Source organism: Sediminibacillus dalangtanensis, assembly GCF_017792025.1.
GTDB lineage: Bacteria > Bacillota > Bacilli > Bacillales > Amphibacillaceae > Sediminibacillus > Sediminibacillus dalangtanensis.
Genome location: NZ_CP046956.1, coordinates 2,766,387 through 3,227,759 on the forward strand (window position 1 = coordinate 2,766,387; position 461,373 = coordinate 3,227,759).

Genomic DNA, 461,373 nt, shown 5'->3' on the forward strand with positions numbered 1-461,373 from the left:
AAGGGATTCACCACCAATATCGGTGGAAGAACTTCCCATTCAGCCATCATGGCCCGATCATTGGAAATTCCGGCTGTAGTGGGCACGAAGAACATTACCAATACGGCGGAAAAAGACACGTTGGTAATCGTCGATGGCATCGACGGCGAAGTCATCGTCGATCCGGACGAAAAGCAGCTTGCAGCCTATAAACAGAAACAGGCAGACTTTGAAGAACAAAAACAAGAGTGGGCCAAACTAAAAGACGAACCGACCAAAACCGCTGATGGCGAACATGTAGAGTTGGTAGCCAATATTGGTACTCCTGATGATGTGGCCGGCGTAGTCAATAACGGCGGCGAAGGTGTAGGCCTTTACCGTACTGAGTTCCTTTACATGGGCAAAAGCGAACTTCCTACTGAAGAAGAACAGTATGAAGCCTATAAATCCGTGTTGGAACAAATGGGAGAAAAGCCGGTAGTTGTCCGTACACTCGACATCGGCGGAGATAAAGAGCTTTCTTATTTGGATTTGCCGAAAGAGTTGAATCCTTTCTTAGGATTCCGCGCCATCCGTCTTTGTCTGGAACGGGATGATATTTTCCGTACTCAACTGCGCGCATTATTGCGGGCAAGTACTTCCGGCAACCTGAAAATCATGTTCCCGATGATTGCTACGCTGGACGAATTCCGTCAGGCAAAAGCGATTCTATTGGAAGAAAAAGAGAACTTGACGAACGCCGGTACAGAAGTTTCTGATGATATCGAAATCGGTATTATGGTAGAAATTCCATCAACTGCAGTCATTGCACGCCAATTCGCTAAAGAAGTTGACTTTTTCAGCATTGGTACAAACGACTTGATTCAATATACGATGGCGGCAGACCGGATGAACGAAAGGGTTTCTTACTTGTACCAGCCGTACAACCCTTCGATCCTGAATCTTGTCAACAACGTTATTGAAGCTGCCCACGATGAAGGTAAATGGGCAGGAATGTGCGGGGAAATGGCCGGCGATTCAATCGCTATTCCAATCTTACTTGGACTTGGTCTCGACGAATTCAGCATGAGTGCGACATCGATTCTTCCTGCCAGGACGCAAATCAAAGATTTATCCAAGCAAGAACTCGCCTCCTTCAAGGACAAGCTGTTATCGATGAATACAGCAGAAGAAGTCGAACAGTTCATTCGCGAGAAAACAAATCAGTAATTGGATGATTAAAATGACTAGGACAAAAGCATAGGGAGCAAAGCAAAAACCGAACGATGCTTCGAATTCATAAACATTCGAACACGTTCGGTTTTTTTATGACATGCTTTCTTTCATTCTGTTGTTTGATGAGTACCGTCCTCTATCGCTACGGCAAGATACTGCGCTTGCCGAAGTGTGGGCGCATTCATAATAAATTGATTGCAGGAAATGAAGTTCTTTTCATTAATACATACCTGTTATCGTTCATTTTTTTTGCAAGTGGATTTTGCCGGTTTCCCCTAAGCTTTTTTCACGTGAGAGGACCGGTACATCAACCATAAAAAGTAAGGAGCGCCAATCAAGGCGACCAGAATACCTGATGGGATTTCTTTTGGTACCAATAACGTCCTGCTCAGAATATCGGCAATCACCAATAAAATAGCTCCTATCAGCGCTGAAGCAGGCAGTAAGTGTTTGTGCCCGGAACCAAGCAGAATCCGTGCCGCATGCGGTGCCAACAAGCCGACAAAGCTGATGGTTCCGACGGCTGAGACACTTGCAGCGGCAAGGAGGGAAGCTACCAACGCCATATAAAAACGCGTCCTGGAAACTTTCATTCCCAACCCTTTCGCTGTTTCATCTCCAAGCGACAGAACATTCAAATTCCTTATTTGCAAATATAAAACCGGAACCAGCACAAGCATCGGACCGAGTAAATAGTACAGAAGCGCCTCCCAGCTTTTTGCATACGTACTGCCAGACAGCCATGTCAGAGCTGATGCCACAGCCATATCGGCCTGTACAACAACAATCTGAATGATCGCGGAACCAAAAGCAGAGACACCAATACCCAGTAGTGCCAACAGGGAAGGCTGGAAATTGGCCCGGTAGGATAAACCCATTACAACCAGAAAAGCAGCTAATGCGCCAAGGAAGGCTCCCAACGGAATAAACGTAGCGGAGAAGGCAGAAAAGATGACCAGCAAGGCTCCTACTCCTGCACCAGAAGTAATCCCGATCACCGAAGGATCGGCCAAGGGATTGCGGAGCACTCCTTGAAATACAAATCCACTGACAGCGAGCAGTCCTCCGCTTAGGGCGGCAACAAGCAGCCGGGGCAGCCGCAATTGAAAAATCATATTGCGAAGAAACTCCTGACCGCCGTCAAAAACAGCTGAGAAGCTTTGTGTAAGCTGAATGCCACTATTCCCTGTTGCTGCACCGACAACAATAGCGAAAACAAGTAACATAACCAATATCACGATGAACCAACCGCCCTGGAAAGGGAGTCGGACATTACCAGCAATCATAGCGGTATTTTTTTCTCCATATTGTCTGCTTCTGTTTCTCAGTACAAGCCATATCAGCCATGGTGCCCCGATCAGTGCCGTAATTGCGCCAACGGGAAGCTCGGAAAACGAAGGATCGACCCATCTCGCGAAAACATCCGCTCCAAGAAGCACATTTGCCCCCCAGATAAACGAAGCAGTCACCAAGGCAAAGTGATTGCGAAAACCGAGCAATTTGATCAAATGGGGAGCAATCAGTCCGACGAACCCGATTGGCCCTACCACACTTACCGTAACAGCAGTGAGCAGGACTGCAGCTAACAAAGCGATCATGCGGATACGTCCTACCTGCTGTCCGAGAGACGCTGCTACATCCTCCCCCATACGGAAAATGTCTAGCTGTTTTGCAAGAAGAAACGTTACGAGCATACCAGCCAAAATCAAGGGCATGGAAAACTGCACACCGCTCCAGTCATTTTGCACAAGTGTTCCAGCTCCCCATAAAAACAAACCAGCTGTCTCGTTTTCGTAAAATATTTGCAGGACAGAGGTAGACGATGAAAACATGATGGTTACAACCATACCTGCTAAAACCATTCTGACCGGATTGGCCGAAGCCCCACCTGCCAGTCCATAAACAAGTAAGGCTGTGAAAAGTCCTCCAAAGAAGGCAGCGAATAATCCTTGTAAAGGCAGGGAAGCAGGAAGAAAGATTGCACTTATTACCACCGCAAAGTATGTACCCGAATGAATTCCAAGTGTACTGGCAGACGCAAGCGGATTTTTGGTGATCGTTTGTAAAATCACGCCGGAAACAGCCAGGGATCCGCCAGCCAAAATCCCCATCACTGCCCTCGGCAGACGCAAATAACGCACAGTATGATGCTCGATGATATCTTCTGGTACCACTAATGCATCCCATACCACCCGCCAGGACAAGTCGACACTGCCTTGATTGATATGTAAAAACATCAAGAAAACGAGAAGCACGGCCCCTCCTCCAAAAGTTAGAGCCGTTTTCAGCCATTTATTCAAAAAAGCATCATTCATTCTATCACTTCTCTACTCGATAAGTGCTTCTTTGATTTGTTCCGCAAACACTTCTGCTGACAACGGGCCGCCGAATGTCCACGTATCCCCAGGCAGCCGATAGGTTTCGTCCTGCTCGACAAATTGGAGATTTTCCCAAGCAGGATTCCCTTTCAGCTGGTCGTCAAAAATATTATCATTTTCCTGAACGATGTAAAAAAAGCGGGCGTCCTGAAAGTTTTGCAAGGTTTCGACACTTGTTTCGTCATATCCATAGACTTGGAAACCATCTGATTGGTAGGCGTTTTCCAAACCGATGTTTTCCATGATTTGGACTGCCATTGCGTTATCCTTGAACAAACGGATTACCGGACTGTTGTCCGAACTGTAAGCCTGGGATAAAACAAACGGCTTGTCATCCATTCCAGCGTCGGCTATTTCCTGTTCCGCCTGTTGGTAAGTAGAATTCAAATCACTTAAAACTTGGTCTGCCTTGTCCTGTTTTCCGAACAGTTTAGCCAATTCCTGGAAGGTCGCAGTCATTTCCTCATACTGATTCCCCTCCCCTTCCGCTGGGTACGGATTGTATGCCAGTGTCGGCGCAATTTCTTTCAGGCTGTCCATTATCGCCTCATGACGATAACCCGCTGTAATAATCAAATCTGGATTCAACTCGGCAATCGCTTCCAAACTAGGCTCCTGTCTCGTCCCGACATCCTGGACATCCTTTCCTAGCTCTGGTTCGATGTTTACCCAGTTATGATATCCTTCCATGTCAGCCATGCCGACCGGCTGAATACCGAGAGCCAATAAATCTTCTGCGTAAACCCACTCCAGCACCACAACACGTTCCGGTGTCTGGTCAAAGGTCTGCTCGCCATATGCATCCTCTATCGTAACAGCCTCACTACCTGAGGAATCATCTTCTTGACCGGCTTGTTCGTCCTGATCAGCGTCGTTTCCACAGGCAGCAAGCAAACCAGCCTGTATTATGATGATGATAAGTAAATACCACTTCTTCATCTAATTGCTCCTCCTCTTTTTGTCTAAGTCTTATATTATGTAACATTTGTAAATGATAAAGATTCTCATTATCATTTACAATGCCATCTTAGCTTATCCCTTCCCCCCTGTCAATTACTTATCAAATGGTTTGCTTGATCAAACGAACCAATTACGATGATCTTCATTTTTCCAGCAATCCCTGGCATCATGGCGAATGATACGGAAAAAGAAAAAGCTTCCAGAATGTGACCATCTCTGCAAGTTTTTATTTGTCTATCTTTCCAGAATATCTACCCCTCTTTTCCGACCGACAATCACTTTGTCCGTCCTCTTGAGAAACAATCCCGTTTCTACAACCCCCAACAAAAGCTTGAGTTCCCGGTGTAATCCTTCTGGATCGGTGATAGCATCGAAAACACAATCCACTATATAATTGTCATTGTTGGTTACAAACACCTCACCGTCCTCTGTTTTCCTCAGCATAGGATTACACCCAAAGGAGGAGAGTTTTCTAGCTGTGCTTTCCCACCCGAAACGGACGATCTCAACAGGAAGCGGAAAACGGCCCAATTTTTGAACCTGCTTACTTTCATCGACAATGATAATCAATTTTTTTGCGGCATCAGCCACCAACTTTTCCCTCAGCAGGGACCCACCGCCTCCTTTGATTAGCTGAAAATCCGGGTCCACTTCATCAGCACCATCGATCGCCAAGTCAAGTCTGTTTACTTCAGAAAAGTAAACCAGAGGAATGCCAAATTCGCGGGCCCAAGCTTCCGTCCGCAAAGAGGAAGGAACACCCTTCACTTCAAGCCCCTGTTTGATTCGTTCTCCCAGTTTTTTTATCATCCAATAGACGGTAGAGCCAGACCCCAGGCCGATCGTCATACCGTCTTCTATGTACTCGACTGCTTTCTCCCCGGCTCTTCTCTTTTTCTCCTCCACGTCATACAACATGTTACCCGCCTCCGTTTCCGTTTTTTTAAGGATGGTTTGATTATACCCAGATTATACCCGGGAAGCAGTTTATTCAATCCCAGTCCTATTGTAGGTCCCAACAGGTATTGGTATTTTATGTTAAAATCAGAAGTGGATCTGGTATATGCAAGAACGCGAATAAGTATAGCTTGAATAAAAGACAGGAGGATAAGATCTTGTTTCAAATCTATATTCTATTTCTCTTTGCTGGTATTTCTATTGTAGCTCTTGCCTGGTACCTAAGGAGGGGAGAGAGAAGAGTACGATATTCCTGGCTAAGTTACGTCTCTGCAATCTTTCCGATTGTGCTGGTTATCTTATTGTTTTTTTACCCAAGGCTTGCTGCAAATGAAAATCTCTTTACTAAAGTGATCCCTTTTGCATTACTTATTGGTTCACCAATAGGACTCGTCTTTAGCATATTCGCACTGTTTAAAAAAAAAGAACAAAAAATACTCGCCATAGCAGGGTTGTTCATATCTTTACTGCTTATTGGAACACTAACAATCTTCGGGATTTTTGTGACCTCTTATACACCATAGTTCCGGTTTAGATACATGCATGCCTTTTTGCATGGATAAATTAAAATGGCAAAGTTAGACAACTAAGAGAGTGAAGCTGCTGCTTAATTCTTAGGTGTGTAGCTTTTAAATGGAAAAATCGCTCAAAGGGAGCGATTTTTCGTGTCATGATAGGAGGTTGAAGAGCAGGCTTTTTCTAATTTAAAGTGCCGGTCCCATACGTAACATGATGTCGACCAATTGGCACCACGAAAGGTGATCCTGAAATCGGGTCTTTTATCACGGTGCAATCCAGTCCAAAAATTTCTTTAATCAAATTGCTGGTGATTACTCGGGAAGGATCCCCATCTGCAACCAGCTTTCCTTTATGCAGAGCAAAAATATGGTCGGCATAGCGTGCGGACAAATTTATGTCATGAAGCACCATGACAATCGTGGTTCCGTGCTTTCGATTAAGGTCTGTAAGCAGATCAAGAATTTCCACCTGATAGGTGATATCTAAAAAGGTAGTCGGTTCATCGAGAAATAGAATATCAGTTTGCTGTGCCAGCGCCATCGCTATCCAGACACGCTGTCTTTGACCGCCTGAGAGCTCGTCAATGTGCTGGTTGGCTAACTTGGTAATATTCATGATTTCCATCGCTTCGGCAACTGCCTCGTAATCCTTTTTTGTCCACCCCCCGAACAGGGCTTGATGTGGAAACCTCCCTCGTCCAACCAAATCAGCTACATTGATTCCTTCAGGGACAATCGGTGACTGTGGAAGAAGACCTACAATACGCGCAAGCTGTTTTGGTGGTACTTTGCTGATCGCTTTTCCATCAAGCGTGATTTTTCCAGATATCGGTTTGATCAGCCTTGCCAATGTTTTAAGAAGCGTAGACTTTCCACAGGCATTGGCGCCGATGATCACATTTATTTTTTTACTTGGGATCTCCAGGCTTATTTCTTGGATAACCGTTTTATCATCATAACCAGCGACTACCTTTTCTGCTTGAAAGATATGATTCGGTTTCATGATAACTCTCCCTTTCGATTCATGCGGATTAGCAAGTAAATCAAATACGGCGCACCGATGATGCCGGTGATGATTCCTACAGGGTATCGGACCTCAAATGCAAATTGCCCGATCAAATCAGACGCCAAAACTAGATTGGCACCAACAAGACCTGCCGGGATCGCGCTCGAAAACCCAACACCTACGAGTCTTTTCGCAATCGGTCCAGCAAGAAATGCCACAAAGGCGATCGGCCCCGTGACGGCCGTTGCCAATGCAATGATACACACGGAACTCAAAATTAGAACAATTCTGGTCATATCCGTTCTTACTCCCAGAGAAGTGGCCGATTGTTCTCCAAGCTCTAGAATGCCAAGATGTTTCCCCAGCGCTACAATAATAGGCGCCAAGCACAGAACACTGACGAAAAGCGGTGGAAGTTCGTGCATTTGAGAACCATTGAGACTACCGCTGAGCCATCGGAGTGCTGCGGGAATATCTTGTTGCGCTCCCACTAACAGAAGATAGGATATCATCGAGTTAAGCATAGCCTGTATACCAATTCCGACCAAGATGACCCGTCCTATCGAAAATGTGTTTCCCCTGGAGAATAGATAAATGAACAGGACGGTAGCAAGACCGGCAATAATCGATGCCATCGAAACAAACGCATCACTTGTATGTAAGATAACAATGCAAAAAACGGCTGCCGCGCTCGATCCCGTAGTGATTCCAATGACATTAGGATTGGCGAGTGGATTACGCAGCATTGTCTGAAAGGTATTTCCGCCAATGCCAAAAGCAAAGCCTGCAAGAAGACCGGCCAGCATTCTCGGTAAGCGAATATTATTAACGGCAAAGGACACACCCTTGATCTGTTCTCCTAGTAGCACTTGCAGTACATCCTTTATTGGATAAACAGTGCTTCCCAGTAAGAGCATCCCCCAGCATAATACAAATAGAAGTGCTGTTAGTGATCCAGTAACAATCATCCATCGCCGACGTCTTTGACGCCTGCCCGCAATGATAAACTCTACAGATTGATTATTCTTCATAATGAACGCACTTTCGCCTTTCTGGCAAGGATAATTAATATGGGTGCTCCTATAAAAGCTGTTACAACGCCAACCTCAAGCTCACCGGGGCTTCCGAGGAGTCTCCCGCATACATCTGATATGGTTAAAATGATGGCCCCAGAAATAGCTGACATCGGAATAATAAACCGCATGTCCGGCCCCAGAATTAGTCGCATGACATGAGTTGCCAGCAAGCCTATAAAACCGATCGGCCCTGCCAGTGCCGTTGCAGCCCCGCACAAAAGAACTGCAGCCAGAGCAGCAATAAGCCGCAACATACCAGTTCGCACGCCCAATCCTCTCGCAACTTCATCCCCCAACGCTAACGCATTGAGTGCGGTGGTAGAAATAATCCCCAACAGTATTCCAATGATCAGAAACGGGAAGAACGTAGTAATATCACCCCAGTTTGTCGAGCTGACGCTTCCCACTTGCCAAAACCTGAATTGATCCATAACATAAGAGCGTGGAATCATGATTGCGGTTACCAGCGAGGAAAGGGCTGCGCTTGTGGCGGCTCCTGCCAACACAAGCTTAAGAGGCGTAGCACCGCCCCTCCCCATCGAACCGATTCCAAACACGAAAACAGCAGTAAGCATAGCCCCGGCTAAAGCAAGTAAGATATATTGATTGGCAGTGCTAATATTCAGGAATGCAATACCGCCTACCACAAACAAGGTAGCGCCTGTATTCACTCCCAATATACTCGGATCTGCAATCGGGTTACGGGTGACTGCCTGCATCAGTGCTCCGGAAATGCCAAGGGCCGCCCCGCAAAACAAGCTGAAAACGGTGCGGGAAACCCTCTTGCGCACTACATTTGCCTCGTAAGAATCGATAGACGGATGAAACAAACCATCTATCAATTCATCAAATCTTACTGGTCGCGAGCCAAGGACCAGGGAGGCAACCACACATACACCCAACATGATGAAACAAATAACTAGCACCGCTACAAAGTGCTGTGGAACATGTGAGGTAAAGCCTTTTTTTTGGGAATTTGGTAAACTATTCATCTAGCTTTTCAATAGCTCCTCCTATTAATTCTAGATAGTCATCAATGGTATAAGCGATCGAAAGCGGATTTGGATTCCCGGATGCCGCTAGAGGTGTATTGTTTCCAATAAACACAACCGAACCTCTTTCAATGGCCGGAATCTTTCCGAGCAGGGGATCTTTTTTAACTGCCTGGTATAAGCTTTTATCCCCATAGCCAATCAGAATATCCGCATCGTTAAGGGCATCTGCATTCTCGGCGCTTAGCGTCAGGGAAAAGCTGTTTGGATCCGTGATTTCATCCGTTACACTTTCCGGATACTCCATTCCCAGCTCGGTCAAGAACGCTCCTCGAGGATCTTCAGGTGTGTAAACATAAATTTTCGATAAATCATCGGCAGAGAAGTTGGCAAAGACAATTTTTTTTCCTTTCATTTCAGGGTAATTGCTTGCTTTTTCCTTGATTAGGCTCTCGGTGTCTTTGATAAGTTGTTCCCCCTCTTTTTTCATTCCCATGCCGGCTGCATCCAATCTGACTTGCTCGCGCCAAGTGGTCAGCCAAGGACCGTCCTTATAAGCGACAACCGGAGCGATTTCACTGAGGATATCATAGTCTTCCTGTGTAATACCGGAATAACCGGCTAAAATGACATCCGGATTGGAATCGGAAATCGCCTCAAAATCAAGACCATCTGTGTCTTGGAAAATATTCGGGGCTTCTGCTCCGAGTTCTTCCAGTTTTTCAGCTGTCCAAGGCAACATCCCGCTGCCATCCTGGACCCCGTAATTTGCTGCTGAGAAACCAACAGGTACTACTCCAAGGGCAAGTGCAACATCGTGATTCGCCCATTGAATGGTAGCAACTCGTTCAGGCTTGCTCTCAATGACCGTTTCGCCAAAGGCATGCTCGATCACAATTGGATATTCTGTGTTTTCTTCATTTGCAGAAGATGTTTCTGTTTCCGCTTTTTCTACATTCGCCGACGTATCCTCGTCATTTTTAGATTTAGATGCTGAACTTGATTGATCTGCTGAACATCCAAATAAAAACAGGATGCTCAAACCCAAAATAAAGAAAGTTGCAAGTGAAAATTTCCGTTTTGTATTCATTTGTAAATCCATCCTTTCCTTTCATGGTTTTATGTATCAAGGCCAGCTAGCTTGCCTTCAGCTTCTTCATGGATATCCGGATGTTGTACCTTAGCCGCTAATCATTATGTTAATTTGCAACAGTAAAAATGGAGTGGTTTTCAATTAGAGCTCTTTTAATTGAAAATGATTCTCATTATCATCATAGATTTTCCTCTTTCGCTTGTCAACGAAAATTCCAGAATTATTTGTTCTGTTACCTAAAAAGTTACGAAGGGCCACCCTATCAAGTTGACCATTTGATTGTTTCGTATAAGATATAAACTACGATATTGAATACGTCTTTCTAACTTCCTGCATTAATTAAGCTGGAGTTTGGCACTGCGGAAATACCCTGCGCTTTCCGCGGGCGGCTGGGTAGCTTCCTCGAGCTGACGCTCTGCGGGATCTCACCGAGACCTCTCCTCCCACTGGACAAATATTATCGGTCGAACGAGTAATCGCAGTCCCAAGGAAGGCTGCGGCAGCGATGCATCGCACGAAGAAAATCGATTTGTATTTTCGAGGAGTCTCCGGGTACTTATCCGCAGGGAACAACTTCCTGTTTATAAATGAGTGTACTAGACATTTTTTCTTGACTCATTTGGTACTACAAGAAACGTCTTATCAAAAAACATAGATAGGAAAACAAGCAGAAAGTCCAAGGGAAGGTGAAAGACGGAAGAAAAGCACGCGTTTTCTGACAACCTTTTTTAAGTAGTCTTGTTGGGTTTCAAGGAAAAGTTTCTACGCTAATCAGTAGGCTTCTTAGCACAGGGAGCATACGCAGACTCCTGCGGGATAAGCGCGAGCTGAAGATCCACTTGGTAAAGCGTTTTTCTTTACCAAGTTAGCTGAAGCCGTGCCCGCGGAAAGCGAAGTATGCTACCGAAGCGGTGTTTACAACCTTTTTTAAATAAGCAATCGAACTTCCCATTACAGCTATTGCGCAGTTTATACAAACTGCTAGGATTCAGTTGAGAAGAGTGAAGCTTAATAAGGTGAAGAAATTGGAAATGATAAGGGAAGGAACGGTATATGCCACATCTTTATGCCACAAAAAAAGACTGCCGGACTTTTGCCCGACAGTCTGATCTTTCCTTAAGGAAAGAACTTATTTGTTTAGGTTGTAGAAAGAATCCAGTCCACCGTAAACGCCAGTGCCAACCAATTCGTCTTCAATGCGAAGAAGTTGGTTATACTTCGCTACGCGATCTGTACGGGAAGGTGCTCCCGTTTTGATTTGGCCGGCATTTGTTGCAACAGCGATATCTGCAATGGTCGCATCCTCGGTTTCACCGGAACGGTGGGAGATAACCGCTGTGTAGCCTGCACGTTTTGCCATTTCGATAGCCTGGAATGTTTCCGTCAGTGTACCGATTTGGTTTACTTTGATTAAGATCGAGTTGCCGACACCTTGCTCGATTCCCTGCTTCAAGCGGACGGTGTTGGTTACGAACAAGTCGTCACCGACAAGCTGCACTCTGTCTCCAATACGCTCTGTAAGCAAACGGTGGCCTTCCCAGTCGTTTTCATCCAAACCGTCTTCGATCGAAATGATTGGGTACTTGTTAATCATTTCTTCGAACCAATCGATCATCTCTTCAGAAGAACGGACAACCCCTTCGCCTTTCAGGTTGTATTTGCCGTTTTCATAGAACTCAGAAGAAGCAACGTCCATTGCAAGCTGCACTTGCTCACCAGGCTTATAGCCAGCTGCTTCGATTGCTTCAATAATCGTTTGGAAAGCTTCCTCGTTCGACTTCAAGTTCGGAGCAAATCCACCCTCGTCACCGACACCGGTATTGTAGCCTTTTGACTTCAATACTCCTTTAAGGGAATGGAAAATTTCCGCTCCCATGCGCAATGCTTCACGGAAAGTTGGAGCGCCTACAGGCATGATCATGAATTCTTGGATGTCGACGTTATTGTCGGCGTGCTCACCGCCATTCAAGATGTTCATCATTGGAGTCGGCAATGTTTGTGCACTGAATCCACCCAAGTACTTGTATAATGGCTGGCCAAGGTAATCGGCTGCTGCATGGGCTACTGCCATGGAAACGCCAAGAATCGCATTGGCACCCAGCTTCCCTTTGTTTTCTGTTCCGTCCAGTTCCATCAATAGCTGATCGATGATGATTTGACGGGTAACATCCATGCCGATCAGTTCTGGAGCAATTGTTTCATTGACATTTTCGACTGCGCGCAGGACGCCTTTTCCTAGATAGCGTTCCTTGTCACCGTCGCGAAGCTCTACCGCTTCGTGTTCACCAGTGGAAGCGCCGCTTGGTACCAATGCGGAGCCGAATGCTCCTGATTCTGTGAATACTTCTACTTCAACTGTAGGGTTGCCGCGGGAATCCAATACCTCGCGTGCATATACGTCTGTAATGTAAGGCATGTAAATCTCTCCTTTATTTTTTGATTAATGATTGACCTGTCATTTCTTTTGGTTGTTCTACATCGAGTAAATCCAACAATGTTGGCGATAAGTCACCTAGAATGCCGCCTTCACGGAGTTCAATCCCTTCTCTTGTGACGATCACAGGTACAGGATTGGTTGTGTGGGCTGTCATTGGTTTTCCTTCCAAAGTCACCACTTCATCCGAGTTACCATGGTCGGCGGTAATGATAGCCTCGCCGCCAAGCTCGATGATTTTGTCGACAACTTTTCCAAGGCATTCATCTACAGCTTCCAACGCATCGATGGTAGGCTGCAGCATACCGGAATGACCAACCATGTCCGGGTTGGCGAAATTCAGGATGATTGCATTCTGGTTGCCCTCATCCAATTCCTTTAATAGTGCGTCTGTTACTTCGTAAGCACTCATTTCGGGTTTCAAATCATAGGTAGCGACTTTAGGAGAATTGATAAGAATCCGTTTTTCGCCCGGAAATTCCTGTTCTCTTCCGCCGCTCATGAAAAAGGTTACGTGCGGATATTTTTCTGTTTCCGCTATTCGCAGTTGGTTCAAGTTGTTTTGGGACAATACTTCCCCTACTGTGTTATCAAGGTTGACTGGCTTATAGGCAACAAAACCGTCGACCGTCTCGCTGAACTGGGTAAGTCCTACGAAATAAAGGTTTTTCGGGTATTTGTCGCCGCGTTCGAAATCACGGAAGTCTTCATTGGCAAAGGTCCGCGAAATCTGGATGGCGCGGTCAGGACGGAAGTTATAAAAGATCAAGGAATCTTCATCTTTTATCGTCCCTTTCGGTTGTCCATTGTCATCGACGATTACCGACGGCAGGACGAACTCATCATAGATTTCATTTTCATACGAGTCATCCACTACCTCGTACGGTGTTTTATACTTCGGACCTTCACCGTAAACCATGGCGTCGTAGGATTTTTTCACGCGGTCCCAGCGTTTGTCACGATCCATGGAATAATAACGGCCGGAAATCGTCGCAAATTCTCCAACACCGTATTTTTCCATGGTTTCTTCGGTTTGTCGGATATACTGCTCGGCAGATTTTTGCCCAACATCTCTTCCGTCCAAAATCCCGTGAACATACACTTGCTCAAGTCCCTTAGTAGAAGCAAGCTTCAGTAAACCGAACAAGTGCTCGATATGGCTGTGAACCCCGCCATCGGAAAGCAAACCAAAAATATGAAGCGCCTTGTTGTTTTCTTTGGCATGATTAACAGCATTTATCAAGGCCTCGTTCTCGAAAAAGTCGCCTTCTTTGATCGATTTGTTGACCCGTGTCAGGCTTTGATAGACAACCCTGCCGGCGCCGATATTCAAGTGGCCGACCTCGGAGTTGCCCATTTGGCCTTCTGGAAGACCGACAGCCTCTCCCGACGCATTCAACTGCGTATGCGGATACTTATTAAAGTAACGGTCGAAGTTTGGCATGTTTGCCTGTTTAACAGCGTTCCCTTTCACTTCGTCCCGGATGCCGAAACCATCCAGGATGATTAGAGCCGCTAGTTTATCTTGTTTCATTTGGCACCAGCCTCCGCTAATTGAACAAATGAATCAGCTTCCAGGCTTGCTCCTCCGACAAGTGCGCCATCGATATCAGACTGGGACAATAGTTCATCAACATTGGCTGGTTTTACACTGCCGCCGTATTGTAGTCTGATTGCTTCGCCCGCTTCTTCGGAAGAAAATTGTTTTACAACGTTGCGGATATGGGCGCACACTTCATTTGCTTGCTCTGAAGTAGCAGTTTTACCTGTGCCGATAGCCCAGATTGGCTCGTAAGCAATGATTGACGCTTTGACTTGCTCCTCTGTCAAACCGGACAAAGCCTGTTTCACTTGTGATTCAATATGGTTCATTGTTTCGTTGTTTTCACGCTGTTCAAGCGTTTCTCCAACACAAATGATTGGAGTCAGATTATGATTGAATGCAGCATGGGCTTTTTTGTTAACCGTTTCGTCTGTTTCTGCGAAGTATTCCCGGCGTTCCGAGTGGCCCAATACCACATGTGTCACGCCCAAATCCTTCAACATGACAGGACTGACTTCGCCAGTGAAAGCACCGTTATCTTCAAAATGCATATTTTGTGCGGCTACTTTCAAGTCTGATCCCTTGGCTTTTTCCACTAAACCAGGAAGAAAAGGGAATGGGGCGCAAACGATCGATTCAGCCTTCTCTTCGCCTGGGATTCTAGTTTTTGTTTCTTCCACGAATTGTTCGGCTTCTGAAAGAACTTTGTTCATTTTCCAGTTACCAGCAATTACATTCTTACGCATAGGAATCACCTCTCCTGTTATTTATCGCTTAGTGCATCGACGCCTGGCAATACTTTGCCTTCCATAAATTCCAGGGAAGCTCCGCCGCCAGTGGACACATGGTCCATTTGTTCCGCATATCCGAATTTTTCTACGGCAGCTGCCGAATCTCCTCCACCAATGACTGTATAGCCTTCTGTTTCAGCCATTGCTTTGGCTACAGCTTTCGTGCCATTCGCGTAGATATCCAATTCAAATACACCCATTGGTCCATTCCAAATCACAAGTTTGGAGTCTGAAACAATTTCGCTGTACTTTTCTCTTGTTTTAGGACCGATATCCAAAGCTTCCCAATCAGCAGGGATATTCTCGATATCGACAATTTGCGTATTCGCATCGTTGGAGAAGTCATCTCCCACTACGACATCGACTGGCATAATAAAATTCACGCCGTTGTCTTCTGCCTTCTTCATGAATTGTTTTGCCAAATCAATCTTATCTTCTTCCAGCAGGGACTTTCCGATTTCATAGCCGCGTGCTTTGATGAAGGTATAAGCAAGTCCGCCGCCAATGATCAGATTATCGACTTTATCGAGCAAATGATCGATCACGCCGATTTTATCTTTAACTTTGGCACCGCCGATAATCGCGGTAAATGGGCGTTCAGGATTAGACAACGCTTTGCCCAACACGTTTAATTCTTTCTCCATCAACAATCCAGCAGCAGAAGGCAAATGCTCTGCAATGCCGGCAGTGGATGCATGGGCTCTGTGGGCTGCTCCGAATGCATCGTTGACATAAACATCCGCCATATCTGCAAATGCTTTGGACAGTTCTGGGTCATTTTTTTCTTCACCAGGATGGAAACGGACATTCTCAATCAACAATACATCGCCATCTTTCATTTCGGACAATGCTTGATCGACTTCACTTCCGTAAACCTCATCTGTTTTTGTTACTGTTTTGCCGAGTAAATCGCTCAAACGTTTTGCAACGGCATCCAAACGAAGTTCTTCTACCACTTCGCCTTTTGGTCTGCCCAAGTGGCTGGCCAGGATTACTTGTGCACCCTGTTCAACCAGTTTTCCGATTGTCGGCAGTGCAGCTTTGATTCGTGTATCATCGCTTACCTCGCCATCGCTCATCGGTACGTTGAAATCCACTCTGCAAAAGACCTTTTTCCCTTTTAGATCAAGATCGGCAATTGTCTTTTTATCCATGCTGTTTCAGCCTCCTTACCTGTAATAGCTCCACATACTATCATTCCCGTATGTAGGTTCCTGTTAACCAAGAACCTTAAAATTAATACGAAAACCACACAAGGGAGGAGGACAAATCCCCCTCCCTGCTGGTCATTCGTTCATTCTATTCCTGTTTCTGCAGGGATTAAAGGCCTTGTTTCTTAAGGAAAACAGCCAAGTCTACACAACGTGTAGAGTATCCCATTTCGTTGTCGTACCAAGTAACGACTTTCACCATGTTATCTTCAAGCACCATTGTAGACAGGCCATCCGCAATAGAAGAATGGGTGTTACCTACGATGTCAGAAGAAACAAGCGGCAGTTCACTGTATTCCAAGATGCCTTTCAAGTCGCCTTCTGCAGCTTCGCGAAGTGCAGCATTTACATCGTCAGCTGTTACGTTTTGATCCAATTCTACAACCAAGTCCACAATGGAACCGTCTGGAGTTGGAACACGCATAGCCATACCATTCAATTTGCCTTCCAGTTCAGGAAGCACTTTCGCTACAGCTTTTGCTGCACCAGTAGTGGTAGGAATGATGTTTTGTGCAGCAGCACGTGCACGACGGTAGTCTTTATGCGGCAAATCAAGGATTTGCTGGTCATTTGTATAAGAGTGAACAGTTGTCATCAAACCGCGCTTGATGCCGAATTTTTCGTGAAGTACTTTAGCTGCAGGAGCCAAAGAGTTTGTTGTACAAGACGCGTTAGAAATGACATGATGGCTGGCTGCATCGTACTTGTCTTCGTTAACACCCATAACCAATGTAAGGTCTTCGTTTTTAGCAGGTGCAGAGATAACTACTTTTTTAGCACCAGCGTCTAGATGTTTTTTCGCATCGTCACGGTTTGTGAAAATACCAGTTGATTCGATTACTACTTCTACGCCCAAATCTCCCCAACCAAGGTTAGCTGGATCGCGTTCAGACTTAACGATGATTTCTTTACCTGCTACAACAAGATTATCACCGTTTACAGAAACCTCTTCTTCCAGGATTCCGTGTACAGAGTCATATTTCAAAAGATGTGCAAGCATGTTTGCATCTGTAAGGTCGTTTACTGCCACTACCTCTACTTCGTCATTTTTCAATGCTTGACGGAAAACGTTACGACCGATACGGCCAAAACCATTAATACCTACTTTTACTGCCATTTGTTATTCCTCCTTATTTTTCCTATATATTTAAAGGGATTACTCCCTTATTAACTCTTTTGCCGCCCCTTCATCTGTGACAAGGACGTTGCTTTTCCCCTGCTGGAAGTAAGACATGATCGCCTTTGCTTTGGAAGTACCTCCGGCAACAGCGACGACACACTGAGAACTGAATAAATCTTCCAGCTGCAGACCGACAGTCCTTACTTTGTGGATGACTTCCCCGGTTTTGTTGAAATAATAGCCGAATGCTTCACTGACCGCATTGCCGGCTTCAATTCTCTGTAAAACCTCTTCGGAAGCCTTTCTCCGCTCGGCCATCGTCATCGCATCGCCAATGCCATGAATGACGACATCTGCCTGTCTGATTAATTGAAGAATTTCTTTGACGGATGGCTCCCCGATAATCGATTGATACGACTCTTCGCTCAGCGGGTCCGGCACATGGAGCAACCTGTATTCTCCATTTGCTTTATTCGCCATTTCCGCACAAATCGTATTCGCCTGATTTTCCACACGCTCGCCTAAACCTCCACGGGCCGGTACAAACATGCAGTTTTTGGCGTTTTCCAAAGGAGTCATCATCGCGGCGACTGCAGCCATCGATGTTCCACCTGTCACAGCAATGGTTTGATTGTTTTTCAGAATCGACCGCAAAAATCCGATCGCTGCTTTTCCCATTTCTTGTTTTACCCAATCAACCTCATCACTATTACCAGGAACCACAATAACATGGTCTACGTGTAATTTATCCTTTACACTTTGTTCTAAAACACTAAACCCGGACGCTTCCTTCATGAACTCCCCGAGTTGCTCGAGAATGTTGGTACCTTCCGTGGTCAACATCATGCCCTTTGCTGTGATATCGAGAAAGCCGTTGCTATTCAAGAAGTCGACTTCACTCCTGACCAGTCGCTCTCCCATCTCGATATTATCAGCCAAGCTTCTGCGGCCGATCGGTCCCATCAATTGTATGTAGTGCAAAATCTTATACCTGCGCTGCATAACCTCCAAAACATCAGGGAATAATTTTTTCTGAAGATCGATTAGTGCTCTCATGTTATTACTCCTTTATAACCAGTTAATGCTAACCGGGTTAAAAATGTCCCTGGTAGGCGTATTATGTCCCGCAGACTCCAAAAAAATTCCTCTTACAATTTTCATTGTATCAGAACCGTCAAAATCCGACAACTAAAAGCACTCCTATTTTAAAAAATCACTCACGTTCGCCCACTCGATTTGCCCGTAGTCTGCTTCCTGCCCATCGATTTCCACTACTGGGATCATCAGTTGATATTTCTCCAGGAGTTCGTCATCGTGATAAATATCGACTTCTTTTAGGTCATAACCGTACTGATCCTGATATGCGAGCAGAAGATCTTTTGCCTCCTCACATAAAGGGCAATTCCGCTTCGAATATAAAACCACTTTTTTCATGTTATTCCCTCCACTCTTCTATTGTGTCATATCTTATTAAAATAAAACAGCAGGAAGCTCTTATGATATTGTCTAAGCTCACTACCACTGTGGAAAGCAAAATTTGCTACAAAGACAAGTTCTTTTATCTACGCAATAAGCAGGTTAAATTATATTTACAGTTTGAAAGGAATTGCATCAGAATTACCGAATAGTAAAAAAAGGTCTCTTTTTCTCGTCAAATATAAGCTTAATCTGGAAGGAGTGATTTGTATCCGGAAACAAATACCTATGGTGCTTTGCATCTTTTTGCTTTTTATTATTTCTGTACAATTATTAATAGATAAAGGAACAGAAGAAAAAACAGTAGAAGAAATGAAAAAGGACATATCGGACAGAGGGAGTAATCATCAAGGCACACCAAATAGAAAGAACGGGAAATTGATCATTGATAAGGAGATGTATTACGACTACTTCCACAATAATCGTAACGATGCATCTGCGATGAAAGCCAGAGAACTATTGAAGCAAACAGCAATTTCGATAAGTCCTGATGGAGCAGAGAAAATTCCGAAGCAAGAAGAGGTTCCTTCGTTCTTCAGAGGAAATAAAGAAGAAATGGCACGTTTACAAGAGAAAAATAATAAAGAACACTCCGGCAAACTTATTACCCATTTGGCACGAAAAGTCGCTTTGTTAGAGCAGGCTGGAAACTTGATTGAAAATAAGCAGATCAAAGCCGAGCTGTCCTATTTAGCAAACGAGTTAACAGAAATAAAATTTTATCGGATAGATGAAACCGAGGAATTCATCCAAGCGTATAAAAACTACACAGAATTACAAACAAAACTATTGGAAATTCACTATGCAATTGAATCAATCGGATATAATACATCAATTCTTTCAAGGAAGGTGCCAAGATGGATAGAAAAATTGGAGAGTACTATATAGATGGATTCACGATAGAATACTCGATTGTCGGCCAGGGTCAACCGGTGCTCGTTTTCCATGGCGGTCATTCCAACTGCCAGGAAGAATTCGGTTACGAAGCGTTGGTCGAAAATGGTTTCTCCGCGATCACACCTTCCCGAGCAGGATATGGAGCAACTTCTCCAGAAATCGGCAGCAGCTTATCAACTGCATGCTATTACTATGCAAAACTATTAGACCATTTGGATATTGAAAACGCGCATATCGTTGCCATATCCGCCGGCGGTCCCACCGGGATTCACTTTGCCGCACATTTTCCCGGGCACACCCGCTCCCTCGTCCTGCAATCTGCCGTTACGAAGCAATGGCTGACGCCCAAGGATATCGAATACAAAGCGGCGAACGTGTTATTCCATCCGAAAACCGAAAAATACACGTGGAAACTATTATCTTCCTTCAGTAATACTTTTCCGAACTTTATGTTCAAGCAAATGCTCCCTTCCTTCAGCAAGCTATCATACAAGGAAGCCAAAGATAAAATGGGAGAAAACGATGTGGAAGCTATCCGAAAAATGAATAACAGACAGCGGTCAGGCTATGGTTTCGAAATAGACTTACAACAGATCAACGAGCTGTCGGTTCGGGATTTACATGCTGTCTCCTGCCCTACGTTGATCATGCATAGTAAGCATGATCGTTCGGTGTCTCTGGATCATGCCTATTTCGCTAAAGAAAACATTCCAAGGGCTGAACTGCAGCTTCTCGATGCATGGGGCCATTTGATTTGGCTTGGCGAATCGGGCGGAGAAACAGATAGAATACTAATTGCTTTCTTAAAGCGAGGCAGGGTCTGTTGAAATTCAATAAAGTAAAAGGCGCCAATCGATGCATGATTAGCGCCTGATCATTTCCTCTTGCATATATGATTGTACTGCCTTGTTATTGCGCAAGTTCTTTCCATAGGTTCCAAGGATAGGTGTTTGGCGGCAAGGATGTCGCCTTCATTTCTTCTTTTTTAGTGGGATGGTTGAACGCAAGTGATTGAGACCATAAGGCGATTTGCTGGCCTGGTTGATTAACGTCCTCCCCATACTTTTGGTCCCCATAGAGTGGACGATTTCGAGAGGAAAGCTGTACACGTATTTGGTGTGGTCTGCCCGTGTGCAGTTTTATCGAAAGGAGGGACAATCCTTTCTTTTCACTGATGACGTCATATTCCAATACTGCTTTTTTGGCTTTTTCATGATTCGGGGAAGCGGTATATACTTGGTTTTTACGTGTGTCTTTTACCAAGTAATCCTCTAGTACATTGTGTTTTTCCGGCATTTTTCCCCGCACTACTGCCAAATAGCTTTTATCAATCGATTTCCGCCGCATCATATCAGACAAACGCGAGGCCGCTTTTGAAGTCTTGGCAAACACCATCGCCCCACCGACAGGTCGATCCAAGCGGTGAACGAGCCCAAGGTACACGTTGCCTGGCTTTTGGTATCGATATTTTATATCTTCTTTTAGAAGCGAGAGTAAATCTTTGTCTTTCGATTGGTCCTCTTGTACTGGAATATTAACTGGCTTTTCGATACAAAGCAGATGGTTGTCCTCGTAAATTATTGGTATATCCATTTTTTATTTACTCCTAACTAATTAACTATAAAAAATGGTAACATACAACCACCAACGGTTAAACCACCAGGATGGTAAGCATATTATGGAATTAGGGTATGTCTTAACAGGAAAATTTTTCACAAAGCTACTTTAAAAACCTTTATTCGCTTTATGCTTTTTTAGCATTAAAGCTGCATAACCAATTAAGGAACCTCCTATAAATATGGCGGGATAGCCTAATAAATCCGCAAAAACCCCCGAGAAAATCGATCCTATTGCTTGACCGAGTGCCAGTATTAAAAAGGGTACCCCTAGGCCGAATGAGGGATTGGACTTAAACACGGAAATTCCCCACGCTATCAAAACACCTGTCATAAAAATATACGAGCTGCCAAAAAGGGCTGGCGAAAGAAATCCAATCATACTTTTACCTGTAAATGTACCTAATAACAGAGATGAGGTTGAAAGGGTTAATACAGAAATCCAGTATGCAGTCGCTAAACCAAACTTATTTATAACTGCACCTGCAGTTCCTCCTAACAATCCTGAAATTCCAATAACCACCCAAAACCACTCTCCGATATAATCAGGAACACTTTCGGTCTGTAAGATAAAATCTCTGGAAAACGTCCAGTAGGCCGAACAGGATAATCCTAATAACATAGATGCGACAATTAATGGGATGGCCCTTCTCCACTCTTCTTTTGAGAAACCGAATGTCACGTTTTCTTTGACCGTTTGATTTTTTGGCAGCACTTTGTAATTAGCGAATACCACTACTATGGCAATGAGCATAAATATCAAATACGTTTCTCTCCAACTATCTGCCATGATTATAGCAATAGCCCCTGTTAAAGCTGTTCCAATACTAGTGCCTGAATTTATCCAAGAGTTCGTCTGATTCTGTAATCTTCTTTTTACATTTTTGCTCACAATGGTCGCGTAGGGAGGTGATGAAAAACCAGTACTTAGTCCTGCCAAAAATATACCCAGACCTAGTATGCCAGGGCTAGCTGCAATAGAGATAATCCCCAAACCAAGTACAGCTAACAGTCCAGCCAAGAAAAGTATAGCTTTTGGAGAAATCTTAATAGAAAATGCCATAGCTACTATAATTGCGATACAGTATGCAATGTAGGAGAAAGACGAAATGACACCGCTTGTATATTGCTCCATTTTAATGGTTTCGCTAATATAGGGGAGCATTAAACCGTAACTAAATCTGGATAAACCATACGTCACAGCAATCATCGGCAAACCCACTATAATCAATTTCTTTTCATCCATCTAGCACACCTCCTTTTTATATATAACGTTCATTATAATAAATAGACAAAAAAATAGGGAACCGTGTAGTGTCCTATTATTTACGACATGCGTCTCCCTAACTCCTAAAATTCATTTCCCGAATCTGTTAAACCCTTCACTAAATCGGTTGCAGCCTCTTTCACTTCCTCTATTCCCTGTATCTGGGCCATGGATGTTAATCCCTCTAGTATAATGGATAATTGAACACCGAACGATCCCGGAACATCAAATGGCTTTAAATCATTTTCAATCCTGTTTAGCAGTGTTTTTTTATGTTCCCTGCTTAGCGCAGCAATCTCCTCATTTATGCCTTCATATTCCTGCTTTGCTCTTAAAAACAAGCAACCGTTAGTCCCCTCCGCTTTTATCCAGTCCATATGAGCCTGGATCAGGGACGTCATGTACGAATCAATTCCATCACTTTTATTAATTTTTTCTCCTAGCATTTCGAAATAATGATTCTCTCTTCGGAATAATATTTCTTTAATGACATCTTCCTTCGACTTGAAATGATAATACAACGTCATTGGTGCGACTCCGGCCTGATCCAATATAGCCTTTACACCAATCGAATGAAAACCGTGCTGATAAAACAATTTTTCAGCCGTATTTAATATCGCTTCTTTTTTCTTTGACTTTTTCATATGACAACTCCTTTTATATTGAATATTCATTATAATAATAACATTCATATCCTTTCTTGCAAGACGATTTAGAGAAAAATATTACGATCCTTCTGTTTCTAAAGCTCTCAAATGTTTCTATAGGCGAGACGAAAAGACCCCGAAATCGGAAATGTTTATTTTCACGAAATCGGGGTCTTAATCGGAAATGTTTATTTTGTTTAGGTATTTATAAATTAATTTGACACCTTCAACACCATCTCCGCTACCGTCTCCACATGCACCGTCTGTGGAAACATATCCACAGGCTGAATACCTTTCACCTCATACCCGTTCCTGGTTAAATAGTTCATATCCCGTACCTGCGTTTCCGGATTACAGGACACATAAATGACACGCTTTGGTTTTAGTTTCACCACACTGGACAAGAACGCTTCATCACTTCCGCTTCGAGGCGGGTCCATGATGACGACATCCGCTTTCTCACCGCGCGCTGCCATCTGTACCATGAATTCACCAGCATCGCCTTGATAGAAACGGGCATTTTTTACGCCATTACGCTTGGAGTTATGGATGGCATCTCGAACCGCATCCTTGTTCAGCTCCACGCCAATGACCTTGCCTGCTTTTTGGCTGGCAATCAGACCAATCGTGCCGATTCCGCAGTATGCATCGATTACCGTTTCCTTACCGGACAATTTCGCCATCTCAATGGCTTTTGCATATAGCTTTTCCGTCTGAACAGGGTTGATTTGATAGAAGGATTTAGCGGAAATATCAAACTTCAGCCCACACAGGGTATCTGTTATTGTCCCTTTTCCGAACAGTACTTTTTCCTGATCCCCTAAAACCATGCTCGTCTTCCGGTTATTCACGTTCATGAGGATGGTCGTGATCTCTGGGTGCGCCTTCCTGAGGGCTTTAACAAAATTATTCTTTCCCTTGAATACAGAGGTCGCTACAACCAGCACCACCATGATCTCCCCGCTCACCTTACCGACCTTTACCAGTACATGGCGCAGGAAGCCTTGTCCAGTGTCTTCATTATATGGCTGGATTTTAAAAGACCTCATCATGCCCTTAATGGTTTGCCAAATCTCGTCCGCTTTCGGATCGTGAATGAGACACCGATCCATGGAGATAAGCTGATGACTATTCTGAGCATAGAGCCCGCCAATAATCTGCCGATCCTTATTCAGCCCAAATGTCGTATGGCTCTTGTTCCGGTAATCATACGGATGGTCCATGGTTAAAATGGATTCCGGTTTCCCGAACGGTTTCATCAATTTATCTATCGTTTCCTGTTTAAAGTGCATTTGCGCACGGTCGTTCATATGCTGCAGTTGACATCCGCCGCACTCGTAATAATAGGAACAGGCTGGCTTGACCCGGTTTTCAGACGGAGTTATTACTCGCTTCAGTTCCGCAGCAACATATTTCCCGCTAGTGGACACGGTGATTTCAGCCGTTTCGCCAGGTAGTAGATGCTCTACCTCTAGCTGTTTACCTTCCCACCGGACAATACCTTTCCCGTCGTTGGTCAGCCCTGTACAGCTCACCTTTGCGGTTACGCTTTTCTTGTTACGTGGACGCTTGTTTTTATTCGGGTTCTTGCCTTGTAATTTATCTCGTGTGGCCACTTTTGAATGCTTTTTTGAGTGGGATTTAGTTGATTGATTGTGTTTTGTTCCCGATCTTTTATCTCCACTATGCTTCCGTTTTTTCATAGGCACTTCCCATCTTTCTTCTTGTGACACTCCATTATAAACCACCAAATGACAACAGTAAAACCCACTCACTGAAAAAACTGTTCCGCCAAATAATGGGTTGGGCAGTCCTTCTTCTGCTAATTAAATATTCTTCTTGGAATAGAGCAGCTATCCTAGCAAACATCGCTTCGCCCTCATGCATCTTTCTTTCATAGCGAGGCAAATTTATCCCATACACTTATATTTACAGTTTTAGACAGTGTAAGGAAGTTCGATTTACCTCCTTCCTGCAATTATTTTAAGCTTGATCTCCTGTATGAAGTGCGGTTTACATGCTCCTTGCAATCATTTTTGGGCTTCTCCTGTATATAATCATTAAAAAACACCGATTCTATTGCAATCAATAGAATCGGTGTTTCTCCGTTTCAGATGATTACTTGCGCAAAATTTTCTCCATTTCTTTTCCCTTTGCTAATTCATCGATTTGTTTATCCAAATAGCGGATTTCCTGCATTGTAGGTTCTTCGATGTCTTCCACTCGTACACCGCAGATTACGCCTTTAATCAAAGTTCGCGACGGATTCATCCCGGGAGCTTCTGCAAAGAAGGTCTCAAAGTCTGTTTGTTTTTCCAGTTGCGCTTCCAACCCTTCCTGGCTATACCCGGTCAACCAGCGGATGATTTCATCCACTTCCGTTTTCGTACGTCCTTTTTTCTCCGCTTTCTTAATGTAATGGGGATACACACTTGCGAAACTCATGGTATAAATCTTATGCTTGGGCATGGCTCACATCCTCATATGTACGGTTTTCTTTATATTATCATGAAAGGCAACACCTGACACAGTATTATTCCACTGTACGGAATGAACTGTCGTCCACTGGAACCACAAGAGGGTCTTCTTTAATTAGCCGAGTGTTATACTCCTTTTCTTATCGAACGTCCTTAAAGAGAGAATTTAAAAATTAATTCAAGAGAACTTTTAAACCTTTTGAAAATGGACATATATTCTTTAACTCTTTCATCTAGTGGAAGCGTAGAATCTTGATAATCTAGTTTGATCATTAGTCGAAGCAAATCTGGGTTCCTCGATCCTCGAACTAAACGCAATTTATGTCCAACGAGTAATTCAATATTGTCTTTATATAAATCATAAACGGATTGTATTTTATCAGCGAATTCCTTTTGGTAGGATTCAATAAATAATTCTGCACAATGATATTTTTTATAAACAAAAACAAATTTCCAATTTTTGTTTAAAAATTGGTACCCTACAAAGTAGTCCCTGCTACCTCCATAATTTGCCGTATAATCTGTTTCAATGTTTACTTTGTTTGATACTGCTTGTAGAAATAATTGTTCATACTTTTTCTCCTGCAATAATCTCATCCCTTGTATTACAACTTATTATGTAAATGATTTTTCAGTAAACAGATATGAATTCTCTTATTACACTGGCATACAATGCTGGTTCCTCGAATCTCGGGAAATGCCCGCTTTGCTTAAAGATAGCTAGCTTACGGTTGGACTGTCCATTCGTAAAAGCTGCCATTTGTTCCTTACTCGTTACCCAATCATATTTCCCTTTCATCAATAACATCGGACAGGTAATAGAGTCCAGTTGAGGGGACAATGATTCAAATACTTTCCCTTCCTGATATAACTTTTGTTGATGATTCGCTGCCCGTTCCCAATTTTCTGGAGGAATCCCGGAATTTTCAACAAGCCGGTCAAAGAAATGTTTATCTTCTCCATACACATACAGATTGTCTTTATGTTCTCCTAAATCACGGAGAAACTCTATACATTTTTCCCAAACCTCTTCTGTATCCTTGATTTTCACAGTAGCCAGGCACTCTTTGATCTTTTCATCTTTTTCTAATCGTTCATACTCCTGGGCAGCCCCTGTGATCAGTGAGCGAGCAGAACTTCCGAGATCATACATCGGACATTCCAGCAAAAGGTGTGTCACGTTTTCAGGATAATGCAATTGATAGTGTACCGCCACATATCCACCAAAAGAATGACCGATAATTCCCCACTTTTTTATACCAAGTTGCTTACGAATAGCTTCACAGTCATCTACCAAATCAAGTATTCCGAATCTCTCATTATCTTCGATTGGATCTGAGCGAAGCACCCCTCTTTGATCGATTGCAATGATCCTCATAAATTTTGAAAGCTGTTTTCCTTGATGTTCAATAAAGTCATAGGAACCAGCCCCCGGTCCACCATGTAAATATAAAAATACAGGTAGATGGGCATCGCCGTGAATCTCATAATAGATTTTCTTCTTATTAAGCGTTATATATCCAGACACTTTTTTCTCCTTCCAGTTCTATCCGATTTACCGTGCCATTTTCTAACATTTCATTAATTTATTCATTAATATGCACGATTTTAGAAAGTTTCTTATTGCGCAGTTTTTTTGTACTGTGCAATAAATAGATTTGTTTTTTAAAACTCTATTATTCAACAATTACGCTTTAATTATGTAATACCTTCTAAGCCATAGTAATTTGGAAGTTACCATTAATAGAGTTTTTTTAATGTGAATTTAGGTATTACTTTATTAAGCAAAATCATGGGCTTTTTCTGGAGATTTGTTTAGATTTGTATGAATTTTTTGACCAATGGTTGAAAAATACTTTGTTTCAATAATAGTATGTTCGATGATTACCAGTAAATGCCAATGTATATATTATGAGGTGTCATGGAAGGTACAAACTTGTTTTTCTAATTGTTACTCATTAAGGAAAAACATTAAAATTCTCATTATGTTTCTTTGGTATACATTGGCATCAACACTTCATCTACTAATTGTATAATATATTCCTTTGTCAGTTTTTTTCCATTCATCAAATTTTCCATGCGCAATATGTTAAATGGCAGAATCATCTGCATCCTTGAAAATTCATGTTTAATTTCTCCTCGTCGCATAGCGAAACCCTGTACCTTTTTCATCACTTTAATATTGCTTTCATGTGCTTGGTTTAACCATAACAATGATTCCTCATTACCTTGACGCAATTCAAAAAGCATCGCATCGAGAACACCTAAACCTACCTTTCTAAAAAGTTGTTGAAAAAGTTCCATAACAGCAATTAAATCTTCACGTAAACTTCCCTTGTCCTTCAGTAAGTCAATCATTGGGCCATCAAAAGCTTGCTTGGATTTATATTTTACTAATGCATGTAATATTTCAAATGGTGTTTCATAACGACGGTAGATTACAGTTCGACTTGTTTTCGCTTGTTTTGCAACATTTTGAAACGTCAAACTCCAATATCCTTTCATTTTAATGATTTCATCCGCAGCTTCCAGAATCGCAATTTCTAATTCTTCTCCACGTTTTCGTTCATTCGCCATGGATAAAACCTCCCAAATGATTTTTAAAATAATAATACCACAAACTTGAGATTCATCTTGTTACTTATTTAATTTTGGTGTATAATTTGCTTTCTTCAAGGTACATTTTGTACCTTATATTCAAGAGTAAATACTAAAGTAATTGAACAACTCAATAAAATGTTGTCAAAAGAACTCATGAGTATTGCCCCCTTATTGCAACTTATACTTATTGTGATTGTGCCAATTTGGGATTCAACGATGATTCTTATTATTCTTGGTTCTGTCTTAGGATTTATATATTGTAGTTCTCTTTGTTGGATGCCTCTCGCAGCGGCGATTTTTATGTGAATCTTTTTGGTTTATAACAGGCTGCCAAGTCTTGCTGTAATCATATACAAGTGAAATTTGGGCCTTTATTGCTGTTCGACCTTTCTGCAAATTTTATTTATGGTGTTTCAAAAACTGCACCATGGATTCATGATCCTGAAATGATTAAAGTTATCAGAATAAGTATCATTTTAAGCATTGCCTATGTCAATCACGCATTGACACTTTCAAAAGCGAATTAATACGTGCACAAAAGGTGAAGTAACTCAATGACTCTAGTCCGGTAAACTAGGAAGTTATTGCTGAATGCGAGCACTTGAAACTAAATTGGACAATAAAAATTACTAATTATGACCGATGCAAGGAGAGAAAAGCTTTGAGTATAAAAAAGATATATATACGATTAATTCAATGGTTCCCTTTTCTATTATTTATTCTTTTAATCTCAGCAGAAACATTAGTCCCATTCGCAGTAATATATGCAGTTTCCGCATTTATTCTAGCAGGACAAATGTGGCTATCACCAAATAAGACTTATACAAAGATCATTTTCTCAGTAATTTATCTAGTAATAATGATTGCACAACAGGTCTTTATTACATCATTTGTTTTTTCAGGTAATGAATTTTGGGGCCAATTTATGTTGAAGAAGTTTGTTGCCATTTTCTTTATTTTTGCGCCTTATTTTGTATCGTATCTAAATTATTTGTATACACTTCAACATCAATTATCTTTAAAGGACGCATCATCTATAAGTTTTGAAATGATCAAAAAGATTCATGAAAGAGGAATCGTATTTAAAACTAACGTTAGAAAAGGGACTAGTTCATTATCTAAAGAAAATTTGAATGAGATTGTAAAGGATATTCCAAGACATAGTTACACTAATTATTTAAACAAAAACACCTTAACTAATCAGTATTTTGAGGAATGTGAAAAAAGCCTGGATGACAAGCATCTGTACATTATTATTTCTAGTACTGGAAGTCCTGCAAGTGAACTGATTTCATTGTTTACTAATAAAGCATATAATCATGTGTCATTGAGTTTTGATAGAGAGTTAAAAACAATTATAAGTTATAACGGTGGAGAAAATGTGGCTCCTCCAGGATTAAATCGTGAACAGCTGGTGTTCTTTAACAAAAAAGATGACGCGTCGATAATGGTTTATAAAATACCAACACCAAGGGAAAAAAAGCAGGCAGTTATCGATAAAATTAGAGAGATTAACGAAGTAGGCAGTGCCTACAATCTTATTGGACTTGTAACGAAATTTTCGGTTAGACCTAATATTATGTTTTGTTCTCAATTTGTCTATGAAATCTTAAAGTTTGCAGAAATCGAATATTTTCACAATACCTCAACCAAAATAAAACCAACAGACTTTGTAGAAAATGATTATTATAGAAAACTCCAGTTCTGTTATGAAATTAAATTTAATGCATTATAAAAAGCCAAAGTTTAGAAAACAGTGATTACCATTCATTGGATTACATTAAGAATTGAAGTACGGACTTTATTATTTATACAGTTCCGGTTTTAGCTCTAAAAATGTAAATGGTGCATAAAGGTGATGAACAATTTTGAATACACCGAAAAATGGGATAGATAAAATATTGTAAGCGGGTAAAAAGAATCTGGAAAAACTTGTTTTATCAATCAACTGAATGGCAGTAAAATGAAAAAATAACCGTTAGGAACAAGTAATTCAAACAGAAAGAACTTAAAAAGATTTATTTTGCTTGTTCAGTAAACTGGCCGATTGCAGTACAATGTTCAATCTGGACTCTTAAACTAACTTGTATCTTTAGTTTAAGTGCACACCTTCTCAATATCATAAATTTTCATACTAAAGTTCTACCAAAAGATAATGAATTATTGTTCTTAATTTCCATAATTATAAAAAAATGTTGTGCAGCTTAAGTCAACTTAGAAAAAAAGATCACTTAAAAAGTGATCGGGTTAAACTACATATTTAGTGACTAATATTATTGTACTATGCAGCAAATCGCCTTATAATATTAGTTGTTCTTGTTCAACATAAACACCCTATAGTTGAAGAAGCCTTCTCTTCATATTCCAATCTTCTTTATTAATGGTCGATCGTCATATTGTCATCACTACAGTGATATTAAAATTAAGTAGCACTTTTGATTGAACAAAAAGATGTGGAAGCTTTCTTTACTACTAATAATAACCCGAATAAATCTGTTAAACAGACTTATAAATTAACACGACTATGCCGGATTTAAACGTGTGCGTCTCTACAAGACTCAAATTTTTCGCATGTGAATTCTCTTTAAATAGACGTTTCCCACCACCTACAACAACTGGATGAATCATGAGTCTGTATTCATCAATGAGGTCATACTGCATCAGGGAATTAACTAATTGACCACTGCCATGAACTGTAATATCTTGACCAGGCTCCTGCTTTAACTTAGATATTTCTTCTGCTAAATTACCTTTAATCAGCCTCGAATTATTCCATTCTACTTCCTCCAGTGTTGTTGAAACAACATACTTTGGAACATTGTTCATTCTTTCAGCAAATCCTGTATCATCTGTCATCGCTGGCCATGCAGCCGCAAATCCTTGATAGGTTACACGTCCCAGTAAGAGTGCGTCACTTGCAAATAGTTCATCATGCTTAAACTCCTCCGCTTCCTTACTCCAGAACTGGGCACTCCATCCACCGTACTCAGATTCATCACCACCACCTGGATCTTCCATGACACCATCAAGTGTAAGAAATTCTGTTACAATAATTTTTCTCATGTTCATTCTCCTCATATATTTTTTTTAATACCTGAAACCTGAGATGCATTACATTTGGTAATTCGATTACTCTTGTGGATTTCAGCTCATCTTTGCTTACTTCTTTGGATGGTTTGGAGATGTTTTTCGAGACAATTCCACATTTCTGTAAATCCTTGAACAACGCCCATGTCAATAATAGATTCCAACTGTTTTTCAGAAGCGAAACGCGTACGGTTAACGATCTTCGTCTTCCCTTTATATTCGATAAAGGTCAATGTAACCAGCATTTCCGGCATACTTTCAACCGTATTTCCTTCTTCATTAGAGAAAACATCTGTATAGACAATTCGCTCAGGCACATCAATTTCATGATATAATGCCTTTCCCCACGATTCTTGTCCGTCAGAGGAACGCATGCAGAAATGCCAGACACCTCCTGGTTGAATATCTGTCTTATAATTTGTCGTCGTCCACCCTTCCGGTCCCCACCAATTTTCTAAATGGTCCGGATCTGTAAAGACTTTAAACACAAGTTCTCTCGGTGCATCAAAGATACGTTCAATCACAAGTTCCCGTCCTTCCACTCGCGAAGTCGTTTCATGGATACGTTTATGATCGTTCATGATTAATCCTCCTTTCTTTCATTAGACTGCCAGTTCCAGTTTCAACCGATTGTTAATTGTTCCTTTTCAGACGATCATCCGTTTGACCTGCACCTTCAATCAGACAATACCGTCTTATAAATGGTATTCATATCGAAGGTTCCATTTCGCTATCATTAATCATTTTCACCATTCTTTTTTTGCAAATCGCTGAAATAAGTGTCCAAGCGTTCGAATCGGTCTTCCCAAATATTTCGATATGAAACCAGCCACTCCTCCAATGCGTAAAATGGTTCAGGACGCAGTTTATAAATACGTCGATTAGCTTCTGCTTGTACTTCCACAATTTTCGCTTCATTGAGAACTCGAAGATGTTTAGATGCCTGAGGTTGACGAATTTGTAGATGGTCGGAAATTTCCCCAACTGTTCGGGGGCCTTCCTTCAAATATTCTACAATTCGAAATCGATTGGGCTCTGCAAGTGTATTTAATAAAGTTTGATTCACGAATTGTTCCACCACCTAACCAAGATTACTAATACGTTCCTCCCTTCTCAACTTCTCTCATTTTATAGTATACCTCTATAAGAATATTCTTGTAAAGGAATATTACAGATTTAACTATAGAATAAAGTTTGATCATCCATACCTTTTAAAAGTTTTATCCTATTGAAAATTCTCAATTTCACGAATACAACCTATAAAACAGTCTCGAGTATAGCTTGAACCAATAAATCTGCTTGTACAATAGAGTTCGTCTCATTTAAAACAATTATTGTTAGGTGGTTTATAATAAAGTTCGATCAAAAAGATCTCCCAAACCCGTACTTTATTGTAAACGAAAAAATCCATTTTCGTATGTTTCTCCACCGAAAACGGAACTCTAAATGGTAATCAAGTACCTTTTTTATTAGACCAATAACAACTTCTACAGCTCGCTGATGCTATAATATGTTAATTAACATTGTCATTATCAACTCTTAATTCATTCTTTTCCTCGTCGATTAACCCTTTTTCCCCTCAGTAAACTCGCCTGATTACTGAAGCTTAATTTTTATTTCACAGTATTTTTGTCCTGCGCAGCAATAAATCCTGTTATTAATGAGCAGTAAGAGTCTTATACGACGAAACAATCACCCTAAAAGAGTGTTTTTCTCTAACGAAAACTATTCAGTTACCAGTAACGTTGTACTGTGCAATAAGTAGTTCTGTTGTTTTCCGTCTTACTAATTCAAGATTAGCGCCCGCTTGCGGAGGATTGTTATAACAGGCTAATAAAAAGTAGGTCTCCTAAACTTAAGTTTCCACTTCACAAATTAAATTGTCTTTTCACGATCATTATCCAGAAAGATAAATGGGATAAATTTCTTCTTTATGTAAAATAACTTTGTCTTGTCAAAATCAATGGCTGTTTTCTAAAAGATTGTTGTTTTTAGAACAATATTTGTATAAGTTAAATTTTCTGATAAAATTAAAGTAAGTTTGAAACTTTAGGATATCTATTTCGCATGAATATATTAAGGGAGATTTTACTATTCTAAAAAAGATATTGGGTGTTTCAGCAGTGATTGTAGGAATGATAATTTTACTTTACTTAATGGTTGGTAATTACTATGACCTTCAAATAGCGTCACAAAGGGCATCAGAAGATACAAAAACCCTACTTATAGCAATGTCTTTGTGGGCGTTCCTATTTGGTGTATTGATGGAATGGAAAGGTTTAAGGAGCCTTTTAAAAGGGCAGTTTAACTTTAACTGGAAACTTCTTATTCCAACAGTAATCTTGTCTGTCCTTGTGTTTATACCAAATATCTATTGGGTGAAGTGGTATGGAGTATCACAGGACATTTACCCCAACATCTTCTTATTACCTGAAACGCATATGATTTTATCGGTTTTAGCAGGAACGATATTGGTTCGTTCATTTACAGACAAAAAGTAAGTATTTTTATCGACTGACCTCTTTATCGGAGGTCTTTTCTTATGCACTTTTTAACATTTCAACTGTAGTATGATTAGATTTTTGACACGCTGAAATAAGCATTTGTTCTACTCGTTTATCAAATGCTAAATCCTTCCCTAATTCGAGCCAACGGAACCAATAGAGATAGTTGTCCAAATAATATGTTCCAACCCCTTGAAATCGTTCCAACCACCCTTTCAAGCGATTGTGAAAGTTATTAACGTGTTGGATATGATATATCCCTTTCTTAACACGTTGTTTCTGGCGTTCATTGACTGTTTCGTGTATGAGTCCCTTCAGTTTGGCAAACTTCTTATAGTTTGTGGATGTATCTGTGCATAACAAAGCAGATGGGTGAATATATTCACCTATCACAGTGTCAATTTCTTCGGCTTTAACACGCCCTGTTCCTGCTTTTCGAGCAATCATATTGCCGTTCCTATCTTGTGCTACTACAACAGCAATTTTAAGGTTAGAAATACCCCTTTTCTTGTCTTTTTCTCCACGTTTCTTGGCTTTTCTGTGAGTGATTTCTCTTCGACCTTTTAATGACTCACGAAAGAAGGTTTCGTCACTTTCAATGATACCTTGCAATTGATTGAACCCAAGACTTCCTAATGCGTTCAAGATTTTATGTCTCCAATAAAATGCAGTGGAAATGTGTATTTGAAGTTTTTCAGCGATTTTAGGCAGAGTAAATCCATCTACCATTAGTTCAATGTATTTCACCCATTTTCCAGGGTATCGTGAACCTGCAAATGGAGTATTCGTCATATCATTGAATGTCCTATTGCAATCCTTACATAAATAGCGTTGGCGAGTACGATATTTACCATTACGCTTAACAGACATACTTCCACAATGAACACAAGCCATACCCGTAGAAAATCGTGCTTCCCGAATGGTCTTTAGTAGTTTTGTGATTTTGTCAGGCTCTTCTGGAAACAAATCCTGTTTCATAGCATCAAATAAAGCCATTTGCTCTGATTTCGTTAATTCGCTGAATTCTTCATATACATCCTTCCACATACTTGAACGCCTCCTTAGACTGCATTATATCAACCTTTATACAGTATTGGTCAAGAAAGCAACAATCTATGCGAAAATAGCAAAATCAATTGACAAAAATACAAATTATGGTTATATTCATGTCAAATAAAATTGACAAGTCAAAAAAGGTGGACTTAATGTGAAGCAGAGCGTACTTATTCTTACACAACTGGAACAATTGAAAGCGCTGAGTGATCCATTACGTGTGAAAATACTACATTTATTAATTGAAAACTCTTATTCCGGACAACAATTATCTCAGTTATTGGATGTGCCCAGGCAAAAAATTCATTATCATTTAAAAGACCTTGAAAAGAACAATTTAATCTATTTAGTTAGTGAGTCAAAGAAACGAAATATGACTGAAAAACTCTATAGAGCAGTGGCAAGAAGTTTTATCCCAGCAAAAGATTTACTGCCTTATCAAACCATTCAGGGTGAAAGCGGAAAGATTATGACGCTTACTGCAATAGACCGGACAAAAGAACGTGCCTTGGAGGCTCCAGATGACGCTTTTATTACTGATTCTGAAGATCCTAAAGAGTGGGACAAGGTAGCCAGTCAATTAGAAGTACAAACAACCGAAGAAAAGTTTAGACATTGGGTTACAAAGTATCAAGCATTATTAGAAGAATTACAGGAAATGACAGACAAAGGAGAAAACAGTAAATGGTACTATGTATCCACCTTTGGTTTTCAAATGAAGGCTCCTTTTTTCAAGGCTAACGAAGACGAGGAAGATGAGCATGGTTAAATGGCAAACGAAGGCATTTCAACAGTTTTCTGTACTAGTATGGTCTATGCTGTTGTCAAACGTTGTATTTAATATTACACGTTTTATGGCAATGCCTTTTATAGCCATCTATTTCAGTGAAAAATTGAATCTTAATCCTTCAGAGGTCGGGATATTGATTGGAATTTCCCCGCTAAGCTCATTGATTTTCAGCATTCTTGGAGGGAGATTGGGAGATAAATTCGGGGTCCATCGTATGTACCCGTTTGCTTTGATTGTACCCGCAGTTAGTCTTGTTGGTTACATAATTGTACCAAACTATTATGCCATAGCAGTTTTTTCCGTATTCGCAGGAGTAGGATGGGCAATTTATAACTCGACCAGTAATGCTATTCTTGCTATACATGCACCCGAATCTCATACAGAAAAGATATTCAGCTATAATTACTGGGGAATTAACCTTGGTGGTGCTTTGGGACCACTTATCGGTGTGGCCGTTATTGCAGGCGGAAATTATGAGATACCAATAGGACTGTTTGCTTTTGTACTGCTATTAATTGCCGGAACAATGTTACTTTTGTTCAGAAAAACGGGAGCTATCTTACAAGATCATAATAACACCGAAGAGAAAAAAGATACTGATGCTAAAGGCTCTGTTTTCAAACTATTATTTAAGGACCGAACATTAATATTAATGACCATAAGTTCATTTTTAATCTATTTTATTGAAGCTCAGGATGATTCCAATTTCGCTCAATTTTTAAATGGTTCTTTTGAGAATGGGATACAGATATTTGGAACACTAGTCTCCATGATGACAGGGATCATTGTGATAGTTCAGCCAATCATAGCTCAGTATATTGATCGTATGAACAATAATGTAGCGTTTATATTCGGAAATGGTTTATACTTCGTTGGATTTTTATCTTTGTTTTTTCTATATAACCAAACATGGTCATGGTATTTCGCATTTGCGCTTATTACGCTTGGAGAAATTATTGTAGCACCAAAAAAGCAGGCCATCATGGCCAAAAGTGCTCCACGTCATTTAAAAGCAACTTATTTCTCCATCATCTATGCTGGCGGAAATCTTGCAAATGCCATTGGGCCTTGGATCGGAGGATTACTATTAACGCATGTAGGCGTTAATTATCTCCTCCTTCTATTAATGGTTGTAACTGCCTTTCAGTGTTATATATTAATAAATGCTAACCAATCCTATGAACGACTTTCTAAACCCAAACAAACTATTAACGAAGCCTGATCAAATCATGGTTCGGTTAACTTTAGTATGTTTTCGGGAGAAATAAGCACTTTCAATCCTCTGTTATTTTAACAAAAAGTTATTCCATAACTGACACGTTTATTGATAACCCACCTGATAAAAAACTTTTTAATTCCAAGTACATTATTGCACATATAAAGTTATTTTTTGGGCAGTACAATGTCAACTACGAGGAGACGATTACTTGATAAACATTATCGTCTCCTTGATTAGTCAACAGTATATTTGTACTGTGCTGCAAATGGCATTCTTCTTTAACATTAGCTACCCGTTAGTTTAAATAAACTTCTTAACAAACTTAGATTTTATTACAGGAATGCTGCACGGTTAATTGAATATAGAAAGCGACTGCTTTTTTAGCGATCCCCTCAGTTAGATTAGTTTGACGGTTCCTAATATTAGAATAGCCCCATTTGGAAAAGTCAAATTAATCTTCTACCATAGACAGCAATACTTTTTCCATTTCTTCTTTTGACAATGATTCTGCAAACAATACAATTTTGTAACCTTTTTCTGGTACAGTAACCCTCATACCGTACTTCATACCAACACTTTTATCTTTTGTGGAAATATAATCAAACTGAAATCCATTTAGTCTATAGGTTGTGTCTTTTTTGAAAAGACCAGTCTCCTGCATATCCGCAAGGAAATCTTTTTGATTTATATTCACCTGTTTTGTCCAAAACACAAACTCTCCATTGCTAAAATCTAATGAAACAGCTGGTTCACTATTTGAGTTTTGCATCGGATAGCTTTCCCCATTTTTTGTATATCCTTCTGGCAAATATTTTGGTTTAGTAAAAGGGAAGCTTGCCATTTGTTTAGCCTCGGTTGTTTGAAATTTGTTTTCGTAAGTTTCCATTGATTCTTGAATTTGATCTAATTTCAGTTCTTCTTCAGCATTAGGATTTTCTCTATTTTCTTTTTGTATCCTATTAAGTATCTCGGTCTGCTCCTTATATAATTGGGTATAATCGTTGAACTCTTTTTCTGTTAAATTTTCTTTTGCTATTTCTAAGTGTCTGTCAAAAAAATCTAATTCTCCTTGACTCTCCTCTGGATAAGCTTGCATTAAATTTTCTTTTGAACCAAATAATTGGTTGATTAACGTTTCAGCAGCGTTCGTAATGTGAGTACCACCGAACGTAAACGCTGAACCAATTATCATTACTGAAGCAGCTGCAGCAAGTATCCACTTCGGGTAACTTTTTCTTCTTCTATTTACTATATTAGTTTGTTGTATATAACTATTTTTCTCTAATTTTTCAAATGTATTTTTTTTAAACTCTTCAATATCTACCTGATGTTCAAAGTACGTTTTTGCTGACCTTAATTCTTTTTCCTTCATATTTATCCTCCTCAATTTGCCTGCTTAATAATTCACGACCACGGGCAAGTCTAGATTTAACCGTTCCAATACTTAAATTTAAAATGTTCGATATTTGCTTAATTGAAAGCTCTTCAAAATAGAAGAGTGTAATAGTCATACTATAATGTTTTGGAAGATTAAGGACGGCGTTATGTACTTCTTCTTCTTGAACACTTCGGAGATATGATTCTTCACTGCTTTCTTGTTTCTTTTCAGGTAAAAAGTCAGATATGATTTCACGCCAAGATTTTCTAAACGAACTTTTACATTCATTAATCACAATTCTCGCAAGCCAAGGAAAGGGATCTCCTTTATTCTCTAATTGGTCCATTGAATGATATGCTTTAATTAATGCATCTTGTACGTTATCTTCTGCTTTCAGCCAATCCTTGACATAAGAATAAGCAACCCTAACAAGACGTTGCGTATACTTATCAATCCATTCTTCTAAAACTTCCTTCTTATTCAAGAATTTGCCCCCTTTCATTTTTATATTTTGTTATTTCAAAAGTAAGATGTATTTACATTAAAAAAGGTTCCATTTTTTTATATAAAAAAGACTGCCATTATTTTCGCAGCCTTCTCTAATATGGAAGAACCCTGTTAACTTAACAAGGGATTATTAATTTTAAGGTAAATATTCTAACAAAAATTTTCTAGCATCCTCATTTTTCAAATACACTTCATAAAATTTGAGGAAATTTTAGATGTTTTATTATTTTTTCTTCACTTAAAATTTCCGTTAGTTTAAGTGAATAATTTCACAATTTCATATATCTTCTTATTTAAATCATACCAGAAGAAAAAGCATTATTGATCCTATTTCCTGCTATTATGGAAATAATTCCCTTCGCAATATGAGTCTACTACGTAATAAGGGAGATCCTTCAACTACTTGGCACTAGTAAAAGCGGCGGTTTGTTGGTTAAGAAACATTCCAACTATTATTAAGTAAATATATAATCCCTGACTTTTTATCTAGTTTTGGTTACAAGTAAATGGGATACTAAGAACTCAATAAAATTCAAACGCTAAAATAAGCCCCAACAGAGTGTTCTATCGGGGCTTTTTACGTTTCAAACATAGATAATATCGGAAAGGATCATTCTGATTTAGACGGGGACGAGCGCCTGTTTTCATTCACCCTTCTTATAGATCAATGCCAAAAAAAATAGTGGATAATATCAATCATATTATCCACTACCTAACAGCTTTTTCATTATCCTATACTTTCTTTAGCCTGGTAAAGTCACTGTTATAATCGCCAATAAACAACCATTCACGTCAAAACCGGAACAGTATCCTGTATCTCCCGACCAGCCCCTGCCAATCTAAAGTAATTGCTGATTCTACCGGCCTGCAGCAAGTTCTCCAGCTCTTCTGCAGTAGCGGAAACAAGGTAAGTGTTGCTGTTAGCTTGCTTGCCACTCCAACGCTGTTTAACAGCAGCAGTTTTCGGTATGGACGGAGCCATGATCAGCCAATCCTGCAAACGACTGGGATCTTCCGCAGAAAATGTCGTATCCATTATTGCTTTTCTGTTGTCTGTCTCCTTATACAACTGGACGAAATCTTCTACGATTGCACTAGCAGTAGGAAGTGCTCCGGCCCCCGGTCCCTGTAGTTTTAAGTTGCCTGCAAGATCACCGTCGATGGAAACAGCATTATCCACTCCCGCTACCTCATACAGTGGATGTCCTTGCGACACCGCCATCGGCTCGACACGAAGCCGTGCTTTCCCTTCATGGACCTGAAGACTGGCAATATGCTTGATTTTCCAACCGGCCGTTTCGACAGCCTGGATGTCGGCAAGCGTGATGCTGCGTATTCCACGCCGTGTCACCTGCGTCCAGTCAGGCTGATTTCCAAGCAATAAATCGCTCAAAATCATCAGCTTATAAAAGGCATCCCATCCATCAACGTCATTCCCGGGGTCTGCTTCAGCATATCCTAGCTCTTGGGCGGCGTGTAATGCTTCTTGAAAGCTGACCTTGTTGTCTGCAATTTCGGTCAGGATGTAATTGGATGTCCCATTCAAAATGGCTTCTACGTTGGAAATATGATTTACTTGCAACAGCTGCTGCAGGGTCCCTATTATCGGGACGCCCCCTGCAACCGCTGCTTCATATTTCAACTGTGCGTGCCCCTTATCGGCGGTTTCCCGCAATGATTTCCCTTCATGAGCAAGGAGCTCTTTATTGGCGGTCACCACATGGATTCCTTTTTCCAAGACGCTCTGCAAATAACCGGCTCCAGGTTCTATGCCGTTTATTGCTTCGATGATCACGTCGATTTCGCAGACATTGATCAGCTCTTCGAAGGAAGAGGTTACCAAAATACCATCGGCGATATCACGTTGTTTTGTTTCGTCCTGAATCAAGACGCCGACAATTTCCACTTTTCTTCCTATTAATCTTTCGAGCTTGCTTTGTCGTGATTGGAGGGTTTGGTAAACACTGCTGCCTACTGTCCCAAAGCCGAGCAAAGCCACTTTGATCGTCTTCATACTTTTCCTCCTGTTCCTTCAAGCTGAGTTAAGAGGTTGCACTAAGCTTGTCGAGCTCCCGCTGCTTTAGTTCCCTGCGCAAAATTTTTCCGCTTATCTTTGTTTTCGGCAGTTCTGCAACTACTTCTATTTCCCGTGGAGCGGCATGTGCTGCTAAGTTTGTTTTAACAAATACGCGCAGTTCCTCAAGCAATTCAGGCGTTTCAACGTAACCGGAACGCAAGGTGATAAATGCTTTTACCAGTTCGCCACGCAGGGGATCCGGCTTACCGATCACTCCCGCTTCTGCAACGGCAGGATGTTCGATCAACTTGCTTTCCACTTCGAACGGCCCGATCCGCTCTCCGGCTGAATTGATCATGTCATCGCTTCTACCCTGGAAAAAGATATAGCCATCTTCATCCTGTATCGCCAGATCGCCGGAGACATACCAGCCTTCATATAGAAAATAAGAAGCAAATTTACTCTGGTTTCCCCAAATCTCTTTCATTAATCCTGGCCACGGCGTTTTAACTGCAAGCTGGCCAATCGAGCCTGGAGGAAGCTCTTTCCCGCTTTCGTCCAATATACCGACCGTAATTCCAGGGAACGGGCGCCCCATCGATCCTGGCTTTATCGGTTCTGATGGAAGATTGACGATCAAATGGCCACCCGTTTCGGTCATCCACCAGGTATCATGAATCCGCAGTGATAAGTTATCCCAGGCCCAGTTGATAACTTCGGGATTCAATGGTTCCCCTACGCTTAAAATATGCCGCAGCGACTTCAGGTTATATTGTTTATATAACTCTCCTTGTGCCATCAGCATACGGAAAGCGGTAGGTGCACTGTACCAAATCGTGACACCGAAGTCTGCGATGATTTGATACCAGTTTTCCGCCCGAAAACGACCCGACTGGATGACAACAGCCGCCCGGTTCAGCCATGGAGCGAACAAACCATACACACTGCCTGTAACCCAGCCGGGATGGGAGGTACACCAATATACATCGTCCTCCTGAATATCCAGTACCCAGTGTCCGGATTGAAAGTGATGGACGACAGCCCTGTGTGCGTGCAACACACCTTTTGGCTTTCCTGTCGATCCGCTTGTGTAATGAATCAACATGCCGTCCTCGGGATCGACCCATTCAACCAGCTCTTCTCCCGTCACAGCAGTCGGTTTGGCTGCTTCGATTTGATCAACCAGCAATACGGTCTGTAAGCTGGGGATTTCTGATTGCGGTACACGATGGACAAGTTCATTATCCGTAATCAAAAAAGTTCCACTGCAATCATTGATCCTGTCTTTTACGGCCTCTTCCATAAATGCTTCGAACAACGGACCGGCAATAGCCCCAATCTTAATAATGGCCAGAATGGAAAAATAACAAGCAGGGGTTTTCGGAAGGAAAACAAACACGCGATCTCCTTTGCTGACACCCTGTTCCTTCAATACCTGTGCATAATGATCTGTTTTTTCTTTTACCTCGGCGAACGTGAAGCTCTCGTTGGATGCTTCCTGGACAAAATACAAAGCAGTCTTTTTGCCATACCCTTCGGCAACGTGACGATCGATCGTTTCGTAAGCGGCATTCCATTTGCCGGTTTTGGAAAGACTTAGTTGTTCTGCGGCTTGCTCCCAGGAGAATTCCGCAGCCACACGGCGATAGTCTGTTAAGTTGTGTACACCTTTATCGGCTTTAAGTATTTTCCCATCATTTCCTGTCATGTTGTACCTCCTCTATGTATCCAGCTTGGTCAAGCTGTCTCGGTTGTTAAGTCCAAGCTGGCAAGTATTTCCGCTTTATAAGCAGCCTGCTCACTGCTTCCTCTTTCTCTCGGTCTCGGTTCGGAGATCGTGATCTCCCGTTCCACCTTGCCCGGCTGGCCACGCAGCACGATGATGCGGTCGCATAAATAAGCAGCTTCATCCACGTCATGGGTTACCAGCACCATTGTCGACTGATAATCCCTCCACACTTCAAGCAGCAAATCCTGCAGCTGCATTTTGGTAAACGCATCGAGGGCACTGAACGGTTCATCCAGCAGCAAAATTTCCGGTGAAGTGGCCAGTGCACGTGCAATCGCCACCCGCTGGGCCATCCCGCCTGAAAGTTGTTTCGGATACAATTTTTCACTGCCGGCAAGTCCGACACTTTCCAAGTAACGGCCTGCCTTCTTTTGTTTTTCCTCTCTGTTTCCCCCCAGACCGAAGGTGACATTGTCGAGTACATTCAACCAAGGCAGCAAACGAGGCTCCTGGAACATAAACCCAGCCGTCTTCTGTATGTCGTCCACTTTCTTATTATTGATTTCGATCACGCCGTCAAATTCGGTATCCAGTCCGGAGATGGCACGCAACAGGGTGCTTTTGCCGCAGCCGCTCGTTCCGAGAAGACCGATGATCTCACCAGGTTCCGCTCGGAAGGAAACATCCTCGACAGCTGCTTTTCCTGCAAACGTCCTTCCCACTCTTTCTAATTGAAGACTCACCGCTTTACCTCCTTACGATTTTGCAGCCCGATCTTGCCAATGCAAAGTCCGGGTCTCCAGTATTTTCAGTACCCAATCCGACAGCTTTCCGATTATTGCGAACAAGACAATACTCGCGATAATCGTTTCCGGAGCGAGCGTGTTCTGGCCGACGACCAGCAAGTATCCAAGACCCTGGCTCGCGCCCATCAGCTCTGCTGCCACGACAAACATCCACCCCAATCCGAGACCGCTACGAAGTCCGACCAAAAAAGAAGGCAAAGATGCCGGAAGAATGATCCTTCGTACCAGCTGAAATGTATTCAATCCATACATTTTCCCTACCTCGATTAACTTTCGATCGACGCCGCCGATGCCACTGACAATATTTAAATAGACTGGAAAAAAGACACCGACCGCAATCATGGCAATTTTCGATGGCTCGCCGATTCCCATCCATAAAATGAACAACGGGACCCAGGCAAGAGAAGGGATCGAACGAAATGCTTGGATAAGCGGATCGAATAGCGCTTCGGCATGTTTATAAAATCCGACCAACGAACCGAGCGCCACGGCTGCTGCCGTTCCTAGCAGAAAGCCCATCAACACCCGGTAGCTGGTGATGCCGACATGCCCCCAGAGCGTGCCATCTTCCGCCATCCCGACAATTGTCTCTAAAATAACGGACGGTGCAGGAAGCTGGTAGGCAGGAAAAACTTCCAAACGGCTTAACACTTCCCACACAACCACCAACAAAGCCGGAAAAATACTCCCCAATAACAAGGGATGGGTGAACGGATTCTTCGGTTTGATCGTCGATGGCTTGCTCTTGCTTCCCGATGTGAAGACACCGCTCACTTCACTTTGATTTTTGGCCATGTCTGGTCCTCCTCTCTGACTTTTTTATTCCGATATGGTTTCTTCCGCGAAAGATGGGTCGATCAGTTCGTCTGTCAATTCTTCAATATTGGCTTCCGGATCAATCGTCTCGCTTTCCTGTAGCACTTTTCCAGCCTCAATTAATGCGTCCCGATGTACTTTGCCGGGAACAGGCTCGGAAAAATCGTTACGTTCCAGTTGTTTGACTGCGACTTCCTCTTTGATTTCTGCTTCTTCAGCCAATAACTCGGCAGCTTCCTCCGGGTTCTCCTTGACCCATTTTCTTGCTTTTTCGTACACCTTAATCACACGGTCAACGTATTCCGGATGCTTTTCCGCAAACTCCTCGCGGACATTCAGGAAACCGTACGTATTAAAGTCAGGATTCCGATAAAAAAGCTTTGCATCCGATTCGAGTTCCAAACGGGCCATATGCGGGTCAAGCCCGGCCCATGCGTCCACCTGCCCGGATGTCAGGGCGGATGCGCCATCACCGTGCTGCAGATTGACGATTTCCACATCCTCTGCCGGAACACCTTCAGCTTCCAAAGCACGTAGCAGGAAAATGTAGGGATCGGTTCCCAGCGTGGCGGCAACCTTCTTTCCTTTCAAATCTTCGAGGCTGGTGATCCCGGAATCTTTCGCTGTGACCAATGCAGTCCATTCCGGTTTTGAATAAATGTACACATTCTTGATCGGCGCTCCGTTTGCTTTGGACATCAACGCTGCCGCTCCGGCAGTCGATCCAAAATCGACGCTGTCACTGTTCAAAAACTCCAGGGCTTTATTGCTCCCTTGGCTTAGTGCCCATTCTATGTCGATGCCCTCTTCTTCAAATTCTTCCTCTGCCCAGCCGAATTTTTTCAACACCAGGCTGGTCGGTGAATAGTACGCATAGTCAAGCCGTATCTTATCTGGCGCTCCTTCCGAACTTGCGCTCGATGAACAGCCGGCAGTAACGATAATAATCACCGCCAAAGCCGTCAGAGCTAAAAAACTTCTTATATCTATCAATGGGATGCGATTCATGGGTATCCTCCTCGTCGTTGGTATGATTTTTATATTTCACAGGCGTAAGTCGTAATCGTTCCACGTAAGCGCTGCGCTTCTTTGTACGTGCAGCGGTTATGGACCACCTGAAGCCCAGCATTTCTGGCAATTTCGGCCGCTTCATCCGAAACAACTCCTTCTTGCAGCCAGAAAATTTTCGGCCGGACTTCCGCTGCTTCGCGGGCGATTCCGATTGCGGCTTCCGGACTTCTGAATACCTGGACGATATCGATCGGTTCCGGAATGCTTTTCAAGTCTGGGTATGCCTTTTCTCCTAAAATTTCCGTTTCCCGTGGATTCACCGGTATGATTTTATAGCCAAGCCGCTGCATTTTCCTAGCCAGGCGATGGCTTGGTCTCGCCTCTTTGCCGCTCAGTCCAACAATCGCCAATGTTTTTTGACGCTGTGTTTCTTTCCCGTCGGTTTCGACCCGTTCTGTCGGGGACTGCAATGCCCAGCGGATTACTCCCTCATCGTTGATGACGATTTCTGGTCCGCTCTCCTTTTGTTGCCCCGTCGCTTTTGCCAATGCTGCATCCAAATCGTTGATCAAATCTCTCACCGACTCGATCCCCACCGACAGCCGGACGAGCTCCGCTTTGACTCCGGTCCGTTCCAATTCCTCCGGTGACAGCTGCTGGTGGGTCGTGGAGGCCGGATGGATGATCAACGATTTGGCATCTCCGACATTGGCTAGATGCGACCATAAAGCCACATTGTTGATTAACTTGCGGCCTGCTTCTTTCCCGCCCTTAATGCCAAAATTGACGATTGAACCGTACCCGTGCTGCAAGGTTTCACTTGCTTGCTGGTGGGACGGATGCTCCTCCAATCCTGGATAGGACACCCATTCCACTGCCGGATGGTCCTTTAAGTAACGGGCAAGCTCCACCGCATTCTGGTTATGCCGTTCAACGCGCAGATGCAAAGTTTCCAGGCCTTGCAGCAGCAAAAAAGCGTTGAAAGGACTCAGCGAAGCTCCGAAATCACGCAGCAGCTGCACCCTTACTTTGGTGCTGAACGCCAATGTTCCGAAATCCACGGCATAGCGGATGCCATTGTAGCTCGGATCCGGGTCCGTAAACTGGGGGTATTTTTCCGAATTCCAATCAAATCTTCCACCATCGACGATCACCCCGCCAATCGAAGTGCCATGCCCTCCAATCCATTTGGTTGCCGAGTGAACGACAATATCTGCTCCAAGTGTGATTGGCTTGCAAACATGTGGTGTAGCAAAGGTGTTGTCAATGATCAGCGGCACCCCATGTTCATGGGCGATTCCCGCAACTTTTTCGACATCGAGCACGTGCAGACTGGGATTGCCGATGATTTCTCCATACACTGCTTTGGTTTTATCGGTAATCGCCGCGCGGAAATTTTCAGGATCGGTCGGATCGACAAAGTTTACCTTGATGCCATAACGCGGCAGGGTGGTCGAGAACAAATTGTACGTACCGCCATATAAGTTGGTGGCAGCTACAATTTCATCCCCTGCACTGGCCAGGTTAAGAATCGATAATGTGATAGCTGCCATACCGGAAGATACACCGACTGCCGCCACGCCTTCCTCCAACAAAGCCAGCCGTTTTTCAAAAACATCTACAGTCGGATTTCCCAAACGGGAATAAATGTTTCCCGGTTCATCGAGAGCGAACAACCGCTCTGCATGTTCTGTATCGTGGAACACATAGGAAGTAGTTTGATAGATTGGGACAGCTCGCGACCCTGTTGTCGGATCCGGGGACTGACCGCCGTGAAGTGATAACGTTTCTAAATCATAAGTATTTGCCATGTTTCTATTCCTCCTGTTAATTAACTTTTTATCAGCCAAAACAAAAAGCCCTCTTCATAAGAAGAGGACTGATCACACAATCTCTCCTCTTATCTACCAGGATTACTCCTGCAGGAATTAGCACCTTTCAAGTCAATTCGACTTGAAGGTTGCCGGGCTTCATCGGGCCAGTCCCTCAGCCTCTCTGGATAAGAGTCCATATTAAATTGTCTTGTCTTTGTGTATTAGTTTTCCAATCCCGATTTAATAATGCTTCCCCATTTTTCAAATTCGACCAGAAAACCGTCATGCCCGAAACTGGTATCAATCAACGTGTATTCTGCCTCTTTCCCATTCTGTTTCAACTGGTCGATGAACTGTTCCAGCGAACCCGGCGGAAACAGCAAATCCCCGCTGTAACCCAGCGCCGTTACCGGTGCTTCAATCCGGGAAGCGGCCTGTTGCCAACCGTCGCGACCACGCCCGATATCATGGGTATCCATCGCCTTCAACAAATACAAATAACTGTTGGCATCAAAACGTTTGGTCAGCTTTTTCCCCTGGTAATCAAGATAGGATTCGATTTCATAGGCAATTTCATCGTGGAAGTTCCCGGCAGGGGCACGCTGCTTCCTGGAAAAACGTTCATTGAACAAATCTCCCGATCGGTATGTGATCATCCCCACCATACGTGCCAGACTCAATCCACTCTCCGGTATGGTTCCTTCGGTATAATTGCCATTGTTCCAATTCGGGTCATGAAGAATGGCAAGCCTTGCGATATTGTTAAATGCAATCGCATAGTCGGTCAAGTACGGCGTGACAGCCAATGGGATCAAACGGTCCATTTTGTCAGGGTACATCACTCCCCACTCCAATACTTGCATCCCGCCGAGCGACCCGCCTATGACTGCGGTCAAATGGTCGATACCCAATTTTTCAAGTGCCATCTGTTGGGCACGGACCATATCGCGGACCGTTATAAACGGAAACTTGGCCTGGTAGGGCTCTCCTGTCCGAGGGTCTAGACTAAGCGGTCCGGTCGAACCATTGCAGCCGCCCAATACGTTGAATGAAATAACTTGGAACCGATCACTATCGATAAAGCCCCCAGGGGTGATCATTTCTGCCCAGTAGCCTGGCATATCCTGGTCACCAGCTGCATGTTGGCTGCCGGTCAATGCATGACAGACTAGGATTGCCGGTCCCTCGGCCAATCCAACCCGTTCGTAGGCAAGCTCAACCTCCTGGATCACGGTACCGGATTCCAACTCGAGTTCTCCTATGTTGACAGTACCGGTCTTCCTCTCAACAGCTGTTTTCACTTCCATACGACGGATCCACCACCTTTCTTGTTTTCAATTGATTTGCTCATTTCTCAATCCATTCGCCACAGCGAACCCATATGGATATTCTTTATCACTTTTCCAGTTGTTTGCCTCCCAGTTAACTGTCCAGGAAGGCAGGACAAAAGCGCAAGCGCCTGTTTAAAGGAGTACAGGCTAGAGTCGCCACGTCCTGTGGCAACGCCTGCATGACCCACATCGTTTGGGCCTCCGACAAGCTTAAGAATAGCCTCGGCTTGGCGCTTTTTGCCACACAGAGGGTGGGCTTAAGACCTCGAGGGGGTAAGCGCTGGAGCTGGATGTGGCTGGTTCAGCCAATAATGATCCACAGACAGTTAAATTTATAAATTTCCTACACAATAAAAAAATGCCTCTCCAGAAGATAGAGAGGCATTGGTTATCAATTCACTCCTTATCTTCCAAGCTTTCGCTCAGCAGGAATTAGCACCTTTTTAAGCCGTGGCTTAAAGGTTGCCGGGTTTCATCGGGCCAGTCCCTCCACCTCTCTGGATAAGTATTCGCAATATTCCGTTTTGATTGTAACCAGAATTCTAGCATGTAGCAGAAAACCTGTCAACAGGTTTTCTGCCTATTTCATTTTTTAAAATTATTATTAAGAAAAAATAAGAATAAACCGTTTATTTCCCGTTACTTGCGGGAAGATGTTAACTGTCGCGATAGGACGGGCCCGCCAGCGATATCGAAGTCAGAAGAAAGCAGACGAAATTACTTAAAAAGGTGGTTTTTCACTTGTTTTTTCACAGAAAAGAACTTCAGTATCATGCAAAACCAGAAAAGTCCGACCCACTCTTTGCCAAGCAGCTCCAGGAGATCTTAGGTGGACAATTCGGTGAAATGTCCGTAGCGATGCAGTATCTTTTCCAAGGCTTCAACACGCGCGGAAACGAAAAGTATAAAGACTTGATCATGGACACTGGTGCAGAAGAACTTGGCCACGTTGAAATGATTGCCACCATGGTTGCACGTTTACTGGATGGAGCGCCAATCAACGAACAGGAAAAAGCGGCTGAAGACCCTGTAATCGGCGCAATTATGGGCGGTATGAACCCGCATCACGCGATTGTTTCCGGACTCGGAGCCACTCCGGAAAATAGTGCAGGCGTCCCATGGAGTGCAGGATATATCATTGCCAGCGGCAACTTGATGGCAGACATGCGTGCCAATCTTAACGCTGAATCGCAAGGAAGACTGCAGGTTGCCCGACTTTATGAATTGACGGAAGACCGCGGTGTCAAAGACATGCTTTCCTTCCTGCTGGCCAGAGATACCATGCACCAAAACCAATGGATGGCAGCCCTGCAGGAATTAGAAGAAAAAGAGGGCGGCAAAATCACTCCTACCACCGTACCAGCAGAATGGGAAGCATTGGACTTCTCCCATAAACTGTATAACTTTTCTGAAGGAGAGGATAGTGCACGCGGTATTTGGGCTTCTGGCAATGCGCCTGACGGCCATGACTTTCAATATGAAAGCGAGCCAGTAGGCTTTGGAGGAAAACCGGAACTGAAACCAGCTCCTCCATATGTACACTCAACACCTCCCCTTGATAAATAAACACAGACAAGCGAAATAGACCTGTGTACCAAGTCGTGCACAGGTCTATTTTTTGGTTGTTTTTTTCTTGTTGATCAAGGGAAGTACATATCGTGATACACTTTTCTTGGAGGGAATTATGGTTTATTTGCGGGAACTGGAAGAAAAAATCGAAGCATTGCGACTTAAAATGTATGAAGCATACAGTAAAAATCCGAGTGGGCAAGAAGTGCTGCAAATATCCCAAACGCTGGACGAAGCCATCAACCAGCTTGAACAGCAAAAACGACAGCAATAATTTGTTTAGTTCTCGCTGCCTGTTCAATAGGTTATATTTTACCTCTTGCATTCAAAAATTATATGACGTATAATAGTCGTTGTCAGTCGGCGCTGAATATCAGCACCGAATAACCCTATTATTTTGCGCTCGTAGCTCAGTCGGATAGAGCGGTGGTTTCCGGTACCACGTCTGTCGGGGGTTCGAATCCCTCCGAGCGCGTATTTCAAAAGGACTTCCTTCAAGTAATTTGAAGGAAGTCTTTTTTTTATGGGAGAAGTAGTATTAATAGCGGTGTGATGCTTCCTTTCTTCCGTGGCTTCCACTATGTTTTGCGAGCAACTATGTAGGTTTTCACATCCATTCTAGCCAATAAATTTAATGGTCGAATCGAGGCTGAAAAACGAGAGAAAGAACGTCATCCAAACGATGAAGAACGGTTCCGGGCTAAAATGCTAGCGAATCTATCTTCATCATGCTTATGAAGTGCGGTTCCACGCCGATATACTAGCGAAACCTTCTTCATCACCTCTATGAAGTGCTAATCAACGCCGAATTGCTAGCAAAATCACCTTCATCAACCCTATGAAGTGCGAATCAACACTAAAATACTAGCGAAATCATCTTCATCACCCTTATGAAGTGCGGTTCTACACCGAAATGCTTGCAAAACCATCTTCATCAACCCTATGAAGTGCGGTTCTACGCCGAATTGCTAGCAAAATCATCTTCATCAACCCTATGAAGTACGGTTTCAAGCCAAAATGCTAGTAAAACAATCTTCATCACGACAATGAAGAGCGAATAAACACCAAAATACTAGTAAAAAGATCTTCATCCACCTGCTCAACTTCTCTCCCCTTCACAATTGCTCGGTTTGTCCAAAAAACCATCGACAGTCTACCTTCTCAGCTCTTATCCTTTCATCTCCTATCCTCCCATATACCTCCCTACCTCCCAATCGCCCTTTCTTTTCCACTCTGTCACAGATTTTTTATGAGAAAAATGAGAAAAACTCCACAGGCCCGTCATAGTATGTATAATAAGTAGATAATTCAGAAAAGTCCGATTTGTTAAACATCCATTATATTCTCGGATCTTCGAAGAAAACACACACTAACCAACCAGTAAGGAGGTCGAGCATGAATTCCAAAACACCTATTTTGGAAGTCAATCAATTACATACCCACTTTTTCACCAAATCAGGCGTTGTTAAAGCTGTCGATGGCGTTTCATTCGCCATCAGTCCCGGTGAGACACTCGGGATTGTCGGAGAGTCCGGATCAGGGAAAAGTATCACCGCCATGTCGATCATGAATTTGATCCCTTCCCCTCCCGGAAAAATAGTCGATGGCGAAATTTTATTTAAAGGGGAAGATTTGCTAAGAAAATCCGAAAAGCAAATGCGGAAGATTCGGGGTAAAGAAATCTCGATGATATTCCAGGATCCGATGACTTCTCTCAATCCTGTATTCACTGTAGAAAAACAGATGGTCGAAACGATTTTGGTCCATGAAAAAATGAACAAAAAACAGGCAAAAGAGCGGGCTGTCGAACTGCTTGATTTAGCCGGAATCCCGGAAGCGCGGGGCCGCTTAAAAAACTATCCGCACGAATTTAGCGGCGGTATGCGGCAGCGGGTGATGATTGCCATGGCGCTGGCCTGCAACCCCGAGGTCTTGATTGCCGATGAGCCTACGACCGCCCTTGATGTTACCATCCAGGCGCAAATATTAGACTTGCTGGCCAGACTGCAAAAGGAAATGGGAATGGCCATTATCATGATCACCCACGACCTTGGCGTTGTGGCAGAGGTTTGCGACCGAGTCATGGTCATGTACGCTGGAAAACCTGTCGAATACACAGACAAGGATACCTTGTTTGAACAGGCAAAGCATCCCTATACGGTGGGATTGATGAATTCGATTCCCCGCATCGCATCCAAACAAGAAAAATTGGCTGCTATCGAAGGGCTTCCTCCTGATTTGCGGTCCCTTCCCGGAGGATGCAGCTTTGCGCCACGGTGCAGTCATGCAACGGAAAGCTGTTTAAGTCATGACCCAGCATGGACAGAACAAGCTGCAAATCACCATGTCCGATGCCTGTTATATGAAGAAGATGCAGAAAAGGTGGTGTCGGAATGAGCCCTTTATTGGAAGTAAATAATTTGAAAAAGCACTTCCCGATAAAAGGAAGCAGCTTATTCGAAAAGGAAAAGAGAGCCGTCAAGGCCGTAGACGATGTTTCCTTTCATGTCAACAAAGGGGAGACACTGGGACTTGTGGGAGAAAGCGGATGTGGCAAATCGACCACCGGACGCGCGATTTTAAAACTTTTGGAACCGACTTCCGGGGAAATCCGCTTTAAAGGGGAAGATATCACTGGCTACCGCGGCGAAAAACTTAGAAAGCTAAGGCGCGACATGCAATTAATTTTCCAGGATCCCTACGCATCTCTCAATCCAAGAAAAACAATCGAACAAATCATCACCGAACCGATGAAAATCTTCGGAATGCCGAAAGGAGATCGGAGGCAGAAACTTGATCGACTGCTCGAAGTCGTCGGGCTCAGTTCCTATCATAAACAACGTTATCCCCATGAATTCAGCGGTGGTCAACGACAGCGCGTAGGGATTGCCCGTTCCCTGGCACTGGACCCCGAATTGGTGATTTGCGATGAACCAGTTTCAGCTCTCGATGTATCCATTCAGGCTCAGGTGATCAACTTGATGGAAGAGCTGCAAGAGGAATTCCAATTGACCTACCTATTCATCGCCCACGACCTGAGTGTCGTGCATCATATCAGTGACCGTGTCGCGGTCATGTATCTGGGCCAAATCGTCGAAATCGGCGAAGTCGAGGAGCTTTATGCAAACCCGAAGCACCCGTACACCCAGGCATTGCTGTCGGCAATTCCGGAAGCAGACCCGAAAGTAACACGGGAACGAATCACCATTAAAGGGGACCTTCCGTCTCCTTCCAACCCGCCAGAGGGTTGCAAGTTCCACACCAGGTGTCCGTACGCAGAGGAAATCTGCCGTAAAGTCAACCCGGTGCTTAAACAAGTTTCTCCGGAAGGTCAGCAGGCTGCTTGTCATTTTGTGAAAGAAGTGGCGCTTGAGTACTGACTCCTGCGTCAATTCTATATAAAAATTTTTAAGGGGGATAAAAATGAACAAGAAAGTACTATGGACTTTTTTTGGCATGTTGTTATTCGTTGTATTGATTGCCAGTGGCTGCAGCAGTGACGAAGCCGGATCGGAGGATACCGGGGACGACACAGCCGAAGCCAGTGACGACACAGAAAGTGGTGACGATGGCGAAAAAACACTCGTTTTCGGACGCGGCGCAGACTCTGTTCAGCTGGACCCTTCGAAAATTACCGACGGTGAATCCATCTATGTCACCAACCAGTTGTATGATACGCTGGTCCGTTACAAAGAGGACAGCACCGAGGTAAGGCCTTCTCTGGCTACAGATTGGGAAACAAGCGAGGATGGATTGGTATGGACATTCCAGCTGCGCGATGATGTGACATTTCATGATGGCAGCGATTTTACTGCCGAAGATGTAGTATTCAACTTTGAGCGCTGGGCTACTTCTGCCGACTTCATTTACTATGGCTACATGTTCGGTGCGACGGAAGATAATTTGAAAGGCATCATTGAAAAGGTCGAAGCCACCGGCGACTACGAAGTACAATTCACCTTATCCGAACCGAATGCCCCATTCCTTTACACCCTTGCCATGCCGCCATTTGGTATCGCAAGTCCGGAAGCGGTCGAGGAATATGGAGAAGACTACTTCAAAAATCCGGTCGGGACTGGTCCGTTTGTATTTGAAGAATGGGTGAAGGACGACAGTATTACGGTCGTGAAAAACGATGATTATTTCGATGAGCCGGCAAAGGTCGACAAAGTCATTTTCCGGACAATTCCAGATAACGGTGCCCGTTTCATGGAGCTGCAATCCGGATCCATCGATGTCATGAACGGACTGAATCCACAGGATATTGAACAAGCGGAGTCCGATGAGAATCTGCAAATCATCCGCAGACCGTCGATGAACGTAAGTTATATGGCAATGAACACGGACCAAGACGGCCCGATGGGAATCAAAGAAGTTCGTCAGGCCATCAACCTGGCAATCGATAAGGAAAAATTGCTGACCTTGTTCGAAGGAGTGGGAAAAGCTGCCAAAAATCCGATGCCGCCTTCCCTTTGGGGGTACAATGACGAAATTGAAGACTATGGTTACGATATTGAAGAAGCAAAAAAACTGTTAGCTGAAGCAGGCTATGCTGATGGATTCAAAGTAAAGCTTTATTCCATGGCCAATCCACGTCCTTACTTGCCGCAGCCGAAAGTTACAGCACAGGCAATCCAGGAAATGCTTGCAGAAGTTAATATAGAAGTGGAAATCGTGGAGAACGACTGGGATACCCATCTCGCTGCCACGGAAAACGGCGAGCACGATATGGCCTTCCTTGGCTGGACCGGGGACAACGGGGACCCTGACAACTTCCTGTACGTATTGCTTGATAAAGACAATGCCAAAATGGGCTCTGCAGGAAACGTTGCTTTTTACAAGAGCGATGAAGTGCACGACTTGTTAAAAGCAGCACAGACAGAAATGGATCAGGAAAAACGTTCGGAGCTGTATATGGAAGCACAGGAAATCATCCACGAAGATGCGCCATGGTTCCCGATCGCCCATACGACACCACCCCTTGCAGCCAGCAAGGATGTAGTCGATTATCTTCCGCACCCGACTGGAAGCGAACCGTTCAACTTCCTGGATATCAGTCGCTAATCCGTCTTATATGAATCCTGTCCAGAAGTTACTTTGGCTGCAGCCAAGGTAACTTCTCTCATCTTCACCCTTATTATGGAAAGGAGGAAAAGTGATGCTCAAATATATTTTGCGAAGACTGGTCATGCTGATTCCTGTCCTTCTCGGGGTTTCGATCCTGACCTTCTCGTTGATTCATTTGATACCAGGCGATCCGGCAAGGAGCATGCTTGGTGAGAAATCGACGGAATCCCAGCTGGAACAGCTCAGGGAGGAACTAGGATTGAATGATCCTTATGTCGTCCAATATGGCCGTTTTGTAGGAAAAATCCTTCAAGGGGATTTAGGGGAATCGGTAAAGTCCCAAGAAGAAATAAGCGTTGAAATTGCGAGCAGACTTCCTGCTACTGTGGAATTAACGGTTTTTGCCATGATATTGGCCATGGTTGTCGGGATATTGGCAGGGGTAATCGCTGCAGTCAAACAGTACTCCTGGTTCGACAATCTTAGTATGAGCGGAGCATTGTTCGGTGTGTCCCTGCCGATTTTCTGGCTTGGTTTGATGATGATTTGGCTGTTTTCCGTCAAACTGAATATATTGCCTGCCTCTGGTAGAATTTCGAACGACATTGAACTTCATACCATCACCAATTTTTATTTGCTGGATAGCTTGATTACCGGCAATTGGGCAGCATTTAAAGATGTGTTTTCCCATTTGCTGATGCCCGGGATCGCACTCGGAACCATACCGATGGCAATCATTGCGAGGATGACACGGTCCAGCATGCTCGAAGTAATGAAACAGGATTACATACGAACGGCAAGCGCCAAGGGCCTCGCCCGCCATCTGATCGTTTTCCAGCATGCTCTAAAAAATGCGTTTCTCCCGGTATTGACCGTCATCGGCCTGCAATTCGGCCTCCTGCTTGGCGGAGCAGTACTGACAGAAACCATCTTTTCCTGGCCAGGGATCGGCCGTTATGTCTACCTGGCAGTCATGGGAAGGGACTACCCGGTTGTCCAAAGTTCCATTCTCATTATCGCTGTTATTTTTGTTCTGGTTAATCTGATCACCGATGTATTGTACAAATATTTTGATCCGAGGATCAGCTACGATTAAGAAAGGATGTGAATGTTAAGATGGCAGCAATACCACAAACTTCTCCGACACCACCGGAAGTGCCAGAGCCGAAAACAACGGCGACACCCAAGTCCTCCAGTCTGTGGCTCGATGCTTTTAGCAGATTGATAAGAAGCAAGACTTCCTTTATCGGCCTGCTTATCATTTTGCTTTTGCTCGTCGTGGCAGCAATGGCACCCGTCGTGGCTACCCACGACCCGACAGATCAGCAATTGCTTGACCGCTACCTCGCTCCTTCTGGCGATCACTGGCTCGGTACAGATGAGTTGGGGAGAGATATTTACAGCCGGATTGTATATGGCACGCGGATTTCCATTCAAATCGGGTTGATTGCCGTCGGGATATCTGCAGTAATCGGGATTTTGCTCGGCGGCATCGCCGGATATTTCGGCCGCTGGGTCGACCAGGTCATCATGCGCGTGATCGACATCCTGATGGCGTTTCCGAGCATCCTGCTGGCCATCGCATTAGTCGCCGTGCTAGGGGCCAGCTTAACAAATGCGATGATTGCCATCGGCATCGTCGGCGTCCCACAGTTCGCACGAATCGTCCGTTCCACCGTTTTATCCGTGAAAGAAACGGAATACATTGAAGCAGCGAGAGCGATCGGAGCTAAAAACAACCGGATTCTGTTCCAGCATGTTTTGCCGAATTGTCTCGCACCAATCATCGTCCAGGCCACGCTCAGCATTGGGACAGCCATTCTTGATGCTGCCGGTCTTAGTTTTCTTGGCCTGGGGGCGCAACCTCCTTCACCGGAATGGGGCGCAATGCTCAGTGATGGGAGAGCTGCATTACAGACTGCCCCTTGGGTGGTCGCCTTCCCTGGATTGGCCATTTTCCTGGTCGTTTTAGGATTCAACTTATTCGGCGACGGTTTGCGTGACGCATTGGATCCACGACTTAAGCAATAAGCGTTCTAAGACAAGTATCTTGGATGGCTAAATTGGATGTCCATCGAGTCTGGAAATCGTGTAAACTAAAGGTAAAGCCGGGACTGGCTTTACCTTGTTTTGTTGGAAACTGGAGGTACAGACATGAAAAAATCAAGCGCTGTCATCGGTTGTTTCGTCGTCGGTTTCCTGCTGGCTGCCTCTCCCTTCGGTGGCCAGGATGCAACGAACGCTATCAACTCGTATCCGAATTTACCAGCACCGATCGGCGAAGAAAGCGTTTTGCTCACTTCCGCCGGGCAAGCGCCAGAAAATTTGTTGTTGGCCAAAATCGCGGAGGATTTACATCTTGAAGGAGACTACCGGCCACGTGCTTTGGCATCGGACCTTTACGATTATCGTACGCTCGTCATCATCGTCGGCAGTAGTCCATATGGGCTGCAATACCGAAACAGGACATTTACAGAGGAAATGGAAAGGACCAAGCAATTGCTTAATGAAGCGGAATTAAGGGGATTACCGGTCATCATTCTGCATGTGGCCGAAACCAAACGACAGGATAAACAGACCGTAGAGTTGATAAAAGCAACTGCTCCGCATGCTGACTATTTTCTAGGTTTGAAATCAATCAGCAGCTCATCAGAAATCATCGAGTTGATGGATGCCGCCAATGTTCCTGTTACCCTTGTAAAGGATTTAGAAGACCTGCACACACCTTTGAATTCGGCATTTCGCTAACGGAGAGGAAAGGGGAAATATGGCAGAATACAAGAATAATACCATTCCTGGGCTGATTGGAATTTTTTTATTAACCTATGGGTTGTTTTTCCCTAGTTTGTCGGCTGAATGGGTTTCCTTCATCATCGACAGGCTGCAGGAAAGCATGAACATCATGGATAGCGGGCAACTGCTGATAGCCTCGTTCGCCTACATATCCAGAAATGGTTTTCTTTATTTTTTGATTTACTTCAGCACCTTGCTGATTGTCAGTGCCTTAGCCAAGAATACAAACAGTACTGCTTTTTCGTTGTGTTATATTGCTGCCACCATAACAGCTGTCTTCTTTATCAATCAGTTTCATGGAGAATCGTCCTCCTACGCACCGCATTTTTTATCATTGGGTCTTCTCTTGGCTTTAAACACCTATATTACCGGACAAAGATATTATTATTTAACGTTTGCCGTCATTTTATTTTTTTTGATCACCGCAATGCAATGTTTAAACCTGATTCCTGTGCTTTCCAAATGGAGCTTCGGGGCAGATGATTTGGCGGTCAGTTTGAAAACCGCCGATAGTTTTATCACCGAGGATCAATTATTTACAGCGCTTTATTTTGTTCTGTTCGCCATCTTTTTTCTCATTGCCGTTATCTTCGCGCTGCTGGTCCATTTATTCAACATGCAGATCACCACCCTGAAAAGGTTCCAAGTACAAGAAAAAGAACTCAAGGAAACCCGTTTCGCCCTAACAGAATCAAAGGTGTACGAGGAAATCCATTCACTTGTCCATGACTTAAAAACTCCATTGGTATCCGTACGGGGATTAATTTCCCTAATCGAAATGAAATATGAAAAATCGGAAGATAAAAAGCTAAAGGATTATTTAACACGGGTCGATCATTCGATTGAAAAGATGAATGAAATGATTTCGGAAATTCTCTATGAGAATACAAAAAAAGAGATCCATATAGATGAATTTCTTCGTTATGTAATCAGTCATTTAGCGCTGGACGATCAAAAAATCCGTCTCGAAATGGAAGTGCAGGAAAACCTGCCCTGTATCCATGTCAATAAAATCCGTTTTGCCAGGGCTATTGCCAATCTACTGGAAAATGCAATCATTTCTTTTGAAGGAAAAGCAGGATTTATCCAAATCGATGTCAAACAAGTGAATGATACAATTCGTTTTCAAATCAGAGACAATGGCCCAGGGATCAAGGAGGAGCTTATGCAGGAAATATGGAAGGAAGGCTTTAGCACGAAAGACTCGTCAGGAATCGGCTTATCCTTTGTGAAGCGGGTGGTCGAAAATCACCACGGCTCCATTTTCGTTTCAAGTACCCCCGGCAGTCATACACAAATGGATATTTACCTGCCGGTGTCTTCCGGGCAAGGAGGGGCCCATGATGATATTGATTATCGATGATAACGAAGATATTCGTTTTACCATCAAAGAAATTTGTTCCTTTGGCGAATGGGAGACATGTGAGGCTTCTACCGGAAAATCCGGCGTGGAGCTTTTTCAAAAAATGGAACCCTCCCTTGTGCTGATCGATTACCATATGCCGGATTGGGACGGATTGAAAACAACAAAAGCCATCCGTGAATTGGATGATTCCGTTCCGATCATCATCTTGACGGTCGATGAGCGCCATGAAATTGCCGACCAATTTCTCCAGGCAGGCGCCACGGATTTTGCTTTGAAGCCGATAAAAGCCCCTGACTTACTATCGCGCATTCGACTCAACTTGAAGATTGGCAAGTTGACGGCGGGACAAAAAAATGTTTTTGTAGAAAAAGGCATCAAAGCCGAAACATTGCGGACAATCAAGCATTTTCTTTACCAGCAGGAACGGCCGTTGACGATTTCAGAAATACAAGCCAGTTTGCCGGTTGCCTATCAAACGGTCCACCGTTATTTGAATTATCTGGCCGAGCGTGGGGAAATTACAGTCTTATCCGAATATGGCAGCAAGGGAAGGCCAAAAAACAAATACAAAATAACGTAAACAGCCGTCTTGTTAAGTTTATTTATCAGAAATCAGGGAACGATGGTTATAGACCAAAATTCTTACTGTGAACGGCGATGCATTCGGTTTTTTCAACCGGCAAAAAAGGTCGAACACTTCTTACATATGCAAAGTGTTTTTTGTTTGACCTTTATTGACCTATTAGAGTAAGATGAAATTAGTCATTCATCATAAGGATGAAAGAACTAAAAAAGGAGGAACTATCCAATGAATTTAATACCTACAGTAATTGAGCAAACAAACCGTGGAGAACGTGCATATGATATTTATTCCCGTCTGTTAAAAGACCGCATTATCATGCTGGGAAGCGGAATCGACGACAATGTTTCCAATACCATCGTCGCACAGCTGCTTTTCCTTGCTGCTGAAGATCCGGATAAAGATATTTCGCTTTATATCAATTCGCCAGGTGGTTCAATCACGGCCGGCATGGCAATTTATGATACCATGCAGTTCATCAAACCGAATGTTTCTACCATCTGTATCGGAATGGCAGCTTCTATGGGCGCCTTCCTTCTGGCAGCCGGTGAACCTGGCAAGCGTTATGCGCTTCCTAACAGTGAGGTCATGATCCATCAGCCGCTTGGTGGTACGCAAGGCCAGGCAGCAGATATCGAAATCCATGCCAGAAGAATTATTGAGATGCGCAGTAAGCTGAACCACATTCTTTCTGAGCGTACCGGTCAACCATTAGAAGTGATTGAGCGTGATACCGACCGTGATAACTTCATGGAAGCTTCCAAGGCTGTTGAATACGGTCTGATTGACAAAGTAATGGAAAAAAAGCCTGAGTAAATAAGAAAACAATTAGCCTGGGTCAAAAACATAATACCCAAAGAAAGAACCGGACGATAATTCGAAATCCTAAGGATTCGAAATCGTCCGGTTTTTCTGTTTAAACGAGTGTTTTCGTGAAAATGCAAGCTGCGCAGTAACTGTAAGTGGAAGTGCCATTGCCTATTCAAACTCAACGCTTTGGTAGCATACTTCGCTTTCCGCGGGCACGGCTTCAGCTAACTTGGTAAAGAAAAGCCCTTTACCAAGTGGATCTTCAGCTCGCGCTTTTCCCGCTGGAGTTTACGTATGCTACCTGCGCTAAGAAGCATGCTGATTATCGTAAGTGCAGAAACCTTTTCCCTGGAATCCCAACAAAACATCTTAAAAAAGCTTGTCAGGAAGCATGTACTTCTCTTCATAAAAAAGTTGAGTGTTCCGTCTTTTCTCGGTTCTCTTGGACTTTCTGCTTGTTTTCCTAGCTATGTATTTGATCAGACATTGCTTGTAGTACCAAGTGAATCAAGAAAAAACGTCTAATACTCGTTTATAAACAGGAAGCTGTTCTAGCTGCGGAAGTACCCGGAGACTCCTGCGGGAGGAAAGGCATCGGTGAGATCCCGCAGAGCGTCAGCTCGAGGAAGCTCACCAGCCGCCCGCGGAAAGCGCAGGGTATTTCCGCAGCGCCAAACTCCAACTCAATATATAAGAAGTCAGAAAGGCGCATTCAAAACGTCGGGGTTTCCAACAAAACGATAAAACAGGAAAAGCAACAAAGTCTGCGAAAAGAACCTTTTCCTATTTGTTGCAAATATATTTAACAATGATTTTACTTTCTATCTTCTTGTTAAGAAGGCGAATGCTTCGCTTGCCGCAGCAGGAGATAACATAACAAGTTGAGTTTGAGGTCCTCCTTCACTATGCTTCCACTGCGTTAACAATAGAATGCCAATTTTGAAGTTTCTTTCTTCTGTTCCCACCAAGGTGATAGCTTGAGAAGTTTTAAAATGGCAGGCTGCCTTATAACCGAGACAGCCTGCTAAACGTTATTCCGTATGAACGACACGGGTACTTGCAAATAGATCGTGTACCCCTTGTTTTTGATTCGTGAATGCGACAACTGCATAGAGCACAGGAGTAAAAAACAGTACTCTATGAATAAATCTTCCGACTACCTCACGAAACAACAGATCACCCCAGGTCAACGAACGATCATCTTCCCGTATCACCCGAAGGCCCAACAACATCTTTCCGAGGGTCTGTCCAAAGAACTTGGTCATCAAAAGAAAATACACATAAAAAACAATCGAGCCCAGTATCCCGGTCACCGTCCAGAAGCCAACATCGAGTTGCTGTCCCCCATTGATAAAGTGAAAAGGACTAAGCAAGATGCCGTTGATACTAAATACAACGAGCAAGTCCGTTATGTATGCCCAAAACCTCATCCAAAATCCTGCATAACGTCTATTCAACATGGCTTGTGTTGAGTGTTCAACCGGTTGTATGTTTTGATCTTGATTGCTCATCTACAGCACCCCCTACCTTGAATACAGATACATGGCCCGCGGAGCGTCTGACTCCCTGATCAATTCTTGAAGGCCAGCCAATTTCATATCTGAACCGAAGAAATTTTTTGCAGTCATTCCTAGCAGCTGGTCAAAATGAAAGCCGGTTTTATACTGAACGACTTGTGCTTCTCCCAATTCATTATCCTCTTCCATCATCGCTATCGTGTCATCCAGCGTGCCAAGCCCATCAATCAACTGGTTATCCAAGGCTTGCTTGCCAGTGTACACTCTGCCATCTCCCAGCTCACGGACCGTTGCTTCTTCCATTCCGCGGCCATCGACAATGACTTGGACAAATTCATCATACAGCTCATCGACCATCGTCTGGAGAATAGCTTCCTCATCTTCCGTCATCGGTCGGGAACCGGACATAATGTCCTTATATTTTCCACTTTTTATCGTGTTAAAGTCTATTCCGTATTCTTCTGCCAGTTCAGCATAATTGATGCTTTCCATAATCACACCAATCGAGCCTGTCAACGTCGCCGCATTGGCGATAATTTTGTCGGCGGGAGCTGATACGTAATAGCCGCCTGAAGCAGCCGTATTGCCCATTGATACATAGACAGGCTTATCGGTATTTTCCTGGATTTCTACAATCTTGTCATGAATTTCGGCACTCTCGACTACCCCACCACCAGGAGTGTTCACGCGGAGGATAATGCCATCAATGCTTTTGTCCTCTCCTGCCTTTTCAAGCATCCGCAAAAAGTTTTGGTGGTTATACCCTGAGTTATTTAGCAGCGAGCCAGAGCCGGTATCTTGAATCACTCCTTCTAAAGATAGTACAGCGATCTTATTGCCGCTTGTCCCCTTTTCGATTACCGTTTCATTAAATAATTCATCCTGCTGGCCAAAGACATTCTCAAAGTTCGTCGATGCCAGACTGGTTGCAAACTGTACGCCAATCGAAATTAAAAACAAACCTGCCGCTATAAGCAGCGCCAGCCAACGTTTTCCATTCATCATTAACTCCTCCTCTGTCGGCTTCTTTCTGTTATCCCCTTAAAATAGTATCGTATCTGCTGCCGATTATCTAGTGACAGCCGATTATTCTTTTCAAAAAACAGAATTGTGGTTGTCGGTATGACAAGGACAAGTAGTAAGATGGTCGTCATACACTCCGATAGCCTGCAAAAAAGAATAAATGATGACAGGCCCGACGAAAGTAAAGCCCCGTTTTTTCAAATCTTTGCTGATGACCACCGACATCTCATTTTGGGCAGGAACTTGTCCGGCTTCTCTCCAATGATTCACTATTTGTTTTTGATCACTGAACTGCCAAATATAAGTAGACAAACTCCCATATTCCTTTGCCACCTGCTGTGCCGCCACAGCGTTTTTGCGGACTGCATTTATTTTCAGCCGATGTCGAACTACCTCTCCCGTTGATAGAATCTTTTCCAAATCATCATCTGACAAAGCTGCACACTTATCGATATCAAAGTGATGAAAAGCCTGACGGTAACCTTCCCGTTTGTTCAAGATGGTGCTCCAGGATAACCCGGCTTGCGCGCCTTCTAAATTGAGCATTTCAAATAAGTACGTGTCATCCTTGTTTGGAATTCCCCATTCCTGATCATGGTACTCTTTCATCAATGAACCTGATTCAGCCCAGGGACATATCTTTTGTCCACTCATCCGTTTTCCCACCTTTCTTATTCGGTACATTCGTGGACGAAAACCTAGTCCATTACCGTAATACGGATGATCGCTTTGTTTCGTTCCATCTTTTGCTCAATCGTTTAAAATAATTCCTTAAGAAACCGGGAGAGCTGTTCATTATAAATGGGCAAAAAAATAACCAAGCCTCTTTTGAAAAGGCCTGGTACTGTTTATACGGTCGGTTCTGCTTGCCCGGGATTGATGAATGCCGAGAGCTGATCGATTGCTGTGGTTTCGTCGCTTCCCTCGGCGATGAGGGTGATTTCCTCTCCTGTCGCTATCGCCAGACTCATGAGTCCCATGATGCTTTTGGCATTGACCCGTTTGCCATCTTTCTCGATAAACAATGCTGCAGAAAAGCCGCTTGCCTTTTGAACAAATTGTGCTGCCGGCCGTGCTTGTAAACCGGCCTCCAACTCCACCACCATCTCTTTTTGTTTCATCCCGTTCCCTCCTCTTAAGAAAACGCTTTCATTACCCTTTAAAAAAATACTCTCTTATGTAAAGAGAGCTGTTGCAAGCTTCGCCGCAACTTTTAACTATTATACCATATACTGACCTGTCCGGAATATAGCTAATTTCCGAGCGGTTCACCTTTTTTTAATTTTTCGGCATATTCATCGATTTTGCGCAACCTGTGATTGATGCCGGATTTACTGATCTTTCCGGTTGAAACCAGCTCTCCTAACTCTTTCAAGGAAACATCTTGATGCTGAACCCGAAGCGTGGCAATCTCCCGGAGTTTTTCTGGAAGGGCATCAATTCCGACAGTTCGATCAATGAATTTGATATTCTCTACCTGGCGGAATGCTGCACCAATCGTTTTATTTAGGTTGGCAGTTTCGCAGTTCACCAGACGATTGACAGAATTCCGCATATCACGGACAATCCGCACATCTTCAAATTTGAAAAGCGCCTGGTGGGCCCCCATATAGGTAAGCAGCTCTGTGATTTTCTCTGCTTCCTTCATGTAGGTAATATAACCTTTTTTGCGTTCCAGTTTGCGGGCGTGCAAGTCGAATGAATTCATCAATTCACATAGTGCATCATTGTGTTCTTTATGAAAATTGTAAATTTCCAAATGGTACGAGGAGGTTTCCGGATTGTTTACCGATCCACCCGCCAAAAAAGCACCACGTAAATAGGACCTGCGGCAGCAATCCTTGCTCGTGAATTTTTCTGAGATGGAATGATTAAAAGAAAACGGTTCTTTAAGAATCTCCAAATCATCAAGGAAAGTGCGAACCCCCTCCTTCATCCTGACAATATAAACATTGTTCTTTTTCAACTTCATTTTTTTTCGGACAAGCAGTTCAACTGGATAATCATAGAGGGCTTTAATCAACGTATAAATCCTTCGAGCTATCGCAGCGTTTTCTGTTTGGACATCAAGCAGGTACTCTTGTCGCGCCAAGGAAATCGCACCGTTCATACGTACAAGGGCAGCCAGCTCCGATTGAGCACAACAGGTGTCCGTCGAAATTTTTGTCAATTCTTTCTTTATCTCTGATGCAAAAGACATTTCCTCACCTCCCCTGTTTTGTGATCGTTAAATCAAGGAATATAACAATTCAGATACTTTAGCCGTATCATGGCGCAGCATTTTTTTAGAATGGTCAATAATGTCGCCTTCAATGATTTCCAAGCCCATATCAAGCAGACGATCTGTATCATACACAACCGGTGCGGCATTTTCCTCGGCATACAGCTCCCGGACGTCTCCTTCTATCGGCTGGTTATGGACAATGATCGAATGAATGCAGCCTTCCCCAATATGATCTGTTATCGCTTGTACGTGGTCGGCCGCTGTATAGCCGGACGTTTCGCCATACTGGCTCATGACATTGCACACATAGGTGACCTTCCCTTTTGTATGGCGCAGGGCATCCCCGATTTGAGGTACGATCATGTTCGGCAGCGTACTCGTATATAAGCTTCCCGGTGCGACCACTACCAGATCGGCCTGCTTGATCGCCTCCACTGCTTCCGGCAAAGGCAGTACCGGCTCCGGACTCAAAAATACGCGCTTGATTTTTTTATTGGCGAGAGGAATGTTCGATTCACCGGAAACAATCTCGCCATCTTCCATTTCGGCATGAAGAAACATGTTTTGGTTGGCGATTGGATAGATCCTTCCTTTGACGTTCAACACGCGCGATATTTCTTTGATTCCATTATAAAAGTCGCCTGTTAAAGAAGTCATCGCTGCTAATAATAGATTACCCATCGCATGCCCGGACAATCCATTGCCATTGGCGAACCGATGTTGAAATAAATCAAGCAGCATCGGCTCGGCATCTGACAGTGCCGCAATCACATTCCGGATATCGCCTGGTGCGGGGATGTCCATTTCTGATCGAAGTCGGCCCGAGCTCCCGCCATCATCCGCAACCGTTACAATTGCCGATAAATCAATAGGATAATCCTTCAGTCCCCGCAAAAGGACAGGCATCCCGGTTCCCCCTCCGACGACGACTACGTGTGGCTGTTTCTGTTTATTCATAGCTTAATGACCCTTTCTCTTATCGATATCTCGATGGCTGACATGGGTAACATAATCGCCGGAGAATTTTTTCGCCAAATGCTCTGCAATTGCTACCGAACGATGCTGGCCTCCGGTGCAGCCGATGGCGATCACCAATTGGCTCTTGCCCTCTTTTTTGTATTGCGGCATCATAAATTCCAAAAGATCCGTCACTTTATCCAGAAACTTTTGCGTATCTGTCCACTTGAACACATAAGAAGAAACCTCTGAATTGAGCCCCGTCAACGGTCGCATATGAGCAACATAATGAGGGTTGGGAAGAAAGCGGACATCAAAGACTAAATCCGCATCGATCGGAAGCCCATATTTAAAACCAAATGAAACGGTATGGACCGAAAAAACCTGTTGCTCTTTTTCAGCATAAGTCTCAACGATTTTTTCCCGTAAATCCTTTGGTTTCAATGTTGATGTATCGATGATATTGTGCGCGCGGCCGCGCAATTCATCGAGAATCGAACGCTCCTGTTCGATTCCTTCCAACGGCAGACCTTCTGGCGCCAGCGGATGGGAGCGGCGTGTTTCCTTGTAGCGTGAAACAAGCGCCTGGTCTTTGGCATCCAAAAAAAGGATGTGCTCCTCCAGCCACGCGTCCTCTTTTGCCAATGCATCCAAGGCATCAAACAGCGTATCAAAAAACTCCCGGCCCCGGAGATCCATGACTACCGCTACTTTTCGTATATTGTTCGTTGCGTCTTTCATTAATTCAAGAAATTTAGGCAGCAACGCCGGCGGCAGGTTATCGACACAATAAAAACCCAAATCTTCAAAGCTTTGCATCGCAACCGTTTTCCCTGCACCCGACATCCCTGTGATGATTACGAGTTGTGTTTCTTTATTTTTTTCTGCCAAGCTCAATCTCCCCTTTTTCACCGCTTGTTCCAGAAGCCGTAAGCCCAGTTATGGGCCCGGCGGATCTAATCGATAATCGATTAATGCATAATCGCTTGTATAAGTAAATGTGCCATATTGTACCTCGCTGCTGGTGAGGAGGTGATTGATGATAAAACGATCTCCATCTGCCATCGGTTTCTGAATTGCCTCATCGACGGGAACCCATTCCAGCGTTCCTTCCCGGCAGTCTTCGGTCATTTCTCCAGCGTATTCCTTACTGAAAAAAGTAAACATCATCCATTCATCGACAACCTTGTCATCTTCTTTGATAACGAAGGTGAACACTCCGCCTAAACGCGGGTTGTACAATGTCAGACCTGTTTCTTCTTTGTATTCTCTAACTGCTGCTTCTTTGATTGTTTCCCCTTGCTCCATTTTGCCTCCGGGCATTGCATACCAGCCTCTTCTTGGCTTTTGCAGCATTAACAGTTTATCATCATCCCGCAGGATACTCGTTGTGACTCGACGCATATCATCACCTCTTCCCTGCTTCCAGGTCCAGCTGTTTGTTCCTGTTGTGTTTCTAACTGCCTGAAAGAAGACATCTTTATTCATTATACTATGTTTAAAAGCATTCCTACAATGTTTGGTTCCTAGACAAAACGTACCGGAAGCTGTCTGAAGATGGACAAAAAAAGACACAGGCGGAAAACTCCACCTGTGCAAAAAGAATATATTTATTAAAAGGGGGTCAATTAGTTATTTATATTGTACCCAATAATTGTTTCGTCCGTGTTACAACAGGGTTAAAAAGTATTTACGTTTAACAATCCTGCTGCATCCCTTTTAATTGACGGCTTTCAATTCTTCTACCAGGTTTTCAATATAAGCCTGGGCAGACTGAGCAGCAATACTTCCATCACCAGTGGCTGTCACGATTTGACGCAACTCTTTTTCGCGAATGTCTCCGGCAGCAAAGATTCCCGGCACATTTGTTTCCATTTTTTCATTGGTCGGGATATATCCTTGTTCGTTGGTAATTCCAAGCGATTTGAATGGACCACTCAGCGGCACCATTCCGATATAAATAAATACGCCATCCGTGGAGTGCTCATACTCTTCATCTGACTTTTGATTATGAAGTGTAACACTGCCCACTTTTCCATCCTTGCCATTGATCGTTTTCACCACAGTGTCCCAGATAAAGTCGATCTTCTCATTGTCATAGGCACGCTGCTGCAGGATTTTTTGCGCCCGCAGTTCATCACGTCGATGGACAATGGTTACCTTGCTTGCAAAACGGGTTAAATAGACACCCTCTTCTACAGCAGAGTCTCCACCGCCGACAACGATCAATTCTTTGTTTTTAAAGAAAGCACCATCACATACCGCACAATAGGAAACGCCGCGGCCGCCAAGCTCTTCCTCGCCCGGAACCCCGATTTTCTTATATTGCGCACCTGTCGTGATGATCAATGCTCTCGTTTTATATTCTTTGTTTCCTGCCACAACGGTTTTATATTCTTTGCCGTCGATGACTTCCTTGATATCGCCATACGCATACTCGGCACCGAATTTTTTCGCATGGTCGAACATTTTGGTAGAAAGATCCGGCCCTAAAATATGGTCATAGCCCGGATAGTTTTCCACATCCTCTGTGTTCGCCATTTGTCCACCAGGAATTCCACGTTCCAACATCAATGTATCTAAGTCAGCCCGGGAAGTATAGACAGCGGCAGTCATGCCTGCTGGACCTGCCCCGGCGATAATCACATCATAAATTTTTTCATCGGCCATTCTCGATCAGCCCCTTTTCTTCTTCTGCATCTTTGTTTTACATGCCCATTATCATATGAATCCATGACCAGGTCTACTATTCTGCTCAACGCCATTCGGTCTTTATTCATAGTATGGATTTATTGGTGATTGTGTATCCAAGGGCCTTCGTCCTTGCTGAGAAAAGGATGGCGTTTGCAGCCTTCTTCCCAGAGAGTCAACGCTTTCGATGGATTTCCAGTATGAAAAGCTGCTATGCTGTACCATTTGTAATAGGATACATGGCCTTGCAAATAAGATTTTGGCAAAGCTTTAAACCGTTGTACCGCTTCCTGATAATGGCCGGTTCTTGCCAGTGTGACAGCCACACGCAGTTTTTGCTGGCTGTGCAGCGGATATACATTGAACAACGCTTCGATATGCGCAGCAGCTTTGTCAGATTCACCAGTCTGGAAATAAAAGACGGCTAAGTTCGTATGGCAAAACAGAGACTGCGGCTCCTGTTCAAGCCATTTTTCCTCTAACGCTATTGCTTCCGTTTCCTCGCCGGAAAAGAATAAGGCAAAACTGTATTCGTGCTTTGCAGTCACATGCTCCGGAAACAATGCCATCATCTCATGGAGCAATGGCAGGGCATGGTCCCACTCCTGCCGTTCCAGATGGTAAAAAGCGGTTTCTTGAAAAATCAACAACTCATCGTCGATTCCATCCCAGTCCTCGTCCTCTTCCTCTATATCCAGAAATTGCAACAATTCTTCGGCCTCTTGCCTGAATTCTCCTTCAGGTGCTTGTTCCAAGTATTGCTGGGCGTTTTTCATGGCATCATTCATCAGCCCTAAGTGCGCATAATTGTTGGCAATCAAATAATAGCAGTCCACATATTCTTCCCCGTGCGCATCCAACACTTCGGTCAGCACTTGGTTGGCCATATGATAAGCGCCTGCTTCTGTATAAATAATCGAAAGCTGACAGCGGAACAGTGGTTCTTCCGGTGAAGCTTCGACTGCCTTTTTCATCCACTTGACTGCAATATCAAACTTCCGTTTTTGAAAGGCTTCGACACCTTTCGTAAAATAAAAATCGCCCTCAGGGATAAAAGGGATGACTTTATCAACATTAAGTGGTGGTTTCATCTTTTGCGAAGTTTGCATTCGTCTCCCCCTGTATTACTTAATTCAACCGTATATAATAAACCGCCATGAAAGCTGACGCTCCATGGCTGTCGATAATAACAGACTGATACCGCTTGAAGTATACCACATTTGGGAAAGGTAATATATAGGAACTGACCTAAAACATGAAAACAAGCGAAAAAAGTTACGTTTTGGGGATTTCTGCACCAAATTGATGTCCTCACACCCAGAACCGCATTCTCTGATTTCCTTACAATCGGAAGAATAACCTTATAAGCAACAAGCTAACATTAGCAGCATCCTTCTTTTCGATTGGAAGGCTAACCAATCGCTTGGAAACATACTTCGCTAATATAGTTATATAGAACCATTATAAAGGATAAAAATATAGTCAGTACGCAAGTGAAAATTGGCTGCTGCTTCTATCAGTCAATTTTCTGCATTTATCTATATTCATGTGTTTTTGACAAGGCGAATAACTGCAATCCCAAGAAACAGTGGCCGCATTGAGAAACAGGGAACTGTTTTCAGCGTAGGAAATACGGTGGAGACTCCTACTGGAGGGAAAGGCCACGGTGAGATCCAACAGAGCGTTAGCTTGAGGAGGCTCACCAGCCGCCCGCGGAAAGCGCAGAGTTAGCATCCTCTTATAAAAATACATCAAAAGGAAAGAACTTTTCTAATAGAGCAAAGAAAAAGACCAAATCTTTATTTCGATTTGGTCCGCTGAATCCCCCTATATCCGTTATATTGGCAGATGGAACACCAATTCTCTTTCCTCTATTAGTTGGACACGGCTGCGTGTTGACTTGATTCGACAATCCGCTGAAAATGGCGGATTGTCATCGGATCGGTCTGATAAGTGCCGGAATTCCAAGTAGATTGCATGAAAACTTCAGCCACATCTTTGTTCCGACCATTGCTTTCAGCCGCATCTTCAAGAGCGACGACACTTTCAAAGACGGAAGCGAACTTTTTGGCGATCTCCTTGCAATAATACGACCTTATTTCCCTGTCTGCCTTTTTCACTTCTTCCAACCAATCTGCCATACGCTTTATTTCTAGCTCCAGCTGCTCACGTAATACCCGCAGACTCTCCGGAAGAGCAGCGAGCCTACGACTTACTTCCTGAAAAAACAGGTGGTCTGCTTGATATTTTTCCACAAGTCTCAGGACTTCCAAGCCTAATATATTTCCGGTACCTTCCCAAACGGTTAGCACTTGGGCATCCCGCAACAGTCGGGGAGTGACAAAATCTTCGATATATCCGTTCCCGCCATGTATCTCCAGCGCCTCATGCGCAAAGTGGATCGCCTGCTCGGCGGTCTCTTTTTTCAATATCGCAATGTACAAGCGAAGCAGGATTTGCTCTTCTTCCGGTTGATCCGAGTTAGCACAAAGCTGATCAAAACGATGGATCATAGCAAACACTGCGCTCGTCTCTACTTGTTGCTTAGCGGCAAGCGTCGTCAATGTATCCTGGATCATTGGAAAGTCCTTGAGTTTACTGCCAAAGGCTGTCCGGTTGCCTGCATAATCCCGCGCTTCCAAAAAGGCGCGTTTCATGATTCCAAGCGAAGCTACCGCATTGCAAATCCGTGATAAATTCAACGCTTCCACCATGTAAGCAAACCCCTGTTCTGCCTCTCCTACAAGATAGGCTTTGGCCCCATCAAATTCGACTTCGGCCGATGGAACGGCGCGAACTCCAAGCTTATCCTTCAAGCGGCGGATGTGCAGCTTTTGGTTCTTGCGGTTTTCTTCCCAAGGTACCAAAAACAAACTGAGTCCTTTCGTTCCTTCTTTGGCGCCTTCCATTCTTGCCAATACCATGGCGACACCGCATTGCCCCGCATTACTGGCGAAATATTTTTCCCCGTAAATCCGGTAACCGTCAGCTGTCTCGAGCGCACGGACTTGGTTTGCCCCTACATCTGAACCACCTTGCCGTTCGGTCAGGAATGTTGCCCCTTCATATAATTCGATTTCGCCAGTCGCCAGTACATGCGGCAAAAACCTTTCCTTCAATTCCTCATCGGCATAATGATCAATCAAATAGGCTGTCGCCATTGTCAACGTAACTGGACAATAAAATCCTGGTTCTGCATGGGAAAGCAAATACCCCTGGGCAAATGAATAAACGTAGTTGCCCTTTCGTCCTAAACCGGGAATTTCCTTGTGGATATATCCGACGATCCCCGTGTTGTAGGTTTCTTCCACGGTACGCTTGTAACCTTCATTCACCCAAACACGGGAAACTTCTTCTCCCAGCTTGTCGTATTTCACGAGCCGTGGCTGCCCTTCCCGATCCGTATGGATAGCCCGTTCATCGATATCTCCGGCACAATGTTCGCCAAAAGCATGAAGCTCCCTGTCCGCCCATTGATAAAATGGAACGGGCAAATACTTTTTCAACAATGAGGAAAGATGCGGATCCTCCTGATAAAAATTAGCCATGCCAATCCTCCTTAATGTTGCGGCTGTTTACGCAGCTGGCCTTTTAACAATTTACCTGTCGCGTTCCTAGGAAGCGCTTTCAATCCTTCGTATAAACGAGGTATTTTATAATCAGCTAGTTTCCCGTCAAGGAATCGTCTGCATTCGGCTGTTAAGTCCTCCACTTCCTGTTCCAGCACCACATACGCTTTGACCGTTTCACCCCAGTCAGGATGCGGAACGCCAACAACTGCGGCATCAGCAATTGCGGGGTGGCTGAGCAGCATATTCTCTATTTCTTTCGGAAAAATGTTGACTCCCCCGGATATAATGATATCTTTTTTGCGGTCGACCACCCAATAATAGCCGTCCTTATCCCGCTTTGCCATGTCCCCTGTATAAAGCCATCCATCTTTTAACGTTTCTGCTGTTTTGTCCGGATCTTTATAATACCCTTTCATGTTTCCTTCGCCCTTCAGAATTATTTCTCCTATTTGGCCCTGCTCGACTTCCTCTCCGTGTTCATCGACGAGTTTTATCTCACAGTTCAATGCTGCCCGATGGCCAATACTGCCGGCCTTGTGCGGATGATCGTTGAACCCGAGCAACGTGCCGTTCGGACCGGCTTCTGTCAGACCGTAAACACACATCAGCCTTTTTGTCGAAAACTTTTCTTGAATAAAAGTTACCTCTGATCCTGAAAGCGGAGAACCCCCGTAAACCCAATATTCCATGGAGGATAATTCATACTCCTCGATTCCGGGATGTTTGGCAGTCGCCAAGTATGCAATCGGTGCACCGAAAAAGTGGGTGGTTTTTTCCCTGGATACTGTTTCGAGCAGTAAATCCGGGCTGAAACTAGGGACAAGTACATGCACAGCCCCGACATACGTGCCTGCCACCATAAACAAATGCAGCGGAGCTGAATGACTGAGCGGCATCATATGCAGGATGCGGCTGTCCGGTTTCATCGTCATTTCGATGCAAATCATAACGGCCACAGACAAAATGTTCCGATACGTGTACAACACCCCTTTTGGCGCACCAGTTGTACCAGAGGTATATAGCAAAGCCGCTTCATCATCCTCTGTCAGTTTGCAGGATATCTCATCGGATTCCCCTTCCAGAATCAACTGGTCAATCGACAGCCATTGATCAAAGCGCCGTCCGGTTTTCGCGAATATCCCTTCCACTTTGTCGGGCAGGTTACGTACCGACGGAAATACAGCTTCATGAGTAAGGAACAGTTTGGCATCACTGTGTTCCATGATAAAAGCAGCTTCCTGTTCGACTAGCTTGGCATTGATTGGTACGATGACACCGCCAATCCGCTGGACTGCAAAATAACAAATCAAAAAATCTTTTGTATTTGGCATATGGAGTACAACCTTGTCGCCCTTTCCCAAACCTAATTCAAGCAGACTGGAACTAAGCTGATTGACAGCTGTATTCCATTGACGATAAGTCAACCGTTCGTCTGGTGTGACTATCGCCTCGTGTTCTGGATACTTTCTGGATTGGACCGCTAATAAATCCGGAATGTTCATGGTGGGTACACTCCCATCTTTATTTTTGTTATTCAGTGAGTTTTTGTCGGAACTCCTCTACCAGGGTTTCCATCTCCTCTTTGACAGCTTCCAATTCGGCTATCCGTTTCGATACCTCCTCGATTTTGTTATTGCCATACTCGATCGTTTTCAGCAGTTGCTGTTTGCCGCTTGGATCCTTGTCGAACAACTGAATCATTTCCTTTATTTCCTCCAGTTGAAAACCATACTTCTTGCCACGGAACACGAGGCGAAGCCTGGTTTTTTCCCTGCTTGTGAATAGCCTCCTGCCGCTATCTGTCCGCTTGGGCTGAAGCAAACCGATTTCTTCATAATAGCGGATCGTTCTCGGGGTGACCTGAAAATCAGCGGCAAGCTCAGATATCGTGTACGTTCTTTCCCCCATACCATCACCCTTGTCTTGTTTCTTTACTGACCGTTAGGAATGATTTCACAGAAACCTTTTACGAGCAGTGGAAGTCGTCCGTCCATAAAAGAAAGGCAGAAACCGGGATGTAATCCAATTGGTAGATATTTTTATTTATTCTTCGATGATACGTTAAGCATAGCACTTACGTTAACGTAAACTTCAATCCCTTTTTAATCTGCTGTCCTGCTTTTCAAGATGGCGAGGATGAACAATAACAGGGAATAATTGATATTTTCCGCCTCCGCCCACTCGAGGACTACAGAGTCGCCACGGGAAAACCGTTCAGCATGTTCCAATGGGATCGCGCCCGGCTTCATGAGCAGCAGCGGCTTTCCTGCTTGATCTAAAATCGAAATGAAATCCCGATAATCCTTAACAGCACGCCACCTGCTCCCGGTCTGATCAATGTAATCGAGTAAGGTTCCTTTCTTTCCTTTTGCAGGGCAAATGTACCCGATACAATCGCCCGTCTCGTTGAATACGTAAGCACGCCAAGAAAATCCGCCTCGTTTTTGCATATAAAACAGAAGATTATCTTGGTCATCCAGAAATCGGAAATTTTTAGGAAGGAATAGGCCAAAACTGTAGAAAAACCGAACAATGCGTAATAGCAGGTTGCTTTGAAAACCTGTTTCCTTCAACACACAAAGCCGCTCGTCGTCCAGGTTCATAACCGATGTTTTCGTTGAAAGGGTCCCATCTATCGCCATAATCTTATCAAGCTGTCTGCTTACTGGTATCCTTTTCTCTTTCTGCATCGTCAAATTGGCTTGCCGTCCCAGCTGCATGTCGTGTCTTCCTCTGGAAAGAACCGTCCCACCGACTATTGCCAACACGATCGATAAAAGACCCGTTTCCCATTGATGGGCGAAAAATAAAAACAGCAGGATCATACATCCACTGCCAAATAACAGAATAATACCGGTATATAATTGATGTTTTCCATCTCTTGTTAATAGTTCGGACACGTTCGTCATCTTTCTCCCTCCCCCTTGAAAAGACATACGATTATCTTTTATTTTGGTTTCAGTTGTCAGAAAAATCAAGCGCTTTTTCTGTAACCTAACACGGACTATGCTAAAATGGACGAAGAAAACGCTGCTATTTTTTGGGAGGGATTTGATGAAAATCGTCGTTGTGGGTGCTGGTGCACTCGGTGCTTACTTTGGGGCAAGATGGCAGGAGGCAGGCCAAGATGTTACATTCCTGGTTCGTCATAAAAGGGCCGATCAACTAAGAAAGAATGGACTACGGATACAGAGCCGGGAGGGGGACTACCAACTCGACAAACCGGTGCTTATTGAAGATGCGGCGGAAGTTCAACAAGCAGACCTTGTTTTATTGGCCGTGAAAGGCTACCATCTCGACGGGACACTGGACCAATTGCAAGTCTTGGTAGACAAAGGGGCCAAAGTACTCCCTGTCCTGAACGGAATCGAGCATCTCCCGATTCTCCAGGAGAGACTCGGAAAAGACGCAGTGCTAGGCGGCTTGTCTTTTATTATTTCTACGCTGGATGAGCAGGGCGGTGTCGACCATACCAGCCCGTTCCACGAGCTCGTTTTCGGCCCGTTGATACCGGAGCAGGAAGAAATCTGCCGGGAAATCGCTGCGGTTTCCGAAACCGCTAATTTTACAGCCAGGTGGAGTGAGGACATCGAAACAGATATGTGGAAAAAATATATGTTCATCACGTCATTTTCCGGTATCACCACTGCTGCAGACCTTCCAATCGGAACCATCAGAAACCACCCGGAAACGTTCGCCGTCGCCAAAGCGATGCTGGTAGAAATGAAGCAGCTTGCCAATAAACAACAAGTCGACTTGACCGATGACCATGTCGAGCAGGCAATCCGACAATTGAACGGACTGGACGACGCTGCTACTTCTTCGATGCATCAAGACCGGCGAAAAGGCATTAGTTTGGAGGTTGAGCATTTACACGGAGGCGCCCTTCGACTAGCTGCTAAAGAGCAAATAGAACTTCCGACAATACGTGCCATTTTTGGACTTATCAAACCATTTGCCTGATTCTGGTTAATTGCCTATCTTTTGCTAGACAGTGGATGAAGTGCGTTTCCTTCGGTGCTCCGCTCCCTTTTGCACTTCATCAACCCGATGAAGTGCGTTTTCGATGGCTCTATGTTTCTTTTGATTTCTTGATGAATTCAGGATTCCCCCGGAAAAACAATTACTGCACCAATTACTTATTCATCCTGATAGGAGCTACTTTTTTATCAGCATCGCCATATCTCATCAGCCCTTATTTCCTTTAGCCGTTGGTTCCGGACTCATACAACTCTTTTTCGTGAACTTGGCGCTGCATGGTACGTCCTGCTAACTTCGAGTGTTGTTCAGTTTTTGTCGGTGCGCCTTACGTACAAGAAATCGTTCAAGGCATTCCGGTTATTCAAACAGATGCGTTTGACTATGCCTAGTAGTTGCTCTCACTAAGACTCAAGATGTATTTTCGCAGAAGTTTCGCCTGTTTTTGGAAATTATCTATACAAGGATTGGAAAACATAGTATATTGTCACCAGGTACTAAATATCTGACATGAGGTGGCATTATGCAAGCGGTTTATATCGTGCTGACAAACACAGGATCCCTGATCAACTGGGCGTTAAAATCGGTTACTTCCGCTCCTTATAATCATGCGTCATTAGCCTTGGACAAAGACTTCAGCCGCATTTACAGCTTTGCTAGACGGGAACCGCTCAATCCTTTCTGGGGCGGTTTTGTCAGAGAAGACTTCGTCAAAGGAACGTTCAGCTGGTATCCCGACTCCACTTGTGCGGTGTACCGGCTCATGCTGACTTCCAGAGAATATCGAAAACTCGAGCGGATCATCTCCGTCTTTGAGAAAAAGCCGAAACGGTACTTGTATAACTATGCCGGCCTTGTCGGCATTCCGATAAACTATCCGATTGAAATGCCTGCTTCCTATTTTTGCTCGCAATTTGTCGCGGAAGTGTTAAGCAGGGCGGGGCATCGGTTATTCTCCAAGCGCAGTGCCCTGATCACTCCGGAGGATTTTCGCCATCACCCCGAGCTGGAATTGATCTATCAAGGGGGGGTATATCAGTATCCGGATTTGTATTGTCAAGAAATATACCAGCCGAAACAGTATCAAAACTTCCCCTTCCGGAAGTACATGCTGCAGCAGCTGGATACAGAAATTCTCCGGCTGATGGATCGTGAACATAAACAATATTATTTCCGCGATGGCTTTTTAAAGCCGAAAAAGATTTACTTAACTCGGCAGATCGGCAAAGTAAAACATGTCAAAAAACTGTGGAAAGGATTTATCGGATAGGAAATAGCGTGGGTTTTGAGAGACCGTGCGCTCCAACTCAATTAATGGAGAAGACTCCTTTAAGCTATGTCGCGGTTGCTATCAAAAGTATAAAAACTGGAAAAGCAACAAAACCCTCGAAAAGGGCCATTATCTAAAAAACCGAGCCGTCTGTTTGAGCGGCTCGGTTTTTCATTTGCTTAGGCAACCGGATGAACTGCTTCGTTCAACAGCTGATCCAGTTCTTCCGTATATTCAGTTTTTTGCTCGTTGGTATAATTGAAAGTCTTCGCCAGATAATCGATTACATTATCCTTATGTTCCCGAACCCAATTGATATGGAAGAACAGAGCACCTGTTCGGCGGACAAAGAAGTCAACCGGTTTATAGATCAGTTCCTCGTCAATCGCGTAGCGGAGCTGCGCGAACACAAGCGGTTCGATACCGGCTTCGGCAGTCTCATTTTGCAGGTCCGTATACATTGCGAAAACCCGCTCTACATTGGATCCATAGGTATCGACAAGCGAAGCTGCTTCTTCTCCTGTCAACCCAAGAGCGGTTCCTTCGTTGACTTTTTCTTGTTTGAATTTTTCAAACCCTTTGGACCCGCCGACGTCTCCGCCGGAAATTGGCATATGCAGCGTTTCAGAAGAAGAATAGAGAACTCCTTCTTCCTCCTTCAATTGCTTAACAACCAAATCTACTGCACTGATGGCCATTTTCCGGTAACCAGTGAGCTTGCCTCCTGCCATGGAAATCAAACCAGAATCCGATACAAAAATTTCATCCTTACGCGAAATCTCTCCTGGATCCTTGCCCTCTTCTCCTATCAATGGACGTAACCCGGCCCAGCTTGATTCCACATCATCCGCTGTGATTCCAACTTCCGGGAACATATAATTGATTGCTTCAATTATATAATCGCGATCTTCCACGGTCATGACCGGGTGAGCGATGTCTCCTTCATAAGCTGTATCGGTTGTTCCGACATAGGTTTTCCCTTCACGCGGGATGGCAAATACCATCCGGCCGTCCGGGGTGTCAAAATAAATCGCCTGGGTAAGCGGGAAGGTTTCACCGTCAAAGACAAGGTGGACACCCTTTGTCAGCTGAAGTGTTTTCCCTTTTTTCGATCCGTCTTTCTCCCGCAGTGTGTCGACCCAAGGACCCGCGGCATTGACGATTTTTTTTGCATATACTTCTTGTTGTTCGCCTGTCGTCAAATCTTCAATCACTGCTCCGGAAACTTTGCCCTCTTTATCGTAAATAAACTCGGTAACTTTCGTATAGTTGATGGCATGCGCTCCCTGCTCAGCAGCTTTTTTCATCACTTCCAGCGTAAGCCGGGCATCGTCTGTTTTATACTCGACATAATAGCCTGCTCCGCGTAATTCATCTTTTTTAATCAACGGTTCACGCTCCATTGCTTCTGAAGCAGAAAGCATCGTTCTTCTTTCGCTTTTTTTAACTCCGGCAAGAAAATCGTAAACCCGCAATCCGATATTCGATGTAAACGGACCGAACGTTCCACCTTTATGGAAAGGAAGCATCATCCATTCCGGTGTGGTAACATGCGGACCGTTCTCGTACACGATCGCCCGTTCCTTCCCTACTTCTGCAACCATTTTCACTTCAAATTGCTTTAAATAACGGAGACCGCCATGGACCAATTTTGTGGAGCGGCTTGATGTTCCGGCAGCAAAATCCTGCATTTCCACCAATCCCGTTCTCAGTCCTCTTGTCACAGCATCTAAAGCAATCCCTGCCCCTGTGATACCACCACCGATAATAAATAAATCAAGCGGTTCTTTCGTCAATTCCTCGAAAATTTCTTGCCTGCGCAAGTTAGAAAATCTAGCCATTTTCCGACACTCCTTTATTCTTCACGGCTGAGAGAAATGATCTTATCTATTCTTTACCCGAAACAGGCCTGGTTCATGTACCATAATCAGAAATCAGCAATTTTTCCGGGACAAATAGGAAGGTAAAAAAAGAGACCGCGACAACTTCTATAGGTATCCCCATAGAATTGTGCGGTCTCTCCACTTCTCCGGCCGTTTCTTATTAACTTGATTTTATTATAGCACGAGCTGTTTCCGTTGCATAGTATTTTACTTGAATACTTGTGTGGCCTCGATTGCTTTTTTCCATCCGCAGTAAAGTTCTTCTTTTTCCTTTTCGTCCATTTCCGGTTCAAATGTCTTCTCCATTTTCCAGTGTTGCTTCAACTCTTCTTTGCTTTCCCAATATCCTACTGCCAATCCTGCCAAATAAGCCGCTCCCAGGGCTGTTGTTTCCGTGACAGCCGGCCTTTCAACCGAAACACCGAGCATGTCGCTTTGGAATTGCATCAGAAAGTCATTTTTAACTGCCCCGCCATCGACGCGCAGTGATTTCAAGTCCATGTTGGCATCTTCGACCATGGCGTCCACTACATCTTTCGTCTGATAGGCCAATGCTTCCAGTGTCGCGCGGACGATATGTCCTCTTTCCGTTCCGCGGGTAAGACCGAACATAGCACCACGGGCTTCACTGTCCCAATATGGCGTGCCCAGCCCGACAAAAGCCGGTACCATGTAAACCCCGGACGAATCGGTGACACGCTTGGCATATTCTTCGCTTTGTGGCGCGTTTTCAATAATTTTCAATCCATCCCGCAGCCACTGAATTGCAGATCCAGCAACAAAAATACTACCTTCCATCGCGTATTCGACTTTTCCATTCAATCCCCAGGCAAGCGTGGTCAACAAACCGTGGTCAGACTTAACAGCTTTATCACCTGTGTTCATCAAAACAAAGCAGCCGGTACCATACGTGTTTTTCGCCATTCCGTCGTCGAAGCATGCCTGGCCGAACAAGGCTGCATGTTGATCGCCCGCTGCTCCGGCTATCGGGATTTTATGCCCGAAAAAGTGGTATTCGACGGTTTCCGCATAAACCTCGGAGGAATCCTTCACTTCTGGAAGCATGCTTTTCGGCACGCCGAGTATGTCCAGTAGTTCCTCATCCCATTTCAGTTCATGGATATTGAACATGAGAGTACGAGATGCGTTAGAATAATCGGTTACGTGCGCTTTTCCTCCGGACAGCTTATAAATCAGCCAGGAATCGATTGTTCCAAACATTAAATCCCCGTTATCGGCCTTTTCCCTGGCACCTTCCACATTGTCAAGAATCCATTTGACTTTGGTACCGGCAAAGTATGGATCGATCAACAGCCCCGTTTTTTCACGGAACAAATCATTGTAGCCTTGTTCCTTCAATTCCCGGCAAATCGGCGCCGTCTGTCTGGACTGCCAAACGATTGCCTTGTAAATTGGCTTGGCCGTATTCCGATCCCACACAACGGTCGTTTCCCTTTGATTGGTAATCCCGATTGCCGCAATGTTTTCTGGTTCCGCATCCGACTTGCGCAATACTTCGGCAATACAGGAAGTGATTGATGTCCAGATTTCGTTGGCGTCATGCTCGACCCAGCCCGATTTCGGGAAAAACTGTTGAAATTCCCTTTGGGCCGTCTCGACGATTTCACCCTGGTGATTGAATAAAATGGCTCTTGAGCTCGTCGTTCCCTGATCGAGTGCCATTATGTACTTTTCCATAGCTCATTCCTCCCATATTATTGAATGTAAACGTTTGTTTTGATATATTTCCCCATTCTATGGTCCTACTAACCCTTTTCTTCAAGAATGGGAGAATTTCTGCAGAAACAACAAGATAAAAGTAAAGGAGAATCAGTATAGTAAACAACCGAGAATAAACTTAGTAAAGCATCCCCTATTAATTCACATGTTTATTTTTATATAAATAAGAAAAGCACCAATTACAACTATAATAAGAAGGAGAATATAATATATTCCTGTAAAAACTCGCTTTTCTTTCCTTGTAAAAGGTAATTCGGATTCTGCATAGCGAATATAACTTACCAGAGCTAAAATCGTTAATAATGCAAGAAACTGTCCGATGAAATCTGAGGCCAAGATAAACCGTAAACCGATGAAAGCCACAAGGAAAACACCAATATAACCAAGGCCGGTATAAAAGTACAATTTTTTCTTCTCTTCTGTCATCATTTCCTCCCTGTGCAGCAATAACTTGTTTGGTTGGAAAAGAATAGGGGCTCGTTTCATAGACTCAATAGACGTCCGTATTCAGGTTTAACTGCAAGTTCTTTTCCCAGGTATGGAATAATGGTAAGTGGATTCCTATCTAAATATCCCGCCGATACCTCAATGAAAGGTAATCTTCTCCATCGACGTTACCATAGGCCTCTCTTTCGCAGACAAAACGGAATCCCATCGCTTCATAAAAGGGAATCCCTTTATTATTACCTTTTAACACGGACACCCATTGCTCCTTTGCACCCTTTTGGCGCTGAACTTCTGTTAAGTGGTTTAACAATTTAGTTCCTATTCCTTCTCTTCGGCGGCTGGGATCCAAATAGAAAACAAAGACCTCACTCGTTTGTTCCCCAGTCATTCCGCCGCCAATTGCCCCTACCACTTTACCATTATCGAGTGCTACAAAGTAACCGTCCCAGCCTTCTGCTTCATCTAATTCACGACGGATACGGTCCTCATTATAAAATGCATGGTCATTCCTTCTTAAATTTTCCGGACTTTTGATATGGCCGATAGCGGCCCATCTTCCCTCTATACATACTTTAGAAATACCCTCCACATGTTCTGGCAGTCCCCTTTTCACTTCAATCATGTTATCCTTCCTTTTTTCTTTTTTCATGATTAATTTCTAGAAAAAGAACTGCTTTTCCTTTTTGAAAAATGCATTTTCCTGATCTTTCCTACCACTACCGCGTTTCTGTAGAAATAACCAAAAGAGTTTGGAACAAAAGCATCGCCATCAAAGCAAAAACCGAGCGAATTCTAAATGCCAATCAAATTCGTTCGGTTTTTTAGTTGTATATTCTCTTTTTATCCTGTTGTTTGATAAGTGCATCCTATCGCTATGTTTCCGTGGTCTGATGTCCCCATGGTCAAGACAATAGGAACCATATTCTTCTATTGGCTGATAAGTATCTAAACAGGGAAGAAGACGAAAAATCAGCATGGCGGTCCTTTATTTTTTTAGAAATTAGACTATGGCATAAAAAGGCGGTTTCCATGCAGCTCAGCTTTCTACCTGTAACGGTAATAGGCAAACGGAAATCACACCAGAAAAGAAAGTATCTCCTTCAACGGAGGCAAGGTGCGCAGACTCCAGCGGGATGCGCGCGAGCTGAAGATCCACTTGGCAAAGCGGTATGCTTTGCCAGAGTTGTACGATACCTAAGAACAAGGTTAGACCGGTTAACTTTTTGTTAAGTCCGTTCGCATATTATTAAAAATATAAAAACCGAACAATTTGTTCGTCTATGTTTTGATCACTATGCTTTTTCCCAGCTCTTTCATTCCTTATTGTTCATCCTTCTGAAAAAACGTATCCTCAACCTGCCGTTTATCCAGCTCTTCCTTGGAATAGATGACACGCATCGGGTTTCCGCCAACAAAGGTTCCTGCTTCTACGTCTTTATGTACGAGCGTTCCCGCTGAAACGATGGCGCCGTCTCCGATGGTAACTCCCGGCAAAATCGTTGTGTTGGCCCCGATCATCACATTTTCTCCGATGACGACTTCTCCGAGACGATATTCACGGATCAAGTATTCATGTGCCAGAATCGTCGTATTATAGCCAATAACCGTATTTTTACCTACCGAGATTTTTTCCGGAAACATAATGTCCAACATAACCATTAAAGCGAAAGCCGTCTGGTCGCCGACCTTCATCCGCAGAAAAGTCCGGTACATCCAATTCTTCGCGGACAAAAACGGTGTGTAACGGGCAACCTGGATGACTACAAAATTTTTAACCACCTTGAGAAACGGAACAGTTTTGTAAATATGCCATAGCGAATTGGCCGTATCCACCCGATACCGCTCGGTTTTACGCACACTCATCACACTCCCAGTATGTCCCTCAAATCGCTCATCTTTTCCAGCATGTAATCAGGGTTGTATGATTGCAGAAATTCCCGCCCTTTAATCGTCCAGGCTACTCCGGCAGTATGGGTGCCCGCATTATGGCCTGCCTCGATGTCATGATAGTTATCCCCTACCATTAAGGTCTCGGAGGCTTTCGCGTTCAGTTCCTGTAAAGCTTTCAAAATCGGTTCCGGATGCGGTTTGGCGTGGGTGACATCCTCTAAGCCTATCACGGTTTCAAAGAGATGATCCATGCCGGTCAATTTCAGTCCCATCATCGCCGTCGATTTGACTTTGGTTGTGACGATTCCAAGCTGATAGCCTGCCTCATGCAGGTGCGTCAACGTTTCGACAACGGTAGGATAGGCCGTGACGTAATTGTCGTGATTTTTCAAATTATGCTCACGGTAGGTGGCAATCATCTCATCCACCCTATCCGGGTCGATTTTCATGAAACTGTCTTTTAACGGCGGGCCGATAAACTCCAGTATTTCCTCTCGGGCATAAGGTTGTTTTGTATACTTGCCCAGCGTATGGGTGAAGGAGGCGATAATCAGCTCATTGGTATCAATTAATGTTCCATCTAAATCAAAGAGTATCGTACGAATGTTCATTTGCGGGCTCCTTTCTCTGTCTCGATTCTGCCCTGTTCCAAAAATAAGCAATTGCCGCCGTCAATAAAATTGCTGTCGCCAGTCGAATGGCCAACAGTGGCCATACTGGTATGCCTAGCGGTACAAAAACCAGCGTATCCTCTACAACCGCATGACAGGATACGAGAAAAATCAGTGCTAAATACATATCCTTTTTCGATACACCGTCTTCCTTGACCGCCTGGATCATCAAACCTGCACCATAAGCAAGGCCAAGTGTCAAACCGGCAACCAACGTCATCGATGCATTTTTTTCCATGCCAAGAAACCTGGTGAACGGAGCAAACCAGTTGGATAGTTTATCCATCCAGCCAAGCTCCCGGAAATACTGCATAAATACCATCAGCGGAATCACGATCAGCGCCAGCTGTAATACACCCATGGCAGCTGTCTGCAGTCCTTGCGTAAAGATTCCTGTCCACGTATCGGGGACATGTTCCGCTTTGGAAATCAAACCATATTGGGCAAGCTCTCCGCCGCCTTTCCAAAACAGGTTGATCAACAATGCGGCAGCCAACGCAAGCGAAACACGGACACCGACGACAATCCACCAGCTGACACCTACCTTGGACGCCACAGTAGATTCTATCAACAAGTTATGGGAAAATGACATCATCACAGCCATGATGAATACTTGCTTGACCGAAAAATCAAAGGAAACAATCGCTCCGATACCAGCATACAAGTTCAGCAAATTCCCGAGGACAAGCGGGACCGCTGCCTCGCCGGATAAGCCGATCCATTTCATCATTGGGCTGAGCAAGTCCATCAACCATCCTAAAACCGGCGTAAAGCGTAAAATGGTCACAATCAAGGTGACAGGAAAGATGACCTTTCCCAAAGTCCAGGATAGCGACAATCCTGCCTTGAACCCGCGTTGTAAAATTCCAGTCATGTGCCTTCCCTCTTTCTTCAGACTTTTCTTCCGTTGTATAATCTATCTGCCCTGCCGGAATAACGACGGTAGATAATCAATGCGATTCCGAGTATAACTAATACAATCGAAATGACCTGGGCGGTACGCAGCTGGCCGACAATATACAAACTGTCTGTTCGCATGTCTTCAATAAAGTAACGTCCAATCGAATACCAGATGACATAACTTAAGAATACTTCACCACGCCTTGGGTTGAATCGGCGCAACACCAACAGCAGCACTAAACCAATCAAGTTCCAGACCGACTCATACAGAAATGTCGGATGATACATCACCCCACCGATGCACATCTGATTGGTGATAAAATCAGGAAGGTACTGCAAAAAGTTATCGTAAGCAGCTTGCGAAACCGGACCGCCATGGGCTTCCTGGTTCATAAAATTGCCCCAGCGGCCGACTGCCTGCCCGAGAATGATGCTAGGTGCTGCAATATCCGCCAGCTGCCAAAAAGAAACCTTTCGTACCCTTGCAAATATGATCGCGGTGACCACAGAACCAATCAGTGCTCCGTGAATCGCAATGCCGCCTTCCCAAATGGCAAAAACATCCCACCAGGTACCGCCATCATAGCGATCCCATTCAAAGATGACATAATAAATCCGTGCCGAAATGATGGCAATAGGAATCGCAAACACAATCAAATCGACAAATAAATCTTTATTTAAACCGAGCCGGTCTGCTTCTCGCGTTGCCAGCCACAGGCCGAGAAAAGCTCCAGCCGCAATAATCACTCCATACCAATAAACTGTCAATGGTCCTAATTCGAAAAACACGCGATCAAGCGCGGGTTCTCTACACGTCAAGTCGTCCGCCTCCTACTCCTGGATATCCTCACTTTTTTCCTGTTGGATCATGTTGGTCAACCGTTCTGAAAACTCTTCAGCAGCATTCACACCCATCCGCTTCAAACGGAAGTTCATCGCCGCCACTTCGATAATGACAGACAAGTTTCTTCCCGGCCGGACAGGAATGACAGCCTTCGGTATTTCCACGTCCATGATTTTCATGGTTTCTTCTTCCAACCCGAGACGGTCATATTGTTTCTTCTGATCCCACAGCTCGAGGTTGATGATCATGGATATTTTTTTGTGCGACCGAACAGAACCCGCCCCGAACAGGGTCATCACGTTGATAATTCCCAATCCACGAATTTCCAATAAATGTTCGATCAACGGCGGTGAATTGCCGATCAGGCTATCGTAATCTTCTTGTCGGATTTCTACACTATCGTCAGCGACCAATCGGTGTCCCCGTTTTACCAGCTCGAGTGCAGTCTCACTTTTACCAACACCACTCTGACCGGTTATCAGGACGCCTATCCCGTAAATATCGACTAGCACCCCATGAATGGCTGTAAATGGTGCAAATCTGGTCTCCAAATAATTCGTCAGCCTGCTGGTCACCCTGGTCGTTTTATGCGGAGAACGCATCAATGGAACACCAGAGTTGTCGGCCGCTTCAATCAGCACTTCGGGGATGTCCATCCCTCTTGTTATGACGATTCCCGGTGTAATATCGGTGCAGAGATTTTCTACACGGTCCCGCTGTTCCTCCATACTCAGCTCGTTAAAAAACGACATTTCGGTTTTACCGAGTAACTGCAACCGATTTTTTGGATAATATTTAAAATAACCGGCCATTTCCAGACCAGGCCGCGAAATATCACTCATAAAAATCTCCCTGTGCACGCCATTGTGGCCTGCAACAAGCTCCAGGTTGAACTGGTTCAATAAATCCTGGGTACGTACCTTTGCCATATGTATCCCTCCATCGTACCTTGCTAATCACTGTATCCTATTGTAGCACTTTTTTTATCCGGAGGCATTAGTATGCTGACTTCCTGGTGGAAAGAGTAAGAACGACTGAAGGTGCAGCGGATTGATTACTAAATAAATATATATTGCCAAGTATTCAAGATACTTCTCAAGGATTGGTTATTGGTCAACTAAATGGAAGGTATGACCCCTAAAATATGGAGATGGTACCTTTAGAATTCACTTCTTTTATCTTGTTTGAGAAGCCTTAGGAAATAGGCGGTCGAGCGTAACTAAAAATTTTCAATCAGTTTTTTTCCTCAAGATTGTTTATTTCTCTTTCGATAAGAAATATTGAAATTTGGAATGCTTCCATCCGTCTTTTAGCTAACGTAATTTGTGAATTATATCTAGAAGCATTTTCTTTAGACTCAAAAGTTTTTACTGTTTCTCTTAGCTTGTGGATGGTCGAATCAATTTGACGTTTTGCTTCAACTAATTCAGATACTTCAAATTCCATTTATATTATCTCCCCTTTACCACTTAATCCTTGTAAGGCATTGTATAAACTTAACCAGACAGATGCTATTCATTTAGAGAGTATAGCATAAAAAATCTGGACACAGAGAATTCGCATTTTCCATAATTTATAACAAGCATAGGTGGGTGGATCAGCTCTGAATAATAAAAAAGCAGGCTGACGAGCTTACTCCCGACAGCCTGCTTTTTATTTCGTCTTACCGATTTAAATCAACCGTGTCTCTGATTAACCGGTTGAGCAGCAAGTTCAATAACGAAAGGATGATTGCTGCCAGAATCGCCAAACCAAATCCATCGATAACAAACGAATTGCCCAGCAGTCCCTGGGTGATCATCAAGGTGATTGCATTGATCACGAACAGAAACAACCCGAGTGTCAAAAACGTGATCGGCAAGGTGAAAATGATCAAAAGCGGTTTGATGATCACATTCAAAATCGACAAGATCAAGCTGGCCAGCAATGCTGTTCCGAAGCCCTCCAGATAAAAGTTCGCAAACAGTTGATCAACGACAATCAGAGCCACTGCATTCAACAGAATGGAAAGCAGCCACCGCTTCAGCATCAGGCAAACGGTTCCTTAGGCATAATAAAGATTGCCAAGATGTAAAGAATGCCGAGCGGGAAAAAACCAGTGAAAACAAAAATCAGCACGAACAACAGCCGCAACAGGGTAGCATCCATGTCAAAATAATCTGCCATCCCGCCTAAAACTCCGGAAATTTTCCGATCTGAACGAGAGCGGTATAACTTTCTAGACATAAAACATTCCTCCTACTTAGTTGGTAACATCCATATGGAACCAGTTTTCGTTTCCGCTTCCAGATAAAATGGTTCCGTCTCTTTCTCCTGGTTGACTACGAAATGCAGCGAACGATTGATCACTTCTTTTTTTTCTTCAATTACTTGATAATGAGCCAAATCGCAATGAATATTTCCTATTTTTGTTTCGGCTTTGCCGTCGATCCAGAGCTGATCTGGCAGTACCAAGCGGACACTGCCGGTTGTCGTTTTAAAGAAACCCGACTTCGGTTGAAGGCCTTCTTGCCAAAGACAGCTGATACTGCCATTAACGAGCTGAGCATCGATTTTTTCGAATGTACCATCCACATTAATCTTTCCGTTTATGGTCTCCATATCCGCCACTTCCCAGCGGCCATCACTGATATTGATTGTTCCGTTGGCTGTTTCGACTTCCAGTACGGTTCCATTGCTCTCCGACAGATTGATAGATCCGTTGGTCGACTTGACTTGAAACCGATCCCCGGTTAATTCTTCACCGAAAAAGCTTCCATTAAACAATTTGACCGCGGCTTTCCGATAGGATCGTTCCGGAACTTTAACAATTACTTCCGCTTTCACTTGCTGGCTTTGCAAATAAAATTGCAAACGGTCCTCATCCAACAAAAAAACCGCTTCTTTGTAGAACTTTTCCCGAGCTTGTTCCTGATTATCCACCTGATATACCTTCGCTTTGCATTCAACCCGTATGTCGGTTTCATTCCATGGCTGAATCGTGACATTCCCATTGGCAATGTCGATATCGATGTCTTGGAATACTGCGGAGTGGTGATGGAAGATATGCGATACTTCATAATTTTTTCCGAAATTAAGATCAAGATCGACATTTTTGATTTTTTGAAATGCTTCTTCCACGAAGCCGAAGAAACTGCTTTTCTTATTTGCTTTTGCTTTATACTGCTGTTGTGTGTCTCCCTCTTCCCAATTCACTTTTGTAGAAACAGCGTTTTGCTGTTGTTCCGCTTTTTCAGCTTCGTCAAGAGAATCAAGCAATTTTTCTGCCTCTTCAGAACTGATCAGGCCATCTTCTACCATCTTGAGGATTTTTTTGCGTTCCTCTTTCACGTTTTCCACCTGCCTTGTTAAATTGCCAATCGTGAAAAAAACCGCTGTAACTAAAACGGCAAACCTCGTTTCCAGGTAATGTTTAGTTCAGCGGCTGCTGTTCCTATCCTCAATCAAATTTCCATGTGTAAAAACTTTCGTAGCCCAGCCGCTCCTTGGCAACTTCCTCCATATTGGCAGCTGCTTCCGCATTTCCATTCATGCTGCCCAGCACTCCTTGTGCCTGGGAACGATGAGCCATGATCGTTTTCATTTTTTGATCGAAAACAGGTTTTACATTATTTATTACGTCCGGCTCTCCAAAAAGTTTCACATGATCATGGCTTATTGCCTGTGCCCATACTTTTGGTCGACTGGCTGGATCCATCAACCGGACCGCTTCTATTGCGGCCGCTCCCATCGCATTATGGTCGGGATGCACGGCATGGCCCGGAAAGTGAGTAATCACGAGACTAGGCTCGATTTCCTCCAATATGTTTTTCAAGTGTTGTGCGATTTCATCACGGGATTCAAATTCCAGCGTCTTATCCCGATAACCGAGCATCCGAAGCTCGACATCCATTACCTTGCAGGCATCGATCAACTCTTTTTTGCGGAATTCGGACAAGGTTTCCCGGTTGGCAAAAGTCGGATTCCCCATATTACGGCCCATTTCTCCGAGTGTACCGCATAAATACGTTACCGGAACTCCTTTTTGCCTGAACTGGGTAATGGTACCGGAAGCACCGAATGCTTCGTCATCTGGATGCGGATATATGACTACTACGTGTTTTTCCAAATCGATCATCTCTCCCTAACTAATTTTTAAACGGCTGTTCACTGATTTCCAAAGCGACCATTAATCGGCCTTCCCGGTCATGACCTGCCATCAACAGTCTCTCTTGTTCATCGAGCTCCCATTGATTGACTCCTTCTGCATAGACCCAGCCAATATCCAGTTTCAAGCCGACGCGGTATGTACCATTGGTACCGACGATTTTCCCGTGCAGGTAATTCACTTTTGCATTACGGATAAATGCCCCGACGTTATAGGCATTTTCATTAAAATGACTGGCATAAGCGCCGTTGGTCGTTTCCAGATGAACATAGACCTCTTTGTTAGCAAGCCGATCCAGTTGCTCTTGTACTTCTTCTATATGAATAGGTTCCATTTCCCACTTTCCCTTCCTTCACCATATACTATTTTTACCTTACCCAAAATCATCTGAAGCGTCAAAGTATTAATCTGCTTCCACCCTGCCTTCCTTTCCCATCGATGCATGAAGAAATATGGGCGCTTAAGCATGGTGCGTTCGGTAATTGTATCGGTTCTATATCGTCTGCCTTAGCATGCAAACGAAAGTACACTGTTGAAATGCTCATACACTTTGCACAGTTGGCTGGTGAAATACTTAGAGCCAGCGCTCTGTGCAATCACATCAAAACCTTTTCCCCCGCAGGAGATGGGGCTGTGACAGTGTTACTTTAAACGAAGGGAATCGATTATTATTTTCGAGGAGGCTGAAAACGTGCCTGTGCAAAGCGAGGTAACGGTTGGATAGTACCTAATAATGAGAAAACCAAAAACCGCCTCCTGGTCTGGAGACGGTTCATTACTGGGTTATTTTGAACCTACCTTTTCCTGTTGCTTGACTTTATCGGCCATACGTTGACGATCTCTTTCCAAAATCGGTTTCAGGTATTTTCCTGTGTACGATTGTGGTGAGTCTGCTACTTGTTCCGGTGTACCGGTTGCGATGATCTGGCCGCCGCGGTCGCCGCCTTCTGGTCCAAGGTCAATAATGTTGTCTGCCGCCTTGATGACATCAAGGTTATGCTCGATGATCAGCACGGTGTCTCCATTGTTGACTAATCGTTGCAGCACTTCCAACAGACGGGATATATCATCCACATGCAGACCGGTTGTCGGCTCGTCCAAAATGTAAAAGGACTTGCCATTCGAGCGACGGTGAAGTTCACTGGCCAGTTTGACACGCTGCGCCTCACCGCCTGATAAGGTTGTCGCAGGCTGTCCAAGCCGGACATAGCCGAGTCCGACGTCGAAAATCGTCTGCAGCTTGCGCTGTATTTTCGGAATGTTGGCGAAGAAATCAAGCGACTCCTCAATGGTCATATCCAATACATCCGCGATATTTTTTCCTTTATACTTCACTTCCAACGTTTCCCGATTATACCGTTTTCCGTGACACACTTCGCAAGGCACATAAACATCCGGTAAAAAATGCATTTCGATTTTGATAATGCCATCGCCTCGGCAGGCCTCGCAACGGCCGCCTTTCACATTGAAGCTGAACCGTCCTTTTTTATAACCGCGGATTTTCGCTTCGTTCGTCTGGGCGAAAACATCACGGATATCATCGAAGACACCTGTATATGTCGCCGGGTTGGAACGCGGCGTCCGTCCGATCGGAGACTGATCGATGTCGATCACTTTATCCAAGTGTTCGATTCCTTTGATTGTTTTATGCTTCCCGGGTTTTTGTTTGCCCCGGTGCAGCTGCATCGATAGGGATTTATGCAATATTTCATTGATCAGCGTACTTTTGCCGGAACCAGATACACCAGTGACTGCAGTAAACAATCCGAGCGGAATTTTTGCATCCACTTTCTTCAGATTGTTTTCCTCTGCCCCGAGTACCTCAATTGCCCGATTATCCGGCTTTCGGCGTTCCTGTGGGAGTGGTATGAACTTTTTCCCGGACAAATATTGACCGGTCAAAGAGTTTTTATCCTTCATTACCTGCTTCGGTGTACCGCTTGAGACGATTTGCCCACCGTGTTCTCCGGCACCTGGTCCGATATCGATCAGCCAGTCTGCGGCATACATGGTATCTTCATCGTGCTCGACCACGATCAGTGTGTTGCCAAGGTCGCGCATCCGTTTCAAGGTACCGATCAAACGGTCGTTGTCACGCTGATGCAAACCAATCGATGGCTCATCCAATACATACAGCACCCCTGTCAGGGCAGAACCGATTTGGGTCGCCAGCCGTATCCGCTGGGCTTCCCCGCCGGACAATGTGCCGGCAGAACGAGCCAGCGTTAAGTAATCGAGTCCCACATTGTTCAGGAAGGTCAGTCTGTCGCAAATCTCTTTTAAGATCATCCTAGCGATTTGCTCTTCTTTTTGAGACAGTTCGACTGTCTCAAAAAATTGGAAAGCTTCGGTGACCGACATTTCTGTTACTTTGCCGACATGCAGCCCATTGACCAGAACAGCCAGCGCTTCGTCTTTGAGACGGTAGCCATCACACTTCGGACAAGGCTTTTGGGTCATGTATTTTTCCATTTGTTCGCGAATGAAATCAGAGGTCGTTTCTCGGTAACGACGTGCGATATTTTTCAAGACCCCTTCAAAATAAATATCGTTTTCCCTAACCCTGCCAAAATCGTTTTCATACCGGAAATGGATTTTTTCTTTTCCGCTTCCGTGCAAAATTTTGTCCATCTGCCGTTTTGGAAGCTGTTTGACCGGAACATCCATATCAATTCCGAAATGGTTGCAGACACTTTCCAGCAGCTTAGGGTAGTATTGTGAACTTGTCGGTTCCCAGGCGGCAATCGCCCCTTCTCTCAAAGTCAAACTCCGGTCGGGCATTACCAGATCAATATCGACCTCCAGCTGCGTGCCCAATCCATCACAGCGTTCACAAGCGCCGAACGGGCTATTGAAGGAAAAGAGTCGCGGTTCCAATTCCCCGATGGAAAACCCGCAAATAGGACAAGCATGATGCTCACTGAACAACAGCTCTTCTTCTCCGATAACATCGACAATGACATTTCCGTCGCCAAGTCCAAGCGCCGTTTCCAAGGAGTCCGACAAACGCCCGGAGACTCCTTCTTTGACGACAATCCGGTCGACAACCACTTCGATCGAGTGTTTTTTATTTTTTTCCAGCTTGATCTCATCGGTAATCTCAAACATATCCCCGTCGACTCTTACCCGGATATAGCCTTCTTTTTTCAAATCCTCCAGCACTTTCACGTGTTCCCCTTTACGTCCGGAAACAACTGGAGCCAGGATTTGCAGTTTGGTTCTTTCCGGATATTCGAGAATCCGATCGACCATTTGCTGCACCGTTTGCGACGTTATTTCAATTCCATGAATCGGACAAGTAGGATGGCCGACACGGGCGAACAACAAGCGGAGGTAATCATAAATCTCTGTCACGGTACCGACCGTTGATCGCGGGTTCTTACTTGTTGTTTTCTGATCGATCGAGATTGCCGGCGACAGTCCTTCTATCGCATCGACATCCGGTTTATCCATCTGGCCGAGAAACTGGCGGGCATAGGCCGAAAGTGACTCGACATAACGGCGCTGGCCTTCCGCATAAATCGTATCGAATGCCAGGGATGATTTACCGGAACCCGACAGTCCGGTCAACACGACTAACTGTTCCTTCGGTATGTCCACATCCACGTTTTTTAAATTATGGGCGCGTGCCCCTTTAATCGTTATCGCTTTTTTTGCCATTCCTAGGTCATCCTTCCGCTTTAAGTTCCAAAACCAAGTCACGCAGCTCGGCGGCCCGTTCGAAGTTCAGGTCCCTTGCCGCCTGTTTCATTTCTTTTTCCATATCCTCGATTACCTTTTCCCGTTCCTTCTTGGTCATCTCCGACAGCTTTGGTTGTTCGGACTTGTATTCTTCTGTTTCTTCGGCTGCCACTGTGGCGCGGATCACATCGCGGACATCCTTCTTAATGGTCTTCGGTGTAATGCCGTGTTCTTCATTATAAGCTTGTTGTTTAACACGACGGCGGTTGGTTTCATCTATCGCCTTTTCCATCGAATCAGTCATTTTATCGGCATACATGATGACACGTCCGTTTTCGTTACGTGCCGCTCTTCCCATTGTCTGAATCAGGGAGCGTTCAGAGCGCAGGAAGCCTTCTTTGTCCGCATCCAATATCGTGACAAGGGAAACCTCGGGAATATCGAGTCCTTCACGAAGCAGGTTGATTCCTACTAATACATCATATTTACCCACCCGCAGGTCCCGGATAATCTCGATTCTTTCTAACGTCTTAATTTCCGAGTGTAAATAAGCGACTTTGATGCCGATTTCCTTCAAATAATCGGTTAAATCCTCGGACATTTTTTTGGTCAGCGTGGTGACCAATACACGTTCATTCCGCTCGACACGCTGGTTTATTTCTCCAATTAAATCGTCGATCTGCCCTTCAATCGGACGGACTTCGACTTCCGGATCCAACAAGCCGGTCGGACGGATAATTTGCTCGGTCATTTTTGGCGTATGCTCGAGTTCATAAGGACCTGGAGTCGCCGATACATAAACCATCTGGTTGATTTTCTTTTCAAACTCGCTGAATGTCAGTGGACGGTTGTCCATAGCAGATGGCAATCGGAAACCATGGTCCACCAACACTTGCTTTCTCGCCTGGTCCCCGTTGTACATTCCGCGGATTTGCGGCAAGGTGACGTGGGACTCATCCACCACGATCAGAAAATCATCCGGGAAATAATCGATCAACGTATATGGTGTCGATCCTGGTTCGCGGAAAGTCAAATGACGGGAATAGTTTTCGATTCCCGAGCAAAAGCCCATTTCATTCATCATTTCCAAATCATAATTGGTCCGCTGTTCGATGCGCTGGGCTTCCAGCAGCTTGTTTTGATCCTTCAATTCTTTTACCCGTTCGTTAAGCTCCTGCTCGATATTTTTTATCGCTTTTTTCAAATTTTCTTCACGGGTGACGAAGTGGGAAGCCGGAAAGATTGCGATATGTTCCCGATCGCCGATAATCTCGCCGGTCAAAGCATCGACTTCCCGGATCCGGTCTATTTCATCTCCAAAAAACTCGATGCGCAGGCAATGCTCCTCCCGAGAAGCCGGGATGATTTCCACCGAATCGCCGCGGACGCGGAACGTTCCGCGCTGGAAATCGATATCGTTGCGGGCGTACTGGATATCGACCAAATCACGCAACAGCTGATCCCTGTCTTTTTCCATTCCGGTCCGGAGCGAAAGCACCTGGCTGCGGTATTCTTCCGGAGAACCCAAACCATAGATACACGATACACTGGCGACAATCAAGACATCATTGCGTTCGAACAATGCGGATGTTGCCGAGTGACGCAGTTTATCAATTTCATCGTTGATACTCGCGTCTTTTTCGATAAACGTATCCGTCGACGGTACGTATGCTTCCGGTTGATAGTAATCATAATAACTGACGAAATACTCTACTGCGTTATCCGGAAAAAATTCTTTGAATTCACTGTACAGCTGACCTGCCAGTGTTTTGTTATGGGCAATCACCAACGTCGGGCGATTGATTTCTTTAATGACATTCGACATCGTGAACGTTTTCCCTGTCCCCGTAGCTCCAAGAAGCGTCTGATGCTTCTTCCCTTTTTTCAGACCCTCTACCAGTTCGTTTATTGCTCTTGGCTGATCTCCTTCAGGCTGATACTGGGCAACAAGGTCGAATTTATTTTCCACGATCGAACCAACCTCCGTTCTTTCTATTCCTGATCTATTTTATCACATTGTATTACTATATTAACACAAAACCGAACAAACATTCGACTTATGCAGTTTTTTCTTCTAATAAATGCCGGATGCCGGCACGATGACAGTTTAACACGTTCTTTCCAAGGTTTATAGAAAAATGATTACCTGGTAGCAGTGTTCACAAAGTAGTCATCTACAAACATTGTAGTATAGCGTGCTATTGCCTATAATCGGAGATAGAAGCGTTTTTGTAGCGAGAAAGGATGAAGCTTGAGAATGAAAATGAAACGAATTTTATTTTTTCTTGTCATCATGCTTTTTGGCCTTGCTGCCTGCGGGCAATCCGACAAGCAGGGTTCCGGCGATGACAATGCCGACCCACAACCACTCGAGGTGGATTTGCAAGTGCCGGAACAAGCGGACAGCGGTGAAGCCGTCAGCATGACCGCCAAAGTCACACAGGGTGGAGAAAATGTCGGCGATGCCGATGAGGTAGAGTTTGAAATATGGCAGGAAGGTGCAAAAGACGATAGTGAAATGATCGAAGCGGAATACCAGGAAGACGGTGTCTATGGAATAGAAAAAAACTTTGAAGCGGACGGCACTTATGTCGTTCAGTCCCATGTCACTGCCCGGCAAATGCATATCATGCCGAAAAAGTCGATTGTGATCGGAAGCGCAGAAGATGGAGATAAGGAGGATACAAAAGAAGGGCATAGCCACGGAGACGATGAAAGTACAGGAGAAGATGACAGTGCCCATCACCACCATGACGATTTGGCTGTCGAACTGGATGCTCCGGATACGTTAACAGTTCACGAAGAAAGCGAAGTGACAGTCAGCGTCAACCAGGATGAGGAACCGTTAACCGGCGCAAATGTCACATTGGAAATCTACCACAACCCGGATGAAGATCCTCAATGGGTCAATTTGACAGAAGGGGACAACGGCATCTATGCAGGAAATGTCACTTTTGAACACAGTGGCGAGCATGAAATCACCATTCATGTCAAAAAGGGGGATTTGCATACGCATCAGGAGGCGACTCTAGCGGTAGAAGAGTAAGCTTTTCGAGGTGAGACTTCATAAAATGTAACCCAACAGAAAGAGGGGCCCTTTCTTTTTGAATGAATGGACCCCTCTTTCTTCTTCACTTTTATTTATGGATAGAGCTGTCAGGTTTCATTGTTCCTCTTACAAAGATTCCAATTGTCAACACTATCAACCCGAGACATCCTCCAATAAAGTCGATAAGGTGAACGTTTCCATCCCGCAGAAATTTAATGAAAAATCCACCGCCGAATATAACTGTAATGATGATGCCGAAAAAAATGGACCAATACTTCACAATATCTCACCTCTACAAAGTGGGGTATCGTCTCATACCTTCCATGTAACTAGGATAAAGGCTCTACCATCCAAATTTTATATCCATCCGGATCGGCAATGACAGCCTCCTTCACTCCCCATTCCCGGTCGATCGGTTCCTGGACGATTTGTCCTCCCGCCTCTCTTATGGAAGTGACTGTTTTGTTCACGTCATCTACCTCAAACTCGATAACAATCCCATTTTCCACGGGTTCCGGTTCATCGATGATATGTAACAACACCGTGACTTTTCCGTCCCCAGTACCGATGGAATAAGAAGCCATCCCATTCTCTACAAAATCTTCAGGCAGATGTAAAACATCTTTGTAAAACGTAATAGACTTATCCAAGTCTTTTACTGGGACTACGATCGTATTTAGTTTTTTAATCTGGAACTCTGCCATTGTAACCATCTCCTCTCCATCATTTAAAAATTTTCTACTCGTAATAACTAGAATAGGGTAAAAGACTGATTGAAAACGCATTCTATGATATTTATCCTAACACAAAATACCAATTAATTTCTATCATTTTACAAATGAAATGGCTTCTTCTCTGAACAACCAGAAAGAAAGGGATAAAATCTTATCGAAACCGCCACAGAACGGTTAGTATGTTCCATAGATGGACTTCCCTTTTATCCTGTGGTTTGATGCGTGCTTCGAATCGCTACGGCAAGATACTACGCGTTCCACGGGCACGGCTTCAACTTCCTCAGAAAGCACCAACCGCTTTCTTGCGGGATTTTCAGCTCGTGCTGTTCCCGTTGGAGTCTCCGTATCTTGCCTTCGCTACGTTTTCGTGGTCTGATTTCGACATGATCAAGACAAGATGAACCGTATTCTTCTATTGGCTGATAGGTATCTAAACAGGGAAGAAGACGAAAAATCAGGATGGGGGTTCCTTTATTCTTTAAAAATTGGACAATAGCAAAAAGGATATAGAAGTACTCCTAGTTCCATGTTCCATGCGGCTTCGCTTTCTATCCGTAACGGGAATAAGCAAAACGAAAAACACACCAGAAGAGAAGGTATCTCCATCCAACGGAGGCAAGGTACGCAGACACCAGCGGGATGAGCGCGAACTGAAGATCCACTTGGCAAAGCGGTATTCTTTGCCAAGTTAGCCAAAGCCGTGCCCGCGGAAAGCGAAGTACCTTGCCGGAGTGGAAAATTGCACTTTTCATATGAGAAGGATAGAACGGTTTTCTTTTTGCTCATCAAAAAAACCGAACGAATGGTGATATTGTTCGGTTTTCATTTGGGTCACAGGCGCTTTTTTTTATTTTCTAGTTTTATTGATAGCTTTGGTCGTACTGATTTACTTCAAACAAATCAATCAGCTCGATATCCTGGTGTTTATCCTGGAACCAGCGCAGCGAAAAATCATTCTTGAACAAGGCAAGGTACTCTCCTTCCCGGTCCTTGACAAGCAGGTTGCGTTCATCAAACATCGAACGGTCGACCTGCTCTTCCTTGAGCCAGCGCGGAATCCTCTCTCCGATCGATTCCAGCATAACCTCGACGTTGTACTCATTTTTCATGCGGTATTCAAACACTTCATATTGCAGTTCGCCAACAGCCCCGATGATATAGGATTCGTCATTGGTGCCACGGAATAACTGAATGGCACCTTCCTGAACCAGCTGCTCGATGCCTTTTTTGAACTGCTTCGCCTTCATGACGTTTTTCGCCGATACTTTTTTAAACAGCTCTGGCGGGAACTGGGGCAATTCGTCATATTCAAACGACTCTTTGCCTTCTATCAACGTATCGCCGATCCGGTATGCGTTCGGATCATAAATCCCGATGATATCCCCAGCGTATGCTTCTTCTACCGTGTCCCGCGAAGAGGCAACGAATTGTTGAGACTGGGCCAGTTTGATAGGCTTATCGGTCCTTGCCAGTTTGACGCTCATCCCCCGCTCAAATTTTCCGGAGCAAACCCGCAGAAAGGCGACTCGGTCACGGTGAGCCGGATTCATGTTGGCCTGGATTTTGAAAACAAAGCCGGAAAAATCCGGATTATCGGGGCTCACCAAGCCTTCTGTCGACTTTCTTGCTGTCGGAGCCGGTGCCATGGAAATGAAGGTATCAAAAAAGGTCTGTACACCGAACGGCGCAAGCGCGCTTCCGAAGAAAATCGGAGTCTGCTCCCCTCGCAACACGGCTTCCAGCGAAAACTGATCGCCTGCTTCATCAAGAAGCGCTAGCTCATCTTCCGTTTCTTTATAGGTTGCATCATTCACCAGGTCTGCATATTCCGGTTTGTCGAGGTCTGAGTACGGGATATAGCTTTCCTCTTCATTGCCGTTAAACCGGACGAATTGCTCGCCGTGCCGGTCGAAAATTCCCAAAAACCTTTTCCCCATTCCTACCGGCCAGTTCATTGGATAGGTTTCGATATCGAGTACTTCCTCGATCTCTTCCATCAATTCAAGCGGTTCACGGCCTTCCCGGTCCAGCTTGTTGATGAAAGTAAAAATCGGAATCCCGCGCATCCGGCAAACTTTGAAAAGCTTGATCGTCTGCGCCTCGATCCCTTTGGTGGCATCAATGATCATCACCACACTGTCGACAGCAGTCAACGTCCGGTACGTGTCTTCACTGAAATCCTCGTGACCCGGGGTATCCAGAATATTCACTTGATGCCCTTTATAAGGAAAATTCATGACACTGGATGTAACAGAGATTCCACGCTGTTTCTCGATTTCCATCCAGTCCGATGTTGCAAATTTACCCGACTTTTTTCCTTTTACTGTACCAGCCGAACGAATCAGGTTTCCGAATAACAATAGCTTCTCGGTCAGCGTTGTTTTCCCGGCATCGGGGTGGGAAATAATCGCAAAGGTCTTCCGCTTGTTCACTTCTTCTTTAATAGACATATAAAAATCCCTTTCTTATAAGTGATTGGTATAAAGTTTCTGTTCAGCAAGGGATTTATGTTTACATTGGATGATTCTCCTTTATCTAACATGCACCTGCAGGTAAAGCAGGTAAACAGGTGCGCCAAAATCTCTGCTTCGAGCCAACGACTCCACTTTGGGAGTGAAATTTTAATCCTTTACTATCATAGCTAATTTGACTGCTGTTTATCAACCAGAAAATTGCAATTCATTCACTAACCTATGCAAGCCGTTAATTATAAACCGAACTCATCCTTGATCAACAAGGCCGTTTGTTCTGCTGTCAGTTCGGAATTATCGATTCGCAGGTAAGGTTTCCGGGTAACTTCACCAGGCCTGGAGTTCAAGCGGTATTGTTCGTGCGTCAAACGCAAATTGCTCTCTGACTGCTCCAGGTTCCGCTTCGTCGGCTTTAGTGCCAGACGGTGCGGGGTTATATTGCGCTCCAACCTTGTAGCCAAAGGTGATTCCAGTTCCACAAATAGGATTTCTGCTCCTTTTGATTCGAACGTTTCACAGATTTTCTCGACAAAATCCCAGTCTTCCTGCTGGTCGAACGCCCAAACATAAGTGAAAATCAGACCAGGCAAATCACTTTTCGCTACTTCTTCAAAAATTGCATGACGGAACATATTGACAAGACGCTGGAATGACTCCGAGTCAAAATCAAAAAAACGATGGACCAGTTCGATGGTCATATGATTATGGAACAATTTCAAGCCAGTCATTTTCTCGAGTTCCTGCCCGACGGTCATTTTCCCGACAGCCTGTGGACCGTATAGTAGAACGAATTTCATGCCCTCTCCCCCTCAGTTGATGCTGCTGTTTTGTTTTTCTAATGCTAACACAAATCTGCCCGAATTCCTTCCATTAATTTTTTGGTTTTTTCTCTGTGTTACTCCATCACTCAAACTTGCAGCCTCTGTTATAATAGAGAGATGACTATGTTTTTCAACAAGGGATGAGATAGAGTTGCGAACGTTTTTTTTAGACAAACAGGACATCGTGAAAATCACCGGAGAACGTTTTTATAAAAGGGGTCTGGACTATTATCAAAAGGGGCGGGTGCATGGAATCACCTACAATCCGACTATCAATGCCTGGCGCGGACAGGTTCGCGGCACGGAAACTTATAGTGTCCGTATTTTCTTTTTTGACGATGATGATTTGGAAGGAAGCTGCGACTGTCCGGCCTATGCCACGCATTATACCTGTAAGCATATAGCCGCTGTCTTGCTGGCAATCAGCCAGGAGTCATGGAGTAAGATCCGTACCGAATCCGGGCAGGAGGATTTTGTGGCTGAACAAGTAGATTTTGATTTTTCTTCCAGAATGATCGATGCCTTCACCGAAAAAACGCCGAAACAAAAGCAGCTGTTGCAGGTAGAATACATCCTGCAAAGCCGAGTGAATCCGCATAATTCAACGTTTTTCCTTGAGGCAGAAGTGAGATTGGGCACATCCAGAACGTATGTCATCAAAGACATCCGGGAACTGTTGTCCCATATCAAAAGAGGGATTCCTTATAAAATAACGCCTTCATTCACCTATCAGCCCGGCAGCCATGTATTCCGGGATCAGGATCAACCGATTATCAATCAGCTGATCGATGCCTATGACAATGAGGCCTTGTACGAAAATTCTTTTTCCAATCCAATGGTGGATAAACGGTCGATTATACTGCCACCCACCGTCGCCGGAAAACTGCTCACACTGTTGGCTGAAGCGGACAGTTTTTATCAAGTCAGAGATGAAAAAATACCAATCGAGGTCGAGCAAAACATCCAGCCAGTCCGGTTCCAACTCGACAAACAGGCTGAGGAATCCTTTCAAATCGATATTTCCGATTTGGCGAATTATATGTATTTTCAGCACTATGGCTGCCTGTTTTCCGACGGAACCTTTTACCTGCTTGATAAGGAGCAGCGTAAGATCATGGACCAGCTTTATGCCCTGCTGCCATACAGGACGGATAAACAACAACAAATCGCCGGCAAAGAGATGAGTTCATTCGTCAGCAATGTCGTTCCCAAACTGGAAAAAATCGGACGGGTACATTATGCAGAAAAAACCAAAAATGCGATTACGACCAGCCCGCTGCGCCCGAAAGTGTATCTTGAAGAAGTTTCTGATTCGCTTCAGTTAAAACTGGAATTCCACTATGGCGAGGATATCGTTTATCCGTATCAGGAAGACCGACTGGCAGAAAAGGTAATAAAACGGGAAGCCGCCAAAGAGTTGGCCTTAATCAGCCTGCTGGAAGAAGCGGAATTTGTCTATTTAAACGATATGTATCAATTGTTCAAAATGGATGCAATTTATCACTTCCTACAGGAAACACTTCCGCAACTAAAAGAAATGGCCGATGTATACGTTTCTTCCAGGGTGAAGACGTTGATCAATACAAGTGAGCCGGTTATGTCCAGTTCTGTTGAAGTCAATCGACTTGACGGAATGCTTGATATCCAATTTGATGTCGATGGCATTTCTGCCGAGGAAGTCCAGCAATTGATGCAGGCATTGATTGAAAAACGGCGATATTACCGGATTCCGGAAGGAGCACTTGTCTCTTTGGAAGATGAATCATTTGATTCTTTCCGCCAGCTGGCCGACAAGCTCCAGCTTCAAAAAAACCATGTCGAGGACGGCAAAATCCAAGTGCCGATGGCCCGGAGTTTCCAAATTGAGGAGGCCTTGGATGATGACCATGCTGAATATGGCGAAACGTTTCAACAGTTGCTCACTCAGCTGAAAAATCCGGGAGATCTTGATTTTCCGCTGCCGGCAAAGTTGAAAGCAGAATTGCGTGATTATCAGCTGACTGGTTATCGGTGGTTTAAAACGTTAAGTCACTATCACCTCGGCGGCATATTGGCAGATGATATGGGCTTGGGGAAAACCATTCAGACAATCACGTATCTGTTATCGGAAAAAGAAACCAACGGAACGATGAAAAGTCTCGTAGTGGCACCCGCTTCCCTGCTATATAACTGGCAAAAGGAGTTCGAAAAATTCGCCCCTTCTCTCCAGGTGGCGGTGATTGCCGGTACCAAACAACAACGCCGGGAAATAATCAACACAAACAGTGCTGCCGATGTCTATGTGACCTCTTACCCGTTGCTGCGCAAAGATACTGGTTTTTATGAAGAAACAGTGTTTGATCACTTTATATTGGACGAAGCACAGGCGATAAAAAATCATCTAACCCAAACCGCCAAAGCTACACGGATGATCCAAGCCGGAAAGCGTTTTGCCCTTAGTGGTACACCGATTGAAAATTCTCTGGAAGAGTTATGGGCGATTTTTCATACCATTTCGCCCGGACTGTTTGTCAATAAGAAGGCTTTCCTTAACCTGGAACACGATTACATCGCACGCATCACCAGGCCGTTTATTTTACGCCGGCTAAAAACAGATGTTCTCGAGGAGCTTCCCGACAAGATTGAAACGGTGCAATACTCGGATCTTACCAAGCAGCAAAAACAGGTATACTTGGTTTACCTTGAAAAAATGCAACAGCAGGTGGCCGAAACGATTGAAGAAAAAGGGTTTGACAAAGGAAAGCTGGAAATATTGGCCGGTCTGACAAGACTGCGCCAAATCTGCTGTCATCCCGCCCTGTTCCTCGATAACTATAATGGAAAATCCGGGAAGCTGGAACAACTGCTGGAAACGGTACAGGAGTTGCAGGAAAGTGGGAAACGGGCGTTGGTATTTTCCCAGTTCTCCTCGATGCTGGGCATCATTGAGCAAAAGCTGACCGAGCAAGGAATTGATGTATTTTGCCTCGATGGCTCCACTCCGTCTTTAAAACGGATGGAAATGGTAGAACGTTTTAATAACGGGGAAAAAACTGTCTTCCTGATTTCCCTGAAAGCAGGCGGAACCGGTCTGAACCTTACGGGTGCAGATACCGTCATTTTGTATGACTTATGGTGGAACCCGGCGGTCGAAGAACAAGCAGCAGGCCGTGCGCACCGGATCGGACAGAAAAACGTCGTTCAGGTCATCCGCTTGATAACGGAAGGAACGATTGAAGAGAAAATATTTGAACTACAGCAGAAAAAGCGTGAACTCGTGGATCAAATCATCCAGCCTGGAGAGACAATGCTATCGAAGCTGTCTGAACAGGAACTACGCGAGCTGCTGCAGATGAAAGTATAAAGAATCCCCAGGCTGGTTTAGGGCCTGGGGATTCTTTATGTTTTTTTCACTATTGATATGAATTGCGCAATAATGAAAATTCTCTTTTTATAAGGATCTCACTCGGTCTAATGAAGTTGAGTGTAAGTCCAGCGCTGTGGAAAACACTCCCTTTCCGTGGGAACGCTCCAGCTATCCCACTGGACATGAAGAATCTTTCTTGAATTTTCACCTCACGAAGAAAATGCGGGCTTCATTTTTGAGGATCTCGCATTTTTCCCAGCTTGGTATCGATATTCCTTGTTAGAAGAAGAGAAATGCTTACCATTTTCCGAGGAGATTTTTGGCAGAGATGGAATATATAGAATCCTAAGGAACGTAAAAAGCTGCTATCTTTGACGGCTGGCACTGCATTTTCCAACCAAGCTCACCAGCCGCCCGCGGAAAGCGCAGGGTATTTCCGCAGCGCCGAATGCCAACTCAACGAATATAGGAGATTAGGGAGACTCCTTTCAAACTAGTTCGCACCAGTTACTATCAACTGAAACATAAGGGCAATAAAGTATTTGCTTCCGAATTTAAAAAAAGAGGCACCCTGCTCGGATACCTCTTTTTCACGACATGAAGTTTAACCGGACTTCTCCTGGTTACGTAAACGGTATTCTTCTTTTGCAAATATAATGCCGAGCTCATGTGGATCACCCTGATACATCGCCCGTTGTAAAAAGCGAATTTCTCCCCGTTCATCCCGCACCTCTAATTTACAGAAAGCACTATTTCGCTGTAATGCAGTGTAAAACTCCTGTTCATTACTGATTTGCTGTCCGTTTGCCCGTTCAATTCTTTCCCCGACAAGCATGCCAAGCTGGTCTGCTGGCGTACCCGGAATAATACCCAGAATCAGCAGGCCTTTTTCAGATGGATGAAAGAAAGGCTGCTCCTGCTTGTCTTTTTCTCGGAACCGAAAGGAAATCCATTCCCTGCCGATCAGAGCTACTCCAAATGCAACAAGTGAGAGAAGCGGTAGAAAATAACTGCCGATGGCTAGTCCAAAAGTTAAAAATGCAAGGAATAGGACGGATCTGCCGATTCTTTTGGCAGCATGCACTGGTTTTACTCCTTTCACCACTTGCTCAAAGCCTGTCATCAGCGGCAGAAGAATCAGTCCGAAGCTTTCTCCCTGGATATGTAAAACCGGCCACCAGTCCGCGAATGGCTCGATCATGCCCGTAGGGACCAAGGCGAAGAACGGAATAACCGCCATTTTTTTGAGCCGATGACGGCCCACCCATTTTCCGCGATTTCCTTTGACTAGTTCCGGATATGTAGCTCTGCTTGTAATCCGCAAAAATAATAGGGCTTCTATTAGCAAAAATGCAGCGAGCAGCAATGCAAGGCCGGTGAAATTTAGTGACTCTAGATCCGTCGTCCAAGCTAAATCGGTATATTCTGCTATCAAAGGAGGAGCGATTAACAAAATAAAGTAACTAAACCCAAAAGTATAAGCAGCCGAGAGCAGGGTGAATCGTCCTGTAACAGAAAGCAGGATCATCATCGCCGACAACACCAGGAGTACCGGATAACTGAAGACAATGCCGCCTCCTAGCGCAGCAGCAGAGAGCAGGATTCCGCCAATCAAGCTGACAGACCATGTATTTTTTGCTTCAGAGAAAACATCGAAAACTTTCAAACCAAATTGGCTGCGTTCTTGCTTAATCCGTCGGGTCGAAGCCAGCAATAACAAGATCACCGACCAGTACAGCAGCGGATTCAAAAACAGCTTTCCCACTCCCATTGCCAATTCTATCAACCATGCATCCAGTGCCATGCTATTACCCTCCCCACTCTATTCACGAACATACCGCGTCAAATATAGTACATATATTATAGCATAGGAAAAAGCCTATAAGACAGCAATATTAAGAATCATACATAGAATCTGACAAACCAATACAGAAATAACAGACCGAATAAAAATGATTTAGGAAAATACCAGGGTCAGTCCCCCACCTTATTAGCGCAATACCACTCTAAATCGGTAGGGGACTGACCCCATCTCCTATAAAAAAAGCACCCGCCGGCGGGGTAGCGGGCGGGTGTGGGGTTATCTATTGAAATAATTCTTCTAATGCTTTTTCTTTTTGTTTATCGTTATTGCCTTCTCTGATCTTTTCTACGATATCTGCCTGCAATTTGTTTGCCGTTTGTTCGTCTATTTTTCCAGTACTGTCCATACTGTTGTCCGACTGGAAGCTTTTAACGGCATTGGCGGTTTTCTGGTCATAAAGCCCGTCCTTATTACCAGGTTCGTAACCAAGCCCACTCAACATGATTTGAGCATTTTTCACTTGGTCGTTGTTTTGATTCAATTGAAGGGCTTCCTCGATTTGCAGCGGATTTGTATAAAAGTAATCTGGCTGTTTGACTTCAATGGTTGGATCTATCCCTTTTTCATGAATCCAGTTCCCTTCCGGCGTCAGCCACTTGAATAATGTCATTTTTATCGTACTGCCATCTCCCAACGGAATCGCCTGTTGGACTGTTCCTTTACCAAAACTGGTTGTCCCGACTAGTTCTGCATCCCCGGCTTCTTTCATCGCTCCTGCCAGGATTTCCGAAGCGGAAGCACTTCCTTCGTCAATCAGGACATTGATCGGATAGCCTTTCTTTTCATCAATCTCTGAGAAATAACGGGACTTTTCCCCATTGCGGTCTTCTATTTGTACATAAGGTGTATCTTTCGGGATGAAGTTTTTTAAAATATCCTCTACAGCTGTGAACAAGCCGCCCGGATTTCCTCGGACATCGATAACCAATCCGTCAATACCCTTGTCTTCCAACTTAGCGAGCTCTTCATCGAACCGTTTCGCAGTCCCTTCTGAGAAGGAAGTTATTTCAATGATACCTGCTGTTTTTCCGTTTACCTCTTTCGTATCGGAATATACGGTCTCGAGTGGAATATCGTCTCTTGTCAATTCAATATTCAACGGATCGGAAACACCAGGACGATTGATTTCCAACGTAACCTTTGAACCCTGTTCTCCTCTGATTTTGGAAACTGCGTCATAAAGATCCAAACCTTCTACGCTTTCCCCATCGACTTTCAAGATTTGGTCGTTCGGCTTTAATCCAGCTTCCTCTGCCGGCGAATCCTTGATTGGAGCGATAACAGTGACCTTGCCTTCCACCATGCTGACCTCGGCACCGATCCCTTCGAATGAGGATTCAATCGAATGATTGAACTCTTCTACAGTTTCTTGGTCCATATATACGCTATAGGGATCTTCCAGGCTGTCCATCATCCCCTGAATCGCACCTTCAATCAACTTGCTGTCCTCTACATCTTCCAGATAGCTGTCCTTGATCAGGTTAAATGCCTTGTTTACTTTCGCGAGTTCCTCGTTACCTTGCGAACTCCCGATTAACTCCTCCTGCTCTTCTTCGCTTAAGTCGGCGAATGTTCCGCCGTCACCGCCTTGTTGGACGGTTGAATCCTGTGACTGGGCGAGCTGGACACCGAAGTATGCGCCAACGCCGCCAAGCAGGAGGGCAGCCACCATAATCGCTGCTATGTAGCGTTTTTTGAGATTCATGGTATTCACTCCAATGGATTTAATTCTATTTCTGCCTAAGTCTCTCCCTACTACTTTAACACGAAACAAACGCTGGTTGAGAAACAATGGGCAAAATGGATGAAGATGTAAGAAAAAGGCATCACACCGTTAACTGTGCGATGCCTTTTCTTCATTCAGTTTATGCGGGACTTGTCCCAAACATGTCTATTAAAGACTTAGAAATAACTATAAGGGTTTACGGCGTTGCTTTTCGAAGCGTTCCACGGACCTTTGTGCAATTCAAAGTGCAAGTGTGGCCCAGTCGAATCACCGGTGTTACCCATTTGACCGATCTGGTCCCCTTGGCTTACAGATTGACCGGTCGAAACGTTAAAACTATTCAGGTGAGCATATACGGTAGTGTAAACTTGTCCATTAATATAATGGCTGATAAACACACAGTTTCCGTAACTGGTGGAACGATACGCCCGGCTGACAACACCAGTGGCTGCCGCATAGACAGGTGTTCCAATGTTGTTAGCAATATCAATACCAGCATGGAAGCTACCCCAACGCATTCCTAAACCAGAGGTGTTAGTACCGCTAGATGGCCGGATGAACATGCCACTTCCACTGGACTGCTGCGAGGAAGAAGAGCTGTTGCTTTGGGCAGAAGTATTGCTGCTACTGCTGCTTCCGCTTGATTCAGCCTTTTTGCGTTCTGCTTCTTCTTTACGTTTTTTCTCAGCAGCCATTTTTTCCAGTTCCTGCTTCTGAGCTTGTGCCTGCTGGATTGCTTTTTGAATCGCGCTTTCCTGGCTTGTGAGCAATTGCTGCTCTTCCTCTAAGGACATCTTATATTCTTCGAGTTCGTGTTGTTCGTCTTCCAACTCGTTCATATAGGACTCTTTTTGCTCCATTTTCTGATTCAAGTCAGCTTTTAACGATTCAAGCTCCTGTTTTTGCTGCTGCAGGCTGTTCTTCTTGTCTTCCAGCTGGGCTTGTTTCGTTTCCAGCTGTTGTTTCTTCGATTCTACTTCTTCTTGCTTTTCTTCCAGTTCGGCCTTTTCAGCCCGATGTGTTTCCATGATGTCTTTATCCTGATCCATGATTTTATTCACGGCAGTTGCCCGGTTGATGAAATCCCCAAAGTTTTGGGCGCCCATCAGCACTTCCAAGTAACTGATGTCTCCGCCGTTTTTCTGGATATTGCGCAACCGATTTTTCAACAATTCTTCACGTTTGGCAATCCGCTCTTTCAAGTCCTCGATATCGGCTTTCAGCTGTTCAATCTCCTGCTTCGTCTGTTCGATTTCTGCAGTTGTTTGCTCGATTTCCTGATTGGTAGTACTTATTTCCGCTTCTTTACTTGCAATTTTTTCCTGTGCGTCGGACAGTTCCTGATCAATTTTCTCTATTTCATTTGTTACTTTGTTCTGATTCTCTTTGTTTTGTTCAATCTTTTCTTCCGTATTGGACTTTTTTCCGCTCACTTCGCTTTTTTCGCTGCTGACATCATTCTGCTTTTCTTTCAATGTGTTGAGTTCGTCTTTTACGCTGTCGATTTCGTTTGCTCTTACCTGGCTGACACCCGGTAAAACAGTGCCTAACGATAATGCAGTTATCATGAATAAATAAGCCGGTTTTTTCTTAATCATGTTCATCGTTCCCCCTGTTAGTACCTATTTAACGATTTTTTCTTTTTGTTGACTAATTCCTCTGCCTACACCTTCAAGAATTTCCGTACACTCATGACACTGCCCCAGACTCCGATCACGGCACCTATTCCCAAAATAATCAGAGAAAGCTGCCAGGCAAACGGATTGAAAGGCATTAAGGAGACAAAATCAAATGTGATCAATTGGCTTACATTTGTGTCTAGGTAATAATAACCTGAGAGAATCGCTGCTATCGGTATCACACTTCCAAGTATGCCGAGCAGCAGTCCTTCAATAAAAAACGGCCAGCGGATAAATGCATTGGTTGCTCCAACGAGCTTCATTATGCCAATTTCCTTACTGCGAGCCATAATGGTGATTTTAATGGTATTTGAAATAAGGAAGATTGCTGTGAATACCAAACCGATGATCAAAGCCAATCCGATGTTTCTTGCATATTTATTGAAACGGAATAAATTCTGGACAACGTCTTCTCCATAATTTACTTCCTGGATATTGTCGAACCCTTCGATTTTCGAGGCAACATCAAACGTATCAAGCGGGTCTGCTGTTTTTATGACAAACGCGTCATTCAATGGGTTGTCCTGTTCAAACATTTCCCAAGTTTCCCCTTGTTCGCCCATACTTTCAATTAAGCCGTTTAATTCCTCTTCTTTTGAGGAATAATCTACACTAGCAACGTCAGGAATATTTTCGATTTGTTGACGGATATCGTCTACTTGTGCTTCGTCTGCTGTAACTTCAACCAGCGCTTTGATTTCGACATCTTCTTCGATGTTGCCGGCAACCTGGTTTAAGTTGAGCATCAAAGCCAGAAATGCACCGACCAGGATCAACGTCGTGGTTACAGCTCCCACTGATGCTATAGTCATCCAACCGTTCCGGCGGATGTTTTTGGCGCCTTCGCGAAGGTGTCTTCTGAATGTATTAAATTTCATAGCCGTATTCACCCCGATGTTCGTCACGTACCACTAGACCGTCTTCGATAGCGATAACGCGTTTCTTGAAAGTGTTCACAATCTCTTTGCTGTGAGTGGCCATTAGAATGGTTGTTCCTGCTGCATTTATTTCTTCAAGGATTTTCATGATTTCCCACGATGTTTCCGGATCCAGGTTTCCGGTCGGTTCATCAGCGATAACCAGTTGAGGATGATTGACAATCGCTCTGGCAATGGCTACCCGTTGTTGTTCCCCCCCTGATAATTCGTCAGGGATGAAGCGAGCCTTATTTTTCAAACCGACTTGGTCCAACACTTCCATTACTCGCTTACGGATTACTTTCGGGGTTTCCTCAATTACCTCCAGTGCGAACGCCACATTTTCGAAGACTGTCATTTTGGGGAGTAATTTGAAATCCTGGTAAACTACGCCGATATTTCTTCTTAAGTAAGGAACTCTTTTCCATTTCAAATCATGAAGCTTGTGGTTGTTGACAATGACTGTCCCTTTGGTTGGCTTTTCTTCTCTGAAAATCATTTTGATGAATGTAGACTTTCCCGCGCCGCTCGGACCGACAACATATACAAACTCACCCTGTTCGATACGGACATCAATGCCATTTAGGGCAGTGACACCATTCGGATAAGTCTTGTAAACTCCCTGCATATCTATCATAAATTTATCACCTTTATCTCAATATGTTATATCGTGTTGAAATTTCTAGCTAGCCGCCGCTGACTAATTTGTCGAATCAGCAATTCTTTTACATTATAACATCTCTTATTGATTTTTTTAGCCATAAAATTATTACATTTATATTTCAACGTTAGCAATATCACAACAGTTCACAGCAACGAAACTACCAGTATATTGACAAATTAATAGAAATGGACGGGAAGTTTGCCAGAAAAATTCAACTTCCTCCCTTTTATCGGCATTTTTCTTGTTTTGTTAAACGAAATTCCGAAAGTGTCCCGATCCACTCCAATGGTTCGACAAGAGACTAACGTAAAGTTCAAGGGAATAAGCGGTTATTTCCATACTGCACAAAAAAAGACGCCCTCTTCAGGACATCTTTTTATCTGTTTTAATTCTTCTTTTACTTTTTCTCAGCCAGCCAGGCAGAAATCAATTCCGCATCTTCCCCTGTGGCTTGTCCAGGCGGCATGCCACCTCTGCCTTTTTCGATGATTTCCAAGATTTCTTCCTGGGAATACTTGCTGCCAACTTCCCGTAAATCCGGTCCGACATTGCCGCTCAAGTCTGCTCCGTGACAGGACTGGCAGCTTTTCTTGTATTCTTCTTCAGCAGCCGCCGTATCGACGGTCCCTTCTGTGTCGCCCGAGTTTTCCTCGGTTTGCTGGTCTTCCGATGTAGATTGTCCTTCATCCTCTGCCTGGTCGCCGGAGCCGCATCCGTTCAGGATAAAAGCTGCAGCAAGCAGAAAGAGAAACAAGATTTTTTTCAAAGTCTATTCCCCCATTTGCTTCGTTGTCATCTCTATTATAAGCAAATCAGTGGTTTTTAAAACCCTCGCCAAGCACTTCTGTCGCATTCATGGCGACGACAAACGCATGGGGATCAATTCTTTTTACGAGTTGTGTCAATTTCGTGAATTCATTCTGCGCAACCACACACATGACGATTCGCCGTTCCTGTTCCGTATATCCACCGGTTCCATTCAAAACGGTAACGCCTCTGTCGACATCCTGGAGCAAAGCGCGTCGGATATCTTCCGTATAGTCCGTAATGATCAACACATTTTTCGACGTGTTCAGCCCTACCTGGACAAAATCGATCGTTCTGCTGGTTACGAACAGACCGATTAATGCATAAAGTCCTTCTTCTACGGAGAAAACGAATGTAGCTGTTAACACAATCATTCCGTCAAAAATCGGTACGCAAACACCGAGCGGGAGATGCGTGAATTTATGAAGGATTTGTGCAGCAAGGTCGATTCCCCCAGTAGATGCTTTTCCACGAAAAACAATGCCAAGTCCGAGACCAACACCCATCCCGCCAAAAATCGATCCAAGCAATGGATCCGGCGTTGCAGGCGGGAAATCCCGTGTTAGAAACACGAAGAACGGTAGGACAACCGTACCGACCAATGACTTTAAGCCAAAGTTTTTACCAAGAATTATTACCCCGGAAATAAACAACGGGATATTCAGTGCCCACTGGACTACAGAAGGCTCCCAGCCAAACAGTGCTTTCGTTATCGTACTGATACCTGCCACACCGCCTGATGCGATATCATGAGGCAAAAGAAAAACATTAAAAGCGAGCGCCACAAAAAATGCCCCGATAATAACCAACGAATATTCAATCACATGAACCAGCCATACCGGCATTGGATTCCGCCTGTACTTTGCAATCATCATAACACCCCGTTCATCAAGTAGCAGAGAAGAATAACCTTCCCCACCCCAACCTTAAGGAGTATATCATGACAACAAGCCGGTAACAAGGCTTTGGGGACAGTCCCTCACCACAGTAGCGCAGTAGCGTGACAGTGTTTTACCACGCTAAATCAGTGGGGGACTGTCCCCTTCTACACTTGTTTTTCAGATTTTGCTTTGCGATGAATGAGAATAAATCGGTACATGTTAACCACGATCGATTTTCCCACTGCATAGGTTGGAACCGCCAAAATCAGGCCGATAATGCCACCGAAGTTAGCAGAGACAAGCAAGATAAAAATAACGGTCAGCGGATGAATGTCGAGCTTTTTCCCCATTACTTGCGGGGAGAAGAAGTTGCTGTCTATTTGCTGAACGATGATGATCACCAACAATACGAGCAGCGCCTTAATCGGCGACTCCGTCAAACCGACGATGACAGCAGGTGCTGTCCCGATAAACGGTCCGATAAATGGAACGACATTGGTCACTGTGGCCACGACACCAAGGACGAGCGAATATTGCAATCCAAGAATAAAATAACCGATTGTGAGCAGCGTACCGACACAAAGGCTGACAATCAACTGCCCTTGAATATAAGAACTCAACGCATGATCCAGATCCTTTAGTACTTTTCTTCCCTCGCTCTCATATTTATTCGGGGTAAAGCGCAACAGTCGGTTCGGAAGCTTGTCGCCTTCTTTCAGCATATAAAACAGAATAAACGGAACGGTGACAAGCAATACCACTATATTGGTGATGGTCGTGATTACCGACACAATATTGGAACCGATCGATTCCAGTGAACTGCTAAGGTAATCGCCTACTTGGCTTCCGAGTTGGTCTGAAGAAACATTCCTATTCTCCTGAAAACGCTGGACCCAGCCGTTGCTTTGTACATCGGCTATCCAGCCTTGCACACTTTCGACAAACTGGGGAATGTTTTCCACCAGTTTGGAAAACTGCTGCTGAAGTGGCGGACCGATGAGGAAAACCAGGCCAGTCAATACTCCGGCGGCCATTAAATAAACAAGCAAAATCGCCAGGGAATCCGGCATATACTTGCTTCCGAGAAGGGCAAATGGCCTCATCAAGTAGTATAGGACACCAGCCACGATGATTGGTGCAGCCAACGTCGTAAAGATAATAACAAGTGGAGTAAACACAAAGCTCACTAAATCAAGTAAATAAATAATCAATAATAACAGGATAATTCCCACTGCCGGGACAAACCACTTGCGTTTCGTCAATTCTTGCATAACGTCACTTCCTCTCTTTTCCTACCTATCCAAATAATATCCTAACAGCCAGGCCGGTAAACGTAGGCAAGCAGAGTATGCGAGCGAAAGTGAGTATCCTTTGGGGAAAATGGCCTGGCAGTATTCTAACAACATAACGCAAAAAGACCGGAGGATGCCTCTTGCTGGCTTTCTCCGGTCTTTCTATGCCTTCTCTTACATTTGAGAACGTAAATAAGCATCGATAAACGGATCGATGTCACCGTCCATGACACCTTGCGTATTTCCGATTTCATGATTGGTGCGGTGATCCTTGACCATGGAATACGGATGGAAAACGTACGAACGAATCTGGCTTCCCCAGCCTATTTCCTTCTGTTCCCCACGGATTTCATTCAGCTCTTGCTGTTGCTTTTCGATTTCCAATTGATAGAGTTTCGCTTTCAGCATTTTCATCGCTTGTTCCCTGTTCTTTATCTGGGAACGCTCCGATTGACAAGTAACAACCGTGTTCGTCGGGATGTGTGTAATCCGCACAGCGGAGTCTGTCGTGTTAACATGCTGACCGCCGGCACCGCTGGAACGGTAGGTGTCGATTTTTAAATCTTCTGTTTGCACATCTACATCGATACTGTCATCTAACTCCGGCATTACTTCACAGGAAACAAAGGACGTATGCCTGCGTCCGGAAGAGTCGAACGGCGAAATCCGTACCAGACGGTGTACGCCTTTTTCCGCTTTCAAGTAACCATAAGCATTATGGCCTTTAATCAACAGGGTTACGCTTTTGACTCCGGCCTCTTCACCAGGCAGATAATCCATCGTCTCTACTTTGAAGTTCTTTCTTTCCGCCCAACGTGTGTACATACGGAGAAGCATGCTTGCCCAGTCCTGGGATTCTGTTCCACCAGCGCCAGGGTGCAATTCAAGGATCGCATTGTTTTTGTCATATGGCTCCGACAATAAAATAAACAACTCGTAATTGTTGAGTGCTTCGGTTAACTCGTTGACTTCTGACTCTAATTCCTCACGTAAATCCTCATCGTTTTCCTCTTTAACAAGCTCATAGGATACTTCTAAGTTCTCATGCGTTTCGTGATGTTTATCAAAGTTTTCAACCAGTTCCTTGAGCCCGTTCACTTCGTTGATGACCTTTTGTGCTTCCTGCTGGTCATCCCAAAAGGTGGGGGCTGTCATTTCTTCTTCCAGTTCAGCAATACGGGCCCTTTTTTGTTCTAAGTCAAAGAGACCCCCTGAAGTCCGCTAATCGCTTAGCCATTTTATCCAACTCTTGCCTGATTTCCACTAATTCCATTGTGTCGTCACCTCAAATGATTGTTTATCAACGTTTTCCCGTTCCTGACAGTGGAAAACACTTCTACCTAAAGAAGTGTCTTCCGTTCCATCCTGCAGGAGCTTTAGCGCCCGTGACAGTTTTTATATTTTTTGCCGCTGCCGCATGGACATGGATCATTTCTGCCTACCGTGTCTGTTTTGACATACGGTTTTTTCGTTTTCTTCTTTTCTTCTTGACCGCCTGATACAGCCTGGGTGTTCTTGACCACTTCTTCTCGCTGGAGGTTTTCCCTGATTTGTGCCTTCATGACATACTTGGAAACCTCTTCTTCGATGGCAGCGATCATTTGTTCAAACATCGCAAAGCCTTCCATTTGATACTCACGGAGTGGATCATTTTGACCATATGCACGCAGGTGGATCCCCTGACGTAACTGATCCATTTGATCGATATGGTCCATCCATTTTGTATCTACCGAACGGAGCAGGATGACCTTTTCGAATTCGCGCATTTGTTCAGGTGTCAATTCTTCTTCTTTCTTGTCGTAGCGCTGCTTCGCTTTTTCGAAGATTACATCGATCATTTCCTCCGGATCTTTTCCGGTCAAATCATCGACTGTAATGTCCTCTCGTTCCAGCAGGTTGGCATGCAGATATTCGACTAATACGTTCAAATCCCAGTTTTCTTCCTCTTCATCAGAAGTATAGGATTGAACGGTCCTCTCGATCGTAGACTGCATCATCCGCTCGATGATTTCGCGGAGATCATCGGAATCAATCACTTCGAAACGCTGTTTGTAGATGATTTCCCTTTGCTGACGCAGTACATCGTCATAGGAAAGAATCGTTTTACGAGCATCGAAGTTGTTGCCTTCGACTCGTTTTTGAGCAGATTCGACGGCCCTGGAAACCATTTTACTCTCAATCGGCTGGGTATCATCCATGCCGAAACGCTCCATCATCGCTTTCATGTTGTCAGAACCGAAACGGCGCATCAATTCATCTTCCATGGAAAGATAAAATTGCGTTACACCCGGGTCGCCCTGACGACCAGAACGACCACGCAGCTGATTATCAATCCGGCGAGATTCATGACGTTCCGTGCCAATAACCGCAAGACCGCCGAGTTCTGTGACACCGTCGCCGAGTTTAATATCGGTACCACGGCCGGCCATGTTGGTGGCAATGGTGACGGCGCCTTTTTGTCCGGCATCCTCGATGATTTCTGCCTCTCGATAATGGTTTTTCGCGTTCAACACGTTATGTGGGACACCCGCTTTTTTCAACAGCTTGGAAATCAACTCCGACGTTTCAACGGCAACCGTACCGACAAGTACAGGCTGGCCAGCTTCATGCCTTTCTTTGATTTCCTCGACCACAGCACGGAATTTCCCTTCCATCGATTGATAGATAAGATCCGCTTTATCCTCACGAATGATCGGTTTGTTGGTCGGAATCACCATCACATCCATGTTGTAGATATTACGGAATTCTTCTTCCTCTGTTTTCGCTGTACCGGTCATCCCGGCAAGTTTTTCGTACATCCGGAAAAAGTTCTGGAAGGTTATCGATGCCAAGGTCATGCTTTCGTTTTGAATTTGCAGACCTTCTTTTGCTTCAATCGCCTGGTGCAGTCCATCACTATAGCGGCGCCCTTTCATCAGACGACCGGTGAACTGGTCGACGATGACGACTTCGCCTTCTTCCACCACATAATCAGTATCACGGTGCATCGAGACATGTGCCTTTAGTGCCTGATTGATATGGTGCGTCAAGGTTACATTGTTCAAATCAAACAGGTTTTCAATGCCGAAAAAGCGCTCCGCTTTGTTGATCCCTTCCTCGGTCAGTTGAACACCTTTTGTTTTTTCATCATAGGTATAATCTTCTTCATTGCTCAGTGTGCGTACATAAGCATTCGCCTGTTGATAGAGACTTGCCGATTTTTGTGCCGAACCGGAAATGATCAACGGTGTACGTGCTTCGTCAATCAAAATGGAGTCTACTTCATCAATGATGGCAAAATGCAGTGGACGTTGTACCATCTGTTCCTTATACAGCACCATATTGTCGCGCAGATAATCGAACCCATATTCATTGTTGGTACCATAGGTAATATCCGCCGCATAAGCAGCGCGTTTTTCTTCTTTGCTCAATCCGTTGCTGTTGATGCCGACCGTGAGCCCTAAAAATTGAAACAGTTCGCCCATCTGGTTGGCGTCACGCTCAGCCAAATAATCGTTGACCGTAACAATATGAACTCCTTTACCCGTCAATGCATTCAGGTAAGCCGGCATGGTCGAAGCAAGGGTTTTACCTTCCCCTGTCTTCATCTCTGCTATATTTCCTTCATGAAGGGCAACTGCACCCAGCAACTGGACAGGGAACGGACGCATGTTGAGCACACGCTTGGCGCCTTCTCTTACGACTGCATATGCTTCCGGCAACATGCTGTCCAAGTCTTCTCCATTTTGGTATCGCTCTTTAAATGCTTCTGTTTTATTTCGTAATTCTTCATCTGTCAATCGCTCGTATTCTGGTTCCAGCGCTTCTATTTCATCTGCCCTTTTTTGCAGACGGTTCACTTGACGTTGGTTACCATCCCCGAAAACTTTCTTCAGTAATCCACGCATGTAAAACGCTCCTCTTTATTTAGGAAAGCTCACAAATAGGCTTTCTTTCTCCTATATTTTAAATCTGTAAGAAATAGGTTAGTCCAAACTTTATAATAACACTAGCGGGGAGCGATGACAAGAAAGCACCGGGTGATGGGGATACGCTTTTCAGACAGCCATTTGTATAGATAAAATAAGCAGCCCGGGGGAGCGGGCTACTTATTCAGGCGAGGGAGCATAGAGGTGACGTGCGAGGCTTGTGGAGGCACGGTGAAGCGGGGAGCTTGTTGCTGAAAGAAGTAAATCTTTTCGAACTCGGAATGTTTTGCTTCTAATTCTGTTAGCTTCCGATTGGTTACAGCAATGATCTCTAACAGCTGGGTAATCGTATCTTCGTGCTGCTTCAAGATGTTTTTATGGTGCTCACATTGTTTGCAGTTGCTGACTGCCATTTACGCTCCCTCCCTTGAGGTATGGTATATATGTACGGAAGGGCTGGCGGGGTAATCGTTGCCATTTTTTATCCAGCCTGTTTCCGTCTTAAGTATGTTATACCATAGGGGGATTTTTCTGACGAATCGCCATTTACTTAAAATATACACAAAAATCCTCCTGAAACGATACGTTTGCCAGGAGGTTTTTTTGAATTTGGATAGTAAGATAACTCGCAAACTATTAGTTTGGGAAACAGATAAAGAAATTAAAAGAAAGTTGAGATGTGCCTGATGCTTTAGATAGAATTGGTTGCCGCAAAAAGATGGTTTATGACTTGAAGGGCGTGAACGCGGAAAGTGGCAAGGTTCGCTTTTATCCAAACCGAGTTGCCTTGAAGAGAGATAAAATCATAAAACAACGGTCCAGCCGATCAATACCCGCTGGACCGTTTCTTTACAGAGATATAACATTGCATTTATTTATCCTTCATATTCAACCTTTATCATTAAAAACAAGGAAGCAGTTAAGCTTCATTCGGCTCAATCAATCCATACCGGCCGTCACGGCGGCGGTAGACAACATTCGTATCACCTGTTACAGCGTTAGTGAATACATAGAAAGCGTGACCCAGCATATCCATTTGCAGGACTGCTTCCTCCGAATCCATCGGCTTCAAGTTGAAACGCTTCGTACGAACGATCTCGACGCCCGAATCTTCTCCCATCTCTTCCTGGTTCAATTGGCTTTCCAACGCCTCCTGTTCGAGTTCAGCGAATACATGTTTAGGGGCGCCGTTTTGCCGGGATTTTCGATTTACTTTTGTTTTATATTTACGGATTTGCCGTTCTAATTTATCCACTACAAGGTCGATGGCAGCATATAAATCGCTGTGTCGTTCCTCTGCGCGCAACAACAGATTGGTCATCGGGATAGTTACTTCGATTACCTGCTCATCATTGTAGACACCTAGATTAACATATACATCGGATGTTGGCGGTTTTTCAAAATACCGTTCTAGCTTACTGATCTTCTTCTCCACATAACTGCTGATGGATTCAGTCACCTCTAGATTCTCACCACGAATGTTGAATTTCATGTAAGTGCCTCCTTTTTAACCTTATGTATTTATTATTCCACAATACCCTGTCCAATTCCTGCCTAAACGAAGAAATATTTTGTCGAATTGGTGTCGAAAGATTAATGGAAAAGACATTCACCTTCAATAATCCAACTCGGTTTCACAGGATTTTCTCCAATAAAAAAAGAGGCGTCGAGACGCCCCTTTTTCACTTCTTTTGATCTAAAAACATACCATCATAGTTTGCTAATTGTTTATAAGGATTAGTATATTTATGATTAGAGTTTTTTTGCTTTTTTACTGTTTTCATTTCTGTTCGCAACCTCATCAGTAACTGTTTCAGGCTGTCATGAACTTCACGGTTAATGGGCAATAAAGCACGCCCGGTTTCCATTTCTTCCTCAGAATATGGAGATGTAATTCCTTCTATCATAGTGTCTCTATGTTCGAGGACTCTATTAATCTCTGAAATGGTCTCTTCACGCTGGTCAGCAGGAATTTCTCCCTTTAACTTCTCGCTTAATTCCAGGGTAATATCATAAAGAGGCTGGATCCGGTTCTTCATGCTTGGGCTCCCCGGCCATATTGTTTCTGTCTATTTAGTTTGATTACTTCCTTCCACGTATCACGGAACTCTTCCACCAAGCCCATAACTTCTTCCAGGATTTCTTTATCGCTATTTATGTTCGCTTCCATAAGCCGACGATTTATATAGTCATAAATAGGCAGGATTTCCTTGGAAATATCGGCTTTTTGATCAAGTGTGACCATCAATTCCTGAATGATTTTTTGAGCCTTTTGTATATTGATGTTTTTTTGTTCATGGCTTCCTTCTTCGATATCCCTGACTGCCTGTTTTATGAACTTGAGGCATCCGTTATATAGCATCAGCGTCAATTCCCCTGGCGAAGCGGTTGTCACGGAATTATTTTTATACGCCTGGTATTGCTGTTGCATTGACATATGTGTAAAACACTCCTCATAACATATTATCCATTAAATTGTTGCATTAAATAAGAAGACTGTTCATTCATTCTTTGAATTGCTTTCTCCATTGCAGTAAACTGGCTCCAGTAACGGTCTTCGATTTGTGTTAACCGATCTTGAAATTGATCGATTCTGCTATCAACATCTTTCAACTGCTTTCCGAGTGTATATTGTTCCAATGTGTGGTAACCTTTACCAGCTCGTTCTTCGATTCTTTTTACTGTGGAATTAATCGAATCATCAAGTCGGTTGATAATGCCGCGACCGTCCCCTTCTACGTCATTGGAAAACAACTCATAAACAGAATCCGGATCATTCTGAAGTGCTTCACGCAATTTACTTTCGGTTACGATTAATTTCCCTCCATCCAAGTAATTCGGAGAGGTTTCAATGCCTATCTCTGATAAATGAGAATACTCACTGCCATTGTCAATGTCCGAATACCAATCCTGCCGCATGCTGAAAATCCCCGAGGAAAGTATCGAATCACCTTTTAATAATCCACTCTTCGCTTTTTCTTCCCATAACTCAATTTCTTTATCAGACATCTCTTGCTTTTGAGCATCGGTCAATGGTTTATAATCCCGGTATTTTTCTTCACTTAGGCTTCCGTTTACCTTTTCAATAACTTCATTGTACTTATCCACGAATTTCATTATTTTTTCTACTGAGGCATCTACGTCATTACTTACTGTAATATTAGCTGAACCCTCTGTAACATCATTGAATTTAAAAGTTATGCCGTTTAGCTTAGTCGAATTAGTTTTGGAAGTTAAAGTGACGGCACCATTATAAATAAACTCAGCATCCTGAGCTGCTGTTTCCTGTCCAAGCTGAAGTGTATCTGTAAAAAATCCAGAGGTATCGGCGCTAAAGTCTATTTCCGAACCGCCTTCATTATGAACACCAGCTTCCGTTCTTTCCATAACTACTTTGTCGGCTTGAACGTCATAAAAAGCTCTTACACCATTATCTTGATCGGTAATTTTAGTTAACACACTGTTTAGCGTATCAGTTTCTGTTATATCAATATTATGTTCCGTTCCTACACCATTTTCATATGTAGTAAAGGTCATGGTGCTTGGAACTGTTACACCGCCTGTGAAATTCTGTTCAGAAAGCTTGCCAAAAGGATCTATTTTCTCAGTTCCACCTGAAATTCCCTGGGTACTAACATTTACTGCAGCTTTCGCTAGCTGGGTTACTTCCATATTATATGTTCCATTTGAAGCTGTGGCGTCAGCTGTAGCCGTGATTGCATCAGATTGAGAGGAAGTTGCTTGTCTAGTACTATAGGTCTTTTGATATTTCATATCTCTTAACATATTATCCAATTCTGAAAAACTTTTATTGACATCCCGGTAGGCATCGCGCTGCCAAGTCATCCAGGTTTTATCCTGTTCCATTTTTTGCAGTGGGATGCGCTCAGCTTCCATTAAATCACTGACAATCTGATCGATATCCATCCCGGATGCCAATCCACCAATTCGCATACTGTTCATGCTGCTCACATTATTCACCATTTTATCACCAGCCTTCAAATTTTTTCATCGACTATAAATCCCATGAATTCAGCCATCGCAGCATAGACATCAAGAAGTTTTTTTGGTGGTATTTCTTTAATGACTTCCTTAGTGTCCGTGTCTATTACTGTCACATAATACTTTTCAAGCTTGTCATGCAATTCAAACTTGAGACCAGTATGAGTTGGCTCTAAAAATTCATTCAGTGCGTCGATAGTGTTTTGGACTTGTTTTTTATCATTCTCTTCTTTATAAGCACCATTAATTACTTCAGGATCAGTTTGTTCACTTACAGGTTCATTAATGGATCTTTCTCTTGCAGTTGTCGAAACACCAAGTTGTTCAGTCTTTTGCAGGAGTTGGGATCCAGATAAAATCTTCCCAACGTTCATGGCAAAAGCCACTCCTATTCTATGTAGTTTCTTTTTATATCGGCAAGACAATGAAAAAGTAAAGGTCTTGCAAAAAATATTAAAAAAACGGATAGTACAACCCCTATCCGTTCAGTCACTAGATACTAGTGTCGTTTATTCAACCATAATACACCAGACTTTGCCAAACGCGGCAGTAAGCCAGTCACTGGCTGCTGCAGCATATTTCCAAAACCGTCCGATTTGCCCAATGAGCCCAAGGCTCCCTTTAACTTGATTTCTTTCGGCCGCTCCGGTGCATTGTCGTTTAGTAATGCGAGCAGCACATCGGCAACTTGTTCTCCCTGCTGTCCGGCAAGCTGTGCACTGGGCGAATGAATAGAGGAAGCACAGTCTCCCACCACATAAACGGTTGGATGGGAAGGGACCTGATAATAATCGTTCAAGACAATCTTATTCTGACGGTCCTTGGCAAATGGCAGCTCCCGAACCAAATAGTTCGGCTGAACACCCGCAGTCCAGATTGTAACATCATTCACAAAACAAACCCCATTGTTGCAAACTCCGTCTTTTTCGACATATTCGACGTTTGCCTTGTGAATGACTTCGACGTCATTTTTAGCAAACCATTCTTCCACGTAATTTTGAATTTTCGAATTGAAAGCACTTAACACCGTTTCGCCGCGATCCAGTAGTCTCACGTTCAAATCCGGACGGCTTTCCCTGATTTCGGATGCAACCTCAATACCGCTTAAACCGGCGCCGACGATGGCAACCTTGCCATAGGCTTTCAAATCGCCGACAGCAACACTTCCGTGTCTGGCCCGTGAAATGGTCTGCACACTCTCAGTAAACTCTGCTGCTCCCTCAATGCCATGGTAGTTGTCTTCACAGCCTAATCCGATCACTAAATAATGATAAAGAATAGCTTCAGTTAATCCCTGGACAAAAATCCGCTTTCCGTCCACGTCGATTTTTTCTATCTCTCCATACACATAATCAACCTGCTCGTGCTCTGGAAACTCCATTCTTACTTCCCTGTCTGCTTTTGTCCCAGCAGCTATTGCATAAAATTCTGTTTTCAACGAATGGTAAGGATTCCTGTCGACCAACGTAATATGTACATCTCCAGGTAATCCGCCATCCAAAAGTTTATTCAGAATCTTAATCCCTCCGTAGCCGCCGCCCAGTATCACTAATCTCCTCATACCTTAACCCCTTATCTGTTCTAGTTGACTGGCTATGTATGCGCCGTTAACGGACACAAGCGCTTACAGCGTTACCCCACTTTAAAGACTACCAAAAAAGCTGTCGAATGACTAGAGGGATTAAAAATTTAATCCCTCTTTACAGTAAAGATATAATCATGTATTGGAGGAATTTGCTTTCAGCCATTTAGCCCCCTCTAACCGTCCATCCAAATAAGTTTAGAATATAGTTAATCTAATAAATTATCCCATTGTAACGGCGTACCTTTGACAGCATTTTTCCGGGCCTTTTTTCCTATTACCAAATCATAATATTTGGGAGGTATCCCCAAGCCCGGTCTGATAGCCCTCAAATTATCTTTGGTAAATGCATCTCCTGCTTTTATGTCCTTCGTTATATATAATGATCTCCTCCGGGTTCGAGAGGCTTTTTCTTTCTCGGTGGGACCAAAAGTTATTTCCCCTAATGATTCCCAGGCTTTATTTGTTTCATTTACTAATTGCTGTAATTCTTTTGGTTCCAATGAAAAAACAGAATCCACTCCTCCTTCTTCACGCGATAAAGTAAAGTGTTTTTCAATCACTGTGGCTCCTAAAGCTACACTTGCAATTGCAACGCCGATTCCTTGAGTATGGTCGGATAAACCAACATTACTATTAAAGATCTGGCTCATCTGGGGGATTGTTTTTATATTTGTGTCAATAGCAGGTGCAGGATAAGTACTTGTGCACTTTAGCAGAATTATATCTTCACACCCGGATTCTCTTACAACCCTGACAGTTTCATCTATTTCAGACAACGTTGCCATACCTGTGGAAATTATTATCGGTTTACCTGTACTGGCAACTTTTCGAAGAAGAGGTATATCAGTATTTTCAAATGAAGCTATCTTATAACATGGAACATCTAACTCTTCCAAAAAATCAACTGCAGTTTCATCAAAAGGGCTACTGAAGGCTATTAAACCCAGCTCCCGACATCTATTAAAAATAGCTTCATGCCACTCCCAAGGTGTGTAGGCTTCCTGATATAGATTGTAAAGACTTTTCCCTTTCCAAAGATTGTTGGAATCCTTTATTACAAATTCTCCTCTATCGACATCCAAGGTCATTGTATCAGGTGTATAAGTTTGTAATTTCACTGCATCAGCACCAGCCTTAGCTGCTTCTTCTACTATCTGCAGAGCATTATTTAAAGATTGATTATGATTGCCAGACATCTCAGCAATAATAAACGGGGGACAGTTTGGCCCGACTTTTCTATTTTGTATAACTACTTCATTCATATGTCGCAACGACCTTTCTAACAATACTAATTTCTATAACCTATTATTTATTAATTGAGTTACTTTACTTGCTCCATCGTGATTTAAGTGATGCACATCAAAAAAGTCACGCTCGGAAACTAACTCTGAATCAAATAAATCAATCAGTTCAAAGGGATGTGTTGCATTCAATCGGTCAAGATGGCTTGTAAAATCTTCTCTCATCGTTTTAGAAAAATAAGCTGTATAGTCTTTGTGCTGTGGGAAAATCACAATAATTGGTTTAATTGCTTCTTCTTTTAATAAGTTTAGATATCTTTCTAGTATCTGAACATTTTTTTCAATCGTCTCCGGGTAGTTTTTATTTGAATGTCTCAATGCTAACTGTTTCCTCTCCCATTGGACATTCTCGGCTTTTATATACTGATCTTTAAAATCGTCAATATGTTCTAAATAATCATCTTCCAGAAGCGTTTCAAACACAGTTTGCAAATAGGGAACCTTGATTAAGAATGTATCATCTACATAAGTAGTAAAAAGATTCTTATACTCTTGATAATAATCGGTATCGCTCTTAAAATCTTCGTTTATCGGATGGTATCTTGTTACTAAATATTTCTCGCGGGATTTTATAAGTTCAAATTCAAGACTATAATAGGCCAACCCAATAATAATTGTGTTGATATTAGTAAGTAGCTTTCTGTTGCTTAAGTATTTTACGATTGAATAATCATGGAATAAATCTTGGCTATTTAATGCAAAATTGAAAGGTTTTCTATTAAGTTCTTTTAGGTCAATCCCATATTTTGAATATGACATACCAGTAATTATACAATCATAATCAGATACATCTTTTGCGTATTCATCCAGTTTTGTCTGTAAAGAAAGGAAGTTTTGATACTTATAGTATTCAAGTATCCTTTCTTCGAGTATGCCTATATTTAATAATTGCTCTCTTATCTCATCAAAATAAATGCTGCCAATTATTATATAATCATAATCCTTGCTTTTTATTTCCGAAGGTGAAATGACCGGTGTATCATTAATCCGACTACCGACCTTATCTATATTATTATCTGCGTAAGCAATAATTTTCACATTGCGATTATTGATTACCCTTCTAATCTTCTCTGCACTTACCCCGCACCCGAAGATAATAATATTCACTACCCACTCCCCCTTAGCCTACAACTATTATAGGTTCAATTTAGCAAAGATAGTTTAGACTTAATTCTAGCTATTAACTCTGCACAATTATCTTCAGCATCAAGCGCCGTTTCCCCAGTACAAATCACGTGTCCATAAACGTCTACCCCTGAATTCAGCGGTCTTACCCAATTATCCGGAATATTTATAGCGTATTCCAGAGGAGTATAGGGTTCAATTGCTTCTTTAACTTTTTTAGCATCGTATTGAACTTCGGAACGTGTATTAAAGTAGAGCATTTCAACTGCAACAGGTTTATTTTTCGCCGTTGGCAAATTTATCTTTTCACCTATCGCCAGTCTAATTGCTAATTCGATAAGGTCAACACCCGAATGGTATTTAACAATTTCCGGAAGTTTGGTGGCGCCGATTCTTGCCCCTATTTCTACAACATATGGTATGCCGAAATCATCAATGATAAGGTCGATATTACTTGGTCCATTAGTAATCCCTAAGCTTGTCAAAGCCTTTTCGCATTCTTTCTTAATTTTGGGAATTTGATTTTCATTAAGTGAAGGTGGTAAGGAATGGCCAATTGGTATCATATTTTCAGAAAGTTTGTCATTATGTATAAAACACAATTCCATTTCACCTGAAACAGATAAACTTTGTGCTCCTATCTCTAATCCCTTTATAAATCTTTCAATGATGACTACTTTGTTACGGGAAAATTTCATAGCATAATTTATAGCACCCATAAGATCACTTGTACTTGATATTTTTTGTACTCCCCTGCTTCCAGAACTATCAGATGGTTTTACTATCAATGGATGTTTTTTCAAGATAGGCTTTATTTTCTCTTTTATTTCTAAAAGATTATCTTCTCTTGTAAAAATGAAAAATTCAGGAGAAGAAACCCCAGCTTTTTTGAACCTTTCTCTCATGACAGTCTTGTCAGTAACTGCTTCAGCTATTCCCCATCCCTGATTGGGAAGTCCTAACCGTTCGTTCACATAGCATACAGTGGGTACCGCAATATCACTTGAAACCGTTAATATGCCAGAAACCCCATATTCTCTGGCAACCTTCTCTACCCCCATAAAATCAGTAGTACTAACCACTTCATAATAATCTGCATATTGAAACCCAACGGCATGAGGATTCATATCTAACACCAATGTGGTCAAGCCCAATCTCTTTGCAGTTTTAATTACTTCTATTTGCCCAAAGCTGCCGCCTAAAATCATCAATACCTTTTTATTCAAAATCATCACTCTTTATAAGGTTTAATTTTTCCAATATTCGTTCACTCCCTCGCCCGTCTATCAAATTTTGACCGTTTACAATCATTTTCTTTCTGACATTTGGGTCCTCCATTTTCTTTAAAGCACCTTTAAAATCGTGCAGTGTTATGGAAGTGTCTTTCCCCAAATACAAGCAAGTATGATATCTTTCCGCTAGGATTTGGGCTGACTTTTGGTTTTCGGCGATTTGAATGACTATACTTGGAAGGCCCATGTATGCCATTTCGAAAAGGGTCGTTCCTCCTGCCGTTATAGCAAAGTCAGCCCAGTTAAATAAGGATGGTATATCTTCGTCACCTTCCACTATTTGAAGATCTAATTTGAATTGGGCTAAGTTAGCATTTATATATTCCTTGTGTTTATTCGCAGGCCCAAGTAAAACATTTACTTTCATGGTGAAATCATTAACTTTTTCTAAAAGCCTAATCACGGAAAGTGTGACATTATTAGGATCAGCACCACCCATGGAAATTAAAACATTTGATGGAGTTGCCTTTATCCTTGGCTTCACACCTTGCCAATCCAGAAATTCTTTACGTAAAGTTGTAAATTGTGGACCGATTAACAATTGCGAATATTTGTCTATGTTTGTATACATCTCTTTGTTTACAAAAGTCCCTCTGTTTAGAATAATGTCAGCACAATAATAATCAAGGTTAGCAAAATCATCAAAAAGTAATACTCTAAAGCCACTTCTCTTTAATCCGTTGATGAAACTTTCGTCAAAATGATAACCATCCAAGATTATCCAATCTACCTGTTTTGTTTTTGCTATTTGAATCGTTTGATTTAAATCCTCTTCACTTCCCGAAAGAACTGGAAGAAAATCAACGGTTATGCTTTCTTTGTTTAAAAGTTTTATTAGATTAGGCGTTATCTCAGAACACAAAAATTGGATGAAGGAATATTCCTTTACCACTTGAGCTAGTGCCAGAGTTCTCATGATGTGTCCTGTCCCAATTGTATCTGAAGCATCTGCTCTAATAATAAACTTTGCTTTCTCCATGGGACCACCTTCCGGATGATACAAGTAACTTAGTTTTCCTGTTATTAAATTCTTTTCTGTTCAATATTTTGGTTAATAGTAAGCAAAGAAGGATGTTGCTTTAAATACGTGACAATATCATTCATTTTCAAAGACGAATTAGGCTTATATAGATTTTCTAGGATATTAGCTACAACCTCAAAGTCCTCTTTGGTATCTACAGTTAATCTATAATTACTAAGATCCTCTTCGTTTGTGACTGCAAATGTTCTATACTTCCCTGGGACTCTATATAAATATGAAGTGACATGTTCTCTATCACTTTCGCTAGTAGCATATGCATTAATTTCCTTTAATGTCCGATAAGACAGAACACCAGTGTCCATACCTCTAGGATATGTTCGGACTATCGTGTTAGACACATAATCATAATTCTTCTTATGTTTTAGATATTCAAGAATAACCTTGTCAATTACCGCAGGATCAATTAATGGACAATCAGCAGTCAATCTAACTATAATATCCCCTTTATATTCGGTTGCAGCTTCATAATATCTCGATAATACATCTTGCTCAGCCCCTCTAAAAGTTGGAATGGAAAGTTTCTTGCATAAATCAACAATTCTATCGTCCGATCTATTTTTAGTAGTCGCAACGATTACTTCATCGATTAAAGCAGCACTTTTCACCTGTTTAATCTCATATTCCAATAAGGTTTTATTTAGTACCTCTTTCATAACCTTTCCTGGAAGTCTAGTAGATCCCATCCTTGCCTGTATTATAGCGATAATTTTCATTATATCCCCCTATAATTTTTTTGAATAGTTCAATAAAACCTTTTTGACAGCAGTAATAACATCTTCAGTATCTCTTTCTGTCATTGCAGGGAAAAGTGGTAAAGAGATTATGCATTCATACAAATCCTCAGCGTTTGGACATATACCTCTTCTATACCCAAGTTCACTATAATACGGTTGAAAGTGTACAGGAATATAGTGCACGTTAACACCAATATTCTCTTTTTGCAGTTCTTCAAAGATTTCTTTTCTACTAGCCCGGAGCTTACATAAATTCAATCTGATCACGTATAGATGCCAACTTGATTCTATCCCCTGGTTCTGAAACGGAATATCTAACAAATCCATTTTGGAAAAAGCTTCATTATACATAGCAGCATACTTTTTTCTTAGTTTCAAAAAATGCTCATTTTTTTTAAGTTGGCTAATACCTAATGCGGCTTGTATATCTGTCATGCGATAATTATAGCCCAGAAACTGCATTTCGTAGTACCATAGCCCGTGGCTATCTTTAATTTTATTTTTGTCCCGAGTAATACCATGAGAGCGAAATTGTATCAGTTTATCGTAATAAGCACGGTTATTTGTAGTGATTATGCCCCCTTCTCCAGTAGTTATTTGTTTTACAGGATGAAAACTGAACATTGTCATATCACTTAATGATCCAACTTTTCTACCTTTATAAGTTGCCCCTAAAGCATGTGCGGCGTCTTCAATAACAATAAGGTCATTTGCTTTAGCAATTTCAAGAATCTCATCCAGATCTGCCGGTTGGCCTGTAAAGTCAACAGGAATGATAGCTTTTGTCCGATCTGTGATAGACTGAGCAACTTTCCTGGAATCAATATTATAGGTATCTCTATCAATATCTACAAAAACTGGAGTTCCGCCTTGATAGAGTATACAGTTTGCGCTAGCCGCAAAGGTCATTGGTGTAGTAATTACTTCGTCTCCATCCTGAATTCCAGCAGCAAAACAAGCGCCATGAAGTGCTGCTGTTCCACTTGAAAATGCTACCGCATATTTGGCATCTACATACTTTGCTATGGATTGTTCAAACTTATCAATATAGGGGCCTGTTGTCAGATAATCTCCTCTTAACACATCGACAACAGCCTGTATATCTTCTTCCCTAATCCATTGTTTGGAATATGGCAAATAAGCCTCACGTGATTTATTATTATTCTTTTTTTGGATAAATTCATTTTCTGAAGTCATTTAACTGACCTCTTCCACGAGTGTTTTCAATTCATCCACCGACAACCAATCCGTATTTGTGTCACTTGTATATTTGAATCCTTCGGGGAGTTTCTTTCCTTCTAGCTCATATTTGTTCGTCCACCAGGGAAATTCCGGTTGAATGACATAGTATGTTTCGTATTCCAAGGTTCTTCGTGCATCATCCTCTGTTATCATTGTTTCGTGAAGTTTCTCACCAGGACGAATACCTACATAATTGATTTCACAATTCGGAGCAATGGATTTAGCTAAATCTACCACATTCATGCTTGGAATTTTGGGCACAAAAATTTCTCCACCTTGCATTCTTAAGAGACTATCTAGAACAAACTGCACGCCCTTATCTAAAGTTATCCAAAACCTTGTCATCCTTGAATCTGTAATAGGTATTTCTCCAGTAGCTTTCAGCTTTTGAAAAAAGGGCACTACACTGCCTCTACTACCAACCACGTTTCCATAGCGAACAACTGCAAACCTAGTATCTTTATCACCTGCATAAGAATTGGCCGCAACAAACAATTTATCGGAAGCTAATTTGGTAGCTCCGTATAAATTCACCGGACTAGCAGCTTTATCGGTACTTAAAGCAATAACACGCTTAACTTTACAGTCAATTGCAGCCTCTACAATATTTTGAGCTCCGTTTATATTTGTCTTTACTGCTTCAAAAGGATTATACTCGCAAGCACCAACATGCTTCATAGCAGCAGCGTGAATAACAATATCCACCCCATCAAAAGCTCTGTATAACCTTTCTTTATCCCGTACATCGCCAATAAAAAAACGTAATCTTGAATCTGAATACTCCTGAGCCATTTCATATTGCTTGAGCTCATCACGACTAAAAACGATTACTTTTTTGACGTCTTGTTTTAGTATCCTTGAGATAAACCTTTTCCCAAATGATCCAGTTCCACCGGTGATCAAAATCACTTTATTCTTTAAATTCATAGATTGGCACCTCGAGTTTTTTTATAGCTTTGTTCAAACGTTGAATAGACAGGTATAATATTCTTAGCATCTATTTTACATTCAGATAAAAACTTATCAAATATCTTCACAATGGTTTTGCCTTTAAGAACTTGGTCCTTAGTAAATCTGATAGATTGAATATTTTTAATGGTTACTTCTAATGAGATTCTCACCATAGGCTTTATAAAAACTTTATAATATGAATTATCGCTTAATCGCTTGAATTCTTTATCCAACTTATTAAACTGCCTCTCCAGATTGTTGACTTGATGTTTATTCACTAGTGAGTTTATTTGGTCTAGTATTTTCTCCAAGTTTTCTATTAGAACTCCATACTCCTTAAAAGATGAATTCATCGCTTCCTGTTTTTCCTTCACTTTATCTAAATCATAATGAATATTAAGTTTTGTAAACCAATTATCATCTACAACGGGGAATGATAAATGAGTTAATATTAACTCATTAAGAGGTATGAATGTTGTTCCTTTTATGCTTGCTCCACCGACAGTGGTATTAAATACTTTTATGTTTGTTGATGAGATATATTGTTCCAACTCCTGCTTCATGTTGAAAAAACCTTTACTTGTCAAAATATTATTTCCATTGACATCTTTTATAGTAATAGCTTTGTTTTTAACTTCCTCTGTTATGGAGTACTCTTTTCCCATACTACTGTAATCAATTCCCTTAGAATAAAACTCGCTACCTTTATATGCAAGATTTTGGCCAACAAGGATAATGGAACTCACCTTTAACCTAACTAATAATTGTAGAGTTACGATTGCTATTGAAGATGCATCGTTTATTACAGCATCTGTTTCTTCTTTTCCTAGATAATACTGGGAGACTGTATCCTGGCTCATGATCATATGAACTTTTGGTCCTGAATACCTTTTTATAGTTTCATAACCCACACTACTGCCAAAGATAAGAGGGACTTCCAGTCCCTTATTAATTAACTCTTCATAAACTTTATAATTGTGATCTTGCGGGTCATACGTACATACTGCATCAGGAATAATATCATTGTTTATTAGAGCTTTATTTGCTGAGCCAACTGCGAAAATATAAGCCAATTTATTTTTCTTTATATATCGGAGATTTTCTAATTCATTACTCAAAGAAGGGCCAGCTGATACTAAAATAACCGGCAGTCCTTCCATTATACTTGAATTTCCAGAGTTTAAAATGTTTGGTGTGCTTAAAACCTCTGGAAAATTTTTCATGCTATTGATTGTCCAAAGCTTTTCAAATGCTAAATTAGTAAAAAATGATGTTTTTTTATCCTTCATCTTATTTTTGAATAATGTTAAAAAAAATTGATACTCTTTCTCGAATATTTTTTCATAACTAGGAAGGGAAACAAAAAGCACGTTATTACCCAACTGATTAACAAATTGACTCACCATTTGTTTTACATCATCTTCGGAAGTTCCTAAATAAATATTTTTAATTTGTTTTTCATTAAAATCTTCTATTTTTTTATTAGAAAGAAAATGGTAAAAAACAGCTGGTTGCGGTTCATATAATGTATAAGTAAGATTAGGGTGTCTTTCCATAAATGCTTTCACGTGATAGCCCATCCCGACTCCGTAGAAAAAGACTTGTTTATATTGATGAATGTCTTTTTCATACTTTTCAATTAACCGCTGTGCTTCTTTTTCAGGATCATACTTGCTATGTATAGATACCATACCAGTTTTAGACAATATTTCTAGGGAAGGTTGTCCTGTTCTAGATTTCACCACGTTAATAGGCTTAGCTAATAATTCGTCTTCATTATTTTTCAAAAAGGCACGAATAGATCGATAATGTTTTCTTAAATAATTTATATTATCAATTAACATTCAAACGTTCTCCTTCTCGATCAATTGTTTCTGTTACCTCAGTTTTCAAAGAGGGAATTATTTCCAGGATTTCAAATTGTAGTATGTCAGCAATCAGTATTTGGTCCTTGGCTTCCATTGCTGCTTCCAAAGCATTCAGTTCTTTTTCAAATGTACTCATTGCTTTTAAATATTCATTCCAGTTTCCTGGCTTATGCTTACTGCTTTTGATAATCTCGAATAGTTGGTTGATCCATTGCAACCCTTCCATTAATTGCCCCAGTTTTACCCACGAACTGCCAGTTGGTCCCTGATAGAATTCATCAATCAGTATTTGTAGTTCAGGATGTACTCTTATTAAATAATTCTCGGCAGAAACTAATAAATCGTTGATAAACTCACCGACTGTTTTCATCACTACCTTTATATACCGAATGGAAGTGACTTTTTCTTCAATTCTAAGCTCAAAATCTTCGAAAATCTCTTCTCCATCAATAATTAAATGACTAAAATATAGTTCCGATTCATTTACCCCTGATTCAATTTCCTTTATTATCCGTTCAATTGAAGATAGACTGTTTTCCAATTCAATCATACGCTCATTTATTTCCACTAACATTATAAAAAACCTCCACCATAAAAGTCATGTTATTATACTAATTATATCGGCAAAAATCGACATTTTTCAATAGAATCGACTACAAACTCTTTAAATTTGGTTCTACGTCAAATGTTGGGGTGGGAGAAATTCACTCCTACTCCTTACCCCACTTGAAAGCCCCTGAATTCCTTCATTTGATGATGTAATAACACTTTCGTTCTTAAGCGATCGTAACGACGAAATCCAAAGGCATTCCGTTTGATGACTTTCGTTTGGTTGTTTAGTCCTTCAATAAACCCATTGGTATAATCGAGCGCAAAGCTATTCAGAATCTCTGTCTGCCAATTCTTCAACGTGCCAAATCGCTTGTAGAAATTCTTCCATACCACTTTGCTTCACTTGGTCATAATACTGATACAATCGTTGTTTTACATAGCCAATATCGGTTTTCCCCACTACTTTTGCCTCTTCAAACCAGCTACGAAAAGTTTCTTTCAGCTCATAGGCGACTCGTAGTTCATCCGATAGATCGAGATATCGGTTCAGATACCAGCGCTGCTTCTCGGTTAGTTCCTCCTGCTTCTTGTAAAAGACATGTTTCATCCGTTTGCACTTTTTCCGGTCGTATTCATGGAAGTTCTTTTGGACACGCCTGCGCACTCTTTCCAAAGCCCAATAAATATACCTACAAAAATGGAAACGATCGGCCACAATGATGGGACTTCCCACTGCCTTCCGGACAGCTGACTTGAAGCTATAGCTCATGTCCATGATGACCTTCCGGACATTGCCTCCTTTTTCCCGGAGGTACTGTTTGACGGTTTTGACGGATCGATCGGGCAGGATATCAATTGGATTTCCGGTCTCCCCATCGCCAACGATAACCTGGTATTTCCCCGCATTGGTATCGCCTTTATATTCATCAATCGCAATCACTTCTGGAAGCTCTTCCACCTCTTGAAGCTCTGGTGTGGCCACCTGATCAAACCGACGAATGGCTGTAGCTTGTGAGGTGCGGAACTGCGCAGCGGTATCCTTGAAGTTCATCCCCCGGATCACCCGAAGGCCCAGGGCCTGGTTCCACTCTCTTGAGTGACGCTGATATCGGTCCACCATCGGATTGCCTTCTGCGAATCGTTTACCATAGGAACAGGCATAGCGTCGTTTGCGGTAAAACAAATAGGTGGTTCGTTCAAATACCTTTAAGTGCTGGATTTTCTGCATTCGGTAATCATGAACACGGGAAGTCTGGTTACCACACGCTGGACAGGTTTGTGCCTGCCTGGGCATCTCCACCTCCATGTGGTAAGCTCCCTCCACCTCTTCTACTTTCTTGATAGAAACACTTTCTAATCCGGGTAATGTCATGTTAGAATGCATGTACACACAACTCCTATCTGCTTTCTTGTTTCTTTGACAATTCAAGTGTAGTAGAGATAGGAGCTTGTGTGTATTTTTTATGTGGAATTTTTCTAAAACCCCAACAAATATTGTAGAGCCTTAAATTTACGATGAGATAAACAGAGGATATAAAAAAAACACCGTCATAGTGACGGTGTTTTTTTTTACTTATTGAAGAAGTTGTAGTACGCCTTGTGGCTGTTGGTTAGCTTGAGCCAGCATAGACTGGGAAGCTTGAGAAAGGATGTTATTCTTAGTGAATGCCATCATTTCTTTTGCCATGTCAACGTCTCTGATACGAGATTCAGCAGCAGTTAGGTTTTCAGAAGAAGTACCTAGGTTATTGATAGTATGCTCTAAACGGTTTTGGTTAGCACCCAATTTGGCTCTTTCAGAAGACACAGTTTCGATTGCAGTATCGATTGTTGTGATTGCTGAGTTAGCTCCAGATTGAGAAGAAATATTAACGCCATCTACGGAAATACCGCTAGCAGACATATCATTTACATCCAACGTGATATTTTGATCAGCATTTGATCCAATATGGAAAGTAACTGCTCCACTTCCAGCAAGGTCACCGTTAAGAAGGTTCTTACCGTTGAATTGCGTATCTCCAGCGATTCTGTCGATCTCGTCAACTAGTTCACTTACTTCTTTTTGAAGCTCTTCACGATCTTTGTCGCCATTTGTATCGTTGGCAGCTTGAACAGAAAGTTCACGCATACGCTGTAAAATGTCATGAGTCTCGTTCAGGGCACCTTCAGCAGTTTGAATTAGGCTGACTCCGTCTTGAGCATTCTTGGAAGCCATATCCAATCCGCGGATTTGTCCACGCATTTTTTCTGAAATTGCAAGACCTGCAGCGTCATCTCCGGCTTTGTTGATGCGAAGGCCAGAAGAAAGCTTTTCCAAAGATCCTTGAGTTGCATTTTGGTTACCTGTTAGTTGGCGGTGTGTGTTTAACGCCGCAATGTTGTGATTAATTCTCATTATTTTTCCTCCTTGAATAAGTAAATACTCCCACTTCCTTGTGGTGAGACCAATGAACCAAAGCGGCCGTCTTTGGTATCGATTGGCTTACATTTATATTATCGGTGGCAATTCGATAATGTTTAATCTTTTTTTGCATTATTTTTTAATAAATTCAATAAATCTGTAGAAACTTGCGCAGCTTCACTGTTTTCCCTTTGGATTTCCAAGTATACTTCCTTACGATGAATATCGACGTTTTTCGGTGCTGAAATCCCCAGCTTCACCTGTTCTCCGTCTATTTCAATCAATGTTATCTCTATATCTTCGCCTATTTGTATTGCTTCGTTTATCTTCCGGGTCAATACGAGCATTATTAATCCTCCTTTTCCTTAGAGGATGCCGCAGCAATCAACGGTTCTCTTGTACTATAATCTTTTTTATTGGTGATGAATTGCTTTCCTTTCCGTTTGGTCATGTTAACAACAATAGGTGCCTGCAAATTCATTGTACTTTTTTCAAACGGATCTTTCAGGGAAAGAATCGATAGGATAACAACATCACCTTCCTGTTGGATTTCTAACGTTTCTACTAAACTTCGATCTAAATCAATATCATAATCAGATCTAAAATGGAAAGGATTTGTCACAATAAATGCCAGCTGCTGGTTTTCGACAGACTGCATGATTTGGAACACAGGATTTTCAGGAAAGTCCAAAAGTATAAATTCTCTTTCTGCATTGAAGCCAGGAATGCCTTGAGGGAATTCTATCGTTTCATTTTGATCTACCTCAACTGAACCTATGTACTTTGTTTGTATTTTCATCTAATCATCCTTTTATATCATCATTTCAAAGTTGAAATTTTTAAATTTTAAATTGTCAAAGTCGATGGAAAGGCTTTGTCTTTCCAAAAGTGACGTTTCTACTTCACCAGGTTGATTATTGATAATTGGCTTGTTTGGCTTGTTTTCAATTATCGGCTCATGCGTTTGGACATTTATCTTCAGCTCGGACGGCTGGTAATCGGTTTGCACGGCAAAATGGGATGGAATCCAGCCAATATTGAATTGCTTCATTGGTTTTTCCCCGTTTTGTTTTCCTTGAACGGCTATTGGATTTCCTCCATTTTCGATTTTCATCAACTGCTCCCCTTGGCTCACTCTTCGCTGCATGCCCTTATACACTGCCTCTTTCCCCTTTTGTGCTGCTTCAGAAATGCTCTTGGCCGCACTCTTAAGATTCATATCCTCCCAAGCCTTTGATTGATCAATAGTCATTTTAGAAGGTCGTCGTTGTATCGTAATTTCAGCTTGGGGCTGTCTGATTGTTTGATCTGCTTTTGGTTGTATAATGGTTTGCTGTACTGGCGTCTGTGTGATTTGAATCTTTGCCAGGTTAGATTGCATTCTGACCTGAGGCAGTTGCATAATTCTCCTCCATTCCCTTCATAGTAAAAAGCCTTGCCGCTCATACAGAGGGCAAGTGCTTTCACCTAATTATTTATCGTAGAAAATCTGTCAAAGTTGGCTGTATAATCCGTGACCCGGCACTCAGTGCTGCCCTGTGAACGCTCTCCTGAGTGGTTAGCTTCATGATGACTTTTTCTAAATCTATATCTTCATTATCTGACATCATTTTGTTAGCCGTAACTTCCTGAGAAGAAAGGCGGTCTTCTATAAGATCTAACCGGTTCATGCGTGCACCTAAATCTGCACGCTCATTTACTACATTGTCAATATGATTATCCAGCGAAGCAATATTGGCATCCAATTCTTCATCAGGTATGTCAGACCTCAAGGCATCAGAGAAAGCTTGAATATCATCGAACAAGTCACTACTGAATACTTCCCCGGCATCAATGTTGGCCTTTAACTTTGTACCGCTGGCCACTTCAACTACAACGTCTCCGCCACCCTCCTGGACTTCACCATCAACAACAGGGGGGGTATCGGTTTTCGTACCATTGAAGATATATTTACCGTTGACTTTCGTATTGGCAATATCAGCCAAATGATCACGCAATTGATCAACTTCTTGCGCAATGTTTTCCCGTTGCCCATCTTCATACGTACCATTACTACCTTGAACAGCCAATTCTCTAAGTCTCTGAAGAGCTTGTGTAGCTTGATCCAATGCCGAATCAGAGTTATCCATCCAATTATGAACTTCACTAGTATTTCGCTGGTATTGTTCAATTTCAGTCACTTGTGTGCGGTAATTCATCCCTTTCATGGCGACAACCGGGTCATCAGAAGGGCGATTGATCTTTTTACCTGTAGACAACTGGTCCATATATTTCCCCAAGCTATCATAACTGTTACTTAAATTTCTTAGCATATTATTCGATAACATACCTTGTGTTACGCGCATTTTCTGTCACCTACCTTCCGACTAATCCCATATTATTGATGATTCGGTCGAGCATTTCATCCACGGTCGTCATATTTCTGGCTGCCGCGTTATAGGCATGTTGGAATTTAATCATATTGGTCATCTCTTCATCCAACGATACAGCACTGACCGATTGTCTATTTTCATCCACTTGGTCACGGAGCACGGTAGCATTCCCTTGCATCCGCTCAGCTTCCTGAGCAACTACGGCCATTTCCCCGATAATTCCTTCATAGTAGGTTTGTATCGAAGAGTTCTGGCCTAAATCGCCGACGCCTTTTTTACGCATTGCCTCAGCCATCGCAAGCGCATTTTCACCATTACCGCTATCTCCATTGGCACTGACGGCAATCAAGTCACTATCTTCTTTAATTGCCTCAGATACTGTTATAGATGCTGCAGCATTATCTGTATCGTCAATAACAAAGAATTCCTGTCCAGGGTCTCCATTGGCGTCAATCCCCTGAGAGTGAACTTCATTAAGTGCGGCAGCTAGGTTTCTAGCTAAAAAATTCAACTCTTCCAACATATCCGGATATTCCCCGACTGCTTCACCACCATCTATGTAACCGTTGGATTCCATGAGGGCTTTCATTTTACCCTGAGAAGAAAAGTCAGCCGCAGCAATGGAGTCAGTCGATGTTTCATTGCCATCCTTGTCAATGGTTGTAAAATTGAATTGCTCTACATTTTGTTCATCATCGAGGCCTATTTCCATGTGCTTATATTCGCCAGATGAAGCGTCGATCAGGGTGGTGTCTGTATCCTTTCCTTGTCCGTCAGCCAAAGTTATGGTTGCTTTTCCCTGTGCAATCGCACTTGGCTGTCCACCGCTGCTTTCATAGGAAACATTGATGTTCACGAGGCCGGAGAGCTTATCGATACATCTGTCTCGTTCATCATATAAATCATTAGGTACCAGACCGTGAGGTTCAATGTCCCCGATTTGTTTGTTTAAGTTGTTTATCTGCCTGACTAATGAATTTATCTCCTTTTTCGTAACATTCATTTCTTCCTGCAAATTGCTTCTTTCTGAATTTAAAGAATCGGAAACATAATTAAACGTCTCAGCCACCGCAGTACCCCTTTGCACCGCAACAGCTCTGGAGCCCTCATCTTTATTTGTAGCAAGGTCTTGCAGCGATTGCCAAAAGCGATCCATTGTCTTGGACAGCCCTTGTTCCGTCGGCTCGTTCATGATACTTTGCATTTGCTCCATCGCACTTGCTTTGGAATCGTAATAACCAAGCTTGGCATTCTCACTGCGGTACTGCTTGTCCAAAAACTGGTCACGAACACGTTCAATCGAGCCTGCCTGAACACCGCTTCCCACTTGTCCAGGAATCTCAGGTCGGTTCCTCGATGCCGGAGGGTATGGGCCGGTCTGTTCAAAATTGACCCGCTGTCTGGTATAACCCTCTGTATTAGCATTGGCAATATTATGACCGGTTGTATATAAAGCAGACTGTTGGGTGGTTAGCGCACGCCTGGCTACCTCTAATCCATTAAAAGTTGAACTCACACTGGTTACTCCTCTCTCCTGCTACGCTTTCGAATCGAACAGCGACCGTTTCGACGATTGTGGTTGCTGCTGACTTTTGGTATTACCGTAATTCATGTTTTTCAACGATGGATCCATCATATCGATCGACATTTGGATGAATTGCAAAGACTGTTTGGTTAAGTCTTGATTTAAGTTTTCTTGTTGCTTTAAATCATATAGTACATTTGTCAGTTTTAAGAAACGGCTTTCCAAATCTATCTTCTCCTGCTTATCTTCCAAGTTTTCGAGAATGACAGACACTGTGGCGGCTTCCGGATCGATTCCGGCGTTGCTTGCCCATGCTCCGACTTCCTGTTGCCGTTGCTTTTCGACCTGATTGATTGCCTGAACATGCTTTCTTTCCTGCAGCATCAAGGTTTGCAGCTTGTCCGTATCTCCGTCTTTCAACGTTTCTGTTTTTTCTTTGGACAAGGTCAATAAGCTTTCATGAAGTTTGATCAAACGCTGTAATGATTCAACTACGGGTTGAACGGACATACGATGTCCTCCCTTTTTTACGGTTGGTTATTCCAAAACGCAATCATTTTCCTGGCTGTCTGTTTTGGATCGATGTTGTATTCGCCAGACTCCACAGCCTGCTTGATTTCCTGTACCCGCTGTTGCCGCGCAGGGTCAGGTTTGGCGGTTTCCTGCAGTTGCTTTGCCTGATTCGATATTTGCAATTTATCTTCTTTATTTTTCATTTCCTGTTTCACTTCCGCCTGCTTTTGCAGTTGTTTTTGGTACGGATTAAAGTTGGATTGATTAGTACCATTAATCTTCAATGCACTGCACTCCTTTCACGGTTATCTGGCGTACATGCTCTTAATCTTAATATCGGCAGGTTGGGAGTATTGTTTAATAGAAAGTCATTGTTTTTTTTCGACTGTATAGTAGGTATTGATTTCGTGCACGTTTTGTTTGTTGCGTTCGGCAATCTCGACTAGTTTTTTCTGTTGATCCAGGTCGGATTTCATTTCGGTCTGGCAGGAATGACATAGTTTGCCTTCGGAAATCTTCGTGCTACAGCGCTCGCAAGGATAGGTCAAATTTGGAAATTGGGACGCCCGTAAGCGTCTTTCCTTAACAAATTTAAAAATAATTTCCTCGTCGACTCCGGTCGCTTCAACAATTTCCGGAACAGTCGCCTGCCGGTTTTTCCGCGGACGAAGAAAATCGTAAACTGTCGTGTAAGCACGCTCCTCCTCTTTGTAACAATCCTGGCAAATCGAACGGACGCCAGACACAAAAAGTGTCCCACAGCGTGGACAGTTCATTAATTCTCCCATCATAGTTCCCCCTAAAAGCATTTTTCGTACATTATAGCACATGACCTCCCGTACAGTGACAAGAAATTGAGATATTTTGGGAGAGGAGGAGAGCGGGGTCAGTCCCTTCGAGGAGAAGTTATGATATTTAACCGGGCCTAGGGACTGACCCCAAAACAGGCGTTCTCTCTCTTCATTCAATTAGAAATGCTAATTTATAGGGGTTTTGAGGAGTTGAAGGTCTGTCCCCGATTTGGGATTTTTATCGCAAATCAGGAGTTGGGGGACTGACCCTTCAGCATTCTGACCCCTCAGCTTTCATCAGGAAGCCCTCCTCTTTTGGGAGGGTCTGTCCCCGGGTTAGCTGCGGGCGAGGGTGAGGGAATACACTTCTGGGCAGCCGTTGTTTTTCAGGGTGCGTGCGGCGTGGCGGAGGGTGGTTCCAGTGGTGTAGATATCGTCAATCAGTATGACCGGTTTGTAGGTCGGCTTAATCAACGTAAAGGGATTTTTGGCAAGGATTCGCTGCCGGCGTGTTTTCTTGGACTGTTTCTCTCCGTGGGTTCTCGTCAACAGCTGCTCTGCTGGTTTATCCAATAAGTCAATTAACGCTTCGGCTTGGTTGAAGCCGCGTTCGTACAGCCGCTCTTTGCTTAGTGGAATGGGAACCAAAATTGCGCGCTTACGGTAATCCTTGCTGAACAATTTCCGAAAAGTGTCCTGCAAATCACTCTCGAATGCTTCGCGCAATTTATAATCGCCGCGATATTTCCACTTGGCGAGCATTTCCTGCATCCGCTCGTTATAGGCATAAACGGACCGATTTTTCGTAAGTACTCCTTGCCATTGGGAAAGCTGTTCCCATCGGCGGCAGTCCCCACAAGTCTCTCCTTCCCCATCAACGCGTCTGCCACATTTGACACACAGCTCTTTTCCGTCCAGTCTGTCCAGCTCTTTTTCACAACTCTCGCATAACTGCTTAATACGATCGGGCAGCAGGATGTTCCCCCAATGGACTTCCGTAACCATCTCTTTGTCACACCATAAGCAATGCATCAGATTTTCACCGCCCGCTTGTTCATTGCGTTAATCGAACGGACAGCAGCAACCATTGCCTTTGTTTTCCCAGCATGAAAAAACAACACTTCCCCATCCGGGTCATCCGGGCTTCTTCCAGCCCGGCCGGCAATCTGTACGAGGGCGGCTTCATCAAATACAGCATGTCCGGCGTCCAGCACGGCGACGTCGACAGATGGAAACGTGACGCCTCGTTCTAAAATCGTAGTTGTGATTAGTACCTGCAGCTCTCGATTGCGGAACTGCTGTACCTTCGCTTCCCTATCCTTGTCGGCAGCATGAACGGAAGCAATCGCCGAATCGCCAAGCTCTTCTCTCAATAGCAGACCGATTGCTTTCTCCATTTTGCCTGCAAGCTCAACATATGGCACAAATATCATCAGCTGCCGTTCCGGATGCTGACGTCGCTTCAGCCAGTCAAAGAAAGCAGCCGGCGGCATATTGTTTTGCAAGGATCTTTTTAAATGGCTGGAAAGGATCAAGCGGGGAACCGGAAGCGGACATCCGTGGAAGCGGATTGGCACAAAAACAGCATCCAAACGGCCATAACCAAGGCGACGACGCTGTTCCTTTCTCGGAGTGGCGGTCAAATAGATGCGGGCAGATGCTGATTTTGCCGCCCTAGCTACGGCGAACGGCAATGACGGATCTTTATGATATGGAAATGCATCGATTTCATCAATGACCTTGACATCGAATGCGCGGGCAAAACGCAGCAACTGGTGGGTGGTGGCCACCACGAGCTGACCGTCAGCCGCTTTCTCTTCACTTCCCCCATACAAACCGGTAATCGCTGTGTCAGGGAACGCCTGACGGAACCGCGGCAACAGCTCACGGACCACATCAGCACGCGGTGATGCCAGGCAGACGCGCTTGCCTGCTTCCAAAGCGCTGCCAATTCCGGCAAAAAGCATTTCTGTTTTGCCAGCTCCGCATACCGCCCACGTAAGCAGCTCACCAGTACCTCTCTCCATTACTTCCCTTATACGGTCAGAAGCTTTCTTTTGGGCAAGTGTCAGCTCTCCGTCCCATCTGCACGCTTTTTCCTGAACGGGCCATTTTGGAGGCGGGCCTGTCCAGACATACAACGGCTGGCATTGTAGTACCATTCCCATTTCCACACAGTTGCGGCAATAGACATGGGTTTGGTTACAACGGGCACAAGGAATCTCAGCAAACTTCCGGCGAAGCTTGTTGCCACAACGGCGGCAGCGCCAGCCCCACACATGGGACTCGATTGCTTCGACAGCTTGAAGCATTCCAGTCTCGGTTAATTCGACCCATAACGCTTGTTCGATTTGAATTTCTTCACGAAGCAGCAATTTTCCAGAAAAGCGGTTGGAAATGGATAGTAACTCTTTTGCGGATAATATGTTGGAAAACGTTTCAGAGGAAATACTAGTAGAAGGAATCCAGTCAAAAGAAGGATAAAAATACGACCGGATCGAGGAAATCAGTGTAGAAATGGAAACCAGCTCCTTTTTATCATACATTCATGTCCCGCCACAAAAAAAGCGGGACACAGCCATATAATAATGAAAATGATAGCAATAAGCTTATTTAAAATACCAGCCAAGTCCGATGGCGCCTTCACCCAGATGGGTGCCGATGACGGGACCGAAATAACTGACGACCACTTCGGCGTTCGGATATTTCGCTTCGAAATCCCGTTTCATCTGCTGCGCCTCTTCTTCACGCAAGGAATGAATCACTGCCGCCCGGATCGGCTTTCCGGTTTCGGCATCAGCGGCGAACAAATCTTCAATCCGCTTCAGGGCACGCTTACGGGTACGTATCTTTTCAAACGGAACGATTTTTTTATCTTCAAAATAAAGTAGCGGTTTTACCTGGAGCATGCTTCCCAGCAAAGCCTGTGCGCCATTCAGGCGTCCGCCTCTGTGCAGGTTGCCCAAGTCGTCGACCATGAAATAAGCAATCATCGACTGTTTCATTTCATCGAGCCTGCCGAGGATTTCTTCAACCGTTGCATCGTTTGCAGCCATTTCTGCTGCCTCCAGCGCATAAAACCCTTGTACCATACAGCTCATTTCGGAATCGTATGGATAGACCTTGATGTTATCGACCATTTTCCCAGCAGAACCGACGGCCTCGAACGTACCGCTGATTCCGCTTGATAAGTGGACAGAAATGACGGCGTCATAATCCTCAGCCAGTTCCTCCAGCTTTTCGGTAATCAAGCCGATCGACGGCTGGGAGGTTTTCGGCAGCTCTGTGGCAGCTTTCACCTTTGGATAAAACTCCTCTGCCGTGATGTCGACTTCCTCCTGATAAGACTCCTTGTCAAAAAAGACATTAAGCGGCACCATATGTATCTGTTTTTCGCGTCGAACCTCTTCCGGTAAATAAGCCGTACTATCTGTCATTACAGCAATTTTCATAAAATCTACCTTTCATGGACAAAATTTCATTCATGCTTACCTTCTATTTTACAAGCAGGTGCCTCGATAATCTAGCACAAAAATAGGCTGTGCGCTATTTTTAATAGAATCGCTTCCATCCCGAAAAAAGGCAGATCGCGGTATCAACAAAAAGCCGGGGATATCCCCGGCTTTTCTTCGCTGTTTATAAGACTTCGACCCAGCCATTCCGGATGGCCGAAACGACTGCCTGCGTCCGATCGTTTACATTCATTTTTTGCAAAATGTTGCTGACATGGTTTTTGACTGTTTTTTCACTGATATACAATGCTTCCGCGACGCCGCGGTTGCTCTTACCGTCAGCCAACAACTGGAGCACTTCACACTCTCTTCGTGTCAGCAGATGCAATGGTTTGCGGTAATCAATTTGTTTTTCCACCGGCTTGTTGGCACTTTCTTCTGCCAGTCTGCGATACTCCTGGACAAGGTTATGGGTTACTTTCGGATGGAGATAAGAACCGCCTTCACTGACGACCTTGATCGCTTCAATTAACGCATCGGAATCCATTTCCTTCAACAAATACCCTTGTGCACCGGTTTTTAAAGCATGTGTGACATAGTTCTCGTCATCATGAATCGATAAAATAATGACGCTTATGTCCGGGTGTTTCTCGATCAAATCCGACGTTGCCTGGACACCATTGAGGTTCGGCATATTGATATCCATCAATACAACATCCGGATTGAACTCTTCCACCAGCTTCACAGCAGTGGAACCGTCATCTCCTTCAGCGACAACATTGAATGAAGGCTCAAAATCCAAGATTCTTTTCACACCTTCACGGAATAACTTGTGGTCATCGACTAGTAATATATTGGTTGTCATACTCTGCTCCTCCTAATTGCATGAAGTGAAACTTCCTTCAGCGGGAAATGCATGCCCGCCAATGGCCAGAATAAATCAACATATAACAGAGACAGTAGCATCCCGCCACCATGTGCGTTGATTTTTCTTCTTGTTGTAATAGTTGCTATGATTTCTACCACCAGTTACTAAACCTTTCTGCTGTCGCAGCATATCTCTTTCTCTTATTATACATGATATAGCTGGATTTGTATTAATTTGCGCCAGTTTATCTGAGATTTTATGGTCAACAAATTACGACAATCGTCGATCCTGCTATTCTTCCGGCTGATTCAACGGCACATTGATGATAACGGAAGTGCCTTCGTTGATTTTGGAATAAATATCAATTTCTCCGTCCAACATCTCAACACGTTCCTTCATGCCGATGATACCGAATGACTTTTCCCTTCTGTTCCCCATTTCAAACCCTTTTCCATTATCCTTTATGACTAAACCGACTTTGTCATTCATGATTTCCATTTTTACTTGAATCAAGCTCGCCTCGGAATGCTTGACGGCATTTTGCACGGATTCCTGCATCAACCGGAACAAGGCCACTTCATATTTGGTATCCAGCCGTCGCTGCTCGCCGAGCGGTGTGAATTGGATTTTAATCCGGTTATATTCTTCAGTGTTCGTCAGGTATTTTTTTATGGTCGGAACAAGCCCGAGATCATCAAGTGCCATCGGCCGCAAATCATAGATGATCCGCCGTACCTCCGACAAAGACGTATGGACCATTTTTCGCATGCTTTTCATTTCTTGGACAGCTTCTTCGACACTCCGCTCCCGGAACGTTCGGTCTACCAATTCAGAGCGCAAAAGGATGTTTGCCAGCATCTGGGCAGGGCCATCATGCATTTCGCGGGACAAACGTCTGCGTTCCTCTTCTTGCGCTTCGATGATTTTCAAACCGAATTCCTGTTTTTGGTGGGCATCCTGGAGGACTTCGGAAACTTGCTTGAAATCATCATTTAAGTAATTCAGCACAACCGAGATCTTTCCGACCAGCCCTTCCGCCCGCTTGATTGTCTGTTCCAGCGAACGGAGGCGGCGCTCGATTTCATCCCGTTTTTCGCGGAGGTTTTTCTCTTTTTCCCGTTTCATTGTCAGCTTGGATTGTAACGTATGGGTTTGATCATAAACTTCTCTAATTTCTTTTTCTGTAAAATTATCAAAATGCTTACTAACTTCAGATAGTCTAATTCTGGAGAAACGAACTTTTTGCTCAAGATCGTCGCCTTCTTCGATAACATGGATGACTTTACGCTTCGTTTCAGCTAATTCATTTTGCAGTTGCTCATATTCTTTACGTGACTCTTCGCCTATGTAAAAAACTTCATCCTTACTGTTTTCCACGGTATCGATCATCTCAGTTATAATGTGATCCAATGCTTTCTCATCTGCTTTCTTTGTCATCTTTCTCCACCTATCTCCTCATAGTACATTCGAAGGATAAATCAGGTTTATGGGGGTAATTTTCCCTGTACTGCTAAATTTTTTATAAAAAAATTCCTTCAAATATTTCCAAACTGCCCAAAAAAAGCCCAGCGCGCGCGGCCTGCTGATTCTCAATTATTTGCGGCGCTTGTTCTTACTTTATATAATGAAGATTTAGGAGGTTAAATGCAAGATGCTAAATAGCTATTTTACCGTAAAATCCGAGGGTTTCGATGAAATCGTCATTCAAAAATCACGCTTTATCGGACATGTAAAACGAGTCGAAACCGAAGAAGAAGCACAAGCATTCGTCAGTGAGATCAAAAAAAGACATCATGATGCCACCCATAACTGTTCTGCCTATATGATTGGAGAACAGAATCTTATTCAAAAAGCCAATGATGATGGGGAACCGAGCGGTACTGCCGGTGTTCCGATTCTCGAAGTTTTGAAAAAGAAAGACCTGAAAGATACCGCAGTAGTGGTCACCCGTTATTTCGGGGGAATCAAGCTCGGTGCAGGCGGGTTGATCCGCGCATATTCAAGTACTACCTCTCAGGCATTGGAAACAACCGGCATTGTGAAACGCCAGCTGATGCAAAACTTCCTCGTCACAGCCGACTATGCTTTGCTTGGCAAATTGGAAAACCAGTTGCGGAATTCGCAGTATTTGTTGAAAGACATAGCATACCAGGAAAACGTAGAATTCTCGGTCTATGTCGAAAGTGGACAAGAAGAAGGTTTTACCGAATGGATGGTGGACTTGACCAGTGACCAGGCCGAAATTAGAGCCGGGGGAAGCTCCTACTTGGAAATCGATGTTTGATCGCTTTTTCGACAAAAAGATTATTTCCCAGGAAATGTTTCAAAGGAAAGAGGAAAGGCAATCCTCTGTGATAATTCACCGGATTGCCTAAACGCTTACCCTGGATAATGCCGCTTTGTCGGCAATGACTTGGACATTGGGATGTGTTTGCAAAATCGATGCCGGAAAGTCCTCCGATACATCTCCGTGAAGCAGTTGATCCAATGCCCGGGCCTTTCTCTCCCCTGATACGAGCAGTACAATCTGCTTACTTTTCATAATGGTGGCAATGCCCATCGTGATTGCTTGCTTCGGTACCTCCTGCTCACTTTCAAAGAAACGGGCATTTGCTTTTCTGGTTGAAGGTGCCAGATCGACGATATGGGTTTTGGTTGAAAACGGGGTTCCCGGTTCATTGAAACCAATATGGCCGTTCGTCCCAATCCCTAATAATTGCAGGTCGATTTCCTGATGATCCATCAACAGCTGCTCATATTGCTCACATTCGCGCTGCAGGTCCTCTGCCTTTCCGTTCGGCACGAAAGTCTTTTGTTTATCGATGTCAATGTAGTCGAAAAATTTTTTGTCCATGAAATAACGATAGCTGTTTGGGTCGCTCCCTGACATTCCTACGTATTCATCAAGGTTGAAAGATGTCGTATGGCGGAAGGAGACCTTTTCCCTTTGATGTGCCTCTATCAAGCGTTTATAAACGCCCTCGGGTGTCGAACCTGTCGCCAGTCCCAGCACCGGTTGTTCCAGGCTGTTCACTGTTTCCATGATTAATTGGGCGCCAGCTTCGCTCATCGCCTGGTAATCCTCTACTTGTTTAATTTCCACTGTTGTTTGCCTCCTCGTATGCCAATTCTCCGCGACAAAACGAATATTTTACCGACACGTCGTCTTCCACCAGCAAAATGTCCGCATCTTTTCCCGGAGCCAAGCTGCCTTTACGCTCATACATATTGATTTGTTTTGCCGGATTGACCGCCGTCATCGTGATAATGTCCTGCAATGTTGCATCGGTAGTTTCCATCATGTTTTTCGCACCCTGGTTCATTTTTAAGATCGATCCGGCAAGAGTTCCGTCGCTTAACATCGCCCGATCCTCTGTTACTGTCGCCTCCTGTCCCCCGAGGTCGTAGGTTCCCGGTTTCAAACACTTCGCCCGGAGTGCGTCGGTAATCAACAGGAGTCGTTCGCTGCCGATGTTCTGGTAAATGAATTCGATCATTTCCGGGGAAACATGAATTTTATCGGCAATCAGCTCGCTCTTCAGTTCTTCCAGGGTGAGAGCAGCTCCAACCACTCCGATATCCCGATGATGAATCGGCGACATCGCGTTGCACAGATGGGTCACTTGTTTGACGCCGTGCTCGACCGCTTTGCGCATATCGGCGATCGTTGCTGCGGTATGCCCAGCCGAAACGTTAATGCCCTGGTTGGCGAGATACCGGGTTAAAGCTCCATCCTCGTCTTTTTCCGGAGCCATGGTGATTGTCTTGATCATGTTACCGGAAATACGCTGCCAATTTTCAAATTGTTCGACCTCTGGAGTCAGAATATGCTCCTTCGGCTGGGCACCGGCTTTGCTTTCCTCGATAAACGGTCCTTCCAAGTGGATGCCGATGATTTCAGCTTGTGCCGGCTTGTTTTGATAAGATGCAACGTTCGCCAGGGCACGGTGGATATTGTCCTTCGATTGGGTAATCGTCGTAGCAAGAAAGCTGGTGGTTCCCTCTTTCGGAAGGGCTGAAGCCATCGTCTCCAGGGCTTCCGGGGTCGCATCCATGACGTCTGCTCCATTGGCACCATGAATATGGCCGTCGATAAATCCCGGAACGGCGTTGAGGCCGTTTCCGTCTATGCTGGTTGCTATGGAAATTTTTTTGTTTTTCAGTTGGTTCATGTGGCCGATTTCCGTTATTTTTCCTTGTTCAGCCACTAAATATCCGTTCTCGATGACTTCCTTTTCCACGAAAACCTTGACATTTTTTATAAGTAACGTGTCTTCGTTCGCCACTGTCGCTCGCCTCTTTCCTTTTAATTGCAAAAAAAGCATCATATGGAGTTACTTTTAAGGTATCATAATGAGATATAGTTGTCTATACATTAAGATAAGTATATACTTAGCCGGAATATTTTGATAAAATTTTTTTTAGTTACGTTAGTTTTCCCTAAACAAGCCAGCTGATGAAAGGAGATGGATATGGTCGATAAAAATTCGCCGTTACCTATATATTATCAATTGGAAGAAGAAATCAAACAGCTGATTAAAACCGAGCAGCTCAAGCCGGGAGAACTGCTCCCTTCTGAGCGGGAATACGCTGAGAAACACCATATCAGCCGGATGACCGTCAGGCAGGCCATCAACAATCTGGCCGCCGAAGGATTATTGTTTCGACAAAAAGGCAAGGGCACCTTCGTTGCCGAGCAAAAATTTGAGCAAAATTTACAAGGATTGACCAGTTTTAGTGAGGACATGCGAGCTCGTGGGCTTAAACCCTCCAGTAAACTGGTCAGCTTTGAGGAGATGGAAGCGGATGAAAAACTGGCTTTTAATCTTGCGGTGGAAATAGGAGCGCCGATTTTTAAAATCGAGCGGGTCCGGATGGCCGATCAAGCGCCGCTGGCTGTCGAAACCATCTATACCTCGAAGAAAATCGCCGGAAACATGACGAGAGAAGACTTCGCTCCATCTTTCTATGACTATATCGAAAACACCTTGGGATTCACCATCAAGCATGCCAACCAGGAAATCGAATCGGCGCTTGCCAATGAAAAAGAAATCGAATACCTACAGCTGGATCCAGGCGATCCCGTTTTATTGATCGAACGACTTACGTACTTAAGCAACGATGAACCGTTCGAATACGTGAAATCCGCCTATCGCGCAGACAAATACAAATTCAAACTCCACATGCCCCGCTGATTTCGAGTAGAGTATGTTCAACACGCGGATGCGGGACAGCGTGAGGCGGCGGGCGTGAGCGTGAGGCGGGGTCAGTCCCCGATGGCTGATTTTAAAGCTAATAGGACGGATCAAAGCTGTGGTGGGGTCAGGCCCCACCACGGTCTTTTCTTATGTATTATAGTTGAAGAAGCTTGTCACCAGGGGATTCATACCAACCGGGGGACTGACCCCAAGGTGTCGTTAAATCACCTATTTTTAGGATTTTATGCTTTTTGGGGTCAGTCCCTGAAAACTTCGAGGCACACGAAAAAGCCCGGCTGTTTGAGCTACAACCGGGCTTTGTACGTTTCAGCTTTAATTTATTTTGACAATATTGGCTTGGTTGACTGTAATGCTTCCGCTTTGAACCAATTTCACTTGATCATTGTCTTCAAGATTCGTGAAGATGATAGGCGAAATGGCAGAAGATGCATTTTCTTTAATATAGGCAAGATCAACCTGCAGAAGTTTGTCTCCTTTTTTCACTTGCTGACCTTCTTTTACAAAGACCTCAAAACCTTTGCCTCCAAGCTGCACGGTATCCAGTCCAACATGGACAAGGACTTCATGACCGCTCTCGGCTTTTATCCCGACAGCATGCTTGGTCGGAAAAATGTTAATAATTTCACCGTCAACCGGAGCGACAAATAAACCTTTATCCGGCTCGATCGCAAATCCATCGCCCATCATTTTCTGGGAGAATACCTCGTCCGGCACTTCGGTGATATCGATTATTTTCCCAGAAGCCGGAGCAACAAAATCATCGCCGCCAAGTTCTCCTAAAGCCTCTTTGTTATCCTCAGCCTGAGCATTTACTGGCTCTTCTCCTGGAGCTTCCATGTTGTTGTTATCCATCCGCTTCCGCATTGCTTCTGCCAGGAAGTCAACGGTAGTTCCGACCACGACGTGTAAATTACGCTTGTTCAGTTTCATGACACCGTTGGCACCTTGGCGTTTCAATGCCTTTTCGTCGACTTCCTCCATGTTGTTCATTTCCAAACGGAGTCTGGTTGCACAATAATCCAGGTTTTTAATATTTCCCGGACCACCCAGTGCTTGTAAGTAATGATAAGCTTTTGCATCATAATTCTTGCCGCCTTTTGAGGCAATGCCGCTCTCGTCAGCGTGTTCTTCGTCCTCGTCCTCACGACCTGGTGTTTTCAAATCAAGCTTGATAATTAACACGTAGAACACCACAAAATAAATCGCTGCGAAGACCAACCCTTGGATAAACAGAATGATCGGATTTTGTGCTATACCGAAATTCAGGACATAATCGATGAAGCCGGCCGAAAAGCCAAAGCCATGCCGGACGTCGAGCCATAGAGCAACCATCATTGATATCCCCGTCAATACGGCATGCACTACATACAATAATGGAGACAAAAACATGAACGAAAATTCAATTGGTTCCGTTACCCCTGTCAGGAAGGCAGTGAATCCGATACTAAATAACATACCGCCAACTGCTGCGCGGCGTGTCTTTTTAGCCGCAGCATACATTGCAAGACATGCCGCCGGCAGACCGAACATCATGATTGGGAAGAACCCTGCAAGAAAAGTACCTGCTGATGGATCCCCTTTCAAGAATCGGTTAATTTCTCCTCGAACCGGTTCAGAGGCTCCGTCCGGTACGAACGAACCAAAGTCAAACCATACGAGGGTATTGATCACATGGTGCAAGCCGACTGGAATCAAGAGTCGGTTGAAAAAGCCATATGTCCCGACGCCAAGTGCTCCTGCACCAAGCATCCATTCACCCAGACCGTTGATCACTGCTTGGATTGGCGGCCAGATGATTCCGAAGATACCGGATAATATCACCATAACAATTGCTGTAATAATCGGAACAAACCTTTTTCCGCCAAAAAACGCCAGCCAGTCTGGCAGCTGGATATTCGAATATCGGTTGTATAGCAGACCCGCTACAATTCCGGCAATAATACCGCCAAACACACCCATATCCAAATCCTCGCCAAAGGATCCGACACCGCCTGTCAGTACAAGGAAGGCGACAGCGCCCGACAAAGCAGCCGCGCCGCTTCCATCCCGGGCGAATCCCATTGCGACACCAATCGCGAAAATCAGTGCCAGGTTATCTAATATCCCGCTTCCTGCCTGGCTGATAAACTGGATATCCAACATGTCGTCGGCACCCAATCTGACCAGTAAAGCAGCCGCAGGAAGCATAGCGATTGGGAACATTAGTGATTTACCAATCCGCTGTAAAAACGCTAACATTTGTTTCACTCCTCTTGCTGTTTTTGAAAACGCTGTAGAAAGTATAACATCCATATATATAGATGTCTATACCAATTTCCCGTAAGGGGACAGTCCCTCCTTCAGCAATTTTCGACTAAACTTATTATAGAGGGACTGTCCCCAAATAAAAACCAAAAAGTTATTCATCCTCCGGGATGGGACCTGGAAGTACCGGAGCGAGTGCGGTTACATCCGTTTTTCTGTCGTTGACATACTCATGGTAATGAAACCTTCTTGGTTCAAAGAAATAGGACAACAGCTTATTTGGTTCTATTATTCTTTTGTGCATTTCCGGGAACATATATTCATGATAACTGCTCCATCGGTATTCTTCCGGAATGGCACAGATCTTGGCAGCGCAAGGATTTAGGTGGATATAGCGGGAAACATGAAGGAAATATTGTATAGAGGTGATGTAGTGGGCGTGAAATCTACCTTGAAAGACGTGTCCGACTAAATCATATTTTTTGTTGAAATAAATGGCGTATTTCATGTGCAGGATTTTCATAAAGGTGCTCGGGGGTTGATCAGTGACTTCCACGAGAAGATGGATATGGTTAGGCATAAGACAGTAGGCATGTAAAACAAATGGATGTTTCCGTTTTACGGATTGAAGCGTCTCCAAATAGCGGTGAAAATCTTCCTCCTCTTTAAACAACGCTTCCTTCCTGTTCCCTCGGGCTGTGATGTGGTAAGTGCCGCCCGGAATCCAGGCCCTCAACAATCGCGACATACGCATCGCCCCTTTCATTTTATTATTCAAAAAACACTATTCGACAAAGTTTCCCGAATTCCTTTTTTTGGCTCCGGGTATTTGGGGTCAGTCCCTCACTTTGGTAGCGTGGTAGCGTGATAAAGTTAAAAGGCAAAGGAAAAAGCGTTGAAAAGAATTCAACGCTTTCATTTTATCATTAGGCATTTTCTGATTTCACGACTTGATTCTGGTTCAATTCCCTGATTAAATGCTCAATGAATTCATGGGAATCATTTATTTGAGCGTTCTCTGTTTTATCAATTAATTTAGACAATACATTCTTATATAATTCTTGTTCTTTCATTTCTTCACCTCATTTTTCTATCACTCTATCATTTGTATCAAAATCACAGAATCATCTGACAACTCTTCTTTTTTATCATAGTGTTTTAACTATACCATTTTTTCAGACAAAAAAGCGATAGTTTTTTCAAAATTTGACATCTTTTTCAGGCGCTTTCTTGTTTTTAACCAGGCAGACTAAATAGATAAGCGAGATTGCTAGTAGTGCTCCACTTGTATCCATCACGACATCGCCTGCATACGGCGTTCGATTTTGAGTAAAGCCCTGATGCAGTTCATCTATTCCAGCATATGCAACTGTAAGAAAAAGGGAGATAATCACTCGTTTAATCACTTGGAAATCAGACGTTTTCTTCAAGGCGGTATAAAAGCATAACAGCAACACAAAGAACACAACCATGTGTGCTCCCTTTCTTATGAAGAATTCTATAAACCCATATACCCCCAAAGACTTAATGCTAATCTCGGAATGGTGATATGTAAACACTATCCCATCGAGAACGGGAATCAAGAAATCCAAATCAACGAAATTAGACAACAATGGCTTTATATTCTGATCTTGATATGGCTGGGAAGAGGAATAGAAAATAATTCCCATCCAGCAAATCGGCAATAACCAGTAATTCCATTTTTTCAAATGCTTTATGCCCCTCCTCCTCTTTACAAATCTACCCAGCATTATACCATTCCTTTACCGCTCTACCAGAATGGGGGTCAGTCCCTACAAATTCTATTAAAATTTTAAAAGGAAGGTTTCCGTGATTCTCTTCAAACCAAGGGCCACAGGTTTTGTCCGTTGTTAACCAACACTTTACTGATTTAATGCAGTAATTGATTGGGGGACTGACCCTTTAATCCCTTTAATCCGAAAACGCAAAACACCCGGAAGGGGTGTATCCCTCCGGGTGTCCGTTTTTGGCTTCCTATTTATTTTTCTTGGTTGATTCTCCAACGGTTAAATTCTAGAAATTCTCTGAATTGTTCTTTTGAAACTCCTGAGTCCATGGCATCTTGAACGAGTTCCAACCAATCTTCGTCCAACTGCTTCTTCATTTCTTCACTGTCTTCTTTCATCAGCAGCTCATTGATGGAAACTCCCAGTACAGCACCGACTTTCTCCATAAACTGTATAGAAGGATTGGTTTGCAGATTTCTTTCAATAGAGCTCAAGTATGATTTTGCCACACCAGCTTGTTCTGCCAATTCAGATAAGGACATTTTTTTCTCTTGACGTAATTGTTTGATTTTATCCCCGATCAAGGCCATTCACCTTCTTTCAAACAGATTATATCACAAGAAAGGTGAATGGTTCTATATAAAGCACAAAAAACAACCACGGTTATTTGCTGTTCATGGAGGAGTGTTGTGTTAAAAAGAGCCTGACGTCTTCTACTTCCAATCCGATCTGCTTTGCTTCTTCCATAAGGTTTATCCAATCTTTATCCAGCACTTTTTCGTCCAACGTTTTCAACATACAATTTACCCTCCAATATTCTGTCAGGCAGCACAGCCATCCTTGCACCGAGGTGCTTTAGATCTGTTGCTTTGCGTCCTTACTTTTCAATAAGTTTGCCTTTTACTGAAGAAGCAATGTTATATTGAAAATATACTATACTTTCCATGGCTTTCCTACGGGGTATTTTTGTCTAATTACTACTAGTTTTGTAAAGGGGAACAAACGGCAACTAATGAATTCCTCCCATTAAAACGACAAAATACTGCTCTTTTCAAAGTTATTTCTTTTTCCTGCGGCTTTTCTGAAAACATATTCCGGGCAGATGGCCCTAGTTTGATATACACGTTGAAAAGAATAGCGATTTGGAATGGTTATTGTCTGTTGTTTTGTCCAAGGAAACCTGTTAAATTAAAGCTGCAAGCGAGCCAACTTTCTGATTTCAACTGATTTCATAAGAATTTAATAGAAAAATGAGAAAAGAGGGATGAACCGGGTGAAAAAAATAGCGTTTCTGGCAATGATTGCTGGAGTAGTCTTATTAAGCTACGGATTCATGCAGATAATCCACACAGAACGTGCCCAGCAAAGCAGCCTGGCTGAGGCCCACTCATTATTAAACGGGGAGAAAACAGCCGAAACAAAGGACAACGGGCAAACACAGGAGCAAGAAACGGACGATGGTGCAAACTACCTTCCAGATCAAGGCGAAACGGCCGGGATTCTATCGATTCCTAAAATTGACGCTGAGCTGCCGATTGTGGAGGGAACCGATCCAGATGATTTGGAAAAAGGAGTAGGTCATTACAAAGGAACAGCGTATCCTACCGAAAATGACCAAATCGTCCTTTCTGGACACAGAGATACTGTTTTCCGCCGGATGGGAGAAGTAGAAATCGGTGATATATTTATCGTCAAACTTCCTTACGGGGAGTTCCGTTATCAAATGGAAAGTGCCAGGGTTGTCGATGCCGATGACCGAACAGTAATCAAGCCCACAGCGCCTGAAGAAGTATTGACACTGACAACCTGTTATCCCTTTTCATATTTAGGTAACGCCCCACAGCGCTATATCATCACCGCCGTTCCCGTCGAATAACCACTTACAAGGCAGAAGAGAGTCCCAGACCAGTAGACCGTTTGGGGCTACGCCAGGCGTCTAAGGTCCGGGGTCAGTCCCCGAAGTATCCCAATTCAAGATATAGACGTGTTTTCCCTGTCACGGGGACTGCCCCCAAAACAAAGTTTTTGGCCTTGTATTTTAACTTAAATCCTATTTAAGCGGGATTTACTGAGTAGGAGGGACTGTCCCCTCCTCTGGTTGTTTTTGCCATTTCAAGCGCTTCGTGACCGCCCCAGGGACTGGCCCCCAAAGCTCGACCCCCAAAGCTCTTAAAAGCTGGGATTCTCTCTCTTGTACCTGCTATGGGGTCTGGCCCCTACCGCCGGATTTCTACCGCGGACCCCTGCCGCCCTCCGACCACTTCTCTGTTTACTTATTTTTTTGTTTTCTGGTTTAGACGTTAGCTGGGGTAATGGGGTATAATGGTTTTTGGAATCTTTTAACTAAACAATGAAAAAGCGGGGGTATTACGTGGCAAGGCAGGCGCACAAGAAAAAGCGCGGGAAACGACGGCGCTGGCTGGTCTGGTTAGGCGGGGTCCTACTGGTTGTACTGATTGCGGCGGCAGGATATGGGATTTATTTATACGATAAGCTGCAAGACACAGTCAACGAAATACATGAACCATTGAGTGACGAACAGCAGTCGGAGGAAACCGGGTCAAACGGACAGACAGGGAACGACGACCAAAATGCCGATGGACATTCAAATTATTCCGACAGTACTGACCCCGATAACAAAAAGGAGACATTGAATTTCCTGTTATTAGGGGTTGATGAACGTGCCAATGACCAAGGGCGTTCTGATACGATGATTCTGGTATCCGCCAATCCGAATACTGATTCGATGCTGATGATGAGCATACCACGCGATACTTACACTGAAATTCCCGGTAAGGGAATGGATAAGATCAATCATGCATATGCTTTTGGCGGTACCAGTCTAGCCGTCAAAACGGTCAAGCAAACCTTCGATGTTCCTATTGACTTTTATATAAAGGTAAACATGGAAGGATTTCGGGACGGCATCGATGCGCTCAATGGCATCACCGTTGAAAATAGCTTTGGCTTCACGCAGGATGGCAAGAATTTTCCCGAAGGAGAAATCAACCTGAATGGAGAAGAAGCCTTGGCCTATACAAGAATGCGGAAAAAAGATCCACAGGGAGACCTGGGAAGGAATGAAAGACAGCGTCAGGTCATTCAAGCTGCCTTGGATCAAGCCGCTAACTTCTCCAACTTCACGAAAATCGGCCGTATTCTCGATATTGTCGGAGGAAATGTGCGAACCAATATGAAAATGGAAAATATGCGCAATGTTTATTCCCATTACCGCCAGACACGAAAAACGATTCTTTCGTTGGAAATCGACGGATCCGGAAAAATAATGGAGGATGGAATTTGGTATTACATGGTCACAAATCAAGAACTGGCGCGGCTCAACGCAGAACTGGTGGAACATATGGAAGCCCGCTAATGATATAAGGAAGGAAGGGTTCACTACGTGAGAAAAATTTATAGTTTGCTAGCTATGGTAACACTGATTTCGATTCTCTCAGCCTGTTCGAACGATGAAGTTACACCCGAAGAACGGATGGATGAATTCGTCGGACACTGGAATGAGCAGGATTTTGATGCTATGTATGAGATGGCTTCTTCCGACTCAAAAGAGGCTTATCCAACCGAGGAATTTGTTGATCGCTACGAAAAAATCTATAACGATTTAAATGTGGAAAATTTAAATGTCAGCTATGAAAAGCTTGAAGAAGGCGAAGAAAACAGCGAAGAGGATGGAACTGCTTCTTTTCCGCTTTCAGTAGAAATGGATACTGTCGGTGGACCGATTTCTTTTGATTATCAAGCGACGTTGAAAAAGATTGAAGATGAAGACGGAGAGACTGATTGGGTCGTTAATTGGGATCCGGGTTATATTTTTCCGCAGTTGAAAAACGGCGGGGAAATCTCCTTCCAAACCAAAACTCCTGAACGTGGGGAGATTTTTGACCGTAATCAGAACGGACTTGCTGTAAATGAAGAAATTTACGAGATCGGCGTTGTTCCTGGAGAATTCGGTGAAAATGCAGAAGAAACCAAAGAAGAAATTGCCGACCTTTTAGCAATGGATGTCGCTTCTATTAATGCAGCATTGGACGCCGAGTGGGTACAAGACGATTCATTTGTTCCGTTGAAAAAAGTTCCAAAAACGAACGAAGAACAATTGGATGCCTTGTTTGAACTGGGACCTGTATTAAGCCAAACGACCACCGGCAGGGTTTATCCATACGGGGAGGCTGCTTCCCACCTCGTCGGATATATCGGTTCTGTAACTGCTGAGGAAATCGAAGAAGCCGAACCTGGGGCGTATTCCAATGGGGATTTGATTGGAAAACGCGGGCTTGAATTATTGTTTGAAGACCGCCTTAAGGGAGAACCTGGAGTGACAATTGCCGTCACCAAAGAAGGAGAAGAAGATCAAGTTCTGACCCAAACAGAAGTGAAGGATGGCGAGGATATCACAGTTACCATTGATGCAGATGTCCAACAATCGATTTACGATTCCTATAAAGGCCAAACAGGCACAGCCGCTGCTATACAGCCAAAAACCGGCGAAACGCTTGCGCTTGTAAGTGCTCCCGGATTTGATCCGAACGAACTTGCCTATGGAATCAGCCAATCCAAGCTGGAAGCATTACAGGAGGATGAACAAAAGCCGCTGCAAAACCGGTTCAGTGCTACCTATGCCCCTGGTTCCTCGATCAAACCGATCACAGCAGCAATTGGATTGGAAACCGGCGCGATCGATCCGAATGAAGCAATCGAAATCAACGGCCTAAAGTGGCAAAAAGATGAATCATGGGGAGACTACCGTGTAACACGGGTATCAGAAGGCAGTCCTGTCGATTTGACGGACGCACTTGTGCGATCTGATAATATTTATTTTGCCCAACAGGCATTGGAAATCGGCTCCGACAACCTGATTGACAGACTTAACCAATTCGGTGTCGGCGAAGACTTCCCTTACACCTATCCAATCGAAGCTTCGACCGTTTCCAGTAATGGAGAAATCGATAGTGAGGCAATGTTAGCCGACACCAGCTATGGGCAAGGTCAGTTGGAAATGAGTGCCCTGCATCTGGCTGTAGCTTACACCACCTTGTTAAACGACGGAAATATGATTCAGCCAACCTTAGAGGAAAGTGAAGAAGACGGCCAGGTTTGGAAAGAAGGGATCGTAAGCGGAGAGAACGTTAATACTATTCGCGATGCCTTGCGCAAAGTCGTTTCCGCTCCGAATGGAACGGCGCACAGTGCAGCCTCGTTGGACATTAACTTGTCCGGTAAAACGGGGACAGCAGAATTGAAAAAAAGCCTGGACGATGAAAATGCCGAGGAAAACGGCTGGTTTGTCACCTATCCTGAAGACGAGGATCTTTTAATCTCCATGATGATGGAAAACGTGAAAGACCAAGGCGGCAGCCATATCGTGGTAGATCGGGCCGTTGAAGCTTTGAAGGAAATAAAATAACACCCGGCAATTTTTAATAGGCCAGTTGTTAGCTATTAGGAAAGAGGGATGCCAACTTGCGAGTAAGCGGGCATCTCTCTTTTCGTTATCTAAACAAGTCCGATCAACATATCGATGTAATACGGACTAGCATTTATTTCATGAAGGATTTATTTTTGTCCATTCCTTTTTTATTTCGATCGATGATTTGTCTTCTTTACTCAGGGACGAATGCTACCTTATAATATCATGTAGTATGTGCTAAAACTATTCATGTCCTGCACAGGGCATACCTCCTTCTATGGTGAGATAAAGTTGTCGGGAAACCACCTTTTATCCTGCCATGAAGCGAGGTTTTTTTATTACCTCGTTATAAACTCTCCGGAACCCATGGTATAGCCAGAGGGTTTCTAAACCATTCACAAAAGGGACTATCTGGCCGATAGTCCCTTTTGCATTCTCTATTCCAAATTTGTATGCTGCTGCTTCAATTCCTCATGGCTGGTGCTTTTGAAAGCTTCCATGGCAAAAATAATCGAAGCGTCCAGCACTAAATGCAAGGTTTGGTCAAATTGATTGCCGAGCGGCTGGATTGTGTCAGGTTCATGTGCCAACCTTTTTTTGGTCGCTGTCGGCAAGTAGACAGCATGATCAGCCAGCTGGCTCAAAGGAGATTCCGGGTTGGCAGTAACGGCCGCTACCCTGGCACCGACTTCTCGTGCTTTATCGGCTTTTGTGTACGTGCCGCCGGTCGAACCGGAACCAGACAGTGCCACATATAAATCACCTGCCGCTATACTTGGTGTAATGGTCTCTCCGACCACATATACCGGAAAGCCCGCATGCATCAACCGCATGGCAAAAGCTTTTCCCATCAGACCCGTGCGGCCTTCCCCATCGACAAAAATCCGCTTGGCGTTGTTCAATTCTTCTGCAAGCCGCTGGACGCTTTCGCTATCGACTTGATGAAGTACCCCTGTTATTTCTTTTCCGACTGTATCGATGATTTCGTTCATATTTTTCATTTGATCATCCCTTTAATCGTTTTGGCAGCTTCTTGCCGGTTTTCTGCTTTTGTGATTGCACTTCCGACAATAATCACATCCGGCCGGTACTCCAGGAATGCTGGCAGGCTGTCTTGATTGATGCCGCCTGCTACAGCAGTTTGGACGTCGCTCAATCCTTCCACCAGGCGAAAATGCTCCCCATCAAGCCCGCCGCTTTTCTGTTCATCTTTGCCGATATGAAGCGATAGCAAATCCGCCCCACTTTCGATTAATTCCTCGACTTTTTCCCGATTACGGATACCGAGCAAGTCTACCATGATCTGTTTGTCAGCCTGGTTGGCCACTTCGATACAATCCTTTATCGTTTGCAGAGGAGCAAATCCCATCACCGTGGTAATATCCGCTCCTGCGTCCAGCGCGAGTGCGGTTTCATGCTTGCCCGCATCGCAAATCTTCATATCCGCCACCAATGTTTTTTCCGGGTATGCTTGTTTCATTTCTTTGATGATTTTCACGCCGAATTCTTTGATGACACCTGTGCCGATTTCAATGTAATCGACGGAATCCTTCACAGATTCGATCACCGCAAAACATTCATCCCACGGCAGGCGATCCAAGGCTACTTGTAAATTCATGCTCCATTCCTCCTTCGACTTCTATCGTTCAATCCGTTGTTTCTCACCCATCATTTCCAGCACTTCATCTAAATCAGGCAAGCCCTCATTGTCACCTGCTACGGAGACAACCAGTGCCCCCACCGCATTGGCAAACGTCAACATCCGTTCGGCGGTCCAATTTTGCTTCCAAGCATAAATAAATCCTGCATCGAATCCGTCTCCTGCTCCTACGGTATCGACCACTTTGCCTACTGGAAACCCTGGGACTTGCAAGCGTTGGCCGTGTATATATCCGACACTGCCCTCTGCCCCCTTTTTGATGACGATTGCTTCGATATTATACGGCTGCAGCTGATCGATCATGGCCTCTTCTTGTTCTTCCATTTCAAATAGAAAGCTTAGTTCCTCGATCCCGACCAGCAGGATATCGACGTCTGGGAGAAAGGACTGGAGAACTTCCCTCGCTTTTGCTGCACTCCAAAGCTTCAGCCGGATATTCGGGTCAAAAGAAACCTTCAAGCCATGTTTTTTTGCAAGCGAAACAGCTCTTCTGACCAATTCGATATTCCGTTCGGAGATTGCCGGAAAAACCCCGGTAATATGAAGGACTTTTGCCTGTTTGATGTAATCCTCGTCGATGTCTTCCAATGTCATCGTTTCGGTCGGTGATTTTTCCCGATAATAAAAGGTTTTGCCGTCCCCTGATTCGCGGATTTCTTTAAAATTGACGGAGGTCGGATACCCATCTACAAGACGGGCTTCCGTGACATCGACGCCTTCCCCGCGCATAAAGTTAAGCACAAATTTTCCAAACTCGTCTTTTCCAACACGGCTGATCCAGCCACTGCGCAATCCAAGCCGGGCACAGCCAACAGCAAAATTCAGTTCCGCTCCTCCCACTTTGCGTTCAAACTCATTCACGAACCGCATCGGCCCGGTATTTTTGGGATTGAAAGTGATCATTCCATCTCCGATTGTTATTACGTCCAGCATTTGAAACACTTCCTTCTTGTAAACTAGAAAAGCAGCCGAACATGACGCCCGGTGCGTTTGGCTGCTTTTCGGTCTCTATTTAGATGTCAAACATTGTCGGCAGCCACATGAAGACGCCCGGTACAAATGCGACAAGCAAAATTACTACTAATATGATGCCGATATAAGGCAGCACAGCACGGAATGATTTACCGATTTGCAGTTTGGCAATCTGACTTGCCAGCAAAAGACACAGGCCGTACGGCGGTGTTACTAATCCGATCGCCAGGCACATCATGATCACGACACCGATGTGAATTGGATCTACTCCAAGGTTCAAAGCAGTCGGCAAAACGATCGGTACGAACAAGATAATAGCCGGAACCGTGTCAAGAATCATCCCGATCAACAAGAACAGTAAGATTACGGCAATGATGAACATCCATTTATACGGCATGTATTGGGTGAAGAAATTGCCGATGACTACCGGCAGATTGTAATAGCTGATCAAACGGCCTAATGCACTGGCAGCTGCCAAAGCAAACAACGTAAGCGAGCTTAGTTTCAATGTGTCATATAAAATAGGCATCAAATCTTTTATTTTGATGGTGCGATAAAAGAAGAAGGAAAGAATAAACGCATAGATACAAGCGATCACTGCTGCTTCGGTCGGTGTAACGATACCTCCGACGATTCCGCCTAAAATAATGATCGGTGTTAGAAGCGGCGGCAAACTTTTCAAACCTTCTTTGAGAATTTCGGCAACCTTCATCCGTTGGTGACTTGGATATCCGTGCTTTTTCGCGACAAAATTTACATAGATCATTTGTGCGATCCCGATGGCAAGCCCCGGGATGATACCGGCCATAAACATTTTCCCGACCGACACATTGGCGATGCTTCCGTAAATCACCATTGGTATACTAGGCGGAATGATCATCCCCATCGTCGAGGAAGCGGCCGTTACTGCGACGGAAGTTTCTTTGCTGTATTTTTCCCGAAGCATGTTCGGAATCAAAATTTTTCCGACACCAGCCGTATCAGCCGTCGATGCTCCGGAAATACCTCCGAAAAACATGGAAACAACGATGTTCGCCTGGGCCAATCCGCCTTTGATGTGACCGACAAGGGACACAGCGAATTTGATCAGCATGTCGGAGATTTTTCCTTGGTTCATAATGTTGGCAGCAAGAATGAATAATGGGACGGCCAGCAAGATGAAGGAATCAAGTCCGGAGAACATCCGTTGCACGACCGTTGTCATCGGTATCGTATCAAGCATGGCAATGCCTACATAAGCAGTTACTGCGATGACAAATGCAATCGGCAAACCGATAATCAACAAGATAGCGAACAGCAGAACGAGTAATAGACCTGTCATGCTTGATACCCTCCTTTATCTTTACGGAATTTTATGATTTCTTCGATAAGGCTTTCGAATGCGTACAGCATGAAAGTTACCCCGGTAATTGGCAGAACCAGCCACATGTAACCTTGTTTCAGCTGTGGCATACTGTTAACGGTCCACCCCCAAAACTGCTGACTGATTTCATAGCCATCGGTTACCATGATGTAGCCGAACCAAATCAGAATGAGTTGGATCACGATCTGCAGAACCAACAACGGCAGTCCTGTAAGCTTATCCAGCAAAATCGTCAGCTTGAAGTGTTCCTTCTCACGCAAGGTGACCGCCGCTCCGAAGAACACCATCCATATGAAGGAGTACGTCGCAATCGTCGACGACCAGAAAACGGTGATCCCCGGAATATAACGGGATGCAACCTGCAAAATGACACACACGATAAAAACAATGAAAAAGATAGCCGCAAGTACCAATTGAACCTTCGCCAAGCCATTAATTAATTTCTTCACCCATAACACCCCTCAATCTAAAAACCAACCCGCCAAACGCCACCAGGATACCCCGGGGATCTCCCCCGGGGTCAGTCCCCCTAGCAGAATTCCAGCCCCGTCCACCTTGTTATGGGGTCAGTCCCCACAAGAGTGAAAATACCGTCAGGTCAGCCTTTTGCTTCAATTCAAGGCGTGATTCCGGTGAAATGGGGTCAGTCCCCAGTAGTTTCCTGAGAGGGCAAACCCCTGTCGAATTCTGGTTCTGGGGTCTGGCCCCCTCCCCCTGCTTGAAGGTTGTCCCCCAACAACTTTCATACGGGACGGCGGGTGTTGGTTTTTTATTTATGCTGTTTTACTGCTTATCCCCTTTGTTTGTTCGTTGGATTATTGAGTCAGAATATTGGTGCCTTATTTCAAGTCTTGAACTTTTTGATACAAGTCTTCCATTCCCAGTTTTTTAACTGCATCTTGTCTGATTTGTTCTGTAGCGTCAATAAACGGCTGCTTATCTACCTCATTGACTTTTACCCCTTGTTCTTCCATTGCTTTCAAGGACTCTTCAGCTAATTTATCATCAGCTTCAAGCGCTGCTTTTGTCGCTTCTTCTGCCGCTTTGTCAAAGGCAGCCTTTTGTTCATCATTTAATTGGTCGTAAACTCTGTCTGCTGTAAAGAAAAGACGTGTAGTGAAATCATGCTCTGTTTCTGAAATATAATCAGCCAATTCATAATGGCTTGCTTGGTAGATATTCGTGAAGTCATTTTCTGCTGCGTCGATTACCTTGTTTTGCAAGGCCTGGTACATTTCATTCCAAGCTACGTTCGCCGGTTGAGCACCAAACGCTTTCCATGTGTCTTGAACAACCGGAGAGTTTTGCACACGTACTTTTACGCCTTTTAAATCTTCAGGCTTTTCGACCGGTTTGAAACCATAATAATTGCGGACTCCTGCGGACCAGTAACCAAGCATCTTAAAAGAAGTGTTTTCTTCGATTCTGTTGAAAATGGTCTCCCCTACTTCACCGTTTACAACTTTTTTCCAATGGTCGCGGCTCTCAAACAAATAAGGAAGGGCGAAGAAATCGACATCCTGTACTGCTTGTGTCATAAACCCTGGAGAAGCAACAACCAAATCAACGGAACCAGATTCCAGATTTTGTACCAATTCATCTTCGTTACCACCCAAGTCACCGTCAGTGTGAATTTCCACTGTTACATCGCCATCTGTTTCCGACTCGATCACTTCCTTGAATTTTTCAAAGCCGGCGGCAAAGGCACTATCTGAATTCAATTGCGTAGCAGCAATCAAGTTAACGCTTCCATTTTCGGCGGCATTGCTATCTTCCGTTTCGGCCCCGCCGCAGGCAGTCATTACGGACAAGATCAGTGCAGAAAAAATAACTCCCAATCGCTTTTTCATCTTATAAAACCCCTTTGTTTAGTAATTTTGTTTCGCTTGATTCTCTTATATTGATGGTCGCCTCGAACTCATATTTTTTATCTTCTACTGGTTTATGGTCAATCATATCCATGAGCAGACTTGCTGCTTTTTGGCCCATTTCATAGAATGGTTGATTGATCGTAGTAATAGGTGGTTCATGCAATTCGGCCAGATGAACCTCATCAAATACCATCAAAGCCAGTTCGTCCGGCACCTGGATATGCTCCTGCTTGATAAATTTCACCAACTCTACCAAAACAAGGTCGCTGGCTGCTAAAATAGCTGTGGGTGGCTGTTCCAGTTCCAACATCTGCCGGCAAACATCCTGGACATCCTTCATTTTTACGTGGTGGAGGTAGGCATCCTCTATGGGCAGCTCCGCCCTCCTCAACGCTTGCTTATACCCTTCCACCCTTTCGATCCTCGTGCTCACCTTCAATGGTGCGGTGATTAGCGAAATTCGGCTGTGGCCCGCTTCAATCCAATGATTGATTGCCTGCTCGGTAATCTTTAGGTTGTCTACTACTACGGTCGGTATTTCCAATCCTTCGATGTATCGATCGAGAAAAACAACCGGAATATTACGATCTTTCAAGCTCTGGTAAAGCTCCCGGTTATGATTGGTCGGAACGACAATCAAACCGTCTATCTGTTTGGCAAGCAGCATCTCCACATATTTTTGTTCTTTCTCAGGATCATCATCGGCGTTGCAGATAATCGTATGGTATTCGTAGTTGTAGCAATAGTCTTCGATCGATCGGCTGACAACAGTCGAATAGCGATGCAAAATATTAGATATAATCACCCCGATAGTAAGCGTTTTCTTTTGTTTCAAACTTCTGGCCACTGTATTCGGATGAAAACCGAGTTCTTCAATGGCTTCAGCGACTTTCTTTTTTGTTTTTTCACCCATATAGTGATATCGCTTGTTGACATACTGGGAAACCGTGCTTGGAGACACGCCAGCTTTACGTGCGACATCCTTAATCGTAACTGTTTTTATAGCCTTGACCCCCTCTCCTTCACTTCAATCCCATAGAAAAAGGTAGAGTAAAAGATTAGCAACCGTTTAGTAAAACGGTTTAGTAAATCGATTTAGTTTGAGTATAATGTAAACGCATTCAGAATGCAACCCATAAATTTAACAGATTGCTAAATTTGTCGAAAAAACGGTTGGATAATAAACGGTTCGTCAATCTTCCGCTCACCAGTCGCTTACCTTTTCATATTTTTACGCCCAAGAATATTATTTTCATGAAAAATCTTTATTCCCTTGCATAGGATACAGCGAACATCTGATTACACGGCATTCACAAATGTCATTTTATCTTAAAATGAATGAGGAGCTTGTTGCGGGAACGTCAGCATACGCATGTTTATACAAATTCTATAGATAACAGGGGGAAGAGGATTGAGAATAACACTTGAGACCCTACGGTTTATTATCATCGTTTATACACTATCAATGATTTGTGGTGTAATTGCCAGCCTTACTTTTTCACGTATCGGTTTATATCCGGAGAAATACAGCTGGACTGTAGTAGTTGGTGTATTGATCCTACTATTTTTGCTTTATAAAAAAATGGGATGGGGAAAAGATTTTAATAAAACCATTCTCTGGACTTCTGTAGCTTTTATTGTTCTTTTGGCTTTGTTGATACCAGATAATTCTCCTACCCATTTACACACAGCTAACTACTCCTATTCGTATGGTTTTCCATTCCCGTTTTTAACTCTACACACAGAAAATGGATCCGCTTTCTTTATTCGTAATCTTTTTTCTGGAGGAGTTACTAGTTGGAGTGCTGGAATAGGCTTGTTTGGGAACTTTTTGCTGTACTATTTTTTGATATATTTCCTTATTGAAATTTTAAAAAACAATCAAAAGCGTTTGTAAAGGAGATAGGTAGAAAATTCCAGATAAAGAAAAAGGCATTATCATAAGCATGTGCCGGAAAGGCCAGATGCTTTGATAATGCGAGCGTTTAGTCCTGCATTCCTTTACTAAAGAACAATGTCTTTTGCTTATAAAAGCGCAATTCATAATCCGGTTGCATACCGGAGAGTATAAATGTTTCTTCTTCCTCTAAACTTTGGGATGTTTTTTCTACGCTAAAATCACCTAGGATACAATACTTAATCATAAAGATGACAAGCAACCCAATGGTTCGGCTCTTTTTCAATAAATGCTGGCTTTTCCACCGTGCATCTTTCATGTGCTTTTGGACATCTCAAATGGAACGGACAACCAGCAGGCGGGTTAGCTGGGTCTGGCACATCACCCTTTAAGATGATTCTTTCCTTTTTAATCGATGGATCATGGGACGGTATAGCGGAAAGAAGGGATTGCGTGTAAGGGTGGAGTGGACTGCTATACATATCTTCCGTATCTGAAAGTTCCATCATTTGGCCCAAATACATAACACCTACTCGGTCGCTTATATGTTTCACCACGTTTAAATCATGGGAAATAAATATATAGGTAAGTTTTAGGTCTCTTTGCAACTCGATTAATAGGTTTAAAATCTGCGCCTGGATGGAAACATCAAGTGCTGATACGGCTTCATCTAAAATAACGAGCTGTGGGTTAAGTATCAGAGCACGGGCAATACTGATCCGTTGGCGTTGTCCCCCGCTGAACTCATGTGGATGCCTGTTTATTTGTTCTTTCGATAGTCCTACTCTTTCAGCAATTTCTACTACCTTTTGTTCTGCTTCCTTTTTATTTGCGATTCCATGTGTGAGCAACGGTTCCAAAAGCAATTTTTTCACAGTCATTCTCGGGTTCAGCGAACTGTAGGGATCTTGAAAAATAAGCTGCAAATCCTTTCTTACTTTTCGAAATTCTCTTTTTGAGTAATCTAATAGATTTACCCCTTTAAAGAAAACTTCCCCTTCACTTGGCTCTAAAATTCTTAAAATAGAACGACCTGTAGTAGATTTCCCACAGCCACTTTCACCGACTAAAGCAAAAGTTTCTTTTTCTTGGACTTCAAAACTTATATCATTGATGGCTTTTACATGACTTTTCGTCCTTTTAAAGATGCCTTCTTTTACGGGAAAATACTTTTTTAAATTTTTCACTTCCAGAACTGCTTGCTGATCAACCATTGACTACTTCCTCCTTCCCATAAAGCCAACATTTACTTTTATGATCTGCATCTATGGAAAACAAAGGTGGTGCTTGACTACGACAAATTTCCATAGCATGAGGACACCTAGAAGCAAAACGACATCCGGCTGTTAATTGCTTGGGTGTTGGAACATTGCCTGGAATAGAATATAACTCATTCGATTTATCCCCTAGTGACTTTACTGATTCAAGTAATCCTACCGTATAGGGATGAGTGGGATTTTTAAATAGAGTTGTAACAGCAGCTTCCTCCACTATTTCCCCTGAGTACATCACTGCAACTCGCTCACATGTTTCAGCTATGACCCCAAGGTCATGTGTAATCATTAAAATCGAGGTATCATAGTTATCAGTCAGTTCATTCATCAAGTCAAGAATTTGCGCCTGAATGGTTACATCAAGGGCAGTCGTTGGTTCATCCGCAATAAGAAGCTTGGGATTACAAATTAAAGCAATGGCAATCATGATCCTTTGTCTCATGCCGCCAGATAATTGGTGAGGATATTCTTTCATCAATTGATGCGGCCTGGGAATCCCCACTTTTTCCAACATTTCTACGGCCAACTGTCTCATTTGCTTTTTGTTATAACTTCCGTGAAACTTCAGTACCTCCATTATTTGATGTTCTATAGGATAAAGAGGATCTAAAGCAGTCATCGGTTCCTGAAATATCATCGAGATTTCATTTCCTCGGATATCCAAAAATTCTTTTTTTGAGAGGGTTGTCAAGTCTGTTTCTCCATTAAATATAATATCCCCACTACTTATAGCCAAAGCATCGGGAAGCAGGTTCATAATGGAGAGAGAAGTCAAACTCTTGCCACTTCCAGATTCACCGACGATTCCATACTTTTGCCTTTTATCAATGGTAAGATTGATGTTATTTATTACATTGAATTTTTCACGGTCTGCATGCAAATCTATCGAAAGATTTTTTATTTCAAGCAACGAACTCAATGTAGATTCCCCCTCAAATCGTTCAACCGTTGAAATGCTTGCTGCTGAGTATGCGAGATTTTCCCCATGATAACTGGATTGTGAGCTCCAGTGGCAGAAGGAATTTGGTTGGACTGTCCAATAAGACAGTGATAGCCAAGAATGGCAAAGGCAATTGCTTCCTTCAAGTCGCTGGAAAGTTGAAAATCCTCATGCTTGTAAACTATTTGATTCGGAAGATATCGATGTAACTGTTCCATTAAAAATGGATTATAGCTTCCTCCCCCTCCTATCACTACGTCATCGATAGAATTACGAGAGGATTCAATAAAACACGAGTAGCTTTCGGCTATTGTCTTTGCAGTCCAGGCGGTCACAGTAGCCACTCTGTCTTCAAAAGACAAATCTGCGGAATCTCTCATAAACGAGTCTACGAATGAACTCCCAAAAAGTTCTCGACCGGTAGTTTTTGGAGGCTTCACCGTAAAGTATGGATGCTCCATCAGTTTATTCAATAGCTTTTTATTCACTTCGCCCTTGTAAGCTATTCTTCCATCCTTGTCATAAGCTTGTTTTCCTTCGGTTAATCTATAAACAACTTCATCGATCACCATATTCCCCGGGCCTGTGTCGAAAGACATTACTTGATCCTTTTTTGCGTTTCTCGGTATGTAGGTGACATTGCCTATGCCGCCGATATTTTGTATGGCCCTGGAACGGTCAGGATTGTTAAAAAGAATATAATCAACAAAAGATACCAACGGAGCTCCCTGTCCACCTGCAGACATATCCGCTGTCCGAAAATCTCCTACAGCCGTTATCCCCGTCATTTCTGATAACATCGACAGATCCCCTATTTGCAATGTGCCTGGCACATCCATTCTACTTTCTCCACCCACCGGTTTATGAAAAATGGTTTGGCCATGTGAACTGACAAACAGGACATCTTCCTTGCCTATGCCCGCTTTATCCAATAGTTCGTTGACTATCATTCCCAATTCTCTGCCCAAGAACATATTCATCGAACAAATTTTTTCCAATGATGCTATTTCGGGATCACACAATTCTTTTATTGCGGTCCTTACATCTGATCTGTACTCATGGGTCAATGACTCTATTACGTTTACTTTTGTGTTGATGGAACTACCTTCTATTTCAATCAATACAGCGTCTATTCCATCAAGGGAAGTACCTGACATTAAACCGATTCCTAACTGTTTATCCACTAATCCACCTCCTGTCTAGCTGAATTGATTGCCTTTGCTACAAACCCATCGTTTTCCTCCAAATACTTTCGGGAAATGCTTCTGCTAACATTTGCCTCCAGCATAACCAGGGCTTCTTTAATGCTCCATTCTGATTCCGACAGTTTGGAATAGGCGACAGATTCGCTTACTGATGTCAGCTTGCTCAAAATCCGACACGCTCTTCTTCTTAGTTTTTCATTAGACGCCTGAAGATCCACCATATAGTTCTGATAGACCTTTCCGAGTTTTATCATAGTCGTTGTACTCATCATATTCAGTACCATTTTTTGCGCAGTTCCTGCTTTCATTCTAGTAGACCCTGTCACTACCTCGGGGCCTGTGATCGTTTCAATTGCGACATCCGCATAATCGGAAATAACGGAGCCAGGATTGCACGAAATGCTGACCGTACCAGCATCCATTATTCCCGCATACTTCAATGCTCCTACTACATAAGGAGTAGAGCCGCTTGCTGCTATTCCGACAACCACATCAGCGGAGCACAGTTCCTCATCCGCCAAATCTTCCGCGGTTTGATTTTCGTTATCTTCTACTCCTTCAAGGGAATGTACAAGCGCATAATATCCTCCTGCAATCAATCCCTTTACTAAATTGGCGGGGGTGTTATATGTTGGAGGACATTCAGAGGCATCCAGTACTCCCAACCTTCCGCTTGTCCCTGCCCCAACATAGAATAAACGTCCACCATTTTTAATACTTGCGACTATTAAATCCACAGCTTTATGGATATTTGGTATTTGTTGTTTTACAGCCGAAGCAACTGAGCTATCTTCTTCATTGATGAGCGTCAATATTTCTTCCGAATCCATTTCATCTATCTTTCGGCTTGAATAATTTGTCTCTTCGGTAACAAGCTGTCTTTTTTTCACGTCCATCCCCAACGCTCCTCATATACTATTTCATTTTCGGATCCAGAATGTCTCTTAAACTATCTCCAAAAAGATTAAAGCAAAAGATTGTGAATACAATGGCGCCTGCCGGGAACAAGATTGTCCAAGGGGCGAATTCCATATATGTTCTGCTCGCATCAAGCATTACTCCCCATGAAGGATTCGGGGGCTGGATACCCAAACCTAAAAAACTCAAGGCTGCTTCTGTTAGAATTGCTCCGGACAAAGCCAGTGTGATCTGTACAATGAAAGGAGCAAGTATATTAGGGGTTATATGTTTAAGTATTATATTTATCGGAGTTACACCGATCGCCACGGCACTTGTGATATACTCATTTTCCTTCACAGCGATTACCGCAGCCCTTACTGTCCGGGTGAATACGGGAGTAAAAACAATCCCTATGGCTATCATGGTGTTCGTCAAGCTGGGACCCAAAACAGCAACTATAGCCAATGCTAGTAAAATATCAGGGAAAGCAAAAAAGACATCCATGATCCTCATGATTACCTGATCAACTTTGCCTTGAAAATACCCACTAATCAAACCGAATATCAAGCCGCATCCGGCTCCGATACCTACGGCAATAATTCCCACCTTTAAAGATACTTGCGTGCCATATACAATTCGTGAAAATATATCGCGGCCAAATTCATCGGTCCCAAATATAAACTGTTTGCTCGGTCCTTCCATTGTATGGTCTGTAAACATCTGTTCCGGACTATAGGGGGCGATAAAGGGGGAGAGTAGTCCGATCAATATGACAATGAAGATGCCAAGAAAACCTATTAAACCAACCTTATCTTTTCTCAATCTTTCAAAAAAACTTTTCATTTCACCACTCTTTTCCCTGAATCATTCCACTTACTTATTTATACGTTATTCTTGGATCCAGATAGGAATAAAGGAGATCAACTAATAAATTGATCAATACAAAAACAAATGCAATAAAAAGAACTGCACCCTGTACAACTGTAAAGTCCCTTTGCGTAATAGCGGTAAGGACAAGTTGGCCTAACCCGGGAAGCGAAAAGATTTGTTCAATGATGACTGTTCCACCCAGTAGTGTGCCGATTTGCATGCCTATGATTGTAAGAATCGGAATCATTGCATTCCGTAGGGCGTGTTGAAAGATAACTACTCTTTCCCTTGCCCCCTTTGCTCTAATAGTACGGATAAAATCCTGCCGCAAAACCTCCAGGATAGAGGAACGGGTCATGCGCATGACAGCTCCTGCCATTGCAGTTCCCAATACAATCGACGGGAGGATCATGATCTGCAGATTGGTGGCAGGATCTGCAAAAAAACCGACATAGCCAACTGGCGGACTGTAGGAAAAGAACAAAGCAAGGATGAGAATTAAAACAGTGGCTAATGCAAAGTTAGGAACAGACACACCTAGCAAAGATATAAGCCTCACTCCAAAGTCTGCTTTGGAGTTTCTCTTTATAGCAGCAACTATTCCTAACGGGATAGCGATAATCCAGGAAATGACCGCCGAAATAAGGGTTAACTCAAATGTTAATTTAAATCGATTTAGAATATCCGGCAAAACTTCCTTACCTGTTCTCATTGATTCACCAAAGTCCCCTGTAAGAACCCCCGCCATCCATTCAAAATACTGTTGATAGATAGGCAGATTCAATCCGAAATCCTCCCGCAGTTGTCTAAGTGATTCCGGGGTGGCATCTGTACCGAGAATGGTCATAGCCACATCTCCTGGTACGATTCTCATGATCACAAAGATAAAAACGGAAACACCAAATAATACTGGAACAAGCATTAATAAACGTCTGATTATATATGCATACATCTAGTCACCCTCAATGCCAAGAGAATAGGAAGGGCTGACAAGCAGCCCTCAAATCATTTTTTATAAACCTCCACAATTTCTTCCCCATTATGCGGATAAGGGGTAAATCCTTCTACACTGTCTCTGACTGCTACGTAATTCATTGGAGAAACCAGGAATAAGTTTGGTGACAAATTAATTATTTGTTCCTGAGCCTGCGCATAAATTTCCTTGCGTTCTGCTTTATCTAAAGTCTTCCTTCCTTTTTCTACTAAATTATCATATTCCTCATTCGAAAAATTCCAGACATTTGCAGAACCTTCGGTATTAAAAAAGTAGTTTAACGAACGATCTGGATCAGTCCCAGAACCATTTCGACCAACAAGAACATCGGCAGAGGTATTGGACCATGTGTCAATATACTCTCCCCATTCAATTTGGTTGATTTCTGCTTGAACACCTATCTCTTTCCACTGCTGTTGTAATAGTTGAGCCGTATCGACCATGTCTGGATAAGTTGATGCCGTGGTAATGACGGTTTCGAATCCATCTGGATAACCCGCTTCCGCCAGAAGGTCTTTGGCCATTTCCAAATTCCTTTGGTAAAGTTCTTCCTTTGAAACATCTATTGCCCAATCTCCCATGGAAGGAGCGACAGGACCAGAGACCACTGCATCGCCATCCCAGACTATTTCTGCAATGCTTTGGCGGTCAGTTGCCAGACTTAATGCTTGACGTACTTTTTCATTGTTAAAAGGTTCTTTATCGACATTGAAACCGACATAACTATATTCAAGGGACTGATAATCCATAATATTCACACCATCTTGATCCTGCAGCAACGATGCAGATTTGGCAGATAATGTCGTTAAATCCACTTCTCCCGTACGGATAGCTGACAGTCTTGATGATTCTTCTTTCATCGTGTTATAAACGACTTCGTCCAATTTCGGTTGATCGTCAATATAATAATCTTCATTTTTGACTAAGGTTACATGATTGTCCGGAACCCATTCTTCCAATTTAAACGGCCCGGTTCCCACAGCCGTTTGTTGCAAGTCTTCATTCTCTTCCACTACTTCTTTAGGTACCACGACGGCACTGGCATTTGTCAAGTAAGAAAGAAAGGTGGCATCAGGCTCACTTAAAGTAAACTTGACAGTATAATCATCTTCCGCCTCGACTTTTTCAACATTGGAAAAATACGACGCGATATGAGAAGCGGTTTCTTCATCCAAAATTCGTTCGAAGCTATACACCACATCATCGGCGTTCATTTCACGTCCATTGTGGAACTTTACGCCTTCTACCAGATGAAAAACATAGGAGGTATCATCAGGTTGTTCCCAGTCTGTTGCCAATTGCCCTTTCACTTCCATATTTTCATCAAAAGTAAGTAGCCCCTCGTAGATTTGCGAATAAATTCTTATAGATGAATGTGCCGGTGTCTTGTGTGGATCCAACCCTGCCGGCTCTTGGTCATTCGCTATGTTTAAGACTTGTTCTTCGGCATTCTCGCCTTTTGCCTCTCCACTGTTCTCTCCTCCCCCGGTTTCATCTGAAGAACACCCGGCAACGATTAGTGAAATAAAAAGGAACAAACATGGCAGCCACTTTCTTCTTTTTCCCATCATTTTATAAATCCCCCTTTAATTTTTCATATCTCTTAAGTACTGTTTCAAATATTTCTTTTCTAAAAGGATTGATATTTTTCGGTTTTTCAACATGAAGACGGTTTGTAAGAATTCCTACGGTCAACTTTTTTTCAGGTACAACCCAAATAGAAGTTCCTGTGAATCCCGTATGCCCCGCACCTTCAGGAAATACACCACCCACTTCCCAGCCAAGCCCGCGATTGTGTGCTTGCCGATCAAGACTGTAATCAATCAGTTCCTTCCTTATCAATTGCTTACCTTTATAACTTCCTCCTTTCACATATAAATCGCCTAATTTCATTAAATCTTTTATATTAGAAAACAAACCAGCGTGACCTGACTTTCCAGAAAAGAAATAATAAGCATTTCCATCATTCACATCCCCAGATATCGGATGATGAAGTGACCGCCAATCTTCAAACCGTAAGTTCCTGTCTTCACACATTTTCATCTCTGTTCTATTTCCAAATTCTGTAGCAGCAATCTCAGAATGCTTTGAAGGCTGATAAGTCAGGGAGGACAACTCTAATGGTTTTCCTATATGCTGGTTTACAACTATTTCTAAATCTTCGTTAAACTGCTCTTTTACTACTTCACCCAATAACATGAAATTTAAATCACTATAAATTACCTCGTCACTGCTTCTCTCTATCAAATCTATTTCCTCAAGTACTTCAAAAAAATTATCGTTGGGTAAATTGGTGTAAAAAGGATGCCACGCTTTCAGTCCAGAAGTGTGCGTTAGTAATTGGTTAATTGTTATATTCGCTAATGTGGAATTTCTTGATGTAATCGGAAGGCAATGTTTTAACGGTGTTGAAAGAAAAATCTTCTTTTTCATGATTAATTGTAGGATAATCGTGGTGGTGAAAATTTTAGTGATACTGGCTAGATCAAAAATGGTATGTGGTTTCGTATCCAAATTTTTTACAAGGTCTGCTTTCCCGTAAGCTTTAAGAAAAACCGTTTGCCCATCAATGGATATAGAACAAACTCCTCCAGAAAAGAAATTACATTGGAGAAATCGCTCAAATATTCGATCGATTTCGTCCATAGGCGTCCCCCCTTAAAATCAAAATCTGTTTTGAATAATATTTCTTGTCTTATCTAGAAAGCCAATTGATTCTTGATAGTTTTTAGAAGCTAATCCAGTAAATAATATGTCGACAATATTAAGTTGGGCGATTCTGGAAGCAGTTGCTCCACTTCTAATGCTTTGTTCTAGATTGGAAGCAAATAGATTAACATTTGATAAGCCTTGCACCTCGTTATTTCCATAACTGGTGATGGAAATAACAGAAGCTTTATTTTGGCGGGCTATTTTTATCGTATCGACAATTTCTTTGGTTTCCCCTGAATAAGAAACCGCAAGAACTACATCTTCTTTGGTGAGGTGAACAGCGGAAGTGAGTTGGGCATGACTGTCCGTCAGTGCTTCACACCATTTGTTGATCCTTTTGCATTTCTGTTCAAAGTCCTGCGCCACGATGGCCGACGCCCCTACGCCAACTACTAAGATTTTTCTTGCGTTTTCCAACATTGTAACCGCAACTTCCATGGAATTCTCATTCAGGACAGATAAGGTGTCTTCTATTGATTGGAGATTATTACTAGATACAACTTCAATGATTTCCTTGATGCTTGCAGAAGTAGAGATGTCCTGATATCTCTCTTGCTGTGACCCTCGTTTATTAACAGATGCCGAAATACTTAACTTTAATTCTCGAAATCCATTAAACTGGAGGGACCTGCACATACGAATAATGGTAGCTTCACTAGCTTCGCACCCCTTGGATAACTGAGCGATTGGCATCGCAAGTATCTTGTCAGGATCTTTTAATATGTACTGGGCCACCTTTCTTTCTGAGGGCTTCAAAGTTGTTAATCCTTGTCTTATTCTTTCTAAACCATCATTCATCCGTAATCCTCCATTAACACTCATTGAAATTATGAAGTTTTATTACATTAATTATTCGTTTTAGTGTAGTTAAACTACATTCTAATGGATGATTCTTCAGAGGTCAACTTATTTTTACAATTTTCTTAAAATTTACGCTATTGAATTCACAAACACCCCATCCCTCGACAAGAGTTCCTGAAAAATCCTTTTGTATCTAAAACGGCTGGCAAAGTTTGTTGTTGATACCACCGTCCACCTGTCGGTGGATGCTTATCACGGGAACGGACTCATCCCGGAATCAACAGAAGCCCATCTAAAAAGAGGGATTTTCTTTGATTTATAAAAGAAAATCCCTCTTTTTTCTTTTACGATGAAGGAGTACAAAAGGCTAGACCGTCAATTATCCAGGAATTTTTAGTCCATACGAATAACTCTACATACGGTGGTCCCTGAAAATCATATTCTTCGGGAAAGCAATAAGCTTTTAGAGGTTTATGACGAACCGAAGGACAAATATTTTCCTGACAATGGACGAAAGCAGTTCCGAAGTCGTCTTATTTGTGGAGCTCGAAGGCATGCACATTCACACGGAACATGTAAAACGAATCCGTTAAACTAATGAAGGAATAGAGCGACAAACCTCTTGAAATTAGACGGAAAGCGGTCTGTATGGAAATTAAATTCCATACAGACCGCTTTTTAAAATTCTACTATCATAGAGCTTCAGTTTTTCAGTAGCCTCTTCGACAGGATGGTTTTTAAATCACAACCGCACTGCTTCCCCAGTCACAATCGACTTATAACAGGCATCGATTGTTCTGATATTGTTCAGCATTTTTTCTTCCGTGTACAGCAAAGGCTTATCTTCCAAAACAGCCTCGGAAAAATGCTCGACTTGCAGTTTGTACTGATCGCCTTCGATACGCATTTCAACCGACTCTCCGTCCGAATTCGTAATCCGCAACAAACCAGCACCACCTGGATTTTTGTCGGGACGGTAGGCGTTCTCCACCTCGATTTTCCCGGTAGATCCAACCACTTCATAACTATTTACCGGCAACTGTTCGAAGCTGCAGTCAAACACCGCTTCCACTCCGCTTGCAAAAGAAAGAGTGCCGGCGACTGTAGTATCAACTTTTGCCGAATGTTGCTTAGCATGCGCGTACACCTGAATCGGTTCTTCCTGCAAAATCTCCCGAATGGAATGGAGGCAATAACAGCCGACATCATATATCGATCCACCACCCAACTCCTTGTTCAGCCTGATGTTTTGCGGGTCATTCTGCAGGAGGAAGGAAAAACTGGCCCTAATCAAGGAAATCTCGCCAATCTCTCCTTGCCTAATCAAGTCTCTGACTTTTTCGTGCAGTGGATGAAATTGATACATGAAAGCTTCCATAAACTTGACGTCATGTTCATTACAAGCTGCCAGCATCTCCTGCAGTTCTGTTTCATTCAAAGCAGCTGGTTTCTCGCACAAAACGTGTTTGCCATGTTTGGCCGCTTCGATCACCCAATGCTTATGAAGACTGTTTGGAAGCGGGATGTACACCGCATCAATTTCTGGGTCTTCAAGTAACTGTTCGTAACTTGTGTACGCTTTGTTGATACCGAGTTCTGCTGCAGCCTGCTTGGCTTTATCGCCTCGGCTGGCAATGGCGGCAGCTTCAGCGTTGATCGAGCGCTCAATCGCCGGAATCAGCTGCTTTTTTCCAATACTCGCTGTACTGAGTATTCCCCAATTCACTTTCTTCACGTTTATCCGCCTCTCTTTCATTTACTTCCGGTTCCATCTAGCTGTCTACTACTAGTTTAGCCTTTGACAGATCCGGCGAGCAAGCCGCGGACAAAGTATTTTCCGAGTAAAATATAGACCAGCAGCGTCGGCAGCGCAGCCAGCAATGCACCAGCCATCTGTACGTTCCATTGGACGATTTGACTTCCGGACAAATTCTGCAGGGCCACCATGACTGGCTGGCTATCCGAGTTGGTAATGGTCACGGCGAACAAAAATTCATTCCAAATATTGGTGAACTGCCATATCGCCACGACGACAAAACCGGTGATCGATAACGGAATGATGATATGCCGGAAGATTCCCAGGAAATTGGCACCGTCGATTTTAGCCGCTTCCAGCATGGTATCAGGAATGTTGGCATAAAAATTACGGAACATCAGGGTCGTGATCGGCAGTCCATAAACCACGTGGGTCAGGACGAGTCCGGCAATAGAATTGTACAATTCGATATTGCGTAAAAACTGAATCAGTGGAATCAGGATACTTTGATAAGGAATAAACATTCCGAACAAAATGACCGTAAAAATCAATTCCGATCCTTTGAACTTCCACTTGGACAACACATATCCATTCATCGCACCAAGTAACGCAGACAATAATGTCGCTGGCACTACCAGGTACACACTGTTCATGAAATTCGGTGCTAGTTCCGAGAATGCATGGGAATAGCTGCTAAAGTCAATCGCGGAAGGTAATGCCCACATATTCGCTAAGGATACCTCATCCAATGGCTTCAAGCTGGTGACGAGGATAACGTAAACCGGCGTCAGGAAAAGGACGGCCATCACAATTAAGATGAAATATTTGATTGTTTTCCAAACGTTGAATGTAGCCATTATCCATCACTCCTTCTGTTGGCCAGTAAGTAAGGCACGATAAACACCGCTACCAGAAGCAGCATGATAATTGCGATTGCCGCACCATTGGCATAGTAATTGCCCCGGAAGGTCGTTTCAAACATATAGACACCTGGTACGTCGGTGACGAAGTTTGCACCTGAACCAGTCATCGCATAAATCAGATCGAATATTTTCAATGATATATGCGCCATGATGATGATGACACTGACCGTGATCGGCATCAACATCGGTAAAATCACCTTTTTATAAATCTGGAATTCAGAAGCACCGTCCATCCGGGCAGCTTCCCGCAATTCGTCCGGTATACCACGCAAACCTGCCAGGTACATCGCCAGTGAAAAACCGGTCATTTGCCAGACAGCAGCTATCACGACTGCTATAATGGCGACAGGAAGCCCGAATTCAATACTGCCCCATTCAAAGCCTGCGAGAATGTTCGTGTCAGTGTACCATTTTGGCTGAATTCCAAACACTGCCAAAAACTGATTGTAGCCAGTAGATGGATTGAGCAGCCATTGCCATACAACCCCGGTAACAACAAAGGATAAGGCCATCGGAAACAAAAAGATGTTCCGGAAAAGGGACTCTCCCTTCAGTTTCTGGTCGATCAGGATAGATAAACCCAGTCCCATCACAATAACCAACCCGATAAAAAGAATCGTAAAAAATACGGTGTTTCGCAAATCCGCCTGGAAGCGGTAATCATTGAATAAATAAATATAGTTTTTCAATCCTGCAAACGAAAAATCAGGAACAAGTGTATTCCAATTACTCACGGAAACCCAGCCGGTCCAGCCAATGAACCCGTACACGAAGATAAGTACCAAAATGAAAGAAGGTGCTAAAAATCCGAGAGCCACCCACTGGTCACCGGAGATTTTTTTCTTCGGTTTTTTTTCTTTATGTTCTGCCGGCTGCTGTTGACGGCTTTCCGTATATTCCTGTTCCTGTCTGTCAACTGCTTGTTCTGCCATGTCATCAACCTCCTGTCAGAGGGTAGAGTCTCAATCAGGAAAGAGGCTGACTCCTCACGACGGAGCCGTACTCTTCATCGCCAGGCCTACTGGCAAGGGAGAGAAGCTTGAACCATTGTTTCGGAGTCAGCCGCTTTTTTGATTAATGTTGCATTACCCTGTTTAATTCTTACAATTCAGATGCTGCGTTTTTGAGCGTATTGATCAAGTTATCAACGTCAAGCTGTGTGACGAAGATATTCACCGCCTGATTTGCTTTGGTCACGAATCCTTCTGCAGCTGCAGAACCATGCGCCAGACTCGGGGTCAAATTGGATTCATTAAAGTCTTTCATCGCATCCTTGCCGTATTCATCGTACTTGGATTCGTCGGCATCGACACGTGCCGGAATGGAACCTTTCAGCGGGTTGAACGCATCCTGGCCTTCCACAGATCCGAGAACACTCAAAAATTCTTTTACTTCATCTGGATTTTCGACACCCTTAGGCAAGCCAAAGGTGTCCGTGATTACCATGAAGTCACCGTCGGTTTCCGGGAATGCGAAGTAACCGAAGTCTTTGTTTGTTTCCAATTCAAGGTCATTCGAGAAATATCCTTTTGCCCAGTCACCCATGTTGATCATTGCTGCTTCGCCGTCACCGACTAATTGTGCAGCATCCTGCCAGTTACGGGATGCGTGGTCTTCGTTTACATAGCCAAGAACTGTCTTGAACTTTTCAGCAGCCGCCACGACGCGGTCGTCATCGAATGGAATATCGCCTGCCCACAGGCTCTTGTAGTCATCAGGACCAAGCTCGCCAAGCAGGATGTTTTCAAAAATCTGGGTAGCTGTCCAGGCCTCTTTGTCACCGAGAGCAAGCGGAGTCACACCTGCATCCTGCAATTGATCAGCTACTTCGATAAATTCGTCATAAGTAGTAGGAACTTCCAAGCCGTTATCTTCAAATACTTGTTTGTTGTAGAAAACAACATTACCGCGATGGATATTAACAGGGACAGAGTAAATGTTACCGTCCTTGCTCACCATGTCGATCAAATCCTGAGGAAACTTATCCATCCATCCTTGTTCCTCATAGAAATCATTCAATGGTTCCATTTTGTCTGCTGCCACCCAGCCTTCATTCAGCTCTGCACCACCGTGAACCTGGAATGTGGATGGTGGATCGTCCCCTTGCATCCGAGTAGCCAGAACCGCTTTTGCATTTGTTCCCGCTCCCCCGGCAACGGCTGCATTGTCCACTGTGATATCGGGATGCTCCTGTTCAAACAAATCGATCAGCGCCAACAGTCCGTCTTCTTCACCGGCTCCTGTCCACCAGCTAAAGATTTCCACTGTTCCTTCTCCGCCTCCGCCGGATTCTGCTGATTCACCGGAATCACCGCCATCTGAAGCGTCGGCATCCTCTCCTCCATCAGAAGATGAATCGGAACTACAAGCTGCAATTACGAGTGCCATAACCATTAATAAAAGAATTCCAAACAGCTTTTTCACTTCTAAATCCCCCTTTTCTTTGACTGGTAAAGCGTTTTCAGTTAACGCTTACATTTTCATTATAAAGAGGACTCCCGGAAAAAGGGGAGCCAATTTTCTGTAATTTCTTATGATTTTCTTCACTTTTTTAAGATTTCTTTCTGATACTGCTTCGGAGACAGCGAAAAATACTTTTTAAATACCCTGCTGAAATAATTTGGATCTTTGTATCCAACCATAAAGCATATCTCCTTCAAGGTATACCGATGGGATTGTAGGAATTCTTTCGCTTTTTGCAATCGGACATGGGTCAAATAATCGATGAATGTTTCGCCGGTCGATGCTTTGAATAAATTCGAAAAATAATTCGGACTTAATTCCGCATGCTCCGCGACATCCTCCAGACTGATTGGTTCATGAAAATGGTCGTGAATAAATTTTTTCGCCCGTTCCATTTTATCCTGCGACTGATAGTGATGCAGGACATTCAAGCTGGCGAGTTTCAAGTAGTCTGTCCATCCTTGATAATCGTCTTCCACAGGAAAACCCGTCTCCGGAGGCTGGATACCTCGTTGCTGCAGTTCCTGTTTTAAGCGAAAGTACAACTCATGAAGCATTTCTACGCTGTCTTCTTTATCCTTCCACCATTCGGAAAAAAAGTGGATGGCATTCGTGTGATTTCCACTGGCCACTTCTAATAAAATATCCTCCAGAAAATTGTTGCTCTGTCGCTGTTCGGCCGGAGGAAAGCCAAAATTGCTGTTGCCGATTTGCTCAAGATGTTTGACTGCCTGAATTGCTTGATGATAAGCGTCCGGCAGATCTTCCAGTTTATCCGTTGGATAGCCTGCCCCTATGTACGCCTGGGGACCGAGCTGTACTTGCAGCTTCCGTGCCAACTTCAACACAGCTGCTTTATCCTTCCTCGTCCTCGAAAGCACGACGATGATCAGCTGGTCATCTTCCATCCGGTAAATATAGTCATCCTCTCCAAAATGTTTCGCCCAATCTTCCGTTTCTATTTCTTTTAGCGGCTGATATTTTATAGCAAGGAAATAGGCGGACTGCAAACCAGGAAACAAGGTTTCCTGCAATTCGAACGTGTCCGCGCCGACTTCATATTTCATCAGTCTGGTTAAAAACAATTCTCTGGCAATCAAACTGGAATGGCGGTGCTCCTCCATTCTTGCCGCTTCTTCCATCACTTCTTTTTTCACTCGAAGAACCGCCCGGATCGTTTCCTCTTTTTTGCTCGGCTTCAGAATATATTCCTTCACTCCCATTTTCATCGCCTGTTTGGCATAATCGAATGAATCGTAGGCAGATACCAAAATAAACTTGATCGTGGGATCCCTTCGATGGATGGCTTCTATTGCTTCCAGTCCGTTGATGCCTGGCATTTTTATATCCATCAGGATGATCTGAGGTAATAATGCCTCCGCCATCTCAATCGCCTTCCTGCCGTTTGCAGCCTCTCCCACTACCGTCACATCAGAAAAATTATCCTCGAGAAATTTGCGCATCGCTTTCCGTTCCAGTAGTTCATCTTCCGCTATTAGTACTCTCATCGTTTCCTCCCTCCTGATCACCGGCTCCCGCCAGGGTGAATTGCTTCGGCAATAACAGTTTGATTCGTGTCCCTTCGCCTGACTGTGATTCAATTTCGATGACATGCTCTGTACGATAAAACAACTGTAGCCTGCGAATCACGTTGCTTACTCCCAACCCAGTGGAATGTCCGATATGGTCTTCTGCTTTATCCCTGGTGACATTGAGAATGCTGGCAACTTTATCCTCGGTCATCCCTTTGCCGTTGTCATTGATTTCTACGATCACGGCTGTTTCCTCCTCATATACGAACAGCTTGATTTCGCCGCCTTCCTCCTGTTCCTCCACCCCATGGATAAAGGCGTTTTCGACAAGCGGCTGCAATGTCAGCCGCGGAATCGGAAAGTCGAGACAGGTTTCATCGACTTCGACGACAAACGTGATCCTTTCTGTAAATCGCGTTTTTTGAATCGTCAAATACTCCCTTACTGCACGGACTTCTTCCCGAAGCTGCACAAATTTCTCGATATCCCCAAGACTGTAACGAAGTAGTGCGGCTGTCGAGTCGATCAAATTGGAAGTCGATTTGGCTTCCTCCAAATAAGCCATTTTGGAAATCGTATTCAAGGTGTTGAACAAGAAATGAGGATTGACTTGGTTTTGCAAATGTTTCAGTTCCAGTTCCTTCATCAAACGTTCCTGTTCAGATTGATCTTTAATTTCTTTGATCAGTTCTCGAATGTTGGCCCTCATCTGGTTGAAGGAGCTGCCAAGCAGTTTCAATTCATCATTCGAACGCACATCGACCGGTTCGCCCTCAAAATCGCCGTGGGACACCTCCCGGGCTGCCTTTGTCAACGTTTGAATCGGCTTGTTGATCCCATTGGAAAACCAAATGGCAAAAAAGACAGCAAGCATGACCGTTGTCGTAAATACAAAGAAAGTAAACCAGCGGAATGCTTCATTTCGTTCCTGTAAATCCTGGTAGAGTGTTTGATACTCGGTCAATTCCAAATCGATCAAATGGAGGGTTGTTTCCTGAATATAAGAAGCAGTACTTTCCGTTTCCTTCAAATGGGCTGTGTACCTTTCGATGTCATCGCGAAGGACAAAGCCGGTGGTGATTTCACTTTCATAGATGATGTTATCGATCAGATTGATATAGTTTTTCGTCTGGATTTGTTCCTCGCTGCTCAACATATTCTGAAGCCGTTTTTCTTCCTGCATCATCGTCTGACGGGACTGGTAATAGGCGGCTTGATTTTCTTCCGACTGCTCCATCACATATGCCTTGGTATTTTCATATAGTTTGTTGGCGGATTGAGAGATAGAATTCAATAATAAAAATCGCTCAAAGCTGGAATGGTACGAGTTGGTCAGCGTGTTGGAACTGACATAAATAGAAATCGATACAATATTGAAAAGAATGACAAAAACAAAAAAGTAAAAGATCAATTTCGTGCGAATCGATTTCATGAGCCCTCGCCCTTCCGGATGATTTCCCCGTTGTTGATATCTTTTGCCCGGATGATTCCAGTCCCGGTATATTGCATTGGCTCTACCTTTCTGCCATGCTGCAGGTCAACCATCCGTCGGACTGCCTGCTTTCCCATTTCCGTCGGATATTGCGTGACCGTGGCTGCGATTTTCCCTTGATCAATCATTTCTAATGTTTGCGGTAATATGTCGAAGCTCAGCACGTAAGGCGTTTGATCAAGATGGATCTCTTCGATCCCCTGGACGATCCCCAATCCGTCCAAAGCACTCATGCCGATTAAGGCGTTAATTTGCGGATGCTGTTTCAACAAAGAGTACGTCGCTTCAGCCGCCCCGATTTCGGTGATATTGGATTCCAATACATCCACCAGTTCGATTCGATCTGTTTCCGCAATAGCTTCCTTAAATCCCTGCAGTCGTTCTTGCTGGTTCAAGGCGTCATACATTCCGATAACTGCACCAACCTTGATTTCCCCTTCTGTATCCTTGATGACAGCCTGTCCGGCCGAGAAACCAGCTTTGTAATTGTCCGTTCCAACATACAACTGCCGCTCACTTTGCGGGACATCGGTATCTACCGTGATGACTTCAATGCCCCGTTCGACCGCTTTATGCACGAGCGCCTTGAAGCGTTCTCCCGGCATCCCCTGGGTGATGATTCCATCCACTTTCGAGGAGATCATCCTGTCAAAGGTTTGCAGCTTCTCTTCATTATCACTTTTTCGTGGGCCGATATATTCTAAATAAACATTATGCTTGGCCGCCTCTTCTTTCGCTCCGTTCTCGATCTGCCGCCAATAATCATTGCCTACCTCCTCGGTGATAAGAGCAAAATGATAATCATAGAGTTGCTGGGAGGAGATTTGCTTTTCAACATAGAAAGTTTCCTTACCATAGTAAAGCATTAGAAAAAAACTGGTTGAAAATAAAGCAAGCACGATTGTGAACAATATACTTTTCGGCAATTTTTTCATTGTCTTTCCCCCTGCCTCACCGATGTAAGCGGTTAACTAAATGAACATAATCGACTATCACTGTTTCTAGATTATCTCATTCAGCAAAAATTTTTGCCAGTCCATTCTATTATTCTACTAGGCTGATTGTACGAGATTTTTGCTTTTATGCAGGAGATTTATAAACTGAGAACTGTTTTCTCTTGCGAAACTATTTGGTTCTATACTGAATGTGCTGGTGTCCCTTGTCGTGATATAGATTCGCAAGGCGACCAAAGCAAAAACCGAACGCTGATTCGAATACCCCATTCGAACTCGTCCGGTTTTTTATCTGGTGTTATATTATTTATGGCCCCGCAAGTAATTCGTTCAAGCGTTATATACTGCTGCCGCACGTTGGAGAAGCCATTCATCCACTTCTTCTCCCAATACATTCAAGTATTGTTGGAATTCGGCCAGTTCAGCGATTTCGATAAGGACGGTGTTGATCGCTTTGTTCTGGAAGAGAAAGTGCAGGGCGAGCCGATGTAGCTGTTTCTGATCCCCTTCCACCATATCCAAGAGCTCTTGAAACTTAACATCCTTAACAGGACTGCTATGATTGGCAGCAAGCAGTCCATTTGCCAGACCGTTCCGGATGAATACACCGATTCCTTTTTCATTGGCCAGTTTGATACTGTTTTCATTGGTCTGGTTGATTAAGTTGTACTCTAGCTGGATGGCATCAAATGTGTTTGTTAATATAAATTCCTCACTAGGGAGGTTGTCGAGACAAGCACCCAAAAACGCTACTTTCCCCTCATCCTGGACAGCTCTCATCGCCCGCAGGATTTCTCCTTTTTCGATTAGATGGCCGGGAACAGCTGCATAATCAAAGAACAAGATATCGATCGTTTCCGCAGGAAATTGATCAAGAAGTGTATCGATAGAATGTTTAACCGCCTGGAAGGAGGTAATGTCCTCTTCTCTCAAAGACAACGAAGTTAAATCACAAGTCAAACAAACGATAATGTCTTCCTTGTGATAGGGTAAAAGTGTACCAGACCGTTCGATGGGTCCGACGCTTGCGGCCTCGATGACGTTCATTCCTTTATCAAGCATGGATTCGAGCATGCTGAATTCCGTCTGCTTTGCGGACTCGTTTGCTCCTGCTTCCACTCCTTGTTTAGCCTGGGGGATAAAACGGACACCAACAAAAGTCGGACTTGCATCCATTTTTGTGATAAACCGTCGTTGCAGTGCTTTTTCCAACATGTAAAGAACCTTCTTTCCGAGCAAAAGCATATTATACGCTTCATTTATGTCCTATGTTTCCCAACCTATAACTTCCTTACACTTTGGTGTTTGTTCGGATTCACAGTGCCTTTACCAACCCGCCATCAACGAGCAGTGATTGGCCGGTAATATACGTATTGGCTCCCGACGCCAAAAACACCACTGCTTTTGCAAATTCATCTGGTTCTCCCAAGCGATTCAAGGGAATTTGCTTGTCCGCCTCTTCTTTCACTTGTTCCAAAGAAATATCATTGCTTTCTGCCGTTTTTTTATTCAACTCTATGATCCTGCCTGTCTCGATCCTCCCCGGACCCACAGTATTGATCAAGATATTGTCGGGCGCAAGTTCTTGGGACAGGCTTTTGGCGAGTCCGACTATTCCGGGCCGCATCGTGTTGGAAAGAATCAGATTGTCCAAGCTGGCTTTGATCGAGGAAGAAGCTATATTGACAATCCTTCCGCTTTGCTGTTTTTTCATGAAGGGGACCACTTCCCGGATGGTTCGGATAAAACTTAAAAGATTAAGTTCAAACGCGTGCTGCCAATCCTCATCGGAAAAATCGAGAAATTTTCCGGTTGGAGGACCTCCGGCATTGTTTACGAGAATATCGATGGTGCCAGTCCGTGCTGCTGCCTGTTCGACCATGTTTTGGATATCTGAGGGATTGGTCATGTCACAGATAACATATGCAACCTTGTCATTGTTTGTTTTGTCTTTAATTTCTTCAACGGTTGCTTGCAATTCCTGCTCGTTTCGACTGGAAATCAGGACATTAGCCCCTTCATAAGCCAATTGAAGTGCTGTCGCTTTACCAAGTCCCTTACTGGAAGCCGTTACTACAGCTGTTTCTCCTGTTAACTGAAGATCCATGCTATCCTCTCCTCTACACTGGTTTGTTTGTTAGCTTATACCTTTCCTTTTCATTCAGCAATCAAAGTGTTTATCCACGTAAGAGACTGGGACAAAAGCATGGCCACCAAAGCAAAAACCGAGCGAATGCTAACTGCCAATCAAATTCGTTCGGTTTGTATTTGTATATTCTCTTTTTATCCTGTTGTTTGATGTGCTTCAAATCGCTACGTTTTTGTGCTCTGATTTCCACATGATCAAGACAAAATGGACCGTATTCTTCTATTGGCCGATAGGTATCTAACAGGGAAGAGGACGAAAGTCTTGGGGGTTCCTTTATTCTTTGGAAATTGGACAATAGGGTAATAAGGATAAAGAAGTACTCCTGGTTTCCATGCGGCTTCGCTTTCTATCCGTAAGGGCATGAGGCAAAACAGAAAACACACCAGAAGAAGGTCATCCAACGGAGACAAGGTACGTAGACTCCAGCGGGAGGAGCACGAGCTGAAGATCCACTTGGCAAAGCGGTATGCTTTGCCAAGTTAGCTGAAGCTGCCCGCGGAAAGCGAAGTACCTTGCAGGAGTGGAAAATTGCACTTTTCATAGAAGGGTAGAACGGTTTGCTTTTTGCTCATCAATAAAAACCGAACAAATTTAGGAATCGTTCGGTTTTTATTTGGGTCACGATGCTTTTCTCCCATGCGTTTTCATTATCTATGGCAAAGATTGAATTTGCTATCCTTACCTCCCCCATCAATTGAGTTGAATCGCTAAGCTGCGGAAATACTCTTCGCTTTACGCGAGCATCTGGTTGCATACCCGCCAATCAGTAGAAGATAATAAAATCAACGCATGTGTGATTTAGCAGTTACAATAAAAAAACACCTATCCCAAGAAAACAGCTCCATAAGCCAAAGCCCCCATAATGACAAAAGCTGGGTGCACTTTCCATTTTTCCAGTAATAAAAAACTGGCCGCTATCAAAAAGATTGTTTGCCATATACCGGTATCCTGATAAGAAGTATGGAAAAAGCTGAAAGCCATGATACCGAGCAAGACTGCTATTGTTGGACGTATCAGTGCGGTCATTTTTTTGACACGAGGAGAATCTTTGAATTTATTCAATATGCTAAGCAGTACAATCATTAAAAGGAGAGAGGGCGCAACCGTGGCAAAGACCCCGATCACTGAGCCGAGTATGCCGCCCTGCTGGTAACCGATATAACCGGCCATTTTGGTCGCAATCGGGCCGGGAAGGGCATTCGCCATCGCCAGCATCTCACTAAAGTCGCTGACAGACATCCAATGGTAGCGGTCGACCACCTCGTTTTCCACCAGTGGAATCGAAGCTGGTCCACCGCCATAGCCGACGATTCCCGGTATAAAAAATGCCAAAAATATTTTCCAGTAAATCATTTACGACTGTCCTTTCTCGTGTATAGCCAAGTCGGGGTTTTCCCCCTTTTGTTCTTGCTTCATCGGGCCGAATAAGGCATAAAGCAACAAACCTGCGATCAACAATCCCGGATGCAATCCGGCCCATTCCATTAAAAGCAAGGAGGAAACCGCAAGTGCCACCGTCACCATCCATCCTAGTCCGCCTTTTGCTTTTTTCAAAAAGTCAAAAGTGAGCACTGCAAGCATGACGCCGACCACTGGGACGACAGCAGAGGTCATCCCCTGTACCCAGGGACGGTTGCTCATAGATGCCAAGAAAGTGAGTAAGACGATCATGAAGACGATTGTCGGAAGAATGGTTGCCAATACAGCATTGATCATGCCAAGCAGCCCGGAAACCCGATAACCGATGTAACCGGCCATTTTGGTTGCAATCGGTCCGGGCAGAGAATTGCCAAGCGCCAGTACGCCGGCGAACTCTTCATGATCCATCCATTTGTATTTATCGACTACTTCCTTTTGCACGAGTGGAATCGATGCGGGGCCTCCGCCATATCCAAATATCCCGACCCGAAAAAAAGCTAAAAATAGGTGCCATTGCGTCATTTGCTGTCCCTCCGAATTCTGTCATGCTGTTGATTAAAATGCTGCGATGGAACCATCCGTCCGTGATTCGGTCCCACCATAAAGCGTCCCCGTTTCCGGATCCCGCCAAATCGCCTGACCACGGCCGAATACCCCTTTTTCCAATTCCACTTGGATATGGTGGCCCTTTCTGACCAATCCCTCGGCAATATGCGTTGGGAAATGCGGCTCGACAATGATCTTCTTCCCTTCAATCCACTGCCAGCGAGGCGCATCCAAAGCTGCCTGCGGGTTCAAGTGGAAGTCGACCGTGTTCATCACTACCTGCAGATGCCCTTGCGGCTGCATATAACCTCCCATGACTCCAAAAGGACCGACTGCCCGTCCCTTCTTAGTTAGAAACCCAGGAATGATGGTATGATAGGTTCTTTTTCCACCTGCAAGCGCGTTTTCATGGGCTGGATCCAGTGAAAAATCATGTCCTCTGTTTTGCAGTGCGATTCCCGTTCCCGGAACAACCAGACCGGAACCAAAACCCATGTAATTGCTTTGAATGAAGGAAACCATATTTCCTTCCTGATCCGCTGTTGCCAAATAAACCGTGCCGCCTTTGGGTGGATTTCCCGGTTTAGGAGTCAATGCTTCCTCGCTAATTAGAGCTCGCCGCTGTGCAGCATAGGCGTCCGACAGCAACTCTTCCACTGTATGGGTCATGTGCTGTTTTTCCGTGATGAATTGTTTGCCGTCTGTAAAAGCGAGTTTCATCGCTTCCAGTTGTTTATGATATGTATCGACGGATTCCTTTTCATCAAAAGTATAGCCAGTTAACGTGTTCAAAGCCATCAATGCGATTAATCCCTGTCCATTAGGCGGAATTTCCCAAACATCATAGCCGCGATATGGAACAGAAATAGGATCGACCCATTCCGGTTTGTATCCTTCCAGGTCCGCTTTTGTAAGGTAGCCTTCTCCGGATTGAGAAAAAGCCGCAATCTTATCTGCCAGTTCCCCCCGATAAAACGATTCTGCATTCGTCTTCGCGATAGACCTTAGGGTATCCGCATGTCCGGGCGACTTCCATACTTCTCCAATCTCCGGCGGTCTGCCAGCAGGGGCAAATGTTTCAAACCAATGCTTGAATTCTTCATCGGTAAGTACTTGTTTAAACTTATTATATGCAGACTTCCAAAATCTCCCCAAAACCGGGGAAATGGGATAACCATCTGCCGCATACTCAATTGCCGGCTGCAGCACTTCTGTCAACGATAACTTGCCAAATCGCTCAGAAAGCTCCGCCCAAGCCGCCGGAACCCCGGGCACTGTCACAGGAAGCCAGCCGAATTTCGGCATGCTGTCATATCCTCTTTCTTTCACCTTTTCAATCGAAATGTTACCGGGTGCAGGCCCGCTGCTGTTCAGGCCATGGAGTTTGCCTTTTGTCCAGACTAGGGCAAATGCGTCGCCCCCGATGCCGTTTGAAGTAGGCTCGACCACTGTCAATGCTGCTGCAGTGGCAATCGCGGCATCAATGGCATTTCCTCCTTTTTTCAGCATTTCCAAGCCTGCTTGTGACGCAAGGGGCTGTGAAGTCGCAACCATTCCCCGATTTGCTACAGCTGTCATCCGTTGAGACGGATAAGGATAATTCAAATAGTCAAAAGCTTTCATCGAAAATCTCCTTCCCCGCACATAGAAAATTGGCATACCGCCTGGCAGTTCAGGCGGCAGCCAGTTACTAAATCCGTTAAATATAATTACAATCGAGTACAGCCACTGCTCTATTACACTTCATGGCATGCCACAAAATGATCCTCCTCCACCTCACGCCATTCCGGTCGTACCTTGGCACATTGTTCCGTTGCCAATGGACAGCGTGTATGGAACGGGCAGCCTTGCGGATAGTCCGCCGGATTAGGCAGATCGCCTTGCAGCCTAATCCGCTCTTTTTTCCTACCGGGTATTGGGCGCGGAATCGCGGATAACAAAGCCCGTGTATAGGGGTGGAGCGGATTGCTGTATAGTTGATCAGAACTAGCCAATTCTGCTGTTGCGCCAAGGTACATGACCAACACCCGGTCGCAAACATGGCGAACAACACCTAAATCGTGGGATATAAACAAATAGGTTAACTGATGCGATTGCTGCAACTTTTTCAATAATTTTATAATTTGTGCTTGAACCGAAACATCCAATGCTGATACGGCTTCGTCGCAAACAATAAGGGATGGGTTGAGCGCTATCGCTCTGGCAATTCCAATCCGTTGCCGCTGTCCACCGCTGAATTCATGCGGATATCGCTCATAATATTCTTCTCTCAAGCCAACCTCCACTAGTAATTCCCTTACACGCTGCTGGCGTTCCTGTTTAGACAATGCCGTATGGATGATAAAGGCTTCTTCCAGGGCATCCCCTACACGCTGCCTCGGGTTTAGAGAAGCATAAGGATCCTGAAAAATCATTTGCATTTCTTTTTTAAACCTTTTCAACTGACGGTCAGGAAGGCCGCTTATTTCTTGGCCTCGAAATTTTATGGTCCCTGCCGTCAATGGTTCCAGTCCTAAAACCGTTCGACCAAAAGTGGATTTTCCACAACCAGATTCTCCTACCACTCCGAGTGTTTCTCCCTCGTAGACCTCAATGCTTACATTTTCGACGGCCTGGACATTTCCTGTCGTTCGTTTTAAAATCCCACTCTTAATCGGAAAGTACTTTTTTACATTTTTTACTTCAAGAAGAGGTTGCTGCTTTGTCATGAACATTCACCTCCTGAAGCCAGCACTTGGACTGATGTGTTTTCATCACTTCAAAAATGGGCGGAGCCTCTCTTTTACAACGATCTGTCGCCAATGGACAACGTGGATGAAAACGACAGCCCTCGATTGTTTCATTCAAGTTGGGCAACGAACCGGGAATAGATTCCAGTGTGTGATATTCATCATCTACATTCGGCACAGAAGCAAGTAATCCCTTCGTATAAGGATGTTGTGGGTTGTTAAAGATCTCTTTCACTTCTCCTATTTCCACTACTTCTCCAGCATACATTACCATTACACGGTCAGCAATTTCTGCGACAACTCCCATATCATGGGTGACAAAAACGACCCCCATGTCCATCTTGCTTTTGAGATCATCTATCAAATCAAGAATTTGCGCTTGGATCGTTACATCCAATGCAGTGGTCGGTTCATCGGCAATCAGCAGGGAAGGATTACAGGCAAGGGCAATAGCAATCATCACTCGTTGCCGCATTCCCCCGCTCAGTTCATGAGGGAATTGCTTCAGTCTTTTTTTCGGGTCCGGAATGCCGACTTGTTCCAACAAATCCACTGCTTTGGCAGTCGCCTGTCGTTTGGTCATGCGCTGATGAAGTATAAGCGGTTCCCGCAGCTGATAACCAATCGTGAACACAGGATTTAATGCGGTCATTGGTTCCTGAAAAATCATCGACATCTTATTTCCGCGAAGCTGTCTTAACTCCTCCTCCTTTTTTTCCGTTAAAACTTCATCTAGAAAAGTGATCGACCCTTCAGCAATTTCTCCATTAGAAGGAAGCAGGCCCATAATCGATAAAGATGTGATACTCTTTCCACAGCCGGATTCTCCTACAATACACAGGGTCTCCCCTTTATCGACGGAAAAGGATATCCCACGGACTGCCGAAAGCTTTCCTTCAGCAGTCCTGAACTGGGTAACCAGATTATCGACTTGCAACAATTTTTCCATCTTCCACCCTACTCTCTTGTAACGTTATAAAGCTTCCATTCACCTGTCGGATCTAATTCCAAACCTTTAACACTTTTGTCATAAGCCGCTGAAACCACATCATGATTCATTGGAATCCATACGGCATCTTCCATCGCGATTTTATTCGCTTCCTGCAGTTTTTTCTGCCGGGCTTTCTGGTCCACCAACGTCCTGGACTCATCTACCAATGCATCAAATTCCTCATTGCTGTATCTCATACGGTTGGAAGATCCAATATTATCGGAATGAAGATTAGGGTATAGCAGTTCACTTCCATCAGCTGTGCTATTCGTCCAGCCCATAAAGGTCATCTCGAAGTTCCCTTCCGAAGTCGTATCAAGGAAAGTTCCCCATTCCATTGACTCGATCTCTGCATCGATGCCTACTTCTGTCAATTGAGATTGAACAATTTCAGCCATTTTCATGTAGCTTCCCGAATTCGAAGCAAGCAGCGTGACTTTTTGGTCAGTGAAGCCATTTTCTTCTATTATTTGCTTTGCTTTTTCAACATCATATGGATAGCCAGCATCCTTGGCATTTTCATCATAACCGAATACTTTTGGACCAATGATGCTATCGTTTTTCACTCCCAAACCATTTAACTGATCCACATATGCCTGCCGGTCGACCGCATATGCCACTGCTTTACGGAACTCCGGATCATTGAAAGGTTCCTTCTCCATGTTAAAACCAAGATAGTATACAGGCGTACCCGGCTTGGTCTGTACTTCGACGTCACTCATGGATTCTATCCGGGATAAATGCTCTGCCGGGATTTTATCGAGGAATTGAACCTCTCCTGTTTCGAGCATCGACACGGCGGTAGAATATTCTGGTACTACTTTTAATGTGACGGTTTCCAAACTTGGTTCACCTTGCCAGTAATCTTCATTTTTCTTCAAGGTAATGTGGTCGCCCTCTGCCCATTCTTCGAAGGCAAAAGGACCAGTACCGACTGGTTCACTGTTAATATCGCCTTCTTTATCAGCCGTCGGACTTACGATGGAAGCATTCGTATGGGACAAGGCAGCCAATAATGGACCGTATGGTTCCGTTGTTTTTATTACAACCGTGTAATCGTCCTTTACTTCAACAGATTCTACTGGAGCCAGTAAGGAAGCCCGGGGGGCCGCCCTATCTTCATCCATAAATTGGTCAAAAGTGTATTTGACAGCCTCTGCATTGAAATCCGTACCATCCTGGAACTTAATGCCTTCCTTCAGTTTGATTTCCCATGTGTTTTCATCCGGAGTCTCATACGACTCGGCGAGAAGCGGCTCTATTTCCATTGTTTCCGGATTACGGGTGAACAACGTTTCGTAAACCTGTGCGATAACATTTGAAGAAACAGAATCATTTGTATCAATTGGTGATAAACCGACAGCATCCGATGTGGTCGCGTAAGTCAATTCCTGAGGTACATTGCTGGCACCTGCGCTGTCACTGTCACTCCCCGAAGAACTGCTGCATCCTGCTGCGAATACCAATAGAAAAACAAGTAAATAAAACATGATTTTTTTGCTCATTTTTTTAATTTCCTCCCCTGTAATTTAGCTGTTAAAATCCATATTCGGATCCAATGCATCTCGTAAACCATCGCCGACAACATTAAAAGCAAATACCACTAACATAATCGCAATCCCAGGAACGATCGTCATATGCGGGGACGACCACATAAAATCTTGCCCCGCTGCAATCATCGCTCCCCATTCTGGGGTAGGCGGCTGAGCACCGAGCCCCAGAAAACTTAATGCTGAAGTAGATAAGATAGAAGTGGCCATTCGCATCGTAGCGAAAACAATAATAGGAGCGGTACAATTTGGTAGAATATGCTTGAGAATAATCCGTAAGTCACTTGCACCCATTGATCTCATCGCCAGTACATATTCTTGTTTTTTTACCGATAAAACACTTCCGCGGACAATTCTGGCACACCCTGGTATCGACCAAATACTGATTGCAATCACAACATTGATCAGACTTGTTCCCAACATCGCAATGATCAGCATTGCCAGTAAAATACCAGGGAAAGCAAAGAGTAAGTCAACAATACGCATGATAATCCCATCTAGTTTTTTGTAATAGCCAGCCAGTAGGCCAAGTGTTATGCCTCCGGCAAGACCAATAACCACAGAAGTAACTCCAACCAATAAAGAAACCCTCGCACCATAGACTAACCGGGACCACATGTCCCTTCCATAGTTATCGGTGCCTAGCCAGTGACCCTCCGAACCGATCCCTAACTCAGCATCGGAAAGGTTTTGCTCGATTGGTGTATAACTGACAATCAACGGTGCAGTTACAGACATAATTAACTGAAGTAAGATGACGATTAACCCAAACACGGCCAGTTTGTTTTTCAGCAGTTTGCGGATGGTCTGGATGAGCTGGCTTTCCCGTTTTTTTGCTTTTTTGCCGACATCTGTCTGCAGTGCTTCAGAAGCCATATTTTTTCACCTTCTTTCTAGTCATAACTGATTCTCGGATCGATCAATGCATAAATAATATCGACAATTAAATTAACAAGGACAAACAAAGCTGCTACCAGCAAAACCGTAGCTTGTACAACAGGAAAGTCTCTTGCTGCTATAGCATCGATCATTAAGCGTCCCACACCATTAATGGCGAAAACTTGCTCTGTTATGATTGTACCGCCTAGCAATGCGCCAAAATTCACACCTATGACGGTAATGACGGGTATCATGGCATTCCGCAATGCATGAATCCATATTACCCCCCGTTGTCGAACCCCTTTTGCCTTGGCAGTGCGGATATAATCAGCCCGGATCACTTCGAGCATCGTAGACCTGCTCATTCGGGCAATCATAGCTGCAGAGCCCGTGCCAAGAGTAATAGCCGGTAAAATCAATTGTTTTATCCCTTCCACCGTATAAAAGGGAGCGTTCAATCCTCCGACTGGCAGCCATTGCAAGGTCACAGAGAATAATAAAATCAGCATGGTCCCCAACCAGAAGTTTGGTATGGAAATTCCGGCAAGAGCAATTGTCGTACTGGAAACATCAAACCAGGAATTCTGTTTGACTGCTGAAATGATACCAGCAGTGACGCCGATGATGATGGCAACGATCATACTCGCGATAGCAAGGTTCAATGTGTTTGGAAACCGGGTAATAATGGCGTCCGCAACAGATTGGTTCGTCTGAAAGGAATATCCTAAATCTCCATGCAAAATTCCCGACAAGTAATCAACATATTGGACCAGCACGGGTTTATTGAGACCTAAACTTTCTCGTATCGCCTCCAAATCAGATGCACTGGCTGTCGGTCCCCCAATGATGGAAGCCGGGTCTCCCGGAGCGATATGCATACTCATAAATACTAAAAAGGAGATACCGATGAGCAATAGAATTAATTGAAAAAAGCGACGGACAATCAGGCTAACCATTCAACCTCCTCCTCTCCAACTAAACTTTATTTCAGGTAAGCATTTCCAAGTAATGCTATACCTAAATTAATGTAACTTTCGTTTTTTCTGACGTTTGTTAATCTTTTTCAACCATTTAGTTAACAAACGATTTATTTATAGTTTTTGATTATATATGAATATTCCGAAAAAATAAACAACTTCATGCAAAAAACTTTATAAAAATTCAAACATTTCTTATTTTCTGATAACAGATTGAGTTTTAGAATAAACTTTAGTACAATTCCCTCTATATAGGACGAAAGTATAAGAGATAGGGTGATGACGATGGATAAACATTTGGATAAAATAGATAAGCAGATTCTTGAACTTTTGATTGAGGATGGCAGGATTTCCTATACTGATATTGGTAAGCAGCTGAATTTATCAAGGGTTTCTGTTCGTTCTCGGGTTAACCAATTAATTGAAGAAGGGATAATTGAAAAGTTTTCTTGCGTTGTAAATAGTGAAAAAGTAGGAAAAAACGTCTCTGCTTTTTTTGACGTTGATTGTGATCCAAATAATCTGGTGGAAGTGGCAGAAAACCTTGCAAACAACCCATGTGTAGCGAGTTGTTATCAAATGACAGGACCTAGCACCTTGCACATGCACGTACTAGTAGACGATTTTACTCAACTCGAGTCATTTATCAACAATGAACTATATGCTTTAAAAGGAATTTCACGAGTGGACAGTCAGATTTTATTGCGCCGTTTCAAAAGTCGGAGCGGATTGAAGTTATAATGAAACGGATCAGGTATAAAGGGGAGTAATAAAGAGAGGTATTATATAAGTTATGATACCGATGCATTTCTTTATAAAAGAAAACATTTCACATAAAAAAAGCCAATTTACCTACTACAGGTTAAATGGCCTTTTTTTAGTTGGAACCTATTTCGAATCATTGGCTGAAAACAGGAATCAGCGGTCAGGACTGGCCTTGGCCGTATTCTTTATTAAGCATGCTGGACAACTTTTTGAACCTTTTCTGATCTCCAGCTTCAAGCGCCTTATCGATCAAACGTTTCAGGTTTTCTTTTTCAAGCTGCTCAATAATCGTTTCGGCCTCATCCATGATTGTCGGCGAGTTGGTTAAGTAAGGATGAATAATGGTATTTAGTTGGGTAATAAAGTCCTTCAATCTGATTAAATCGGAAAGTGGCAGGCGGTTATATTCCTTCCCTTTTTGGAAGACGAATACGTCATCTTGATTCTCTACTTGGCGTGTTTCCCGGTTGACGATAATTTCACGTGATTCGAGCGGGACAAACTGATATACCTTATCGTCCAGCAAAAGTGAAAAGTATTGGTAAGCAAGTACCACCCTGATACAATCACGCTCTTCTTTAATGTAATATGGTTTGAATCGTTTAACAGACAGCATACCTACACCCCCTTGATTTGTGGACCCTTTGGCTGCACCTTGATGTATTTAAGATATTGTATGACAGCAGCAAGAAAAAAGTGAAACGTAACGCTTCGAATCATTCATATATAATGATTATTATCCATCATATCACATTATGATAACGCTTTCATTAGTTTTTTACCAAACCCTTGCTAGGGGTCAGTCCCCCAACGCTCTAACCTTCGATCGCTTTACTACACTACCGTGTTGAGGGACTGACCTGGACTGACCCCAACACCCTTCTGTCTTTTTTTGCAGGTATGCTATAATTTAATTATCATTGGTATTAAGGGTGTATTGTTGATGAAAAGATTCAGGTTCTTCGGCGGCCGTATTGTAAAAACGGGAATAGCCGTTTTTTTGACTTCATTGATTTGCCAATGGCTGGATTGGCCTGCTGTTTTTGCTGTTATCACAGCCATTGTCACCATCGAGCCGACTGCCGCCGACTCGATTAGAAAAGGATTGATCCGTTTTCCGGCATCTGCCATCGGATCGGCGTACGCTGTACTGTTCATCTTTCTGTTCGGAAATTCTCCGATTACGTACACAGCAGCAGCTGTATGTACCATTGTTACCTGCTTCCGGTTAAAACTGCATTCGGGTTTGCTGGTAGCGACGCTGACATCGGTGGCAATGATAGAAGTAATCCATAGCAATTTTCTCATTTCCTTTCTTATCAGGCTGGGGACCACGTCCATCGGTCTGCTGATTTCCACAGCTGTCAATTTGTTCGTGTTTCCGCCCAATTATTCGAAGTTGATTCTTAACAATATCCATTCGATGGCCAGGACAACCGGCATTGAATTGGAAAATATTCTAAAGGCTATATTGGCGGAAAAAAAGCCGGATTACCAACAAATCAGGGATACGTTTTCACAGCTGAAAAGAAAGCTGGACAAAACGGAGATGTTGATCCGGTTTCAAAAAGAGGAATCAAAATACCACCGTTTCGACGAGCAGTCCAAGAAGGTTTTTCGCAGTGAGCAGGAGAAGCTTGCTGCATTGCGACTGATCCATTATCATATTGGAAATTTGATCAATACCCCGCTCAATACGCTGTTATGGACGGACCAAGAGAAACAAAAAGTATGCCAGACTGTCGAGAGCCTGGCAACTGCGCTGAAAAACCCTGACAAATTCAGTTCGGAGGCGCATCGAAACCAAATCCAGTCCTTGATGACCCAATTTTGGAAAAGTAAAAAGGATGCAGCCGATCCAAAAGAAAAGGACAGTCCAACCTTTTTCACTGCCGAAATTATTATTTTATATGAAATATTATCCATATATAACCTTGTCGAAGACCTTCTTGATGAGGAAGATTTCTCCGTCCCTGAATAACAACGTCAAAAAACGCCTGTTTCATGGCATTCCCTTATGAGAACCAGAGAAAAGATTGAATATGCAGGAGGAAACCGACTGCCCAGCCGGTAAATTATCACTTAATTACTAGGAAGGGACTGTCCCCGAGTTTTATGGGACAGTCTCTTTTTATCTTTATCGCCAAGGCATCTTCCTTAACCTCCCCTCCCCGCTTGCGTTAAACTAGGAAAAAGACATGTAAAAAGAAGGTGACTCGTATGGAATCTATTCAAAAGAAGTTGTCTTTTTTCCCACTGAGTGAATCAGCAATATTAATTGATTTTGGAGAGCCAATCTCTGTGGAGAAAAATATGTACATCCACCAGTTAACCGCAGCCTTAAACGCGGAACCCTTTCCTGGTTTTATCGAAGTGGTTCCTGCTTACACAACACTGACCGTCTATTACGATCCCCTGGCTGCTGACAGTTCCAATCCCTATCACCATACGTGCACGAGGATCGAACATGCCGCCCACACCTTGAAAACAGACAAGCTGGAAACAAAAACAATAGAGCTGCCTGTCTGCTATGACCCGGAATTCGCTCTTGATATTACGGAAGTTGCTAACCATAACGGCCTATCCCCAGAAGAAGTGATCGAAAGGCATACAACTCAGGTTTATCACGTTTACTTTATCGGATTTGCACCCGGTTTCCCTTTTCTGGGAGGATTGGATTCGACCATTGCCACTCCGAGAAAACAGTCGCCACGCCGTGAAACCCCGGCAGGATCTGTCGGAATCGCCGGCCGGCAGACAGGTGTTTATCCTATCGATATTCCCGGTGGCTGGCAGATCATAGGTCGTACCCCGCGGCAGCTTTTACACTTGAATGATCGGAGTCCGGCATTGCTGCAACCAGGAGACAAAGTCCGATTTCATGCGATAAGCAAACAGGAGTACCTGAGGCAGGAGGAATCATAATGGCGTTAAGAATTATCGAGGAAGGCTTACAAACATCGATTCAGGATACTGGGCGATATGGCTATCAGTCAGCAGGATTTTCCGTAAGTGGGGCGATGGATAGAAGGGCAGCTGCATTGGCCAATATAGCCGTCAATAACGACCCAAATCAAGCGGTTTTGGAAATGAGCTATGTCGGGCCGAGTATAACGTTTGAGGCCGATACAGTAATTGCCCTGGCAGGCGCTGATATGGCAGCAAAAATCAATGGCAAGCCCATACAGCTCGGAAAGCCTGTTTCCATCAAAAATGCGGATACCCTGCAACTCCGGACAGCCCGAAGAGGCCTTCACTGTTATCTGGCAGTTAAAGGGGGCTTCAATGTGCCCGATTTCCTCGGTTCCAAAAGCGCTTCCCTAAAAGACCAATTAGGCGGCAGCTTTCATGGGAAGCTAAAAGCAGGGGATACCATTCCCTTTCAGTTTCCCACGAAGGCAACTTCGGTTTCATGGAGGCTGAGTCCGAAGCTATTTGACTATATCTCTGGCAAGCAGACTACGATCCGTTTTTTAGAAGGCAGACAATATCATTGGTTTACCAGACAATCGTTGTCCGATTTTACTTCAACTGCCTATACATCTACCCCACAATCCAATCGCATGGGGTATCGTCTGCAGGGAACTCCGCTGAAAATTCAAATAGAAGGAGATTTGGTCACAGAAGTAGCAGGGTTCGGTACCATTCAAGTCCCGCCTGACGGCCAGCCAATCATTTTAATGGCAGAAAGTCAGCCGACAGGCGGATACCCCAAAATCGGACAAGTCATCCAAAGCGACTTGCCAGCTTTAAGCCAAATAAGACCGGGTCAGCCAATTGTTTTTCAAATGACAACATTAGAAAATGCCCTGCAGGTATGGGAGAATACAGTTCGCCAGTTAGCTATGTTAAAAAGCAATTCTGATATAAAATGGGGGGAGTTGGAAACATGAAGTCGGCCGACATTAATTGCGATATGGGGGAAAGCTTTGGTGCATACACGATTGGAAATGATCAGGAGGTAATCCAAGCGATTACCTCCGCAAATATCGCTTGCGGTTACCATGCCGGAGACCCTGCAACAATGGCCAAAACCGTCCGTCTTTGTATCGATTACGAGGTGAACATCGGGGCCCACCCGGCTCTTCCCGACCTGATTGGCTTTGGCCGTCGCTCGATGCAGATTACACCAGATGAAGCTTATCAACTGATCATCTACCAAACCGGTGCATTATCAGGTTTTGTTAAAGCTGCCGGCAGTAGTCTTTCCCATGTAAAACCACACGGCGCTTTATACAACATGGCCGCAAAGGATCACTCGATTGCTGAGTCAATTGCCCAAGCAGTTTTTGACTTCGATTCACGCTTAACACTTTTCGCTTTGTCAGGCAGCGCACTGGCAGAAGCAGGTAAAAAAGCAGGACTGCATGTTGCCCATGAAGTGTTTGCCGACCGTACCTATCAGGAGGATGGCAGCTTGACACCGAGAAGTGAGGCAAATGCTTTGATCACGGATGAGAACCGGGCCATCGATCAAGTAATGCAAATGCTCAAATCCCAGACCGTCACAACGGTGAGCGGCAAAAGCATCCCGATTATAGCAGATACCATCTGTATCCATGGCGACAGTCCGCAAGCACCAGGGTTTGCCCAAAAGATTCATGCCCAATTGCGAAAAGAAGGATTTCTTTTATAATGCTATTAAGAAAGAAAGACGCTGCCATGCCATGAGTGTTATTTTTTCTCTTCTAACAAGGGGCTTAAGGCAACTAATACGCAGGAGATGATAATGGAAATAGTGGAATCAACTTTCGTTGGGTAAAGGCGATATTATCGACGATTCCGGCTTCGACTCCTACTTTCACAATGGGTATGAAGTAGTCAGGGTACCCCTTGATTATAGCGCCGGTCAATGTCGGGCATCCTTCGCACCACTCCATATAGAATTAGAGGAAATAACGTAACTGGAATACACGGTTGGAGGGCTGTAACAATACAACACCTGAAAGAACTAGTGAAAAACCCCTCGCCTGTTCATCAGGGGAGGGGTTGAATATCCTCTATTATATTTTCGTTTCTACTTCGCTGTTTTCTTTTAATTGAGCAAGCAATTCGCTGATTTCCTCATTCTGCTTTTGCTGTACCAACAATTCTTTAATCTTATCTTTTACTTCTTCATAATCTTGAATATCTTCCTGCTGACTGGCAAGTTGATCATAATATTCTTTCGCTTCATCGTCGGTTACTTCCGGCTCGGAAATTTCGTTTTGCAAGTAAACCTGCATTTTCACTTCCTGAGCAAGAGACTGACGCAGACCCTCTTCTGTGTTACCATTTTCCTCTAAGGAAGCTTGATACTGTTCATCATCTTCGAACTGAGATTTATATTGTTCCAGCGACTGATCCACCTGCTCCTCAGGCGCTTCTATTTCCTGCTTATCTATTTCCTGCATGACTAATTCCTGGTTGACCAGCATATCAATTGTTTGCTGTTTTACCAGTTCCTCATCACTTGTATCCTGGCCGCTTCGCATCAAAGTGGAAAATGTCTGGGGCAGTGCTTCATTGAAGGCGTCGCCTTTGATTTCTTCCCCATTAACCACGGCGACAAGTTTATCCTCTTCCACTTTCTGAGCCTCCATTTGCTCCTGCTGTTCCTGCTGCTGCTTAGCTAGTTCCTCTTGCGCTTGTTGCTGTTCGGCATTTTGATCATTCTCCTGGGCACTATCCTCGTCATCACTGCACGCCGCCAACAAACTTACAAAGAGCGCCATCATTAAAAGTGTGAGTTTCTTCATTTGTTCATGCCTCATTTCATAAATATTCTTCCCCCTTTATACATGGTTTTCTTTACCATTGCAAGCGGTAAGGATAAGAAGGCGTGCCAGAACCCTGTCCATACTAGGCTTGAACCAGATTATTACAGTTTTTTTACAGGGGTGACAGTGAGGGCCAGGTCGTTTTAAAAAAAGGCTGCCATCCTGTCAGGACAGCAGCCGATAAAGTTATACCTCCAACCAATGATTATTCACCAGTTTTTGATACCAGTAAAAGCTCTCTTTTTTTGTACGCTCCAGCGTGCGGTAGTTGACATGGACGAGACCGAAGCGTTTGCTATAGCCTTCTGCCCATTCAAAGTTGTCGAGGAGTGACCAAGTAATATATCCTTTTAGATTGACGCCCGATTTTATACTCCGCGCCACAGCCGTGACATGGGCCTTTAAGTAGTCAATCCTGCGCTGATCATCGACTGTCCCTTTTTCCACTCCGTCATTGATACAAATCCCATTTTCCGTAATATAGATAGGGATGTTTCCGTACTTATCAGCTATAAAGGTCAGTACTTTATAAAAACCTTCTGCATTGATATACCAGCCAATGTCGGTTTTTTTGTAGCCCATATCGATTCCCTCTACCTGAAGCATACCACTATCCTTGTTATGCCTGGCGACGTTTGACTCGTAATAGTTGATACCGATAAAGTCCACTGGCTGTTGGATCCACTCCATGTCTCCTTCTTCAATGGCAAGTGTTGCACCATGGTCCGCAAACCATTCAACCATGAACGCCGGATATTTTCCGTTAAATACTGGATCAAGGAACCAATCGATCATCCACCCCATCCCCCTACGGCAGGCTTCCATGTCTTCCCCGCTGCTACTATAGGCTTCCAGCCAGGTAACATTGGGGGCAAAACCAATCTTCCCACCCGTTTTCATTTCGCGAAACTTAGCTACCGCTTTGCCGTGGGCAAGCAACAAGTGATGGGAAATAGTGACCGCCAGTCCGAGATCCTGGTTCCCGGGAGCATGAGCACCGATATAATTGGATAAAAAAGAGACACACCAAGGTTCATTGATTGTTAACCATGAATGGATTTTTCCCGAGAATTCCCGGAACATCAACTCGGCATAAGCAACAAATGCTTCCACCGTCTCCCGGTTATTCCAGCCGCCTCTATCCTGCAGGGCCTGTGGCAAATCCCAATGGTAAAGCGTACACATTGGCTCGATTCCATTGGCCAGCAGTTCATCGACCAGGCGATGATAATAATCCAGCCCTTCCTGGTTTACTTCTCCCTTACCGTTCGGAAAAATCCTTGGCCAGGATACCGAAAAGCGATACACATCTACCCCTAGCTCCTTCATTAGTCGGATATCTTCGTCAAATCGATGATAACTGTCACAGGCAACATCGCCATTATCTCCGTTAAGTACCTTTCCAGGCGTGTGGGAAAACGTATCCCAAATGGACGGACCTCTTCCGCCTTCCGTAACGCCTCCTTCAATTTGATAAGCAGCCGTTGCCACACCCCAACGAAAATCCTCCCCAAACTCAATAATCGCCATAAAACCTCTCCCTTCCCTACTAATAGGAGGGACAGTCCCCCAACACGCTACCACTCCACCGCGACGCAGTGTTACTTCAGTGGGGGACTGTCCCCAATAATATTGTCATTTGGTCTCTCTTTGTTTGTTGTTTGGTTTTTGATCTGGATGGTTAGCTTGTCAAAGATATGATACATAATGAACGCTAGCAGACTGCCGATGATGAACAGAAAAAACGGGAAATAGTAGACGATTGCCACTCCAGCTACAAGGATGGTTGCATAAGAAAGCGTATGCAATATTTTGCTGATTGAAAGCAATAAAGCATTTTTCATAGCATGCAGGATGGTTAATTCATAATTTACCAGCATGAGAAACAGGTTGGGCATGGTAATGCCATACAAAATCGCCAAAAACATCGTCATGGTAAAAAGGATGCTGCTTCCCGGAAAAGAATAGATTAGGAGAATCGAAGCATCGAAATAGAGAATCGCTCCTCCGGCCAGCCAGAGAAGTCCAATAACAAAGCTCTTTCTGAAATTCTCTCTGAATTTACTTATGTAAATTTGGAAGACGCCGGAGTCGATCCCTTTTAAATGCCATTGCCGGACAACGGCAAACATGGCCGTTGTTGCCGGAAAAATCGTGATTACCGGCAGACAACAAACAAGCCACATAACATTCAATAATAAAAAATGGGTGAAAATATCCATGATTCGGTTAAAAATACTTTGCGTTCGCTGCATGGCCATCTCTGCCACCCTTTAAATAGAAAGTTTTTTTGTATCAACCGCTGACGATTCCCGGATCACCAGCTCGGGGTCTACCAATATCGAACTCGGTTCGGTATTGCCATTGATCAAATCATTCAGCATATAAGCAGCCAGCCTGCCCATTTTGTCCTTATCCTGTTTCACCGTACTCAATGCCGGGTCACTGTACCGGCACGCTTCAATATCGTCGCACCCTATCAGCTTTATATCGACAGGAATGCTCAAGCCGGCATCCTTTATTGCCTTCATCGCCCCTAACGCCATCATATCTGAAGCAGCAAAGACGGCCTGCGGGTATGGCCGGTTCTTAAGAATTTCCTTCATCGCATGATAACCGCTTTCTTCAAAATAATTTCCATATTGAATCCACTCTGGTTTGACGGTCATTCCAAGTTGATTCATGCTGTGCAAAAAGCCCTGTTTACGAATATCAGAAATCACCGAATCCTCAGGCCCGCCGATAAACGCTACCTCTTTTAGGGAGTGCAAATAAAAATATTCCACCACTTTTGCCGAAACTTTGCTATTGTCCGTTGTCACATAGCTGGAGGACGGTCCTGTCATCTCGATATCCACTCCCAAACAAGGGACAGAACTCTGATCCAATTCGTAAATAGAATCTTCGATATAGTCCCCGGCCACGATCAAGCAACCATCCAGCTGGAAATGCTTGCATCTTGCCAGATAATCCTGGCTGCTTTTACTGAATTGATTGTTCGAGAACACCAAAATATCGTAACCCATCTGGCCGATGGTCTTGCGGAATGCATTGATCACTTGATTGAAAAAAGGGTGATTGAAATCGACATCGATTTCCCCGGCATAAATCAAACCGATCAGATTCGATTTTTTCGTAGCCAGCGATTTGGCTGAAAAACTAGGTTGATAGCCGGTTTCTTCGATTATTTTCAAAACCTTTTCTTTTGTTTTCCAGCCAATGCTGCCGGTATCGTTAATGATTTTAGACACGGTTCCAGGCGATACACCTGCCATCTTGGCAATATCTTTGATTGTCAGCTTCATAGGGATCCCTCAGTCTTATTGATATACTATTGTTTTAGCTTTTTACCGCTCCTTGTGTCAAGCTCTGAATGAACATCCTGTTGAATAGCAGGAAGATAATAATCAACGGAACCGTAGCCCAAAATGTTCCTGATAAAATCATGCCGTTGTCCCGCACATAATTATCAATCAAATTCCGCAATGCAATCTGAATGGTATAAGAGGACTCTTCACGCAGGACGACGAGCGGCCATAGAAAGTCATTCCACATATACATAAACTTGATAATCGCCAAGGTTGCAAAAGCCGGGATTATTACCGGGACGGCAATGTTCCAGTAGATGCGAAAATTGGAGCAGCCATCGATTTTTGCCGCATCGATCAACTCATCCGGCACATTGCTGCTAATGTACTGTCTCATCCAAAAGATGCCGAATGCATCAATCATACCGGGTACAATGATTGCTTTTAAGTCGTTTACCCAATCAAGCTTGGTGATAATGTAATATTGCGGGATTAAGCCAAGCTGCGGCGGGACCATCATTGTCACTAGCAAAAAAATAAACAGCAGGTTTTTTCCTTTGAATTGGAATTTCGCAAAAGCAAACCCTGCCAGAGAGCAAAGAATCAACACTCCTGCCGTCGTCACGGACGCCACAACCAATGAATTCCACATAGCCCCAAAAAAGTCGATATTACTTAACACATTTTGAAAGTTTTCCACCAGCTGTTTACCAGGAATGAATGCCGGCGGTACAGCGTTAATAGCACTATTATGGTTCGCTGCCATCACGAACATCCAATAAAACGGGAAGACAGACAGAATGGCAGCTATCAGCAGCAATAAATAGACGAACAACTTGGAAATGGACACTTTTCTCGTTTTTCCTATGGTTTTACTCATCTGCCACACTCCTATCTTCCAATCCGATTGGTAAAGAATACATTAATGCTGGATAATACAATGATGATGAAGAACAAAATAATCGCTGTTGCAGAGGCCGTGCCGAAGGCCATATTGGAAAATGCTTCGCGATACAGATACAACACAACGGTAATCCCTTCTTCTCTAAAGCTTCTGCCCAGGAACACCAATGGTTCGGTAAACAATTGCATGGCACCGATCGTGGATAAAAAGACAGTTAAAATGATAATCGGCTTCAGCATTGGAATGGTGATATACTGGATTTGCTGCCGGATACTGGCACCGTCAATCTTGGCTGCTTCATAAAGATCATTCGGTATTCCTTGCAAACCAGCCAGATAAATAATCGTATTGTATCCGACCCAGCGCCAGAAGACCATGGTCGAGATGGCTATTTTCACTCCCCATTCCGAAGTGGACCAGCTGACAGAATCAAATCCCAGCCAGTTGAGCACGACGTTCACCAATCCAAAATCCTGGCTGTTGAACATAACGCCGAAAACAATAGCTACGGCAACTGTCGATGTGACGTACGGCATAAAAATCGAAACGCGGAAAAAGCTCTTGAACTTAAGCAGTGCGGAATTCAACGCATAGGCAAGGATGATGCCGATAATCAATTGCGGCAGAGTGCCGATGATTCCGATTGCCGCCGTGTTGAACAACGACTTCCAAAAAATCGGGTCGCTTAATACAAAGCGAAAATTTTGCAAACCGACAAATTCCATTTCTCCGAGTCCGTTCCATTTTTGAAAACCGAGATAAAAGCTGAATAACATCGGAAACAGACCAAAGACAGCAAACAGTAGATAAAATGGAGAAATATACAAGTAACCGGATAGTGCATCCTTTTTCTTTTCACTAAGATGAAAGAAAGGGCGCTTTTTTCCGGGCGAAGGCTTTGCCGGAACTGATTTCGCCTCTGTTTGAGGCTGTAATTGCGGTTGGGCCATAACACTATCCCCCTTTCATTGGTTAACGGTCCAGGCCAATATTGGCCCCGGACCGTTTGAAGCTCCTTACTGTCTGGCTAATTGATCTTTAATCCGTTTAACTGCTGCATCCCATTCTTTTTGTGGATCAGCACCTTCAACTGCCACGTTGGTCAGTGCCAAAATCAATTCATCCTGAACGATCGAGTAATTGACGCCCATATAAATCGGTTTAACAGACTTTGCAGCTTCCGCAAACGTTTTGGCTGTCTCCGCACCGCTGAAGTATTCATCTGTTGTCGCTAAAAATTCCTCATCTTCATACACTTCAGGAGCTGAAGGGAACAGGCCGTTATTTTGGAATGATTTCAATTGATTTTCTGGTGATAAAAGCCATTCAATAAAAGCATAGGCTTCTTCCGGATGATTGGATTCTTTCGGGATCGCCATGAAAGATCCGCCCCAATTTCCTGCGCCTTCCGGAATCGTTGTTAAGGACCATTTACCTCCTGCGTCTGGAGCATTTCCTTTTACATTGGCAATCATCCAGGCAGGAGCGCCGATCAACGTAGCATAGCTGCCATCTGCCATCGCACTTCCCCATTCAGGAGTCCACAGAGCGTTTTGTCCGACCAATCCTTCTTCGATTAACTTTGTCGTATAATCGTAGGCTTCTTTCACATAGGGAGAAGATTCAATAATCAGTTCATCGTCCTCATTGAAATATTGCTCTGGAGCCTGGTCGCGTAAAGCGGAGAACATTAATTCAGGACTGTCGGTAATTGGCTTCCCGGTTTTTTCCTTGATTTGTTTTGCTGCTTCATAATAAGCGTCCCAGTCACTGATTTCTGCCGACAATTCTTGAGGGTCTGTCGGCAAACCCGCTTCCTCCATTACATCGGTTCGATAAAACATGGTGGTCGGACCGATATCGGTTGGAAGGCCTAATTGAAATTCTCCATCGACACTTTGGGCCTGCTGCCATTTCCAATCCAAGTATTTGTCCTCCACATCTTTTGCACCATAATCGTTCAAGTTGTAAAACTGATCTTTCGCCTGCATGAACTTGGCGATTTCACTAACTTCAATCATGGTGATATCCGGCGCTCCGCTGCCGGCAGAGAGGGAAGTGAACAAGTTATTATGAACGTCAGACATTTCTCCCTCATTAAGATTGATTTTCACGTCAGGATTTTCTTGCATGTATTCATCTACCAATACATCATACCCCGCACTTCCGAATACCCAAAAATCCAGTTCCACTTTGCCATCGCTCTTCCCTGAGCCGCCATCCTCTGAAGCTTTACTGTCGTCACTACATCCTGCCAGTGCTAAAACCAGTGAAAGAAATGCCACCATGTAAAACAGTTTTTTCATTACTTTTACCCCCGTTTTTTTGATATGGCTTCTACATGTAACCAAGAAACGAACTTAAATCCACCTCCATTTACTTAGAAACCGAAAAAGAATGGAATAAAGGAAACCGGTTTCTTAAAATGTCGTAAAAAATACATATAGGTTTCCTCGAAAACTATATGTAAACGCTTTCTAAATTGAGTATATTATGTTATCTGGGCAAAAGCAAGAATTTTTTCAGAATTTTTACCATTTTTTTATAGATGATAGGAAATCGGTTTCTCAAATGAAAAAATTCAGCTAGAGTGAAACCCTTACTTGAGATGTTAAGAAGAAGGCGGCCAACATAGTGGGAGTTATCGCAAAAGCTTGTTGTTGGTTCCGCCTTATACTATTAGCTCCTAAAACAGAGGAGCATTGTTTCCAGGAGACGGATTATCTACTTCTTGACATCATCCATAGGGTGAAATCTTACTAGTATCAGCGTGTGCACCTCATTTTTCTAAAAAGAAATACCGAATGAGTTTGAATGCTAAGGATTTCGAATGATCATTCGGTTCTTGCTTTGACCGCTATGCTATTGTACAGCCTTTCTGGTCAAACTTCTTCTTCAAGTTGTTTTCGTTCTTTCTCTGTAAACACTCGTGACCGGGTTAAAAACCGTTTTCCTTCCGGTCCTTCCAAGGAAAACATGCCTCCCCTCCCGTCTACAACATCAATAATCAATTGAGTATGTTTCCAATACTCATATTGATCCTTTGAAATATAAAACGGTGTATCTTCAATTACCCCAAGCCGTACATCCGAGCTGCCGACACGGAACTCATCGCGGGGAAAGCACATGGGAGAACTGCCATCACAGCAGCCTCCCGATTGATGAAACATCAGTGGACCATGACGTTTTTTCAAGCGTTCGATCAAATCAGCTGCTTCCGCAGTTGCCGTAACCTTTTCGATCATGCTTCCACTCCTTCCTAAGCAGTCATTCGAGGATTAGAACAAGCCCGCTGGATCAGTACTATAACTTACGAGCAGGTTTTTCGTCTGTTGGTAATGATCCAGCATCATCCGATGGTTTTCACGACCGATACCAGACTTTTTATACCCTCCGAAGGCTGCATGGGCAGGATATTGGTGGTAGCAATTGGTCCATACCCGCCCCGCTTCGATTTCACGGCCAAATCGGTAAGCCGTATTAATATTCCGGGACCAGACACCTGCACCTAATCCATACAACGTATCATTGGCGATTTTAAGGGCTTCCTCGTCATCTTTGAATGTAGTGACCGACAGAACCGGCCCGAAGATTTCTTCCTGGAAAATCCTCATTTCGTTACTTCCTTTAAAGATTGTTGGCTCGACATAGTAGCCCTTGGCTAGCTCCCCAGACATACTGTTTTTATTTCCGCCGACAAGCACCTCTGCTCCTTCCTGCTTTCCAATATCAAGATAAGAAGTGATCTTCTCCATTTGTTCTAAGGACGCTTGTGCCCCCATCATCGTATCCGTATCCAGCGGATGACCGATTTTAATCTCTTTAACCCGTTTGATCGCCCGTTCCATAAACGGTTCGTAAATCGACTCATGTACCAGGGCACGGGATGGGCACGTACAGACTTCTCCCTGATTGAGCGCAAACATCGTAAATCCTTCAATTGACTTATTCAAGAAGGAATCGTCCGCATCCATTACATCCTTAAAAAAGATGTTCGGGCTCTTCCCGCCTAACTCTAATGTAACTGGAATGATGTTTTCTGAAGCGTATTGCATGATCAAACGGCCAGTTGTCGTTTCACCTGTAAAGGCGATTTTGGCTATCCTGCTGCTGGATGCCAATGGTTTTCCTGTTTCCACTCCGAAACCGTTAACGATGTTTACCACTCCAGGTGGAAGCAAATCGTGGATCAATTCCATCAAGACATGAATCGATGCGGGGGTTTGTTCTGCTGGTTTTAAAACGACTGCATTTCCGGCCGCAAGCGCTGGTGCAAGCTTCCACGTTGCCATCAATATCGGAAAGTTCCATGGAATAATCTGTCCAACCACCCCTAGTGGCTCGTGGAAATGGTAAGCAACCGTATCATCATCAAGTTGGCTGAGACTGCCTTCCTGTGCACGGATAACACCTGCGAAGTAACGAAAGTGGTCAATCGCAAGTGGAATATCTGCTGCGAGGGTTTCTCTGACCGCTTTTCCGTTATCCCACGTTTCGGCGACAGCCAGTTTCTCTAAATTATCTTCCATTCTGTCCGCTATTTTATTCAGTATCACTGCCCGCTCTGCAGGGGAGGTTTTCCCCCAGCTGCTCTTGGCAGCATGAGCAGCATCCAATGCCAGCTCGACATCATCCTTTGACGAGCGGGCGATCTGACAAAAAACTTCTCCCGTTACTGGGCTTACGTTATCGAAATACTCTCCACCGACAGGTTCCTTCCATTCACCGCCGATGAAATTGCCATACCTTTCTTTAAAATTCACGACTGCTCCTTGTGTATTCGGTGCTTCATACTGCATCGTAAAACCTCCTTAAATAATTGTAATCGCTTTCATTTATGAGGTTACAATCTTGGGGCATTGGCTCTATATAAAGTATAGCAAACGATATCTTTTTATTACAAATATTCCGACTTTTTATTTCTGCAAATTATTCATAAAAAAACAGACTACCGATAATAACGGCAGTCTGTTTCCAACCAGCAGCAGGCTTTCATCAAATCGCACTCTCTGCCTCCTGCCAATTAAATAAACCAGGCTTTCCATTGGTGGTTGGTATCAGCCCGGTATTACTTAATTTGTGGTAATGTTTTTGTTTCTTTTTCCATGGTTGACTGGCATAGCGGACACTTTGGCGTTTCTTCAAACGAAAAGTCTTCCCTCATCCAACCTGAACAGTCCTCGCTTGTGCAAGACCAAATCGTTGTTTCTACTTCCGGGGCTGGTTCTTTCTTGTTGTTGTAATAAGCCATAATCTAATCCCCTTTCTGATTCTATCCTTATTATACCCTATTTAATGGAAAATTAATATAGGACAGAGGTTGGAGCCCGCAACTTTCTGTATTTTTTAGCCTCAACCACCTCGAATAAACAGAAGCTGGAATCCTGAACAAATCCATTCCAGCACTTTGGTGTATACAGTCAACAATAATAAGAATCCTCTTAATAAAATAGGAAGCATGTTAAAAGCGAAGGAAAGGCCTCGGTGAGATCCTGCAGAACGTTAGCTCAAGGAAGCTCATCAGCCGCCCGCGGAAAGCGCGGGGTATTTCCGCAGCGCTGTTCTCCAACCCGCCTGTGGCAAAACGCCTGCATGACCCACATCGTTTGGGCCTCCGATAAGCTTAAGAACAGCCTCGGCGTGGCACTTTTTGCCACACAGAGAATTTGCTTAAAACCTCGAGGGGTAAGCGCTGGAGCTGGGCGTGGCTGGTTCAGCCAATAATGATCCACAGACAGTCAAATTTATCATTTCTATACAGCGAAAAAGGCCGCCGAGAAAACCTCGACAGCCTTACCAGCTTAAATAGCCGGTCAGAAATTTTTTATTTTCGATAGCGCATTAACTTATGATTAATGTCTGCTGTTTGTCTGTAAACAGTTTTATATAGCTGAAACAATTCCCGGTAACGCTCTACATTTTCCGGGTTTGGCTGATATGTTGCAGCTTCCTGTAAAAACTGATCGGCACAAGCAGCGAGAGAATCAAACCATCCGCATCCAAATGCAGCAAGCATCGCAGCTCCCATGCCAGGACCTTGTTCGCTGGCAAGCTTGACGATAGTTGCATCGAATATGTCTGCCTGCATTTGCAGCCACGCTTCATTCTTCGCTCCACCGCCTATCGAAACGATCGTATCGATTTGCTTGCCGTTCTGCCGGAAAATATCAATGGACTCATTCAAAGAGAAGGTGATGCCTTCCATAACAGCACGCACAAAGTCATCGCGCCGATGGGAACTATCCATTCCGATGAAACTGCCTCGGATAGTCGAATCTGCATGCGGTGTTCGTTCACCGACCAAATAAGGGGTGAACAACAAGCCATTTGCTCCGACGGGGACTGACCCCACTTCAGCCAGCAAATCATCAAAGTCAATATCAGGTGCAAAGACTTCTTTAAACCAGCTTAGACTGTGACCGGCGGACAAGGTTACTCCCATGGTATAATAGGCGTTTTTAGCTCCATGATTGAAGTAATGGACTTTTCCCTGGAAGTTTTTTTCCGGTCCTTGTTCATAAGACAAGACGACACCGGAGGTACCGATACTGCACAGCGTCTTGCCGTCTTCCAGAATGCCCGATCCGATAGCCCCGCAGGCATTGTCGGCCCCTCCGGCAAAAACTCTCGTCGACGGATTCATCCCGGTTCGTTCGGCAAAATTTTCCGCAATCGTTCCCACTTCTGCATCTGATGCAACCAGCGGAGGACAAAGTTCTGCGCTAATTCCGACCGTTTCACAAATTTCCTTGCTCCATTGCTTTTCACCAATATTCAAAAGCAGTGTTCCGGCTGCATCGGAATATTCCATATGCAATTTCCCGGTCATTTTATACCGCAAATAATCTTTCGGCAGGACAAACGTACTGGCTCGTTCATAAATCTCTGGCTCATTTTCTTTTACCCATAACAGCTTTGGTAGCGTGAACCCTTCCAATGCCGGATTTTTTGTTAACTCAAGCAGCTTCTCCTCACCAACTTGCCGATAGATGTTTTGGCACTGCTCTGTTGTCCGGGTATCGTTCCACAAGATGGCCGGACGCAACACGTTATAGTTTTCATCGAGAAGGACCAGTCCGTGCATTTGCCCGGAAAAACTGATTCCTTCCACTTCGCTCGCGTTCACATCTGCTTCCTTCAGCAGATCAGACAGCCCTGCAGCTGTCTGATCTATCCATACTTGCGGATCCTGTTCATTATAGCCGGTTTTTTCCTGAATCAATGGGTACGATTTAGATACTTCTTGCACTACGTTTCCCAGCTGGTCTACCAGCAAAATTTTTACCGCGCTGGTGCCTAAATCAACTCCGATGACATACTTCATTGATTTCCACCTCGCTTCTTCCATTCAATCGATTTATTGGTCGGCAAAAGCTTGGAGTAAGTATTGGTTGATCGTCGCTTTGATTTGTTCCAAACGACCAGATTGATGCTTGAATTCGGTCTTATCCAGCACATGCTCTTCAAGCTTATGGAAATCAGTCGTGCCATTGACAATCTCCTGTCCGATTCCTTCTGTGTAGCTCTTATAGCGACTTTCCACAACATCTTCAAGCACTTTGTCATCAAGAAGCTTTTGTGCGACCTTCAAACCAGCCGCAAAGCTGTCCATACCGGCGATATGAGCGTGGAACAAGTCCTCAGGCTCGAATGAACCTCTTCTGACTTTGGCATCAAAGTTGAGACCGCCTTTACCTAAACCGCCATTTTTGATGATTTCATACATTGCCAGTGTAGTAGAGTACAAGTCTGTCGGAAATTCATCAGTATCCCAGCCGAGCAATGGATCACCCTGGTTGGCATCAACGGAACCAAGCATACCGTTGACACGGGCGTAATGCAGTTCATGTTCGAACGTATGGCCGGCCAATGTTGCGTGGTTTGCCTCGATATTGAATTTAAAGTGGTCCTGCAGATCATACCGCTGCAAAAATGCATAACCTGTCGCTACATCAAAATCATATTGATGGGTAGTAGGCTCTTTCGGTTTCGGCTCGATCAGGAACTGGGCATCAAATCCAATTTCTTTTGCATAATCAACGGCCATATGGAAGAAGCGGCCCAGATTGTCCAATTCCAGTTTCATGTCCGTGTTCAATAACGTTTCGTAGCCTTCTCTTCCGCCCCAGAACACATAATTCTGACCTCCGAGCTCTTTTCCAATTTCAAGCCCTTTTTTCACCTTTGCTGCTGAAAAAGCGAAAATGTCAGCACTACTGGAGGATGCTGCTCCATGAATAAAACGTGGGTGGGTAAAGTTATTGGCTGTATTCCATAACAGCTTTGTTTTACTGTCTTTCATGTAATCCTTAATCATCGCGACGATGGTATCAAGGTTTTTGTTCGTTTCTCTCAGTGTACTGCCTTCTGGAGCAATATCGACATCGTGGAAGCAGAAATATGGAACCCCAAGTTTTTCAAAAAACTCAAAAGCAGCCTCTACTCGCGCTTTTGCCAGGTCCATTCCACTATATTTGTCCCATGGGCGTACCATTGTTCCCGACCCGAATTGATCGGAACCATCCATCGTGAAGGTATGCCAGTATGCCACGGCAAAACGCATATATTCTTCCATTGTTTTACCGCCGACTACTTCTTCGGGATTGTAATACTTGAAGGCATATGGATTAGTTGATTTTGCCCCTTCAAAACTGATTTTGTTAATGTCTGTAAAATAAGCCATTTCGAAAACCTCCTATTATCATGAATGATAAGGCAACTGACGGCACTATGCTCCTTTGATTCAAAGCAGCGTAGTTATGTAGCTGTCTCGAAATTGTAACTGCTTTCATTGATTATTATAGCAACCTTCTTTTAGTTTGTCTATTAAATAAACAAAGTTTATAATGAATCTGTACATGCTAAATTGTCAGGAATCTGAGATAATAAAACAGGACGTGCGTCCCTTTTGTAAAAACCAAGCAACTAAGATGGAGGAACGATAAATGAATCCAGGCGGTGCGCTTTACACTACGTTAGAATGGATTACACGGTTTGCCTATATCAACCTGTTATGGATACTCTTCACGCTAACAGGTGGGGTCCTTTTTGGTTTTTTCCCGGCAACCATCGCCATGTTTGCCCTTGTACGCCAATGGCTCCTAGGTAAAAGCTCTTTGCCTGTGATGGGTACATTCTGGTCTTATTACAAAAAGGATTTTTGGAAATCCAATTTACTTGGCTTATTCGTCAGTATAATTGTGTTGTTGATTTACATAGACATTCAGTATATTCAATTGACAGAACTGGAATGGACTTACGTTCCGCTATTTGCCTTTATGTTATTGTTTGTATTCTATTTGTTTTACTTATTCCCTGTTTTCGTCCATTTCGATTTAAAAGTTTCGGGAATGCTGCGAAATGCATTTTTGATTATGTTAGTAAATCCGATTAGTACCTTTTTCATGGTTGTATGCCTGGTTTGTACCTTTGTCGTGATGCGGTACCTCCCCGCCTTGTTTTTCATCTTTGGCGGAAGTGTTTATGCCTTCATCACCATGTGGATGAGCATGCATGCATTTCGCAAAATAGCCGCAAAATCACAGTAACGTTGAGTACCTGACACGCCGTTTTTTTAAACCGGCCATGAAATATGCAAAGTGGTCGGAAGCAACATAATATAACTAACGACAGTTAAAGGATAAGGAAAGCAGGAATAACTTCTCTTAAGAGTAAGTGGTGGCAAACACACTCCGGCAAGGTAATGCGCTTTCCGCGGGAAAGCGCATTACCTTGCCGGAGCACAGTGAAACACTTATCAACCAACAGAATATATGGAAGTCTAGCTAAAGAGTTGTCTACTAGACTATTTAAAAACAAAAACCGGACGAGTTCGAATATGTACCCTTTCGAATCATCGTTCGGTTTTCGCTTTGGTCACTATGCTTTTGTCCCGGCCTCTTTCCTTACCCTTTTACTGCACTGGAAGATATCCCTTCGACAACCTTGTTGCTGAAAAAGATGAATGCCAGCAGAATTGGCAGAACGCTGATAATCAACGTAGCACCGATCGCACCCCAATCGGTCATATACTGGCCGATGAAGTTCTGAATGCCGACCGTCAGTGTTTTATACTTATCTGAACTAATAAATGTATTCACAAACACAAACTCGTTCCAATTGTAAATCATGTTGATAATGACCGTAGTCGACATAATCGGCGTTGTCATCGGCAGAATGATTTGAAAAAACAGCCGGTGAATCGAACTTCCATCAATAATTGCAGCTTCTTCGATTTCACGGGGTAAAGTGTAGTAAAAGCCCAGTAAAATCATCATCGTGATTGGCAGATTGTACGCCGTATAAGTAATGACAATCGATAGCGGGTGATCAATCAAGTTGACATTAAGAAACATACTGAAAAGCGGAATTAGTGCAGAATGAATCGGAATCATCAAGCCGACCATAAACAGACCTAAAACGAAACCGCTCAACTTCCAGTTCATTCTCGTAATCGCAAACGTGGCCATACTTGCAAGCAGTACCGTCAAAACGATAGCCAGGCCAGTAATCCATACACTATTGAAAAAATAAACGCCGATTCCGCCTTCCCACACCTTTGCATAGTTTTCCCACTTTAATTCAGTCGGGAGTGCAAAAGGCGAACCGGAAAATATTTCTCTATTATCCTTCAATGAAAACAAGAAAAGCCAAATGATCGGGAAAATTTGAAACAATGCAACCAATCCAAGGCAAATGTAAAGAATGGTGTAGCCAATGCGGTTCATCGGTTGTTCCTCCTTTTATTCCTAATATTGTAGTTCGTCGTCGGAAGCAGTCAGCTTACGAATAATGACTGTGACAATAAGCGTGATGACCAGCAGCAGGAATCCAATAGCACTTCCATAGCCAAAGTCGTTGGTGGAGAAGGCCAGTTTGTACATGTAGGATGCCATGACTTCACTTGCCCCATTCGGCCCCCCTCCAGTCATAACGTAAATAAGATCAAAATACTTCAATGAACCTACAATTGCCAGTACGATGGTCACTTTAATGACCCCCATGATCAGCGGCAGCTTGATTTTATACGCAATTTGCAGCGGAGTAGCTCCGTCGATTTTAGCTGCCTCAATTAACGACTCCGGAATATTTTTTAAAGCAGCATAATAAATCAAAATGTAGAAGCCTGCGTACTGCCAAAGAATCGGGATGAAAATGGCGTAGAGAACGATCGATGGTTCGGCAAGCCATGCAGGAGGGCTTTCCACTCCAAGTTTCATCAAGATGCTGTTCAAAATTCCATTATTCGGGTTGTAGACCTTGATCCACAGTTGAGCAATCGCCACAGAAGATAGCAGCATCGGTATCAGATAAATTTTCCGCAAAAAGTCCGCCCCTTTGATTTTCGAGGCGAGAATTAGCGAAATGGCTAAATAAATAACGAGACTAAGGGTAGAAAACAACGCTAACAGGAAAGAATGATAAGCACTCTCCCAAAACTTTGGATCTTGCAGACCATTTATGTAGTTTTCCAGTCCAATAAATTCCATGTTTCCGATTCCGTTCCAATCCATCAGCCCGTAGTAACCTGTAAGGATCAACGGAATAAATATCAATATTGCGATTAACAAAAGCGCCGGCAATACATAGAGCGCGATCATCAACTTGTTAGACATCACTTTGTTCATAACATTCAACCCCTACTTTTTATTAGATAGAAAGGAAACATGCCACAGCAGTAAAAAAACTATCCCACTCATTTTTGCAGTTATGTAATCCATAAGGGATGAGCAGCAAACTTCTCTCCATCCTCTAATTGTAACTGCTTTCATAAAACGTCAAGAAAAGTTCCCTGCACGGATAAGAATCAACACACTACCTTGTAATCGCTTACTTTTTCGCTCTTTGACTTGAGGGCTTACCCACTGTGAAGCTTATTACAGGTTTCCATTTTAGAATAGCAAACTATCGTCCGTTTGTCTAGTGGATGAACAAAGTTAAATCTACTTATTCATACTGATCATTTATAGAAAAAGCCCCTCCGTAATGGAGAGGCCATATCTCTTGCTTATTCCTCATTGGCAAGTGCTTCTTCATGCTTCTTGGCAAATTCTTCCGGAGTCACCTCACCTCCAAATAGTGACTGGATCATATCAAGATGAACTTCAGCAACATCAGGACTCATTTGCACATCTGCAAACAAGGTGATGTTCGACGCATTATTCAACTCATCCAATACATCCAAGTACATATCCGGCAGGTCCACTTCGTCAGGGTTCACTTTCGTGGCCGGAATAACGCCAGCCTGGGTAACGGATTTCTCTCCCCAGTTTTCTGCAAAGTATTTCACAAATTCCATGGATTCTTCTTTTACATCAGAGTCTTCGGCAACGAACAAACCAACACCAGGTCCTCCAACAAAACTGTTCATGTCGCCTTGTCCTTCAACCGTCGGGAAGTTAAAGAATCCGACAGAATCCCGGAATTCCTGTGGTACATCTTCATTGGTGGTATAATTCGGCAAATCCCAAGTTGCTATTAAATACATAGCAGCCTGTTCGTTCATAAACATGCTCTTCGCTTCTTCATCAGCAAGGCCGTTGAAACCATTGATAAAGGTATCATTATCAACAAGTTCTTGTACTTTAGCGGCTGCATCAACCAATGCAGGGTCTTCAAAACTGCCTGAACGGTCGATCGCTTTGTTTAAAACATCTGCACCGCCGATTCTGTCAGCAAGGTACATGTACCATAGCGAACCTGTCCACCTGTCTTTGTTGCCCAATGCAACTGGAGCAACTCCATTGTCTACCAACGTATCGACGACATTTTGGAACTCTTCGTATGTTTTAGGTGCCTCTAAGCCGTACTCCTCGAAAATTGCTTTGTTATAGAAAACGGTTGCAATATTAAGCTCCAGCGGAAGACCATACGTACTGCCATCTACTTGGTAAGCTTCCGTCGTACCTGAAACAAATTCATCCTTCAATCCATCATTCAGGACATCATCAAGCGGAGCGAACATCTCTCCTTCTACATATGGTTCTAAGTATCCTGCAGGCCATGTCATCCCGACATCCGGCAGTTCTCCGGAAGAAGACAACACTTTGATTTTATCTTTATACTGTTCATTACTTAATACTTCCAAGTCTACGGTGACATCTGGATGCTCTTCTTCAAAGTCGGCAATGATTTCGTTTACAATTTCGTAGTGATCCTTTGAGCTGCCTTCCGGCCATAAATGCATGAATTCAATCGTCTTTTCGCCAGAATCACCACTTGCTGAGTCTCCAGAACCTGAACAGCCAGCCATCAACAACACCGAAGCAAAAGCAGCAGACAACAATGAAATCGCTTTCTTTTTTACCATTGGTAAACCCCCTCTTTTCTGAATAATAGCAACTTCTGTACTTAATATACCAAAACAAACCTTGTTTGTCTACTGAATAAACAAAGTTTATTTTTATTCCTTGAATGTGGTAAACTTAGAAGAAAAGGAAGAATGAGATGATGAAATGAAAATGACGATGAATCAGACGTGGAATCAGCATGTAGTAAAAAAAGGGAATAAGTCTCTTGTACTTGAAACAATCAAAGATCATTCACCAGTTTCCCGGGCTGAAACAGCCAACCTCACTGGCCTTAATAAAGGGACCGTATCATCGCTGGTGAGTGAATTGTTGGAAGAGCAATTGATATCAGAATCGGGGCCAGGCGTTTCAAGCGGCGGCAGGAGACCTGTCATGCTGCTCTTTAACCAGCTTGCAGGTTATTCCATCGGTATTGATATCGGTGTCAATTACCTTCTTGGTGTACTAACCGATTTACAAGGAAACATTTGTAATGAAAAACGTGAATCGTACACGGACTTAACGTATGAAGAAATTAAAGTGAAGCTATTTGATATCATTGATCACTTGATCGATGCTGCTCCGCCAAGTCCGTATGGGATCGTTGGAATTGGGGTAGGTGTTCCAGGAACAGTAAGCAATACCGGAGAAATCCTGCTAGCTCCTAACCTGGAGTGGAAAAATATCCACCTGCAGGCCGTCCTGGAAAGAAAGTATCAGGTACCGGTCGTTATAGAAAATGAAGCGAATGCCGGTGCCTATGGTGAGAAGAGATTCGGGGCAGGAAAAGATCTAGAGGATATTATTTACGTCAGTGCAGGAATCGGTATTGGTGTCGGGTTAATCCTGAATGGATCGCTCTATAAAGGCAATAATGGTTTTTCTGGAGAACTTGGGCATATGACGATAGAAGTCGACGGAAAAAAGTGCCGTTGCGGAAACAAGGGCTGTTGGGAGCTTTATGCTGCAGAACAGGCATTATTAAGTAATGCTGCTAAACTTCCTGATGCTCCAGAACAGCCAACGCTCGAGAACCTTTCCGAACTGGCCGATGACGGCGATGAACAGGTCATCCGGCTGTTTGAACAAGTCGGTGATTACTTGGGCGTCGGATTAAACAATATCATCAATATTTTCAATCCGCAGCAGGTGATTATCGGAAATCGAATGGCTTCTGCTAAAAAGTGGCTGCGCGATCCGCTGATCAGCAGGATGGTAAACCAAACTTTATGGTTTCAGCAAAAAGACCTACAGATTCAATTCTCGGAGTTATCCACTCATTCTACGGCACTTGGAGTGGCAGCTTTTTCAGTCGAAAACTTTTTCAAGGGTGATTTACAAAGTCAGGGTGTTTAAGTCTATTTAAAAAAGCAGTTCAGCGAATGTTTGTCGTTGAACTGCTTTTTTTGTCTGTTTCCCTGTGCCAGTTGTGGAATCAATGATCATCCTATGTTCGTATCGATTTTCCCTCTTTAAGTTAGTTCTATAACCATGCTTGGCAGAATACAGGACACAGACTTCAAGCGTAGCGTAGTGTTTTTCCGTTGTGATTCAACGGCATGTGAAAGTTGTGGCTTGGTTTAAATAACCCGCAGCGATAGAATAAATGACGAAAATAGCCTTAGCCAAACTGTTCTACTTTCACCCATCTCCTGCTTTCCGCAGACTGCTCCACCGCTTGCAGGACTGCCTGATTCCTTACCCCGTCGAGAAAGCTGGGATACGGCTGCGACTGCTTCGTTATTCCTTGCAGAAATTCATATAAAAGATGGATAAACGTATGCTCATATCCGATAATATGTCCAGGCGGCCAATACGCCCCGACGTACGGATGCTCCTCCTCTGTACAGTTGATGGTCCGGAACCCTTGCAGACCCGGTTCATCGTCCACCAAATAAACGTCCAAAAGGTTCATGTTTTCCATATCCCAGCGAATCGAACCTTTTTCCCCGTTTAGTTCAAATTTATTTTTATTTCGATTACCGCCGGCGAACCGTGTCGCTTCAAAAGTACCGAGAGCACCGTTGGAAAACTTCGCCAGGAAAGCAACGGCATCATCCACGGTCACTTCTCCATATTGATCTTTTTCCGATTCCGCCTTCAGTCCCCCTGCCATTTCTCCAAGAGGCCTTTTTTTCACAAAAGTCTCCATGGTCCCGACCAATTCCATTATTTCACCAACCAAAAAGCGGGCAAGGTCAATACTATGGGCGCCGATGTCCCCAAGTGCCCCTGAACCGGATACTTCCTTCTTCAGCCGCCATACAAGTGGAAAAGACGGATCCATAATAAAATCTTGCAAATAATCAGCCCGAAAATGATAAATCCTGCCTAACCTGTCATCTTCAATTAACCGCTTCGCATACTGGACAGCCGGAGCGAAACGGTAATTATGGCAGACCATATGAATGACCTTGTTTTTTTGAACCGCCCGATACATCGCTTTCGCTTCCTCCAACGTAAGAGCCAGCGGTTTTTCCGTGATGATATGTTTACCTGCCTCTGCTGCTGCTATGGCCATTTCGGCATGGGTATGATTAGGGGTGACGATGTCAATAACATCGATATCTTCCCTTTCGATCAATCTTCTCCAGTCCGTTTCGGTCGATTCCCAGCCCATTGTTTCTGCGGCTTTGTTTACTTCCGCTTCATTTCTGCCAGCCAGCGCCTTCAGCACCGGTTTCACTTCGGAATCAAAGAAGAAGGGAATATCCCGGTAAGCGTGGCTGTGTGCTTTTCCCATAAACTGATAACCAATCATCCCGATATTGATCTCCTGTTTTGCTATGCCCACCACATCTCACCTGCTTTCTCCTTGATCAAGGCCCGCTGCAATAAGTCCACTGCTTTATGGAAGCCTTCCTCCACGGGCATCAAGCTGTCTTCTTGTTCAATGCTGACAGCTCCTGAATATCCGGCAAGTTGCAGTTCACTGATGATTTCCTTCCAATACTGTTCTCCGTGGCCGTAACCAATCGTCCGAAAAATCCATGACCTGTTTATTTCATCGCTGTACGGCTTGGTGTCCAACACCCCATTTGTCGCCGTGTTTGTTTTATCAACTGCCGTATCTTTGGCATGAAAATGGTAGATGGCATCATGACGGCCCAGTTCTCGAATGCTTGCAACAGGATCCATCCCCTGCCAAAACAAATGACTTGGATCGACATTCACTCCAATGTTATCACCGCATGCTTTCCGCAAACGCAATGCTGTTTCATTGTTGTAAACGACAAAGCCAGGGTGTGGTTCGATTGCGACTTTTACACCGTGTTCCTGAAGAAATATACTTTGCTCCTTCCAGTAAGGAATGACCTTTTCTTCCCATTGCCACTTCAAAACAAGGGCATGATCTTCCGGCCAGGGACAGGTAACCCAAACAGGCGAACGGGAATGCGCTGATTCACCAGGGCATCCGGAAAAAGTGACTACTGTATCCACACCTAATTTAGCTGCCAATTGAACGGTGTCCCTGAATTGCTGGTGATGGGATTCCGCTATTTCCTTATCAGGATGCAGCGGGTTGCCGTGACAGCTCAACGCACTAATGGTAAGTCCCCTGCTCTCAATGGTCTGTTTGAATCGGTCTAACTTATCTGCATCCCCCAACAGTTCAGCAGGTTGACAATGCGTATTGCCCGGATAACCGCCAGTACCTATTTCTACCGCTTGCAACCCCGCTTCCACTATTTTATCAAGCGCAGCTTCCAATGGTCGGTCGCCAAATAATACAGCAAATACACCCAGTTTCATTCTCCACTCTCCTCCGTTGATTTGGTTGACATCACTGCTTCAAAATTTTGTTGTGAGACGCCTGTAGGTAGTATATCCGGCTGGTTACAGCTGCTGGAAATGGGAACATGCTTTCCTTGTTCCGATGACTCGAGAAAACCATGCATGACCTCTAAAATGTGATAAGCCATTTTGCCATTTACTCGTGACTCCCTTCCTGTCAGAATGGAATGTGCCATTTCTGCCACACCGATCCCTCTGCTATTTTCCGTAAACCCATGGCTCAACGGAACTTCTGTCCACTGCTTATCATCATGTCTTCTGAGATACACGGGGCCTCCAAATGTATTTGGATCCGGAACGACCATGCTGCCTTCTGTACCATATATTTCGATATGCGGCAGCTGATGATGCCAAGTATCGAAACTGGTAATGATCGATGCGACAGCTCCGTTGGAAAAGTCCATGACACCATTTATCTGGGTCGGAGTGGTTACCTGGATTTTTTCCCCGTATTTTGGTTCACTGGTTATGGTTCGCTCCGGAAAAGTGATGCTGGCCGATCCAGTCACCCGTTTCACCGGGCCCAACAAAAACGTTAAAGCAGTCAGGTAATAAGGACCCATATCAAACATCGGGCCGCCGCCTTCCTGATAGTAAAAGGCGGGATCCGGATGCCAACGCTCATGTCCAGGCACCATCATGAAGGCAACAGCTGAAACAGGTTTCCCAATCCAACCATCCTCCAGTAATTTTCGGGAAGTCTGTAGCCCGCCACCTAAAAAAGTATCGGGAGCATTGCCCACATACAGTCCTTTTTTACTGGCTGTTTCCAGAACAAGCCGCCCGTCATCCTTGCTGACAGCAAGCGGTTTTTCTCCGTATACGTGCTTGCCTGCCTGCAATGCCTTTTGCGCCACCTCTGCATGGACGGCCGGAATCGTCAGATTGATCACCATGTCTATAGCAGGATCTGCCAAGAGCTCTTCTGGTGTATAGGCATGAGGAATATGATACTCCTCTGCTTTTGCCTGCGCCCGCTCGATATCCAGGTCTGCGCAAGCAACGACTTCCAATACCTCGAATTTTTTCAAGTTTTCAAAGTAAATACTGCTGATGTTACCGCAACCTATTATGCCTGCCAACAATTTTCCCAACCCAATCATCTTCCCTTCCTGCTATCATCTTGCCGCCCAATTAAATCCATTCCGCATCAACGCTGTCACTTCCGGCATCCTGACAATTTCCGCTACATGTCCTAGAGAACAGTAGTACACCTTCCCGTTCCCCCATTTTTTCGTCCAGACGACCGGCATGTCTACTTCTCCATTCCCTGCATGCGGCCCGTCTGCCACCGGAAAAGTTGTGTAGGCGTGAACATTCACTGCTGGATCCACATGCATATAATATTGCTCTGAAACAACTGTGAAATCCTTTATATCATAGGTAAGTGGGTGTCCTGGATCCTTGATGTGAACGGTGTATTCCACTCCATCGTTGCCGGGATGGGCCACCCATTGTCCACCGACCATGAAGTGGTAGTCGGTCGCCTTTCGGAAAGAATCTCCCAATCCACCATGCAGACCTGCTAGTCCTGTTCCGGATGCTACGGCTTCCAGCAGAGGCTTGAGCTGCTCGTTCGTAATTTCTCCCTGCGTCCAGTTGGGAACGATCAGGTCATAACCATTTAAATCTTCCTGTTCCAACGTCTTCAAAGAATCGGTGGTTTTTACTTCGAATTTTTCTTCCTGTAAAATACCCGCTAAAATTTCTGCAACTTCAGCCGGCTCATGACCTTCCCAGCCGCCTTGGAATATCAATGCTTTTTTCATATTCTAATTACCATCCTTCCTATAAAAAAACACACCAGGAACAAACACAAATGATGTGCCAATGATTTTCATGGTGTGTTGGTAACAATTTATTAGATGTCCTGTTCGGTATAAATAAAGTGGTGGAAGTCGGCAACGTGTTTCCTTCCACTTAAATCCTGACAGCACATGCCGACAAACGTTCCGGTGAAGCGTAGTGAATTCAACTCAGTTGCATCATCGGCCAGATGACTGATATCTACTACAGGCCCGATCGTCTTCCATGTTTTTTGATCGAGCGAATAAGAGAATTGTAAATTTTCCCTGTGTATCTCGACTCGAAGATAGGAAAGCACTTTTTCCGGGAGTGGAATATCTTCCGGCAGCAGTTCATCATAAATGCCGTGTTTCGTATGGAGAATTCCGAGACATTTACCCAGTTGTTCATCCTGGCTGATCCTTAGATAAACATAGTCATCTGTGTCATAGTACACAATCAATCCTGCCATTTGCTGAAAAGTTTCCGGTTGGAAATCGACAGCGGTTTCGGCACTAAGATGAAAACTTTCCAGCCTGCGCGCTACCAAACTTTGGCGATGCAGGGAGTTCAATGATTCTCCCCCTTTCAACCGCAGATAACCATCTCTTTCCTTTAACGAAAGCCAATCCTCGGAAAAAGGCTGTCTTAAAGCGTTCCAATAACGCTTCAACTCTTTTTCCTGAAAGTCATCATGGTTGCTTTCCCCCTCTACCGGTGCCATTTCCAAGTCCGGGCCAGGTACCTGCCATTGCGGGTTTGGCCCACCATCAACACGAAGCCAGCCGTCATCTGTCCAGTAACATTTTTGCAAGCCCGTCTCTCTTCCAAGAATACACTTGTTATCGGTAACCGGACGTGCACAAAGATGGGCAAGATACCATTCACCGGATTGTGTTTCAACTAAGCTTCCGTGACCCGCTTTTTGAAGTTCATCACGCTTGCTTTTATCCGAAGTCAAAATTGGATTTCCCGGATCTAGCTGGTACGGACCGGTTATGGATTCTGCTCTTGCCATCGTAACAGCATGATCATAACTGGTTCCGCCCTCAGCAGTCATTAAATAATAGTAGCCATCTTTTTTGTACAGATGAGGCGCTTCCGTAGCTCCCAACTCCGTTCCGGAAAAAATATTCCAAACGGGTCCAACCAGCTTGTTTTCTTCTGAGGAGATTTGCTGCAGGGCGATGCCGGCAAAGGAATTCTTCCTTTTGCGATGATCCCAAATCATGTTAATCATCCACTTTTTCCCATCCTCATCATGAAACAGGGAAGGATCGAAGCCGCTGCTGTTCAGATATATCGGTTCTGACCACGGACCGGTAATTTTTTCAGCTGTCACCACATAATTATGCGTGTCTTTAAAGGCTCCTTTTCGACTTTTCACATCCGTAAATAGTAAATAAAAGACGCCATCTGAATAACTTAAGCAAGACGCCCATACTCCGCCGGAATTAATATTGCCAATCATCTGAAGCTGGGAGTCTCTTGTGAGCGGATAAGTCAACAGCTCCCAATGCAGTAAATCCCTCGAATGATAAATTTGCACCCCAGGGAACCACTCAAATGTTGAGACAGCTATGTAGAAATCATCCCCCACACGGAGAATCGACGGATCTGGATGAAAACCGGGAAGGATCGGGTTGGTTATCTGCATGCCATTCCCCCTCTTCCTTTCTTTTTGTTACCGTTTTCAAAAGAGCCTTCCCTCTTTGTTCAACGGATAAACTAACTACCTTTATCTTATCAAGCCAACTGGGATCGTTCAACCATAAATGCCTACTTTTCCTGTCTTTGTTTAAACGGCGTAGACGGGGCTTCAGAAAAAATAATAAAAGGTAAATAAAACGCACAGATGGTTAAAAAGAAGAAACTGCCGGAGGGATTCACCGGCAGAACTTCTACACTATCTCAAACACCTGAATACGCCATGAAGCCTCCATCAACCGGTATAGTAGTACCTGTAACAAACCCGGACAGATTATCATCCGCCAGCCATAACAAGGTGCCGAGCAGGTCTTCCGGTTTTCCAAACCGCTTCATAGGGGTTTGCGACAATATTTTGTTCGATCTTTCCGTCAACGATCCATCGCTGTTCGTTAGTAAATTTTTGTTTTGCTCCGTCAAGAAAAAGCCAGGGGCAATAGCATTTATCCGGATACCGACATGGGCAAAGTGGACAGACAGCCACTGGGTAAAATTGTTAATGCCAGCTTTGGCTGCACTGTATGCCGGCACCTTCGTCATCGGCGAAGGCGCACTCATGGAAGACATATTGATGATCGTAGCGCCTTTTCTGTTGGCCATTTGTTTCGAAAAGATTTGAGTGGGAATCACGGTTCCGATTAGGTTCAAATTGAATACATACTGAAAACCTTCGGTGGTTAAATCAAAAAAAGTCAGCAAATCGTTGCTTTCTAAATCCTCCACTTCGAAATTTTCCTTTGTGGTTGTCCCATCCGGATGATTTCCGCCTGCTCCGTTTATCAAAATATCGCATACGCCGAATTTGTCACGGATGAATTCCTCGGCACGTTCCACGCTTTGTCGGTCTAGAACATCACAGGCGACAGCCATCGCCTGTCCTCCTGCCGACACAATCTCCTGTTCTACTTTCTTCCCGTTTTCTATCTGCCTGTTAAGAATGGCAACTTTCACACCCTGTCTGCCAAGTTCCCGTGCCATGGCGCTGCACAACACGCCACTGCCACCGGTAATAACAGCAACTTTCCCTTTTAAATTTTCATTTACTGGAAGCATAAAGGTTATCCTCCTTTCTTGCCCGTACCAATGAATCCCAAATGCCCCATAAATACATCACACCGAGCGCACGATCATACAGTCCATAGCCCGGCCTGCAAGCTTCATCCCAAATATGACGTCCATGATCAGGTCTGACATAGCCCGTATATTCTGTTTCATGGTACGCTTTGACAACGTCATAAATATCGACGGACCCATCGGATGTACGATGGGAGGTTTCGATAAAGCTGCCATTGTCCATTGCCTTGACATTACGGATATGGGCGAAGTGGATGCGGCCGGCAAATTCCCTGACCATGTCAGCGACATTGTTTTCTGGATTGGCACCAAGAGAACCACTGCATAACGTAACCCCGTTGGCAGGACTATCTACCAGAGCGAGAAGCCGCCTGATATTTTCCTGACTGGTGATGATTCTCGGAAGCCCGAATACCGACCAGGGCGGATCGTCTGGATGAATCGCCAGCTTGATATCGTGCTGTTCCGCTACTGGTATTACTTTCTCCAAAAAATATTGCAGGTTATCCCACAAGTCTGATTCTGTCATTCCACGATACTGGTCGAAAAGCTTCGTTAAATATTGAAGCCTTTCCGGTTCCCACCCCGGCATCGTGTAAGCAGCATTATTGGAAATCGTCTCCACAAGCTCCATTGGATCTAAATTCCGGATTTTCTCGTTTTCAAAATACAATGCCGTCGAGCCATCTTCATGCTGGCGGAACAGTTCGGTACGTGTCCAATCAAAAACCGGCATAAAGTTATAACATATAACCTTAACTCCTGCTGCGGCCAAATTCTCGATTGTTTGGATATAATGATCAATATACGTATCTCTTGTTGACAATCCCAGTTTTATATCTTCATGTACATTGACGCTTTCCACTACATCTATATGAAAACCATGCTGTTCAGCCTGATTCTTCACTTCCTGGATCCGATCCGGGGGCCACACCTCTCCTGCTGGCAGATCATGCAATGCCCAAACAATCCCCTCGACTCCCGGTATCTGTTTGATATGTTTCAACGATACACTGTCGTTTCCTTCGCCAAACCAGCGAAATACCATTCTCATGTTTACACGTCCTTATCTATAAATCTATGTCTAAATAATGACAAACATTGTTGTATGAAATATCCTGGACAACCTTGCCCAGCCATTCGATGTCTGCCGGCAACTCGCCGTTTTCCACCCATTTCCCGATCAAATTTGTCAGTATCCTTCTGAAGTATTCATGTCTCGTATAGGAAAGCAGGCTGCGGGAATCTGTCAGCATTCCGATAAATCGGGAAAATACCCCGACATTGGCAAGTGTTCTCATTTGATTTTCCATTCCATCTATATGGTCATTGAACCACCAGGCAGTACCGAATTGAACTTTACCGGGTACATCCCCCTGGAAATTCCCTGCCATCGAGGCAATCATATAATTATCGCGCGGATTCAAGTTATATAAGATGGTTTTCGGAAGACTTTCGGTTTTATCCAGTTCATTCAAAAAGTTCGATAGGTCGGAAGCATATGTGAAATCAGCAATCGAATCAAATCCTGCATTCGGTCCAATTTCGGCTTCAATCCTCTGATTGTTGTTACGCAGTCCGCCGATGTGAAGCTGCATCGCCCATCCTTTTTCAGCGTATTGTTTTCCCAAGTGGATTAGCACTGCGGTCCGGAATTGAACCGCTTCTTTCTCGCTGATTTGCTCGTTATACAAGGCTCTTTTAAAAATATAATGACACCTTTCCTTGGTCGCGGGCAAAAAGAAAGGGGAATCCAACCCATGGTCCGACAGCCTGCAGCCTGCTTCATGAAAAAAATCGATTCTTTTTTCCAGGGCTTGCAGAAAGTCCTGGTAACTGTTGATTGGAAAGCCTGCTACTTCCTCCAATCGGAGCACCCATTCCCGGAATGCTGTTCCTTCTATATTCAACGCACCATCGGGCCGGAATGTAGGCAAAACCTTGCAATCAAAGGAAGGGTCTTGTTTGATTTGTTGGTGATATTCCAGCGAATCAACCGGATCATCGGTCGTGCACAGTCCTTTTACATTAAAAGAACGGATGATTTCCCTTGCACTAAACGATGCTGATTGTATTTTCTGATTGCAAGCTTCCCAAATCTTGTCGGCGGTTGCCGGAGTAAGGACCTCTGTTATGCCAAAGCACCGTTTCAGCTCCAGGTGGGTCCAGTGATACAGCGGATTACCGATTAAATGCGGTACCGTTTCTGCCCATTTATTAAACTTTTCCCGTTCCTCAGCTGAGCCGGTTACATACGTCTCCGGAACACCGTTAGCCCTCAGTACTCGCCATTTATAGTGGTCTCCTCCCAGCCATAATTCCGTAAGTGAAGAAAACCGTTTATCCTCGGCGATTTCCTGTGCTGTTAAATGACAATGGTAATCAAAAATCGGCATCGTTTTTGCATAGTCGTGATAAAGCTGTTTTGCTGTTTCGGTTTCCAACAAGAAGTCTTCATCCATAAACGCTTTCACTTTATCCCCCTTTTCTTTTTCGATGATTAGTTACCGGCTGCTTGCCTTGCAGCACCTGGATGGATATGCGTAGCCTTTTGCTGTGCTTCGATACACAGCTCGGCGGCCCGGAAGGCATGCTCCTGGGTCATGGCGTTTTCCGTCCCGTTCAGACAATCGAGGATAAACGTCCCGAAAAAAGGGAATCCCACTTTGCCGTTCAATTCGAAATGTTTCTCTTCTTCCTGGTTGACTAAGTACAAATGATCCGAGGTAGCGTCTCTAGCGATGTCGATGTATTTCCGAATTTCGATGTACCCCCCTGTTCCGAGAATAAATACCCGGCCATCTCCCCAAGTGCCTAAGCCATCCGGGGTCAGCCAATCCACTCGAAAATAAAAGGTGGCGCCATTGTCAGCCACGAGAGTCGCATCACCAAAATCCTGGAATTCGGGATGATCCGGGAAGGAATAGTTTGCCACTTTACTATGCAGCACTTCTGCATCTTCCGCTCCCGCAAAATGAAGAAACTGTTCAATCTGATGGCTGCCGATATCACATAAAATACCGCCGAACCGCTCCGGATCGAAGAACCAGTCAGGCCTGCTGGCCGGATTGGCCCGGTGAGGACCGGTACCAATTACCTGTACGACCCTTCCGATCGCCCCCTGGTCGATGAGCTGGCCGGCAAAAACAGCACTCTCCACGTGGAGACGCTCACTATAATAAATGCCCCATCTTAATCCTGTTTCAGCCGTTTTCCGGCGGGCCGCTTTCACCTGCTCCATCGTCGTGAAAGCGGGCTTATCGGTAAAAAAATGCTTGCCGTGATCCAGCACTTCCAGCCCCAAAGGGCCCCGATCTGCCGGAATATTGGCACTTGCCACTAACAGGATTACCGGATTATCCAGCACAGCCTGTTTAGATGAAGCAGCTTTAACACCTGGAAACTTGTGTTGAAAAGCGGTCACTTTTTCCGGGTCTGGGTCATAGACAGCAACCAACTCGGCTCCCGCTTCAATCAAACCGTTGCACATGCCGTAAATATGACCATGGTCCAAACCAACTGCGGCAAACTTGAATTCCCCCGGATTGACTACATGGTCGGACTTTCCAGTAGGGGCATAATTCATTCCGTCCTGCTTATTCATATCTCCTTCTCCTCCTTTTCCGTTTAGCCAGTGCCTTCAGGTTATCAGGTTGTAATGCTATTATCATCAAACCCTTGTACAGCTGTCGTTTTCTCGTAAAAACGTGGAGCATGCTGCATGATACCCTTTCTTGTGTAAAAGGGATCTTTTTTTGTCAAAGGGAGCTGAACCGTTTTCTGTAAAGTTGCAGATTGATAGATTGCCATAATCAATTCGAGCGTCTGTCGTCCCTGTTTGCCATCTACCAATACTTGTTTTCCCTCTTCGATACTGGTCAGCATGTCATGAATTTGTCCAGAATGCCCCTCGAATTCTAAAGCTGGAAGCCGGTTATATTCCGATTGAACTGCTTCTTCAAGCTCCGCATCCTGAAGGGGGAAGCCATTTTCCTTTGATTGGGAGGCGACTACCTTCCAAGGAAAAGAAATACGAGCATTTTTACCCTGGAAAGTCAATTGCTGCTCCTCCCCATGATGAACAACGGAACTGGTGATTTGGGCTAGGGTACCGTTTTGGTAGCGACCGATCGCTATCGATAAATCTTCCACTTCAGCGTTGTCATGGGCCGTATTGCTGGTGACAGCTGTAATCTCAGCAGGAAGCCCATTCATCCACTGGAATATATCAATATGATGAACGGCATGATTCAATGTACATCCGCCGCCTTCTTTTTCCCATGTCCCTCTCCACCATAAATCATAATAGCTGTGACCCCGCCACCAGAAGGAATCAACCTGGGTATGTAGCACCTGTCCGATTACGTTTTTATCAAGTATCGCTTTCATTTTCATCATGGCCGTACGGAAACGGTTTTGGGCAACGACCGACAGAATTTTACCGCTGGTTTCTGCCGCCTTATTCATCTCGTCACATTCTTCCAGGGAGGAGGCCATCGGTTTCTCCACTAACACATGCTTTCCTTGCTGTAAAAAATCGATCGATATGGGAGCGTGTGTGTAGGGAGGCGTACAGACGGAAACCAAGTCAAGTTCCGGCAGCCTGGCCAATTCCTGATAATCGGAATAAACCTCGGCCGATAAACCAAATGCTTTCACTGTTTTTTGGGCTTTTTCGATATCTGGATCACAAACCGCAATGATTTTATATCTTTCCGAAAACTGTAGGTACCCTTTGATATGAGAAGGTGCAATCGCACCTGTCCCGATAATTGCGACATGAATCATGGCAAACACCTTCCTTTTCCATTTTATTCACCAACAGGCATACTATTAATATGCAGTCCAGAAAAGCTCTTCTATTTGTTGAGTGCAAGGGCAGATTCTCCTGGGTCACTTCCTAAAAAAACGATTTGACACCGCTTTCAAATTTCACAAAAAGAACAGCTATCCACTATTCTTCTTTTTCAAGTAGAACAACCTTATTTAAAATAGTTTGGATAGCGTTCTTTTAACTCTTCTTTCTCAAAGTCGACTAAATGCAAATGCTTTCTCATTGCTTCCTCGGCTAAATCCGCCTGTTGCTTGGAAATGTACCCGAAGATTTCTTTATGCTGGGAAACAAGTACATTCCAATCCGGATTGGAAGCTAGTCTCAACATACGCAGCCGATCAAAATGGGTGTTCATTTTTCTTATCATTTCCCATGTCCGCTGTTTGCCGCTTCCTTCAAACAGCAAGCGGTGAAACGCTTCATCTAGCTCGAATAGTCGGTGGTGTGTCCCTTTTTCCAGGCAAAGGTCCTGCATCGTCAAATTGGTTTCTAGCTGAAATAATTGATCTTCCCCAAAATTACTGCAGGCCTCTTTCACGATAGCTCTTTCGATATTTTCTCTGACAAAACGCCCTTCTTCCACCAGGCTTAAATCGATTTGCGAGACACGTGTGCCGCTTTGCGGATAAACACCGAGCAGTTCTTCCTGTGCAAGCTTCATGAATGCTTCTCGGACAGGCGTACGGCTAACTTCCAGTTTTTCAGCTACTTCCTTTTCCGAAATCTTTGTTCCTGGTTCAAGTTCCCAGTTAATTATTTGCTGCTTTACTGTTTCATAGACAAAGTCTCTCGTTGATCCGTTGACACGTTTCGTTGTAGAAATTGTGACCACCTCCATCAGTTAGAAAAACAAATCATAATACTAGTATGGTAGTTAGATTAATTATATAGAGAATCAACGAATTTTTCAACTTTTTAGAGAAGAAAATTTTATCTCTAACCTTGTTTGATCTATATCGAGGGGTTGAAAAGCTTTTATCCGTTAATGTGAGGACATCTTGAACTTCAGATTGGATGAAGTGCGTTTCTCCCTTTCCTGTGCCTCATTTTGTACTTCATCGACTGGATGAAGTGCTTTTCTCTCGTTCCAGAGCCTCACTTTGATCTTCATCGAACGGATGAAGTGCTTTTCTCTCGTTCCTGCAGTTCATTTTGATCTTCATCGACCGGATGAAGTGCGTTTCTCCTGTTCCTGCATAACTTTTCGATCTTCATCGACACTGAGGGGAAAGTTAGAGACAAAATAAAAAACCGAACGAGTTCGAATGCTTGAGATTTCGAATCATCGTTCGGTTTTGGCATTAGTCATTATACTTTTGTACCGGCTCGGGGACACGTAACAGGCTTATCATTGAAAAACGCTGTCTTACCATTCGGCAAGGCTTCCGTCCTGATGTCGCCAGACCGGATTACGCCAATTATGGCTTTCTTTGGCACGTTCTCGCACATAATCTTCATCGACTTCTATGCCGAGACCAGGACCGTCCGGAATGGCAACATAACCATCCTTATAGGCAAACACACTGCGGTCCTTGATATAATCCAGAATATCATTCTCTTTATTGTAATGAATACCGAGACTTTGTTCCTGGATAAAAGCATTATGCGAACTGGCGTCGACCTGCAGACACGCTGCCAGGGCGATCGGTCCCAGCGGACAGTGCGGAGCAAGGGCCACATCGTACGCTTCCGCCATCGATGCAATCTTTTTGCATTCGGTTATGCCGCCTGCGTGCGATAAATCCGGCTGAATGATATCGACATAACCGTCGGCCAACAGATTTTTAAAATCCCAGCGAGAAAACATCCGCTCACCTGTTGCAATCGGAATATGGGTATGGCGTGCAATTTCTTTGAAAGCTTCCTCATTTTCCGAAAGGACGGGCTCTTCAATGAACATCGGCCGATAGGCTTCCAATTCTTTTGCTAAGATTTTCGCCATTGGTTTATGGACCCTGCCATGAAAGTCGATGCCGATTCCGACTCCATTTCCGACTGCATCTCTTACAGCGGCCACTCGTTCTACCGCCTGATCGATTTTTTCATAGGAATCGATATACTGCAACTCTTCGGTGCCATTCATTTTTACTGCGGTGAATCCAGTCTCGACTGCCTGTTTGGCAGCTGTTCCGACATCGGATGGCCGGTCGCCGCCGATCCAGGAATATACTTTAATGCTATCCCGACAACGGCCGCCCATCAGCTGATGAACCGGGGCATTGTAGAATTTTCCTTTTATATCCCATAATGCCTGGTCGATACCTGCGATGGCACTCATCAATATCGGACCGCCTCGATAAAAACCTGCACGGTACATCACGTTCCAATGATCCTCGATTTGCAGGGGGTCTTTACCGATTAAGTATTCCATCAATTCCTCTACGGCCGCTTTTACGGAATGCGCTCTTCCTTCTATGACAGGCTCTCCCCATCCGACAATTCCTTCGTCGGTGCTGACCTTCAAAAACAGCCAGCGTGGCGGTACTTGGAACAGTTCATATCCGGTTATCTTCATTACGATTCCTCCTCTACTAATTTCAGTCTGCAAATTTTACAGAAGCGACTTCCCAGGCACCCAGGACAGGAGAACGGTCTACCTGCTCATCGGTTGCTTCGATCACTTGCCAGTCAGGAAAATGGGCGGTTAACAGCTGATAGAACGCCTTGCGAAGCGGGTCAGATCCGCCGACAATGACCCAGTCAAGCTGAGCTTTTTTCATATCGATTGTTTGTAGCGCCTTCATATCTTCATGCAGAACAGCACCGACAAGGTAGTTCGCACGTTGATTGCCTGTAGCATTTCTCCACCAAGGGTTGACATGCAGGATTGAATCGTTTGTTCTTCATCATCAACTAGTACGTATTTTCTTGATCTCCTCGGCCAGTTTATCCTTCAGCGTCTGATTGGTCCCTGCTACAGCAAAATTTTTCACACCGACCATTAGTTTATGCGCGGCCATTATATTTCCGCTTCTATTGTCAAGGAGCCTGATACGGGAGTTGGTTGTTCCTGTGTCGATAAAAATACGATGCCAAGTTCCCCTACCCGCTTTCTATTTCGATGACTGAATTGCTTTGTCTCTAGCATCTACCAATTTTCTGGCTGCTGTTTCGATCTCTTCAAACCGCTTTTCCTTGACGAGCTGCGCGTTGACCAGGGAACCGCCAATTCCGACGGCGTCCCATCCAGCTTGGAAAAACTCCCCGGCATTTTCTGCCGAGACGCCACCGACTGCCATCAATTCTGTCTGTGGCAGCGGGCCTTTCATGTCTTTGGCAAAAGCCGGTCCGAGTGAACGAACAGGAAAAACCTTTACCATCGTGGCACCAGCTTCGTGAGCAGTAAGAGCCTCCGTCGGCGTCATCACTCCCGGTATGACTGGTACCCCGTAACGGTTACCCATCTTAATCGTCTCCGTATTCAAGGTGGGAGCGAGCAAAAACTTGGCGCCGGCACGGATTGCGGCATTCGCTGATGCAGCGTCCAGAACAGTTCCTGCTCCAACAAGTATCGCTTCCGGCATATGGTTTATGGTACGGATTGCTTCCAAGGCACCCGGGGTGTTCATGGTGACTTCAATGATATTAATCCCACCCCGATAGAGGCTTCTTGCTACTTCCTCTACTTGGTCTGCTTGGTCCAATCTGATGATCGATACGATTTTTTCCTGTTTTACCATATCCAATGCATTATTCATGTGCATTCCTCCTCGTCGACGATCTTGTTACTTTTTTTCGACCGCATGGCCGCCGAATTCATGTCGCAATGCCGAAACAACTTTCCCAGTGAATGTATCCGTCTCCTGTGAGCGATAACGCATCATAAGGGATAGGGCGATAACCGGTGCAGCCGTTTCGAAGTCAAGTGCCGATTCTACTGTCCATTTACCCTCTCCGGAAGAATTCATGACACCACGGATATCATCCAGTCTGGCATCCTTTGCGAAGGCGCCTTCCATCAGTTCCATCAGCCAGCTTCTGATGACAGAACCATTATTCCATACTTTTGCCACTGCTTCGTAGTCATAATCAAAAGGGCTTTTTTCCAGTATCTCAAATCCCTCTCCAATTGCTGCCATCATACCATACTCAATTCCATTGTGGACCATCTTCAAAAAGTGGCCGCTGCCGCCTTTACCTGCATACAGATAACCATTCTCTACAGCAAGTTCTCTGAATAAAGGTTCAATGCGCTCAAATTTTTGCTGATCACCGCCGACCATGAAACAGGCTCCATTGCGCGCACCGGATACGCCGCCGCTCGTACCGCAATCAAAAAAGTGAATCCCCTGTTCCTTAAAGCTTTCATATTGAGCAAGTGTATCTTTGTAATGGGAGTTTCCAGCATCAATCACGATATCTTCACGGGACAACAAAGGTTTCAATTCATTGAGCACGCTTTCCGTGATTTCGCCGGCAGGGACCATTACCCAGAGGGTTCTAGGCGTCTCCAGACTATCGACCAAACCGGCTAACGAATCCGCCCCTTTTCCACCTTCCTGTTGGAACTTATCCACTTGTTCTTCAACCACATCATAAGCGGTTACTTCATGCCCTTTCTCCAGCATATGTGAACCAATTTCATATCCCATTTTTCCAAGTCCGATTAGTCCTATTTTCATGATGTTTCCTCCTTCATTCGATTCGCCTTAAACAAACAAACTTAATAAGAGAGCGACTCCAAATCCGACCAGACCGATGATCGTCTCCATGACTGTCCAGGATTTCAACGTCTGCTTCTCCGTAAGGCCAAAGTAACGGTTGACGAGCCAGAATCCGGAGTCATTAACATGGGAAACAACCGTGGCACCAGAGGCAATGGCAATAACGAGCAAACCTAACATCGGTTCACTGACATTGAAAGAATCAAGCAACGGTGATACCAAACCGGCCGCAGTGATCATCGAAACGGTTGCGGAACCTTGGGCAATCCGAACGACGGTAGCAGTGATAAACGCGAACACAATCAACGGCATATTGGCGTCTTTCATGGCATCGGCCAGGATATCACCGATTCCGGATTGGATAAGCATTTCACCGAATACACCGCCGGCACCGGTTACAAGGATTATAATACCTGCAGGTTCCAATGCTTTTGTCGTAATTTGCTGTATCTCTTCTTTTTTGTATCCCCTTTTATAGCCGAAAATATAAAACGTCAATAAGGAAGCAACCGTTAATGCGACGAACGGGTGACCGATAAACGTCAAAACTTCTCTCACGGTACTTTCCTCTGCAAGTACCAGATCTGCTGTCGTGTTGACCAGTATCAAAATCAATGGAAGTAAAATAATGGAGACAACGCTTCCAAAGCTTGGCAGTTCACGATCATAGTCCACTTCTTTCATTTGTTCCATCATATATTCTGGAACACCGACATGAATTTTGTTGGCGATATATTTACCAAATACAGGACCAGCCAAAATCATGGCAGGAAGACCTGCAAGGGCACCGAACAAGATAACCCAGCCCAAATCAGCGCCAAGCAAGGAGGCTACAGAAATCGGTCCCGGTGTCGGCGGAATGAACGAGTGTGTAACGGCCAGACCGGCCATCAACGGAATTCCGAAATAAAGCAATGATTTTTTCGTTTTTTGTGTCAAGCTGTATAAAATTGGAACAAGAATGACGAGTGCGACGTCAAGAAATACAGGAATCGAAACGATAAAACCAGTTAAACCCAAAGCCCAAGAAATATTTTTTTCACCGAATTTATCCATCAGTGTCAAAGCAAGCCGTTCCGCACCGCCGGAAACACGGAGCATTTCACCGAACATGGCTCCAAGACCGATGATGACAGCAATGAAACCGAGCGTTCCTCCCATTCCGTCTTCAATGGTCGTAATGATGTCGGCAGGAGACATTCCCACCGCCAATCCCACTAGCAAACTGACGACCAATAGCGCGATAAATGCCTGCAATTTGGTGCGCATAACTAAAAACAACAATAATACAACTGCTAATACTGCTACAATAATTAATCCTGGTGTAGATGTCATATACATTCCCCTTTATCATGTAATGTAGCTTCCTTTTGCCCTTAGGGAAGCGTTTACTATTGCTTGGAAAAGAAACTGTCGGAACAGTTCGCTGTCCCGGCAGACTCTTTCGCGGTTTCTTCTCCCGTTAAATGCCTTTAAGCTTGTTCTTCAGCATATTGGCGCTGAATATCTGCCATAACTTCGAAATCGCTCTGTAAATCTCGAGCCAGGCGAATAAATAACGGCTTCAACTTGTTGTAAGCATCGCTGTTCGCTTTAACTGGTTCATGTTTCACTTTTGTTTTGACCAGTTCTTTGATACCGGATAGCCGTTCGACCATCCCCAGCTTGTACATCGTTAGCCACGCTGCCCCCATACAAGAGGATTGATGGCTTTCCGGAACCATGATTTCGGTTTCGAATATGTCTGCCATAATCTGCCGCCACAACTCTGAACGGGCAAAGCCGCCATTGGCCCGGAATTCCACCGGTTCCACACCGGCCTCGATCAAGGCGATGACCACCGTGTACATCTGGAACATGACTCCTTCCAGTACACTGCGAATCATTTGATCCCGGCTGTGATCCAACGTCAGACCGAAAAATACCCCCTTCGTGTCAGCATTCCAGTAAGGGGCCCGCTCCCCGGTCAAGTAAGGGAAAAACAGCAGGCCATCCGATCCAGGTTTGACCTTGGAAGCAATCGCTGCCAGATCATCGTACGGGTCTCTCCCGGCTTGCTTTGCCTGTTGTTTTATATCTGGGAACAGGTTGTCCCTGGCCCAGCGGAACGTGATGCCGCCATTGTTGATCGGGCCGCCGATTACCCACTGGTCCTCTGTCAACGCATAACAGAAAATTCTTCCTTTCGGATCGACAGATGGTTTGGAAACCACCGTACGGATGGCACCGCTCGTGCCGATCGAACATGCCACAGAACCTGGATCAATCGCCCCTACTCCTAAATTGGCGAGGACACCGTCACTGGCACCGATAACAAACGGAATGTCTGCTGGAAGCCCGAGTTCTTTTGCATTTTCAGCGTTTAATCCACTGACTAGATGAGTGGTCGGAACAGGATCGGATAGCTGCTCTTTGCTTACACCAGTCAATTCAAGTGCTTTTTCATCCCAATCAAGCTGTTCCAAGTTGAACAGGCCGGTTGCTGAGGCAATGGAGTAATCGACAATATACCTGTCGAACAAGCGATAAAACACATATTCTTTAATCGAAATCCATTTTGAAGCCCTTTCAAAAGTATCCTGATCATGTTTACGAAACCAAAGCAATTTGGTCAGCGGAGACATCGGATGGATCGGAGTTCCGGTCCGCAGGTATATCTCATGCCCTTCTCCATTTTTCAGTTCCTCGGTTTCTTCTACCGACCGCTGGTCCGCCCAAGTCAGCGAGCCTGTCAGCGGGTTACCGCTTTCATCCATGGCGATTAAGCTGTGCATCGCTGCACTGAAGCCGACACCGCCAGGGATTCCACCCTTTTCGTCAACCGCTTTCAAAACTGGTCGAAGTGCGGCTTTCAATGCTTGAAAAATTTCTTCCGGATCTTGTTCTTTCCAGCCAGGATGCGGGGTGTAAAGCGGATATTCCTGCTCTTCTTCCGCCCAGGTATTTCCGGCTTTATCGTATGCGAGAATTTTTGTACTAGTGGTCCCGATATCGATGGCTATGACTACTTGCTCACTCATCGGATTTCCTCCATTCTTCAAAACTTCCAAAGTATAACGCTTTCAATCAGTTGCTAAATTATCTTTTCCCTAAATAATCATGTATTTGTTCAAGAAAATATTTTTCTCGGTTACCAATTATACATGAAATTTTTTTCGCATCAAGCCCCAAAAGAAATATTTTTTCATGTTTTTCTCTTTATTATTAAAAAAAATTCCTTTAGTATAAGAGAAAAGAGATTCACAGGGAGGAACAGTCGTGGTTGAAACCCAAAATGTAAGCGTGACCAGAAGGATTCGTTCGATCTATCAGCAGCTTAGTGATAAGGAAAAGCAAATAGCCGACTATATAATGGACCGGCCTGCCAGCATCATCCACTCCACCATCAATCAGGTTTCCGATGATTTGAATGTTGCGGATGCGACCGTGTTCCGATTTTGCAAACGGCTTGGGTTTAAAGGGTATCAAGCGTTGAAAATTGCCCTGGCATCGGAAATCGTCAATCCGATTAAGGATATTCATGAAACCATCAGCGTGGAAGACTCCGAATTGGAGATCGTACAAAAGGTTTTTCAATCAAACATAAATGCCTTGGAGTATACACGGGAAGTTCAGGACTCAGGTATCTTTCAGAAAGCGGTCCAGCTCCTTGTCCAATCAAATCAAGTCCATTTTTACGGAAATGGCGGTTCAGGAATCGTTGCGCTGGACGGTCAGCATAAGTTTATGCGGACAGGACTCCCGAGTTATGCCCAAACCGACACCCATATGCAATTAATGGCAGTATCGCAGTTAACCAAAAATGACACCGCTGTCTTTATCTCCCATACAGGAGCAAATAAGGATTTACTCGAAGTTGTTGAACTGGCAATCGAAAACAATGTGCAGACAATCGGAATCACCAATTACGCCAAGTCTCCGTTGAACAAGCTGGTCGATGTCTGCCTTTATACTGCATCCCAAGAAACCGAATTCCGGTCGGAAGCATTATCTTCGCGAATCGCGGAATTATCCTTGATTGACGCCCTGTATGTGAATTACAGTATCAAAAAAGCTGATCAATCGAAACAAGCACTCACTCAAATGCGCAATGCGATATCGAGAAAGCGGATGTAAGAAGAAAAGAAGCTACCTGCCTTATTCATCTTCGGAAGTTTCAAGTGAATTTCATGTTTTCTTCTATTATAGGAAAAGATCAGCGAAAAGTGGCTGATCTTTTTTTACTATCTTCCGTTATCTTAGATTAGTAGCTCGAACTTAATGAAGGTTTTTTCTTCCATTTATCTGCCTGGATTTGATTTTCATCAACTCAATGAAGTGCTTTTCTATCGGTTTTCTTCCTCATTTTCATCTTCATCGAGCCAATGAAGTGCTTTTCTGCCGGGTTCCTGCTTCATTTTGATCTTCATAAGCCCAATGAAGTGCTTTTCTACCGGTTTTCTTCCTCATTTTCATCTTCATCGAGCCAATGATGCTGGCTACGCTAGTAATAATCGCAGTTCCAACAAGATAGAGGAAACACAGGTAGTATTTTCGTTGAAAATCACGAACATGTCAGAAGCGGAGGAAAAAGCGGAGGAAAAAGCGAAGAATCCAGCGGGAGTAAAGGCATCGGTGAGATCCCGCAGAGCGCAAGCTCGAGGAAGCTCACCAGCTGCCTGCGGAAAGCGTAGTGTTTTTCCTCCGCGTCGGATGTGCACTCATTGTGTGGGACGAAGCCGCGAGAGAGTTACTTAGCATTTTATATCTTTACTAGAAAACAACCATCTCTCACTCTCAGAAAACAAAGCCTAATGGACAAAAGCGCAAGCGCCTGTTTAAAGGAGTACAGGTTAAAGCCGCCACATCCTGTGGCAACGCCTGCATGACCCACATTCTTTGGGCCTCCGACAAGCTTAAGAACAGCCTCGGCGTGGCGCTTTTTGCCACACAGAGGGTGGACTTAAGACCTCGAGGGAGTAGGCGCTGGAGCTGGATGTGGCTGGTTCAGCCAATAATGATCCACAGACAGGTAAATTTATCATTTCCTATATGGAGAAAAAGACGGTGCCAGTATAGGTGTCATCCTTAGTTTGTATCCTCTCACTTTAACGATTGAAAAAATGAATCTAGTTCACGATTAAACGCATCCGGTTCCTCCAAAAATAAACAATGACTGCTATTTTCAAAGGCTACTAGTTTGGAACCGGGAATACGTTGCTGGATATATTCACCCGCAGCTACCGGAAAGAATTTGTCGTCACGACCAAAACAAATCAGTGTCGGTACAGTGACATTTGAGAGCGTTTCCCGGTAATCGACTGCCGTTTGGTTGAATACAATGGTGCTCGCTATCGCTGCGGGCAGCTTCATCATCTCTTCTAGAATCCATCGGTGCTGATCCGGATCAGGTTTTTCCTTGAACATTCCATAAATGAACTCACTGTTAAAGGAACGCTGATCTTCCTGGATCGCTTGCATGACCCCTTTGATTGCTTCAAAGTTGAATGCTCCATATTCCCAGCCATCCCACAGGTAATCAGACGGGGACTGATCAACAATGGTCACTGCTTTAACATGTTCGCTGCCAAATTGATTGAAATAGTCCCAAATGACAAAAGCTCCCATTGACCAGCCGACAAGGATGACCTCGCTTAGTCCGAGTCTTTCAATCAATCGTTTCAAGTCTTTTGCATAGTTCGCGACCGTATGGCCATATGGTACTTTGCTGGATTGGCCGTGCCCTCGCAAATCAAATGTAATGGTCCGGTAACGTTGCTTGAAATAGTCAAACTGCCTTTCAAAAAACTTGCTGCTCATCATTACACCGTGAACAAAAACGACAGCCTGCCCTTCCCCCTGATCCTGATAATACAATTCTGTCCCGGTATCGAGTTTCATATAAGGCATAACAGTTCTCCTTTACAACATGGTTTATTTATCAAATGGATGTAACCTTCCAAAACACTTAGTATTCCCTTACCTATAGATAGTAATTCTGTTCATTTCTATGTAAAATAGTTGCTGTAGTGTTGATCTTCCAGCAATAAGGCATGCTTCCAACGACAAGAATAGGAGGAAAAAATGAAAAATCCAACATATTTAAAAGAAGCAGTTCAACTGGCTGTCGACAATGTCGAAAACAAAGGTGGACCTTTCGGAGCGATTATCACAGATAAAAATGGCACCATTATCGGTGAAGGGACCAATATTGTCACAAAATCCAACGATCCTACCGCCCATGCCGAGATACAAGCGATCCGCCAGGCTTGCCAGGCGAAACAAACATTTCAATTGTCTGATTGTATTTTATACACCAGCTGTGAACCATGTCCGATGTGTTTAGGGGCTATCTACTGGTCCCGAATTGAAAAAGTGTACTATGCGGCCGATCAGAAACAGGCAGCAGCGGTCGGCTTTGATGATGCTTTTATATATGAAGAAATCGAGAAAGCACCTCACGAACGACAGATTCCATTTCAAGAAATTTCCTTGGAGGAAAGAAATCAGCCGTTCGAGGAATGGAACAACAAGCCAGACAAAATAAAATATTGATGCATACAATCTTTCTTGCCATGCCAAACAAGGCATTTTCTTGTTTGGCAGTTCCGTCAGGCAACTACTTTTGATAGTTCCACAAAACTTTCCATTCTCCATCATCCTTGGCAGCAAACACATCTTGCACAATACTGAAATTTCCATACTTGCCCTTATACTTTTGAGTGACCGTTACTTTATATACCACAGCCAGCGGCTCCGCATCCTTTTCGATTTGCCAATCCTTTATTTTGTCCGTATCACCTAACGAGTAAGTGAAGGTTTCCACACCAAAATGATTCATGAATACATGGGCTCGGTCCTGTAAATAAGCACCTTTTTCAAATTTTTCTTTCATTAGTGGATGAAACAGGGCATAGGATTCTGCAAACATTCCCTGTTGTTCATAGCTATAGAAGCTATCTATTACAGCCTTTGCCTGCCGATTCGGTAAGAAATACACCATTCCAGTTATACCAAGGATCAAAATCAGGATCAGCACCAATATGATTAGCGGGTTTATTCCTCTGCGCACTGAACACCCTTCTTCCTTGAACAACCATATACTGCAATATTATTCTGCTTGCCAGGCAATTATTACATCAGCAAGGACAGTCCCCGGCCCTGTTCTTGCGGAAGGTCGGCGAATCCCCTTCACTTTTCATAAAGCTCAATGGGAAGTTGATCGGGATCGGTAAAAAAAGTGAATTTCTTTCCAGTTGAAGGATCGATCCGGATTTTTTCCGTCTCTATCCCCTTTGCCTGCAGTTCCTCGATTGTGGATTCCAGAAGGTCCACTTCAAATGCAAGATGCCGTAAACCACACGCTTCCGGGTAACTTGGCCTTTCAGGCGCATCTGGAAAACCGAACAGCTCAATAACATATTCCCCGTTCAATGCTAAATCCAATTTATAGGTACCTCTATGAGACTGATAGGTCTCCTTGATGATTTCCAAACCCAAATTATCTGTATAAAAATTCTTGGACTGCTGGTAATCAGAACAAATGATGGCGGTATGATGAACTCTATTAAACATGTTCTCCCCCTGATTTAGATGACTTTACTACTTCTTTTTCTTGTCCAATTCTATCAAAAAAGGGAAAAATAAGGTTACAGAAAGATTAAAGAAACTTGCCATATTGCTTGTAAAATACCCACTAAACCGCGACACAGCAAGTATTTGGCAATCTTTTCTACCATTTCCTTATTTAACAGCTAGATTAAAATCCTTTACAGTTCTATTACATCCCTTCTCAGCTGGCAAATCCATGCTATACTGTATCCAGTTCTCCAAAAGAGAGAAAAAATAGTAACCACGTAACTTTGCTTTGTGACTCTTCATTATCTTTTCTTTTGCGGATAGCAGAGGAAAATTAATCTTAAACATTATCAGGGAGTGGAAGAATTGAGAAAGTCTAACAAAACATTATTTTCTGTAGCGGCAACTGTGGTTTTGGCATCAGCTTTTACAACAAGTGTGGAAGCTTCTTCCTATAAAGTGCAAAGCGGGGATACTTTGTGGAGCATTTCGCAAAAATATAATACTACTGTACAAAATCTACAATCTACTAATAATATATCTGGCACAATCATCTATCCGAACCAAGTGATTGAAACGGGTGACGGTGAAAGCAGCAGCAAGTCCAGTGCTTCTTCATCAAATGCAAAAACGTACAAAGTGAAATCTGGGGATACTTTATGGGCAATCGGTAAGGATCATGGCGTATCGGTAAGCAATCTGAAAAGCTGGAATAACCTTTCTTCTGATTTGATTGTTACTGGTCAGACGCTTAAGGTCAGCGGATCTTCCAGCTCTAGCCAAGCATCCTCTAATTCAGGTGAAAAGGTTAGCGAAAAGGAAACAAAAGTAAAATCTGCCAGCGTTTCTACTAGCGGCAACAATGGTTCTGCCCTTGTCAACGAAGCGAAAAAGCATGTCGGTACTCCATATGTATGGGGCGGCGCGTCTCCAAGCGGCTTTGACTGCAGTGGATTTATCTATTACGTAAGCAAGCAAGCTGGTAATAGCTTCGGCCGTACGTCTGCAGCGAACCTTTACAGCCAATCTACAAAGATAAGCAATCCGCAGCCTGGCGATTTGATTTTCTTTAAAGGCACGTATAAATCCGGTATTTCCCACGTTGGTTTCTATGCCGGCAACAATCAGTTCGTTCATGCAAGTTCTAGCGGTGTGCAAATCACTAGCGTCAGCAATCCATACTGGAACAGCCACTTTGCTGGATACGGACGTATGTAATTACTGTAAAAACAGATCGGTATTTTCCGGTCTGTTTTTTATTTTGCAGAATACTAATTCCTGACCAATAAAAGGTTTGTTACAGTACTTATACCCCCGTCTCCACAACCTAAACACCTTTTTCAAAAAAGTTTTTCTTTAGTAGGAAACTATAGAGAAAGGAAAGCCCACTTAATAGAAACCCTTCTCCTACCTCTCCTATTGATCATAGAAAAAGCTGCCCGCATAAGAAATTCTTCTTCATGTGGGCAGCTTCATATCCTTAGAAAATCTTATCCAAAGTTCTTCTTTAAGGTTTCGGTTATTTCTGCAACAGATTTTCCCATCCCAGATTCTACAGCAGCTACATAAGCTCCTTCTACTATCGGGACATCTGCAATCTCTATTTGATCGTATTCCGACATTTCCACAGCCATTTCGGCATTCATCTTGGCGCTGCCAATATCAAAAATAAGCAGAACTCCTTTTGGACTATGCGCGTTATCGATAGCAGCCTGGATTTTTTCGATGCTGGTTCCGATATCTCCGTCGTCGGTACCTCCTGCCAATTCAATTGGCACATCCGAATTCACCTGGCGGATGAGATCCTTGATTCCTTCTACGATTTTGGTACTGTGGGATATCAAAACAATACCTGTCTGGTCCATTGATTACACTCCTTTTTTGACTATCTCAGCGAGCGTCGAAAATAAATAATAGGAGGAAACCGAACCAGGGTCCAGATGACCGACAGAACGGTCTCCCAAGTAGGCAGCTCTTCCTTTTTTGGCAGACATGTCTTTCGTAGCTTCCATGGCCGACTTTGCCTTCGATTCTATTTCATCACCGGAGAATTCGTTCTGTGACTTTAAAAATTCCGCCATTGGCAGCCAGACATCGATCATGGTTTTTTCACCTTGCTCCGCTTTTCCTCTTTGCTTCAACCCTTCTCCGGCTGCCGAAATTCCTTCAGCGAAATGCTGAAAATCTGCATTGTCCGCCCCCTTCAAGCTGGTGGACAATTTTAGGAAGGCGGTACCGAACAATGGACCGGATGCGCCTCCGACTTTCGACATCAAGGTCATTGCCGTATCCTTCAATACGTCACTGACGTTGGTATATTCGGTAGGTTCTATTTTATTTTTGACCTCTTGAAACCCGCGTGCCATATTGATGCCGTGGTCTCCATCGCCGATAGCCTGATCGAGCGAAGTCAAATAGTCCTTGTTTTCCTGAAAAAGTTGATTGGCCTGTAATAGCCACTGTTTTATTTCCCGCGGTTGTAACTCCATCCTGCATGCTCCTTTCGATTACATCTTAAACGCTGGGGCCTGGGACGGTGCGTCCAGCAATTCTTTCAATTCCTCATCCAGTTTTAACAAGGTCACCGAGCATCCCGCCATTTCCAAAGATGTCATGTACTCACCTACAAAGGTTTTGTAGACACGTATATTTTTTGCTGCCAGCAATTCCTGTACTTTTCCATTGAGAATGTACAATTCCATTTCAGGGGTTGCTCCAAGTCCATTGATCATGACAGCTACTTCATCTCCAGCGGCAAAATCGATGTCAGCCAAAACCTTGTTGGTCAATTCCTCGGCAATTTCATCGGCAGATGCGATTGCTTTTCTCTCTATTCCAGGTTCCCCATGAATCCCGATTCCAATCTCCATTTCATCATCCGCCAATTGGAAACCTGGTTTACCAGCAGCAGGAACCGTTCCGGAACTGAGCGCCATTCCCATCGAGCGCGCATTGGCTACTGTTTTCTCCGCCACCGATTTCACTTCCTCGAGCGAACCACCTGCCTCTGCTTTCGCTCCGGCAATTTTATGAACAAAGACCGTACCAGCAATGCCTCGTCGTCCGGAAGTAAACGAGCTGTCCTCGACAGCAACATCATCATTTACCACCACATGCTCGACCTTTATTCCTTCTGCATCGGCGAGCTCCGCTGCCATTTCGAAATTCAAAACATCTCCGGTATAGTTTTTAACAACTAAGAAAACACCAGCACCATTGTCGACCGCTTTTATCGCTTCAAAAACCTGGTCGGGAGTGGGAGAGGTGAAAACTTCTCCCGATACAGCTGCATCAAGCATGCCTTCGCCAATATATCCGGCATGGGCCGGCTCATGACCACTTCCGCCTCCGCTTACCAATCCTACTTTCTCAGATCCAGCAGGCTGCTTCCGAGCAAGTACCATCGTATCCGGAAGATGCTTGAGACGGTCAGGATAAGCTGCCGCTATTCCCTTGACCATATCCAGTACTACCTGATTAGCATCATTGATAATCTTCTTCATTATGCGTCACTCCTTTATTATTTTTATTCCCCTATCGCCCTATTAGTAAATCTTCGCTACAGCCTTACGGAAATCCTGTACGAAGAATAGGATTTCTTCGACAGAAACCGATAAAATCCGACAAGTTTTTATAAAAAAAACGGGACCAATCGATCGAAAGCTTACATATCGATAAACCGGTCCCGCAACCATGGTGCTATCCGTGGCTTTCGCCATTTCGAAAACCCGGCCCCAGCCTTACCACTTTTTATTTAAATGTACGTGTCGCTTCCACGGCTTTTTTCCAACCATCATAAAGCTTTTTACTCTTCTCTTCCGGTAAAGCAGGTTCAAATGTACGCTCATTCTGCCATTGTTTGGCGATTTCCTGTTTGTCCTTCCAATAACCTACTGCCAGACCTGCCAAGTAAGCCGCACCAAGTGCAGTGGTTTCTTGAACGACTGGACGTTCTACCGGTACTTCGAGAATATCGCTTTGGAACTGCATCAAGAAATCATTTTTAACTGCTCCGCCATCCACGCGAAGTTTGGTCAAATCAATACCGGAATCCTTGCTCATTACATCGGCAACATCCTTGGTCTGATAAGCAAGTGATTCCAAGGTTGCCCGGATAAAGTGGTCCTTTGTCGTACCGCGGGTCAATCCAAAGACAGCACCGCGTGCATCACTATCCCAATATGGAGTGCCAAGTCCGACAAATGCCGGTACGAAGTAGACCCCGTCTGTCGAATCCACATTTTTGGCATAACCCTCACTCTCTGGAGAGTCGTTGATTACTTTCAATCCATCCCGCAGCCACTGAATGGCAGATCCGGCTACAAAAATACTTCCTTCTAGGGCATACTCCACTTTTCCGTCAACGCCCCAGGCAAGTGTCGTCAACAAGCCATGTTCGGATACTACGCCCTTTTCGCCGGTATTCATCAGCATGAAACAGCCAGTTCCATAGGTGTTTTTGGCCATTCCCTCTTCAAAACACGCCTGCCCGAACAAAGCTGCCTGCTGGTCACCAGCGATACCGGCGATCGGCACTTCCTCCCCAAAGAAGTGGTAATCCACTGTTTTTGCATAAACTTCCGAAGATTGCTTCACTTCCGGCAGCATGCTTTTCGGCACGGTCAAGATATCCAACAATTCTTCATCCCATTTAAGGTCGTAAATATTGAACATCAAGGTTCTTGAAGCGTTGGAGTAGTCCGTAATATGGGCTTTGCCGCCAGATAACTTGTAAACAAGCCAGGAGTCGATCGTACCGAACAACAAGTCTCCGTTATCGGCTTTTTCCCGGGCACCTTCCACATTATCTAGAATCCATTTCACTTTGGTTCCGGAAAAATATGGGTCGATCAACAGACCGGTTTTTTCACGGAACAAATCGTTATAGCCTTGCTCCTTCAGTTCATTACAAATTTCCTGGGTTTGGCGGGATTGCCAGACAACCGCTTTATAAACCGGTTTGCCAGTGTTCTTATCCCACACTACTGCTGTTTCGCGTTGGTTGGTAATTCCGATACCGGCTACTTGGGAAGGTTCCGCATCTGCCTTGCGCAATACTTCCGACATACAGGCAAGAACAGAAGTCCATATTTCATTGGCATCGTGTTCCACCCAGCCTGGCTGCGGGAAAAATTGTTCAAATTCTTTTTGGGCCGTTTCTACAATTTCCCCTTTATGATTGAATAGTATCGCTCTTGAACTTGTTGTTCCTTGATCTAATGACAAAATATATGTTTCACTCATGATAATTCCCCCTTAAGATATTTTTTCTTCCACTTTATCAGCAGTGGTTTCCCCTTTTTTCAATTCTGCATTGGCCGCTCCAATCAAGATGACAGCCATCACAGCGCTCAATACCCAAAACAGGACCGAAAAATCGCTTACAAAAATGGCACGATAGAAGACAGCTCCATAAATCCCTCCCAAAATCGGGCCAAGAACCGGTATCCAGGAATAACTCCAGTCAGAACCGCCTTTTCCCGGTATCGGAAGCAGCGCGTGGGCAATCCGCGGCCCAAGGTCACGTGCCGGGTTGATGGCATAACCGGTCGTACCGCCAAGCGACATTCCGATTGCCACAATCAATGCACCGACTATCAATGGGTTCAATCCTTCGGTAAACTCGTTGGCACCGATAAATAAAAGACCCATGACAAGCACAAATGTACCGATTATTTCACTTACCAGGTTGGAAAACGGACTGCGTATTGCCGGATCGGTAGAAAACACGCCCAGTTTAGCACCCGTATCTTTTGTCGCTTTCCAATGCGGCAGGTAGTTCAAGAAAACGATCACACCGCCGATAAACGCTCCCAACATTTGCGCCGTAATATACATCGGCACTTTCGACCATGGAAACTCGCCTACTGCAGCAAAGCCTAATGTTACCGCCGGGTTGATATGGGCTCCCGAAACGTTGCCGACCGCATAAACGCCCATCGTCACAGCAAGACCCCATCCAACTGTAATGACAATCCAGCCAGCGCCTTCAGCCTTTGTGTTTTTGAGTACGACTCCCCCGACAACGCCACCGCCAAAAATAATCAAAATCATAGTACCTATCAGTTCCGCTAAAAATTCGGACATCTCCAGCACCCCTTTTTCCTATATTAACCTAGTAAACGATGTGTATTTGAGCACAAAAAGACCCACACTCCAATTGACGCACTTCTCCTGAGAAGTACCATTGTCGTGTGGGTCTCCGAATCTCCATCACATCGTTAACTTGTTGCCTTAACTTTACACCAATCTGTAAACGCTGTCAATCGATTTGTGAATTTTTTTGAAAGCACTTACGGACGCGCCATCTTCTGATTGCTGCCTGTCCTTGTCATGACACTTTTTTTCATGAATCATCGCCAACCATTTTTTCTTCCACTACTTCTGTTTGGGAGTGGCCTCGTTTGAGCTCTTTGCTGGCGGCAGCGATTAACAGAAGAATCATCACAGCACTGAGAAGCCAGAAGAAAACCGAATAATCACCAGTAAACAAAGCACGGTAAAATAATGCACCATATATTCCGCCCAACACCGGACCCGCCAGAGGTACCCATGAATATCCCCAGTCGGACGATCCCTTGCCCGGAATCGGCAGCAAGGCATGTGCAATCCGTGGCCCAAGGTCGCGGGCCGGATTGATGGCATAACCTGTGGCACCCCCCAGTGACATTCCAATCGCTACAATCAATAATCCGACGATCATCGGATTCAATCCTTCGGTGAACTCGTTTGCACCGATAAACAAAAGTCCCATCACCAGGACGAATGTACCGATTATTTCGCTTACTAGGTTGGAAAACGGACTGCGAATGGCTGGATCTGTTGAAAACACACCGAGCTTTGCTCCCGGATCATCGGTCGCTTTCCAGTGGGGCAAATAGTTACAAAACACGATACCTGCGCCGATGATGGCTCCGAGCACTTGAGCCGATATATACATTGGCACTTTCGCCCATGGAAACTCGCCAATTGCCGCGAAGCCAAGTGTAACAGCAGGATTAATATGGGCACCTGATACATTCCCGACGGCATAAACACCCATGGCAACCCCGAGTCCCCATCCAATCGTAATGACGACCCAGCCTGCCCCTTCGGATTTTGTTCCCTTAAGGACAACCCCTCCGACGACACCATTTCCAAGTATAATTAAAATCATGGTTCCGATTAACTCAGCTAAAAATTCCGACATGAAAACGCACTCCTTCCGATTTTCTAATCTAATTAACATAAATCGGAAATTTCAAACCTTTTGCGCTTCGGTCAGCTATCAGGATGTATTGCTCATTTTAATGAAGGTTCCACAGTTCGGAACGTGAAGTGGTGACCGCTTTCGCTCCTCCTTTGTACGCATTTTCCACATCTTCCTGGCTGCGGATCAACCCGCCGGCAATGACTGGAATGTCTGTCCGTTCAAAAATTTCTCCGATCAATTTCGGAATGAGGCCAGGCAGCACCTCGATATAATCTGGTTTGACTTTGTTGATGATTTTTATGTTGCTCTCCAAAGCATGCGAATCAAGAGCAAATAACCGTTGAACTGCAAGAACTCCCTGCTTTTTGGCATAAGAAATGACATTTCCTCTTGTGGTAATAATACCGTCCGGCTTTAAATTCCGGATCAGAAACTCAATGCCGGCTTCATCGGTTTTCAATCCTTGAATTAAATCAGCATGGACAAATACTTTTTTTTCTTCTCTTTTTGCGTATTTTATCAACGAAACAAGCTGGGAAAGCCTTGTCTCCAAAAAAATGACATACTGATATTCACTGGAGAGTAGTTTTTCAAAATCTTTCATATCGCGGATCGCCGGTAAAATCCCTTGAAGTATTGTCATATTATCACCCAATCCCGTTATTTTACTAATAGTTATTCATTTTATCATAACGCTTGTCCAACGGTTAATAGGTAAATATTAAACGAAAACGTTTTCGAACTGATTATCGTTTGATTACGTACCGTTTGGAAAAATTTATATAATGCTAATTTGCTTCAGCCCATGCTTTACAGAATGGGCGCTAATCCATCGCTGAAGAAAAAACTCGCTTTCCATGGGGAATGCTTCAGCCTGAGACTACTTGCATCCAGCTTTCTCGTTCCCTTGGACCGAGGAAACCCACTACAGAGCTAAAGTAGAAAGAGCATTCGCAGTATCAAGTGAATTTCGTCACCAAAAACAGAAACGGGTGATAGCGAAGGAAATAAACAGCCAAAACGTTTTCCCATCGAAGGTGGCGGGAATTTAGTAATGACTTCCATTAAGAAAGAGTGACGACCATGAAACGGCTGCTGATTACATTGCTTCCAATTATTTATGCTGTGCTGATTTGGATTCAGTCGAGCTACTCGCATGATATACTAGTACGTTTTTTCAAGGAGGGGATACCATGGTGATAAATTTTTTATGGGAAGCTTCCCACTTTATTGAGTTCGCCATTCTCTACCTTCTCCTAACAGCAGCGTTGATAGTCAACAAACGCTATAACACGCTGACAGATCTTGCTGCAATGTCCGTAACCATCGCATATGCTTTTATGGATGAAATTCACCAATTTTACGTACCCGGTCGCTCCTTTTCTCAGTTAGATCTAGTAAAAGATATGGCAGGCGTGATTACTGCTTGGATTCTAATGGAAAGTTACCAATCCCGCAAACAAAAGGATAATCATTAAAAACTCCTTACCAAAAAAGTTTTTCTAAAAATCCATCGTTATGCCATGAAGGATGTACCACTAACACGTTTTCCTGCATGAGAAGCGGGAAGTATATTACCTACACTGAATACAAAGACAAGGACAAAAGCGCAAGCGCCTTTTTAAAGGAGTACAGGCTAGAGCCGCCACGTCCTGTGGCAACGCCTGCATGACCCACATCGTGTGGGCCCCCGACAAGCTTAAGAACAGCCTCGGCGTGGCGTTTTTGCCACACAGAGGGTGGGCTTAAGACCTCGAGGGGGTAGGCGCTGGAGCTGGACGTAGCTGGTTCATCCAATAATTATCCACAGACAGTTAAATTTATAATTTCCTATACACTAAAAAAAGCTGCCCACGGCTTTAGCCTATTAGGACAGCTTTCATGCATTATTTATTGCGGCGCATAAATTTTATAACGGCCAGAATGACGAGAGCAATCACAACATAAATGAGGAAGAATACGATGAACCCCCACAGTCCGACGACAGCATCGGCAAATTCCATATCCCCGCCGGTAAGAGCCTGCTGCAGTTCGATTGCAAAAACGAACACAACCATCATGGTGAATGTGTAAATAAAGGAAAGAATGGTAATGCTCCACTTCATGCTGGCAATTAATTTAAATAAAAAGTAGACGATGAAAAAGGCAATGATACCGATAATGCCAATCACCCAAAAGTGCAGCTGTTTATCCGTCATGGTCAATCCAAAACGTTGCATTAATGCATCATGGATTCGGTTGACAATATCAGCCAGTAGTAAAATAACTTCCTTCATACTTTTTCCCCCTACTTTCTACTGTTCAAGTCCGTCTTGCCTGATTCAATGCCTGGTTGAATCCTTCGATGATATCATCAGCTGCTTCAATTCCTACGGATATCCGGATCAACCCTTCGGTGATTCCTAATTGTTCGTGCATTTCGGGTGAAAGGGCGCGATGGGAAGTCGCCAAAGGATAGGATACTGATGTTTCCACACCGGCCAACGTAGGTACGATTTTAATCCAGCCGAGCGATTGGAAAAATGTCTCCACATCACAAGTAGCCGTAATATCCATCGTAACGATGGCTCCATTCCCATGTGGTGATACGTCTTCTGGATAATATACTTTTTCTACTGCTTCATGCTTTTTCAAGGCATCGGCAAGTTTTTGGGCATTGTCGACGTGCCGTTCCATTCTTACACTGAGCGTCTTCAACCCACGACAGGTGAGCCAGGCCTCGAAAGGACTTAAACTGCTTCCCAGGTTCACGATTTTTTGATTGGCTTTTTCGATCAACCCTTCATGGCCGACCAGCACTCCGGCTGTAATGTCGCTGTGCCCGCCGATGTACTTAGTCGCGCTGTGGACAACCAAATCGGCACCTTGCTCATAGGGACGGCACAGGTAAGGTGTGGCAAACGTGTTGTCGACCATCAAGACTAGCTGAGCCTCCTGGGCCAGTGTAACGAGCGATTCTATATCCTCCTTGCGCAGTAACGGATTGGAAACAGATTCCGAGTAAACCATCTTTGTATTGCCCTGGATATAATCAGCGATTTTATCCCCTTCGGCAAAGTCGATAAATGATACTTCGATTCCTAAGTCCGGCAGTTCATTGGCAAGCAGTTGATATGTACCTCCGTAAATATCGGTAGCCGCAATGACATGGTCTCCCTGCTTGGCAACGGCAAGAATTCCTGCCAATATGGCTGCTGTCCCCGAAGCGGCAGCTATCCCCCTCGGAGCTCCTTCCAGTTGGGCCACCGCGGCTCCTAACTCATCTGTATTCGGATTCCCGACTCTCGTATATAAATAATCATTCTTTCCTTGGTAAAAGTTCTCCAAATCTTCAAGGTCTTTGAATTTAAAGGCTGACGTCTGGTAAATCGGCGTCGACTTGCTATTGATTTTTTTCTCCTGGATGCCCGATAGATGAACAGATTTCGTATCAAAATGTTTCCCCATATAATCGCTCCCCTTTTACCAGCTTTACATAATTATAACTACTTTAACGCAAGATTGTTGAAAAGCGCAAGCATACTAAATAGAAAAGGAGAGGCACTATTCACCTCTCCGTTCCTGGCTACACTGTTTGAATTCCTCTGCTGTATTTTTTCCCTGGATGGTTTTCAGGAAGACGGGGACCTGCTCCAAACAGGTTATCCCTCAAGGTTTCTCCTTCATAACGGGAGCGGATGAGGCCGCGCTCTTGTAAAATCGGGACAACCAAATCGACGAAATCCTGGAAGGTTCCAGGCGTTATTGCATAGGCAATATTAAAGCCATCGATACCGGCCTCCCTGACCCATTCTTCCATCGTATCAGCTATCTGTTCCGGTGAGCCGACTGCATAGGCGCCGAGACCACCGATTCCGATAAATTCCTTGATTTCTTCCACTGTCCATTGTTTGTTCGGATCAATCCTTGTGAAATTTTCGACAGCTGATTGAATCGCATTGTTTTCAACATACCGCAAACTTTCATCAGGACCGTATTGAGAAAGATCGATACCGGTCCATCCGCCGAACAAGGCCAGTGCCCCCTCATGACTGATATGGTTTTTATAATCGTTGAACTTCTCTCTTGCCTCCTCTTCCGTACGGCCGACAACCGGGGTAAACATGGTCAGTATTTTAACATCTTCCGGATTACGTCCTGCCAGTACCGTCTCTTCTCGCAATTTTTTGACCGACTGCCTGGCAGCCTCGATGGTTGGAGCGCCGATGAAGACACATTCAGCATTGCTGGCGGCAAATGCCCTGCCTTTTTTCGAAGCACCAGCCTGATAAATCACCGGTGTGCGTTGTGGCGATGGTTCACTTAAGTGAGCGCCTGGAACTTTGAAATACTTGCCTTCATGATGGATGTCATGGACTTTTTCCGGATCCGTATAAATTCCGTTCTCTTTATCGAGACGGACTGCTTCATCTTCCCAGCTGCCCTCCCAAAGCTTGTAGCAAACATCCACGTACTCTGCTGCAATATCATACCGCTCATCATGGTTCACCTGGTCTTCCAGCCCCATATTCACTGCGGCACTTTTTAAATAAGAAGTAACGATATTCCATCCTACTCTTCCTTTTGTCAAATGATCTAAAGTCGACATTCTGCGAGCGAAGGTGTAGGGATGCTCATGGCTGACAGAAGCAGTCACGCCAAAACCAAGATGCCTGGTGACCGCCGACATAAGCGGGACGACCAGCAATGGGTCGTTCACGGGTGATTGAGCTCCCTGTCTTACCGCCGCATCCCGGGAATTCTCGTAAACATCATAGGTACCTAATACATCAGCTAAAAACACTGCATCAAAGTTTCCTCTTTCCAAAAGCTTTGCCAGCTCAATCCAATATTCACTATCCTTGTATCTGTGTGATTGGTCGTCAGGGTGTGTCCATAATCCCGGTGATTGGTGTCCTGCACAATTCATATCAAAGGCGTTTAAATAAATCCGCTTATCCGTCATTCGATTTACTCCTCCTTGTGATGGATATTTATTGGTTTAAATTGGCTGCTTTTGCTTATTGACCGTCTGGACGAAATAATCCAGTTGCTTCTCTAATCGCAGGTTTAAGTCATGATCATGAATCGGCTGTTCGATGTCCTGTTTATCGATGCATTTGTTCAAAAGATAAACGCCCTTCAAATTCTGTCCCTTCAGCGTAGCCAACAGCGGCTTCAAACTATATTCCACGGCAAGTAAATGGGAGGGACTGCCGCCGGTCATCAGTGGTAAGACCGGTGTATCCTCCAGTACATCCTGCGGCAAAATATCCAAAAATGCCTTGAGAACACCAGAGTAAGCAGCTTTATACACGGGGGATCCGACAATAGCCCCCTTTGCCTGACGGATGAGCGCTGACGCTTCCGTAACCGCCTGACTGTCATACCTTCCTTCAAACAAATCGGCTTGCGGGATATCCTTTACAGATAAATGTGCAGTGGAAAACCCCTTTCGCCTTAAAGACTCCCCTAAATAGTTCAGCACCGCGTCGGTTCCAGATTGGGCTGAAGGACTTCCAGATAAAATGATGATTTCACTCAAGAAAATCTCTCCCTTTCTGCCAAATGGCATTTACGTAGCAACTCGGGTAAGAGGGAATTTTTCCATAAGAAAAGCCCCCTTTTCCGCAGTATGAGAAAAGAGGGCTGTTATCGTCCGATATCCGCTCTTATCTCCCAAGAATGCATCTTGGCTGGAATTAGCACCTTTCTGACAACAGTCAGAGGTTGCTGAAGCTTCAATGGGCCAGTTCCCTCGGCTTCTCTGGATAAGAATTTTTAATTTGACACCTATCATAATACCAATGACTTTCCATGTCAACTACTTTTTGTAATAATCAGAATAGTGCTGCCTGCATAAAGTAGCTTGTTTGGCAGGTTTATCTGCCCGGTTTTTGAGAAACATATAGATATACTTAATCCAGGAGGAAACGTTATGCATGAATTTAACGAAACTTTTATCCAGATTCTTATCCTGCTTGCTATCTCGGTTGCCGTTATCGGGATTGCTAAAAAGATCGGTCAGCCTTATACAATTGCACTCGTTTTGGTCGGTTTATTTCTGGGCATTATTAATGTTCATGTACCACTGATAGATGAAGCAGAAGCATACATTACCCAATCAGAAGTTTTTCAGACCATTATTATTTCATTGTTCCTGCCGATTTTACTGGGGGATGCGACACTGAAACTGCCATTTCACCATTTATACCAACATAAGCGCGCAGTTCTCGGTATGGCCTTCATCGGTACGTTTCTGTCGTTTATCGTGATTGGCTTTGCCACCCATTATTTTATTGGCTTGCCAATAGCCGTGGCGTTCACGTTTGCAGCGTTAATGAGTGCCACAGACCCAATCAGTGTTGTGTCCATTTTTAAGTCGTTAGGCGTTTCGGAAAAGCTGTCCACGATCATGGAAGGGGAATCATTGTTCAATGATGGCATTGCCGTGGTACTCTTCAAAATTTCATCGATTTATTTACTTACCTATATTGAGTTAGGCTGGGAAGGACTTGGCAGTGGCATTCTGTTATTCTTGAAATTCAGTGTGGGCGGCGTGCTGGTCGGTGTCATCCTCGGCTTTATTTTTTCTCAAATCATTCGCTTTTTTGATGATTATCCATTTGAGATTGCATTGTCAGCCATCTTGTTTTTCGGAAGCTATTTTATTGCGGAGCACTTGGAGGTATCCGGGGTCATTGCGGTGGTAGCAGGTGGATTTATGTTTGCCGATTATGGCGGAAAAATTGGTATGACGGAAAAAACGAGAGTGACTATCAACACGTTTTGGGATGTGATCACCCTTGTTGCCAACTCAATCATCTTTTTGCTGATTGGATTGGAAATCCGCAACATCGATTTCAATAATCAGTGGAACATCATCGCGTTTGCGATCGTTCTTGTCATCACCGGTCGAATCATCGCCTTGTACATCAGCACATTGCCCGTAAAAGATTTGAATCGGAAAGAGCGGATTCTTCTTAACTGGGGCGGTTTACGAGGAAGCTTATCGATTGCGCTCGCTCTCAGCCTTCCAATGGAATTCACCGGCCGTGACACTGTCCTGTTACTGACCTTCTCCGTTGTCTTATTCTCTTTGATTGTCCAGGGGATGTCCATCAAACCATTGATCAAAAAGCTCGGTTTGTCAGGCACCGATTCAACCAAATAAACATGACCGCAGTGAAATCCGCTTTGTAATACCGAACGCTAACTGGACTGAAGTGTTAAAAGTGCTTCTTCAAGTATTAAGTGAATCTCGCGATGGGAGAAACAGCAAGGACACGTCAATTGATTTAGCAAAAGTAAAACTTTCTAACAGAAAACGCGCCAATCCATCAAGCTCGCCATAGCAATAAGAAATACTCATCAAACAATAGAATCATAGGAAGGTTTTCTAAGAAGCTTACCTTATATGAACAATCAAAAAAGAAACCGGACGAATTCGAATGCTTGCGTTTCGAACCATCGTCCGGTCTTTGCTTTGACCACTATACCGTTTTTCGAGTGACTTTACTCTGCTGAATTCAAATCAATTACTTTATTGACCAAAGAGGCGAAGGGCTCGTCCTCAAAAGAAAAGTCGTCTAAGTCTTTACGATAAATTTGAATGACAACCGTATCATAACCTTTCTCATTTTGAGTAAGTCCAAAATGAGAAGTCCGTGTATGGGATAAATCTTGTCTGTGTGGCAATTTTATTGCGTTGTTCATTTCCTTCGAAGAAATCGAATCACTAGGTACTTCCAGATCAACCCGCAAACGGTTTTCTCCCGCACGAATCTTGCCGAAACGCTTGGAATGCCGTTTCCATGGCAGCTTTTCCATAGTTTCAATCGCATAGTTATGTTTATCCCGGTTGATCAATTTCACTTCACATTTCCCGTTGCTTTCCAACAAGGTAATGAGCTCGTTCACTTTCTTATACATCGGATCCATCCTTTCCATACCGAGTCAGCATCTAGTTAAACTATTCCCCATCGCAAATTGTTTTACCCGTTGAATGTATTCTTTTTCAGTTGGAATGCGGGAACAGCTATGTTCATTTAATTTTGCACAGTCAGAGTGTACCAAATTAGCAACGTAAAACCCCTTTTCATTTCCCGGAATCGTATTATAATCATAATTAAGTTAGCTGACTTTCTTTTAATATTTGCACGATGTAATGGCTGCACAAATGTGAAATGGGGATCCTCAAATGACATTAGATGCGCGAAGCAAGTATATTTTGAACCGATTTGTCGAAACGAATGGATATTTAGCCGTAAGAACCATTACTAATTCATTGAATATTTCCAGAAGAACATTCTATTATGACCTCAAAAAAATCAACCAATTTTTGCAGGAGAATGGACTTCAGGAGATTCAAAGGCAGAAAAAACGAGGCTACTATTTAAGACAAGAAGATAAACATAAGATACCTTCTCTGGTCCAATTAATGAATCATACCCAGTACTTTTTCGATAAGCAGGACCGTCACATGATGATGGCTGTTCAATTGTTATCTTCTGAAAAAGCACTATTCCTGGAAGACATGCAAAAAATGACACAGGTAAGCAAAGGCACTGTCTCCAATGATCTAAAAGCACTTAAAAAAGCTTTGACAAAATTTCTTCTTGAGGTGAAGTTCGACAGAAAATCAGGTTTTTCAATTACGGGAAGCGAAACAAATAAGCGCAGCGCGCTCGTTTATTATGTCACTCAACTGGTGACAACCAATAAACGGGAAAACATTTTAGAAAAGGTGAACACAGCTGTGGTTCCGCATTTACTGAAACTGCCTTATTTTAGTGAACAGCGTCTTTATCACATAAAAAATGTAATCGTTTCCAATGAAGAGATGCTAGGAGTTGAATTGACGGACGACACAATTGAATACCTTGCTTTTCAATTCATGATTCTTATGCAGCGAATTCGCGATGGCCACCGGGTTTTGGTGGAAAGATTTGAAAAAGAAGCCTTACAACAAACCAAAGAATTCTCAGCTGCCAGAGCCATTATCAATCAATTAAGTAAGTTGGAGAATGATCCTTTACCAGAAGATGAAGTGTATTTTGTAACAATGAATCTTCTTGGTTCAAAAGTGAATCATTCAGATTTTGAAGTTCATAAGACGGAAGAAATGAAAAGTTTAAAAGCTGCCATCCACCATATGGTGTTGGATTTTCAGAAATACGCTTGTGTCGTTTTTCAAAATAAGGAGAAACTCGAAACCACTCTTTTTTTGCATCTCAAGCCGGCATATTACCGGCTTAAATACAATGTGGACATCACCGATGAGTGGAGCAGTATCATCCAACAGAAGTATCCGGAAATCTATCAACTTACCTCAAGAGTTGTTTTTCATTTGGAAGCAATTTTAGATAAAAAAATTCCGGAGCAGGAACTAGCCTATATTGCTATTCATTTTGGAGGATGGTTGAAAAAAGAAGGGAAGAAGCCGGCACCCAGAAGACGCGCACTAATTGTTTGTCAAAATGGGATCGGAACTTCCAATATGCTTCGTATGCAGTTGGAAGAATTGCTATCTACTATCGATATCGCAGGTTGCATATCATTGCGACAATACTACCAAATGAAAATCGATGTTGAAGTCATATTCTCCACCACACCAATCAAAACAGGAAGCGTACCAGTCATATTAGTCGAGCCAATTATGAACGAAAAAGAAAAAGAATTGCTTCTTAAACAATATAACTTCCTGTTTGGCAGAAATAGTTCTGCCAAAAGTAAAATCTCGGTAGAAAGCATTATCGATATCGTTCAACATCATGCTCAGATTTTGGATAAAAAGGAATTGGTTCGTGAGCTATCCTGCCATCTTCAAGCTGAAACAACCGATACATTAAAGGAGCGCGACAAACCCATGTTAAATGAATTATTGACAGAAGAAATGATCCAGTTGGTTGATGAAGTAGAAGGTTGGGAGAAAGCCATTAAACTAGCTTCCCGTCCGCTTCTTGACAGGAATTTTATTGAACAAGCATACATCGACTCGATGATCGACGATATAAAGACACTCGGCCCTTATGTTGTAATCGCTCCGAGGATTGCAATTCCACATTCCCGGCCTGAAAACGGAGTGAATAAAGTTGGTATCAGTCTGCTGAAAAGTTCGGAAAGTATTTCATTTTCAGACCAGGAAAAACATCAGGCAAATCTGATATTTGTATTGGCTGCAATAGACAATGAAACCCATCTGAAGGCCCTGTCACAACTGACAAACCTGCTTGGTGAAGAAGAAAATATCAATCGATTAATCGAAACAAGCAACAAACAAGAAATACTTGAACTTGTCGATTATTATTCCCAAGAGTAAAGGAGAGAGAAAAGATGAAGAAAATTTTGGTGGTTTGTGGAAATGGTTTAGGAAGCAGTTTTATCGTAGAGATGAATGTTAAACAAATTTTATCCGAACTCGGTATGGAGGCTGAGGTTTCTCACACCGATTTAACCACTAGGTAAAACAGAACCTGCTGATTATTACCTTGGATCGGAAGACATTGTAAATAGCTTGGACGACGGTACAAGAAATGTTATCAAACTAAATAACTTAATGGATAAAAAGGAATTGCGCACCGCCATCGAAACAAATATAAAGGAGGCGTAATCATGGTTGATTTATTAATGAATGATATACTCGGCACCCCTTCCATCCTGGTCGGCTTGTTTGCCTTTTTTGGCCTGCTATTGCAGAGGAAGCAAATCGCCGATGTCATCTCCGGCACCCTAAAAACCATTATGGGATTCGTCATTTTAGGCGTCGGAGCCGGAGCAATCACCGGATCACTGGGACACTTCAGCAGTATGTTTGATTCTGCCTTTGAATTATCAGGTGTCATTCCCAATAACGAAGCAATTGTTGCCCTGGCTCAAGATGCCTTTGGTACGGAGACAGCAATGATCATGTTATTCGGCATGTTAGTCAATATTGTCCTAGCCCGCTTTACTCCTTTTAAATATATATTTCTGACAGGACACCATACCATGTTCATGGCCTGTTTGATTGCTGTGATTTTGTCTACTGGGGGAATAGAAGGAATGATGTTGATCCTGATTGGCTCCATCATTCTAGGATCACTCATGGTGCTTATGCCTGCCATGCTACAACCATTCACTCGTAAAATCACTGGTTCTGATGACTTTGCTGTCGGCCACTTCGGATCCTTCGGTTATCTGGCTGCAGGGGCTGTCGGTAAACTTGTTGGAAAACAATCCAAATCTACCGAAGAACTCAAAGTTCCTAAATCATTGGGCTTTTTAAGAGATACATCGGTTTCAGTCTCACTGACCATGGCTATTTTATTTTTCATAGTGGCACTATTTGCAGGGCCGGCTTTCATAGAAGCAGAGTTAAGTGATGGAACTAATTTTCTCGTCTTTGCATTTTTGCAATCGATCACTTTCGCAGCTGGCGTTTATATTATCTTGGCTGGTGTCCGGATGATTCTTTCTGAAATTGTTCCAGCGTTTAAGGGAATAGCGGACAAAGTTGTACCGAATGCAATCCCAGCCTTGGATTGTCCATCAGTATTCCCATTTGCAAACAATGCTGTGGTGATAGGATTCGTCTTCAGTTTCCTGGCAGGACTTATTAGCATGTTTCTGCTGCCCGTTTTAGGTCTGAGAGTAATTGTCCCGGGTTTGGTTCCTCATTTTTTCACAGGGGCTGCAGCGGGTGTCTTCGGAAATGCAACCGGAGGTCGAAAAGGAGCGATATTTGGTTCTATGGCTAACGGGCTTATCATCAGCTTTCTTCCGGCGATTTTACTTCCGGTTCTTGGATCGTTAGGCTTTGAAGGTACCACATTTGGAGATGCTGATTTTGGGGTCATCGGGGTTGCCCTAGGATATCCTGTTCAGTTGTTTGCCTCCCCTCTTCTTTTTGCAGGATTGATCGTCATCCTTCTTGCGGGATTTTTTGCCATAAGCATAGCAAGAAGCCGAAGAAAATCTCCAACCCCAATCGAGAACGAGCAACAATCCAATTCTATATAATAGAAAGAGGCCGGGACAAAAGCATGACGCCACCAAAGCAAAAACCGAGCGAATTCTAAATGCTGATTGAATTCGCTCGGTTTTTATTTGTATCTTCTCGTTTTATCCTGCTGTTTGTTGCGTGCTTCGAATCGCTACGGCAAGATACTACGCGTTCCACGGGCACGGCTTCCACTTCCTCCGAAAGCACCTACCGCTTTCTTGCGGGATTTTCAGCTCGTGCTGTTCCCGTAGGAGTCTCCGTATCTTGCCTTCGCTATGTTTTTGGGCTCTGATTTCCATATGATCAAGACAAGATGGACCGTTCTCTTCTATTGGTTGATAGGTGGTATCTAAACAGGGAAGAGGATGAAAGTCTTGAGGGTTCCTTTTTTCTTTATAGCATATTAATGATAAAGAAGTACTCCTGGTTTCCATGCGTTTTCGCTTTCTACCGTAACGGCAATAAGCAAAACGAAAAATACACCAGAAGAGAAAGTATCTCCTTCAACGGAGGCAAGGTACGTAGACTCCAGCGGGATGAGCGCGAGCTGAAGATCCACTTGGCAAAGCGGTATGCTTTGCCAAGTTAGCTGAAGCCGTGCCCGCGGAAAGCGAAGTACCTTGCCGGAGTGGAAAGTTGCACTTTTTATAGGGTAAAACGTTTTGCTTTTTGCTCATCAAAAAACCGAACGAATGGTGGATCGTTCGGTTTTCATTTTGGTCACGATGCTTTTGTCCCAGTCTCTTTCTATTTATCTGTTTTTTTGACGCTTTGCGCCTTTAATTTGCAGCTTCCTGATTATCTTGGTTCTCATTTTCTTCAACCAGTTGCTCTTCTTCTGTTTCTTCCACTTGTTCTTCTTTATCGCTTATTTCATGCTCGTCCTTTTCTTCACCACTGTTTCCATCGTCCTCTTCATTTCCACCGTCCTCCGGATCTACAGATGAGCCACTTTCTTCATTCTGTTTATTACCAGCCGGCTGCTTGGCCGGTTTATCATCCGTGCTTTTATCTTCCCTTTTCTTATCAGACGAAGATGATGTTTCCTTCTTAGCACTAGTACCATCAGAAGTAGTAGTAGAGGCACTTGAAGTGGTGCCACTTGTAGCACTGGTCGTAACCGTCTTTTTTTCAGTGGACGTTTGAGAAACCACCGGATCCGACTCTGAAGATATTTCGTTTCTCTGCTCTGCAGCAGTGTCTGCCGGTAACGCTTCCTCCTCGGTCGAAATTCTGTTAACCTCCAAGGAATCTCCCAGTTCTTGTTCACCTGCATTGCTGCCGCTCGCTAACACATAATGATGAACCTCTGTGCTGTTTCGCAATACGGCAGGATACAATTGTTTAGGCTGATGAGTATGAACAGGCAATTGGGCTATTTCAGCTGACGACTGGTTAAAAATTGTTTTTCCATTCAGGAAACTTTTACCGACAAAAAACCCACCTGCTCCCAAGGCCATAACCAGTATAACAGTTGAAATGATCGCAACTGCTTCTTTGCTAAATTGCATGGAATCCCCCCAACCCCATTAGTAACCATCCATCATAATAAGTCAAAATATGTATAAATATGGATGCTAATCTTTTTTTAACCTACCATGCTTTAATAGAAAAGTAAATGCCTGGTACTTCAGGCTTTTCTACGTTAATGACCAAATCTAATAAAACAAAACCCAGAAGCCTTATTTTCATAGCTGCCTGGGTTTTGTCAGTTTATCAAGACTTTGCTTTTTTAATCATATCGTGCACCTTTTGAATCTCATCATCGGAAACGACCAAATAATAGATGTCCTGGCCGCTTGAATTAGTGATATAAGCGCCTTCGCCTTCCATTTGATAGCTGACAACGTTTTTCCTTGTATCTCGATAGTTCATCATTAAATTTTTCATATCGCTGAAATCCATGTTGGTTTCCATATTGTTTCCAAGAACATCGATCATATCATCGATTTTGTTCACCGAAGCTACGCTCGCCCCTTTATCGACAATTGCCTGGAATACCTGGCGCTGACGGCCCGTTCTGGCAAAGTCGCTGTCAAAATGACGCATTCTGACAAAGCCCATTGTTTTGGCTCCGTCCAATTCGATTTCGCCTTTTTCGTAATGGTAGCCTTTTTTATAATAGCCCTCATCAATCCAGTCTGTCTTGTTGTCGACCGTTATGCCGCCGACTGCATCTACCATTTCCGACAAACCCTCCATATTTACTTTCACGTAATAATCAAGCTCGATGTCCAAAAGATTTTCGACTGTGTTGATCGACATGTCTGTACCGCCGTATGCATATGCATGATTGATTTTATCTTCATATCCTTTTCCCACGATTTCCGTCCGTGTGTCGCGGGGGATGCTTACCAGGTTCATGCTATCGTCTTTCGGATCAAGCGATAAAACCATCAAAGCATCAGAACGGCCCGAGTCTCCAGAACGTTCATCTACTCCAAGAAGCAGGACATTCAACGGCTCGTTATCCTTCACTTTTTTCTTGCCGACTGCAGTGTCGATAGAATCTACCGGCTGATGCATCTTCTCTTCAACCGTATGTTTTGCATTATTATATATAGAAAAAGCATAGACACCGACGCCTATCACAAATATTGCCACGACAGCCAGTAATATTTTCCACCAGCGCTTCGACTTTCCCGTTTTTTTAGCTCTTCTGCTTTCAGCCAAATAAATACACCCCATCTGTTATATGATAACGACTTCTTTTTCTTCAACTATTATACTATAACATTGTAAATTTTTGTCTACCCTTATCGAAAAATTTTTACCATGAACCTTTTTCCAATTTACGAGAAGACCTGCAAAGCATAAAGGACGAGAGTCTTAAGTAATCTCGATAAAATTAATTTCTTAAGGGATAAGCATGCCGGATCGCTAAGCATAATTATCTCTATTCATATCGGTTTGAACGAGAGTCCGGATGAAGTGCTTTTTGCGCGTTCCTCTGTCCTCTTTTAATCTTCATGGGCTTGATGAAGATCTATTCTCACGTTCTCCCTCCCGATTTCGAACTTCATAGTCTTGATGAATTTCGTTTCGCTCGTTTTTCTGTATCCTTTTAATCTTCATGGGCTCGATGAAGATCTATTCTCACGTTCTCCCTCTCGATTTCGAACTTCATGGGCTCGATGAAGATCTATTCGTGCGTTCTCCCTCCCAATTTCGACCTTCATAAACCGGATGAAGTGTGTTTTGCGCGTTCCTCTCCTCCCTTTCGAACTTCATGGAAGAAGAATACACCTAGAAGCATTAAAAAACCAGAGAAGCCGTAGCCTCTCTGGTTTTCCCCTGTTTAGGAACCATCCACTTGTGATTGCCGCCCGTAACAATCACTCTCTTTTAAAATATCCATCGCTTTCTGATAATCGGCTTCATCTACTTCAAAATGAAGCATATGCGACAAGGTTTCCGGGTTTCCGTCTCCTGACTGATTGCGCTGTTTGTTGTTGACTAGTGGAGCAATCGGAGCAAATCCGCCATTTGTTCCTGTTCCTGTATTGGCAGGAAAGAACGGCACAAGAACTTTTGTATCCGTCCCTTCTGGTATTTCCTCGACTGATACATTATTCACCTTTAAGGTTTGAAGCCTGGCGTGCACTGCTTCTGCATCATTCTCATTCTTAAAATAAGCATCAACCTGTTTCGACATTCCTTTCACCCTTCCGCGCTTTGTTATCGTTATCATTCCCGTTCTCACACTCTTTAAAACCGATCCATCCTAACTGATGAGCTAAACACGGATCCTTATATAAGCTCTGTCATCAAACGATTCATTACCTTTCACCAGCCCCTTTGAGGCTTTATAAGCACGGAAGCATAACGGATCTTCACGAAGTAATTTTCCAAGCGTAACTTCAGAATCAGAAAGATTATTCCTTAAAAAGGGATAACCGTCCGAGGCGAGGATGATTTCGGTCATATCGGCAGGAACAGGAGTTACTTGAACCATATTCAGGTCAATCGGGAAACCATTTATCACTTCATATCCATACTGATTTTGCGGGTCATTTTGCATATAGTACTGCTGTAGAATCAATGGCTGAATGAATTCCCAGCCGGTGTCGCGGACAAGCAGGTCGTCGACTGTCTTCCCTTTTTTCAATTCAGCTTCTAAGTATAGAGAACGGGCATTGGCCGTGATGGTATCCAAGTGTTTTTCGTTTTTGTAAAGCTCGCCTTCGATCATGGCCTGACAATCTCCGATTTGCCAAACTTCCCGGTGATAATGGCTGTAAATAGCCATACAAGCGGAAGGAGCAAGCCACTTCTTTCGTTTTATCTCCTCCAGCAGCTCTTGCTTTTGATAAAAATTCTGCATAGATTGATTGATTTGTTCAATCATTCCTTCCAACGTCACTTTCTTATCCATTCGTTCAACCGTTTGTTTGACGATTTCAGCCGCAAGTTTTCCAGGTGACTTTCCATTGATTTTTCTGCCCGAAACATTGGTAGCACCATCTATTACAGCTACAAAGTCCTCATTGATGACGAGCATATCTTCACACAGTTCAGGGGCAGGTCGCTTTCCCTGCAAAAACGATTCGATGAGATGGATTCCCAAGGTTCTTCCTCCTCACATTTATTCCATTATTTTCAACGATTGTCTGGTACATTCCATGCTTTAGCTTTTAAGTGGTTGTGTTTATAATATATAATTGGGTTTCTATCTTGAAAAGAGGAAGGAAGGTATTCGTGCGAATAAAATTCAATCTTATTACACAAATTTTCATCGCGTTCATTCTCGCTATAATTCTAGGAATCATTTTCAAAGAATCAATCGCAGTCATCGCACCACTAGGCGATTTGTTTTTACGGCTGATTAAATTCATCATCGCTCCGCTTATCTTATCGACACTCGTCGTCGGGGTTGCCAGCAGTGGTGATCCAAAGCAGTTGGGCCGGATCGGATTGAAAACCGTTGTCTATTATTTGTTTACTACCGCGGTTGCAATTATCATCGGCCTTGCTATAGCCTTCATGTTGTCACCGGGCAAAGGGGTGGATGTTTCACTTTCGGAGAGTGCTCCTGATAAGGAAGTACAGGAATCGCAAAGTGTTGTCGATACCTTCTTAAATATCATTCCGGAAAACCCTTTTGAGGCACTGGCAAGCGGAAATATCCTGCAAATTATCTTTTTTGCCTTGTTTATCGGACTAGCAATCACATTCGTGGGAGAGAAGGCCCAGCCGGTTTATCGATTTTTCGATGGATTTGCTGAGGTAATGTATAAAATCACTTCCATCATCATGTATGTGGCGCCAATTGGCATTTTGGGACTGGTGGCTCCGGTGATAGGCGAGTATGGGTTGTCGGTTTTGCTTCCATTGTTGAAAGTAATCCTGGCAGCTGTTATTGCCTGCATACTCCATGCCGGAATCGTTTATTCCTCAGCAGTTCGGATCTATGGAAAAATAAATCCGATCACCTTCTTCAAAGGTATATCACCGGCTGCTTTAGTTGCATTCAGCACAGCTAGTTCTGCAGGCACCTTGCCCATTACATTAAAAAACACCCAGGATAATTTGGGTGTTCCCAAGAAGATTAGTAGTTTTGTGCTGCCCCTGGGTGCAACGATCAATATGGATGGCACAGCGATCTATCAAGGAGTTGCCGTTGTTTTTATCGCCCAGTTTTATGGATTGGATCTGTCGTTTATTCAATTGCTTACTGTCGTGGTTACCACTGTACTTGCCTCCATCGGAACGGCAGGGGTACCAGGAGCAGGTTTAATTATGCTGACCATGGTACTAAGCTCCGTCGATATGCCGCTGGAAGGTATTGCGTTGATAGCCGGCGTTGATCGGATTTTGGATATGTTCCGGACGACCTTGAATGTGGTAGGAGACGCCTCCGCGACGGTTGTCATCTCCGGGTCCGAAAAAGAAATGCCAGGCCAAAAAAATGCAGAAACACCTTGATCGCCCTATCATTAACATAATAAATCCCTGCCGATATCGGCAGGGATTTTGTACTAGTTATTATCAATCATAGTTTGGCAAAATCAATACTTCCACTCGTCGATTTTTTTCCCGGTTCTTTGGACTGTCATTCGGGGCAATTGGTTCATACTCTCCGTAACCTTTCGCACTGAATAATCGCTCATCCAGATCTTCATTGTCCAATAGCAGCCGCATGAAATTGACCGCACGCATGACGCTCAACTCCCAGTTCGATTTAAATTCACTGCTGTGGATGGGCTGATTGTCAGTATGTCCGCTTACTGTAATTTCGTGCGGAGGATTGGTGTACAAAAAGTTGGAGACTTCTTTCGCAATTTCTTGCCCATCCCCGCTCACTTCAGCACTTCCGGAATCGAAAGAAACATCATTAAGGATAGAAATCAATAAACCCTCATCGGTTAACTTGGTATCCAACACATCTGTTAATTCGTTTTCCGTTATATAGCCATTGATTTTTTGCTGGATTTTTGCCAGCTTCTCAATTTCAGCCCTTTTTTTCTCAGCGTCCTCTGTTTCTTCCTGTTGTTCTTCTTCCTTTTCCTCCTGCTCTTCACCGACTAAAGGTTGTTCTTCTGGAGAAATCGTTGTACCGCTCTCCATGATCCCTTCACCACTTGAAAACTCCCCTCGCATTACATTGGCGAGCTCTGCGAACTTTTCCTGGTCCACTTTACTAATAGCAAACAATACAATAAACAGAGCAAGGAGAAGTGTCAGCAAGTCGGCATAAGGGACAAGCCAGGTTTCATCAATGTGGTCCTCCTTATGCTTCTTTTTCTTTCTCACTGTTCTTCTCCCTCCTCAAATTCGGCATATTCTTTCGGTGAGAGGTAGGAGCTTAATTTCCCTTTGATAACTTGGGAAGAGTCGCCAGTGGTCAAGGATAAAATGCCCTCAATCATGACACGTTTTGCATGTAATTCCTTTTTGGATTTTTCCTTCAGTTTGTTGGCAAATGGATGCCATAATACATAACCGGAAAAAATACCAAACAAGGTCGCGACAAATGCTGCAGCAATGGCATGTCCCAATGCCTCGGTGTCTTCCATGTTACCAAGGGCGGCAATCAGACCGATAACGGCTCCTAGTACTCCCAATGTCGGAGCATAAGTTCCCGCCTGGGTAAAAATCGAAGCTCCTTCCTGATGGCGCTCTTCGATTGCGTCGATTTTTTCCAATAAAACATCGCGAATAAATTCTGGTGTCTGTCCGTCAACTGCCAATTCCAAACCTGATGCCAAAAATGGATCCTCAATTTCATCCAAATGGTTTTCCAAAGCGAGAATACCTTCTCTTCTAGTCAGGTTGGCCCATTCTGTGAACATCGGTATAATATCTTTTACATCCTCGGTTTTTTGCTCTGTAAAGATAATTTTGAATAGTGCTGGCACCTTTTTCAGTGTTTCCAACGGAAAGGCAATACAAACGGCAGCCATGGTACCAAGAAAAATGATCAAAAGGGCGGCAGGATTGAGCAAGTTTACAGGACTAACTCCTTTTAGCACCATCCCTACGCCTACTGCAATAATCGCTAAAAATATTCCTCCAAATGAAGTCTTGTCCATTATTCTCCCCCATATCGATTCTTGTTGTTTTTCATAAACAACTCTCTGTTTTTGATGTCTCTATAAAAATAGCCAAAACAGCCATTATCCACTGAACCAAAGAATGTCTCTGTTTCTGGCGCAAAAGCTATGCTGGTGAAATCCACTTCTATGTACTGTTACCATAAAATCACTCGGCATCAGCCATGTCGAATAAAGACGAATTTCTTCCTCTTTTTATTTATCGGATGGAAAATCGCATTTTTAAAGGTGAAAAGGAGGAGAAAAAGAAGGAGCTTGCAAAAAATTCTTCCAAAAGCTCTTTTCGTATGCTTTTTTGCTGTTAATTAGCGCATTTGATAGAAACAACGCATTAAAGGTAATGGGAAGTTCCATTGCCTATTCAAAAAGCGTGTTACCCACCGCTTCGGTAGCATACTTCGCTTTCCGCGGGCAGAGCGTCAGCTCGAGGAAGCTCACCAGCCGCCGGCGGAAAGCGCAGGGTATTTCCGCAGCGCCGAACTCCCACTCAATAAATGCAAGAAGTTAGGAAGGCGTAACAAACTATGTCGCAGTTTATACTTTTTGCGATAAAACAACAACTTTTAAACGCAGCCTTCAAAAAACAAAAACAATGCACGAGTTATCGGAAAATCGCCGGGGAGGCCACTTATCGGAGTACTCGTGCATTGTTTTGAAAAATATATTGTTCCCCATTATTATGACATGGATTTCTCAATCTGTCATACATCTATGGTTGGAATTTTCCTAATATTTTCGACGGAATTGGCAACATGACTAGTAAGCATGTTGATCAACAATGCTCATATACTTTGATTAGCAAGACCTGAGCAGGACACCAATCATTTTTTAAAGAATAGAATAAGAAAAACTGGTCATGATTACATAAAAAGCCTTGTGTAAAATCCACTATTTGTTTCTTAACCAAAAAAGGAGTTGGATAAGATGAAACAAGGCAGAGCGCCTTTCCCTCCAAGACATCACTTTATGAACCTAACCGAGAAAAATTTAAATTTTGAAGAAGTTTTTAAACGTATCATCACTTTTATACAACAAGACCCGTCAGCCAATTATCGCCTGATGGTCGGAACGGATTCTCAAGTGTATCGATCGCACACGCTTTTCGTAACAGGGATAGTCATACAACGCAAGGGAAAAGGAGCTTGGGGATGTGTTCTTCCAACTATTTTTCCACGCAAGTATATGAATCTGCACGAGAAGATTTCCATGGAAACATCGTTGACTGAACAAATCGCTTATTTATTCGATGAGAAGAAAAAAGAACAATTGATCGATATCATCCTGCCCCATCTTTACCATGGCAGTTCCCTGACCATGGAGGGACATATCGATGTAGGATTGGAAAAACGGTCACTCTCCCGTTTTTTGGCTGGGGAAATGATGTCCCGTATCAAAGCTTCCGGATGGGAACCAGTGGTGAAACCCGAAGCATTTGTCGCTTCAGGATATGCCAACCGTTATACAAAAACACCGGATAAATTTTCTATTTAATTAAAGTATTTCCATAGAAGCGTATCAAGGAAGGGTCAGTTAAATTGGACAAACATTAAAAGGATGATAGACTGAAATTCTAATCACGATAACCAGGAAGGAATTACGGGAATGGAATTTCAAGTCATCACTAGTACAATTGTTGTGATGGGAATCATCATTTTTTTAGGCAGTATGACCGCCGTCAAAGTTCCTATCACTGACTCGTTTAAAGATGGAGTAATGTATATCATATTGAATATCGCTGTACCGGCAGTAATTCTTGACGGAGTTTTTAACACCGATATTTCCAATGATTTGTTTGAGGCTGTTTTCCTGATTTTTTCTGCAGCGATTTTGCTTTGCATTAGTGCATTGTTTTTCAGCAGGTTCTTCGCCATGCTTTTCCGTTTCGATAATCAAGACGCGAAGAAATTGTCCGTTCTAGCCTCCTTCGGTAACACTGGATTTATCGGAATCCCTTTATGCGCTTTAATTTTCGGCCCGACAGGAGGACTGCTTGCCGCCATTTTTGATGCAGGGCTCGGTGTTGTTATTTTTTCATTTGGGATCGTTTTTTTACAATCAAAAAAAGGACGGGTGATCGAAAACTTCCGTGCTTTCATAAACATGCCGATTATTTCCGTAATAGTTGGTTTATTACTATTGGGTGTTGGATTTGATCCCCCAGGATTTCTTAGGCAGCTGACCGAAATGCTTGCCGCTCTCTCCGGCCCGCTTGCCATGCTTTATGTAGGATTATTGATCCCACCGCTTTTATCAAATGGGAGGTTTAAGTTGTACGGAGCAATTTGGTTTCCATTGGTCATGCGGCTGGCTATTATCCCCATTTCAACAGCGGTTGTATTATCTTTCATGCCACTAAGCAGTCTTTTGGATCACATCATTCTATTACAAGCATCCATGCCGACCTTTACGCTATCTGTCATTCTTTTTTCAAAGTATACTGATGAAAGCGATAAGGCAATTATTACGACTATCGTCTCTACTATTTTATCTATGTTTACCATTCCACTTCTTTCCCTGCTTGTAAGTTAGATAATCGTAGTACAATCTGACTTGACCCCTTTTGTATAATCTATTAAGTATCTGAAAAGGTTTACCAATAACCATGATTCACGTCATGCATCATAAAATTAACCTAATCTTTTCGAATCATTTACAGTCACTTCATTTTAAATTGCTAAACTTACGGGTATACCAATGAAAAGTACCTCCCAACCTATAAATGAGGTGATTCGAATGCTTGAAAAATTGTTGAATGTATTGGTCGATGATTATGACGATAAAGAATTGGAAGAGGATTTTGAAGTACAAGAGGAAGAAATGATGGAGTTAGACGAAGAAGATCAGATGGAACAGGATCAATTTATCGAAGATCCGGGCATCATCAGGATGTATGGAGAGAATAATGTAAACGACCATCTTCCTCCTAGTTCCCATTATTAAATTATTTCTCTTTATCTATAGCAACGCCTCAGCAGGCCTACCTTCCATTAGGCCTGCTTTTTTAATACGATTTCCCTCCCATCACCAATGTCGAAAAAATAATTCTTTTTTCCTGTGTAAATGTACCTTTAAAATCGGTTTCTTTTCTATCAACAGGACTTATTCGGTATAGACAACTATATTAATCTTTTAATATGATGAAAAAGAAGGAAACGATCAGTCGAAAGGAGGTACATTTTCAAAACTAGTAGAGTTACTAAAAAGTGAAGATAAATAAGGAGGCCACATGAAAAAATACTTCATCCCTGTTTGCACAATCGTTATTTGTTCATCATTTCTCATTCCCGCTATTGTCACCGCAGATTCCCACACCATAGATAAACATTCGCCTTCTATCGAAACCAAACAAAACAAACATGCACAGCCTAAATCCCATCCGGTTTTTTCCTGGGATCAACCCGGAAAATTGCCGCCAGTCATTCATCCTGGAAACGCCCGGGGAGCAGGGATGGTCCAACAACCGCTTGATTCTATCGACCAAACGATCAATGGATTTATCGCTGAACAGGCAATGCCCGGTGCGGTTACATTGGTTGCACGGCGCGGACATATCGTCCAGCACGAAGCATACGGTTATGCAGCCCGCTATTCGGATGCAAACCGTACGGAAATGGAAAATCCTATTTCCATGAAAGAAGATACCATTTTTGATTTAGCCTCACTCAGCAAAATATTTACGACTACTGCTGCGATGAAATTGTATGAAGAGGGCTATTTTGAGCTGGATGATCCTGTCTCCGATTATATACCTGAATTTGCGGTTAACGGAAAGGAAAGCGTTACCATCAAACAACTAATGACCCATACGTCCGGCTTTCCCGCCTGGATCCCCCTTTATACGGAGGGAGAAAACCGGGAAGACAGAATGGAACTTGTCTATCAATCAGAACTGACTGCCCTTCCCGGCGAACAATACACCTATAGTGACCTGAACATGATCACACTCGGAGGATTAGTCGAACGGTTGTCCGGCAAGCGGCTCGATCAATATGTCTATGAAAATATAACTGGACCGTTAAATATGGACGATACCATGTACAATCCACCAGCCGAATTAAAAGATCGAATTGCTGCTACAGAATACCAGGCTGTTCCCGACCGTGGACTGGTATGGGGAGACGTCCATGATGAAAACGCCTGGTCCCTTGATGGTGTTGCCGGGCACGCCGGCGTATTCTCCACTGCCGAGGACTTAGCTATATTTGCCCACATGTTCCTTAATGATGGACGGTACGGCGGCGCTCAAATTTTGCAGCCGAAGACGGTGGAATTGCTTACTGAAAACCAAATCCCTGAATTCCCAGGAGACAGCCACGGCTTAGGCTGGGAACTTGGACAAGGCTGGTATATGGATGCGTTATCGGAAGGCACGACGCTCGGCCACACCGGGTACACCGGCACCTCTATGGTAATCAATCAGAATAATGATACGATTGCCATCCTGCTCACGAACCGCGTCCATCCCAGCAGAGAAACTGTATCAACCAATCCGGTTAGACGGCAATTCGCCCAACATGTCGCCGATGCAATACCAGTAGCCATCCCCGGCAAAAAAGATGCCTGGTTTGCGGGATACGGCAATCAGCTCGATCGCTCATTAACTGTTGAATGGAATGAAGAGGTAACAGCTTTGTTAAGCTTTGATACTTGGTATCGAACGGAAACCAATTACGATTTTGGTTTTATCGAAACATCAGAGAACGGCGAAGACTGGACGCAGATTGATTCAGTCAATGGCAGCAGTGTCGATTGGCAGCATCAGGAAATCCAGCTGCCAGAAGGTACAAGGTATGTCCGCTTCCGTTATGAGACAGACGGAAGTGTGAATGGAAGAGGCTGGTATGTGCACAATATTCAATTAGCTTCGGAACAAGGAAAAAACATTACTCCAGAAATAAAAAGTAATGGCTGGATTGAACGCGACTATTAAAGACTAAGACTCTTTTACTTCTTTGCCAGTGGCACTAAACACAATTTTAAACTCCTGAGTTTAAGAAAACTGGCAGGTGAAAGCGGAGGAAGGGCTTAGATGAGACCCCTCGAAGCGAAGCTTGAGGAAATTCATAGTATTTCCTTAGCGGAACCTCCAAGTAAATACCGGAAGCAGTTATATGCATACTAAAAAACGAATTGAGGAGTGGATTCATGTGAAGAAAACGTTTGTCTCGCTGTTTGCTCTCGTCCTTTTGCTATCTTCATTGACAGTCGTATTCGCTGACAACAACGGGAATGGTCATGGATATGGAAAAGATAAAGGAAAAGGCAACCCGCATAAGTTCCAGCTCGGCGTTGAACAACTGTTGAATGAGCAAAAAGAGTTGATTGAAGGGCAAAAAGTTGGCCTCATCACCAATCCAACCGGCGTCGACCAGGATCTTAATAGTATTGTGGATTTGTTGCATAATGATCCAGATGTCGAGCTGACAGCATTATACGGTCCGGAACACGGCGTTCGCGGAAGTGCCCAGGCAGGTGATTATGTCGAATACTATATCGATGAACAAACCGGTTTGCCTGTCTACAGCCTGTATGGAGAAACAAGGAAACCGACACCGGAAATGCTGGAAGATATTGATGTTCTTTTATTTGATATTCAAGATGTCGGAACACGTTTCTATACGTATATTTACACGATGGCCTATGCCATGGAAGCAGCTGCTGAAAACGATCTTCCATTTATTGTACTAGACAGGCCGAATCCAATCAGCGGGGAGAAGGTAGAAGGCCCTGTCCTTGATCCAGATTATGCTTCCTTCGTCGGGAATTATCCCATTCCATTGCGCCATGGCATGACAGTCGGAGAGCTCGCGAAATTTTTCAACGAAGAATATGATATTGGTGCAGATTTGACCGTGGTAGAAATGAACGGCTGGGATCGGGAAGCATACTATGATGAAACGCCATTGGAGTTTGTCCTCCCATCTCCGAACATGCCGACCCTTGATACAGCTTTGGTTTATCCAGGTGCAGCTTTGATTGAAGGTACGAATGTCTCAGAAGGCAGAGGCACGACAAAACCGTTCCAGCTGATCGGCGCCCCCTTCATCAACAGTACGGAACTTGCGGGAGCTTTGAATGATTTGAAACTTCCAGGAGTCACTTTCCGGGCTGCATCGTTTACACCAAGTTTTTCGAAACATAGTGGTGAGTTGTCCAATGGAGTAGAAATCCATGTGACCGATCGAGACAGCTTTATGCCTGTTGAAACAGGACTACACCTGGTAAAAACCATCCATGATATGTACCCGGATGATTTTGCCTTCCGCGCAGAAAACAGCAGCGGCATATCTTTCTTTGACAACCTGATCGGAAATGGATGGATTCGGGAAGCGATCGAAAACGGCCAATCCGTGGATGAAATGAAAGCCGAGTGGCAGGATGATCTGGAGGCGTTTAAAGAGGTTAGAGAGCAATATATGATATACCGTTAGACAAAAAACAGGCCGCTATTAAAAGCGGCCTGTTTTTCACTTTAACTAGTCACCTGTCTTCCACAACAATATAAGCTGCCTTGATCGGGCCGTGTACTCCGACTACTAAATTCATTTCAATGTCAGCACTGTTGCTTGGTCCGGTAATAAAATTGATGCACGAAGGGATGTGTTCTCCACTTTCTATCCGTTGGTGGATTTCCCTCGTTGCTTGGGACATACGCGGAACCAGAGAGCTTTTTGGAATAATCGCTATATAAGTAGAGGGGAGAAGACTTACAGACCGTCCTTTTCCATCACTACTAAAAAGGACGACTGTACCGGACTCCGCCAGGGTTATATCACTGAACGTAATCCCTACATCAGCTTGCTCTGCCAAATGGCGGCTTTGCACGGGATTTTCTATATCCCATTTGAAAACATCAATATCGCTACTGCTTTTCCAATCTACATACTTATTTGTTAAGCCGAAACTGGAAAAACGAGGGTCATCCCAGGTCAACGCTGTTTTAACCCCGTACGCCTGTAATACTTGTAAAACCTTTGCTCCCAGCTCTTCCTCTGTAGTCCGGACAAAATCAGTATGAATCACCTGGCATTGCTTCTCCAGTACATCAACAAGCTCGTCTTCTGTAAGGTCCGCAAGCACTTTCCATTGAGCCTGATGCTTCCATTTAGGCCGGGTAACATTATCTTTCCTGCGGTTCCGCCCCAACTGACTGGCAACATTATCCAAAAAAGTTTCTCTATTTTCAATCGCCCCTTTTTGCATCAGGCCGCCCTCCTTCACTTCTATGCTTGAACCAGTCCCTGAACCGTTCTTTTTGCGGTAATGGGAGATCCCGAGCAGCAGTCCAAGCCTTTAGAGGGCCTGGTCCTTTCGAAATTGTTCCATCGCTAACAAACGGGGTTACAAGGATGGGAGCCATTTTCGTCGCCATTTTAAAAAGGCCGGCTGAACCTGCTAGTTTATCAAAGCCTTGCATTGCCAATTTTTCAGATAAGTTTGATTTGTTTTCTTTCTCTACAATATTTCTCCGGTGATCAATTAAATACTCATGTAATGGTATTTTTACAGGACATACCTCTGTACAAGCACCACAGAGAGAAGAAGCATATGGCAATTCTTTGTAATCCTCATAACCCGCTAGTAAGGGGGTCAATACTGCACCAATCGGTCCTGGATAGATAGATCCATAAGCATGGCCTCCTATATGTCTGTAAACAGGGCAAACATTGATACAAGCAGCACACCTGATACAGTGCAGAGCCTCTTGGAATTCTGTTCCTAATATTTTGGATCGTCCATTATCGACAACGACTAAATGAAATTCTTCCGGTCCATCTCCTTCTGATTCTTCCTTTGGCCCTGTTAATGCAGTCACATAACTGGTTAACTTCTGCCCAACTGCAGCTCTTGTCAAAAGACTGACTAGTACATCCAGTTCTTCCCAGGTAGGCACAATTCTTTCCATTCCCATCACAGTGATTTGTGTTTTAGGGAGGGTTGAAACCATACGTGCATTCCCTTCATTCGTGACCAGGGCGCAGGTGCCTGATTCTGCAACAGCAAAATTACACCCAGTGATACCTACATCGGCGGATAGGAACTCTTTTCTTAATTGCTCTCGAGCAAATAATGTCAACTCTTCCGGTTTATCTGTATGGAGATATCCCAACTTTTCTTTAAATACATCTCTGATTTGTTCTTTATTTTTGTGTAGTGCGGGGGCAACGATATGAGAGGGGGGATCATGATCGTCGATTTGGAGGATATATTCTCCTAAATCTGTTTCGATTACGTCACAACCCCGTTCTTCCAGAATTTCATTCAAGGCTATTTCTTCTGTTACCATTGACTTTGACTTGGCTATCTTCCGTGCCTTTTTCTTTTCAATTACTTCACTGATGTAATGATTGGCATCTTCAGCTGTTTCAGCGAAATAAACATGTCCACCTCTTTCTGCTACCTTCTCACTTAATTGCTGTAAATAGAAATCGAGATTCTCCATTGTGTGTTGTCTGATTTCCTGCCCAAGATTGCGCCATTCTTCCCAGTCCCCTAATTCTTCAGCTGCATTGGAACGGCTGTCCTGAAGTCGGCCCTGTGCGGAACGGACGGCGCCTCGCATGAATTCATTTCCAAGACCTTTTTCAACTCTGCTCTTAAATGCTTTTTCTCCAACATGCAATGGCATCAGTTATCACCCCGACTGTTCAAAATTTCAGCAATGTGCATCACCTTTATCGGTTTATTTTGTCGATTCAACCGGCCTCCTATATTCATGAGGCAACCCCCATCTGCTCCGATCAACACATCAGCATCTGTTTCTTCAATATGGAGAGCTTTTTCGTCCACCATTTGTTGGGAAATCTCCGGCATCTTAACGGAAAAGGTTCCTCCAAAGCCACAACAATCATGGCGATTCGGTAAATCAACCATCTCCAGACCGCTGACATTGCTCAATAGTTTTAATGGAGCCTCTTTCACACCAAGTAAACGAGTCATATGACAGGATGTATGATAGGTGGCCTTAGCATGAAATTCTGCTCCGGTGTTTTCTATTTGAAGAACCTCCGTTAAGAATTGGGTGAGTTCATACGTTTTTCGCTTTAATGCCGTCGCCTTTACTTTCCAGTCTGGTTCATCCTGCAATAACTCCTCATATTCATGGAACATATATGCACATGAACCGGATGGACAAACTACATACTCTGAATGCTCAAAAGCGGTAATCATATTTTTAGCAGCTGCTTTTGTCTTTTCATGGTAACCACTATTATAAGCAGGTTGACCGCAACAAGTCTGCGTTTCTGGAAAGTCCACTTCACATCCGTACCGCTCGAGTAACTCCACCGTCGCTTTACCGGCATTCACATAAAATACATCCCCAAGACAAGTAATAAATATAGAAACTTTCATTTTCTCTCCTCCTGCCATGAATGGTGACGCATTCAAAAAGCTTCTCAATATCTCTTCCTTAAACTCCATTGCTGGCTGGTAGTCATTTCCCTAAGAGAACAGACCCTTACTTTTTGTTATCCATAAAAAACCATTGCTATTTTCCGAGCACTTATTATACTTTAATCAAATTTAATGATCTGTCAGACAATTGCTGCAAGATTGCCGTATCCACTTTTCCATCTGTTATGACATGGTCAATAGCTTCTATACCACTAAGCCGTGAAAAAGCCCGCACACCAAATTTACTATGGTCAATCATTATAAAAACGGAGTCAGCATTATCCATCATTTTTTTCTTGATCCTTGCCTGTTGTTCGTCTGACTCACTGATTCCTTTATCGAGGTGGAATCCTTTACAAGAAATAAATGCTTTATTTACATGGTAAGTATCCAAAGAAGATTCCGCCAAAGGCCCGACGTAAGAAAGTGATTTAGACAGCAATGTTCCTCCGGTTGAAATCACAGTTACTTCTTTCCTGCTGCTCAGTTCCATCGCTACTTTAATCGAATTCGTAAGGACTGTAACCGGAATGTCAGGTAGGGCTTTTGCCAGATACCATGCAGTTGTACTGGCATCCAGCATGATTTTATCCCCTTCGATGACATATTTAGCGGCCTCATTAGCAATTTCCTTCTTTTCTTTAACGTTGGTTATTTCTCTTTCGGAAAATGAAAGTTCTGCCGATTCATCCGGGATTATGCTAACAGCTCCACCATGGCTTCTTGCCAACTTCTGCTCTGTCTCCAATTTTTCCAGATCTCTGCGGATTGTCTCTTCTGTAACCGAAAATATACGGCTGAGCTCGGAAACACGGATACTTTTACGTTCATTTACGACCTCTACTATCTTTTGTTGCCTCTCTGCAACTAACACTTCCTACCCCTACTTTCATGCCCTCTCTATATGACGGTTTAATTTACTCCTCATTTTAAACAGGAAAATACGGTTCCGCAACACAGACATAGAGGGGATCTCCGATTAATAAAGACCTTGCCCTCTGCCAGATTTTCAGTTTAATATCTCATTTTTCTTTTTTAAGCAGGATAGACAGGGACGGTTACACCGGAATAAACGCTGTTACCCCGCAGTGATCACCTTTATCTTGTAAATGCTGCTGCTACTCCGCCATCTACTGTCACCATACATCCAGTAGTCTTAGCTGACTTGGAAGAAGCAAGGAACGCGATCGACTCTGCAATATCATGCGGCAGGATGTTCACGTTCAAAATGGTCCGTTTTCGATAGTGTTCTTCTAAGTCGTCTGTCCCAATTCCATAGGAGGAAGCCCTTTCTTCTTTCCACTCAGAATCCCATATTTTTGAACCACGGATAACGGCGTCAGGAAGGACGGAGTTAACACGGATACCGTATTGGCCTCCATCAGCCGCCACTGTGCGGGCAAGATGGGTTTCCGCTGCTTTAGCCGTACTGTAGGCTGCAGCATTTTTGCCTGCATAGATGGAATTTTTTGAGCCAACGAAAACCATGCTTCCACCGATTGCCTGATCTTTCATCAACTTGAACGCTTCTCTGGCAACCAGAAAGTAGCCGGTCACCAATACATTCATATTCAAGTTCCACTTATCCATCGTTGTTTCTTCAAAAGGGCTTGAACTAGCCAATCCAGCATTATTGACAATAATGTCCAACCCACCATAAGTTAAAACGGAATCTTGAATTGCAGCCGATACTTCTGCTTCCTTTGTAACGTCCATTTTCACGGCTATGGCGCGGTTTTCACCGAATCGATCGTTGATTTGACCGGCAAGCTCCTCTGCCCCCTCCAGATTGATATCAGCTACCACGACGTGGGCACCTTCAGAGACAAGTCGATAACAAGTTGCACTTCCGATTCCGCCGGCTCCGCCAGTTACGAATGCTATCTGGCGGGAAAATTCCGCTTCTGGCGGTGCAAGGCTGAGTTTGTACAGTTCGAGCGGCCAGTATTCAATCGCAAATGACTCTTCTTCATTAAGGGAGACGAAGTTTCCAAGAATGGTAGATCCTCTCATCACAGAAATCGCACGGTGGTAAAGGGACTCACTGACATTCGCCGCAATCCAGTTCTTTCCTGTATTGATCATTCCAATTCCTGGAATCAATACTACCCGAGGGGCTGTTTCCACCATTTGGTCCCCTTCCGATTTATTTTTTTCAAAGTATGCTTCATATTCTTCTTGAAAGGAAGCAATACCAGCTTTCACGCTTTCTATCAGAGCGTCTGCATCTTTGCTGCTAGGATCCCATTCAACGAATAAAGGCGTTCGTTTCGTATGCACCAGGTGATCCGGACATGCCGCACCGACTTGTGATAAGTCTTTTGCATTTTCGCTGTTTACAAAGTTCAAAACATCCTCACTGTCGTCATATGTAACCAGCATCTTTTTGTTTCCGCTGACTTGGCCACGGACAACAGGAAGCACTTTCGCAATGATTTCTTTTCTCTCATCCGCTGTCAAAGATTCATATTTCTGCCCGCCGAACAGTGTTTGTTCCTTCGCTTTTGCTTCGATGTAGTCTTCCGCTTCCTGAATGACTGAGATTGTTTTATCATAGCTTTCTTTAGAGGTTTCTCCCCATGTCACCAACCCGTGTTTTTCCATGATTACCAATTCAGCATTAGGATTATTTTGGACTCCTTCTGCAATCATTTTCGACAATTTGAAGCCGGGACGAATGTATGGCACCCATACGAATCGGTTACCGTATATTTCTTTTGCGATTGCTTTTCCATTGTCTGCACAGGCAATGCTTATTATTGCATCGGGATGTGTATGATCTACATGTTTAAATGGTAAAAATGCATGTAGTAATGTTTCAATTGAGGAACGAGGGTGTTTGGCATCAATCATACAGTGAGCTAAGTAGCTGACCATCTCCTCATCTGTCATATCGTCTTTTTCCATTAAGGGGCGGATGTCGTTCATTTTCAATCCTGTGAAGTTTTTCGCGCCCATTGTAGCTAAATCTGAACCACTGCCTTTCACCCACATGACTTCGACTTCGTTTCCCCGGAAGTCGGTTTCAATGGATTTTGTTGAAGTATTTCCGCCACCCCAATTGGCAACAGACCGGTCTGACCCCAATAAATTAGAGCGATATACCAACTCTTCTAAACCGCTTTCACTGTTTGCTTTACTTGCATCCCATCGATTTTGTACCAAAGTTGTTTCCTCCTCTGTCCTGTTTGTTTCTTTTTCTGCTTTAATCTTATCATTCTTTTGTTTATTTTTGAATAGTATTTTTTATTTTTGTTTATTTTTATTTAAATTGATGAATATGCACCAACGTAACAGTGTATCCGTGTGCAACGTGCAACTTAAGATCGGAAATCCCAATGGTTTAACATATGTTTTTTTATAGAAGCAAAACAACATAAATAAACATTTGTTTTTGATTAAATTAGCTTCTTTTCATAGAAATTAAAAATAAAATGAATGCTGCAATAGTCTCGCCATCCCTCCTAAAAGTCGCCAACAAAAAACGGACCAGCTTCGTCCTCCGCTGATCCGCATGTATATTATCTCTTCAGCAAAACCTCGTTTTCATAATGTTTGATATCTTCCAGCCATGTTTCTTTTGCAGGCACTCCCATTTTTTCGCAATAATAATCCCAAATTGCACCGAATGGGTAGGTCTTAAATTCTTCCATTAAAGCCAAGCGGGCCGTAAAGTTACCTTCTTCCTGTAACTGTTTTAAGTGCTCGTTCGGTTGAAGCAGTGCATATAACAAAGCTTTAATCATGTTACGTGTTCCAATGGTCCATGCAGCAACCCGGTTAATACTTGCATCAAAGAAGTCTAATCCTATTCTTACTTTATCAAGGGCACCGTTTCGGACAATTTCTAAACCAATTTCTTTCAACTCATCATCAAATATGACAACATGATCGCTATCCCAGCGGACTGGCCTCGATACGTGCAGTGCCAGTTGATCACTATACAAAAGCATCGCCGAGATTTTATTGGAGACCACTTCTGTTGGATGGTAATGTCCTGTGTCCAGCAAGCATAGTTTATTATTCTTTAAAGCGTATCCTAAGTAAAATTCATGGGAACCGACAACATATGCTTCAGAACCGATGCCGAACAGCTTGCTTTCCACCGCATCAACATTATATTTTTCGTCAATTTCAACAGCAAATATCTCATCGAGCGACTCTTTCAAACGCTGTCTCGGAGTTAAACGGTCACTAGGGATATCCTTGAAACCATCCGGTATCCAAATATTTGTTAAAGCAGGTGTACCAAGTTCTTTACCGAAATACTCCGCAATCTTGCGACTGGCGATGCAATGTCTGATCCAGTAATCGCGTATCTCTTTATCCGGATGTGCCAGTGTCAAGCCATCCGCCGCTTTTGGATGAGAAAATAGTGTCGGGTTGAAATCTAACCCTAATCCATTCTCCTTCGCCCAGTTCACCCAGTTTTCAAAATGCTTCGGTTCCAGCTGATCCCGTTCCACAACTTCTCCATTAGTTTCCGCATAAATCATATGCAGGTTTACTCGGTGTTTCCCTGGTATAAGTGAAAGAGCCTTTTCTAAATCTCCCCTTAATTGCTCCGGTGTTTTAGCTTTACCGGGATAATTTCCTGTTACATCTATTCCTCCGGAGAGTTCCTGCTTATTTACTTCAAACCCACTGACGTCATCCCCTTGCCAACAATGAATCGAAATAGGGATTTTTTGTAATTTATCTAATACTCCCTCGACATCTACTCCCCACCTCTCATATGCCTCTTTCGCCATTTCGTATTGCTCTTTTATATTCATGTTACATTTTCCTCCTCTCGCCCGGCTGCTGTATATCTTTTGAGTTTAAAGGATTGGCCAATAATGTTTCTTGCCTCCTTGATATCCTTTATTTTTCCTAGTGAGATTAGCTGAGAAACAAGGTTACCAATCGCCGTTGCCTCTACCGGCCCTGCTATAACTTCTTTTCCTGTTTTATCAGCAATCAGCTGATTTAACATTTCATTCTGGCAGCCGCCGCCGATAATATTAATTTTTTTAAATTCTTTCTCATATATTTCTTCAATTTGATCAAGAGCTTTTTGGTAGCTAACCCCTAAACTATCAAAGACACATTTCGCTACCTCACCTGGTGTCCCAGGCACCTCCTGATTTGTCTCCTGACACACCTTTTGAATTTCTTCTATCATGTTTTCCGGCTTCAGAAAACGATCATTATCCACGTTTATCTTTGCTCCGAATTCGGAGGCTTTGTCTGCTAACTCCACTAACTCCGAAAAACTATATTGATCGTTGTAATTCCTCTTTACTTCCTGAATCATCCATAATCCCATTACATTTTTCAAAAAACGGTACTGATAACTGAAACCACCTTCGTTAGTAAAGTTATAGTCCAATGCTTTTGTAATACAGATAGGAAACGGGTTCTCGACACCAATCAGTGACCAAGTCCCAGAACTTATATATACCGTATCATCTACCTCCGGAACGGCAACCACAGCTGAACCGGTATCATGGGTGGCAGGGAGGATCACCTTCATTTCTATACCAAGCTCTTTTGATAGCTCTGTTTCCATATCTCCCAGTATTGATCCTGGTGGTTTTATTTCTAAGAACATTTCTTTATTTATACCAAGCAAATCCAATAAATCTTCGTCCCACTTTTTCGTAAAGGCATTTACTAACTGAGTAGAGGTAGCATTCGTATATTCATTTACTTTCTTTCCGGTCAATAAGTAGTTGAAGTAATCAGGAAGCATCATAAAAGATGTCGCTTGCTCCAGAACTTCCGGATTGCTCTTTTTTAGAGAGTATAATTGATAAATTGTGTTGAATTTTTGAAACTGTATTCCAGTTTCCAAATACAGACGCTCTTTGCTAATGAAGTTAAAAACTTCCTCCATCATTCCGTCCGTTCTAGCATCGCGGTAAGCGATAGCATCTGTAAGTAATCGATTTTTTTCATCTAATAAGACAAAATCAACTGCCCATGTATCAATTCCGATACTTTCAGGATGTAAACCCCTATCCCTGCATAAGCGGATTCCCGTTTTAATTTCGTTGTATAAAGCATGAACATCCCAACAATAATGACCGTCTTTTATAATCAAGTTGTTCTCAAACCGGTGTATTTCCTCCAACTTAAGGTTATTATCCTGCAGGCATCCAGCAATAAGCCTTCCACTTGATGCACCAATATCAACGGCTATACTGCATTTGCTCATTATTACACCTCCTGTCGAAAACGCTTAACTACTTGATATAGGGGAATAAAACCTTCTTTTGGATGAGATTATTCCACTTCCTCGAATTATTTAAATTTGAATATTTTCTCTCAGACTCTTCAATTCTTTCATTATATTATTTTGTCCCCTGCCAAAGTAATCGTGCAGCTTTTCATATTCTTTGAAAAGTCTTTCGTAGACCTCTACATTTTTTGGAATAGGAAATATTTTTTCTTCTTTTACTCTAGCCATTTTGTTTGCAGCTTCCACAATGTTGGAAAAACCGGCATTCTGTTTTCCAGCTGCTACTGCTCCAAACATAGCTGCTCCAACTGCAGGAGTATGCTTAGAATCAGCTAATGTAATGGTTCGGTTAGTTACATCTGCATAAATTTGCATTAATAACTTGTTCTTTTGCGGTAATCCACCACATGCGTATAGTTCATCAACGGAAATGTCGTTATTATGGAAAGCTTCGATAATTTTTCTTGTTCCAAATGCTGTTGATTCTAAAAGCGCTCTGTAAATTTCTTCCGGTTTAGTTTGAAGGGTTGCTCCTATCAGTAAACCGCTTAATTGTGTGTCTACTAGTACTGACCTATTTCCATTCCACCAGTCGAGAGCAAGCAACCCTGTCTCACCTGGTTTATATTTACTAGCTTCTTTTTCTAACCATTGATGAACGTTCATTCCTTCTTTCTCTGCTGTCTCCTGAACATAAGCAGGAACGCCTTCTTTTACGTACCAGGCAAAGATATCTCCGACAGCTGACTGCCCTGCCTCGTAGCCGTAATAACCAGGAATGATTCCATCTTCTACTACTCCGCACATACCTTCAATATCTTTTTCCTCTGTCCCCAAGAGCATATGGCAAATGGAGGTGCCCATTGCCATTACCATCTTCCCTGGTGACACTACTCCTATTGCTGGCACGGATGCATGAGCATCGACATTCCCTACAGCTATTGAAGTTCCAGTACACAAGCCAGTAAGAGCAGCCATCTCCTCTGACAAAACTCCAGCCTTCGAACCAAGTGGTTCAACTTTCCCTTTTAATTTGGTGTCCGTCAAGTCCGCTAATCTAGGGTCAAGAGCACGAAAGAATTCTTTATCCGGGTAGCCCTCTTGTTTGTGCCACATTGCTTTATAGCCAGCTGTACAACTGTTTCGGACAAAGGTATTCGTCATCTTCGAAACTACCCAATCCGCTGCTTCTACAAATTTATCTGCCTTGTCATAAATGTCCGGAGCTTCATTCAGGATTTGCCAAGCTTTTGCAATCATCCATTCAGATGATATCTTGCCACCGTATCTAGATAGAAATGCCTCTCCCCTTGCTGATGCTATCTCATTTAGTTGATTAGCCTCCTTTTGTGCAGCATGATGCTTCCATAATTTCACCCAGCTATGAGGGTTATCCTGCAATTCTGGGTGGAAGGAAAGCGGATCCCCATCTGCATCTATTGGAAGCATTGTACATGCCGTGAAATCTATTCCCAAACCGATAACATCCTGGGGGGCCACTCCGGATCTTTTGAGGACTGCCGGAACAGATTTTTTTAAAACTTCTATATAATCACCTGGATGTTGTAGTGCCCATTCATGGTCTAGTTTGATTCCTGAAACAGGCAATTTGTTATCAATAACACCATGTGGATAAGGCGTTACATGTTCTTCTAGTTCTCTCCCGTCCGATAATGCGACGAGTACTGCACGTCCTGATTCAGTTCCATAATCGACCCCAATAGCATACTTTTCCGTCATCATTGCGCCTCCTTATCCTCTACTGGCCATAATATGCATTTACTCCGTGTTTTCTTAAATAATGTTTATCTAATAGAACTTGATCCATAGGTCCTAGCCCATTGTTTATTTGAAGAGAACGGAAGGCCATTTTTGATACCTCTTCTAGAACTACTGCATTGTGGACAGCCTCTTGGGGATCTACTCCCCAATTGAAAGGGGCATGGCTGTTAACTAAAACGCTTGGAACTCGACGGTAATCTATATCTTTAAAAGTCTCAACAATCAGTTTTCCGGTTTCCTGCTCATAGTTTCTGTTTATTTCTGTTGCTGTCAATGCTCTTGTACAAGGAATAGAACCATAAAAATAATCAGCATGTGTTGTTCCTAACGGCGGGATGAATTTCCCAGCTTGTGCCCAAATAGTAGCCCAAGGAGAATGAGTATGGACAATCCCCCCAATTTCAGGAAACGATTTATAAAGTTCGATATGGGTGGGCAAATCTGATGACGGTCTTAAGTTACCCTCCACCACATGCCCCTCCATATTTAGCACTACAAGCTTTTCTTTGGTAAGAGTTTTATAGGGGACCCCACTTGGTTTAATAACAACCAACCCACTGTCTCTATCGATTCCACTGGCATTCCCCCAAGTGAAAGTAACCAAATTAAAGTCTTCTAATGCTATATTTGCCTGCAAAACCTTTTCTTTTAATTTTTCCAGCAAATGAAACAACACCTTTCCTACTTAAATCATGACAGAGGAGACTATCCTCTATTAATGCTCAATAATTCCTCCTCACGCTCTCTAAAGTAACTTGATGTTTGGTTTACTAAAAAGTCCAGTTTTTGTTTATCTGGTTTTGCATTCATCGCCGGATAAGGATCTCCCCCTGGTCCAAGCGGTTCAGGTGTTACGTACTTTCCCGGCTGATTAAATCCGATCAGATAAAGTGACTTAATAATCGTATCAATATCCATAAATCCCTCCCCAAGAGCTCCTCGGTTGCTATCGGCCAAATGTAAGTTCACTAATTGATCCCCGGCTTCTAAAATTGCTTCCCCTATATGTGCTTCCTCTGACTGCATATGATATATATCACCGTTTATATGACCAATGCCTTTATGATTAATTGCCTCAATGTATGATTTCACCTCTCCAATAGTATGTACAAAACTAACCTCCGCTGCTCTTACCGGTTCTATAGCTGCTTTGATTCCCTTTTCGATAAACAAATTCCCTAAGCCACCAAGTGTTTCAACACTTCTTTCAAACTCCGTATCATCATAAGCATTAGGACGTCCGACAGCTCCAGGCACAACCAACAAGTAATCACCATTTACCGCATGTGCAAAATCTAGTTCTCTCTTAATATATTCAATGGCTGCTTGTCTTTTCCCCGGGGCATTGCTAGAAAGATCATTTTCAGCAGAAAACATGCCACAAACACCTGACACTTTCATGTCATAGTGACGTAGAATATCAAGCGTCTCATCTGTTTTGTAACCAAGATCAGCACCATAATGGTTACCGTGTAATTCAATGTAATCAATACCTGCGTTTTTTAGTCTTTTTACTGACTCTTCAAGGGACTCCAGACCGAACCCCCAGTTACTCCATGATAAATTCAGCCTGGTTTCCATTTTTTCAGGTCGCTCTTCCTTCAATCTTTGAAAAGCTTTATTTATTCTTTCCGTTTTAAGTTCGTAGTTTTGTTTTTTCAAATTAATTCCTCCTTCACGATTAAGCGTCCAGAAAAGAAAGAGAAAAAGAGCACGGCCAAAAGTATTAAAATTACTAGTAGCCGGCCCTTTTCTATTAGATGTTCTAATTAAAAATCAAAGTCAGCTGCATTTTCTTTTGTGAAGTCAGCCGGAGGTCCCATAATCACCGTTTTTCCATCTTCTTTCACCGTAATTTCTCCAACACCTTCAATTTCCTGTCCATCTTCTGGCATTTCTCCTTCTGCCAGCATTTTTCCTAATGCAACGGTTAGATAGCCCAATTTACCTGGATCCCAGAGAACAGCGGTATCAAGTGATCCATCTTCGAGAAATGGAGCAGAATCGGTAGGAAGTGCAGAACCTACTACGGATACTTCATCTTGCAAACCTTCTTCCTGCACTGCTTGTGCTGCACCTAGAGGAGCTGGTGTAGAAACAGCCAACACGCCTTTAAGGTCAGGATAAGATTTCAGCAGGTCCAAGGTTTTTTGGTAAGCAACCTGTTGCTTTTCATCTGTAGGAATTTTTTCAGATACTATTTCTATTCCAGGATAATTTTCATCGAATTCTTTTTGGGCTGCTTCAATCCACAAATTTAAGTTGGCTGCAGACAGTCCTCCTGTCAAAATGGCTATCTCGCCTTCTTCAGTTCCCATTGCTTCTACTAGTTTTTGTGCCATATGGCGTCCGAACTCTTCATCATCAACTTGTTTTACGGAAATATCTACCAATTCTTTATCCGCCGGAGTGTCCCAGTCCATTACATGAATGCCATCCTCTTTCGCTTTCTTCAATACCGGTTCCACAGAGGCCGGATCATTCGGTGCAACTGCTATGACATCGACATTCTTAGAGATAAGATCTTCAATTACTTTTACCTGTGCAGATGCATCTGCTTGTGTCGGACCTGTATAATTAACATTGACTCCTTCCAAATCTTCACCAGCTTCATTTGCTCCCGATTCGGAGGCATTGAAGTAAGGAATGCCAACTAATTTAGGCACCACCGCTATATCCAGACCCTCTTCTCCTCCAGCAGACTCACCTTCTGAGCCTCCTGCTTCAGCTTCTCCCTCGCTATCTGAGCTGCCACTGTTCTCAGCAACACAACCAGCTAAAATACCAACCAACAACAGAGCAGCAATTAATAACAAATACAACTTCTTCATTGTTCATGTCCCCCTTAGTTAATATGATTTAATTTATATTACCTAGAATAATCCAGGATAATATCTAAATAGCGTAATCGCTTACAATTAATGCCATATATCCATTCGGTTTAGGCAGCCTTTTCTGCTTTTCTTGTTTCTGCTACTTTTTTAAATTTATCTGAGAAGAAATTCATCGCAAGGACTAGAATTAAAATGGCACCTATTACGACGTCAACAAGGGAAGAATGGAAACCTAACAGATTTAACCCGTTGCGTATGAATTGGAAAATCATGACTGCATAGACAGTACCAATAACCTTTCCATATCCGCCATGTATGTTTGTTCCGCCCAATACAGCTGCTGCCACGGATTGTAGTAGATAAGATGAACCTAAATCTACTTTGACGGAGTTATAACGAGAGGTCATGATGATAGCAGATATGGCTGCCAGCAAGGAGGCATATAAGTATACCTTCATGAGCACTCTGCTGTTTTTCACTCCAGAAAATAATGTGGCGGTTTCATTGCTTCCATACATATACACACTTCTTCCCCAGCTTGTTTTGCTAAGCAATACGGCGGTAATAATAGCAAATAGGACAAATATAACTATCGAAAGCGGGACAAGCCCCAGGTAATACCCATTGCCTATTAGGCTATATCCATCACTAAATCCTGAAATAGAATTTCCTTTTGTTATGGCCAAAATAATCCCTTCGAATAAGACCATTGTTCCTAGCGTAACCAAGATGGGAGAAACCCCAATTTTTGATATAACAAAACCGTTGAATGCGCCACAAGCTAGTGCAAAAAGTATTGCTACAATGATGGCAGGTAGTATTCCATACCCATTTGTCAGCATCAATGCTGCCCCCACACCAGATAGTGCAGCTATATAAGTTATAGAAAGATCGATTCCGCCGGTAACGATTACTACCATCATCGCCAGAGCAATCAGCCCGAATTCTGGCAGTTGAAACATCATACTTGTTATATTGTTTGAAGATAAAAATCCAGGGGCTATAAGTGCTAGTATAAAAAATGTTCCAAGAGCGATTAATCCTAAAATACTTTCTTTTGAAAGTTTCATCCTTGGACCTCCTATGCCTCGACTTCTATTTTTGCTAGTTTATCCTGAGATCTCTTGTAGCTTATGTGATCATAAGAAACAGCTATAACGATAATTGCGCCAGTAACTACGTTTTGCCAATAGGTATCAATTCTTGCCAATATCATGCCATTTTGCATTATAGCCAGTAACAATACACCCAACAGAGTCCCATGAACCGAACCTCTACCGCCATGAATATTCGCTCCGCCTAATACTACTGCAGCAATTACAGTCAGCTCCAGTCCCAGCATGCCGTTAGGATCTACAGCTTTTGTATAAGCTGTTTGTGCAATTGCTGCGATGCCGGCCAAGACGCCCATATACGCGAAAACAAATAGCTTTACTTTTTTGTAATCAATTCCAACTCTAACGGACGATTGTGTATTTCCACCTATAGCTAACACAGACCTGCCAATTAATGTGTGCTTCAAAATGTACCAGGTTCCAATCGCTACTATTGCAAGTAAATAAATTAAGATTGGTATTGCTAACAATTCATAGTTGGCAAATACCATAAAAGACTTCGGGAAGCTCGTGCTATTAATATAGTTGCCATTGGTGATATATAAAACTATTCCTGCAATGATATTCAAGGTTCCGAGTGTCACAACGATTGCCGGTATCTCGATGATAGATACGAGTAAACCATTGACTAATCCCATAACCAAACCAATTACAGGTGCTATCAGGAACAATAGTAGAACAGAAATCCAGCTATCCGGCAGATAAGTAAACAGATAGCCAATTGAGACCGCAACCGCAGTAGTCACTGCTGCCACAGATACGTCGATATCACTGGTAATGATGATTAACGTCATTCCTATTGCCAATATCCCGAGAACTACATTTCCTTCGATTATGTCCAGGAAATTTCCTATCGTTAAAAATACCGGGCTGACAAAGGATAGAACGGCTCCTATTAAAAGGATTATTGCTAAGATACTTATTTCCTTTTGTTTCAGCAATTCTTTCATCGTTTCATACCCCCTGGCTTACCTGATTTGGTTCATTTAACACTTCAGATGACTCATCCTTTTTCCCCGAATTCAATGCATAACTCATGATTTTTTCCTGGGTTGCCTCTTTGATACCTAATTCACCGGATATCCTTCCATGTCTCATCACTAAAACTCTGTCACTGACTGCTAAAATTTCCGGAAGTTCGGAGGATATCATGATGACGCCAATTCCGTCGTTTGCCAATCTTCTAAGTAATTTATGGATTTCCGTTTTTGCTCCAATATCTATACCATTTGTCGGCTCATCAATAATTAGTATTTTAGGTTGTGCGGAAAGCCACTTACCAATTACTACTTTTTGTTGGTTTCCACCAGAGAGCTTCGAGGCCGGTAAATCAGGAAGCGCAGGACGGACATCCAGTGACTTAATGTATTGTTCAGCCAGTTGAACTTCAGATTTCCTGTCTATCAACTTCAGCTTATTTCTCATTCTATTAAGGATAGGCAGCGAAATATTGTTGATTATAGACTGTTCTAACACTAATCCTTGAGTTTGCCGGGCTTCAGGTATGTAGGCCACACCTTTCTTAACAGCATCTGCTGATGAACGGATTTGCACATCATTTCCGTATATCTTCAGTTCACCGCTATCCGGTTTGTTTACTCCAAAAATGGCTTGAGCTAATTCAGTCCGACCCGAACCTACCAACCCGGTAATCCCCAGAACTTCTCCTTTTTTCAGGGAAAAGGAGATGTCTTTAAAATTTCCTTGTTTAGAAAAGTTGTTAACTTGGAATATTATTTCCCCTGTTTCAACTTCCTTTTCATTCTTTTCATAAGAAACATCTCTTCCTACCATTAGATTGATCAACTTAGCCTCATCTATCTCTTCTGTTTGATAGGAACCTACATACTTGCCATCCCGTAAAACAGTAAATCGATCTGAAACTCTAAATAATTCTTTCAGCTTATGGCTGATAAAGATAATAGAAATCCCTCTGCTGCTTAGCTTATCCACAACCTTATACAGCTTCTCTACTTCACTGGACGATAAGGCAGAAGTAGGCTCGTCCATGACAATTAACTTTGCTTCAAAAGCCAATGCTCTCGCTATTTCCACAAGCTGTTGTTGTGCAATACTTAAACGCTCTACAGTAGTATTCGGATCAATATCTACCTCCAGCTCTTCAAGTGCTCTTTCCGCTGTTTTTTTGATGTTTTTCCAGTTTATCTTTTTCCATGGTTTTTTATTGCTGTCCTGGCCAATATAAATGTTTTCTGCTACTGAAAGGTTAGGAAAAAGGCTTAAATCCTGATAAATTATCGAAACACCTTTTAAAGTTGCATCAATCGGCTTGTTAATCTTCGCTTCTTCTCCTTCGAAGTAAAATTTCGCCCCTGGATCCGGTTTATGAATACCTGCCAAAATTTTGATTAAGGTTGATTTCCCTGCGCCATTTTCCCCAATTAAAGCATGGACCTCTCCTTTCTTTACTTCCAGTTCAACATTATCAAGTGCTTTTACTCCGGGGAATGTCTTGCTAATGTTTTTCATTTGTAAAATATAATCACTCAACTTGACTACCTCCTTTTAGAACGTTTTCTCTTCCAGCCCGTAATAGGTCAGGCCTCGCTCCTTACAAAAAGCATCTACTTCTTCAAGTGTTGGAATTCCTGATTGTGCGCCTAGCTTCGTAACTTTCAAAGCCCCTACAATGGAGGCGAATTTAGCTGCTTCTATAAGGTCATATCCGTCAGAAATCGCACATGCCAGTGCACCAGCAAACGAATCGCCCGCGCCTACAGTATCTAGCGGGGTCACCGGTATGGATGGCAGGTGCTCCCACTCTCCGTTTTGGTAGACAACGCATCCTTTATCTGCCATCTTTAAAATCGAATTTCTGACACCCATTTTTTCAAAAGTTCTTCCAGCGTCAACGGCAGTTTCAATATCAATAACATCGATTCCAATCATATGCTTGGTCTCTTGTCTATTCGGCGTAATGACATCAGCATAATCCAAGGCTTTAACCGTAATCCCTTCAGCAGGAGCAGGATCTAAAATTACATACATCCCTCTTTTCTTAGCGAGCTCCATCGCCCTAATTACAGTTTCCTGTGGTACCTCCATTTGTACTAGCAACACTTCACTATGTGTCATCTTCGCGAATGCGCTTTCAATATCTTCCGGAAGTAAATCGTCATTAGCACTTTTTAATACGAGCATGGTATTTTCAGCTGTCTGGTCTATCGTTATGATTGCTGTGCCAGTTGCAAGGACTTGGGATCGTTTTATAAACTCAGTGTTGACTTTTCGTTCTTTTAAGGTATCCACTAATTTATCCCCATGAAAATCATTGCCTACAGCACCAATTATGCTTACTTGTTTTCCCAATTTAGCAACAGAGGTGGCTTGGTTTGCCCCTTTTCCCCCAGATAGATAATCTATTTTTTTTCCGAAAATAGTTTCCCCTCTAGAAGGATAGCGGTCTGTTTGAGCAACTATATCAATGTTGATGCTTCCAACCACGGTTATGCTCATCTGATATCATCTCTTTCTATGTTAAGTTAGGAATTGGCCAGATTCTTTTCCTCAAAGTCTTGCAAAAATCTTTGTAAATTCGCTGTTGCATGCTCAAGGGTCTCATTTTTTATAAATAAGCAGGATGTACCGCATACTAGCATTTCTGCTCCTCTTTCCAACACTTCTGGAATAATTTCATAGCTGATATTTCCATCCACTTGGATATCAATATTTCTGCCGCTTTCTCTTATCAACTCGTTTAGCATGGAAATTTTTTTTAATGTCATTGGAATGAACTTTTGACCAGCGAAACCCGGATTCACTGTCATAACCACGATATAATCGACTGTATCCCAGACATACTCCAAACAATTAAGCGGAGTAGCAGGGTTTAAGGCTACTCCTGCCTTTAAACCTCGATTTTTGATTTTTTGAAGCGTACGCTGTAAATGTATCGTAGCCTCTGCATGAACAGAAACCATATCGCAACCAGCATCGGCAAATAAATCTATGTATCTTTCAGGTTCCTCAATCATTAAATGGGCATCAAATAACTTATTAGTATGAGGTCTTAAGTTATCTATCATATCTGGTCCCATAGTGAAGTTAGGAACAAATAATCCATCCATAATATCAAAGTGAAAAAAATCTACAGGCGCTTGATCAAGTCTTTTAACTGTATCTTGGAGTGTGCCCATATCCGCACACATTAATGAAGGACCTATAGCTGCCATTTTATTCCCTCCTGAACGATCATGAACATGTCGTTGATTGAATTTTTAAATAATTGTAATCGCATTCATTAACCCGGAAAATTTTTTAACTGTTTTTTATTTAGTTGATTGCATCAATTATAACAAGCGAGGTTTTGTTTTTCAACATTTTTTGTGGATTATTTAATGATTATTTTTGATTTTCAACATTATCGGAGGTTGAAATGTTGTTAAACCAAAATTAGATAAAAAAAAGAGAAAAGCTAATCGCTTTTCTCTCCAACTATTCCGGTTACTCCCAGATTATTTAATTCTCTTATGGTATTTATCGGTACTTTATTATCTGTAATTAAGTAATCAGCCTCTGTTATATCACATAAACGAAACAGGGATTTTTCTCCGAATTTACTATAATCAGCTAATAAAAATAGCTTCTCTGAGATGGATATCAGCTGCTTTTTCACAAGAGCCTGGTCTTCATGGATCTCACTGACGCCTCTTTTGAAATCCACTCCTAAACACGAAAAAAAGAATTTATCAACATGATAATCCTGAATTACTCTTTCAGCAAAATTACCTACCAACGACATGGAACTTTCCGCAAGATAACCACCAATAAGAATTACTCTTATATCACTTTCTTGTGCAAATTCCAAAGAAACGCCGATCGAATTAGTTATTACCGTCAGACTTTTTCCTTTAATATACTTGGTCATAATTAATGTCGTTGTACTAGCGTCCATGGCTATAATATCCCCATCTTCTACATAAGAAGCCGCCTTAGCCGCTATCATTTCTTTTTCCTCAATATTTTTAGCTCTTCGCTTTGGAATCGGTATTTCCGACTTTTGTTCTATTCTAACTGCTCCCCCATGAATCCGGTTTAACAATCCCTGTGCTTCTAACTTTTCAAAGTCACGTCTAATTGTTTCCTCACTGACATTAAATTGTTTACTCAAATCGGCAACTCTTAATGAGCCGCTTTTATCTACCATTTCAGTGATTTTTTGTTGCCTTTCATTAAAAAAGGACAACTTTTCTTTCATATCTTCTGTATAATCAAACATTTTACCCAACCTTTAGTTTGTATTTTATTAATAATCCCAACTAAATTATATCTAAAAACAACAAAAAATCAACAATACAGCGTTGTTTATCGTGGGTTATCTTGTGGTTTTTAAAATCACTTGTTCAGCTGCTTCAAATAGAAGGATGTGTGTAATGTGAAGAAAGAGAATGAAAATTAGCAATGCAAATAGCCAACCGATTCCACAGGTACCATTTTCAACATTTCGCGAAGCCTCCTCCCACATCGAAGTAAGCGTTTCAATGTCTAGTGTAAGCATAACAGATATTATACTCCGCATGAATAAATTAGTTTATAAGATTGAAACCATGTTCCATATTACCGATAATCCACGCAATTCAAAAAAGCCCTTCACATGAAGGGCTTTTTTTCTTACAGAAGAGGAAGAGTAGCTAATACTGTTTCAAAAAATTCATCGCTGTACTGATCTCCTGAAAGTAATCCGCCGCTTTGTCATATTGATCCGTTACCACACTGACGAACAAGATATCGATCATATGAAGCTGGGCCAAGCGTGAAGAAGTCGCACCGCTGCGAAACGGGGCCGGGACCTCCCTTGATGCTGAAATGTACAAATTGATGTCCGCGTGCTCTGCAACCGGTGAGCTTCCATACCTGGTCAAACTGATGGTGACAGCTCCCTTTTGCTTGGCTAGTTCCATCATTTTCGCTGTTTCCATGGTTTCTCCGGAAAAAGAAATACCAAATACTACATCGTTTTGATTCACATTGGCAATGTACATGGCCGCATTATGGATATCGGTAAAAGCCGAGGTGGCTTTGTTCATACGCAAAAACTTTTGCTGGGCGTCCTGCGCGATGATTCCCGAGGCGCCGACACCGAAAAAATGTATTTTCCCGGCATTCTTCAAGGCTGTTACCGCTTTTTCCAATGTTTCGTAGTTGACGAATTCCGTCGTTTCTTTGATGGCCTGCAGACTATTGTTGGTCACTTTGTCGACGATCGATTCCGGAGACTCTCCGGGATGGATATCCCTGTACTGAATATCAGGCGATTTCTGCAAGTCGCCGGTAATCCGAAGCTTCAGTTCCTGAAATCCCTTTAAACCGAGGGATTTACAGAGACGGATGACGGCAGCACTGCTGGTGGAGCTCCTCTCTCCCAGTTCTGCCGCTGTACAGTGAATCGCTTCATGTGGTTGTTCTAAAATGAAAACTGCTATTTTCCGTTCCGATGGAGGCAGCTTGTGCTTCACTTCATTCAGCATCGCCAGCCCTCCAGATAAGGACGTCAGCATATTTTTTTCTTTCACCATTCTCATCCTTTTTGTGTACCGGTTTCGTTACCCCTTGATTGCGCCTTCTGTCATGCCTTTTGAAATCCGGCGTTGGAAAATCGCATATAACACAATCACCGGGATAATTGCGATGGCAAGACTGGCGAACAGTGTGCCCCAGGCATTGGTGTACTCCGCTTCATTGCTGATATAATCGATTGCCAGAGCCAGGGTATAGTTCTCCTCGCTTTGCAGGAATATCAACGCCATGAAATACTCATTCCAAAATTGAATGGCATTCATGATGGTCACGGTGATAATTCCCGTCATCGAAAGAGGGGTAATGATTTTCCATAGTACACCATAAGGGGACAGTCCGTCCATTGCCGCAGATTCTTCCAGTGCTTTGGGAATAGTCCCCATAAAACTGGTAAGGACAAAGATACTGAACGGAAGCTGACTGACAGCATACACAATCGACAACCCGAAAATATTATCCAGCAAATTCAACTGCATCAACAAGAAAAACAATGGAATCCAACCTAACACAGTCGGAATCATCATGGCCGAAATATACAGCGTGAATAAAAAACGATTCCCTTTGAAAACAATCCGTTCCAGCGCGTATGCAGTGGGAATCGCCATGATAAGCGTCAACAAAGCGCCAACTACGGTGACAATCAAACTATTGAACACACTCGTATCGATGTTGTATTCATTCCATGCCTGGGAAAAGTTTTGAAAGTTGAATACGTGAGGAAGCCCCCAAGGGTTGGCATAAATTTCTGCATTCGATTTAAATGCCCCGATGAACATCCAAAGTATCGGATAAATGACTGCAATCGCCCATAAAATAAGCGGCAGTCGGATCACGATTCGCGATAATAACTTCTTCAAAGGTTCTCTCTCCTTTTCTCGTAATAATCCGAAAGCTTCCTGTCAGAAACTCTGTTGGGTTAGTACTCTACTTTTTCTCTTCTCATGAAAAACTGCATGATCAACACGGTGATCAAGGAGAGGATTAAAATCATGACGCCGATGGTTGCACCATAACCGAAATTATATTGCTGGAAGGCCTGTTGATATAGGTAAGACCCCATCACATGCGTCGAATTATTCGGACCTCCACCCGTCATTACCTGAACGATGATAAACGAACCGTTCAAAGTCGTAATGACTATGTACAGAATCGAAATTTTAATTTGCGGCCAGATCAACGGCAATGTCACTTTCCAAAATTGCTGCCATTCCGTAGCACCGTCGATTTCAGCTGCTTCATAATAGCTTTTCGAGACATTGGAGATACCGCCCATGAGCATCAGCATAAACAAGCCTATCCCTGCCCAGACCGATGGCAGCACCAGACTCGGCAAGGCCCAGTCTTCACTTCCAAGCCATGGCCGTGTCCAGCTGTCCAGTCCGACCAATTCCAGACCGGAATTGATCAGGCCCAAGCTTGGGTTGTAGATAAACGACCAGAGAATACCGATGACGACGACTGACATGATATTCGGAAAGAAAAAGACAATCCGGTAGAAAGGTGCTTCTTTAATCCGCAGCTGTGTCAGTGCGACTGCAAAAAAAGTGGCCAAAATCATGATGCCGAACACCTTCGTGACGACTAAAAAGTAATCATGGAAAATCGTGCGCGGAATGATGGAATCGTTGAACAGCTTGACATAGTTGCTCAGCCCAGTGAACTCTGCTGCCGAGGAGGAGCCGGACCAGGAAAACAGTGAATAATAAAGGCCATTAAACAATGGATATAACGTAAAAATGGAAAACATGATCATAGTAGGTACTAGACAAAAAGCCAGGAACAGGTACTTCTGTTTTTTTGATTGAACCATGGTATCACCCTTTTCAGCTTTGTAGATTTTTTCTCCGGAGCACTCCCATTTATCATCCATTCTTATCATTATTATTTGGCGGAGCCTTGCCAGCTCCATGATATGACCCCTCAATCAGGCCATCATAAAAGAAAATTGGAATGCAAAGACTCATACTTTGCCTTTACATTCCAATCATTTCAATTACTTAGGTTATTCGCCACGATACTCGGCTGCTGCCGCTTCCGCTTCTTCAACGAATTCTTCCGCTGTGATGTTCCCAAGCATCAGTGATGTCAACGCATCTCCAATCGGTGTTTCCAAGTCTGCGCTCATTGGATGGGGCTTGTTATAAATTTGCACCTGCTCAGGATCGTTGATCATTTCGTTTGCTTCCATCAAGTATGGTGGAACATTGTCATTGCCGGTCAAATCAACATCGGTCATGTTCATGATCGCACCGGTATGCTCGGAGAACAACGTTGCATATTCGCGATTGTAGACAAACTCAACAAACGCTTTTGCTGCTTCAGGATTCTCTGCCTTTTCAGCGATTGCCAGCGGACGCAAATCCGGAACGATGGCAAAAGGATCCCCTGCATCTTGCATAGGAGATGGAATAAACCCGAATTCGAAACCTTCCGGTACATCATTTTCCATCTCATTCGGCAGCCAGAAGCCTACCGGAATGAATGCATTATCATGAAGTAAAAAGTTCATTTGCGATTGGGTATGGTTCAACGCACCGAAACCTGGATCGATGTAACCCGCTTCTTGCATCTTTTCTACTTTTTTCATGACTTCCAACACCGGTTCACTAGTCCAGGCGCCTTCCTCCCCGTCGATCACGCTGGCAAGCAGTTCTTCACCGCCCGCAGCTGCGAATGCCGGATAAAGCATGCCGCGCAAGAAGTAGTATGGATATTGACCAGTCGTCACAAATGGCGCGATGCCTTCCTTGTCATTGATCGTTGCCATGGAATCCATGAAGCTGTCGAAGTTTTCCGGTACTTCAAATCCTTCTTCTTCGAACCATGCCCGATCATACCATGTTCCCCACGTATCGAATACAAGTGGCAAGCTGTAGATGTCGCCGTCATAATCGGCCGGCTCGACAATCAGGTTGTCTAGCAGCGGTGAACCGTCTACTTCGATTTCGTTCACCCAATCTGTAAGATTCATCAGCTGCCCATCTTCTACCATCTGTGTTTCACTGGACCCAGCACCGTCGATATAGACAACATCCGGTGGATCGTCCGATACCCAGCGTGAACGCATCTCTTCGTTGATGTTCGGTCCGGCGTGCTCGGTAATCGTCACATCCGGATACTCTTCCTGAAAGTCCCCAATAACCTCTTTCCACCAGGAATCACCATACCCGCCGACAAAGTATTGAATCTCCAGTTCGCCGGAGATTTCTCCACTGCTGTCGCCATTGTCTTCTCCGCCGTCGGAAGTGTCACCCGTATCCTCCGACTGTCCGCCTTCTGCTTCATCGCCGCCACTGGCACCAGGCGCACAGCCTGCCAGCATCAATCCTAGAATCAGAATGGCAGCCCATAATAACCCAACAGGACCTTTCCTCCACTTTTCCAAACAAAATCCCCCTTTGTGAAAAATTGATTTATGAGAAACACATCCATAGCCTGCTGGCTACAGACGTCGTTTCAACCCCTTTTACGCTTGCGTGTAATGCTTGTTTGCGTAATCGATCGCTTCTCTGACATACCCCTTGCTTTTTTGAATAGCCTGTTTGGCTTCCTCGTATGTAACCTTGGCCTCCACCATCACAATGGCCGGCTTCACCTGTTTGTTTGCTGCTTCCAGGGTCTCTTCTGCTGCTTGATACGATATATCGGTCAGTTCCATAATGATCCGCTTTGCCCGTTCCATCAGTTTATAGTTGCTGGCATGGACATCGACCATCAAATTTTCCTGCACCTTGCCGAGCTTGATCATGGCCGTGGTGCTAATCATATTGAGAACCATTTTGTGTGCAGTACCTGCTTTCAGCCTGGTAGAACCGGTGAGCACTTCCGGACCGACTACTACCTCGATGCTGCAGTCTGCATGGCTGCTGATGACAGCCTGCTCGTTACAGGATAGTGCGACCGTGTAGGCGCCGACTTCCCTTGCATACTTCAACGCCCCAATCGGATATGGCGTTCGACCGCTTGCAGTGATGCCGATTACCACATCCTCAGCGGACAGATTTCGGGCTCGCAAGTCCTCTGTACCCTGCTGTTCATTGTCCTCGGAGCCTTCCAGCGCTTTGCTGACAGCCTGGCTCCCTCCTGCCATCACGGTTTGAACCATTTCCGGCGGTGTCATAAAGGTGGGCGGACATTCAGAAGCATCGAGAAAACCAAGCCTGCCGCTCGTACCAGCACCACAATAAAACAGGCGTCCGCCTTTTGAGAATGCCTGATAAATATGCTCGATGGCCACCTCGATATCCGGCAGGACATGTTCGACTGCTTCAGCAACCTTTTTATCTTCTTGATTGATGGTTTGCAGGATTTCGATTGTCGACATTTGATCCAGCTTCATGCTGTTTTTATTCCGCTGTTCTGTTACTAAGCTTGCCAACTCCATTTATTCGTCCCCCTATTGTTTAGATGGGTGCGCCAGCTCTTCGGCGACAAGCGCCGCTCCATATGCCGGACTTTGATATGCTTCCTGATAGACTCCTAGATTCCGCTTCCTCAGTCCGTTGATAAAGGTATCCTTCACTAGTTTAGAATACGAAATAATTGATCCAGCAGCGGTCACAACCGTTTGTTCAGTAAACTCCGGGTTTTTCCGGAACAAGCTTTCGACATGTGTAAGCAGCTCTTCCGCCGCCTGGCATAGAATGTTTTCAGCAGCCTCGTCGTGGTGTTCAGCCGCCTCTATGACTTGTCTTGCCAAACTTGCAATCTCCCGTTTTTCTGGTCGTTCGCCATATATGTATGCGATGAGATCTTCTGCTTTTTCCAGCTGAAGCCGTTTTAGAATCAAGCTGGTCAGCATCGTAGCCTTGTCTCTGCCATCACATGCCCGTGTCATATAATTTAGAGCCTTCATCCCGATAAAATAACCGCTACCTTCATCTCCGAGTATATGCCCCCAGCCTCCGCTTTTCGTCAGCTTTCCGGAGCTCGTCAAAGCAAGGGCATTGGACCCTGTGCCCGATATGACGAGAATTCCCTCATCCGTCCCCGGCTGAAGTGCTCCCCTCAGGGCGATATAGGAATCCGAACAGACACTTAATTCGCAATATTCGGAAACTTTAAGTGAATCCAATTCATATGATATTAATTTCTGCATCCTTTGTTCCTCGGAATTTCTCCCGACCCCGGCGAGACCGCAACAAACAGCTGCAACTTCTTCTGTGTTCACATTTACCGCTTCGAGTCCACCTCTGATAAGCTCACCGATCCTGGCAGCAGCCGTTTCAAATCCAACCACATGCGGGTTCGTACCCGGGCCTTGAAATCTCGCAATCTCTTGTTGCTTGCCCCCTACTTTTTTTACCAAGCAGGTGGTTTTTGTTCCTCCACCATCTATTCCAATAACAAAAGGCATAGGAATCCTCCATGATTAAGTTGCTTTCATTATATAAGTGCTGAATTTTTTTGTCAATATTTTATTTAAATAGTGTTATATTATTTCAAAACAGGACTTCTGGTGGGAAATATATGCTTTTGCAACATGGCAACTAAAAAGACACAAGCCTTTTTTCCTAAGCTTGTGTCCAATGAGCATAGTCTGTTAGAACCTTTCCACGATCATGGCGGCTGCAGGACCACCGCCGGCACATAAGGTCGCGCAGCCTCTCTTCAACTGACGGTGTTCCATAACGGTCAACAGCGACACAAGTAATCGCACTCCGGTACATCCTACTGGGTGTCCAAGTGAAATGCCGGAACCGTGTACGTTCACCTTATCGAGATTCAATTTAAGCTCGCGATTGACTGCCAAAAATTGTGCGGCAAAGGCTTCGTTGATTTCCCAATTGTCGATGGCTTCCTGACCGACACCAGCAAGTTTCAATACTTTTTCCACGGCAGGAACGACGCCGATTCCCATCACTTTGGGATTGACAGCCGCTGAAGCGGAAGCTGTGATTTTTGCCATAGGCTGCAAACCAAGCTGCTCTGCTTTTGTTTTACTCATCACAATGACGGCCGCCGCACCATCGTTCAAGCTGGAAGCATTGCCGGCTGTCACGGTTCCATCAGACTTGAAGGCAGGCTTCAGCTCCGCAAGCCGCTCCAAACTGGTTTCCGGATTCGGATGTTCATCTTTTACTGCTTGCTCGATTCCCTTTTTTGTTTTTATTTCCAAGGGGATGATTTCATCGGTGAAACGTCCTGCAGATGCAGCCTGGCAGGCTCGCTCGTGGCTTTGCAGCGCAAATGCATCCTGCTCTTCCCGACTGATATCGTACTCCTGCGCTAAATTTTCCGCTGTAATTCCCATATGATACCCGTTAAACGCATCAATCAGTGCATCATGCAGCAACCCGTCGACAATCTTGCCGCCCCCTAATTTGTATCCACTTCGCGCTCCTTGGATTAAATGCGGAACATTGGTCATGCTTTCGTACCCGACAACCGCTCCGACTTCCATTTTCCCTAGCATAATGTTTTGCGCCATCATCTCGACCGCCCGCAATGAAGACGGACATTGCTGATTGATTGTCAACGCCACGGTTTCATCGCTACAATCTGCCGCAAGGGCAATTTGCCTGGCCGTATTTCCCTTACAGCCTGCTTGATAGACTTGTCCTCCAATTACTTCTTCGATCAGTCCGGCTTCTATCCCCCCAGCAGAGATTGCCCCCTTCAGTGCAGCCGTTCCCAGTTCCACTGCCGAATAATCCTTCAACATACCGCAAAAGTCACCGATAGGCGTCCGTTTCGCACTGACGATTACCGCTTCCTCCATACCACCACATCCTTTTATTAGTGAAATGCCGTTTCAGCTGTCTGTTATTCCATTATAAGTAATCGCTTACATTAATGGCAATAGGATGGAGGAGAGAATTTGTTGAAGTACTTCTTACTGAAAACAAAACACCTGCTACTTCCAGCAGGCGCAATATTTTTATATCAATCGATAGTTTTTCAACCTTGAAGGTGAGCTTTCTCCTCGCTTTTATAAACAATGTGAGGAGCATATTTACCAGCCAAATCATTTTCTTCAAGCCTTTTTTCCATCTCTTGTCTGAATTCTTCTTTGTCTTCTTGATCAGCAATTTTGAAATAAATTTGGGAATCTTCTGGAAGTACCATATAAGCAAGAACGTCATATCGATTCCAAGCTGCATCCAATACATCGTCCAATCGTTCTTCCTCGCTTTTTGGTGAATTATCGACATTTAATGATATCAGCAGGAAGAAAAGAGAAACAGATATTAGAGCGAAAAATACTTTTTTCACTTTAACCCTCCTTTCTACTCACCGGCTTAAGTTTATCTTCCTTATTAAAATTGAAGCTGTCAAAACGGTATTTGCAGTAGAGGATGACCAGCTGCTCTGGCAGGACGAATAACATGGAGTAAAATAAAGCTATACCTATTAGTATAATTCCTATGGATTCTGAATCCATATAATAAAAGTTTTCTATGATGAATCGAATAATTAAATAGGCTCCCACACTTCCAAAAATTATAAGAGGAATAAATGATTTTATATTATCCTCTATTACAAACCTATTTATATGGGTAAGAAGAAAATTCCTTCACATAATATTCCAACCACAAAAAGAAAGATTGGAGAGCAACGCCCGCTAACAGCAAGCCGCCAATACCGCCCGGACTATGTCTTCCCGATACTAGTGGGTTTCTAAAAACAAGAAAATCTTCTTCTGAAAACTTATTTAACATACGGAGTTCCCCCAAAATACATTACCGCTTCCCTCGACACGGAGTAAATTTAATTAATGATGCTTTACTTAACAATGTTTCCGTTTCCAGTTATGACAAAGCCACTAACCGTATTCCAATAATTATAGCTGTCGGATCTTGCTTTGATTTCTCTCTTAAATTAACAAGTATTAGGAGTTTAACTCATAAAGAACGGAAAGTTAGACTAAGGAAACTTCTTAGACCTGCATACAGAGAAGGTTACTATAAATAAGGAAGAACACTAATTGTATAAACAGGAATGAACCAGACTGCAAATACGATCAGTGCGCCCCTCCCTTTGGCCACTTATAACATTTTCTATATCAGACAAATTCTCCACTAATCATTTTACCCTTTTATGTAATATTTTTCTATATGTGGTGTGTGATTAGGTGAAAGACCAAGAAACTCAAGCCTAAAAAAACAACAGTTTGTTAATCATACTGTTGTTCAAAAGTCAAATGTCTAATTATAATTTTTTCAGCTTATCCAGTCGACTTGTTTAGAGCATGGTTATTTGGACAATTTTTTATTACTTTCTCAAAGCGTTGAAGCTTTCCGGCAAAATGTATTTCACTTAAAATGCAAAGATACAAATATAAGCAAATAAAACATGGGTATCTAACTTTTTATCATATTTATATGGTTTTCCTTCCTTTCTCTAAACAAATAAAGACACTCATTTTTAAAGTCTTCGTTAATTCTTCATCCCATTTTTTCAAACATAGGTATATAATAGTTATCTAGATAAATTAAATAAATACGAACACTATTACTAATCCCTACTTATCTACATATGTCTTCCGCCATTTGAATTTGAATATTCATGGTGAATCTGCATCAATTCATAGAAATAGTCAAAAGCTTCATTTTCATTTTCCAACACCTTAATAATAACGGAGCCTCCACGCTCCCGTGTTTCGAATATTTTCCATACACCTCATCTAACACACAGCCTAAAACTAGTGGTTCATCCGTAATCCTGTCTAATACTAATTGATATTCACCTATATCCAGTTTTTCCTGCTCAATTCTTTTAATAAATTCTGTTCTATTCATTATTTCTCCTTCTTTTGTTAATAACCTTAGGATAGAAAGGTATTTATATCCTTTTCGGAAAAGTCATCTCCCAGACCTTCCATTTCTAACATTTTGCTTACTTCTTGTTCAAAAAGTAAAGCATAAATACTTTCTTAAAGGTTAGAAATATTGCTATTTGGTAATTTATGGGAATAGTAAAATGTACCCTGCTCCCCTTTCTATCAATGAAGGAAACAACATAGTTTGTACCATCCCCGCTTGATAACTGTATTGCCCTATGTTTACTATCTTGTCGCTGATCTCTATGGAAAAGTGAAGAAGAAATACCCAACATAGACATCGCTTTCCCTAATCCATTCTCATCAAAAGAAGGCCCCCCTATATCCAACTCACCATGCTTCAACATAAAAGGGCGTATTCTTTCTGAAAAATAAAAAGCCGATAATCTATCACAGAAAAAGTACTTCGCACCTTCAGTTTCTGTTTTGAATTCTTTTCTTTGTTTCATATATGGATTATTCTGATTTTCCATCATAATTAATCCATATCTCCATAATCCATCTACCTCTTCCAAGCAATAGTAGTTATCGTGAGGAGGAACTAGCTCTTTAATATAATTGTTCGTGTACTCCATGGATTTACCGACCTTACACAAAAGCTTGGATACCTGGCAGATATTCACTTAAACCACATTCCTTTTGTAGATTCTCAAACATACATTATATAGTCACCATATATCTTTATTAAATATTTTAACAATAAATTTAATCACCTGTTATAGGTAAACAGAGATTATTATGTAAGTTTTTCATTTTTTCCGCTAAGTCCGTTATGCATGCTTATTACTAATTCATAAAGAAAATCAAACGCTTGATCTTCACTAATTGCTTCTTTCACTATATAGCGACTATTCTTATTCCGTTCCTCCCAGTATTAAAACGATATTCCATGATGGTACTACCTTCATGAGGTATGAATTTCAATAAAGCATCACTTAATGAGGAAAAGTTTCTAATAAAAAAACAAAAACACCTGTTGCCTGATAAGGCAATCAAGTGCTTGTAGTCAATTTTGTAACACAGTCTTAAACATTACTAAACTTGTACCATAAATTAGTTTTTTAATTAAACATTCCACTTCAGTAATTTCCATTTTTTACTTCCTCAAACCATAAATTAAAAACATCATCTGGTAAAAGCTCTTCATCATTTGAATAAACTAAATCATATCTATATTTTCCTTTTAAGCTATTCTGCTTTACATTGTAATACAATTTCATTTCTGTTGGCATATCTTTATTGAACTCTTCACATTTTTTATGAATAAGCTTTAAATTTTGATTACCTATTCTTAATGCAGCCTTCTGTCTTTCTCTCGAAACATCATAAACTTGATTAAGTCGACTATCCAACTCTTTTGTGGCCTCGTTTAACTGATTTTTGTGAACGACCTTTCCATTAATTTTATAGAAAAAATCAAAAACATACATTTTGGGTTCATATGAACAATAAATAAAAATTTCATCTGCTTTATTATCAACATACTCTAAACATATAGCCACCATGTCTGTTTGTAATTCTGAAAAATAATCCTCAAACTCCTTCACATAATCACCCCTAGTTCTCTAAACTTACGAACCTCATACGACCATCTATTTCATATTCTATATCAAAGCTGCTCGGTCTTAAACTATTTCCTTCGTAATTAACCTTAACATTAACAGAAACTTCTTTTCCTTCTTCTATTGCTTTAGCCCATTGATTTTCTAACTTTTTGTATTTACTTAAGTTAACACTACTTGATTGAGATACAAGATTATCTAAATCTGGAGAGCCCCCAAACCTATCACCAGCTAAATGTCCAGCATGATCACCAGTTTCTTTCCCTGGTGTGTTTGATTTATGGGGTAATCTGCTATCTCTTTCTGTTAATTTTAAATCATCTGCATTAAACTCTTTGAGTCTTCCCATATTATCCGTCTCATATAAATACTCATATTCTCCTGCTTTATACTTAACATTCGGTTTTAAAGCACCATCCGTACTCATATGACTTCCGTCTCTAATAATACCATCAGGGATCTTACCTGTTTTATTAACCCTACCCTTAACACCTGAACTAACACTAGCCCCGTCTGCCTTAGTCAACGTATCCTTTATCTTGTTCTCAAAGAAGCGGGTATTTTCGGCAGGAATATGTACGTTGCCCAATTCATTCATGGAAACTACTCGCCGTGGCGAAGCAATATTTATCGCAGAAGTGACCATACTGTCTGCCGCTTTTCCTGCGGATATCGCATCACGGATGGCCCGATCTTTCACGGCTGCTCCGGCGCTTTTCAGCCTTGCAGTCGATTGCCTTCCTGCCGTGGTGACCATATCCCCTACATGCCTCAGTTCCTGCTGCATGCCAGTTTTAACGCCCGCTTTTAGGCCGAATTGACCTAGGTTTGCTGCCTGATCGGCCATGCGAACCCCACTGCTGAATTTTTTTGATTCCGGACACTCCCGGGACGATATCCAGAGGACTCAGGGCTCCTCGAAGCCACCGTTCCCCGGTATTCAATTCCCTTCCGGAGGCCCAATCTTTTCCGGTGACGGCCGTTCCCAGCTCCATTGTACCATATGCCGCCCCTACTGTAAGCGCTAAAGGGAACCCGACCGGCGGCACGACTACAGCTAGAACGGTAGCGCCGACAACGGCTGCCAACGCGCCGATATTGGCCCAAAACTCCTTGCTATGTTGCTGATCCTTGATGGACTCATATTCAAAGGCGTTCATGTTGACCGCGGCCATGCGGTATTCTTCCTGCGTGAACTCCTGGTCGGGATGCTGCGCTTTCCACATGTCGTATTCCAGCTGCAGCTGTTCCGCATAGAAGTTATCGCCGCTGAATAAATCATCCAGACTGACTTCTGTCTTCGGTACTTCCCGGGTTTCCTGCATGCCGTAACGCTGGTAGATCACTTGCTGTTCCGTCGCATCTATCCGGTTTTTCGTTGTATAGTTGGAAATAGTCGCATCCCGCATGGAGGATACAAATTTATCGATGTCTTCATGAAAAGGATCATCGATGGTGCGGTCTACTATATCCCCGACCTTTCCGGCAAAATGATGAAGAACTTTGAAATCCTCAAACAACGATTTATATTTTCCTTCCCGGTCGATGTGGGAAAAAGAAATGACGCCATCCCGGTCATATTTGGCAATATCCGATTCTGCGTCCTCCAGGTTTTCCGTTATGTGCCTTAAGTCATCAATCATGCCTTTTCCATAGCGACCAAGACCGATCAGATCACCCAACCCTTCCTTCATCTTTTTCCAGTGCGCCGGGATGTACTTTACATCCATTTATCAGACCTCCAATAACCCGTTTCGTAATTCGTCACTGATTTAAGACATCTCTCAAGGGCTAAACATTTTCTATTACCACTAATTGTTTGTTCTATTATGTTGACTCAACACAATCTGATAAAAGTAATCAAAGGCATCATTTTCATTATCTAACTCTTTTATAATGAAGTGCCCCCCTCGTTCTCTTGTTTCATAGACTTTCCATACGCCTTGGTCGTATGCACACCCCAATACAAGAGGGGCATCCGATATCTTGTCGAGTATCATCATGTATTCACCAATATTTAGGCTTTCAGCTTCAAATTTCTTTATGAATTCTTGTTTTGTCATTTTAAACCTCCTAATAATTAGGTATAACCCCGATCATTTCCAGTGTTTCAGCATTTAATGGGGTTACTATTTGTTCAGCTCCCCCGTTCATTAACTGCTCTCCTGTAGAGTTACTAGTCCATGGAGCAGCAGTACCTTTCAGTCCGTATGTGGCATCTACCTTGCCAACAGTTTCTCCAATCCTTACTTGGAAGTCATTATACATAGCCCTAATCCTATCGAAATCTATTTCGGAGATTTGCTCTTTTCCATTTGCCACTGCAATTTTATTTAACTCTTCAAGGCTCTCAGTCTTAATTGCATCAATCGCCTCAAAATAAGATTCATTATCAAATGTACCAACGTGTCTTGCCGAAGGGTTCTCTAAGTAGGGAATAGCACGTTCATCATAGGTATATAGTACGCCGTTATAAGGCAGTGTAGTGAAATTCTCTCCGCCTTTTCCACCTACTCTGTCCCAATACTCTGGCAAAGGGTTACTTCTGCTAACAGACTGAATGGATTCCTCTGCAAAACCCATTTTATCTGGCCAATCTATATTCATTCTGCCTTCTACAAACCCATTGTCCTTCAGGAATTTTAAGTCAGAGACGACAGTTACATCGCCTTTTACTTCTAATGCAGCATATGCTTCATGAATCATCTCAAACTTTTCTTCAATCGTTAAATCTTCTCGTCTACCAATCTTATTAATATGGTCGAAATATTCTCCAGCATTTTTAAATTTCAAATTACTAGAAGTACCACTGCCAACTCCCATTCCCTCTGTCTTACTCAGCGTATCTTTCACTTTATTCTCAAAGAAGTGGGTGTTTTCGGCAGGCATATGGACCTTGCCCAATTCATCCATGGCGACTACATTTCGGGTAGAGGTGATATTTTTGGCAGAGGTGACCATGCTGTCTGCTGCTTTGCCCGCGGAAATGGCATCCCGTATGGCACGGTCTTTCATTGCGGCTCCGGCACTTTTCAGCCTTGCTGTCGATTGTCTTCCTGCCGTGGTGATCATATCTCCTACATGCTTCAGTTCCCGCTGCACACTGGTTTTGATTCCCGATCTCAGTCCAAATTGGCCCATATCTGCAGCCTGGTTGGCTACACGGACACCTCCGCTGAACTTCTTCAGACCGGCAACGCCAGGAACAATGTCCAGCGGACTTAAAGCTCCTCGCAGCCACCGTTCGCCTGTGCCAAGCTCTCTTCCAGATATCCAGTCCTCCCCGGATATCGCAGATTTTAACTCTAGGCTTCCATAGGCAGCGCCGAGTGCCAGGCCGGCAGGCGGACAAATGACGGCAGCACCGACTATTACAACAAGGGCTCCCAGATTCACCCAAAATTCCTTGCTATGTTGCTGGTCCTTGATGGACTCATATTCAAAGGCGTTCATGTTGACCGCGGCCATGCGGTATTCTTCCTGCGTGAACTCCTGGTCGGGATGCTGCGCTTTCCACATGTCGTATTCCAGCTGCAGCTGTTCCGCATAGAAGTTATCGCCGCTGAGCAGGTCATCCAGACTGACTTCCGCCTTCGGCACTTCCCGGGTTTCCTGCATGCCGTAACGCTGGTAGATCACTTGTTGTTCCGTCGCATCTATCCGGTTTTTCGTTGTATAGTTGGAAATGGTGGCATCCCGCATGGTTGTTACAAACGCATCGATGTCCTCATGAAAAGGGGCATCAATGGTGCGGTCTACAATATCTCCGACCTTTCCCGAAAAATCATGCAATACTTTAAAATCTTCGAATAAGGATTGGTACTTTCCTTCCCGGTCGATATGGGAAAAAGAAATGACGCCATCCCGGTCATATTTGGCGATATCCGATTCTGCGTCTTCCAAGTTTTCCGTTATATCCTTTAAATCATCGATCATGCCTTTTCCCCAGCGACCAAGCCCAATCAGGTCGCCGAGACCGTCCTTCATTCTATCCCAGTCTGCCGGGATGTACTTTACATCCATTTATCAGACCTCCAATTTTGCAATGATTTGTTCGGCAATTGCCTGGTCTGTTTCGATCATGGTGTTAAGGACATCGATGACGAGAGTGGATGCTCTTACGTAATTATCATAAAGATCCATGAACTTCTCGTTTGCTTCATCGTAAGCTTCCATCGCTTCCTTTGCCTTTCCTGCTTTATAATAGTCCAGCTCCCCGAGCTTCTTGATATAAGGGGTTGCATTACTTTCCAATTCTGAAATGATGGATTCAAGCTGATTGAAGATAGAGGTTATTTCATCAGGATTGACATTGATTTTCGCGCCTCCAACTCCGGTACTTCCCATCGCAGCCGCTTTATGCATCTACTTCGCCTCCTTGTATGGGAATTCCATTTCATCAAAGAGAACTTTCAAGAACCAATACTGACTTGCATGATAATATTTACGCTGAACTGTATCCACCATGATCAGCTTCTCTTCTTTAGGGAAAACAAGCCACTGTTGATAGTAAGCAGGATTGCTTACTTCCCGGTGTTTCTCATTTAAATGAAACAACTCAAGGTTTACCATCGAATCTCCAGGCTCCAGTTGTTCCGTTTCCCTTCTCTCTTTATTTGTCAATTCCTGTTTTAAAAAGTTCTTTTCTTTTTCCTCCGGTTCACGCGTAATCATCGGAAACTTTTCACTTAGAAGCTTCAATACAATCGCTTTTGAAATGACAAATAACTTGTAGAGCGCTTGTTCATCTGTCTCTACCATCATTACTAACTCATCCTCATTGTCGGAGGGAAATCCAAACATCAAGTTATTAATCCGGACGTATTTCTCACTCTGATAATAGTATTCCAGCGCTTGAATAATGATGGCACCGCTTTTTGTAATTTTTCCTTCCCCGTTGAGAATGCCTTTTTCGATTAAACGGTTATGTGCCTGTTCAAATACTTCTTCCCCTTTGAGCTGATAGATTTGTTTTTCAGGAAGGCCGAAAAGAACATTTCCACCAAACGCAGAGGCCAGCAGGTAAAGTTCAGGCACGTTAAACGTATCGGTTGAAATGTTGCTCATAAGTTTCTCACTTCTTTCACCGAGCTGTCATTACGAAAGTCGTCAATATAACGGTGGAGGTTATTCAATGCTTTGGTCTGTAATGCTGCCGCCGATTTCAAATCTTTGTGATATTGCGAAATGATTTCTAAGTAACTTAAAAAGCTATCCCTTGACTTCCCGCTCCATTTCGCTGAGTGAACAAATGAAATGAGTTGCTCACATTGTTCATAAGTGGAATCAATCGTACTTTCCAGTGTACGGGCCGCTGCTCTTGCCTCATTCAAGCGATTGCCATCGATTCTTACCTCTCCCAATGATTATCACTCCCGTCGATCCTTATTTTTCATACTAGTCTTCTTCTACTTCTTTTATAGCTAACTGTTTATAATACTGGTAACGTTCATAAGCGCGGGAAGCCGCATGGACAAGCTGGCTTCGTTTGTTTTTTTCATAGTTAAAGTACCGAAGCAGCTCCTGATTTAATTCCTCTCGTTTCGGGTCAAAGTCGTTAGACGGTATCTTGGAGTTTGATAGATTAGGTACCGAACTGGTATAGCTGGAATAGGACGACTCTGCTTCGTTTACCAGTCTGTCATGATCCGCTTTTGCATCCTTCAGCTTATAGTATAGCTTCAAGTAGGCATCCCGCTTCTTTTCTGTTTCGGTTCTAAAAAACCAGGACATCCTTTTCACTCCTTTTTATAAGAGGTGCCGCAACTTTTATTTTTTCCGACTTTCCTTGCTGGATATAATAGGCTTCATAGGCCTCCAGGCTTTGCTCACGGTATGGCCTGTTGGCAACTTCCAATATGTTTTGATCTGTTATTCTGCTAAGCAGCACACCGTTTTTTTGCTTTTTGATAGCTTGCGTAACATCGTCATATAATCGATCGATGGCACTATGGACGGCACCGATGACAAAGTGTATTCCCATCCGCGGTCCGTTCTCCACAAGCTTTGCAATCGTTGTCTGGGTAGTGAGTGACATGGAATCAATAACGTGGGATGCATCTGTTACCAATACGATTATCGGGCGTATTTCTTCAAGAAAGTCATTTACGGTTGCCTGGCCGCCTGTAGATGACTGGATTTCCCGGAAAGCATCTTCCCTCGCTTCGAATAATTGCTGAAGCTGTCCTGCCATCTCTTCCATGGAAATTTCTCCATCGGCATAAATATTCGTATGCTGTTTATGTGCTGCAAACCGAAGTGAATCATTATCGATCAGTCCGATGTCAATATGCTCGTTCGCCGACATACTAGTCAGAATCGTAAGGAATGTCTGCTCAATACCATCCATATTATCTCCCAGCACCAACGTGTTCTGATCTTTTTCCACATCCAGTGCAACCGGCTCGACTGCTTCAAAATCCACTGCAAACGGTATGCCGCCTTCGGAAATAAGCTTTTGTGTTTTTGAACGCTTGATAAAGTCTTCATAGGCTAGCCTTTCGGGAACCATCGGTATCTCCTCCGGCCGGTCGCCTTGCCAGTGTTCATTCATTTCCTTCGCCGTCTGCTGGATGGCGTCGATTACCTCGAGGGTTTCTTCTCCTTCTGCCGGCAGCATGGTCTGGAACAGGGCAGGGTCTTCCAGTTTGATGAGACCTCTTCCGGGAATTTCTTCTATCTCGATGTCAGTTTTGCCGACGATCGATCTAGCCTCTGTCGGTTCAATCAAGTACAGTGGTATCTGCGTTTTGATATTGGAAAGGAGCGGCATTTTCATGGCGCTTTGCCTTCCTGCACTGATGACGAGATGGATGCCGATACTTGCGCCTTCTCGGGCGATTTGCGTGACCAGTTTTTCAAATTCATCGGAAAAATCTGCTTCTCTTACCGAATCGAAGTTATCGATTACGATGACGGTGTTCGGGACGTTGTCGCCGCTGGCCTTTTCGTACATTTCCATGTTGGCGACACCGTATTGGCTCAGTTTTTGTTTTCGTTCCTTCATGGACGCTGAAAGCAGGCGGATCAGTTTTCCTACTTTCTCTTCCTCATCGACAAGGATGGTATCGGCGACATGCGGAAGCTGTTTCAGCGGAAGCAGGCCGTTTGTGCCGAAGTCCAGCAGGTAAACGTGCAGCTGCTCCGGGTTATGCTGCCTCACGAGGTCCATTACGACGGTTTGCAAAAAGGTTGATTTTCCATAACCCGGACTGGAAAAAACGGCGGCATGGCCATCCTTGCCCAAGTTCAAGGTCAATGGAGACTGGGACTGGAGCTCCGGCTGGTCAAGCAAGCCGATGGTAGCCTGCAATGCCGGCTTCGGCTTTTGCCATTCTTCTTCGTAATTCACCGGGTGCAGATCCGCTGCTTTGATCCTTTCCGGAAGCGGCGGCAGCCACGGTCTTGGCAGCTGTTCTATCTGCTGGGCTTCTGTATATTCGGCAATATAATCGATGACGGCATCCAGCTCGGTCGGTGTCTTCTCGATTTCTTGTTTGTTGTCCAGTCCACTTAAATCCTCGGTCAAGATATCGTACTGGCCGAGCTCGTTGATTGCATAAATCGTCGTGTCCACAAACTCATGGTCCTGTTTATCCGGTACATAATCGGCACCGCTCCAGGCGCTTTGGAACAATTCATAAATTTCATTGTTCCCCACTTGCAAGTAAGCGCGCCCAGGCAGCGTGATTTCCGCTGCGTCCGGTGTTTTCAGGATTTCGTTGGAATCTCCTTCGTTCTGTACCTTGAGTGCGAGCTTGAAATTGGAGTTGGACCAGATTTGATCGTCGACCACGCCGCTCGGTTTTTGCGTGGCGAGTATCAAATGAATCCCGAGTGAACGTCCGATCCGCGCCGTCGATACCAGCTCTTTCATAAAGTCGGGCTGCTCAGATTTCAATTCGGCAAATTCATCGGATATCAGGAACAAATGCGGCATTGGCTCGCTTGCCTCTCCCTGCTTATACAGCTTCTGATATTGATTGATATGGTTGACATTGTGCTCGCCGAACAGACGCTGTCGCTTCTGTAGTTCTGCTTTGATGGAAGCTAGCGCCCGCATCGACTGGGCCCGGTCCAGGTTGGTGATCGTTCCCACAAGATGCGGCAGATTCCGGAATAAATTCGCCATGCCGCCGCCTTTATAGTCGATCAGCAGGAAAGCGACTTCATGCGGGTGGAAATTGACACCAAGCGATAGAATGTACGATTGAATGATTTCCGACTTACCGGAACCAGTTGTACCGGCTACCAGTCCATGGGGACCGTGCGCTTTTTCATGCAGGTTCAGCTGGACGATGTCCTCTTTCCCGCGCAGTCCTAACGGTACGGCCAGGCTCTTATATGTCTCGTTTTTCACCCAGCGCTCGGCAATCGTCAATTCGTTCACTTTATCCACTCCATACATTTCCAGGAAGGTCACGCTTTCCGGAATGGAGTTCTTCAGGTTTTGCAAATGGTTGATCGGTGCCAGCGCCCGTGATACTTCCTCTTTATCAAAGCCTTGTGGAAAATGGTCTGGAGAAAAGTGTTTGTTAACGAGCTCGCCTTCTTCCAGCACAATCGTTCCGTTGTTGGCATCCCGTATATCGATGACCGTTTTGACATGCTCCGGCAAGGCGTGCATCACATCTTGCACGAATACGAGCGAAACGCCTAAATCACTTGGGTCTTCATTGAAGAATTCCATGATAGTATGATCAAGGATCATTTTTTCGTCCGTGATTAGGATGGCATAATGCGGAGAAAAATAGATTTTCTCCCTGTTGTTGTTCCCCTTTTCATCCAGTGTCTGCTTGCGCTCCTTCAGCACCTGATAAAGGGAATGAAGCACTTGGTCACGCGAGCGCTCATGGTAGACAAAGCCCCGTACGTTTACATCGCGGACACTTGCATGGGGAAGCCAGCGCATCCAGTCCCACTTTTCTTTTTCTTCTTCCGGAAAAATGGTGACAAACTGCAAATCATGATAGCTGTGGAACAAGGAAAGCTGCATGACCATCAGCTGAAGCTGTTCCAGGACAAGCGGCCGCTGTCCGATATAACCGACCGGCCCCTTCATCAGCGATGCCGGCACAGGGACATCTTTCAACGTTTGATATTGGGAAAGCAATTGCCGGGCTTCATCGACCAGTTCATCCTTCTCCTGGGTGAATTCTTCTTCATTGAATTCAATCGAAAAGCTTGTGTCGACTTCGCCAAGCCCTGTCCGGTAGTTCAGGAAGTCATGATGGTAAATCGTTTTTTCGTAAATGCGGGCTTGCACGCCGACTGCCATGTCGCGGATTTCATCCACGCAAGGATAATGGTAGGTCAAAGCATGGCGCTGCTCCTCTGTTGCTGAGTACAGCTCCTTCGTTTTCCGCTGCAAGTAGGCTTTATAGCTTGCTTCCCTTTCCTTCATGTCGGCATTGTACTTTTTCACATTCTTGATGTAGGACGTGATGGAGAAAATAATGGTGACGACCGTTACCGAAAGCATGACCATAATGTAAATGCCCCGTGGTTGAACCAGGGAAATCAGCACCAGCGCAACAACCATGACAAGCGGCGGCACGATCGTACGTGCCAGTTGTTCACTGGGCTTGGAAGGTTTGTTCGATGGCTTGGCGATGGTACGTTTTTCCTCTGGTTCCCGGTAAATGATCCGGGGAGAACGATGATAGTCCGGATACTCTTCTGTGTAAGGAGTGGCGACATGGACCAGTTCTACCAATTTACTTGTGAAACGCTGCCTGGAGGCAGTGATATGAATTTCATTTTCACCGATGGAAAACAAAAAGCCGTCAGTAAATAGCTGATCCCCCGGCAGGACAACCGCATGTTCGCTTCCGCCGGCAAAATTATGATAAACATTCCCCGTGGAAACTTCCAAAGCAAATGCGCCATCCTCCGGTATTCTTTTTAAAACAAAATCGGCTTCCGATTGACGCAGTGTGATGTCATCATAAGCATGGGTGCCGAATGTAACGATATCCTTGCCCGCTGTGTCGAATGCATGCATATCATTTGTATCGAGAAGAAAAGCATCGAGCTGCTCGTCAGCAACTTGTATGGATACATGCTCCTCTACCTTGTTTCCTTCGATGGTGCATCGCTTCCCATCCCATTGCCCTGACAGGGATCGTTCCATATCCGGAAACGCAAGTGCATCGGACCAATCCGGCCCGATTGTCACCTGTTTTGCTGCCGATTCGTGTAAATGGCATTTATGTAATTGTTGCCGATAAGTAACCATAAGTAGTTTTTCCGCCATCTGTTTCTCCCTCTCTAACCCTTTGGAAAATGGAACACATGAAGTCATTCATCTTTGTTTTCTGTTTGTTCCTGAGAATCGTTTTCCTGTTGTTCCTGTTGTTCCTCTTGCTCGCTTTGCGTATCGCTTGCTGGTTGTTCTTCTGGTTCGGTATCCGCATTGTCCTGTATAGCATCGCCGGCTTCATCTGAATCCAAATTGTATTCTTCGCGATAGCGATTCAGCTCATCCTGCAATTCGTTAACCAGTTCATCCCGTTCCGTTCCGGATAAATCGGGGTTGTTTTTCGCCTGTTCGATTTTTTTAATCAAGCCGTACATGATCAGCTGCGGGTCATCAATATACTTTGCCGTTTCAAGCGCCTGGTCGAAGTCTCCCCGTCCGTTATAAATCCAGTAAAGCAGATAATTCTCATCACTCTTCAAACTGACATTTTTGAGGATTACTTCCTTTTCCGACTCCGATAAGTTCTCGACATTAATGTAAGCATTGGCCAGGATATATTTAGTCTGCTGCGGCAGCTTTTCCGGATCTGCATCTTCCAGTGTCGAAATCACCCCGCTGTTGGAAGAGGCAAGGTATTCACCATGAGCTGCCAGCAAGTCATCCTGAAAAGGGACTTTCAATAGTCCATAGTAAACAACCGGGACAGCCAGCAGTACAGCCGCGACAATCATCCCGATGGAAAGCTGCTTGAAGAGCTTGAAGCGTTTTGTCGGAACCACAGACATCGTCTTTTCCGTTTTACGCTGCTCCTCTTCATAACTTTCCAGCAGATAGGCATGCAGCTCTTCCAGATCGTCTATCTCGCTCACTTTCCGCTGAAAATCGGTTTCTTTCACATCATTCAGCGAACCATTGTATAACTGGTCAAAATCGTATTTTTTGGAAAAGAGGGCGATGATAAAGCACTTATATTGCTTCAAAAACGAACTTTCTTCCATTTCATAAGGCGGGACAAGTCCGCGGATTCCGCGGTAAACGACTACTGGCATAAGATTGTCATCGAATACTACATTGTCCGGATGCAGAAAAACAGTAATTCTTGTCGATAGATAGCTTTCCAGCTTCCCCAAATTACATAGAAGCCTTAATTTTTCATTGCGCTGAAGCTTCAGAATTTGCTTCCATCGCTTTCTTCTGCTGTTCACTTGGAAATCAAACTGGAATGCATCTGCTTCTTCCTCGACCGTCAGCGGACAAAGGTATTCGGAAGGCTGCTGCATCAAATCCATCTGCCGGATATCCTTTATATTGGTTTGGGATTTTGGCAGCTTTAAATGCCAGCTGTTCTTTTCTATCACAAAGGGAAGTGACAGATGTTCAAACTGTAATGTCTTTTCCTTCATTTCAACTGACTCCTTTTGTCTAATAACCCTTATAATACAAGCAGGATATCTCCATCCGTCACAGGATAGTCGATTAACATATCATCGTCAGCAATCAGGAGATTCTTGGTCACCACCTTGATGCTGCTGCGGCTGTTTTCCTCAGAGGCTAAATTCAACGTTTCCATCACATATTGAAGCAATTGTTTTACAGAAACTTGGGAGGGGATACGAAGATCATAGACTCCGCCCCCGTCTATTCGTTTGCTGAAATCCATCGTCACGTTGATATGGGTGTCCTTTGCCATGCGTCAATCTCCTAACCAAGTGTTTTTTGCATCATGATGTAAAGTCCACCTGATAATAAAAGAACTGCTCCTGTCAAAACCATTAAAACAGTACTTCCAACGCCAGAGCTCTCTTCATCTGCTTGTATTTCTTCAGCATCCGCTGTTGTGGATGCAGTCACTGTATAAGTCTCTTCGAACAAAGCATTTCTGGTGGCATGCAGCGTTGTAACCGGCTCTTCCTCCATTGTAAACAGCTCTTCCTCTAATGCTTCCATCGATTGATTGTTTTTTTCTTCAACTTGCTTGATGGCTGTGAAGGTTTCTTCCGCAAATAGGTCAGGAAAAACCTTATCTAATTCTGTTTCCTTATTGGACTGGTTCTCCTTATTCTCCTGTTTGATTCGATCAACCTTCATTTTTAAAGAGCCATCACTCTCCGCATATACTGCCGGTGCTGCGTAAGTAGTCAGCACCAGCAGTGCGGCAGCAAGGAAAAAAGAATGTTTACCCAGCTTCTGCGTCGCTTTCATCGTCCATGTCCCCTTCATTGTCTGCACGGTGCAGGACAAATAAATTTGCTAAAACTCCCAGCACAGCTACTGCGATGATGATAAACAGTGACAATTGATAATTTGCTGTACCCTGCCAAATTTCCAACAGCAGGGATTCGACGTAATGGAGCGGCGAGTAAGTTTTCAAATAGTCGATGCCCGCCACACCGGAACCAAAGGCATTTTTACCGAAAAGGTACAGACTCAATACCATGAGCAGCAGGAACATTCCAATCATTTTCAACTGTCTCAACAAGTAAGTCGCAAGCAGCAGCATGCCGGTTATCAGGAGAATGATGACTCCTGTGAGCAACAATAGCGCTTTATCTGTCAACCCCATCGAGTAGCCGGAAACAACTCCGATGACAAGCCCCTCCAGCACCCCAATTCCAGCGGTAACCAGTGTAATTGGGGCATTCAAGCCTGCCAATGTTTTTTCTGCTTCAAATGGATTTCCTTCGCGGCGTTTCTGGTTGATTGTCGAGATGACATAAGCAGTGAACAACACGACGATAAAGCAAATCAACACAAGGTAATATGGTGTGAAAGTATTTTTTGTCGTTGTTGTGCCAACTTTGCTCATGGTCCCCTGGTTGCTCGCCTGTACCGGGTTGGACAGAAAGTCATATAACTCTTCGTTCTGCCTTTCCCCGACTCTGCTGTTCGCCAGCACACCTTTGAAATTCTCGGCGAATTCCTGGTCAGCCAGAAGCTTATTCGTCATGTCGACGGACAAGGTTTCCGCCTGGCTTACCAAGTCTGTACCGCTCTCCTGGATTTCCGTTGCCTGCTCATCGATTTGGTCGAATGTATCATAAACCGTCTCGGCAGAATTCAGGTTTCCCTGTGCCTGCTCGGAAAGGCTTTGACTTGCTGTAAGCAGTGGCTGAAACTCCTGATCCAATGCCATAATCGCTGTTTGTTCTTCTTCTTGATTGGTTTGCAGCTGTTTGTTGGATTCCAATAGCTGCAAGCTGTTTTCCCGCCATGCTTCAACATCGGCCAATGTGGCAGCAAGGTTCTTGTTAAGTCTTTCTGCCTCTTTAGCCGTCGTATTGATACGTTCGACAAGTTTGTCAGCATTCCGTTTGGCCTGTTGAACTTGGAATTGATAGGCAGTTATTCTGCTATGCAGGTTATCCCAAGGCTGTCGGATTTCTGCCGTGACATCATCCACGATTTTTTCAACGATATAGTCTTTTAGCAGATCTTTTATATCTTTTTCATTGAATAGATAATAGAGCGACTCCTCTGTTGCTAGTTCATGAAGGCTATCACTGTCCTTCAGTTTATCTAAGAAACCGTCTGAAGAAATATCAAAACCATAGTAAGCTTCAAAAGCTGAATATAACTTGTAATATGGAGCAACTTTGTTAATAGCTCCATTGAACAGTAGCTTAGTAGTATCATCCATTTTTTCCACAGGGGTTAGAACTGTTCGATTGATTTGATTATTAATTATCTCTACTACTTCAACTTCTGTTTCTTCTTCCGTTTTATCATTCGGTTTTTCTTCATTGCCAGATCCTGGTTCTTCTGTTTCAGGTTCTTCTGAATTTTTAGTTTCTTCTGTTTCAGGTTCTTCTGGATTATCACTTACTTCCGATTCACTATCAGTTACCTCTGCAGCCCCTTGCTCACTACTATTATCATTTTGATTCACTTCAGCATCTTCTTGAATCATCTCAGTTTCTGATTGAACTGATTCTCCCTCAGTATTAGAAACTGTAGTACTTGCAACTAAAGAAACATTCTTCTCTTGTAAAAATGCTGTATTTGGTTCATCTTCTTTTGTTATATTTTTTTGTGTCAAGTTCCATGTCCACTTGATGGGTTGATATATATCAATAGTGCTATTTTCTTTTAGCTTCAGGGTGACCTTGATATTAAATTTACCTTCCTCATTTGGAGAAAGATTAACTTTTCCTGTATCTCTATAAACATCAGTGTAATTTTGAAAATCCTTTTTTCCAGGAAGTTTTAATTGAAGATTCGTAACTTCAAATTCCGGATTGCCTTCTGGTAATTCCAACGTGAAAACCTGACCATCATTCTCGTTTTTAGGAATGTGGACAGCATCAAAAACTTCCACTCCATTAGAAATTAAATGATTTTTAACATCGGTAATATGTTCTTCTAAAGTATTTTCACTATCCGGTGGAAGTGAAAAATCCGGGTCAAATATCTTTGTAATTTTAATTGTTTTTCGTATATCTTTTAACGTATCCTCAGTTAAACCAAAATCCTTCAACTTATTTGGATCAAGTGTTGGAAGCTTAGAAATTTGATTTTTAATATAATTCCTCGCCTTATTGTCCTGGGCTTCAAGCAAATTATCTAATGGTTCGCTTTCCCCCTCAAATGCTTCGTCTAGATAAGAAGAAATACTAGCCTTAACCTTTCCAGTATATCCGCCTTCATTGTCCGGATTCAGCCTGCTTTCGATTTCGAGCTGGGTCGCTTCCACTTTCGCCAGTGATTCCTGCAAATGCTGTTGCAAGGCAGCAGCGCCCAGTTTGATATTGTTTGTCGGCGCTTGTGAAACGCTCTGCCGGCTGAGCATAAAAGTGGTGACCGGCGGTTCTTCTGTCTGGCTATTGTCCTGCTGTGCAAACTGGTTATTAATGTTGATATTTGCCTGCTTCAAATTTTCCAACTGCTGTTCAACATCGTATTGGTTCAGTGATTCGTCAAATTGATTGATAGATTGAGAGAAATCGAGCGTTTGCGAGCTATTGTTTTCAGCTAACTGGAATACATCCTGCATTCCTGATCGGTAATTTTCATCCAGCTCCGCGTTTTCTGCCAGCTGTGTTTCAAAGTCCTTCACTATATCCTGGAAACCTGTAAAGCTATCTTTTGAAATCTGGGTATTGTCTTTTATTGCTCCAAATTGACTCGTATAGTTTTCCAACGGGTTATGGATTTCCGTATTAAACGTTTGCGTATATACTGCTTGTTTGGAAATAATTTCGCCAATATTGTCTTGAGCGTCTTGTAGGTTGCCGACAATGCTGGCAAAGTACACATCGATAATTCTGCGGTTGAAATCGTTCAGTATGTTACTTGCCGTTTTTTCCGCTTCTGTTTTTATCTGTTCGTTGTCGGAGGCATTGATTTTATAGTTCAGGACAACTTGTTCGGGGTTTTCCGACTCGATGGAAAGAGCTTTTTCGGAAAAATCATCCGGGATGACAATCATCATATCGTATGTATTGCGTTCCAGACCGCTTTCAGCCACTCCACGGCTGACAACAAACCAGTCGTGATCATCCCGGTTATTGATACTTTCCACAAACGCATCACCAAAAGCCAGTGCTTCTCCACTCAATGAAGCACCCTTGTCTTCATTGACCAGAGCAATGGCCATTCTTTGTGTATTCTCTGTTTCTTTTGTTTCCGACTCTGCCGTCTGCCTGTTCAATGCCAGGTAGGATAAGCTTGAACCAAGGATTAGGATTAAAAGTAAAAATAATAACCAGCGTTTATCGAGTTTTTTCATATGGGACATCTCCTACTAAACCATTTGTGATGGGCGTTCAAAAAGTCATCGAGTCAACGGAGTATTAAACGCACTCAGATTTTCTGAAGGTTTCAACATAGAAGTATAATTCGCGGTATAGCCGGGAACCGGCCAAATCTACGTGGCTCTTTGAACAACTCTGCATTATTCTTAGACTAATAGATACTGACAAGATTTGAGCTGCACAACAACCGCCGTGCAGCTCATCTCAGGGAGGTCAGGATCTTATCTAAGTCCGAAGTTTTGTGATAGGGCCTCATCTTGTTGCGCCACAGCCTCGGCCGTTTTCGTCAATTGCATCTCAATATCCTGCATTAATTGGGAAAAATCCTGCACCTTTGGTTTCAATTCTCTGAATTGATCGTCGAAGCGTTCAAACGCACGGCCTTCCCATTCTCCCCGAAGCTCTTCCTGCAAATTCGTCAAATCTCTCAAGATTTGCTCGATTTGCTGTGAGCTTTGACCATATCTTTTTGCTCTTGCCTGTAACTGATCAGGCGTCATACGAATTTGTCCTGCCATACATCTCATCTCCCTTAAATTGGATTTTCTGTCGAAGGCTTGAAAGTAAAAAAATGTTATGTGTCTGCTCCTTCTTACTTAAGGCTAATGAACCAAAATTTTACTGTCAACTGACTATCTGTCATTTTCAGAAAATTGATATTTTGGTACTAAATTTACCATGGTATTTTTTTACAAATGATGATTTATAGTAATATTTACCTCCAGGAAAATAGGGTCCAATTACCTAAAATTTCGGGATTAGTTAGATTGTTTAACCTCTCGAATTAAAGAATTTTGACATCGAATAGTCCATTAGCCCAGACGTAAAATTTCCAGTTATTATTACCTGTAAGTTCCTTTTTTTATGTCGTTAAAGAGATGGAGAATCGGGGATATTTGTAGATTGGATGGAGAAAATATTCATTTGCCTCCGCTACTCTTCTAGAGGGTAAGCATATCTATTCCCATATTGCCAAACTCGTGTATAATTATATTTCGAGTTTCGAAAGAAAGGGAGAGCTGCATGGTAGAAAACACAACCGCCAATACCGCTTCAAAAGAAAAAATTTGGACAAAGGATTTTGCCCTGATTTGCATGGCAAACTTTTTTATTTTTCTTGGATTTCAAATGACGTTGCCAACCATACCGTTGTTTGTCCAGCATTTGGGAGGCAGTGATCAATTAATCGGAGTCATCACAGGTATTTTCACTTTTTCCGCTTTATTACTCCGCCCATATGCCGGTCACGCCTTAGAATCAAGGGGACGGCAGTTTGTCTATATGATCGGACTGGCCATTTTTGTCATCTCGGTTGGTTCTTATGCAATTATCGCAAGCATCGCATTTTTATTTATCATGCGTGTCATTCAGGGAATAGGATGGGGGTTTTCCACGACGGCCACGGGGACGATTGCCACCGATTTGATTCCGCCGAAACGAAGAGGCGAGGGGATGGGCTATTTTGGGTTGTCTGGCAACCTTGCACTGGCTTTCGGTCCAGCCCTCGGTTTGACCTTGGCAGGAAAAATATCATTCACACAGCTGTTTTTGATTTGTTCCGCTCTTGGGGTAGTGGCACTCGTTCTGTCATCGCAGATCAGATATAAAAAAGTAGAACAATCCAGGCATAAGACGGTTACCGTGAAATTTGATATTTTCGAAAAAAGCGCTATCCAGCCTTCTGTTCTGTTGTTCTTTATTACAGTGACCTTTGGAGGAATTGCTTCTTTTCTTCCTCTATATACAGCTGAAGAAGGTATAGCTGGCATTGAAGTATACTTTCTTGTTTACGCACTGTTTTTAATGGTATCACGCACCTTTGCCGGCAGACTATATGATAAGAAAGGACACCTATTGGTCTTTCTACCGGGAACGTTGATGATTCTTTTTGCAATGATACTGCTGGTCTGGCTGCCGAATTCACTGGTCTTGTATATCGCTGCAGCCTTATACGGCCTTGGCTTCGGCAGCGTGCAGCCAGCTTTGCAGGCATGGTCGGTCGATAAAGCTCCTTCCAACCGCAAAGGCATGGCCAATGCTACCTTTTTCTCCTTCTTCGATTTAGGAGTCGGAGTAGGAGCGATGGCATTCGGGCAAATCGCCAGCGCATTCGGCTACAGCTTCATTTACCTGACAGCTGGCGCGTCCGTCTTCGTGTCCATGCTGCTGTACATTATTTTGCTGGTCAACAGCAGTAGAAAAACCGCATAACGCCAAAAAAACCTCCGTAGCCTGAATAGGTGCGGAGGGTTTTATTTACTGAGATGTCGCTTGAGGAGCGTAGAGGGGGTCAGTCCCCGATAAGGCTATTTAGTTCCTATGAACCGCATTTGCCAGCCGCTGGGGACTGACCCCAAAATAAACATTTGTTGCTTGAACCCCTTCATTAAAGGCATTCCTCTGTTGGAGATTTCAAGGCACTAAGCCATTTCACCCATTGGTGGGGTTAGTCCCCGCCAATGCTTTTTCTTCTACAAAATGGAAAATCAGCTGTTTTTGGGGACTGACCCCGTTAGTGTTTGCTTTGGTTGATTTGGCGGATTGCTTCTAAATCACATTTTGGTTTACGGTGATAGGTGAGCAGTCCGTTGATTTCTTGTTCGACGTCTGTCAATTGTGTGTAGCAGAATCCTTGCAGGGCTGGCGCATGGAGCAGTGCCTCGGTCATCTTCCGGTATTGTTCGATCAGATCTTCTCCCGATTGAACAGCGGAATACCCCCATCCATCCGGCTGATCGGTTTCTTTGACGTCGTATGCTATTCCGCCATATTCAGTCACCAAAATCGGCGCTCCTTGGTGACTGAAGCCACGTGCATAAATCGGCCGCTGTGCAGGTTCTGTCGTCACGGCTGTTTCTGTTGTCTGATATGCTGCAGCCATTTCTTCTGCTGAGCGGTAGTTATGGATGCCACAAATATCGGAAATCGTATGCTCCCAACCTTCATTCGAAACAACCGGACGGGTAGTGTCCAATGACTTCGTCAAATAGTACATGGCGAGGGAATGGTGCTGCTGCTGGGACTCCCTTGCGACGCGTGAAATACCCCAGCTTTCATTGAGCGGAACCCACGCCACGATACAAGGATGGTTATAATCGCGCTTGACCGCTTCCGCCCACTCTGCCGATATCCGTTCGACAGCCGCCTCACTGTATTCGGAACAATTAGCCATTTCCCCCCATACGAGGAAGCCCAACCGGTCTGCCCAATACAGGTAACGGGGATCTTCGACCTTCTGGTGTTTACGGGCTCCGTTGAACCCCATTTCTTTTGCCAGCACGATATCCTGTTTCAGGGCTTCATCCGATTCGGCGGTCAACAATCCTCCCGGAAAGTACCCTTGGTCCAATACCAGCTTTTGATAATACGGTTTATTGTTCAGCATAAAAATACCGTTTTCCACAGACACTTTACGCATGCCAAAATAGCTCTCCGCCTGATCGACGGTTTCTCCTCCACGAACCAATCGGAGTGTGACATCGAACAAATTCGGATGCTCGGGACTCCAATACCAGCCAGGACCATGGATATTGCTACGGTCCGTAAAACGGCCGCGAATATCGAAGCTTCTTTTTAAGTGGGGATGAAACACTTGGATCCGTTCGGATACAACTGGCTCTCCCTTAAAAGTGATATCGACCAGCAGTTCCGTCTCACTGCTTAATTCACCTGCTATCTCTGTTTCCAACTCAACCGAACCTGCATCGATATCCGGTGTCCAACGCACCTGTCCGATCGATGTTTCTGCCACCGGCTCCAGCCAAACCGTCTGCCAGATGCCTGTCGTCCTTGTATAAAAAATCGAAGCAGACTGCTCATGCCAATACTGTTTCCCACGTGGAATCGTGGTATCCTCAGAAGGATCTTCCACGCGCACAACCAAATCATTTTCTTCTTCCCTCAACAAATGAGTGATTGTTGCGGAAAAAGGAACGTTTCCTCCCTGATGATACATAACTTGCTGGCCGTTAACGTACACCCACGCCCGGTAATCGACCGCTCCGAAATGAAGGATGATCTCCTGACCATTCCATTCTTCCGGAATTGCAAAAGTGCGGTGATACCAGACAACATCGTGGAAGGAAGCATCTCCGATCCCGCTGTTGGCTGCCTGGTATGCAAAGGGAACCTGAATTGTCCGATTTCCCGGTAAATTCCAGTACCATTTTTCCGTCAAACCGATTTGCTCGTCATCGAAAGCGAAGTTCCACTCTCCATTTAAATTCAACCATTGTTTTCTCTGAAATTGAGGTCTTGGATATTCTGTTTGTAAGTTTGCCATATGCTACCTCCGATGAATTATTTAATGCCTGTCTGCGTAATACCTTTGATTAATTGCTTCTGTCCGATTAAAAACACAATTAAAATCGGAACGGTGGCAATTGTCGTCAATGCCATTAATTTTCCGTAAGAGGATACGAAACTGCCCTGCTGCATAATCGCGATCCCGGTTGTAATCGTCCGCATCTCCGGCGTATTCGTCGCCACCAGCGGCCACAGAAAGTCATTGTAGATCTGCATGAAGGAGAAGATCGCCAGTGTCCACAAAATCGGCCGGGCAGAAGGGACCACGACGCGTAAAAAGATTTGCCATTTGTTCGCACCGTCCAAGTGTGCCGCTTCTTCCAATTCTTTCGGAAACGACCGGAAAAATTGATAGAGTAAAAAAACGCCGAACGCATTGGCTGTGTATGGAAAAATCAACACAGCATAGGTATTCAACAGCCCCAAATTACTGAACTGCATATACATAGGAAGAAACGTGATGACAAAAGGGATCATCAACGTACTGATGAACAAAGGAAATAAATATTTTTTCAACGGAACGTCCAGCCTTGCCAGCCCGTAGGCGGCCATCGCATCGATGGCAACGATGATGGCAGTGCCGGCAATTCCGGCAAACAAGGAGTTGAACATCCACTTGAAAATTGGGACATCCACTCCTTCACCCAGCAAAGTGTACGTATAATTTTCAAAAGTGAAATCCTCCGGTATCCAGTTCAGCCCTCCGGCAATCGCTTCGAAGTCATTTTTAAAGGAAGTCGAAATCATCCAGGCAAGCGGAATCAGAAACAACAATGCGAGGATGGCAGCAAGAATGACCAACACCGTCTTTTTTCCTGTTTGTTTCATCTGGTTTTCCCCCCTTCTTGATTCCGATTGGATATTTTGAACTGGACAATCGATACAGCAATCATGATCAAGGACATCAGCACTGCCATCGCAGAAGCTATCCCCAGCTCGCGCTGCTCAAATGCCAGGTCGACAATACCCATCAGCAATACCTCTGTCGAATCACCAGGCCCGCCTCTTGTCATCAAATACGGCTGTCCGTACACATTGAAGGAAGCGATCGTCGAGGTGATCACGACAAACAACATGATTGGGCGTATCGACGGAAGTGTTATGTGAATGAATTTTTGCCAGGCGGTAGCCCCGTCGATGGCACTTGCCTCATACATATCTTCCGGCACCTCATTCAGTGCATTGATGAAAATGATCATGTTGAAGCCAAGCGTCCACCAGACTGTCGCTCCAACCAGGGAAATCCAGGCAAATGGCTGCCTGGTCAGCCATGGGACCGGATCAAAGCCAAGATTCATTAGAAAATTATTCAGCAATCCGGAATTGGTATCGAGAATCCATAAAAACAAGATGGAAATGACCGAAACCGAAATCGCGTACGGTATAAAGTAAATGGTACGGAACAATCCCCGGATTTTTCCCGGCAGGCTGTTCAACAGCAGCGCCAGGGCGAGACCGATAATCACGAGCAGCGGCACCGAGAAAACCACGAATTTAATCGTATTCCACAAGCCGTCGAAAAATAGGGTGAACATTGCGGAATCGGGATTGAAAATCCGGGCATAGTTGTCGAATCCGATAAATGGGTGTTCTTGTGCCAACAAGTTGTAGTCATTCAGACTGATGTAAATTCCGTAAATAAGCGGGAAAAATAAAAAGGCCAAAAACATGATTAAGTACGGCAGTACGAACAAAAAGGAAGTCAGCTTGGAACGCCGGTCTCTTTTCGCTTTACTGATTGGCTGTTTTTCTTTGTCCATTGTCTTCACCTCGATTTCATGTAGCTTGTCGTCCAACTGGGAATAGCATTTCATGGAATAAGCAGGAGCTTCCGCCGCCTGCTTATTCCATCCTGGTTACTCTTCTAATGCTTGTGAAGCTTTTTGCTGTGCTTCTTCCAATGCTTCCTTAACACCTTTTTGTCCCAGCAGCGCTACATTGACCGCTTCCATCAACGGGCTGGTTGCAAGGCCCCAGTTATCTACATCAGGGGCAAAGCTGACATAATCGAATTGCTTGGCAACTTGAGGTGACTGGTCGTTCACTTCCTGGAATTCATCGCTCTCATATACCGCTTTCGATGCCGGTGCCTGGCCGGATTCTGCCCATGAAATGGCATTATCTCCTACATAACTTAAGAAATCTGTAATGGCGTCCAGCTTCGCCTCATCGGTATTTTGCGGGATGACAAAGTTATGCGAGTTGGCATAGACCCCTTCCTGCTCTGTTCCTAGCTGAGGAACCGGTGCCACACCATAATTGATACCAGACTCCTCCCACTGTTCTAGCATCCATGGACCGTTCAACTGCATGGCGCTCTTTCCTTGAAGGAACAAGGTGACTTCACCGTCTTGCTGAACGTCTTTCGGTGAAACTTCATATTCTTCAATCAATGATTTTTCAAATTCCAACGCTTCTACCACCGCATCAGAGGTAAACTGAACCTCACCATCTTTATATAACGCACCACCATTTTGATTGACGATGGTCGGGAAAATAAATTCTTGCGGCCATAAAGTAGGAACAGCATAGCCCCATTGGTTGTTTTCTTTATCCGTCAGTTTCTGTGCATATTCAATGAATTCTTCTCGATTGGTCGGCGGCTGCTCCGGATCGAGACCGGCCGCTTCAAACATATCTTTGTTCCAATAGAATAAGAGTGGGTGGATATCCAACGGCACCCCGTACAACTCTCCATCCACTGAAGCACCTTCTATCGCACTTGGATGATATTCTTCTTCACTGATTTGATCCCCCATGATATCGTCCATGTTACGTAGCACATCTTTTTCTGCATAAGTGAAAATTTGATCACCGTGCATGATCATGACGTCCGGCATATTCTTCTCGCCATTGATGGCCAAGTCGACATTTTTGTAATATTCCGTTTGGGGAACAATTTGAAAGTCAACAGTATATTCATCTTGTGATTCATTGTAGCCATCGACAATTTCTTTCATATACGGACCATCTGGACCGGAGAATGGCGCCCATAGCGTAATTTCCGAGCTGTCACCAGATCCGCCTTCATCTCCGCTTCCTCCTTCGTTGTCTGCTACTCCGCTGTTTCCACTGCAAGCTGCAAGTACCAAGGCTAACAATCCAACAAATAAGGTTACCAACCATTTTTTCGTCTGTTTCATCATGACACTCCCTCTTTTTAAAATAAGCGCTTACATAGAATAAAAAAATATATCCCGTCTACTCAGTGACAGGGGCTTCCTGTGGTTCTTCGCTTGGCCGACCGTCTCTGACAACCGGCCAGCCATCTTCCCAACTGATCGGATCAATCATCAACGGCCGTCTGGAAGCTCCCGACCATAACAATGGATCTTCTTTTTCGATCGCATGGTACACCATCCAGTCCTTTCCTGCTTCATCGGTTAGGATAGCGTTGTGGCCTGGTCCGGCGAACTTACTCTCTGAGTCGGCGGCCAGTATGGTCGTCCCGCCATTTTCCATCAACGGTTTGCCTTCCTGGTCCACATAAGGACCGGTAAAGCTGTCTGACCGTCCGACAGCAACATGATAGCTGCTGTTTTCTCCTTCACAACAGGAACCTTTAGAGCCAAAAAAGTAATACTGTGAATCTCGTTTTACAATGTAAGGTGCCTCATAGTCTGTGCCGGCTATTTCGAAGGGCTCTCCCTGAACAGAAAGGCCGTCTTCTGCCAGCTTGACTCCATAGATGCCATGGAAGCTTCCCCAGACCAGATAGGCCTGATTGTCTTCCGAATAGAAAAAAGGATCAATGGAATTATCCACGCCAATTTCTTCACTGGTGAACAATTTTCCCTTATCCTCGAACGGCCCTTCGGGTGTGTCTGAAACGGCTACCCCGATGCCAGGGTTGTTGTCTCCCCAGACAGATAAGGAATAATACAAATAATAGCTGTCCCGGTAATGGTGAATATCCGGTGCCCATATACTGCCAGATCCTTTCCATTCAGGCTTATCCTTGAAAGCTTCTCCGATATACTCCCATTCCGACAGGTCTTTTGACCGGACGATCGGCACCAGTTTTGTTTCGGCATCATCGCCCCATGCGTCTTCTGTGCCATAAGCATAATAAAAGCCATCTTCAGCCTTTAAGATAGAAGGATCTGCTAAAACTGGTTCATACACTGGATTTTGATACGTCTCTTGCATTTCGCTTTGTCCACTCTCTGAGGAACAACCGAACAATGCCGTACAAATCATTCCTAACAGTAGCACTTTCTTCACCGTTATTCTGCCCCTCCTCCCTCCCTTGGAATGTAAACCTTTTCATAACATGATTATAATATATAAAGATGTTTCAATTCAACTATTATTGTTATAAAATATAAAAAAATATAATAAACACGCCAGCAGAGGTACAGTGGAACATTTCTCCATTAGAAAAACACCTGCAGACCGCCGAATACTGATCTCCAGGTGTTTCCATGGGAAGTACGTTAATTTTTTTCTTCTACTTTCAGTTTCATGACGATGCCTTGTTCGTAATTTCCGAACTTATTTCCAAACAAGTTCAAGCCGCCCATATTCACAGCATCGCTTTTTATTCCAATTTTAAATGATATGAACGGTTTTTCTGCTATTTTCAGCGTATCGATTGTGCAATCGCTGTTGATTTTCATTCCATCGAGAAAGCAGCCTTCTTCCGTAATCCGCCAATTTTTCAACAAGCCATACTGCGTATGGTTGGTCATCCACCAGTCTGGTGTGAGAAAACCACGCTCTCCTCCAAAATCACCAGGTGAAGTCCAGGTAGCAATTTCGTGTCCGTTGACCCAGACGGTTATATCCGATGGCCAATCCAATTTATGCAAAGGCGCTTCCGAGCATAATTCGGCACTGAATTCGATTTGCGTCGCTTTATCTCCGTAAGGAAGCCTGTTCGGGAACCGGTATTCTACATGTCCTGCTTTAAAGAAAAGGAGCTGGGCTTCTGAACGTCCGGTTTCATAAAAAGAACGCGGATCATCTTGTATCCCGATATAGTCTGATTCCCCAACCAGGCCGCAGCTCGGTTCTACCTCGCAGTCGCTATACTCGCCGATCGGCATATCGTACACGACAGCATGCTCCGGTTTTTTGGTTTCCTGCGGGCCGATGTCGATGACAATTTGGTCATAGTTTTTCGTATTGATTTTTTGCGTGCCCCGTCCGGGTAGCAATTCTGTAATGATCAGATTGACATCCTCCAGTTTTTTGACATTTACTGCTGTTGTCGAAAACGGCAAATCCAATCGTTCCGCTAGCTCGTTGACATTGTGCGGCCGCTCACTCAAGAGACGCAGTATTGCCATTCTATGTTTATTCGATATCGCTTTACAGATTTCGATTGCTTCTTCGAAGTTTAAATGTAACGTTCTCATCCTATTCCCCACTTTTATTCTAACTTTTATTGTAATAATAAAAGTATAAACTAAAGCGCTCCCATTTAAAAGCACAAGCATCCGACAACCTTCGACAGGGGTCAGACCCTCCCCTGTTGCAAAATTATACCGGGGCCTGACCCCAGTACAAACCGGTCTGTTATTCACTCACGCTGTTGCAGTATCGCTCAAAATAACGCTGATTTTTCCGTTTGAAGCTTACCCCGCCTCTTTATCACGACGCAGTATTACTTCGGCGGGGGACTGACCCCAACACACCGAGCATGATTCCCTATGAGGGATTGGTCAGGATTTCTTTGATTTGGTCGGCTGTTTGTTCCGGCACTTTATTTATGTTAATCGGTCCTTTTGCTGTTTCGATGGTAATCCCGGCAAGTCCATTGGCCCTGTTCACATCACAGGAAGTTATCTCTTCATTTGCTACCTTTAAATCGTTCGATTGATCAGAAGCCGCCATGTGATAAAAACATGTTTTCTTACTCGTCACAAATAACAATTGGGTCGGTTTGTCGCTTGGAGCTGCCACTCCAAGCAGCTGCTCGTCTTCTTCCAGATTATTCTCCGAAAAGGTTTTAATGTACCTCTTGATGATCCCTTTCCGGCCAAAGCCTGCATTTTCAATCGTATCCTTAATACTATCAAACATATTCATCCCTGCCTTTCTTTACCGATTATACCGTACGGAAACTTGGGCAACAAAAAAGAGCCCCCTGGGTTTCTTGGTTTAGCCGAAGACTCTCTGCTAGTATCTTTTCCCTTCCATTTGTTATCCACTAGAAAACGACAGTAGATTTGATTATACAGGCACGTTCCTTATTCCACCCAACACGCAAAAACTCAATCTTCTACTTCTCTATATTTATCATGCTCTGGTCGAAATAAATCTTCCTCCGCATTTCGAACCATGGAAAAATGATCGACATTGTAATGTCCGTGCAGTGTCCTGTTATGATGATCGATGATCTTGTGTCCCGGCAATACCTGGGAATCGCTTGTCGTATGGCCATCCCCAACCAGCGTTACATCAAACTCATTGATAGTAGCGGTTCTGACAGCTGTATCGATGCAATGTTCTGTTTTGCACCCCATCACGACTAAATGCTCTACCTCATTTTCGACTAAATATTGTCTTAATGGCGTTCTGTAAAAGGAGTTGGTTGCCTCCTTATCGAAAATGACAGCTTCAGGAGGAACGTTGATATCTTCATGTATTTGAAACCCTGCACCCTTCCCCAATGCGACTTCTAAATCTCTCACAAATACAAGTAATGCCTGATTGCTCTTAGCCTTCTCAATTACCAGATTGATGTTGGCAATGATTTTCTCCTTTTCCACAACCCCTTCTTCAACTTTACTTCCGTCCATTAAATCCTGTTGTGCATCAATGACTAAAAGAGCTTGTTTCACTTGATCTCCCCCTGTTAATTTATTGTTGACGATGGCTTATATACATACCGTATCGGTGTTATCTGCTCCTCTTTTCCTGGCACATATAAGGAAACGGACGGACCGGCGATACCCCAGTCAGAGACAGCAGGAAAACTGTGTTCCCCATTTTCATCCAGGTACACAATCCCTTCATGATTGCCGCCCCAATTTCGTATGCCTTTATAAAGCACGCCAAAATGATTTGCTTCCCAATTTTTTATGTCTGCTTCCAAATCGATATTATCCAACATATTGATGACGATAGAAAAATCATTGGCAGGATTGTAAGTTTCGGTCCCTTCTCCCTCCCAATCCTGTTTATGGACGGTCACCTTATTGCCTGCAGGTTTCTCTGAATAAATCAAATACCCGGATTGCAATAAGTGTTCATCATCGTATCCATAAAGATACATATAGATACTGGTAATCGTTCCATCCCTGTCAAATTCAATTTCTAAATCGTTCGTCATCAGATTCGGTTCCATGTCCATCTTTTCTTTTACATCTTCCATAACGCCTTCCAACTTGGCAGTGAAAAAATCATCATTGTCCAGTCTGATTTTTGTATCGGTCTTCAGCTCGTTTAATTTCCAGGCCTGCGCTCCGTTGAAGTTGACTGCATTTTTACCGACATTATATACACCGAAAGCTGTAATAAGTAACAGAAGAGCGGGAACTACCATCCAAACAGTGAAAGGGAGAGGCTTGGATTTTTCCAATCTATCTATTGAAAGATTGCTGCTTTTTAGAATTGGAAAAAACGTTTTATCCCCAAAGTACAAAAAATACCATTGTTTGTTTTCTTTCAACCTGATCAAATCATCCAGTAAAAGAGTGTGCCGCCTTCCTTCGGCAGAGGAGTATATCTCCAATATGGAACCATGGACTTCCAAATAATTGTCCGGATTATATAAATACGCTTTTTTCATTTGCTTTCGGTATAGATTGACCTGATAGATTAGGAGAAATAACAGTCCTGCACCGATAACCATAAACAAGGGTACATTTGTCTTCAGCTGACCTATTTTTGTAATCGTGAACAAAACCTTCCACAGCAATGCGTATAGAAGTAACAGGATCCAGCTATGCAGTCTGCCGAAAAACAGATCTCGCAGAAGCATTCTTCTATAAATCTTTTTGGATAATGGATTCCTCATGCTTGTCACTCTTTCTAATCAGTAGGTAACTTAATGTTAACATTATTTTCCTGACAGTTGGGGAAACTTCAAAAAATTGTTTGCCTGGAATCTCTTTCGATTCGTCCTTTACATTTTTAAAAAAGCACCATGCCAAAGGGCACGATGCTTTTGCTTCCTTTTTCCTATTACTGCCAGGTTCAATAAATAAGAGTTTCCGAAGTTCAAATCCCCGCATTACAGATCACCGACTTGCCGGTTTTAGAACTTGCAGGGACTGTCCCCCACCGCTCTACCAAGACGCAGTGCTACCATGTTGGGGGACTGTCCCCGTTAACTTCTCAACGCATGTACATGCCGCCGTTTATTTCGATGGTTTCACCTGTGAGGAAACCTGCAAGGTCGGAGACGAGATAGAGCACAGCTCCTGCTACATCTTCCGGTTCACCCCCGCGCTGCAAAGGAATCGTTTTAACCGTGTTGGTCCGTCCTTCTGCTGTGGAAAACGTATTGTGAAACGGTGTATTGCCAATAAAACCAGGTGACACGGCATTGACAGTTATTCGGGAAGGGGCCAGTTCTTTGGCCAACGCTTTTGAATACGTCAATACAGCGGCCTTTGACGCAGCGTAAGCAGATGCTCCCGGTCCGCCTCCATTATGGGCAGCAACCGAAGTCATGTTGACCACTTTTCCACCTAGCTTACCATCTTTGCTTGCTGCCTTCAGCAACGGCAGGACAGCTTTTGTGACGAGAAAGGTGCTGGTCACATTGACGTCGATTACCCTGTGCCACAGTTCCTCGCTCATTTCCTCGATTGTCGCCCGTTGTACCATGTGGCCTGCATTGTTCACCAAAATATCAAGCTCTCCGTTAAAAAAAGCTGCTGTTTCAGCAGCCAACGTTTCTATGTCATCACTTTTCAGTACATCGCCCTGAACAGCCCGTCCTTTGCGGCTAAATTCCTCGATCAGGCGGACTACTTCTTCAGCGCCCTCCCTGTTTTTCCCATAATGGACAACCACATCGGCACCTGCTTCGGCCAGTCCGAGGGCGATACTTCTCCCGATTCCGGTCCCGCCCCCTGTCACGAGCGCCTTTTTCCCTTCTAAATCAATCATTCTCCCACTCCTTTTCCAAAACGTTTGTTATAGATATAGCCAGCTTCAGCATCCTCCAACCGCAGATAGCCGCTTCGCTCCATCCTTCTGAAAGCAAAAGAAGCAATTTTGGTACAGGCCGCAGCAAGGAAGCTGACTCCGCAAAAAAGAAACAACAGCGGAACATAAGCCAACACCAGCCCGCAAACTATTATCAAAACGGTTAAAGCCAAGGAAACAAACGGAATTAAGAGGGCAATCGTTGCCGAAAAACGGACGCTGTTTAAAACCGTCAACCGGTAACGAACAACTATCGGCAGGATAAGCAAGGATGACAACAGGTAGATGAACAACAGACTGACAAGAAGGCAGGCTGCGGCAAACGCCAGCACATTCGAATAACTGAACAGCAGCCGAATGTCATAATAAAGAAACAAACCGAGTGTCAGCCAGACATAACCATACAGTTGGCATTTCAAAAAACTAGCTTTATAGACAGACCAAAAGACACTGCCTGCGTTTGTTTCCGTTTCCGGATGGCGAAGGCGTGTCTTCATGACAGCGAATGTGGCATACAATGCCGGAAATAAACCGAATACAATCCCGCCCGCCAACAGGCCGGCCATGGCTCGCAGCTGTACTGCCACGAGGAAATAAACCTGTTCGCAGAATTGATTGAACCTGCCCATCATCCCCTCTTCCATACGGACTGCCCCCTTACTCGACTATCGTGCCTTTAAGCCCTATTACTTCAATAAATCTTCGCGGAGCGGTGTGAATGTATCAAGCAAAATCCCTTTTTCAAGCGCCAGTGCACCATGGACCTGATTGCCCGGGATCACCAATGTTTCTCCTCCGTGCACAAGATGTTTTTCACCCTCGATCGTGAACTCGAAGCTACCCTCCATGCAATAGGTCAATTGTTCATGCGGGTGACTATGTTCCGAACCCTCGGCCCCTTTTTCAAAGTGGACCTCCATCATCATCAATGATTTACCTGGTGTGAATACTTTGCGTTTTACCCCTGGTTCTGCCTGTTCCCACTCTCCTGGCATATGATCGAACCCCTTTCTGGTATTGATACTCTATATAGTAACAAATCAGTAAGCGGTTTCATATATGATTTTTTTAGCTGGATCAGGGGTTTTTTTAGCAGCCAATCGTTAACCGACTTTGGTTCGTCTGTCCTTGCGTGGTATTTCCATGGAAACTTTGGTGCCCTCTCCTTGTTTCGATTGAATAGATAAACCGCACTGATCACCGAATAACAATTGAATCCGGCGATGGACGTTGCTGACCCCGATTCCCATCTTGTTGCTGACATCCTCATACTTTTCCTTCCGGAGAACTTTCCGGATATCACGCAGTCGGGCAGGAGTGATTCCGGCACCGTTATCGATGACTTCCACACGAAGCCGCTTCTCTTCAGCGGTTGCCCGGATTGTAATTCCCCCCTGGTACCGGTTTTTGCGCAAGCCATGGTGGATGGCGTTTTCGACCAGCGGCTGCAAAGACAGCTTGACCACCTCTTCATCGAAGAGATTTTCCTCTATCTCGAACGTTATCGGTAGTTGCTTTTGAAATCGGTGCTCTTCCACAATCATGAAATTTTTCACATGGTTCATTTCGTCCTCCAGGGTGACGATTTCCAAATTCCGAACCGAATAGCGGAACATTTGCGATAAGGCGATGGCCATTTCCGAAATTTCTTCCGCATCATTTAATATCGCATAAGAATTCATCGTTTCCAGTGTGTTATGGAGAAAATGAGGGTTGATTTGTGACTGGAGGGCCTGAAGTTCGATTTTTTGCTTTTCGTATAACACTTTGTGATTCTGCAATTCCGCGGCATATAAATCATCGACGAGCGTCGACAAGCGGTCGATCATTTTGTTGTAACTGGTGACCACACTGCTTATTTCATCGGTTCCTCGAAGCGGTTTTATCGGTTCCCATTCACCGATCTCCATTTTTTTCATTCCTTTTTGAATCTTTCTTAATGGCTTTACAATGCTGTTCGCGAATCCAATCGAGACGACCAACGCTACCATCAGGGACAAAACCAGGACGAATACCACCTGCTTTTTCATCCCGGCAACCGGTTCATAAATCACCTCTTTCGGTGTCATCGCAACCAGCGTCCAATTGGTCTGGTCAGAGTGATCGGCATAAAAAATCATTTCCGTGCCGTCCCATTCCCCCGTAAATGTTTTCTTGTCGGTGGTGGTTAACTGATTTTCCAATTGTTTGCCAATAGGATTGCCGAGCCATTTTTTATCTGGATGGTAGACAACGCGATGATTATCATCGAAAATCCAAAGGGATGTCCCGTTTTCAAACTGGGCGATGTTCCACAGTTCTTCCAATGCCGTTCCGTTCAATTCCACCCCGAGTATCCCTTTTGGTATAAACGAAGACAAGCCGCGCACCCTGCGGACAATACTGACGACATATTCCTGATTGTACAGACTTCGATCGGCAAGCAGCCGAATCCGTCCGTTTTCCGGCGTCGTTTTTAGCAAGCTACGATAGATCGCTTTCGAGGGAAACGGTTCCTCTTCCAAGGAGGACTTATTTTTGGAAAGAACATATTGGCCGTTTTCGCCTAGAAGATAGATCAGATTCAAGTGTTGATTTTTCAAATTGAGGTTGTGCATCTGGCTTTTAATCTCTTTCGAATAGTAATATTGCTCCAGCTTCTGGCTCTCATCGATTTCTAGAAAGCCTTTCACGGTGCGGTCCGTCAGCAACGGCAAGGTTGCCAATTCCAAATCCCGGATGAACAAATCGGTTTGGTAACTGGCATTTTCCACAATATACTCCAGGTAGCCCTCTGACTGTTTTTTGATTTCCAGGGTGGTCTGCCGGTAAAACAACCAGGTGACCAGACTGACGGAGACTAGGATGACGACGACGAAATAAACAAGCAGCCGCTGTTGAATATTCAAACGGTATATCCAGCCCTTCATCAATCCACCCCCATATTCCTCCGAAAGCCTGAAGGCGTCTGTCCTGTATACTTTTTGAACGTCTTCGTAAAATGCGGATGATCGTTCAATCCAATCAGAAAAGGAATGTCGATCACTTTTATGTCTTTTTTCAACAAGAGCTCTTTGGCTTTTTCCATACGTAGGCTGCTCCGGTACTTCACAAAAGTCTGCCCGGTTTCCTTTTTAAACAGCTGGCTGAAGTAAGAAGCGTTTAACCCAAGCTTGCCTGCAACTTCTTCTAGACTGATTTCTTCATCAAGGTGTTGGAGGATATAGTTCTTAGCCATTTCAATCGGGTCGACCTCGTTCCCTTTCCGCTTTTGTTCAAGCAGCAGGAGGATTTCAAGGCATTTTTCCAAAAATAATTGCTCTGCCTCTTTTTTGCCTGCAGCTGCTATTTCCCAATGAAAAGCATTCATTAATTGGCTGCCCTTGGACGCAATCCGATGAAATAGCACTTCCAACACATGGGTCAAAATGTTGCAGTAATAGTCTATGGAAAGCTGCTTCGTTTCCATTCTTACGGACCATTCACGAAACACCGTCTCTGCTTCCAGACGATTCAAAGACCAAATAGACTCTGCCAACCCTGCCAGCAGCTCATCAATCTCATCCGCTCCGATGAAATCTTGCTGCTTGGTCTTCAATCCTTGCAAACACCGTTCGACTGTTTGAGAAAGCTTCTCCTTGGTAATCGGTTTTAACAAGTATTCTTTGACCCCGCACAATATTGCTTTTTGAGCGAAAGTGAAGCTGTCGTACCCGGATACGATTACCCACTGGGTTCCTTGCTGCAGTTCCTTATAACCGGCAATCAACTCCAAACCGTTCATTTCCCCGCCTTCAATGTCGGTAAAAACAATGTCAAACTTTTCCTCTTGCAAACTGGGAATTGCATCTTCGGCATAAGCAACCTCGGAAATGCTGTCCAGATAAAATCCTTCTACTCGAATCGTTTGCAGCAATTTTATCAGCCCACGCCTTGTCAACGGTTCATCTTCGATAATCAGGACACGCAATTCAATACACTCCCCTTTAATAAAGCGCTTACATTTATGCCTATTATAAACGAATGGACGATGAATAGGTATGGGAAATCCGTTTTTAAAATGAATTTGTTAATAAATCTATGTAACATAGCCGGCCGATATCCAAAAAAAACACAAATTGCAAAGAAAAGACTCCATAGATGTAAACCCTTCCAAGAACTAAGCTTATGACAACATCTTAAAAAAGGGGGTAGCCAAATGACTTCACGAAAACTGGCACTCGTCTGGAAGCATAAAGCTCTTTATTTGATTGCATTGCCAGGCATTGCATATTTTATTATCTTCAAGTATATCCCGATCATGGGTTCGGTGATCGCCTTTCAGGATTACAACATTTTTCAAGGCATTACAGGAAGTGCCTGGGTAGGACTGGAACAATTCGAACGAATGTTTCAGTATCCGGAATTTTTACGGATTTTGAAAAATACCTTGCTGATCAATTTGTACGATATTGTTTTCGGTTTTTCTGCTCCAATCATTCTTGCCTTGATGTTGAATGAAGTCCGAAAAATGCTAGCAAAAAGGATTATCCAAACGATCGTTTACATGCCCCATTTTCTGTCATGGGTGATTATCAGTGGTATTTTTATCGGAATCTTATCCCCATCAACTGGCATGGTCAACCATTTTTTGAACCTCTTTGGCATTGATTCGATTTATTTCCTTGGAGAAGACAGTTTTATCCGTACTATTATTGTCGGCTCCGGTATGTGGCGGGAAACTGGTTGGAGTACGATTATCTATTTAGCTGCCCTGGCAGGAATCAACCCACAGTTGTATGAAGCCGCGGATATCGATGGTGCCAATCGATGGCAGCAAACCTGGAAGATCACCCTCCCTACCTTGATGCCGACAATTATGATGTTGTTCCTGCTGCAAATCGGCAATTTCTTGGATTTCGGTTTTGAGCGGGTCGATGTCTTCCTGAACCCTTTTAACCGTGTCAACGGAGAAATTTTTGATACGTATATCTATGAAGCCGGCTTGCTGCAAAACCAATACAGCTATACAACCGCCATCGGTATTTTCAAATCGGTAGTAGGATTGATTTTGCTGGTCGGGGCCAACTTTGTCAGCCGGAAAACCACCGGCAACAGTTTATATTAGAAAGGAATGATCGTATGGCTATTAAAGAGAGCCGTGCTCGCAAAGCTTTCCTGAGAACCAACATGGTTGTATTGATTCTTGTGTCCCTTATCATGATTCTTCCGTTTATTCACGTTTTGGCTCAATCATTCAGCAGTTCCGGAGCGATCGATCAAGGAAAGGTCAGCTTCCTCCCGGTCGAATTCACCCTCGATAATTACAGCTTTGTTTTCCAGGACGGAAGTATTTGGCGGTCATTCGGAGTCACGATTTTCATCACGGTGTTCGGCACCTTGTTCAATTTGATTGCGACCGCTTCGCTTGCCTATCCCCTATCGAGAAAAGAATTGCTCGGCCGCAAATTCCTTCTCTTCATGGTATTGTTTACGATGATTTTTTCGGCACCGCTGATTCCGACCTTTTTGGTGGTCCAAAACCTCGGTTTGCTGAACACGGTATGGGCGTTGATTTTTCCGACGGCCATCAGTGCCTTCAACCTATTTGTGATGCGCTCCTTTTTTATGCAGATTCCGCAGGAGCTTATCGAGTCAAGCCGGATGGATGGACTGGGCGAACTCCGCATTCTGTTTCAAATCGTGTTGCCGCTCTCCAAGCCGGCAATGGCCACACTCGGGATTTTTTACGCTGTTTTTCATTGGAACACCTATTTCAATGCATTGATGTTCATAGAAGACCGAAGCTTGTATCCGCTGCAAATCAAATTAAGGGAAATGATCGTCGATGAGAATTTCACCTCTGACCCTACCTCAGATTTTTACACGACGATGCTCTCGAGCTCTCCCGAAGGAATCAAAATGGCCACCATAATTGTAGCCACGGTTCCGATTTTGCTGATTTATCCGTTTTTGCAGCGCCATTTCATCAAAGGGTTTATGCTGGGCAGTTTAAAGGATTGAAAAGGAGACTGCTTCACTCGTTGGATTTTTATTGCCGTATAAAAATTTGACAACTGTATCTAAAAACAGACGAAAGCGCCATTGCAGGCAATGTGTTAAAGTCTTTTGTAAGCACTTACATTTTATTTATCAAAGGGGAGGAACTAATGAAAAAGCGAACGGTTTTACTTGGAGTCATGTTGGTCATTCTCGTCGCATTGATGGCAGGGTGCAAAGATTCGGAATCAAAGGCTTCGAATGAAAGCGAAGGGGAAGGATCTGGCTTTTCGATTGCCATGCGCACCTTGGCTACGCCATATGTAGAAAGCCATCCGGACATCAATGAAGATAAATACGTCACAGAACTGGAAAAGTTGACGGGTACGGATATCAATATCCGCCTTGTTCCGCACAATGAATATGTCGAGCGGATGACATTGATGCTCGCCTCCAATGATATCCCAGATGTCATGCAGGCCGGGGGCGGTGTACTGGGTCCGGAATTGGCCGGCGGGGTTGAAGCAGGTGCCTTCATGCCACTGGATGATTTGCTAAAAGAACACGGCAAGCACCTTCTCGAAGCCATCCCTCAGGAAGCATGGGACCGGGTGACCTATGACGGAAAAATTTATGCAATACCGGAATACCTATCCAATCCTTCACGACGCGGAACCGCCATCCGCATGGATCTCCTGGAAAAAACGGGGTTGGATGTACCGAAGACGACCGATGAGTTTCTCGAAGTCATGCGTGCTTTTAAAGAGCTCGGAGTAAAAAACCCATATCAGGGCCGGGAAGACTTCAAATATTCGGATACATTTTTTGGAGCTTTCGATGCCTTTCCATATCAGTGGGAGCTATACAACGATCAAGTTGTACCAAAATTCATGGCTGGAGATAAAATCAAAGATGCACTGGAATACTACCGCACCATGTATGAAGAAGGGTTGATCCATCCCGAATTTTTGACTATCCAACAGCCGGAATACCGCAGTAACATCATTGCCGGAAATACAGGGATGTGGTCGATGAATGCTGAAGAAGTCAATGCCTGGGAGCAGGAAATCCAAAACAATGTACCGGAGGCAGAAGTCGCGATCATTCCATCACCAGTCGGTCCAGACGGAAAAGGCGGCCACTACTTATACGGTCAGGTAACCCGCTCCTTCCTGATCAGCAGTGAAACAGAAGCGAATGTGGAAGACATCATCAAATTCTTCGACTGGCAGGTCACGGAAGAAGCAGAAAGATTTTTCACCTATGGAATAGAAGGCGATACGTACACACTTAACGACGATGGCTTCGTCAATTATGAGATGAAAGATGACACCAACTTCCTTAATGAACAGCATTATCGCAACCGTTGGCTATGGATGATCCGTGACGCCACTTACACAAAGGGAATCCTCGAACAGACCGATGAAGGACAGCAGTTGATGTCGGTGTTCGATGACATCCTGAGCAACGAAGGACGGGACAGTATCTTGTACGATCCGCCATTGGAAGCGATGGAAAGCAACCCGGATATCCGTCCAGGCAGCGACACCCCTTCTGATGTTTGGATGACTGGAGCAGCAAAAATCATCCTCGGCCAGGAACCGCTCGACTATCATGACACCATTGTCGAAGAATGGCTGAACAAGGGAGGCAGTCAGGCAATCGAAGAAGCGACCAAACGTTATAACGAGGACGACGGCGTGTTGTCCCGATAAGTTGACGAATTCCGAGTATTCGTTCCATCCCTTCCCGCTTTCCATTTCCGTTCGGTTTCCCCCATGGCCTATAGGTCTCCGGCGGATTTGGAAAAGTGGGAACCAATTTGATCAGAGGAGGTCTTTTTGTGAAAGAAACGTTGTTCAAATTATACCAGCCGGAAAGCGGTACATTGAATGTACCTTATCAGCCGGATGAACAGACCAGGATAATCGAGAATCCCCCTCGGTTCACCTGGATGCCGGCGAAGCTCGAAGATGACTTTTATACGCTGGAAATTTCCACCGACGCTGATTTTCCGCAGAAGAATACTTGGGCCTATCAGCCGATTCCACACAACCTGTTTACCCCGGATCGTCCTTTGCAGTCCGGCACCTATTATTGGCGTTATGCGCTGCTAGATCAGGAAGAACGGCAGGTCAGTGATTGGAGCAAAACCCGCCGTTTTACTATATCGGAAAATCTTCCGGAAACCCCTCTCCCGTGCCGAAGCATCCGATATGCAGAGGTGAACACCACTAGACCCCGGCTCTGGTTGACAGAACAGGCTTTGTCCGATTTCCGGTCTAATCTGTCTGCCGATCCGGATTATTGCCATTGGAAAAATTTTTACCGTCATTCCGTAGAACCGTACCTGACCATGCCACTCATCAAGGAACCGGAGCCATATCCAAATCACCAGCGTACCGCGAAGCTGTGGCGGAAAATGTATATGGACTGCCAGCAGGTATTGCATGCGATCCGCCATTTAAGCGTTGCGGGTGTGATTCTGAAGGATGACAGTATCCTGTCAAAAGCGAAAGAATGGCTGCTCCATACAGCCAATTGGAATCCGGACGGGCCAACGTCCAGGGACTACAATGATGAAGCCGCCTTTCGTATCGTCGGCGCACTTAGCTGGGGTTATGACTGGCTGCTTCCATACCTTTCCGAGGATGAGGCCGACTTTGTAAAGAAGCAGCTGGTCATCAGAACCGAGCAAGTTGCCTTCCACGTCATCGAACGATCGAAAATCCATCAGGTCCCATATGACAGTCATGCTGTCCGCGCGTTGTCATCCGTTCTTATTCCCGCCGGAATTGCCTTGTTCGACGATGTTCCCGAGGCCAGAGAGTGGCTTGATTACACCGTCGAGTATTACAGCGGCCTTTATACCCCGTGGGGCGGGGCGGATGGCGGATGGGCTGAAGGCCCCCATTACTGGCTGACCGGTATGGCCTATGTCATCGAAGCAATGAACTTGTTGAAAAACTTCAACGGCTATGACCTGTATCAACGGCCATTTTTTCAAAATACCGGTGACTTCCCTTTGTATGTCTACCCACCCGACACAAACCGCGCCAGCTTCGGGGACCATGCCAATCTTGGCGACCTCCCGGGATTGAAGGTGGGCTTCAACATCCGGCAATTTGCGGGTGTTACCGGGAATCCTTATTACCAATGGTATTACGAGCAGACTAAAAAGTATGATACCGACCCTTATGACAAGTTTTACAACAAAGGGTGGTGGGACTTTCATTTTGACGAAATGATGTACCTGCACGATTATCCGGAAATCGAAGCTAAAGCCCCATCCGATATCTCTCCTGTAAAGTGGTTTAAAGATGTCGGCTGGGCCGCTATGCACAGCCGGATGGATGATCCGGAAGAACATATTATGTACCTGACAAAAAGCAGTCCTTACGGTTCGATCAGTCACAGTCACGGCGATCAAAACGCTTTTGTCCTGCATGCCTTTGGGGATCCCTTGGCAATTCACAGCGGTTATTATGTCGCTTTTAACAGCACGATGCATACCAATTGGCGCAGGCAGACGATTTCCAAAAATGCCATTCTGATCGACGGGAAAGGCCAGTATGCAGGGAAGGATAAGTTCCTGGCCAAGGATGCCTGCGGAAAAATCGAAGCCGTCGAACAGAAGAAAAATTATGCTTATATACGAGGCGATGCGACCGCCGCCTATCAACACGACGTCCCTTACTTAACACGTTATACCCGGGAAACGTATTTTGTCGATGACAGTTACTTCGTGCTTGTGGATACAGTTAACCTGGAACAGGATGCGGAACTCGACTGGCTGCTCCATACCCTTCAAGAGATGGAGCTTTCCCATCAATCTTTTGTGGTGAAAGGAAAAAAAGCAGCATTGGAGGGAAGATTTGTCCACTGCTCAAGCGGAGAATTGGCATTAAACCAATACAATGACTTTCCAGGCGTCGATCTAGATGAACTGGAAGGAAATCCGGTCCACTGGCGTTTGCAGGCTAAAACCCGTCCGGCATCCCAGCACCGGATTGTCACGCTGCTTCATCCGATGAAGAAAATGGAACCAGCCTATGTCTCTTACTTCATCGATGATCAGGGCTTTAGTCAACAATATTATTTTACAAAAGACGGCAAGACGTTCCGGTTGGAGCTGCCGAAGGAATTTTAATCTCCGATTTATCAGGTTAACCGTAATCAGCGAGAGTCTTTTCATCCTGAAGGGCTCTCGTTGTTTTTTAAAGGAGAAAACAAAACGAAAGGCGGAGAAGTATGAAAAGTAGAATCGTGTGGTTCAGCCTTGTCTGTTTGTCACTTTGGGCTTGTTTGTCTGTCTTGCCCGACAATAGTCTCCATGCTGCAGAAACGGTTTCCCACTATCCTGTCATCGATGTCTCTGCAAGTGTCCATGATGGCAATGTCCCGGAAAACACACTGGATGACAATCTGTCGACAAGATGGTCGGCTCAAGGAAACGGCCAATGGATTCAGTATGATTTAGGAAGCATCCAGGAGTTGGGCTATCTTGGCCTGGCTTTCTATAACGGCGATATTCGTTCCACTACTGTGGATATCGAACTGTCGATCGACGGTGAAGAATGGAGCAGAGTTGTTGAACAGCAGGAAAGCAGCGGTACATCCATCAACCTGGAAGCCTTTGACTTTCCAGATCAAGAAGCGAGGTATGTAAGAATTATCGGTCACGGCAATTCGAGGAACGATTGGAATAGCATGACGGCTGCCCATATCTATCCTCCCAACCCTGACGGTCCCATCGTGGAGGAATTAGAGGCTATTGACCCCGGTCCAGTACCGGACGCCCAACCATTCACAAAGGCGGGGCTCTATTATCCCGACAAAACACCTTATACACCACCCTCTCCACATCCGGTGACCGGGAAGACCATCCATGTCACTGACTTTGGAGCTGATTTACAGGATAACAGCAACGATGATACAGCTGCCATTAATGCCGCTATACAAGCTGCCGACCCTGGAGATGAAGTGTATTTTCCTGATGGAACTTACAACTTGAATAGCACCATGGATAATGACTTTACCTCCCACATTTACTTAAAGGATGAAGTAAATCTTCGTGGCGAAACTGAAACAGGTGTGTTATTGGTATCCGACTTTGATATGAATGATGTTCCCAACAGCAAAGTCATGACTGCCTATGGAAAACACGATTTGACGATATCCAATCTGACCATCACTTCCACTTTTGATGGCAATTATTCAGAAAATCCAAGTGAAAATAATCCTGATCGCGGCGGACCTGCATACGGAATCTTTGTTGCCGATTCTGCCGGACAGCCCTCCCATCACATTACTGTAAACAATATCACCATCGAAAAATTTCAACGCATGGGAGTGAGAATCGAAAAAAGCAACCGGAACACCGTCGAACAGGTAACTTTTAGAAATGCGACGGATGTCGGCGGTGGTGGCGCCGGCTATGGAGTCGGAATCCAGGGGATACAAGGCATCGACAGGCTGGGGCACGCCAATGACACGTATTTTAATGTAGTTAAAAACAGCCATTTCGAGGGTCCCTATCTTCGCCACGGATCGTTGATCCAAAACTATGCCCACAACAACCTGGTCGAGCACAACACCTATCGGGGAATTATCCATGATGCAGTCGACTTGCATGGCCAGCGGGAATATTTGAATGAGGTACGCCATAACCATTTAGTCAATATCCCACGTGGCGGAATCGGAGTCGGTAATACCGGCGGGACGCCGCCAAATTCCCATTCTGCTTCGGGGGCAGGAAATTATATCCACCATAATACGTTAAAGGATACGCGGGACGGCATAATCGTCATGATGGGTTCACCGGAAACAGTGATAAAGAGCAACAAAGTCATGCATACATCGACGCCGGCCAACGCGAAAGGTATCTATTTATTGAATGCGCCAGGTACGATCGTTAAGAACAATAAAATAGTGAACAACAACGCCGAGGGTTTCTGGGGTATTTTTATTGCAGAAGACGACGGGGATACACGTAACGGCGGCAAGGGTGCCGGAATACCGGAAAATATATTAGTAGAAAAAAATAAACTAATTGGCAATAGCAACGGAATTCGTGTAGAAGCAGGAAAAGAGATTAGAATCAACGATAATATCATTCGGCGGACAGCCGGTGAGGATTATGTCAATTTGATAGAAGATGAACCAATCAGCCAGTCCCTAGCACCTTCCGATGATGCATTAATAGACTTTGAGAGGCCTGAGTCAAATTACGGAGTCATGAACAAGGACTTGATTGACACAGGAGCTCCTGACCGCAACTTTTATAAGTACTTCAATATCAAACAAAATCCAGCCGGCAGCAAAGGAAGAATGGCACTCTATCAATTTGACTTGCATGATTTCGAAGGAATAGAGTCGGCTGAACTCCAACTGACAGGGAAGACCGGCAGCAATACCTCTTCCGTCACACTTGCAGTCTATGGAGTTCTAAGCAATGAATGGCAGGAGGATTCTGTCACCTGGAGTAACGCCCCCAATGTTGCTGCAGACAGAGTCGAGGTAACCGGAATTGGTGATTCAGCATTTTTCCTGGGAACCATTACTGTCGACCAAGCTGAAACAACCCTGCATGAATTGGATGTAACAGCATTTGTGGAGGAATATGGTACGGAAGCGATCAGTTTTCTTGTCGCTGATACACAAGGACAGAATGGTAACATCAATCTCTACTCAAAAGAAGAAACCAACGAAACCCGCAGGCCAGCCTTGAAAATCACCGCCAAACCATAGAACATCCTTAAAAAGCAGTCTCCGGTTGGATTTCAACCGGAGACTTATTTTGCAGGGACAGTCCCCCATCGCTCTACCAAGACGCAGTGCTACCATGTTGGGGGACTGTCCCTGCTATTTATGTTAGTTTATAAACGAATGTTTCGTATGGTTGAATGGCTACTTCAGTCAGGTTATCTTGATTGGTCCTATCAGGATTGTTCGTGATCAATAACTCCTGTTGTTTGCCGCCTGTTATATCCGTGAAGCTGCGCTTTTGCTCATTGCTGCTGAAATTGCAGACAACCAGCAGGGTTTCCTTATGAAGCGACCTGGTGTAGGCGAATATTTCTTCGTCCTCCTCCAGCGATAGCTGGTAATCTCCATAGACAATTGCCTTCTCTTGCTTCCGTAGTTCAATCAGCCTTTGATAGAAATAGAAGATAGAATCCGGATCCGACAGCGCATTCTCGACATTGATTTCTTGATAATTCGGGTTAACATGCAGCCATGGCTCCCCTGTCGTGAACCCGGCATTCTCACTTGCGTCCCACTGGACCGGTGTCCTGGCATTATCCCGGCTTCTTGCATAGATTGCTTCGAGCAATTCGGCCGAATCAACCCCTTCTTCTTTCATCCGCTCTTCATACCAATTCAACGTTTCAATATCGCGACATTCTTCTATGGAAGGAAACGGTACGTTTGTCATACCGATTTCTTCCCCCTGGTAAATATATGGTGTCCCCTTCATCAAATGTAGACAGACTGCCAGCATTTTTGCCGATTGTTCACGATATGGCCCATCGTCTCCGAACCGGGAAACGGCCCGTGGTTGATCGTGATTATTCCAGTACAGGCTGTTCCATCCCTTTTTCTCCAGTCCTTTTTGCCACTTGGTCATGATCTCCTTCAGTTCTGTCAACTTCCAAGGCAGGTTGTCCCATTTTCCGTTCGGTCCGTTTCCTATTCCGACGTGTTCAAAATGGAAGACCATCTGTAACTCATTCCGATCTTCAGCAGTAAATTTCTTCGCTTCTTCCACCGTAACACCAGGCATTTCGCCTACTGTCAAAATGTCATAATTTGATAAAACTTTCTGATTCATTTCCTGTAAAAATTCGTGGATTCTCGGTCCCTGTGCGAAGAATCTGGCCCCATCAGCAAAACGCTGCCCCGGTTCCGCTGCCCCATCCGGAAAGCGTTGATCTTTTGATAGAAAATTAATGACATCCATCCGGAATCCGTCGACCCCTTTATCGAGCCACCAGCGCATCATCTGATAGACATCTTCCCGTACATCTGGATTTTCCCAATTCAAGTCCGGCTGCTTTTTACTAAAAAGATGCAGGTAGTATTCATCGGTTTTTTCATCGTACTCCCAAGCGGAACCGCTGAAAGCTGACACCCAGTTGTTCGGCTCTCTGCCATCCTTGCCAGACTTCCAAATATAATAGTCCCGTTTCGGATTATCTTTGGATGATTTGGACTCGACAAACCAGGCGTGTTCATCGGAAGTATGATTGACAACCAGGTCCATAACCAGCTTCAAATCGCGTTTATGCATTTCGTGCAACAGTTCATCAAAATCATCCATTGATCCGAATTCTTCCATAATTTCATGGTAATTCCTTATGTCATAGCCATTATCATCGTTCGGTGAATCGTAAACCGGTGACAACCAAACCACGTCAACCCCAAGCTTTTTCAAATAATCAAGCTTTCCGGTGATTCCTTTAATGTCGCCGATTCCGTCTCCATTGCTGTCAAGGAAGCTTCTTGGATAAATCTGATAAATAACGCTCTCTTTCCACCATTGTTCGCTCATCTCTTCTCCTCCTCGGTTTGCGTAAACGTTTACTCTTTTTCGTGTACAAGATGGCTTGCTGATTCTCGCAAGCCATACTGCTCATACCAATTGCTTCACGGATTGTCGCTCAATGATACGGTGCGGCATGATAATGCTTTTTCCGGGCGTTCCCGTTTCCATTCCCTCGAATAGTAATTCTGCCGCCTTTTTCCCCATATCCCGCAATGGCTGTTCCACTGTCGTCAATGGAGGGATGGCCATTTCAGATATTTTCAAGTTGTCATAGCCGATAATCGACAGTTGATCCGGAATTCGGACGTTCATTTGGTAAGCTGTCGAAAGTGCCCCTACTGCCATTTCATCACTCGCAGCAAACACGGCCGTTACATCCGTCGCCGTTTCGTAAAATTGGGTAAACAACGATCTACCATCCTCGTAGGAAAATCCGTCTGCAGCAAAAACAAGGGAATCTTCCCCTTTCAATCCAGAATCGAGTAAAGCTTCCCTATAACCATCTATCCGGGGCTTTCCCGCTACGCTATCATCTGGATTGCCACTTAACATGGCAATACGGCGGTGACCTTTTTTAATGAGATATGCAGTAGCTGTATAAGCAGCATCCTTGTCGTCCACCTTTACATATGGAAGCGGATGCTTTTTTGACTTTGTCGACACCAATACCGCAGGAATATTCATTGCAGTAATCGCATTGTAATACGTTTCCGTCAATAAAGAACTGCCAAAGATGACCCCTTCGACCCGCTTTTCGGACAATAGCTGAAGATAATCCAGCGTTTTTTCCCCACTTGAAGAAGTATTGCAAAAGATTACGCTATGCCCACACCGATGAGCCACCTCTTCTAATCCGTAGAGCAATTCTGAAGTCAACATGCCAGACACGTCAGGAAACAACACACCGATTGTTTGGGTTTTGTTATTGATCAATCCACGTGCAACAGCGTTTGGCCGATAGCCCAGCTCCTCTACCGCCTGCCTTACAAGATTCTCCGTTTTGGTGGAATAACCAACTGAAGTGTGATTCAAAATCCGCGACACCGTAGCGATCGATACATTGGCATGTTTGGCTACATCTTTGATGGTTGGTTTCATAATAATCTCCCTTAGTTAGAACCAAAGAGTAAACGTTTTCTTTTCTCTTATGCTTGTAAGTTTACTTAAACGCTGTGAGGGTGTCAACGAAACTGTCGGGGACTTTCAAAAAAAGAAAGCGAATTCGTAAACGTTTTCCTGAAAAGATGCACCAAATCAGGGTTCAATAATTTTGTCATTCGATACTTACATGGTATGGTAGAAAGAAACGTCTCCTTGTAATTTTTCATCACGCACAGACGTTTTTAATCATTCATCTATCACATACTAAACATAACTATAAATGATAAAGTGAGGTCAAGAACGTTATGAACGAGGACAATCCAAAATCCATACTTGTTATATTTGGAGCAACTGGAGATTTGGCGAACCGTAAGTTGTTCCCTTCCATTTACCGACTTTATAAAAACGGCAAACTGTCAGAAGACTTTGCTGTCGTTGGTGTTGCACGCCGACCGCATACCAACGAATCGTTCCGCGAAAATGTTGAACAGTCTGTAAAAGCATCAAGGCCGGATAACGAAGAAATCAACGATAGGTTCTTTTCTCATTTTTACTACCAGCCGTTCGATGTTACCGACTTGGCTTCCTATCAGGAATTAAAAAATCTCCTGGAAAGCCTGGATGAAAAACATCATACCGAAGAAAACAGGATATTCTATTTGGCCATGGCACCTAACTTCTTTGGAACCATTGCGGAAAATTTAAAAAATGAAGGACTGACAGATACAAAAGGTTGGTCGCGACTCGTTATTGAGAAGCCATTCGGCCACGATTATCCTTCGGCAAAACAGTTGAACGAGCAAATACGTCAAGCTTTTGATGAAGAGCAAATATACCGGATCGACCATTATCTTGGGAAAGAAATGGTGCAAAACATTGAAGTAATCCGCTTTGCCAATGCCATTTTTGAACCACTGTGGAACAACCAGTATATTGACAATATTCAAATCACTTCCAGTGAAACGCTCGGAGTAGGCGAACGTGGCCGTTACTATGATAAATCCGGTGCATTGCGGGACATGGTGCAAAACCACATGCTGCAAATGCTTGCCCTTTTGGCAATGGAGCCGCCGATCAAACTGACTCCGGATGAAATACGGAGTGAAAAAATCAAAGTACTCCGGGCATTAAGGACCATGACACCCGATACTGTCGACGATTACTTTGTGCGCGGCCAATATGGTGCCGGGCTGAGCAATGGAGAACAAGTAGAAGGCTACCGTGATGAAACTGCGATTGACTCGGAATCAAACACCGAAACCTTTGTTGCCGGAAAACTGTTAATCGACAACTTCCGCTGGGCCGGGGTGCCATTCTACATACGTACTGGAAAAAGAATGGCTGCCAAGGCGACAGAGATTGTGGTGCAGTTTAAAGAACTGCCAATGAACTTGTACTTTAATAAAGGAAAAGACATACAGCCGAACCTGCTGGTCATCCATATCCATCCGGATGAAGGGGTCACCCTCCACCTAAATGCTGAAAAGCGAGGTGTCGGTACGACTTCCACGCCAGTCAAATTGAACTATTACAGCCATAACGGGGACAAAATCAACACACCAGAAGCTTACGAAGTCCTGCTGTATGACTGCATGCATGGTGACTCGACCAACTTTACCCACTGGGATGAAGTAGCGCTCTCCTGGAAGTTCGTCGATGTCATTTCACAAGCTTGGACTGCTAAGAAAGCAAATTTCCCTAACTATGAGTCAGGCTCAATGGGACCGAAAGCAGCGAATGAATTACTGGAAAACGACGGTTTCCATTGGTGGTCGATATAAGGCCTTCTTCAATAATAAGAGAACCAAAAACTTGTTTCTGTGGAGCTGGTTTTTGGTTCTTTTTTTGCATACAAAAGCCCTGACCGGTTAACCGGTCAGGGCTTCTAATGGCTTATATTCAATTGACTTGATGATGAAGTGCTTTTTCGCGGGTTTTCCACCTCATTTAGATCTTCATCGATCCGATGAAGTGCTTTTTCGCGGGTTTTCTGCCTCGTTTTGACCTTCATCAACCAGCAACGCCAAACCCACCCCTTCGTGGGTGCGCAGCTCCGTACGTTGCTCCCGAATGTTCTTCGCTTTTCTTTGTCTAGCTACGGCTCCTAGCGACTAGTAACCTTCCCTCACCTCCATACGATAAGTCAAGCTCGAAAAGGAAATACATCTTTTCGGCTTTCCTTTATCTCCTACGGTTCAGTCCAGCTTATACGTCGCTAATCGAGGCGCCTTCGCTTTTCTTTGTCTAGCTACGGCTCCTAGCGACTAGTAACCTTCCCTCACCTCCGTACGATAAGTCAAGCTCGAAAAGGAAATACATCTTTTCGGCTTTCCTTTATCTCCTACGGTTCAGTCCAGCTTATACGTCGCTAATCGAGGCGCCTCCGCTTTTCTTTGTCTAGCTACGGCTCCTAGCGACTAGTAACCTTCCCTCACCTCCGTACGATAAGTCAAGCTCGAAAAGGAAATACATCTTTTCGGCTTTCCTTTATCTCCTACGGTTCAGTCCAGCTTATACGTCGCTAATCGAGGCGCCTTCGCTTTTCTTTGTCTAGCTACTTCATCCATTCGGTATGGAATATGCCATCTTTGTCTAGACGTTGATAAGTGTGCGCGCCGAAGTAATCACGTTGGGCTTGCAGCAGGTTAGCCGGCAGTTTTTCCGTGCGATAACTGTCGTAATAAGCCAACGCACTGGAGAAGGCCGGTACCGGGATTCCACGCTTAATGGCGATTGCCAATACTTCACGCAAGGATGATTGATAATTTTCCACAATATCCTTGAAATATGGATCAAGCAGCAGGTTGGTCAAACCTGGCTCGCGGTCATACGCTTCTTTGATTTTTTGCAAGAATTGAGCGCGGATGATACAGCCGCCGCGGAAAATCATCGCGATATCGCCGTAGCGAAGATTCCAGTCATATTCTTCAGAAGCGGAACGCATTTGTGCGAACCCTTGGGCATACGAGCAAATTTTACTCATATACAGGGCTTTACGGACTGCTTCGATCAATTCTTTCTTATCTCCCTCGAAGGACTCTTTGGCCATTTCTGGTCCGCTAAGTACTTTGCTTGCTTTGACACGTTCTTCTTTCATCGCTGAGATAAAGCGGGAGAAAACACTTTCCGTGATGATTGGAAGTGGCACGCCAAGATCAAGCGCACTTTGACTCGTCCATTTACCAGTTCCCTTTTGACCGGCAGTATCAAGAATCATATCTACAAGTGGTTTTCCGGTTTCTTCATCCATTTTTGTGAAGATGTCTGCGGTGATTTCGATCAGATAGCTGTCCAGTTCTCCTTTGTTCCAATCCGCAAACACTTCATGTAACTCTTCCGCACTTAGTCCTAATACATGCTTTAAAATAAAGTAAGCTTCAGAGATTAACTGCATGTCACCATATTCAATACCATTATGGACCATTTTCACATAATGGCCGGCCCCGTCCGGTCCAATATATGTCGTACAAGGTTCACCATCCACTTTGGCCGCAATAGCCTCCAAAATTGGCTGCACTTTATCAAAAGCTTCTTTCTGTCCGCCCGGCATGATGGATGGGCCTTTTAAGGCGCCTTCTTCGCCGCCGGAAACACCGGTACCGATGAAATGAAGGCCGGATTCAGCCAGTTCTTTATTTCTGCGAATCGTATCCTTAAAGAACGTATTTCCACCGTCAATCAAAATATCCCCATCATCTAAATGCGGCTTCAACGACTCGATGGTTGCGTCGGTGGCAGCACCAGCTTTGACCATCAATAATATTTTTCTTGGCTTTTCCAATGAAGCGACAAACTCTTCAATCGTTTCAGAACCAACAAAGTTCTTTCCTTTCGCTTCATTCTTTAAAAAGTCCTCTGTTTTCTCATAAGAACGATTGAAAACAGAAACGGAATAACCTCTGCTCTCTATATTCAATGCAAGGTTTTTACCCATTACCGCTAAACCAATGACACCTATTTGCTGCTTTGCCATACGAATTCGATCCTTTCTTCCTGCATTTTTTTACTTTGGTTTCCCTAGTGTGGCTGTCCTGAACGCTGTCTATGTAGAAAGCATGACATGATACCTTGATATCTCTACTATACGGAATTCAAAAATTGCTTGCAAACAATCCCTTTTCCCTTCAGCTTTTGACACCTTGCTAAGTGAAACACTACTTTCTAAGTATACCATGCTTCCAACGTCGGAGTGAATTGGGAAGAATCGTGTCGAATAAAGCTGCGCAAGTAGCACCTAACGATCAAGGGACAGTCCCTCCTTCCTACACAACCTGAAAAAGTACCTTTCTGGCGCTTGGTAAATTTGTTTCTTTTTCCCCAGTTTGTTGCAAGTTAAACCGGGAATTCCCTCTGTAAGCATTGCCATTTTTCTTATTAGGAGGGGACTGAATGTGAAAAAGCGTAATCGAACAAAAAAATGGGTGGTTGCTTCGGTTTTAGCGGCTTTTGCTTATGGCACGACCATGACTCCTACATACAACGTAAGCGCTGAGGCAAACAAAGAGACGGAAGTGAAAAATGTGATTTTTATGATTGGAGACGGGATGGGGCCTGCTTACCAGACTGCATACCGCTACTTCAAGGATGATCCGGATACACAGCAAATGGAGGATACTTTTTTTGACCCGTATTTGACGGGCATGCAGACTACCTATTCTGCCGATGCCTATTTTGACGGTGGTGAAGAAGACGAAAAGGAAAATATTCCCGATTCAGCAGCCACAGCGACAGCAATGTCTTCCGGCGTAAAAACATACAATGGAGCGATTGCAGTCGATTTGGAAAAACACGACACCAAAACGGTCCTTGAGGCCGCCAAGCAACATGGAAAAGCGACCGGTCTGGTTGCTACTTCGCAAATCAACCATGCCACCCCTGCAGCATTCGGCACTCACGATGAATCACGTAACAATTATGATCAAATTGCGGATGATTATTTCGACAATCTCGTAGACGGGGAACATGCGGTGGATGTACTCCTGGGTGGAGGGACGGATTTCTTTATTCGTGATGATCGCGATTTGACCAAAGAATTCAAAAAAGACGGTTACAGCTACATCGACACGAGAAAAAAACTACTCCAGGACAAAAATGAACAAGTACTCGGATTATTTGCTCCTGTCGGACTCGACAAAGCGATTGATCGCACTGAGGATCAACCATCCTTGGCGGAAATGACCATGTCCGCTTTGGAGCGTCTTAAAAAGGATGAGGATGGCTTTTTCCTGATGGTGGAAGGAAGCCAGATCGACTGGGCCGGGCATGACAATGACATTGTTGCAGCCATGAGTGAAATGGAAGATTTTGAACAAGCCTTCGCTAAAGCGATAGATTTTGCCGAGCAAGACGGAGAAACACTGGTCGTGGCAACCGCCGACCATTCGACTGGCGGTTTATCTGTTGGACGTAATGGAGAGTATCAATGGCATCCGGAGGTTTTGCAAGCGGCAGAGAAAACCCCTGACTACATGGCCGAACAGATTGCCGGTGGCGCAGAAATCGAAACCACCTTGGATGAACATATCCAGTTTGATTTGACCGATGATGAAATTGAGGCGGTCCGGGCGGCTTTTGAAGAAGCGAAAGACCAAGACGAGGAAGACCTCATCCTGGCTGTCGATGCGGCAATCGAAAACATATTTGATATGCGTTCCGGAACTGGTTGGACGACCGAAGGGCATACTGGCGTGGACGTCCCTGTGTATGCGTTCGGACCGGGAGCTGAACATTTTTCCGGTCACATGGATAATACGGATAATGCAGATAACATTTTCCGTTTAATGGGGATAGAGGATAAAGAGACAGGCGACCAGCTTGCAGATACGGCTTCCAGCCATCCGACTGGCATCTTAATTGGTTCTATTCTCAGCATTTTAGGCGCCATGTTGTTTATCAGAAAGAAGACACCTGAAGAACATAACAGCTGATGTCAACTGGAAAATCAAGGAGTGATTCCTTATGAGATATTGGTTCGGAATAACGCTGTTTGCCATCGGTATGTTGATGGCTGGCTGGCACGGCTATAGGTGGTGGGAAGAATCAACAGCAGTCATAGTTGATCGAACGGAAGCCAGATCTGTCTCCCTGCATTGGGAGGATACAACCATCCAAGAACCGATGCCGCATAAAACGACTTCTGAAGACCAAAGCAGGGTAAGCGCAGCGCAAACCTTCACGACAGGAGAAAAAATCGCGGAACTGACCATCCCTAAGCTGGACAGGATTTATCCAGTTTTTTGGGGAACGGACAAGGAGACGCTCCAACAAGGGATCGGTATGTATGATTCCCCTTCCATGGCTCAGCCCGATCAACTCGGCCATACCGGTTTGGCCGGTCATCGGGATACCGTTTTTGTCGGATTGGATACCTTGCAGCCAGGAGACAGAATCTATCTTGATTTTCAAGACCAAACCTATGAATACCAGATACGCAAAACCTGGATTACCGACGCGAATGACCGCTCCGTCCTAACGGAGAAACAAGCACCGACTTTGACGCTGACGACCTGCTATCCATTTAATTTTATCGGATCAGCTCCGGATCGATTTATCATCCAGGCGGATTTGATAGGAAAACAAACTTTAGAAGGATCAGCAACATAAACAGTGTTTTCCAGTTCCGATTTGGCCAGATTGGGGTTGCCATCAAAAAATTCAACCAAAACGAAACCGCCGCTTGTCCACATGACAACGGCGGTTATTTTTTCGATAGAATCCACTTATATAAATGGTCGTATCTTCACAGTCTAATCGCGACTCAGTCAATACTCCCTTATGTTGTAACGGACCTTCCCTGTTCCCCTGACCCTTACGCCATCAAATGCGGCTATGGAAGATACAAAAAGCAATCAGGGACTATTTCGCCGGAATATAAGAAGACCCCCCGCTAGAGGAAAGCCATCAGTGAAATTTCAAAGAGCGAGACTCAAGGAGGCTCGCCAGCCGCCCACTGAAGCGATTTCTACAGCGTAATACGGATACTTCACCTGGAATAGGAATGGTTTTTGACAGAGCTTCGTTCAATCAATTCTGTGGACAAATTATAATGGTCCTCCACTTTTTCGCCAGCTAGTACTTGAAAAATCAAGTGAACCGCCAATGCACCAGCCTCATATTTAGGCTGCCGGATGGTCGTAAGCGGCGGCGAAACATACTCGGAAAGCTGGATATCGTCAAAACCGATTACCGAAATATCATCCGGAACGCGGATTCCTTTTTCAGCAAAAGCCTGCAGCCCGCCAATAGCCATTTCATCGTTGGCAAAAAAGACAGCTTCCGGTAAATGCTGCTGGGCAATCAGCATTTTTGTGGAAAAATACCCACTATCCCTCGTGAAGTCACCGGAAATTTTCAAACGGGAGGAAAAAGGAACATGCCGTTTTTCCAACGCCTCTCGATAGCCGGAAAGTCTCCGCTCATTATCATGTGAATTATTCGGCCCGCTGATATAGGCAATTTCTTTCATCCCCCTATCAAGCAGATAATTGGTCGCCATACGTGCCCCCTCCGTATTATCAACCTCCACTTGAATCACATGGTCATGCTGAAGATTGCGGTCCAGTACCACAATCGGAAAATCAGGCCGTGCGGAATCCAAAATCACTTCATCGGTAATATTGTGTGCCAGCACAACCACACCGTCCGCCCGTTTTTCTTTTAAAAATTTGACCGCCGTTGACTGCTGGCCACCGATGGAACTGCAAGCGATCAAATCGTACCCATTTGCCGAAGTTACTTCCTGGACCCCTTTAATCAATTCCGAATAATAAGGTCCGGACAGATCACTTAGGATCAGCACAATCGTTTTCGTTTGGGTTCTTTTTAAATCAGAAGCAAACCCGTTTTTCTGATAGTTCAATGAACGGGCAGCTTCCTCGACTTTTTTTCTTGTGGCGGCACTTATTTTCGCACTGTTGTTTAATGCATAGGAAGCAGTCGAAATCGCCACACCTGCAAGTTTTGCTACATCTTTAATCGTCGCCATAAGCTATAGCCTCCATACCATTATCTATTTCTAGTTTAACAAATGGAAGCCCTTTATTTATCCCCCACTGTAAAAGAATTGGTATTATTTTACCGGCAGCCAGCGCAATACCCGCTGAATCACTTGATCCCAATACTGCCACTCATGATCGCCAGGGCCGAAATCTGTCGTCAACTCAAATGAAGTCTCTTTACAAGCATGTAAAAAACGCCGATTATGTTCATATAAAAAATCTTCCGTGCCGCAGGCCTGATAAAGTGTGGGTTTCTCTGACGCGCTTCCGTCCACACGCCTAAGCTGATACAACAAATCATCGACCGTTCCAGAAATATCCTCATCGCCAAAAACCAAGGATAAATACCTCGATTTGTCGGAATTCTCCTGGCGCACATTTTGCAAATGATACACCATATCGGTCACACCGGACAAGCTTGCTGCAGCCGCAAAGCGGTCAGGATGATTGAGCGCCCATTTCATTGCACCGAATCCACCCATTGACTGGCCAGCCACAAAATTATCCTCCCTTTTCGCGGAGAGCGGAAACAGGGAGCGGGCAGTTTTCGGCAGTTCCTCTGTCAAAAATGTCCAATAGTTGCCTCCGTATCTCATATCGGCATAATAGCTGTTATCCGCCGCCGGCATCACCACAGCCAGGTTCTTCTCTTCTGCATAGCGCTCCAGCGACGTGCACCTCGTCCAGGCTGTATGGTTATCGCTGAAACCGTGCAATAAATACAGGGTAGGATGCCCCTCACCATCTGAACGCCTTTCTTGCGGTAAAATGACCTTCATGGACATATTTTTGGATAACACTTCTGAACCAAAATGACATTCAATCAGAGCCATATAATCGCTCCTCTCGCATACTTTTTACTTAATTCCAGATACATTGAAGCCTTCCACAATATATTTCTGGAAGATCATGAATATCACGACAATCGGTACAACCATAAAGGCAGACCCGGCCATTTGCAACCCATAATTTGTTACATTTTCGTCCTGCAACAGCGCCAACCCGACAGATAGTGTATATAGTGATTCATCGTTCGCCACGATTAACGGCCACAAGAAACTGTTCCAGGAAGCGATAAAGGTAAGGATAACCTGAACAGCCAATATCGGCTTGGCAAGCGGGATGATCAGCTTGAAGAAAATATAAAATTCACCGGCACCGTCCAACCGGGCAGCTTCAATCAAGTCATCCGGGACCGTCACCATGAACTGACGGATTAAAAATATATTAAAGGCAGCAATCAAACCTGGCAGAATAATTCCTGCCATGGTATTGGTCAGCCCCATTTCATTTAAAATCAGATAGGTCGGAATCATGGTGACCTGGCCTGGGATCATCATCGTGATTAAGACAATCATGAACCAGCCTTCTTTGAAACGGAAATTAAATTTACCGAATCCATAACCGGCCATCGTATTCAGTAACAACCCAAACATGGAGAAAAGCACAATGATTAATGTATTGATCAAGTAAACACCAAAGTTAAGATTTTGGAATAACTCGATGTAATGCTGGAAGGTCGGATTTTCCGGAAACAGTGTCGGCGGGATGCTCAATACCTCTCTGTCGTTTTTAAAAGAACTGAGAATCATCCAGATAAACGGCAAAGAAACGAGTAAACCACCTGCGAACAGGATAAAAAGCACAACTGCTCTCTCAAATTTATTTTTTAATTCCATAGCGGCACCTCACTAGGTTTAGTCTGTTTTCCTCAGTTTAAATTGAACGAGTGTTGCTACAATGACAATAGCGAACAGAACAAAGGACGCTGCAGCTCCGTAACCGAACTGGCTATACTGGAAGCCTTCCTGATAAATAAATAAGGCCATCGAATTCGTTCCGTTCAACGGTCCTCCGTTAGTCATGACAAAAGGTTCTTCAAAAAATTGCAGCCAGCCAATCAATGTTGTCACGGTAACAAAGAAGGTGGCAAAGCTCATCGATGGCAAGGTGATTTTGAAAAACTTATGCCATCTATTCGCCCCATCGATGTCTGCTGCTTCATAGTAAATTTTCGGTATCGATTGCAAAGCTGCCAGGAATATCAACATGCTTACCCCGTTACTCTTCCATACTGCCAGCAGAATCAAAGACAGCCTGGCAACAACCGGCTCCTCCAGCCATGGCACGGAATCGATATTGATCAAGGAAAGCAGATAATTGAACAAACCATATTCCTGATTGTACAGAAAGCTCCACACCACGGCGATTGCTACAATATTGGTGATGGATGGAACGTAATAGACAACCCGGAATGTGGAGGATACCCAGTTATTAAAGAAATTCAGCAAAACGGCAATCAACAGGGAGCTGGCGACCGCCAACGGTACCCCGATAATCACATAAAAAAAGGTGTTGCCCATGGCTTGGAGAAATTTCTCATCCTGGAACAATTGGATAAAGTTGTCCAAACCGACAAAGTTTATTTGCGACCAGTTCGCCAGGCCGCTTAAGTTCATGTCCGTAAAACTGATACCAAGCGAGACTAAAATCGGCGCAAAAGAAAACACAAACAATAATAAGACAGCGGGGCCAATAAAAAGAAACGGCGTTATATTGAATTTACTTTTGTTCATCCTGGTCCTCCCTTCAAGCATTCGTAAGGAAGCAAGGTGCAAGCATTGATGATGCGCGCACCTTGCATACCATATGTTTCTACAATTTATTTAGATAGAATGCTTGAGACTTGATTACGGTACTCTTTCAATGCTTCATCAATATCGGCATCATTCCGGTTTATTTGTTCCAGTGTATCGATCAGTTCCTGTGCCATTGTCTCGAACTCAGGAATTACCGGAACCGCTTGCGTCGATTCTAGCTGCTCACCAAACGTGCTGATTTTATCATCCTCAGCGAGCTTAGGATCCTCCCATGCTTCCATGTTTGCAGGCAGTTCTGTAACCGTGTCATACCAGGCAACTTGTGTTTCCGGATCAGCCATCCAGTTGATGAAATCAAGGGCTTGGTCAACTTTTTCCGTATTGTTAAATACGGTCCAGTGTGCCCCGCCGATCATGGAATTGTTATTCTCCGCTTCTGGCATTACATGTACGTCCCACTGTCCTTCTAACTCCGGAATTTGTTCATTGATGGAGTTGATTTCCCACGGGCCGCTGAAGAACATCGGTTTCGAGCCATCACTGAAGGCCTGGTAAAGCTGTTTCCCTTCAGTCAGCTGAGCCATTCCTTCTTCAAAGAATGTGTGATGCAGTTCGACTCCTTCTTTAAATCCTGGCTTTTCAAAGTTGGCTGCCCCTTCTCCTTCTTCATATTGCCAGCCATGCTCCCATGCCAGCATGAACGGGAAGTTTTGGTCCACTTGTGGAATCTCGATTCCATATTGATCGTCTCCACGTGCAGCCAACTGCGTTGCCGCGTCTTTTACGTCTTCCCATGTTTCAGGTCCTTCCGGATACCCGACTTCCTCTAGTAGGTCAGTGCGGTAATACAAGACACGCGTATCTACATACCATGGAATTCCAATGGTCTGGTCATCGTATTTTGTCGTTTCCACAGCGCTTTCATAAAAATTATCCGGATTGAAGTTTGGATATTCATCGATGTAGTCCGTCAAATCCAAAAATGTACCTGCCTCTGCAAACTCAGCTACCCAAGTAGTCCCGATTTGCAGAACATCCGGACCTTTTCCAGATGCCACAGCGGTCAGCAGTTTATCATGCGCATTGTCCCAAGGGATTGCCTGCACTTCCACTTTAACTCCGCTTTCATCTTCATATTCTTTTACAAAGTCCTCTAATTCAGGTGTCATGGTCCACACCGTAATCGTATCTTCATCAGACGATCCTCCTGATGACCCACCGGAAGAACAAGCCCCCAACACCAGCATGGCCCCAAGCATCACGACGAGCAAAAACCCAAGTTTGTTTTGTTTCATTGCCTCTCCACTCCTTTTTTCTTGAATCATTGAAACGTTTCGATAACCGTATTATAAATCTATCTGAAATCGGTTTCAACTATTATTTTATATTTTTTATGAATTTCTTCAAAATTCCTTTTAAAATAAGAGTTTTAATAATAGGAGAGATTATTCGTCTTCTAATTTATTTTTTGTTTTTCTATTGAAACGTTTCTATAAATAGCATATAGTAGTCAGTGAAATCGATTCCAATTCCCACGTTGGAACAGAACGTACTAGTACGAGATTACAGATTACGTATTGACACAGGAGGTAACCATATGTCAGAACAATCACTCGATCTACTATTAAATGAAATGACGCTTGATGAGAAAATCGCTCAACTCATGCAATTGGCCACCCCGTTTTTCAAAGGGAGTTCAGATAATGGAGAAATCACTGGTCCAATGGAAGAAATGGGGATTGACGAATCTATCATCAAAAGTACCGGCTCTGTTTTAGGTGCTTCGGGCGCTAAAGAAATCAAAGCAATCCAGAAGCAGCATTTGCAGGACAATCGTCTTGGTATCCCGTTGTTGTTCATGTCTGATATTATTCACGGCTATAAAACCATTTTTCCTGTACCATTGGCAATTGGCTGTTCATGGGATTTGCAACTTGCGGAGAAAAGTGCGGAAATTGCCGCCAAAGAAGCAGCTGTCTCCGGCGTTCACGTTACCTTTGCTCCAATGGTCGATTTGGTACGCGACCCCAGGTGGGGACGGGTAATGGAATCAACCGGAGAAGATCCTTATTTGAATAGCGAATTCGCAAAAGCTCAAGTACGTGGTTTTCAAGGCAACGATCTTACCCATGACATAAACCGGGTTGCCGCTTGTGTAAAACACTTCGCAGCCTATGGGGCACCGGAAGGCGGGCGTGATTACAATACGGTAAATATGTCGGAACGGGAACTGCGGGAAACCTATTTACCAGCTTACAAGGCAGCACTAGATGCAGGCAGTGAGATGGTGATGACGGCATTTAATATTGTTGATGGCATTCCTGCTACTGGCAACAAAAAATTAATGCGCGACCTGTTGCGTGACGAATGGAAATTCGATGGCGTCCTGATTTCCGACTGGGGAGCAGTCAAAGAGCAAATACCACACGGAGTTGCCGAAGACGGCAAGGAAGCTGCCTTAAAAGCTATAAAAGCCGGTTTGGATATCGAAATGATGACCACCTGCTATGTCGATCATCTGCGCGATTTAATTGAAGCTGGCACGGTCGATGAATCCTTGCTTGACGAAGCCGTCCTGCGTATCTTGCAGTTGAAGAAAAAGCTTGGCTTGTTTGAAAATCCTTACCGCGGGGCAGATGAAGCCAAAGAACAAAGCCTTATTATGTCGGACGAACACCGGCAAGCTGCCCGGGAACTCGCCGCCAAATCAGCTGTGCTGCTGAAAAATGACCAAGTCCTTCCACTACAAAAACAGCAAGAGATCGCTCTGATTGGGCCAATGGCCGAAAGCGGGGATATTCTTGGCCAATGGTCTTGGAGAGGCTCCCGAGAAGAAGCCGTTACCTTAAGCGAAGGAATAAAAACGAAAATTGGACCAGACAACTTGCGAACGGCCCAAGGATGTGGCATCGAATCAGCAACAGAGGCTCAGCTGGCAGAAGCCATTGAAACGGCCAAGACGGCTGATATCGTCGTGCTGGCATTGGGAGAGCGTTCGGAAATGAGTGGAGAAGCTGGATCACGGTCCAATATTCAACTGCCTCAGGTCCAACTCGATCTGATCAAGGCTGTTAAACAGCTGAACAAGCCGACGGTGGCTGTCCTGTTCAATGGGCGCCCGCTGGATTTACACGGGGTTGCAGACCAGGCCGACGCAGTGCTCGAAGCATGGCAGCCAGGAACAGAAGGCGGGAATGCCATCGCCGATCTGCTGTACGGCGACGTCAATCCATCAGGAAAGTTGACCATGTCATTCCCGCATTCTGTAGGACAGGTACCAGTATATTACAATCATTTCAATACAGGACGCCCAAAGGATGCACCGGATGCGCAGGAACGCTATGTATCCCAATACCTTGACAGTCCGAATGATCCAATGTATCCGTTCGGCTTCGGCTTGAGCTATACGAGCTTTACCTATCATGATTTGACACTTAGCACAGACTCCTTAACATTTGGACAGCCGCTGACCGTTACAGTGACTGTCACCAATTCCGGCCAGACAGCCGGAGAAGAAATTGTTCAATTTTACACACGAGATCATGTCGGCGAGGTAGTAAGACCTTTAAAAGAGTTGAAAGGATTCCAGCGAATCAAACTGGAGCCAAGAGAGACCCGTGAGGTGCACTTCACTTTGACAGAGGAACAGCTTCGCTACCATCATGCCGACCTGGAATTCACGAGTGACCCTGGTACATTCACGGTGTATGTCGGACCGAACAGCAAAGAATGCCTTGCAAAGTCATTCCATTTATCTCATTAATGCAGGAGGAGAAAATTCATGCCTAACACACCCTACCATTTCCAAGCAGGAGAAGTTAGCTTCTCCTTTATGGAGAGTGGAGATATTTTTCAAGTCACACATAACCAGACCCTGATCAATCAGTGGCTGGCTAATCCGATTGATGGAGCATTGAATAACTTCTATTTACGGGTTCATCAAGCAGACGGTAAGATCGTTTTCGTTCCCATGATCGGGGTGCAATCCAACAGTAGAATAGAGATTGGAGAAAAAGAACTCGCCTGGATTGGCTCTTTTCAGGATATCGACTATCAAGTCCGATTTCTTCCTGCCAAGAATGGCTGTTGGTTTTGGGATATCACCCTTCATGGTAATGACAAAAAGGCAGATGTCATCTATGGCCAGGACCTCGGACTTGCCGACAAAGGCGCAGTCCGGGCTAACGAAGCCTATATGTCCCAGTACATGGATCACACTGTCTTTGAAGACGAGCAGTATGGTTATGTAGTATGTACCAGACAAAACCAGCCGCAAAGCGACGGATTTCCTTACCTTCAGCAAGGTTGTCTGCAAGGGGCAACTGGTTATTCTACAGACGGTTTTCAGTTCTTCGGCCTTTCTTACAAGGCAACCAATCAACCGGAGGCATTGACCAAACCGCAGCTGCAAAACGACAATTATCAATACGAATTCGCCTATACAGCCTTGCAATCCAAGCAAGTACAATTAAACGGCAGTCACCGCTTCGTTTTTTACGGGTTATTCAAACCGGATCATCCGGAGGCCGTTACAACGCTGGAATACCAGGAAGAAATCGAGCAAGCTTGGAAAGAAGCAGAAAAACAAAACAACTCAAAACGAAAAACTGTCGACCGGATTGTTCGATCCACTTCATTGGGCGAGCCACTACAAACGCTGGAGATGACAGAACAGGAAATCAACCATTATTTTCCCGAGCGGCAGTTGGAAGAGAAAGACCAAAACGGCTTGCTTTCTTTTTTCACAAAAACATATGAGCACATTGTCCTCAAACGGAAGGAAACCATGGTTGAACGGCCGCATGGCCACATTTTAATGAGTGGGGAGAACCATATGGTGCGGGACGATAATTTGTCCACCACTTCCTATATGTATGGCATTTTCAATTCGCAATTGGCAATCGGAAATGTCAACATGAACAAAATGATGACCAATGCCCGGAATCCATTAAACGTGGCGAAAGTCCCTGGACAGCGAATTTATATAGAGCTTGAAGGCTGCTATCGTCTGCTGGCGATGCCTTCCTTATTCGAAGTCGGGTTCAACTACGCCCGCTGGTATTACAAATTGGAAAACGACGTTATTATCATCACGAACTTTACCACGGTAGACAGTAAACAGGTTCAACTCGACGTTGCATCGCAAAGCGGAAAAAACTATCGTTACTTGGTAACCAATCAATTGACCATGCAAAACAACGAATACGAAGTTCCCTTCCATTATGAGGTGGACAATCAAACCGTTACGTTTACGGCGGACAAAGCAGCTGATAGTAACTCAGTCTACCCAGAGTTATATTACCAGTTACACGTTACTGGTACGGAAGCAGCATTCAGTGACGAGCAAAAAATAGCTAATCCTATCAAAGCCGGCGACGCTTCCCTTGTTGTCCTGACAATTTCTCCGGCATCCGACTGGACGATCATGATAACTGCAGGGCTCAATTCAGAAAGATCCATTGCGGAAAAACGTACTGTTACACACGAGGCAGAACGCTATCGGGAATATTTCCATGAACTTCTAAATGACTTTCATTTGAGCACTGATTCCGGTTCTAATGAAGCATTGGATAAAGTCAACGCACTTGCCTGGTGGTATACCCATAATATGCTTGTCCATTTTTCCACACCCCACGGTCTTGAGCAATACGGTGGCGCAGCCTGGGGTACCCGCGATGTCTGTCAGGGACCGACGGAGTATTTCATGGCCACTCAAAACAAGCAAACAGTAAAAGAAATAATCAAGATGGTCTATTCTCATCAGTATCAAGAGACCGGCAACTGGCCGCAGTGGTTCATGTTTGATCAGTACAACACTGTTCAACAGGCAGATAGTCATGGTGATATTATCGTCTGGCCGCTTAAAGTGATCAGCGACTATGTAGAAGCTACGGACGACTACACCATCCTTCAAACGAAGGTGCCCTATACAGACAGAACCACCTTTGCCTTTACCGAAGAAACAACGACCATTTTGGAGCACGTAAAAAAACAAATCGCTTATATACAGGATCACTTTTTACACGATACCCATTTGTCTGCCTATGATGACGGCGATTGGGATGACACCCTGCAGCCTGCTAACCAGCAATTGAAGCAATATATGGTCAGCAGCTGGACAGTTGCCTTGACCTACCAGGCACTACGGAAAATGACCAATGTATTGAAAACGGCAGGAGATCCGCAGGTTGATGAGATGGAAACCCTTTTGGCAGGTGTCAAACAAGATTTTCAAACGTACGTCCTGCAGTCGGATGTGATACCAGGATTTTTATACCTGGAGGACCCGGAACATCCAGAAATGATGCTGCATCCTTCCGATACCGAAACCGGTATCGATTATCGTCTGCTGCCTATGCAGCGGGGGATTATCAGTGAACTACTGACTCCTGAACAAGCAGAACGGCACTATCAGTTAATAAAACAACAGCTGTCTTTCCCCGATGGCGTCCGATTGATGAACCGGCCGGCTAATTATTCCGGGGGTGTCAGTACCCACTTTAAACGGGCAGAACAGGCAGCTAACTTTGGCAGAGAAATCGGTTTGCAGTATGTCCATGCCCATATTCGTTTTGTCGAGGCAATGGCCAAACTAGGAAAAGCGGGAGAAGCTTGGAGCGGCTTGGATGTCATTAATCCGATCCAAATCCATCAAGCCGTGCCGAATGCTGAATTGCGTCAGAGCAATGCTTACTTCAGCAGCTCTGACGGCAAATTCAAAACTCGATATGATGCCCAGGATAATTTCGGAAAACTCCGTACCGGGGAAGTTGCAGTGAAGGGCGGCTGGCGGATATATTCCAGCGGACCAGGAATCTATATGAATCAATTAATTACCCATGTACTAGGAATACGACAGCAGTCGGGCGATCTTGTCATCGATCCGGTTCTCCCGGATTCAATGGACAATCTCGTATTCGACTTCCGTTTCCTGAACAAGCCGGTCACCTTTGTTTACCACCTTGGCCAAAAAGAAAGACAAGTGCTTGTCAATGGCGAAAAAATGACTATAGATGTAGAGGCCAATCCTTACCGGCAAGGTGGATTTATTGTCAAAAAGGCAGAATTGGAGAGAACATTGCAGACAGATAAAAATAGCGTGGAAATCTATTTATAAAAGAAAATCTCCGGCAACTGACTTTCTCTTTTTAGTCATGTTGCCGGTATTTTATTCTCTTTATTAGTTAATTTCTGGTAAAATGAAATTAGCATTTATACTAGGGGGATTGTTTTATGGGAAATTTACTGTGGGGAGATGTGCTCGTACAGTTTGTTTACTTACTCATCTTGGTTTTGATTGTGATGTTGTTCGTCTCGGTGTTCCGTTCCCAGGCAAAGCGGCAGAGACAATTAGACCGAATCGAGAAAAAAATAGACCAGTTAAACGGCAGAGAAAGATCGGATGATCAACGACGATAACGACTTAACCTTAAAGTACCTTGCCGGAGTACCGTATTTATACAAAAGAGGTTTAGAATGCTTTATTTTCCAAGTTAGTTAAAGGGGATATAGAAGATTAAAAAGAAAAAGCGAACGAGTTCGAATGCATTTCGAATCTCCGTTCGTTTTTCTCTGTAGTCACTATGCTTTTGTCCCAGCATTATATTTTAGTCGTGTCTCAAGCTATAAGCTTATAATCGAAACTGTCTTATTAACCCATTCAACTCTTCTGCCAAGTTGGAAAGCTGTTCGGAACTGTTGGCGACTTCCTCCATCGAGCTGCTGGTCTGCTGGGAAGATGCCGAGGTTTGCTCTACCCCTGCCGCCGCCTCTTCAGATATTGAAGCTATTTCTTCAATCGAGGCATTCATCTCCTGGCTTTTCGCAGCGATGGCCGCCAGGTTGCCCGAAACCATTTGGACACTATCCACCATTTCAGAAACAGAGCTATTGATACTAGCAAATGTTTTGCCCGTTTTCTCAATTTGACTAGTCCCTTGTTCAACCTCTTTATAGCCACCTTGTAGCGACTCTGTTACATTGCTGGATTCCGTCTGGATATTGCTTACAATGTTTGTAATATCCGTTACAGAGACTCCAACCTGCTCAGCCAGTTTTCTTACTTCATCGGCTACAACTGCAAACCCTTTTCCATGTTCACCAGCACGAGCGGCTTCAATCGCAGCGTTCAGCGCAAGCAAGTTGGTTTGTTCAGCGATATCTTTGATCACCGATACAAGCTTGGAGATTTCCTGTGACTGGGAATCTAATCCTTGCACTTTTTTCACTGCATCTTGCACGATTGTATCGATCTTTTGCATTTGTTCAATCGATGACTCCATCAAGCCACTTCCATCTTTCGTCATTCCGAGCACACGGCTGGATGTTTCGTCGATATGGGCGCCACTTTCATTTGCCTCCTGTACTTTTTGAGAGAAATCCCCCATAACAGAGGCCAATTCAGAAGCGCTGTTCGCCTGCGACTCTGAACCTGATGCCAATTCCTGCATAGTGGTAGCCACCTGTTGGGAACCGGCCTTCACTTCGTTGGCCGACTGCGTCAATTCTTCACTTTGACCGCTAACTGTTTCGGAGATCCCGGCAATTTTCTCTACCATCTCCTTCAGACTGTAACCCATCGTGTTAATAGAAGCAGCAAGACGGCCGATTTCATCCTTACCATCGTAATCAACTGAATCAACTGCCAGATTTCCATCGGCAATCTGATCACTGACATAAATGACTTTATTCATATTCATGATAACAGAACGGCTGATCAGAAAGACAAGCAAACCACCTAAAACCACAGAGGCTGCCATCGCTATAAGTAATACGTTTCTGGCTACAGCGGAACTATTTGATGCTTCATTAATAGCCAATTGACGATCAGCAACTACTGTTTCCCGCAAGCTATCCAATAATTGCACAGTCTCTGAACGAAGCTGGTCGGATTCCACTTTTAAATTTGCAAGCAGGGATGCTTCATCTTGTTCCACTGCCGGAATGATCACTTCCAGGAACAAATCGTTCATCCGCTTGTCGTTCTCCAGGATTTGGGAAAAAAGTTCCTTTTCTTCGGATGTATCCATTTTCGCCTTCAATTCATTCTCTAACGCATTAAATCGATCCATACGCTCGTTATATTCATCTATGTAGCGAGAATCATCGTTATTCAAGTAACTGGCGATTCGTACCGATTTGGATCTGATCAGGGAACCCATTTCTGTCACCTTTATCGCCCGGTCTCCTCTTCTGTCCACTTCATCAATATTATTGCCGATCCCATTGATGAGGGTAGTAACAATACCTGCAGAGATACCGAACAAAATAAAAACAACAATTAAACTGGCCCCATACTTCCAGCCAATGCTCACATTTGAAAACTTCAGGCTGGGTAACTTAATCTTTTTCCACATATTTCTCTACCCCTTGTTGCAGCATGCAGCAGTAAGTTCTCTGGCAGCTGTATTTTATGTGACTTCCCTGTTGAATTTTTTATAGATAAAACCAGCGTTGCCGTAATGCATACAAAACGGCATTCGTCCGGTCTGGCACATTTAGTTTTCTAAAGATAGAACTCACGTGATTCTTAACTGTTTTCTCTGTAATAAATAAGAATTTGGCAATTTTATCATTACTAAAGCCTTTCGTAAGCAACTCCAGTACATTCCATTCCCGTTCTGTCAGAATTCCGACTGGTTGTTCGACCACCTTGTTTGAAATCTTCAAGTAATCCTGAAACAAAACCGTCGAGAGCTTGGGATGTACATATACATGACCTTCTAAGACGCAATCAATACCATTCGACAATTCCTCTGGCTGCATGCCGTTGAAAAAATAGCCATCCAACCCCTTTTGAAACCAGTCGTTCAGCCTGGAAATATCGGGATCTGCAGTCCAAACAATCACCTTTTCTTCTTTTTGTTTCTGCCAATCAATCAATTCCATAATGGAATGACTATCTGTGTCAATGTCGACGATCAATAGGTCTACAGTTTCCCCAACTTGCATAAGGGTTTGGCATTCACTATAAGAAACAGCTTTGACTGAATGAGATGGATACTTATTCATCAATGCATTGATAATACCATCTCTTAATAGACAACGATCTTTCACCACAATAATATTCAATTCCAACTCACACCAATCTTTCCTTCGTATTCCCCAAAAATTTCTGTCTTCATCCCCCTATAAACCAAACCATCATTTTTATCCAGACAGTAACACATCACCTCGTTTTTACTAAAAATCCCAAAAAAATAGCTCTTCCTAATCAGGAACAGCCAGACATAGCTTGATTTCTATTAAATCAAGTGTTGGCAGCCAGGCGATCATAATTACGCGTGAGTATAATGACTCATGACATAACCTTAGACCCTGGGCTTTGCGTCCTAACCTTTCGATTAGTTTGCCTTTATCAGAAATTATTCACATTCGTTTGTAGTTCTTTAGTAAGTATACTGTGTCATTTTTCACTTTTCAACATAAATTTACAAATAATGCAGATATTTTTTATTTCTAAAATTTAATCGCTTGCATTTTTCGGAATATTGTGTCTTATAAAAGGGATATAAATAATAAAAAATAGCAGGGATGTCCAACAATCGGCACTCCTGCTGTTCTTTAGCTTCCATAATCCATTTTTTGATAACGTCCCCCGAAAAACCTGGTACAGACCGAATAATATAAAGCCAAGCGAAACGACGCCGAGCTTCCAACTGCCATACGGCTGCTGAGCGAGCTCAGACAACGCTTCATCCAAACCCTTTGCTTTATCAGGGTTTGTTGTGACAGCTGTCTGCACAAAGAAGAAACCGATAAGCCCAAAGACTATTCCCCGGGAAATCATCCCGATTTTTCCGGCGATTCTTGCAACCTTTTCTTCCTTTTCCTCCATTTCGCCCTGCTTGAACTTTTTCATGTAACTGCCTTTTATCCCGATACCCGCTTCATAAATGGCAAAACAAAAAACGACAAAGCCAAAAATCCCAAGCAGCCACGGACCATACGGCTGGGATAAAAGTTTTGCCGACATTGTCTGCTCAGAATTCCCGCCACTTCCTGCATGTACCGCGATTTTCAGCGCCTTAAACGAAATTCCGCCATAAATCAGCGCGCTGATGAAGAAGCCGGTACGAATGGCCAATCCCCGTATCCCCTTTCCATAGTCATCCGGGTCTTTAAATGCTCTGATCATTGCCAGACAATATAACCGAACAGTCCGATTCCAATGATCCAAACCAGGATCTCACCGAGCGGAAGAGCGGCAAGCGATTGAAACATACCGCTCGTACCAGCGGTTTTTCCGCCAAATCCTGCAGCTGCCAGCAAAGCAAGGAATCCGATTAAGGCAAATACAATTCCCTGTGCCATGTATCCTATCCTTCCAAAACGACGGATCCATGGCTTTGCTTGTTTATGTTGTTGGTCTATTTCTGCCTTCGTGGAAGGTATATCCATATTTATCCCCTTCTTTCGCAAGGATTGAAGTATAAAACATTATTCCCTTACGAAAAGAAGCAAAACTTGCCGCTTAGTCTCCAACTAGAAAAAGTCTGTAAGATACGTCTGCCGGACAGGCAGCATTTCATCAAGCAATTCCACTTCCTTGGGGCTGCCGCTGAACATTCCCGCAGCATACAACTCCGAAGGCCGCTTTGCGCCAAGAAGCATCACAGTAAGCTGTTGGATTGTGCAGAAAATGGCGTTTTCCTCAAGAATTTCATCTTCGATGCGAACAACTTGCCCACCCTCAATGCGATAACTCCCTGCATTATCAGGCAAAAAATCATCTTCCACATGCAGGTGAACAGGCAGCGAAACGTTTTTGGACCGAAAAGGATAAGCTTTCAGAAATGCTGGCACATCGACAATCCGGGCCATGAAATAAGGCTTAATCTCCTGCGGAAACCTTGGCTCATCCATCTTCAAAGGCAACAAATCATTTTCCGGCATTTCCATTTCCACTTTTTCCACCATCGAGTCATGGTTGGCAATGAATTGCATGAGTAAACCCCAACCATTTAACGACAAGTAAACAAACTCCTCAACAGTGAGAATGTCATTCTTGACGTAGTAAATAAGATACCCTTCGGCTTCATCCTGCTCATTATAGGTCACAGCGATTTGCTCGTTTCCAGTCAGCACCCTTTGCTCCCACCACCGTTCATCCCTTACCAGCATGCCATTGTAATTCTTGGCGAAACTGCTATAAAGGGAGTGCAACAACCCGATATCTTTTTGCACCCTGCGGACATAGCCGCTTCCATTCCAGTCTTTCTTCAACTGGTTGATCGGCAGCGAATAGTGTTTGTTTGTAAAGGCCAGCTCCCACCCGTATTTCCGGTAAAAAGGAAAGGAGAACGGGTGCAGGAAAGACAATGTTTGACCATTTTCTTTCATGTCAAGAAGCGCATGATGCAACAGGTGCTTTACGATACCCTGGCGTCGATACTCCGGCCAGGTCGCTACGTTGCCGATTCCACCCATTGCAAATTCTTTACCGTTCAGATAGCAGGATAACGAATGGAGGTGCAGTTTGCCGGCAAGTGTTCCCTGTTCCATCCAGCCCCAGATTTTGTGATGTTTTGTTTCTTCTATTTTTTTCTGCCTTTCCTCCGCAGACAGTTCATATTGAAAGGCAAATTGGGACAAAGCGAAAATCTCCGGGAAATCCTTTTCAGTCAATCGTTGTATTGCTGTCATCATCCATCTCCCCTTTCATTCGTTACTCACATATAACTTCCAACTGACTGGCGATGACCTTTTCCACCTGCTTTTCGGTTAACCGTTCCGGTTCCAGCATGGCGTGAAGCGCCAATCCATCGACCATCGCATACAGTCTCTCGATCTCAAGCTGCCTATCGACACCTGGCCGTAGCAAACCATTTGTCTCCATATACTCAAACATCAGCTGAATAGCTGCTAAAATGCCATCCCCTTCCTCCTCCAATAAGTGAGGGTGATAACGGGCATAGCTGACAAACGTAAACCACACCTCCATCTCTGCTCTGGTCTGCTTGTTCGTTGGTACGATTTCCAGTAAAACGTCGAGCATCTTCTGTTTGGGCGATCCGTCACGGTGGATAATCCGCTCGATTCGTTCCGAAGCTCTTTCCTTGACTAAACGCATGGAATAAAGAATCAAATCCTCCTGGTTGGAAAAATAATAGCGCAGGGCCCCAAGTGACAGCCCTGCCTTTTCTGCTATCTTACGAACGGTCGCCCCTTCCATTCCATTTTCCAAAATGACCCGCCATGCTGCTTCTGCTATTTTATTTCTACGCTGTTCATGATTCACTTTTTTTGGCATATTCTTACGATAGCAATTCGGAAACGAACATTCAATTATTTAATACAATTGTATTAAATAATTGAATGTGCTATGCTTTTTTTATCTGATACAACCGTACTAAAAAACGATAGGAGAAAATTTTAAAAGTTGATAGAGAGTTCAAGGGGGAGGGAAGATAGTTGAATGGTATTGTCTGGTTGATCATTGTCTGTGAAATTGCCTTTTGGATTGCCATCATTGCTGGTCTGGTCACCCGTTACTTATGGAAAAAAGAGAAAGCAGGACTCGTTTTACTGGCGATGACACCGGTAATTGACTTAATTCTGCTGATTCTGGCAGGTTTTGATTTATATCGGGGAGCTGAGGCCACTGCTGCTCACGGTATAGCCGCTATTTATATCGGAAGCTCGATTGCATTCGGGAAAAGTATGATAGCATGGGCCGACCAACGCTTCCAATATTATATTCTTAAGCAGCAGGAATCAAAACCGCAAAAACGCTACGGATATGAATATGCCAAATATTATGCGAAAGGATGGCTGCGCCATATACTGGCTTTTGTCATCGGCGCCGGGCTGCTTGCTGCCACGATTTTTATAATTGGAGATACAGAGCGAACGGAAGCTTTAACAGGAATAATCAGAGTGTGGGCATTGGCCTTGGGAATTGATACGCTTGCCACCATCAGTTACTTCCTTTGGCCCCGGAAACAAAAAAATGTGAGGTAATAATAGAACAAAAGCACAAGAGCCTTGCCCACCTCCTTGATAGAGAAAACGAAAGGGCGGATGAACTTAGAAAAAGTAGAAACGTTAAAATTATTCTGCTTGCTCTTCTTCTATCGAATGAAGTTCTTTTTACCGTTTATCTGCCTGCTTTCGTGCTTCAACGACCAGATGAAAGCCTTTTTACTGGTTTACCTGCCTGCTTTCGACTCTATACAGCTTTATTCATATCCCTCCATCATCCAATCTGCTTCCGGGACTCTTTCAAGCTTTTTTCCTGTCTTTCTAGCAGCAACAGCATCTTTTCAAAAGTGGTGCCTCGCTTCTCTTGGACATCCTCCTGAAGCCTTGCTTTCAATACAGCTTTTGTTTGGTCATCCATCTTTACAATAAGCGCTTTCCACATATCGATAAAGGTCATTCCAGGTTCCATATGGATTTCATAGGCAAAACACGTCTTCAACACTTGGTAATACAATTCCTTCAGTGCGATTTCATCCTTCATCTACTACAGACCTCCGTTCCGGTTTGGTAGTTTCTAGCATTAGTATGGCCAGTAGGCATCTGAATTAAACGAATTCACCGAAAAAAAGGGCGGTAATACAACGTTGTATACGATTGCAGGTTTGTTTGCTAAAATCTTACCAAGGACTTTACTCGCCCAAAAAAACAAATTAGTGCTAAAAGTTTTCTAGCTTTCTATCAAACTAAACACGAAGGGGATGCCGTCATGTATTTGACCCCTGCATTAGGCAGAAAAATCGTATCAGAAGTGAAGCCGCTACTCGATGAACACCTGATCATTGTCGACCCTGATGGCATCATCATCGCCAGCACAGATAAGGACCGGATCGACAGTTATCATGAAGGTGCTGTAATAGCCTGCCAAAGAAAAACAGAGCTGATTCTTTCGGAAGCGGACAAAGCGAACATGACCGGGGTAAAAGCCGGAATCAACTTGCCCATCTATTTCGAAGGATTGCCCATCGGTGTCATCGGAATTACCGGCCGCCCGGAAACGGTTGCGCCTTTTGGATCGCTGGTAAAGAAAATGACAGAGCTGCTGATTCAGGAAAATATGTACTTCCAGCAGGCAGAGTGGAAAACGCGGCGGCTGGAGGCATATCTTTTCGATTGGGTTCAGCAGGAAAAACCAGATGAAGTATTCCTAAACAACGGACGGCTATTAGGTATCGATATGTCCTCCTGGAAGCGCTGTACCCTTATCCACTTTTCCGCCTCAGACAACAAAAGCGCCTCCGAATTTTATCGAAACACCCGGGATTGGTTGGAAAAAAGAACGAACGACATCGTACTTAGCTGGGGAAATGATTGCTGCCTGCTTTTACATGATGAGTCGAAACCACTGGAAACAAAGGTATCCGCCGATTACTCCTGTTTGCTGATCCGGTTTCAGCAGGACTTTATAAAACGATTCGGATTTTTGCCAGAAATAGCAGTGGGGCCGCCCGGACCTCCAGAGAAAATGAGACACTTGGTGCAGAAGACAGAAAAAACCCTTGCCATCGCAATAAAAAGGGCTTCCCTCGTTCTATATGAAGATTTGCTGTTGGAGTTGTGCATCGAAGACCTGACACCAGCAACCAAAACCGCCTTCATCCATCGCTGCCTGGGTGAGCTTCCACAGCATTCAGATCTCTTGGCCACCTTGAATGTGTTTTTGGCAAATAACTTGCATATAGCAGAAACTGCCCGCCAGCTAAACGTTCATATCAATACGATTCATTACCGCTTGAGTAAGATTGAAGCGATTACCGGCCATGACCCTAAACAGCTTTCATCCCAGGTTTCTTTTTATTTGGCTTTGTTACTATTGGAGGATCCTACAATATTAGCAAAAAATTAAATGTATTTATTGTATGTTTCTCCATACAATTGCCCGCCTTTTACGATTACACTAAAGAAAATGAGATAGCAGAGAAGGAGAATGTCGATGCTTACAAAAAATGGTTTGGAAGTACTGACGGCTATTGTCGGGAAAGAAAATGTGGAAACCTCCCAGGCCAGCAAACTGGTTTATTCCTTTGACGCCACTCCTCAGTTCCAATCACTGCCCGATGCGATCGTTTCCCCACGATCTGCTTCCGAGGTTGGCCAAGTCGTAAAATGGTGTAGTGAACAGGAAATACCGATAGTCCCAAGAGGCTCCGGTACCAACTTAAGCGCCGGAACGACACCACTTCAAGGCGGGATTGTCCTCCTAATGAAACATCTGGACAACATCCTGGAAATTGACGAAGAAAATTTAACCGTAACCACACAACCAGGCGTTAATACCCTGGAGCTGATGGAAGCTGTCGAGGCAAAAGGATTGTTTTACCCTCCTGACCCAAGCTCGATGAAGATTTCGCAAATCGGCGGGAACATTAACGAAAACTCCGGCGGTCTGCGTGGTCTAAAATACGGAGTGACCCGTGACTATGTAATGGGACTGGAAGTCGTCCTTCCAAACGGAGAAACAATCCGCACCGGCGGGAAGTTGGCAAAAGATGTAGCTGGATATGATCTGACAAGACTGTTTGTCGGTTCTGAAGGAACCCTCGGGATTATCACGGAAGTCACGCTAAAACTGATTCCCTTGCCTGAAACGAAAAAGACGGTACTTGCTCTTTATGAAGACATGGATGCTGCTGCACGGACCGTTTCCAAGATTATCGCCAGCAAAATCATTCCGGCTACCCTTGAGTTTCTCGACCAGCCCACCATCAAAGTGGTCGAAGACTTTTCCAATATCGGTCTGCCGACCCACGCAAAAGCCGTCTTGTTGATTGAACAGGATGGCGATGCAGCTGTTGTCGACAAGGATATTGCCCGCATCGTTTCAATTTGTGAGGACAATCAGGCCATCGAGGTTAGCATGGCTGCTTCCGAGACAGAAGCAGAAGCATTGCGCTCGGCGAGGAGATCCGCTTTATCGGCGCTGGCTCGTTTAAAGCCGACCACTATACTAGAGGACGCTACGGTTCCTCGTTCGGAGATTGCCAACATGGTCGAAGCTATCAATCGGATTGCAGAAAAACATCAGGTGGAAATTTGTACATTCGGCCATGCTGGTGACGGCAATTTGCACCCTACCTGTTTGACGGATGCTCGGGATAAAGAGGAAATGAAACGAGTCGAACAGGCCTTCGAAGAAATATTCACGACTGCCGTAGCACTTGGCGGAACGATAACCGGCGAGCACGGTGTCGGTGCCATGAAGGCCCCTTATTTGCACCTAAAGCTTGGAGAAGCCGGAGTGGAAGCCATGCGGTCCATCAAGCAAGCATTCGACCCGAAAAATATCATGAATCCGGGAAAGATGTTTGCCAACGAAAATCGTAAACGGGTGGTGGTGAAACAGTGAAAACAGCAGAGAAGCAACGGATCCAACAACAATTCCAGGAAAAAATGGATTACGATGAATTACTGAACTGCATGCGCTGCGGCTTTTGCCTGCCCAGCTGTCCAACCTATATTGAATCGGGTAAAGATGAAGCACACTCTCCCCGTGGGAGAATCGCCCTCATGAAAGCGGTCGTCGACGGAGAGATCGAACCCGATGAAGAGGTCAAACGCTCACTGGATATGTGCCTTGGCTGCCGGGCGTGCGAACCAGTCTGTCCATCAGGCGTCAATTATGGACATTTGCTGGAACAAGCGCGGGATATCATCTATCAAAATCAAGAACAGCCCATACCAGTCAAAGCCGTGCGAAAAGCGGCATTCCAGGGTTTATTCCCCCACCAAAACCGCATGATCGGATTGACCGGCCTAATCGGCTTTTACCAACGTTCGGGCTTGCGGACTGCAGCCCGAAAATCCGGTATGATGAAACTACTCCCCGATTCGATGCGATTGATGGAAAAAGTATTGCCGGATGTTCCGACAAGCAAAGCCATGAAACAGCGGCAACGCCTTTTCCAACCGACAGTTCCGGTAAAAAAACGTGTCGCCTTTTTTGCGGGCTGTTTAATGGACACTGTCTTTCTTTCGACCAATGATGCAACGACGAAGCTTCTACAGTATGCTGGCTGTGAAATCATCGTTCCTGAAGCCCAAGCGTGCTGTGGTGCCCTGCATGGCCATAGCGGGGAAAAACAGCAGGCAAAGACGATGGCAAAACGCAATATTGCCGCATTCGAAGAAGCTGGAATAGATTATATAATCACCAACGCCGGAGGCTGTGGCGCCTTTTTAGTCGATTACGGTCATTTGTTGAAGGATGAACCGGAGTGGAAAGATCGTGCTGAGGCTTTTTCCAGCAAGATAAAAGATATATCCAGCGTTTTAGTGGAGTTGGGTTTTGACAAACTACCTTTGTCACTTCAAGATGAAATCATCACTTACCAGGATTCCTGCCATTTGAAGAATGTCCAAAAAACATTCATGGAGCCAAGGAAACTGTTATCTTGCATCGAAGGAGCGCAATATGTAGAGATGAAAGATGCAGGCCGCTGCTGTGGATCGGCAGGCATCTACAACCTTGTCGAAACAGAGATGTCCATGCAGATTCTTGATTACAAAATGAAACAAACAAAGGCGACAAAAGCAAAAACGATCGTTACAGCGAACCCTGGCTGTCTGTTGCAAATGAAACTTGGCATCGAAAAAGAAGGCCTTTCCGATCAGATGCGGGCTGTCCATATCGTTGATTTGCTTCTGGAAGCTTATGAAAACGCCAATCCATCTTCTTAATTTCACAAACGAGGCATCTTAAAAGAGCTTGGGACAAAAGCATCGTGACCAAAGCAAAAACCGAGCGAATGCAAACTGCCAATCAAATTCGTTCGGTTTTATTTGGTATATCCTCTTTTTATCCTGTTGTTTGAGGCGTGCTTCGAATCGCTACGGCAAGATACTACGCGTTCCACGGGCACGGCTTCAACTTCCTCCGAAAGCACCAACCGCTTTCTTGCGGGATTTTCAGCTCGTGCTGTTCCCGTAGGAGTCTCCGTATCTTGCCTTCGCTACGTTTTTATGCTCTGATTTCCACCTGTCAAGATCAGATGGACCGTATTCTTCTATTAGCTGATAGGTATCTAAAAGTGAAGAAGACGAAAATCAGCATGGGGGTTCCTTTATTCCTTTAAAAATCGGACAATAGCATAAGAATAAAGAAGTACTCCTGGTATCCATGCTGCTTCGCTTTCTATCCGTAACGGCAATAGACAAAACGAAAAACACAACAAAAGAGAAGGTATCTCCATCCGACGGAGACAAGGTGCGCAGACTCCAGCGGGAGGAGCGCGAGCTGAAGATCCACTTGGCAAAGCGGTATGCTTTGCCAAGTTAGCCGAAGCCGTGCCCGCGGAAAGCGAAGTACCATGCCGGAGTGGAAAGTTGCATTTTTCATAGAGTAGAATGGTTTGCTTTTTGTTCATCTATAAACCAGCGAATGGTGGATCGTTCGGTTTTTATTTTAGTCACGATGCTCTTGGTCCAGGCTCTTTTGATTAAAGCCGGGAATAACGCAGATGGCTGCACAATCTTTTTATGAGCAAAGGAAATCTGCTACGATAAACGTAAGCACACCAAAGCAAGGAGAGATAGTCATGAAGATTGCATTTATCTCAGATATTCACGGTAATGCAGATGCACTCGATGCAGTGCTCCAGGATATTGATGCGCAGCAAGCAGATAAAATTCTCGTTTTGGGCGATATCGCCTTTCGTGGCCCCGAGCCCAAGCGGTCTATCGAACTCGTCCGCAACCTGAATACCGATGTAATCAAAGGAAATGCAGATGAATGGGTCGTCCGGGGAATCAAAGAAGGAGAAGTGCCGGATAAAGCGCGGGAGCTTATGAATAAAGAGCGGGACTGGACGGTTTCACAGCTGGAAAAGAATGATGTCGACTACTTAGCCGGACTTCCAGACCATAAGCAATTGGAGATAGACGGCATATCCATCCAAGCGTTTCACGCCACACCTGATAGTTTATTCAAGGTAGTTTCGCCAGAAGCTGATGACACCACCATCGCAACCAATTTGTTGAAAAAGCCGGCAGATATCTATTTGTATGGCCATATTCACAAATCCTACGTCCGGACAATCAAAGGTAAAACGGTTGTCAATCTCGGCAGCGTCGGCCTTCCTTTCGATGGCGTTACCAAGGCCTCTTATGCCATGGTCGAAACAGAGAACGGATCGGTGAGCACAACAATCAGAAAAGTCGCTTACGATGTGGAGAAGACCATAGAAAAATATCATCAGAGCAACTATCCCAATACCGACATGATGGAAAAGGTCATCCGCCAGGCCGCCGTCCAATCATAAAAGCAGGGTACTCAAACAGTCTATCAGAACATTTTTTGATAGGCTGTTTTTTTGTGATCCCCCCCTTTTCGCTTGGTAAATTATGCTAGTATAGTAGGCAGAGAGAATACTTTCCTAATTCTAACAGGTCGAAATGGGCGCTAGTAAAGCTGCGAAAAAGATCTTTTCCCACAGTCTAGAATGTTGAAATGGGCAAAGTTAACCGTTCAAGCGTGACAAAGCGAAGGCCTAGAAAGCGACCTATTATTGAAAAAGCCACAAAGGAGATTACCTAATGCCACAAACTATTTTTGAGATTCCAATCAGTTGCCGAGGTATTGCTGCCGTCCTGCTAAAAAAAAATCGACGACCAATATCATGTCTTGCTGGTTAAACGGGCAAGCACTATCCTTGATGGAGCCTGGTGTTACATTGGGGGTAGCATCGAACAGGGAGAAAAAGCATGGGAAGCTGCCTTGCGGGAGATCAAAGAAGAAACTGGTATAAATGAAGTGACCTTGTATTCTTCCAACAAGTTCGATCAATTTTACTCGCCGGAGGAGGAATACATCTATATGGCACCCGTTTTTGTCGGTTATGTAGACAGTCGGCAACATGTACAGCTTAATCATGAACATACGGAGTACAAATGGCTGCCGATTCAAGAGGCCATGGAAACTGCTACCCTCCCAGGAAACGATGAAGTCCTCGCCTTTATTGATAAACACTTTGTTCAGAGAACGCCTTCTCCTTTCCTTCGTGTAGGAAAGGAGAAATCAAAGGGATAAAGTGCTTAAGACGTAAATCTATCTATATTTCTAACAAAGACAATTAACCGTAAAAAGGAGTTGGGGCAAAAACTATAGAGAAACGGGTTGCGAAAATAGTCGCTCTTTTATAATTAGTTTTTTCGCACACATTTCTTTAGCTTGTTTCCCCTTGTCGTTTTTGAGATAATAAACCCCATACATGGACAAGATATTACCTGACAAATCTATGGTACATAAAAGCAGCATAGCCCTGTAAACAAGGAGGAATCAAGTGTGTCGAGAGACTTCCAGGAATCAAAAATGAAAGTTTTTTCGTTGAGCTCCAACCTGCCGCTGGCTGAAGAAATAGCCGACAATATGGGCGTGGAACTCGGAAAAAGTACAGTGACAACCTTTAGTGACGGTGAAGTGCGTATCAGTATCGAAGAAAGCGTTCGCGGATACGACGTTTTTGTCATCCAATCTACGAGTGAACCGGTAAACCAACATATCTTAGAATTACTGATTATGATTGATACATTAAAACGAGCTTCTGCTAAAACGATCAATATTGTCATCCCTTATTACGGATATGCTAGACAAGACCGTAAAGCACGGCCGAGGGAACCGATCACTGCAAAGCTTGTTGCAGACTTGATTCAGGAAGCCGGTGCTTCACGGGTGATCTCGTTGGACCTGCATGCGCCACAAATTCAAGGGTTTTTCAATATTCCGGTCGATCAATTAGCCGGCATTCCGATTTTGGCAAGTTATTTGCAGGAAAAACAGTTTGAGGACGTTGTCGTCGTATCTCCAGACCATGGGAGCGTATCACGCGCACGGCAGCTTGCTGATCATTTGAAAGCACCCATAGCGATTATCGATAAACGCGGTCCCCGTGAAACAGAAGTCGGGGAATCGAACATCGTCGGAAATATCGCGGGGAAAACAGCTGTCTTGGTCGATGATATCGTTGATACCGGTACACGTATGACCAGTGGAACGAAAGCATTGATGGCGAAAGGCGCCAAAGAAGTTTATGCCTGTTGCACTCATCCAGTCCTATCCGGTATTGCCATTGATAAAATCAACAATTCCGATTTGAAAGAATTAATTGTCACCAATAGTATACCGATTCCGGAAGAAAAGCATCTCGACCGGATTACCCAGCTGTCTGTGGCACCATTGATGAGCGATGCCATTACCAGAGTGTTTGAAGACCGTTCAGTCAGCCCGTTATTTGACTAAAATGATAAACCAGAGCTTACAGGCTCTGGTTTATCATTTTACGCAGTGCTTTTTGATTTTTAAAAGATGACAATTATTCTTGATTTACATAACACCTGAATCGACCGCCAAACGAGGCGGCGACGTCGTGAGTTTCGCATTTACTCCAATTGGTACGCCATAATTAGGCTGACAATGACCTATGGGAAAGTTCTCAACTACAGGGAAAGGGGCAGAAATAAAGAAGTCTTGCAGCACTTTTTTTATCTTCGCATATTCATCTGGCTCCGCTTGAAAATTGCCGATGACCACGCCCTCGACCTCATCGAACACCCCCGCCTGTTTAAGCTGAGTAAGCATTGCATTGATTCGATAAGAAGGTTCTGCAACTTCCTCAATTAGCAGGATGTTACCACTCGCTTTCACTTGAAAAGGGGTTCCCATTCCAGTAGCGAGCAAAGTTAGATTTCCTCCTACCAAACGCCCTTCTCCTGTTCCATGAGCTAGTGTATTTAAGGGAGCTATGCGAGAATCATATGTTAGGGCTTCACCTGTGAATAAAGGTAAAAAAGTTGCTTCTGTCTTTGCTGTTCTTTGTTCGTCATTTAGATCGGATGCCAGCATCGGCCCGTGAAAGGCAACCAAGTCACTCTGGTTTTGAATTGCATTCAGTAAATAGGTAATATCGCTATACCCCCAGAAAATCTTTGGGTTTTTCTGTATGATGGAATAGTCAACCATAGGAGCAATTCTTGCTGTACCAAACCCTCCCTCTGCACAAAAAACCCCTCTGATACCAGGATCACTAAAGGCATCATGCAAGTCAGCAAGCCGCTTTTGATCGACAGTGGCAAGGTCGTCCCCCTCGATATCGTATACATGGCGTCCAGTAACAACATTAAGGCCCATTTTTTCCATTACATGAATTCCCTGTATCAGTTTCTCTCTATCCGGTGGGTCAGCCGGTGCAATCACTGCTACCCGATCACCCTCTTGTAAGGCGGGTGGTTTGATCATAAACGTCCTCTCTTTCCCTGCTTCTATATTTGTATGTGGTGACAGGCTTGTTTTAGTGTCTGACTAAACAGCTGTTACCTTAGTGTTTTCAAATAGTCTATTTTCGTAAAATCTTGGTAGGCTTTATGTTCTAGAAAAAGATCTGGTCACAAATAATAGCTTTTCATTTATTGTAAATGCGCTACGCAGTATAGGAAGGTTAAGCCAAACATTCTCTCGTTTAATTTAGTGATTTGGCATGAATGATGTATCTTCACTTGATGTTCCCCTTTTAATCATTCAACTGATTTCCCTGATGAATCAGCCTTAGTTTTTTATCCAATACTCTGTACAATCCCTACTACGCCCCATAAAGCCGTACTCAATAAGGTATCTTCTAATGGTCGCAAAATCATGGTAAATCGTTTTTAATATGTCGTTAACTTCTTTTTCCGTGTATTTTTTATCACGGTCAAAACGATTCACAATGTTTTGTAATACAATCAGCTTTCTTTTTTCCTTGCTTGGAAACGTATCTAATGTTCCGTCAGTACCTTGTTTAAAATAAGTTGATAACACCTTTTGTTTCTCTTTTTCTGTGGTTGCATATCGTTCGTCCACCATCTTTGCCCCCTTATGAAAATGAACAAAATGATCTTTCGTTTGATGACCTGCCTCATTATTCAAAAGTTTCATGATAGCAAGAAAAACCTTAGCCTGTTTTTCTTTCTCTTTCAGTTTAAATCGATGATTTCTAACCGTAGATGGACTACCTCCATCTAGTTCATCGACGATTTCCTTGTCACTTAATCCCTTACGAAAAAACTGAAGTAACTCTTTTTGATGATCTGATAACCCAGTGTACTTTTTGTCCATTTTAAGTAAATAATCGAACACCGATGAATGTGCTTCCTTTATATGTTCAGCAACTGCTTTTTTGGCTTCGTACAATATTCCGTCCATCGGATAGATAATCCCCTCTACAAACCTTTCGCCACATAAGAGACATACATAGTCATCATCTGATTGGATGTACCCATTTGACAGTTCATCGATTGTCGCATTCCAAAAACGATCCTCGTTAGACATAAGCAAACACAACCTTATTTTGTTTGTTTTTATATAAACATTTTATCTTTTTGTTTACTTTTAATCAAGGGGGGCATGACAAAATCTTATAAAGTATAAAAAAGCAGACCTTATTCGATAAGGTCTGCTTTTGCATGCTATTCGATATGTATATGTAATTTCATAGAAATTTTTGCAAAGCTTGCTCAACTCTTTCAGCCGTAAACGGTTTAACGATAAAATCTTTGGCCCCTGCTTTGATTGCTTCCACTACCATTGCCTGCTGACCCATGGCCGAGCACATGATGACATTGGCACCATCGTCAAATTGTTTGATCGCCTGTAATGCTTCCACCCCATTCATTTCCGGCATGGTGATATCCATTGTCACCAAATCCGGCTGCAGTTCTTTATATTTTTCGACTGCTTCCTGTCCGTTTGCTGCTTCCCCGATTACTTCCAGCCCAATATTGCCTAAAATGTCTTTGAGCTGCAATCGCATAAAGGCTGCGTCATCGGTTACGAGTACGCTCTTCATGTGAAAATCCCCCGCTCTGTTATAATTAATCCTCGTTTATCTCTTTTACTTCCTCTATCTCTCTTGTATCAAAAATGCTTGCAAAATCAAGCATGATCAGCAATCGATCCTCCAATTTTGCCACACCTCTTAAAAACTCGGAATGAACTCCACCGGCCATACTTGGCGTCGGGTCGATAATCTCCGGGTCAATGTCAATCACGTCTTTTGCCTCATCGACTATCAATCCTGCCGTAACCCCTTCAATCTCGATAATCAGGACTCTCGTTTCCTCACTATAGTCCTGTTTTCCCAAATTCAACCGCTCTTTCAAGTCGATAATCGGAATCACTTGACCACGCAAATTGATAATACCTTTGATAAAGTCAGAGGTGTTCGGTACCTCCGTCACATCGACTAATCGCTCAATGGAACGCACTTGCTGAATATCTACACCATACTGCTGCTGCTTCAGTTGAAAAATGATCGTTTTGACTGCCGTCTGCATAGCGATTCCCCCTGTTTTCTATCCATCTGTCATCTCTATCCTCGATACCAAGTTCGATTTCCGAATCCGAATGTTAACAATGGACAGACGTTATTATCTAGTAATATTAGACTATTAAGCCTGATTTTTCAACAAGATTTTCCTAATTCTCCATACTTTTTCACCTAACTAAATTCGCACTTTCCCCAGTAATATCGACTAGTAATCAACTTTTCTTTAGAGTCTGTTTTTCTTCCCATTGAATCCCTTTACCCGGATGGAAAAATCGCTGTTTTCCCGCTTGTAACCATTGATATAAAAAGTAAGAGCTGAAGTAGACAAAAGGAACAAATAATACGCCATAAAGGATATGTTGTTTCCACCATTGAAGTCCGAGTGCCGCCAAGGCGAGATGGCACAAACTGATGATTAACGGATGGATGACAAAAATCCCGATCGTATTCCTGCCGATTTTATTGAAAAAGGTCCCTTTTCCTATATTCCGATACTTGAGCAAAGCGGCTAATATGGCTAAACTTAGCGGAATCGTAAAGAAAAAGTATTCCTCATTGTTTCCGGCCAGTTGTTCCATCGTCCAGGTTCGTTCCAATAACTGCATGAAAAACAAGGCCGGTATTGCCACTGCGTAAACGGAACCACTGATTCGCGATGCCAATTCCTCAAATTTCTGATCATTCATACCAATAAAACTGCCAAGTGATACATAAAACAAGCCGAAAAAGAAAGGGTCTCTTGTATTGAAGGGAATTTCATACAGTTGGGAATACCCCTGACCGGTCAAGCCGAGTAAATGCAGAAAAAAACTGACTGTCAGCAGCACACCGGCTGCCTGCAACCGTTGGAAACAGAAGACGATGGACGTTGCCCAAATTAGCGCCGGTAAAAACCAGAGATGATACTGGGTATTACTGACACCGTAAACAAAAACCTCTCTTGTAAGTAGACTGCTGACATATTCATGGGTTTGCTGATTTATCAGTCCCCCGCTCTCCCAGGCAATTTTCCCGTAATCGTATAACGCATAGATCATAAACCAGGAAATATACAAGAAGATTATTTTTTTTATATAGGAAAGAAAATAGTGAAACGGTCGTTCCCCACTATTTTCTTTCATTGAAAATAAAAAACCGGAGGCAAGGAAGAACAATGGCACACTAAACCTGGCGAACACCTTTAAGACAGTATCCAGTTGGCCGCCGTCCATCTCCCCGACCTGGACTGCTTCAAATGCCCGGGCATGAATAAACACTATTCCCAGCATGGCAAAAAACTTCCCTAAATCAATAGAATGATATCTTTTCAAAAGGGTACCTCCTTCCCCGAAAACCTTTAGTAGGAGGATACCCGATTCCACAACAGTTTAGGCCTCTGGAAACACAACCATTTGTCTTATAAAAATCGGCAGCGTTTTTTCATACGCTGCCGATTTTTGGTGCTAATATAATTGAACTTTTGCTTTTCTCGATTTAACAAGTAACTTTCCACTGGCTTGGCTGTTGCGTACCCAGTCCAAAATCCCTCCAGCAAATTTCATGGCTAGGATGCGGTCCGCAGCAGTCGGTTCTGGTCCCATGCAGAGGGCTTCATCGATTTTATGTGTTTTCCAGTCGATTGCGATGTCTACCAATAAACCGCCGGGAATGCTTTCAGCGTCGATTCGTTCGTCAAACAGCAAAAAAGCATATGTCTGTCCGGAAGCAAACTCTTTACGAAGTGCTTTTTTCAGCCCTGCGACATCTTGCTCATCAAAGTCATGATTCAGGACATGTCCACCGACCGCAACCGCCACATCATCCAGCGCCTGGTGAGGCACACTGCCTTCCAGCTGTACTCCCAACAAACGCGGATTGGGATATTTCAGTGAATTGATCGTATCCCTTATCCTTAGTATACTGTCAATCATATAATTAATCGCGGTGTCATAGCCCAAAGACTGATCTGGTTCCTCCACATTATGATAAATAGATACAGGGATAAATAAGAAGTTTGTTCGATCTAGCCTCTCGCTAAACGCTTTAACGAAAGCTTCCGCCTGTTGCGGTCCAATCACCAGGATAGCGTCAAAATCTGCCATCGTATCGAATACAGCGAAATCTCCTGTAAGTGGGGAAAGCTGCAGTAAGTTCTTAAAGTCTTCAAACGTACCAGCGACATTTTCTTCCGCATAATCTTTATAAGAAAGCGAACCTGTTTGAGCATCAAAACGAATCCCCGTGACTGTATGGGCTTGCAAAAGTTCAGAAATCACTTTATGTAAGAGTTGATTTACACCGGCTGGTGCCATTTCAAAATTGATGATCCCTATGTTCATTTGTACCGCCTCGCTTCTGATGTAGTCTACCGTTTATTAAAAATTTCCACCTGAAGGACAGACTGGAATTAATACGTATTGAATAGATAATTCGATTAAAGTAATTGGGTTCGAATGAATGAGGAAGGCAGCAAAAAAATGTGAAGAATAGATGAAATAAAGTGGCGGAGAAGGTGGGATTCGAACCCACGCGGCGGTAACCCGCCCTAATGCATTTCGAGTGCATCCCCTTCAGCCGGACTTGGGTACTTCTCCATATACGAGTGCTGGTGAGAGGACTCGAACCTCCGACCCCTTCATTACGAGTGAAGTGCACTACCAACTGTGCTACACCAGCAAGTCTTTTAAAAGCACATAGAAAATAATAATACATTTTCCGTTTTTCTTCAACCAACTTGCAGCTTTTCCGGAAAAATTTTTTCGAGTGATTATGGATACTGCGCAATGTACCTTGTCCTCGATTTAAAGAAAAACAAACAAATACATAGCTATTCTGCCTCCATTCCATTCTATATGGGCTTCACGCTCAAAAATCACGTTTAAACCGATTATATGGATTATTTTAAAAATTTATCATTTTCTAAATTTTTGGGATAATGAAAAGGGTTTAAAAAATTAGGGGGTATTGAAAAGCATGAAAAAAACTTATTTAGGGATTTTTGCACTGGTTCTATTTTTATTAATGTTGACAGCATGCGGATCAGGCGAAACGTCTGGAGAAACGACAGATGGTGAAACGTACACGGTTGCCACAGATGCTAACTTCCAGCCCTTTGAATACAAAAATCCAGAGACTGGGGAAATGGAAGGATTCGATATTGATTTAATCAAAGCCATTGCCGATGAGGCAGGTTTTAATGTGGAATTTGAGACAATGGAATTCGATGGTCTGATTGCCTCTATGCAATCAGGGAAATTCCCGATTGGCATCGCCGGAATATCCATTACCGACGAACGGAAGGAAACCATTTCCTTCTCCGACTCCTATTATGATTCAGGCTTGATTCTCGCCGTTCCGGAAGAATCAACTATCCAATCCATCGATGATGTAGACGGATTGAAAGTCGGAGCCCGACAAGGTTCGACAAGTGAATCTTATTTGAATGCTAATACAGATGCTGAGGTGGTCGCATATCCAGAAATCGTAACCGCCTATATGAATCTGGAAAAAGATCGGCTTGATGCTGTGCTTTACGACTTACCGAACGTCCAATATTACATTAAAGAGAATGCAGAAGGAAAGCTGAAAACAGTTGGCGACGTATTAGAAGGACAGCCTTATGGAATTGCCTTTCCTAAAGACTCCGAGCTCGTTGATTCGGTAAATGATGCACTTGCTACCTTAAAAGAAGATGGTACCTACGATGAAATCTATAAAAAGTGGTTCGGCACAGAGCCTGAATAAGCCATGCCGACTCTCCACGAGGAACATATAGATACTTATCAGGCGTAACAAGCAAAAGCTTGTTGCGCTATTTTTTAGAAAGTTCCTATTTTAAAAAGGTTCTTTCCTTCCATCAAAATTCAAACTGCAACATAACTCATACAGTACCATAAGAAATCAATCAACCCAATGTTGGGTCGCAATTTATATCTATTGCATCGATTAAAAACAACACCGCATGCGTAAAGGCTTTTAGAAACCACTAAAATACAGCGCGTCTGGCGGACCATCACTTTGTTTTCCAGATGCCTTGTCAATCAAGGGGAGATTCATACGTGATCGAAGCTATAATGGAGTCACCATATATAAACTCACTGCCTACCCTTTTCGAAGGGCTGAAAATGACACTTTTAATTACAATAGCTGGTTTATTCCTTGGCTTTATACTTGGAGGCCTAGTCGGGCTTGGAAAACTTTCTAAAAACAAATTGATCCAGGGGATTTGTACGGTTTATGTAGAAGTCGTTCGGGGTACGCCGATTTTGGCTCAAGTATTATTCATTTATTATGGTCTTACCGAAGACTTAATCGGGCTAAGCATAAATGCATTGACAGCGGCGATTATTGCCATTACGATCAATGCCGCTGCCTACATAGCTGAAATCGTACGGGGTGCTGTCTATTCGATAGAAAGAGGACAGCGTGAGGCCGGTCGTTCTCTGGGCCTTACCGAAAAACAGACAATGCGCTACATTATTTGGCCCCAAGCTTTTAAACGAATGATTCCACCACTCGGAAACCAATTTGTTATCAGCCTGAAGGATACTTCTTTATTTTCGGTCATTGCAGTCCATGAAGTTCTATATATGGGAAAACAATATTACAATGTGACCTATGAGATTTTCGAAACACTAGTTATGGTTTGTATTCTTTACTTAATAATTACGATTCCGACCTCCATCATTTTAAGACGTTTAGAAAGGAAGCTGGATGTATAAATGATAGAAATCAAAGACTTGCATAAATCTTTCGGTGACGTTGAAGTACTTTCTGGAATCAACGCCACTATTAAACAAAAAGAAGTAGTGTGTGTAATTGGCCCCTCAGGATCTGGAAAAAGTACGCTGTTGCGTTGCTTAAACCTTCTGGAAGAGATCACATCCGGCCAGGTACTCATCGACGGTACAGATTTGACTGACCCGGCAACCGATATTAACAAACTCCGGACCGATGTCGGCATGGTATTTCAACATTTTAATCTTTTCCCCCATAAAACCGTGTTAGAAAATATTACGCTCGCCCCTATTAAAGTAAAAAGAATGTCTGAAAGGGAAGCAAGAGATGTGGCGATGCCTTTGCTTGAGAAAGTTGGTTTGTCCGATAAAGCCGATGCGTATCCAGACAGTCTTTCCGGCGGGCAAAAACAACGGGTGGCCATCGCACGTGCCCTTGCAATGAACCCGAAATATATGTTGTTCGATGAGCCTACTTCGGCACTTGACCCCGAATTGGTCGGGGAAGTTCTGCAGGTAATGAAAGACCTTGCCGATGAGGGCATGACTATGGTGGTCGTTACTCATGAAATGGGGTTTGCCCGAGAAGTGGGAGACCGTGTTATTTTCATGGATGAAGGGATTATTCAAGAAGAAGGCAACCCGGAGCAGGTATTTGTCGATCCTCAAAACGAACGAACACAAGGCTTTTTAAGTAAAATTTTATAGTCAAGGTATCCATTCTGAAAAACATTCCAAGCATCAGTCAATTAAAGAGAGCAGGGATCTGCACCCTGCCCTCTTCATCCCTTTCATTATCGGGTTGTACTATTGTTTGCAAGTTCAGTGATAACCTCTCCTTTAACAACTTTCTAAGGTGTAGTCTGTTCGGCAACTACTTCCATTTAGCTAAAATGTTTCAAATTTGTCGTGACTGGCAATAGACAAGCAACACGTTTGGAAAGGTGTGTGAGTTCGTGAAAGCAGTAACCAATCAGGGTAAACAAAAAGTAGAAGTCAAAAATGTAGCTGATCCGTCAATCACTACAGGAGATGACATGATTGTCCGAATCACTTCCACCGCCATTTGCGGCTCAGATTTACATTTGTACCACGGACATATCCCTTTAGGGGACGATTACGTGATCGGACATGAACCAATGGGAATTGTCGAAGAAGTCGGACCGGATGTAAAAAAAGTAAAGAAGGGCGATCGCGTAGTTATCCCATTCAATGTAAGCTGCGGTGAGTGCCACTTCTGTAAAAACCAAATGGAAAGTCAGTGTGATAATTCCAACCCACATCGCGATACAGGCGCCTACTTTGGGTATTCGGAAATGTACGGAAACTATCCAGGAGGACAGGCTGAATACTTACGTGTACCTTATGCAGATTTTTCTTCTTTTGTGGTCCCGGAAAGCAGTGAACTCGAAGATGAAAGTTTGCTGTTTCTCTCCGATATTATTCCTACCGCTTACTGGAGTGTAGTAGGCAGCGGGGTTAAAGAAGGAGATACGGTTATCGTACTCGGCTCTGGTCCAGTCGGACTACTAACCCAAAAGTTCGCCTGGCTGCAAGGCGCGAAACGAGTGATTGCTGTCGATCATGTGCCTTACCGTTTAGAACATGCGAAACGAACAAATAACGTAGAAGTTTATAATTTTGAGGAGTTCACCGATATGGGTGGGCATCTCCATGAAATCACCAGAGGCGGAGCTGAAGTTGTCATAGACTGCGTCGGAATGGACGGAAAGGTTACCATGAAGGATCATGTCAAGACACTCGCCGGACAGGTGGGCACGATTGATCCCATCATCACAGCCGCTCACTCCGTCAAGAAATTTGGCACCATCCAGTTAACCGGCGTATATGGAGCCCCTGCTACGGCCTATCCAATGAATTCCATCTTCTCCCGCAACATTACTGTAAAGGCTGGACAGGCTCCGGTCATTCATTTTATGCCAGAACTCTATGATATGGTTGAAAAAGGGGTATTTGACCCGACAGATATAATCACTCATAAAGTAGGATTGGACGATGCTGCTGAATCCTACCGAATATTCGATAAAAAGGAAGACGATTGTATCAAGGTGGTCCTCAAACCTTAAGAAAAATACTGTTAAAAGGCTTTCCTGGAAAATCACCTGTATCACAACAAGATACTGGTGATTTTTTTTGCATTATATAAGTAAGACACCGAATCTTTTCAGATTGTAATGATCCACGACTCTAGAATGCTAAGTGCTCCGTCATACAGCAATTAAAAATATGTACCTGACGGAGGAGATTAGCCTGTGGTTTCCTGTCCTCTATCTGAAAAAGGACAGGCACTGCTCTGGCATAATCTTATTCCGAGTGAATTGGTAAGCATTTATCTTGATGTCAAATGGTATCTTTTCTATACTGATTCTTACATCAGGAAATTAGTTAAAGGAGGTTAATATAATGAGCTCCACAAAAGTTCTTCCCGAAATTGAAAAATACCGAAAAGCCGGCTACGATATTGACCCGCTCTTCGTCAACCGATGGTCTCCTCGGTCTTTCACAGATAAAGAGGTACCGGAGGATGTCTTATTCAGCGTTTTTGAAGCGGCACGGTGGGCCCCTTCATCGCTGAACATCCAACCTTGGCGGTTTATCTTGGCAAGAACAAATGAAGATTTGGAGAAATTCCATTCGTTCATTCTCCCAGGTAACAGGACATGGGCCGATAAGGCACCCGTCTTAACACTGATTATCTCAAAAAAAACGGATGAAAAAGTCGGAGAAAATGCTCCACATGCTTTTGACACAGGAGCAGCTTGGGGATTCTTGGCTCTGCAGGCTTCTTTAAAGGGATTGTCAACCCATCCAATGGGTGGATTTGACAAAGAAAAGGCTCGTGAAGTATTAAACATTCCAGAAGACTATGCAATCCATGCAGTAGTCGCCATCGGCTATCAAGGAGAAAAGTCTGATTTACCTGAAAACCTTCAGGAACGAGAGCGGCCTTCTCCACGCCGTCCTCTCCAGGAAACGATTCATGAAGGATCCTTTTAACTACGCTTGACTGGAAAATGCATCGCTGGATAAGGCGGTGCTTTTTTCATGAGATAGACCCGGTCATGCTTCATTTGCTTGAATTACTTGTTTAATATAATTTCCTTTATGGCCAACTGGTGTCCCTTTACTTCCGTCAGTTCCATTCGGTCACTACCCGTGTTGGCAGCATATTCTTCTAAATTAAAGTCTTCTTTTCTAGGTTCGATTGTGGCCCGGAACCCTTTCCTGCCTTCATATGGCCCATAAATAAAGTTCACTTGTTCCTTTTTGTCTTTTTCTTCTTCGTCCTTTTCTTTATTTCCTTTTGCAATGCCATATCCCATGCTAGTCTTGTATAATTGCTTTTCATCGTTGTAAATAAGTTTTGCTTCTAATAGTGAGTAGCCGTCAGGCTCCACGATGTGCACTTCCGCTCCTAGTTTTTCACTTGCTGTTTGTTCTATTTCTCGATATTCTCCCTGACAAGCGGCGGAACAACTTGAAATAAAACTGAGTAGCCCAATCCCTATTACAGCGAAAGTCCATCTAATAAAAACCCCTCCTGTCCGTAATGTGATTCTCTTATTCTAGTTTACCATTTTATAGGTAGTTTTTTAACATAAAATGACAATTAGAGTGGCGTTTTATTTCAGCTGGACACATGCCAAAAAAGCCTGTGAGCTAAGCTCAACACGAGAACTCAACAAGCTTTTTTTAAGAATGTTAGTAGTTGGTATATATTGCGACTTCATATTTTATCCAAGCTTCTTTTACAAATTCCGTGCTAGTTGGTGCCCGAAAAATAGCCTGCACTCTATGAGTACTTATCCTGAGATGTTCGTAAGGGTTCGACACAAACTGCGGAGAAATCTGCTATTGTTTAAGTTGTTGAAGCCGGGCCCTCTCTTATTACTTCAGTTATGTCGGTAAAACGAATGTTTCCAACTTCCGCTTTAGTGCTTGCTTATCCTCTTCTCCGAGAAAGGCAGCTTCTATACCATTTCGAACTAATTGTACGAGCTCTTCAACCGAAAAACCAAACCGATCGGCAAGAATCGCATACTCCCTCGTTATCGTCGTATTAGATACCGTTAGATTATCCGTATTCACCGTAACAGATAATCCTCTATCAAAATAATCACGGAGTGGATAGTCCTCCCAGCTTGCTGCGGCCTTTGTTTGGATATTACTTACGGGACACATTTCGAGTGGTATTTTCTCTGCAGCGATTGCAGCCAACAAGTCTGGGTCTTCCCGCAACCGAACCCCATGGCCAATTCTAACTGCTCCAAGCTTCTCAATGGCATCCTTAATGTTTACTGGTCCGGCTGCCTCTCCCGCATGGATGGTAACCGGCAGTCTTTTGCTTGCTGCAAGGGCAAAAACATCCTCAAACAGTTTTGCCGGATATCCCGCTTCATCACCTGCCAAATCAATTCCCACCAAGCCTTTCCCGAGAAAAGATGCTGCTGCTTCTACCACTTCACAATTTAATGAAGTTGAATGATGACGGAGACAGCAAACGATTACGTTTGCCTTCACGCCAAACGCTGCCTCCCCTTTTTTCAACCCTGTAATAGCTGCATTGATCGACTGGTCAAGTGATAAACCGAGCTGTCGGTGCAGTTGAGGACCAAATCGCACTTCCATATATAAGCAATTCTGATCATAGGCCTGCTTTACCGTTTCATACGCGGATAGTTCCAACGATTCTGGTGTTTGTAAGAGCGGTCCTATCAGCTGGAATTTCTCCAAATATTCTTCTAAGTTATTACATTCTCCAGCAATCTGCATATGGGGAAGCAGCTTATCGATTTCTTTTTCCGGAAGTTCGATTCGCTGCTGCTTCGCCAATTCTATAGCCGTACCTGGTCGCACGCTTCCATCTAAATGGACATGAAGATCGACTTTTGGCAGTCTTCTAATCAACTCCATCAGTTTCTTTTCGGGCATTTCCTCATCTCCTTTTCCACATATATTGTGCTTGAGTTTACTATATGTTCTTCTTTCCATCCATCATTGTGTCATTTTTACTCACATCAATTATCCCGTTTTCAAACTCTAGGAACGGAGAGCTGATAGGTTTATAGAAAGAGAAGATTCGTGACAGGAGGAAGATGATTTTTTGCCGCAATTTATGTTTACCATAAGTAGAGGCCCATATGTTATACCGTCCATTTTACATCCGATGAAGTGCGTTTTCCTGCTTCCTACTCCTCATTTCTACCTTCATCAGCCGCATGATGGCAGTTGGCAAACTCCTTCGCTTTTTCTAACCCAGGGTGTAAGTATCAGACTTGGAACTCCCACCCATACAATTAGTTAACTCCTAAGACGGTGACAAGGACACTATCAGACTAGTATTTTATCCCTTCGATTATCTATTTACAGATAATTCCACACCTGTTGCCTTTAGGATAAAGTACCTCCCTTTTATCGTTCTTTCCTCCTTCACTTCCCAAAGCCGGGTAAAAGGCAATACGCACATTTTCCTTCTTTTAAATTCAGCAAGGGGATTAGCCTGAACAAGCATATCTACTTTACATACTATATGGTAAGTTGACGTAATGTGAATACCACCTGCGTCAATATATAGGTGTAAAGGAGGATATCATTTGTCAGTCAATAATCTTATAGTAAACGGTGGCTTTGAAACCGGTGATTTTACAGGTTGGCAAGTTGTCAACACAGATATTGTAGTAGAACCTGTCCATACCGGAGATTATGCCGCAAGGTTTGCTAACAGTACTGTGACTGCCTCCCTGGTTCAAAATGTTCCCGCGGAAGAAGGGGCTAGCTATGAGCTTCTTGTCTCCTTGTCTAAAAGTACGCTCCAACCTAGTCCTATTATCAATCTTCAAGTGTTGTTTTTGGATGCTACAAATACCGTAATTGGAACAGGACTAGATACTGAAGTATCATACGATAATATACCTTATGGCGGTAATGACACATGGCTTGAGGTTTATCAAACAACAGACGAAGCTCCAGCTGGGACTACGCAAGCACAGGTGATTATCAGTAAGCCGCTCAGTGCTTTAAATGCCCCATTCGTGTTCGTTGATGATATTAGTTTATTAGAGGCTGATGGAACCGATCCTGATGGACCAACAGGGCCGACTGGACCGACTGGCGCTACTGGGCCAACCGGCGCTACCGGGCCAACTGGCGCTACTGGGCCGACCGGCGCTACCGGGCCAACCGGGGCTATCGGGCCGACTGGTGCTACTGGGCCGACCGGCGCTACCGGACCGACTGGCGCTACCGGGCCAACCGGGGCTATCGGGCCGACTGGTGCTACCGGACCGACCGGCGCTACTGGGCCGACTGGTGCTACCGGACCGACCGGCGCTACTGGGCCGACTGGTGCTACTGGGCCGACCGGCGCTACTGGGCCGACTGGTGCTACCGGACCGACCGGCGCTACTGGGCCGACTGGTGCTACTGGGCCGACTGGTGCTACTGGGCCGACTGGTGCTACCGGACCGACTGGGCCGATTGGACCAACAGCTGCATCCGTAACGGAAACTTCCGCTTTTGCAGCAAATACAAGTGGAGAAACCGTTGCCGTAGTAATAACAGGAACACCAGTACCTTTACCTGATGCCCAAACATTAGACGGAGTAACAACCAATGCTGCCAATACCGTATTTACGGTTCCTGAAGCAGGACGTTACTATTTATCCTATAACGTTAATTTGACAGCTGGCTTGTTACTAGGTTCCCGATTAGTCGTCAACGGTGCACCTGTAGAAGCCACCACTATCAACCCAGTTTTGACACTTTCCAATTTCAATGGTGATGCCATTGTACCACTAGCGGCAGGTAGTACTATTAGCCTCGAATTGTTCGGCCTACTGGGAGCTGCAGTCCTGCAAGACGGTGCCGGCGCCACCCTTACGATTATCCGGGTGGATGACGACTTGGCATAACGCAAAAGGCATGAATGCAATTGCATTCATGCCTTTCTATTTAATAGATGTATAATAAAAATGGAACATTCAAACTACCCTTCTAGCCGGTAGCATTCTTGGAACAAGAATCAACTAGTAGAGCTACCGCTTCATTTCTTTTTTATTACTCCCATACACGTACCATTAAAAATTAGTTAATTACCGGTGTTAAACGTTTTTGCTCTTACCCTATACACTGCTTTTTTTCTGAAAATGGAAGTTCCTCTCGATGCATGATATCAAGCATGTGTTGAAAAACAATCCCTCTGTTTTCTGCAATATCTTCCTGCAAACGAAGCTGGAGCAGCCGCCTTGTCCCCGGATCCATTTTTTCTATTAGCTCCGCCCATAACTGCATAAAGTCCTTTGAGGGAGTTGCCTTAATTCCGTAATGAGCACACGTTTTTTTAAGTTGATCTTCAAGCTCGTCCATCAATTTTTTCCCTTTCACGCCGCTTCCTCCTTCCTTTCCATTTATTCTATTATTATGCGGGAATAGAAAAGATAGAAGAAAAAAAGAGAGACATGCCTATCATGCGTCGAAAAAAAAGGCTACGAATGAGTACGTGAATGGAAGACAAAGGGAGAACAAAGGTAATGCAACTGATTATTAAGGAATGTCGAATTCCCTTCGTTTACGATCACCTTTACAGAAAAAACAGCCCAATGATTGAGACGAGCAAGGAGGCAGCCCCTGTCGCTAAAGAGCTTTGACCAACTAGTTGGATTGTCTTTTGTCTAAAGTCCTGTAATTCGCAGTCTTCCGCTAAGTAAGCATCCGTCCGCTCCATCGCATGGGATTTGCTTCCTAACGATGCGCCTATCAGACGAAATCCTTTGAAAAATGGAGACAAAAAGCCTGTTTGCAAGATGGCTGTAACTGCGGCAAGAATCAATAGCAAAAGTCCGATGGAGAACGTAAGATTCACCCATTCCAGCAAACGGAAAGACAACAAGTATTTCGTACCTATCCATGCCGCCATGGAAATGAAAAAAAGCAGTAATTTCGCTTTCATGTCCTACCTTCCTTTCAAAGGAAGCACGAAAGGGATCGACAATCGACCCCTTTTGCGCTTCCGCTTGTTATTCAGAAACCTTTTGAGCCCACTTCAAATAGGGATACCGGTTGACCGGATAAACGATATCTTCGAAGTTTTGCGAGGTTAGATACGTATTGGTGTAATGATAAATCGGATTGAACGGCAAGTCTTCCATCAATACTTCCTCTGCCTGATGCAGCAGATCATACCGTTTTTGTTCATCTTGTTCTACTTTAGCCTGCGCAATTAGCTCGTCATATTTTTCGTTGACCCAATTTGTCCGGTTATTCGGGCTGTCTCCCAAATAGTAATCGAGAATGACAACAGGATCTACGAGAACTCCAATCCATCCCATTCTTGCCATTTGGAAGTTGCCTTGTTCCGTTGTATCCAAATATGTTTTCCACTCTTGGTTAGACAATTTAATATCTACGCCAAGGTTTTGACTATACATTTCCTGGACTGCTTCCGCTATCTTCTTATGATTCTCCGATGTATTATACAGCAAGGTTACTTCCGGCAGCTCGTTCCATCCTTCTTCTTCCATACCTTCTTGAAGCAATTGTTTCGCTTTCTCGGCATTCTCTTCAAAATAGGCACCGCCGGTTTCCCGGAAATCTCCCTCCGGTGTTTCTACTCCTTCGGGTACAAAAGCATAAGCAGGCGTTTCTCCAGCCTTGGATACATTTTCGGTAAGTGATGTACGATCTACTGCCAGGGTAAAGGCACGTCTGATTTTGGCATTGGTGAATGGTTCTTTATCCACATTGAACATATACATGTAAGTTCCGAAATAAGGCGTTTCTTTATATTCTTCCGAATCCTTTTCCTGATCAATGACATCGGTTGGCAACGTTTGAATCAAATCCAATTCATTTGTCTTGAACATTTGATAGTAAGTCGTGGCGTCATTGACCATTTCATAAGTGACTTTATCGAGTTTGACAACATCTTTGTCCCAGTATTCTTCATTTTTCTCGATTACCACTTGGCTGTCGTGCTCCCAGGACGTCAGCTTGAACGGCCCGTTACTTACATACGTATCTTCAGAGGCAGACCAATTGGCATCTGACTCGACAACATCCTGTTTGACAGGATAGAAGGTCCACATGGTAAGCAATTCGTCAAAGTAACCGAGTGGTGCTTCCAAGTCTACGACCAATGTCTTTTCATCTTCTGCTGTGACTCCGACGTCATCAACAGAGCCTTCGCCTTTGTTATAAGCTTCCGCTCCTTTAATATAGTACATGTAGAAGGCAAATGAACTACCCGTGTCCGGATTCAACACACGTTTCCACCCATACTCGAAGTCCTGAGCGGTCACTGGAGATCCGTCAGACCATGTGGCATCTTCCCGGATGGTGAACGTGTAGGTCTTCCCATCATCCGATACCTGGACATCGCTTGCTGTTCCGAGTACCGGGTTTCCCTCTTTGTCTTTGGTGTATAGTCCTTCAAACACATGATCCAGCACCCAGCCAGATGTCGTATCTGTGGCCAGAGCCGGGTCTAAATCCGGCGGCTCGCTCATCGCATTGACCACGATTTCCTGATCGACATCCTCCGCGGAACCTTGATCTGCTGCCCCCTCGCTGTTACATCCAGCAAGTACAAAGCCTACTGCCAACACCAATAAAAATCCTGACAACCATTTTTTCATGAAAATTCCTCCCTTATTGTTGGTAAAGATGGCATGATGCCCAATGATTCTGCTTAACTTCTGTCCATTTCGGAGTCACTTCAGCACAAATATCCATCGCAAATGGACAACGTGTCCGGAACCGGCACCCACTTGGCGGATCAACAGGGCTCGGTGGATCACCATTAATGACGATTCTTTCCCTTCTCTTCGCCTGTGGATCGGCTACTGGAATGGCTGTAAGCAATGCCTGTGTATAGGGATGGAGCGGATCAGCGAACAATGCATCACTATCAGCCAGTTCCATCATCCTTCCCAAGTACATCACGCCGATCCGATCGCTGATATGCTTGACCATCCCCAGATCATGAGCAATAAACAGATAGGTCAGGTCTTCCTGTTCTTTTAAATCCTCAAGCAGATTGACTACCTGGGCCTGGATGGATACATCCAAAGCAGAAATCGGTTCATCGGCGACGATAAAACTGGGCTCCACTGCCAAGGCACGTGCAATCCCTATCCGTTGACGCTGCCCGCCGCTAAATTCGTGGGGATACCGCTTGGCGTGTTCTGGTCTTAAACCGACCCGCTCCAGCAATTGGTAAACCCGTTCTTCACGCCGCTTTCCTTTGGCAAGCCCATGGGCATCGATTCCTTCGGCAACAATATCGCCGACTCTCATCCTTGGATTAAGAGATGCCTGTGGATCTTGGAAAATAATTTGAATTTCCCGATTGGCATCCTTCTTTTCTTGTTTCGTTAAGCTGCTGACATCTTTACCGTTGTAAAGTATTTTCCCGGCAGTGGGGTCCTGCAGGCCGACGATGGTTTTCCCCAATGTCGACTTTCCGCTACCGCTTTCGCCAACCAATCCGAATGTTTCCCCCTTGCGGATGGAAATCGAGATATCATCGACTGACTTTACTGTTTGTTCTTTATTCAGCCGGAAATGCTTCTTGATTTCTTCTACTTGTATGATGGTTTCGGTCAATGTTCTTCCCTCCCGGCTGCTATCAAGTCTTCCACATTCGGTGTTCGCGGGTCATTCAGCCAACATTTCGCCTGATGCCCTTCCTCTGCTTCAAAACCAGGCGGCATCGCTTCGACACAGACCTCCATTGCATATTTGCATCGAGGTGCAAACGGGCAACCCTTGGGCGGTGAAAATAAATCGGGAGGCGACCCTTCGATAGGGATCAGTCGCTCTTTTGTTTCACTGTTGACATCCGGTATCGATTCAAGTAACCCCCACGTATAAGGATGGCGCGGATTGTTGAATATCTCTTCAACCGTGCCGGATTCGACAATGACACCGGCATACATGACAGCAACCCGTTCCGCTGTTTCAGCTACCACGCCCAAATCGTGGGTAATCAAAATAATCGAAGTATTCATCTTTTCTTTTAAGTCCTTCATCAAGTCCAATACTTGCGCCTGAATCGTTACATCAAGTGCTGTGGTCGGCTCATCGGCAATCAATAATTCCGGTCTGCAGGCAAGCGCGATGGCAATCATGATTCGCTGCCGCATTCCACCGCTGAATTCATGCGGATACTGATTGTACCTTTCTTCCGGGTTGGAAATACCGACGAGACGGATCATTTCCATTGCCCGTTTTTTGACTTCTGCTTTTCCAAGTTTTTGATGGGTCGTGATGCTTTCTTCGATCTGCTTACCGACTTTCATGGTTGGATTAAGTGATGTCATCGGATCCTGGAACACCATGCTCATCTTCGATCCTTTCACTTTTTGCATCCGTTTTTTCGAGAGCTTGAGCAAATCCTGACCATGCAGCAATGCTTCTCCGTTGTTGATTTTTCCAGGCGGCATCGGAATCAGACCCATAATTGTTTGAACGGTGACACTCTTGCCGCTGCCACTTTCGCCGACGATTGCCATAATTTCACCCTTATCGACGTGGAAAGAAACATCACGGACCGCCTTGACTTCCCCGCCATAAGTTTTAAAATTCACTTCTAGATGGTTCACTTCTAATAAATGGTCCATATGCCCACCTCCTATTTTCGTGCTCTTGGGTCCAAAGCGTCCTGCAGCCCATCGCCGAATGCGTTAAAAGCAAACATTGTAAGGGAAATCATGAAACCCGGAAAGAACAACCGCCACCATTGCCCACTAAGAATAACGCCCAACGAATCATTGGCCATCGTGCCCCAGCTGGCAAACGGGGCTTGTACTCCCAGTCCGAGAAAGCTTAAAAACGATTCGGCAAAAATCGCCTGTGGAATGGTAAAGGTTAGATTGACGATGATAATTCCTGCTGTATTCGGGATGAGATGGCGCCAAATAATTTTTGGATGAGAGGTTCCCAATTTTTCTGCAGCCAGTACATATTCTTGCGACTTCAGCTGTAAAATTTGGCCGCGGATAATCCGGGCCATCCCCACCCATCCTGTAACAGACAGTGCGATGATAATCGATGTAACACCGGGCTCCATGATGACCATCAGCAAAATAACAATCAAAAGGTACGGAATACCGTATAAAATTTCTACAATCCGCATCAGCACTCCGTCGACACGATCTCCTGTCTTGCCCCTTCCCGCCATATAACCAGAAATACCGCCGATCGTTACGCCAAGCAATATGTCTATCGCGGCCGCCACCAGACCGATTGTCAGCGATACCCTCGCTCCATACCAGGTTCGCGACCAAACGTCACGGCCAAGGTCGTCTGTACCGAACCAGTGCTCGCTCGAAGGAGCAAGATTTGTATCGGTGAGACTCTGGGCCGAGGGTGAAAAAGCCACCATTTTCGGCCCAAAAATCGCAAATATGATAATGAGGAGTAGTAAGGAAAAACCGAGCACAGCCATTTTATTTTTTAAAACATTGATGGTGGTTTCCTTCCAGACACTCATACTTGGACGCTGGATCGGATCTGACTGTTTCCGCTCAGCTGACAAGGGGCGGAACAAAGATTCATCTACTTGGTTAGGTTCCATGTTAATCCCCTCCACTTGTTAGTTTTATTCTCGGATCAATAAACCGATAGGATATATCGATTAAGAATAGGGTCAACACCAGGATGGAGCTGAAGAAAATCGTCGTCCCCATGATCACCGGATAATCCCGGTTGAAGATGCTGTCGACGAAATAACGTCCGATCCCCGGTATCGCAAAAATCTTTTCAATGACGAACGTTCCCGTGATCAGTGCCACAAATAATGGCCCGATAAAGGAAACAACAGGCAGGATGGCATTTCGGATGCCATGTCTAATGACTAGTTTGGTCGTCGGAAGCCCTTTGGCATCTGCTGTCTTGATATAATTTTGGTTCATCACTTCCAGCATGCTCGATCGCATAAAGCGGGCGATTACCGCCAGCGGGGTCGCCGCCAGGGCGACAGAGGGCAGGATGGAATGCTGCCATGTTCCCCACGAAGCAACCGGAAGCATTTGCCAATCGACGGCAAAATAGTTGATCAACAAAGGAGCTAAAATAAAGCTCGGAACGGAGATGCCTACAATGGCGATAAACATGGAAAAGTAATCAAGCATTTTGTTATGGTTCAGAGCGGCCACAATACCCAACAGCAACCCGAAGATAAGCGCGATTACCATTGCCTGGGTCCCTAACAGTGCAGAAGCGGGAGCGCCATCCCAAATGATGCCGTTGACCGTCCGGGACTCCGACTCAATTGAGATACCTAAATCAAATGTAGCCAAATCCTTCATATAGAGAACATATTGCACCGGGATCGGTTCATCGAGGTTGTATTTTGCACGAATATTTTGTAAAACCTCTTCGGGCAGCACATCTGCATCGGAAGCAAATGGATCACCCGGTATGATTTTCATGATGAAAAAGGTTAAACTGGCAATCACCCAAATGGTTACAAACATTGTTATCAACCGTTTTAAAATATACATCCTTTCACCTCCGGATCAGTTGGTTGTCATTTAGGGTTATCGATCAGGCATTCACCTGTCCCAGAACACCATTCGTTGCGGTCATCGCGATGATCACACACCCCCACATATGCTTGTACGCGGTGACGATATCATTACAAGTGAATCGGATCCGCTTCGGAGAGATCAATTCCACCGTCGGCAGAGTGGTCGTCATCTGTGCCTGCTGCGGTCCTTTCATTTCGATTTCAAATGTGGTCGGTCCTGTGATGGTTTCCGGCTCGAGACTTGCCGCTTTGTTGACTGCTGCTTCCGCTTTTTTCCGAATCTCGTCACGAGCTTCCTCCGGATGAATCAACTCGGCGGCGAATCTGTCGACTGCCCGTTTTGTAATGGCGGCTTCCACATGGGGAAAAGAAGCTTGTACTTCCTGGACGTAAGCATCATCCCCGCTAATGAAAATAGCTGGAACACCAAACCTCCCGGCTACGAGACTGTTCATTTCTGTTTCCCCGACGACTCTTCCATTGATTTTCATCTCGTTGACACAGACTCCGGCCAACGTGTGGCTGATCACTGTGCGTTCCGAACCGCCCTCACGACCATGATGGCCGACGAACATGATGCCATCAAAGCTATCATCAAGACCTTCCAGCTGGCACATCACGCGATTGTTCCCCGAGACAAGCCTTGCACGGCGATCAAGCTCCTCGATTAGGATGTTGGACATATTTCCGTGACCATCTGCGACGACGACTTCCTTTGCCCCTCCCTGGAAAGCCCCTTCGATTGCCGCATTGACATCTGCTGTCATTAACTTTCGGAAGCGCTGATACTCGGCGTTTGTTTTTAATTGCTGGTTGGTTGCCACACCGGAGATTCCCTCCATGTCGGCAGAAATAAAGATTTTCATCGAATCCCTCCTGAATAGTCTTTCGATTTAAAATTTTCTAACATTTATTTGTAAAAAAAGGATGTACTGCGAAATAGTATTAGGTGCACTTCTTCATTCTTTTGGAAAGTTGTTTCCTAATACGGAGATACGGAAATACGCTGTGCTGAAAAAAAGCAACCACGATGGGTGAAAAGCATGAAAAGTTATCAAAAAGCAAAGGACTGTTGTTCGTCCATTTGCAAAATGAAAGTCCTCACTATCTCCTTTACCGCCATCACGTCCCCCAGATCGACCAGCTCCACTGCAGAATGGGTGTACCGTGACGGAATCGACAGCACACCTGTCGGAATTCCTTTGTTAGCGTAAGTGACAGCTCCCCCGTCTGTCCCGATGCCGGTGAAAACTTCCAGTTGATAGGGGATTTGCTCTTTTTGGGCAAAATCGATCAGCAGCTGTTTTATGGTGCTGTGAACAATCAGGCTTGCATCCATCACCTTGATACCCGCTCCCCTGCCTAAACCAAGACTGTCATCCATCGGACCCTCCGGAGTGTCACTGACCGCTGTCGTATCGATAGCTAAAGCGGCATCAGCGGTTATATGTTGTGCCGCCGTTTTGGCACCACGCAATCCGACTTCTTCCTGGACGGTAAAAAGAAAGATCAACTCACCGGAAAAAGCGGTCCCCTCCAGTTCCTCCAATACTTGCAGCAATACAGCACACCCTGATCGGTCATCAAGCGATTTAGCACGGATTTGCTGTTTATCTGGTGGTCCCAGCAACTTCCATTCCTTTCCCCAGGTTACGGGTGTACCGACCTCTACTCCCATTTCCAAGACCTCTTGTTCAGAAGCTGCCCCGATATCAATGTACAACTCCCGATGATTTCTAACCGAAACGACATCATCAAATTTTGCAAAGTGGGCAGACAACGTACCAATCATGCCGTCAACGATGGAGTCCCTGCCCAACAGCTTGACCGGCTGTGCCGGGAGATTACGGTCATCGTTTCCTCCCAGCTTTTCAAAACGAAGCAGTCCATTTGGTTCCACTTTTTTGATCAAAAATCCCACTTCATCCATGTGAGCTGTCAATAACAGAACAGGACCCGGTCGACTTCCTTTCTTTCTGGCTGTCACATTTCCGAGTGCGTCTACCGTAACGGTATCTGTTCTTTCTTTTAAGTAGTCGGTTAAGTAGTTACTGACTTGATGCTCATAGCCGCTCGGTCCGAGTAGACTTGTCAGTTTCTTTATATGTTGCAGCACGTCCATTCTCCCCCTTATATATACTCAAACGTATTTTTGTAGTTCTCCAGTTGGATAATCGTGTTGATTTCAACGATCCCTTCAATCTTGTCCAACTGCAAAATACTCTCCCTGATATCCTCCTGGCTTTGCACATTGATTTGAATCAATAGTGGATAGGGGCCGGAAGTCATGGTAATAAACCTGACTTCCTTCATTGTCTTCAATTCTTCCATCACCTGTTCACACCGGCCTTGAGCCGTTTTGATTTGGATAATGGCTCCCGCCTTCAAACCTAGCGCTATCGGGTTTACGACACCGACTACTTCAATAATGTCGTTTTGCACAAGGTTCTTATACCGCAGACGGATTGTCTTTTCTGTCACATTCAATTGATTGGCAATTTCCGAAAAAGGGATTCTGCCATCCTTGGATAATATCCGGATGATACCCCGGTCTAATTCATCGATTTGATACTCCACTAAATCACCGACTTTCGTCCTATTTTTCTATATTACTACTCTTTTATGATACCTTTTTAAAAAATTAAGATTATTTACAATATTATTTTTTTGATTTAATATCGTAACAAGGAATTGTATAAAGGCCATTATATAAAGAAAGATTTCAGAAATCAATGATAATTTTGAATTTTTGGGAGGAAATTTCATGAAAGCCATTACAAATGTGACAGGTGTCGACGGAACAGGCCAAAAAATGGAAGACGTCACGATCCTAATCGAAAATGGGAAGTTCTTAGAGATTGGCAGACAGTTGGTTATACCAGAAGGAACCCAGACGATTGATGCCCACGGCAAGTTTTTCACGCCCGGACTGATTGATGTACATACCCACCTAGGTGTGCATGAGGAAGGAATCGGAAAAGAAGGGCAGGATTTCAATGAAACTAGCCATGCGGCCACACCTGAAGTGCGATCCATCGATGGCATCAACCCATTCGACAAGGGGTTTTCCGATGCCCGGAACGCCGGGGTGACCACGGTGCAAGTCATGCCCGGAAGTGCCAACGTGATCGGCGGCGAAATGTGTGTACTTAAAACGGCCGGAACAATCGTCGATCAAATGGTCATCCGCAACCCCTCCGGATTGAAAGCTGCTACAGGGGAAAATCCGAAACGGTTCCATGGGGAAAAAGGAAGAATGCCTGTAACGAGAATGGGAGTCGCCGCCATCCTGCGCCAAAAACTCATCGAAACGGAGAACTACATAGCCAAACGGAAAGCTGGGACTGCCGACCGGGACTTGGCCTACGAACAGCTTGCAAAAGTATTGAACAAGGAAATCCCTTTGCGTGTCCATGCCCATCGTGCGGACGATATCGTGACCGTTTTGCGGATTAAACGGGAGTTTTCCATCGACGTGACAATCGAACATTGTACAGAGGGACATTTGCTTGCACCCTACCTAGCGGAGCATGGTGTCCGTGTCTCTTCTGGTCCGACCATGACCCCTCGCTCGAAAGTAGAGTTGTCCGACAAAGGCTGGCATACGCTTCCTGCTTTAGCAGAAGCCGGTGTACCATTTTCCATCACTACCGACCATCCGGTAATCGCCATCGAACATTTGATGACCAGTGCCATCATGTCGGTCAAAAACGGGCTGAGCGAGGCTCAAGCCATGCGTGCCATCACAATGGATGCTGCCAAGCATTTAGGTGTGGAAAGCCGCGTCGGATCGGTGGAAGCAGGTAAAGATGCCGACTTCGTTTTATGGAGCGGAAGTCCATTCGATTTACAAAGCAAGGTAGAGAAAACATTTATCGAGGGACAGCAAGTATAGTAGGGAGTTTCATGAATAAACCGGAAAAATATATCATAGAAAAGCGTATGCACCTGATACTGTAAAAACGGGTGACGCTCTTTGTCACCGAGTGGGTTGGCCTTAGGACCTCTTAGAGGTTAGCGGTACGCAGAAACTTTAAAAAATGAGGATGATAAACAAATGATGACAAAAACAATCACTGCGGATGATTTATTGAAATTTTCCTTTCTTTCTGATCCCCAGCTTTCTCCTGATGGAAACTGGGTCGTATATGCTGTCCGCACAATCAGCGAAAAGAAAAAATACCAGTCAAATTTATTTGTCGTCAACTTAACGACAAACGAAGCCATTCCATTTACTCATGGGGATAGCTTGGACTACCAACCACGCTGGTCCCCCGACGGACAAACAATTGTTTTCACTTCGAACCGATCCGGCAAACAACAGGTTTGGAAAATTTCATTCAGGGGTGGGGAAGCTGAACAGCTCACTAATTTCAAACACGGCGCCTCACAGCCCGTCTTTTCACCAGATGGACATAAACTGCTGCTCAAGGTTCCCCTTTCCGACCAGGACAGTGTGGAAGAGGAAGCCGATGAAAAAGATAACGAGGACGCCAGCAAAGAAGCTTACGCTACTACACGCCTCAAGTATAAATCGGATGATGCCGGACTTTTGCATGATACCTATCAACAACTGGTCCTATGGGATCTCAAAGACGAGACAGCCGTGCAGCTTACCAGCGGCAAATTCGACCATCAGTTTGGAAGCTTTTCTCCTGACGGAAGCCGTATCGCTTTCAGTGCCAATCGTACAGATGATCCCGATCGTTCCTTCGTCTCAGACATTTTTGAATACGACCTGAAGGATGGGATTTTGACCAGACTTACTAATGGCATCGGGATGTTCATCCAGCCGAATTACGCCCCTGACGGAAACAAGTTGTCTCTATTAGGACACGATTTGACCTATGCAGGAGCAACACTTACCAGGGTTTGGGTATTGGACCGAATCAGCAAGCAGCTTACTTGCCTGACAGACGATTGGGATGTACAGGCATCCGATGTTGCCATCAATGATATGGGAACGGGTACAGCAGGGAAGGGCGCCCTATGGGACAAGCAGCAGGATCGACTATACTTTTTGGGCAGCCAGAATGGGAACACCTCTGTCTACCAAGTAAGCATGGAAAAACAAGTGTCCACAGTTACCGGTGGAAGCAGGCAAATTTATGCTTTTCAATTGGACAATAAAGGAAATGCCGTCATCGCTGTCAGCGACCAACTGACACCAGGCGACCTTTATTTTGTTCCAAAATCAGGCGGCGATGAAAAGCGACTGACAGCCGTTAACAAGTGGCTTGACGATCGAACGCTTTCTTCAACTGAAGAGATTCACTTTCAAGCTTCAGACGGACAAAAGTTGCATGGTTGGATGATGAGGCCTGTTGGATTTACAAAAGAAAAAAAGCACCCACTTATCGTGGAAGTACACGGTGGTCCGCATGCCATGTACAGCAATGCCTTCATGCATGAATTCCAAGTACTTGCCGCAGCCGGGTACGGCGTTTTGTTCATCAATCCCCGCGGCAGTCATGGCTATGGTCAGACTTTTGTCGATGCGGTGCGCGGTGATTATGGAGGAAAAGACTATCAGGACATTCTCGATGCTGTAGATTACGCAACATCCCACTTTGAATGGATCGATGAAAACCGTATAGGAATCACTGGGGGAAGCTATGGAGGATTCATGACGAACTGGGCAGTCGGACATACAAATCGTTTCAAAGCTGCCGTTACACAGCGTTCCATCAGTAATTGGATCAGCTTCTACGGAGTCAGTGATATTGGTTACTTTTTTACCGATTGGGAGCTAAAAACCAATTTACTCGAAGATCCGGACCGCATGTGGAAACATTCTCCCCTTCGCTATGTAAAAGATATCGAGACACCGCTGCTGATATTGCATAGTGAAAATGATTTTCGCTGTCCGATCGAACAAGGCGAACAGCTATACGTCGCCCTTAAGCACCAAAACAAAACGACAAAGTTTGTGCGATTCCCCGGGTCTAATCATGAATTGTCCCGCAGCGGAGATCCTTCCCTGCGAATTCGCCGTTTGAACGAAATCACGGATTGGTTTGACCACTATCTATAATCAGGAGAAGAGGTTTTATTCATGAAGATATTACTAACAGGTTTTGAACCGTTTTTGGGGATGAGTGAAAATCCAACCGAGCTTGTAACTAAAAAATTCACAGGGAAAACATTCATGGGCATGGAGATAATCGGTCATATATTGCCCGTTGATTTCCAAAAAGCTTCGAAACAACTGATCACTCAAGTAGACCAACTGCAGCCGGATATGATTGTTTCCCTCGGTTTGGCTGCCGGCCGCAACCGGATTACACCGGAACGGATCGCCATCAACTGTATGGACGGAGAACCGGATAATGCCGGGAACAGCTTTCAGGACAAAAAAATAGCCGACAACGGCCCTGATGGTTATTTTTCCACTCTGCCAATCCGGACCTTGGTGGATGCACTTCAGCAAACAGGCATTCCCGCCGGCATCTCTAATTCAGCAGGTACTTATCTTTGCAATCAAGTCATGTACACAGCCCGCCACTATATCGAAACCAGCGACATCGATTGCCGAACAGGCTTTATCCATATGCCCGCCCACCACAAGCTGGCACTGGAGAATCCGAAGCTTCCTTCCTGGTCGTTGAACGATTTGAACACAGCTGTGGAGGTCATTTTGCAGGAGCTGGCAAAAACATCTAAAAAGGCAATCAGCTAAACGATTGTGTCGGTCGCCCGCATAAAGGAAAGTAAGTTGCCAAAGCGGTTCCCGGCTCTCAAACTAGATAAAAAGAAATAAACCGATTGAACCGATTTAATCAACAATTTTAGGAGGACATGTTAATGACCAAACACCAACGTATAAGCCGTGACCAGGTCCCTAATGCAGCAACCTGGGATTTAACCGATTTATTCGCTTCAAGGGATGAATGGGAAGAGGAATTACGTGCAGTCCAGCAAAGTTTACCAGAAGTCACTCAGTATCAGGGAGAAGTCGGAGAAAATGCTGCAACACTCCGAGACTGTTTAGAAGCCCGCGAACAGTTGTTGCAACGGGTAGTACGAGTAGCCACTTATGCAAACTTAAGGCAATCAGCTGACAGTGCCGATAGTACCAACCAGGCGGATGCAGCAAAGGTAAGCGATGCTTTGGCAAAAATCGACGCGGCTCTTTCCTTTGTGGAAATCGAAATCATTTCCGTTCCGGAAGCGAAACTCAATCAATTTTTCGATGATGAGCCGAAGCTTATTCCTTTCTCCAAATACGTAAATGATTTAAAAGAAAAACAACCGCATACCCTGTCAGCGGAAACAGAGTCGGCTCTGGCTTCTTTGGGTTCTTTATTCCGTTCTCCTTATACTACATATAATCGGAGCAAGCTGTCAGACATGCAGTTTGAACCTTTCGCCAATGATAATGGAGAGTATCAACCGAATTCCTTTTCCCTGTATGAAGCCAATTACGAAGCCTCCCCATCTGCTGTGGTTAGGAAAAATGCATTTGATTCTTTTGTCAAAACGTTAAAACAGTATAAAAACACGTTTGCTGCTACCTATGCCACCAAAGTCAATCAGGAAGTAGTGATGTCGAGGCTGCGCAACTATGATTCCGTCACCGACATGCTGCTGGCCCCACAGCAAGTGACACAGGAAATGTACCATAACCAGTTGGATATTCTTCTAGAGGAATTGGCTCCGCATATGCGCCGATTTGCCAAGTTGAAACAGCAAGTACTCGGTTTGGAGAAAATGGCCTTCCATGATTTAAAAGCCCCGCTCGACCCTGATTTCAATCCGGAAACCAGTTATGAAGAGGCGGCCGAAACCGTATTGGAAGCTCTAAAGGTCATGGGACCCGAATACAGCCGCATTATGGAAACAGCATTATCTGAACGTTGGATCGACTATGCCGACAACATCGGAAAATCGACCGGTGCTTTTTGCTCCAGTCCATATGGCGTTCATCCCTATATATTGACAACCTGGACCAATCAAATGCGTGGAGCCTTTACGCTCGCCCACGAACTCGGACACGCAGGTCACTTTTATCTGGCTGGCAAAAATCAACGCATGACCAATACCAGACCATCTACCTATTTCATCGAAGCACCTTCAACGATGAACGAAATGCTGCTTGGCAACCATTTGTTATCGAATACTGATGATACCCGGATGAGAAGATGGGTCATTTTACAGCTGCTTGGCACCTATTATCATAACTTCGTTACCCATCTGCTGGAAGGAGCTTTTCAGCGCAGGGTCTATCAGCTTGCAGAAGCCGGCGAGCCATTGACAGCCGACGTTTTATCCGGGCAAAAAGCTGCTGTATTGTCGGAGTTTTGGGGTGCTGCCGTCGAAATTGATGAAGGAGCGAGCTTGACCTGGATGCGCCAGCCGCATTACTATATGGGTCTTTATCCTTACACGTATTCAGCAGGATTGACGGTTTCTACAGCCGTTTCACAAACCATTTTCGAGGAAGGACAGCCTGCCATCGACCGTTGGCTTGACGTTTTAAAAGCAGGAGGTACCAAGAAACCACTCGATCTAATTAAACAAGCAGGTGTCGACATGGAAAAGCCCGATGCCATCCGCCAGGCCGTCTCCTATGTTGCCAGCCTGATCGACGAACTCGAAAAAAGCTACAACTGATGAAGGGACAGTCCCCCACCCAATTAACACTGCGTCACGCTAACACGACAGTGCGGTGGGGGACTGTTCCCATTTTCATATATTTTTCTGAATATTCGTGATATTGCACAACTAGGCATCCCTTTTCTTGTGCACGTTGTCCATTTACTTCCTTCCCCTTCTTCTATACGCTTAATCTATGGATAAAAAGGAGGAAAAGGAATGGCGAAAATCAATCTCTCAAATATTGAAAAAGTTTATGATAAAAAAGTCTCAGCAGTGCAAAACTTCAATTTGGAAGTGGAAGACAAAGAATTTATCGTATTTGTCGGCCCTTCCGGATGTGGCAAATCGACAACGCTGCGAATGATTGCCGGATTGGAAGAAATCACTTCTGGCGACTTTCTAATCGATGGGAAACGCATGAACGATATTCCCCCAAAAGACCGTGATATTGCCATGGTTTTTCAAAACTACGCACTCTATCCGCATATGGACGTATACAGCAATATGGCATTCGGACTGAAACTGCGTAAATTTGATAAAAAAGAAATAGATAGACGGGTGAAGGAAGCAGCGAAAATCCTCGGTCTGGAAGGATACTTAAAGCGAAAGCCAAAAGCGCTTTCTGGCGGACAAAGACAGCGGGTCGCACTTGGACGGGCGATTGTCCGGGATGCAAAAGTGTTTTTGATGGACGAGCCGTTATCCAATCTAGATGCCAAATTACGGGTTCAAATGCGCGCAGAAATTCAAAAGCTGCATAAACGACTGCAAACAACTACTATTTACGTCACGCACGACCAAACCGAGGCCATGACGATGGCAAGCCGTCTAGTGGTCATGAAGGATGGCATTGTCCAACAAGTCGGAGCCCCCAAAGAAGTCTATGACTGTCCAAACAATGTATTCGTTGGTGGTTTCATCGGTTCTCCCTCTATGAATTTCTTTCATGGCAGGATAACGGACGACGGTTTTGTCATCGGCGACTTCCGGTTCAAACTTCCAGAAGCCAAATTAAAACAACTTTCAAGATTAGGCTATCGGGAAAAGGATGTGATAATGGGTATCCGACCGGAGGCCATCGAAAAGGAGGAGCAAATTGCTCCAAATAAATCAGATACGAGTTTCCCTGTCACCGTCGATGTAGCCGAACTTATGGGAGCAGAAACATACCTTTATTCAAGTCTAGGGGAACAAACCTTTATTGCAAGGATCGATGCCAAGTTTTCTATTCAAGGCGGGGATCAGCTGAACCTTTCTTTTGATATGGAGCAGGTTCTTTTCTTTGATCAAGACAGCGAGGATCGAATTCATCTTGATGCCGAAGTCGCCTCCGCAACCGGCTAAAAAGAAAAAATATTCCGAAATATCTGTTGACAGTTATCGTTACCATTGGTAATATAATTCCTAATTAAACCAAAAACCAAATAAACGAAGGTGTCTCTTATCAAGAGCAGGTGGAGGGAAATGGCCCGATGAAGCCCGGCAACCGACTGTAATACCATTGTGAAATGGGGCGTATCACTACGCCGCGGTTCTAACCGCTTAAAGCACGGTGCTAATTCCTGCAGTAGCAATACTGCAAGATAAGAGAAAGGGCGTTGCATGTTTTGGATGATAAACCTCTTTCTCTTAGAAAGAGGTTTTTTTGATTGCTTTTATCAACTAAAGGAGGAATACGAAATGTTTCTAATGTATGGATTATCGGCTATTGGTTTTGCTTTGATCGGGAGCATTGTTTGCTCGATTATGTATCCGAAAGGCAAGGAGGCCGCTAAATGAGTACATTGCCGACTTGGACAATTATACTGATTGTATTGCTGCTCGCCAGTTATGTTGTTGGTGTCTCCTATATCGGAAAACGGGGTGCCCCATACAGCAAAACAATGGCCGGATTCGCAACGGCTCGCGGCAAAGTAAGTCCCTGGCTTGTCGGAGCCAGTTTTGCTGCTACCTTTGCCAGCGCCAATTTATACTTAGGGCTTCCGGGACTCGCCTATCAATATGGCATTTCAGTATTGTGGTACACATTAGGCAGCTTTGGCACCGCATGGATCGGGCTGCTACTCTTCGCAAAAACATTTTGGAAGTATCAAAAAGAAAAAGGCGGTGTGTCCACCTTGCCAGAGTGGCTGGGAAAACGCTATAACAGCAAAACGCTTCAAATCTTGGTATCTATTCTACTATTGTTCAATATCTATTATATCGTCGGACAAAATGTAGGACTAGCAACCATATTTGAAACGATCATCGGTATCCCATACGAATGGGGAGTCGTCGCCGGCGTGATGATCACCATCATTTACATCGGGCTGGGCGGTGCCTTTGCTCAAATCATCACCGATGCTTTTCAGGGGATATTGATGTCTGTCACCTCTGTCTTGATTATTGTTTCATTGTTCTGGACAATTGGTGGCGGCTTCCAGGTATTTGACCGGATGTTCGATCAACTTGCGGCCATTCATCCTTCCCTAGTCTCCACCTTTTCAGCAGAGGGTCCCTATGACAGCGTTCCGACTGTCCTTGCCATACAATTTTTGATGATCAGTTTTGTATTGATGCCTCATTTACTAAATAAGATTTTGGCGATTGAAACGGAAAAAGAACTGCGTCCATTTGTAATTTCCAGTGGCGTGCATTTATTCTTCATTTCTTATCTGCCTGTGTTTGGCGGATTTGCAGCAAGGATTCTCGTTCCCGGCCTGGCCGAGGCAGATCAAGCATTGCCCGCTTATTTAATCGAGGCTTTTCCACCCGCCCTCGTTGCGTTGATGATTGTCGGTGTAATTTCAGCAGTGCTTTCGAGCACAGACAGCCTTTATCTATCGATAACTTCCAGTATCGGCAATGACATTTACCTGCCGCTGGTACAAAAAACACAATCCAGACTTACTCCCGCCAACTATGATCAGCGTGCAGTTATCATTGCAAAGTCTTCTTTGATAGTTGTCGGAGCTGCTTCGCTGTACTTGTCAATAAATCGCCCGGAGTCCCTGGCCATGCTCATTCAATTTAGTTTCTCGGCCATCATCAGCGGCGTATTCGGACCAGTGCTGCTAGGCTACTTTTGGAATAAAGGAAATCGAACAGGCGCAATTGTTTCCGTTTTAACCGGTTCCCTGTCCTATTTGGCCTTTACACAATTCAACCTGCTCCCTAATTTGTACATTGCCCTGTTTGTCAGTTCTGCTCTTGGATTTATCAGCATGCTGGCGGCGAGCTATTTGGCGACAGCATTCGGACCTAAGGTGCGTATGGCTGGCAAACATAGTGCTTAAATGGCAAATTGCTAAATAATTCGTTACAGGAGGAATTCCCATTGACAAAAGAAATCATTTTACATGCCTTCGAAATGAACAGCGCGATGCATAATTCGCATGGACTTTGGAAACATCCGGACAGCAAGCGGCATCGCGGCTATAAGGATTTGCAATATTGGGTAGACCTTGCCCGCTTGTTGGAGAAAGGTAAATTCGATGCGGTGTTTTTTGCTGATGTGCTCGGCATTTACGATGTTTACCGTAATAGTAAAACGCCATCAATCCGAGATGGTTTACAAGTGCCGGTGAACGACCCTGCCCTGCTTGTTTCAGCAATGGCACAAGCGACTGATCACCTGGCATTCGCCATTACTGTCAGCACCACCTATGAGCCACCCTTCGGCAATGCCAGACGTTTTTCCACTCTTGATCATTTAACTAATGGCAGGGTAGCCTGGAATATCGTCACCTCCTACCTGCCGAACGCTGCCAGAAACTTTGGTCTCGAAAAGATGATTAAACACGATGAACGATATGATATTGCCGATGAATATCTGGATGTATCCTACCAACTTTGGGAAGGCAGCTGGGAAAATGATGCATTTCTTGAAGACAGGAAAGAAGGTACTTTGATCAACCCGGAAAAAGTCCACGAAATCAAACATCATGGTAATTATTTCAATGTGGAAGGACCGCACCTTAGTGAACCATCCCCGCAAAGAACTCCTGTCCTTTACCAGGCAGGAACATCAGAACGCGGCCGTGCCTTCGCCGCAAAGCATGCCGAGTGTATTTTTGTCGGCGGTCCGACCCCAGAAAGGATCCGATATTATATCGAAGACATCAAAGAACGGGCAGAAAAACACGGACGGGATGCTTCCAAAATCAAGTTTTTATGCTTCCTAAATGTGATTGTCGGAGAAACAACCGAGGAAGCGGAGCGGAAATACGAAGAATACGCCAGTCATTGGAGTCCGGATGCTGCCAAAGCACAGTACGGTGCCAGTGGCTATGACATTTCAGAGTATGAAGTACTCGACCGCTCCTTGCCGTTTGAATATACAAAAAAGACAGAGGGTGGCCATTACAAAGCGGCAACCCTGACAAAAGATGCTCCGAAAAAGCTTACTGTAGGGGAAGTGCTCGACCGCTTTGAAACGTTGGACCGTTCTACTATCATTGTCGGAAATCCAGAAGAGGTAGCCGACGCCATCCAATTCCAATTTGAAGAATCCGGAGTGGACGGCTTTAACTTAAACCATTTTGTCACTCCTGGAGATTTAGAGGCTTTTGTGGAATTAGTGGTACCTGTCCTGCAAAAACGCGGCATTTACAAAAAGTCGTACAGGGAGGGAACCCTGAGAGAAAAGCTTTTCTCCACAGGGACTTTCCTGCCCGCCGATCATCCGGGCAGCAAATATCGAAAAGAATCAGTGAAAAAATGATTGAAGACAGACTCTAGGGTCTGTCTTCGTTTTATGGTGCAAATGAGAAATAAAGCACTCCCAATACAAACAATAGGAAATACCCGGCGATGATGTAAAACAGACTAAACACGATCTCCACAAAGAGGAGCGTCCATTTCACTGCAGGCGTCTGGCCCCAGGCAAAACGAATCCATCGGTAATTAATCAACAGCAACAAGTAGATACCAAGAATAATAAATCCCAAAACTACCCAATTACCTACTGCTTCACTGCTTTCCTGGTTATACCCATCAAAAAAACCGGACTGCCACTTCACGATTTGACAGCCGATGAGGAAAATGATCCCTAATATTGCCCCGAAACCGCCCAACCAACGCTTTTCCCGCTTAGAGGCTCTAAATAACAGTCCAAATGCAATTAATCCAAATAATATGGCGATGGTATAATCCAAGCTCAACCCTCCTTTGAGGATTTCATATAGAGTATTTCTTCTTGTGAGTTTTTCCCATTCAAATCGACACTGTATAAATGGTAATCAGGCTGTTGCTGGCCAAATTTCTTATCCACCATAAAATAAACGCGACGTCCTTCAGGTCCCATAATCACATTGCTGACACTATGTTTCAGTGTGGTTAATTGGCTTTCTTCCTTCGTCTCTCTGTCATAGGAAAACAATTCGTACTCAAACGTTCCACCTTCATCAGCATTGCTGACTGCCTGGAACAGGATGGTCTGTTCATCTGGCGTCAAAGCAAAATCAAAAACATCCTCCTGTCGATTTTCAGCACTTAAAGCCTGCAAATTTCCATTGTCATCCAAGGGAAGCTTGAATATCCGCTGATGGCTTTCAAAGATGTCATCTGCTGTTTCTGTATCCATATCGTCATCCATTTGCCAAAACACGGCCTGCTCCCTAGAAGAGACCTTTAACGACTTCATGTTATATTTTTTCAAATCTGTATGGCGCTCTGTTTTCCCACTGGAAAGGTCGAAGCTGAAAACGTCAAAATCATGTGGATGAGCACTTGCAATCGGTGAATAACTTTCGAAGGTTCCGGCTTGCAAGAAATAAAGTGTATCCGAGTCTTTGGGATCAAACTCAATCTCTGTAATCAAAGACTCTCCATTGAACAGCTCCTCATCATGATTGGTTGCTGGATAATACTTGTGAACGGAACTTGCCATCCCTGCCTGCTTATCTTTACCGCTGGTCACGTAGGTAAAAGAAGATCCATCCGGTGAAAAACTGATATCAAGGATTTCCTGATCAATCGACAGCTCAACTAAAGGCTCATTTGGGTTATGGCTGTCATTCTCGAAGTAAATACCTGGGTGTCCTTCATCAAAATATACGTAAGCGATGGATCCATCAGGAGAGATATCGTAAATCCCTGTTAAGCCTTGCTGTTTTTCGAATTCTTCCTTCCCGAAAACGACACCAAGGATAACCAAAAATATTGTTACGATAGCTATGGCAATCAGCAAAGCCCAAATGCCTTTTTTCTTCACGTGTACTCCCCCCTTACATTTGCATGAGATCGTAAATAAAATAGCTTACTGCCAGACCAATTACGAGCAGTGGTACTATCGCCGTTCCAAAGGCAGCTATCCGTTTGTGCCTCCGGATCAGGTTCATTTGCATCACATACAAACCAATCCAAATGATGAGTGGTAGTAGCCCGAGCGCCATTGCCGGCACTAGTTCTCCCGTGAAAATCAACACTCCCCATAGAAAAAACAGCACGACGCCAATTACAATAATGCCAGCTGTAATATTAATCGCGTGCAGCCACTTGGCCTGTTTCGGCAGTGGGTGACTGCCAGATTTGTAATCATGGAGCGTGGTGCGGTAAATCAAAACAATAGCGAGCAATAAAAGCAAGGAAACAAAGACAATTAAACTGGAAGATACCGCCGAAGTCCTGACTCCTGTTGCTAAGAGCAAGCCGAATAGGTAGACTGCTAGATAAACAATCAGCAGGCTGTTCATCCATAAACGGCGATTTAACAAGGTCACTGGTTTAAGAGACAATACCAGTAGGGAGGAACTGACAATAACGGAGAGTACCAGCCAAAAAATATAGGCATCCCCCTCCAAAAACAATTGTGCCAGGTAGACACAAAAAGAAAAAAGAATCGAGGATCCGGAAAGTGCAAGCATCATTTCTTTTCGATAAGGAAACATTGCCTGCTGAATCTGACTGCCGACCGCAGCTTCGTCGCCGAATAGCCGTATCGCCTTCATTTCTGCTTCTTTATCCGATAGTTTTTCGACTTCCATCAACTCTTGTTTGCTCAGTTGCAAATGGGTCAAAAGCTCCTCTGCCAGATCTTCCTTTTCTTGTTGATTCCCTTCGATTTGTCGGACGGTTTTATCTACAAACGCTTTCAACCGCTTGCTCATACCCATCCCTCCGTGCTCTTTTGGACAAGTGATTCAATCATTTTCCAATTTTCCTGTTTTCGCTTTAGCTCTGAACCACCTTCGTCGGTCAAACGGTAATATTTCCGGCGGCCGTGTTCTGTTTCACTCCAGTAGGATTCTATCCATTGTTTCCGTTCCAGCCGCTTAAGCGCAGAATATAACGTCCCTTCACTCATTTCGTAGGTATCGTCACTTAATTGTTTTAGAATCTTGGTGATTTGGTAGCCATATAGATCCCGCTGTGCTATTAGTGACATAATAAGCAAATCGATACTGCCTTTCATCATTTCCTTATCCATCCAATCACCCCATTTCCTGCTTATCACCATTGTATTACGATGTACATCGTAATACAATGGTTAAAGGAATAAAAATCACTATTCTTAACCGAATAGTGATTTCCCTAATCGTTGCTGATCAAAATGGATTTGTCGCCCATAAAGAAGCAGATTTAATAAATATTCTTGGATGCAACTTCAGCTGCGCAACCATATACTCTGCCAAATCTTCCGGTTGCATATATTTTTCCTGGTCCACTTCATCCAGTTTATCTTTGAAAACCAATTCAGTCGCTACGGTGCTGGGTGTAAGGGCTGCTACACGGATATTATGTTTGCGAACTTCTTGAGCGAGTGATTCTGTCATGCCAAGCAGCCCGAACTTCGAAGCACTGTATGCACTCGATCCAGGTGTTCCCCGTAAACCAGAGGTGGAAGAAATGTTGATAATATCGCCGCGATTCTTTTTGATTAACTGCGGAAGCACCGTTCGTGTTACATAATAAACACCCATGAGATTGACCTCGATCACCCGTTTCCAGTCTTCCGGATCGAAGTCAAGAAAGGTGTCGTATTTACCAATTCCTGCATTATTGATGAGTATATCCGCCGATCCTATTTTTTGCTCTATTGCTTTTACAGCAGCTTCAACCTGTGAAAGATCCGATACGTCAGCCGTAGCATAGGCAGCTTCTCCTCCATGCGCGGTAATTTCCTCTGCTACAGCCTGCAAATCAGACAGTGTTCGCGCTATCAACCCAATCTTCACCCCTTCTTTTGCCAGAGCAAGAGCAGTAGCACGACCAATTCCTTTTCCTCCTCCAGTTATGTAGGCAACCTTCCCTTGCAATGATTGCGCCATTTTCATTTCCCCTTTCCGATTAAATTTTTCCCTTCTATTTATTTTAACAGTTACCTTGTTCTCTATCTTGTCATGAACCTTGTTCTTTTTTCAAAAACAGAAGGATTATCAGCCAAAGGCTTGAATAGAGTAGATTAGAAACAAAACAGGAGGGATACAAATGGCAAAGAAAATTTTGATTCTTGCTGGAGATGCTGTAGAGTCGTTGGAAATTTACTATCCATATTTCCGCTGTTTGGAGGAAGGGTTTGATACGACCATTGCCGCAACGAGCCCTAAACCATTGCATACGGTCGTCCACGATTTTGTCGGTTGGGAAACATATACCGAAAAGGCTGGGTATTTAATCGAAGCAAACGAGGCCTTTTCTGATATCGTTCCGCAACAATATGACGGTCTCATCATTCCTGGCGGCCGGGCGCCCGAACACATTCGTTTGAATGAACATGTGCCGAAAATCGTTAGCCATTTCTTTGAAGCAAACAAACCGATCGCAGCTGTCTGCCATGCCAGCCTCGTCCTGACAACTGTCCGGGAGCATATAAAAAACCGCGAAATGACTGCATATGTTGCCTGCAAGCCAGAAGTAGAAGCAGCAGGGTCCATTTACATCGAAGAGCATCTTCATACAGACGGTAACCTGATTTCCGGCCATGCCTGGCCAGATTTGCCGGGATTGATGAAAGAGTTTATCAAACAAATAAACGGCTAAGCCTTCCTTGATAAATCGGCCTCATTCAAAAATGTCCTTCTTTGTGGTAAACCGTTCACACTTGAAAGATCATTTCGATTACAGAGGCCGATTTTTGTTACTTCATCTCCTTTTAGTAAAATTCTACTACTCTGTCATCCTATTTGACGGAAAGTTAGTAGATTAACCCCATTGAGTACCTGTTCCTTCCATGTTTTAATATAGTTAACTGACTATTTTTAATATTATATTTACATTTTTTTCATCCCTCCACTGCTTCTATTTTTTTTTGATAGTTAGTTAATTAAATTAATAAAGGAGGAACTATTTTGCAAGCTCTTAAACCCATTAATTATCTTCATTTTTCCCTACTTCTTTTGATCATCTGCACCTTTCTATTCTCCGTCCCAGTTTCTGCTGAGGAAGATAGCAGTAATTGGAATGGCACACCCGAGCTATTTCAAGAAAACAGGCTTCCAAGCACCGTGACAACCATCCCGCATAATAATGAAAGTACTGCCATTAAGGGGCAAATCGACAAGTCCCGTTTTTATAAATCACTTAACGGTGATTGGAAGTTCCACTGGTCGGAAAATCCGAACCAGCGGCCAACAGACTTTTATAAGGAAAATTTCAATGATACGGACTGGGATACCATTCCTGTTCCAAGCAATTGGCAACTGCAAGGTTATGGAGATATCATCTATCTTAATCAGCAACACCCTTGGCAAGGATACGGAAAAATCTTTCCTCCTGAAGTTCCTATTGAACATAACGAAGTAGGCTCTTACCGGCACCAATTTCAAGTACCTGGCAACTGGAAAAAACGAGAAATTATTCTATCCTTTCAGGGTGTGAAATCTGCCTTCAATGTTTGGGTGAATGGCAAAAAGGTTGGATATAGCGAAGACAGTTTCACCCCCGCTGAATTTAACATTACCGATTATGTGAAAAACGGCAAAAATACACTTGCGGTGGAAGTATTCCGCTGGTCTGATGGTGCCTGGTTGGAAAATCAGGACATGGTAGATCTTAGCGGCATTTTTCGCGATGTGTATGTATACGCTACCCCCGAAGTCCATATTGAGGATTATAAACTGGAAACCGATTTAGACCAAGAGTATCAGGACGCTGTATTAAGCATTGATGGGGAGCTAACGAATAAGGAATCAGTTAATCAGAATGATTACTCGATAGAAGCAAACTTGTACGATCAGGAAAACCATCAGCTAGACTTGAATGTTAACGTACTAGCGGTAAATTCGAAGGGCGACTTTAAGAAGGATATAAAAGTAGAAAACCCTTCGAAATGGTCAGCAGAGCAGCCCAACCTCTATACTCTAGTCCTGGAGGTAAAGAACAAGAAGGGAAAATCAATTGAAACGGTAAGCTCAAAAGTAGGATTTCGAGAAATAGAAATCCAGGACAATCAAGTGAAAATAAACGGTAAGCCGATTACAATCAAAGGTGTAAATCGCCATGAAGTGGATCCAGACACTGGCTATGTAATGTCAGAAGAACGAATGCGCGAGGACATTGAAATAATGAAACGAAATAACATAAACGCTGTCCGGACCGCACATTATCCGTTCCATCCACGTTTTTATGAATTAGCTGATGAATATGGCATTTATATTCTAGATGAGGCCAACAACGAATCACACAATATGCGCCCCTTCCCCGGCAACAGCCCGGAATGGGCTTCTGCCGTACAGGACCGAATCAAAACAATGGTCAGACGAGACAAAAACCATCCTTCCGTCATTTTTTGGTCAATGGGAAATGAGGTAGGCTCTGGTGACACGTTCCGAGAAGCTTCCGAATGGATCAAAGAATTTGATCCTACACGTCTGCTCCATTTCCAACAGGATAATAGCCTTGCAGACTTTGACAGCTTTATGTATCCAAGTCTATCTAGTTTAGAAAACTATGGAAAAAGAAATGAACGGCCATTAATTATGTGTGAATACGCACACGCTATGGGGAATAGCCTTGGGAATATCAAAGAGTATTGGGAAATTATCGAAAAATACGATAACCTGCAAGGCGGATTTATATGGGATTTTGTCGACCAATCGATCCGCCTTCCAGTTGAAGAGGGTGTAGAAGGATTACCCATAAAAGAAGATTACCAGGGAGAAACGTATTTTTCTTATGGAGGAGATTGGGGAAACTATGCGAACGACGGCATTTTTCTAATGAATGGTCTGCTAAACCCAGACAGGACCCCGCAGCCAGAAATGTTCGCTTTAAAAGCTGCTTATCAAAATATCGATGTACAAGCTGTCGACTTGGCAGAAAATAAAATCAGAATAAAGAACGAACACTTATTTAGACCTCTAAGTGATTTTGAAGGAAAATGGCAGTTGAAAGAAGATAACAAGGTTATCCAGGAAGGCAGCATCGAGGAAGATATTGCAGGAAATGCTAGTAAAGAAATCATCCTTCCACTGGAACAACCTGAAAAGCTGAAACCGGGAGCGGACTACTGGCTGAATATCAGTTATACCCTTTCTGAAGAAACCGCTTGGGCTGAAAAAGGATATGAGGTGGCCAATGCCCAATTTCAACTTCCTTTGGGTGCTCCTGCTTCTCCGGAATTTGCAACAGAGAACATGCCAAAGCTTCAAGTAGAAGAGGGAGAAAAACAAATTGACGTGGTCGGAGAACAATTCGATTTAACTTTTGATAAATCGAAAGGAACAATTTCTTCTTTTAAACACCATGGACAGGAATTGATTCAGTCAGGTCCTACGCCGAACTTCTGGCGGGTCCGCAACGACAATGACTTGATGAATGGCATGATGGATCGAAATGCATCATGGCAGCATGCCGGAGAAAATATGGAAATTACTGACGTGCAGCTAAGAGAAACCAGTGATAAAGTGATCCACATTCAAGTAACGGCTTCTTTGCCAACGTCAGGAGAGTCTTTCTACCGGGTAGGATATTTTGTTTATGGAAGTGGAGAAGTAGTGGTAAGAAGTACCGTTAAGCCAAGTACAGCCTTGTCAGAAATACCAGCTGTAGGAATGGAACTGACGTTGCCTGGCCAATATGATAACCTCCAGTATTACGGCCGTGGACCTTTCGAAAATTATTGGGACCGGAAAGATGGCGCCAATATCGGAGTCTATGATAGTACCATAGACGAACAGTTCTTTAACTACCCGCGACCACAGGAAACTGGAAATAAAACTGACGTCCGCTGGCTTACTTTGACGGGCGATGATGGCAATGGATTACTTATCAGCGGACTGCCACAGTTCGAATTCTCTGCTCTCCACTATACAAAAGATGATTTGGAACAAGCAGAGCATCCATATGAGTTAACCAAGCTGGATGATATCGTGCTAACCATCAATCACAAACAAATGGGAGTTTGGAATAGTTGGTCTGGGACTGCCTTGCCCGAGTATATGCTTTATACGGACCAATCTTACTCCTATACCTATATGCTAAGACCATTCACCGATGGTGAGTCTCCAATGGAGTTGAGCAAACGGCAAATCGACTTAGAATTGCTGGACGATATTAAAGTCAATGGGGAATCGCTTGAAGGCTTCCATACGGATGTAACCAACTATATCTACACCTTTTCGAGCGCCATTGACCAAACCATTCCATCAGTAGAAGCATTTCCAGCCAGAGAAGATGTGATCATTGAGGTGGAGAAAGCAGATGAACTAACCGGCACGACTATCATCCACGCTAGAACAGAGGACGGTTTCCTGGAAGAAACTTATACAATTGATTTTAATCCCGTTTCCGATTTATTTATCAGCGACATGCAATGGGAATCTGCCACTACAGGCTGGGGGACGATTCAAAAAGATCAATCAGTAGCCGGTCCTCCCATCACACTGCTTGGAGAAGACGGTCCGGTTCTCTACGAAAAAGGGATTGGAATTCATGCAAACTCGGAAATTGTCTATGACTTGACCAATTGGGAATTTGATCGTTTTGAAACTTTCGCAGGGGTAGAACAGCATGCAGACCGGGATGGGAACCAGTTCATTTTCGAGGTTTGGCTCGATGGCGAACTAGCCTATCAAACCGATCCCATGCGAAAAAGCACCCCGCAGGAGTTTATCAGTCTAGACATTACAAACAAGGAACAACTGAAACTTGTTATGCGAACCATTGAGGGAGGCAGCAATGGCCATGGTCATGGGGCATGGGCCGATGCCAAATTAATCGTACAGAATGAAAGCGAAGAAGTTTTGGAAAGTGCAACACTCTCAGTTGATCCGCAAACCGTTCAACCAGGTGGGCTGGCACAATTGAACGTAAATGCCACTAAAGCCAACGGAAATGCAATCAGCCTGGATAACAGTCAAATAGAATTTCACACCAGTGCACCAGACATCGTAGACTTTGATACCCAATATGAAGATTTATTGATGTACGTGGCAAGTAATAGGGGTGATGTTGAAAATTTTGAAGTATGGGCAACCGTCACTGTTGGAGATGCACAGGTTGATACCAATAAAGTAAAAGTGAATATTCAACCATAAAGCAAACTTAAAAAGCCGCCAGCTTTCATAAGCTGGCGGCTTTTTCACAATCAATATGGATCAGAAGGGATGCTGTCTTCCATGGCTTGCTCTACACCTTCTTCTGTCTGGGTTGCTCCGGCTGGTCCACCGTGTGTTGAATCCATATCGGCGGCGTCCATTTTATCATTTTCCAATCCTTCTTTTACCCTGCGGCCATATTCCTCGTCACATTTCGTGAAGTGCTCGATCATTTTTTCCTGTATTTCTTTCCGGCATGGTTTAAGGTTGGCAACAAGGTTTTTAATCAATTCGTCGCGTTCCCAATCTTTGAATTTACGATACGTTTCGCCAGCCTGTTTGTACGGGTTTTGCCTGTCTATCGCTTCTTTCTTTACCTCACCGGACACATGCGGGGTATGAGCCTTGCTGCTAGGATTCGCTTCCTCCAGGTTATTCATCAAAGAAGGCTCATAGTTGACATGCGGGTTTTGATTTTCATCATTATCAACTTGGTAAGACATCTGACCGCCCCGTTGATTGGTGGCCACCTTTTTCTTCGGACGATTGATTGGCAGCTGCAAATAGTTTGCTCCTACACGGTAACGCTGCGTATCCGAATAGGAAAAAGTCCGTCCCTGAAGCATTTTGTCGTCCGAAAAGTCCATGCCGTCTACAAGAACCCCAGTCCCGAAAGCGGCCTGTTCTACTTCATTGAAGTAATCTTCCGGATTGCGATTCAACACCATTTTCCCAACAGGAATCCAAGGGAATTGGTCTTTAGGCCAAATCTTCGTATCATCAAGCGGATCGAAATCCAACTCCGGATGCTCGTCATCACTCATCACTTGCACATAGAGCTCCCATTCCGGATAATCTCCTCGCTCAATCGCTTCATATAAATCCTGTGTTGCATGGTTGAAATTTTTCTTTTGAATCTCTTCAGCCTGTTCCTGGGTTAAATTGCGGATTCCTTGTACCGGTTCAAAATGATACTTAACAAGTACCGCTTCTCCGTCTTCATTCACCCACTTATACGTATTCACTCCAGAACCTTGCATTTGGCGATAATTGGCCGGAATACCCCATGGGGAAAATAAAAATGTCAGCATATGCATGGCTTCAGGTGTTTGCGACATGAAGTCAAAAATCCGTTCACTGTCCTGGATATTGGTTACGGGATCAGGTTTCAATGCGTGAATCACGTCGGGAAACTTGATGGCATCGCGGATAAAAAATACTTTCAAATTGTTCCCGACTAAATCCCAGTTGCCATCTTCTGTATAAAATTTCACCGCGAAGCCTCGAGGATCACGTAACGTTTCCGGAGAGGTTCCGCTATGGATCACCGTTGAAAAACGAACAAAGACGGGTGTCCGCTTCCCTTTTTCCTGAAACAATTTCGCCCTGGTATATTTGGAAATCGGCTCATCTCCTGCAGAACCATATGCTTCAAAATAGCCATGAGCGCCTGCACCCCGTGCGTGGACAACGCGTTCCGGGATTCTTTCCCTGTCAAAATGACTGATTTTTTCTATGAATTCGTAGTTTTCCAGCGTTGCAGGTCCGCGGTTTCCTACAGTCTTTGTGTTCTGATTGTCTCTTACAGGGTGTCCCTGTCTCGTCGTCAAGGTCCCTTTTTCCTTGTTGCCCCCTTCTTTGTTGCTATGTAGATTTTCTTTAGAGTTCTTTTCCATTAATCGTCCCTCCTTTAGAAATTCCTTACTCTATTCCCAAATCGAGCAGACGACAAACGGAGTTTTCAAAAAATAATAATGATTATTTTTAAAAAGAAATTATTAGATGAGCGCAAGTCCCTTGCTCCCGGACAAAAAACAGGCGAGTACTATTTATCTGCACATTACTATGAAGTGCTTTTCTTCCGGTTCACCGCCTCTTTTTGCTCTTCATCAACCGCATGAAGTGCTTTTCTCCCGGTTCGCCGCCTCCTTTTGCTATTCATCCACCGCATGAAGTGCTTTTCTCCCGGTTCACCGCCTCTTTTTGCTCTTCATCAACCGCATGAAGCGCTTTTCTCCCGGTTCGCGGCCTCTTTTTGCTCTTCATCAACCGCATGAAGTGCTTTTCTCCCGGTCCGCCGCCTCCTTTTGCTCTTCATCCTTCCCTTTTACTCTATTTTTAAAAAAACAAGCGCCCCTATCAGGACGCTTGTTCTTCTCTTATCTGTCTTTGAATCGATCTCTCGGAACGCTCAGGAATCACGTTAAATAAGACATTCAAAACAATGGCTGTCAGACTGCCGGCAACGATGCCGCTGTCGGTCAAAATCCGGATGCTTTCCGGAAGGTTGGCGAAGATTTCCGGGACTGCCGTTACACCCAGCCCCATTCCGACAGAACACGCAACCGTCAACAGGTTGCCCTGGCTTTCGAAGTTCACTTGGCTGAGCATCTTGATTCCATAAGCAATAACCATTCCGAACATCGCCAATGAGGCTCCGCCAAGCACAGCAGTCGGAATCAACGTGGTGATAGCGGCGATTTTCGGCAGGAAGCCCAATACAACCAAAATAGAGCCGGCAGCAAAAATGGCTTGTTTCGTTTTGACCCCAGTAAGCTGGACCAGACCGACATTTTGCGAATAGGCGGTATAAGGGAAAGCGTTAAAGATACCGCCTAACACAATTGCAAGTCCTTCCGCCCGATATCCTTTTTCCAGGTCCTTTCCGCTGATTTCGCGATTGGTTATATCGCCAAGAGCCAGGTAAACGCCAGTGGATTCGATCAAACTGACAATCGCCACCAATGTCATCGTCAGGATGGCAGAAATGTTAAAAGTCGGGGCTCCAAAGTAAAATGGCTGGATAGAATGAAACCAGGAAGCATCTCCGACTTCTGAAAAATCGACCATTCCCATCAAAGCGGCTGCAATCGTGCCGGCCACCAAGCCGATAAGAATCGAAATCGTGCGCAGAAATCCTTTCGCAAATTTATTCAGTAATAAAATGAATACGAGAACACCAAATGCTAACAACAGATTGGCAGGATTGCCGAAATCCGCGCTGCCTTCACCACCTGCCATGTCATTGAATGCTACCGGGACGAGAGTCAACCCGATTATCATCACGACAGAACCGGTGACAACCGGCGGGAAAAACCGGACCAACTTACTAAAGTATTTCGAAATCAACACGACGAACAGCCCGGAAACAAGGATCGCTCCATAAATAGCGGATATTCCATGCTGACTCCCTATTGCAATCATCGGCCCGACGGCAGTGAATGTACAACCAAGCATGACAGGCAAGCCGATGCCGAAAAATTTGTTTCTCCATACTTGCAGAAGGGTGGCAACACCACAGGCAAGCAAATCAATCGAAATCAGATAGGTGAGCTGTTCGAAGGTTAACGCTAATGCTCCTCCGACAATCAACGGAACGACGACAGCTCCTGCGTACATCGCCAATACATGCTGGAAGCCGATCGATAGTGTTTGCAGTTTCTTTTTATTCATCTGTATTCTCCTCCTATCGCTTTATTGATAAACCGTTTCTTTTGTCTCAACAAACTGGACTTTTCCTCCAGCAAGCGATTTGACCCGGGCAAGAGATTCCAAACGGTAGCCTTGCTTGCGAATTTCTTCCGCACCTGGCTGGAAGGACTTTTCTATCAAAATGCCAATCCCGGAAACATTCGCCCCCGCTTGCTCCACCATCTTCGCCAAACCAATTGCAGCTTGTCCGTTGGCGAGAAAGTCATCAACGATCAGGACATTGTCCCCTTCTTCGATATACTTATGGGATACGGTAATTTCATTGGTTTCCTGCTTCGTGAAAGAGTACACCTTCGCTGTGTACACATCACTGGTCAATGTCAGTGACTTTCTTTTCCTTGCGAAAATCACTGGAACATCAAACTCCAGACCTGTCATGATGGCCGGCGCAATTCCTGATGATTCGATGGTCAATACTTTGGTGATTTCCTCCTCTTTAAAAAGGCGGGCAAATTCCTTCCCAATTTCCTTCATCAGCTTAGGATCCATTTGATGATTGATAAAAGAATCCACTTTCAGGACATTTTCATTCAACACAATGCCGTCTGTCTTAATCTTGTCTTTTAATAGTCTCATAGCTGTCTCCGCTCCCTTCATCTTTATAAAAATGCCAATAAAAATAGCAGCTTACCAGAGTAAGCTGCTTTCAGAATGAAAAAACACATAAACGCCCCGAACTGACAGGACGCCATACGTTGATCTAACTGTTCGCTTACTCGTAGTCGGGCAATTTACGGTTACCCGGTAGAAACTTGCAGGCCATATTCCTGCTATTATACGAGTTTCATCAGTGCGTATATTGTTTTCGATACATTGAATTATAACGAATTTTGTCAGATATGCAAATGTTTTTTCATGACAGTTTACTAGAAAGGTGTTGTTTTAGACACTAGGTAGAAACAGCGACACAGTGATAACCTCTTTTCAATTAAGTCCATACATAAAGCATCAGCAGAACACTTTGCTTTCCGTGGGTAGGACTTCAAGCAAAAAACTTCTTTGAGATCTTCAGAAGTGTATTCTCCCCATCGAAAATAAAGACTTTGCCTAAATTGCAGAGCGGAATTGGTAAAATGAGGAAATTTCTAGTATAGTAAAGAAAAAAACAGAATAGGAGGATTCCATTTCACCAGATGAAAAAAATCGCTCGCTTGTTAATACTCATGAATATGCTTTTTTTGATGACAAGTTGTTCAAACCCTGCCCAGCCAGATTCCCTCTCACAGGAGGCTGAAGGAAACCCTGTAGAGTTTGACTATAAAGGGCAACATTTCACCATTGTCAATCTCTTTGATGAGATGGAAGGCTATGTCAAAGCCGCCAAACAACAACCGGAAAACCTGGACTCATTATATAAAAAGCATGTATTGGAACCGCTCCGCTCCATGGCTTTTGGCGAAGGGAACGGTTATGATAGGCTCCGATTCCAGGCACCAACAGATATAGAAGCTACGGAAAAAGCGCTTCATACACTAATCGGTCAGCAAGAGGAAATAAGCAATATCATCAGAGAAACGTTAAAGAAATCGGCCGATGAACTACCAGGGGGTGAGAAAACAGTCTATATCATCCCCGCCAATACTGATTTCCCCGATATATATAAGGTAGTTGATAATGTTTCCGGCATGGTCTGGCAAGAAAATTTTATTTAATAGAATTAGCCCCAAATTTCCCTGAACAAGTTTTACAGTACACAGTCGCTCATGAGTATCACCATACCATTCACTGGGAAAGCCGGAAAGACCATTCAAGGAACTTGTTGCAGGATGTAATGGTTGAAGGCAGAGCTGAAATGTTTGCCAAACAAGTTTATCCCGGAATAGAAGTACCATGGAATTCAGCCCTCCCGCCCGGAACGGAAAAACAAATTTGGCAAGTGCTCAAGGAAAACAAGGATTCAACCAATACTGGCATGTTGGATGACTTTTTCAACGGAAATCCCAGCAAAGGGCTCCCGCGTTGGAGCAATTACAAAATAGGTTATAAAATTATTGAAAAATACGTAGAAGAAAATCCGGACGTTCCCATCGAAGAATGGACACAACTGCCTGCCGTCGAAATATTGGAACTAAGCCATTATCAGGATAAATTCAACTAATTAAAGCCAAGTTGAAAACAGAGAAAAACGGCCCTGAACAGGTTGATTCAAGGCCGTTCATTTCACTTTTTCTAGTCGTGACGAATCACGATTTTCCCGAAAAACTTCTGACTGGCTAAATAGTCAAATGCTTCCCGTGCTTGATCAAACGAAAACACGCTGTCGATGACTGGAGTCATCTTCTTTTCTGCAATCAGCTTGTTCATGTTTTCGAAATCTTCCCGGCTTCCTACTCCGATGGTTCTGGTGGACGCCCTGCCAAAAATGTCGAAGTAATCAAGCTTGTCGCCTTCCTTCGTCAGCACGCCGATCATGGCCACTTCTTCTCCATTTGCCACAGCATGCAGGGATTGTTTAATTGTAGCCGGACCGCCTACTTCGACGACTCGTTGGACACCTCCGGTCCGTTCCTTGACCACTTCTCCCCAATTAGGAGTAGATTGATAGTTAATCACGTCTTCCGCTCCGAGTTCTTTCAATCTTTCTGCTTTTTTATCACTGGAAGTCGTGGCGATAACACGTAAGCCGAGCAGCTTAGCCAATTGAATGGCAAAAACGGACACCCCTCCGCTTCCCAGTGTAAGAACCGTGTCACCGGCAGCTAATGGGCTTGGACCGTGAAGCGCCGACCAGGCTGTGACAGCAGCACATGGCAGTGTCGATGCCTGTTCATAGGTGAGATGTTCAGGTATCGCAACGAGCAATTCGGGATTCAGCACCTTGTATTCCGTGAGCCAGCCATCACTATGTGAGCCATAAGGTTCCGTGTACCCGGGCCGTTTTCCGCCAAACCATTCTTTTGTGAAATTTCCTGCGACCCTGTCCCCTACCTGAAAGCGACGGACACCTTCTCCGACTGCAACGATTTCTCCAGCACCATCCGATAGCGGAATCAGATTGTCTGCGACCCCGCCCGGATAATCATTCTGGACCATCGCTAAATCGCGATAATTCAAAGAGGTCGCTTTTACTTTCACCAGCACTTCTCCCCTTTGAACCTGTGGCATTTCCTCCTGTATCCTTTCAAGTTCATCAAGAGAACCTGCCTGCTTCAACCGATAGGATTGCATGTAGCCGCTTATTTGTTGATTAGACATTAAAACTCCTCCTTCATTTTCCATATCTTCCCTCCTCCTTTTTACCAAGAATGGAGCAGTCTGAAAAGCAATATGTTTGGCATGCAATAAGGAGATTGAAACAGGAGTGACATTGCACGAGCAAAAACCGAACGATTCTGATTAACATCGTTCGGTCTTTGCTCTGGTTAAGGTCCTCTTTTCCCAGCCATCAAATCAATCGTTTTTTTCTGTAAAAATAGATGAACAAGCTTGCACCAGTGACGAACAACAGGAAGCCAATCACCAGCAGGTTGTACATATTGGTTGCTGTATCGGCAAGCTTTCCGCCCAATAGTGAAGAAAAATCATTGACAGGGTCTTCCTTCTTCTCCCCATCATCATTCTTATCTTTTTCTGGTCCTTCCTTACTGCCATCCTCCTTATCTCCCGATTGGTTCTTTGGCGGTGTTTCCTTATCTTTTCCAGGATCTACAGGATCTTCTGGCTTATCGTAGTCATCTTTATCTCCCTCATTGTCTGAAGGAGGCACTGGGTTTTCACCTTTACCGGGAGGTACCGGGTCACTTTCTGGATCCTCTCCATCTTGAGGAGGTTCTGGCTGATCCGGCTCCTTTTCCTCTTTTCCTTTGACAAAGGACCATATGTCCGACCTTGCTTCACCGGTGAACTGGTCGGTAACCAGCGCATACCAGGAGTAGGTCTCCCCTTCTTCCAGTCCGGTCCACGTTACCTCCGCTGTTTCTCCACTTGGTACATCTTCTACTGTTCCGATTTCATTATTCGTGTAGACATTGACGGCAAAAGAATCCGTTGCCACTCGCTTTTGTTTCGCTTCCAGATCCAATTCCAGCGTAAATTCATCCTTATCTGGATAGGCGTCGGAATCGTAATAATTATAATCATCTAGATACGGAGAATACGTATTGACGAAAATACGGTTGTTGGCAGTATCGAAATGCAGCAGACGCATGTAACCTTGACCGCCTTCAGGACCTGCCTGGTAATCAGCCAGCATTTGATACACCGTACGGTCCGTTGCCCCATCTCCATCGTCATCGAGCTCGTCCACAAGCAATTGTGCTTCATGGTAATGCCCGGATAGAACGGCAATGACATTTTCATTCGGAACGACGACTTCGTTATACAATTTATCTCCCAATGGATGCCTTGTTCCTGTTGCCTGTAAATATTCATGGAAGTTTAGAATTGCCTGACGGTCAGGGTAAGCAGCCAATACTTCATTCATCCAGGCGATGCCTTCCTCTTCGATACCCCAGCCAAGATACACCATGATATAATCGTTTCCATTGGCGGAAATTAGGTCATAATGGCCGCGATTGTTCAAATAAGAGCCGCCGTAATACGGCTTGTCCTGGAACCTGTCTGCCCCGAAGTACTTGTAGTATTCGGTATAGTCATTGGTTTTTTGTGCGACATCATGGTTTCCGGCTAGGACGCCATATGGCACATCCGCATCATCCAGTGTCTTCATATAGTCATCGGCATGAAGCCATTGATATTCCTTGTCCGATTCATCGACCAGGTCGCCGGTATGCATGACGTACTGGATATTCATCGCTTCTCTGTTTTCTACAATCCATTTTGTCTGCTTGTCATAAATATATGGATAACTTTCCGAGTAATATTGCGTATCGGACATCCAGACAAACGTATAATCGTACGCCTCCGGATCACTCGGAATTTCATCCTGTACAATGACATTGACCTTGTTGTCCTTGACAAATTCTTTTACAGATACCGTTCCAGTCAATTCAAAATCTTCCTCCCCTGCTATCCGGAAATCGACCATTTCCCACTTCGCTTCCGGATGGTTCCAGGCATACATGGTCACTTTTCTTCCTGCCAGCGAGTTGCCGTTCCAGACAAGCTCGATCAAATCATCCTCATCCACCTGATCATCCACCGTGACATCAAACCGATGATAAGGGAACTGTCCAGTGGAGTCCGTCACCATATACTTTCCATCCTTTTCGGAAGCAAGACCGATATCTCCTTTGTTGAAAACTGTCTCCCCATCGGGAACCTGGGTTGCTGGCGGTTCAACATCCGCTTTGTTGCTAAAAGAGACGACATGGTCCAGATCAGCTGGTGTATATTGATAGGCCTGATAAAAACCGACATCCATGGCGTCACCCATCGGGTCTTTCACTTTGACCCGCAAGGTGGGATCACCGTCAATTGGTTGGTTCAAATCTGCCTGCGGGCTTTGGTTGACCGGATTGGATGGATGTTCGTCGACTACGGAAAATTCCACCATTTTTTCAGACTGATTGCCGACAGTATCGATTGCTTCGATTCGTAATTCATGGGTTCCTGCTGTCAACAGTCCAGAAGAAGCAGCATAAGGAACATCGATTTCTTCTCCGTCAAGCCAGATAGTCTGCTCCTCGACTCCGGCAATTTCGTCGGAAACGGATACGTTTATAGCAAATTCGCCCTTGTATTCGTGGCTTTCCTCTATATTTGTCTCGATTACGGGTGCAGCATTGTCGACATATACTTCAGTGTCCACTCGTTCATCCTGATCTTCTGCAGTGATGACATGCCTTCCATCCTCAACTTGTTCTGTGTCCCATAGATACGCTTTCGATGGCGCAAGTTCTTCTTCAATCGTAAAAGTGAAGTCTTCCGAAATGCGCATTGTCCCATCATCGCCCATATCCAGCACCGTGTCGGCATCAGCATGAACCGGATCGGTCAATACCGTTCCATCCGATAATACCAGCCGGACATTGCGGAGATTGTAATCATCCCGGTTTTCACCCGGGTCACCTTCCCATGGGGTTGCTTTATTTCCCGCCCGTATGGTAATCGTGTTGGCGCCAACCTTTAGTTTTTCCGGCTCAATCGGTACCGTGATCGTCTGCCATTGTGCAATCCAGTCATCAAAAATATGCACAATTTCATCCCCGATGGTTACTCCGTTCTGGAAATAGGTATTGACGCCGCTAACTTCAAAAGCGAAATAGGCGGGATGCTCGACCGCTCGTGAAGTTTTCTCCCCTGCTTCCTTGCCGTCAATCAACAGCTTCACGGCTTCGGGCTCATCCTCGCGGGATGTTGCTTTGATTACTTTTTCGCCGTTTAAGACAGCACCGTCCTTCACATTTAAACGCAGACTGGAATTGTCCAAGGTGCTGGTCACTTGAATCCGGTACGTGTCACTTTTCGTTTGATTCGTTCCGTCGGATGCAGTGAAATAATATTCGACATATTCTTTTGCAATAATTTCCGGCGAATAAACACGGAAATGGTACAGCATATCATCGTAATCTTCTTGAAGAAGTGCAGATTGATAAGCCTCCTGTCCATTTGTACGATAATGCACTTGGACGGTCTTCACAGCGATATCGTCTGTGACATCAGCTGTCAAATCGATATTTTCCGTTTGCTTCACTTCGGTTACTTCTGTCAAATTGTCGATGGTCGGAGGCGTATTATCCTCCGGCACCGTGACCCGGCTGTCAGGAACTTGATAGTCTCCTACCGATCCAGGGGTAGCTTGTAACATGCCTGCGCTCACTTTTTTCATTAAATTCGAGCCGTCCCTTGGGTACGTATAGACAATCCCTTTATTTGGCTTGGTATCGTCTACCTCTTCCTCGTCGTTATAATAAGCAATCGATAATTCTTCGCCTGCATTGGTCGCAACGATCAGCCCTCTCATGCTTCCATTAGCCATTCCTGCCGTGTGAACTCGGACAATGTCCTGATTTTCCACTAGGTCGGTACCATAATTGGCATTAAAATCAGCAACGGACTGGCCGCCGTTTTCCCCGTTAATAACCCAAAACACAAGGGTTTCGCCGGATGGTATGACGACGTCGTCAGGAACCGACGGCCAGAGGATATCACTTTCCGGATCGGTGCCATAGCGATATTGAAGCTTGTAATCTTGAAAATTGATGGCTTGATTCGTATTGTTGTAGACTTCGATGAACTCATACCCATCGGCAGAGCCCGTGTTGGTTGAATCAGGAACCACCTCTGTCACCAGCAGGGATGGTAGTTTTTCCGGATCTGCCTCCTGTTTTTCCACCTTGACGAAGGCTTCTTTCGTGCGAACAGTATGAATGCCATCACTAGCTTCGATATAGTAGCGAAAGTCATCCCTGACATAGATACCAGGTATATCGGCTGTGTAAGTGGTTGGATCTGCTCCCGCAGCTGACATCGCCAATGGGGTATAATCTTCTTCGCCTTCCGCTTTTACATATAGCGTAGCAGTAGGTACAGCCCGATCATCCGTAATGGTGGCTTCAATGGCAAGCGGGGAGAAGGCGGTCGCTTCCGATATAGGCTCATGGTTGATGACCGGTTCCGTGACATCTTCATCTGTTTCCGGTACAGGAACTGGCTGGTCCGGTACTTGTTCCATGTCGATAGTACCTGGAGTAGGTTCTGCCATGGTATGGTATTTTTTCATGACCGTCCCTTCCGTTGGATATTGGTAATGGATGTCTGCCCCTGTATTATCATTCTCTTCCCCTAGATAATCGGCATAAATTACTTGTTCTCCATGGTTGTCCTGCAAAATAAGCGCACGGTTTCCTCCATTGGCAAAGCCAGGAAAGCTGGAATCCGTAACCTCGACAAGCTGTTCTTCCGTCAGCTCCGTGTCAAAGTTCGCATTAAATGCTTCGATCGTTTTGCCGCCATTGTTATACCAGAAAACGCGTGTTTCCTGTGGCTCCAGGATCGTGTCAGGAATCTGGAAAACTACTTCACTATCAGAATCCGTGTAGTAATAAAGAAATCGATAGTTTGTCAACGATAGTGGCTGATCCGTATTATTATACAGTTCAAAGTACTCAAAGTAATCGGTTCCGCCCCCTTTTGAATTGGGGGACAATTCGGTAATCAACAAATGGGGATATGAAGAAAAATCCTCCAATTCTGCTTGTTGACTTACTTTCGCTGTAGCCTGTACTTCCTCTGCCTTTTCCGGCTGGGTTATCTTCACTTCGACCGGCGCTTCCGCAGGATAAGTAACTTGATCATGGGCAGTTGTCACGGTCATATAATAAGTAAAGGTCTTACCTTGCAATTGATCGGCTGCTAATTCTGCGGAAAAGCGATTCTTTTCCTTCGGGGTCATTTCGATGGTATCGAAGTCTGGCTGATCACTAGTTTGGTAGAAAAGCGTTGCCACCACAGCTTGTCCATCTGCATCGATTTCTGCTTCGACTTTTACTGCCTTTCCGCTTTCCACTTCTTGTATCGCATCGTGATGAACGACAGGTTGCGACATATCAGCCAGCGTGATCTTCTGCTCTGGAAGCTGGCCATCATCCGTCAGCGTCGGAGTGTTACCGGAATCTGTTTGAAAAAGCCTCATTTCTTTTCCGCTTGCCGGATATTGAAAATGTACCGCTTTTCCTAACTGCCTATCTTCCGTCGTAAAGCTTGCCGAAACGATTTCCTCCTTATCCGGCATTGTCACGGAAAGCTTTTGTCCATCAGTAAACACGGGGCCGGTAAACTCGACAATCGATTCTAGCGATATATCTGCTTGATAGTGGTCGATAAAGTCTTGTGTATTTCGTTGTTTCTCATTATTCCAGAAAATAAGGGTTTGGTCTGGTTCGATGGTTTTTGGGCCATTTTCTATGCTTGTATGGTCTTCAGAAGAGGAAAAAGAAAAGTTCAGGAAATCAAGGACGAACGGCAAATTAGAATGGTTATGTAGTTCAAAATAGCTGTAGCCGTCCTCACTCTGCATGATTTCGGTAATCATTAAAGGGGGTAAAGCATCGATGTCGATATTTTCCGCTTGTGGCTCAGAGTTTTTTTCGTCTTGCTGTTCCTTTGTATCTTGCTGTTGATCAGTCTCTTCTTGCTGGTCAGGTGTATTCTTCTGGTCTACGTTAGGTGAATGTTCTTCCCCACCTGTTTCATTTTTCTCATCTGTTGGGGCTGTTTCGGTTTCATTCTCAGTCACTTTTTTCGGACTATCCTCTGCTTGCTCTTTTGAATCTTGAGAGGAGGCATCTGTTTCACTAGTTTGGTTTTCTCCTTCCACTTCTGTTTGTTCTTCAGTGTTTTGTTCTTCCTGTTGTACGGATAATTCTTCCATGGATTTCTCCTGCTTTGGTTGGAGGGCATCGTCCGTAGCAGCAGAAACCATTAAACTGCCAGGCAGGATTGCAGCCGCGTCCATCAGTAAAACGGTAAAAATGATGCTCAGCGACAAAAATTGACGTACTCGTTTTTGCACTATTCTCCTTTTCATGGCTACCTCCTTATGATTTTGGTATCACTATTAGTGTAAGGCGGCAGTATGAAGCAGGCATGAACGTTCTGTAAATCTATGTAAATTACTAGCCAATATGTTAGTACGAGGGAATGCTGACGAAACCTTTTTATATGGGAGAAAAGGCCTCGGTGAGACCCACATTGCGGAAGCTTACCAGCTGCCAGTGAAAAGCAGTGTACATCCACAACACAGTACTAGACTTATCTCATATAAAACAACCAATTAATGATCCACTCCATTTTTATCAACCACATCGACTAGTAATAAAGCATGAAAAAACCTATTGACCGTCTTTATGTATTAGTGTACTATTTAATTAATACAATAATACAACGAACACAGGAGGAATCTGTATGAATGCATTTGCAAGTCTTACAAAGAAGGAATTGCGGATGGGAATGCCTGTTTTTCTCGTCCCCGTGATTATTTTCATCGTAGCGGTGGGAGCAGCCGCCTATTTCGGCGGAAGATCAGGCGTAGCGGCGGAAGCAATAACCGGTGTTTCGGTTGCCGCGGTCACCATGCAAATTTTTTATCTTATTTACTATTTGAATTTCAGTTTAAAAGCAGAGAAGAAAAAACTGCACCTCTGGCTGCACAACCCACTGCCAGGTTATTCGATGCTTCTGGCAAAACTAGGCGCAGGCTTGATTTCCATGCTGGCCACTCTGCTCATTACCGGTGTCACCCTAATCATTTCTGCACAGTCAGCGGGATTCATCACCCATTTGCAGAACGATTTCAACCTGACAAACATTGGCTTTTTCAGCGGCCTGCATGTCGTTCTGATTGCCATCGACCTTTCGATTTACTTTGTGTTTTTCTATATGATCTATCTGTTGTTTAATCGCTACTTTGGTGGTTTCATCAGTTTTTGTTCCACCTTTGTCCTTTTCGGGGTTTCTACCTACCTCTGGGGAAAGTTTTCCGAAACAGCAATTCACCGAAGTTTGACTTCTTGGGGGGAAATAGAACTGAATGGCTTTGTTTTCAACCGCAATTTTGATACCAACGGCATCGAGTTTTTCACCGAATTTGATACGGTCCATGTTTTTCTCGGATCTTACTTGTTTGAAACAATCATTGTCCTCATCTTGTTTTTTGCTGCAAGCTGGATGCTCGATAGAAAAGTCGAGGTGTAAAAAATGGCCGATACCTTTCATTCATCAACGCCTATATACAGCCAACTGACCGAACGCATTAACAAACAAATTTTACGTGGCGAATTAAAGCCTGGTGACAAGCTCCCCTCAGTCCGTGAAATGGGGTTGAAGGTGAACGTAAACCCGAACACTGTACAAAGGACATATCGTGAACTGGAAGGAATGATGATCGTGGAATCCAGACGAGGACAAGGAACGTTCGTGACCGAAAATCAAAGCATCCTTCAGGACATGAGAGAGCGCCTGAAGCAGGAAGAGATATCGCAATTCGTTGCCAGCATGCATGAAATGGGTTATGAAAACGAGGAAATCGAAGCAGGATTACAAAGCTATTTGACAGAGGATAAGGAGGATACGGAATGATTGAACTGGAGAATGTCAACAAACGATTTATGAAAAAAAGTGCTTTACAGGATGTCTCCCTAGAACTGACCAAAGGGAAAATAATCGGTCTCGTCGGAGAAAACGGGAGCGGGAAATCCACAACATTGAAGTTGATTGCCGGACTCGTCCGTCCATCGAAGGGATCCGTAAAAGTGAACGGAAACCCTGTCGACCGCAGAATCGCCAGCCAGGTTTCCTATCTATCTGAGCTCGATGACTACTACAGCTTTTATAATGTAGGCCAGACGATCGATTTTTTTGCAGAACAATTTGCCGACTTCAACAAGGAAAAGGCAGAAGAAATTCGCGCTTTCATGAAATTAGACCCAGATGCCAAATTGAAACAACTTTCCAAGGGGAACCGAGGTCGTCTAAAAATTGTCCTGACACTGGCCAGGGAGGTTCCTGTCATTTTGATGGATGAACCGCTTTCCGGATTGGACCCGATGGTACGTGACTCCATCGTCAAAGGGCTCATTTCGTTTATTGACTTAGAACACCAAATCGTACTCATTACCACTCATGAAATCAAGGAAATTGAAACGATACTCGATGAAGTAATCGCCATACGGGACGGCCATATTATTGGCCATCATAATGTAGAACAACTTCGCATCGAAGAAAACCAGGGCATTGTTGAATGGATGACTTCCATCTATGACCGTGAAATCCATTAAAAATGCCAGGAGTTTCCGCCCAGTCCGGAAACTCCTTTTATTTTTTCTCCTCTTTCTGTCTAAGCCATCATCCCCCTTTTCTTCGCTTAAGTAAGCCAATATACCTAACCTTGCCAATAGAGTCAATTTTTTGACATCTTGCATTCACTTGTTAAAATTGCATTGTATAAAAATACATCGCAAAGAAGGGAAGCACGTTGAAAGAAACATGGTATTTCGTCGATTCAGGCTACTGCACGCCCTCCTTTAATATGGCATTGGACGAGGCACTCCTGAATTGGCATAGCCAAGGGATAATACCACCAATCCTCCGTTTTTATGGATGGAAACCAGCAGGAATTTCTGTAGGCTATTTTCAGAAGGTCAATGGCAAAATCGATGTGGATGGAGCCCGTCAGCATGGTATCGAGCTCGTCCGCAGACAGACCGGAGGGAGAGCGGTGCTCCACGATCAGGAACTTACATACAGCGTCCTTGTTTCAGAGGACCATGAAGCGATGCCGGCTTCGGTAAAAGAAGCCTATTTAGTGATTTCCCGCGGTTTGCTGGAAGGCTTTAAAGAACTTGGAATCGAAGCAGAATTCGCTGTGCCGGAGGAAAAGCTGCAAACGACCGATTCAGCAGTCTGCTTTGAAGAACCGTCATGGTATGAATTGATTGTCGCCGGTAAAAAGGCGGCTGGAAGCGCCCAAACCAGAAAAAAAGGCGTGATTTTGCAGCATGGCTCCATTCCCTTGAATGTGGATAAAGAGAAGCTGTTTGATTTATTCGTCTATCCGAACGAACGGGTAAAGGAACGGGCAAAAAGAACATTTGGCGATAAAGCAGTCGCCATTAACGAAGTCTCAAAGCATCCCATCCGTTTTGAAGAAGCCAAACAAGCTTTTAAAACCGGATTTGAACGCGGCCTTGAGATCCAACTCGAACCGTTCACGCTTACGGAAGAACAACTGTCCGAAGTACATGCACTGGAATCCAAGTATAAAAGCGAAGAATGGAATTTTTCCAGATGAAGGAGTGGTGTAAAAATGCCGAAGCAATATGAACACATACGGAAACCGGAATGGCTCAAAGTGAAAATCAACACGAACAAGTCTTATAACAGACTAAAGCGGTTGATGCGCGAAAAGAATCTGCATACAGTATGCGAAGAAGCGAAGTGTCCGAATATTCACGAATGTTGGAGCGAGCGGGCGACTGCCACTTTCATGATTTTAGGCGACACCTGCACACGCGGCTGCCGATTTTGTGCAGTGAAAACAGGACTACCGAATGAACTGGATTGGGGAGAGCCGGAACGCGTCGCAGAATCGGTGGAAATTATGGGGCTCAAGCATGCGGTAGTTACGGCTGTCGCAAGAGATGATTTAAACGACGGAGGCGCTGCGGTATTTGCGGAAACAGTCCGTGCTATTAGAAGAAGAGTCCCTAGCTGCACAGTCGAAGTCCTCCCTTCCGACATGAAAGGAGATTACGAAAGCCTCCATACCTTAATGGACAGCGGACCGGACATCTTCAACCATAATATCGAAACAGTCCGCCGGCTCACGAAACGTGTCCGGGCAATCGCGATGTACGACCGCTCCTTGCAGCTGCTGGAACGCGTCAAGGAAATAGCCCCTGACACACCGACAAAATCGAGCATCATGGTCGGCCTGGGAGAGACAAAAGAAGAAATCATGGAGGCGATGGACGACCTGCTAGCCCATAAAGTCGATATCATGACAATCGGCCAGTACCTCCAGCCGACCAAAAAGCATTTGAACGTCGAGCGATATTACCATCCGGATGAATTTGAAGAGTTGAAGCAAATCGCGCTGGAAAAAGGGTTCAAGCATTGCGAAGCAGGTCCGATGGTACGCTCCTCTTATCACGCTGACGAGCAAGTCAATGAAACTTCCGCACAGCGTCGGATCAAATACATGAAGGGCTACGAATCACAGGGTGAGACGCTTGATCATGTGAAGTTTTAGTAAAAACAACCGCTCAGAGGGAAATCTGAGCGGTTGTTTTTGACCGATGTTATAAAACCAATTTAAAACTAGCCGTTGCAAATCATGATAATATTCCCATCCGGATCGCTTATGGTAAAAAAAGCAAAGTCCTCAAATTCCACGATGTCCGACTCTATTTTGTAACCTGAAGTTTGCAGGTATTGATAGGATTGCTCGATCTCGTCTGTATGAAAATTGAATAACGGATACGGCGAAGGAATGATATTCTTTGTTTCTCCTGCAGGACCTGCGTCCAGAGTGAGACCGATGTCTTGATCCATGATAAGATTGTGTACAGGTCGAGAGACATTTGATATATCTGCTTCCTGGTTTAGCAATTTGCTGTACCAATTAACCGATTTCTCTAAATCACTTACATGCACAAAAATGGTGTTGATTTGGTTTTTAATGAAGCTGTTCACCACTCAGTGCTTCCCTCCTCTTGGTCTTAAGCTACTTATTCTTTCCATGTCTGTTATGATCGGTTTGGCCCTTTTGATTAATGTTTGTGTAGCTTCCAAGGACAGCGACGCGCGATGTGCGCTTTCCTTGCTCCATACCTCATATACGAACACAGCATTGGGTTCCTCATCGGATGTGTTCACTAGATAGATTTCGCACTCTTCAAGCTCTTCCATTTCTTTTGCAGCGTCTAACAAAATTTCTACTAAATTGTCACGCTCTCCATCTTTTACAGTGAATTTACCATATAAGCCAAATTTGCCCATTTCCTTCCTCCTCCATTATCTTTTTATCAACATCCTTCTCCAGTTGCGGATAACCGATCCTTGATAATATGATAAGTTCCACTCCATGAGCGATATTCCTTCTATTCTTTCGATATCCATTTTGCTATGTAATCAAAAAGTGGTAATTTGGATAAGCATGAATCTGCCGAAAAAAACCGAATGCTAAACAGGAGCATTCGGTAGATTGCACAATGGAACAACCAACAGAGAAGGTGCAAATGAATATATTTCATTCTGTTTTTTTCTTAAGCTGTTGCTATCGTTTTTCTAAATTTTTGCTTTTGTCACCAAGGGGGTTATCCGTCAACAGTAATACGATGCCTTACCTAGTGTTCTTCTGCTGCCATGGCCTCTGCCTTTGTCCTATGCACAGTACCGAATGGATGATTAGGAGGTGCATAAATGGAATAAAGCTTTAAAGGATTATTGCCCGTGTTCGTTAAATTATGCCATGTGCCAGCAGGTATCATGATTGCTGAATCATCGAAAACGTTTCTTACAAAACGCAAGTTATCCTTCCGTCGTCCCATTTGGACAACTCCTTGGCCTTGTTCTATCCGTAAAAATTGATCAACGTCTGGATGTCTCTCCAATCCGATATCCTCGCCAGGGCGGAGACTCATCAATGTAACTTGTAAATGTTCTCCCGTCCACAAAGCAGTGCGGAATGTGTTGTTTGACTTGGATGCCTCGTTAATGTTCACCACATAAGGTTTGCGCCCCTGATCTTTTAATGAATGACCCCCTTGATGAGGAGAACGGAAAGAATGATATTGGTGATTTTGTTCTCTTTCCTGGAATGCTCCTCCTTCATCGTAATAGTACGGTGCTTGCCCATAATAAGGATAATAATAATATGGGTATCTATAAGGATCGTAGTACATATATATCCACTCCCTCCCAATTATAGAATCATCCTATTCAGTTATGGCGAAAATGTACGTTGAAATTTCTTTAATTACTAAAACACCGCTTGTATTCATATAAGAACCCGAGCGGTGTTGCCTGCTCATTCGCAAAATCCTCTCCTACAACATCCAACTTTGAATCGAAACTAGAAATTACCTCTGCACTCTTGTTTTTTGGTCAACGCAAAATTATTCACAGGCTTTGCGAATCCAGTGCTGAACATAATTCAAAAGTGGTTGCAGACTGTTTTCATCGAATGGAGATTTAATATTCGCTTGATTGATCAGTTCCTTAAGGGGTAACTTACCTCCGTTTCGGCACATATTCAAATAGTCTTTCCAGGCAACCTCAGAATTCTCCTGCTGTCTTTTCCATAGCTGAACTGCCAAAAAATGCGCCAAATCATAATCCATAAAATAAAATGGCGTAGTGAACAAATGACCGATTTCGTAAAAGCTTGTTCCCTTTTCTAAAAAGTCATTGCCATCGTAATCACGTTCCGGAAGATATTCCCTTTCTAATTCTCTCCATTTATCTTTTCTATCCTCAATAGTGGCTGAAGTATTACTATATAAGTAATGCTCGAACTCATCTACGGCGCTTGCCAGGGGCATGTACATAAATCCTCCAATTAAATGTTCAAGTTGGTACCGCTTTGTATCTTTGCCAAAGAATCGGTCCATCCAAGGCCATACAAGCAGCTCCATTCCAAATGAAAACAGTTCAGCCGAATCGTAAGGGATAATATATTCAGGGATATTCCAATGCCTTGCCATAAAAAACTGAAAAGCATGACCTGTTTCGTGTGCCAGAACTCGTATATCATTAGCAGTTCCGTTTAAATTCAAGAAGAGAAATGGTTGTTTCGTTTGACCTAAATAAGAAGCGAAGTTCCCACTCATTTTAGCTGGGCGCCCTTCTATATCATAGGAATGATGAAAAGAAATCTCCTCGAAAAACGCTTCTGTTTCAGGAGATATTTCGGAAAACATTTTATGAAATTTTTCCAAGATTGTTTCAGTGGATTCATTGGGAACAGGAGCCGGTTCAGGAGACAAGTAACCTTCATCATAGTATTTTATTTTTCCAACATCAATCCTGTTTCTTTGTGCTTGACGAAGCTGCTCAACAAAGGGGACACCGTTTTTTCTTACCTGATTTCGATAAGTTGCTAAATCTGTTGGAGTATGTGCCGTTCGATTCATTCTTTTATATCCTAATTCTATAAAGGAATGATAACCTAACTTGGTTGCCATATCGTTTCTTGTTTTGACCAGTTCATTAAGTATTTCATCTAAATCATTTTCTATTTCACTAAAAAACTGAGACTTCGCATGATGGGCGTTCTTTCTAGTCAGTCGATCTGGGGAATTGAGAAAAGGAGCCAGTTCTGAAAAATTCATACTTTGATTCTTGAAGGAGATGCCTGCTTTCCCAATAAGAGACTGATAGTTTATGATAAGCTGTTTTTCTTTTTGCAAATCTTCCTCAATCTTTTTGGAAAAAATATCTTGTTTTAATTCAGCAAGGCGAAAAAGCTGTTTTCCCCATCGGTCTTCAAGATAATTACGAAAAGTAGCATCTATTAAACTTTGGTAGTAACTAGCAGTCAATTTTTCATAACAGACCTCCTTGTGACTAAACCAAGTGTATTCCTTCCTCGAGGACACGTTTTCCATATCCTGAAAATATTTGATTCTTGCATTGTTAAGAGCTGTTTCAAAAACAAATCGATGATCGTTAAGCTTGATAAACCAATCACATTGTTGTTGTGGGGTGGAAGCTTTTTCAAATTGAAACAACAATTCCTTGAATGCTTGTTCGTACTTTCCCATATCGAACTGGTCTTCCCTTACATTTTCACTCATAAATATCCCTCCTCGTCAGTTACTACTATTGTACAGGATAAAACAACAAAAAGTAAAAATAATTACTTTAAAACGTAATAATATTCATTTAGAGGAGAACCGCTTTTTAATTAGGTTGTATTTCGTATATTTTAAAGGAGCAAACAGGTAAATAGTCTTATGACCAACCGTTTTATTATCAGAATATTGGTTCTATTTTGGTATAGACAACTATAAAGGGAGCGGTTACGCTAAGAAGGTATGGAATATTCACCAGGAAAGGAGGCGGAGTTTATTACGTACAGTCATTCTGTTTGTTCTTTCCATCCTAGAACTGCTTTCCGCAAGATCGGCTTAGTCAGACTTGCATGCTATTAAGCTATCACTATGTTTGGAGGCGGTTGAATGAAGTAGTATGCTTTTCTCTTACTGGCGACTATTTTTTTCCTCCTGTTTTCCACCACCGGTGCCGTTGTCGAAGCCAACGCAAGTGATGAAGCAAGACAAGTACCGGTCCGCGTCATGACCTATAACATGCATACCGGTATCGGCAGTGATGGCAGCTATGACCTTGACCGCATCGCCAATACACTCCAAGCTGCAGACGCCGATGTGATCGGCCTGCAGGAAGTCGATGTGCACTGGGCTGCCCGTAGTAATTTTGATGATCAGTTAACAGAGCTTGCAGATTCATTGAACATGTATTCCTTTTTTGCCCCTATTTACGACCAAGATCCCCTCACCGAAGACGAACCCAGACGGCAATTCGGCGTCGCCGTCCTAAGTAAGTATCCCATTACATCCGCAACAAATCGCGAGATCACCAGGCTTTCGACACAGGATACCAATCCTGAACCTGCTTTGGCTCCCGGGTTCGCAGATGTCCGGATCAACGCAAAAGGGGCGCACTTTTCGTTTTTTGTGACCCATCTGGATTATCGTGCCGATCCCTTTGTCAGGGAAATGCAGGTGGAAGATATGCTGCGCATCATTCCGGAAACAGGCAGCTCTGTCTTAGCCGGGGATATGAATGCCGGACCGGATGCTTCCGAATTGCAGCCGCTCTTGGACAGATTTCAAGACGCCTGGAACGGAGCCGGTGATGGGAACACATATCCTGCCGTTTCCCCGCAAAAACGAATTGATTTTATCCTTGCTTCGCAAAATGTTGACTTGCTCCATACGGAAGTGATTCAAACAGACGCATCCGACCATTTACCAGTTGTCAGTGATTTACTGTTGAGAAGAGGAAACTAAATTTAAATAAGGAGTGGGCCTATTGCAAAAACAACGATTGATTGCTGCATTGTCACTGTTGCTTACGTTACTGTTGGCGTTCCCTTTAGCGAGCTTCGCGAAAGGATGGGACGACCCTTCTAAACCCGGATGGGGAGATGGTGATAAAGCCAAACACGGCTGGATCGTCAGCAAGATGAAGCATATGACTTTGGAAGAAAAAATTGGGCAGCTTTTCATCATCCATATGTATGGACAAACTCCGACAGACCCGGATTATGAGCAAACAAATCTCAACAACAACCGCGGAGCAAAGAACTTTGAAGAAGCCATCGAAAAGTACCATATCGGCGGAGTGATTTATTTTAACTGGACCGATAATATCGGCACCCCGGCTGATTTGGAACAGGTAAACGCCTTGTCTAATGGCCTGCAGGAAATTGCGATGGATCAGCGCATGCCGATTCCGTTATTTATTTCTACCGATCAGGAAGGCGGCATCGTTCAGCGCCTGACCAGTCCCGGGACCGTGTTCCCTGGCAATATGGCCTTGGGAGCCACCCGTTCCGCTGACCTGGCAGCAGACTCTGCCTCGATTATCGGTACAGAACTAAAAAGCCTTGGAGTCAATATGAACTTCGCTCCAGTGTTTGATGTCAACGTCAACCCAGCAAACCCGGTAATCGGTGTCCGGTCCTTTGCAGAAAATCCTGACCTTGTTTCCGAATTGGGCGTGGCACAATCGCAAGCTTATGAAGCGGAAAACGTCATTCCGACCGCCAAGCACTTTCCGGGCCATGGCGACACGGATGTCGATTCCCATTACGGACTTCCAATCATAAATCATGACCTGGAAACCTTACAGGAGGTGGACTTAAAACCGTTCCAGGCCGGAATCGATGCTGGGATTGATGCCATAATGACAGCTCACATCGTTGTCCCTGCGCTGGATGATTCCGGGTTGCCCGCTACGCTGTCGAAGCCGATACTGACCGATCTTTTGCGGGAACAAATGGGATTTGACGGTCTGATCGTCACCGATAGCCTTGGTATGTCGGGTGCTAATGTATTAGAACCGGAAGAAGTCCCGGTAGAAGCATTTAAAGCAGGGAACGATATCCTGTTGAATCCGCCTGATGTAGAACTGGCATACAATGCCATGCTGGAAGCAGTTAAAAGCGGTGAAATCAGCGAACAACGTGTCGATGAATCGGTTTATCGCATTTTAAAAGCGAAGATGGAAAAAGGCTTATTCGGTGATCCATTCACGGACGAGGATGCCATTGCCAACATCGGTACCGAGTCAAACTTGGCAAAAGCTGATGAAATCGCCGATAAGAGTATCACACTAGTAAAAAATGATGAGAATGTACTACCGCTTTCCCAAGATCAAAGCGTCTTCATCACGGGCCCATCAGCAGCAGAGCCGGAATATTTGGCAGAACAACTGCAGTCTAAGGGGTTTGATGTAACCGCATATGCGACAAACACTAGTCCGACACAGGCACAGATCACGGAAGCAAGCGAACAGGCAGCAGCAGCCGACACGGTCATCGCCACTACTTATACGGCCAACACCAATGCAGCCCAACAGCGACTGGTGGAAGCACTGATGGGTACCGGAAAGCCTGTGATTGCTTCTGCCATCCGAAATCCATACGACTTGATGGCTTTCCCTGAGGTGGATGGCTATCTTGCCACTTACGGCAATCAGGATGTTTCGGTTGAAGCGCTTGCCCGTGTAATTAGCGGGGAAGTTAATCCGCAGGGAAAACTGCCGGTCACGATTCCGGAGTTGTATGAGTATGGTCACTTTTTGAGCTATTAAGCAGTTAGGGCTGTCCCATTAGTCGAACATACTTAGGGGCAGCCCTTTTTATATAATTACCTTCCTCTTCGAATTGCTAATTCCTCTGCATATCAATACCCTTAATGGTTCAAGGGTTCTTTGTTCCTAAGCTGTTTACTAGTAATTCAAAACATAAGGCCAATAAATTATTACTGCTCCCAAAATAGTCAACACCCATAGACTAAAAGACGGCAGTCCGATGCTCAAAAGTTCCCTTTCTGAAAAGTAACCGAACGAATGACTTATTAAGTGAACTGGCGATTGGGTGATCAGGAAAAAACCAGGAATCCCAACCAAAAACACGACCATTGCAGTTAAAAACGGCGGATAACCTCCAAGGGTCTCCCCAATCTCTATCGCCAACGGAATCATGATGGTTAAAAACCCTAAGATATTGACAAAAATGATTCTCAGTATGGCTGTACATACAATTAGCAATAAGATCACCAAAAACGGAGATTGAAAGGAAATCAATGATATGAAAGAATCAGCAATCGAAGCAATCGTTCCTGTTTTGATCAACATGCCGGAAACCATAAGCGTGCTTGCAAAGAACAGCATCATATCCCAATTAACCGAATCCTTTGCTTGGTCCCATTTCCAGACGCCGATCCAAGGTGTCACCGTAAGAACCGCTCCCAACAATCCGACTAGCGGAATAGAGAATCCGTGTAAGGATTGTGTTATCCACAACAGCAAGGTAAGTCCCATGATAAACATTACTTTCTTTTCAGCCAGGCTTAACAAGCCTAACTCATCAAGCCCCTCTTCAATCAATTTCACCATCTTTTTCCGATCAATCTTTTCCGGTGGAAGCTTAAAGATAAAAAGCACCCATAGCAGAGTGGTAAAGAGAAGAACAGGCGGAACAAAATACAAGATCCAGGTTATGTAGTTTAGGTCAGCATGGACTGAAGTGAACAATTCAAACGTATATATGGTGGAGCTTGCTCCTGTGGCTACCAGTGCTCCGGAAATAGCTGTAAGGTAGCTGATACCGATGAACAACGCCTTCCCGAGGTTCTCAATCTTGTTGATTTTCCTTACATTTTTTAATAGCCGATCCAGTACAGAGGCTACCAGATTTCCTTTGCCGACATTCGAAGGAATAAGGATCGCTAGCACGAGCATTAGCAAGAAAGAAATCAGGAGCAAAGCCCGTCCTGAACCACCCGATACTTTTAAAACAGTAAGAGAAATCCGACTGGCAAGCCCTGTTTCGATAAAAGCACGGGAAATGATGAAAGTGGCAAATAGTAGCCAGACTACCTCCGAACTGAAATAAGCGAGCGTCTCTTCATAAGTAAAAAAATGAAATGACAGTAGTAACATAAATAACAAGGAGCTGTGTGCTAACGGAAATACTCTGCCAATCCACATCATTTGGATAATGATTAAAGCTGCGATCGCCTGGGTTTTGATATTCCAGTCAATAAGCGGGAGGAAAAAAACAAGGTAGAGAATCAATGATATAAGTAAGAGAGTCCTATTGTTCATAGCGTCCGCCCCCATCCCTTCGTTCATCGTTATGCAAAAGCAAAAGCCACCGGGATGGTGGCTTTCCTGCATAAATGGACTATTGAACCGTTCCTGCCGCTTGGATATAGTTCGCTGCTGTATTTCCGGATATTCTACCAAAAACCGCTCCCGACATCAGCCCTGAACCCCCAGGATAATTGCCATAGAAGATACCGCCAACCATTTCGCCTGCAGCAAACAAACCAGGAATCGGCTGTTCGTTTTCATCTAATACTTCAGCGTGCGGACTGACCTTAAGGCCTCCAAATGAAAAGGTTATACCGCAGGTAACAGGGAATGCATAGAACGGTCTCTTTTCAATCGGCAAAGCCCAATTAGACTTCGGAGGATTGATTCCCTGCGTTCCTTTATTGTCCTTAATGGTCGGGTTATAGTTCCCTTCCATCACGGAACAATTGTATTCCTCAATTGTTTGTAAAAACTGTTGCTTGTTCACCGGAAGCTGATCGACCAATTCTTCAAGTGTATCCGCCTGGTAATAAGTGGCCTCATCCAAATTATATTCTTTTCGAAGCATCGGCCTTACTTGCTGGTCATAAATCTGATAGGCAACATGTTCCGGCTGCTTGAGAATTTCCTTCCCATACTTGGCGTATGTATAGTTACGGAAGTCTGCTCCCTCATCAACAAACCGGTATCCATCTTGATTAACCATGATACTGAGTGGATAGGAATGCTTTTTAAAGATGTCCCCAGGCTTAGTAAAATCTCCTACTTTAGGAGCCTGGTAATCGGTACCGATGGCATGGCAGCCAGACCACTCACCGAACGGCCGGGCCCCTGCTGCCAAAGCCATCGCTAAACCATCCCCTGTGTTAAATTCAGTTCCCCGGACAATAGCTGCTTCCCATTCCTCCCCGATATACTTTTTACGCATTTCCTTATTAGCTTCAAAGCTGCCGCACGCTAATACAACAGCCGTCGCTTCTATCTCCAGGGTTTGTTCCGGTTTCTTTACAATAACAGAGGAAATGCGCCGATTCTCCATCTTTAAATCGGTGGCACGGGCTTCATAGAAAATATCTATCCCTATCTGTTCCGCCCGGGAAAATAAAGCAGCCATTAACCCCATCCCGATATTTTTTGTTTTGACCGGCAGTCCGCCCCAAAATTGATACTTTCCGTCTTTTTCAAATGACTGGTTACTATAATTCAGTTCAAATTCGACTCCTTGCTGCTTCGCCCAGCGGATAGTCTGGTATGAAAGCTTAACCAGCTGTTCCGCCAATTCCGGACTGCTTTTTCCCCCTGTCACCCTCATTAAATCCTGGTAATAATCCTCGGTTCCATACTTAGGCATCACAATTTTTTCCGCTTGTTCATCGGTTAATTCAGGTATAATTTTTCGGATATCATTCACATCATTGTAAGCAAAACGAATCGCACCGTCTGTGAAATACGAATTACCTCCGCGTTTATGTTTAGGCGCGCGTTCCAGCACCAGCACTTCTGCTCCAGATTCTCTGGCAGAGATAGCAGCACAAAGAGCGGCATTTCCCGCACCTACAACCACTACATCATAGCTTTTCATCTCGCTCCTCCTTCGATAACAAAATATTTTCCCCGTCAAGCTAGGAAGATTTATACATCTGATTTTCCGGCCTGCTTTGTCCTTTTCTTTTCATCCAGTGAACAGCCAACGGATATAGCAATGAAAGCATTGTCAAGGCAATCAACGCAATGCTGACACCGGAAGAAAAGAAGATGCCAAAGCTTCCATTAGATGATGAGAGAGCCATCCGGAAATTTTGCTCCATATCAGAGCCTACGATCAACGCCAAGACCAATGGAGCAATCGGAAAATCGAGCACTTTCATGAATAGCCCTATTACACCGAATAATAGCAAAAAGAAAAAATCAAACGTCGTATAGCTTAACGTGTACGTTCCGATAAAGGCAAGGACCACAATCATCGGATAAAGCACTTTTGGCGGGGTATCGAGAACTTTTACAAGCACCCCGACAAGCAAAATATTAATGATGACAAGCGCAATGTTCCCGATAAACATACTGTTGATTAACGCCCAGGCTGTTTCCGGCTGCTGATCAAATAATAACGGGCCAGGCCTTAATCCCAGCATGATCAAGGCACCGAGCATGACGGCAGTCGTCCCTGAACCCGGAATCCCCATCGTAAGGAGAGGTATCATTGCACCGACAGAAGCCGAATTATTCGCTGATTCAGGAGCTGCTAGTCCTTCAACTGCACCATTACCAAATTCGGAAGACCTTTTCGAGAGCTGCCTTTCGGTGGTATAACTGATCATCGAGGCAATGGAACCTCCAGCACCTGGCAGGACACCGATGATGAAGCCCAGTGGACCGCTCCGCAAAATTGGCCATTTCGCCCGGCGCCATTGCTCTTTTGAAAACCA

Annotated in this window: 406 protein-coding genes, 3 tRNA genes, 2 pseudogenes and 7 riboswitches (2 of these 418 running past the window's edge); of the genes and pseudogenes, 95 read left to right on the forward strand and 316 right to left on the reverse strand. The window is 44.0% G+C overall.

Annotation, left to right across the window (positions count from 1 at the left end; translation table 11 throughout):
- Positions 1-1,188, forward strand: the 3' portion of a protein-coding gene (ptsP, locus tag ERJ70_RS13920) for a phosphoenolpyruvate--protein phosphotransferase (RefSeq protein WP_209365420.1). Its footprint begins 528 nt before the window's first position; 1,188 of the gene's 1,716 nt are visible here — the last part of the coding sequence; the start codon falls outside the window, past its left edge; the stop codon is at positions 1,186-1,188.
- Positions 1,189-1,469: 281 nt separating this feature from the next.
- On the opposite strand, the gene ERJ70_RS13925 is transcribed toward ptsP, so the two are convergent.
- The 3 genes from ERJ70_RS13925 to rpiA form a co-directional block, all read right to left on the reverse strand.
- A complete protein-coding gene (locus tag ERJ70_RS13925) occupies positions 1,470-3,509 on the reverse strand; it encodes an iron ABC transporter permease (protein ID WP_209365421.1) in 2,040 nt (679 codons plus the stop codon).
- Positions 3,510-3,521: 12 nt separating this feature from the next.
- A complete protein-coding gene (locus tag ERJ70_RS13930; protein WP_209365422.1) occupies positions 3,522-4,511 on the reverse strand; it encodes an ABC transporter substrate-binding protein in 990 nt (329 codons plus the stop codon).
- Positions 4,512-4,766: 255 nt separating this feature from the next.
- Positions 4,767-5,450 carry a ribose-5-phosphate isomerase RpiA gene (rpiA, locus tag ERJ70_RS13935; RefSeq protein ID WP_209365423.1) on the reverse strand — a complete coding sequence of 228 codons (684 nt, stop codon included), beginning with the start codon at positions 5,448-5,450 and terminating at the stop codon, positions 4,767-4,769.
- 197 nt (positions 5,451-5,647) lie between these two features.
- Between rpiA and ERJ70_RS13940 the strand changes: the two genes are divergently transcribed.
- The gene (locus ERJ70_RS13940; RefSeq protein WP_209365424.1) at positions 5,648-6,013 is read left to right on the forward strand and encodes a hypothetical protein; all 366 of its coding nucleotides are present in this window, start codon (positions 5,648-5,650) and stop codon (positions 6,011-6,013) included.
- Positions 6,014-6,188: 175 nt separating this feature from the next.
- Here the strand turns inward: ERJ70_RS13940 and ERJ70_RS13945 are convergent, their stop codons facing one another.
- The 11 genes from ERJ70_RS13945 to ERJ70_RS13995 all read right to left on the reverse strand — a co-directional run bounded on the left by ERJ70_RS13945 (position 6,189) and on the right by ERJ70_RS13995 (position 18,707).
- Positions 6,189-7,010 (reverse strand): ABC transporter ATP-binding protein, encoded by an 822-nt coding sequence (locus ERJ70_RS13945; protein ID WP_209365425.1) that lies wholly within the window; start codon positions 7,008-7,010, stop codon positions 6,189-6,191.
- The gene (locus ERJ70_RS13950; RefSeq protein WP_209365426.1) at positions 7,007-8,044 is read right to left on the reverse strand and encodes a FecCD family ABC transporter permease; all 1,038 of its coding nucleotides are present in this window, start codon (positions 8,042-8,044) and stop codon (positions 7,007-7,009) included. Before ERJ70_RS13950 ends, ERJ70_RS13945 begins: the two co-directional genes overlap by 4 nt.
- Entirely contained in the window at positions 8,041-9,081 is a 1,041-nt protein-coding gene (locus tag ERJ70_RS13955) for a FecCD family ABC transporter permease (RefSeq protein WP_209365427.1), read from the reverse strand. The genes ERJ70_RS13950 and ERJ70_RS13955 overlap by 4 nt, the downstream gene beginning before the upstream one ends.
- On the reverse strand, positions 9,074-10,171 hold the full coding sequence (locus tag ERJ70_RS13960) for an iron-siderophore ABC transporter substrate-binding protein (protein WP_209365428.1): 1,098 nt from the start codon (positions 10,169-10,171) through the stop codon (positions 9,074-9,076). The genes ERJ70_RS13955 and ERJ70_RS13960 overlap by 8 nt, the downstream gene beginning before the upstream one ends.
- Before the next feature lie 1,132 nt (positions 10,172-11,303).
- On the reverse strand, positions 11,304-12,590 hold the full coding sequence (gene eno, locus ERJ70_RS13965; protein ID WP_209365429.1) for a phosphopyruvate hydratase: 1,287 nt from the start codon (positions 12,588-12,590) through the stop codon (positions 11,304-11,306).
- A gap of 13 nt (positions 12,591-12,603) precedes the next feature.
- Positions 12,604-14,142, reverse strand: coding sequence for a 2,3-bisphosphoglycerate-independent phosphoglycerate mutase (gene gpmI, locus ERJ70_RS13970; protein ID WP_209365430.1), 1,539 nt, complete (start codon positions 14,140-14,142; stop codon positions 12,604-12,606).
- Positions 14,139-14,897: a triose-phosphate isomerase gene (gene tpiA / locus ERJ70_RS13975; protein ID WP_209365431.1), complete on the reverse strand. Its 759-nt coding sequence runs from the start codon at positions 14,895-14,897 to the stop codon at positions 14,139-14,141. The genes gpmI and tpiA overlap by 4 nt, the downstream gene beginning before the upstream one ends.
- 17 nt (positions 14,898-14,914) lie before the next feature.
- Positions 14,915-16,096, reverse strand: a complete 1,182-nt coding sequence (locus ERJ70_RS13980; protein ID WP_209365432.1) for a phosphoglycerate kinase — start codon at positions 16,094-16,096, stop codon at positions 14,915-14,917.
- A gap of 166 nt (positions 16,097-16,262) precedes the next feature.
- The gene (gene gap, locus ERJ70_RS13985; protein ID WP_209365433.1) at positions 16,263-17,270 is read right to left on the reverse strand and encodes a type I glyceraldehyde-3-phosphate dehydrogenase; all 1,008 of its coding nucleotides are present in this window, start codon (positions 17,268-17,270) and stop codon (positions 16,263-16,265) included.
- Between the two features lie 39 nt (positions 17,271-17,309).
- Positions 17,310-18,329: a sugar-binding transcriptional regulator gene (locus ERJ70_RS13990; RefSeq protein ID WP_209365434.1), complete on the reverse strand. Its 1,020-nt coding sequence runs from the start codon at positions 18,327-18,329 to the stop codon at positions 17,310-17,312.
- 144 nt (positions 18,330-18,473) lie between these two features.
- Positions 18,474-18,707: a glutaredoxin family protein gene (locus ERJ70_RS13995; RefSeq protein ID WP_209365435.1), complete on the reverse strand. Its 234-nt coding sequence runs from the start codon at positions 18,705-18,707 to the stop codon at positions 18,474-18,476.
- 270 nt (positions 18,708-18,977) lie between these two features.
- Here ERJ70_RS13995 and ERJ70_RS14000 point away from each other — a divergent pair, with 270 nt between their 5' ends.
- On the forward strand, positions 18,978-19,637 hold the full coding sequence (locus ERJ70_RS14000; protein ID WP_209365436.1) for a hypothetical protein: 660 nt from the start codon (positions 18,978-18,980) through the stop codon (positions 19,635-19,637).
- Positions 19,607-20,473: an alpha/beta fold hydrolase gene (locus ERJ70_RS14005; protein ID WP_209365437.1), complete on the forward strand. Its 867-nt coding sequence runs from the start codon at positions 19,607-19,609 to the stop codon at positions 20,471-20,473. Before ERJ70_RS14000 ends, ERJ70_RS14005 begins: the two co-directional genes overlap by 31 nt.
- An 82-nt stretch (positions 20,474-20,555) precedes the next feature.
- On the opposite strand, the gene ERJ70_RS14010 is transcribed toward ERJ70_RS14005, so the two are convergent.
- The 8 genes from ERJ70_RS14010 to ERJ70_RS14045 all read right to left on the reverse strand — a co-directional run bounded on the left by ERJ70_RS14010 (position 20,556) and on the right by ERJ70_RS14045 (position 28,230).
- On the reverse strand, positions 20,556-21,239 hold the full coding sequence (locus ERJ70_RS14010) for an RluA family pseudouridine synthase (protein ID WP_209365438.1): 684 nt from the start codon (positions 21,237-21,239) through the stop codon (positions 20,556-20,558).
- A 132-nt stretch (positions 21,240-21,371) separates the two neighbouring features.
- Positions 21,372-22,508 carry an MFS transporter gene (locus ERJ70_RS14015; RefSeq protein WP_209365439.1) on the reverse strand — a complete coding sequence of 379 codons (1,137 nt, stop codon included), beginning with the start codon at positions 22,506-22,508 and terminating at the stop codon, positions 21,372-21,374.
- 104 nt (positions 22,509-22,612) lie between these two features.
- Positions 22,613-23,173: a TetR/AcrR family transcriptional regulator gene (locus ERJ70_RS14020; protein WP_209365440.1), complete on the reverse strand. Its 561-nt coding sequence runs from the start codon at positions 23,171-23,173 to the stop codon at positions 22,613-22,615.
- Between the two features lie 215 nt (positions 23,174-23,388).
- Positions 23,389-24,879 (reverse strand): 23S rRNA (uracil(1939)-C(5))-methyltransferase RlmD, encoded by a 1,491-nt coding sequence (gene rlmD, locus ERJ70_RS14025; RefSeq protein WP_209365441.1) that lies wholly within the window; start codon positions 24,877-24,879, stop codon positions 23,389-23,391.
- A gap of 415 nt (positions 24,880-25,294) precedes the next feature.
- Positions 25,295-25,645 carry a DUF2200 domain-containing protein gene (locus ERJ70_RS14030; protein ID WP_209365442.1) on the reverse strand — a complete coding sequence of 117 codons (351 nt, stop codon included), beginning with the start codon at positions 25,643-25,645 and terminating at the stop codon, positions 25,295-25,297.
- 161 nt (positions 25,646-25,806) lie between these two features.
- Entirely contained in the window at positions 25,807-26,241 is a 435-nt protein-coding gene (locus ERJ70_RS14035) for a hypothetical protein (RefSeq protein WP_209365443.1), read from the reverse strand.
- Between the two features lie 43 nt (positions 26,242-26,284).
- Entirely contained in the window at positions 26,285-27,181 is an 897-nt protein-coding gene (locus ERJ70_RS14040) for an alpha/beta fold hydrolase (protein ID WP_209365444.1), read from the reverse strand.
- Positions 27,182-27,636: 455 nt separating this feature from the next.
- On the reverse strand, positions 27,637-28,230 hold the full coding sequence (locus tag ERJ70_RS14045; RefSeq protein ID WP_209365445.1) for a TetR/AcrR family transcriptional regulator: 594 nt from the start codon (positions 28,228-28,230) through the stop codon (positions 27,637-27,639).
- A gap of 685 nt (positions 28,231-28,915) precedes the next feature.
- Here ERJ70_RS14045 and ERJ70_RS14050 point away from each other — a divergent pair.
- The gene (locus tag ERJ70_RS14050) at positions 28,916-29,989 is read left to right on the forward strand and encodes a hypothetical protein (protein ID WP_209365446.1); all 1,074 of its coding nucleotides are present in this window, start codon (positions 28,916-28,918) and stop codon (positions 29,987-29,989) included.
- Between the two features lie 761 nt (positions 29,990-30,750).
- Here the strand turns inward: ERJ70_RS14050 and ERJ70_RS14055 are convergent.
- From ERJ70_RS14055 to ERJ70_RS14065, 3 genes are all read right to left on the reverse strand, one after another.
- A complete protein-coding gene (locus tag ERJ70_RS14055; RefSeq protein WP_209365447.1) occupies positions 30,751-31,317 on the reverse strand; it encodes a dihydrofolate reductase family protein in 567 nt (188 codons plus the stop codon).
- Positions 31,318-31,403: 86 nt separating this feature from the next.
- Positions 31,404-31,922, reverse strand: a complete 519-nt coding sequence (locus ERJ70_RS14060) for an SRPBCC family protein (RefSeq protein ID WP_209365448.1) — start codon at positions 31,920-31,922, stop codon at positions 31,404-31,406.
- Between the two features lie 155 nt (positions 31,923-32,077).
- Entirely contained in the window at positions 32,078-32,407 is a 330-nt protein-coding gene (locus tag ERJ70_RS14065) for an ArsR/SmtB family transcription factor (RefSeq protein ID WP_209365449.1), read from the reverse strand.
- 1,057 nt (positions 32,408-33,464) lie between these two features.
- Here ERJ70_RS14065 and ERJ70_RS14070 point away from each other — a divergent pair.
- Entirely contained in the window at positions 33,465-33,842 is a 378-nt protein-coding gene (locus ERJ70_RS14070) for a hypothetical protein (RefSeq protein ID WP_209365450.1), read from the forward strand.
- Positions 33,843-33,881: 39 nt separating this feature from the next.
- On the opposite strand, the gene ERJ70_RS14075 is transcribed toward ERJ70_RS14070, so the two are convergent.
- Complete coding sequence (locus ERJ70_RS14075) at positions 33,882-34,892, reverse strand: IS1595 family transposase (protein WP_209365451.1); 1,011 nt, start codon at positions 34,890-34,892, stop codon at positions 33,882-33,884.
- A gap of 160 nt (positions 34,893-35,052) precedes the next feature.
- On the opposite strand from ERJ70_RS14075, the gene ERJ70_RS14080 reads away from it, so the two are divergent.
- Positions 35,053-35,667 carry an ArsR/SmtB family transcription factor gene (locus ERJ70_RS14080; protein WP_209365452.1) on the forward strand — a complete coding sequence of 205 codons (615 nt, stop codon included), beginning with the start codon at positions 35,053-35,055 and terminating at the stop codon, positions 35,665-35,667.
- A complete protein-coding gene (locus ERJ70_RS14085; RefSeq protein ID WP_209365453.1) occupies positions 35,660-36,910 on the forward strand; it encodes an MFS transporter in 1,251 nt (416 codons plus the stop codon). Before ERJ70_RS14080 ends, ERJ70_RS14085 begins: the two co-directional genes overlap by 8 nt.
- Positions 36,911-37,358: 448 nt before the next feature.
- Here ERJ70_RS14085 and ERJ70_RS14090 read toward each other — a convergent pair whose 3' ends face one another.
- The 9 genes from ERJ70_RS14090 to metX all read right to left on the reverse strand — a co-directional run bounded on the left by ERJ70_RS14090 (position 37,359) and on the right by metX (position 48,292).
- Positions 37,359-38,279, reverse strand: a complete 921-nt coding sequence (locus tag ERJ70_RS14090; RefSeq protein WP_209365454.1) for a hypothetical protein — start codon at positions 38,277-38,279, stop codon at positions 37,359-37,361.
- Positions 38,239-38,769 (reverse strand): RNA polymerase sigma factor, encoded by a 531-nt coding sequence (locus ERJ70_RS14095; RefSeq protein ID WP_209365455.1) that lies wholly within the window; start codon positions 38,767-38,769, stop codon positions 38,239-38,241. The genes ERJ70_RS14090 and ERJ70_RS14095 overlap by 41 nt, the downstream gene beginning before the upstream one ends.
- Positions 38,770-39,579: 810 nt before the next feature.
- The gene (locus tag ERJ70_RS14100; protein WP_209365456.1) at positions 39,580-40,806 is read right to left on the reverse strand and encodes a homoserine dehydrogenase; all 1,227 of its coding nucleotides are present in this window, start codon (positions 40,804-40,806) and stop codon (positions 39,580-39,582) included.
- 28 nt (positions 40,807-40,834) lie between these two features.
- A complete protein-coding gene (gene acsA, locus ERJ70_RS14105; protein ID WP_209365457.1) occupies positions 40,835-42,517 on the reverse strand; it encodes an acetate--CoA ligase in 1,683 nt (560 codons plus the stop codon).
- Positions 42,518-42,546: 29 nt separating this feature from the next.
- The gene (locus tag ERJ70_RS14110) at positions 42,547-43,281 is read right to left on the reverse strand and encodes an ABC transporter ATP-binding protein (protein WP_209365458.1); all 735 of its coding nucleotides are present in this window, start codon (positions 43,279-43,281) and stop codon (positions 42,547-42,549) included.
- Positions 43,282-43,293: 12 nt separating this feature from the next.
- Positions 43,294-44,139 (reverse strand): ABC transporter permease, encoded by an 846-nt coding sequence (locus ERJ70_RS14115; protein ID WP_209365459.1) that lies wholly within the window; start codon positions 44,137-44,139, stop codon positions 43,294-43,296.
- 24 nt (positions 44,140-44,163) lie between these two features.
- Positions 44,164-45,168, reverse strand: coding sequence for an aliphatic sulfonate ABC transporter substrate-binding protein (locus tag ERJ70_RS14120; RefSeq protein ID WP_209365460.1), 1,005 nt, complete (start codon positions 45,166-45,168; stop codon positions 44,164-44,166).
- 29 nt (positions 45,169-45,197) lie between these two features.
- Positions 45,198-46,982: a PLP-dependent aspartate aminotransferase family protein gene (locus ERJ70_RS14125; RefSeq protein ID WP_209365461.1), complete on the reverse strand. Its 1,785-nt coding sequence runs from the start codon at positions 46,980-46,982 to the stop codon at positions 45,198-45,200.
- Positions 46,983-47,068: 86 nt separating this feature from the next.
- Positions 47,069-47,177, reverse strand: a riboswitch (SAM riboswitch).
- 29 nt (positions 47,178-47,206) lie between these two features.
- Positions 47,207-48,292, reverse strand: a complete 1,086-nt coding sequence (gene metX, locus ERJ70_RS14130) for a homoserine O-acetyltransferase MetX (protein ID WP_209365462.1) — start codon at positions 48,290-48,292, stop codon at positions 47,207-47,209.
- Between the two features lie 424 nt (positions 48,293-48,716).
- Positions 48,717-48,824, reverse strand: a riboswitch (SAM riboswitch).
- A gap of 233 nt (positions 48,825-49,057) precedes the next feature.
- On the opposite strand from metX, the gene ERJ70_RS14135 reads away from it, so the two are divergent.
- The 13 genes from ERJ70_RS14135 (at position 49,058) to ERJ70_RS14195 (ending at position 61,026) form a co-directional block, all read left to right on the forward strand.
- Entirely contained in the window at positions 49,058-49,882 is an 825-nt protein-coding gene (locus tag ERJ70_RS14135) for a manganese catalase (protein ID WP_209365463.1), read from the forward strand.
- A 118-nt stretch (positions 49,883-50,000) separates the two neighbouring features.
- Positions 50,001-50,159, forward strand: coding sequence for an aspartyl-phosphate phosphatase Spo0E family protein (locus tag ERJ70_RS14140; RefSeq protein ID WP_209365464.1), 159 nt, complete (start codon positions 50,001-50,003; stop codon positions 50,157-50,159).
- Positions 50,160-50,284: 125 nt separating this feature from the next.
- A tRNA-Arg gene (locus tag ERJ70_RS14145) sits at positions 50,285-50,360 on the forward strand.
- Between the two features lie 920 nt (positions 50,361-51,280).
- Positions 51,281-52,282, forward strand: a complete 1,002-nt coding sequence (locus ERJ70_RS14150) for an ABC transporter ATP-binding protein (protein ID WP_209365465.1) — start codon at positions 51,281-51,283, stop codon at positions 52,280-52,282.
- Positions 52,279-53,265, forward strand: a complete 987-nt coding sequence (locus tag ERJ70_RS14155; protein ID WP_209365466.1) for an ABC transporter ATP-binding protein — start codon at positions 52,279-52,281, stop codon at positions 53,263-53,265. The genes ERJ70_RS14150 and ERJ70_RS14155 overlap by 4 nt, the downstream gene beginning before the upstream one ends.
- 43 nt (positions 53,266-53,308) lie before the next feature.
- A complete protein-coding gene (locus tag ERJ70_RS14160; protein ID WP_209365467.1) occupies positions 53,309-54,949 on the forward strand; it encodes an ABC transporter substrate-binding protein in 1,641 nt (546 codons plus the stop codon).
- Between the two features lie 94 nt (positions 54,950-55,043).
- Positions 55,044-56,048: an ABC transporter permease gene (locus ERJ70_RS14165; RefSeq protein WP_209365468.1), complete on the forward strand. Its 1,005-nt coding sequence runs from the start codon at positions 55,044-55,046 to the stop codon at positions 56,046-56,048.
- Positions 56,049-56,068: 20 nt separating this feature from the next.
- Positions 56,069-56,983 (forward strand): nickel transporter permease, encoded by a 915-nt coding sequence (nikC, locus tag ERJ70_RS14170; protein ID WP_209365469.1) that lies wholly within the window; start codon positions 56,069-56,071, stop codon positions 56,981-56,983.
- A gap of 123 nt (positions 56,984-57,106) precedes the next feature.
- Positions 57,107-57,700, forward strand: coding sequence for a DUF6305 family protein (locus ERJ70_RS14175; RefSeq protein ID WP_209365470.1), 594 nt, complete (start codon positions 57,107-57,109; stop codon positions 57,698-57,700).
- A gap of 19 nt (positions 57,701-57,719) precedes the next feature.
- Positions 57,720-59,108, forward strand: a complete 1,389-nt coding sequence (locus ERJ70_RS14180; RefSeq protein WP_209365471.1) for a sensor histidine kinase — start codon at positions 57,720-57,722, stop codon at positions 59,106-59,108.
- Complete coding sequence (locus tag ERJ70_RS14185) at positions 59,086-59,691, forward strand: response regulator (protein WP_209365472.1); 606 nt, start codon at positions 59,086-59,088, stop codon at positions 59,689-59,691. Before ERJ70_RS14180 ends, ERJ70_RS14185 begins: the two co-directional genes overlap by 23 nt.
- Before the next feature lie 228 nt (positions 59,692-59,919).
- Positions 59,920-60,507, forward strand: coding sequence for an ATP-dependent Clp endopeptidase proteolytic subunit ClpP (gene clpP / locus ERJ70_RS14190; protein WP_209365473.1), 588 nt, complete (start codon positions 59,920-59,922; stop codon positions 60,505-60,507).
- A gap of 288 nt (positions 60,508-60,795) precedes the next feature.
- Positions 60,796-61,026, forward strand: coding sequence for a hypothetical protein (locus ERJ70_RS14195; protein ID WP_209365474.1), 231 nt, complete (start codon positions 60,796-60,798; stop codon positions 61,024-61,026).
- A 506-nt stretch (positions 61,027-61,532) separates the two neighbouring features.
- Here ERJ70_RS14195 and ERJ70_RS14200 read toward each other — a convergent pair.
- The 14 genes from ERJ70_RS14200 to ERJ70_RS14265 all read right to left on the reverse strand — a co-directional run bounded on the left by ERJ70_RS14200 (position 61,533) and on the right by ERJ70_RS14265 (position 75,394).
- Entirely contained in the window at positions 61,533-62,012 is a 480-nt protein-coding gene (locus ERJ70_RS14200) for an RDD family protein (protein WP_245207982.1), read from the reverse strand.
- 12 nt (positions 62,013-62,024) lie between these two features.
- A complete protein-coding gene (sppA, locus tag ERJ70_RS14205; protein ID WP_209369395.1) occupies positions 62,025-63,020 on the reverse strand; it encodes a signal peptide peptidase SppA in 996 nt (331 codons plus the stop codon).
- A 93-nt stretch (positions 63,021-63,113) separates the two neighbouring features.
- Positions 63,114-63,695, reverse strand: a complete 582-nt coding sequence (locus ERJ70_RS14210; RefSeq protein ID WP_209365475.1) for a DNA-3-methyladenine glycosylase I — start codon at positions 63,693-63,695, stop codon at positions 63,114-63,116.
- Positions 63,696-63,889: 194 nt separating this feature from the next.
- Positions 63,890-64,162, reverse strand: coding sequence for an HPr family phosphocarrier protein (locus tag ERJ70_RS14215; protein WP_074598550.1), 273 nt, complete (start codon positions 64,160-64,162; stop codon positions 63,890-63,892).
- Between the two features lie 131 nt (positions 64,163-64,293).
- On the reverse strand, positions 64,294-65,241 hold the full coding sequence (whiA, locus tag ERJ70_RS14220) for a DNA-binding protein WhiA (RefSeq protein WP_209365476.1): 948 nt from the start codon (positions 65,239-65,241) through the stop codon (positions 64,294-64,296).
- Positions 65,242-65,268: 27 nt separating this feature from the next.
- The gene (gene mgfK, locus ERJ70_RS14225; RefSeq protein WP_209365477.1) at positions 65,269-66,222 is read right to left on the reverse strand and encodes a gluconeogenesis morphogenetic factor MgfK; all 954 of its coding nucleotides are present in this window, start codon (positions 66,220-66,222) and stop codon (positions 65,269-65,271) included.
- 3 nt (positions 66,223-66,225) lie between these two features.
- Positions 66,226-67,113, reverse strand: a complete 888-nt coding sequence (gene rapZ / locus ERJ70_RS14230) for an RNase adapter RapZ (RefSeq protein ID WP_209365478.1) — start codon at positions 67,111-67,113, stop codon at positions 66,226-66,228.
- A 48-nt stretch (positions 67,114-67,161) separates the two neighbouring features.
- Positions 67,162-67,626 (reverse strand): 8-oxo-dGTP diphosphatase, encoded by a 465-nt coding sequence (locus tag ERJ70_RS14235; RefSeq protein ID WP_209365479.1) that lies wholly within the window; start codon positions 67,624-67,626, stop codon positions 67,162-67,164.
- Between the two features lie 315 nt (positions 67,627-67,941).
- Positions 67,942-68,892 (reverse strand): thioredoxin-disulfide reductase, encoded by a 951-nt coding sequence (gene trxB, locus ERJ70_RS14240; protein WP_209365480.1) that lies wholly within the window; start codon positions 68,890-68,892, stop codon positions 67,942-67,944.
- Between the two features lie 119 nt (positions 68,893-69,011).
- Positions 69,012-70,022 carry a tetratricopeptide repeat protein gene (locus tag ERJ70_RS14245; protein WP_245207985.1) on the reverse strand — a complete coding sequence of 337 codons (1,011 nt, stop codon included), beginning with the start codon at positions 70,020-70,022 and terminating at the stop codon, positions 69,012-69,014.
- 765 nt (positions 70,023-70,787) lie between these two features.
- A complete protein-coding gene (locus tag ERJ70_RS14250) occupies positions 70,788-72,461 on the reverse strand; it encodes an acyl-CoA dehydrogenase family protein (protein ID WP_209365481.1) in 1,674 nt (557 codons plus the stop codon).
- An 11-nt stretch (positions 72,462-72,472) separates the two neighbouring features.
- Positions 72,473-73,987: a class I adenylate-forming enzyme family protein gene (locus ERJ70_RS14255; RefSeq protein WP_209365482.1), complete on the reverse strand. Its 1,515-nt coding sequence runs from the start codon at positions 73,985-73,987 to the stop codon at positions 72,473-72,475.
- Positions 73,988-74,015: 28 nt separating this feature from the next.
- Positions 74,016-74,393, reverse strand: a complete 378-nt coding sequence (locus ERJ70_RS14260; RefSeq protein ID WP_209365483.1) for a MerR family transcriptional regulator — start codon at positions 74,391-74,393, stop codon at positions 74,016-74,018.
- Between the two features lie 194 nt (positions 74,394-74,587).
- Positions 74,588-75,394 carry a hypothetical protein gene (locus ERJ70_RS14265; RefSeq protein ID WP_209365484.1) on the reverse strand — a complete coding sequence of 269 codons (807 nt, stop codon included), beginning with the start codon at positions 75,392-75,394 and terminating at the stop codon, positions 74,588-74,590.
- A gap of 145 nt (positions 75,395-75,539) precedes the next feature.
- On the opposite strand from ERJ70_RS14265, the gene ERJ70_RS14270 reads away from it, so the two are divergent.
- Positions 75,540-76,448 (forward strand): ketopantoate reductase family protein, encoded by a 909-nt coding sequence (locus ERJ70_RS14270; RefSeq protein ID WP_209365485.1) that lies wholly within the window; start codon positions 75,540-75,542, stop codon positions 76,446-76,448.
- Between the two features lie 538 nt (positions 76,449-76,986).
- Complete coding sequence (locus tag ERJ70_RS14275) at positions 76,987-77,733, forward strand: C40 family peptidase (protein WP_209365486.1); 747 nt, start codon at positions 76,987-76,989, stop codon at positions 77,731-77,733.
- A gap of 179 nt (positions 77,734-77,912) precedes the next feature.
- Here the strand turns inward: ERJ70_RS14275 and ERJ70_RS14280 are convergent, their stop codons facing one another.
- The 17 genes from ERJ70_RS14280 to uvrB form a co-directional block, all read right to left on the reverse strand.
- Positions 77,913-79,574, reverse strand: coding sequence for a glycerol-3-phosphate dehydrogenase/oxidase (locus ERJ70_RS14280; RefSeq protein WP_209365487.1), 1,662 nt, complete (start codon positions 79,572-79,574; stop codon positions 77,913-77,915).
- A 249-nt stretch (positions 79,575-79,823) separates the two neighbouring features.
- Positions 79,824-81,314, reverse strand: coding sequence for a glycerol kinase GlpK (gene glpK, locus ERJ70_RS14285; RefSeq protein ID WP_209365488.1), 1,491 nt, complete (start codon positions 81,312-81,314; stop codon positions 79,824-79,826).
- A 183-nt stretch (positions 81,315-81,497) separates the two neighbouring features.
- Positions 81,498-81,782, reverse strand: a complete 285-nt coding sequence (locus tag ERJ70_RS14290; protein ID WP_209365489.1) for a hypothetical protein — start codon at positions 81,780-81,782, stop codon at positions 81,498-81,500.
- Positions 81,783-81,921: 139 nt separating this feature from the next.
- Positions 81,922-82,425, reverse strand: a complete 504-nt coding sequence (locus tag ERJ70_RS14295) for a GNAT family N-acetyltransferase (protein ID WP_209365490.1) — start codon at positions 82,423-82,425, stop codon at positions 81,922-81,924.
- 698 nt (positions 82,426-83,123) lie between these two features.
- Complete coding sequence (locus ERJ70_RS14300; RefSeq protein WP_209369399.1) at positions 83,124-83,660, reverse strand: acyltransferase; 537 nt, start codon at positions 83,658-83,660, stop codon at positions 83,124-83,126.
- A gap of 5 nt (positions 83,661-83,665) precedes the next feature.
- Complete coding sequence (gene ppaX / locus ERJ70_RS14305) at positions 83,666-84,304, reverse strand: pyrophosphatase PpaX (protein ID WP_209365491.1); 639 nt, start codon at positions 84,302-84,304, stop codon at positions 83,666-83,668.
- Entirely contained in the window at positions 84,279-85,238 is a 960-nt protein-coding gene (locus ERJ70_RS14310) for a nucleoside recognition domain-containing protein (protein WP_209365492.1), read from the reverse strand. Before ERJ70_RS14310 ends, ppaX begins: the two co-directional genes overlap by 26 nt.
- 17 nt (positions 85,239-85,255) lie before the next feature.
- A complete protein-coding gene (gene lgt, locus ERJ70_RS14315; protein WP_209365493.1) occupies positions 85,256-86,083 on the reverse strand; it encodes a prolipoprotein diacylglyceryl transferase in 828 nt (275 codons plus the stop codon).
- Between the two features lie 12 nt (positions 86,084-86,095).
- Entirely contained in the window at positions 86,096-87,037 is a 942-nt protein-coding gene (hprK, locus tag ERJ70_RS14320; RefSeq protein ID WP_209365494.1) for an HPr(Ser) kinase/phosphatase, read from the reverse strand.
- Positions 87,038-87,341: 304 nt separating this feature from the next.
- Positions 87,342-87,554 carry a hypothetical protein gene (locus ERJ70_RS14325; protein WP_209365495.1) on the reverse strand — a complete coding sequence of 71 codons (213 nt, stop codon included), beginning with the start codon at positions 87,552-87,554 and terminating at the stop codon, positions 87,342-87,344.
- Between the two features lie 217 nt (positions 87,555-87,771).
- Complete coding sequence (locus tag ERJ70_RS14330; protein WP_209365496.1) at positions 87,772-88,137, reverse strand: phage holin family protein; 366 nt, start codon at positions 88,135-88,137, stop codon at positions 87,772-87,774.
- On the reverse strand, positions 88,137-88,334 hold the full coding sequence (locus ERJ70_RS14335; protein WP_074598571.1) for a PspC domain-containing protein: 198 nt from the start codon (positions 88,332-88,334) through the stop codon (positions 88,137-88,139). The genes ERJ70_RS14330 and ERJ70_RS14335 overlap by 1 nt, the downstream gene beginning before the upstream one ends.
- A gap of 12 nt (positions 88,335-88,346) precedes the next feature.
- Positions 88,347-89,438 carry a DUF4097 family beta strand repeat-containing protein gene (locus ERJ70_RS14340; protein WP_209365497.1) on the reverse strand — a complete coding sequence of 364 codons (1,092 nt, stop codon included), beginning with the start codon at positions 89,436-89,438 and terminating at the stop codon, positions 88,347-88,349.
- A 109-nt stretch (positions 89,439-89,547) separates the two neighbouring features.
- Positions 89,548-90,216, reverse strand: coding sequence for a bacillithiol biosynthesis deacetylase BshB2 (gene bshB2 / locus ERJ70_RS14345; RefSeq protein ID WP_209365498.1), 669 nt, complete (start codon positions 90,214-90,216; stop codon positions 89,548-89,550).
- A 19-nt stretch (positions 90,217-90,235) separates the two neighbouring features.
- A complete protein-coding gene (locus ERJ70_RS14350; protein ID WP_209365499.1) occupies positions 90,236-90,589 on the reverse strand; it encodes a YojF family protein in 354 nt (117 codons plus the stop codon).
- A 449-nt stretch (positions 90,590-91,038) separates the two neighbouring features.
- Positions 91,039-93,915 (reverse strand): excinuclease ABC subunit UvrA, encoded by a 2,877-nt coding sequence (gene uvrA, locus ERJ70_RS14355; RefSeq protein ID WP_209365500.1) that lies wholly within the window; start codon positions 93,913-93,915, stop codon positions 91,039-91,041.
- Between the two features lie 7 nt (positions 93,916-93,922).
- Complete coding sequence (gene uvrB, locus ERJ70_RS14360) at positions 93,923-95,905, reverse strand: excinuclease ABC subunit UvrB (protein ID WP_209365501.1); 1,983 nt, start codon at positions 95,903-95,905, stop codon at positions 93,923-93,925.
- A 288-nt stretch (positions 95,906-96,193) separates the two neighbouring features.
- Between uvrB and ERJ70_RS14365 the strand changes: the two genes are divergently transcribed.
- On the forward strand, positions 96,194-96,982 hold the full coding sequence (locus tag ERJ70_RS14365) for a FixH family protein (protein WP_209365502.1): 789 nt from the start codon (positions 96,194-96,196) through the stop codon (positions 96,980-96,982).
- Between the two features lie 91 nt (positions 96,983-97,073).
- On the opposite strand, the gene ERJ70_RS14370 is transcribed toward ERJ70_RS14365, so the two are convergent.
- The 4 genes from ERJ70_RS14370 to ERJ70_RS14385 form a co-directional block, all read right to left on the reverse strand.
- Positions 97,074-97,265: a hypothetical protein gene (locus ERJ70_RS14370; RefSeq protein WP_209365503.1), complete on the reverse strand. Its 192-nt coding sequence runs from the start codon at positions 97,263-97,265 to the stop codon at positions 97,074-97,076.
- Positions 97,266-97,314: 49 nt separating this feature from the next.
- The gene (locus tag ERJ70_RS14375; RefSeq protein WP_209365504.1) at positions 97,315-97,689 is read right to left on the reverse strand and encodes a VOC family protein; all 375 of its coding nucleotides are present in this window, start codon (positions 97,687-97,689) and stop codon (positions 97,315-97,317) included.
- Between the two features lie 890 nt (positions 97,690-98,579).
- A complete protein-coding gene (locus tag ERJ70_RS14380; protein WP_209365505.1) occupies positions 98,580-100,169 on the reverse strand; it encodes a peptide chain release factor 3 in 1,590 nt (529 codons plus the stop codon).
- A gap of 257 nt (positions 100,170-100,426) precedes the next feature.
- Positions 100,427-100,987 carry a DEAD/DEAH box helicase family protein gene (locus ERJ70_RS14385; protein ID WP_209365506.1) on the reverse strand — a complete coding sequence of 187 codons (561 nt, stop codon included), beginning with the start codon at positions 100,985-100,987 and terminating at the stop codon, positions 100,427-100,429.
- 175 nt (positions 100,988-101,162) lie between these two features.
- On the opposite strand from ERJ70_RS14385, the gene ERJ70_RS14390 reads away from it, so the two are divergent.
- Entirely contained in the window at positions 101,163-104,354 is a 3,192-nt protein-coding gene (locus ERJ70_RS14390) for a DEAD/DEAH box helicase (RefSeq protein WP_209365507.1), read from the forward strand.
- Between the two features lie 607 nt (positions 104,355-104,961).
- Here the strand turns inward: ERJ70_RS14390 and ERJ70_RS14395 are convergent.
- The 41 genes and pseudogenes from ERJ70_RS14395 to ERJ70_RS14595 form a co-directional block, all read right to left on the reverse strand.
- Complete coding sequence (locus ERJ70_RS14395; protein WP_209365508.1) at positions 104,962-106,161, reverse strand: PDZ domain-containing protein; 1,200 nt, start codon at positions 106,159-106,161, stop codon at positions 104,962-104,964.
- A 280-nt stretch (positions 106,162-106,441) separates the two neighbouring features.
- The gene (locus tag ERJ70_RS14400) at positions 106,442-107,926 is read right to left on the reverse strand and encodes a S41 family peptidase (RefSeq protein ID WP_209365509.1); all 1,485 of its coding nucleotides are present in this window, start codon (positions 107,924-107,926) and stop codon (positions 106,442-106,444) included.
- A 197-nt stretch (positions 107,927-108,123) separates the two neighbouring features.
- Positions 108,124-109,545 carry a murein hydrolase activator EnvC family protein gene (locus tag ERJ70_RS14405; protein ID WP_245207987.1) on the reverse strand — a complete coding sequence of 474 codons (1,422 nt, stop codon included), beginning with the start codon at positions 109,543-109,545 and terminating at the stop codon, positions 108,124-108,126.
- A gap of 65 nt (positions 109,546-109,610) precedes the next feature.
- A complete protein-coding gene (gene ftsX / locus ERJ70_RS14410) occupies positions 109,611-110,504 on the reverse strand; it encodes a permease-like cell division protein FtsX (protein WP_209365510.1) in 894 nt (297 codons plus the stop codon).
- The gene (gene ftsE, locus ERJ70_RS14415) at positions 110,494-111,180 is read right to left on the reverse strand and encodes a cell division ATP-binding protein FtsE (RefSeq protein WP_209365511.1); all 687 of its coding nucleotides are present in this window, start codon (positions 111,178-111,180) and stop codon (positions 110,494-110,496) included. The genes ftsX and ftsE overlap by 11 nt, the downstream gene beginning before the upstream one ends.
- Positions 111,181-111,604: 424 nt before the next feature.
- Positions 111,605-111,973: a cytochrome c551 gene (gene cccB / locus ERJ70_RS14420; protein WP_245207989.1), complete on the reverse strand. Its 369-nt coding sequence runs from the start codon at positions 111,971-111,973 to the stop codon at positions 111,605-111,607.
- Positions 111,974-112,019: 46 nt separating this feature from the next.
- Positions 112,020-112,859, reverse strand: a complete 840-nt coding sequence (locus ERJ70_RS14425; RefSeq protein ID WP_245207991.1) for a YitT family protein — start codon at positions 112,857-112,859, stop codon at positions 112,020-112,022.
- 200 nt (positions 112,860-113,059) lie between these two features.
- Positions 113,060-114,166, reverse strand: a complete 1,107-nt coding sequence (locus ERJ70_RS14430; protein WP_209365512.1) for an AI-2E family transporter — start codon at positions 114,164-114,166, stop codon at positions 113,060-113,062.
- A 195-nt stretch (positions 114,167-114,361) separates the two neighbouring features.
- A protein-coding gene (gene prfB / locus ERJ70_RS14435; protein ID WP_245207993.1) for a peptide chain release factor 2 occupies positions 114,362-115,460 on the reverse strand; the annotation gives its coding sequence in 2 pieces (ribosomal slippage) (positions 114,362-115,396 and positions 115,398-115,460; 1,098 coding nt in all).
- 103 nt (positions 115,461-115,563) lie between these two features.
- Positions 115,564-118,074: a preprotein translocase subunit SecA gene (secA, locus tag ERJ70_RS14440; RefSeq protein ID WP_209365514.1), complete on the reverse strand. Its 2,511-nt coding sequence runs from the start codon at positions 118,072-118,074 to the stop codon at positions 115,564-115,566.
- Between the two features lie 197 nt (positions 118,075-118,271).
- Entirely contained in the window at positions 118,272-118,508 is a 237-nt protein-coding gene (locus ERJ70_RS14445; RefSeq protein WP_209365515.1) for a hypothetical protein, read from the reverse strand.
- 506 nt (positions 118,509-119,014) lie between these two features.
- Positions 119,015-119,587, reverse strand: a complete 573-nt coding sequence (hpf, locus tag ERJ70_RS14450; protein ID WP_209365516.1) for a ribosome hibernation-promoting factor, HPF/YfiA family — start codon at positions 119,585-119,587, stop codon at positions 119,015-119,017.
- A 190-nt stretch (positions 119,588-119,777) separates the two neighbouring features.
- Positions 119,778-120,134: a flagellar protein FliT gene (fliT, locus tag ERJ70_RS14455; protein WP_209365517.1), complete on the reverse strand. Its 357-nt coding sequence runs from the start codon at positions 120,132-120,134 to the stop codon at positions 119,778-119,780.
- Positions 120,131-120,532 carry a flagellar export chaperone FliS gene (gene fliS / locus ERJ70_RS14460; RefSeq protein ID WP_209365518.1) on the reverse strand — a complete coding sequence of 134 codons (402 nt, stop codon included), beginning with the start codon at positions 120,530-120,532 and terminating at the stop codon, positions 120,131-120,133. Before fliS ends, fliT begins: the two co-directional genes overlap by 4 nt.
- A gap of 26 nt (positions 120,533-120,558) precedes the next feature.
- Positions 120,559-122,079 (reverse strand): flagellar hook-associated protein 2, encoded by a 1,521-nt coding sequence (locus ERJ70_RS14465; RefSeq protein WP_309507036.1) that lies wholly within the window; start codon positions 122,077-122,079, stop codon positions 120,559-120,561.
- Between the two features lie 14 nt (positions 122,080-122,093).
- Entirely contained in the window at positions 122,094-122,471 is a 378-nt protein-coding gene (flaG, locus tag ERJ70_RS14470; protein ID WP_209365519.1) for a flagellar protein FlaG, read from the reverse strand.
- Positions 122,472-122,596: 125 nt separating this feature from the next.
- A complete protein-coding gene (locus ERJ70_RS14475; protein ID WP_209365520.1) occupies positions 122,597-123,658 on the reverse strand; it encodes an NAD(P)/FAD-dependent oxidoreductase in 1,062 nt (353 codons plus the stop codon).
- Between the two features lie 230 nt (positions 123,659-123,888).
- Positions 123,889-124,944, reverse strand: coding sequence for a pseudaminic acid synthase (gene pseI / locus ERJ70_RS14480; RefSeq protein WP_209365521.1), 1,056 nt, complete (start codon positions 124,942-124,944; stop codon positions 123,889-123,891).
- A 33-nt stretch (positions 124,945-124,977) separates the two neighbouring features.
- Positions 124,978-126,090, reverse strand: a complete 1,113-nt coding sequence (locus ERJ70_RS14485) for a D-alanyl-lipoteichoic acid biosynthesis protein DltD (RefSeq protein ID WP_209365522.1) — start codon at positions 126,088-126,090, stop codon at positions 124,978-124,980.
- Between the two features lie 35 nt (positions 126,091-126,125).
- Positions 126,126-127,334, reverse strand: coding sequence for an ATP-grasp domain-containing protein (locus ERJ70_RS14490; RefSeq protein WP_209365523.1), 1,209 nt, complete (start codon positions 127,332-127,334; stop codon positions 126,126-126,128).
- On the reverse strand, positions 127,327-128,379 hold the full coding sequence (gene pseG, locus ERJ70_RS14495; RefSeq protein ID WP_209365524.1) for a UDP-2,4-diacetamido-2,4,6-trideoxy-beta-L-altropyranose hydrolase: 1,053 nt from the start codon (positions 128,377-128,379) through the stop codon (positions 127,327-127,329). Before pseG ends, ERJ70_RS14490 begins: the two co-directional genes overlap by 8 nt.
- A gap of 44 nt (positions 128,380-128,423) precedes the next feature.
- Positions 128,424-129,155 carry a cytidylyltransferase domain-containing protein gene (locus tag ERJ70_RS14500; protein WP_209365525.1) on the reverse strand — a complete coding sequence of 244 codons (732 nt, stop codon included), beginning with the start codon at positions 129,153-129,155 and terminating at the stop codon, positions 128,424-128,426.
- A 9-nt stretch (positions 129,156-129,164) separates the two neighbouring features.
- Positions 129,165-130,373 (reverse strand): UDP-4-amino-4,6-dideoxy-N-acetyl-beta-L-altrosamine transaminase, encoded by a 1,209-nt coding sequence (pseC, locus tag ERJ70_RS14505; protein WP_209365526.1) that lies wholly within the window; start codon positions 130,371-130,373, stop codon positions 129,165-129,167.
- Positions 130,374-131,345: a UDP-N-acetylglucosamine 4,6-dehydratase (inverting) gene (pseB, locus tag ERJ70_RS14510; RefSeq protein WP_074598601.1), complete on the reverse strand. Its 972-nt coding sequence runs from the start codon at positions 131,343-131,345 to the stop codon at positions 130,374-130,376.
- On the reverse strand, positions 131,342-133,213 hold the full coding sequence (locus ERJ70_RS14515; RefSeq protein WP_209365527.1) for a motility associated factor glycosyltransferase family protein: 1,872 nt from the start codon (positions 133,211-133,213) through the stop codon (positions 131,342-131,344). The genes pseB and ERJ70_RS14515 overlap by 4 nt, the downstream gene beginning before the upstream one ends.
- Complete coding sequence (locus ERJ70_RS14520) at positions 133,203-133,811, reverse strand: DUF8042 domain-containing protein (RefSeq protein WP_209365528.1); 609 nt, start codon at positions 133,809-133,811, stop codon at positions 133,203-133,205. Before ERJ70_RS14520 ends, ERJ70_RS14515 begins: the two co-directional genes overlap by 11 nt.
- A 143-nt stretch (positions 133,812-133,954) precedes the next feature.
- Positions 133,955-135,179, reverse strand: a pseudogene (locus ERJ70_RS14525) (ISL3 family transposase).
- A gap of 183 nt (positions 135,180-135,362) precedes the next feature.
- Positions 135,363-136,184 carry a flagellin N-terminal helical domain-containing protein gene (locus ERJ70_RS14530; protein ID WP_209365529.1) on the reverse strand — a complete coding sequence of 274 codons (822 nt, stop codon included), beginning with the start codon at positions 136,182-136,184 and terminating at the stop codon, positions 135,363-135,365.
- 122 nt (positions 136,185-136,306) lie between these two features.
- Positions 136,307-136,537, reverse strand: coding sequence for a carbon storage regulator CsrA (gene csrA, locus ERJ70_RS14535; RefSeq protein ID WP_074598605.1), 231 nt, complete (start codon positions 136,535-136,537; stop codon positions 136,307-136,309).
- 2 nt (positions 136,538-136,539) lie between these two features.
- Positions 136,540-136,989 (reverse strand): flagellar assembly protein FliW, encoded by a 450-nt coding sequence (fliW, locus tag ERJ70_RS14540; RefSeq protein ID WP_209365530.1) that lies wholly within the window; start codon positions 136,987-136,989, stop codon positions 136,540-136,542.
- A gap of 12 nt (positions 136,990-137,001) precedes the next feature.
- On the reverse strand, positions 137,002-137,592 hold the full coding sequence (locus ERJ70_RS14545) for a DUF6470 family protein (protein ID WP_209365531.1): 591 nt from the start codon (positions 137,590-137,592) through the stop codon (positions 137,002-137,004).
- Between the two features lie 73 nt (positions 137,593-137,665).
- Entirely contained in the window at positions 137,666-138,535 is an 870-nt protein-coding gene (gene flgL, locus ERJ70_RS14550) for a flagellar hook-associated protein FlgL (protein WP_209365532.1), read from the reverse strand.
- 10 nt (positions 138,536-138,545) lie between these two features.
- Positions 138,546-140,078: a flagellar hook-associated protein FlgK gene (gene flgK, locus ERJ70_RS14555; protein ID WP_209365533.1), complete on the reverse strand. Its 1,533-nt coding sequence runs from the start codon at positions 140,076-140,078 to the stop codon at positions 138,546-138,548.
- Between the two features lie 21 nt (positions 140,079-140,099).
- Positions 140,100-140,597: a flagellar protein FlgN gene (locus tag ERJ70_RS14560; RefSeq protein ID WP_209365534.1), complete on the reverse strand. Its 498-nt coding sequence runs from the start codon at positions 140,595-140,597 to the stop codon at positions 140,100-140,102.
- A 17-nt stretch (positions 140,598-140,614) separates the two neighbouring features.
- Positions 140,615-140,884, reverse strand: a complete 270-nt coding sequence (flgM, locus tag ERJ70_RS14565; protein ID WP_209365535.1) for a flagellar biosynthesis anti-sigma factor FlgM — start codon at positions 140,882-140,884, stop codon at positions 140,615-140,617.
- 84 nt (positions 140,885-140,968) lie between these two features.
- Positions 140,969-141,388 (reverse strand): TIGR03826 family flagellar region protein, encoded by a 420-nt coding sequence (locus tag ERJ70_RS14570; RefSeq protein ID WP_209365536.1) that lies wholly within the window; start codon positions 141,386-141,388, stop codon positions 140,969-140,971.
- Positions 141,389-141,727: 339 nt separating this feature from the next.
- Entirely contained in the window at positions 141,728-142,423 is a 696-nt protein-coding gene (locus ERJ70_RS14575; RefSeq protein ID WP_209365537.1) for a ComF family protein, read from the reverse strand.
- On the reverse strand, positions 142,423-143,937 hold the full coding sequence (locus tag ERJ70_RS14580) for an ATP-dependent helicase ComFA (protein ID WP_209365538.1): 1,515 nt from the start codon (positions 143,935-143,937) through the stop codon (positions 142,423-142,425). The genes ERJ70_RS14575 and ERJ70_RS14580 overlap by 1 nt, the downstream gene beginning before the upstream one ends.
- 63 nt (positions 143,938-144,000) lie before the next feature.
- Positions 144,001-144,843: a DegV family protein gene (fakB, locus tag ERJ70_RS14585; RefSeq protein WP_209365539.1), complete on the reverse strand. Its 843-nt coding sequence runs from the start codon at positions 144,841-144,843 to the stop codon at positions 144,001-144,003.
- A 184-nt stretch (positions 144,844-145,027) separates the two neighbouring features.
- Entirely contained in the window at positions 145,028-145,708 is a 681-nt protein-coding gene (locus ERJ70_RS14590; RefSeq protein ID WP_209365540.1) for a response regulator, read from the reverse strand.
- Positions 145,709-146,002: 294 nt separating this feature from the next.
- Positions 146,003-147,148, reverse strand: coding sequence for a sensor histidine kinase (locus ERJ70_RS14595; RefSeq protein WP_209365541.1), 1,146 nt, complete (start codon positions 147,146-147,148; stop codon positions 146,003-146,005).
- 214 nt (positions 147,149-147,362) lie between these two features.
- Between ERJ70_RS14595 and ERJ70_RS14600 the strand changes: the two genes are divergently transcribed.
- Positions 147,363-147,995, forward strand: coding sequence for a YigZ family protein (locus ERJ70_RS14600; protein ID WP_209365542.1), 633 nt, complete (start codon positions 147,363-147,365; stop codon positions 147,993-147,995).
- A gap of 87 nt (positions 147,996-148,082) precedes the next feature.
- On the opposite strand, the gene nagB is transcribed toward ERJ70_RS14600, so the two are convergent.
- Positions 148,083-148,814, reverse strand: coding sequence for a glucosamine-6-phosphate deaminase (gene nagB, locus ERJ70_RS14605; RefSeq protein WP_209365543.1), 732 nt, complete (start codon positions 148,812-148,814; stop codon positions 148,083-148,085).
- The gene (nagA, locus tag ERJ70_RS14610; protein ID WP_245207997.1) at positions 148,804-149,997 is read right to left on the reverse strand and encodes an N-acetylglucosamine-6-phosphate deacetylase; all 1,194 of its coding nucleotides are present in this window, start codon (positions 149,995-149,997) and stop codon (positions 148,804-148,806) included. Before nagA ends, nagB begins: the two co-directional genes overlap by 11 nt.
- A 186-nt stretch (positions 149,998-150,183) precedes the next feature.
- Here nagA and ERJ70_RS14615 point away from each other — a divergent pair, with 186 nt between their 5' ends.
- Positions 150,184-150,906: a GntR family transcriptional regulator gene (locus ERJ70_RS14615; RefSeq protein ID WP_209365544.1), complete on the forward strand. Its 723-nt coding sequence runs from the start codon at positions 150,184-150,186 to the stop codon at positions 150,904-150,906.
- Positions 150,907-151,242: 336 nt separating this feature from the next.
- Here ERJ70_RS14615 and nagE read toward each other — a convergent pair whose 3' ends face one another.
- The 6 genes from nagE to sinI form a co-directional block, all read right to left on the reverse strand.
- Positions 151,243-153,168: an N-acetylglucosamine-specific PTS transporter subunit IIBC gene (gene nagE, locus ERJ70_RS14620; protein ID WP_209365545.1), complete on the reverse strand. Its 1,926-nt coding sequence runs from the start codon at positions 153,166-153,168 to the stop codon at positions 151,243-151,245.
- Between the two features lie 160 nt (positions 153,169-153,328).
- The gene (locus ERJ70_RS14625) at positions 153,329-153,922 is read right to left on the reverse strand and encodes an REP-associated tyrosine transposase (RefSeq protein WP_209365546.1); all 594 of its coding nucleotides are present in this window, start codon (positions 153,920-153,922) and stop codon (positions 153,329-153,331) included.
- 178 nt (positions 153,923-154,100) lie between these two features.
- On the reverse strand, positions 154,101-154,247 hold the full coding sequence (locus ERJ70_RS14630; protein WP_209365547.1) for a hypothetical protein: 147 nt from the start codon (positions 154,245-154,247) through the stop codon (positions 154,101-154,103).
- A gap of 126 nt (positions 154,248-154,373) precedes the next feature.
- Positions 154,374-154,883, reverse strand: a complete 510-nt coding sequence (locus tag ERJ70_RS14635; protein WP_245207999.1) for a VanZ family protein — start codon at positions 154,881-154,883, stop codon at positions 154,374-154,376.
- Between the two features lie 290 nt (positions 154,884-155,173).
- On the reverse strand, positions 155,174-155,506 hold the full coding sequence (locus ERJ70_RS14640) for a helix-turn-helix domain-containing protein (protein WP_026570991.1): 333 nt from the start codon (positions 155,504-155,506) through the stop codon (positions 155,174-155,176).
- A gap of 79 nt (positions 155,507-155,585) precedes the next feature.
- On the reverse strand, positions 155,586-155,720 hold the full coding sequence (gene sinI / locus ERJ70_RS14645) for a DNA-binding anti-repressor SinI (RefSeq protein WP_374099731.1): 135 nt from the start codon (positions 155,718-155,720) through the stop codon (positions 155,586-155,588).
- A 23-nt stretch (positions 155,721-155,743) separates the two neighbouring features.
- Positions 155,744-155,830, reverse strand: a riboswitch (cyclic di-GMP riboswitch).
- Between the two features lie 356 nt (positions 155,831-156,186).
- Here sinI and srtD (ERJ70_RS14650) point away from each other — a divergent pair.
- From srtD (ERJ70_RS14650) to ERJ70_RS14660, 3 genes are all read left to right on the forward strand, one after another.
- Positions 156,187-156,798 carry a class D sortase, LPxTATN-specific gene (srtD, locus tag ERJ70_RS14650; protein ID WP_309507044.1) on the forward strand — a complete coding sequence of 204 codons (612 nt, stop codon included), beginning with the start codon at positions 156,187-156,189 and terminating at the stop codon, positions 156,796-156,798.
- 495 nt (positions 156,799-157,293) lie between these two features.
- Complete coding sequence (locus ERJ70_RS14655) at positions 157,294-158,298, forward strand: LCP family glycopolymer transferase (RefSeq protein WP_245208001.1); 1,005 nt, start codon at positions 157,294-157,296, stop codon at positions 158,296-158,298.
- 27 nt (positions 158,299-158,325) lie between these two features.
- Entirely contained in the window at positions 158,326-160,347 is a 2,022-nt protein-coding gene (locus ERJ70_RS14660) for a penicillin-binding transpeptidase domain-containing protein (RefSeq protein ID WP_245208003.1), read from the forward strand.
- 440 nt (positions 160,348-160,787) lie between these two features.
- Here ERJ70_RS14660 and hxlB read toward each other — a convergent pair whose 3' ends face one another.
- The 7 genes from hxlB to ERJ70_RS14695 all read right to left on the reverse strand — a co-directional run bounded on the left by hxlB (position 160,788) and on the right by ERJ70_RS14695 (position 167,219).
- Positions 160,788-161,351, reverse strand: coding sequence for a 6-phospho-3-hexuloisomerase (hxlB, locus tag ERJ70_RS14665; RefSeq protein ID WP_245208006.1), 564 nt, complete (start codon positions 161,349-161,351; stop codon positions 160,788-160,790).
- Complete coding sequence (gene hxlA, locus ERJ70_RS14670) at positions 161,348-161,968, reverse strand: 3-hexulose-6-phosphate synthase (protein ID WP_209365551.1); 621 nt, start codon at positions 161,966-161,968, stop codon at positions 161,348-161,350. Before hxlA ends, hxlB begins: the two co-directional genes overlap by 4 nt.
- A gap of 21 nt (positions 161,969-161,989) precedes the next feature.
- Positions 161,990-162,943 (reverse strand): sugar kinase, encoded by a 954-nt coding sequence (locus ERJ70_RS14675; protein ID WP_209365552.1) that lies wholly within the window; start codon positions 162,941-162,943, stop codon positions 161,990-161,992.
- A gap of 79 nt (positions 162,944-163,022) precedes the next feature.
- Positions 163,023-164,303: a TRAP transporter large permease gene (locus tag ERJ70_RS14680; RefSeq protein ID WP_209365553.1), complete on the reverse strand. Its 1,281-nt coding sequence runs from the start codon at positions 164,301-164,303 to the stop codon at positions 163,023-163,025.
- Positions 164,300-164,794 (reverse strand): TRAP transporter small permease, encoded by a 495-nt coding sequence (locus ERJ70_RS14685; protein WP_209365554.1) that lies wholly within the window; start codon positions 164,792-164,794, stop codon positions 164,300-164,302. Before ERJ70_RS14685 ends, ERJ70_RS14680 begins: the two co-directional genes overlap by 4 nt.
- Positions 164,795-165,184: 390 nt before the next feature.
- Positions 165,185-166,195: a TRAP transporter substrate-binding protein gene (locus ERJ70_RS14690; protein WP_209365555.1), complete on the reverse strand. Its 1,011-nt coding sequence runs from the start codon at positions 166,193-166,195 to the stop codon at positions 165,185-165,187.
- A 1-nt stretch (position 166,196) separates the two neighbouring features.
- Positions 166,197-167,219: a substrate-binding domain-containing protein gene (locus ERJ70_RS14695; protein WP_209369413.1), complete on the reverse strand. Its 1,023-nt coding sequence runs from the start codon at positions 167,217-167,219 to the stop codon at positions 166,197-166,199.
- Between the two features lie 408 nt (positions 167,220-167,627).
- On the opposite strand from ERJ70_RS14695, the gene ERJ70_RS14700 reads away from it, so the two are divergent.
- Entirely contained in the window at positions 167,628-168,113 is a 486-nt protein-coding gene (locus ERJ70_RS14700) for a hypothetical protein (RefSeq protein ID WP_209365556.1), read from the forward strand.
- A gap of 239 nt (positions 168,114-168,352) precedes the next feature.
- Here ERJ70_RS14700 and ERJ70_RS14705 read toward each other — a convergent pair whose 3' ends face one another.
- From ERJ70_RS14705 to nikB, 26 genes are all read right to left on the reverse strand, one after another.
- Positions 168,353-169,327 (reverse strand): ABC transporter ATP-binding protein, encoded by a 975-nt coding sequence (locus ERJ70_RS14705; protein ID WP_209365557.1) that lies wholly within the window; start codon positions 169,325-169,327, stop codon positions 168,353-168,355.
- Entirely contained in the window at positions 169,320-170,306 is a 987-nt protein-coding gene (locus ERJ70_RS14710) for an ABC transporter ATP-binding protein (RefSeq protein ID WP_209365558.1), read from the reverse strand. Before ERJ70_RS14710 ends, ERJ70_RS14705 begins: the two co-directional genes overlap by 8 nt.
- Positions 170,303-171,511 carry an anhydro-N-acetylmuramic acid kinase gene (locus tag ERJ70_RS14715; protein WP_209365559.1) on the reverse strand — a complete coding sequence of 403 codons (1,209 nt, stop codon included), beginning with the start codon at positions 171,509-171,511 and terminating at the stop codon, positions 170,303-170,305. The genes ERJ70_RS14710 and ERJ70_RS14715 overlap by 4 nt, the downstream gene beginning before the upstream one ends.
- Positions 171,511-172,428 (reverse strand): N-acetylmuramic acid 6-phosphate etherase, encoded by a 918-nt coding sequence (gene murQ / locus ERJ70_RS14720; protein WP_209365560.1) that lies wholly within the window; start codon positions 172,426-172,428, stop codon positions 171,511-171,513. The genes ERJ70_RS14715 and murQ (ERJ70_RS14720) overlap by 1 nt, the downstream gene beginning before the upstream one ends.
- Positions 172,429-172,447: 19 nt before the next feature.
- Positions 172,448-173,275, reverse strand: coding sequence for an ABC transporter permease (locus ERJ70_RS14725; protein ID WP_209365561.1), 828 nt, complete (start codon positions 173,273-173,275; stop codon positions 172,448-172,450).
- Positions 173,276-173,309: 34 nt separating this feature from the next.
- Positions 173,310-174,254, reverse strand: a complete 945-nt coding sequence (locus ERJ70_RS14730; protein WP_209365562.1) for an ABC transporter permease — start codon at positions 174,252-174,254, stop codon at positions 173,310-173,312.
- Between the two features lie 53 nt (positions 174,255-174,307).
- Positions 174,308-175,867, reverse strand: coding sequence for an ABC transporter substrate-binding protein (locus ERJ70_RS14735; protein ID WP_245208010.1), 1,560 nt, complete (start codon positions 175,865-175,867; stop codon positions 174,308-174,310).
- A gap of 1 nt (position 175,868) precedes the next feature.
- A complete protein-coding gene (locus ERJ70_RS14740; protein WP_209365563.1) occupies positions 175,869-176,942 on the reverse strand; it encodes a serine hydrolase domain-containing protein in 1,074 nt (357 codons plus the stop codon).
- A gap of 18 nt (positions 176,943-176,960) precedes the next feature.
- Positions 176,961-177,806, reverse strand: coding sequence for a MurR/RpiR family transcriptional regulator (locus tag ERJ70_RS14745; RefSeq protein WP_209365564.1), 846 nt, complete (start codon positions 177,804-177,806; stop codon positions 176,961-176,963).
- Between the two features lie 745 nt (positions 177,807-178,551).
- The gene (locus ERJ70_RS14750; RefSeq protein ID WP_245208011.1) at positions 178,552-179,544 is read right to left on the reverse strand and encodes a Gfo/Idh/MocA family protein; all 993 of its coding nucleotides are present in this window, start codon (positions 179,542-179,544) and stop codon (positions 178,552-178,554) included.
- A 56-nt stretch (positions 179,545-179,600) separates the two neighbouring features.
- Positions 179,601-180,371 carry a carbohydrate ABC transporter permease gene (locus tag ERJ70_RS14755; protein WP_374099819.1) on the reverse strand — a complete coding sequence of 257 codons (771 nt, stop codon included), beginning with the start codon at positions 180,369-180,371 and terminating at the stop codon, positions 179,601-179,603.
- A 50-nt stretch (positions 180,372-180,421) separates the two neighbouring features.
- Positions 180,422-181,420, reverse strand: a complete 999-nt coding sequence (locus tag ERJ70_RS14760) for a carbohydrate ABC transporter permease (protein WP_209365567.1) — start codon at positions 181,418-181,420, stop codon at positions 180,422-180,424.
- A gap of 169 nt (positions 181,421-181,589) precedes the next feature.
- Positions 181,590-182,882 carry an ABC transporter substrate-binding protein gene (locus ERJ70_RS14765; protein WP_209369415.1) on the reverse strand — a complete coding sequence of 431 codons (1,293 nt, stop codon included), beginning with the start codon at positions 182,880-182,882 and terminating at the stop codon, positions 181,590-181,592.
- Positions 182,883-183,031: 149 nt separating this feature from the next.
- Positions 183,032-184,459 (reverse strand): AraC family transcriptional regulator, encoded by a 1,428-nt coding sequence (locus ERJ70_RS14770; RefSeq protein ID WP_209365568.1) that lies wholly within the window; start codon positions 184,457-184,459, stop codon positions 183,032-183,034.
- Entirely contained in the window at positions 184,434-185,915 is a 1,482-nt protein-coding gene (locus ERJ70_RS14775; protein ID WP_209365569.1) for a sensor histidine kinase, read from the reverse strand. Before ERJ70_RS14775 ends, ERJ70_RS14770 begins: the two co-directional genes overlap by 26 nt.
- The gene (locus tag ERJ70_RS14780; protein ID WP_209365570.1) at positions 185,912-186,910 is read right to left on the reverse strand and encodes a sugar-binding protein; all 999 of its coding nucleotides are present in this window, start codon (positions 186,908-186,910) and stop codon (positions 185,912-185,914) included. Before ERJ70_RS14780 ends, ERJ70_RS14775 begins: the two co-directional genes overlap by 4 nt.
- A gap of 348 nt (positions 186,911-187,258) precedes the next feature.
- Positions 187,259-188,143, reverse strand: a complete 885-nt coding sequence (locus ERJ70_RS14785; RefSeq protein ID WP_209365571.1) for an aldo/keto reductase — start codon at positions 188,141-188,143, stop codon at positions 187,259-187,261.
- A 100-nt stretch (positions 188,144-188,243) separates the two neighbouring features.
- Complete coding sequence (locus tag ERJ70_RS14790) at positions 188,244-189,035, reverse strand: SDR family oxidoreductase (RefSeq protein ID WP_209365572.1); 792 nt, start codon at positions 189,033-189,035, stop codon at positions 188,244-188,246.
- Between the two features lie 864 nt (positions 189,036-189,899).
- Positions 189,900-190,430 (reverse strand): chromate transporter, encoded by a 531-nt coding sequence (locus ERJ70_RS14795; RefSeq protein WP_209365573.1) that lies wholly within the window; start codon positions 190,428-190,430, stop codon positions 189,900-189,902.
- On the reverse strand, positions 190,431-191,018 hold the full coding sequence (locus ERJ70_RS14800) for a chromate transporter (protein WP_209365574.1): 588 nt from the start codon (positions 191,016-191,018) through the stop codon (positions 190,431-190,433).
- A gap of 33 nt (positions 191,019-191,051) precedes the next feature.
- Positions 191,052-192,665 carry a gamma-glutamyltransferase family protein gene (locus tag ERJ70_RS14805; protein WP_209365575.1) on the reverse strand — a complete coding sequence of 538 codons (1,614 nt, stop codon included), beginning with the start codon at positions 192,663-192,665 and terminating at the stop codon, positions 191,052-191,054.
- A gap of 113 nt (positions 192,666-192,778) precedes the next feature.
- Positions 192,779-193,756 carry an ABC transporter ATP-binding protein gene (locus tag ERJ70_RS14810; RefSeq protein ID WP_209365576.1) on the reverse strand — a complete coding sequence of 326 codons (978 nt, stop codon included), beginning with the start codon at positions 193,754-193,756 and terminating at the stop codon, positions 192,779-192,781.
- On the reverse strand, positions 193,725-194,720 hold the full coding sequence (locus ERJ70_RS14815) for an ABC transporter ATP-binding protein (RefSeq protein ID WP_209365577.1): 996 nt from the start codon (positions 194,718-194,720) through the stop codon (positions 193,725-193,727). Before ERJ70_RS14815 ends, ERJ70_RS14810 begins: the two co-directional genes overlap by 32 nt.
- An 8-nt stretch (positions 194,721-194,728) precedes the next feature.
- The gene (locus ERJ70_RS14820) at positions 194,729-196,267 is read right to left on the reverse strand and encodes a glutathione ABC transporter substrate-binding protein (RefSeq protein ID WP_209365578.1); all 1,539 of its coding nucleotides are present in this window, start codon (positions 196,265-196,267) and stop codon (positions 194,729-194,731) included.
- A 24-nt stretch (positions 196,268-196,291) separates the two neighbouring features.
- Positions 196,292-197,188 carry an ABC transporter permease gene (locus ERJ70_RS14825; protein ID WP_209365579.1) on the reverse strand — a complete coding sequence of 299 codons (897 nt, stop codon included), beginning with the start codon at positions 197,186-197,188 and terminating at the stop codon, positions 196,292-196,294.
- Positions 197,189-197,205: 17 nt separating this feature from the next.
- The gene (nikB, locus tag ERJ70_RS14830) at positions 197,206-198,147 is read right to left on the reverse strand and encodes a nickel ABC transporter permease (protein WP_209365580.1); all 942 of its coding nucleotides are present in this window, start codon (positions 198,145-198,147) and stop codon (positions 197,206-197,208) included.
- Positions 198,148-198,453: 306 nt separating this feature from the next.
- Here nikB and ERJ70_RS14835 point away from each other — a divergent pair, with 306 nt between their 5' ends.
- Positions 198,454-198,909 (forward strand): Lrp/AsnC family transcriptional regulator, encoded by a 456-nt coding sequence (locus ERJ70_RS14835; RefSeq protein WP_209365581.1) that lies wholly within the window; start codon positions 198,454-198,456, stop codon positions 198,907-198,909.
- Positions 198,910-199,093: 184 nt separating this feature from the next.
- Here ERJ70_RS14835 and ERJ70_RS14840 read toward each other — a convergent pair whose 3' ends face one another.
- Positions 199,094-199,549: an IDEAL domain-containing protein gene (locus ERJ70_RS14840; protein ID WP_209365582.1), complete on the reverse strand. Its 456-nt coding sequence runs from the start codon at positions 199,547-199,549 to the stop codon at positions 199,094-199,096.
- Between the two features lie 327 nt (positions 199,550-199,876).
- Between ERJ70_RS14840 and ERJ70_RS14845 the strand changes: the two genes are divergently transcribed.
- The 4 genes from ERJ70_RS14845 (at position 199,877) to ERJ70_RS14860 (ending at position 203,569) form a co-directional block, all read left to right on the forward strand.
- Positions 199,877-200,914 carry an aromatic acid exporter family protein gene (locus ERJ70_RS14845; RefSeq protein WP_209365583.1) on the forward strand — a complete coding sequence of 346 codons (1,038 nt, stop codon included), beginning with the start codon at positions 199,877-199,879 and terminating at the stop codon, positions 200,912-200,914.
- 239 nt (positions 200,915-201,153) lie between these two features.
- Entirely contained in the window at positions 201,154-201,858 is a 705-nt protein-coding gene (pxpB, locus tag ERJ70_RS14850; RefSeq protein ID WP_209365584.1) for a 5-oxoprolinase subunit PxpB, read from the forward strand.
- Entirely contained in the window at positions 201,858-202,826 is a 969-nt protein-coding gene (locus ERJ70_RS14855; RefSeq protein WP_209365585.1) for a 5-oxoprolinase subunit C family protein, read from the forward strand. The genes pxpB and ERJ70_RS14855 overlap by 1 nt, the downstream gene beginning before the upstream one ends.
- Positions 202,823-203,569, forward strand: coding sequence for a 5-oxoprolinase subunit PxpA (locus ERJ70_RS14860; protein ID WP_209365586.1), 747 nt, complete (start codon positions 202,823-202,825; stop codon positions 203,567-203,569). The genes ERJ70_RS14855 and ERJ70_RS14860 overlap by 4 nt, the downstream gene beginning before the upstream one ends.
- A gap of 73 nt (positions 203,570-203,642) precedes the next feature.
- Here ERJ70_RS14860 and ERJ70_RS14865 read toward each other — a convergent pair whose 3' ends face one another.
- The 13 genes from ERJ70_RS14865 to xylA form a co-directional block, all read right to left on the reverse strand.
- Positions 203,643-203,786, reverse strand: coding sequence for a hypothetical protein (locus tag ERJ70_RS14865; RefSeq protein ID WP_209365587.1), 144 nt, complete (start codon positions 203,784-203,786; stop codon positions 203,643-203,645).
- Positions 203,787-203,936: 150 nt separating this feature from the next.
- A complete protein-coding gene (locus ERJ70_RS14870; RefSeq protein ID WP_209365588.1) occupies positions 203,937-204,671 on the reverse strand; it encodes a SurA N-terminal domain-containing protein in 735 nt (244 codons plus the stop codon).
- Between the two features lie 207 nt (positions 204,672-204,878).
- A complete protein-coding gene (locus ERJ70_RS14875; RefSeq protein ID WP_209365589.1) occupies positions 204,879-206,222 on the reverse strand; it encodes a GH1 family beta-glucosidase in 1,344 nt (447 codons plus the stop codon).
- 71 nt (positions 206,223-206,293) lie between these two features.
- A complete protein-coding gene (locus ERJ70_RS14880) occupies positions 206,294-206,953 on the reverse strand; it encodes a YesL family protein (protein ID WP_209365590.1) in 660 nt (219 codons plus the stop codon).
- 12 nt (positions 206,954-206,965) lie between these two features.
- Positions 206,966-207,997, reverse strand: coding sequence for a LacI family DNA-binding transcriptional regulator (locus ERJ70_RS14885; protein WP_209365591.1), 1,032 nt, complete (start codon positions 207,995-207,997; stop codon positions 206,966-206,968).
- 34 nt (positions 207,998-208,031) lie between these two features.
- Positions 208,032-208,880, reverse strand: coding sequence for a carbohydrate ABC transporter permease (locus ERJ70_RS14890; RefSeq protein WP_209365592.1), 849 nt, complete (start codon positions 208,878-208,880; stop codon positions 208,032-208,034).
- Positions 208,881-208,891: 11 nt separating this feature from the next.
- Entirely contained in the window at positions 208,892-209,854 is a 963-nt protein-coding gene (locus ERJ70_RS14895) for a carbohydrate ABC transporter permease (RefSeq protein WP_209365593.1), read from the reverse strand.
- A 66-nt stretch (positions 209,855-209,920) separates the two neighbouring features.
- On the reverse strand, positions 209,921-211,210 hold the full coding sequence (locus ERJ70_RS14900; protein ID WP_209365594.1) for an ABC transporter substrate-binding protein: 1,290 nt from the start codon (positions 211,208-211,210) through the stop codon (positions 209,921-209,923).
- 576 nt (positions 211,211-211,786) lie between these two features.
- Positions 211,787-212,149 carry a DUF779 domain-containing protein gene (locus tag ERJ70_RS14905; RefSeq protein ID WP_209365595.1) on the reverse strand — a complete coding sequence of 121 codons (363 nt, stop codon included), beginning with the start codon at positions 212,147-212,149 and terminating at the stop codon, positions 211,787-211,789.
- A 33-nt stretch (positions 212,150-212,182) separates the two neighbouring features.
- Entirely contained in the window at positions 212,183-213,703 is a 1,521-nt protein-coding gene (gene adh / locus ERJ70_RS14910) for an aldehyde dehydrogenase (protein ID WP_209365596.1), read from the reverse strand.
- A gap of 269 nt (positions 213,704-213,972) precedes the next feature.
- On the reverse strand, positions 213,973-214,155 hold the full coding sequence (locus tag ERJ70_RS14915) for a cold-shock protein (RefSeq protein WP_209365597.1): 183 nt from the start codon (positions 214,153-214,155) through the stop codon (positions 213,973-213,975).
- Positions 214,156-214,728: 573 nt separating this feature from the next.
- Positions 214,729-216,228, reverse strand: coding sequence for a xylulokinase (xylB, locus tag ERJ70_RS14920; protein ID WP_209365598.1), 1,500 nt, complete (start codon positions 216,226-216,228; stop codon positions 214,729-214,731).
- A gap of 33 nt (positions 216,229-216,261) precedes the next feature.
- Positions 216,262-217,587, reverse strand: coding sequence for a xylose isomerase (gene xylA / locus ERJ70_RS14925; protein WP_209365599.1), 1,326 nt, complete (start codon positions 217,585-217,587; stop codon positions 216,262-216,264).
- 262 nt (positions 217,588-217,849) lie between these two features.
- On the opposite strand from xylA, the gene ERJ70_RS14930 reads away from it, so the two are divergent.
- Positions 217,850-218,452, forward strand: a complete 603-nt coding sequence (locus ERJ70_RS14930; RefSeq protein WP_209365600.1) for a YesL family protein — start codon at positions 217,850-217,852, stop codon at positions 218,450-218,452.
- Between the two features lie 357 nt (positions 218,453-218,809).
- Here ERJ70_RS14930 and ERJ70_RS14935 read toward each other — a convergent pair whose 3' ends face one another.
- The 3 genes from ERJ70_RS14935 to ERJ70_RS14945 all read right to left on the reverse strand — a co-directional run bounded on the left by ERJ70_RS14935 (position 218,810) and on the right by ERJ70_RS14945 (position 222,213).
- Complete coding sequence (locus ERJ70_RS14935) at positions 218,810-219,631, reverse strand: carbohydrate ABC transporter permease (protein ID WP_074598671.1); 822 nt, start codon at positions 219,629-219,631, stop codon at positions 218,810-218,812.
- A gap of 21 nt (positions 219,632-219,652) precedes the next feature.
- Positions 219,653-220,531 carry a carbohydrate ABC transporter permease gene (locus tag ERJ70_RS14940; protein ID WP_209365601.1) on the reverse strand — a complete coding sequence of 293 codons (879 nt, stop codon included), beginning with the start codon at positions 220,529-220,531 and terminating at the stop codon, positions 219,653-219,655.
- Between the two features lie 380 nt (positions 220,532-220,911).
- Positions 220,912-222,213, reverse strand: coding sequence for an extracellular solute-binding protein (locus ERJ70_RS14945; RefSeq protein WP_209365602.1), 1,302 nt, complete (start codon positions 222,211-222,213; stop codon positions 220,912-220,914).
- 151 nt (positions 222,214-222,364) lie between these two features.
- Here ERJ70_RS14945 and ERJ70_RS14950 point away from each other — a divergent pair, with 151 nt between their 5' ends.
- A complete protein-coding gene (locus ERJ70_RS14950; RefSeq protein WP_209369416.1) occupies positions 222,365-223,549 on the forward strand; it encodes an ROK family transcriptional regulator in 1,185 nt (394 codons plus the stop codon).
- Between the two features lie 265 nt (positions 223,550-223,814).
- Here ERJ70_RS14950 and ERJ70_RS14955 read toward each other — a convergent pair whose 3' ends face one another.
- From ERJ70_RS14955 to gntK, 17 genes are all read right to left on the reverse strand, one after another.
- On the reverse strand, positions 223,815-224,954 hold the full coding sequence (locus ERJ70_RS14955) for a Gfo/Idh/MocA family protein (protein WP_374099820.1): 1,140 nt from the start codon (positions 224,952-224,954) through the stop codon (positions 223,815-223,817).
- 23 nt (positions 224,955-224,977) lie between these two features.
- Positions 224,978-225,946: a sugar phosphate isomerase/epimerase family protein gene (locus ERJ70_RS14960; protein WP_209365603.1), complete on the reverse strand. Its 969-nt coding sequence runs from the start codon at positions 225,944-225,946 to the stop codon at positions 224,978-224,980.
- Positions 225,943-227,091, reverse strand: a complete 1,149-nt coding sequence (locus tag ERJ70_RS14965; protein WP_209365604.1) for a Gfo/Idh/MocA family protein — start codon at positions 227,089-227,091, stop codon at positions 225,943-225,945. Before ERJ70_RS14965 ends, ERJ70_RS14960 begins: the two co-directional genes overlap by 4 nt.
- 15 nt (positions 227,092-227,106) lie before the next feature.
- Positions 227,107-227,757 (reverse strand): ThuA domain-containing protein, encoded by a 651-nt coding sequence (locus ERJ70_RS14970; protein WP_209365605.1) that lies wholly within the window; start codon positions 227,755-227,757, stop codon positions 227,107-227,109.
- A gap of 92 nt (positions 227,758-227,849) precedes the next feature.
- A complete protein-coding gene (locus ERJ70_RS14975; RefSeq protein ID WP_209365606.1) occupies positions 227,850-229,430 on the reverse strand; it encodes a glycoside hydrolase family 43 protein in 1,581 nt (526 codons plus the stop codon).
- A 254-nt stretch (positions 229,431-229,684) separates the two neighbouring features.
- Entirely contained in the window at positions 229,685-230,533 is an 849-nt protein-coding gene (locus ERJ70_RS14980) for an SDR family oxidoreductase (protein WP_209365607.1), read from the reverse strand.
- Positions 230,517-231,608: a mannonate dehydratase gene (gene uxuA, locus ERJ70_RS14985; RefSeq protein WP_209365608.1), complete on the reverse strand. Its 1,092-nt coding sequence runs from the start codon at positions 231,606-231,608 to the stop codon at positions 230,517-230,519. The genes ERJ70_RS14980 and uxuA overlap by 17 nt, the downstream gene beginning before the upstream one ends.
- Before the next feature lie 16 nt (positions 231,609-231,624).
- On the reverse strand, positions 231,625-233,028 hold the full coding sequence (gene uxaC, locus ERJ70_RS14990) for a glucuronate isomerase (protein WP_245208014.1): 1,404 nt from the start codon (positions 233,026-233,028) through the stop codon (positions 231,625-231,627).
- 26 nt (positions 233,029-233,054) lie between these two features.
- Positions 233,055-234,158: a Gfo/Idh/MocA family protein gene (locus ERJ70_RS14995; protein WP_209365609.1), complete on the reverse strand. Its 1,104-nt coding sequence runs from the start codon at positions 234,156-234,158 to the stop codon at positions 233,055-233,057.
- Between the two features lie 44 nt (positions 234,159-234,202).
- On the reverse strand, positions 234,203-235,342 hold the full coding sequence (locus ERJ70_RS15000) for a Gfo/Idh/MocA family protein (protein WP_209365610.1): 1,140 nt from the start codon (positions 235,340-235,342) through the stop codon (positions 234,203-234,205).
- Between the two features lie 194 nt (positions 235,343-235,536).
- On the reverse strand, positions 235,537-236,226 hold the full coding sequence (locus ERJ70_RS15005; RefSeq protein WP_209365611.1) for a GntR family transcriptional regulator: 690 nt from the start codon (positions 236,224-236,226) through the stop codon (positions 235,537-235,539).
- Positions 236,227-236,754: 528 nt separating this feature from the next.
- On the reverse strand, positions 236,755-237,903 hold the full coding sequence (gene dgoD, locus ERJ70_RS15010) for a galactonate dehydratase (RefSeq protein ID WP_209365612.1): 1,149 nt from the start codon (positions 237,901-237,903) through the stop codon (positions 236,755-236,757).
- A 22-nt stretch (positions 237,904-237,925) separates the two neighbouring features.
- Positions 237,926-238,132 (reverse strand): hypothetical protein, encoded by a 207-nt coding sequence (locus ERJ70_RS15015; RefSeq protein ID WP_209365613.1) that lies wholly within the window; start codon positions 238,130-238,132, stop codon positions 237,926-237,928.
- Between the two features lie 309 nt (positions 238,133-238,441).
- The gene (locus tag ERJ70_RS15020) at positions 238,442-239,086 is read right to left on the reverse strand and encodes a bifunctional 4-hydroxy-2-oxoglutarate aldolase/2-dehydro-3-deoxy-phosphogluconate aldolase (RefSeq protein WP_209365614.1); all 645 of its coding nucleotides are present in this window, start codon (positions 239,084-239,086) and stop codon (positions 238,442-238,444) included.
- A 27-nt stretch (positions 239,087-239,113) separates the two neighbouring features.
- A complete protein-coding gene (gene gnd, locus ERJ70_RS15025) occupies positions 239,114-240,010 on the reverse strand; it encodes a phosphogluconate dehydrogenase (NAD(+)-dependent, decarboxylating) (protein WP_209365615.1) in 897 nt (298 codons plus the stop codon).
- Positions 240,011-240,037: 27 nt separating this feature from the next.
- Entirely contained in the window at positions 240,038-241,387 is a 1,350-nt protein-coding gene (locus ERJ70_RS15030) for a GntP family permease (RefSeq protein ID WP_209365616.1), read from the reverse strand.
- 137 nt (positions 241,388-241,524) lie between these two features.
- The gene (gntK, locus tag ERJ70_RS15035; RefSeq protein ID WP_209365617.1) at positions 241,525-243,072 is read right to left on the reverse strand and encodes a gluconokinase; all 1,548 of its coding nucleotides are present in this window, start codon (positions 243,070-243,072) and stop codon (positions 241,525-241,527) included.
- 238 nt (positions 243,073-243,310) lie between these two features.
- Between gntK and ERJ70_RS15040 the strand changes: the two genes are divergently transcribed.
- Positions 243,311-244,168 (forward strand): MurR/RpiR family transcriptional regulator, encoded by an 858-nt coding sequence (locus ERJ70_RS15040; RefSeq protein ID WP_245208016.1) that lies wholly within the window; start codon positions 243,311-243,313, stop codon positions 244,166-244,168.
- Positions 244,169-245,134: 966 nt separating this feature from the next.
- Here ERJ70_RS15040 and ERJ70_RS15045 read toward each other — a convergent pair.
- Positions 245,135-245,941: an alpha/beta fold hydrolase gene (locus ERJ70_RS15045; protein WP_209365618.1), complete on the reverse strand. Its 807-nt coding sequence runs from the start codon at positions 245,939-245,941 to the stop codon at positions 245,135-245,137.
- A gap of 174 nt (positions 245,942-246,115) precedes the next feature.
- Here ERJ70_RS15045 and ERJ70_RS15050 point away from each other — a divergent pair, with 174 nt between their 5' ends.
- Complete coding sequence (locus ERJ70_RS15050; RefSeq protein ID WP_209365619.1) at positions 246,116-246,586, forward strand: nucleoside deaminase; 471 nt, start codon at positions 246,116-246,118, stop codon at positions 246,584-246,586.
- Positions 246,587-246,650: 64 nt separating this feature from the next.
- On the opposite strand, the gene ERJ70_RS15055 is transcribed toward ERJ70_RS15050, so the two are convergent.
- Entirely contained in the window at positions 246,651-247,103 is a 453-nt protein-coding gene (locus ERJ70_RS15055; protein ID WP_245208018.1) for a hypothetical protein, read from the reverse strand.
- A gap of 119 nt (positions 247,104-247,222) precedes the next feature.
- On the reverse strand, positions 247,223-247,606 hold the full coding sequence (gloA2, locus tag ERJ70_RS15060; protein WP_209365620.1) for an SMU1112c/YaeR family gloxylase I-like metalloprotein: 384 nt from the start codon (positions 247,604-247,606) through the stop codon (positions 247,223-247,225).
- A gap of 369 nt (positions 247,607-247,975) precedes the next feature.
- Here gloA2 and ERJ70_RS15065 point away from each other — a divergent pair, with 369 nt between their 5' ends.
- Positions 247,976-248,827: a peptidoglycan endopeptidase gene (locus ERJ70_RS15065; RefSeq protein WP_209365621.1), complete on the forward strand. Its 852-nt coding sequence runs from the start codon at positions 247,976-247,978 to the stop codon at positions 248,825-248,827.
- 272 nt (positions 248,828-249,099) lie between these two features.
- Here ERJ70_RS15065 and dhaM read toward each other — a convergent pair whose 3' ends face one another.
- The 7 genes from dhaM to ERJ70_RS15100 form a co-directional block, all read right to left on the reverse strand.
- Complete coding sequence (gene dhaM, locus ERJ70_RS15070; protein WP_209365622.1) at positions 249,100-249,474, reverse strand: dihydroxyacetone kinase phosphoryl donor subunit DhaM; 375 nt, start codon at positions 249,472-249,474, stop codon at positions 249,100-249,102.
- Between the two features lie 3 nt (positions 249,475-249,477).
- Positions 249,478-250,098, reverse strand: coding sequence for a dihydroxyacetone kinase subunit DhaL (gene dhaL / locus ERJ70_RS15075; protein ID WP_209365623.1), 621 nt, complete (start codon positions 250,096-250,098; stop codon positions 249,478-249,480).
- Between the two features lie 18 nt (positions 250,099-250,116).
- Entirely contained in the window at positions 250,117-251,112 is a 996-nt protein-coding gene (gene dhaK / locus ERJ70_RS15080) for a dihydroxyacetone kinase subunit DhaK (RefSeq protein WP_209365624.1), read from the reverse strand.
- A 247-nt stretch (positions 251,113-251,359) separates the two neighbouring features.
- Positions 251,360-252,853, reverse strand: coding sequence for a glycerol kinase GlpK (gene glpK, locus ERJ70_RS15085; protein ID WP_209365625.1), 1,494 nt, complete (start codon positions 252,851-252,853; stop codon positions 251,360-251,362).
- Between the two features lie 12 nt (positions 252,854-252,865).
- Positions 252,866-253,696: an MIP/aquaporin family protein gene (locus ERJ70_RS15090; RefSeq protein ID WP_209365626.1), complete on the reverse strand. Its 831-nt coding sequence runs from the start codon at positions 253,694-253,696 to the stop codon at positions 252,866-252,868.
- 259 nt (positions 253,697-253,955) lie between these two features.
- Positions 253,956-254,798, reverse strand: coding sequence for an MIP/aquaporin family protein (locus ERJ70_RS15095; protein WP_209365627.1), 843 nt, complete (start codon positions 254,796-254,798; stop codon positions 253,956-253,958).
- Positions 254,799-254,895: 97 nt separating this feature from the next.
- A complete protein-coding gene (locus ERJ70_RS15100) occupies positions 254,896-255,444 on the reverse strand; it encodes a glycerol-3-phosphate responsive antiterminator (protein WP_209365628.1) in 549 nt (182 codons plus the stop codon).
- A 550-nt stretch (positions 255,445-255,994) separates the two neighbouring features.
- Here ERJ70_RS15100 and ERJ70_RS15105 point away from each other — a divergent pair.
- Positions 255,995-256,279: a VanZ family protein gene (locus ERJ70_RS15105; protein ID WP_209365629.1), complete on the forward strand. Its 285-nt coding sequence runs from the start codon at positions 255,995-255,997 to the stop codon at positions 256,277-256,279.
- Between the two features lie 408 nt (positions 256,280-256,687).
- Here the strand turns inward: ERJ70_RS15105 and ERJ70_RS15110 are convergent, their stop codons facing one another.
- The 4 genes from ERJ70_RS15110 to ssuE form a co-directional block, all read right to left on the reverse strand.
- A complete protein-coding gene (locus ERJ70_RS15110; RefSeq protein WP_209365630.1) occupies positions 256,688-257,077 on the reverse strand; it encodes a hypothetical protein in 390 nt (129 codons plus the stop codon).
- A 25-nt stretch (positions 257,078-257,102) separates the two neighbouring features.
- A complete protein-coding gene (locus tag ERJ70_RS15115) occupies positions 257,103-258,248 on the reverse strand; it encodes a trans-sulfuration enzyme family protein (protein WP_209365631.1) in 1,146 nt (381 codons plus the stop codon).
- A 118-nt stretch (positions 258,249-258,366) separates the two neighbouring features.
- On the reverse strand, positions 258,367-259,746 hold the full coding sequence (locus ERJ70_RS15120; RefSeq protein ID WP_209365632.1) for an LLM class flavin-dependent oxidoreductase: 1,380 nt from the start codon (positions 259,744-259,746) through the stop codon (positions 258,367-258,369).
- 36 nt (positions 259,747-259,782) lie between these two features.
- Complete coding sequence (gene ssuE, locus ERJ70_RS15125; RefSeq protein ID WP_209365633.1) at positions 259,783-260,325, reverse strand: NADPH-dependent FMN reductase; 543 nt, start codon at positions 260,323-260,325, stop codon at positions 259,783-259,785.
- Between the two features lie 124 nt (positions 260,326-260,449).
- Positions 260,450-260,558, reverse strand: a riboswitch (SAM riboswitch).
- A gap of 160 nt (positions 260,559-260,718) precedes the next feature.
- On the opposite strand from ssuE, the gene ERJ70_RS15130 reads away from it, so the two are divergent.
- On the forward strand, positions 260,719-261,954 hold the full coding sequence (locus ERJ70_RS15130) for a cation:proton antiporter (protein ID WP_209365634.1): 1,236 nt from the start codon (positions 260,719-260,721) through the stop codon (positions 261,952-261,954).
- Between the two features lie 341 nt (positions 261,955-262,295).
- Here the strand turns inward: ERJ70_RS15130 and ERJ70_RS15135 are convergent, their stop codons facing one another.
- Positions 262,296-262,712 carry a hypothetical protein gene (locus ERJ70_RS15135; RefSeq protein WP_209365635.1) on the reverse strand — a complete coding sequence of 139 codons (417 nt, stop codon included), beginning with the start codon at positions 262,710-262,712 and terminating at the stop codon, positions 262,296-262,298.
- Positions 262,713-262,980: 268 nt separating this feature from the next.
- Here ERJ70_RS15135 and ERJ70_RS15140 point away from each other — a divergent pair, with 268 nt between their 5' ends.
- The 3 genes and pseudogenes from ERJ70_RS15140 (at position 262,981) to ulaA (ending at position 266,780) form a co-directional block, all read left to right on the forward strand.
- Complete coding sequence (locus ERJ70_RS15140) at positions 262,981-265,101, forward strand: BglG family transcription antiterminator (RefSeq protein WP_209365636.1); 2,121 nt, start codon at positions 262,981-262,983, stop codon at positions 265,099-265,101.
- Positions 265,102-265,115: 14 nt separating this feature from the next.
- A pseudogene (locus tag ERJ70_RS15145) lies at positions 265,116-265,392 on the forward strand (PTS sugar transporter subunit IIB).
- 2 nt (positions 265,393-265,394) lie between these two features.
- Positions 265,395-266,780 (forward strand): PTS ascorbate transporter subunit IIC, encoded by a 1,386-nt coding sequence (gene ulaA, locus ERJ70_RS15150; protein WP_209365637.1) that lies wholly within the window; start codon positions 265,395-265,397, stop codon positions 266,778-266,780.
- 762 nt (positions 266,781-267,542) lie between these two features.
- Here ulaA and ERJ70_RS15155 read toward each other — a convergent pair.
- The 4 genes from ERJ70_RS15155 to ERJ70_RS15170 all read right to left on the reverse strand — a co-directional run bounded on the left by ERJ70_RS15155 (position 267,543) and on the right by ERJ70_RS15170 (position 271,330).
- Complete coding sequence (locus tag ERJ70_RS15155) at positions 267,543-268,274, reverse strand: hypothetical protein (protein ID WP_209365638.1); 732 nt, start codon at positions 268,272-268,274, stop codon at positions 267,543-267,545.
- 205 nt (positions 268,275-268,479) lie between these two features.
- On the reverse strand, positions 268,480-269,436 hold the full coding sequence (locus ERJ70_RS15160) for an LCP family glycopolymer transferase (protein WP_245208020.1): 957 nt from the start codon (positions 269,434-269,436) through the stop codon (positions 268,480-268,482).
- Positions 269,437-270,061: 625 nt separating this feature from the next.
- Entirely contained in the window at positions 270,062-270,418 is a 357-nt protein-coding gene (locus ERJ70_RS15165) for a hypothetical protein (protein WP_209365640.1), read from the reverse strand.
- Positions 270,419-270,499: 81 nt separating this feature from the next.
- Positions 270,500-271,330: a hypothetical protein gene (locus tag ERJ70_RS15170; RefSeq protein WP_209365641.1), complete on the reverse strand. Its 831-nt coding sequence runs from the start codon at positions 271,328-271,330 to the stop codon at positions 270,500-270,502.
- Between the two features lie 137 nt (positions 271,331-271,467).
- On the opposite strand from ERJ70_RS15170, the gene ERJ70_RS15175 reads away from it, so the two are divergent.
- The gene (locus ERJ70_RS15175; RefSeq protein ID WP_209369420.1) at positions 271,468-272,688 is read left to right on the forward strand and encodes a dicarboxylate/amino acid:cation symporter; all 1,221 of its coding nucleotides are present in this window, start codon (positions 271,468-271,470) and stop codon (positions 272,686-272,688) included.
- Positions 272,689-272,751: 63 nt separating this feature from the next.
- Here ERJ70_RS15175 and motB read toward each other — a convergent pair whose 3' ends face one another.
- Both motB and motA read right to left on the reverse strand, forming a co-directional pair.
- Positions 272,752-273,516 carry a flagellar motor protein MotB gene (gene motB, locus ERJ70_RS15180; protein ID WP_209365642.1) on the reverse strand — a complete coding sequence of 255 codons (765 nt, stop codon included), beginning with the start codon at positions 273,514-273,516 and terminating at the stop codon, positions 272,752-272,754.
- Positions 273,513-274,295, reverse strand: a complete 783-nt coding sequence (gene motA, locus ERJ70_RS15185; RefSeq protein WP_026571237.1) for a flagellar motor stator protein MotA — start codon at positions 274,293-274,295, stop codon at positions 273,513-273,515. Before motA ends, motB begins: the two co-directional genes overlap by 4 nt.
- 945 nt (positions 274,296-275,240) lie before the next feature.
- On the opposite strand from motA, the gene ERJ70_RS15190 reads away from it, so the two are divergent.
- The 5 genes from ERJ70_RS15190 to ERJ70_RS15210 all read left to right on the forward strand — a co-directional run bounded on the left by ERJ70_RS15190 (position 275,241) and on the right by ERJ70_RS15210 (position 280,747).
- The gene (locus ERJ70_RS15190; protein WP_209365643.1) at positions 275,241-275,807 is read left to right on the forward strand and encodes a ribonuclease H-like YkuK family protein; all 567 of its coding nucleotides are present in this window, start codon (positions 275,241-275,243) and stop codon (positions 275,805-275,807) included.
- A 111-nt stretch (positions 275,808-275,918) separates the two neighbouring features.
- Positions 275,919-276,845, forward strand: a complete 927-nt coding sequence (locus ERJ70_RS15195; RefSeq protein WP_209365644.1) for an AEC family transporter — start codon at positions 275,919-275,921, stop codon at positions 276,843-276,845.
- A 204-nt stretch (positions 276,846-277,049) separates the two neighbouring features.
- Positions 277,050-277,256 (forward strand): hypothetical protein, encoded by a 207-nt coding sequence (locus ERJ70_RS15200; RefSeq protein WP_209365645.1) that lies wholly within the window; start codon positions 277,050-277,052, stop codon positions 277,254-277,256.
- Between the two features lie 286 nt (positions 277,257-277,542).
- Positions 277,543-279,246 carry a serine hydrolase domain-containing protein gene (locus ERJ70_RS15205; RefSeq protein ID WP_209365646.1) on the forward strand — a complete coding sequence of 568 codons (1,704 nt, stop codon included), beginning with the start codon at positions 277,543-277,545 and terminating at the stop codon, positions 279,244-279,246.
- Between the two features lie 217 nt (positions 279,247-279,463).
- A complete protein-coding gene (locus ERJ70_RS15210; RefSeq protein ID WP_209365647.1) occupies positions 279,464-280,747 on the forward strand; it encodes an exo-beta-N-acetylmuramidase NamZ family protein in 1,284 nt (427 codons plus the stop codon).
- 49 nt (positions 280,748-280,796) lie between these two features.
- On the opposite strand, the gene ERJ70_RS15215 is transcribed toward ERJ70_RS15210, so the two are convergent.
- The 43 genes from ERJ70_RS15215 to ERJ70_RS15425 form a co-directional block, all read right to left on the reverse strand.
- On the reverse strand, positions 280,797-281,519 hold the full coding sequence (locus ERJ70_RS15215) for a LutC/YkgG family protein (protein ID WP_209365648.1): 723 nt from the start codon (positions 281,517-281,519) through the stop codon (positions 280,797-280,799).
- Positions 281,500-282,945, reverse strand: a complete 1,446-nt coding sequence (locus ERJ70_RS15220; RefSeq protein WP_209365649.1) for a LutB/LldF family L-lactate oxidation iron-sulfur protein — start codon at positions 282,943-282,945, stop codon at positions 281,500-281,502. Before ERJ70_RS15220 ends, ERJ70_RS15215 begins: the two co-directional genes overlap by 20 nt.
- Positions 282,945-283,670, reverse strand: coding sequence for a (Fe-S)-binding protein (locus ERJ70_RS15225; RefSeq protein ID WP_209365650.1), 726 nt, complete (start codon positions 283,668-283,670; stop codon positions 282,945-282,947). The genes ERJ70_RS15220 and ERJ70_RS15225 overlap by 1 nt, the downstream gene beginning before the upstream one ends.
- 154 nt (positions 283,671-283,824) lie before the next feature.
- Complete coding sequence (locus ERJ70_RS15230) at positions 283,825-284,586, reverse strand: DeoR/GlpR family DNA-binding transcription regulator (RefSeq protein ID WP_209365651.1); 762 nt, start codon at positions 284,584-284,586, stop codon at positions 283,825-283,827.
- A gap of 224 nt (positions 284,587-284,810) precedes the next feature.
- Complete coding sequence (locus ERJ70_RS15235) at positions 284,811-286,922, reverse strand: bifunctional aldolase/short-chain dehydrogenase (RefSeq protein ID WP_256439096.1); 2,112 nt, start codon at positions 286,920-286,922, stop codon at positions 284,811-284,813.
- 311 nt (positions 286,923-287,233) lie between these two features.
- Positions 287,234-288,487 (reverse strand): L-rhamnose isomerase, encoded by a 1,254-nt coding sequence (rhaA, locus tag ERJ70_RS15240; protein WP_209365653.1) that lies wholly within the window; start codon positions 288,485-288,487, stop codon positions 287,234-287,236.
- Positions 288,484-289,911, reverse strand: a complete 1,428-nt coding sequence (gene rhaB, locus ERJ70_RS15245; RefSeq protein ID WP_209365654.1) for a rhamnulokinase — start codon at positions 289,909-289,911, stop codon at positions 288,484-288,486. Before rhaB ends, rhaA begins: the two co-directional genes overlap by 4 nt.
- 90 nt (positions 289,912-290,001) lie before the next feature.
- Positions 290,002-291,675 (reverse strand): ribulokinase, encoded by a 1,674-nt coding sequence (locus tag ERJ70_RS15250; RefSeq protein WP_209365655.1) that lies wholly within the window; start codon positions 291,673-291,675, stop codon positions 290,002-290,004.
- A gap of 19 nt (positions 291,676-291,694) precedes the next feature.
- Complete coding sequence (locus ERJ70_RS15255; protein ID WP_309507058.1) at positions 291,695-292,381, reverse strand: L-ribulose-5-phosphate 4-epimerase; 687 nt, start codon at positions 292,379-292,381, stop codon at positions 291,695-291,697.
- Positions 292,382-292,422: 41 nt separating this feature from the next.
- The gene (locus ERJ70_RS15260) at positions 292,423-293,379 is read right to left on the reverse strand and encodes a sugar phosphate isomerase/epimerase family protein (RefSeq protein WP_209365656.1); all 957 of its coding nucleotides are present in this window, start codon (positions 293,377-293,379) and stop codon (positions 292,423-292,425) included.
- Between the two features lie 107 nt (positions 293,380-293,486).
- Complete coding sequence (locus tag ERJ70_RS15265) at positions 293,487-294,548, reverse strand: autoinducer 2 ABC transporter substrate-binding protein (RefSeq protein WP_209365657.1); 1,062 nt, start codon at positions 294,546-294,548, stop codon at positions 293,487-293,489.
- Positions 294,549-294,658: 110 nt separating this feature from the next.
- Positions 294,659-295,621, reverse strand: coding sequence for an ABC transporter permease (locus ERJ70_RS15270; protein ID WP_209365658.1), 963 nt, complete (start codon positions 295,619-295,621; stop codon positions 294,659-294,661).
- An 11-nt stretch (positions 295,622-295,632) separates the two neighbouring features.
- Positions 295,633-296,616, reverse strand: coding sequence for an ABC transporter permease (locus tag ERJ70_RS15275; RefSeq protein ID WP_209365659.1), 984 nt, complete (start codon positions 296,614-296,616; stop codon positions 295,633-295,635).
- 4 nt (positions 296,617-296,620) lie between these two features.
- Entirely contained in the window at positions 296,621-298,177 is a 1,557-nt protein-coding gene (locus ERJ70_RS15280; protein ID WP_209365660.1) for a sugar ABC transporter ATP-binding protein, read from the reverse strand.
- A gap of 15 nt (positions 298,178-298,192) precedes the next feature.
- The gene (gene rbsK / locus ERJ70_RS15285; RefSeq protein ID WP_209365661.1) at positions 298,193-299,143 is read right to left on the reverse strand and encodes a ribokinase; all 951 of its coding nucleotides are present in this window, start codon (positions 299,141-299,143) and stop codon (positions 298,193-298,195) included.
- 26 nt (positions 299,144-299,169) lie between these two features.
- Entirely contained in the window at positions 299,170-299,859 is a 690-nt protein-coding gene (rpe, locus tag ERJ70_RS15290) for a ribulose-phosphate 3-epimerase (RefSeq protein WP_209365662.1), read from the reverse strand.
- A gap of 242 nt (positions 299,860-300,101) precedes the next feature.
- Positions 300,102-300,905 carry a DeoR/GlpR family DNA-binding transcription regulator gene (locus ERJ70_RS15295; protein ID WP_245208021.1) on the reverse strand — a complete coding sequence of 268 codons (804 nt, stop codon included), beginning with the start codon at positions 300,903-300,905 and terminating at the stop codon, positions 300,102-300,104.
- Between the two features lie 412 nt (positions 300,906-301,317).
- Entirely contained in the window at positions 301,318-302,184 is an 867-nt protein-coding gene (locus ERJ70_RS15300) for a MurR/RpiR family transcriptional regulator (RefSeq protein ID WP_209369424.1), read from the reverse strand.
- Positions 302,185-302,229: 45 nt separating this feature from the next.
- A complete protein-coding gene (locus ERJ70_RS15305) occupies positions 302,230-303,060 on the reverse strand; it encodes a carbohydrate ABC transporter permease (protein WP_209365663.1) in 831 nt (276 codons plus the stop codon).
- Between the two features lie 59 nt (positions 303,061-303,119).
- Complete coding sequence (locus ERJ70_RS15310) at positions 303,120-304,013, reverse strand: carbohydrate ABC transporter permease (protein ID WP_153463066.1); 894 nt, start codon at positions 304,011-304,013, stop codon at positions 303,120-303,122.
- 192 nt (positions 304,014-304,205) lie between these two features.
- Complete coding sequence (locus ERJ70_RS15315) at positions 304,206-305,588, reverse strand: ABC transporter substrate-binding protein (RefSeq protein ID WP_374099732.1); 1,383 nt, start codon at positions 305,586-305,588, stop codon at positions 304,206-304,208.
- Between the two features lie 81 nt (positions 305,589-305,669).
- The gene (murQ, locus tag ERJ70_RS15320; RefSeq protein ID WP_209365664.1) at positions 305,670-306,587 is read right to left on the reverse strand and encodes an N-acetylmuramic acid 6-phosphate etherase; all 918 of its coding nucleotides are present in this window, start codon (positions 306,585-306,587) and stop codon (positions 305,670-305,672) included.
- A gap of 12 nt (positions 306,588-306,599) precedes the next feature.
- Positions 306,600-307,559, reverse strand: a complete 960-nt coding sequence (locus ERJ70_RS15325) for an N-acetylglucosamine kinase (protein WP_209365665.1) — start codon at positions 307,557-307,559, stop codon at positions 306,600-306,602.
- 186 nt (positions 307,560-307,745) lie between these two features.
- Positions 307,746-308,924, reverse strand: coding sequence for a thiolase family protein (locus ERJ70_RS15330; RefSeq protein WP_209365666.1), 1,179 nt, complete (start codon positions 308,922-308,924; stop codon positions 307,746-307,748).
- A gap of 179 nt (positions 308,925-309,103) precedes the next feature.
- Positions 309,104-309,418 carry a YolC/YozM family protein gene (locus tag ERJ70_RS15335; RefSeq protein WP_209365667.1) on the reverse strand — a complete coding sequence of 105 codons (315 nt, stop codon included), beginning with the start codon at positions 309,416-309,418 and terminating at the stop codon, positions 309,104-309,106.
- 272 nt (positions 309,419-309,690) lie between these two features.
- Complete coding sequence (locus ERJ70_RS15340) at positions 309,691-309,864, reverse strand: hypothetical protein (protein ID WP_209365668.1); 174 nt, start codon at positions 309,862-309,864, stop codon at positions 309,691-309,693.
- An 861-nt stretch (positions 309,865-310,725) separates the two neighbouring features.
- Positions 310,726-310,944: a hypothetical protein gene (locus ERJ70_RS15345; RefSeq protein ID WP_245208022.1), complete on the reverse strand. Its 219-nt coding sequence runs from the start codon at positions 310,942-310,944 to the stop codon at positions 310,726-310,728.
- Between the two features lie 97 nt (positions 310,945-311,041).
- A complete protein-coding gene (locus ERJ70_RS15350) occupies positions 311,042-311,560 on the reverse strand; it encodes a hypothetical protein (protein WP_209365669.1) in 519 nt (172 codons plus the stop codon).
- A 504-nt stretch (positions 311,561-312,064) separates the two neighbouring features.
- Positions 312,065-312,532, reverse strand: a complete 468-nt coding sequence (locus ERJ70_RS15355; protein WP_209365670.1) for a DUF600 domain-containing protein — start codon at positions 312,530-312,532, stop codon at positions 312,065-312,067.
- Positions 312,533-312,542: 10 nt separating this feature from the next.
- The gene (locus ERJ70_RS20050; RefSeq protein ID WP_245208023.1) at positions 312,543-313,394 is read right to left on the reverse strand and encodes a DNA/RNA non-specific endonuclease; all 852 of its coding nucleotides are present in this window, start codon (positions 313,392-313,394) and stop codon (positions 312,543-312,545) included.
- Positions 313,342-314,277 carry a phosphoserine aminotransferase gene (locus ERJ70_RS15365; RefSeq protein ID WP_209365671.1) on the reverse strand — a complete coding sequence of 312 codons (936 nt, stop codon included), beginning with the start codon at positions 314,275-314,277 and terminating at the stop codon, positions 313,342-313,344. Before ERJ70_RS15365 ends, ERJ70_RS20050 begins: the two co-directional genes overlap by 53 nt.
- An 81-nt stretch (positions 314,278-314,358) precedes the next feature.
- On the reverse strand, positions 314,359-314,610 hold the full coding sequence (locus ERJ70_RS15370; protein WP_209365672.1) for a hypothetical protein: 252 nt from the start codon (positions 314,608-314,610) through the stop codon (positions 314,359-314,361).
- A 10-nt stretch (positions 314,611-314,620) separates the two neighbouring features.
- Positions 314,621-316,570, reverse strand: a complete 1,950-nt coding sequence (locus ERJ70_RS15375) for a hypothetical protein (RefSeq protein ID WP_209365673.1) — start codon at positions 316,568-316,570, stop codon at positions 314,621-314,623.
- Between the two features lie 3 nt (positions 316,571-316,573).
- Positions 316,574-316,912 (reverse strand): DUF5344 family protein, encoded by a 339-nt coding sequence (locus tag ERJ70_RS15380; RefSeq protein WP_051382196.1) that lies wholly within the window; start codon positions 316,910-316,912, stop codon positions 316,574-316,576.
- Entirely contained in the window at positions 316,913-317,614 is a 702-nt protein-coding gene (locus ERJ70_RS15385; RefSeq protein WP_209365674.1) for a DUF5081 family protein, read from the reverse strand.
- The gene (locus ERJ70_RS15390; protein ID WP_209365675.1) at positions 317,611-317,910 is read right to left on the reverse strand and encodes a WXG100 family type VII secretion target; all 300 of its coding nucleotides are present in this window, start codon (positions 317,908-317,910) and stop codon (positions 317,611-317,613) included. Before ERJ70_RS15390 ends, ERJ70_RS15385 begins: the two co-directional genes overlap by 4 nt.
- Before the next feature lie 34 nt (positions 317,911-317,944).
- The gene (locus ERJ70_RS15395) at positions 317,945-318,280 is read right to left on the reverse strand and encodes an EsxC family T7SS substrate (RefSeq protein ID WP_209365676.1); all 336 of its coding nucleotides are present in this window, start codon (positions 318,278-318,280) and stop codon (positions 317,945-317,947) included.
- Positions 318,264-322,802: a type VII secretion protein EssC gene (gene essC / locus ERJ70_RS15400; RefSeq protein ID WP_209365677.1), complete on the reverse strand. Its 4,539-nt coding sequence runs from the start codon at positions 322,800-322,802 to the stop codon at positions 318,264-318,266. Before essC ends, ERJ70_RS15395 begins: the two co-directional genes overlap by 17 nt.
- Before the next feature lie 44 nt (positions 322,803-322,846).
- The gene (essB, locus tag ERJ70_RS15405; protein WP_209365678.1) at positions 322,847-324,151 is read right to left on the reverse strand and encodes a type VII secretion protein EssB; all 1,305 of its coding nucleotides are present in this window, start codon (positions 324,149-324,151) and stop codon (positions 322,847-322,849) included.
- A 29-nt stretch (positions 324,152-324,180) separates the two neighbouring features.
- Positions 324,181-324,438: an EsaB/YukD family protein gene (locus ERJ70_RS15410; protein ID WP_209365679.1), complete on the reverse strand. Its 258-nt coding sequence runs from the start codon at positions 324,436-324,438 to the stop codon at positions 324,181-324,183.
- Between the two features lie 11 nt (positions 324,439-324,449).
- Positions 324,450-324,950 (reverse strand): type VII secretion protein EssA, encoded by a 501-nt coding sequence (gene essA, locus ERJ70_RS15415; RefSeq protein WP_209365680.1) that lies wholly within the window; start codon positions 324,948-324,950, stop codon positions 324,450-324,452.
- The gene (esaA, locus tag ERJ70_RS15420; RefSeq protein WP_209365681.1) at positions 324,925-328,473 is read right to left on the reverse strand and encodes a type VII secretion protein EsaA; all 3,549 of its coding nucleotides are present in this window, start codon (positions 328,471-328,473) and stop codon (positions 324,925-324,927) included. The genes essA and esaA overlap by 26 nt, the downstream gene beginning before the upstream one ends.
- Before the next feature lie 246 nt (positions 328,474-328,719).
- Positions 328,720-329,016 (reverse strand): WXG100 family type VII secretion target, encoded by a 297-nt coding sequence (locus ERJ70_RS15425; RefSeq protein ID WP_026571199.1) that lies wholly within the window; start codon positions 329,014-329,016, stop codon positions 328,720-328,722.
- A 505-nt stretch (positions 329,017-329,521) separates the two neighbouring features.
- Here ERJ70_RS15425 and ERJ70_RS15430 point away from each other — a divergent pair.
- On the forward strand, positions 329,522-330,709 hold the full coding sequence (locus tag ERJ70_RS15430) for an MFS transporter (RefSeq protein ID WP_209365682.1): 1,188 nt from the start codon (positions 329,522-329,524) through the stop codon (positions 330,707-330,709).
- A 301-nt stretch (positions 330,710-331,010) separates the two neighbouring features.
- On the opposite strand, the gene ERJ70_RS15435 is transcribed toward ERJ70_RS15430, so the two are convergent.
- The 14 genes from ERJ70_RS15435 to ERJ70_RS15500 form a co-directional block, all read right to left on the reverse strand.
- Positions 331,011-332,780: a glycoside hydrolase family 2 protein gene (locus tag ERJ70_RS15435; protein WP_209365683.1), complete on the reverse strand. Its 1,770-nt coding sequence runs from the start codon at positions 332,778-332,780 to the stop codon at positions 331,011-331,013.
- Between the two features lie 17 nt (positions 332,781-332,797).
- Positions 332,798-333,631 carry a carbohydrate ABC transporter permease gene (locus ERJ70_RS15440; RefSeq protein WP_209365684.1) on the reverse strand — a complete coding sequence of 278 codons (834 nt, stop codon included), beginning with the start codon at positions 333,629-333,631 and terminating at the stop codon, positions 332,798-332,800.
- On the reverse strand, positions 333,628-334,563 hold the full coding sequence (locus ERJ70_RS15445) for a carbohydrate ABC transporter permease (protein ID WP_209365685.1): 936 nt from the start codon (positions 334,561-334,563) through the stop codon (positions 333,628-333,630). The genes ERJ70_RS15440 and ERJ70_RS15445 overlap by 4 nt, the downstream gene beginning before the upstream one ends.
- Before the next feature lie 96 nt (positions 334,564-334,659).
- Positions 334,660-335,949: an ABC transporter substrate-binding protein gene (locus ERJ70_RS15450; protein ID WP_245208024.1), complete on the reverse strand. Its 1,290-nt coding sequence runs from the start codon at positions 335,947-335,949 to the stop codon at positions 334,660-334,662.
- Between the two features lie 55 nt (positions 335,950-336,004).
- Positions 336,005-337,027: a DUF5005 domain-containing protein gene (locus ERJ70_RS15455; protein ID WP_245208025.1), complete on the reverse strand. Its 1,023-nt coding sequence runs from the start codon at positions 337,025-337,027 to the stop codon at positions 336,005-336,007.
- 212 nt (positions 337,028-337,239) lie between these two features.
- Positions 337,240-338,163, reverse strand: coding sequence for an ArsR/SmtB family transcription factor (locus ERJ70_RS15460; protein ID WP_209365686.1), 924 nt, complete (start codon positions 338,161-338,163; stop codon positions 337,240-337,242).
- Positions 338,164-338,455: 292 nt separating this feature from the next.
- A complete protein-coding gene (locus ERJ70_RS15465; RefSeq protein WP_209365687.1) occupies positions 338,456-338,830 on the reverse strand; it encodes a hypothetical protein in 375 nt (124 codons plus the stop codon).
- Positions 338,831-339,021: 191 nt separating this feature from the next.
- Positions 339,022-339,591 carry an isochorismatase family protein gene (locus tag ERJ70_RS15470; protein WP_209365688.1) on the reverse strand — a complete coding sequence of 190 codons (570 nt, stop codon included), beginning with the start codon at positions 339,589-339,591 and terminating at the stop codon, positions 339,022-339,024.
- Positions 339,592-339,605: 14 nt separating this feature from the next.
- Positions 339,606-340,769, reverse strand: a complete 1,164-nt coding sequence (locus ERJ70_RS15475; protein WP_209365689.1) for a hypothetical protein — start codon at positions 340,767-340,769, stop codon at positions 339,606-339,608.
- Positions 340,770-341,089: 320 nt separating this feature from the next.
- Positions 341,090-341,869 (reverse strand): SDR family NAD(P)-dependent oxidoreductase, encoded by a 780-nt coding sequence (locus ERJ70_RS15480; protein WP_209365690.1) that lies wholly within the window; start codon positions 341,867-341,869, stop codon positions 341,090-341,092.
- Complete coding sequence (locus ERJ70_RS15485) at positions 341,866-342,552, reverse strand: YesL family protein (protein ID WP_209365691.1); 687 nt, start codon at positions 342,550-342,552, stop codon at positions 341,866-341,868. Before ERJ70_RS15485 ends, ERJ70_RS15480 begins: the two co-directional genes overlap by 4 nt.
- A 42-nt stretch (positions 342,553-342,594) precedes the next feature.
- Positions 342,595-342,903, reverse strand: coding sequence for a cupin domain-containing protein (locus tag ERJ70_RS15490; RefSeq protein ID WP_209365692.1), 309 nt, complete (start codon positions 342,901-342,903; stop codon positions 342,595-342,597).
- 108 nt (positions 342,904-343,011) lie between these two features.
- Positions 343,012-344,817 carry a cache domain-containing sensor histidine kinase gene (locus ERJ70_RS15495; protein ID WP_209365693.1) on the reverse strand — a complete coding sequence of 602 codons (1,806 nt, stop codon included), beginning with the start codon at positions 344,815-344,817 and terminating at the stop codon, positions 343,012-343,014.
- A complete protein-coding gene (locus ERJ70_RS15500) occupies positions 344,817-345,857 on the reverse strand; it encodes a response regulator transcription factor (protein ID WP_209365694.1) in 1,041 nt (346 codons plus the stop codon). The genes ERJ70_RS15495 and ERJ70_RS15500 overlap by 1 nt, the downstream gene beginning before the upstream one ends.
- Positions 345,858-346,085: 228 nt before the next feature.
- Between ERJ70_RS15500 and ERJ70_RS15505 the strand changes: the two genes are divergently transcribed.
- The 5 genes from ERJ70_RS15505 to ERJ70_RS15525 all read left to right on the forward strand — a co-directional run bounded on the left by ERJ70_RS15505 (position 346,086) and on the right by ERJ70_RS15525 (position 354,616).
- Entirely contained in the window at positions 346,086-346,994 is a 909-nt protein-coding gene (locus ERJ70_RS15505) for an ABC transporter permease (protein WP_209365695.1), read from the forward strand.
- A 14-nt stretch (positions 346,995-347,008) separates the two neighbouring features.
- The gene (locus ERJ70_RS15510) at positions 347,009-347,890 is read left to right on the forward strand and encodes a carbohydrate ABC transporter permease (protein WP_209365696.1); all 882 of its coding nucleotides are present in this window, start codon (positions 347,009-347,011) and stop codon (positions 347,888-347,890) included.
- Positions 347,891-348,036: 146 nt separating this feature from the next.
- The gene (locus ERJ70_RS15515) at positions 348,037-349,581 is read left to right on the forward strand and encodes an extracellular solute-binding protein (RefSeq protein ID WP_209365697.1); all 1,545 of its coding nucleotides are present in this window, start codon (positions 348,037-348,039) and stop codon (positions 349,579-349,581) included.
- 128 nt (positions 349,582-349,709) lie between these two features.
- The gene (locus ERJ70_RS15520; protein WP_245208026.1) at positions 349,710-352,016 is read left to right on the forward strand and encodes a DUF4962 domain-containing protein; all 2,307 of its coding nucleotides are present in this window, start codon (positions 349,710-349,712) and stop codon (positions 352,014-352,016) included.
- A gap of 101 nt (positions 352,017-352,117) precedes the next feature.
- Positions 352,118-354,616, forward strand: a complete 2,499-nt coding sequence (locus ERJ70_RS15525) for a DNRLRE domain-containing protein (protein ID WP_209365698.1) — start codon at positions 352,118-352,120, stop codon at positions 354,614-354,616.
- 118 nt (positions 354,617-354,734) lie between these two features.
- Here ERJ70_RS15525 and ERJ70_RS15530 read toward each other — a convergent pair whose 3' ends face one another.
- Entirely contained in the window at positions 354,735-356,420 is a 1,686-nt protein-coding gene (locus tag ERJ70_RS15530) for a glycoside hydrolase family 13 protein (protein ID WP_209365699.1), read from the reverse strand.
- Positions 356,421-356,501: 81 nt separating this feature from the next.
- Positions 356,502-357,512, reverse strand: coding sequence for a LacI family DNA-binding transcriptional regulator (locus ERJ70_RS15535; RefSeq protein ID WP_209365700.1), 1,011 nt, complete (start codon positions 357,510-357,512; stop codon positions 356,502-356,504).
- 308 nt (positions 357,513-357,820) lie between these two features.
- Between ERJ70_RS15535 and zwf the strand changes: the two genes are divergently transcribed.
- Entirely contained in the window at positions 357,821-359,296 is a 1,476-nt protein-coding gene (gene zwf / locus ERJ70_RS15540) for a glucose-6-phosphate dehydrogenase (protein WP_209365701.1), read from the forward strand.
- Positions 359,297-360,069: 773 nt separating this feature from the next.
- On the opposite strand, the gene gnd (ERJ70_RS15545) is transcribed toward zwf, so the two are convergent.
- Positions 360,070-361,488 carry an NADP-dependent phosphogluconate dehydrogenase gene (gnd, locus tag ERJ70_RS15545; protein ID WP_209365702.1) on the reverse strand — a complete coding sequence of 473 codons (1,419 nt, stop codon included), beginning with the start codon at positions 361,486-361,488 and terminating at the stop codon, positions 360,070-360,072.
- A 418-nt stretch (positions 361,489-361,906) separates the two neighbouring features.
- On the opposite strand from gnd (ERJ70_RS15545), the gene ERJ70_RS15550 reads away from it, so the two are divergent.
- The gene (locus ERJ70_RS15550; protein WP_309507066.1) at positions 361,907-363,442 is read left to right on the forward strand and encodes an alkaline phosphatase; all 1,536 of its coding nucleotides are present in this window, start codon (positions 361,907-361,909) and stop codon (positions 363,440-363,442) included.
- Positions 363,443-363,473: 31 nt separating this feature from the next.
- Complete coding sequence (srtD, locus tag ERJ70_RS15555) at positions 363,474-364,118, forward strand: class D sortase, LPxTATN-specific (RefSeq protein WP_209365703.1); 645 nt, start codon at positions 363,474-363,476, stop codon at positions 364,116-364,118.
- 379 nt (positions 364,119-364,497) lie between these two features.
- Here srtD (ERJ70_RS15555) and ERJ70_RS15560 read toward each other — a convergent pair whose 3' ends face one another.
- The 5 genes from ERJ70_RS15560 to ERJ70_RS15580 form a co-directional block, all read right to left on the reverse strand.
- Positions 364,498-365,499, reverse strand: coding sequence for a LacI family DNA-binding transcriptional regulator (locus ERJ70_RS15560; protein WP_209365704.1), 1,002 nt, complete (start codon positions 365,497-365,499; stop codon positions 364,498-364,500).
- Positions 365,500-365,583: 84 nt separating this feature from the next.
- Positions 365,584-366,345, reverse strand: a complete 762-nt coding sequence (locus ERJ70_RS15565) for an alpha/beta hydrolase (protein WP_209365705.1) — start codon at positions 366,343-366,345, stop codon at positions 365,584-365,586.
- Positions 366,346-366,369: 24 nt separating this feature from the next.
- Complete coding sequence (locus ERJ70_RS15570) at positions 366,370-367,191, reverse strand: carbohydrate ABC transporter permease (RefSeq protein WP_209365706.1); 822 nt, start codon at positions 367,189-367,191, stop codon at positions 366,370-366,372.
- An 18-nt stretch (positions 367,192-367,209) separates the two neighbouring features.
- A complete protein-coding gene (locus ERJ70_RS15575) occupies positions 367,210-368,088 on the reverse strand; it encodes a carbohydrate ABC transporter permease (protein ID WP_209365707.1) in 879 nt (292 codons plus the stop codon).
- 86 nt (positions 368,089-368,174) lie between these two features.
- Positions 368,175-369,407, reverse strand: a complete 1,233-nt coding sequence (locus ERJ70_RS15580) for a sugar ABC transporter substrate-binding protein (RefSeq protein WP_209365708.1) — start codon at positions 369,405-369,407, stop codon at positions 368,175-368,177.
- A gap of 302 nt (positions 369,408-369,709) precedes the next feature.
- Between ERJ70_RS15580 and bglX the strand changes: the two genes are divergently transcribed.
- From bglX to ERJ70_RS15595, 3 genes are all read left to right on the forward strand, one after another.
- Positions 369,710-371,875, forward strand: a complete 2,166-nt coding sequence (bglX, locus tag ERJ70_RS15585) for a beta-glucosidase BglX (protein ID WP_209365709.1) — start codon at positions 369,710-369,712, stop codon at positions 371,873-371,875.
- Positions 371,876-371,893: 18 nt separating this feature from the next.
- On the forward strand, positions 371,894-375,229 hold the full coding sequence (locus tag ERJ70_RS15590; RefSeq protein WP_245208027.1) for a GH36-type glycosyl hydrolase domain-containing protein: 3,336 nt from the start codon (positions 371,894-371,896) through the stop codon (positions 375,227-375,229).
- A 116-nt stretch (positions 375,230-375,345) separates the two neighbouring features.
- Complete coding sequence (locus ERJ70_RS15595; protein ID WP_209365710.1) at positions 375,346-375,531, forward strand: DUF4083 domain-containing protein; 186 nt, start codon at positions 375,346-375,348, stop codon at positions 375,529-375,531.
- 212 nt (positions 375,532-375,743) lie between these two features.
- Here ERJ70_RS15595 and ERJ70_RS15600 read toward each other — a convergent pair whose 3' ends face one another.
- From ERJ70_RS15600 to ERJ70_RS15620, 6 genes are all read right to left on the reverse strand, one after another.
- Positions 375,744-377,468, reverse strand: a complete 1,725-nt coding sequence (locus tag ERJ70_RS15600; protein WP_209365711.1) for a methyl-accepting chemotaxis protein — start codon at positions 377,466-377,468, stop codon at positions 375,744-375,746.
- A 79-nt stretch (positions 377,469-377,547) separates the two neighbouring features.
- Entirely contained in the window at positions 377,548-378,183 is a 636-nt protein-coding gene (locus ERJ70_RS15605) for a response regulator transcription factor (protein ID WP_209365712.1), read from the reverse strand.
- A 184-nt stretch (positions 378,184-378,367) separates the two neighbouring features.
- Positions 378,368-378,475, reverse strand: a riboswitch (cyclic di-GMP riboswitch).
- A gap of 102 nt (positions 378,476-378,577) precedes the next feature.
- The gene (locus ERJ70_RS15610) at positions 378,578-379,291 is read right to left on the reverse strand and encodes a DUF1206 domain-containing protein (RefSeq protein WP_245208028.1); all 714 of its coding nucleotides are present in this window, start codon (positions 379,289-379,291) and stop codon (positions 378,578-378,580) included.
- Complete coding sequence (locus ERJ70_RS20055) at positions 379,246-379,512, reverse strand: DUF1206 domain-containing protein (protein WP_245208029.1); 267 nt, start codon at positions 379,510-379,512, stop codon at positions 379,246-379,248. The genes ERJ70_RS15610 and ERJ70_RS20055 overlap by 46 nt, the downstream gene beginning before the upstream one ends.
- Positions 379,513-379,596: 84 nt before the next feature.
- Complete coding sequence (locus ERJ70_RS15615; protein ID WP_209365713.1) at positions 379,597-380,760, reverse strand: GNAT family N-acetyltransferase; 1,164 nt, start codon at positions 380,758-380,760, stop codon at positions 379,597-379,599.
- 19 nt (positions 380,761-380,779) lie between these two features.
- The gene (locus ERJ70_RS15620; RefSeq protein ID WP_209365714.1) at positions 380,780-381,364 is read right to left on the reverse strand and encodes a TetR/AcrR family transcriptional regulator; all 585 of its coding nucleotides are present in this window, start codon (positions 381,362-381,364) and stop codon (positions 380,780-380,782) included.
- Positions 381,365-381,525: 161 nt separating this feature from the next.
- Between ERJ70_RS15620 and ERJ70_RS15625 the strand changes: the two genes are divergently transcribed.
- Positions 381,526-382,074 (forward strand): hypothetical protein, encoded by a 549-nt coding sequence (locus ERJ70_RS15625; RefSeq protein ID WP_209365715.1) that lies wholly within the window; start codon positions 381,526-381,528, stop codon positions 382,072-382,074.
- Positions 382,075-382,309: 235 nt separating this feature from the next.
- Here ERJ70_RS15625 and ERJ70_RS15630 read toward each other — a convergent pair whose 3' ends face one another.
- A complete protein-coding gene (locus ERJ70_RS15630) occupies positions 382,310-382,576 on the reverse strand; it encodes a hypothetical protein (RefSeq protein ID WP_209365716.1) in 267 nt (88 codons plus the stop codon).
- 225 nt (positions 382,577-382,801) lie between these two features.
- Between ERJ70_RS15630 and ERJ70_RS15635 the strand changes: the two genes are divergently transcribed.
- The 6 genes from ERJ70_RS15635 (at position 382,802) to ERJ70_RS15660 (ending at position 390,325) form a co-directional block, all read left to right on the forward strand.
- Entirely contained in the window at positions 382,802-383,938 is a 1,137-nt protein-coding gene (locus tag ERJ70_RS15635) for a CdaR family transcriptional regulator (protein ID WP_209365717.1), read from the forward strand.
- A gap of 87 nt (positions 383,939-384,025) precedes the next feature.
- Positions 384,026-385,438, forward strand: coding sequence for a glycolate oxidase subunit GlcD (gene glcD / locus ERJ70_RS15640; protein WP_209365718.1), 1,413 nt, complete (start codon positions 384,026-384,028; stop codon positions 385,436-385,438).
- Between the two features lie 44 nt (positions 385,439-385,482).
- A complete protein-coding gene (locus tag ERJ70_RS15645) occupies positions 385,483-386,769 on the forward strand; it encodes a (Fe-S)-binding protein (RefSeq protein WP_374099821.1) in 1,287 nt (428 codons plus the stop codon).
- Between the two features lie 857 nt (positions 386,770-387,626).
- On the forward strand, positions 387,627-388,349 hold the full coding sequence (locus ERJ70_RS15650) for a metallophosphoesterase family protein (protein ID WP_209365720.1): 723 nt from the start codon (positions 387,627-387,629) through the stop codon (positions 388,347-388,349).
- A gap of 362 nt (positions 388,350-388,711) precedes the next feature.
- Positions 388,712-389,116 (forward strand): NUDIX hydrolase, encoded by a 405-nt coding sequence (locus tag ERJ70_RS15655; RefSeq protein ID WP_245208030.1) that lies wholly within the window; start codon positions 388,712-388,714, stop codon positions 389,114-389,116.
- A 255-nt stretch (positions 389,117-389,371) separates the two neighbouring features.
- On the forward strand, positions 389,372-390,325 hold the full coding sequence (locus ERJ70_RS15660; RefSeq protein ID WP_374099733.1) for a ribose-phosphate diphosphokinase: 954 nt from the start codon (positions 389,372-389,374) through the stop codon (positions 390,323-390,325).
- 84 nt (positions 390,326-390,409) lie between these two features.
- Here ERJ70_RS15660 and ERJ70_RS15665 read toward each other — a convergent pair whose 3' ends face one another.
- The 8 genes from ERJ70_RS15665 to ERJ70_RS15700 all read right to left on the reverse strand — a co-directional run bounded on the left by ERJ70_RS15665 (position 390,410) and on the right by ERJ70_RS15700 (position 396,041).
- Positions 390,410-391,321: a S66 peptidase family protein gene (locus tag ERJ70_RS15665; protein ID WP_209365721.1), complete on the reverse strand. Its 912-nt coding sequence runs from the start codon at positions 391,319-391,321 to the stop codon at positions 390,410-390,412.
- 306 nt (positions 391,322-391,627) lie between these two features.
- Complete coding sequence (locus ERJ70_RS15670; protein ID WP_209365722.1) at positions 391,628-392,389, reverse strand: DUF2087 domain-containing protein; 762 nt, start codon at positions 392,387-392,389, stop codon at positions 391,628-391,630.
- 160 nt (positions 392,390-392,549) lie between these two features.
- Positions 392,550-392,906 (reverse strand): response regulator, encoded by a 357-nt coding sequence (locus ERJ70_RS15675; RefSeq protein WP_209365723.1) that lies wholly within the window; start codon positions 392,904-392,906, stop codon positions 392,550-392,552.
- Between the two features lie 25 nt (positions 392,907-392,931).
- Positions 392,932-393,393 carry a chemotaxis protein CheW gene (locus ERJ70_RS15680; protein WP_209365724.1) on the reverse strand — a complete coding sequence of 154 codons (462 nt, stop codon included), beginning with the start codon at positions 393,391-393,393 and terminating at the stop codon, positions 392,932-392,934.
- A gap of 205 nt (positions 393,394-393,598) precedes the next feature.
- Positions 393,599-394,696, reverse strand: coding sequence for an acyltransferase (locus tag ERJ70_RS15685; protein ID WP_209365725.1), 1,098 nt, complete (start codon positions 394,694-394,696; stop codon positions 393,599-393,601).
- A gap of 132 nt (positions 394,697-394,828) precedes the next feature.
- Entirely contained in the window at positions 394,829-395,704 is an 876-nt protein-coding gene (locus ERJ70_RS15690) for a 6-phosphofructokinase (RefSeq protein ID WP_209365726.1), read from the reverse strand.
- A 162-nt stretch (positions 395,705-395,866) separates the two neighbouring features.
- A tRNA-Ser gene (locus ERJ70_RS15695) sits at positions 395,867-395,959 on the reverse strand.
- A 9-nt stretch (positions 395,960-395,968) separates the two neighbouring features.
- Positions 395,969-396,041 (reverse strand) — tRNA-Thr (locus ERJ70_RS15700).
- 297 nt (positions 396,042-396,338) lie between these two features.
- Here ERJ70_RS15700 and ERJ70_RS15705 point away from each other — a divergent pair.
- The 5 genes from ERJ70_RS15705 to ERJ70_RS15725 all read left to right on the forward strand — a co-directional run bounded on the left by ERJ70_RS15705 (position 396,339) and on the right by ERJ70_RS15725 (position 401,119).
- Complete coding sequence (locus tag ERJ70_RS15705; RefSeq protein ID WP_209365727.1) at positions 396,339-397,109, forward strand: transporter substrate-binding domain-containing protein; 771 nt, start codon at positions 396,339-396,341, stop codon at positions 397,107-397,109.
- 317 nt (positions 397,110-397,426) lie between these two features.
- Positions 397,427-398,086 carry an amino acid ABC transporter permease gene (locus ERJ70_RS15710; protein WP_245208212.1) on the forward strand — a complete coding sequence of 220 codons (660 nt, stop codon included), beginning with the start codon at positions 397,427-397,429 and terminating at the stop codon, positions 398,084-398,086.
- Positions 398,087-398,809 carry an amino acid ABC transporter ATP-binding protein gene (locus ERJ70_RS15715; protein ID WP_209365729.1) on the forward strand — a complete coding sequence of 241 codons (723 nt, stop codon included), beginning with the start codon at positions 398,087-398,089 and terminating at the stop codon, positions 398,807-398,809.
- A 248-nt stretch (positions 398,810-399,057) separates the two neighbouring features.
- Complete coding sequence (locus tag ERJ70_RS15720) at positions 399,058-400,188, forward strand: zinc-dependent alcohol dehydrogenase (protein ID WP_209365730.1); 1,131 nt, start codon at positions 399,058-399,060, stop codon at positions 400,186-400,188.
- A gap of 337 nt (positions 400,189-400,525) precedes the next feature.
- Positions 400,526-401,119 (forward strand): nitroreductase family protein, encoded by a 594-nt coding sequence (locus ERJ70_RS15725; RefSeq protein ID WP_209365731.1) that lies wholly within the window; start codon positions 400,526-400,528, stop codon positions 401,117-401,119.
- A gap of 83 nt (positions 401,120-401,202) precedes the next feature.
- Here the strand turns inward: ERJ70_RS15725 and ERJ70_RS15730 are convergent, their stop codons facing one another.
- Both ERJ70_RS15730 and add read right to left on the reverse strand, forming a co-directional pair.
- The gene (locus tag ERJ70_RS15730) at positions 401,203-401,529 is read right to left on the reverse strand and encodes a hypothetical protein (protein ID WP_209365732.1); all 327 of its coding nucleotides are present in this window, start codon (positions 401,527-401,529) and stop codon (positions 401,203-401,205) included.
- 490 nt (positions 401,530-402,019) lie between these two features.
- Positions 402,020-403,054 (reverse strand): adenosine deaminase, encoded by a 1,035-nt coding sequence (gene add / locus ERJ70_RS15735; protein WP_209365733.1) that lies wholly within the window; start codon positions 403,052-403,054, stop codon positions 402,020-402,022.
- 662 nt (positions 403,055-403,716) lie between these two features.
- Between add and ERJ70_RS15740 the strand changes: the two genes are divergently transcribed.
- Positions 403,717-405,033: an NTTRR-F1 domain gene (locus ERJ70_RS15740; protein WP_209365734.1), complete on the forward strand. Its 1,317-nt coding sequence runs from the start codon at positions 403,717-403,719 to the stop codon at positions 405,031-405,033.
- 205 nt (positions 405,034-405,238) lie between these two features.
- Here ERJ70_RS15740 and ERJ70_RS15745 read toward each other — a convergent pair whose 3' ends face one another.
- The 10 genes from ERJ70_RS15745 to ERJ70_RS15790 all read right to left on the reverse strand — a co-directional run bounded on the left by ERJ70_RS15745 (position 405,239) and on the right by ERJ70_RS15790 (position 414,227).
- On the reverse strand, positions 405,239-405,505 hold the full coding sequence (locus ERJ70_RS15745; protein WP_209365735.1) for a hypothetical protein: 267 nt from the start codon (positions 405,503-405,505) through the stop codon (positions 405,239-405,241).
- 196 nt (positions 405,506-405,701) lie between these two features.
- The gene (locus tag ERJ70_RS15750; RefSeq protein WP_209365736.1) at positions 405,702-406,070 is read right to left on the reverse strand and encodes a DUF3899 domain-containing protein; all 369 of its coding nucleotides are present in this window, start codon (positions 406,068-406,070) and stop codon (positions 405,702-405,704) included.
- A gap of 67 nt (positions 406,071-406,137) precedes the next feature.
- Positions 406,138-407,754 carry a peptide ABC transporter substrate-binding protein gene (locus tag ERJ70_RS15755; protein ID WP_209365737.1) on the reverse strand — a complete coding sequence of 539 codons (1,617 nt, stop codon included), beginning with the start codon at positions 407,752-407,754 and terminating at the stop codon, positions 406,138-406,140.
- Between the two features lie 13 nt (positions 407,755-407,767).
- Positions 407,768-408,724 (reverse strand): ABC transporter ATP-binding protein, encoded by a 957-nt coding sequence (locus ERJ70_RS15760; RefSeq protein WP_209365738.1) that lies wholly within the window; start codon positions 408,722-408,724, stop codon positions 407,768-407,770.
- Positions 408,721-409,740 carry an ABC transporter ATP-binding protein gene (locus ERJ70_RS15765; RefSeq protein WP_209365739.1) on the reverse strand — a complete coding sequence of 340 codons (1,020 nt, stop codon included), beginning with the start codon at positions 409,738-409,740 and terminating at the stop codon, positions 408,721-408,723. The genes ERJ70_RS15760 and ERJ70_RS15765 overlap by 4 nt, the downstream gene beginning before the upstream one ends.
- A gap of 11 nt (positions 409,741-409,751) precedes the next feature.
- Positions 409,752-410,696 (reverse strand): ABC transporter permease, encoded by a 945-nt coding sequence (locus tag ERJ70_RS15770; protein WP_209365740.1) that lies wholly within the window; start codon positions 410,694-410,696, stop codon positions 409,752-409,754.
- Between the two features lies 1 nt (position 410,697).
- Positions 410,698-411,624: an ABC transporter permease gene (locus ERJ70_RS15775; protein WP_209365741.1), complete on the reverse strand. Its 927-nt coding sequence runs from the start codon at positions 411,622-411,624 to the stop codon at positions 410,698-410,700.
- A 43-nt stretch (positions 411,625-411,667) separates the two neighbouring features.
- A complete protein-coding gene (locus ERJ70_RS15780; protein WP_209365742.1) occupies positions 411,668-412,516 on the reverse strand; it encodes a M55 family metallopeptidase in 849 nt (282 codons plus the stop codon).
- A gap of 188 nt (positions 412,517-412,704) precedes the next feature.
- Positions 412,705-413,772: a M42 family metallopeptidase gene (locus ERJ70_RS15785; protein ID WP_209365743.1), complete on the reverse strand. Its 1,068-nt coding sequence runs from the start codon at positions 413,770-413,772 to the stop codon at positions 412,705-412,707.
- An 8-nt stretch (positions 413,773-413,780) separates the two neighbouring features.
- A complete protein-coding gene (locus ERJ70_RS15790; RefSeq protein WP_209365744.1) occupies positions 413,781-414,227 on the reverse strand; it encodes an Lrp/AsnC family transcriptional regulator in 447 nt (148 codons plus the stop codon).
- Between the two features lie 187 nt (positions 414,228-414,414).
- Here ERJ70_RS15790 and ERJ70_RS15795 point away from each other — a divergent pair, with 187 nt between their 5' ends.
- The 7 genes from ERJ70_RS15795 to ERJ70_RS15825 all read left to right on the forward strand — a co-directional run bounded on the left by ERJ70_RS15795 (position 414,415) and on the right by ERJ70_RS15825 (position 424,950).
- Complete coding sequence (locus ERJ70_RS15795; protein ID WP_209365745.1) at positions 414,415-415,545, forward strand: amidohydrolase; 1,131 nt, start codon at positions 414,415-414,417, stop codon at positions 415,543-415,545.
- A gap of 162 nt (positions 415,546-415,707) precedes the next feature.
- Positions 415,708-417,684, forward strand: coding sequence for a S9 family peptidase (locus ERJ70_RS15800; RefSeq protein WP_309507078.1), 1,977 nt, complete (start codon positions 415,708-415,710; stop codon positions 417,682-417,684).
- 21 nt (positions 417,685-417,705) lie between these two features.
- Positions 417,706-418,329, forward strand: a complete 624-nt coding sequence (locus tag ERJ70_RS15805) for a pyroglutamyl-peptidase I (protein WP_209365746.1) — start codon at positions 417,706-417,708, stop codon at positions 418,327-418,329.
- A gap of 119 nt (positions 418,330-418,448) precedes the next feature.
- Positions 418,449-420,263 carry an oligoendopeptidase F gene (pepF, locus tag ERJ70_RS15810; RefSeq protein WP_209365747.1) on the forward strand — a complete coding sequence of 605 codons (1,815 nt, stop codon included), beginning with the start codon at positions 418,449-418,451 and terminating at the stop codon, positions 420,261-420,263.
- 201 nt (positions 420,264-420,464) lie between these two features.
- Positions 420,465-421,592 carry an ABC transporter ATP-binding protein gene (locus ERJ70_RS15815; protein ID WP_209365748.1) on the forward strand — a complete coding sequence of 376 codons (1,128 nt, stop codon included), beginning with the start codon at positions 420,465-420,467 and terminating at the stop codon, positions 421,590-421,592.
- Positions 421,593-421,686: 94 nt separating this feature from the next.
- A riboswitch (SAM riboswitch) is annotated at positions 421,687-421,838 on the forward strand.
- Between the two features lie 185 nt (positions 421,839-422,023).
- Positions 422,024-423,523, forward strand: coding sequence for a sodium:solute symporter family protein (locus ERJ70_RS15820; RefSeq protein WP_209365749.1), 1,500 nt, complete (start codon positions 422,024-422,026; stop codon positions 423,521-423,523).
- 41 nt (positions 423,524-423,564) lie between these two features.
- Complete coding sequence (locus ERJ70_RS15825) at positions 423,565-424,950, forward strand: LLM class flavin-dependent oxidoreductase (RefSeq protein WP_209365750.1); 1,386 nt, start codon at positions 423,565-423,567, stop codon at positions 424,948-424,950.
- 31 nt (positions 424,951-424,981) lie between these two features.
- Here the strand turns inward: ERJ70_RS15825 and ERJ70_RS15830 are convergent, their stop codons facing one another.
- The 5 genes from ERJ70_RS15830 to ERJ70_RS15850 form a co-directional block, all read right to left on the reverse strand.
- The gene (locus ERJ70_RS15830; RefSeq protein ID WP_209365751.1) at positions 424,982-425,383 is read right to left on the reverse strand and encodes a hypothetical protein; all 402 of its coding nucleotides are present in this window, start codon (positions 425,381-425,383) and stop codon (positions 424,982-424,984) included.
- Between the two features lie 2 nt (positions 425,384-425,385).
- Entirely contained in the window at positions 425,386-426,441 is a 1,056-nt protein-coding gene (locus tag ERJ70_RS15835; RefSeq protein WP_209365752.1) for a PD40 domain-containing protein, read from the reverse strand.
- A gap of 13 nt (positions 426,442-426,454) precedes the next feature.
- Positions 426,455-427,336, reverse strand: coding sequence for a permease prefix domain 1-containing protein (locus ERJ70_RS15840; RefSeq protein ID WP_209365753.1), 882 nt, complete (start codon positions 427,334-427,336; stop codon positions 426,455-426,457).
- A complete protein-coding gene (locus tag ERJ70_RS15845) occupies positions 427,333-427,656 on the reverse strand; it encodes a PadR family transcriptional regulator (protein WP_209365754.1) in 324 nt (107 codons plus the stop codon). The genes ERJ70_RS15840 and ERJ70_RS15845 overlap by 4 nt, the downstream gene beginning before the upstream one ends.
- Positions 427,657-427,774: 118 nt before the next feature.
- Complete coding sequence (locus ERJ70_RS15850; protein ID WP_209365755.1) at positions 427,775-428,497, reverse strand: 3-ketoacyl-ACP reductase; 723 nt, start codon at positions 428,495-428,497, stop codon at positions 427,775-427,777.
- Positions 428,498-428,657: 160 nt separating this feature from the next.
- On the opposite strand from ERJ70_RS15850, the gene ERJ70_RS15855 reads away from it, so the two are divergent.
- Positions 428,658-429,209 (forward strand): DJ-1/PfpI family protein, encoded by a 552-nt coding sequence (locus ERJ70_RS15855; RefSeq protein ID WP_209365756.1) that lies wholly within the window; start codon positions 428,658-428,660, stop codon positions 429,207-429,209.
- 308 nt (positions 429,210-429,517) lie between these two features.
- Positions 429,518-433,705 (forward strand): beta-galactosidase, LacZ type, encoded by a 4,188-nt coding sequence (lacZ, locus tag ERJ70_RS15860; RefSeq protein WP_209365757.1) that lies wholly within the window; start codon positions 429,518-429,520, stop codon positions 433,703-433,705.
- 50 nt (positions 433,706-433,755) lie between these two features.
- Here lacZ and ERJ70_RS15865 read toward each other — a convergent pair whose 3' ends face one another.
- The 3 genes from ERJ70_RS15865 to ERJ70_RS15875 form a co-directional block, all read right to left on the reverse strand.
- Complete coding sequence (locus ERJ70_RS15865) at positions 433,756-435,381, reverse strand: catalase (protein WP_209365758.1); 1,626 nt, start codon at positions 435,379-435,381, stop codon at positions 433,756-433,758.
- Positions 435,382-435,844: 463 nt separating this feature from the next.
- On the reverse strand, positions 435,845-437,158 hold the full coding sequence (locus ERJ70_RS15870) for a nucleobase:cation symporter-2 family protein (protein WP_209365759.1): 1,314 nt from the start codon (positions 437,156-437,158) through the stop codon (positions 435,845-435,847).
- Positions 437,159-437,179: 21 nt separating this feature from the next.
- The gene (locus ERJ70_RS15875) at positions 437,180-437,773 is read right to left on the reverse strand and encodes a xanthine phosphoribosyltransferase (protein ID WP_209365760.1); all 594 of its coding nucleotides are present in this window, start codon (positions 437,771-437,773) and stop codon (positions 437,180-437,182) included.
- 123 nt (positions 437,774-437,896) lie between these two features.
- Positions 437,897-437,998, reverse strand: a riboswitch (purine riboswitch).
- 332 nt (positions 437,999-438,330) lie between these two features.
- Between ERJ70_RS15875 and ERJ70_RS15880 the strand changes: the two genes are divergently transcribed.
- Positions 438,331-438,849 carry a DUF2268 domain-containing putative Zn-dependent protease gene (locus ERJ70_RS15880; protein ID WP_209365761.1) on the forward strand — a complete coding sequence of 173 codons (519 nt, stop codon included), beginning with the start codon at positions 438,331-438,333 and terminating at the stop codon, positions 438,847-438,849.
- The gene (locus ERJ70_RS15885; protein WP_245208213.1) at positions 438,849-439,295 is read left to right on the forward strand and encodes a DUF2268 domain-containing putative Zn-dependent protease; all 447 of its coding nucleotides are present in this window, start codon (positions 438,849-438,851) and stop codon (positions 439,293-439,295) included. Before ERJ70_RS15880 ends, ERJ70_RS15885 begins: the two co-directional genes overlap by 1 nt.
- A gap of 71 nt (positions 439,296-439,366) precedes the next feature.
- On the opposite strand, the gene ERJ70_RS15890 is transcribed toward ERJ70_RS15885, so the two are convergent.
- Both ERJ70_RS15890 and ERJ70_RS15895 read right to left on the reverse strand, forming a co-directional pair.
- Positions 439,367-440,392, reverse strand: a complete 1,026-nt coding sequence (locus tag ERJ70_RS15890; RefSeq protein WP_209365762.1) for a zinc-dependent alcohol dehydrogenase family protein — start codon at positions 440,390-440,392, stop codon at positions 439,367-439,369.
- Between the two features lie 190 nt (positions 440,393-440,582).
- Positions 440,583-446,627, reverse strand: coding sequence for a lamin tail domain-containing metallophosphoesterase family protein (locus ERJ70_RS15895; RefSeq protein ID WP_209365763.1), 6,045 nt, complete (start codon positions 446,625-446,627; stop codon positions 440,583-440,585).
- Between the two features lie 377 nt (positions 446,628-447,004).
- Here ERJ70_RS15895 and ERJ70_RS15900 point away from each other — a divergent pair, with 377 nt between their 5' ends.
- From ERJ70_RS15900 to lipA, 5 genes are all read left to right on the forward strand, one after another.
- Positions 447,005-447,793, forward strand: a complete 789-nt coding sequence (locus tag ERJ70_RS15900) for a hypothetical protein (protein ID WP_209365764.1) — start codon at positions 447,005-447,007, stop codon at positions 447,791-447,793.
- A 3-nt stretch (positions 447,794-447,796) separates the two neighbouring features.
- Positions 447,797-448,177 (forward strand): GntR family transcriptional regulator, encoded by a 381-nt coding sequence (locus ERJ70_RS15905; RefSeq protein WP_209365765.1) that lies wholly within the window; start codon positions 447,797-447,799, stop codon positions 448,175-448,177.
- Complete coding sequence (locus ERJ70_RS15910) at positions 448,174-448,875, forward strand: ABC transporter ATP-binding protein (protein WP_209365766.1); 702 nt, start codon at positions 448,174-448,176, stop codon at positions 448,873-448,875. Before ERJ70_RS15905 ends, ERJ70_RS15910 begins: the two co-directional genes overlap by 4 nt.
- Before the next feature lie 197 nt (positions 448,876-449,072).
- The gene (gene lipM, locus ERJ70_RS15915) at positions 449,073-449,888 is read left to right on the forward strand and encodes an octanoyltransferase LipM (RefSeq protein WP_508493368.1); all 816 of its coding nucleotides are present in this window, start codon (positions 449,073-449,075) and stop codon (positions 449,886-449,888) included.
- 15 nt (positions 449,889-449,903) lie between these two features.
- The gene (lipA, locus tag ERJ70_RS15920; RefSeq protein ID WP_209365767.1) at positions 449,904-450,848 is read left to right on the forward strand and encodes a lipoyl synthase; all 945 of its coding nucleotides are present in this window, start codon (positions 449,904-449,906) and stop codon (positions 450,846-450,848) included.
- A gap of 68 nt (positions 450,849-450,916) precedes the next feature.
- On the opposite strand, the gene ERJ70_RS15925 is transcribed toward lipA, so the two are convergent.
- The 4 genes from ERJ70_RS15925 to ERJ70_RS15940 form a co-directional block, all read right to left on the reverse strand.
- Positions 450,917-451,294, reverse strand: coding sequence for a VOC family protein (locus ERJ70_RS15925; protein WP_245208031.1), 378 nt, complete (start codon positions 451,292-451,294; stop codon positions 450,917-450,919).
- Entirely contained in the window at positions 451,295-451,597 is a 303-nt protein-coding gene (locus ERJ70_RS15930) for a putative quinol monooxygenase (RefSeq protein ID WP_209365768.1), read from the reverse strand.
- A gap of 347 nt (positions 451,598-451,944) precedes the next feature.
- Positions 451,945-452,502 carry a cupin domain-containing protein gene (locus tag ERJ70_RS15935; protein WP_209365769.1) on the reverse strand — a complete coding sequence of 186 codons (558 nt, stop codon included), beginning with the start codon at positions 452,500-452,502 and terminating at the stop codon, positions 451,945-451,947.
- Between the two features lie 213 nt (positions 452,503-452,715).
- A complete protein-coding gene (locus ERJ70_RS15940; RefSeq protein ID WP_309507084.1) occupies positions 452,716-454,395 on the reverse strand; it encodes a M3 family oligoendopeptidase in 1,680 nt (559 codons plus the stop codon).
- A gap of 501 nt (positions 454,396-454,896) precedes the next feature.
- Between ERJ70_RS15940 and ERJ70_RS15945 the strand changes: the two genes are divergently transcribed.
- Together ERJ70_RS15945 and ERJ70_RS15950 are read left to right on the forward strand one after the other, a co-directional pair.
- Positions 454,897-455,631, forward strand: a complete 735-nt coding sequence (locus tag ERJ70_RS15945; RefSeq protein WP_209365771.1) for an endonuclease/exonuclease/phosphatase family protein — start codon at positions 454,897-454,899, stop codon at positions 455,629-455,631.
- A 22-nt stretch (positions 455,632-455,653) separates the two neighbouring features.
- Positions 455,654-457,438: a glycoside hydrolase family 3 protein gene (locus tag ERJ70_RS15950; RefSeq protein ID WP_209365772.1), complete on the forward strand. Its 1,785-nt coding sequence runs from the start codon at positions 455,654-455,656 to the stop codon at positions 457,436-457,438.
- A gap of 138 nt (positions 457,439-457,576) precedes the next feature.
- Here the strand turns inward: ERJ70_RS15950 and ERJ70_RS15955 are convergent, their stop codons facing one another.
- The 3 genes from ERJ70_RS15955 to ERJ70_RS15965 form a co-directional block, all read right to left on the reverse strand.
- Complete coding sequence (locus ERJ70_RS15955) at positions 457,577-458,956, reverse strand: SLC13 family permease (RefSeq protein WP_209365773.1); 1,380 nt, start codon at positions 458,954-458,956, stop codon at positions 457,577-457,579.
- Positions 458,957-459,035: 79 nt separating this feature from the next.
- Positions 459,036-460,529 (reverse strand): FAD-dependent tricarballylate dehydrogenase TcuA, encoded by a 1,494-nt coding sequence (gene tcuA, locus ERJ70_RS15960; protein WP_209365774.1) that lies wholly within the window; start codon positions 460,527-460,529, stop codon positions 459,036-459,038.
- A gap of 40 nt (positions 460,530-460,569) precedes the next feature.
- A protein-coding gene (locus tag ERJ70_RS15965; RefSeq protein WP_209365775.1) for a tripartite tricarboxylate transporter permease crosses the window boundary here: on the reverse strand, positions 460,570-461,373 show its 3' portion. The gene runs 714 nt beyond the window's last position; 804 of the gene's 1,518 nt are visible here — the last part of the coding sequence; the start codon falls outside the window, past its right edge; its stop codon occupies positions 460,570-460,572.

What these genes read in the sequence shown, in the direction of transcription:
- gntK (WP_209365617.1), bottom strand. Translation starts at nt 243,072, where the DNA reads ATGAGTGAGCAAGTAGTCATAGCCATCGATATCGGGACCACTAGTACA.
- ERJ70_RS15155 (WP_209365638.1), bottom strand. Translation starts at nt 268,274, where the DNA reads ATGCAATTTAGCAAAGAAGCAGTTGCGATCATTTCAACTGTTATACTG.
- ERJ70_RS15225 (WP_209365650.1), bottom strand. Translation starts at nt 283,670, where the DNA reads ATGAAAGTTTCTATATTTATTACTTGTCTTGGGGATGTATTTTATGTG.
- ERJ70_RS14875 (WP_209365589.1), bottom strand. Translation starts at nt 206,222, where the DNA reads ATGGCGATTATTGAGTTTGGGGAGGATTTTCGTTGGGGTGTGGCAACG.
- ERJ70_RS13995 (WP_209365435.1), bottom strand. Translation starts at nt 18,707, where the DNA reads ATGAAAAAAGTGGTTTTATATTCGAAGCGGAATTGCCCTTTATGTGAG.
- ERJ70_RS14365 (WP_209365502.1), top strand. Translation starts at nt 96,194, where the DNA reads ATGAAAATGAAACGAATTTTATTTTTTCTTGTCATCATGCTTTTTGGC.
- ERJ70_RS15750 (WP_209365736.1), bottom strand. Translation starts at nt 406,070, where the DNA reads ATGAAAGCGAAATTACTGCTTTTTTTCATTTCCATGGCGGCATGGATA.
- ERJ70_RS15215 (WP_209365648.1), bottom strand. Translation starts at nt 281,519, where the DNA reads ATGCAAAAAGGGGCGATTGAAAATAGAGAAACTTTTTTGGATAATGTT.
- ERJ70_RS15675 (WP_209365723.1), bottom strand. Translation starts at nt 392,906, where the DNA reads ATGAAGAGCGTACTCGTAACCGATGACGCAGCCTTTATGCGATTGCAG.
- ERJ70_RS14445 (WP_209365515.1), bottom strand. Translation starts at nt 118,508, where the DNA reads ATGGCAGTCAGCAACTGCAAACAATGTGAGCACCATAAAAACATCTTG.
- hxlB (WP_245208006.1), bottom strand. Translation starts at nt 161,351, where the DNA reads ATGAAAAATATGAACGAAATCATCGATACAGTCGGAAAAGAAATAACA.
- ERJ70_RS14770 (WP_209365568.1), bottom strand. Translation starts at nt 184,459, where the DNA reads ATGAGAGTACTAATAGCGGAAGATGAACTACTGGAACGGAAAGCGATG.
- ERJ70_RS15270 (WP_209365658.1), bottom strand. Translation starts at nt 295,621, where the DNA reads ATGAAACTTTCAAAAGAAAGTATTTTAGGATTAATCGCTCTTGGAACA.
- ERJ70_RS14500 (WP_209365525.1), bottom strand. Translation starts at nt 129,155, where the DNA reads ATGAAAATTATCGCTATAATACAGGCAAGGATGGGATCTACTAGACTT.
- ERJ70_RS14675 (WP_209365552.1), bottom strand. Translation starts at nt 162,943, where the DNA reads ATGCTGGACGTAATAACAATCGGAGATGGAATGATCACTTTCAATCCC.
- ERJ70_RS14425 (WP_245207991.1), bottom strand. Translation starts at nt 112,859, where the DNA reads ATGCCGGTATGGCTGGTTCATGTGATTGAATATTCGTTGGTTATTATC.
- ERJ70_RS14200 (WP_245207982.1), bottom strand. Translation starts at nt 62,012, where the DNA reads ATGAGCAATCAAGATCAAAACATACAACCGGTTGAACACTCAACACAA.
- ERJ70_RS15345 (WP_245208022.1), bottom strand. Translation starts at nt 310,944, where the DNA reads ATGAATAGAACAGAATTTATTAAAAGAATTGAGCAGGAAAAACTGGAT.
- pseB (WP_074598601.1), bottom strand. Translation starts at nt 131,345, where the DNA reads ATGAATTTAAAGAATAAAGTGATTTTGATCACCGGTGGAACTGGATCA.
- ERJ70_RS15000 (WP_209365610.1), bottom strand. Translation starts at nt 235,342, where the DNA reads ATGATTCATGTCGCAATTATCGGGACAGGTGCGATTGCACCTTCTCAT.
- ERJ70_RS15050 (WP_209365619.1), top strand. Translation starts at nt 246,116, where the DNA reads ATGAAAAATCCAACATATTTAAAAGAAGCAGTTCAACTGGCTGTCGAC.
- flgL (WP_209365532.1), bottom strand. Translation starts at nt 138,535, where the DNA reads ATGCGCGTAACACAAGGTATGTTATCGAATAATATGCTAAGAAATTTA.
- ERJ70_RS15650 (WP_209365720.1), top strand. Translation starts at nt 387,627, where the DNA reads ATGAAGATTGCATTTATCTCAGATATTCACGGTAATGCAGATGCACTC.
- ERJ70_RS15110 (WP_209365630.1), bottom strand. Translation starts at nt 257,077, where the DNA reads ATGAAGGAAGTTATTTTACTACTGGCTGATATTGTCAACCGAATCCAT.
- metX (WP_209365462.1), bottom strand. Translation starts at nt 48,292, where the DNA reads ATGGAAGTGAAAACAGCTGTTGAGAGGAAGACCGGTACTGTCAACATA.
- ERJ70_RS15595 (WP_209365710.1), top strand. Translation starts at nt 375,346, where the DNA reads ATGGGAAATTTACTGTGGGGAGATGTGCTCGTACAGTTTGTTTACTTA.
- gap (WP_209365433.1), bottom strand. Translation starts at nt 17,270, where the DNA reads ATGGCAGTAAAAGTAGGTATTAATGGTTTTGGCCGTATCGGTCGTAAC.
- ERJ70_RS15275 (WP_209365659.1), bottom strand. Translation starts at nt 296,616, where the DNA reads ATGAAAGAATTGCTGAAACAAAAGGAAATAAGTATCTTAGCAATAATC.
- ERJ70_RS14545 (WP_209365531.1), bottom strand. Translation starts at nt 137,592, where the DNA reads ATGCAACTGCCTCAGGTCAGAATGCAATCTAACCTGGCAAAGATTCAA.
- ERJ70_RS15330 (WP_209365666.1), bottom strand. Translation starts at nt 308,924, where the DNA reads ATGGAGGAAGCGGTAATCGTCAGTGCGAAACGGACGCCTATCGGTGAC.
- ERJ70_RS15530 (WP_209365699.1), bottom strand. Translation starts at nt 356,420, where the DNA reads ATGAGCGAACAATGGTGGAAAGAGAGCGTTATTTATCAGATTTATCCA.
- ERJ70_RS15770 (WP_209365740.1), bottom strand. Translation starts at nt 410,696, where the DNA reads ATGGAACCTAACCAAGTAGATGAATCTTTGTTCCGCCCCTTGTCAGCT.
- ERJ70_RS15195 (WP_209365644.1), top strand. Translation starts at nt 275,919, where the DNA reads ATGGAATTTCAAGTCATCACTAGTACAATTGTTGTGATGGGAATCATC.
- ERJ70_RS14580 (WP_209365538.1), bottom strand. Translation starts at nt 143,937, where the DNA reads ATGTATGATAAAAAGGAGCTGGTTTCCATTTCTACACTGATTTCCTCG.
- flaG (WP_209365519.1), bottom strand. Translation starts at nt 122,471, where the DNA reads ATGAACGTTGGGAAGATTTTATCTGGATCCCAACTCCTGCAAAAGACT.
- trxB (WP_209365480.1), bottom strand. Translation starts at nt 68,892, where the DNA reads ATGGCCGATGAAAAAATTTATGATGTGATTATCGCCGGGGCAGGTCCA.
- ERJ70_RS14005 (WP_209365437.1), top strand. Translation starts at nt 19,607, where the DNA reads ATGGATAGAAAAATTGGAGAGTACTATATAGATGGATTCACGATAGAA.
- gnd (WP_209365702.1), bottom strand. Translation starts at nt 361,488, where the DNA reads ATGGCAAAGCAGCAAATAGGTGTCATTGGTTTAGCGGTAATGGGTAAA.
- ERJ70_RS15945 (WP_209365771.1), top strand. Translation starts at nt 454,897, where the DNA reads ATGACCTATAACATGCATACCGGTATCGGCAGTGATGGCAGCTATGAC.
- ppaX (WP_209365491.1), bottom strand. Translation starts at nt 84,304, where the DNA reads ATGAACATTCGTACGATACTCTTTGATTTAGATGGAACATTAATTGAT.
- dgoD (WP_209365612.1), bottom strand. Translation starts at nt 237,903, where the DNA reads ATGAAGATAACCGGATATGAACTGTTCCAAGTACCGCCACGCTGGCTG.
- ERJ70_RS14815 (WP_209365577.1), bottom strand. Translation starts at nt 194,720, where the DNA reads ATGGAAAAATTGTTGCAAGTCGATAATCTGGTTACCCAGTTCAGGACT.
- essA (WP_209365680.1), bottom strand. Translation starts at nt 324,950, where the DNA reads ATGAAAGCGACGCAGAAGCTGGGTAAACATTCTTTTTTCCTTGCTGCC.
- ERJ70_RS14465 (WP_309507036.1), bottom strand. Translation starts at nt 122,079, where the DNA reads ATGGTGAATAATGTGAGCAGCATGAACAGTATGCGAATTGGTGGATTG.
- ERJ70_RS15570 (WP_209365706.1), bottom strand. Translation starts at nt 367,191, where the DNA reads ATGGAATTAAAAAATAAATTTGAGAGAGCAGTTGTGCTTTTTATCCTG.
- zwf (WP_209365701.1), top strand. Translation starts at nt 357,821, where the DNA reads ATGAACGAGGACAATCCAAAATCCATACTTGTTATATTTGGAGCAACT.
- ERJ70_RS14570 (WP_209365536.1), bottom strand. Translation starts at nt 141,388, where the DNA reads ATGGGAGAATTAATGAACTGTCCACGCTGTGGGACACTTTTTGTGTCT.
- esaA (WP_209365681.1), bottom strand. Translation starts at nt 328,473, where the DNA reads ATGAAAAAACTCGATAAACGCTGGTTATTATTTTTACTTTTAATCCTA.
- ERJ70_RS14795 (WP_209365573.1), bottom strand. Translation starts at nt 190,430, where the DNA reads ATGATTTACTGGAAAATATTTTTGGCATTTTTTATACCGGGAATCGTC.
- ERJ70_RS14575 (WP_209365537.1), bottom strand. Translation starts at nt 142,423, where the DNA reads ATGCATTGCTTATGGTGTGACAAAGAGATGGTTACGGAAGTCCATTGG.
- ERJ70_RS14775 (WP_209365569.1), bottom strand. Translation starts at nt 185,915, where the DNA reads ATGAAATCGATTCGCACGAAATTGATCTTTTACTTTTTTGTTTTTGTC.
- csrA (WP_074598605.1), bottom strand. Translation starts at nt 136,537, where the DNA reads ATGCTCGTATTGACCCGGAAGATAAACGAAGCAATACAAATAGGCGAA.
- dhaM (WP_209365622.1), bottom strand. Translation starts at nt 249,474, where the DNA reads ATGGACCAGACAGGTATTGTTTTGATATCCCACAGTACCAAAATCGTA.
- ERJ70_RS14115 (WP_209365459.1), bottom strand. Translation starts at nt 44,139, where the DNA reads ATGGCCAAAAATCAAAGTGAAGTGAGCGGTGTCTTCACATCGGGAAGC.
- ERJ70_RS14860 (WP_209365586.1), top strand. Translation starts at nt 202,823, where the DNA reads ATGAAGTCGGCCGACATTAATTGCGATATGGGGGAAAGCTTTGGTGCA.
- ERJ70_RS15930 (WP_209365768.1), bottom strand. Translation starts at nt 451,597, where the DNA reads ATGGGCAAATTTGGCTTATATGGTAAATTCACTGTAAAAGATGGAGAG.
- ERJ70_RS15875 (WP_209365760.1), bottom strand. Translation starts at nt 437,773, where the DNA reads ATGAGACTATTAAAAGACAAGATTAAGACAGACGGCATTGTGTTGAAT.
- ERJ70_RS15870 (WP_209365759.1), bottom strand. Translation starts at nt 437,158, where the DNA reads ATGAATAAAAAGAAACTGCAAACACTATCGATCGGCTTCCAGCATGTA.
- ERJ70_RS15475 (WP_209365689.1), bottom strand. Translation starts at nt 340,769, where the DNA reads ATGAGGAATCCATTATCCAAAAAGATTTATAGAAGAATGCTTCTGCGA.
- ERJ70_RS14385 (WP_209365506.1), bottom strand. Translation starts at nt 100,987, where the DNA reads ATGAAATTCGTTCTACTATACGGTCCACAGGCTGTCGGGAAAATGACC.
- xylA (WP_209365599.1), bottom strand. Translation starts at nt 217,587, where the DNA reads ATGGCTTATTTTACAGACATTAACAAAATCAGTTTTGAAGGGGCAAAA.
- ERJ70_RS15820 (WP_209365749.1), top strand. Translation starts at nt 422,024, where the DNA reads ATGAGTACATTGCCGACTTGGACAATTATACTGATTGTATTGCTGCTC.
- ERJ70_RS15425 (WP_026571199.1), bottom strand. Translation starts at nt 329,016, where the DNA reads ATGGCAGGACAAATTCGTATGACGCCTGATCAGTTACAGGCAAGAGCA.
- ERJ70_RS15220 (WP_209365649.1), bottom strand. Translation starts at nt 282,945, where the DNA reads ATGCCATTGCATGTTGGAGAAAAAGCATTTAAGAGCAGAGTTGAAAAA.
- ERJ70_RS14400 (WP_209365509.1), bottom strand. Translation starts at nt 107,926, where the DNA reads ATGAATCTCAAAAAACGCTACATAGCAGCGATTATGGTGGCTGCCCTC.
- ERJ70_RS14630 (WP_209365547.1), bottom strand. Translation starts at nt 154,247, where the DNA reads ATGAAAGAACAAGAATTATATAAGAATGTATTGTCTAAATTAATTGAT.
- ERJ70_RS13945 (WP_209365425.1), bottom strand. Translation starts at nt 7,010, where the DNA reads ATGAAACCGAATCATATCTTTCAAGCAGAAAAGGTAGTCGCTGGTTAT.
- ERJ70_RS15845 (WP_209365754.1), bottom strand. Translation starts at nt 427,656, where the DNA reads ATGGATAAGGAAATGATGAAAGGCAGTATCGATTTGCTTATTATGTCA.
- ERJ70_RS14885 (WP_209365591.1), bottom strand. Translation starts at nt 207,997, where the DNA reads ATGAAGCTGACAATCAAAGATATTGCCAAGATGGCAGGTGTATCGCCT.
- ERJ70_RS14805 (WP_209365575.1), bottom strand. Translation starts at nt 192,665, where the DNA reads ATGAAAGCTTTTGACTATTTGAATTATCCTTATCCGTCTCAACGGATG.
- ftsE (WP_209365511.1), bottom strand. Translation starts at nt 111,180, where the DNA reads ATGATAGATATGCAGGGAGTTTACAAGACTTATCCGAATGGTGTCACT.
- ERJ70_RS14125 (WP_209365461.1), bottom strand. Translation starts at nt 46,982, where the DNA reads ATGGCAAATACTTATGATTTAGAAACGTTATCACTTCACGGCGGTCAG.
- ERJ70_RS14150 (WP_209365465.1), top strand. Translation starts at nt 51,281, where the DNA reads ATGAATTCCAAAACACCTATTTTGGAAGTCAATCAATTACATACCCAC.
- rpiA (WP_209365423.1), bottom strand. Translation starts at nt 5,450, where the DNA reads ATGTTGTATGACGTGGAGGAGAAAAAGAGAAGAGCCGGGGAGAAAGCA.
- adh (WP_209365596.1), bottom strand. Translation starts at nt 213,703, where the DNA reads ATGCAGTATGAAGCACCGAATACACAAGGAGCAGTCGTGAATTTTAAA.
- ERJ70_RS15850 (WP_209365755.1), bottom strand. Translation starts at nt 428,497, where the DNA reads ATGGCGCAATCATTGCAAGGGAAGGTTGCCTACATAACTGGAGGAGGA.
- ERJ70_RS14735 (WP_245208010.1), bottom strand. Translation starts at nt 175,867, where the DNA reads ATGATGGGAAAAAGAAGAAAGTGGCTGCCATGTTTGTTCCTTTTTATT.
- ERJ70_RS14030 (WP_209365442.1), bottom strand. Translation starts at nt 25,645, where the DNA reads ATGCCCAAGCATAAGATTTATACCATGAGTTTCGCAAGTGTGTATCCC.
- ERJ70_RS14745 (WP_209365564.1), bottom strand. Translation starts at nt 177,806, where the DNA reads ATGAATGATGGTTTAGAAAGAATAAGACAAGGATTAACAACTTTGAAG.
- ERJ70_RS14350 (WP_209365499.1), bottom strand. Translation starts at nt 90,589, where the DNA reads ATGGAACCTATTCATATAGAAGAAGTACAAGAGCAACTGGATCGGCTT.
- ERJ70_RS14020 (WP_209365440.1), bottom strand. Translation starts at nt 23,173, where the DNA reads ATGAAAAAGTCAAAGAAAAAAGAAGCGATATTAAATACGGCTGAAAAA.
- ERJ70_RS14160 (WP_209365467.1), top strand. Translation starts at nt 53,309, where the DNA reads ATGAACAAGAAAGTACTATGGACTTTTTTTGGCATGTTGTTATTCGTT.
- hxlA (WP_209365551.1), bottom strand. Translation starts at nt 161,968, where the DNA reads ATGAATTTACAAGTAGCCTTGGATCGCCTGCCGTGGGATGAATGTTTT.
- ERJ70_RS15020 (WP_209365614.1), bottom strand. Translation starts at nt 239,086, where the DNA reads ATGAATAATGCATTGGATATGGTAAAACAGGAAAAAATCGTATCGATC.
- ERJ70_RS15250 (WP_209365655.1), bottom strand. Translation starts at nt 291,675, where the DNA reads ATGACGGAAAAGTATGCTATTGGGGTCGATTATGGAACTGAATCAGGA.
- ERJ70_RS14330 (WP_209365496.1), bottom strand. Translation starts at nt 88,137, where the DNA reads ATGCTGAAGCGGTGGCTGCTTTCCATTCTGTTGAATGCAGTGGCTCTG.
- lipA (WP_209365767.1), top strand. Translation starts at nt 449,904, where the DNA reads ATGCCGAAGCAATATGAACACATACGGAAACCGGAATGGCTCAAAGTG.
- ERJ70_RS15890 (WP_209365762.1), bottom strand. Translation starts at nt 440,392, where the DNA reads ATGTCTAATCAACAAATAAGCGGCTACATGCAATCCTATCGGTTGAAG.
- ERJ70_RS15190 (WP_209365643.1), top strand. Translation starts at nt 275,241, where the DNA reads ATGAAACAAGGCAGAGCGCCTTTCCCTCCAAGACATCACTTTATGAAC.
- ERJ70_RS15505 (WP_209365695.1), top strand. Translation starts at nt 346,086, where the DNA reads ATGACTTCACGAAAACTGGCACTCGTCTGGAAGCATAAAGCTCTTTAT.
- ERJ70_RS14250 (WP_209365481.1), bottom strand. Translation starts at nt 72,461, where the DNA reads ATGGCTAATTTTTATCAGGAGGATCCGCATCTTTCCTCATTGTTGAAA.
- hprK (WP_209365494.1), bottom strand. Translation starts at nt 87,037, where the DNA reads ATGGCAAAGGTACGTACCCAGGATTTATTGAACCAGTTCAACCTGGAG.
- ERJ70_RS15815 (WP_209365748.1), top strand. Translation starts at nt 420,465, where the DNA reads ATGGCGAAAATCAATCTCTCAAATATTGAAAAAGTTTATGATAAAAAA.
- gloA2 (WP_209365620.1), bottom strand. Translation starts at nt 247,606, where the DNA reads ATGTTTAATAGAGTTCATCATACCGCCATCATTTGTTCTGATTACCAG.
- pseI (WP_209365521.1), bottom strand. Translation starts at nt 124,944, where the DNA reads ATGAATGAAGTAGTTATACAAAATAGAAAAGTCGGGCCAAACTGTCCC.
- ERJ70_RS15775 (WP_209365741.1), bottom strand. Translation starts at nt 411,624, where the DNA reads ATGTATATTTTAAAACGGTTGATAACAATGTTTGTAACCATTTGGGTG.
- ERJ70_RS14245 (WP_245207985.1), bottom strand. Translation starts at nt 70,022, where the DNA reads ATGCAAACTTCGCAAAAGATGAAACCACCACTTAATGTTGATAAAGTC.
- ERJ70_RS14085 (WP_209365453.1), top strand. Translation starts at nt 35,660, where the DNA reads ATGGTTAAATGGCAAACGAAGGCATTTCAACAGTTTTCTGTACTAGTA.
- ERJ70_RS15380 (WP_051382196.1), bottom strand. Translation starts at nt 316,912, where the DNA reads ATGCATAAAGCGGCTGCGATGGGAAGTACCGGAGTTGGAGGCGCGAAA.
- ERJ70_RS14810 (WP_209365576.1), bottom strand. Translation starts at nt 193,756, where the DNA reads ATGTTCATGACAAAGCAGCAACCTCTTCTTGAAGTAAAAAATGTAAAA.
- secA (WP_209365514.1), bottom strand. Translation starts at nt 118,074, where the DNA reads ATGCGTGGATTACTGAAGAAAGTTTTCGGGGATGGTAACCAACGTCAA.
- ERJ70_RS15755 (WP_209365737.1), bottom strand. Translation starts at nt 407,754, where the DNA reads ATGAAAAAATGGTTGTCAGGATTTTTATTGGTGTTGGCAGTAGGCTTT.
- ERJ70_RS14970 (WP_209365605.1), bottom strand. Translation starts at nt 227,757, where the DNA reads ATGAAAAAAGCATTGATATTCCAAGGCGGCTGGGAAGGTCATGAGCCG.
- ERJ70_RS14600 (WP_209365542.1), top strand. Translation starts at nt 147,363, where the DNA reads ATGCTAAATAGCTATTTTACCGTAAAATCCGAGGGTTTCGATGAAATC.
- fliW (WP_209365530.1), bottom strand. Translation starts at nt 136,989, where the DNA reads ATGAAAATACAAACAAAGTACATAGGTTCAGTTGAGGTAGATCAAAAT.
- ERJ70_RS14165 (WP_209365468.1), top strand. Translation starts at nt 55,044, where the DNA reads ATGCTCAAATATATTTTGCGAAGACTGGTCATGCTGATTCCTGTCCTT.
- ERJ70_RS14740 (WP_209365563.1), bottom strand. Translation starts at nt 176,942, where the DNA reads ATGGACGAAATCGATCGAATATTTGAGCGATTTCTCCAATGTAATTTC.
- ERJ70_RS15325 (WP_209365665.1), bottom strand. Translation starts at nt 307,559, where the DNA reads ATGCCTTTTGTTATTGGAATAGATGGTGGAGGAACAAAAACCACCTGC.
- ERJ70_RS15100 (WP_209365628.1), bottom strand. Translation starts at nt 255,444, where the DNA reads ATGACAATACTTCAAGGGATTTTACCGGCGATCCGCGATATGAAAGAT.
- ERJ70_RS14275 (WP_209365486.1), top strand. Translation starts at nt 76,987, where the DNA reads ATGCAAGCGGTTTATATCGTGCTGACAAACACAGGATCCCTGATCAAC.
- dhaK (WP_209365624.1), bottom strand. Translation starts at nt 251,112, where the DNA reads ATGAAGAAGATTATCAATGATGCTAATCAGGTAGTACTGGATATGGTC.
- ERJ70_RS15620 (WP_209365714.1), bottom strand. Translation starts at nt 381,364, where the DNA reads ATGCCAAAAAAAGTGAATCATGAACAGCGTAGAAATAAAATAGCAGAA.
- ERJ70_RS15130 (WP_209365634.1), top strand. Translation starts at nt 260,719, where the DNA reads ATGCATGAATTTAACGAAACTTTTATCCAGATTCTTATCCTGCTTGCT.
- ERJ70_RS15485 (WP_209365691.1), bottom strand. Translation starts at nt 342,552, where the DNA reads ATGGAAGAGGGGATGATGGGCAGGTTCAATCAATTCTGCGAACAGGTT.
- ERJ70_RS15090 (WP_209365626.1), bottom strand. Translation starts at nt 253,696, where the DNA reads ATGTCCGAATTTTTAGCGGAACTGATAGGTACTATGATTTTGATTATT.
- ERJ70_RS14335 (WP_074598571.1), bottom strand. Translation starts at nt 88,334, where the DNA reads ATGTCTAGAAAGTTATACCGCTCTCGTTCAGATCGGAAAATTTCCGGA.
- ERJ70_RS14395 (WP_209365508.1), bottom strand. Translation starts at nt 106,161, where the DNA reads ATGGCACTGGATGCATGGTTGATAGAATTGGCAATGGGAGTGGGAAAG.
- ERJ70_RS15205 (WP_209365646.1), top strand. Translation starts at nt 277,543, where the DNA reads ATGAAAAAATACTTCATCCCTGTTTGCACAATCGTTATTTGTTCATCA.
- ERJ70_RS14615 (WP_209365544.1), top strand. Translation starts at nt 150,184, where the DNA reads ATGGTCGATAAAAATTCGCCGTTACCTATATATTATCAATTGGAAGAA.
- ERJ70_RS15300 (WP_209369424.1), bottom strand. Translation starts at nt 302,184, where the DNA reads ATGCTGACGTCCTTATCTGGAGGGCTGGCGATGCTGAATGAAGTGAAG.
- ERJ70_RS15935 (WP_209365769.1), bottom strand. Translation starts at nt 452,502, where the DNA reads ATGTACTACGATCCTTATAGATACCCATATTATTATTATCCTTATTAT.
- ERJ70_RS15715 (WP_209365729.1), top strand. Translation starts at nt 398,087, where the DNA reads ATGATAGAAATCAAAGACTTGCATAAATCTTTCGGTGACGTTGAAGTA.
- ERJ70_RS14765 (WP_209369415.1), bottom strand. Translation starts at nt 182,882, where the DNA reads ATGGTTATGGCACTCGTAATTGCAGCTTGTAGTTCCGATTCATCTTCT.
- ERJ70_RS15795 (WP_209365745.1), top strand. Translation starts at nt 414,415, where the DNA reads ATGAAAGCCATTACAAATGTGACAGGTGTCGACGGAACAGGCCAAAAA.
- ERJ70_RS14280 (WP_209365487.1), bottom strand. Translation starts at nt 79,574, where the DNA reads ATGGCTAGATTTTCTAACTTGCGCAGGCAAGAAATTTTCGAGGAATTG.
- ERJ70_RS15340 (WP_209365668.1), bottom strand. Translation starts at nt 309,864, where the DNA reads ATGTTAAATAAGTTTTCAGAAGAAGATTTTCTTGTTTTTAGAAACCCA.
- ERJ70_RS13960 (WP_209365428.1), bottom strand. Translation starts at nt 10,171, where the DNA reads ATGAATACAAAACGGAAATTTTCACTTGCAACTTTCTTTATTTTGGGT.
- dhaL (WP_209365623.1), bottom strand. Translation starts at nt 250,098, where the DNA reads ATGGAGTTACAACCGCGGGAAATAAAACAGTGGCTATTACAGGCCAAT.
- ERJ70_RS14725 (WP_209365561.1), bottom strand. Translation starts at nt 173,275, where the DNA reads ATGAAAAGTTTTTTTGAAAGATTGAGAAAAGATAAGGTTGGTTTAATA.
- ERJ70_RS15410 (WP_209365679.1), bottom strand. Translation starts at nt 324,438, where the DNA reads ATGGCAAAGGACACCCATATCAACGTGACGATGGATTTCAGCAAACGA.
- ERJ70_RS14980 (WP_209365607.1), bottom strand. Translation starts at nt 230,533, where the DNA reads ATGCTTCCAGTAAATGAAAATTTAAAAGGGAAAGTTGCTGTTATTACC.
- ERJ70_RS14945 (WP_209365602.1), bottom strand. Translation starts at nt 222,213, where the DNA reads ATGGTAAAAAAGAAAGCGATTTCATTGTTGTCTGCTGCTTTTGCTTCG.
- glpK (WP_209365625.1), bottom strand. Translation starts at nt 252,853, where the DNA reads ATGAGTGAAACATATATTTTGTCATTAGATCAAGGAACAACAAGTTCA.
- ERJ70_RS14235 (WP_209365479.1), bottom strand. Translation starts at nt 67,626, where the DNA reads ATGCGTCGAGTCACAACGAGTATCCTGCGGGATGATGATAAACTGTTA.
- ERJ70_RS15670 (WP_209365722.1), bottom strand. Translation starts at nt 392,389, where the DNA reads ATGTCTAACGAGGATCGTTTTTGGAATGCGACAATCGATGAACTGTCA.
- ERJ70_RS15895 (WP_209365763.1), bottom strand. Translation starts at nt 446,627, where the DNA reads ATGAAAAGGAGAATAGTGCAAAAACGAGTACGTCAATTTTTGTCGCTG.
- ERJ70_RS14840 (WP_209365582.1), bottom strand. Translation starts at nt 199,549, where the DNA reads ATGCTGTCTGTTAAACGATTCAAACCATATTACATTAAAGAAGAGCGT.
- ERJ70_RS15515 (WP_209365697.1), top strand. Translation starts at nt 348,037, where the DNA reads ATGAAAAAGCGAACGGTTTTACTTGGAGTCATGTTGGTCATTCTCGTC.
- ERJ70_RS15435 (WP_209365683.1), bottom strand. Translation starts at nt 332,780, where the DNA reads ATGGCAAACTTACAAACAGAATATCCAAGACCTCAATTTCAGAGAAAA.
- ERJ70_RS14140 (WP_209365464.1), top strand. Translation starts at nt 50,001, where the DNA reads ATGGTTTATTTGCGGGAACTGGAAGAAAAAATCGAAGCATTGCGACTT.
- ERJ70_RS14730 (WP_209365562.1), bottom strand. Translation starts at nt 174,254, where the DNA reads ATGTATGCATATATAATCAGACGTTTATTAATGCTTGTTCCAGTATTA.
- ERJ70_RS13955 (WP_209365427.1), bottom strand. Translation starts at nt 9,081, where the DNA reads ATGAATAGTTTACCAAATTCCCAAAAAAAAGGCTTTACCTCACATGTT.
- motA (WP_026571237.1), bottom strand. Translation starts at nt 274,295, where the DNA reads ATGGACAAGACTTCATTTGGAGGAATATTTTTAGCGATTATTGCAGTA.
- ERJ70_RS14900 (WP_209365594.1), bottom strand. Translation starts at nt 211,210, where the DNA reads ATGAAAAAACTGTTTTACATGGTGGCATTTCTTTCACTGGTTTTAGCA.
- fliT (WP_209365517.1), bottom strand. Translation starts at nt 120,134, where the DNA reads ATGAAGAACCGGATCCAGCCTCTTTATGATATTACCCTGGAATTAAGC.
- ERJ70_RS15665 (WP_209365721.1), bottom strand. Translation starts at nt 391,321, where the DNA reads ATGATCAAACCACCCGCCTTACAAGAGGGTGATCGGGTAGCAGTGATT.
- nikB (WP_209365580.1), bottom strand. Translation starts at nt 198,147, where the DNA reads ATGGTTAGCCTGATTGTCCGTCGCTTTTTTCAATTAATTCTATTGCTC.
- ERJ70_RS15445 (WP_209365685.1), bottom strand. Translation starts at nt 334,563, where the DNA reads ATGGACAAAGAAAAACAGCCAATCAGTAAAGCGAAAAGAGACCGGCGT.
- ERJ70_RS14265 (WP_209365484.1), bottom strand. Translation starts at nt 75,394, where the DNA reads ATGACGAACGTGTCCGAACTATTAACAAGAGATGGAAAACATCAATTA.
- rhaA (WP_209365653.1), bottom strand. Translation starts at nt 288,487, where the DNA reads ATGAATATAAAAGAGCAATACGAAATGGCGAAAGAGGCATATGAGAGG.
- ERJ70_RS15630 (WP_209365716.1), bottom strand. Translation starts at nt 382,576, where the DNA reads ATGAAGGATGAAATCGCACTGAAGGAATTGTATTACCAAGTGTTGAAG.
- ERJ70_RS15680 (WP_209365724.1), bottom strand. Translation starts at nt 393,393, where the DNA reads ATGCAGACGGCAGTCAAAACGATCATTTTTCAACTGAAGCAGCAGCAG.
- ERJ70_RS15805 (WP_209365746.1), top strand. Translation starts at nt 417,706, where the DNA reads ATGAAGATATTACTAACAGGTTTTGAACCGTTTTTGGGGATGAGTGAA.
- add (WP_209365733.1), bottom strand. Translation starts at nt 403,054, where the DNA reads ATGCCCGAAAAGAAACTGATGGAGTTGATTAGAAGACTGCCAAAAGTC.
- ERJ70_RS14560 (WP_209365534.1), bottom strand. Translation starts at nt 140,597, where the DNA reads ATGTCCGTTCAACCCGTAGTTGAATCATTACAGCGTTTGATCAAACTT.
- ERJ70_RS15005 (WP_209365611.1), bottom strand. Translation starts at nt 236,226, where the DNA reads ATGGAGGTGGTCACAATTTCTACAACGAAACGTGTCAACGGATCAACG.
- ERJ70_RS14325 (WP_209365495.1), bottom strand. Translation starts at nt 87,554, where the DNA reads ATGGAATTTGAAGTATCTGAATTAGTTGAAGCAAAACGTCAAATTGAT.
- ERJ70_RS14790 (WP_209365572.1), bottom strand. Translation starts at nt 189,035, where the DNA reads ATGGATCTTCAGTTAACAGGAGAAACAGCTGTAGTAACGGCTTCCAGT.
- ftsX (WP_209365510.1), bottom strand. Translation starts at nt 110,504, where the DNA reads ATGAAATTTAATACATTCAGAAGACACCTTCGCGAAGGCGCCAAAAAC.
- hpf (WP_209365516.1), bottom strand. Translation starts at nt 119,587, where the DNA reads ATGAAATTCAACATTCGTGGTGAGAATCTAGAGGTGACTGAATCCATC.
- ERJ70_RS14060 (WP_209365448.1), bottom strand. Translation starts at nt 31,922, where the DNA reads ATGAACGATCATAAACGTATCCATGAAACGACTTCGCGAGTGGAAGGA.
- ERJ70_RS14800 (WP_209365574.1), bottom strand. Translation starts at nt 191,018, where the DNA reads ATGACGCAATGGCACCTATTTTTAGCTTTTTTTCGGGTCGGGATATTT.
- murQ (WP_209365560.1), bottom strand. Translation starts at nt 172,428, where the DNA reads ATGGACGTGAAAAAAAGACAGCTTGTTACCGAAGAGACAAATTATTCA.
- ERJ70_RS14090 (WP_209365454.1), bottom strand. Translation starts at nt 38,279, where the DNA reads ATGAAGGAAAAAGAATTAAGGTCAGCAAAAACGTACTTTGAACATCAG.
- ERJ70_RS15855 (WP_209365756.1), top strand. Translation starts at nt 428,658, where the DNA reads ATGGCAAAGAAAATTTTGATTCTTGCTGGAGATGCTGTAGAGTCGTTG.
- ERJ70_RS14520 (WP_209365528.1), bottom strand. Translation starts at nt 133,811, where the DNA reads ATGTTAGTGGAAATAAATGAGCGTATGATTGAATTGGAAAACAGTCTA.
- ERJ70_RS15865 (WP_209365758.1), bottom strand. Translation starts at nt 435,381, where the DNA reads ATGGAAAAGAACTCTAAAGAAAATCTACATAGCAACAAAGAAGGGGGC.
- ERJ70_RS14965 (WP_209365604.1), bottom strand. Translation starts at nt 227,091, where the DNA reads ATGATTGGGTTGGGAAAATTGTTGGCAGGCATAATAGGTTGCGGTAAC.
- ERJ70_RS15495 (WP_209365693.1), bottom strand. Translation starts at nt 344,817, where the DNA reads ATGAAGGGCTGGATATACCGTTTGAATATTCAACAGCGGCTGCTTGTT.
- rhaB (WP_209365654.1), bottom strand. Translation starts at nt 289,911, where the DNA reads ATGAGCAAATGCAGTATAGCCGTTGATATTGGTGCATCAAGTGGAAGG.
- ERJ70_RS14785 (WP_209365571.1), bottom strand. Translation starts at nt 188,143, where the DNA reads ATGTTGGAAAAAGCACTGCAACGACGGTTTATCACAAAAATGGATGCA.
- ERJ70_RS15430 (WP_209365682.1), top strand. Translation starts at nt 329,522, where the DNA reads ATGGTAGAAAACACAACCGCCAATACCGCTTCAAAAGAAAAAATTTGG.
- ERJ70_RS13980 (WP_209365432.1), bottom strand. Translation starts at nt 16,096, where the DNA reads ATGGATAAAAAGACAATTGCCGATCTTGATCTAAAAGGGAAAAAGGTC.
- tpiA (WP_209365431.1), bottom strand. Translation starts at nt 14,897, where the DNA reads ATGCGTAAGAATGTAATTGCTGGTAACTGGAAAATGAACAAAGTTCTT.
- fliS (WP_209365518.1), bottom strand. Translation starts at nt 120,532, where the DNA reads ATGTCAATGCAACAGCAATACCAGGCGTATAAAAATAATTCCGTGACA.
- ERJ70_RS14845 (WP_209365583.1), top strand. Translation starts at nt 199,877, where the DNA reads ATGAAAAGATTCAGGTTCTTCGGCGGCCGTATTGTAAAAACGGGAATA.
- ERJ70_RS15705 (WP_209365727.1), top strand. Translation starts at nt 396,339, where the DNA reads ATGAAAAAAACTTATTTAGGGATTTTTGCACTGGTTCTATTTTTATTA.
- ERJ70_RS14895 (WP_209365593.1), bottom strand. Translation starts at nt 209,854, where the DNA reads ATGGCCCAACCGCAATTACAGCCTCAAACAGAGGCGAAATCAGTTCCG.
- ERJ70_RS14380 (WP_209365505.1), bottom strand. Translation starts at nt 100,169, where the DNA reads ATGTCTATTAAAGAAGAAGTGAACAAGCGGAAGACCTTTGCGATTATT.
- ERJ70_RS20055 (WP_245208029.1), bottom strand. Translation starts at nt 379,512, where the DNA reads ATGGATATACCTTCCACGAAGGCAGAAATAGACCAACAACATAAACAA.
- ERJ70_RS15645 (WP_374099821.1), top strand. Translation starts at nt 385,483, where the DNA reads ATGGATTACGATGAATTACTGAACTGCATGCGCTGCGGCTTTTGCCTG.
- ERJ70_RS14185 (WP_209365472.1), top strand. Translation starts at nt 59,086, where the DNA reads ATGATGATATTGATTATCGATGATAACGAAGATATTCGTTTTACCATC.
- ERJ70_RS14010 (WP_209365438.1), bottom strand. Translation starts at nt 21,239, where the DNA reads ATGGATATACCAATAATTTACGAGGACAACCATCTGCTTTGTATCGAA.
- ERJ70_RS14290 (WP_209365489.1), bottom strand. Translation starts at nt 81,782, where the DNA reads ATGACAGAAGAGAAGAAAAAATTGTACTTTTATACCGGCCTTGGTTAT.
- ERJ70_RS15140 (WP_209365636.1), top strand. Translation starts at nt 262,981, where the DNA reads ATGACATTAGATGCGCGAAGCAAGTATATTTTGAACCGATTTGTCGAA.
- sppA (WP_209369395.1), bottom strand. Translation starts at nt 63,020, where the DNA reads ATGAATGGAAAACGTTGGCTGGCGCTGCTTATAGCGGCAGGTTTGTTT.
- ERJ70_RS14905 (WP_209365595.1), bottom strand. Translation starts at nt 212,149, where the DNA reads ATGATCGAAAAGGTTACGGCAACTGCGGAAGCAGCTGATTTGATCGAA.
- ERJ70_RS14595 (WP_209365541.1), bottom strand. Translation starts at nt 147,148, where the DNA reads ATGACAAAGAAAGCAGATGAGAAAGCATTGGATCACATTATAACTGAG.
- ERJ70_RS14975 (WP_209365606.1), bottom strand. Translation starts at nt 229,430, where the DNA reads ATGCAGATAACCAACCCGATCCTTCCCGGTTTTCATCCAGATCCGTCG.
- ERJ70_RS14880 (WP_209365590.1), bottom strand. Translation starts at nt 206,953, where the DNA reads ATGGCCATGCAGCGAACGCAAAGTATTTTTAACCGAATCATGGATATT.
- ERJ70_RS14935 (WP_074598671.1), bottom strand. Translation starts at nt 219,631, where the DNA reads ATGAACCGCATTGGCTACACCATTCTTTACATTTGCCTTGGATTGGTT.
- rlmD (WP_209365441.1), bottom strand. Translation starts at nt 24,879, where the DNA reads ATGAAAAAACGGAAGCATAGTGGAGATAAAAGATCGGGAACAAAACAC.
- ERJ70_RS14475 (WP_209365520.1), bottom strand. Translation starts at nt 123,658, where the DNA reads ATGAGGAGATTAGTGATACTGGGCGGCGGCTACGGAGGGATTAAGATT.
- ERJ70_RS15465 (WP_209365687.1), bottom strand. Translation starts at nt 338,830, where the DNA reads ATGTTTGATAGTATTAAGGATACGATTGAAAATGCAGGCTTTGGCCGG.
- ERJ70_RS15095 (WP_209365627.1), bottom strand. Translation starts at nt 254,798, where the DNA reads ATGTCGGAATTTTTAGCTGAGTTAATCGGAACCATGATTTTAATTATA.
- ERJ70_RS14000 (WP_209365436.1), top strand. Translation starts at nt 18,978, where the DNA reads ATGGTGCTTTGCATCTTTTTGCTTTTTATTATTTCTGTACAATTATTA.
- ERJ70_RS14855 (WP_209365585.1), top strand. Translation starts at nt 201,858, where the DNA reads ATGGCGTTAAGAATTATCGAGGAAGGCTTACAAACATCGATTCAGGAT.
- ERJ70_RS14175 (WP_209365470.1), top strand. Translation starts at nt 57,107, where the DNA reads ATGAAAAAATCAAGCGCTGTCATCGGTTGTTTCGTCGTCGGTTTCCTG.
- ERJ70_RS14835 (WP_209365581.1), top strand. Translation starts at nt 198,454, where the DNA reads ATGGATAAACATTTGGATAAAATAGATAAGCAGATTCTTGAACTTTTG.
- ERJ70_RS15800 (WP_309507078.1), top strand. Translation starts at nt 415,708, where the DNA reads ATGATGACAAAAACAATCACTGCGGATGATTTATTGAAATTTTCCTTT.
- ERJ70_RS14180 (WP_209365471.1), top strand. Translation starts at nt 57,720, where the DNA reads ATGGCAGAATACAAGAATAATACCATTCCTGGGCTGATTGGAATTTTT.
- ERJ70_RS15955 (WP_209365773.1), bottom strand. Translation starts at nt 458,956, where the DNA reads ATGAACAATAGGACTCTCTTACTTATATCATTGATTCTCTACCTTGTT.
- pxpB (WP_209365584.1), top strand. Translation starts at nt 201,154, where the DNA reads ATGGAATCTATTCAAAAGAAGTTGTCTTTTTTCCCACTGAGTGAATCA.
- ERJ70_RS14950 (WP_209369416.1), top strand. Translation starts at nt 222,365, where the DNA reads ATGACGATGAATCAGACGTGGAATCAGCATGTAGTAAAAAAAGGGAAT.
- ERJ70_RS14930 (WP_209365600.1), top strand. Translation starts at nt 217,850, where the DNA reads ATGAATCCAGGCGGTGCGCTTTACACTACGTTAGAATGGATTACACGG.
- ERJ70_RS14820 (WP_209365578.1), bottom strand. Translation starts at nt 196,267, where the DNA reads ATGAGCAAAAAAATCATGTTTTATTTACTTGTTTTTCTATTGGTATTC.
- ERJ70_RS14940 (WP_209365601.1), bottom strand. Translation starts at nt 220,531, where the DNA reads ATGAACAAAGTGATGTCTAACAAGTTGATGATCGCGCTCTATGTATTG.
- ERJ70_RS15365 (WP_209365671.1), bottom strand. Translation starts at nt 314,277, where the DNA reads ATGGATGTAAAGTACATCCCGGCGCACTGGAAAAAGATGAAGGAAGGG.
- ERJ70_RS14515 (WP_209365527.1), bottom strand. Translation starts at nt 133,213, where the DNA reads ATGTTAATTGATAATATAAATTATTTAAGAAAACATTATCGATCTATT.
- pseG (WP_209365524.1), bottom strand. Translation starts at nt 128,379, where the DNA reads ATGGAGAAAGCAAAGTTTATTATTAGAGCAGATGCTTCAGATACAATT.
- pepF (WP_209365747.1), top strand. Translation starts at nt 418,449, where the DNA reads ATGTTAATGACCAAACACCAACGTATAAGCCGTGACCAGGTCCCTAAT.
- ERJ70_RS15510 (WP_209365696.1), top strand. Translation starts at nt 347,009, where the DNA reads ATGGCTATTAAAGAGAGCCGTGCTCGCAAAGCTTTCCTGAGAACCAAC.
- rbsK (WP_209365661.1), bottom strand. Translation starts at nt 299,143, where the DNA reads ATGAGCATAACCGTGGTTGGAAGCATCAACATTGATATAGTTGCTCAA.
- ERJ70_RS13930 (WP_209365422.1), bottom strand. Translation starts at nt 4,511, where the DNA reads ATGAAGAAGTGGTATTTACTTATCATCATCATAATACAGGCTGGTTTG.
- ERJ70_RS15940 (WP_309507084.1), bottom strand. Translation starts at nt 454,395, where the DNA reads ATGAGTGAAAATGTAAGGGAAGACCAGTTCGATATGGGAAAGTACGAA.
- ERJ70_RS14045 (WP_209365445.1), bottom strand. Translation starts at nt 28,230, where the DNA reads ATGGCGAATGAACGAAAACGTGGAGAAGAATTAGAAATTGCGATTCTG.
- nikC (WP_209365469.1), top strand. Translation starts at nt 56,069, where the DNA reads ATGGCAGCAATACCACAAACTTCTCCGACACCACCGGAAGTGCCAGAG.
- ERJ70_RS14995 (WP_209365609.1), bottom strand. Translation starts at nt 234,158, where the DNA reads ATGAATAAGCAGGACGGAATGAATTATGCCCCTACTGGAAAGTCCGAC.
- ERJ70_RS14680 (WP_209365553.1), bottom strand. Translation starts at nt 164,303, where the DNA reads ATGACAGGTCTATTACTCGTTCTGCTGTTCGCTATCTTGTTGATTATC.
- ERJ70_RS14915 (WP_209365597.1), bottom strand. Translation starts at nt 214,155, where the DNA reads ATGGCTTATTACAACAACAAGAAAGAACCAGCCCCGGAAGTAGAAACA.
- ERJ70_RS14195 (WP_209365474.1), top strand. Translation starts at nt 60,796, where the DNA reads ATGCTACCTGCGCTAAGAAGCATGCTGATTATCGTAAGTGCAGAAACC.
- srtD (WP_309507044.1), top strand. Translation starts at nt 156,187, where the DNA reads ATGAACCGGGTGAAAAAAATAGCGTTTCTGGCAATGATTGCTGGAGTA.
- ERJ70_RS14825 (WP_209365579.1), bottom strand. Translation starts at nt 197,188, where the DNA reads ATGGCTTCTGAAGCACTGCAGACAGATGTCGGCAAAAAAGCAAAAAAA.
- ERJ70_RS14955 (WP_374099820.1), bottom strand. Translation starts at nt 224,954, where the DNA reads ATGATTGGTTATCAGTTTATGGGAAAAGCACACAGCCACGCTTACCGG.
- ERJ70_RS14075 (WP_209365451.1), bottom strand. Translation starts at nt 34,892, where the DNA reads ATGTGGAAGGATGTATATGAAGAATTCAGCGAATTAACGAAATCAGAG.
- ERJ70_RS14055 (WP_209365447.1), bottom strand. Translation starts at nt 31,317, where the DNA reads ATGAGAAAAATTATTGTAACAGAATTTCTTACACTTGATGGTGTCATG.
- ERJ70_RS14015 (WP_209365439.1), bottom strand. Translation starts at nt 22,508, where the DNA reads ATGGATGAAAAGAAATTGATTATAGTGGGTTTGCCGATGATTGCTGTG.
- ERJ70_RS15900 (WP_209365764.1), top strand. Translation starts at nt 447,005, where the DNA reads ATGAATGCATTTGCAAGTCTTACAAAGAAGGAATTGCGGATGGGAATG.
- sinI (WP_374099731.1), bottom strand. Translation starts at nt 155,720, where the DNA reads ATGTTGAAAACGTTGGACGAAAAAGTGCTGGATAAAGATTGGATAAAC.
- nagE (WP_209365545.1), bottom strand. Translation starts at nt 153,168, where the DNA reads ATGTTAGCGTTTTTACAGCGGATTGGTAAATCACTAATGTTCCCAATC.
- ERJ70_RS14215 (WP_074598550.1), bottom strand. Translation starts at nt 64,162, where the DNA reads ATGAAACAAAAAGAGATGGTGGTGGAGTTGGAGGCCGGTTTACAAGCA.
- ERJ70_RS15310 (WP_153463066.1), bottom strand. Translation starts at nt 304,013, where the DNA reads ATGGTTCAATCAAAAAAACAGAAGTACCTGTTCCTGGCTTTTTGTCTA.
- gpmI (WP_209365430.1), bottom strand. Translation starts at nt 14,142, where the DNA reads ATGAAACAAGATAAACTAGCGGCTCTAATCATCCTGGATGGTTTCGGC.
- bglX (WP_209365709.1), top strand. Translation starts at nt 369,710, where the DNA reads ATGTCAGAACAATCACTCGATCTACTATTAAATGAAATGACGCTTGAT.
- ERJ70_RS14755 (WP_374099819.1), bottom strand. Translation starts at nt 180,371, where the DNA reads ATGGCCGTCCTTTTCCTGACGCCGGTTTACGTTATCCTCGTCACCAGC.
- ERJ70_RS15690 (WP_209365726.1), bottom strand. Translation starts at nt 395,704, where the DNA reads ATGAACATAGGGATCATCAATTTTGAAATGGCACCAGCCGGTGTAAAT.
- ERJ70_RS15910 (WP_209365766.1), top strand. Translation starts at nt 448,174, where the DNA reads ATGATTGAACTGGAGAATGTCAACAAACGATTTATGAAAAAAAGTGCT.
- ERJ70_RS15560 (WP_209365704.1), bottom strand. Translation starts at nt 365,499, where the DNA reads ATGGCGACGATTAAAGATGTAGCAAAACTTGCAGGTGTGGCGATTTCG.
- ERJ70_RS15765 (WP_209365739.1), bottom strand. Translation starts at nt 409,740, where the DNA reads ATGGACCATTTATTAGAAGTGAACCATCTAGAAGTGAATTTTAAAACT.
- ERJ70_RS14295 (WP_209365490.1), bottom strand. Translation starts at nt 82,425, where the DNA reads ATGATTGAAGTGAAAAGGGGACTGCCAGAACATGTGGAGGGTATTTCT.
- ERJ70_RS14405 (WP_245207987.1), bottom strand. Translation starts at nt 109,545, where the DNA reads ATGATTAAGAAAAAACCGGCTTATTTATTCATGATAACTGCATTATCG.
- ERJ70_RS14430 (WP_209365512.1), bottom strand. Translation starts at nt 114,166, where the DNA reads ATGCAAGAATTGACGAAACGCAAGTGGTTTGTCCCGGCAGTGGGAATT.
- ERJ70_RS15375 (WP_209365673.1), bottom strand. Translation starts at nt 316,570, where the DNA reads ATGGATGTAAAGTACATCCCGGCAGACTGGGATAGAATGAAGGACGGT.
- ERJ70_RS15780 (WP_209365742.1), bottom strand. Translation starts at nt 412,516, where the DNA reads ATGAAAATCTTTATTTCTGCCGACATGGAGGGAATCTCCGGTGTGGCA.
- ERJ70_RS15385 (WP_209365674.1), bottom strand. Translation starts at nt 317,614, where the DNA reads ATGAGCAACATTTCAACCGATACGTTTAACGTGCCTGAACTTTACCTG.
- ERJ70_RS15015 (WP_209365613.1), bottom strand. Translation starts at nt 238,132, where the DNA reads ATGAAGGCGCTACAAACAATCGATATGAAAAAAGCTCAGCTTGACTGG.
- ERJ70_RS15395 (WP_209365676.1), bottom strand. Translation starts at nt 318,280, where the DNA reads ATGTCCTGGTTTTTTAGAACCGAAACAGAAAAGAAGCGGGATGCCTAC.
- rpe (WP_209365662.1), bottom strand. Translation starts at nt 299,859, where the DNA reads ATGGCAGCTATAGGTCCTTCATTAATGTGTGCGGATATGGGCACACTC.
- pseC (WP_209365526.1), bottom strand. Translation starts at nt 130,373, where the DNA reads ATGACTTCAGAAAATGAATTTATCCAAAAAAAGAATAATAATAAATCA.
- ERJ70_RS15265 (WP_209365657.1), bottom strand. Translation starts at nt 294,548, where the DNA reads ATGAAGAAGTTGTATTTGTTATTAATTGCTGCTCTGTTGTTGGTTGGT.
- ERJ70_RS14760 (WP_209365567.1), bottom strand. Translation starts at nt 181,420, where the DNA reads ATGGCAGAACAAGCAGTTGACAGACAGGAACAGGAATATACGGAAAGC.
- srtD (WP_209365703.1), top strand. Translation starts at nt 363,474, where the DNA reads ATGAGATATTGGTTCGGAATAACGCTGTTTGCCATCGGTATGTTGATG.
- ERJ70_RS15370 (WP_209365672.1), bottom strand. Translation starts at nt 314,610, where the DNA reads ATGACAAAACAAGAATTCATAAAGAAATTTGAAGCTGAAAGCCTAAAT.
- mgfK (WP_209365477.1), bottom strand. Translation starts at nt 66,222, where the DNA reads ATGAATAAACAGAAACAGCCACACGTAGTCGTCGTCGGAGGGGGAACC.
- ERJ70_RS15135 (WP_209365635.1), bottom strand. Translation starts at nt 262,712, where the DNA reads ATGTATAAGAAAGTGAACGAGCTCATTACCTTGTTGGAAAGCAACGGG.
- ERJ70_RS15045 (WP_209365618.1), bottom strand. Translation starts at nt 245,941, where the DNA reads ATGCCTTATATGAAACTCGATACCGGGACAGAATTGTATTATCAGGAT.
- ERJ70_RS15450 (WP_245208024.1), bottom strand. Translation starts at nt 335,949, where the DNA reads ATGATGAAACAGACGAAAAAATGGTTGGTAACCTTATTTGTTGGATTG.
- ERJ70_RS15115 (WP_209365631.1), bottom strand. Translation starts at nt 258,248, where the DNA reads ATGGGGAAACATTTTGATACGAAATCTGTTCATCTATCGGGCATCCAG.
- essC (WP_209365677.1), bottom strand. Translation starts at nt 322,802, where the DNA reads ATGGCGGAAAAACTACTTATGGTTACTTATCGGCAACAATTACATAAA.
- ERJ70_RS14960 (WP_209365603.1), bottom strand. Translation starts at nt 225,946, where the DNA reads ATGAAACTGGGTGTATTTGCTGTATTATTTGGCGACCGACCATTGGAA.
- ERJ70_RS15120 (WP_209365632.1), bottom strand. Translation starts at nt 259,746, where the DNA reads ATGACGGATAAGCGGATTTATTTAAACGCCTTTGATATGAATTGTGCA.
- ulaA (WP_209365637.1), top strand. Translation starts at nt 265,395, where the DNA reads ATGGTTGATTTATTAATGAATGATATACTCGGCACCCCTTCCATCCTG.
- ERJ70_RS14210 (WP_209365475.1), bottom strand. Translation starts at nt 63,695, where the DNA reads ATGAGTGGACAAAAGATATGTCCCTGGGCTGAATCAGGTTCATTGATG.
- ERJ70_RS15725 (WP_209365731.1), top strand. Translation starts at nt 400,526, where the DNA reads ATGAGCTCCACAAAAGTTCTTCCCGAAATTGAAAAATACCGAAAAGCC.
- ERJ70_RS14270 (WP_209365485.1), top strand. Translation starts at nt 75,540, where the DNA reads ATGAAAATCGTCGTTGTGGGTGCTGGTGCACTCGGTGCTTACTTTGGG.
- ERJ70_RS15105 (WP_209365629.1), top strand. Translation starts at nt 255,995, where the DNA reads ATGGTGATAAATTTTTTATGGGAAGCTTCCCACTTTATTGAGTTCGCC.
- acsA (WP_209365457.1), bottom strand. Translation starts at nt 42,517, where the DNA reads ATGACAGGAAATGATGGGAAAATACTTAAAGCCGATAAAGGTGTACAC.
- ERJ70_RS15165 (WP_209365640.1), bottom strand. Translation starts at nt 270,418, where the DNA reads ATGTCGAAACAGGTTGATGCTTATTTTAAGAATGAGAATGATGCAGAA.
- ERJ70_RS14375 (WP_209365504.1), bottom strand. Translation starts at nt 97,689, where the DNA reads ATGGCAGAGTTCCAGATTAAAAAACTAAATACGATCGTAGTCCCAGTA.
- ERJ70_RS15905 (WP_209365765.1), top strand. Translation starts at nt 447,797, where the DNA reads ATGGCCGATACCTTTCATTCATCAACGCCTATATACAGCCAACTGACC.
- ERJ70_RS15580 (WP_209365708.1), bottom strand. Translation starts at nt 369,407, where the DNA reads ATGAAACAAAACAAACTTGGGTTTTTGCTCGTCGTGATGCTTGGGGCC.
- ERJ70_RS14690 (WP_209365555.1), bottom strand. Translation starts at nt 166,195, where the DNA reads ATGAAAAAGCGATTGGGAGTTATTTTTTCTGCACTGATCTTGTCCGTA.
- clpP (WP_209365473.1), top strand. Translation starts at nt 59,920, where the DNA reads ATGAATTTAATACCTACAGTAATTGAGCAAACAAACCGTGGAGAACGT.
- ERJ70_RS15615 (WP_209365713.1), bottom strand. Translation starts at nt 380,760, where the DNA reads ATGATGACAGCAATACAACGATTGACTGAAAAGGATTTCCCGGAGATT.
- ERJ70_RS14890 (WP_209365592.1), bottom strand. Translation starts at nt 208,880, where the DNA reads ATGAGTAAAACCATAGGAAAAACGAGAAAAGTGTCCATTTCCAAGTTG.
- ERJ70_RS14310 (WP_209365492.1), bottom strand. Translation starts at nt 85,238, where the DNA reads ATGACTGGAATTTTACAACGCGGGTTCAAGGCAGGATTGTCGCTATCC.
- ERJ70_RS14530 (WP_209365529.1), bottom strand. Translation starts at nt 136,184, where the DNA reads ATGAGAATTAATCACAACATTGCGGCGTTAAACACACACCGCCAACTA.
- ERJ70_RS15785 (WP_209365743.1), bottom strand. Translation starts at nt 413,772, where the DNA reads ATGGACGTGCTGCAACATATAAAGAAACTGACAAGTCTACTCGGACCG.
- ERJ70_RS15200 (WP_209365645.1), top strand. Translation starts at nt 277,050, where the DNA reads ATGCTTGAAAAATTGTTGAATGTATTGGTCGATGATTATGACGATAAA.
- ERJ70_RS14120 (WP_209365460.1), bottom strand. Translation starts at nt 45,168, where the DNA reads ATGAATCGCATCCCATTGATAGATATAAGAAGTTTTTTAGCTCTGACG.
- ERJ70_RS14155 (WP_209365466.1), top strand. Translation starts at nt 52,279, where the DNA reads ATGAGCCCTTTATTGGAAGTAAATAATTTGAAAAAGCACTTCCCGATA.
- ERJ70_RS15295 (WP_245208021.1), bottom strand. Translation starts at nt 300,905, where the DNA reads ATGTTTGATTATACAGAAGATATGAAAGAAAAGTTGTCCTTTTTTAAT.
- ERJ70_RS14100 (WP_209365456.1), bottom strand. Translation starts at nt 40,806, where the DNA reads ATGAAGACGATCAAAGTGGCTTTGCTCGGCTTTGGGACAGTAGGCAGC.
- ERJ70_RS14625 (WP_209365546.1), bottom strand. Translation starts at nt 153,922, where the DNA reads ATGTCGCGATTGTTGAGGGCCTGGATTCCGGGCGGCACTTACCACATC.
- ERJ70_RS14870 (WP_209365588.1), bottom strand. Translation starts at nt 204,671, where the DNA reads ATGAAGAAACTCACACTTTTAATGATGGCGCTCTTTGTAAGTTTGTTG.
- ERJ70_RS15575 (WP_209365707.1), bottom strand. Translation starts at nt 368,088, where the DNA reads ATGAACAAAAGTAAATTCAATATAACGCCGTTTCTTTTTATTGGCCCC.
- ERJ70_RS15480 (WP_209365690.1), bottom strand. Translation starts at nt 341,869, where the DNA reads ATGATTGATTTAGAAGGGAAAAAGGCGCTCGTGACAGGGGGCGGGACC.
- ERJ70_RS14255 (WP_209365482.1), bottom strand. Translation starts at nt 73,987, where the DNA reads ATGAACATTCCGGATTTATTAGCGGTCCAATCCAGAAAGTATCCAGAA.
- murQ (WP_209365664.1), bottom strand. Translation starts at nt 306,587, where the DNA reads ATGGAGTTGGCAAGCTTAGTAACAGAACAGCGGAATAAAAACAGCATG.
- whiA (WP_209365476.1), bottom strand. Translation starts at nt 65,241, where the DNA reads ATGTCTTTTGCATCAGAGATAAAGAAAGAATTGACAAAAATTTCGACG.
- ERJ70_RS15030 (WP_209365616.1), bottom strand. Translation starts at nt 241,387, where the DNA reads ATGACATCTACACCAGGATTAATTATTGTAGCAGTATTAGCAGTTGTA.
- tcuA (WP_209365774.1), bottom strand. Translation starts at nt 460,529, where the DNA reads ATGAAAAGCTATGATGTAGTGGTTGTAGGTGCGGGAAATGCCGCTCTT.
- ERJ70_RS15535 (WP_209365700.1), bottom strand. Translation starts at nt 357,512, where the DNA reads ATGAAACCAACCATCAAAGATGTAGCCAAACATGCCAATGTATCGATC.
- ERJ70_RS15350 (WP_209365669.1), bottom strand. Translation starts at nt 311,560, where the DNA reads ATGGAGTACACGAACAATTATATTAAAGAGCTAGTTCCTCCTCACGAT.
- fakB (WP_209365539.1), bottom strand. Translation starts at nt 144,843, where the DNA reads ATGAAAATTGCTGTAATGACAGATAGTACGGCTTATTTACCGGAAGAG.
- ERJ70_RS14780 (WP_209365570.1), bottom strand. Translation starts at nt 186,910, where the DNA reads ATGAAAAAATTGCCGAAAAGTATATTGTTCACAATCGTGCTTGCTTTA.
- ERJ70_RS13990 (WP_209365434.1), bottom strand. Translation starts at nt 18,329, where the DNA reads ATGAGAGCACTAATCGATCTTCAGAAAAAATTATTCCCTGATGTTTTG.
- gnd (WP_209365615.1), bottom strand. Translation starts at nt 240,010, where the DNA reads ATGAAAATAGGACTAATCGGACTTGGAAAAATGGGATATGAAATTGGT.
- ERJ70_RS15635 (WP_209365717.1), top strand. Translation starts at nt 382,802, where the DNA reads ATGTATTTGACCCCTGCATTAGGCAGAAAAATCGTATCAGAAGTGAAG.
- ERJ70_RS15880 (WP_209365761.1), top strand. Translation starts at nt 438,331, where the DNA reads ATGAAAAAAATCGCTCGCTTGTTAATACTCATGAATATGCTTTTTTTG.
- ERJ70_RS13925 (WP_209365421.1), bottom strand. Translation starts at nt 3,509, where the DNA reads ATGAATGATGCTTTTTTGAATAAATGGCTGAAAACGGCTCTAACTTTT.
- ERJ70_RS14590 (WP_209365540.1), bottom strand. Translation starts at nt 145,708, where the DNA reads ATGACAACCAATATATTACTAGTCGATGACCACAAGTTATTCCGTGAA.
- glpK (WP_209365488.1), bottom strand. Translation starts at nt 81,314, where the DNA reads ATGGAAAAGTACATAATGGCACTCGATCAGGGAACGACGAGCTCAAGA.
- ERJ70_RS15440 (WP_209365684.1), bottom strand. Translation starts at nt 333,631, where the DNA reads ATGAAACAAACAGGAAAAAAGACGGTGTTGGTCATTCTTGCTGCCATC.
- glcD (WP_209365718.1), top strand. Translation starts at nt 384,026, where the DNA reads ATGCTTACAAAAAATGGTTTGGAAGTACTGACGGCTATTGTCGGGAAA.
- ERJ70_RS15600 (WP_209365711.1), bottom strand. Translation starts at nt 377,468, where the DNA reads ATGTGGAAAAAGATTAAGTTACCCAGCCTGAAGTTTTCAAATGTGAGC.
- xylB (WP_209365598.1), bottom strand. Translation starts at nt 216,228, where the DNA reads ATGAAGTATGTCATCGGAGTTGATTTAGGCACCAGCGCGGTAAAAATT.
- ERJ70_RS13950 (WP_209365426.1), bottom strand. Translation starts at nt 8,044, where the DNA reads ATGAAGAATAATCAATCTGTAGAGTTTATCATTGCGGGCAGGCGTCAA.
- ERJ70_RS20050 (WP_245208023.1), bottom strand. Translation starts at nt 313,394, where the DNA reads ATGGCCGATCAGGCAGCAAACCTAGGTCAATTCGGCCTAAAAGCGGGC.
- uvrA (WP_209365500.1), bottom strand. Translation starts at nt 93,915, where the DNA reads ATGGCAAAAAAAGCGATAACGATTAAAGGGGCACGCGCCCATAATTTA.
- ERJ70_RS15490 (WP_209365692.1), bottom strand. Translation starts at nt 342,903, where the DNA reads ATGCCAGGAGAGTGGGAACAGGCAGAACCAGGGGTAAAACGCAAAGTA.
- ERJ70_RS15525 (WP_209365698.1), top strand. Translation starts at nt 352,118, where the DNA reads ATGAAAAGTAGAATCGTGTGGTTCAGCCTTGTCTGTTTGTCACTTTGG.
- ERJ70_RS14705 (WP_209365557.1), bottom strand. Translation starts at nt 169,327, where the DNA reads ATGGTTGATCAGCAAGCAGTTCTGGAAGTGAAAAATTTAAAAAAGTAT.
- essB (WP_209365678.1), bottom strand. Translation starts at nt 324,151, where the DNA reads ATGAAGGAAAAGACATTACAGTTTGAACATCTGTCACTTCCCTTTGTG.
- ERJ70_RS15590 (WP_245208027.1), top strand. Translation starts at nt 371,894, where the DNA reads ATGCCTAACACACCCTACCATTTCCAAGCAGGAGAAGTTAGCTTCTCC.
- uxuA (WP_209365608.1), bottom strand. Translation starts at nt 231,608, where the DNA reads ATGAGAATGGTATTTCGCTGGTTTGGCGAAGGAAACGACAGTGTATCG.
- eno (WP_209365429.1), bottom strand. Translation starts at nt 12,590, where the DNA reads ATGCCTTACATTACAGACGTATATGCACGCGAGGTATTGGATTCCCGC.
- ERJ70_RS15840 (WP_209365753.1), bottom strand. Translation starts at nt 427,336, where the DNA reads ATGAGCAAGCGGTTGAAAGCGTTTGTAGATAAAACCGTCCGACAAATC.
- ERJ70_RS14260 (WP_209365483.1), bottom strand. Translation starts at nt 74,393, where the DNA reads ATGGGGGAAAGAACGTACACGATATCTGAGCTTGCCGCTGATTTTCAG.
- ERJ70_RS15460 (WP_209365686.1), bottom strand. Translation starts at nt 338,163, where the DNA reads ATGAGAACGTTACATTTAAACTTCGAAGAAGCAATCGAAATCTGTAAA.
- ERJ70_RS15565 (WP_209365705.1), bottom strand. Translation starts at nt 366,345, where the DNA reads ATGGCTCTGATTGAATGTCATTTTGGTTCAGAAGTGTTATCCAAAAAT.